This is a genomic window from Tistrella mobilis, from assembly GCF_041468085.1.
GTDB classification, from domain to species: Bacteria; Pseudomonadota; Alphaproteobacteria; order Tistrellales; family Tistrellaceae; genus Tistrella; species Tistrella mobilis_A.
The window spans coordinates 1639945-2101317 of record NZ_CP121017.1; the positions used below are offsets into that span (position 1 = coordinate 1639945).

390 protein-coding genes, 2 tRNA genes, 3 pseudogenes and 1 riboswitch (2 of these 396 cut by a window edge) are annotated in these 461373 nt (G+C 68.3%); of the genes and pseudogenes, 206 read left to right on the top strand and 189 right to left on the bottom strand.

What is annotated here, in order from left to right; translation table 11 throughout:
- Both P7L68_RS13295 and P7L68_RS13300 read right to left on the bottom strand, forming a co-directional pair.
- Positions 1 to 205: the 5' end (the start) of a radical SAM protein gene (locus P7L68_RS13295; RefSeq protein ID WP_372006119.1), read on the bottom strand. The gene continues 1853 nt to the left of window position 1, outside the view; only the first 205 of its 2058 coding nucleotides appear in the window; its start codon is at positions 203 to 205; its stop codon lies beyond the left edge, outside the window.
- A gap of 276 nt (positions 206 to 481) precedes the next feature.
- Positions 482 to 667, bottom strand: coding sequence for a TglA family RiPP precursor (locus P7L68_RS13300; protein WP_372006120.1), 186 nt, complete (start codon positions 665 to 667; stop codon positions 482 to 484).
- A gap of 307 nt (positions 668 to 974) precedes the next feature.
- Between P7L68_RS13300 and P7L68_RS13305 the strand changes: the two genes are divergently transcribed.
- From P7L68_RS13305 to P7L68_RS13330, 6 genes are all read left to right on the top strand, one after another.
- Positions 975 to 1256, top strand: a complete 282-nt coding sequence (locus tag P7L68_RS13305; protein WP_372006121.1) for a hypothetical protein — start codon at positions 975 to 977, stop codon at positions 1254 to 1256.
- Between the two features lie 209 nt (positions 1257 to 1465).
- Positions 1466 to 6190 carry a choice-of-anchor I family protein gene (locus P7L68_RS13310; RefSeq protein WP_372006122.1) on the top strand — a complete coding sequence of 1575 codons (4725 nt, stop codon included), beginning with the start codon at positions 1466 to 1468 and terminating at the stop codon, positions 6188 to 6190.
- A 14-nt stretch (positions 6191 to 6204) separates the two neighbouring features.
- Positions 6205 to 8226 (top strand): calcium-binding protein, encoded by a 2022-nt coding sequence (locus tag P7L68_RS13315; RefSeq protein ID WP_372006123.1) that lies wholly within the window; start codon positions 6205 to 6207, stop codon positions 8224 to 8226.
- Positions 8165 to 9787 carry a TolC family protein gene (locus P7L68_RS13320; RefSeq protein WP_372006124.1) on the top strand — a complete coding sequence of 541 codons (1623 nt, stop codon included), beginning with the start codon at positions 8165 to 8167 and terminating at the stop codon, positions 9785 to 9787. The genes P7L68_RS13315 and P7L68_RS13320 overlap by 62 nt, the downstream gene beginning before the upstream one ends.
- The gene (locus tag P7L68_RS13325; RefSeq protein WP_372006125.1) at positions 9784 to 11595 is read left to right on the top strand and encodes a type I secretion system permease/ATPase; all 1812 of its coding nucleotides are present in this window, start codon (positions 9784 to 9786) and stop codon (positions 11593 to 11595) included. The genes P7L68_RS13320 and P7L68_RS13325 overlap by 4 nt, the downstream gene beginning before the upstream one ends.
- Positions 11585 to 12886, top strand: coding sequence for an HlyD family type I secretion periplasmic adaptor subunit (locus tag P7L68_RS13330; RefSeq protein WP_372006841.1), 1302 nt, complete (start codon positions 11585 to 11587; stop codon positions 12884 to 12886). Before P7L68_RS13325 ends, P7L68_RS13330 begins: the two co-directional genes overlap by 11 nt.
- A 20-nt stretch (positions 12887 to 12906) precedes the next feature.
- Here P7L68_RS13330 and P7L68_RS13335 read toward each other — a convergent pair whose 3' ends face one another.
- Positions 12907 to 14058 (bottom strand): GGDEF domain-containing protein, encoded by a 1152-nt coding sequence (locus tag P7L68_RS13335; protein ID WP_372006126.1) that lies wholly within the window; start codon positions 14056 to 14058, stop codon positions 12907 to 12909.
- A 34-nt stretch (positions 14059 to 14092) separates the two neighbouring features.
- Entirely contained in the window at positions 14093 to 15238 is a 1146-nt protein-coding gene (locus P7L68_RS13340; RefSeq protein WP_372006127.1) for a hypothetical protein, read from the bottom strand.
- Positions 15239 to 15615: 377 nt separating this feature from the next.
- Between P7L68_RS13340 and P7L68_RS13345 the strand changes: the two genes are divergently transcribed.
- The 5 genes from P7L68_RS13345 to P7L68_RS13365 all read left to right on the top strand — a co-directional run bounded on the left by P7L68_RS13345 (position 15616) and on the right by P7L68_RS13365 (position 20807).
- Complete coding sequence (locus P7L68_RS13345; RefSeq protein WP_372006128.1) at positions 15616 to 16986, top strand: sensor histidine kinase; 1371 nt, start codon at positions 15616 to 15618, stop codon at positions 16984 to 16986.
- Positions 16987 to 17203: 217 nt separating this feature from the next.
- Positions 17204 to 18730, top strand: coding sequence for an aldehyde dehydrogenase family protein (locus P7L68_RS13350; RefSeq protein ID WP_372006129.1), 1527 nt, complete (start codon positions 17204 to 17206; stop codon positions 18728 to 18730).
- A gap of 36 nt (positions 18731 to 18766) precedes the next feature.
- Entirely contained in the window at positions 18767 to 19285 is a 519-nt protein-coding gene (locus P7L68_RS13355) for a hypothetical protein (RefSeq protein WP_372006130.1), read from the top strand.
- A 112-nt stretch (positions 19286 to 19397) separates the two neighbouring features.
- On the top strand, positions 19398 to 20255 hold the full coding sequence (locus P7L68_RS13360) for a hypothetical protein (protein ID WP_372006842.1): 858 nt from the start codon (positions 19398 to 19400) through the stop codon (positions 20253 to 20255).
- Between the two features lie 96 nt (positions 20256 to 20351).
- Positions 20352 to 20807 (top strand): pyridoxamine 5'-phosphate oxidase family protein, encoded by a 456-nt coding sequence (locus P7L68_RS13365; protein WP_372006131.1) that lies wholly within the window; start codon positions 20352 to 20354, stop codon positions 20805 to 20807.
- On the opposite strand, the gene P7L68_RS13370 is transcribed toward P7L68_RS13365, so the two are convergent.
- The 6 genes from P7L68_RS13370 to P7L68_RS13395 all read right to left on the bottom strand — a co-directional run bounded on the left by P7L68_RS13370 (position 20791) and on the right by P7L68_RS13395 (position 27546).
- A complete protein-coding gene (locus P7L68_RS13370) occupies positions 20791 to 21270 on the bottom strand; it encodes a carboxymuconolactone decarboxylase family protein (protein WP_372006132.1) in 480 nt (159 codons plus the stop codon). The two genes, P7L68_RS13365 and P7L68_RS13370, sit on opposite strands and share 17 nt — an antisense overlap.
- 176 nt (positions 21271 to 21446) lie before the next feature.
- Positions 21447 to 21926 carry a flagellar export chaperone FliS gene (fliS, locus tag P7L68_RS13375; RefSeq protein ID WP_372006133.1) on the bottom strand — a complete coding sequence of 160 codons (480 nt, stop codon included), beginning with the start codon at positions 21924 to 21926 and terminating at the stop codon, positions 21447 to 21449.
- A 31-nt stretch (positions 21927 to 21957) separates the two neighbouring features.
- Complete coding sequence (gene fliD / locus P7L68_RS13380; RefSeq protein ID WP_372006134.1) at positions 21958 to 24081, bottom strand: flagellar filament capping protein FliD; 2124 nt, start codon at positions 24079 to 24081, stop codon at positions 21958 to 21960.
- An 81-nt stretch (positions 24082 to 24162) separates the two neighbouring features.
- The gene (locus tag P7L68_RS13385; protein WP_372006135.1) at positions 24163 to 24585 is read right to left on the bottom strand and encodes a flagellar protein FlaG; all 423 of its coding nucleotides are present in this window, start codon (positions 24583 to 24585) and stop codon (positions 24163 to 24165) included.
- 238 nt (positions 24586 to 24823) lie between these two features.
- Positions 24824 to 25987 (bottom strand): flagellin, encoded by a 1164-nt coding sequence (locus P7L68_RS13390; protein ID WP_372006136.1) that lies wholly within the window; start codon positions 25985 to 25987, stop codon positions 24824 to 24826.
- Between the two features lie 395 nt (positions 25988 to 26382).
- Positions 26383 to 27546: a flagellin gene (locus P7L68_RS13395; RefSeq protein ID WP_372006137.1), complete on the bottom strand. Its 1164-nt coding sequence runs from the start codon at positions 27544 to 27546 to the stop codon at positions 26383 to 26385.
- A 326-nt stretch (positions 27547 to 27872) separates the two neighbouring features.
- On the opposite strand from P7L68_RS13395, the pseudogene P7L68_RS13400 reads away from it, so the two are divergent.
- Positions 27873 to 28253, top strand: a pseudogene (locus P7L68_RS13400) (carboxymuconolactone decarboxylase family protein); the annotation flags it as partial.
- 92 nt (positions 28254 to 28345) lie between these two features.
- Here the strand turns inward: P7L68_RS13400 and bcsN are convergent.
- The 12 genes from bcsN to P7L68_RS13460 form a co-directional block, all read right to left on the bottom strand.
- Positions 28346 to 29017: a cellulose biosynthesis protein BcsN gene (bcsN, locus tag P7L68_RS13405; protein WP_372006138.1), complete on the bottom strand. Its 672-nt coding sequence runs from the start codon at positions 29015 to 29017 to the stop codon at positions 28346 to 28348.
- 5 nt (positions 29018 to 29022) lie between these two features.
- Positions 29023 to 31464 carry a hypothetical protein gene (locus P7L68_RS13410; protein WP_372006139.1) on the bottom strand — a complete coding sequence of 814 codons (2442 nt, stop codon included), beginning with the start codon at positions 31462 to 31464 and terminating at the stop codon, positions 29023 to 29025.
- The gene (locus P7L68_RS13415; RefSeq protein WP_372006140.1) at positions 31455 to 32792 is read right to left on the bottom strand and encodes a glycosyl hydrolase family 8; all 1338 of its coding nucleotides are present in this window, start codon (positions 32790 to 32792) and stop codon (positions 31455 to 31457) included. The genes P7L68_RS13410 and P7L68_RS13415 overlap by 10 nt, the downstream gene beginning before the upstream one ends.
- Positions 32789 to 35569 (bottom strand): cellulose biosynthesis cyclic di-GMP-binding regulatory protein BcsB, encoded by a 2781-nt coding sequence (locus P7L68_RS13420; RefSeq protein WP_372006141.1) that lies wholly within the window; start codon positions 35567 to 35569, stop codon positions 32789 to 32791. The genes P7L68_RS13415 and P7L68_RS13420 overlap by 4 nt, the downstream gene beginning before the upstream one ends.
- A 17-nt stretch (positions 35570 to 35586) precedes the next feature.
- Entirely contained in the window at positions 35587 to 37920 is a 2334-nt protein-coding gene (gene bcsA / locus P7L68_RS13425) for a UDP-forming cellulose synthase catalytic subunit (protein WP_372006142.1), read from the bottom strand.
- 220 nt (positions 37921 to 38140) lie between these two features.
- Entirely contained in the window at positions 38141 to 39316 is a 1176-nt protein-coding gene (gene fliB, locus P7L68_RS13430; protein ID WP_372006143.1) for a flagellin lysine-N-methylase, read from the bottom strand.
- Between the two features lie 24 nt (positions 39317 to 39340).
- A complete protein-coding gene (gene fliW, locus P7L68_RS13435) occupies positions 39341 to 39814 on the bottom strand; it encodes a flagellar assembly protein FliW (RefSeq protein WP_372006144.1) in 474 nt (157 codons plus the stop codon).
- A 152-nt stretch (positions 39815 to 39966) separates the two neighbouring features.
- Entirely contained in the window at positions 39967 to 40869 is a 903-nt protein-coding gene (locus P7L68_RS13440) for a flagellin (RefSeq protein ID WP_372006145.1), read from the bottom strand.
- A gap of 78 nt (positions 40870 to 40947) precedes the next feature.
- On the bottom strand, positions 40948 to 42759 hold the full coding sequence (gene flgK / locus P7L68_RS13445; RefSeq protein WP_372006146.1) for a flagellar hook-associated protein FlgK: 1812 nt from the start codon (positions 42757 to 42759) through the stop codon (positions 40948 to 40950).
- Positions 42760 to 42790: 31 nt separating this feature from the next.
- The gene (locus tag P7L68_RS13450) at positions 42791 to 43312 is read right to left on the bottom strand and encodes a hypothetical protein (RefSeq protein WP_372006147.1); all 522 of its coding nucleotides are present in this window, start codon (positions 43310 to 43312) and stop codon (positions 42791 to 42793) included.
- A 76-nt stretch (positions 43313 to 43388) separates the two neighbouring features.
- Positions 43389 to 43772 (bottom strand): hypothetical protein, encoded by a 384-nt coding sequence (locus tag P7L68_RS13455; RefSeq protein ID WP_372006148.1) that lies wholly within the window; start codon positions 43770 to 43772, stop codon positions 43389 to 43391.
- Positions 43773 to 43783: 11 nt separating this feature from the next.
- A complete protein-coding gene (locus P7L68_RS13460; protein WP_372006149.1) occupies positions 43784 to 44947 on the bottom strand; it encodes a flagellar basal body P-ring protein FlgI in 1164 nt (387 codons plus the stop codon).
- Positions 44948 to 45286: 339 nt separating this feature from the next.
- On the opposite strand from P7L68_RS13460, the gene P7L68_RS13465 reads away from it, so the two are divergent.
- The 3 genes from P7L68_RS13465 to P7L68_RS13475 all read left to right on the top strand — a co-directional run bounded on the left by P7L68_RS13465 (position 45287) and on the right by P7L68_RS13475 (position 49235).
- Positions 45287 to 45715 (top strand): flagellar assembly protein FliX, encoded by a 429-nt coding sequence (locus tag P7L68_RS13465; protein WP_372006150.1) that lies wholly within the window; start codon positions 45287 to 45289, stop codon positions 45713 to 45715.
- Between the two features lie 121 nt (positions 45716 to 45836).
- Positions 45837 to 46253, top strand: coding sequence for an RNA polymerase-binding protein DksA (gene dksA, locus P7L68_RS13470; protein WP_372006151.1), 417 nt, complete (start codon positions 45837 to 45839; stop codon positions 46251 to 46253).
- Between the two features lie 303 nt (positions 46254 to 46556).
- Positions 46557 to 49235: a PAS domain-containing sensor histidine kinase gene (locus P7L68_RS13475; protein ID WP_372006152.1), complete on the top strand. Its 2679-nt coding sequence runs from the start codon at positions 46557 to 46559 to the stop codon at positions 49233 to 49235.
- A 15-nt stretch (positions 49236 to 49250) separates the two neighbouring features.
- On the opposite strand, the gene flgH is transcribed toward P7L68_RS13475, so the two are convergent.
- The 4 genes from flgH to flgF form a co-directional block, all read right to left on the bottom strand.
- A complete protein-coding gene (gene flgH, locus P7L68_RS13480; RefSeq protein WP_372006153.1) occupies positions 49251 to 50045 on the bottom strand; it encodes a flagellar basal body L-ring protein FlgH in 795 nt (264 codons plus the stop codon).
- A gap of 75 nt (positions 50046 to 50120) precedes the next feature.
- Positions 50121 to 51113, bottom strand: coding sequence for a flagellar basal body P-ring formation chaperone FlgA (flgA, locus tag P7L68_RS13485; protein ID WP_372006154.1), 993 nt, complete (start codon positions 51111 to 51113; stop codon positions 50121 to 50123).
- A gap of 54 nt (positions 51114 to 51167) precedes the next feature.
- The gene (flgG, locus tag P7L68_RS13490; RefSeq protein ID WP_372006155.1) at positions 51168 to 51953 is read right to left on the bottom strand and encodes a flagellar basal-body rod protein FlgG; all 786 of its coding nucleotides are present in this window, start codon (positions 51951 to 51953) and stop codon (positions 51168 to 51170) included.
- Positions 51954 to 52001: 48 nt separating this feature from the next.
- Positions 52002 to 52721: a flagellar basal-body rod protein FlgF gene (flgF, locus tag P7L68_RS13495; protein ID WP_372006156.1), complete on the bottom strand. Its 720-nt coding sequence runs from the start codon at positions 52719 to 52721 to the stop codon at positions 52002 to 52004.
- Positions 52722 to 53107: 386 nt separating this feature from the next.
- Between flgF and P7L68_RS13500 the strand changes: the two genes are divergently transcribed.
- The 14 genes from P7L68_RS13500 to P7L68_RS13565 all read left to right on the top strand — a co-directional run bounded on the left by P7L68_RS13500 (position 53108) and on the right by P7L68_RS13565 (position 65813).
- Positions 53108 to 53671, top strand: coding sequence for a flagellar basal body-associated FliL family protein (locus tag P7L68_RS13500; protein ID WP_372006157.1), 564 nt, complete (start codon positions 53108 to 53110; stop codon positions 53669 to 53671).
- A gap of 55 nt (positions 53672 to 53726) precedes the next feature.
- A complete protein-coding gene (fliM, locus tag P7L68_RS13505; protein ID WP_014744618.1) occupies positions 53727 to 54833 on the top strand; it encodes a flagellar motor switch protein FliM in 1107 nt (368 codons plus the stop codon).
- Positions 54830 to 55405 carry a DUF6468 domain-containing protein gene (locus P7L68_RS13510; protein WP_372006158.1) on the top strand — a complete coding sequence of 192 codons (576 nt, stop codon included), beginning with the start codon at positions 54830 to 54832 and terminating at the stop codon, positions 55403 to 55405. The genes fliM and P7L68_RS13510 overlap by 4 nt, the downstream gene beginning before the upstream one ends.
- Positions 55405 to 56316 (top strand): MotE family protein, encoded by a 912-nt coding sequence (locus P7L68_RS13515; protein WP_372006159.1) that lies wholly within the window; start codon positions 55405 to 55407, stop codon positions 56314 to 56316. Before P7L68_RS13510 ends, P7L68_RS13515 begins: the two co-directional genes overlap by 1 nt.
- Before the next feature lie 23 nt (positions 56317 to 56339).
- On the top strand, positions 56340 to 56726 hold the full coding sequence (locus tag P7L68_RS13520; protein ID WP_014744621.1) for a response regulator: 387 nt from the start codon (positions 56340 to 56342) through the stop codon (positions 56724 to 56726).
- 49 nt (positions 56727 to 56775) lie between these two features.
- On the top strand, positions 56776 to 57438 hold the full coding sequence (locus tag P7L68_RS13525) for a protein phosphatase CheZ (RefSeq protein ID WP_372006160.1): 663 nt from the start codon (positions 56776 to 56778) through the stop codon (positions 57436 to 57438).
- A 50-nt stretch (positions 57439 to 57488) separates the two neighbouring features.
- On the top strand, positions 57489 to 58151 hold the full coding sequence (locus tag P7L68_RS13530) for a flagellar motor protein MotB (RefSeq protein WP_372006161.1): 663 nt from the start codon (positions 57489 to 57491) through the stop codon (positions 58149 to 58151).
- Positions 58148 to 58903 carry a flagellar motor protein MotB gene (locus tag P7L68_RS13535; protein ID WP_372006162.1) on the top strand — a complete coding sequence of 252 codons (756 nt, stop codon included), beginning with the start codon at positions 58148 to 58150 and terminating at the stop codon, positions 58901 to 58903. Before P7L68_RS13530 ends, P7L68_RS13535 begins: the two co-directional genes overlap by 4 nt.
- The gene (locus P7L68_RS13540) at positions 58900 to 62061 is read left to right on the top strand and encodes a hypothetical protein (RefSeq protein ID WP_372006163.1); all 3162 of its coding nucleotides are present in this window, start codon (positions 58900 to 58902) and stop codon (positions 62059 to 62061) included. The genes P7L68_RS13535 and P7L68_RS13540 overlap by 4 nt, the downstream gene beginning before the upstream one ends.
- Positions 62062 to 62195: 134 nt before the next feature.
- Complete coding sequence (locus P7L68_RS13545; RefSeq protein ID WP_372006164.1) at positions 62196 to 63173, top strand: class I SAM-dependent methyltransferase; 978 nt, start codon at positions 62196 to 62198, stop codon at positions 63171 to 63173.
- A 3-nt stretch (positions 63174 to 63176) separates the two neighbouring features.
- Positions 63177 to 64004 carry a TrmH family RNA methyltransferase gene (locus P7L68_RS13550; protein WP_372006165.1) on the top strand — a complete coding sequence of 276 codons (828 nt, stop codon included), beginning with the start codon at positions 63177 to 63179 and terminating at the stop codon, positions 64002 to 64004.
- Between the two features lie 24 nt (positions 64005 to 64028).
- Positions 64029 to 64289, top strand: coding sequence for a hypothetical protein (locus P7L68_RS13555; protein ID WP_372006166.1), 261 nt, complete (start codon positions 64029 to 64031; stop codon positions 64287 to 64289).
- A 91-nt stretch (positions 64290 to 64380) separates the two neighbouring features.
- The gene (locus P7L68_RS13560; RefSeq protein WP_372006167.1) at positions 64381 to 65004 is read left to right on the top strand and encodes a TetR family transcriptional regulator C-terminal domain-containing protein; all 624 of its coding nucleotides are present in this window, start codon (positions 64381 to 64383) and stop codon (positions 65002 to 65004) included.
- A 44-nt stretch (positions 65005 to 65048) separates the two neighbouring features.
- On the top strand, positions 65049 to 65813 hold the full coding sequence (locus P7L68_RS13565; protein ID WP_372006168.1) for an SDR family oxidoreductase: 765 nt from the start codon (positions 65049 to 65051) through the stop codon (positions 65811 to 65813).
- A gap of 5 nt (positions 65814 to 65818) precedes the next feature.
- Here the strand turns inward: P7L68_RS13565 and P7L68_RS13570 are convergent, their stop codons facing one another.
- A complete protein-coding gene (locus tag P7L68_RS13570; RefSeq protein ID WP_372006169.1) occupies positions 65819 to 66715 on the bottom strand; it encodes a DMT family transporter in 897 nt (298 codons plus the stop codon).
- Positions 66716 to 66870: 155 nt separating this feature from the next.
- Between P7L68_RS13570 and P7L68_RS13575 the strand changes: the two genes are divergently transcribed.
- Positions 66871 to 67743, top strand: coding sequence for a LysR family transcriptional regulator (locus P7L68_RS13575; protein WP_372006170.1), 873 nt, complete (start codon positions 66871 to 66873; stop codon positions 67741 to 67743).
- A 14-nt stretch (positions 67744 to 67757) separates the two neighbouring features.
- Here P7L68_RS13575 and P7L68_RS13580 read toward each other — a convergent pair whose 3' ends face one another.
- From P7L68_RS13580 to csrA, 6 genes are all read right to left on the bottom strand, one after another.
- Complete coding sequence (locus tag P7L68_RS13580) at positions 67758 to 68384, bottom strand: hypothetical protein (protein WP_372006171.1); 627 nt, start codon at positions 68382 to 68384, stop codon at positions 67758 to 67760.
- Between the two features lie 95 nt (positions 68385 to 68479).
- A complete protein-coding gene (gene fliP / locus P7L68_RS13585) occupies positions 68480 to 69250 on the bottom strand; it encodes a flagellar type III secretion system pore protein FliP (RefSeq protein WP_372006172.1) in 771 nt (256 codons plus the stop codon).
- A complete protein-coding gene (locus P7L68_RS13590) occupies positions 69247 to 69705 on the bottom strand; it encodes a FliO/MopB family protein (protein WP_372006173.1) in 459 nt (152 codons plus the stop codon). Before P7L68_RS13590 ends, fliP begins: the two co-directional genes overlap by 4 nt.
- Before the next feature lie 89 nt (positions 69706 to 69794).
- Positions 69795 to 70154: a hypothetical protein gene (locus P7L68_RS13595; protein WP_372006174.1), complete on the bottom strand. Its 360-nt coding sequence runs from the start codon at positions 70152 to 70154 to the stop codon at positions 69795 to 69797.
- 32 nt (positions 70155 to 70186) lie between these two features.
- Entirely contained in the window at positions 70187 to 70471 is a 285-nt protein-coding gene (locus P7L68_RS13600) for an EscU/YscU/HrcU family type III secretion system export apparatus switch protein (protein WP_372006175.1), read from the bottom strand.
- A gap of 157 nt (positions 70472 to 70628) precedes the next feature.
- Positions 70629 to 70892 (bottom strand): carbon storage regulator CsrA, encoded by a 264-nt coding sequence (gene csrA, locus P7L68_RS13605; RefSeq protein WP_372006176.1) that lies wholly within the window; start codon positions 70890 to 70892, stop codon positions 70629 to 70631.
- Positions 70893 to 71221: 329 nt separating this feature from the next.
- On the opposite strand from csrA, the gene P7L68_RS13610 reads away from it, so the two are divergent.
- The 7 genes from P7L68_RS13610 (at position 71222) to P7L68_RS13640 (ending at position 76742) form a co-directional block, all read left to right on the top strand.
- A complete protein-coding gene (locus P7L68_RS13610) occupies positions 71222 to 71689 on the top strand; it encodes a flagellar basal body rod protein FlgB (RefSeq protein ID WP_372006177.1) in 468 nt (155 codons plus the stop codon).
- Positions 71690 to 71737: 48 nt separating this feature from the next.
- Entirely contained in the window at positions 71738 to 72145 is a 408-nt protein-coding gene (gene flgC, locus P7L68_RS13615; protein ID WP_372006178.1) for a flagellar basal body rod protein FlgC, read from the top strand.
- A gap of 59 nt (positions 72146 to 72204) precedes the next feature.
- A complete protein-coding gene (locus P7L68_RS13620) occupies positions 72205 to 72519 on the top strand; it encodes a flagellar hook-basal body complex protein FliE (protein WP_372006179.1) in 315 nt (104 codons plus the stop codon).
- Positions 72520 to 72589: 70 nt separating this feature from the next.
- A complete protein-coding gene (fliQ, locus tag P7L68_RS13625; protein ID WP_062766183.1) occupies positions 72590 to 72865 on the top strand; it encodes a flagellar biosynthesis protein FliQ in 276 nt (91 codons plus the stop codon).
- 36 nt (positions 72866 to 72901) lie between these two features.
- Positions 72902 to 73657: a flagellar biosynthetic protein FliR gene (gene fliR / locus P7L68_RS13630; protein WP_372006180.1), complete on the top strand. Its 756-nt coding sequence runs from the start codon at positions 72902 to 72904 to the stop codon at positions 73655 to 73657.
- A 17-nt stretch (positions 73658 to 73674) separates the two neighbouring features.
- Positions 73675 to 74754 (top strand): flagellar biosynthesis protein FlhB, encoded by a 1080-nt coding sequence (gene flhB, locus P7L68_RS13635; protein WP_372006181.1) that lies wholly within the window; start codon positions 73675 to 73677, stop codon positions 74752 to 74754.
- Positions 74755 to 74825: 71 nt separating this feature from the next.
- Positions 74826 to 76742: an ATP-binding protein gene (locus tag P7L68_RS13640; protein WP_372006182.1), complete on the top strand. Its 1917-nt coding sequence runs from the start codon at positions 74826 to 74828 to the stop codon at positions 76740 to 76742.
- A gap of 153 nt (positions 76743 to 76895) precedes the next feature.
- On the opposite strand, the gene P7L68_RS13645 is transcribed toward P7L68_RS13640, so the two are convergent.
- Complete coding sequence (locus P7L68_RS13645) at positions 76896 to 77381, bottom strand: hypothetical protein (protein WP_372006183.1); 486 nt, start codon at positions 77379 to 77381, stop codon at positions 76896 to 76898.
- 358 nt (positions 77382 to 77739) lie between these two features.
- Here P7L68_RS13645 and recA point away from each other — a divergent pair, with 358 nt between their 5' ends.
- Together recA and alaS are read left to right on the top strand one after the other, a co-directional pair.
- Positions 77740 to 78825, top strand: a complete 1086-nt coding sequence (gene recA, locus P7L68_RS13650) for a recombinase RecA (RefSeq protein ID WP_372006843.1) — start codon at positions 77740 to 77742, stop codon at positions 78823 to 78825.
- Positions 78826 to 79140: 315 nt separating this feature from the next.
- Positions 79141 to 81795 carry an alanine--tRNA ligase gene (gene alaS / locus P7L68_RS13655; protein ID WP_372006184.1) on the top strand — a complete coding sequence of 885 codons (2655 nt, stop codon included), beginning with the start codon at positions 79141 to 79143 and terminating at the stop codon, positions 81793 to 81795.
- A 69-nt stretch (positions 81796 to 81864) separates the two neighbouring features.
- On the opposite strand, the gene P7L68_RS13660 is transcribed toward alaS, so the two are convergent.
- The 4 genes from P7L68_RS13660 to P7L68_RS13675 form a co-directional block, all read right to left on the bottom strand.
- Positions 81865 to 83010 (bottom strand): hypothetical protein, encoded by a 1146-nt coding sequence (locus P7L68_RS13660; RefSeq protein ID WP_372006185.1) that lies wholly within the window; start codon positions 83008 to 83010, stop codon positions 81865 to 81867.
- Between the two features lie 48 nt (positions 83011 to 83058).
- Positions 83059 to 88059 (bottom strand): RHS repeat-associated core domain-containing protein, encoded by a 5001-nt coding sequence (locus tag P7L68_RS13665; protein WP_372006186.1) that lies wholly within the window; start codon positions 88057 to 88059, stop codon positions 83059 to 83061.
- Positions 88060 to 88255: 196 nt separating this feature from the next.
- Positions 88256 to 88780 (bottom strand): GNAT family N-acetyltransferase, encoded by a 525-nt coding sequence (locus P7L68_RS13670; protein ID WP_372006187.1) that lies wholly within the window; start codon positions 88778 to 88780, stop codon positions 88256 to 88258.
- Positions 88777 to 89937, bottom strand: a complete 1161-nt coding sequence (locus tag P7L68_RS13675; RefSeq protein ID WP_372006188.1) for a GTP-binding protein — start codon at positions 89935 to 89937, stop codon at positions 88777 to 88779. Before P7L68_RS13675 ends, P7L68_RS13670 begins: the two co-directional genes overlap by 4 nt.
- Before the next feature lie 140 nt (positions 89938 to 90077).
- On the opposite strand from P7L68_RS13675, the gene P7L68_RS13680 reads away from it, so the two are divergent.
- The gene (locus tag P7L68_RS13680; protein WP_372006189.1) at positions 90078 to 91016 is read left to right on the top strand and encodes a 3-hydroxyacyl-CoA dehydrogenase NAD-binding domain-containing protein; all 939 of its coding nucleotides are present in this window, start codon (positions 90078 to 90080) and stop codon (positions 91014 to 91016) included.
- Positions 91017 to 91100: 84 nt separating this feature from the next.
- Here P7L68_RS13680 and P7L68_RS13685 read toward each other — a convergent pair whose 3' ends face one another.
- Positions 91101 to 92318 (bottom strand): NADP-dependent isocitrate dehydrogenase, encoded by a 1218-nt coding sequence (locus P7L68_RS13685; protein ID WP_372006190.1) that lies wholly within the window; start codon positions 92316 to 92318, stop codon positions 91101 to 91103.
- 263 nt (positions 92319 to 92581) lie between these two features.
- Between P7L68_RS13685 and P7L68_RS13690 the strand changes: the two genes are divergently transcribed.
- Both P7L68_RS13690 and P7L68_RS13695 read left to right on the top strand, forming a co-directional pair.
- Positions 92582 to 93475, top strand: a complete 894-nt coding sequence (locus tag P7L68_RS13690) for a hypothetical protein (protein ID WP_372006191.1) — start codon at positions 92582 to 92584, stop codon at positions 93473 to 93475.
- 109 nt (positions 93476 to 93584) lie between these two features.
- Complete coding sequence (locus tag P7L68_RS13695; RefSeq protein WP_372006192.1) at positions 93585 to 94793, top strand: LysM peptidoglycan-binding domain-containing protein; 1209 nt, start codon at positions 93585 to 93587, stop codon at positions 94791 to 94793.
- Here P7L68_RS13695 and P7L68_RS13700 read toward each other — a convergent pair whose 3' ends face one another.
- The 3 genes from P7L68_RS13700 to P7L68_RS13710 all read right to left on the bottom strand — a co-directional run bounded on the left by P7L68_RS13700 (position 94794) and on the right by P7L68_RS13710 (position 98268).
- Complete coding sequence (locus P7L68_RS13700; RefSeq protein ID WP_372006193.1) at positions 94794 to 96035, bottom strand: MFS transporter; 1242 nt, start codon at positions 96033 to 96035, stop codon at positions 94794 to 94796.
- Between the two features lie 79 nt (positions 96036 to 96114).
- Positions 96115 to 97464, bottom strand: a complete 1350-nt coding sequence (locus P7L68_RS13705; protein ID WP_372006194.1) for a hypothetical protein — start codon at positions 97462 to 97464, stop codon at positions 96115 to 96117.
- 195 nt (positions 97465 to 97659) lie between these two features.
- Positions 97660 to 98268, bottom strand: coding sequence for a TetR/AcrR family transcriptional regulator (locus tag P7L68_RS13710; RefSeq protein ID WP_372006195.1), 609 nt, complete (start codon positions 98266 to 98268; stop codon positions 97660 to 97662).
- Between the two features lie 131 nt (positions 98269 to 98399).
- Between P7L68_RS13710 and P7L68_RS13715 the strand changes: the two genes are divergently transcribed.
- Genes P7L68_RS13715 through P7L68_RS13725 form a run of 3 tightly spaced genes read left to right on the top strand, consistent with a single transcriptional unit; the run spans position 98400 to position 100769 of the window.
- The gene (locus P7L68_RS13715) at positions 98400 to 99311 is read left to right on the top strand and encodes a DMT family transporter (RefSeq protein ID WP_372006196.1); all 912 of its coding nucleotides are present in this window, start codon (positions 98400 to 98402) and stop codon (positions 99309 to 99311) included.
- A gap of 34 nt (positions 99312 to 99345) precedes the next feature.
- Positions 99346 to 100050 carry a glutathione S-transferase family protein gene (locus P7L68_RS13720; RefSeq protein WP_372006197.1) on the top strand — a complete coding sequence of 235 codons (705 nt, stop codon included), beginning with the start codon at positions 99346 to 99348 and terminating at the stop codon, positions 100048 to 100050.
- 8 nt (positions 100051 to 100058) lie between these two features.
- Positions 100059 to 100769 (top strand): glutathione binding-like protein, encoded by a 711-nt coding sequence (locus tag P7L68_RS13725; protein ID WP_372006198.1) that lies wholly within the window; start codon positions 100059 to 100061, stop codon positions 100767 to 100769.
- A 21-nt stretch (positions 100770 to 100790) separates the two neighbouring features.
- On the opposite strand, the gene P7L68_RS13730 is transcribed toward P7L68_RS13725, so the two are convergent.
- From P7L68_RS13730 to P7L68_RS13765, 8 genes are all read right to left on the bottom strand, one after another.
- Entirely contained in the window at positions 100791 to 101798 is a 1008-nt protein-coding gene (locus P7L68_RS13730; RefSeq protein ID WP_372006844.1) for an ABC transporter permease, read from the bottom strand.
- 47 nt (positions 101799 to 101845) lie between these two features.
- The gene (locus P7L68_RS13735) at positions 101846 to 103390 is read right to left on the bottom strand and encodes a sugar ABC transporter ATP-binding protein (RefSeq protein ID WP_372006199.1); all 1545 of its coding nucleotides are present in this window, start codon (positions 103388 to 103390) and stop codon (positions 101846 to 101848) included.
- Positions 103391 to 103492: 102 nt separating this feature from the next.
- Entirely contained in the window at positions 103493 to 104554 is a 1062-nt protein-coding gene (gene torT / locus P7L68_RS13740; RefSeq protein ID WP_372006200.1) for a TMAO reductase system periplasmic protein TorT, read from the bottom strand.
- Positions 104555 to 104698: 144 nt separating this feature from the next.
- Entirely contained in the window at positions 104699 to 105670 is a 972-nt protein-coding gene (locus tag P7L68_RS13745; RefSeq protein WP_372006201.1) for a biotin-dependent carboxyltransferase family protein, read from the bottom strand.
- Complete coding sequence (locus tag P7L68_RS13750) at positions 105660 to 106535, bottom strand: allophanate hydrolase subunit 1 (protein ID WP_372006202.1); 876 nt, start codon at positions 106533 to 106535, stop codon at positions 105660 to 105662. Before P7L68_RS13750 ends, P7L68_RS13745 begins: the two co-directional genes overlap by 11 nt.
- Before the next feature lie 9 nt (positions 106536 to 106544).
- The gene (locus P7L68_RS13755) at positions 106545 to 107909 is read right to left on the bottom strand and encodes an acetyl-CoA carboxylase biotin carboxylase subunit (RefSeq protein ID WP_372006203.1); all 1365 of its coding nucleotides are present in this window, start codon (positions 107907 to 107909) and stop codon (positions 106545 to 106547) included.
- A gap of 7 nt (positions 107910 to 107916) precedes the next feature.
- The gene (locus P7L68_RS13760) at positions 107917 to 108153 is read right to left on the bottom strand and encodes an acetyl-CoA carboxylase (RefSeq protein WP_014744670.1); all 237 of its coding nucleotides are present in this window, start codon (positions 108151 to 108153) and stop codon (positions 107917 to 107919) included.
- Positions 108154 to 108272: 119 nt separating this feature from the next.
- Positions 108273 to 109055 (bottom strand): 5-oxoprolinase subunit PxpA, encoded by a 783-nt coding sequence (locus P7L68_RS13765; protein WP_372006204.1) that lies wholly within the window; start codon positions 109053 to 109055, stop codon positions 108273 to 108275.
- A 274-nt stretch (positions 109056 to 109329) separates the two neighbouring features.
- On the opposite strand from P7L68_RS13765, the gene P7L68_RS13770 reads away from it, so the two are divergent.
- Positions 109330 to 110244: a LysR family transcriptional regulator gene (locus P7L68_RS13770; protein WP_062766111.1), complete on the top strand. Its 915-nt coding sequence runs from the start codon at positions 109330 to 109332 to the stop codon at positions 110242 to 110244.
- Positions 110245 to 110507: 263 nt separating this feature from the next.
- Positions 110508 to 111674 carry a JmjC domain-containing protein gene (locus tag P7L68_RS13775; protein WP_372006205.1) on the top strand — a complete coding sequence of 389 codons (1167 nt, stop codon included), beginning with the start codon at positions 110508 to 110510 and terminating at the stop codon, positions 111672 to 111674.
- Positions 111675 to 111724: 50 nt separating this feature from the next.
- Here the strand turns inward: P7L68_RS13775 and P7L68_RS13780 are convergent, their stop codons facing one another.
- The gene (locus tag P7L68_RS13780) at positions 111725 to 112276 is read right to left on the bottom strand and encodes a type 1 glutamine amidotransferase domain-containing protein (protein ID WP_372006206.1); all 552 of its coding nucleotides are present in this window, start codon (positions 112274 to 112276) and stop codon (positions 111725 to 111727) included.
- Positions 112277 to 112355: 79 nt separating this feature from the next.
- Complete coding sequence (locus tag P7L68_RS13785; RefSeq protein ID WP_372006207.1) at positions 112356 to 112961, bottom strand: hypothetical protein; 606 nt, start codon at positions 112959 to 112961, stop codon at positions 112356 to 112358.
- Positions 112962 to 113136: 175 nt separating this feature from the next.
- Here P7L68_RS13785 and P7L68_RS13790 point away from each other — a divergent pair, with 175 nt between their 5' ends.
- Positions 113137 to 113745, top strand: coding sequence for a CDP-alcohol phosphatidyltransferase family protein (locus tag P7L68_RS13790; RefSeq protein ID WP_372006208.1), 609 nt, complete (start codon positions 113137 to 113139; stop codon positions 113743 to 113745).
- Between the two features lie 92 nt (positions 113746 to 113837).
- Here the strand turns inward: P7L68_RS13790 and P7L68_RS13795 are convergent, their stop codons facing one another.
- Complete coding sequence (locus P7L68_RS13795; RefSeq protein ID WP_372006209.1) at positions 113838 to 114716, bottom strand: NAD(P)H-binding protein; 879 nt, start codon at positions 114714 to 114716, stop codon at positions 113838 to 113840.
- A gap of 121 nt (positions 114717 to 114837) precedes the next feature.
- Between P7L68_RS13795 and P7L68_RS13800 the strand changes: the two genes are divergently transcribed.
- Positions 114838 to 115197, top strand: coding sequence for a winged helix-turn-helix transcriptional regulator (locus P7L68_RS13800; protein ID WP_372006210.1), 360 nt, complete (start codon positions 114838 to 114840; stop codon positions 115195 to 115197).
- Positions 115198 to 115252: 55 nt separating this feature from the next.
- Here the strand turns inward: P7L68_RS13800 and P7L68_RS13805 are convergent, their stop codons facing one another.
- Genes P7L68_RS13805 through P7L68_RS13815 form a run of 3 tightly spaced genes read right to left on the bottom strand, consistent with a single transcriptional unit; the run spans position 115253 to position 120173 of the window.
- Entirely contained in the window at positions 115253 to 118396 is a 3144-nt protein-coding gene (locus P7L68_RS13805; RefSeq protein ID WP_372006211.1) for an efflux RND transporter permease subunit, read from the bottom strand.
- The gene (locus tag P7L68_RS13810; RefSeq protein WP_372006212.1) at positions 118393 to 119619 is read right to left on the bottom strand and encodes an efflux RND transporter periplasmic adaptor subunit; all 1227 of its coding nucleotides are present in this window, start codon (positions 119617 to 119619) and stop codon (positions 118393 to 118395) included. The genes P7L68_RS13805 and P7L68_RS13810 overlap by 4 nt, the downstream gene beginning before the upstream one ends.
- Entirely contained in the window at positions 119616 to 120173 is a 558-nt protein-coding gene (locus P7L68_RS13815; protein ID WP_372006213.1) for a PadR family transcriptional regulator, read from the bottom strand. The genes P7L68_RS13810 and P7L68_RS13815 overlap by 4 nt, the downstream gene beginning before the upstream one ends.
- A 424-nt stretch (positions 120174 to 120597) precedes the next feature.
- On the opposite strand from P7L68_RS13815, the gene P7L68_RS13820 reads away from it, so the two are divergent.
- The gene (locus P7L68_RS13820) at positions 120598 to 121413 is read left to right on the top strand and encodes an acyltransferase family protein (protein WP_372006214.1); all 816 of its coding nucleotides are present in this window, start codon (positions 120598 to 120600) and stop codon (positions 121411 to 121413) included.
- Here P7L68_RS13820 and P7L68_RS13825 read toward each other — a convergent pair.
- The 12 genes from P7L68_RS13825 to P7L68_RS13880 all read right to left on the bottom strand — a co-directional run bounded on the left by P7L68_RS13825 (position 121373) and on the right by P7L68_RS13880 (position 134583).
- Positions 121373 to 122136, bottom strand: a protein-coding gene (locus tag P7L68_RS13825; protein ID WP_372006215.1) for an IS5 family transposase whose coding sequence is annotated in 2 segments (ribosomal slippage) — positions 121373 to 121821 and positions 121821 to 122136 — 765 coding nt in all. Because the reading frame shifts where the segments join, the coding sequence is not laid out codon by codon here. The genes P7L68_RS13820 and P7L68_RS13825 overlap by 41 nt on opposite strands.
- Positions 122137 to 122646: 510 nt before the next feature.
- Positions 122647 to 122826, bottom strand: a complete 180-nt coding sequence (locus P7L68_RS13830) for a hypothetical protein (RefSeq protein ID WP_372006216.1) — start codon at positions 122824 to 122826, stop codon at positions 122647 to 122649.
- Between the two features lie 375 nt (positions 122827 to 123201).
- Complete coding sequence (locus P7L68_RS13835) at positions 123202 to 124059, bottom strand: class I SAM-dependent methyltransferase (RefSeq protein WP_372006217.1); 858 nt, start codon at positions 124057 to 124059, stop codon at positions 123202 to 123204.
- An 87-nt stretch (positions 124060 to 124146) separates the two neighbouring features.
- A complete protein-coding gene (locus tag P7L68_RS13840) occupies positions 124147 to 125838 on the bottom strand; it encodes an NTP transferase domain-containing protein (protein WP_372006218.1) in 1692 nt (563 codons plus the stop codon).
- A gap of 52 nt (positions 125839 to 125890) precedes the next feature.
- Positions 125891 to 126622, bottom strand: coding sequence for an XdhC family protein (locus tag P7L68_RS13845; protein ID WP_372006219.1), 732 nt, complete (start codon positions 126620 to 126622; stop codon positions 125891 to 125893).
- Between the two features lie 16 nt (positions 126623 to 126638).
- Positions 126639 to 126977: an XdhC family protein gene (locus tag P7L68_RS13850; protein WP_372006220.1), complete on the bottom strand. Its 339-nt coding sequence runs from the start codon at positions 126975 to 126977 to the stop codon at positions 126639 to 126641.
- Between the two features lie 5 nt (positions 126978 to 126982).
- Positions 126983 to 128242, bottom strand: coding sequence for a VWA domain-containing protein (locus tag P7L68_RS13855; protein ID WP_372006221.1), 1260 nt, complete (start codon positions 128240 to 128242; stop codon positions 126983 to 126985).
- Complete coding sequence (locus P7L68_RS13860; protein ID WP_372006222.1) at positions 128239 to 129201, bottom strand: AAA family ATPase; 963 nt, start codon at positions 129199 to 129201, stop codon at positions 128239 to 128241. Before P7L68_RS13860 ends, P7L68_RS13855 begins: the two co-directional genes overlap by 4 nt.
- Positions 129202 to 129408: 207 nt before the next feature.
- Positions 129409 to 130209 (bottom strand): xanthine dehydrogenase family protein subunit M, encoded by an 801-nt coding sequence (locus P7L68_RS13865; protein ID WP_372006223.1) that lies wholly within the window; start codon positions 130207 to 130209, stop codon positions 129409 to 129411.
- A 61-nt stretch (positions 130210 to 130270) separates the two neighbouring features.
- Positions 130271 to 132658, bottom strand: a complete 2388-nt coding sequence (locus P7L68_RS13870; protein WP_372006224.1) for a xanthine dehydrogenase family protein molybdopterin-binding subunit — start codon at positions 132656 to 132658, stop codon at positions 130271 to 130273.
- 70 nt (positions 132659 to 132728) lie between these two features.
- Positions 132729 to 133199, bottom strand: a complete 471-nt coding sequence (locus P7L68_RS13875; RefSeq protein WP_014744694.1) for a (2Fe-2S)-binding protein — start codon at positions 133197 to 133199, stop codon at positions 132729 to 132731.
- Between the two features lie 433 nt (positions 133200 to 133632).
- Positions 133633 to 134583 (bottom strand): 2-hydroxyacid dehydrogenase, encoded by a 951-nt coding sequence (locus P7L68_RS13880; RefSeq protein ID WP_372006225.1) that lies wholly within the window; start codon positions 134581 to 134583, stop codon positions 133633 to 133635.
- 362 nt (positions 134584 to 134945) lie between these two features.
- Here P7L68_RS13880 and P7L68_RS13885 point away from each other — a divergent pair, with 362 nt between their 5' ends.
- From P7L68_RS13885 to P7L68_RS13895, 3 genes are all read left to right on the top strand, one after another.
- The gene (locus P7L68_RS13885) at positions 134946 to 135530 is read left to right on the top strand and encodes a hypothetical protein (protein ID WP_372006226.1); all 585 of its coding nucleotides are present in this window, start codon (positions 134946 to 134948) and stop codon (positions 135528 to 135530) included.
- Positions 135517 to 137172 (top strand): M10 family metallopeptidase C-terminal domain-containing protein, encoded by a 1656-nt coding sequence (locus P7L68_RS13890; protein ID WP_372006227.1) that lies wholly within the window; start codon positions 135517 to 135519, stop codon positions 137170 to 137172. The genes P7L68_RS13885 and P7L68_RS13890 overlap by 14 nt, the downstream gene beginning before the upstream one ends.
- 167 nt (positions 137173 to 137339) lie before the next feature.
- Positions 137340 to 138086 carry a response regulator gene (locus tag P7L68_RS13895; RefSeq protein ID WP_372006228.1) on the top strand — a complete coding sequence of 249 codons (747 nt, stop codon included), beginning with the start codon at positions 137340 to 137342 and terminating at the stop codon, positions 138084 to 138086.
- A gap of 3 nt (positions 138087 to 138089) precedes the next feature.
- Here the strand turns inward: P7L68_RS13895 and P7L68_RS13900 are convergent, their stop codons facing one another.
- The 6 genes from P7L68_RS13900 to P7L68_RS13925 form a co-directional block, all read right to left on the bottom strand.
- The gene (locus P7L68_RS13900) at positions 138090 to 138998 is read right to left on the bottom strand and encodes an ABC transporter permease (protein ID WP_082828481.1); all 909 of its coding nucleotides are present in this window, start codon (positions 138996 to 138998) and stop codon (positions 138090 to 138092) included.
- Positions 138995 to 139933 carry an ABC transporter permease gene (locus P7L68_RS13905; RefSeq protein ID WP_372006229.1) on the bottom strand — a complete coding sequence of 313 codons (939 nt, stop codon included), beginning with the start codon at positions 139931 to 139933 and terminating at the stop codon, positions 138995 to 138997. The genes P7L68_RS13900 and P7L68_RS13905 overlap by 4 nt, the downstream gene beginning before the upstream one ends.
- Before the next feature lie 6 nt (positions 139934 to 139939).
- Positions 139940 to 140926 carry an oligopeptide/dipeptide ABC transporter ATP-binding protein gene (locus P7L68_RS13910; RefSeq protein ID WP_372006230.1) on the bottom strand — a complete coding sequence of 329 codons (987 nt, stop codon included), beginning with the start codon at positions 140924 to 140926 and terminating at the stop codon, positions 139940 to 139942.
- Positions 140923 to 141897: an ABC transporter ATP-binding protein gene (locus tag P7L68_RS13915; RefSeq protein ID WP_372006231.1), complete on the bottom strand. Its 975-nt coding sequence runs from the start codon at positions 141895 to 141897 to the stop codon at positions 140923 to 140925. The genes P7L68_RS13910 and P7L68_RS13915 overlap by 4 nt, the downstream gene beginning before the upstream one ends.
- Positions 141894 to 143495, bottom strand: a complete 1602-nt coding sequence (locus tag P7L68_RS13920) for an ABC transporter substrate-binding protein (protein ID WP_372006232.1) — start codon at positions 143493 to 143495, stop codon at positions 141894 to 141896. Before P7L68_RS13920 ends, P7L68_RS13915 begins: the two co-directional genes overlap by 4 nt.
- A 73-nt stretch (positions 143496 to 143568) precedes the next feature.
- Positions 143569 to 144414, bottom strand: a complete 846-nt coding sequence (locus tag P7L68_RS13925) for a metallophosphoesterase (RefSeq protein ID WP_372006233.1) — start codon at positions 144412 to 144414, stop codon at positions 143569 to 143571.
- 189 nt (positions 144415 to 144603) lie between these two features.
- Between P7L68_RS13925 and P7L68_RS13930 the strand changes: the two genes are divergently transcribed.
- Both P7L68_RS13930 and P7L68_RS13935 read left to right on the top strand, forming a co-directional pair.
- Positions 144604 to 145263, top strand: a complete 660-nt coding sequence (locus P7L68_RS13930) for a TetR family transcriptional regulator (protein WP_372006234.1) — start codon at positions 144604 to 144606, stop codon at positions 145261 to 145263.
- A 100-nt stretch (positions 145264 to 145363) separates the two neighbouring features.
- Complete coding sequence (locus P7L68_RS13935) at positions 145364 to 146497, top strand: toll/interleukin-1 receptor domain-containing protein (protein WP_372006235.1); 1134 nt, start codon at positions 145364 to 145366, stop codon at positions 146495 to 146497.
- Positions 146498 to 146518: 21 nt separating this feature from the next.
- Here P7L68_RS13935 and P7L68_RS13940 read toward each other — a convergent pair whose 3' ends face one another.
- The 8 genes from P7L68_RS13940 to P7L68_RS13975 are packed head-to-tail and all read right to left on the bottom strand — an operon-like array spanning position 146519 to position 154188.
- Positions 146519 to 146893 carry a cupin domain-containing protein gene (locus tag P7L68_RS13940; protein WP_082828419.1) on the bottom strand — a complete coding sequence of 125 codons (375 nt, stop codon included), beginning with the start codon at positions 146891 to 146893 and terminating at the stop codon, positions 146519 to 146521.
- Positions 146890 to 147570 carry a cysteine hydrolase family protein gene (locus P7L68_RS13945; protein WP_372006236.1) on the bottom strand — a complete coding sequence of 227 codons (681 nt, stop codon included), beginning with the start codon at positions 147568 to 147570 and terminating at the stop codon, positions 146890 to 146892. The genes P7L68_RS13940 and P7L68_RS13945 overlap by 4 nt, the downstream gene beginning before the upstream one ends.
- Before the next feature lie 18 nt (positions 147571 to 147588).
- A complete protein-coding gene (locus tag P7L68_RS13950; RefSeq protein WP_372006237.1) occupies positions 147589 to 149166 on the bottom strand; it encodes an ABC transporter ATP-binding protein in 1578 nt (525 codons plus the stop codon).
- Positions 149163 to 149855 carry a cysteine hydrolase family protein gene (locus P7L68_RS13955; protein WP_372006238.1) on the bottom strand — a complete coding sequence of 231 codons (693 nt, stop codon included), beginning with the start codon at positions 149853 to 149855 and terminating at the stop codon, positions 149163 to 149165. Before P7L68_RS13955 ends, P7L68_RS13950 begins: the two co-directional genes overlap by 4 nt.
- Positions 149852 to 150904 (bottom strand): formamidase, encoded by a 1053-nt coding sequence (locus tag P7L68_RS13960; RefSeq protein WP_372006239.1) that lies wholly within the window; start codon positions 150902 to 150904, stop codon positions 149852 to 149854. The genes P7L68_RS13955 and P7L68_RS13960 overlap by 4 nt, the downstream gene beginning before the upstream one ends.
- 49 nt (positions 150905 to 150953) lie before the next feature.
- A complete protein-coding gene (locus P7L68_RS13965) occupies positions 150954 to 151880 on the bottom strand; it encodes an ABC transporter permease (protein ID WP_372006240.1) in 927 nt (308 codons plus the stop codon).
- Between the two features lie 4 nt (positions 151881 to 151884).
- Positions 151885 to 153003 carry an ABC transporter permease gene (locus tag P7L68_RS13970; RefSeq protein WP_372006241.1) on the bottom strand — a complete coding sequence of 373 codons (1119 nt, stop codon included), beginning with the start codon at positions 153001 to 153003 and terminating at the stop codon, positions 151885 to 151887.
- Positions 153004 to 153060: 57 nt separating this feature from the next.
- The gene (locus P7L68_RS13975) at positions 153061 to 154188 is read right to left on the bottom strand and encodes a BMP family ABC transporter substrate-binding protein (RefSeq protein WP_372006242.1); all 1128 of its coding nucleotides are present in this window, start codon (positions 154186 to 154188) and stop codon (positions 153061 to 153063) included.
- Positions 154189 to 154578: 390 nt separating this feature from the next.
- Here P7L68_RS13975 and P7L68_RS13980 point away from each other — a divergent pair, with 390 nt between their 5' ends.
- Positions 154579 to 155313, top strand: coding sequence for a GntR family transcriptional regulator (locus tag P7L68_RS13980; RefSeq protein WP_372006243.1), 735 nt, complete (start codon positions 154579 to 154581; stop codon positions 155311 to 155313).
- Complete coding sequence (gene atzF, locus P7L68_RS13985) at positions 155310 to 157133, top strand: allophanate hydrolase (protein WP_372006244.1); 1824 nt, start codon at positions 155310 to 155312, stop codon at positions 157131 to 157133. The genes P7L68_RS13980 and atzF overlap by 4 nt, the downstream gene beginning before the upstream one ends.
- A 30-nt stretch (positions 157134 to 157163) precedes the next feature.
- Here the strand turns inward: atzF and P7L68_RS13990 are convergent, their stop codons facing one another.
- Positions 157164 to 157502, bottom strand: coding sequence for an STAS domain-containing protein (locus P7L68_RS13990; protein ID WP_372006245.1), 339 nt, complete (start codon positions 157500 to 157502; stop codon positions 157164 to 157166).
- A gap of 98 nt (positions 157503 to 157600) precedes the next feature.
- Positions 157601 to 158326, bottom strand: a complete 726-nt coding sequence (locus tag P7L68_RS13995; protein WP_372006246.1) for an NTP transferase domain-containing protein — start codon at positions 158324 to 158326, stop codon at positions 157601 to 157603.
- Positions 158327 to 158517: 191 nt separating this feature from the next.
- Here P7L68_RS13995 and sugE point away from each other — a divergent pair, with 191 nt between their 5' ends.
- From sugE to pepN, 10 genes are all read left to right on the top strand, one after another.
- Positions 158518 to 158838 carry a quaternary ammonium compound efflux SMR transporter SugE gene (gene sugE, locus P7L68_RS14000; RefSeq protein ID WP_372006247.1) on the top strand — a complete coding sequence of 107 codons (321 nt, stop codon included), beginning with the start codon at positions 158518 to 158520 and terminating at the stop codon, positions 158836 to 158838.
- A gap of 166 nt (positions 158839 to 159004) precedes the next feature.
- Positions 159005 to 159358, top strand: coding sequence for an HPF/RaiA family ribosome-associated protein (locus P7L68_RS14005; RefSeq protein WP_372006248.1), 354 nt, complete (start codon positions 159005 to 159007; stop codon positions 159356 to 159358).
- 290 nt (positions 159359 to 159648) lie between these two features.
- Positions 159649 to 160710, top strand: a complete 1062-nt coding sequence (locus P7L68_RS14010; protein ID WP_372006249.1) for a TRAP transporter substrate-binding protein — start codon at positions 159649 to 159651, stop codon at positions 160708 to 160710.
- Between the two features lie 19 nt (positions 160711 to 160729).
- Positions 160730 to 161203: a TRAP transporter small permease gene (locus tag P7L68_RS14015; protein WP_372006845.1), complete on the top strand. Its 474-nt coding sequence runs from the start codon at positions 160730 to 160732 to the stop codon at positions 161201 to 161203.
- Positions 161200 to 162504: a TRAP transporter large permease gene (locus tag P7L68_RS14020; RefSeq protein WP_372006250.1), complete on the top strand. Its 1305-nt coding sequence runs from the start codon at positions 161200 to 161202 to the stop codon at positions 162502 to 162504. The genes P7L68_RS14015 and P7L68_RS14020 overlap by 4 nt, the downstream gene beginning before the upstream one ends.
- Before the next feature lie 4 nt (positions 162505 to 162508).
- The gene (locus P7L68_RS14025; protein ID WP_372006251.1) at positions 162509 to 164104 is read left to right on the top strand and encodes an AMP-binding protein; all 1596 of its coding nucleotides are present in this window, start codon (positions 162509 to 162511) and stop codon (positions 164102 to 164104) included.
- 126 nt (positions 164105 to 164230) lie between these two features.
- The gene (locus P7L68_RS14030; protein ID WP_372006252.1) at positions 164231 to 164521 is read left to right on the top strand and encodes a hypothetical protein; all 291 of its coding nucleotides are present in this window, start codon (positions 164231 to 164233) and stop codon (positions 164519 to 164521) included.
- Positions 164522 to 164560: 39 nt separating this feature from the next.
- Entirely contained in the window at positions 164561 to 165328 is a 768-nt protein-coding gene (locus tag P7L68_RS14035; RefSeq protein ID WP_372006253.1) for an AzlC family ABC transporter permease, read from the top strand.
- Complete coding sequence (locus P7L68_RS14040) at positions 165328 to 165648, top strand: AzlD domain-containing protein (RefSeq protein ID WP_372006254.1); 321 nt, start codon at positions 165328 to 165330, stop codon at positions 165646 to 165648. Before P7L68_RS14035 ends, P7L68_RS14040 begins: the two co-directional genes overlap by 1 nt.
- 97 nt (positions 165649 to 165745) lie before the next feature.
- Positions 165746 to 168409, top strand: coding sequence for an aminopeptidase N (gene pepN / locus P7L68_RS14045; protein ID WP_372006255.1), 2664 nt, complete (start codon positions 165746 to 165748; stop codon positions 168407 to 168409).
- 91 nt (positions 168410 to 168500) lie between these two features.
- Here the strand turns inward: pepN and P7L68_RS14050 are convergent, their stop codons facing one another.
- On the bottom strand, positions 168501 to 169679 hold the full coding sequence (locus P7L68_RS14050) for a serine hydrolase domain-containing protein (protein ID WP_372006256.1): 1179 nt from the start codon (positions 169677 to 169679) through the stop codon (positions 168501 to 168503).
- 263 nt (positions 169680 to 169942) lie between these two features.
- Here P7L68_RS14050 and P7L68_RS14055 point away from each other — a divergent pair, with 263 nt between their 5' ends.
- Positions 169943 to 170944, top strand: a complete 1002-nt coding sequence (locus tag P7L68_RS14055) for a helix-turn-helix transcriptional regulator (protein WP_372006257.1) — start codon at positions 169943 to 169945, stop codon at positions 170942 to 170944.
- A gap of 80 nt (positions 170945 to 171024) precedes the next feature.
- On the opposite strand, the gene P7L68_RS14060 is transcribed toward P7L68_RS14055, so the two are convergent.
- Positions 171025 to 172374 carry a protoglobin domain-containing protein gene (locus P7L68_RS14060; RefSeq protein ID WP_372006258.1) on the bottom strand — a complete coding sequence of 450 codons (1350 nt, stop codon included), beginning with the start codon at positions 172372 to 172374 and terminating at the stop codon, positions 171025 to 171027.
- A 197-nt stretch (positions 172375 to 172571) separates the two neighbouring features.
- Here P7L68_RS14060 and P7L68_RS14065 point away from each other — a divergent pair, with 197 nt between their 5' ends.
- Entirely contained in the window at positions 172572 to 173393 is an 822-nt protein-coding gene (locus P7L68_RS14065) for a YdcF family protein (protein WP_372006259.1), read from the top strand.
- 197 nt (positions 173394 to 173590) lie between these two features.
- The gene (locus P7L68_RS14070; protein ID WP_372006260.1) at positions 173591 to 175774 is read left to right on the top strand and encodes a diguanylate cyclase; all 2184 of its coding nucleotides are present in this window, start codon (positions 173591 to 173593) and stop codon (positions 175772 to 175774) included.
- A gap of 29 nt (positions 175775 to 175803) precedes the next feature.
- On the opposite strand, the gene P7L68_RS14075 is transcribed toward P7L68_RS14070, so the two are convergent.
- The 5 genes from P7L68_RS14075 to P7L68_RS14095 all read right to left on the bottom strand — a co-directional run bounded on the left by P7L68_RS14075 (position 175804) and on the right by P7L68_RS14095 (position 179695).
- Complete coding sequence (locus P7L68_RS14075) at positions 175804 to 176007, bottom strand: DUF1289 domain-containing protein (RefSeq protein ID WP_372006261.1); 204 nt, start codon at positions 176005 to 176007, stop codon at positions 175804 to 175806.
- A gap of 44 nt (positions 176008 to 176051) precedes the next feature.
- A complete protein-coding gene (locus tag P7L68_RS14080; RefSeq protein WP_372006262.1) occupies positions 176052 to 176897 on the bottom strand; it encodes an NAD kinase in 846 nt (281 codons plus the stop codon).
- Between the two features lie 7 nt (positions 176898 to 176904).
- A complete protein-coding gene (gene moaA, locus P7L68_RS14085) occupies positions 176905 to 177921 on the bottom strand; it encodes a GTP 3',8-cyclase MoaA (protein ID WP_372006263.1) in 1017 nt (338 codons plus the stop codon).
- A 164-nt stretch (positions 177922 to 178085) separates the two neighbouring features.
- Positions 178086 to 179195 (bottom strand): DUF2336 domain-containing protein, encoded by a 1110-nt coding sequence (locus tag P7L68_RS14090; RefSeq protein WP_372006264.1) that lies wholly within the window; start codon positions 179193 to 179195, stop codon positions 178086 to 178088.
- Positions 179196 to 179482: 287 nt separating this feature from the next.
- A complete protein-coding gene (locus P7L68_RS14095; RefSeq protein WP_014744739.1) occupies positions 179483 to 179695 on the bottom strand; it encodes a DUF3553 domain-containing protein in 213 nt (70 codons plus the stop codon).
- A 239-nt stretch (positions 179696 to 179934) separates the two neighbouring features.
- Between P7L68_RS14095 and P7L68_RS14100 the strand changes: the two genes are divergently transcribed.
- The 6 genes from P7L68_RS14100 (at position 179935) to P7L68_RS14125 (ending at position 186517) form a co-directional block, all read left to right on the top strand.
- Positions 179935 to 180639 (top strand): histidine phosphotransferase family protein, encoded by a 705-nt coding sequence (locus P7L68_RS14100; protein WP_372006265.1) that lies wholly within the window; start codon positions 179935 to 179937, stop codon positions 180637 to 180639.
- Positions 180640 to 180757: 118 nt separating this feature from the next.
- Positions 180758 to 183496, top strand: coding sequence for a chemotaxis protein CheW (locus P7L68_RS14105; protein ID WP_372006266.1), 2739 nt, complete (start codon positions 180758 to 180760; stop codon positions 183494 to 183496).
- Positions 183493 to 183990: a chemotaxis protein CheW gene (locus P7L68_RS14110; RefSeq protein ID WP_372006267.1), complete on the top strand. Its 498-nt coding sequence runs from the start codon at positions 183493 to 183495 to the stop codon at positions 183988 to 183990. Before P7L68_RS14105 ends, P7L68_RS14110 begins: the two co-directional genes overlap by 4 nt.
- A 96-nt stretch (positions 183991 to 184086) precedes the next feature.
- A complete protein-coding gene (locus tag P7L68_RS14115) occupies positions 184087 to 184452 on the top strand; it encodes a PleD family two-component system response regulator (RefSeq protein WP_372006268.1) in 366 nt (121 codons plus the stop codon).
- A 47-nt stretch (positions 184453 to 184499) separates the two neighbouring features.
- On the top strand, positions 184500 to 185708 hold the full coding sequence (locus P7L68_RS14120) for a chemotaxis response regulator protein-glutamate methylesterase (RefSeq protein WP_372006846.1): 1209 nt from the start codon (positions 184500 to 184502) through the stop codon (positions 185706 to 185708).
- Positions 185708 to 186517 carry a protein-glutamate O-methyltransferase CheR gene (locus P7L68_RS14125; RefSeq protein WP_372006269.1) on the top strand — a complete coding sequence of 270 codons (810 nt, stop codon included), beginning with the start codon at positions 185708 to 185710 and terminating at the stop codon, positions 186515 to 186517. Before P7L68_RS14120 ends, P7L68_RS14125 begins: the two co-directional genes overlap by 1 nt.
- A gap of 116 nt (positions 186518 to 186633) precedes the next feature.
- Here P7L68_RS14125 and ctrA read toward each other — a convergent pair whose 3' ends face one another.
- Positions 186634 to 187365 (bottom strand): response regulator transcription factor CtrA, encoded by a 732-nt coding sequence (ctrA, locus tag P7L68_RS14130; protein ID WP_372006270.1) that lies wholly within the window; start codon positions 187363 to 187365, stop codon positions 186634 to 186636.
- Positions 187366 to 187595: 230 nt separating this feature from the next.
- On the opposite strand from ctrA, the gene fliI reads away from it, so the two are divergent.
- The gene (gene fliI, locus P7L68_RS14135) at positions 187596 to 188933 is read left to right on the top strand and encodes a flagellar protein export ATPase FliI (protein WP_372006271.1); all 1338 of its coding nucleotides are present in this window, start codon (positions 187596 to 187598) and stop codon (positions 188931 to 188933) included.
- Positions 188934 to 188939: 6 nt separating this feature from the next.
- Complete coding sequence (locus tag P7L68_RS14140; RefSeq protein ID WP_372006272.1) at positions 188940 to 189380, top strand: flagellar FliJ family protein; 441 nt, start codon at positions 188940 to 188942, stop codon at positions 189378 to 189380.
- Positions 189381 to 189397: 17 nt separating this feature from the next.
- Here P7L68_RS14140 and P7L68_RS14145 read toward each other — a convergent pair.
- The 3 genes and pseudogenes from P7L68_RS14145 to P7L68_RS14155 all read right to left on the bottom strand — a co-directional run.
- A pseudogene (locus P7L68_RS14145) lies at positions 189398 to 189502 on the bottom strand (VapC toxin family PIN domain ribonuclease); the annotation flags it as partial.
- Positions 189498 to 189713, bottom strand: a complete 216-nt coding sequence (locus P7L68_RS14150) for a plasmid stabilization protein (RefSeq protein ID WP_372006273.1) — start codon at positions 189711 to 189713, stop codon at positions 189498 to 189500. The pseudogene P7L68_RS14145 and the gene P7L68_RS14150, both read right to left, overlap by 5 nt.
- A 7-nt stretch (positions 189714 to 189720) precedes the next feature.
- The gene (locus P7L68_RS14155) at positions 189721 to 189975 is read right to left on the bottom strand and encodes a hypothetical protein (RefSeq protein WP_372006274.1); all 255 of its coding nucleotides are present in this window, start codon (positions 189973 to 189975) and stop codon (positions 189721 to 189723) included.
- Between the two features lie 268 nt (positions 189976 to 190243).
- Here P7L68_RS14155 and P7L68_RS14160 point away from each other — a divergent pair, with 268 nt between their 5' ends.
- From P7L68_RS14160 to P7L68_RS14170, 3 genes are read left to right on the top strand one after another with little or no spacing between them, the layout of a single operon-like run.
- Entirely contained in the window at positions 190244 to 191422 is a 1179-nt protein-coding gene (locus P7L68_RS14160; protein ID WP_372006275.1) for an NEW3 domain-containing protein, read from the top strand.
- A 4-nt stretch (positions 191423 to 191426) separates the two neighbouring features.
- Positions 191427 to 192419: an ABC transporter ATP-binding protein gene (locus tag P7L68_RS14165; protein WP_372006276.1), complete on the top strand. Its 993-nt coding sequence runs from the start codon at positions 191427 to 191429 to the stop codon at positions 192417 to 192419.
- Positions 192412 to 193362, top strand: a complete 951-nt coding sequence (locus P7L68_RS14170) for an ABC transporter permease (RefSeq protein WP_372006277.1) — start codon at positions 192412 to 192414, stop codon at positions 193360 to 193362. The genes P7L68_RS14165 and P7L68_RS14170 overlap by 8 nt, the downstream gene beginning before the upstream one ends.
- 35 nt (positions 193363 to 193397) lie before the next feature.
- On the opposite strand, the gene P7L68_RS14175 is transcribed toward P7L68_RS14170, so the two are convergent.
- The 19 genes from P7L68_RS14175 to P7L68_RS14265 form a co-directional block, all read right to left on the bottom strand.
- On the bottom strand, positions 193398 to 194651 hold the full coding sequence (locus P7L68_RS14175) for an MFS transporter (protein WP_372006278.1): 1254 nt from the start codon (positions 194649 to 194651) through the stop codon (positions 193398 to 193400).
- Between the two features lie 62 nt (positions 194652 to 194713).
- Complete coding sequence (locus tag P7L68_RS14180) at positions 194714 to 195322, bottom strand: TetR/AcrR family transcriptional regulator (RefSeq protein WP_372006279.1); 609 nt, start codon at positions 195320 to 195322, stop codon at positions 194714 to 194716.
- Positions 195323 to 195374: 52 nt separating this feature from the next.
- Entirely contained in the window at positions 195375 to 195842 is a 468-nt protein-coding gene (locus P7L68_RS14185; RefSeq protein ID WP_372006280.1) for a hypothetical protein, read from the bottom strand.
- A 67-nt stretch (positions 195843 to 195909) separates the two neighbouring features.
- The gene (locus P7L68_RS14190; RefSeq protein WP_372006281.1) at positions 195910 to 199908 is read right to left on the bottom strand and encodes a hypothetical protein; all 3999 of its coding nucleotides are present in this window, start codon (positions 199906 to 199908) and stop codon (positions 195910 to 195912) included.
- 98 nt (positions 199909 to 200006) lie between these two features.
- On the bottom strand, positions 200007 to 200792 hold the full coding sequence (locus tag P7L68_RS14195) for a MinD/ParA family protein (protein ID WP_372006282.1): 786 nt from the start codon (positions 200790 to 200792) through the stop codon (positions 200007 to 200009).
- Positions 200789 to 202099 carry a hypothetical protein gene (locus P7L68_RS14200; RefSeq protein ID WP_372006283.1) on the bottom strand — a complete coding sequence of 437 codons (1311 nt, stop codon included), beginning with the start codon at positions 202097 to 202099 and terminating at the stop codon, positions 200789 to 200791. Before P7L68_RS14200 ends, P7L68_RS14195 begins: the two co-directional genes overlap by 4 nt.
- Positions 202100 to 202235: 136 nt before the next feature.
- The gene (gene flhA / locus P7L68_RS14205) at positions 202236 to 204389 is read right to left on the bottom strand and encodes a flagellar biosynthesis protein FlhA (RefSeq protein WP_372006284.1); all 2154 of its coding nucleotides are present in this window, start codon (positions 204387 to 204389) and stop codon (positions 202236 to 202238) included.
- A 54-nt stretch (positions 204390 to 204443) separates the two neighbouring features.
- Positions 204444 to 205955: a sigma-54-dependent transcriptional regulator gene (locus tag P7L68_RS14210; RefSeq protein WP_372006285.1), complete on the bottom strand. Its 1512-nt coding sequence runs from the start codon at positions 205953 to 205955 to the stop codon at positions 204444 to 204446.
- Positions 205956 to 206069: 114 nt separating this feature from the next.
- A complete protein-coding gene (locus P7L68_RS14215; RefSeq protein ID WP_296719358.1) occupies positions 206070 to 206837 on the bottom strand; it encodes a motility protein A in 768 nt (255 codons plus the stop codon).
- A gap of 100 nt (positions 206838 to 206937) precedes the next feature.
- Positions 206938 to 207291, bottom strand: a complete 354-nt coding sequence (gene fliN / locus P7L68_RS14220) for a flagellar motor switch protein FliN (RefSeq protein WP_296719361.1) — start codon at positions 207289 to 207291, stop codon at positions 206938 to 206940.
- 74 nt (positions 207292 to 207365) lie between these two features.
- The gene (locus P7L68_RS14225; protein ID WP_372006286.1) at positions 207366 to 208073 is read right to left on the bottom strand and encodes a hypothetical protein; all 708 of its coding nucleotides are present in this window, start codon (positions 208071 to 208073) and stop codon (positions 207366 to 207368) included.
- A gap of 44 nt (positions 208074 to 208117) precedes the next feature.
- Positions 208118 to 209140, bottom strand: a complete 1023-nt coding sequence (fliG, locus tag P7L68_RS14230; protein WP_014744763.1) for a flagellar motor switch protein FliG — start codon at positions 209138 to 209140, stop codon at positions 208118 to 208120.
- Positions 209141 to 209146: 6 nt separating this feature from the next.
- The gene (fliF, locus tag P7L68_RS14235; RefSeq protein ID WP_372006287.1) at positions 209147 to 210853 is read right to left on the bottom strand and encodes a flagellar basal-body MS-ring/collar protein FliF; all 1707 of its coding nucleotides are present in this window, start codon (positions 210851 to 210853) and stop codon (positions 209147 to 209149) included.
- A gap of 412 nt (positions 210854 to 211265) precedes the next feature.
- Positions 211266 to 211595 (bottom strand): DUF1153 domain-containing protein, encoded by a 330-nt coding sequence (locus tag P7L68_RS14240; RefSeq protein WP_372006288.1) that lies wholly within the window; start codon positions 211593 to 211595, stop codon positions 211266 to 211268.
- A gap of 191 nt (positions 211596 to 211786) precedes the next feature.
- Complete coding sequence (locus P7L68_RS14245; RefSeq protein ID WP_372006289.1) at positions 211787 to 213484, bottom strand: flagellar hook protein FlgE; 1698 nt, start codon at positions 213482 to 213484, stop codon at positions 211787 to 211789.
- A 168-nt stretch (positions 213485 to 213652) separates the two neighbouring features.
- Entirely contained in the window at positions 213653 to 214432 is a 780-nt protein-coding gene (locus tag P7L68_RS14250) for a flagellar hook assembly protein FlgD (RefSeq protein WP_372006290.1), read from the bottom strand.
- Between the two features lie 22 nt (positions 214433 to 214454).
- Positions 214455 to 217760 carry a flagellar hook-length control protein FliK gene (locus P7L68_RS14255; protein WP_372006291.1) on the bottom strand — a complete coding sequence of 1102 codons (3306 nt, stop codon included), beginning with the start codon at positions 217758 to 217760 and terminating at the stop codon, positions 214455 to 214457.
- A 132-nt stretch (positions 217761 to 217892) separates the two neighbouring features.
- Positions 217893 to 219170, bottom strand: a complete 1278-nt coding sequence (locus P7L68_RS14260) for a sensor histidine kinase (RefSeq protein WP_372006292.1) — start codon at positions 219168 to 219170, stop codon at positions 217893 to 217895.
- A 127-nt stretch (positions 219171 to 219297) separates the two neighbouring features.
- Entirely contained in the window at positions 219298 to 220119 is an 822-nt protein-coding gene (locus P7L68_RS14265) for a gamma-glutamylcyclotransferase (protein ID WP_372006293.1), read from the bottom strand.
- A 261-nt stretch (positions 220120 to 220380) separates the two neighbouring features.
- On the opposite strand from P7L68_RS14265, the gene P7L68_RS14270 reads away from it, so the two are divergent.
- From P7L68_RS14270 to P7L68_RS14285, 4 genes are all read left to right on the top strand, one after another.
- A complete protein-coding gene (locus P7L68_RS14270) occupies positions 220381 to 222408 on the top strand; it encodes an acetoacetate--CoA ligase (protein ID WP_372006294.1) in 2028 nt (675 codons plus the stop codon).
- A 123-nt stretch (positions 222409 to 222531) separates the two neighbouring features.
- Positions 222532 to 223455 (top strand): diguanylate cyclase, encoded by a 924-nt coding sequence (locus P7L68_RS14275; protein ID WP_372006295.1) that lies wholly within the window; start codon positions 222532 to 222534, stop codon positions 223453 to 223455.
- Between the two features lie 40 nt (positions 223456 to 223495).
- Complete coding sequence (locus P7L68_RS14280; protein ID WP_372006296.1) at positions 223496 to 224398, top strand: LysR family transcriptional regulator; 903 nt, start codon at positions 223496 to 223498, stop codon at positions 224396 to 224398.
- A gap of 132 nt (positions 224399 to 224530) precedes the next feature.
- Positions 224531 to 225565: a cytochrome-c peroxidase gene (locus P7L68_RS14285; protein ID WP_372006297.1), complete on the top strand. Its 1035-nt coding sequence runs from the start codon at positions 224531 to 224533 to the stop codon at positions 225563 to 225565.
- A gap of 32 nt (positions 225566 to 225597) precedes the next feature.
- Here the strand turns inward: P7L68_RS14285 and P7L68_RS14290 are convergent, their stop codons facing one another.
- Positions 225598 to 226674, bottom strand: a complete 1077-nt coding sequence (locus P7L68_RS14290) for a putative zinc-binding metallopeptidase (protein WP_372006298.1) — start codon at positions 226672 to 226674, stop codon at positions 225598 to 225600.
- 138 nt (positions 226675 to 226812) lie between these two features.
- Positions 226813 to 228975 carry an anthranilate synthase component I gene (locus tag P7L68_RS14295; RefSeq protein ID WP_372006299.1) on the bottom strand — a complete coding sequence of 721 codons (2163 nt, stop codon included), beginning with the start codon at positions 228973 to 228975 and terminating at the stop codon, positions 226813 to 226815.
- A gap of 376 nt (positions 228976 to 229351) precedes the next feature.
- Here P7L68_RS14295 and P7L68_RS14300 point away from each other — a divergent pair, with 376 nt between their 5' ends.
- The 7 genes from P7L68_RS14300 (at position 229352) to P7L68_RS14330 (ending at position 235410) form a co-directional block, all read left to right on the top strand.
- Entirely contained in the window at positions 229352 to 229678 is a 327-nt protein-coding gene (locus P7L68_RS14300; protein WP_372006300.1) for an ArsR/SmtB family transcription factor, read from the top strand.
- Positions 229675 to 230112: a YeeE/YedE family protein gene (locus P7L68_RS14305; protein ID WP_372006301.1), complete on the top strand. Its 438-nt coding sequence runs from the start codon at positions 229675 to 229677 to the stop codon at positions 230110 to 230112. Before P7L68_RS14300 ends, P7L68_RS14305 begins: the two co-directional genes overlap by 4 nt.
- Before the next feature lie 60 nt (positions 230113 to 230172).
- Positions 230173 to 230634, top strand: coding sequence for a DUF6691 family protein (locus P7L68_RS14310; protein WP_372006302.1), 462 nt, complete (start codon positions 230173 to 230175; stop codon positions 230632 to 230634).
- A gap of 4 nt (positions 230635 to 230638) precedes the next feature.
- A complete protein-coding gene (locus P7L68_RS14315; protein ID WP_372006303.1) occupies positions 230639 to 231547 on the top strand; it encodes an MBL fold metallo-hydrolase in 909 nt (302 codons plus the stop codon).
- Between the two features lie 48 nt (positions 231548 to 231595).
- Entirely contained in the window at positions 231596 to 231814 is a 219-nt protein-coding gene (locus P7L68_RS14320; RefSeq protein ID WP_372006304.1) for a DUF2892 domain-containing protein, read from the top strand.
- Positions 231815 to 231851: 37 nt separating this feature from the next.
- Complete coding sequence (locus tag P7L68_RS14325) at positions 231852 to 233606, top strand: SulP family inorganic anion transporter (RefSeq protein WP_372006305.1); 1755 nt, start codon at positions 231852 to 231854, stop codon at positions 233604 to 233606.
- Positions 233607 to 233763: 157 nt separating this feature from the next.
- Positions 233764 to 235410 (top strand): glycosyl hydrolase family 28-related protein, encoded by a 1647-nt coding sequence (locus P7L68_RS14330; protein WP_372006306.1) that lies wholly within the window; start codon positions 233764 to 233766, stop codon positions 235408 to 235410.
- Between the two features lie 41 nt (positions 235411 to 235451).
- On the opposite strand, the gene P7L68_RS14335 is transcribed toward P7L68_RS14330, so the two are convergent.
- Positions 235452 to 236936: a PAS domain S-box protein gene (locus P7L68_RS14335; RefSeq protein WP_372006307.1), complete on the bottom strand. Its 1485-nt coding sequence runs from the start codon at positions 236934 to 236936 to the stop codon at positions 235452 to 235454.
- A gap of 480 nt (positions 236937 to 237416) precedes the next feature.
- Between P7L68_RS14335 and P7L68_RS14340 the strand changes: the two genes are divergently transcribed.
- The 12 genes from P7L68_RS14340 to P7L68_RS14395 all read left to right on the top strand — a co-directional run bounded on the left by P7L68_RS14340 (position 237417) and on the right by P7L68_RS14395 (position 248640).
- Positions 237417 to 238244, top strand: a complete 828-nt coding sequence (locus tag P7L68_RS14340) for a putative hydro-lyase (protein WP_372006308.1) — start codon at positions 237417 to 237419, stop codon at positions 238242 to 238244.
- A 76-nt stretch (positions 238245 to 238320) separates the two neighbouring features.
- Positions 238321 to 239397 carry a TRAP transporter substrate-binding protein gene (locus tag P7L68_RS14345; RefSeq protein ID WP_372006309.1) on the top strand — a complete coding sequence of 359 codons (1077 nt, stop codon included), beginning with the start codon at positions 238321 to 238323 and terminating at the stop codon, positions 239395 to 239397.
- 63 nt (positions 239398 to 239460) lie between these two features.
- Positions 239461 to 240069: a TRAP transporter small permease subunit gene (locus P7L68_RS14350; RefSeq protein WP_372006310.1), complete on the top strand. Its 609-nt coding sequence runs from the start codon at positions 239461 to 239463 to the stop codon at positions 240067 to 240069.
- 73 nt (positions 240070 to 240142) lie between these two features.
- The gene (locus P7L68_RS14355; protein WP_372006311.1) at positions 240143 to 241429 is read left to right on the top strand and encodes a TRAP transporter large permease; all 1287 of its coding nucleotides are present in this window, start codon (positions 240143 to 240145) and stop codon (positions 241427 to 241429) included.
- Positions 241430 to 241527: 98 nt separating this feature from the next.
- On the top strand, positions 241528 to 242208 hold the full coding sequence (locus P7L68_RS14360) for a DUF2848 domain-containing protein (RefSeq protein ID WP_372006312.1): 681 nt from the start codon (positions 241528 to 241530) through the stop codon (positions 242206 to 242208).
- Positions 242209 to 242274: 66 nt separating this feature from the next.
- Positions 242275 to 243633, top strand: a complete 1359-nt coding sequence (locus P7L68_RS14365) for an amidase (protein ID WP_372006313.1) — start codon at positions 242275 to 242277, stop codon at positions 243631 to 243633.
- A gap of 23 nt (positions 243634 to 243656) precedes the next feature.
- On the top strand, positions 243657 to 244475 hold the full coding sequence (locus tag P7L68_RS14370) for a hypothetical protein (RefSeq protein ID WP_372006314.1): 819 nt from the start codon (positions 243657 to 243659) through the stop codon (positions 244473 to 244475).
- Between the two features lie 124 nt (positions 244476 to 244599).
- The gene (locus P7L68_RS14375; RefSeq protein WP_372006315.1) at positions 244600 to 245757 is read left to right on the top strand and encodes an NADH:flavin oxidoreductase/NADH oxidase; all 1158 of its coding nucleotides are present in this window, start codon (positions 244600 to 244602) and stop codon (positions 245755 to 245757) included.
- 129 nt (positions 245758 to 245886) lie between these two features.
- Positions 245887 to 246048: a hypothetical protein gene (locus tag P7L68_RS14380; RefSeq protein WP_372006316.1), complete on the top strand. Its 162-nt coding sequence runs from the start codon at positions 245887 to 245889 to the stop codon at positions 246046 to 246048.
- Complete coding sequence (locus P7L68_RS14385; RefSeq protein WP_372006317.1) at positions 246048 to 246791, top strand: metal ABC transporter ATP-binding protein; 744 nt, start codon at positions 246048 to 246050, stop codon at positions 246789 to 246791. The genes P7L68_RS14380 and P7L68_RS14385 overlap by 1 nt, the downstream gene beginning before the upstream one ends.
- 14 nt (positions 246792 to 246805) lie before the next feature.
- Positions 246806 to 247690, top strand: a complete 885-nt coding sequence (locus tag P7L68_RS14390) for a metal ABC transporter permease (RefSeq protein ID WP_372006318.1) — start codon at positions 246806 to 246808, stop codon at positions 247688 to 247690.
- Complete coding sequence (locus P7L68_RS14395) at positions 247687 to 248640, top strand: metal ABC transporter substrate-binding protein (RefSeq protein ID WP_372006319.1); 954 nt, start codon at positions 247687 to 247689, stop codon at positions 248638 to 248640. Before P7L68_RS14390 ends, P7L68_RS14395 begins: the two co-directional genes overlap by 4 nt.
- Here P7L68_RS14395 and P7L68_RS14400 read toward each other — a convergent pair.
- The 5 genes and pseudogenes from P7L68_RS14400 to P7L68_RS14420 all read right to left on the bottom strand — a co-directional run bounded on the left by P7L68_RS14400 (position 248609) and on the right by P7L68_RS14420 (position 252941).
- Complete coding sequence (locus tag P7L68_RS14400) at positions 248609 to 249301, bottom strand: helix-turn-helix transcriptional regulator (protein WP_372006320.1); 693 nt, start codon at positions 249299 to 249301, stop codon at positions 248609 to 248611. The two genes, P7L68_RS14395 and P7L68_RS14400, sit on opposite strands and share 32 nt — an antisense overlap.
- Before the next feature lie 5 nt (positions 249302 to 249306).
- The gene (locus P7L68_RS14405) at positions 249307 to 249624 is read right to left on the bottom strand and encodes a hypothetical protein (protein WP_372006321.1); all 318 of its coding nucleotides are present in this window, start codon (positions 249622 to 249624) and stop codon (positions 249307 to 249309) included.
- 95 nt (positions 249625 to 249719) lie between these two features.
- Positions 249720 to 250490: an enoyl-CoA hydratase gene (locus P7L68_RS14410; protein ID WP_372006847.1), complete on the bottom strand. Its 771-nt coding sequence runs from the start codon at positions 250488 to 250490 to the stop codon at positions 249720 to 249722.
- Between the two features lie 192 nt (positions 250491 to 250682).
- Positions 250683 to 251030, bottom strand: a pseudogene (locus P7L68_RS14415) (MarR family winged helix-turn-helix transcriptional regulator); the annotation flags it as partial.
- A gap of 15 nt (positions 251031 to 251045) precedes the next feature.
- On the bottom strand, positions 251046 to 252941 hold the full coding sequence (locus P7L68_RS14420; protein WP_372006848.1) for an acyl-CoA synthetase: 1896 nt from the start codon (positions 252939 to 252941) through the stop codon (positions 251046 to 251048).
- Between the two features lie 220 nt (positions 252942 to 253161).
- Here P7L68_RS14420 and P7L68_RS14425 point away from each other — a divergent pair, with 220 nt between their 5' ends.
- From P7L68_RS14425 to P7L68_RS14470, 10 genes are all read left to right on the top strand, one after another.
- Positions 253162 to 253920 carry an SDR family oxidoreductase gene (locus P7L68_RS14425; RefSeq protein ID WP_372006322.1) on the top strand — a complete coding sequence of 253 codons (759 nt, stop codon included), beginning with the start codon at positions 253162 to 253164 and terminating at the stop codon, positions 253918 to 253920.
- Between the two features lie 180 nt (positions 253921 to 254100).
- Entirely contained in the window at positions 254101 to 254397 is a 297-nt protein-coding gene (locus P7L68_RS14430) for a helix-turn-helix domain-containing protein (protein WP_372006323.1), read from the top strand.
- 116 nt (positions 254398 to 254513) lie between these two features.
- Positions 254514 to 255215: a TetR family transcriptional regulator gene (locus P7L68_RS14435; protein ID WP_372006324.1), complete on the top strand. Its 702-nt coding sequence runs from the start codon at positions 254514 to 254516 to the stop codon at positions 255213 to 255215.
- Between the two features lie 322 nt (positions 255216 to 255537).
- Positions 255538 to 256575: a substrate-binding domain-containing protein gene (locus P7L68_RS14440; RefSeq protein WP_372006325.1), complete on the top strand. Its 1038-nt coding sequence runs from the start codon at positions 255538 to 255540 to the stop codon at positions 256573 to 256575.
- Between the two features lie 104 nt (positions 256576 to 256679).
- Positions 256680 to 258245 carry a sugar ABC transporter ATP-binding protein gene (locus P7L68_RS14445; RefSeq protein WP_372006326.1) on the top strand — a complete coding sequence of 522 codons (1566 nt, stop codon included), beginning with the start codon at positions 256680 to 256682 and terminating at the stop codon, positions 258243 to 258245.
- 110 nt (positions 258246 to 258355) lie between these two features.
- A complete protein-coding gene (locus P7L68_RS14450; RefSeq protein WP_322111416.1) occupies positions 258356 to 259279 on the top strand; it encodes an ABC transporter permease in 924 nt (307 codons plus the stop codon).
- Positions 259280 to 259339: 60 nt separating this feature from the next.
- On the top strand, positions 259340 to 260347 hold the full coding sequence (locus P7L68_RS14455) for a sugar-binding transcriptional regulator (protein WP_062765492.1): 1008 nt from the start codon (positions 259340 to 259342) through the stop codon (positions 260345 to 260347).
- A 168-nt stretch (positions 260348 to 260515) separates the two neighbouring features.
- The gene (locus tag P7L68_RS14460; protein WP_372006327.1) at positions 260516 to 262318 is read left to right on the top strand and encodes an FAD-dependent oxidoreductase; all 1803 of its coding nucleotides are present in this window, start codon (positions 260516 to 260518) and stop codon (positions 262316 to 262318) included.
- 18 nt (positions 262319 to 262336) lie between these two features.
- On the top strand, positions 262337 to 263179 hold the full coding sequence (locus P7L68_RS14465; protein WP_296719522.1) for a class I fructose-bisphosphate aldolase: 843 nt from the start codon (positions 262337 to 262339) through the stop codon (positions 263177 to 263179).
- 64 nt (positions 263180 to 263243) lie between these two features.
- Positions 263244 to 264740 (top strand): FGGY-family carbohydrate kinase, encoded by a 1497-nt coding sequence (locus P7L68_RS14470; protein ID WP_372006328.1) that lies wholly within the window; start codon positions 263244 to 263246, stop codon positions 264738 to 264740.
- A 4-nt stretch (positions 264741 to 264744) separates the two neighbouring features.
- Here the strand turns inward: P7L68_RS14470 and P7L68_RS14475 are convergent, their stop codons facing one another.
- Positions 264745 to 265539 carry an SDR family oxidoreductase gene (locus P7L68_RS14475; RefSeq protein WP_372006329.1) on the bottom strand — a complete coding sequence of 265 codons (795 nt, stop codon included), beginning with the start codon at positions 265537 to 265539 and terminating at the stop codon, positions 264745 to 264747.
- A gap of 55 nt (positions 265540 to 265594) precedes the next feature.
- Positions 265595 to 266734, bottom strand: coding sequence for a DUF2855 family protein (locus P7L68_RS14480; protein WP_372006330.1), 1140 nt, complete (start codon positions 266732 to 266734; stop codon positions 265595 to 265597).
- Between the two features lie 66 nt (positions 266735 to 266800).
- Here P7L68_RS14480 and P7L68_RS14485 point away from each other — a divergent pair, with 66 nt between their 5' ends.
- Positions 266801 to 267430: a TetR/AcrR family transcriptional regulator gene (locus tag P7L68_RS14485; RefSeq protein WP_372006331.1), complete on the top strand. Its 630-nt coding sequence runs from the start codon at positions 266801 to 266803 to the stop codon at positions 267428 to 267430.
- Between the two features lie 11 nt (positions 267431 to 267441).
- Here the strand turns inward: P7L68_RS14485 and P7L68_RS14490 are convergent, their stop codons facing one another.
- Positions 267442 to 269265: a hypothetical protein gene (locus P7L68_RS14490; protein ID WP_372006332.1), complete on the bottom strand. Its 1824-nt coding sequence runs from the start codon at positions 269263 to 269265 to the stop codon at positions 267442 to 267444.
- A 181-nt stretch (positions 269266 to 269446) separates the two neighbouring features.
- Here P7L68_RS14490 and P7L68_RS14495 point away from each other — a divergent pair, with 181 nt between their 5' ends.
- The 6 genes from P7L68_RS14495 to P7L68_RS14520 all read left to right on the top strand — a co-directional run bounded on the left by P7L68_RS14495 (position 269447) and on the right by P7L68_RS14520 (position 275923).
- Complete coding sequence (locus P7L68_RS14495; protein WP_372006333.1) at positions 269447 to 270016, top strand: RNA polymerase sigma factor; 570 nt, start codon at positions 269447 to 269449, stop codon at positions 270014 to 270016.
- Position 270017: 1 nt separating this feature from the next.
- The gene (locus tag P7L68_RS14500; RefSeq protein ID WP_372006334.1) at positions 270018 to 271037 is read left to right on the top strand and encodes a FecR family protein; all 1020 of its coding nucleotides are present in this window, start codon (positions 270018 to 270020) and stop codon (positions 271035 to 271037) included.
- Positions 271038 to 271200: 163 nt separating this feature from the next.
- Positions 271201 to 273540, top strand: coding sequence for a TonB-dependent receptor domain-containing protein (locus tag P7L68_RS14505; protein ID WP_372006335.1), 2340 nt, complete (start codon positions 271201 to 271203; stop codon positions 273538 to 273540).
- Between the two features lie 192 nt (positions 273541 to 273732).
- Positions 273733 to 274029, top strand: a complete 297-nt coding sequence (locus P7L68_RS14510) for a hypothetical protein (RefSeq protein WP_372006336.1) — start codon at positions 273733 to 273735, stop codon at positions 274027 to 274029.
- A 20-nt stretch (positions 274030 to 274049) separates the two neighbouring features.
- Positions 274050 to 275582, top strand: coding sequence for a PepSY-associated TM helix domain-containing protein (locus tag P7L68_RS14515; RefSeq protein WP_372006337.1), 1533 nt, complete (start codon positions 274050 to 274052; stop codon positions 275580 to 275582).
- On the top strand, positions 275579 to 275923 hold the full coding sequence (locus P7L68_RS14520) for a DUF3325 domain-containing protein (RefSeq protein ID WP_372006338.1): 345 nt from the start codon (positions 275579 to 275581) through the stop codon (positions 275921 to 275923). The genes P7L68_RS14515 and P7L68_RS14520 overlap by 4 nt, the downstream gene beginning before the upstream one ends.
- On the opposite strand, the gene P7L68_RS14525 is transcribed toward P7L68_RS14520, so the two are convergent.
- Together P7L68_RS14525 and P7L68_RS14530 are read right to left on the bottom strand one after the other, a co-directional pair.
- Positions 275874 to 276842, bottom strand: a complete 969-nt coding sequence (locus tag P7L68_RS14525; RefSeq protein ID WP_372006849.1) for a DMT family transporter — start codon at positions 276840 to 276842, stop codon at positions 275874 to 275876. The genes P7L68_RS14520 and P7L68_RS14525 overlap by 50 nt on opposite strands.
- Before the next feature lie 5 nt (positions 276843 to 276847).
- Positions 276848 to 277501: a TetR/AcrR family transcriptional regulator gene (locus P7L68_RS14530; protein WP_372006339.1), complete on the bottom strand. Its 654-nt coding sequence runs from the start codon at positions 277499 to 277501 to the stop codon at positions 276848 to 276850.
- Positions 277502 to 277851: 350 nt separating this feature from the next.
- Here P7L68_RS14530 and P7L68_RS14535 point away from each other — a divergent pair, with 350 nt between their 5' ends.
- The 6 genes from P7L68_RS14535 (at position 277852) to P7L68_RS14560 (ending at position 282906) form a co-directional block, all read left to right on the top strand.
- A complete protein-coding gene (locus P7L68_RS14535; RefSeq protein WP_372006340.1) occupies positions 277852 to 278037 on the top strand; it encodes a DUF1843 domain-containing protein in 186 nt (61 codons plus the stop codon).
- Between the two features lie 48 nt (positions 278038 to 278085).
- Positions 278086 to 278301, top strand: a complete 216-nt coding sequence (locus P7L68_RS14540; protein WP_372006341.1) for a DUF1843 domain-containing protein — start codon at positions 278086 to 278088, stop codon at positions 278299 to 278301.
- Positions 278302 to 278324: 23 nt separating this feature from the next.
- Positions 278325 to 278528 (top strand): DUF1843 domain-containing protein, encoded by a 204-nt coding sequence (locus P7L68_RS14545; RefSeq protein ID WP_372006342.1) that lies wholly within the window; start codon positions 278325 to 278327, stop codon positions 278526 to 278528.
- 156 nt (positions 278529 to 278684) lie between these two features.
- Positions 278685 to 280190, top strand: coding sequence for a GDL motif peptide-associated radical SAM/SPASM maturase (locus tag P7L68_RS14550; protein ID WP_372006343.1), 1506 nt, complete (start codon positions 278685 to 278687; stop codon positions 280188 to 280190).
- Positions 280191 to 280331: 141 nt separating this feature from the next.
- Positions 280332 to 280514 (top strand): hypothetical protein, encoded by a 183-nt coding sequence (locus tag P7L68_RS14555; protein ID WP_372006344.1) that lies wholly within the window; start codon positions 280332 to 280334, stop codon positions 280512 to 280514.
- A gap of 184 nt (positions 280515 to 280698) precedes the next feature.
- Positions 280699 to 282906, top strand: a complete 2208-nt coding sequence (locus tag P7L68_RS14560) for a TonB-dependent receptor (RefSeq protein ID WP_372006345.1) — start codon at positions 280699 to 280701, stop codon at positions 282904 to 282906.
- Between the two features lie 82 nt (positions 282907 to 282988).
- On the opposite strand, the gene P7L68_RS14565 is transcribed toward P7L68_RS14560, so the two are convergent.
- The 7 genes from P7L68_RS14565 to P7L68_RS14595 form a co-directional block, all read right to left on the bottom strand.
- Positions 282989 to 292756: a M10 family metallopeptidase C-terminal domain-containing protein gene (locus tag P7L68_RS14565; protein ID WP_372006346.1), complete on the bottom strand. Its 9768-nt coding sequence runs from the start codon at positions 292754 to 292756 to the stop codon at positions 282989 to 282991.
- A gap of 291 nt (positions 292757 to 293047) precedes the next feature.
- Positions 293048 to 295984, bottom strand: a complete 2937-nt coding sequence (locus P7L68_RS14570) for a beta strand repeat-containing protein (protein ID WP_372006347.1) — start codon at positions 295982 to 295984, stop codon at positions 293048 to 293050.
- 216 nt (positions 295985 to 296200) lie between these two features.
- Positions 296201 to 296998 (bottom strand): carbohydrate ABC transporter permease, encoded by a 798-nt coding sequence (locus P7L68_RS14575; RefSeq protein ID WP_372006850.1) that lies wholly within the window; start codon positions 296996 to 296998, stop codon positions 296201 to 296203.
- 53 nt (positions 296999 to 297051) lie between these two features.
- Positions 297052 to 297930: a carbohydrate ABC transporter permease gene (locus P7L68_RS14580; protein ID WP_372006348.1), complete on the bottom strand. Its 879-nt coding sequence runs from the start codon at positions 297928 to 297930 to the stop codon at positions 297052 to 297054.
- An 88-nt stretch (positions 297931 to 298018) separates the two neighbouring features.
- The gene (locus tag P7L68_RS14585) at positions 298019 to 299311 is read right to left on the bottom strand and encodes an ABC transporter substrate-binding protein (RefSeq protein ID WP_372006349.1); all 1293 of its coding nucleotides are present in this window, start codon (positions 299309 to 299311) and stop codon (positions 298019 to 298021) included.
- Between the two features lie 29 nt (positions 299312 to 299340).
- Positions 299341 to 300438 (bottom strand): ABC transporter ATP-binding protein, encoded by a 1098-nt coding sequence (locus P7L68_RS14590; protein ID WP_372006350.1) that lies wholly within the window; start codon positions 300436 to 300438, stop codon positions 299341 to 299343.
- Positions 300435 to 301202 (bottom strand): DeoR/GlpR family DNA-binding transcription regulator, encoded by a 768-nt coding sequence (locus P7L68_RS14595; RefSeq protein WP_372006351.1) that lies wholly within the window; start codon positions 301200 to 301202, stop codon positions 300435 to 300437. Before P7L68_RS14595 ends, P7L68_RS14590 begins: the two co-directional genes overlap by 4 nt.
- 348 nt (positions 301203 to 301550) lie before the next feature.
- On the opposite strand from P7L68_RS14595, the gene P7L68_RS14600 reads away from it, so the two are divergent.
- Entirely contained in the window at positions 301551 to 302093 is a 543-nt protein-coding gene (locus tag P7L68_RS14600; RefSeq protein ID WP_372006352.1) for an N-acetyltransferase family protein, read from the top strand.
- Positions 302094 to 302284: 191 nt separating this feature from the next.
- A complete protein-coding gene (locus P7L68_RS14605) occupies positions 302285 to 304675 on the top strand; it encodes an autotransporter domain-containing protein (RefSeq protein ID WP_372006353.1) in 2391 nt (796 codons plus the stop codon).
- Positions 304676 to 304761: 86 nt separating this feature from the next.
- Here the strand turns inward: P7L68_RS14605 and P7L68_RS14610 are convergent, their stop codons facing one another.
- A complete protein-coding gene (locus P7L68_RS14610; RefSeq protein ID WP_372006354.1) occupies positions 304762 to 305832 on the bottom strand; it encodes a WD40 repeat domain-containing protein in 1071 nt (356 codons plus the stop codon).
- Positions 305816 to 306880, bottom strand: coding sequence for a GTP-binding protein (locus P7L68_RS14615; protein WP_372006355.1), 1065 nt, complete (start codon positions 306878 to 306880; stop codon positions 305816 to 305818). The genes P7L68_RS14610 and P7L68_RS14615 overlap by 17 nt, the downstream gene beginning before the upstream one ends.
- Before the next feature lie 256 nt (positions 306881 to 307136).
- Between P7L68_RS14615 and P7L68_RS14620 the strand changes: the two genes are divergently transcribed.
- Together P7L68_RS14620 and P7L68_RS14625 are read left to right on the top strand one after the other, a co-directional pair.
- Positions 307137 to 307898 (top strand): hypothetical protein, encoded by a 762-nt coding sequence (locus P7L68_RS14620; RefSeq protein WP_372006356.1) that lies wholly within the window; start codon positions 307137 to 307139, stop codon positions 307896 to 307898.
- 8 nt (positions 307899 to 307906) lie between these two features.
- On the top strand, positions 307907 to 308053 hold the full coding sequence (locus tag P7L68_RS14625) for a hypothetical protein (RefSeq protein WP_372006357.1): 147 nt from the start codon (positions 307907 to 307909) through the stop codon (positions 308051 to 308053).
- 4 nt (positions 308054 to 308057) lie between these two features.
- On the opposite strand, the gene P7L68_RS14630 is transcribed toward P7L68_RS14625, so the two are convergent.
- Both P7L68_RS14630 and P7L68_RS14635 read right to left on the bottom strand, forming a co-directional pair.
- Positions 308058 to 308699 (bottom strand): LysE family translocator, encoded by a 642-nt coding sequence (locus P7L68_RS14630; protein WP_372006358.1) that lies wholly within the window; start codon positions 308697 to 308699, stop codon positions 308058 to 308060.
- Entirely contained in the window at positions 308696 to 309196 is a 501-nt protein-coding gene (locus P7L68_RS14635) for an Lrp/AsnC family transcriptional regulator (protein WP_372006359.1), read from the bottom strand. The genes P7L68_RS14630 and P7L68_RS14635 overlap by 4 nt, the downstream gene beginning before the upstream one ends.
- A 386-nt stretch (positions 309197 to 309582) precedes the next feature.
- Between P7L68_RS14635 and P7L68_RS14640 the strand changes: the two genes are divergently transcribed.
- The 6 genes from P7L68_RS14640 to P7L68_RS14665 are packed head-to-tail and all read left to right on the top strand — an operon-like array spanning position 309583 to position 315847.
- Positions 309583 to 311655 (top strand): TonB-dependent hemoglobin/transferrin/lactoferrin family receptor, encoded by a 2073-nt coding sequence (locus P7L68_RS14640; protein WP_372006360.1) that lies wholly within the window; start codon positions 309583 to 309585, stop codon positions 311653 to 311655.
- Between the two features lie 47 nt (positions 311656 to 311702).
- The gene (hemP, locus tag P7L68_RS14645) at positions 311703 to 311900 is read left to right on the top strand and encodes a hemin uptake protein HemP (RefSeq protein WP_372006361.1); all 198 of its coding nucleotides are present in this window, start codon (positions 311703 to 311705) and stop codon (positions 311898 to 311900) included.
- Between the two features lie 10 nt (positions 311901 to 311910).
- Positions 311911 to 312972 carry a hemin-degrading factor gene (locus tag P7L68_RS14650; protein WP_372006362.1) on the top strand — a complete coding sequence of 354 codons (1062 nt, stop codon included), beginning with the start codon at positions 311911 to 311913 and terminating at the stop codon, positions 312970 to 312972.
- Positions 312972 to 313868 carry a hemin ABC transporter substrate-binding protein gene (locus P7L68_RS14655; protein ID WP_372006363.1) on the top strand — a complete coding sequence of 299 codons (897 nt, stop codon included), beginning with the start codon at positions 312972 to 312974 and terminating at the stop codon, positions 313866 to 313868. The genes P7L68_RS14650 and P7L68_RS14655 overlap by 1 nt, the downstream gene beginning before the upstream one ends.
- A 13-nt stretch (positions 313869 to 313881) precedes the next feature.
- Positions 313882 to 315021 (top strand): FecCD family ABC transporter permease, encoded by a 1140-nt coding sequence (locus tag P7L68_RS14660; protein WP_372006364.1) that lies wholly within the window; start codon positions 313882 to 313884, stop codon positions 315019 to 315021.
- A gap of 37 nt (positions 315022 to 315058) precedes the next feature.
- Positions 315059 to 315847 (top strand): ATP-binding cassette domain-containing protein, encoded by a 789-nt coding sequence (locus P7L68_RS14665; RefSeq protein WP_372006365.1) that lies wholly within the window; start codon positions 315059 to 315061, stop codon positions 315845 to 315847.
- 11 nt (positions 315848 to 315858) lie between these two features.
- Here the strand turns inward: P7L68_RS14665 and P7L68_RS14670 are convergent, their stop codons facing one another.
- Positions 315859 to 317115 (bottom strand): cytochrome P450, encoded by a 1257-nt coding sequence (locus P7L68_RS14670; RefSeq protein ID WP_372006366.1) that lies wholly within the window; start codon positions 317113 to 317115, stop codon positions 315859 to 315861.
- 322 nt (positions 317116 to 317437) lie between these two features.
- On the opposite strand from P7L68_RS14670, the gene mscL reads away from it, so the two are divergent.
- Complete coding sequence (gene mscL, locus P7L68_RS14675) at positions 317438 to 317878, top strand: large conductance mechanosensitive channel protein MscL (RefSeq protein ID WP_372006367.1); 441 nt, start codon at positions 317438 to 317440, stop codon at positions 317876 to 317878.
- An 18-nt stretch (positions 317879 to 317896) separates the two neighbouring features.
- Here the strand turns inward: mscL and P7L68_RS14680 are convergent, their stop codons facing one another.
- The gene (locus P7L68_RS14680) at positions 317897 to 319435 is read right to left on the bottom strand and encodes a hypothetical protein (RefSeq protein ID WP_372006368.1); all 1539 of its coding nucleotides are present in this window, start codon (positions 319433 to 319435) and stop codon (positions 317897 to 317899) included.
- Between the two features lie 521 nt (positions 319436 to 319956).
- On the opposite strand from P7L68_RS14680, the gene P7L68_RS14685 reads away from it, so the two are divergent.
- The 6 genes from P7L68_RS14685 to P7L68_RS14710 all read left to right on the top strand — a co-directional run bounded on the left by P7L68_RS14685 (position 319957) and on the right by P7L68_RS14710 (position 324845).
- Positions 319957 to 320667 carry an outer membrane protein gene (locus tag P7L68_RS14685; RefSeq protein WP_372006369.1) on the top strand — a complete coding sequence of 237 codons (711 nt, stop codon included), beginning with the start codon at positions 319957 to 319959 and terminating at the stop codon, positions 320665 to 320667.
- A 276-nt stretch (positions 320668 to 320943) separates the two neighbouring features.
- Positions 320944 to 321471, top strand: a complete 528-nt coding sequence (locus tag P7L68_RS14690; RefSeq protein ID WP_372006370.1) for a hypothetical protein — start codon at positions 320944 to 320946, stop codon at positions 321469 to 321471.
- A 120-nt stretch (positions 321472 to 321591) separates the two neighbouring features.
- Complete coding sequence (locus P7L68_RS14695) at positions 321592 to 322866, top strand: MotA/TolQ/ExbB proton channel family protein (RefSeq protein ID WP_372006371.1); 1275 nt, start codon at positions 321592 to 321594, stop codon at positions 322864 to 322866.
- Positions 322867 to 322891: 25 nt separating this feature from the next.
- On the top strand, positions 322892 to 323302 hold the full coding sequence (locus P7L68_RS14700) for an ExbD/TolR family protein (protein ID WP_372006372.1): 411 nt from the start codon (positions 322892 to 322894) through the stop codon (positions 323300 to 323302).
- Positions 323299 to 323727: an ExbD/TolR family protein gene (locus P7L68_RS14705; protein ID WP_372006373.1), complete on the top strand. Its 429-nt coding sequence runs from the start codon at positions 323299 to 323301 to the stop codon at positions 323725 to 323727. The genes P7L68_RS14700 and P7L68_RS14705 overlap by 4 nt, the downstream gene beginning before the upstream one ends.
- Positions 323724 to 324845 carry an energy transducer TonB gene (locus tag P7L68_RS14710; RefSeq protein ID WP_372006374.1) on the top strand — a complete coding sequence of 374 codons (1122 nt, stop codon included), beginning with the start codon at positions 323724 to 323726 and terminating at the stop codon, positions 324843 to 324845. Before P7L68_RS14705 ends, P7L68_RS14710 begins: the two co-directional genes overlap by 4 nt.
- Before the next feature lie 151 nt (positions 324846 to 324996).
- Here P7L68_RS14710 and P7L68_RS14715 read toward each other — a convergent pair whose 3' ends face one another.
- On the bottom strand, positions 324997 to 327663 hold the full coding sequence (locus tag P7L68_RS14715; RefSeq protein ID WP_372006375.1) for a glycosyltransferase: 2667 nt from the start codon (positions 327661 to 327663) through the stop codon (positions 324997 to 324999).
- Positions 327664 to 328000: 337 nt separating this feature from the next.
- Here P7L68_RS14715 and P7L68_RS14720 point away from each other — a divergent pair, with 337 nt between their 5' ends.
- Positions 328001 to 328375, top strand: a complete 375-nt coding sequence (locus P7L68_RS14720) for a hypothetical protein (RefSeq protein ID WP_372006376.1) — start codon at positions 328001 to 328003, stop codon at positions 328373 to 328375.
- Between the two features lie 3 nt (positions 328376 to 328378).
- Here the strand turns inward: P7L68_RS14720 and P7L68_RS14725 are convergent, their stop codons facing one another.
- Positions 328379 to 330184 (bottom strand): calcium-binding protein, encoded by a 1806-nt coding sequence (locus P7L68_RS14725; protein ID WP_372006377.1) that lies wholly within the window; start codon positions 330182 to 330184, stop codon positions 328379 to 328381.
- A gap of 198 nt (positions 330185 to 330382) precedes the next feature.
- Here P7L68_RS14725 and P7L68_RS14730 point away from each other — a divergent pair, with 198 nt between their 5' ends.
- Positions 330383 to 331477, top strand: a complete 1095-nt coding sequence (locus tag P7L68_RS14730) for a glucokinase (protein ID WP_372006378.1) — start codon at positions 330383 to 330385, stop codon at positions 331475 to 331477.
- Between the two features lie 31 nt (positions 331478 to 331508).
- Positions 331509 to 332648: an agmatine deiminase gene (aguA, locus tag P7L68_RS14735; RefSeq protein ID WP_372006379.1), complete on the top strand. Its 1140-nt coding sequence runs from the start codon at positions 331509 to 331511 to the stop codon at positions 332646 to 332648.
- 4 nt (positions 332649 to 332652) lie between these two features.
- On the opposite strand, the gene P7L68_RS14740 is transcribed toward aguA, so the two are convergent.
- The 3 genes from P7L68_RS14740 to P7L68_RS14750 all read right to left on the bottom strand — a co-directional run bounded on the left by P7L68_RS14740 (position 332653) and on the right by P7L68_RS14750 (position 336171).
- A complete protein-coding gene (locus P7L68_RS14740) occupies positions 332653 to 333549 on the bottom strand; it encodes a pirin family protein (RefSeq protein WP_372006380.1) in 897 nt (298 codons plus the stop codon).
- A 143-nt stretch (positions 333550 to 333692) separates the two neighbouring features.
- Positions 333693 to 334874, bottom strand: coding sequence for a M24 family metallopeptidase (locus P7L68_RS14745; RefSeq protein WP_372006381.1), 1182 nt, complete (start codon positions 334872 to 334874; stop codon positions 333693 to 333695).
- Between the two features lie 4 nt (positions 334875 to 334878).
- Entirely contained in the window at positions 334879 to 336171 is a 1293-nt protein-coding gene (locus P7L68_RS14750) for a spinster family MFS transporter (RefSeq protein ID WP_372006382.1), read from the bottom strand.
- A gap of 159 nt (positions 336172 to 336330) precedes the next feature.
- Here P7L68_RS14750 and P7L68_RS14755 point away from each other — a divergent pair, with 159 nt between their 5' ends.
- Positions 336331 to 337299 carry a helix-turn-helix domain-containing protein gene (locus P7L68_RS14755; protein ID WP_372006383.1) on the top strand — a complete coding sequence of 323 codons (969 nt, stop codon included), beginning with the start codon at positions 336331 to 336333 and terminating at the stop codon, positions 337297 to 337299.
- 7 nt (positions 337300 to 337306) lie between these two features.
- Here the strand turns inward: P7L68_RS14755 and P7L68_RS14760 are convergent, their stop codons facing one another.
- From P7L68_RS14760 to P7L68_RS14785, 6 genes are all read right to left on the bottom strand, one after another.
- The gene (locus tag P7L68_RS14760; protein ID WP_372006384.1) at positions 337307 to 338215 is read right to left on the bottom strand and encodes a cation diffusion facilitator family transporter; all 909 of its coding nucleotides are present in this window, start codon (positions 338213 to 338215) and stop codon (positions 337307 to 337309) included.
- A 200-nt stretch (positions 338216 to 338415) separates the two neighbouring features.
- The gene (locus P7L68_RS14765) at positions 338416 to 340092 is read right to left on the bottom strand and encodes a glycosyl hydrolase family 17 protein (protein WP_372006385.1); all 1677 of its coding nucleotides are present in this window, start codon (positions 340090 to 340092) and stop codon (positions 338416 to 338418) included.
- A gap of 91 nt (positions 340093 to 340183) precedes the next feature.
- A complete protein-coding gene (gene cobD, locus P7L68_RS14770) occupies positions 340184 to 341257 on the bottom strand; it encodes a threonine-phosphate decarboxylase CobD (RefSeq protein ID WP_372006386.1) in 1074 nt (357 codons plus the stop codon).
- A complete protein-coding gene (locus tag P7L68_RS14775; protein WP_372006387.1) occupies positions 341254 to 342726 on the bottom strand; it encodes a cobyric acid synthase in 1473 nt (490 codons plus the stop codon). The genes cobD and P7L68_RS14775 overlap by 4 nt, the downstream gene beginning before the upstream one ends.
- Before the next feature lie 18 nt (positions 342727 to 342744).
- On the bottom strand, positions 342745 to 344640 hold the full coding sequence (locus P7L68_RS14780; RefSeq protein ID WP_372006388.1) for a TonB-dependent receptor plug domain-containing protein: 1896 nt from the start codon (positions 344638 to 344640) through the stop codon (positions 342745 to 342747).
- A gap of 104 nt (positions 344641 to 344744) precedes the next feature.
- A riboswitch (cobalamin riboswitch) is annotated at positions 344745 to 344966 on the bottom strand.
- A 166-nt stretch (positions 344967 to 345132) separates the two neighbouring features.
- Positions 345133 to 345741, bottom strand: coding sequence for a PRC-barrel domain-containing protein (locus P7L68_RS14785; protein WP_372006389.1), 609 nt, complete (start codon positions 345739 to 345741; stop codon positions 345133 to 345135).
- A gap of 321 nt (positions 345742 to 346062) precedes the next feature.
- Here P7L68_RS14785 and P7L68_RS14790 point away from each other — a divergent pair, with 321 nt between their 5' ends.
- Together P7L68_RS14790 and hrpB are read left to right on the top strand one after the other, a co-directional pair.
- Positions 346063 to 346797: an SIMPL domain-containing protein gene (locus P7L68_RS14790; RefSeq protein WP_372006390.1), complete on the top strand. Its 735-nt coding sequence runs from the start codon at positions 346063 to 346065 to the stop codon at positions 346795 to 346797.
- A 7-nt stretch (positions 346798 to 346804) separates the two neighbouring features.
- Positions 346805 to 349399 carry an ATP-dependent helicase HrpB gene (gene hrpB, locus P7L68_RS14795; RefSeq protein ID WP_372006391.1) on the top strand — a complete coding sequence of 865 codons (2595 nt, stop codon included), beginning with the start codon at positions 346805 to 346807 and terminating at the stop codon, positions 349397 to 349399.
- Positions 349400 to 349424: 25 nt separating this feature from the next.
- On the opposite strand, the gene P7L68_RS14800 is transcribed toward hrpB, so the two are convergent.
- Positions 349425 to 349826 carry a rhodanese-like domain-containing protein gene (locus P7L68_RS14800; RefSeq protein ID WP_372006392.1) on the bottom strand — a complete coding sequence of 134 codons (402 nt, stop codon included), beginning with the start codon at positions 349824 to 349826 and terminating at the stop codon, positions 349425 to 349427.
- 115 nt (positions 349827 to 349941) lie between these two features.
- On the opposite strand from P7L68_RS14800, the gene P7L68_RS14805 reads away from it, so the two are divergent.
- The 6 genes from P7L68_RS14805 (at position 349942) to P7L68_RS14830 (ending at position 357620) form a co-directional block, all read left to right on the top strand.
- Entirely contained in the window at positions 349942 to 350811 is an 870-nt protein-coding gene (locus P7L68_RS14805) for a LysR substrate-binding domain-containing protein (protein WP_372006393.1), read from the top strand.
- Positions 350812 to 350925: 114 nt separating this feature from the next.
- Entirely contained in the window at positions 350926 to 352323 is a 1398-nt protein-coding gene (locus P7L68_RS14810; RefSeq protein WP_372006394.1) for an amidase, read from the top strand.
- 129 nt (positions 352324 to 352452) lie between these two features.
- The gene (locus tag P7L68_RS14815; RefSeq protein WP_372006395.1) at positions 352453 to 353730 is read left to right on the top strand and encodes an imelysin family protein; all 1278 of its coding nucleotides are present in this window, start codon (positions 352453 to 352455) and stop codon (positions 353728 to 353730) included.
- 184 nt (positions 353731 to 353914) lie between these two features.
- Positions 353915 to 355396, top strand: a complete 1482-nt coding sequence (locus P7L68_RS14820; protein WP_372006851.1) for a di-heme oxidoredictase family protein — start codon at positions 353915 to 353917, stop codon at positions 355394 to 355396.
- Entirely contained in the window at positions 355396 to 356472 is a 1077-nt protein-coding gene (locus P7L68_RS14825; protein WP_372006396.1) for an imelysin family protein, read from the top strand. Before P7L68_RS14820 ends, P7L68_RS14825 begins: the two co-directional genes overlap by 1 nt.
- 14 nt (positions 356473 to 356486) lie before the next feature.
- Complete coding sequence (locus tag P7L68_RS14830; RefSeq protein WP_372006397.1) at positions 356487 to 357620, top strand: DUF1513 domain-containing protein; 1134 nt, start codon at positions 356487 to 356489, stop codon at positions 357618 to 357620.
- Between the two features lie 79 nt (positions 357621 to 357699).
- Here P7L68_RS14830 and P7L68_RS14835 read toward each other — a convergent pair whose 3' ends face one another.
- The 6 genes from P7L68_RS14835 to P7L68_RS14860 all read right to left on the bottom strand — a co-directional run bounded on the left by P7L68_RS14835 (position 357700) and on the right by P7L68_RS14860 (position 364108).
- On the bottom strand, positions 357700 to 357990 hold the full coding sequence (locus tag P7L68_RS14835; RefSeq protein WP_372006398.1) for a putative quinol monooxygenase: 291 nt from the start codon (positions 357988 to 357990) through the stop codon (positions 357700 to 357702).
- Positions 357991 to 358114: 124 nt separating this feature from the next.
- Positions 358115 to 358789: an HAD family hydrolase gene (locus P7L68_RS14840; RefSeq protein ID WP_372006399.1), complete on the bottom strand. Its 675-nt coding sequence runs from the start codon at positions 358787 to 358789 to the stop codon at positions 358115 to 358117.
- A gap of 181 nt (positions 358790 to 358970) precedes the next feature.
- On the bottom strand, positions 358971 to 360152 hold the full coding sequence (locus tag P7L68_RS14845) for a type I restriction endonuclease (RefSeq protein WP_372006400.1): 1182 nt from the start codon (positions 360150 to 360152) through the stop codon (positions 358971 to 358973).
- 204 nt (positions 360153 to 360356) lie between these two features.
- A complete protein-coding gene (gene mmsB, locus P7L68_RS14850; protein ID WP_372006401.1) occupies positions 360357 to 361256 on the bottom strand; it encodes a 3-hydroxyisobutyrate dehydrogenase in 900 nt (299 codons plus the stop codon).
- Between the two features lie 107 nt (positions 361257 to 361363).
- Entirely contained in the window at positions 361364 to 362515 is a 1152-nt protein-coding gene (locus P7L68_RS14855) for an isobutyryl-CoA dehydrogenase (RefSeq protein WP_372006402.1), read from the bottom strand.
- Between the two features lie 96 nt (positions 362516 to 362611).
- Entirely contained in the window at positions 362612 to 364108 is a 1497-nt protein-coding gene (locus P7L68_RS14860) for a CoA-acylating methylmalonate-semialdehyde dehydrogenase (protein ID WP_372006403.1), read from the bottom strand.
- A gap of 227 nt (positions 364109 to 364335) precedes the next feature.
- On the opposite strand from P7L68_RS14860, the gene P7L68_RS14865 reads away from it, so the two are divergent.
- The 12 genes from P7L68_RS14865 (at position 364336) to P7L68_RS14920 (ending at position 379512) form a co-directional block, all read left to right on the top strand.
- The gene (locus P7L68_RS14865) at positions 364336 to 365247 is read left to right on the top strand and encodes a LysR family transcriptional regulator (protein WP_372006404.1); all 912 of its coding nucleotides are present in this window, start codon (positions 364336 to 364338) and stop codon (positions 365245 to 365247) included.
- Between the two features lie 134 nt (positions 365248 to 365381).
- On the top strand, positions 365382 to 366662 hold the full coding sequence (locus tag P7L68_RS14870; protein ID WP_372006405.1) for a NupC/NupG family nucleoside CNT transporter: 1281 nt from the start codon (positions 365382 to 365384) through the stop codon (positions 366660 to 366662).
- Positions 366663 to 366810: 148 nt separating this feature from the next.
- Positions 366811 to 366911: transfer RNA gene (locus P7L68_RS14875), tRNA-OTHER, on the top strand.
- A 93-nt stretch (positions 366912 to 367004) separates the two neighbouring features.
- Positions 367005 to 369032, top strand: coding sequence for a radical SAM protein (locus P7L68_RS14880; protein ID WP_372006406.1), 2028 nt, complete (start codon positions 367005 to 367007; stop codon positions 369030 to 369032).
- Between the two features lie 161 nt (positions 369033 to 369193).
- On the top strand, positions 369194 to 370234 hold the full coding sequence (locus P7L68_RS14885; protein WP_372006407.1) for a phosphotransferase family protein: 1041 nt from the start codon (positions 369194 to 369196) through the stop codon (positions 370232 to 370234).
- Positions 370235 to 370303: 69 nt separating this feature from the next.
- Positions 370304 to 371080: an SDR family NAD(P)-dependent oxidoreductase gene (locus P7L68_RS14890; RefSeq protein ID WP_372006408.1), complete on the top strand. Its 777-nt coding sequence runs from the start codon at positions 370304 to 370306 to the stop codon at positions 371078 to 371080.
- A gap of 10 nt (positions 371081 to 371090) precedes the next feature.
- A complete protein-coding gene (locus P7L68_RS14895; protein ID WP_372006409.1) occupies positions 371091 to 371567 on the top strand; it encodes an acyl-CoA thioesterase in 477 nt (158 codons plus the stop codon).
- Positions 371564 to 372568 carry a zinc-dependent alcohol dehydrogenase family protein gene (locus P7L68_RS14900; protein ID WP_372006410.1) on the top strand — a complete coding sequence of 335 codons (1005 nt, stop codon included), beginning with the start codon at positions 371564 to 371566 and terminating at the stop codon, positions 372566 to 372568. Before P7L68_RS14895 ends, P7L68_RS14900 begins: the two co-directional genes overlap by 4 nt.
- 43 nt (positions 372569 to 372611) lie before the next feature.
- Entirely contained in the window at positions 372612 to 374258 is a 1647-nt protein-coding gene (locus P7L68_RS14905) for a class I adenylate-forming enzyme family protein (RefSeq protein WP_372006411.1), read from the top strand.
- A 111-nt stretch (positions 374259 to 374369) separates the two neighbouring features.
- Positions 374370 to 374978, top strand: a complete 609-nt coding sequence (locus P7L68_RS14910) for a TetR/AcrR family transcriptional regulator (RefSeq protein WP_372006412.1) — start codon at positions 374370 to 374372, stop codon at positions 374976 to 374978.
- Positions 374979 to 375068: 90 nt separating this feature from the next.
- Positions 375069 to 376217, top strand: a complete 1149-nt coding sequence (locus tag P7L68_RS14915) for an efflux RND transporter periplasmic adaptor subunit (protein WP_372006413.1) — start codon at positions 375069 to 375071, stop codon at positions 376215 to 376217.
- Positions 376218 to 376272: 55 nt separating this feature from the next.
- Complete coding sequence (locus tag P7L68_RS14920; RefSeq protein WP_372006414.1) at positions 376273 to 379512, top strand: efflux RND transporter permease subunit; 3240 nt, start codon at positions 376273 to 376275, stop codon at positions 379510 to 379512.
- Between the two features lie 96 nt (positions 379513 to 379608).
- Here the strand turns inward: P7L68_RS14920 and P7L68_RS14925 are convergent, their stop codons facing one another.
- On the bottom strand, positions 379609 to 380694 hold the full coding sequence (locus P7L68_RS14925; protein WP_372006415.1) for a zinc ABC transporter substrate-binding protein: 1086 nt from the start codon (positions 380692 to 380694) through the stop codon (positions 379609 to 379611).
- Positions 380695 to 380793: 99 nt separating this feature from the next.
- On the opposite strand from P7L68_RS14925, the gene P7L68_RS14930 reads away from it, so the two are divergent.
- The 4 genes from P7L68_RS14930 to P7L68_RS14945 all read left to right on the top strand — a co-directional run bounded on the left by P7L68_RS14930 (position 380794) and on the right by P7L68_RS14945 (position 384182).
- Positions 380794 to 381351, top strand: coding sequence for a transcriptional repressor (locus tag P7L68_RS14930; RefSeq protein WP_372006416.1), 558 nt, complete (start codon positions 380794 to 380796; stop codon positions 381349 to 381351).
- A complete protein-coding gene (locus P7L68_RS14935; RefSeq protein WP_372006417.1) occupies positions 381348 to 382217 on the top strand; it encodes an ATP-binding cassette domain-containing protein in 870 nt (289 codons plus the stop codon). Before P7L68_RS14930 ends, P7L68_RS14935 begins: the two co-directional genes overlap by 4 nt.
- An 18-nt stretch (positions 382218 to 382235) precedes the next feature.
- A complete protein-coding gene (locus P7L68_RS14940; protein WP_372006418.1) occupies positions 382236 to 383036 on the top strand; it encodes an iron chelate uptake ABC transporter family permease subunit in 801 nt (266 codons plus the stop codon).
- Between the two features lie 120 nt (positions 383037 to 383156).
- Complete coding sequence (locus P7L68_RS14945; protein ID WP_372006419.1) at positions 383157 to 384182, top strand: alpha/beta hydrolase; 1026 nt, start codon at positions 383157 to 383159, stop codon at positions 384180 to 384182.
- 13 nt (positions 384183 to 384195) lie between these two features.
- Here P7L68_RS14945 and P7L68_RS14950 read toward each other — a convergent pair whose 3' ends face one another.
- The 4 genes from P7L68_RS14950 to P7L68_RS14965 form a co-directional block, all read right to left on the bottom strand.
- A complete protein-coding gene (locus P7L68_RS14950; protein ID WP_372006420.1) occupies positions 384196 to 385020 on the bottom strand; it encodes an ABC transporter permease in 825 nt (274 codons plus the stop codon).
- On the bottom strand, positions 385017 to 385901 hold the full coding sequence (locus P7L68_RS14955; RefSeq protein ID WP_372006421.1) for an ABC transporter permease: 885 nt from the start codon (positions 385899 to 385901) through the stop codon (positions 385017 to 385019). Before P7L68_RS14955 ends, P7L68_RS14950 begins: the two co-directional genes overlap by 4 nt.
- Positions 385894 to 386991, bottom strand: coding sequence for an ABC transporter ATP-binding protein (locus P7L68_RS14960; RefSeq protein WP_372006422.1), 1098 nt, complete (start codon positions 386989 to 386991; stop codon positions 385894 to 385896). The genes P7L68_RS14955 and P7L68_RS14960 overlap by 8 nt, the downstream gene beginning before the upstream one ends.
- Positions 386992 to 387075: 84 nt before the next feature.
- Complete coding sequence (locus P7L68_RS14965; protein WP_372006423.1) at positions 387076 to 388251, bottom strand: extracellular solute-binding protein; 1176 nt, start codon at positions 388249 to 388251, stop codon at positions 387076 to 387078.
- A 525-nt stretch (positions 388252 to 388776) separates the two neighbouring features.
- Between P7L68_RS14965 and P7L68_RS14970 the strand changes: the two genes are divergently transcribed.
- The gene (locus tag P7L68_RS14970) at positions 388777 to 389631 is read left to right on the top strand and encodes a universal stress protein (protein WP_372006424.1); all 855 of its coding nucleotides are present in this window, start codon (positions 388777 to 388779) and stop codon (positions 389629 to 389631) included.
- 20 nt (positions 389632 to 389651) lie between these two features.
- Here the strand turns inward: P7L68_RS14970 and P7L68_RS14975 are convergent, their stop codons facing one another.
- A complete protein-coding gene (locus P7L68_RS14975) occupies positions 389652 to 390929 on the bottom strand; it encodes an MFS transporter (protein ID WP_372006425.1) in 1278 nt (425 codons plus the stop codon).
- Between the two features lie 219 nt (positions 390930 to 391148).
- Between P7L68_RS14975 and P7L68_RS14980 the strand changes: the two genes are divergently transcribed.
- Positions 391149 to 391886, top strand: coding sequence for an HAD family hydrolase (locus P7L68_RS14980; RefSeq protein ID WP_372006426.1), 738 nt, complete (start codon positions 391149 to 391151; stop codon positions 391884 to 391886).
- Between the two features lie 9 nt (positions 391887 to 391895).
- On the opposite strand, the gene P7L68_RS14985 is transcribed toward P7L68_RS14980, so the two are convergent.
- From P7L68_RS14985 to P7L68_RS15020, 8 genes are all read right to left on the bottom strand, one after another.
- Positions 391896 to 392696 (bottom strand): prepilin peptidase, encoded by an 801-nt coding sequence (locus tag P7L68_RS14985; RefSeq protein WP_372006427.1) that lies wholly within the window; start codon positions 392694 to 392696, stop codon positions 391896 to 391898.
- A 38-nt stretch (positions 392697 to 392734) separates the two neighbouring features.
- Positions 392735 to 393406 (bottom strand): ABC-type transport auxiliary lipoprotein family protein, encoded by a 672-nt coding sequence (locus P7L68_RS14990; RefSeq protein WP_372006428.1) that lies wholly within the window; start codon positions 393404 to 393406, stop codon positions 392735 to 392737.
- Positions 393399 to 394397, bottom strand: coding sequence for an MlaD family protein (locus P7L68_RS14995; protein WP_372006429.1), 999 nt, complete (start codon positions 394395 to 394397; stop codon positions 393399 to 393401). The genes P7L68_RS14990 and P7L68_RS14995 overlap by 8 nt, the downstream gene beginning before the upstream one ends.
- 18 nt (positions 394398 to 394415) lie before the next feature.
- Positions 394416 to 395267, bottom strand: a complete 852-nt coding sequence (locus P7L68_RS15000) for an ABC transporter ATP-binding protein (protein ID WP_372006430.1) — start codon at positions 395265 to 395267, stop codon at positions 394416 to 394418.
- A gap of 4 nt (positions 395268 to 395271) precedes the next feature.
- Positions 395272 to 396450 (bottom strand): MlaE family ABC transporter permease, encoded by a 1179-nt coding sequence (locus P7L68_RS15005; RefSeq protein WP_372006431.1) that lies wholly within the window; start codon positions 396448 to 396450, stop codon positions 395272 to 395274.
- Between the two features lie 125 nt (positions 396451 to 396575).
- On the bottom strand, positions 396576 to 398111 hold the full coding sequence (locus tag P7L68_RS15010; RefSeq protein ID WP_372006432.1) for an AMP-binding protein: 1536 nt from the start codon (positions 398109 to 398111) through the stop codon (positions 396576 to 396578).
- Between the two features lie 43 nt (positions 398112 to 398154).
- Positions 398155 to 398970, bottom strand: a complete 816-nt coding sequence (locus P7L68_RS15015; RefSeq protein ID WP_372006433.1) for an enoyl-CoA hydratase — start codon at positions 398968 to 398970, stop codon at positions 398155 to 398157.
- Positions 398971 to 399025: 55 nt separating this feature from the next.
- Complete coding sequence (locus tag P7L68_RS15020; RefSeq protein WP_372006434.1) at positions 399026 to 399712, bottom strand: GntR family transcriptional regulator; 687 nt, start codon at positions 399710 to 399712, stop codon at positions 399026 to 399028.
- Between the two features lie 219 nt (positions 399713 to 399931).
- Between P7L68_RS15020 and P7L68_RS15025 the strand changes: the two genes are divergently transcribed.
- The 11 genes from P7L68_RS15025 (at position 399932) to P7L68_RS15075 (ending at position 410766) form a co-directional block, all read left to right on the top strand.
- The gene (locus P7L68_RS15025; protein ID WP_372006435.1) at positions 399932 to 400447 is read left to right on the top strand and encodes a TRAP transporter small permease subunit; all 516 of its coding nucleotides are present in this window, start codon (positions 399932 to 399934) and stop codon (positions 400445 to 400447) included.
- Positions 400444 to 401730 (top strand): TRAP transporter large permease, encoded by a 1287-nt coding sequence (locus tag P7L68_RS15030; RefSeq protein ID WP_372006436.1) that lies wholly within the window; start codon positions 400444 to 400446, stop codon positions 401728 to 401730. Before P7L68_RS15025 ends, P7L68_RS15030 begins: the two co-directional genes overlap by 4 nt.
- A gap of 83 nt (positions 401731 to 401813) precedes the next feature.
- On the top strand, positions 401814 to 402866 hold the full coding sequence (locus tag P7L68_RS15035) for a TRAP transporter substrate-binding protein (protein ID WP_372006437.1): 1053 nt from the start codon (positions 401814 to 401816) through the stop codon (positions 402864 to 402866).
- A complete protein-coding gene (locus P7L68_RS15040; protein ID WP_372006438.1) occupies positions 402850 to 404085 on the top strand; it encodes a CaiB/BaiF CoA transferase family protein in 1236 nt (411 codons plus the stop codon). The genes P7L68_RS15035 and P7L68_RS15040 overlap by 17 nt, the downstream gene beginning before the upstream one ends.
- 49 nt (positions 404086 to 404134) lie before the next feature.
- Positions 404135 to 404929 carry an enoyl-CoA hydratase gene (locus P7L68_RS15045; protein WP_372006439.1) on the top strand — a complete coding sequence of 265 codons (795 nt, stop codon included), beginning with the start codon at positions 404135 to 404137 and terminating at the stop codon, positions 404927 to 404929.
- A gap of 106 nt (positions 404930 to 405035) precedes the next feature.
- On the top strand, positions 405036 to 406010 hold the full coding sequence (locus P7L68_RS15050; RefSeq protein ID WP_372006440.1) for an alpha/beta hydrolase: 975 nt from the start codon (positions 405036 to 405038) through the stop codon (positions 406008 to 406010).
- A 7-nt stretch (positions 406011 to 406017) separates the two neighbouring features.
- A complete protein-coding gene (locus tag P7L68_RS15055) occupies positions 406018 to 406545 on the top strand; it encodes a hypothetical protein (RefSeq protein ID WP_372006441.1) in 528 nt (175 codons plus the stop codon).
- A 49-nt stretch (positions 406546 to 406594) separates the two neighbouring features.
- Entirely contained in the window at positions 406595 to 408007 is a 1413-nt protein-coding gene (locus P7L68_RS15060; protein WP_372006442.1) for an amidase, read from the top strand.
- Between the two features lie 157 nt (positions 408008 to 408164).
- Complete coding sequence (locus P7L68_RS15065; RefSeq protein WP_372006443.1) at positions 408165 to 409103, top strand: glutathione S-transferase family protein; 939 nt, start codon at positions 408165 to 408167, stop codon at positions 409101 to 409103.
- A 100-nt stretch (positions 409104 to 409203) separates the two neighbouring features.
- Positions 409204 to 409812: a 2-hydroxychromene-2-carboxylate isomerase gene (locus P7L68_RS15070; RefSeq protein WP_372006444.1), complete on the top strand. Its 609-nt coding sequence runs from the start codon at positions 409204 to 409206 to the stop codon at positions 409810 to 409812.
- A gap of 120 nt (positions 409813 to 409932) precedes the next feature.
- Positions 409933 to 410766, top strand: coding sequence for an aldo/keto reductase (locus tag P7L68_RS15075; protein ID WP_372006445.1), 834 nt, complete (start codon positions 409933 to 409935; stop codon positions 410764 to 410766).
- A gap of 60 nt (positions 410767 to 410826) precedes the next feature.
- Here the strand turns inward: P7L68_RS15075 and P7L68_RS15080 are convergent, their stop codons facing one another.
- Positions 410827 to 411486 carry a nitroreductase family protein gene (locus P7L68_RS15080; protein WP_372006853.1) on the bottom strand — a complete coding sequence of 220 codons (660 nt, stop codon included), beginning with the start codon at positions 411484 to 411486 and terminating at the stop codon, positions 410827 to 410829.
- Between the two features lie 226 nt (positions 411487 to 411712).
- Here P7L68_RS15080 and P7L68_RS15085 point away from each other — a divergent pair, with 226 nt between their 5' ends.
- The 6 genes from P7L68_RS15085 to P7L68_RS15110 all read left to right on the top strand — a co-directional run bounded on the left by P7L68_RS15085 (position 411713) and on the right by P7L68_RS15110 (position 419059).
- Positions 411713 to 413656 (top strand): MHYT domain-containing protein, encoded by a 1944-nt coding sequence (locus P7L68_RS15085; RefSeq protein WP_372006446.1) that lies wholly within the window; start codon positions 411713 to 411715, stop codon positions 413654 to 413656.
- Positions 413657 to 413760: 104 nt separating this feature from the next.
- Positions 413761 to 415419: an ABC transporter substrate-binding protein gene (locus tag P7L68_RS15090; RefSeq protein WP_372006447.1), complete on the top strand. Its 1659-nt coding sequence runs from the start codon at positions 413761 to 413763 to the stop codon at positions 415417 to 415419.
- Positions 415416 to 416462, top strand: coding sequence for an ABC transporter permease (locus P7L68_RS15095; RefSeq protein ID WP_372006448.1), 1047 nt, complete (start codon positions 415416 to 415418; stop codon positions 416460 to 416462). The genes P7L68_RS15090 and P7L68_RS15095 overlap by 4 nt, the downstream gene beginning before the upstream one ends.
- Positions 416459 to 417376 (top strand): ABC transporter permease, encoded by a 918-nt coding sequence (locus tag P7L68_RS15100; protein WP_372006449.1) that lies wholly within the window; start codon positions 416459 to 416461, stop codon positions 417374 to 417376. Before P7L68_RS15095 ends, P7L68_RS15100 begins: the two co-directional genes overlap by 4 nt.
- Positions 417373 to 418239: an ABC transporter ATP-binding protein gene (locus P7L68_RS15105; RefSeq protein ID WP_372006450.1), complete on the top strand. Its 867-nt coding sequence runs from the start codon at positions 417373 to 417375 to the stop codon at positions 418237 to 418239. The genes P7L68_RS15100 and P7L68_RS15105 overlap by 4 nt, the downstream gene beginning before the upstream one ends.
- Positions 418187 to 419059: an ABC transporter ATP-binding protein gene (locus tag P7L68_RS15110; RefSeq protein WP_372006451.1), complete on the top strand. Its 873-nt coding sequence runs from the start codon at positions 418187 to 418189 to the stop codon at positions 419057 to 419059. The genes P7L68_RS15105 and P7L68_RS15110 overlap by 53 nt, the downstream gene beginning before the upstream one ends.
- Here P7L68_RS15110 and P7L68_RS15115 read toward each other — a convergent pair.
- From P7L68_RS15115 to P7L68_RS15135, 5 genes are all read right to left on the bottom strand, one after another.
- Entirely contained in the window at positions 418993 to 421308 is a 2316-nt protein-coding gene (locus tag P7L68_RS15115; RefSeq protein WP_372006452.1) for a molybdopterin-dependent oxidoreductase, read from the bottom strand. The two genes, P7L68_RS15110 and P7L68_RS15115, sit on opposite strands and share 67 nt — an antisense overlap.
- A 63-nt stretch (positions 421309 to 421371) precedes the next feature.
- Positions 421372 to 422391: a M14 family metallopeptidase gene (locus P7L68_RS15120; protein ID WP_372006453.1), complete on the bottom strand. Its 1020-nt coding sequence runs from the start codon at positions 422389 to 422391 to the stop codon at positions 421372 to 421374.
- A complete protein-coding gene (locus P7L68_RS15125) occupies positions 422388 to 424361 on the bottom strand; it encodes a TRAP transporter permease (RefSeq protein WP_372006454.1) in 1974 nt (657 codons plus the stop codon). Before P7L68_RS15125 ends, P7L68_RS15120 begins: the two co-directional genes overlap by 4 nt.
- Before the next feature lie 82 nt (positions 424362 to 424443).
- Positions 424444 to 425412 (bottom strand): TAXI family TRAP transporter solute-binding subunit, encoded by a 969-nt coding sequence (locus P7L68_RS15130; protein WP_372006455.1) that lies wholly within the window; start codon positions 425410 to 425412, stop codon positions 424444 to 424446.
- A gap of 137 nt (positions 425413 to 425549) precedes the next feature.
- Positions 425550 to 426317: an IclR family transcriptional regulator gene (locus tag P7L68_RS15135; RefSeq protein ID WP_372006456.1), complete on the bottom strand. Its 768-nt coding sequence runs from the start codon at positions 426315 to 426317 to the stop codon at positions 425550 to 425552.
- Between the two features lie 196 nt (positions 426318 to 426513).
- Between P7L68_RS15135 and P7L68_RS15140 the strand changes: the two genes are divergently transcribed.
- Complete coding sequence (locus P7L68_RS15140; RefSeq protein ID WP_372006457.1) at positions 426514 to 427434, top strand: DMT family transporter; 921 nt, start codon at positions 426514 to 426516, stop codon at positions 427432 to 427434.
- Positions 427435 to 427455: 21 nt separating this feature from the next.
- Here the strand turns inward: P7L68_RS15140 and P7L68_RS15145 are convergent, their stop codons facing one another.
- The 3 genes from P7L68_RS15145 to P7L68_RS15155 all read right to left on the bottom strand — a co-directional run bounded on the left by P7L68_RS15145 (position 427456) and on the right by P7L68_RS15155 (position 432610).
- Positions 427456 to 427962: an acetone carboxylase subunit gamma gene (locus P7L68_RS15145; protein ID WP_372006458.1), complete on the bottom strand. Its 507-nt coding sequence runs from the start codon at positions 427960 to 427962 to the stop codon at positions 427456 to 427458.
- A gap of 100 nt (positions 427963 to 428062) precedes the next feature.
- Positions 428063 to 430381 (bottom strand): hydantoinase B/oxoprolinase family protein, encoded by a 2319-nt coding sequence (locus P7L68_RS15150; RefSeq protein ID WP_372006459.1) that lies wholly within the window; start codon positions 430379 to 430381, stop codon positions 428063 to 428065.
- A gap of 51 nt (positions 430382 to 430432) precedes the next feature.
- Positions 430433 to 432610, bottom strand: coding sequence for a hydantoinase/oxoprolinase family protein (locus P7L68_RS15155; protein WP_372006460.1), 2178 nt, complete (start codon positions 432608 to 432610; stop codon positions 430433 to 430435).
- A gap of 317 nt (positions 432611 to 432927) precedes the next feature.
- Between P7L68_RS15155 and P7L68_RS15160 the strand changes: the two genes are divergently transcribed.
- Positions 432928 to 434862 carry a sigma-54-dependent Fis family transcriptional regulator gene (locus P7L68_RS15160; protein ID WP_372006461.1) on the top strand — a complete coding sequence of 645 codons (1935 nt, stop codon included), beginning with the start codon at positions 432928 to 432930 and terminating at the stop codon, positions 434860 to 434862.
- A gap of 6 nt (positions 434863 to 434868) precedes the next feature.
- On the opposite strand, the gene P7L68_RS15165 is transcribed toward P7L68_RS15160, so the two are convergent.
- Positions 434869 to 435345, bottom strand: coding sequence for an isochorismatase family protein (locus P7L68_RS15165; RefSeq protein WP_372006462.1), 477 nt, complete (start codon positions 435343 to 435345; stop codon positions 434869 to 434871).
- A gap of 101 nt (positions 435346 to 435446) precedes the next feature.
- On the opposite strand from P7L68_RS15165, the gene P7L68_RS15170 reads away from it, so the two are divergent.
- The gene (locus P7L68_RS15170; RefSeq protein WP_372006463.1) at positions 435447 to 436400 is read left to right on the top strand and encodes a cation diffusion facilitator family transporter; all 954 of its coding nucleotides are present in this window, start codon (positions 435447 to 435449) and stop codon (positions 436398 to 436400) included.
- A 207-nt stretch (positions 436401 to 436607) separates the two neighbouring features.
- Positions 436608 to 438362, top strand: coding sequence for an AMP-binding protein (locus P7L68_RS15175; RefSeq protein ID WP_372006464.1), 1755 nt, complete (start codon positions 436608 to 436610; stop codon positions 438360 to 438362).
- Between the two features lie 32 nt (positions 438363 to 438394).
- Here the strand turns inward: P7L68_RS15175 and P7L68_RS15180 are convergent, their stop codons facing one another.
- Both P7L68_RS15180 and P7L68_RS15185 read right to left on the bottom strand, forming a co-directional pair.
- Positions 438395 to 439207: a thioesterase II family protein gene (locus P7L68_RS15180; RefSeq protein ID WP_372006465.1), complete on the bottom strand. Its 813-nt coding sequence runs from the start codon at positions 439205 to 439207 to the stop codon at positions 438395 to 438397.
- Between the two features lie 100 nt (positions 439208 to 439307).
- A tRNA-Gln gene (locus P7L68_RS15185) sits at positions 439308 to 439381 on the bottom strand.
- A gap of 662 nt (positions 439382 to 440043) precedes the next feature.
- Here P7L68_RS15185 and P7L68_RS15190 point away from each other — a divergent pair.
- The 11 genes from P7L68_RS15190 to P7L68_RS15240 all read left to right on the top strand — a co-directional run bounded on the left by P7L68_RS15190 (position 440044) and on the right by P7L68_RS15240 (position 453131).
- Positions 440044 to 441048, top strand: a complete 1005-nt coding sequence (locus P7L68_RS15190) for a Ppx/GppA phosphatase family protein (protein ID WP_372006466.1) — start codon at positions 440044 to 440046, stop codon at positions 441046 to 441048.
- Positions 441049 to 441096: 48 nt separating this feature from the next.
- Complete coding sequence (locus P7L68_RS15195) at positions 441097 to 441930, top strand: RlmE family RNA methyltransferase (protein ID WP_372006467.1); 834 nt, start codon at positions 441097 to 441099, stop codon at positions 441928 to 441930.
- A 249-nt stretch (positions 441931 to 442179) separates the two neighbouring features.
- Positions 442180 to 443637 carry an IMP dehydrogenase gene (guaB, locus tag P7L68_RS15200; RefSeq protein WP_372006468.1) on the top strand — a complete coding sequence of 486 codons (1458 nt, stop codon included), beginning with the start codon at positions 442180 to 442182 and terminating at the stop codon, positions 443635 to 443637.
- Between the two features lie 136 nt (positions 443638 to 443773).
- Positions 443774 to 445141: an RsmB/NOP family class I SAM-dependent RNA methyltransferase gene (locus tag P7L68_RS15205; RefSeq protein ID WP_372006469.1), complete on the top strand. Its 1368-nt coding sequence runs from the start codon at positions 443774 to 443776 to the stop codon at positions 445139 to 445141.
- 86 nt (positions 445142 to 445227) lie between these two features.
- The gene (locus P7L68_RS15210) at positions 445228 to 445677 is read left to right on the top strand and encodes an MgtC/SapB family protein (RefSeq protein WP_372006470.1); all 450 of its coding nucleotides are present in this window, start codon (positions 445228 to 445230) and stop codon (positions 445675 to 445677) included.
- Positions 445678 to 445864: 187 nt separating this feature from the next.
- Positions 445865 to 447556, top strand: a complete 1692-nt coding sequence (locus tag P7L68_RS15215) for a uracil-xanthine permease family protein (protein ID WP_372006471.1) — start codon at positions 445865 to 445867, stop codon at positions 447554 to 447556.
- Between the two features lie 82 nt (positions 447557 to 447638).
- A complete protein-coding gene (locus P7L68_RS15220) occupies positions 447639 to 448496 on the top strand; it encodes an alpha/beta fold hydrolase (protein WP_372006472.1) in 858 nt (285 codons plus the stop codon).
- 119 nt (positions 448497 to 448615) lie between these two features.
- Positions 448616 to 449674 carry a DMT family transporter gene (locus P7L68_RS15225; RefSeq protein WP_372006473.1) on the top strand — a complete coding sequence of 353 codons (1059 nt, stop codon included), beginning with the start codon at positions 448616 to 448618 and terminating at the stop codon, positions 449672 to 449674.
- Between the two features lie 124 nt (positions 449675 to 449798).
- Positions 449799 to 451346 (top strand): glutamine-hydrolyzing GMP synthase, encoded by a 1548-nt coding sequence (gene guaA, locus P7L68_RS15230; RefSeq protein WP_372006474.1) that lies wholly within the window; start codon positions 449799 to 449801, stop codon positions 451344 to 451346.
- A gap of 188 nt (positions 451347 to 451534) precedes the next feature.
- The gene (locus tag P7L68_RS15235; protein WP_372006475.1) at positions 451535 to 452110 is read left to right on the top strand and encodes a TetR/AcrR family transcriptional regulator; all 576 of its coding nucleotides are present in this window, start codon (positions 451535 to 451537) and stop codon (positions 452108 to 452110) included.
- 4 nt (positions 452111 to 452114) lie between these two features.
- Positions 452115 to 453131: an NAD-dependent epimerase/dehydratase family protein gene (locus tag P7L68_RS15240; RefSeq protein ID WP_372006476.1), complete on the top strand. Its 1017-nt coding sequence runs from the start codon at positions 452115 to 452117 to the stop codon at positions 453129 to 453131.
- Here P7L68_RS15240 and P7L68_RS15245 read toward each other — a convergent pair.
- The 5 genes from P7L68_RS15245 to P7L68_RS15265 form a co-directional block, all read right to left on the bottom strand.
- Entirely contained in the window at positions 453068 to 454258 is a 1191-nt protein-coding gene (locus tag P7L68_RS15245; protein WP_372006477.1) for a helix-turn-helix domain-containing protein, read from the bottom strand. The two genes, P7L68_RS15240 and P7L68_RS15245, sit on opposite strands and share 64 nt — an antisense overlap.
- A gap of 72 nt (positions 454259 to 454330) precedes the next feature.
- Entirely contained in the window at positions 454331 to 456127 is a 1797-nt protein-coding gene (locus P7L68_RS15250) for an autotransporter domain-containing protein (protein WP_372006478.1), read from the bottom strand.
- A gap of 128 nt (positions 456128 to 456255) precedes the next feature.
- Positions 456256 to 459105: an ATP-binding cassette domain-containing protein gene (locus P7L68_RS15255; protein ID WP_372006479.1), complete on the bottom strand. Its 2850-nt coding sequence runs from the start codon at positions 459103 to 459105 to the stop codon at positions 456256 to 456258.
- Positions 459106 to 459110: 5 nt separating this feature from the next.
- Positions 459111 to 461252: a cysteine peptidase family C39 domain-containing protein gene (locus tag P7L68_RS15260; RefSeq protein ID WP_372006480.1), complete on the bottom strand. Its 2142-nt coding sequence runs from the start codon at positions 461250 to 461252 to the stop codon at positions 459111 to 459113.
- Positions 461253 to 461373, bottom strand: partial view of an NHLP bacteriocin system secretion protein gene (locus P7L68_RS15265; RefSeq protein WP_372006481.1) — the final stretch only. The gene runs 1175 nt beyond the window's last position; 121 of the gene's 1296 nt are visible here — the last part of the coding sequence; its start codon lies beyond the right edge, outside the window; its stop codon occupies positions 461253 to 461255.

The following is a 461373-nucleotide window of genomic DNA, read 5'->3' on the forward strand; positions in this document are numbered from 1 at the left end:
ATTTGGGCGTCGCGGCACAATGTTCGACGAAGGTGACGCGTTCGGCGATCGCGGGTGTGCGCCTGGCATAGGTCACCAGGTTCCACAGCGCGAGCGAGGTGTCGGCTTCCCAGTTATAGGCGACGAGACCGACGCGGAGAGTCGGTTTCGCACCAAAGCCCGCCGAAGCCGCGGTGACGGTGCGGGCGATCATGGTATCGGGCATGTCCATCCCCTGATGATCCGGAGACAAAAGGTCCGGATCCTGGCTCATTCGGAAATGGCCGGTCATGCGACGGGGCGGCAGCGACGCGGGAATGTACACCGGGGGTCGCGGGGCGGCACCGGCCGGTCAGCGGACACAACGACAACGCCCCGTGCCTGCGCGTCTGGCGCAAAGGCACGGCCGGATCCTGTCGTCGTCATGTCGGAGCGGGCGGGGTCCGGCCGGGACGAATCGCGGAGCAGCGGGGGGCGGCGTCGCGCGCGCCGTGTCGGCCGGTCAGGCGAAAACCTTGCTTTCGATGATCTCGACGTCTTCGAGATCGAAATCTTCAAGGGAATCGGCACCGTCGGTGGCAGTGTCGGCTGCCGCGGTATCGGTTGCCGCCGTGGTGTCGGTGGTGGCTTCGGCCTCGGTGGCGGCAGGCTCCAGCTCGTCGGGGGCGGTGGCGTCCCTCTCGGTCATTTTCGTCTCCTCCTCATGTTCCGGTGAAACCTGTCGTCGCAGGCCGGCGGCCTCGTTGTTGCGGGCCGCTCTGTTCTGGAGTGCGTAATCTTTGAATTCTGGCGCCGAAGGCCCCGGGACGTCAACCTTTCTAACCATTGAACATCATGAAACTCCCCAAAAAGTAGAGTCATATGCGCGCATCCGGATGTGTGATCGGGGAAATATGTTCCAGATCGGATCCGTCATGAAACGGTTACCTGCGGCAGCTAGGGTGCCGGCCGTCCCGGGGGCGCCACCGCTCCCGACCCGTTTCAGGAGCAAACCCATGGTCGACCAGGAAATCTTCATCGACGGCTTCGGCACCATCCGTTTGGCCGGCGGTGTCGTGCGCATCGAACTTGCCCGCGCGGTGTTCGACGATGCCGATGCCGATGGCCGGCCGAAGCTGGCGCCCAAGGGCATGCTGATCATGCCGGTGGAGGCGTTCCTCCGGGCGGAACGCCAGTTCGCCGGTGTGGCCCAGCGCCTGGTGCAGGCCGGCATCGCCGCCGGCGATCGCAAACTGGCCGAGACGGCGGCCGCGGCTGCCGGCACTCCGCAGGGCTGAACCGGCTGCCCTGATGTTCGCCAGCGGGCACGGATTTAACGATCCTGTCCCGAAGCTGCAACGTTCCTTAGGCATCTTCCAGACCTGGACGTCGCGTATGGCTTCAGGCGAAGCCATACGCGACGTCGCACCCGTCCAGAATTTCCCGACAGAAACGGACCCGGTGACGGCGATCCCCCGCACCGGTCCGCAAGCCGGAGATACGGTTCATGCAGCTCCAGATCCTGCACGCCTCTGACCTTGAGGGTGGCGTCGATGCCATCGGTCGTGCCGCGAATTTTGCGGCGCTGGTCGATGCCTTCGAAGACGACTATGCCTATTCGATCACCCTGTCCGCCGGCGACAACTACCTGTCGGGCCCGTTCTTCAACGCGGCTGCCGACCCGTCCTTCGGCGAGAGCGGCGTGCTGGATCAGGTCTATAACGACCTCTACGACCTGGCGGATGGCGAGGGCTATGCCGGCCTCGGCGCCGGTGCCGGCCGGGTCGACATCTCGATCATGAACGTGATCGGCTTCGACGCCTCGGCGCTCGGCAATCACGAGTTTGACCTCGGCACCGGCACGGTCGGCGGGCTGCTGACCCCGAATTTCGGTGCGGCCGACGGCGTCGCCGATGACGGCTGGGTCGGTACCCAGTTCCCCTATCTCTCGGCCAATCTGGACTTCTCGGGCGATTCGAGCCTGCGCGGTCTTTACACCGACGAGATCCTGACCTCGGATGCCTTCGCGACCGGGCCCGAGCAGTCGGCGACCTCGACCACCGCGCCGAAGATTGCGCCGGCGACGCTGATCGAAGTCACCGATCCCGAGACCGGTACGGTCGAGACCGTCGGCGTGATCGGCGCCACCACGCCGGTCCTCGGCACCATCTCCTCGCCCGGCGGCGTCGAGATGATCGGCACCGATCAGAACGACATGGCGGCGCTGGCCGAGGTGCTGCAGCCGGTCATCGACGAGGTGATCGCCCAGGGCGTGAACAAGGTCGTCCTGGTCAGCCACCTGCAGCAGATCGCGCTGGAGCAGGAGCTGGTGAAGCTGCTGCACGGTGTCGACGTGGTCATCGCCGGCGGTTCCGACACCATCCTCGCCAATGGGGACGACGTGCTGAACCCGGGTGACGAGGCCGTCGCGGGCTACCCGATCGTCACGACCAATGCCGATGGCGACACCGCGGTCGTGGTGTCGACCGACGGCGAGTATTCCTATCTGGGCCGTCTGGTCGTCGAGTTCGACGACGAGGGCAAGGTCGTCGCCGAAAGCGTGACCAACCCGGATAACGGCCCGGTCGCGACCACCGAAGAGAATGTCGCCGCCGCCTGGGACGGTGATCTGGATGCCGCCTTCGCCGAAGGCACCAAGGGCGATCTGGTCGACGACCTGGTCGACGCGGTCGAGGCCGTGGTGGTCGAGAAGGACGGCAACATCTTCGGCCAGACCGATGTCTATCTCGACGGCGATCGCGCCGACGTCCGCACCCAGGAAACCAATCTGGGCAATCTCTCGGCCGACGCCAATCTGGCGGCGGCGCGTGAGGTGGACGAGACCGTGATGGTCTCGATCAAGAACGGCGGCGGCATCCGCGCCGGCATCGGCGAGGTCGTGGTCGACGATGCGACGGGCCAGGTCTCGGCCCTGCCGCCCCAGGCCAACCCGGTGGCCGGCAAGGAAGAGGGCGACGTCTCGCAGCTCGACATCGAGAATGCGCTGCGCTTCAACAACACCCTCTCGATGCAGACACTGACCGCTGCCCAGCTGAAGGCGGTGATGGAGCATGCGGTTGCCGCCAGCGGCAATGGTGCCACCCCGGGCCAGTTCGCCCAGGTCGGCGGCATGACCTTCGCCTACAACCCCGAGCGCGCCGCCGGTGACCGCATCGAGACGCTGCAGATCGTCAACGAGGCGGGTGAGGTGGTCGACACCATCGTCTCGGGCGGCGAGGTGCAGGGCGATGCCTCGCGGCCGATCCGCGTCGTGACCCTCGGCTTCATGCAGGAAGGCGGCGACGGCTATCCGTTCGCGGAGTTCGCAGAGGCGGATCCCGAGTTCGCCAATGTCGTGGCGCTGGATGAGAGCAATGTCGCGGCCGGCGATGCGAGCTTCGCCGCTCCGGGCAGTGAACAGGACGCGCTCGCGGAATACCTGCTCGACGAACACAATGTCGACAATGGCGGCACCGCCTTCGGCGAGGCCGAGACCCCGGCGTCGGAAGACGACCGCATCGTCGACCTCGCGGTGCAGACCGATGTGGAGAGCCGCCCGGTCGCGGCCGACCGCAGCATCACCGTCTCGGGCGACGATGTCGCCGAGGGTTCGGTGATCGCGCACAATGTCTGGACCACCAGCAGCGCCGACACCACGGCCGGCGCCTCGGAAATCGTCGCCTATGACAAGGCGACCAACCGCATCTTCGCGATCGGCCCGAACGGTGTGGATATCATCGACGCCGCGACCGGCACCGTGCTGGGTGGTGTGGATCTCTCCTCGCTGGGCGGCGCCAATTCCGTCTCGGTCAAGAACGGCCTGGTCGCGGTCGCGGTCGGCGCCGAAGACAAGACCCAGCCCGGCACCGTGGTGGTGATGGACACCGACGGCGCCGAAATCGGCCGCTACACGGTCGGTTCGCTGCCCGATATGGTGACCTTCACCCCCGATGGCACCAAGATCCTGGTCGCCAACGAGGGCGAGCCCGAGGACTACACGGTCGGTGATCCGGAAGGCTCGATCAGCGTGATCGATCTCGCCTCGGGCACCGTCCAGACCGCCGGCTTCACCCAGTTCAACGACCAGATCGACGCGCTGCGCGAGGCCGGTGTGCGGATCTTCGGCCCGGGCTCGACCGTTGCCCAGGATCTGGAGCCGGAATACATCGCGGTGGCGCCGGATGGCCAGACCGCCTATGTCACGCTGCAGGAAAACAACGCGATCGCGATCGTCGACCTGTCGGGTGACGCGCCGGTCGTGACCGAGATCGTGCCGCTCGGCTACAAGGACCATTCGCTGGCGGGCAACGAGATTGACGCCTCGGATCGCGACGACGGCATCAACATCGCCAACCACCCGGTCTTCGGCATGTACATGCCGGACGCGATCTCGTCCTACACCGGGACCGACGGCAGCACCTATCTGGTCATCGCCAACGAGGGTGATGCCCGTGAATGGGGCGACTATGCCGAGGAAGAGCGGGTCAAGGACCTGGATCTCGACCCGACCGCCTTCCCGAATGCCGACGAGCTGCAGGCCGACGGCGATATCGGCCGGCTGACGGTCACCAAGGAACTGGGCGACACCGATGGCGACGGCGACTACGACGCCCTCTACGCCTATGGTGCGCGGTCCTTCTCGATCCTGAACGACAAGGGCGAGATGGTCTTCGACAGCGGCGCCTCGATCGAGAAGATCATTGCCGCCCGCTACCCGGAACTCTGGGACGATGGCCGCTCGGACAACAAGGGCCCCGAGCCCGAGGGCGTCACCGTCGGCCGCTACGGCTCCAGCACGCTGGCCTTCATCGGTCTTGAGCGTTCCAGCGCCGTGATGGTCTTCGACATCACCGATCCCGAGAACGTCACCTTCCTCGACATGATCCGCAGCGAAGGCGATGTCAGCCCCGAAGGCGTGCTCTACATTGCGGCAGCCGACTCGGCCGACGGCGTCGCCAAGCTGATCGTCGCCAACGAGGTCAGCGGCACCACCACCCTTTATAACGTCACCGCGCCGCTGGCCGTCGACCTGAACGGTGACCTGCCGGTGTTCTCGGCCGGCGAAGGCCCCGAAAAGGGTACGGTGGAGATCGACGACAACGGCCGCTACACCTACCAGGCCGATGCGGCGGTGCTGGGCGCGCTCGATCCGGGTGAAGTCACCACCGACAGCTTCGAGATCGTGGCGACCGACGAGGCCGGCAACACCGACACCTCGACCGTCACCGTCGAAATCGTGGGCGCAGCCGAGGGCGGTGCCGGCGACGATCGCTTCCAGGCGGTCGAGGGCGGCGACGCCCATATGGCGGGTGCGGCCGGTGACGACATCATCGTCGGCGTCGGTGGCGACGACATGATCTCGACCGGGACCGGTGCCGACATCGCGATCGGCGGCGAAGGCCGCGACACCGTGATGCTCGACCTCGATCCGTCGGAGATCGAGATCACCACGATGAACGCCTTCGACATTTCGCTCTACAACCGCCTTCTGGCGGCGGGCGATGCCGCCTTCGACGCCGAGGCGCCCGCCTATGTGATCACCGATCTGGAGACCGGCGCGCAGACCCGGGTCCAGGCCGATGTCATCGCCTTCGGTGATCGTGCCTTTACGGTGGAAGACGGTGTGCTGACCCTCTCGGCCTCGGCCGACGAGATCGACTTCGGCAGCCGCGCCGACAAGGTCGCCGGCGGCGCCGGTGACGACGTGCTCGACGGCGGTGCCGGCGACGACGTGATCGCGGGCGGTGCCGGCCACGACACCCTGCTGGGTGGCGCGGGCGACGACCAGCTCTATGACGATGCCGGCGAGGACAACCTTGCGGGCGGTTCGGGCGACGACGTCATCGCCGCCGGCCATAGCGCCGGTGAGACGGTGGTGATGTTCGGCGGCTCGGGCGCCGACGTCTTCGGCTTCACCACGGGTGAGGACGAGGGCATCGATGTCGAGGGCATCATCGCCGACTTCTCCACCGCCGAGGGCGACATGATCGACCTCTCGGGTCTGCGCGGTGCCGATGGTGCCGTGCTGACGCTGGAGGATGTGGTCGGCATGGCCGAGACGGTCGACGGCAATGCGGTCATCGCACTCGACGGTCTCACCACCACCGGTGGCGAGGCGGTTGCGGGCTCTCTCACCCTGGCCGGCTTCGATGCGGCGGATCTCGACGCGGGCATGTTCGTCTTCTCGAACGGCGCCTTCGACGAGGATCTGGTCGCCGCGGCGGCGGCGTGAGCGGGGGGTACGAGATGACCTTCGCCACGATCCCGTCTCTTGCGGATCTGGGCCTGGACGACGGCACCGGGGAGCTTCGGCTCCCCGGTGCCGCACCCCTGTCCGGGGCCGGCTTCCTGACTGCAACCGCACCGACCGCCGATGCGGCGGCCCATGGTGCGCTGCGCCGCCAGCTGCGCCGGCGGCTGGTGCGCTTCATCGAAAACCGCGGCACGGGCCTGGGCGGTGTGGCACTCGCCGCCCTGGCGCTCGCCGCCTGCTCGTCCGACAATGACGGGCCGCTGCCTTCGGCCGGCGCCACCGAGGCCCGGCTGGTCAAGGACCAGATCGCCGGCGCCGAGGCTTTCCTCGATGCCGATGGTGATCGCATCCGCGACGAGGGTGAGAAAAGCGACGTCTCCGATGCCGATGGCCGGGTGAAGATCGAGGGCGAAGACGGCCAGATCGTCACCGAGGGCGGTATCGATACGACCACCGGTGCGGTGATGGGCCGGCTGATGGCACCGGAAGGTGCCGAGGTCGTGACCCCGCTGACCACGCTGCTGGTGGAGACCGGCGATGCGGCCGCGGTTCTGAAGGCGCTGGGCCTGCCCGAGGGCACCGACCTTGCGACCTTCGACCCGCTGGCGGCGCTGGGCGGGGCCGAAGATGCGCTTGCCCGCGACGTGCTCGCCCAGGGCCACATGGTCTATGCGACGCTCGCCGCCCTGCAGGCGATCCAGGACGGCGTCACCGACACGGCCGCTGCCGATCGGGCGCTCGACCTGCTGGGCGCCGAGATCGAGACCGGCGACCCGCTCGACCTGACCGATACCGCCCTGATCGGCGATCTGCTGGCCGGCGCTGCCGGGACGGATGCCGACACCGCCGATATCGCGCGCCTGGCCGATGCGCTGGCCTCGGTCAACGAGCGGCTGGCAAGCGAGATGGCGGCCGACCCGCTGTCGTCTACCGCGCGGGCGACGGCGCTGCTCGCAGAATACGTTCTGCCCGAGGAAATCGCGGCGCTGACCGGCGACACGGCGGACGCCTCGGCGCTCGACCGTCTGGCCGACCGTTACGGCGACGGGCTCGACGATCTGATCACCCGTCTTGCCGACGTGCTGCCGGATGTCGCCGATGCGGATGCGCAGCTGGTGGCCGGTGCCGATCTCTTCGTGGTTGCGCGCGGAGAAAGCCTGGTGGTCGAGGCCGGCGACGACGACCATCCGCTTGCCAACGACATCACGCTGGACGCCGATGGCGGCGCGCTCAGGCTCGTGTCGGTGGGCGTGCCCGAGAGCATGGCGGGTGAACTGGTCGTGACCCTCGACCCCGAGACCGGCGCGATCACCATCACGCCCGCGCTCGATTTCCACGGCACGGCCGCCTTCACCTATGTGGTGCAGGATGCCGCCGGCCATCAGGCGGAAGGCCTGGTGCTGGTCGACGTGCCGGCCTGGCGCGCGACTGATGGCGACGATCTGCTGCTGGGCACCGACGGGGCGGAGACCATCGACGGCGGTGCCGGCGGTGACCTGATCCTGCCCGGCGCCGGCGACGACACCGTCTTCGGCGGTGCGGGTGGCGACCTGATCGTGGGCGAGGCCGGTGCGGACCGGCTCTCGGGCGGCTCGGGTGCCGACCGGATCGTCGCCAGCCATCAGGCGGGCGAGGCGGTGGATCTGTTCGGCGGTTCGGATGCCGATCGTTTCATCATCGCGCCGCGTGAAGCGGAAACCGGTCTCGACCTGGATGTCACCATTGCCGACTTCTCGCGGATCGAGGGCGATCTGATCGACCTCGGCGATCTGCGCGGGGCCGATGGCGCGCTGCTCACCATCGAGGACGTGCTGGGGCGCACCCTGGCGGTGGACGGCAATGCGGTGATCGATCTCGACGGGTTGGTCGGGGCCGGCGGCGGTGCCGTCACCGGCCAGCTGACCCTGGCGGGCATCGATGCCGGTGAGCTGGGCGCGGGGGACTTCGCTTTCGATGCCGCCCCCGCCTGGCGCGACGACCTGGACGACGCCCTGGGCACGCCTGCTGCCGCCTGAGCCCCTGCCTGCCACCCGACCCACCTGTCACCGGAGTGCCCCGGCACTGTTTCCGTCCAACCCGAACCATCCCCGCCGTCGCAGCCCGGCCGGCGCCACCCCGAAACGGGTGATGCCGGCCGGCGCCGCGGCGGCGGCGTTCTTCATCCTCGGCGCCGTCATGGCCGCACCCGCCCTGGGGCAGGAGACGGCCTCCGCCCCGGAGACGGCGCCCGCCCTGGAAGCGGCCCTGCCTGGCATGCCCGTGCTGCCGCCGCTGCCGCTGCCCCGGTCCTTCCGCAGCGAACCGGTGCCGATTGCCCGCGCCCCCGAAGACTGGATGCGGTTTCGCGACCGGTTGCTGGCCGTTGCCGCCGACCATCCGCGCCGCGCGGTGGCGGATGCCCGGATCGAGGCCGCCCGCGGCCGGCTGGGCGAGACGCGCGCCGGCCAGTATCCCTCGGTCGATATCGGCCTCGACACCTCGCGCCGGCTGGCGGACAACGGCATCGACAGCCTCGACAGCCGGATCCGCGGCTCGGATGACCGCAGCGATGTGGTGCTGACCGCGCGCCAGCTGCTCTATGACGGCGGCGCCACCTTCGACCGGATCGACGGCGCCCGGGCCCGTCTCTCCGCGGCCCGCAACGAGGATGAGGACGAGGCGGCGCTGCTGATCCGCGATGCGGTGATCGCCCATCTGGATGTGCTGGAGGCCCGCACCCGGCTCGATCTCGCCCGCGCCGAGGCCGATGCCTATCGCGCGCTCGAAGCGCGGATCGCCGAGCGCCTGGATCTCGGCGGCGGCACCCGCGGCGACGGCCTGCGCATTGCCGCCCGATTGTCCGAGGCGCTTGCCACCGAGGCTGCCCAGAGCCGTGCGCTCGACACCGCGGCCGAAGCCTATCTGGAACTTTATGGCGAGGAGCCGCCGGCCGGGCTGATGCTCCCGCCCCGGCCCGAGGCGCCGCGCGAGGTGCAGGAGGCGATCGACCTCATCGATACCGCAAGCCCGGCGCTGGCTGCCCGGCGCGAGGCGGAACGTGCCGCACGTTTCGATGTCGACGCAGCCGATGCCGAGGACTGGCCTGAACTCAGCCTGCAATTGCAGGGCCGGCGCTATGACGTCTTCGACGACGGCCGCGAAAGCGATCTGGTCGGCCGGATCGTCGTCAGCCTGCCGCTCTATGACGGCGGCGCCCGCGACGGCCGGCAGGCGCAGGCCCGTGCCGCGATGCGCGCAGCCGAGGCCGACACCGCCCGCATCCGCCGGATGCTGGCCCGCGACGTCTCGGCCGCCGTGGCGGTCCGTGCCGCCCGCGATACGGAGCTGGGCGCGCTGCTGCGGGCGCTGGATGCCAATGAGCACGCCCGCGCGATCTTCCGCGACGAGTTCGAGGCGGGCATGCGCGACCTGCTCGACCTGATCGAGGTCGAGCGGGACTATCATCTTGCCGCCGCGCGCCTGGTTTCCGGGCGGATCGAGGCCGAACGCGCCCATTGGCGGCTGCTGGAGGCGAGTGGCGCGCTGGGTGAGGCCACGGGCCCGCTCAGCCTCGCCCGCCAGGGAGAAGACGAATGACCACAGGCATCAATGATGACGGGGCGGCCGGGACCGTCGCTCCGGGCCGGCAGCCCGGCCACTGGTTCTGGAGCGGGGTGCGCCGGGAATGGCGGGCCTTCGGCCAGATCGCGCTGGCGGCTGCGGTCATCAATCTGTTCGCTCTGGGCTCGTCGCTGTTCATCATGACGATCTATGACCGTGTCATCCCGAATGATGCGGTCGAATCGCTCGTGGCGCTGACGCTCGGCATGGTGCTTGTGCTGGTTTTCGACTTCCTGCTCAAGATGCTGCGCAGCCATGTGATCGACGTCGCCGGCCAGACCGCGGACGAGCGGATCGGCCGCCGGGTCTTCGGTCATGTGCTGCGCATTCCGCTGGAGCACCGCGCCGGATCCTCGGGCGCCTTTGCCGCCACGGTGCGCGAATTCGAATCGTTGCGCGATTTCCTGACCTCGGCCAGCCTTGCCGCTTTCGTCGACCTGCCCTTCGTCTTCCTGTTCCTGGGCGTGATCCTGATGATCGGCGGGCCGCTGGTCTGGGTGCCGGCGCTGGCGGTGCCGCTGGTGATCCTGGCCGGGCTGGCCGTCCAGCCGATGCTGGCCCGCGCCGCGCGCGAGGGGCACAAGGCCGCCCAGACCAAGCATGGCGTGCTCGTCGAAACGGTCGGATCGCTGGAAGGCGTCAAGGGAGCCCGGGCCGAGCGGATCATGGCCGGGCGCTGGCGTGACGCGGTGGAGCTGCAGGCGGCGATCCAGTCCAAGAGCCGGTTCTGGAGCCAGCTTGCGGTCAACCTGGCGAGTTTCGTGCAGCAGGGCGCCCAGGTCGCCATCGTCTTCGCCGGCGTGTTTCTGGTGCGTGAGGGCACGGTCAGCATCGGTGCGCTGATCGCGAGCGTGATCCTCTGCGGCCGGGCGCTGGCGCCGCTTGCCCAGATCGCGACCCTGCTCACCCGTCTCAACCATGTCGCCCAAAGCTACCGGGCGATCGACCGGCTGATGCGCCTGCCGGCGACGGTGGAGCCGGGCCGGCGCTATCTCACCCGCCAGACCGTCGAGGGGCGGGTCACCTTCCGCGGCGTCTCCTTCACCTATCCCCGTGGCCGGCAGCCGGCCTTGACCCGGGCCGGGTTCATCATCCAGCCGGGCGAGAAGGTGGCGGTGCTGGGACGGATCGGCTCGGGCAAGAGCACCATCGTCCGCCTGGCCTCCGGGCTCTATGCGCCGTCGGAAGGGACGGTTCTGCTGGATGATGTGGATCTGCGCCAGCTGCATCCGGACGAACTGCGCCGCCATGTCGCGGCGGTGCTGCAGGACACGCCGCTGTTCAGCGGATCGGTGCGCGACAACATCCTGATGGGGGCGGACGAACCCTCGGACGAGCGCATGCTGGCGGCCGCCGGTGTCGCCGGCGTGCACGACTTCATCGGCGGCATGACCGATGGTTACGACCTGATGCTGGGCGAGCGGGGCGAGGGGCTCTCGGGCGGTCAGCGCCAGGCGATCGCACTGGCCCGCGCCCTGGTCTCACCCGCGCGCGTGCTGGTGATGGACGAGCCGACCGCTGCCATGGATGTGCGCTCCGAGACGCTGTTCGTGAAACGGCTGAAACCGCATCTGGGCGACCGGACCCTGATCCTGGTGACCCATCGCATGTCGATGCTGGAGCTGGTCGACCGGGTGATCGTGCTCGACCAGGGCCGGGTGGTGGCCGACGGCCCCAAGGCCGAGGTGCTTGCTGCCCTTCAGGCACCGGCCGAGGGGGCAACACCCGCCAATCTTCGTGAAACCCCTACCGTCCGGCGAGGTCTCCGTGGCCATGCAGATTGATCCGGTCGCCGACCTGTTTCCCGGCGAGGCGCCGCCGCGCCGCTCGGCGGTGCCGGGCATCATCATCGTCACCGTCTGTCTGGCGGTTTTTGCCCTGATCACCTGGGCCGCGATCGCCGAACTCGACCAGATCACCCGCGGTGACGGCAAGGTCGTGCCGTCGAAGCGGGTGCAGGTGGCCCAGAACCTGGAGGGGGGCATCGTCTCCGAGATCGCGGTCGCAGCCGGCGACCGGGTGGAGCCGGGCGACCTGCTGATCCGGCTGGATTCCACCCAGTTCGGCGCCGATTACGAGCAGAGCCGTACCGACTTCCTGGCCGCACGCGCACGTCTTGCGCGGCTTGCCGCCGAGGCGCGGTTCGAAGCCCCGGCCTTCGCCGCCGATCTGCCGGCCGAAATGGTCGAGGTGGAGCGCAGCATCTATGCTGCGCGGGCGGCCGAACTGGCCGCAGGTCTCGCCATGGTCGATGCCCAGTCCCGCCAGCGCCAGGAAGCGCTGAACGAGGCGAAGGCCGCCCTGGATGCTGCCGAGCGACGCCGGGCGCTCGCTTCGGAAGAACTGGATGTTCTGGGTCCGCTGGTTGCTCGCGGTCTGGCGCCGAAGCTGGAGCGGATCCGCGCCGAACAGCGACTGGCCGAGGCCGAGGGCGCGATCGAGACCGGCCGTCTGGCCGTTGCCCGGGCCGGTGCCGCGATCGACGAGGTGGAGCAGCAGCGTCGGACCACCCGCGAGCGATTCCGGACCCGCGCGATCGAGGAACTGGCCACCGCCAAGCTGGAGCACGACCGGCTGGTCGAACAGCTGCCGGCCCTGGTCGACAAGGTTCGCCGCACCGAGGTGCGTTCGCCGGTGAAGGGGATCGTCAACCGCGTGCTGGTCACCACCGAGGGCGGGGTCGCCACCCCGGGCCAGCCGCTGGCCGAGATCGTGCCGGTCGAAGACACCCTACTGATCGATGCCGAGGTCAAGCCCGCCGACATCGCCTTTCTGCATCCCGGCCAGCCGGCACGGGTGAAGCTGACCGCCTATGACTATTCGGTCTATGGCATGCTGGACGCCGAGGTCGAGACGATCGGCGCCGATGCGGTGGTCAAGGAGGATGGTTCCAGCAGCTATCTGGTCAAGGTCCGCACCACCGGCGCGGCGCTGACCGCGCCCGACGGTGCCCCGCTTGAGATCATCCCGGGCATGGTTGCCCAGGTCGACATCCTGACCGGGCGGCGCACGGTGCTGGACTATCTGCTGAAGCCGGTGGTCAAGCTGCGCGAAATGGCGCTGACCGAGCGCTGAGGCGGAGCCGGAGCTGAATGTCAGGGGCGGGCGCGGACGATCCGGTTGCGGCCGGCCCGCTTGGCGTCGTAGAGGGCGCCGTCTGCGCGGGCGAGGGCGGCGGGCACGCTCTCGCCGGGGGCGAGATGGGCCAGACCGCCACTGATGGTAACGCGGACTTCGGCAGGCAGGCCCGGAATCGTGCGATGCGGCAGGGCCGTGCGCACGGCATCGGCGGATGCCGCGGCGGCTTCCGGCTCCAGACCGGTCAGCAGGGCGGCGAATTCTTCACCACCGATGCGGGCGATGATTGCGCCGGCGGGCAGCACGCTACCCAGCACATCGGCAGTCATCCGGATCACCCGGTCGCCTGCGGCATGGCCATAGCCGTCATTGATTCTTTTGAAATGATCGATATCGAAGACCAGCACCACCGGCGGGGGAAGTCCCGGCGGCATGGCCGCCAGCACCGCGGCGGTGCGCTGGTCGAAACCGCGCCGGTTTTTCAGCCCTGAGAGCGGATCGATGCTGGCATCCCGGCGCACCTGTTCCAGCATGTCGGTCATGACCACGATCAGAAGGGTCAGACCGGCCGCGACCAGCAGCAGACCGCTGACCGCCTGGGAGAAGAGGGCATAAGTGCTGCCCGCATAGTCCCGGGCGGTGGCGCCTGATCCCAGAATGACGGCCGCAAAGGCTTTGATGAGGAAGTGCGCGGCCAGGACGGCGAACATCGTCGCCAGGATCCGTTCCTGTATCCGCCGTCCGGTACCCGCCACCACGGCTGCACAAAACCCCATAATCAGGGCGAAGGGGGCCTGATAGATCAGTTCATAGGGCAGCGTGTCCCGCTCCCCGCCCCAGATCGCGGCCCTGACCACGAGCGAGGCGAGAAAGCTTGCCGGCAGCAGCCATCCGGGCAGGCGACGTCGGTAATAGACGGTCAACCCGTAAGCCATCAGGTGAAAAGCCCCGGAAAAGCTGGCAAAGCTGAGTGCCTGAAACAGCTGGGGCATGCCCGAGACGCGGACCATCAGTTCGGCGGCGGGGGTGAGTGCGCCGGTCAGATAGCTGAGGGCGAACCACCGGGCGCTGCGGAAAGGGGTATGGATCCGGGCGACGACCAGAAAGGTGACGGCAAACAGGCAGGCGATCAGGATGTTGACGGCGAGGGCGTACATCGCGCCGGTCATGCGATGTCTCCCGTTCCGGGCGGTGACGGCGGGATCATGGGTCGGGTGACATCGATGTGGTGGAGGTGGGAGGATGGCCGCTGCCGGCACCGCCGTTTCGCCGGCCACGGTTCAGCTGGCGGTCGAGGAACAGGGCTCCTTCTGCCCGGACCAGAGCGCTGCCGGCATCTTCGCCGTCTTGAAGCGTGATCCATCCTGCGGCCACAGGTCGGCCGTTACCAAGCAGGTTGTGGATGCGTTGCCGGAGGTCGGTGACGTCTGCATCGTCGGCGGGAACATCCGGCAGCAGGATTGCCACGCAAGATTCATCAGCATGCCCCAGTATTGCATCGCCGGGCATGATCATGCGCAGGTTCCGGATCACCTCATGCAGGCGGGCAGGGTCGGTGGCGACTGCAGGGAATTCGCAGATGCCCAGCATCACATCACCGGATCCGCTGCGCTCACCGGTCACCGCCGGTAGTCGCAGACAAAAGCCCCGGCGGGTGAGCAGTCCGGTCGCCGGGTTGATCTCTGCATCATATCGCATTCGCGCGCGGAAATCCCAGAGGACCACGGCCATCATCGCAATGCCGGTGGCGAGGGCGGCAAGGCCTGAAGCCGCCTGAGAATAGATCGAATATGCGCTGCCAGCATAGTCGCGTGCCGTGGCACCCGACCCGAGCAGGATGGCGGCGACCGGTTTGCTGGCGAAGGTCAGCGTCAACAGCCAGAGGCAGCCGGCCAGAACCCGATCCCAGGCGCTGCGGCGGCGGGCGGACCAGACGATGATGGCAGAGATGGTCAGCGCGATGACGAAAGGCAGCTGATAGAACAGCTCGTAGGGCATGGTGTTACGCTGCCCGCCCCAGATCGCCACCCGGATTGCCAGTGATGCGATGAAGCTTGCCGGCAGAAGCCGGCGGGGCAGAGGGCGGCGGTAGTAACGGGACAGCCCATGCGCCAGAAGATGGGCGCCGGCAGAGAAACAGGCATAGCCGGTGAACGATAATGCTGCGGTCCAGGGGGTGATCCGCAGCAGGAACTCCGCGGCCGGCGCACCGGCGCCCACCCCCCAGGCGGCACCGATCCAGCCCAGATGCCGAAAGGCCGGGTGCGAGCGGGCGGCCAGCAGGAAGACGGCGGCGAACAGCCCCGACACCACCACGTTGATCGCAAGGGCGAGCAGGCCGCCGGTCATACGATGCTCCGCATCCGGCAACGCGGTTGCACGATCTCGGCTGGCCGTGGCATCCGCATCTCATCCTCCCCTTCGCCCAGATCACCCGGCATGGCATCCGGGTGTATTTCGGAAATGATCGTTCTACCGAAACGAAGCCGTCGGATGGATGGCGTCCGCAGGTACCGGGGTCTTCATCACAAGTTTTCGCGTTCCGGCATCATCTTCCAAACGCTTTCTTCATGCTTAATGTCGTTTTCTATCCAGGATAACAAAAGGTTCCACCACTTGACGGCCCTGGAGGTTATATGGCGCGCGACGCAGCCGATCCGGCCGCATCCCGGGAGGGCAGGTCCGGGCGCGGGGCGCAGATCTGGATCGCCGGGATCGCCGGCTTGATGACGCTGATGCTGGCCCTGCAGATCTGGGCAGGCTTTGGCGTGATCTCGTCGACGCGGGCGGTCGCAGATGGTGATGCCCTGCTCCGCGAGACCGACAATCTTCTTCATCTCCTTCAGGAAGCCGAGATCGCCCAGGGGCGCTATCTGCGTCTGCGGAGTGCGACGGCTCTTGAGGATTATCGCCATGTCCGGGGCAGTGCGCCGGCCGCCTTCAGTCAGCTGGCACGTCTGGCGGAAGCAGAGCGGCCTGACGGCGGTGCCGGTTGCAGCGTCATGCTGGCGGTGCTCGACGAGGCGTTCCGAAGCATGGACCGGGTGATCGATGTCCGCCAGGCGGCGGCGGATGACGAGGTTCTGGCGGCGGCGGATATGCGCCAGGCGCAGGCGGTCGAGCTGGCGCGCCGGCAGATTGCCCTGGCCGATGTCCAGATCGGGCAGCGGATTTCCGCACGGCTTTCGGCCGCCGACGAGAATTTCACCATCGCCGCCGGCGCCTCGCTGCTGGGCTTCAGCTTCGCGATCCCGTCTGCAATCGCCATGTTTCGCCGCCTGCGCCGCAGCCGGGAGCAGGAACGCCATCTGCGCCTTCAGGTCGAGGCCGCCAATCTGCAGCTGGAAAGCCGGGTGGCGGTTCGTACTGCGGAACTTCTGCGTGCCAATCGCGCCCTGGCCGACGCCAATGCGGTCAAGGACCGCTTCCTGGCCAATATGAGCCACGAGTTGCGTACGCCGTTGAATGCGGTGATCGGCTTTTCCGACATGATTGCCACCGAGATGCTCGGCCCGATCGGCAACCCGCGCTACACCGGTTACGCACGCGACATCCTGGCCAGCGGCCGCCATCTGCTGGCCCTGATCGAGGATATTCTGGATCTGTCGCGCATTCAGGCCGGGCGGATCGACATTGACCCCGTCGACATTTCACCGCGCCAGATCGCCACAGAGGCGATTTCGATCGTCTCCACGATGGCCGCGGAGGATGGGGTGGAGATCGTGCTTGATGCAGATCAGGCCCCGGATCAGGCACGGCTGGATGCGCGGCGGGTGAAGCAGGTGCTGATCAACCTGCTGACCAATGCCATCCGCTATGGCAGTCAGGGGGGAGAAATCCGGATGACCATCGCACCTGCCGACACGGCACCCCATGTGGTGCGTTTCGTGGTCGAAGACGGCGGCGCGGGCATGACCGAGGCGGAACTCGCACGCGCGCTTCAGCCCTTTGAACAGGTCTCGGCCGACCGCCAGAGGCGGGCAGGCGGCACCGGGCTCGGCCTGCCGCTGACCCGCCTTCTGGTCCTGGCGCATCGCGGCCGGTTCGACATCACCAGCAGCCCCGGCGTCGGCACCCGCGTGGTGATCGAGATCTGATGCCTGTCGCAGACTGCGACAGGCCCTGCGTCGCCTGCGACAGGCCGGCCGTCGCAGTGCGCGACACCGTTCCGCGTGGTGCGCGATGATGTCGGATTGAAACTCCAGATATTCCGCGGTCTTATCCTGATCATTCCCGGGTGGCATGACGGTTGCGATGACCGGAACGACGGCGCGCGAGGGAACGCCGCGCCGAATGTTCCGGGAGGAAGACCTGATGGATACGATCCAGCCGAAGAAGATGGGGCTCGACGTCGACAACCCGTACAAGACGCAATACGAGAACTATATCGGCGGTCAGTGGGTGGCGCCGGTCGGCGGCGAATACTTCGACAACGTTTCGCCGATCACCGGCAAGCCCTTCTGCCGGGTGCCCCGTTCGGGCGCGGCCGACATCGAGAAGGCGCTGGATGCCGCCCATGCCGCCCGCAAGTCCTGGGCGCGGACCTCGACGACCGAGCGCGCCAACCTGCTCTGGCGCATGGCCGACCGGATGGAGCAGAACCTGCTGCTGCTGGCGGTGGCGGACTCGATCGACAACGGCAAGCCGGTGCGCGAGACCATGGCGGCCGACCTGCCGCTGGCCATCGACCATCTGCGCTATTTCGCCGGCTGCATCCGCGCCCAGGAGGGCGGGATCTCCGAGATCGACCACGACACCGTCGCCTATCATTTCCACGAGCCCATCGGCGTGGTCGGCCAGATCATCCCCTGGAACTTCCCGCTGCTGATGGCGGCCTGGAAGCTGGCCCCGGCGCTGGCAGCCGGCTGCTGCGTGGTGCTGAAGCCCGCCGAGCAGACCCCGGCTTCGATCCTGCTGCTGATGGAGCTGGTCGGCGACCTGTTCCCCGCCGGCGTGATCAACGTGGTCAACGGCTATGGCCGCGAGGCCGGCCACGCGCTGGCGACCAGCACCCGGATTTCCAAGCTCGCCTTCACCGGTTCCACCCCCACCGGCAAGCTGGTGCTGAAGGCGGCGGCCGACAATCTGATCCCGACCACGGTCGAGCTGGGCGGCAAGAGCCCGAACATCTTCTTCGCCGACGTCATGGACCGCGACGACGCCTTCTTCGACAAGGCGCTGGAAGGGCTCGCCATGTTCGCGCTGAACCAGGGCGAGGTCTGCACCTGCCCGTCGCGCGTGCTGATCCAGGAATCGATCTATGACCGCTTCATCGAACGCGCGATCAAGCGCGTCGAGGCGATCACCACCGGCAACCCGCTCGACCGTAACACCATGGTCGGTGCGCAGGTGTCGGAAGCGCAGATGGAGAAGATCCTCTCCTATATCGATATCGGCCGTCAGGAAGGCGCGCAGTGCCTGACCGGCGGTGAGCGCAGCCGCCTGTCGGAAGATCTGGCCAACGGCTTCTACGTCAAGCCGACCATGCTGCTCGGCAACAACAAGATGCGGATCTTCCAGGAAGAGATCTTCGGCCCCGTCGCCTCGGTCATGACCTTCAAGGACGAGGACGAGGCGCTGGAGATCGCCAACGACACCTTCTACGGCCTGGGCGCTGGCGTCTGGAGCCGCGACGGCACCCGCGCCTATCGCATGGGCCGCGAGATCGAGGCCGGCCGCGTCTGGACCAACTGCTACAACCTCTATCCCGCCCACGCCGCCTTCGGTGGTTACAAGCAGTCGGGTATCGGCCGCGAGAACCACAAGATGGCGCTGTCGCACTATCAGCAGACCAAGTGCCTGCTGGTCAGCTACAACCCGAACGCCCTCGGCTTCTTCTGATCCGGGCGTCTTTCTGATCGGGGGAGGACGAAGACGATGGCACGCCTGGTCTATCACGAGGGCGAGCGCGAAGCGCATCGCCGCTTCGGGGTCGAGGACGAGGCGGCGGAGATCTCGGACATGGTCACCGACCGGCTGAGCCTGGGGGTGCGCCGTTTCATCGAGGCCCGGTCCATCGTCTTCGTCACCACCGTCGACGGCACCGGCCGTCCGGCCACGGCCTTCAAGGCGCGACCGGACGACATGCCGGGGCAACCGCCGCTGATCCGCGCCGCCGATTCGAAACGCCTGATCATGGCCATACAACCATGGGATGATCTGGACGTTTTTTGTAACTGCCTGCAGGATGATATCGGCATCGGCCTGCTCTTCGTCGATTTCGACCGACGGGCGCGCTATCGCGTCAATGGCCGGTGCCGCGCCGTCGATCCGGCGGCGATCGAGGCGGAGATGGGAACGCTCTGGCCCGAGGCCCGCGCGCTGGTAGAGGTGACCGTCGACCAGGCCTATGCCAACTGCCCGGCGCGCATCGTGCGGCTGATCGCCGCCGACTGAACGCCGCCAGCCATACCCGCTGACACGGTCTCTCACGCTGACCCCATCGGTCTTCGTGACGACCTCGCATGCCTTGGAACACAACCTAAGATAAAAGAGGGAGGACGACATGGTGTCCCTGAAGTCAGCTGATCTGAATGCCCCCCGTCGCCAGGCGATCGACGCGATGAAGGCGAGCCTTTCGCCCGAGCAATGGGCGCGGAACGCAGCTTTCGTGGCCGAGCTGCGCCGCGAGATTTCTGCGCATCCGGTGTCGCGCCATCCGGCGATCGACATCTTGAACCGCGGCGTGCTCGATCACGACGCGATGCGCCTGATCCATCTGGAATACCGTCACGCCATCGTGCAGATCTTCACCGATGCGCTGCTCGCTGCCCAGATGCAGAGCCGCCAGCTGGAGCCGCGCCTCGCCCCCGCCTCGAAGATGGCCGGCCGCTTCCTGCTGACCCTGAACGTGCTCGACGAATTCGGCTTCCGCCCGGGCAAGGATGCCGAGGGCTATTACCGCGGCAACCCGGCCTGCGCCCATTACCCGCTGTTCGAGGCGGTGCTGGACGATTACGGCGTCAGCGCCGATGACCGGGCGTCGTTCAGGCCGACCGCGATCGCGACCGAGGTGCGGTCCTTCCTGGAGGACGCCTATGGCAGCTATGTCGATGTTTCGGCTCTGCTGGCGGTGGCCGAGGAAGAGGTGATCCTGTTCAGCCCGCCGCTGCGTCGCGCCACCGGTGCGCTGGGGATCGGTGTCGATGACGGCTACTACTACGTCCATGGTGTCAGCGATGACGATACCGCCGAGGCGGCCGATGACGATCACGAGGACGATCTCTGGTTCATCCTGACCCAGGCGATCACCGAGGATCAGTTCGATCATGTCCGCCGCATCAGCCTGGAGTATTGCGATCTCTGGGTGCGGTTCTGGGACGAGCAGCTGGCGCTCGCCGGCGCGGCCGAAACCTCGGCCGCCTGAGCCGGTGAAGCAGCCGGGCCTCCGCCACTTCGGGGTGATGGTGGCGGAGGCCCCTTTTTGATTCGAGACAGAGAGAATGCCAGGGAGGCCCATTGCATGGTGAGCATCCCGGCCGCCGAGGCGGCGGTGCTGGAGGCACTGCCCTTCTTCATGCTGGGAACCGTGGATGCGGCGGGTGCGGCAGACTGTTCCCATCGCGGCCGCATGACCCGGGGGGAGGGGGGGCATGACCCTCTGGTCAAGGTGACCGGCCCCCGGCGGCTGGTGTTCCCCGACTACAAGGGGAATGCCATGTTCAATTCGCTGGGCAATCTGATCCAGCGTCCGGCGGTCAGCCTGCTGTTCCTCGATTTTGCCCGCGGTCTCAGACTGAGGGTCGACGGCGATGCCGTGATCCACGACGACCCGACCCGCTGGCCCGATGCCTGGCATGGCTGGTGGCCCGCGGCCCTGCGCTGTATCGAGGTGGCGGTTACCGGCTACGATGCCGGCTCAGCCGGCACCGTGCCGCGGCTGCGGCTGGACGAGGCGGCGGTCACGCCGCTTCGGTGACATGCCAGGCGCCGCGGCCCAGCCGGTTCCAGGCGTTGATCAGGGCGATCTTCATCGTGATGGCGGCCTGTTCCTCGGGCGACCAGTGGCGGGCGAGTTCGGCGCGGGGGGCGTCGAGTTCCGCCTCGTCGCGGGGCAGGGTCAGTGCCTCGGCCCAGGCGAGGGCGGCGGCAAGGCGACGGTCGTCAAGGACGGCCACGGCGGCCGGATCGCCCATCTGTGCGATCAGGGCTTCGTCTACGCCGGTATCGCGAGCCTCAGCCAAGTGCAGCAGCTTGCAGTAGCTGCACCCGTTCAGCCGCGAGACATGCAGGTCGATCAGATGGCTGAGTGCGGCGGGCAGGGCCGGGCCGGCCAGCGCTTCGCTGGCGGCGATCAGCTTGCGCGAACTCGCGGCCGACGCCTTGGCGCCGTGGACATTGATCAGCGAATCAGCGGCGGGCAGGTTGGCAAGATTGGTCATGACAGGCGCTCCGTTTATCGTCAGGGGGGGCGATACCTGTCAGACGACGCACCGGGCCGTGTCGTGACATCGGGCGGCGGAAAAAGCCGACCCGGCAAAAAATACCCGGCAAAATCGACCCGGCGGCATGAAATGCCGGGTGGATCTGCCGGGATGGATTGTTCCCGAGAGGCGGATCAGGCGGTGGCGCTGATCCGCGAATAGGCGCCGCCGCCGGCGCTGGTCTGGCCATAGCCCTGCTGGCCCGAGGCGCGGCCGCTGGCACCGGCTTCGGCGACGATCTGGGCGTCCAGCGCGTGCCAGGCTTCCGACAGTGGGCGAAGCAGCCCGATGACGTCGTCGGCGGCCTTGGCGTCGTTGCGCAGATCGATCTGGATCATTCGGTTGAGCATGAACCGGTAGAGACGCGACAGATTGGCAGCGATTTCGCCACCCTTTTCCAGATCCAGCGTCGCCTGAAGGTGGACGATGATCTCGCCCGCATGATTGTTGGCGTCGTGGCGGGCCTTTACGTCACCGCGCTCGATGGCGGCCTTCGCTTCCTGCAGCCAGGTAATGGCACGGTCATAGAGCATCGCCACGCGCTGCGCGGCACTGGCCGTCATCACCGACTGGATGCGATAGGTCTGGGCGGAGGCGCCGTAGGGATTGCTCATCGGCCTATTCCTCGTGTGGCAGGGCCGCGGATCACTCGTCCGAACTTCCGTTCATGGCATTCACCTGGGCCTTGAGGCTTTCCAGGATGGAGTTCATCTGCGACAGCGATTCTTCCATCCGCAGAAACTTGGCCGTGATCCGGGTCTTGTACAGGTCGAGGCGGGTTTCCATCCGGGAGATCTGATCCTCCCAGGCGCTGGTCCGGGTCTCGAATGTATCGAGCTCTGCAGCAATCGTGCCAGTCTTTGACGTGAGCGCCTTGTCGGCCACGTCGTAAAGCTGCGAAGCCACACCCTGGGTGACGTTGAAATTGCTGGTGGTGGTGCCGTCCGCGCCGGGGCGGAAAAACAGCTTGAGCCCCTTGGCACTGCCTTCCGTTGCGGTCAGCGTGGTACCGCTGACTTGCATGTCGACGCCATCGAGCTTCGCCGAGGTGATCACCCCACCCGAGACGGTGACTTCGAGATTATAGCCGCCGCTCTTGTAGCCGGTGGTGGATGCAAAGCTCACCAGCGACAGGTCGGCATTGTCGGTGGTGAAGCGGAAGCTGAGCAGGTTGCGCACATCGTCGAAATTATTGAGCAGCGCCTCATTCAGCTTCGATTCATCGATCTGCAGCGTTTCCTTGTCGAGCGGATCGGTGAGCGTCGCCGTGGCGGTCAGCGTGATGCCGATCGCCGACAAGGCGGAGAAATCGATGCCCAACCCGTCGACATCGCCATTGATGGCATCGCGCAGCGACGAGTTCATGTCCTTGAGGGCGCTGTTGCCGAACAGCGGCCCCGCATCTTCGGCCTTGGTGCCGTCGGCTGCGGTCAGGTTCTGCTCGTTATAGAACCGGCGCATCTCGTTATAGGCGTCGACGAAGGCGTAAACCTGATCCTTCACGCCGTTCAGATCGCGTTCGACCTGAAGGTTGATCTTGGTACCTTCTTCGGCCTGATAAAGATTGATGGTCATGCCGGTGAAGAGGTCGGAGACCGTGTTGCTGCTCCGCTCCACCACCAGATCGTTGTCGACGCCGAGCGAGGCCATCAGGCCGTCGCTGTCGATGACGCTGAGCTGGCCGCCATTGGTGTCCTTCAGCACCAGTCGCGCACCGCCGCCATCATCCATGATCGAGGCCTCGACGCCGATCGCCGCTGCATTGGCGTTGATGGTGGCTGCCAGATCGGAGAGGCTGTCGGTGGTCGTGTCGAAATTGATGGCGACCGACCCCAGACCGGTCGACAGCGTGAAGCTGCCGGTCGAGGGCGCGGTCGATACCAGCGACTTGATCGAGGCCGAGTCGTTGGCGAAGCGATGGCTTTCGTAGCGGGACGGATCCTTAAGGCCGTCGACCGCCATGCGTGCGGTCTGCGCTTCCTGGAGCACATTCGAAAAGGTGGCGCCGCCATCGGCCGAGATCCCGAGCGACGACAGCACACCGCCGGTCTCGTTGCCGATCTGGATCGGCTCACCCGTCGCATCATTGGTCAGCACCAGATAATTCTGGGTGCCGCCGACCGAAATGATGCTGGCGGTTACGCCGGTCTTGGTGGTGCCGGTGTTGGCATTGTTGATCTTGTCGCGCAGCGATTGCAGCGAATCCGTGCCGGAGACATTGATCGTGGTCGCGACACCGTCGCCGTTGACGATATCGAAGCTGCCGGACAGGGAATTGGCCGCCCCGCCGAAGGCCGTGCCGAGATCTGCGGTTTGCGACGATGCCGCCCCGGTCGCGACCTTGGCCTGGGTCGCCACCCGCAGCACCTCGATCGAGCGCACGCCGACCTCGGCCTGATTGGTGGCCGAGATGCTGACCAGATTGGCAGCACTGGAGGCAGTGCCACCGTCGAGCCGCGAGGTCTGCAGGAAGATATTCTTGGTCTCGAAAGCGTTGCCGCTCTTGTCGTAGGTCACCTTGCCGCGCAGACCGTCAACCGCGGTGCGGAAGTTCTGCATCAGCGTCTGGTATTCCTTGAGCGCGGCGACCTGTTTGTCGACCGTCTCGACCTTGGTCTCCAGCCGGTCGATCGGCACGCGCTTGGCGGCAACGAGCGCCTCGACCGCCGCATCCGTGTCGATACCGCTGTTCGACAGGCCGGTCACGGTGAGGCGGCCGTTCGAATCCGTCGTCAGCTTGTAGCTGGAACTTACCGAACTGGTCGACATGGGCCTTGCCTCTTCGCAGGTCTGAGACGGGCAGCCGGCCTGAACCGGCGGCCGGGCGTCGGCGGAACCGACCGGGACAGTTTACAACGTCCGGTCGACGACGGCACCGACCATCTCACGCAACGCCGCGATCATACGCAGCGTCTTCTCGGGCGGCAGCTGTTCAACCACTTCACCCGTGTTCCGGTCGACGATGCGGCCGACCACGTCGCCGGTATTGGTATCGATATCGAGTGCCAGCTTGACCTGACTGGCCATACCACCCAGGTCGATGCCCTGTTCGCGCAGAGCTTTGGCGAGAGCCTCGGCCGCCTTGTTGCCACTGCTCTGATCGTCGGTCTGGGTAAGGTCGACCCGCCGGAACGGCTCTATTGTCGCGGCACGAGCATAACCCGCTGCTGCAGCCGCCTCGCCACCGCCACCGCCCCCGGACCGGGCATTGGCTGCCGGCCGGTCGGTCACGGTCTGAACGTAAGTGTTTCCGCGTACCGATGCGATGTCCATTGTCCCCTCCATGGCCGCCGCAGTCCCTTGCCCTGACGCGGCTGCTGAGGATGCCTTGACGGCTTGCTGTACATGTCGGGTCGAGGCGGACGGCACGGGATGGAGATTACGCAAAAGCGGACGGCAGCGCCGAACTGGCCCCGCCGCCCGTCAGGTGCGATCTCTCGGATCGTGCCACCGTAATGGAAAGGCGACGGAACCGCCGGGCCATCAGGCACCGGCGGTTCCGGAAGGGCCGTCAGGACAGCAGCTTGAGCAGGTTCTGAGGCATCTGGTTGGCCTGGGCGAGCATCGACACGCCGGCCTGCATCAGGATCTGCTTCGAGGTGAACGAGGTCATCTCGGACGCGATGTCGAGGTCGAGCAGCTCGGACCGTGCGGCCTCGCTGTTCTCAATGCTCGACGCCAGGTTGGCGGCGGCGAATTCCAGCCGGTTCTGGTTCGCACCGATACCGGCGCGACGCTCGTTGACCTCGTCGATGGCCGTCGCGATGTTGTCGATCGCCGTCTCGGCATTGGCGCGGGTGTCGAGCGTGTCGGCGGCAAGGCCGGCCGACAGGGCAGCGACTGCGGCGCTGTCGAGGGTGAAGGCCATGTCGTCTTCGGCCGCCGTCGTCCCCGTACCGATCTTGTAGGTAAAGGTGGTCGAGGCGTTGTTGGCGACGGTCGCGGCGAAGGTGTTGTTCGCCGTGATGTCGGTCGCCGGGTCGAAGTCGGAGGTCAGCGTCAGGGTCAGGCCGAATTCATCGAACCGGACATCCTGAGTCGAGCCGGCCGTCGGGGCCGCGGTCACCTGCTCCGAGGTCTGGGCAACACCGGTGGTGGTGTTGGTGACCGTGAAGCGGCTGGTGGTGCTGTCGAAGGCGATGCTGAACTGGTCGGCGTTCGACACGCCGGCCGCATTGTTGTCGAAGGTGATCGCGCCGAAACCGTCAGCCGATTCGATATCGGTGCCGATGGTGCCTGCGGTCACGGTCTGCGAACCGTTGATCAGCTTCTGGCCGTTGAACTCGGTATCACCGGCAATACGGTCGATTTCCGTCCGCAGCTGGGTGAATTCGTCGTTCAGGTAGACACGCTCGGCGTCGGAGACCTGATCCGAGGCCGCCTGGGTGGCCAGGGTCTTCATCCGGGTCAGAACGTCGCTGATGCTCGACAGCGCACCGTCGGCGATCTGGAGCATCGAGCCGGCCTGACCGGCGTTGACGCTGGCCTGACGCAGTGCCGCAGTCTCGGATTCGAGACGCTTGCCGATGGCGAGCGAGGCGGCGTCGTCACGGCCCGACAGCACGCGGGTACCGGCCGACAGCTTGGCGAGCGACCGGGTGGCGTCGCTGTCGCTGTCCTTCAGGTAACGGTACGCGACGTTGGCCGAATAGTTGGAGGCAATGGTCATAGCCATGGTACGGTCTCCTACTTGGAACCGATGGCGCGGGCATCCACCCGCTGATGCCGACATCCTGTCGGCAGCACGTCCTTCCTGGTCGTGCCTGTGGATGAGTATGCAATGGCGGTGCCAGAGACGCAAGCCCCTGAAATACCGTGAGGCAGCCTGTCGCAGGCAAAGAAAACCCGGCAAATTTTGCCGGGTTTTGGCGTCTCGGCCCGGCAAATTTTGCCGGATGACGACGCGAATGGGCCATTTTTGCCGGGCAGAACCGCCTGCCGGATCAAACGACTGCGGGGCGGCCCGACTCCCTTTGTGGCGCCCCAGAGGGGAAATGCCGCGGCGGGACGGGGCCGCCCCGGAGGACGGTCCTGGAGCGGAAGAGGGGGCCGCGATGGCGGCCGCCCTGATCAGCCCAGCAGCTTGAGCAGGTTCTGCGGCATCTGGTTGGCCTGGGCGAGCATGGACACGCCGGCCTGCTGCAGGATCTGCTTCGAGGTGAACGAGGTCATCTCGGACGCGATGTCGAGGTCGAGCAGTTCCGACCGGGCCGCTTCGCTGTTCTCGATGCTCGACGCCAGGTTCGCGGCGGCGAATTCCAGCCGGTTCTGATTGGCACCGATACCGGCGCGGCGCTCGTTGATCTCGTCGATCGCGTCGGCGACGTTGTCGATCGCGGTTTCGGCATTCGCCCGGGTGTCGAGCGTGTCGGCAGCCAGGCCGGCCGAGAGCGAGGCGACGGCGGCGCTTTCGATCGTGAACTCCAGATCGTCTTCGGTCGCGTTGGTGCCGGTGCCGATCTTGTAGCTGAAGGTCGCCGAGGCGGTGTTGGCGATCGTCACGTCGAAGGTGTTGTTCGCCGTGATGTCGGTCGCCGGGTCGAAGTCGGAGGTCAGCGTCAGGGTCAGGCCGAACTGGTCGAACCGGACATCCTGGGTCGTGCCGGCTGCGGGGGCCGCGGTCACCTGCTCCGAGGTCTGGGCAACACCGGTGGTGGTGTTGGTGACCGTGAAGCGGCTGGTGGTGCTGTCGAAGGCGATGGTGAACTGGTCGGCGTTCGACGTATTCGCGGCGTTGCTGTCGAAGGTGATCGCCGAGAAACCGTCGGCCGCCTCGATATCGGTGCCGATCGTGCCCGCGGTCACGGTCTGCGAGCCGTTGATCAGCTTCTGACCGTTGAAGTCGGTGTCGGCCGCGATCCGGTCGATTTCGGTGCGCAGCTGGCCGAATTCGTCGTTCAGATACACACGCTCGGCATCCGAGACCTGATCCGACGCCGCCTGGGTGGCAAGCGTCTTCATCCGGGTCAGGATGTCGCTGATGCTGGAGAGCGCACCGTCGGCGATCTGGAGCATCGAGCCGGCCTGACCGGCGTTGACGCTGGCCTGACGCAGGGCTGCGGTTTCGGCTTCCAGTCGCTTGCCGATGGCGAGCGAGGCGGCATCGTCACGGCCCGACAGCACGCGCGTGCCGGCCGAGAGCTTGGCGAGTGAACGGGTGGCGTCGCTGTCGCTCTCGCGCAAATGGCGGTGCGCGACGTTCGCGGCGTAGTTCGAATTGATCGTCAGCGCCATGACTTGGTCTCTCCGATACTTGCGCTTCCGGTGGCTTTGGAGCGTTCCATCGCGCCAACCCGAGCGGCCAATCCCTGGCCCGGCCCGCACGGCACGATCTGATCGGGGACGCTTATTGCACGGGGTGTGCCAAGTCCAAAAAAGAAATGAAAACAATAAGTTATATGGAATGACCTGCCGCATCTGCGGACCGTGCGGAGATTCCGACCCGGCAGTTTCCGCCAGGGCGGGCGGCAGAAACTGCCGATCGGCAGGCTCGCATCACCGGAAGGGCGGGGGTAATCTCGTCGCCGTCCCGACACTATCTGCCGATCCGGAGGAGCGCCATGGCCGGACCCGAAATGGTCGAATACGAGGATGCATCGCCCGAGGTGCGGGCGGTTTATGACGACATCATGCAGACCCGTCGCGTCGACCGGCTGAACAATTTCTGGAAGGTGATCGCGGTCCACCCGCCGACCCTGAAGCGGACCTGGGAGAGCCTGAAGGAGGTGATGGCGCCGGGGGCGCTGGATCCCATGGTCAAGGAGCTGATCTTCACCGCCGTCAGCGCCACCAATGGCTGCGCCTATTGTGTGACCAGCCATGGTGGAGCGGCGGCCAGGGCCGGCGCCAGTCCTGAGATGATTCGCGAAATGCTGGCCGTGGTCGGCATGGCCAACGAGACGAACCGCCTGGTCTTCGGCTATCAGGTGCCGATGGACGAGCCGCCGGCCATGGCCGCCGAAACGGATGCGGCCGACGCTGCGAAGCGCCGGCCGCGGTCAGCTCAGGTCAGGGCACGTCGGGCGGGCCGCGATCAGCGATAGCCGTAGCCGACCACACCGGTCTCGGGGCGGATCTGCAGGGTGTCGTAGCCGTCGAGCAGCGCCTCGGGGCCGAGAACCGGGTCGCAGGCCCGGAAGATGATGTCGAAGCCTTCGATATGGCGCGGCAGCATGCCGCGCTCATCCTGCAGCCGTTGCCAGGTGAGGACGCAGGTGACGCCCAGCGGCCGGCGCGCCACGGCGAAACCGTAGCGTCCATAGGCATTGCGGCGCGGTACGGCCGAGATCTGCGGCTCCAGCCCCGGGAATTCCTTCGCCAGCAACACCCTGAGCTTTTCCTGGGTGAACCGGTCGCGGGGCGCATTCACCGGCAGATCGGCGATCGACCACAGACTGTCGGTGCGCACCAGCCAGAGGTCGGCCTCCAGCCGGTTCTGTCCCGCTTCTACCGAGCGGTTGGGCAGGATCGACACCTGCTTCAGTTCGGCCCCGTTCTTCGATTTCGTCTGGGTGACGATCAGCGGATCAGGGGCTGCCGCCAGCCGGGCCAGCGCTTCCAGCGGGCCGAGGCGGGTTGAACCCGCCTCTTCCGCAAGCGCCGTCGGCTCGGGACCCGCACGTTCATAGGTGCAGCCGCCAAGGGCGAGGAGGCCGATGGCCGCGGCGACGAGGCCGGGGACGAGAGACCGGCGCATCCGGGTCATCTGGCTCACTCCGGATAGAAGGTGACGACGCGCAGGCCCTCGCGCGATTCGGGCGTGCTGAGTTCGGTGTCGAGCCGCTCGAACAGCCGGCGCGACTGGCTGAGTTTGCGGGTGTGATAGAGCGACCAGGCACGCATCAGGGCCAGATCCCGCCGTTCGGGGGCGATCTGACGGCGGGTGTCGAGCAGGCGCATGGCCAGGATATAGTCCTCGTCGTCATAGGCGGCCTGGGCGCGGGCGGCCAGCAGTTCCGCCTGCAGATCGGTGCGCCGTTCCGGGGTGATCGGCTGGGTTTCGATCATCCGCTGTGCTTCGCCGACCAGCCCCATCTGCATCAGGGTCAGGATTTCGCCATAGACCGCGTCCGCCCCCATCTCGCCTCCGGCGGCGCGGGCCTGGGCGAAGGCATACTGGGCCTCGGCCGGCCGGCCCAGGCCCAGCAGGCACCAGGCGCGCTGCATGGCGGTGCCGGGGGCTTCCACGGGCACCGGTGGCAGGGCAGCGGCACCCGAAAGGGTGGTGGCTGCCGGTGCTGCGACAGTGGCGGCGCGGGCCCCTGCGGTCAGACCCCCCGGGGCGACACCGGCGGCCGCGCTTCGCCCTGCGGTGGTCGAAACTCCCGCAGGTACGCCTGTCTGCTCGGTGTTGGCACCGCGGCTGGCCACCGCGTCGGGGGTATAGCCATAGGACCGGCCATAAACATCGCCGCCCGTATAGCCCGTGGTCGGTGCATATCCGGCCGCCGCCGGCAGGCCGGCCCGATAGACCGGTTCGCCCGCCGACCAGGTGATCCCGGTCTGGCCGGTACCATAGCCGGTATAGGCGGTGGGGACGGCTTCCGGCGGCAGCACCGGCGGCAGGCGCCCGGCCAGGGCGCGCGCGGCATCGGTCGGCATCTGGGCGGCATATCCCGCCGCCCCGCCGCGTGGATCCGGGGCGAGCCGGCCATCCAGTACCAGCAGGCAGCCGGCATTGTCGCCGCGGGCATAGGCCTCGGTGGCGGGGCCGCCGCCACCGCCGCCACTGCCGCGCAACTCGGTGAAGAACTTCGTCAACCGCGCCGAGCGGCCGGCATATTGCTGTTCCAGTGCCTGAAAGCGCGCAGTCTGGCCACTGCCCTGCAGGCCGAGCGCAAGGCCTTCGACCGCCTCGTCTCCGCCGCCCCACGCCAGTGCATTCTCGAACCAGAGGGCCGCCGTGGCGGCATCCTCGCGGCGGCTGTGCCACCAGCCGAGAGCCATGGCTGCGCGGGCGTCGCGCTTCTCTTCGGCCCAACTGGCGAAATCCACCACCATGGCACGCGGGGCGTTGGTCTGGCGGCCGAGCATGGCGCTCATGCTGTCGACATAGTCGCGGCCAAGCCCGGACGAACGTGCAAGGCGCGCTGCCTCTGCGGTCTTGCCCTGGCGGGTGAGCGCCTGGATGCGGCCGCGCAGCCCGCCCTCTTTGGCACCCCAGCCCTCGGCTTTGCGGAACCAGCCTTCGGCCTCGCCGGCCTGGCCCTGTTCCATCAGATACCAGGCGACCAGCATCGCGCCGTCGGCATCACGGCCCGCCTCCACATCGGCCTTCACCGCCTCAAGCGTTTCGGCGGTCACCTGAGGCCGGGTGCCGGATTTGCGCGCCTCGGGCGACATGGCGGCCGCCAGCTCGCCGCGGCGAAGACTACCCACCACCTGCTGCAGTGCCGGATCCGCGTCGCCACGGCTGCGTTCCATGGTCACCAGCTGTTCCACGCGGTCGGAGGGCAGGATGGTGGCGGCCTTCTGCAAGGTGGCACGCCGCTCCTGGGCATTGTCGCAGGTGGACACGATGGTCCGGTAGAGCCCGAACGCCGCATCCGGATCGCCGAGTTCGGCCCGTGCCTCGGCCAGACGCCACATGCTGTCGACGCTGGAACAGCTGATCAGCGCCGGATGGCGATCGGCGATGTCCACCACCGTCCGCCACTGCTTTGCGTCGCTGGCCGAGACCAGCCGGGTGCGGTCCTCGCCCATCGCCAGTGTGTCGAGCATGGCCTGCGACGGTGACCAGCCGGGATAACGGCCACGCAGTTCCGCCACCCGTGCCCGTGCCTCGGCAAAGCGGCCATCGCCGATCAGATCCCAGATCGGTCGTTCGTCCACCGGGCTGTCGGGCGTGCGGCTGAACAGATCGGTCGGTGTCTGCCAGTCGGGATGCAGTGCCTTCAGCCGGCGGATTTCGGCCTCCAGCTTCTCCATGTCGCGGATCCGGGCGTAGTAGCGCAGCGCCGTCTCGTCGACGGTGCCTGTGGCGGGCGTGCTCGGCTGTACCTCGACCCGAACGCCCGGTGCCAGGCTCTCCGCTCCCGATCGTGGAGGGGTGGTGCTTTGTGCGCCGGCCATGCCGGTGCCGGCGAGCAGGGCGATCACCGATACCATCGCCGGCGCCGAGGCGCGTAGAAACGGTCTCAGGGTCACAGGCATGCAGGCTTCCTCCCGGCGGCGGCGAGGCGGACCATCAGGGTCAGGCTGGCCGCGTAATACGAGGCGTCGTCGTCGACGGCGGTAACGTCGGCCGGCATCGGCCGGTCGTGGACGATACAGGCGACCAGACCCGCCACGGCGCGGAAGCCGGCGTCACTGCCGCGTTCCGTCACCCTTCCCTCGGGCAGGGCCACCACCTGCGGCCGATCGGCGGTGCGGGCGGCGCCAGACGGCCAGAGGCGGTCGAGGTCGACATAGATCGGCAAGCCCGGATCCAGCATGCCGGCCCAGGCCAGATAAAGCGGCACACGCACGGCGTTGTAGCCGAAGGCCGCGGGAAAATTCGGATCCTGCGGCAGGCTGAAGGCGCCGTCGGGTTCTGCCACCACCCATTCGGGCGGCAGGGCCGGGTTGCCGAAGCGCACCGCGGCCATCACCGCCGGGGTTTCGGCGGCAAGGCGATTCCAGACCGCAGCGCCCTCGGGATCGATCTCCGCCAGAACCGGGAAGGCCGGCAGCACCCAATAGGCCGGGTTCACAACCACCGCCGGGTCGCGGCGGAAGCCTTCCTGGCCGGGAAGGACCATCAGTCGCCCGGCATGTTCCACGATCACGGTGCGGCGGATGGCGGTGGCAAGTTCTGCCGCCGCCTCGCGATAGCGGTCGTCGCTCCAGCGCCGGCCCGCCTCGGCCAGTGCCCAGGCGGCCAGGATGTCGCCGTCGGACGCGCTGTTGCGATCGGTCACCGCCGGATCGGCCTTCGGGTCGTAGCGCCAGGCCATCATGCCGTCGTCGCGCACGAACAGCGTGGTGTAGGTCCACGACCAGATCCGGGCAAAACTTGCCCGATCGCCCATCAGCACCGACAGCAGCAGGCCGTAACCCTGGCCCTCGGAATGGCTGATGCCGCCATTGCCGGTATCGATCACCCGGCCTTCCGGGGTCAGGAAGCGCTGACGCCAGTCTTCCCACAGCGCCACGGTGCCGGCATCCAGCCCGGCCTGGCGATCGATTTCGGGTCGCACGGTTTCCGTACGGGCCGTCTGGGCATACGGGGCTGCCGACGGGGCCGGAGCGAAGGGCGCCGCCGGGGCAGGTGCCCGTGCCGCTACTGGTACCTGTGTCTGTGCCTGCATTTTTGCCGGTCCGGGGGCCTGCGCCACCGCCGGTGCGGGCGATCCTGCCGCCAGGGCGCGTGGTGCAGGCTGGATCGGCGCGGTCCCCGCCTCGGCCGTGCCGTCGGGCGTGCGGCTTTTGGTGGTCCCCCACACGGCAAAGGCGAGTGCAGCGATCACGGCCAGGCTGATCACGCGGGAACGGCTGCTCATACGGGTCTCCGGGGCGAATGGCGGACAAGGATATGGGTCGCGATGCCCAGCGTGCCGATCAGCAGGGCGATCACCGCCGTCCAGATCAGCACATTGCGCGAGAACCAGCTGGCCGTGATCGACAGCACGCCGAAGGGCCCGACGTCTCCGGTCAGAACGTGATAGGACGGGCCGCCATCGGCCGTCGCCACCGTACGTCCGTCGCTGGCCAGCGTGGCGACGCCGCCCTTGATTGCGCTCCAGGCCTCGTCGGTCGACAGCAGGCGCACACCCCCCAGCAGGCGCTGATCGTCGGCCGCCGTCACCAGGGTCCAGGTGGTGCCGACATCCTGGGGGGCCGCATACTGCATCATCGCCAGCAGCGGCCGGCTGTCGTCGGTGAACAGCGTCTCGGGGCTGCGGCGGTCGGGCAGGGTTTCGTCCAGGATCCAGTGGGTCTGGGTACGCAGCCAGCCCCAGCTGCGGCTGGCCCAGCCGATCATGCCGTCACTTCGTTCTTGAGCACCTTCCCCAAGCCGGCGCTCCCATTCCTCACGCAAGCCTTCGGACCATCGGCTGGTGGCGGCGGCTCTGGCTTCCAGCCGCCTGGGTGCCTGGGCCTGCAAGAGTTGAGGTCCGGCACGGGCATCGCTGCCGGCGGCGGGGGCGTCGCTCTCGGTGATCGTCTCGGGCAGGCGGCCGCGATTCAGATCGCCCAGCAGCTCGGGGCCTACCGGTGCGGCCGCCACCAGATCCAGGCCCAGCCGTGCGATCGGCGCCACGATCAGCGTGTCGCGGGCGCGCAACCGCGGCATCTGGTCGTAGAAATGGGGTTCCATCGGCACCCCTGCCGCCCGGGCCATGCGGGCGATGACGGTCACTGCCGCCGTCACTTCCCGCGGCCGGTCCAGCGGGGTCACCACGTCGAAGGCGTTGATGTCGTGACCGGGGCGGTTATAGGGGAAGCCGGTGCCGGCGGTCACCCGCAGATCCGGCAGGCTGGCCAGATGGGCAACCGGCGGCACTTCGATCGCCGTGCTGTCGAACAGTGTGAAGCGCGGTGTTCCGCCGCCGGCGCTACCGCCGCCTTCCGGACCGGCCAGTATGCCGTCCGGGCCGCAGAAGGCCGGCGTGCCGGGCAGGCGGGTTTCGAACGAGATCAGATTGCGGCCGGGCTGGAACATCGACAGCGGTGCCAACAGCTCGGCATTTTCGATCAGGGCGCCGCCGGGGGCATCCAGCTGCAGGGCGGTGGCAAAATTGCCGTTGATCAGCACCGCCACTTCAGCCCGCGGGCCGACATTCGCGCCATAGGCGGCATCCAGACGGATCCGGACCCGGGAATTGTCGCCCACATAGAGATCCATCGGCATGTCGACCGGCAGGTCAACGCGCTGGCGCAGGCCGTCGAACGGATCCGTGTGATAGCCGAGCTGGGCAAGGGTATAGCTTGCATCGCCGTCGATCTTGGGCGTGGGGCGGGCCGGCACCCGGGTCTCGATGTCATAGAGATCCGCCACCAGCCGATCGCTGCCGGGCAGGGGCCGCGTCTGATCGGCGAAGCGGCGGGCCGCCAGCTGGGCTTCGCGGGTATCGCGGCCGGTCAGGACCAGAATACTGCGGCCACCGGTGGTGCGAACCAGGCGCAGCACGCCGTCGCCGGCATCGCCCGGATCCTCGCCCACCAGGCCGGCGATTGCGGGTGCCGAACCGGCCACGATCACCCGTCGCGGGCCGTCGGCTGAATCGGGCGCCGAAAGCCGGCGGGCCAGCCCGCTATCCACGGTCGCATCGATCATCTCGAAGGGGGGCATCGACACCCCCGCGCGGATGGCCAGCGCCTGGGCCGCGATTGCGGCGGCAGTCATGCCGCCATCGGACCGGAATCCATCGGCAACCACGATGGCGATCGGCTCGTCTGCCAGGGCGGGGTCGGTGATCAGGCTGTCGAAATCGGCAAGACCGGGGCCGTCATCGGCGACGGCGAGCATCAGGCGTGATGCCTGATTGTCGAGCCGCGCCCAGAGTTCATAGGTGGACGGGATGTCGCAGAGCAGCCGGTGGCGCTGGCGGGCGATCACATCCACCCGGTTCTGGCCGACCGTCAGCATCTCGACCGGCAGTTCGATCCGCGCAGTCACCGGGCCGCGATGGGCATCGAGTGGCAGGCGGGCCACCGGCTGACCGTTGATCCACACATCCAGCGCCGAGGCATCGGGCGAAGTCTCGACGGAATTGCTGTAGACCAGCTTCAGAACGGCATGATCCACCGCCACCGCATCCGGCAGCAGGACCGTAAAGCGGCCGACTGCATATTCACCCGGCAGCAGCGTGCCGCGGCTGCCGGTGGGGTCGATTGGCACCAACGCATATCCAAGCATGTCTTCCGGCATGGCCGGCAGCGGTGCAGGCGCAGGCATAGCTACGGGCGCAGATGCGGCCGGCAGCGGTGTCGGCGGCACGGTCACGCGCGGCGGCTGCGGTTTGGGCGCCGCCGGTTCAGGTGTCGGGCGAGGTGCGGGCGCCGATGCGCGGCGCGGCTGTTCCGCCGGCCGCGGTGCCGGTGCAGGGGCGGGTTCCGCTGGGGCCGGAGCCGGTGCGATGACGCCGCGATAGGCACCGCCCGCATCGGCCGGCGTCTGTCCCCACAGCTTCAGATCCACCGGACCCTGTGCCTGGCTCCAGGCGGCCGGGGTGGCGGCGAGATGCAGCGCAAGCACACCCATGGCCAGGAAGCCTGTACGGCCGCGGCGGCTATGAGCTTTAAGCGATACGGAGGATGATGTGCGGATGGCCATCTGTCTCGTCCTCCGGCTCAACGCGTGCGCGGAGCGGTGGCGCTGCCGCTCCAGCCGGCCGGCGGCGTGAGGTTCCCGTCGGGCGGCACGCCGTCCTCGGCGGTGACCGGTTCCATCTGCACCCGTGGCGGCGTCGGTGCCGGGTTGGCACGGAAGCGCGATCCGCCCAGCACGAAGCCGAGTGACCGGAAGCCGTAGGCAGCGCTCAGGCGGATGAAATGGGCAACGCCGCGTACCACGCCTGGCCGCCTGTGACGGCGTGACAGCAGTTCGGCCCAAAGCGCGCTGGAGCCGTAGACCAGATCGACGATAGCCTCTTTGGCGGCCTCGGTTTCGGGCATGAAGCGCAGGCCGATCTGGATGTTGCCGGCATCGTCGGGCCGGCCATAGCGCATTTCGACCGGCACCGGGCGAGCCTCGCCGGTGGCGACATGGGCGGGCGCCGTCAACTCGTCGACCAGAAGCTCGGCAAAGCGCCCGGTCAGGCGGCCCCTGGGGGCCTGGCGGGCGGGTATGGCGAGCCGGGCGCCCCCTTGCGACAGATCCAGAAGGGCGCCTTCATAGAGCGTACCGTCGATCAGAATCCGCGCCGGGCGCTTCACCATGGCACGCGGGGCCGCCCGATGCTGGGCGTGCTCGCACACCACCCCCAAAGCCGCCGAGGCGAGCAGCAGGTTGAATGTGTTCCAGAAGGTCACCACCAGCAGCACGTCGCGTGTGGCCGGTTCCATCCACCAGCGCCAGAGCGCGGCGACCATTCCCAGAACCAGCAGGCCGACCATCACCACCAGCGGCTTGGCCAGCGGCGACACATGATCATGGGCCAGTGTCTCGCCCTTGGCGGTAACCTTGAAGGTTGGCTTGCGCGGATTGATCATCGTCTTGACGATCGCGACCGAGGTGTGCAGCGACTGGCTGAGTTCGTAGAGTTCCGAAATCAGCGGCCAGCGGAACCGGCCGTTGAGCGCGTTCTGGATCATCAGCGAGGCGACGAGATAGGTCAGCGTATAGCCGGCAAACTCCGCTGCCGTCGCCCGATAGATTTCCAGACCGAAGAACAGATAGAACAGCGGCGCAATCAGGAACATCAGCCGCGAGAACGGGAACAGCCAGAACATGCTGCTCGCCAGATAGCACAGCCGCTGGGGCAGCCGCAGGCCGCGCTTGATCAGCGGGTTCTTCATCATGAAGATCTGGGTCATGCCCTGGGCCCAGCGCGAGCGCTGACCGATGAAGGCGGCATAGCTTTCCGGCTGCAGGCCGGCGATCAGCGGCTTGCCGTAATAGACGCTGTTGTAGCCGCGGGCATGCAGGTCGAGCGCGGTTTCCGCATCCTCGGTGATCGACGAGCCGCTGAAACCGCCCACCTCTTCCAGGCAGGCACGGCGCAGAAGCGCGGCCGACCCGCAGAAGAAGGCCCCGTTCCAGCGATCCAGGCCACGCTGGATCATGCCGTAGAACATCTCGTTCTCGCTGGGCATCCGCTCGAACGTGTTGAGATTGCGCTCCAGCGGATCCGGGCTCAGGAAGAAATGCGGGGTCTGAACCAGGAACAGCTTCGGGTCCTTGCGAAAGAACCCGACCGTGGCGAGCAGGAAATCGCGGGTGGGGACATGGTCGGCATCGAACACCGCGATCAGGTCGCCATGGGTCTCGGGCAGGGCGGCGTTCAGATTGCCGGCCTTGGCATGGGCGTTGGTTTCCCGCGTCAGATAGTGCACGCCCAGCCGGGCGCACATCGCCTGCAGGCGCTCGTGCCGTTCGCGCGCCTTCAGTGCCTCCTGCGGGTCGGCCGACATCCGCTTCATATCGGTCGAACCGTCGTCCAGCAGATAGACCTTCAGCTTGTCGGCCGGATACCACATCCGCTTTGCGCCGATCAGCGTGGTCTCGATCAGCCCGTCATCCTCGTTGAAACTGGGAACGAAGACGTCGACCGTCGGCAGGTCCGCCGGGTCGTCGGGCAAGGGCGGGCTCATCCGGGTCACCGGGTCGATCACGACGAAATTGTTCACGTAGAACATTACGATCGCATAGACCTCGGCGGCATACAGCACCAGGCCGGGTACGAAGGCGAAGGGATCCTCCAGCGGCGGCAGGGTTGACAGCGTGCGCCAGCACAGATAGCGCGCCACGATGAACCCGCCGATCATCAGCAGCATCGTGCGTCGGATGCTTGCATCTTCGTGGGCGCGGGTACCCTTCAGCAGGGCCATGGCCGCCAGCAGCAGGATCATCAGGACGATCTGCGCCGGCAGGCTGACCGGTTGCGCCGCGGCCGCCAGCAGCGCGATCAGCGCCAGGATCCAGATCAGACCGAGCGCGAGGCGCCCGAAGCGTTGTGCGACCATCCTGCCAGTTCCATACCGGGTCCGGGGTGATGCCAGGGACACGGATCGTCATCGACGTTCCGCAGCGATGTCAGGGGGAGACCGGTGCGACGACCAGGGTATGGCCCGATATGACCCTCTGGAAACATAAAATACCAGTAAAATTTTCCGGAGAATCTATTAAATGCCAGGCTGCCCCCAGCCTCCTTGATGAATGATGCCGCATTGAGCGGCGGGCCCGTCAAGTCAACATTGTGTATGACAGCAGACCGTGGATGCGCCCTGCGCTGTTCCAGCCACACTCGGTGGCAAGCACATCGATGAGGGCCGGACGGCTCAGATGCTCGAACAGACGGGCGATCACGGCTGCATCGGCGGCAAATGCTGCGCGCGCCTCTTCGGCCTGGAGGGCGGCATCGGTGTCGAGATCCAGGGCCGCCGCCCGCGCGGCGAGCGCCGTTATGGCGAAGGTGACGGCCAGCCGGATGCCGGGCAGCGTTTCCGGCGTGGTCGTGGGCAGCGGGGCTGCCGCCGGCGCGTGGGGAGAGGCCAGGAGCTGATGGTCGATCCAGGCATCGAGCATGCGGGCGAGGCCTGAGGGGGCGGCCTGGCGCTGCCATGCTGCGTCACGCGCGGCCCTCAACGCATCGGGGTCGTCTGGCCCACGGATATCGAGCGCGAGTGTCGTTCGATCGAGCGTCATGCCCAGCGCCGCCTCCAGCCGTCCGGTCAGCCGTCCGAGCGCCGGCCGCCAGACGCCGCCCGTGGCATGTACCAGGGCACCCGCGGTCAGCAGCAGGCGAGGCTCGTCGAGCGGGTCTCTCACCGGCTGGGGCAGGCGGTCGAGGATCGATCGGGCAAGCGCCGCTGCCGCGGCGGGTTTTTCGGTCTCGGCAAACCGGGCCACCGAACCGGTGAGCGCGGTGAGGGCACGCATTCGCTGATCGGCCGGGGCATCTGTCGCCAGCCGGGCCATGACCGCCTTCAGTCCCTCGCCCGCAGGGGCGGGGGGGCCGATATTGTCGTCGGAGGTGGGGTCGAGCGCCAGCCGGGCGATTTCCGGGCAGGCGAGCTGGGCGATGCGCAGCCGGCTGCCATCGGCAAAACTCGCCACCCGCCGCGGAAACCCACCGCAGGCCTTGGAGAGCACGTCGTGGCCATGGGCTGCGTGCAGCCGACACCAGCCCTGGTCCAGCGCCACGCAGGCACCCTCGCGGCGGGCCATGCTGCGGCCGGCATCGGCGTCGGTGCTGGTGAGTGCCGCCAGCTCCGCCGCCGGGAACAGGCTCTGCCAGCGCGTCCATGTCTCGTCATCCACCTGCATCGACCAGCCGGCACAACAGGTGTCGCCGCAGGCGGGGCCGATACAGGTGAAGGCATCGAGGACGGGTTGATTGCGCGGGCTGTCCTGCTCCATGAGGTCCGGGCGGCAGGGTCGGGCTCAGCCCGCGATCAGCGGCTGGCGGATCGGGTACTTAGGGTTGTGCAGCACATGCTGCCAGCCCCGACGCGCATCCACATCCACCAGGATCGGGGCCCGGCGGTTGATGGTCAGCAGCACGCCGCCCTCTACCCGGTGGCTGGCGACCACCAGCAGCACGGCGGCGTTGGCGCGCGCGATGCCCAGATGGGCCAGCGCTTCGTCCAGATCCTCGGCATCGATGGCATCCGTCTTGACCGGCACCGGCAGCACCAGCATCGACACTTTCGGATTGTCGATCGAGACCAGGATCTTCAGGTGGTCGATGCGCTCGTCGGCGACATCGGCCAGCGCGAAGCGGCCGCGGCCGCCCAGGCCGACCAGACCACGGGGGATTTCAATGGCGCGATCGGGATCGATGGCGATCGGCCCGAAGCGGGTATCGAGCACCATCGGGGCATCGGGGATCATCGGGGCGTCGGTGGTTTCGGACATGTCGGGTGACATCCGGATAGCATGGGCGACAGCCGTCAGCATGACACGCTTTCCTTCGCTTGAGCAGTCCCCGTATGGGCCTTGCCGCTCTACGGGGGGGATCGGTGGAAAGAGGGGATGCCCTTCGGGGGCAGGTGATGTCCCGTGGGCGCTTACTTCAGATAATCGGCCAGCGACATCCGGTTGATCTGCGAGACCATCATGTAAGAGGCGTCCAGGATGGTCTGGTCGTTGGACATCCGGATGGTGGCCGAAGGGATATCGGTATTCTCGATCGCCGAGATGGCTTCTTCCTGCGTCACCTTCCGGTCCTCGTGGCCGGAGATGATGCTGTCGAGCCGGGCCTGGTTGGTGCCCACCTCGGCGCGATAATCGGCGAGCGTCGCGATCGCGTCATTGACCATGGTCAAGGCGGTCTCCGCCATCGCGGTCGAACCGATCTCTCCGGCCTCGATCGCCGCTTTCAGCGCGCCGATCAGCTGCTGAAAGCCCTCGCGATCGGCATTGACGCCGTAATCCATGGTGATCTGGTCGTCGAGCCGTGCGCTGAGCGCAACGTCGTCGCCGGCATAATAGCTGGCATCCGGGTCGCCCCAGACCGCCGGATCGGGAACCGGAACGGTCACCGGCTTGGTGTCGGTCCGCGAGCCGCCGAAGAGGTACCGGCCGTCTTCCGACACGTTCAGCGCGCCGGTCACCGTGTCGAGCAGACCCTGGGCCTCCTGCTGCAGCGGCACCGCGTCGGACAGTCCCGACGTCGTGGCCTGCATCAGCAGGGTGCGCAGGCTGCTTGCCGCATCGCCGATCGCCGAAAGGCTCTGATCGATCAGGGTCAACCGACGATCCACGTCCTTGGCATTCGACAGGTAGTTGTCGATCCGCGTCGCCTCGGAGCGCAGGTTCAGCGTCTTCTCCGAATCCCCCGCGATGCCGGCATAGTTCTGCGCGACCTTGCCGCTGGAGATCTGGGTGTTGGTGTCATAGGTCCGCGCCTGAACCTCCATCATATTGCTCAGGCTGCGGTTCATCTGGGCGTAGTTGGTGACGCGGATCATGATCGGAAACCTGCATCGAGAGGATCTGGCGGCGCCGGCGGGGGCCGGACGTCATGCTGAATGAAGTGGCCGGCCGGGTCAGTTGCCGACGATGTTGAGCAGTTCGTCGAACATCTGCTTCGCCGTGGTGAGCACGCGGGCCGATGCGGTGTAGGCGTTCTGGAACACGATCAGGTTGCTCATCTCCTCGTCGATATTCACTCCCGTCACCGAGGCGTCGCGATAAGAGAGATCTTCCTTGAGGATGCCTGAGTCGCTGGCGCGGGTAGAGGCTTCCGCCGCCACGCTCGCGATGTTGGAGATGATGCCCGAGGCATAGCCGGTCAGCGTGTAGTTGCCGCGGGCGAGCGAGCCCACCCCGGGCATCGCCTGGGCCGTGTTGACGCCCACCGCCAGCGCCTGAGCATTGCGGTTGTCGCCCGAGGTGATGGCGACGTCGCCGGCAAGAAGGGCGGTATCCTTCAGAAGCCCGGTCGCAACCCGTCCCGGATCGGCGACCACGGCCTTGGAGACTTCAATCGTCGAGGCATCGTCGCCGTCGAAAAGGTTGTTCAGCCCCAGATGATGCGAAAGGCCGCGCACCGTACCGTCGGTGTCGGTCACCTGGCTGGTGCTTTCGGACATCGCGATGCCCGCGGCGGTACCCGTGGCGGTGAGGGTGAACTTGCCGTCGACGATGGAAGCCGAAACATAGGGGCCGAGCGCGCTGGCATTGATGGTGTCGCGCAGGTCGCCGATGCTGGTGACGGTCGACAGATCGATGTCGAGCGGGGGAGCCACCAGCGTGCCGTCGGCTGCAACCGCGGCGATGCGGAACGTGCCGGTCGCCGAGAGCGGTGTGGTGGCCGTCACATCGGTCGAACCGGTGAGCGAGGCCGGGGCCGGCCAGCCGGTGCCCTGGTTGTGGATCGCGTTCATCCGCTCGATCAGGCTGTCGGCCAGGGTGTCGAGCTGACCGCTCAGCGCCGCCAGATCCTTGTCGCGCACCTGCAGCAGGCCGGCGAGATTGCCGCCCTTGATGGTGGAGGTGACCTGATCGCTGGTGCCGCCGGAGGCCAGCACATCGCCGTCGTTCAGCGCTTCCAGCGTGTCGGGATCGACTGCCACCGCCTTGATCGGGCTGTAGACCGCGTCGCTACCCGGCTCCATCACCGGGGTGTAGGTCAGCTGACGCAGGCTTTCGTCCAGCAGGGTCTGGCCGGCGCCGGTATAGATGGCGATCCGGCCATTGCTGCCGCTCACGATCTCGACGTCGATCTCGGCCGAGAGGTTCGCGATCGCGATATCGCGTTTGTCTTCAAGCTCCGAAGCCGATTCGCCCAGCGCATTGGCGCGCTGGATGCGGGCGTTCAGGTCATAGATCTGGCGGAGTGCGGCATTCGCGGCCTCGACCGAGTCGCCGATCTTGGCATCGGTATCGGCGCGGACCTGACCGACCTGGGCGGCGTTGGTGTTCAGCCGGTCGGTCAGCGCCTTGGCGGACGAGACCAGATTGTAGCGTTCGCTACCCGACTCGGTGGCATTGGCGACCGATTCGAGCTGGGTGAGGAAGGCATCCAGATCGGCCGAGATCGAGTTGCTGCCGCCGACCTTGCCGAACATGCTCTGCACCTGATCCAGGATAGAGGCGCGGGTGCTGTCGCGCGCCTCTTCGGCGGTGGCCCGGCGCAGTTCGGCACGCAGATAGTTGTCGACCTCGCGCTCGACGCCGGTCACCCGCACGCCCATGCCATAGCCGCCGATGGTGGCCGATTCCTGGACGACCGTCTTGCGGGTATAGCCGGGGGTGTTGGCGTTGGCGACGTTCTGCGACGTCACCGACAGCCCCGCCTGGGCCGCGTTCAGGCCGGTGGTCGCGTTGCGGAAGGCGGCGTCGAGGGAGAGCGACATGGGGAAGGGCTCCGGCGGTTCGGGGGCTTGATCAGATGCTGGTGTTCACGCTGATCGCACCCGCCCGGATGGTGCCGGCGCGGCCTGCGGTGCAGGCGCGGCCGTTGGCGCCGTAGACGGTGGCGGGGGCCTGCGCCCGGACGATGGCGCTGCGCACCGCGCCCAGAATCCGTTCGTTGAGCGACCGGGCAGCGCCGATGCGGCGGAGGTTTTCCTTCACCGCTTCGGCGAAGCGCGGGGCGGCCGCGCCCAGGCGCCCGAAATCCGGGGCCGCGCGCACGGCCGCCTGATCCTGCCGGCCGAGCAGGGCGTAGAGCTGTTCATAACCGCGACCAAGGCGCTGCTTGTCTGCCTGCAATGCGCGCATCCGGTCCATGTCCTTGACGGACAGCGCGGCGGTTTCCTCTTCCAGCACCCGGGTCAGTTCCTCGACCACATGGGCGAGATCGGCGACCAGGGTGGTGACCTCGGGATTCGGACGGCTGGCCGCGGCGCGAATGGCGGCAGCGAGGCCGTCCTGGCCGGCAGTGATGACGTCGGTGGGTGCGGGCATGACGAAGCTCCGGGCAAAGGGCAGGCGTTTCAGGACGGCAGAAGCAGGAGTGGTCCGGGGTCAGGGTGGCGACGGGTCAGGATTGGGCTTCCTGGATGCGGATCAACTGGTCGAGAACCTCGGCCGAGAGGCCGATGCCGCCGGCCTGGGCCATGGCCTGTCCGGTCTTCTCGGCCAGCATCGACTTCTGGAAGTCTTCCGCCGCCCGGGCGCCGGCGCCGTCCCCCATGCCGGGCATCAGATCGACGCCTTCCAGCATGGTCGACATCAGCCGCGACAGAAAAACCCCTTCCAGGGCTTCGGTCTTGTCGCGGGCCTTGTCGATGTCGATGCTGCGGCCGGTGGCCAGCTGGTTGAGCCGACCGGTCTCGACGCGGCCCTGAGCATCGCGGTTCTGGGCGCCCGAAAGGGCGGAGGGGATGAGCGGGGTGGCAAGGGTGCCGGAGCTGCTGATCGACATCTGACCGGTCCTCACATCACTTCGATTTCGGCCTGGAGGGCGCCTGCGGCCTTGATCGCCTGCAGGATCGAGATCATGTCGCGCGGGCTGATGCCGAGCATGTTCAGCCCGTCGACCAGTTCCTGAAGCGTGACCCCCTTGGGCAGTACCGCCAGCTTGCGATCCGCGCCCTGGTCGACCTCGATATTGGTGCGCGGTACCACTGCGGTCTGGCCCTGGGAGAAGGGGCCGGGCTGCGAGACCTGCGGGGTTTCGGTGATCCGGATGGTCAGGTTGCCCTGGGCGATGGCGACGGTGTCGATCCGGACGTTTTCGCCCATCACGATGATGCCGCTGTTCTCGTCGATCACCACCTTGGCGACCTGGTCGGGCTGCACGCGCAGCTGTTCGATCTGGGTCATCAGCCCGGAGACGTCGCCCTGCCACTGGGCCGGGACCTGGACCCGCACGCTGGCGGGATCGGTGGCCTTGGCGATGGCGCCGCCCATATAGGCGTTGACGGCTGAGGCGATGCGCTGGGCGGTGGTGAAATCGGGATTGCGGAGCGCGATCGTCACCTGGTCGAGCGAGTCGAAGGCAAAGGTCACCTCGCGCTCGACGATCGCACCGCTCGCGATCCGGCCCACGGTCGGCACGCCCTGGGTGATCGAGGCGCCCTGACCCTGGGCCGAAAAGCCGCCGACGGCGACCTGGCCCTGGGCGACGCTGTAGATCTCGCCATCGGCACCCAGCAGCGGGGTGACCAGAAGGGTGCCGCCCAGCAGCGATTCCGCATCGCCGATCGCCGACACGCGCACGTCCACCCGGCTGCCCTGGCGGGCAAAGGGGGGCAGGTTGGCGGTGACCATCACCGCCGCCACATTGTCGGTGCGCAGGCGCGAGCCGCGGCTGTTGACGCCCAGACGCTCCAGCATCGCCACCAGGCTCTGCTCGGTGAACGGGGCATTGTTCAGGCTGTCGCCCGTGCCGTTCAGGCCGACGACCAGGCCATAGCCGACCAGCAGGTTGTCGCGCACGCCTTCGATGTCGGCGATGTCCTTGATCCGGGACTGCGCCAGCGCGCCGGTGGGCAGGGCGATGGCCGCCACGGCGACCAGCGACGCCGCGAACACGGCGCGGATCGCGCGGAGGGCGCGGCGCGGACGGTCATGGGTCAGATGGCGGGACGCGGACATGGGCGGATCGGCTCCGGTTCGGGGGACTTCGCTTCGTCGTCACAGATGCGAGAACCGTGCCAGGGCAGAAGCTGTTGATCTGTGGCTGTTTTCAGCATGCGGGTTGCGGCCGCCGGGCAGAAGCGGCCGCAGGGGCCGCGGCAAGCGCTGCATGGTGCCCGGCAGAAACTGCCGGGTTCCCGCTGCAACAGCGGGGCGATGGATGGCGGCTTGCGGCCGGGGCTTGGCACCCGGCACATGCACGCCGATATACAGATGCGGGTGCCGGTTGTTATAAACGTCGTATGCAGCCCGCGGTCCCCGGTGGGATCGCTTCAGGCAGTGGAGGCTGACGAGGCAATGAAGGTCACAGGCGTCGGTACCGGCGCGCCCGCATCCAAGAGCCGTCGGACCCAGGGTCGCAGCGGCAGCTCCGACGATTTCGCGAGCCGCGTCGACGACGGAGGTGAGGCCCGCCAGACGGCTGCGCCCGCCAAGGCCGGGCCCCTGACCGCCATGGACGCCCTGCTGGCATTGCAGGGTGTGCCGGGCCGGGGCGAGGATGCCGACCGCGATGCCGCCGAGCGCGGCGGCCAGATGCTCGACCTGCTCGACGACATTCGCCTGGGCCTGCTGGACGGGCGCGTGCCGAAGGCGGCGCTCGGCCAGCTCCGCAGCCTGGTCGAGGCCGAGCGCGGCAAGGTCTCCGATCCCCGTCTGGCAGAGGTTCTGGCCGAGATCGACGTTCGTGCTGCCGTCGAGCTTGCGAAACTCGATCGTATCGGTTAACTACAGGCCCGACCGGACGGGCCGCCGTGTTCCCCCGCGGGCCGGCCGCCAACCGGAACGCGAGCGACCACCTGCCCGCGGCCGCATCGTGGGTGGATGGCCTCTCTGAGGGGAGACCAGGATGGCTGTCACGCTGCCGCCCGACTACTTGCCGTCCGAAGACGAGCCGTTCATGAATGACCGGCAGGTCGAGTTCTTCCGTCGTCGCCTTATGGCGTGGCGCGAGGAAATCCTCCGTGAATCTTCGGAAACGTTGCGCAACCTGCAGGAGGACAGCCTGCAGGAGCCGGACATCACCGACCGTGCCTCGGCAGAGGCCGATTGGTCGATCCATTTGCGCACACGCGACCGTCAGCGCAAGCTGATTTCCAAGATCGATGCTGCGCTGAAGCGCATCGAGGATGGTTCCTACGGCTATTGTGAGGAGACGAGCGAGCCGATCAGCCTGAAGCGGCTGATCGCCCGGCCGATCGCGACCCTCAGCATTGATGCCCAGGAACGCCACGAGCGCCGCGAGCGCAGCTATCGCGACGACTGACCGCGGGGCCACGCACCGGAAGCGGGGTGTGTCATGACCCCGCAACCTTGAAGACGTAAGGGGCGCACCGATGCCGGGAACATCGGTGCGCCCCTTATTCTTGATATGGGTGCCGACGAGCCCTGTCAGCTGAAGGGTGGTCCGGCGTCGGATGTGATGCCATAGTCGTGTAGCGGTTGCGTGCGGGGAGGGGGATGGCCCCGCGGGAGGCAGGTGCCGGGAACACGTGGGGGCGTGGCTGCCGATGGACGGTCGTGCATGGCCTTGAGCGGGCCGAGGGGTGAACGCGATCCGACGATATCGATGGAACAGCGGCGCCGGCGTGAGCGCCGTTGGCTGATCATCGTGGCGTCGCTGGGGATCGCCTTTTCGATCGTCGTCTGGTCGATTGCCCGACATGACCGGCTTCAGGACAGCCGTCATGCCTTTTCCGAGATCGCCACTGCCACGGCGGCCGCGATGGCGCTCGACATCGATCGCCATATCGGTGTCGCCGATGATCTCGCGGCCTTATTTGCATCGTCCGACGAAATCTCGGCCGACGAATTCGAACGCTATGTCGTTTCGGCCCGCCAGCGGGCGCCGGCGATCAGTGCTCTGGCCTGGTATCGCGGCCAGATCGTGTCGCCATTGCGGGACACGTTGCCGGTGCCGGGGGAGATGCTGCCCGATGAGGTGGATCTCGTCGCGGCGCGGCTGGAACGGCAGGTTCTGGTCCAGGCTGGAAACGCAATCCGGCCGGGCAGCGAAACCGCACAGCTCTCCACCGATCTCCTCGCCGACCCGTCGGCCATGACGCGTCTGGTGGAACGGGCCCTGTTCTCGGGTGCGACGGCGGTGGAACCGTTCGGTCATCCGGATGCCAGCGGCCCCGTCGCGGGGCTGCTCTTCGCCATTCCGGTCCGTACGGGTGGCCGGGTCGGCGGGCTCGACGTGGTGATCGGCCTGATCGACGCCATGCGGCTGGTCGATGATGTCGGCCGGCGAACCGACGACCTGACGCGTGCCGGCAAGCTCAGCCTTCGGCCGATCGAACGCGTGCCCTCGGCCGCCGCCGTGTCACCGAGAATTTATGACCGGATGCCGGAAGGGTCCGATCCCTCTGCCTGGGTCCGGGTCCGGGCGGTGGAGGTCGGCGACCGTCTGTTCCGGATCAAGATCGCGGCCGGCAGCGACATGCCCGGGCGCTGGACGATCGAAGTACCGGCGCTGGCCGTATTGCTGGCCGGATTTGCCGTGACCGGCATGGCCGCCGGGCTGCTGCGGCGCACCCAGAAGCGCGCGGCGATGCTGGAAGAAGCGCGGGCCGGCAATCTGGCCACCCTGCGCCAGCTGGAGGCCGAAATCATGGCCCATGACGACACCGAGCGGCGGCTGGTTGAGACCGTTGAACGCCTGGCGATCAGCGAGCGCCGCTTCCGCAGCACGTTCGACCACGCGGCCGTGGGCATTGCCCATCTGAGCCCGGCCGGAACGATCGAGCGCAGCAACAGCCGCTTCGCCACTATTTTCGGCCTGCCGACACAGACCCTGCGCGGGCGTCGGGTGGATGATTTCGTGCATCCCGACGACCGCCCGGACTGGATCGCCGGGGTGACCGCCCTGCTCGCGGGACAGACGGACGTGTTGTCAACCGATTGCCGGGTGATCCGCGCCGGCGAAGCCATCTGGCTGCGGGTGACGGCCAGCCTGGTGCGCGACACCCTGGCGGAGGGCGACGACCGGCTCAACCATGTCATCATCGTGGTCGACGACGTGACGGAGCAGACCGTGATGATGCGGCGGTTGAGCCTGAGCGAACGCAGCCTGGCATCGGCCCAGCGCGTGGCCGGCCTGGGCATCGTGGAATGGGATCCGGCGACCGGTACGGTCTGGTGGTCGGCCGAAACCTACCGGCTGTTCGACCGCCCGCCTGCGTCCGGCCCGCTGCCCTTCGAGCGGCTGGCGGATTATGTCGTCGCCGAAGACATGGCGCTGCTCGATCGCGCGCTCGCCCACACCGTGGAGACCGGGGCGCCGCTGCGCATGGATCTGCGCATCCGCCGCCCGGGGGAGGAGCCGCGCTGGCTCAGGGTCGAAGGCGCGATGGAGGTGGATGGCGGCAGGCGCGTGCTGCTGGCGGCGCTGCTGGATGCCACGGCCGATCGCGTGGCATCCCAGACATTGCGCAGGGCCAAGGAACAGGCCGAGGCGGCGAACGAGGCCAAATCGATCTTCCTGGCCAATATGAGCCATGAATTGCGCACGCCTCTGAATGCGATCATCGGCTTCACTGAAGCCATGCTCGGCGGGCTGGGTGGCACGCCTTCGGACCGTCATCGCGGCTATCTGACGGATGTCCTCTCCGCCGGCCGGCATCTGCTGGGCGTCATCGAGAGCATTCTCGACCTGTCGAAGATCGAGGCGGGCAAGGCCCGGCTGGATGAAAGCCATGCCGATCTGGGCGCCATAGGCCGCGAGGCGGTGCGCCTGGTCACGCCGCAGGCGGAGACGCGGGGCATAGAGGTGTCGATCGACCTGCCGGATCCGGCGCCGGTGGTGCTGGCCGACCGGCTGAAGCTTCGCCAGCTGATGCTGAACCTGCTGTCCAATGCGGTGAAATTCAGCGACGCCGGGGGCGCCGTCTCGCTCTCGGTGATGCGGCGCAAGGAAGGCGGCGTGATGCTGGAGGTCGTCGACGACGGCATCGGCATGGACCCCGAACAGATCGCGACCGCCCTGCAGCCCTTCGAGCAGCTGGCCGCCGGCCGCGGACGGGGCGGCGGCACGGGGCTCGGTCTGCCGCTTGCGCGCGCGATCGCCGAGCTGCATGGCGGCCGGCTGGAGATATTGAGCCGGCCGGGTCTCGGTACCAGGGTTCAGGTGACCCTGCCTGCGGAACGCACGCTCGGTCTCGACGGCATGCCCGAGCCGCCGGCCGTGGTCAGAAAGCCGGTCGGCCCCGGAGATCTTCCCCCGGGGCCGACCGGCCGTCTGCATTGATCGGCGCGCCCTGACTCAGAAGGGCAGCAGGATGTCCATGACCTGGGTGCCGTAGCGCGGCTGCTGCACGTCCGAGATCTGGCCGCGGCCGCCATAGGCGATGCGGGCCTCGGCGATCTTGTCGTGCGGGATGCTGTTGTCGCCGGCGATGTCTTCCGGCCGGACCACGCCCGCAACCAGGATCTCGCGGACCTCGTAATTCACCCGCATCTCCTGCCGGCCGTTGATGACCAGATTGCCGTTGGGCAGGATCTGGGTCACCACCGCCGCGATCGAGATCGCCACCGCCTCGGTCCGCTGCACGCCGCCCTGGCCGACATTGCTGGTCGACGAGCCGAGATCGACCAGGCTGCCCGGATCGATCGGCTCGGCCAGCACCTTGCCCAGCTGGTTTTCGACACCGAAGAAGCCGTCGAGGCCGATCTTTTCGCTGTTGGTGCGCGACCGGTTGGTGCGGTTGTTGATCTGGGCGCGATCATTGATCGTGACCTTCACGGTCAGGATGTCGCCGACCTGCTTGGCGCGCTGATCGTCGAAGAAGGCGCGGGCACCGGCCTTCCACAATGAGTTGGGCGCACGGGTATCGGCGCGCACCGGCGGCATCGGCATCGAGACCGGCTTGTAGCCTTCCGTCTGAGTGGGGTTGTCGATCGGCGACAGGTCGGGTGCCTTGCCGATATTCGACAGCCGCTCACCGGCATTGCAGGCGCCGAGGGCGAGGGCCAGGCCGAGGACGGCGACATGGGCGCCACCGAAGCGGCGGCCGGTCCGGGCAGGGGCAGAGGTGCGGGAGGTGCGGGCCGTCGTCATGATGCGGTCCTCGATCTCGGAAAGCCTGGATAAGTGAAAGCTCGGGCAGGGTCGAAACGCGGGCAGGGCGGCCGGTCAGTTGCGAGCAAGGCTGGGGCCGGCATCACCCACTTCCAGGGTGCCGTCGGGGGCGACCCGGCCGTAGACGGTGTTGCGGCTGCGCGGGTTCAGCACCCGGACGGTCTCACCTTCGCCGCCATCGTCCAGCGCCTGGCCCTGGGCGGTGAGCACCAGCCCGCCGCGGCGGAAGATCATGGTGACCATTTCGCCCTTGCGGATCAGCTGGGGGGTGCCGACGTCGCGGGCCATCAGCGGCCGGCCGGGATAGCCCGGGCGGCGCAGGGCCTGGCCGATCAGCTGGTTGGGGTCGGTCACCTGCTGGTTGGTCAGCCGGCGGCGCTCTACCTCGATCAGGTCGATATCGCCGGCACCGATGATGGCGCCCCGGGCCAGCCGCTCGCGCAGGACCGGCACCGAGACCACCGCGGTGGCGCGCCCCGCAGCCACAACCACCAGCGGCGCAAGGCCTTCGCCCTGATCGACCTCGATCCGGGCCGAGAAGCGCTCGCTGCGCGGGTCGTAGACGAAATCGGCCAGGCGCGGCATCACCTCCAGCCCTTCGGCCACGGTGATTTCGGGCGCGCGGCCGGTATAGTCCAGCCGGTATTCGTCGGCCATGCCGGCACCGGGTGCGCGGTCGAGCGCGTCGGTGATCAGCGCGTCGATCTGCTCACGCGGGATGCGCTGGCCCCGGCGGGTGATGGTCACTTCTTCCGTGCCGGTCGACGGCTGCCAGGCAATTTCTGCCCGGCGGGCCATGCCGTCCAGCTGGCGGGCGCTCACCGTCATGCTCTCGCCGGGGGCCGGAGCAGGGAAGGCGATCAGGCTGCCGGTGTCCGGCGTCAGGCCGTCAAACAGGTCAGACAGGCGGACCTGGGCGCCGCCGACATCCGATGCAGCACGCAGAACGACCCCGGCCATGGCCGGGACCACGGCAACGCCGGCAAGCAGCAGGCCAAGGCCGGCGGCGCGGAGATGACGGGTAAGGCGGGCGGTGGGGCGGGTCATGGCGGCCGGGCTCCGGTAACGGAAGAGGCGGAAGAGGAAGACGGAAGAGGGTGATCAGCGCAGCTTGGTGACGGTGGAGTACATCTCGTCCGAGGCGGTGATGACCTTCGAATTCATCTCGTAGGCACGCTGGGCGGTGATCAGATTGGTGATTTCCTTCACCGGATCGACGTTGGAGCGCTCGATATAGCCCTGCAGAAGCGTGCCGTAGCCGGCGGTCCCCGGCACGGCATTGGCGGGCTCACCCGAAGAGGGGGTCTGGGCGAAGAGGTTGTTGCCCAGCGCTTCCAGGCCGCCCTCGTTCGCGAAGATGGTCAGTTCCAGCTGGCCGACATTCTGCGGATCCACCTGGCCGGCCAGCTTCACCTGAACTTCGCCGGTCGGGTTGATCGAGATTTCGGTCGCCTCGGGCGGGATCACGATCTGCGGCTGAACGGTGAAGCCGTCGGCGGTGACGATCGCGCCCTGGGGCGACAGCTGGAAGGAACCGGCGCGGGTATAAGCGTCGTCGCCATTGGGCAGCGCCACCCGGAAATAGCCGTCACCCTGGATCGCGAGGTCGAGCGGGTTGTCGGTGACCTCCAGCGGGCCCTGAAGAGTGATGCGGTAGACCGAGGCCGTGCGCACGCCCAGGCCGATCTGCACGCCCGACGGCACGATCGTGCCCACATCCGACGAGGCCGAGCCGACGCGGCGCTGGTTCTGGTAGAGCAGATCCTGGAATTCCGGGCGCCGCACCTTGTAGCCGGCGGTGTTCATGTTGGCGATGTTGTTCGCGATCACGTCGACATTGGTCTGCTGGGCGACCATGCCGGTGGCTGCGATGCTGAGCGATCTCATCTGCCTGGCCTCTCTCTTCCGATCCTGTACGTCCTGGGGTCAGCCGGCTCAGGCCTGACGGAGAATGCGCTCGACGGCGCGACGCTGGTTGTCGTGTTCGGTGTCGATGACGTTCTGGGCGGCCTCGAAGGCGCGCAGCAGCGACATCATCCGGGTCATCTCCACCACCGGCTGGACGTTGGAACCTTCGATCATGCCCTGCACGATCTTGGGTTCTTCAACTTCCTGCGGTTCCGCATCGGTGGCATACAGACCGGACTGGGTCTTGCGCAGCAGATATTCACTCTCGAAATTCACCACCGCGATCTGCGCGACCGGGCCCGCATCGGTTGCCACCGTGCCGTCGGCGCCGACCCGGATCGGGCCGTCGTTCAGCGGCACGGTGATGGTGCCGCCGCCCGCCGCTGCGACCGGGTCGCCGGTCACGCTCACCAGCCGGCCGTCGACATCGGTCGAGAACTTGCCGTTGCGGGTGTAGCGGGGGCCGAAGGGGGTTTCGACCTGAAAATAGCCGTCGCCCTCGATCATCACGTCCAGCGGTGCGCCGGTCTCGATCGGCCGGCCCTGGGCCAGGTTCCGGACGACGGCGACGTCGCGGGCGAAATGGGTCTTGGGCGCGTCGGACGGATCATAGAGGAAGTCGGTGAACATCATCCGCTCGCCGCGATAGGCCGTGGTCTCCGCGTTGGCGATGTTGTTCGCCACCAGCTCCAGCTCGCGGGCCATCGTCATCTGACGCGACAGGGCGACATAACTGGTGTTTTGCATCGGATCGGCCTCGAAACGCTCTGCTGCCGGCATCCCGGCGGGTCGGCGAACCTATATGCAGACACCATGCCAACTCTATAAGTTGTTGTGAACAAAAGAAACGAGACGGCGCCGGCACTGCGCGGGGCGGGATCCGGACCTGCCGGGCGGCAGGATCTGCGGGGTGGCTTCACGGCGGTCAGGAAAAAATTGCCGGTCCGTGGTGCACTGCAAGAGCTTGTTAACCGTGTTCCGATTAGGGTACGGCTGAACGGTGGAGAGGACGGCCGCGCCTGCGGATCGGACTGCACCAGGGCTTGCAGCGCCGTCAGAGGCGGACGATCTGGTAAGTCAGAGGCATGTGCCCGGATCTCCGACGGGACGGACAGTAGCGGGAAGCTTGGACGATGGCAGACGAGGCAGTCGGTATGGACGGCGAGGGCGAGGGGAAGAAGAAGGGCGGCAAAAAGCTGATCCTCTTCATCCTGCTCCCTCTTCTGCTGATCGGCGGTGGCGGGGCTGCCGCCTTCCTGACCGGCATGATAGGTGGTGGCGGCGAGGACGCGGCGCATGCGGAAGGCGATGCGGGCGGCCACGGCGCCACCGCTGCCGCCGGCGGCGGCCATGGCGCGGCCCCGGCCGGCCAGCAGGCCCGCGATCCGTTGACCGCGGTGTACTACGATCTCCCCGAGATGCTGGTGAACCTGAATACCGGCGGCAAACGTGTGAGTTTCCTCAAGCTGAAGGTTTCCCTCGAACTCCAGAAGCAGGAAGATACGCCTCTGGTCGAGAAGGTGCTGCCGCGCATCGTCGACAGCTTCCAGGTCTATCTGCGCGAGATGCGTGTCGAGGATCTGAGCGGGTCCGCCGGCATCTACCGTCTCCGCGAGGAGCTGCTCGACCGGGTGAATGTGGCGGCCCGGCCCGTCGTGGTGAACGACGTGCTGTTCCGCGAGATGCTCGTCCAGTAGGCGAGGAGGGCCGCGGCCACGGCCGCACCGCCTCTGCCGGAAGGAGACCAGGTCCATGGCCGATCCCAACGACGAAGACGGCAGCCCCGACGAAGACGCCATCGCCGCCGAATGGGAAGCGATGATGGCGGCCGAGGGCTCCGGCGAGGGCGGCGGCGATCAGGGCGATGTCGATGCGCTCTTCGCCGAAGAGGGCACGCGCGCGCTCAGCCAGGACGAAATCGACAGCCTGCTGGGCTTCGACCAGGGCGATGAGGGGGATGAGGAACGTTCGGGTATCCGGGCGATCATCAACAGCTCTCTGGTCTCTTACGAACGTCTGCCGATGCTGGAAGTGGTGTTCGACCGCCTCCAGCGGCAGATGACGACGTCGATGCGTAACTTCACCTCGGACAATGTCGAAGTCTCTCTCGACAGCACCTCGTCGATCCGCTTCGGTGACTACCTGAACTCGATTCCGCTGCCCGCGATGATCGCGGTGTTCAAGGCAGAGGAATGGGACAATTACGGCCTGGTCACGGTCGACAGCTCGCTGATCTATTCGATCGTCGACGTGCTGCTGGGCGGTCGGCGTGGTACCACGATCATGCGCATCGAGGGCCGGCCCTATACGACCATCGAGCGCAACCTGGTCGAGCAGATGATCCGGGTGGTGCTGAACGACCTGTCCGCGGCCTTCGATCCGCTGAGCCCGGTGAACATGAAGTTCGAGCGGCTGGAGACCAACCCCCGCTTCGCGACCATCGCCCGTGGTGCCAATGCCGCGATCGTGGCGCGGTTCCGGGTGGATATGGAGGATCGCGGCGGCCGGCTTGAGATCCTGATACCCTATGCGACGCTGGAGCCGGTGCGCGAACTGCTGCTTCAGATGTTCATGGGCGAGAAGTTCGGCCGCGATACGATCTGGGAGACTCATCTCGCTCAGGAGCTGTGGTATACGAACGTGACCGTCGAGGCTCTGCTCGATGAACAGACCCTGACCCTGGGCGAGGTGATGAGGTTCAAGGTGGGCACCACCCTGAAGCTGAATGCGCGGCCGAATTCCGATGTGCTGGTGCGCTGCGGCAGTGTGCCGCTGGCGCGCGGCCGCCTGGGGCGGGTTATGGATAACATCGCGGTCCAGCTCAAGGACAGCGTGCGCAAGTCGAAGATGACACGATGAGCTTCAGCCTGGGCATGATTCTCGACGTGACGCTGGTGGTGCTGCTGGGCGCCACCATCGGCTATTGCGTCGCCCTGCACCGGCGCCTGGGGGAGCTGCGTGCCGCCCAGAGCGAACTGCCCAGACTGATTGACAATTTCATCGAAGCCACCCGCCGGGCGGAAGCCGGCATTGCCGGGCTGAAGGCGGCCAGCGCCGCCACCGCCGAGGAGATCGGACCCAAGCTGGGGGAAGCCCAGGTCCTGCGCGAGGATCTGGCTTTCATGATCGATCATGGCGGCAAGCTGGCCGACCGGCTGGAGGCTGCCGTCCAGGTGGCCCGGGTGGAGGCGCAGAACCGTGCCGCGGCTCCCATGGCGGCTGCCCGGCCCGATCCGGCAGTCCAGGGCGGATCGTCGCGACGCAATGGCGCCGCAGAACCCCGGGCCCACGACTTCGATGACGAGGACGACGACCGGCCGTTGCGCGCGGAGCGGCCGGCGGCGGCACCCGAGCCTGCACAGCCGCGCGCCCAGCGCAGCCGCGCCGAAACCACGGCGGCGATCCTGCGCATGCTGAAGGGGGGTGACTGATGGCCTTCCTGACCCGCAATGGCCGGGCGGTACCGCCCGCGCCACAGGCAACGGCAGCGCAGGCCGCGGCGGCGCCCGCCCGCAGCGTGGCCGCGGTGCAGCGCCGCTCGGGACCGCTTGGCCTGCGTCTGCTGCCGGCAACGATCTTCGTGGCGGCACTGATGCTGTCGGTGCGCGTGGTCGACATCTTCGACGGCCGGGATCCGGCGGTGGAGATCGGTGTCGGCGGCGCGCCTGCCGAGGCGCAGGCGGTGCCGCCCACCCCGCCCGACGGCAAGCCCGGAACCGAAGGCGGTGCTGCCCCGGCTGCGGCCGAGGCTGCACCATCTGCGCCTGCGGCGCCGGCACCGGCACCCGACCGGCCGATCGCGACCGACGCCTTCCGCACCCCTGAGGTGCCGTCGGGGAGCGAAGGGGCCGAGCCGATCGACGTCAGCAAGCTGACCCGCGGCGAGGTGGCCGTTCTGCAGCGCCTGTCCGAACGTCGCCGCGAGCTTGACGAGCGTCAGGCCCGGGTGGACGAGCGCGAGCGGCTGCTGGCGGCGATGGAGACCCGCATCGACGACAAGATCGCCCAGCTCCGTTCCATCCAGACCGAGATCGAGTCCCTGCTCGGCAAGGTCAGCGAGGCACAGGAGAGTGAGTATCAGCGCCTGGTCCGCATCTACGAGGCGATGGAGCCCGAAGATGCCGCCCGGATCTTCCAGGGCCTGGACCTGCCGGTGCTGATGCAGGTGATGGAACGTATGAAAGAGCGCCGCACCGCGCCGATCCTGGCCCAGATGGACCCGGTCCGCGCGCGTGAGGTGACGACGGAACTCGCCGAGCGGCGCAAGCTGCCGCCCGGTGCGGAAGGTGCAGTGGAGGGCGGGACGCTCGCAACCCCGGCTGCTCCCGGAAACGGCAACTGAAGAACGAACGGAGTTGGACCCTTATGAGTGTCGACCTCAACATGCCGATCCTGATCGTCGACGATTACAAGACGATGCTGCGGATCATCCGTAACCTGCTGAAGCAGCTCGACTTCGTGAACGTCGACGAGGCGACCGACGGCGGCATGGCCCTGCGCAAGCTGCGCGAGAAGAAGTATGGGCTGGTCATCTCCGACTGGAACATGGAGCCGATGACCGGTCTCCAGCTGCTCAAGGAAGTGCGCAAGGACGTGAAGCTGAAGGATACTCCCTTCATCATGATCACGGCTGAAAGCAAGACCGAGAACGTGCTGGCGGCGAAGGAAGCCGGCGTCAACAACTATATCGTGAAGCCGTTCAACGCCGAGACGCTCAAGTCGAAGCTTGTTGCGGTCCTCGGGCCGTTCTGATCTCAGGCGGGTTCCGGTCCTTTCGCAGGCTCATCGGGAGCACCGTGCTATGAACGTCAAAGGCAATCTGCGTGCCGACCTGCAGCAGCGTATCGATTCGCTGCGTGCCGAACGCGGCGAGAACGTGCAGCTCTCGGAAGTGACCGAAGTGGTCGAGGCGCTGCTCGGCACGATGGATGGCGACATCACCGCCCAGGAGCTGCAGCTCTATGGCGAGCTGAACGAACTCGCGACCTATATTCAGCGTGCCAAGCTTGAAATCGCCGAGCTGAGCCCGCATGAGATCCGGACCGATCACATCCCGTCGGCCACCGACGAACTGGATGCCATCGTTGGCGCGACCGAGGTTGCGACCAGCAATATTCTGGACGCGGTCGAGACGATCGAGAACGCGCTCGATGGCATGGAGGGCGAGGCGGCCGACCGGATGCGGGATCAGGTGACCCGTATCTACGAGGCCTGCAACTTCCAGGACGTGACCGGCCAGCGCATCGGCAAGGTCGTCAAGACGCTGAAGTATATCGAGATCAAGATCGACGCCATGATCTCGGTCTTCGGCGATATGGGCGAGGCGGAGAAGGCCCCGGCCGACCCGTCGCACAAGACCTGGAAGGACGTGGTCTCGCGCGTCGATGACGATCAGACCCTGGAAGGGCCGGCGTCGAACGACGATGCCATCCGCCAGGAAGACATCGACGCACTGTTCGATTGAGACCAGAGGCTCAGATGCTGCGATCGGCGGAAAGCTGAGGGAGACGGGGAATGGAGGATGAGGCGCCACGCCCTGAGCGGCGGCACGCCGACGGCAACGTTGCCCTGTATCTGGGGCTCTACCTCATTCTCCTGTCCTTCTTCATCATGCTGAACGTCATCTCCAAGGTCAGCGAGGAGAAGGTTCAGTCGACGGTCGACAGCCTGCAGTCGACTTTCGCCTCGTCGACCGCGACCGACGGTCGGCTCGACCGGATCGCGATCCTCTACGGACCCGGAAACATCTCGGAAGCTTTCCGCACCGCCCTGTTCGAACTCTTACAGGCGGCTATCCCGCGTGCCCGGGTGCAGGCCTTCGACAATGGAAACGTGCTGCAGGTGCGCGTGCCGATGGACGAGGTCTTCACCGAAGGCGAGCCCCGGGTCCGGCCGCGGGTTTCCGACCTGCTCAACCGGGTCAGCGACCTGTTGTCCACCCGCGGACCCGAAGTGCGCGAGGTGACCTTCGGCCTGCCCCGCGGCCCGGGCGGCGATGTCGACCGGCAATCCCTGCTCCGTGCCGGGGTGCTGGCCCGCACGGCCGTTGCCTTCGGCATGCCGGACCGCATCCTGGCGACCGGCGTCGGGGATCACAGCTCCCCTGACCTGGTGATCGAGTTCCGCGCCGGGTCACCGCCGCAGATCGACCCGCGGGGCGGGGGAGCGGCGCAATGACTGGATTCGACGACCGGGGCGGCCCGGGCGATGATGACGCCCCGGTCCGTGGCGAGCCGGCCAAATCGGACTGGATGTACACCTTTGCGGATCTGGTCTCGCTGCTGCTGACCTTTTTCGTGATGCTGTTCGCCATGTCCTCCCTTCAGGACGACCGTTTCCAGGAGATCGCAAGCTCGCTCGGCGCGCGGCTGAACCTGACCCAGGCGGTGCCGGCGCCCCGGCCCTCGGCCTCGGTCGACATGCCCAGCGTGCTGATCCCGCGTGCGGTTGATCTTGACTATCTGCGCCGGATCATGACGGCCAAACTGGCCCAGCTGCCGATGGCCGAACGGATCCCGGATCTGGAACTGCGGCGGGAGAACGGCCGGGTGGTGCTGTCCCTGCCGGCCGACAGCCTGTTCCCGCCGGGCAGCGCCGAGCTGGTGCCGGGCGCGCGACGGGTGTTGTTTCTGCTGGGCGAAAGCCTGTCGGTCTTCGCCAACCGGGTGAGTGTCGAGGGCCATACCGATCCGATCCAGATTCAGAGCGACCGCTATCCATCCAACTGGGAGCTGTCGATCGATCGTGCCGCATCGGTCGCACGGGCCTTGCGCCAGAGCGGGTACACGAAGACGATAGCGGTCTATGGTCACGGGTCGTCGCGGTTCGACGATGTCGACATCCGCCTGCCCAGGACCGAACGCTATGCAAAGAGCCGGCGGGTCGACGTGCTGATCGACGAACCGGAAGCGGAGGGCTTCGGATCGTGAGGGATCTGAAGGGAGGGTACGGGCCGGTAACGCGACTGGCGGTCGCGCTGGCGGTGGCGGCAGGGTTGTGCCTGCCGTCGATGCCACCCCGTGCCTTTGCCCAGCAGGTGCCGGCTGCCGCTGCACCCCCGTCGGGTGGCGCGGCTGCGCAGACGCTGCCCCTGATCCGTGTCCGCACAGGCCTGCACCCCAATTTCGGCCGCATCGTCTTCGACTGGACGGGCCGTGTGGGCTATGACGTGAAGGTGGAGGGCAACGCCCTCACCGTCGTCTTTCAGGAACCGGTGACCATCGATGTCACCGACGTGCCGGTGCGTCTTGGCCGCTATGTCGCCGCGGCGGCGGTGGAAACCGGCGATGGTCGCACCGCGGCCGGCTTTACCGTGAAGGCCGATGCCCGCATCCGCCATTTCTATGTCGGCAACCGCGTGGTGATCGATATCTACGAGCCCGCCGACGCCGCGGCACGTGCCGCCGGGCGGGAGCCCATCGCCGACATCGCCACCCTGGTCGGTCAGAACCCGGCCACGCCCGGGCCGGCCGCACCCGAAGGCCCGGTGCCGCCTGTCCAGATCCAGACCGCACCCGGTGCGACATCCGGCCCGGCTGCGCCGGGGACCGGCCAGCCTGCCGGCCCTGCCGCTCCCGGAGCCTTGCCGACGGATGCAGGCGACACCCCGGCTGCTGCGGGTGGGCTGCCAGGGGTGCTGCCCGGCTACCAGGCCGGCACCGGCAGCACCGAGGCGTCGGGTGTGGTCATCACCACCACGCCTGCCGATCGCGGCGTGATGATCGATTTCGACTGGGGCGGCAATGCCCCGGCCGCGGCGGTGTTCGCGGCCTATGACGCGGTCTGGATCGCCTTCGACCGTCCCGCCAATGTCGTCACCGAAAGCATGACCGGGCCCTCGGCGGGGCAGATCGAACGGGTGCTGGTGGTCGACAATCCCGACCGGGCGCTGGTGCTCCGGCTCGACACCCGGCCGGGGCTCAGGCCGCATGTCCGCCGCGATGAGGGGATCTGGCGGGTGCGGCTGCTGGAAGATGCCCCCTTGCCCGACCAGCCGCTGACGGTGGCCGGCGGCACGACCGGCGGGCTGGTTGTGGATGGCAGCGACGGTGCCGCGCCGCTCAACGTCACCGACCCCGTCTCGGGCATCCGCATGATTCTGGTGCCCATCCGTGCGTCCTCGCGCGGGGTGGTGCCGACGCGGCAATTCGTGCCGTTCGAACTGCTGGAGACCGCGCAGGGCGTCGCGATCCGGCCGCGCCCCGATGCCCTGCCGGTTGCCAGCCGCCGCGACGGCGTGGAGATCGGCGGCGGCGGCGGTCTGCCGATTTCGGCCGAGGCGCTGGCGCCCGCCGCCCTGCCGCCGGCGCCCGCCGCACCCGTGCAGGAAGACGATTCCGAGGCGGCCCGGCTGATGACCGAAATGGCGATCGGCGGGCGCGACCCGTTCGATTTCGCCCGCTGGGTGCGCACCCCCGATCTGATCACCGAAACCCGCCAGGCCCTGCAACAGGCCATCGTGTCGGTGGCGCCGCCGCTGCGCACGGGCCCGCGTCTGACGCTTGCCCGTTTTCTGCTGGCCAACGGTTTCGCGGCCGAGGCATCCGGGGTGATCGAAACCGCGATCGCACTGGAGCCGGGTGTTGCCGACCGGGTGGATGTGGTGGCGTTGAAGGGCGCTGCGGCCTATATGCAGGGGCATTACGACGAGGCCGAGACCGCCTTCAACGATCCGCGCTTCGACCAGGACCCCGGCTATGCGCTGTGGCGCGCGGCGGTGGCTGCCGGACGGGAACGCCATCAGCAGGTGGGCGAGTATGCCTCGGGCGGCGTGAAAGTGCCGGCCGATTTCCCGGAAGCGCTCAGGGTGCGGATGCTGGTCCAGATCGGCCAGTCTGCGCTGACCAGCGGCCGGCTGGAGATCGGCCGGGAGATCCTCGACAACCTGTCGTCGATGAACCTGTCGCCGTCAGACCGGGCGATGACCGATTATCTGTCGGGGCTGGCCGACAAGGCGGCCGGCAATCCCGAGGCGGCGATCGGCCGCTGGCGCGCCATCGCCGACCAGGGCATCGATCGCAGGGTTTCGGTTCTGGCCCGCCTGGCGCAGATCCAGACCGAGGTGGAGACCGGCGCGATCACCGCAGCCGACGGGGCGGCAGCGATCGATAAGCTGCGCTTTGACTGGCGCGGCGACGAGATCGAGCTGCAGATGCTTCAGCTTCTGGGCGAGATGCACGAGAAGGCCGGCAATTATCACGATGCGCTCGCCGCCTGGAAGGAGGCCGTGACCTACTATCCCGACGCCCAGCAATCGGCGACGCTGGCCAGGCGGATGAGCGACACTTTCTCGTGGCTGTTCGTCGATGGCGGCGCGTCGAAACTGGCACCGCTGGACGCGCTGGCGCTGTTCTACGATTATCGCGAGCTGACCCCGGTGGGAGAGCGCGGCGACGAGATGATCCGGATCATGGCCGACAAGCTGGCCGCGGTCGATCTGCTCGACGAGGCCTCGGAACTGCTCCGCCATCAGGTGGCCTTCCGGCTGAACGGCGCCGACAAGTCGCGGGTCGGCGCCCGGCTGGCGCTGATCCGTTTGCTCGACAACGACCCGGCCGGCGCGCGCCAGGCCCTGCAGGACAGCATCACCGCCGACATGACCCCGGCGCTGGTCGAACAGCGCCAGCGGCTGGAGGCACGCGCCCTTGCCGATCTGGGCGAATACCCGGGCGCCTTCGCGGCGATCCAGGGCGATGACGGTGCCGAAGCCCGCCGGCTCCGTGCCGAGTTCAACTGGGCTCAGGAGAAATGGGGCGATGCCGCAACCGCTTATCGCCGCGTCATCGAGCCGGTGATGAACCGCCCCGATGCGCGGGTGGATGACGTCACGGCGCGCGAGGCGTTGAAGGCGGCGGTTGCGGCCGTGCTGGCCGGCAATGATGAGTTGCGCCGCGAGCTGCGCCAGAAACTGGGCTCTCGCATGGCAGAGACCACCGTTGCCGGCGCCTTCCGCTTCGTGACCGATCCCATCGCGCGTGCCGAAAGTGCCGATTTCCGCGCGGCCCTCTCTCAGGTCGGCAGCTACGAAAGCTTCCTTGCCGCCTATCGCCAGCAGGTCGCGACCCAGCGCCTGAGCACGATCAACTGATCGGCAGCTGTGGCCGGGGCTGCCGCTTTGCGGTTCCGTCTGCTGCGGCGAGGCTTTAGGATGCGCGCCTCCCGTTCCGGCCCATCCGGGGCCGGGATCGCATTTCCTTTCCGTGCCGGAGCTTCGTCCGCATCTTGTCCGCGTCGTCTGATCTCTCCCGCAATCCTGCCTGGCCATCGCCCGAGCTGATGATCACCGAGGGCTGGGCCGATTATGCCCTGCTCGACAGCGGTTATGGCCGCAAGCTGGAGCGTGCCGGCCGGATGACCGTGATCCGGCCCGAGCCTCAGGCGATGTGGAGCCCGGCACTCGACGAGGCCGAATGGGACCGGGCGGATGCGATGTTCGATGCCGACCGGACCTCGGAAGACGAGGGCGGCCGCTGGCGCTTCGCCCGCGACGACATGCCCGAAACCTGGCCGATGAGCTTTGACGGCGTCGGCTTCCTCGGCCGCTTCACGCCCTTCCGGCATCTGGGCTTCTTTCCCGAACAGGCGACGCAATGGGCCTGGATGCTGCCACGCATCCGGGCGCGGGTCGCGGCCGGCGGCCCGCCGCCAAGGCTGCTCAACCTCTTCGGCTATACCGGTGTCGCGTCGCTGCTGGCGGCCGCAGCCGGAGCCGAGGTGGTGCATGTCGATGCCTCGAAGAAGGCGATCCATCAGGCGCGGGAAAACCAGGCCGCGGCCGGCCTGGACGACCTGCCGATCCGCTGGCTGGTCGAAGATGCCCGCCGCTTCCTGGCCCGCGAGGTCCGGCGCGGCAATACCTATGACGGCATCCTGCTCGACCCGCCCAAATACGGCCGTGGCCCCAAGGGCGAGGTCTGGAAGCTGTTCGACGACCTGCCGCCGATCCTGGCCGATGTCGCGGCGGTGACTGCGGCTGACGCCATGTTCGTGATCCTGACCGCCTATGCCACGCGCCTCACCTCGGCGGCGCTGGCCGGGCTGATGACCGAAACCATGGGCCGGTTGCAGGGGCGGGTCTTCTGCGGCGAGATCGCCACGGCCGAGCTGTCCGCCGGCCGGGTGCTGCCCACCGCTCTCTTTGCCCGCTGGATGTCCGATACGGCGCTGGCGGCCGAGCCCGCCGCCTTTCGCGGAGCCTGACACATGACCCTGGACATTGATGCGAAGCCGGTGAGCAGCCTGTCCAACCCGGCGGTGAAGCGTCTGGCCGGGCTTCACCTCAAGAAGAACCGCGAGGCCACGGGGCTGTTCCTGGTGGAGGGGCTGCGTGCGGTGATCGAAGGCGTGGAGCTGGGTTTCACGCTGGACGAGGTGGTGTTTGTCGAGCGGCTGCGCGACCTGCCGCCGGGGCGCAGGCTGGCGAAGCTGATTGCCGGCACCGGTGCCCGGGCGCTGGAGGTGACACCGGAGGTGCTGGTCAAGATCGCCCGGCGAGACAATCCGCAGACGGTGATCGGCGCCTTCCGCCGCCGGGAATTCAGCCTCGACGACGTCCGGCCGGAACCGGGCGCGCTTTGGGTGGTGCTGGAAGGGATCAAGGATCCCGGCAATCTGGGCACGGTGCTGCGCACGCTGGATGCGGTGAAGGGGGCGGGGGTCATCCTGGTCGGCGACACCTGCGACCCCTGGTCGGTGGAAGCGGTTCGTGCGACCATGGGCTCGCTGTTCGTCAACCGCATCGTGCGCGCCCCGATGGCGGCCTTCCTGGCCTGGCGCCGCGGCTGGACCGGCACGGTGGTCGGTACCGCCCTCACAGCCGCGGTGGATTACCGGCTGGTCGACTACCGGCCGCCGCTGCTGCTGATGATGGGCAATGAGCAATCCGGTCTGCCGCCGCAGATGGTGGCGGCCTGCGACCGGACGGTGAAGATTCCGATGCTGGGCCGGGCCGACAGCCTCAACCTCGCGGTATCCACCGGCATCATGCTTTACGAGGTCGTGCGCTGCCGCCAGCCGCTGGCGGAGAGCTGACCTGGCAAGCGGGAGGACCTGCCGATGACCGGGGCTGTCACCAGTCGGGCCTTTGCGGCCCTGGCCCTGCCCGGGGCGATCGACCTTCTGACGGCGGCGGCAGAAGGCCGGCCGCCGGGTCCCTCGGAGGTGCTGGATGCCCTGCTGGATGCCGGGCTTCTGATCGAGGCGGAGGACGGCGGCTTCAGGCCCGTGCGTGCGGCGTTGCTGGAACTCGCCGATCTGATCACCGCGCCGCTGACGGCCGGCCAGGATCCGGGTTTTGCCATTCCGCGAATGGGTTAGGGCCGGAATCCTCGTGGCGGCGGTGCTGCTTGACGATCTGAAATGACCGGTCATATTATTTTGCCATCCTTCCGCGCCCGGGGGCACCGCCATGCCGCGAACCAAGGACAGTACCGACATCCCCAACCGTCTGCTGAAGGCGGGGCGCGACCTGTTCTGGCGTGAGGGCTACAACGCCACCGGCATCCTTCAGATCACCGAAACCGCCGGTGTTCCCAAGGGTTCGTTCTACAATCACTTTCCCAGCAAGGAAGCGTTTGCCGTTGCGGTGATCGACCAGTATGGCGACCACCTGCAGCGGTCGTGGCATGCGATGGTCGCCGCCGCACCGCCGGGGGCGAAGGCCACCATCGCCCATGTCTTCAACGAGATGATCGCCTGGCATGAGCGCACGCCGGACCGGCCGGGCTGCCTGATGGGCAACCTGGCGGCAGAGATCACGCTGTCGAGCGACCTCTGCCGCGAGGCCCTGCAGGCGGCGCATCTGGCCTGGCGCGGCCGTCTGGCCGGGCTGATCCGTGAAGGACAGGCGGCCGGGGAGCTGCGCCGTGATCTGTCGGCCGGGCTTCTGTCCGGGCTGATCTGGGATGCCTGGGAAGGTGCGCTGCTGCGCATGAAGCTGGAGCGGTCGGCAGAGCCCGTGCGGCAGAGCATGACGCTGTTGCTGGAGCAACTGCTCTGGCCGCATCAGGCCACCCCCCATCAGGCCGCCTGAACCACGACGACGACCAACCATAACGATAAGACGGGAGGAACAGGATGACGCAGCGCCTGTCAGGGAAGGCCGCGCTGGTGACCGGCGGCGGCGCGGGGATCGGTCGTGCCACCGCACATGCTTTCGCCCGCGAAGGGGCGCGGGTCTGCGTGGCCGATATCGATGCCGCGGCCGCCGCGGCGACCGCTGAGGCGATCATTGCCGGTGGCGGGGAGGCCTTCGGGCTGGCGGCAGATGTCCGCCATGGCGATCAGGTCGCGGCCATGGTGGCGCAGGCCGTAGAGCGCTTCGGGCGGCTGGACATCGCCTTCAACAATGCCGGCATCGAGATCGAGACCGGCCCGCTGGTCCGCAGCGACGAGGAGACTTATCAGCGCCTGATGGATGTGAACGTCAAGGGCGTGTGGCTGTGCATGAAGCACGAGCTGGACCACATGCTGGGGCGCCCGGGCGGCGGGGCGATCATCAACACGGCTTCCGTCGCCGGGCTGATCGGTGCGCCGGGCCGCGCGCTCTACGCCGCCAGCAAGCATGCGGTCCTGGGCATGACCAAAAGCGCGGCGGTCGAGAACGGCCGCAAGGGCATCCGGATCAATGCCGTCTGCCCCGGCGTCATCCGCACCGACATGATGGCCCGTGCGGTGGACCGCCGGCCCGATCACGAGCCGCTGATGGCCGCCATGCACCCGATCGGCCGGGTGGGGGAGGCGGAGGAGATCGCCAATACGGTGGTCTTCCTCGCCTCGGACGACGCGGCCTTCGTGCTGGGCCACGCCCTGACGGTCGACGGCGGCATGACCGTCATCTGACCGGATCAGCTGCGACCGAGCCGCACCCCTGCCGCCGAGAGCGCGATGCCTGCCAGCATCAGGGGGGTGACCGGCTCGCCCAGCAGCAGCCAGGCCATGATCGCGGTGGCGGAGGGCACCAGGAAGAACAGCCCGGCTGCCCGGGCCGCAGCGCCGCGGCGCATCAGCACACCCAGGATCGCGATCGCCGCGATCGAATTCACCAGGGCCAGCCAGACGACCGCGCCGGTCACTTCTGCCGTCCAGACCATGTGGCCGGTTTCCAGCAGCAGGGCGGCCGGCACCAGGATCAGCCCGCCGGCCGCCGTCTGCACCATGCCGGCAAGCCGGAGGTCCAGCCCGGCGCAGAAGCGCTTCTGCCAGAGCGAGCCGAAGGAAAGGCCGGCGAGCCCGGCCGCCACCAGCAGATAGGCGTGGAGCGGTGCCTGGCCCGGATCACCCAGGCGCGGCCCCACGACCAGCCCGACACCGGCTACCCCGAGCGCCAGCCCCGCCAGATGCCGCCGCCCCGGCCATTCGCCCAGAAACGGCCCCGCGGCCACCGTCACCACCACCGGCATCAGCCCCATGATCAGCGCCGCCGTACCCGCCGGCACACCGGCGGCCATGCCGCCATAAAGCCCGCCGAACTGCAGGCCGTGCATCAGCAGGCCGGTGATGGCCGCATGGATCAGCAGCATCGGCCGCGCCGGCCGCCGGATGCGCAGGACGGCGACGATACCGGCCATCACCAGGGTGGCGAGGGCGAAGCGGATGACGCTCATGGTCAGCGGTTCCAGCCCGCCGAGTGCGATCGCCCCGCCGATATAGCCGGTGCTCCACAGCAGAACGAAGCCTGCCGGCATCATCCGGTCGGCCAGGGGGAGGATGGGGGACCGGGTATGCGATGCGGTGCGGATCATGGCGCAGCCTCGGAAGCGCGGGGCGGGCGCCTGTGCAGCGCTGCCCGATGGAGAACACGCGCAGTGTGGTTCCCAAGGTAAGCGCTTGTAAAATCGAATGGCGTGATCCACCTTATCACGCTCTGTTATAGGTTCTCTTCAGCACAGGCCGCCGGATGATCCGCCCCGATCTCGACATCACCCTGCTGCGCTGTTTTCTGACCGTGCTCGACGCCGGCGGTTTTGCCAGGGCCGCAAGCCTGCTTGGCCGGACCCAGCCGGCTGTCAGCCAGCAGATCCGTCGACTGGAAGATCTGCTGGGCCACCGGCTGATTCAGCGGGCCTCTCCCGGCCGAAGCCAGCCGCCGCAGCCGACGGCGGCCGGGGAACGGCTGGCCGAGCAGGCGCGGCGGCTGATTGCGCTGCATGACGGGCTGGTGGCGGACATGCTGGGGCTGGAAGACCTGCCGGCCACGCTGCGGCTGGGCATTCACCAGCATGCCAGCGACGAGATCCTGGGCCGACTGGTCGCCGAGGTGGCACGGCTGCGCCCGGGGACCGGTCTGGATCTGCGCATCACCCATAACGCTCAGCTGGCGGCAGAGATTGCTGCGGGCGAGCTTGATCTGGCGTTGCCGCTGGCCATCGTGACGGAGGGGCGCCCCGAGGTCGTGCAGGAGGGCGCCCTGCCGATCGCCATCGACTGGCGCGGGGAGGGGGGGAACCCGGCAGGCGGCGCTGCACTGCCGCTGATCGCCTTCCGTCCCCCCTGCATCTTCCGGCAGGCGGCGATCATGGCCCTTGGCCGGGCCGGGCGGCGCTGGCGGCTGGTGCATGAGGCAACCGACGCACGATCCCTGGCGGCGGCGCTGTCGGCCGGCCTTGGCATTGCCGCCGTGCCGGATATCGGCCGGTATGACGATATTCCGCGTGCCCCGGCAGGGCTTGGCCTGCCGCTCCTGCCGGGGGCGATGTTGCGCCCTCTTGCCGTGCCGGGACTTGGGGCTGATCTGGTTGCGGCCCTGGCAGGCCTGGCCGCCGGACGCTGACGCTCAGTCGGCCGTCAACGGAGTCGTATCCCTCGCCAGTCGCCCGCCGTGATCCGGTCGCCCGGTGCAACCGACCCCTCTCTCACAAGACCCGGAAGGGTCTGGGCTAAAAAGGTGGTGGTCTGTTCGACTGTGTCACCCTCGGTAACACATCCGGTAACTCTGATCGTTTTGCCGCCCGTCTGCCGCCAGACACAGAATGTGTTGAATATGAACAGATAGGTTGCCCGATTCAGGGCGTCGCGACTGACTGTATAGCGTTCCTGGCAGGTGTTGTTCTGTATTTTAGCCAGCGTCTGCACACGGCGACGGCAAGAGAAAGCAGCCTGCTGAATGACCGCACCATGATCGTCAGTCAACAGTGCAATAGAATTGGTTTGTGCATGATCACCCAGAAGACGCGGAGACGCCCAGGCTGTCATCTCCAGGGCGCCGCTGCCGTCGGAGATGGCCTGAAGGGACACTGTCAGCCCGCCATCAGCATCGCCGATGCGGGACACGGGCGCCGAAATTTCCATGCGTTCCGCGGCTGCTGGGCCCTGCAACATGAACATGACCAGGCAGATGCTGATCGCGTATCTGGCAAAACAGCTACGTTCCGGCGACGGAAACCTGTCGTGGCATTTGTTGTCTTTGTGCATACACCGAGCCTCTCGACGTGCATCGTCTGCAACGTATCAGGTCCCGATGCATATTGCATGGCGGATCGAAAGGTCGAGGCCCCGTCCAAGGGGGTTCAGCTTGCGAAACTACGCACCAGACTGCCGGCAATAAGTGACCAGCCGTCGATCAGCACGAAAAAGATCAGCTTGAACGGCAACGAGATCATCACCGGCGGCAGCATCATCATGCCCATGGACATCAGCAGCGATGCCACCAGCATGTCGATGATCAGGAAGGGCAGGAAGACCAGGAAGCCGATCTCGAAAGCGCGGCGAAGCTCGCTGACCATGAAGGCCGGCACCAGCACCTGAAGGGGGACATCTTCTACCGAGGCCGGTTCCGGATCGAGGGCAGCCATGTCCACGAAGGCCGTCAGCTCGCGCTCGCCGACATGGGCGGTCATGAAGTCGCGAAACGGTGCGGAGATCCGGTCGAAGGCTTCCTCTTCGGTGATGTCCTCGGCCACCAGAGGGGCGACGCCCTCGGTCCAGGCGCGCTCGAAAGTGGGGGTCATCACGAAACCGGTCAGGAACATGGCAAGACCGATCAGCACCGCATTGGGCGGTGTCTGCTGCACACCCAGCGCGCTGCGCAACAGCGACAGCACCACCACGATGCGGGTGAAGGAGGTAACGGCCACCAGCAGGCCCGGTGCCAGCGACAGCACCGTGACCAGGGTGACGAGCTGAACGATCCGGCCGGTAAAACCGCCCGGATCCTCGGCGCCCAGATCGACCGTCACCGATTGGGCAAGAGCCGTGTGGCTGAAGGCCAGCGCCATCAGCAGACCAGGAACGACGAGACCGGCCAGTCGTGCGGCCCGCTGCCGCACCCTCTGCTTCACCGGTCCAACTCCGGCGGGATCCGCCGCCCCGGCTGAGGCGGGAAGCCGCGCCGCCGCTCGGTGCCGCGGCGGTCCACGCGCAGCACCGGCTCATCGTCCTCGTCGTCGTCGGGGTAATCGCGGGCGGCGACAGGGGTGGCCGTGGGGCGGAAGGCGGGTTCGACGCCGCGCAAGGGGGCCGGTGCAGCGGCCATCTCCGGCACCTCGATCCCGCGCTCGATCACCAGATCGCCGTCGCCGCCGATCAGCAGCAGATGTTCCACATCATCGCGGCGGATCAGCACCAGGCGCCGCTTGGGATCGATCTGCCGGCTTTCGACCAGCGCAAGCCGGCGGCCGCGGGCGGGGGCACCCGCCCGGTCGCCCCAGCGGCGGATCGCCAGGGCGACAAGCCCGATCAGCCCGGCCACGAGCGCCAGCCCGGCGATCATCTGGAGAATGTCGTTAAACGTCATGCAAGCCGGTCCGGAAGTTCGGGGACGGGAAGGCGGGGGCTGAGCTGCCAGCCTGGTTCAGCGCCAGACTGGTCCAGCGCCGGGCTGGTTCAGCGATTGCCGGTGCGGCCATAGGCGGCCGTGGCGCGCTGGCGGGCAGAGAATCCGCCCATCTCGCGGGCGGTTTCATCGAAGACCTGACGCATCTCGCGCTCCAGAACGTTCAGCGCGTCGATCAGACCCAGCATGCGCGAGCGTATCGCCTGGCCGCTGCCGGGCGGCAGGCTCGCCAGATGCGCGCAGAACCGGGTGACCCGCACCTCCATGCTGTGCAGGTTCACGGCATCGCCGCGGGCCAGCATTTCGCGGGCGACAGAAATCTCGGCGGCGATGGCATCCAGCGCCGCCACCGGATTCTGGATGTCTCCAAGGCCGGTTTCGCGATCGTCGTCGCCCTGATCAGGCGTCATCACCCGTCGTCCTCCGTCGGTATACAGGTCGTTCAGCGGCCACCGCCGCCCAGGCTGCCGTTCAGGCGGTAGAGATGGGCCAGAATCTCCGCGACCGCCGCAAAGGCGGCCGGCGGGATCGGGCTTTCCGGCTCCAGTGCCTCAAGGATCGCTGCCAGATCGGCATCCCGCCGGACGGGGATCCCCGAAGCGAAGGCCATGGCGAGGATCTTTTCGGCAAGGGCGCCGTGACCGGCCGCCAGCACTTTGGGCACCTCGCCGCCGGTCGGATCGAAGCCAAGGGCCACCGCCACCTGGCGTGGCTGCTTCTCGGTCATCTCGGATCATCCCGTCAGGCTGACACAGCCCGTCGTCTGGCAGACAGGGGCCGTCGTCTGGCAACAGATTTCATGATGATCCCTTCCAGGCCCATAAGCAACTCAGAGAGCCGGTCAAAGAGCCGGGCCGGGCGCCGGGATCGCGACAGACCTTCGCTCAGCCGGCCTCGTCGGGCGCGGGGCCGCGGGTCACGAAGGCCGGCACGTCTTCCGGCGCGCCGGTCTGCCCGGCTATGTCCAGGCCCAGCGCCGCGCGGTTTTCGGCCTGGACCCGGTCATAGACCTCGCGTCTGAGTACGGTCGCGTCGGTGGGGAAGGTCAGGCCGAGCCGCACGGTCTTGCCGCGCACCTCGATGACCGTCACCTCTATCTCGTCGTTGATCACCACCGCTTCACCGACCTTGCGGGTCAGATAGAGCATGATCGCCCTTTCCATCTCCGGCGGACCGTCACCGGCGGAACGGCGCTCTCGGGGCGCTGCCGCCGGTTCCGGACCGTCGATTTCCGCGGCCCCGCCGCCTTCTGCAGCCGGCGCGCGCATCTGTCGCGCGCGTCCTTCTCTTGATCCGCGGGCCTCGCGGTTTTACGTTTCCTTAAGGCCGCCGGCATATCCTGTTGATCCTGCGGCAACCATCCTGCCACGATGCGGGATCGGCATCCGGAAACGGATCCGTCGGCGGATCCGGTTGCCGGCCCTGCCGGCCCGCCTTGCGCTCCTCCTGAAGATATCCGATCGGACCGGGCCAGACGATGGACATAACGCGCATACCGCTGTTCTCTTCCCTGAAGAAGCGGATGGGCTGGCTGACCGAACGTCAGGCGGTGCTGGCCCAGAACATAGCGAACGTGAACACGCCGGGCTATAAGGCGCGCGATCTGAAACCGGTCGATTTCGGCGCCATGGCCGAGCGGGCCTCGGGGCTTCGCATGACCGGCAGCACCACCAGCGGCGGCGCCGCCATGGGGTCGGCAGGCGAGTTGCAGATGGCGGCGACGAAAACCGGCCATATGGCGCCTGCCGTGGCCGAAGGTGGCTATCGCGCGACCGAGGACCGCAAGCCGCTGGAAGTCACGATCGACGAGAACAAGATCAATATCGAGGATCAGGCCGTGAAGCTGGCGGGCAATGCCAGTCAGTTCACGCTTGCATCGACCCTCTACAAGAAGCATATGGACATGATCCGCACCGCGCTGGGGCGCGGTGGCGGGGCAGGGTGAGGCCATGACGGGTCGTCACGCTGACATCGGCCAGGGGAGGCTTGCCTCATGGACCTGATGAAGATCACGCGGATCTCTGCGGCCGGCATGCAGGCGCAGTCGGAGCGCCTGCGAATCGTCGCGGAAAATCTCGCCAATGCCGACAGCACCGGAACCACGCCCGGCTCCGAGCCCTACCGGCGCCGGACGATCAGTTTCGCCGAGGGACTGAACAAGGAGCTGGGCCTGCCCACCGTCCGGGTATCGCGCTATGGGGTGGACCAGTCACCCTTCGATCGCGAATACGACCCCGGCCATCCGGCGGCGGATGAGAACGGCTATGTGCTCCGCCCCAACGTCAACCCTGTGGTCGAAATGGTCGACATGCGCGAGGCGCAGCGTGGCTACGAGGCCAATCTCAGCGTCATCGAGACCACCCGCACGATGGTGCAGCGCGCGCTCGACCTGCTGCGCTGACGCCTGACCTGACGCCGGCCCCGGCCGGTGCGCGCCCCGAACACGGACGGAACAGACCCATGGATGCCAAGTTCGCCTCAGCTGCCGCCGCCTACGCCAATGCCGCCCGCGGCATCAAGGCGCCTGGCACCGAGGGCGGCGACCGGACCGGCGCTTCCGGCGCCTTCGCCGACATGGTGAGCGACGTCATCGGCCAGAGCATGAAGGCCGGGCAGGCGTCGGAGCGGGCGGCGATGCAGGCGGTTTCGGGCACCGCCAGCCTTCAGGACGTGGTGACTTCGGTGGCCGCTGCCGAGACCTCGCTGCAGACCGTGGTGGCGATCCGCGACCGGGTGATCGGCGCCTATCAGGAAATCATGCGCATGCCGATCTGAGCGCGGCTTTGGTCTGCGTTCCGCTCGTCTGTCTTCCGCTTCTTTTTCCTCAGTTCCGGACCGGCCGGCCATGACGCCCAACGAGGCAATCGATATCGGGCGCGAGGCGCTGTGGACGATGCTCAAGCTGGGCGCGCCGGTGATGCTGGTCGCGCTCACCGTCGGACTTGCCATTTCGCTGGTCCAGGCGCTGACCCAGATTCAGGAAATGACCCTGTCCTTCGTGCCGAAGATCATCGCCATCGTCGTGGCACTGGTGATCTTCCTGCCCTTCATGTGGACGGGCATGTCCGACTACACCCGCCTGCTCTACGAGCGCATCCCCGCCATCGGCGCGGCGCCATGAGGCCGGGAACGCGCATATGACCGGGGGGCGGGGCGCATGACCGACCTGCTGGGTGTCGAGACCTTTTCGGTCATGCTGGTGTTCCTGCGGCTGGGCGCCGCCCTGATGCTGATGCCGGGCATCGGTGAGACCAATGTCTCGGCCCGTGCCCGCCTGATCCTGGCCCTGCTGCTGTCGGTCGCTCTTGCCCCCGTGATCGAGACGGAGCTGCCGGTCGTGCCCGACCAGCCGGCGGAGATTTTGCGGCTCGCCTTTCTTGAAGCCGCGGTCGGCATCCTCCTCGGCCTGATGCTGCGGCTTCTGGTTGCGGCGCTGCATACGGCGGGCGTGGTCATCTCGATGCAGAGTGGCCTCGCCACCGCCATGATGTACGACCCCACCCAGCAGGCCCAGGGTGCGCTGCCCGGCAATTTCCTGACCGCATTGTCGCTGGTGCTGATCTTCACCAGCGGCATGCATCTGATGATGCTGGGCGCCGTCGTCCACAGCTATCAGACCTTCCCGGTCGGCGAGCCGCTGCCCCTGGGCGATGCCGCTGAAATGATGGGGCGGCTGCTGGATGCGGCCTTCGTGCTCGCAACTCAGGTCGCCGCCCCCCTGCTGCTGGTCGGCACGCTGTTCCAGGTGGCGCTGGGCCTGCTTGCCCGGCTGATGCCCACCATCCAGGTGTTCTTCATCGCCATTCCGGTCCAGATGCTGATCGGGCTCTCGGTCATGGCGATCACGCTGTCTGCCGCGATGCTGGTCTGGCTCGATCGGGTCGGTCAGCGTCTCGACATGCTCCTGCCCTGAAGCCGGGAAACTGACGCATGAGCGAGCAGAGCGAAGACGACAGCCAGAAAACCGAAGACCCCACGCCAAAAAAGCTGGAAGAGGCACGCAAGAAAGGTCAGCTTCCGTCCAGCCAGGAAATCAATCACTGGCTCATGCTGGTTGCGGTCTCGATCGCGATCGTGGCGGTGCTGCCGGGCATGGTGCGGGATGTCGGCCTGGGGCTGCGCGGGCTGATCGCCAGCGCCGATACCTTTCTGATGGACCCGACGGCTGTCGGCTATCTGCTCAGGGCTCTGGCCGTCCAGATGCTGACCTGGCTGGCATTGCCGGTGCTGGTGTTCATCATCGCCGCGCTTGCGTCGGGCTTCGTGCAGCGCGGCGGTAATGTTTCGGCGGAATCGCTGAAGCCCAGTCTCGACAAGATCTCGCTGATCGGCGGCTTGAAACGCCAGTTCTCGGCCAAGGCGCTGGTCGAGTTCGTGAAGGGCGTGCTCAAGATCATCGTGGTCGCCGGCGTGTCGTGGCTGGTGGCCCGGCCACGGCTGGAGGACCTGGATCTGGTGCCGCGTGAAGCGCCGGTCGCCCTGATGGAGCGGCTGGCCGACGATGCCTTCGTGATCGTGCTGGCGGCGGCCTGTGTGATGACGGTGATCGCGGCCGCCGACTACGCCTTTCAGCGCTACACCTTCATGCAGCAGATGCGGATGTCGCAGCGCGAGGTGCGCGACGAGATGAAGCAGAGCGAAGGCGACCCGATCATCAAGGCGCGGCTGCGCCAGATCCGCATGGAACGCGCCCGCAAGCGCATGATGGCGGCGGTCCCCACCGCCGATGTCGTGGTCACCAACCCGACCCATTATGCCATCGCCCTGAAATACGATCCGCCCAAGATGCACGCGCCCATGGTGGTGGCGATGGGTGTGGATGCCGTCGCCTTCCGCATCCGCGATCTGGCGCTGCAGAACGATGTGGCGGTGGTGGAAAACCCGCCTCTTGCCCGCGCCTTGTGGGACACGGCCGAAATCGATCGCGAAATCCCGGTCGAGCATTATCAGGCCGTTGCCGAGGTGATCGGCTATGTCTTCCGGGCCAAAGGGCGGCGCGTGCGCGGATGACCCGTGCTGTGGCATGATGCCCGAACGGCATCCGGCCGAAGACCATGACGGGCGAGCAGGACGGTATGAGCATGGAAGCATTGAAGGGCGCGACCCAGGCAGTGATGCGTGATCTGGTGATCGGCATCACCGGCATCGCCCTTCTGGCGGGCAGTACCGGGATCGAGCTGGGCGGTATGCCGGAAAGCGGCATGACCACACTGGTCGATGTCGGCGGCCTGATCCTGATCATCTTTGCCGGGGCCGGGCTGGCCCGCTCGGCGATGCTGCAGGTGGCGGCCGTCGATGCGCGGCCGGAAAGCCCGACCATCCCGGATATCGTGCTCGAAGCCCTGCCCGAGGCGGCGGCATCATTGCAGCTGCCGCCTCCGCCGCCGCCCGAGGCCGGCCCCGCTCGCGGGCTCGATCTCGATATCGTGCCGATCGAGCCGGCCGAAGACCGCTTTCGGCGTCTGTTCGATCTGGCGCCGATCGGCATCGCCCTGGTCGACGACCGGGGGGGCGTGCTGGCGGCCAATGCCGCCCTGATCCGTCTGACCGGCGAGGATCGCCTGGAGGCGGGGCACAGCTTCATCGATCTGGTGGTCCATGACCGCCGCTTTGCGCTGTCCGATGCCTTTGATGCGATTTTCGGCGGGGCCGAGCGCATCACCGCACCGATCGAGGTCTCGTTCCGTCAGCGTCCTGATCGCGTGGCCGCCCTGATGCTGCGCCGTGCCGATGAAGACCATCTGGCCGCGGCCCTGATCCATATCATCGACGTCACCGAACGCAAGGAGCTGGAGGTCCAGTTCGCCCAATCGCAGAAGATGCAGGCCGTGGGCCAGTTGGCCGGTGGCGTCGCCCACGATTTCAACAACCTGCTGACGGCCATGATCGGCTTCTGCGACCTGTTGCTGATGCGCCATCCGCCGGGTGACGCGTCTTTTGCCGACGTCATGCAGATCAAGCAGAATGCCAATCGCGCGGCCAATCTGGTCCGCCAGCTGCTCGCCTTCTCGCGCCAGCAGACCCTGCAACCGCGGGTGCTGGACATCACCGACGTGCTGGCCGAACTCACCCATCTGCTCCGCCGGCTGCTGGGTGAGGCGATCATGCTCGACGTCCATCACGGTCGCGATCTGGCGCCCGTCCGGGTGGATCAGGGGCAGCTGGAACAGGTGATCATCAACCTGGCCGTCAATGCCCGCGACGCGATGCCGAGCGGCGGACAGCTGTCGGTCGCAACCCGCAATTTCGCGAGCGAGGATACGCTGGCGATGGATCGCGACTGGATGATGGCCGGCGGGCGCGAACGGGTGCCGACCGGCGATTATGTGATGGTCGAACTGCGCGATACCGGCTCGGGCATTCCGCGCGACATCCTGCCCAAGATCTTCGAGCCCTTCTTCACCACCAAGGCGGCCGGGCAGGGCACCGGGCTCGGCCTCGCCACCGCCTATGGCATCATCCGCCAGACCGGTGGCTTCCTGTTCGTGCGCAGCGAACCCGGTCGTGGCACCGCCTTCCGCATTCTGCTGCCCCGCCATACCGAGGTGGAGACTTCAGGGCTCGAAATCGACCTCGCCCCCGAAGTGGCACCGCCACGCAAATCCGAAATTGCCGGCTCCGGCGGCCGGGTGCTGTTCGTCGAGGACGAGGATCCGGTACGGGCCTTCGCTGCAAGGGCCTTGCGCCAGCGTGGCTTCACCGTCGAAGAGGCCGAAAGCGCCGATGTGGCGGCGGCCCGGCTCGATGAACTGGTCCAGGCCGGCATCGACGTGCTGGTCACCGACGTGGTCATGCCGGGTATGGATGGGCCGGCGCTGGCGGAGAAGGTGCGCGAGAAGGTGCCCGGCGTCTCGATCGTCTTCATCTCGGGCTATGCCGAAGACACCTTCCGCCGCCGGCTTGGCGACGACCCAAACGTCCGCTTCCTGCCCAAACCCTTCAATCTGAAGCAGCTGGTCCAGACGGTGCGTGACGCAATGGACGACGCCACCGGCTGACGGCGCCGAAAACGTCATCGCCCGCCCTGTCCGGGGGCGACAGGGCGGGCGATGCACCATGAATGCGACGCCGGGGCCTGGACGGGGCCGCGGGGAGGGGACGGGATGCGCGGCGCATCGGGCCCCGGCGCCTGCTGGCGGCAGGGGGCGACGTCACGTCGCGCGGGTACGCCGCCAGGTCTCTTCGAAGCCGTTCCAAGCCATCAGGAACTGTTCCTTCCGATCTTCGAACTGGCGGTCGGGCGCCGCCTGAAGCCTCTGATAGGTCTCTGTCACCTGCTGCCAGGATTTCGTCAGATCCGTCCGGGCACGGGTGGCACCATAATCGTCCTGAAGCTGAAGCTCGCGAACCCGCATCGCAACCTCGGCATCCCAGCGCTGGATCTCGGCGCTTACGGCCTGCTCGAAGCGGATGCGCTCCTGGGCATCGCTCGGCAGGTCGCGGCTGAGCGGCGCGGACTGGCCGGCAAGCGGATCGGTGTCGGGTGTCGCTTCCAGGGTCTGCGAATCGATCGGGTCCGGGCGGTCCATCAGTTCCTGACCGATGGCGGGTGTCATGGTCGCGACCGCGCCGGCGCAGGCGATCGCAAGCGCCATGGCGAGCAGGCTGTCCATCCGCTTGATGGTGCTGTCGGTCATTACACGACCCTCCGTGACGAGGTCCGGCCTCCCGGGTGAGAGGCACGCGGTAGCCAAACTGTTGTGTCGGGGCAGTTCGCGGTCCCTCGACCGGCACCGATCCTCTGCTGGCGCCACGGCGAACCACCCCTCGACCAGGATCATGCCTTCGGGGCGGGGCCGGCGGACACGGACAAAGCTGTGACAGAAGCGGGGCGGCGCTTGTCACGCCGTGACCCGGCGATTTTTCGCGGCCCTGGTCGTCCCGCCCGACAGGGGGCTTGCAAGCCGGAACAAAAAGAGTACATAGTGATTGCGGGCGGCGGTGCTTGCATCGGGTGACCGCCTGTGGAACAAGAGGGGCGTGGCCATGGTGCCCATGGTTCAAACCGAACTGCGCCTGACAGGCAAGGACGAGATGGACAAGCAGAAGGCACTCGAAGCCGCGCTCGGTCAGATCGAGCGCGCGTTCGGCAAGGGCTCGGTGATGAAGCTCGGCCAGCAGGAAAAGGTCGATGTGGATGTCGTGCCGACGGGCTCTCTCGCCCTTGACATCGCTCTCGGCGTCGGGGGTTTTCCCCGTGGCCGCGTGATCGAGATCTATGGCCCGGAAAGTTCGGGCAAGACCACGCTCGCGCTGCATGCGATCGCCGAGGCTCAGCGCGGCGGCGGCACCTGCGCCTTCGTCGATGCCGAGCACGCGCTGGATCCGTCCTATGCGCGTAAGCTGGGCGTGAACATCGACGAGCTGATCATCAGCCAGCCCGACACGGGTGAGCAGGCGCTCGAAATCGCCGACACACTGGTCCGCTCGGGCGCGATCGACGTTCTGGTGGTGGACAGTGTCGCGGCGCTGACGCCCAAGGCGGAGCTTGAAGGCGAGATGGGCGACAGCCATGTCGGCCTGCAGGCCCGGCTGATGAGCCAGGCGCTGCGCAAGCTGACCGGCTCTATCTCGCGCTCGCGCTGCGTGGTGATCTTCATCAACCAGATCCGGATGAAGATCGGCGTGATGTATGGCAGCCCCGAGACGACTGCGGGCGGCAATGCACTCAAATTCTACGCCTCGGTTCGCCTCGACATCCGCCGTATCGGCGCGGTGAAGGAGCGTGAAGAGGTCGTGGGCAGCCAGACCCGCGTCAAGGTGGTGAAGAACAAGGTCGCGCCGCCCTTCCGGCAGGTCGAGTTCGACATCATGTATGGCGAAGGCGTGTCGAAGACCGGCGAGCTGATCGACATGGGCGTCAAGCAGGGCATCGTCGAGAAGTCGGGCTCCTGGTACTCCTATGGTGACCAGCGCATCGGCCAAGGGCGCGAGAACGCCAAGACCTTCCTGCGCGACAATCCCGAGATTGCCCGCGAGGTCGAGAATCGGGTGCGCGAGGCTTATGGCCTTGGTGCCAACAAGACCCCGCTCGCCCTGGTTGCCGGCACCGCCTTCTCGGCATCCGACGACGAGGACTGAGCCCTTCCGGGGGCGGCGTGATCACCGAGGGTGGTCACGCCCTGAACGCTCGCGTGGACAATGGCGGGCGGCACGGGTAAAACGTCCGAACCCTGGGAGCGGCTGAACCTGAATGGCCGGGCCTCCGGGTGGGCCGGCGATGGGCGGGGATCGATACATCCCCGGACGTCGCCTGCACCGCCTGCGGGGCTCGTTGCCGTTGAGGCCACAGGGGCTGTTGAAGCCAGGGGCGCAGATGGCCGGAAACAATCCGGCCCGGCCCCCCGTTCCGTCGATCTTCACCTGCGTTTGCAACACGGGATGGCGTTTTACACCATGACCAGCGCGACCGAGATCCGCCGGACCTTCCTCGACTTCTTCGCGAAGAACGGCCACGAGGTGGTCGCGTCGAGCCCGCTGGTCCCGCAGAACGACCCGACCCTGCTGTTCACCAATGCTGGCATGGTCCAGTTCAAGAACGTGTTCACCGGCGCCGAGAAGCGGCCCTATGACCGGGCGGCGACCTCGCAGAAATGCGTGCGCGCGGGTGGCAAGCACAACGACCTGGACAATGTCGGCTACACCGCCCGGCACCATACTTTCTTCGAGATGCTGGGCAATTTCTCGTTCGGCGACTATTTCAAGGAACAGGCAATCGAGCTTGCCTGGAACCTGGTCACGCGCGAATTCGGCCTGCCCAAGGACCGACTGCTGGTCACCGTCTATCACACCGATGACGAGGCGGCGGGCTACTGGAAGAAGATCGCCGGTCTTTCCGACGACCGGATCATCCGCATCGCGACCAGCGACAATTTCTGGGCGATGGGCGATACCGGCCCCTGCGGTCCGTGCTCCGAAATCTTCTTCGATCATGGTGAAGGCATCTATGGCGGCCCTCCCGGCAGTGCGGACGAGGATGGCGACCGTTTCATCGAGATCTGGAACCTGGTGTTCATGCAGTACGAGCAGATCGCACCGGGCAACCGGCTCGACCTGCCCAAGCCGTCGATCGACACCGGCATGGGGCTGGAGCGGATCGCGGCCATCCTGCAGGGGCAGCACGACAATTACGACATCGACATCTTCCGCCGGCTGATTTCGGCCTCGGCCACCGCCAGCGGCACCGAGCCCGACGGGCCGTTCAGGATGTCGCATCGGGTGATCGCCGACCATCTGCGGTCGTCGGGCTTCCTGATCGCCGACGGCGTGCTGCCGTCGAACGAGGGCCGTGGCTATGTGCTGCGCCGGATCATGCGTCGCGCCATGCGCCATGCCCATAAGATGGGCGTGGCCGAGCCGCTGATGTACCGGCTGGTGCCCGCGCTGATCGAGACCATGGGCGACCATTACCACGAGCTGCGCCGCGCCCAGGCCCTGATCACCGAGACGCTGAAGCTGGAAGAGACCCGTTTCCGTCAGACCCTCGACCGCGGCATGCGTCTGCTGGAAGAAACCACCCAGACGCTCGGTGCCGACGAGAAGCTGCCGGGTGAGGTCGCCTTCCGTCTCTACGACACCTATGGCTTCCCGCTCGACCTGACCCAGGACGTGCTGCGTGCCGAGGGCCGTGGGGTCGATACCGCCGGCTTCGAGACCTCGCTGGCCGAGGCCCGCGCCAAGGCTCGTGCCTCGTGGTCCGGCTCGGGCGAGGCCGCGACGGACCGGGTCTGGTTCGAGGTCCGTGATGCCGTGGGAGCCACCGAGTTCCTGGGCTATGGTGCAACGGCCGCCGACGGTGTGGTCCAGGCGGTGCTGATCGACGGCGCGCCGGTCGATGCCGCAGACGCCGGTGCCCAGGTTGCGCTTGTGGTGAACCAGACCCCGTTCTATGGCGAGAGCGGCGGCCAGATGGGCGATACCGGCCGGATCACCGGCGAGGGCGGGCTTGAGATCGAGGTCACCGATACGGCCAAGAAGCTGGGCGATCTGATCATCCATATGGGCCGCGTGGTCGCGGGCCGGGTGGCGAAGGGTGCCGCGGTGCGGCTCACCGTCGATACCGCCCGGCGCGATGCGCTGCGCGCCCATCACTCGGCGACCCATCTGCTGCATGCGGCATTGCGTCGCCGGCTGGGCGATCACGTCACCCAGAAGGGCTCTCTGGTGGCCCCCGACCGGCTGCGCTTCGATTTCTCGCAGCCGACCCCGATCGCGCGTGAGGACCTCAAGGCGATCGAGGCCGACGTCAACCGGCTGATCCGCGCCAATGGCGAGGTCGGCACCCGGCTGATGACGCCTGACGAGGCGATCGCCCAGGGCGCCATGGCGCTGTTCGGCGAGAAGTACGGCGACGAGGTCCGGGTGGTCGACATGGGCAGCCTTCTTGGCGAAGACGGCCGGAGTTCGGCCTATTCGGTCGAGCTGTGCGGCGGCACCCATGTCACCCGCACCGGCGATATCGGCCTGTTCAAGATCGTCTCGGAAAGCGGCGTCGCCGCCGGCGTCCGCCGGATCGAGGCGGTGGCGGGCGATGCGGCGCTGGCCCATGTGGAGCTGCAGCAGGACCGTCTGGCCGAGGCCTCTGCGGTGCTGAAGGCCCCGGCGGCCGAGCTGGTCGACCGTATTCAGGGCCTGCTCGACGAGCGGAAGAAGCTGGAAGCAGAGGTGGCGAAGCTGCGTCGCGACATCGCGACCGGCGGCGCCGGCGGCGGTGAGCAGATCGAGCAGATCGGCGATGTCCGCTTCGCCGGCCGGGTGCTCGACGGTGTGCCGGCCAAGGAGCTGCGCGGCGTCGCCGATGCGCTGAAGAAGCAGGTCGGCTCGGGCGTGGTCGCCATCGTGGGCGTTCACGAGGGCAAGGCCGGCGTCGTGGTCGGCGTCACCGAAGACCTGACCGGCCGGTTCAGCGCGGTGGAGCTGGTTCGCGCCGCGGCCGAGGCCATGGGCGGCAAGGGCGGCGGCGGCCGCCCGGATCTTGCCCAGGCCGGCGGCCCCGAGGCCGACAAGGCGGCCGATGCGGTGAAGGCGGTGGCGACGGCACTGGCCGGCTGAGCGTCATTCGGTTCTATCATGCACCAGGGGGCGGCAGGTGATGACCTGCCGCCCCTTCTGCATCCGGCATCATCCCTTGCTGGTGTGATTGCCCTCGGCGACCCAGATGGTGTTGCCCCAGTCGCTTTCGTTGCGCACCGCGCTGAACAGGCCGTTATTGCCGTACTGGTCGTAGATCGTGAACCGGGTCTCGTAGTACCAGTTGTCGTAGCCCGAGTTATAGCTGCTGCTGTGCAGCCGGGTCAGACAAACGGCATTGCGGCGCTGATTGTAGCGGATGTTGATGCCGATCTGGGAAATATAGGCGGTGCTTTCCGGACCGAACTGCCAGATATAGTGCCAGTTCGGGTGTTTGTCCTTTGAGATGATTGACCAGTTCGACGGACCGCTCGGCGCACCGCTGATATCCGAACGGATGATATAGCAGCCCTGCTCGGTGATGGTGAAATAGTAGTTGTCCTGGTCCCAGTCCTTGCCGTTGGCCGTATCTTCACGGTCGAGCCTGGTGTTGCTCGAATTGTAGAAGATCGGCGTCAGGGCACGGAGGTAGACGCTGTTCTTGAAGTTGCCGGCCGGCGCATTGAAATGCTGGTCGGCATTCAGCGCATAACCGCCATCCGGCAGGGTGATCCGGCTGCCGATGGTGATTGCACGTGACCGGGCATCGGTCGCGCAGGTCACATAATAGGTCGTGACCTCCTGAACGAATTGGGCAAAGCGCGCCGCCGCGCTCTGGCCTTCGGGCAGGGTGTGGAACTGGTTGGCCGACGTCCCGTAACCCCAGCCGGACGGCAGGGACTGGGCGGTGGTGTAGTCGAGCAGCGTGATGCTGGTCCGGGCCAGTACGGCGGCACTCAGCGGCACCACGGTGCCGTTCACGTCGATCGGCGTGAAGTAGACCCGCACGCCGATCTGGTTCAGGCCGTTGCCGTAGATGGAACCAGAGGTGGCCCCGGTTTCGAACACGATGCGGAAATCGGACAGGCCGCTCCAGGCATGATGCCAGTCGGCGTTGTTCTCACCCCAGGCTGGATAGTAGCGGCCCTGGCTGCTGCCGTTGAACTGGGCGATCATGAAGTCGCCGGTGGTGTAGATGTTGTTGTTGTCGGCATCGGACTGGCGGACGATGAAGATATCACCCTGCTGGGCGTCATCACCCCAGACCTTTGGATTATCGTATGTACCGCTGGCGGCTTGTCTCTGCACGGCGTCCATCTGGCGGTCTCCCTTTGACATGCGGGTGGGTCGGCGGAGGAGAGGCGGTTACCTGTAGCCGGTATCTGGAACCCGGCGGCGGATGCTGCGCGGGCTGAGTGGCGGGTCGCCGGTGGGCGCACCGACGGTGAAGGTCAGCCGGTCGGCATTGGTCTCGGTCAGAGGCGTGCCACGGCTCGGGACCTCGACCCGTCCGCTCGGCGATGTTGCGGTCACGTTGTAGAGCCGCCCCTGGTTGTCGGCGGCGAAGAACCTGTCGTGAAGCGGTTGTGCGCCGATCTGATTGTCCTGCCGGAAGCGCTGCACGACGTCGAAGCGCTCGCGCATGCCCTGACTCGGGTTCCAGTCGCCGATGGTGGTGGTGACGTAGCGGGTGGATGTCACGTGATCGGCGGTGTCGATGCCGACGGCGGCACGGCCGACGTCGTTGGCGGCCGGGGACAGATGCGGATAGTTGCTGGCGCGGGCGGTTTCGCCCCGGCCAAGCTGAGCGGGGGCGCCGTTGTCGAACCGGCTGCGGGGGGCGACGACCCCGGATTCCGACGTCACCAGGCTTCGGCCTTCGCTGGCGGCTTCCCAGGGTCTGCGGGCCGCCGGGGCTTCTGCTGCCCAGGCGCGTGCCGCCCTGGGAGCGCCGCGGCCGCTCAACCCCTCGCGCTGGATGGTCGCGACGCGCTCCGACAGTTCCGACAGGCTGTTGCCGACACGGCGGCCGACGGTGCTGCCCAGTTTCGCCAGCCCCTCCATCGCCCCCGGGGCGCCGAGGCCCATCGACACCCAGCCCAGAATGGCGGAGGCCTGAGGCGCGGCCTCTTCCAGGGCGCCGCTGACGATGCCGGTGATGTCGGCGGCCAGGCCCAGCCCGCCGATCACGCCCACTGCCGAGGCACCGGCACTGATCCCGGCGATCACGCCCTCTGCCGCAATCACTGGTGCCGCCGCCATGCCGAAGGTGACGACCGTCGCGATGATGCCGAGGATGCCGAGGCCGATGCCGATCCAGGCACTCACGCTCAGATGCCCGGTCGGATCGGCCAGATTGATGGGGTCGCCGGCGCAATAGGCGTAGCGGTTGATGCCGCCCGGGCCGAAGGGGCTCCAGGAATCCGGGGTGGTGAAGCGCATCAGCACCGGGTCATAGGCCCGGTAGCCATTGCCCAGATGGATCATGCCCGTGGCCGGATCCTGCCGCTCGGCATCGAATCCATTGGGCACCGATTTTGAAACCGGTCTGAAGCCATAGGGCGTGTAAGCGAAGCTGCCGATACCGGCTGCAAGCAGCACGCTCCCCTTGCCGTCGGTGCCATAGAGCGCCGTGGCGGCTCCGGTCCCGTCGCGGCGCTGGCCGAGGGCAAGCCCCGCGAGGCTGGGGAAGCGCAGCGTGCTGCCGGTTTCGATCTGGTTTGCAAGCAGGCTGCCGCGGTAGTGGAGTTCGTCGTTGCCACCCCCGTTCAGGCCCTGAAGGATCAGCCGGTCGGTGGCATCATAGCCATAGCTTGCCGTCGTGCCGCCATCGACCGTGATCAGCCGGCCGAGCGGGTCGTAGCCCAGGCGCCGCCCCGCGCCGTCCAGGATCATCCGGCCGGCGCCGTCATAGGCGAGGTCGATGCGGGCGGGGTAGCCCGGATGGGTATGGGTCACCCGCACCAGCCGGCTCGGATCGGTCGTGTCATAGGTGAAGACGGCGGTGTCGGTGCCGTCGGTAAGCGTGGTGGTGCAGCCGACCACATTACCGAGCGCGTCATAGCTGAGAGCAAGGGCTGAAATCGCGCGCCCCGAGCCATCGACCGGCGGCTGGCTGCCGGCACAGCTGTAACTGGTCAGCCGGTTGCGGCTGTCGTAGCCGAAGTTCTCCTGCCTGAGGACGGTGCCACCCTCGCGGGTGGTCCGGTTCTGAATCTGGCCGTTCGGCCGCCAGCTCTGCGACATCGACAGGCTGGCCGCCCCCGATATCTCGCGGCTGATCTCCAGCCCGAAGGCGTCGTAGCCGAGCGTGGTGGTGAGGCTGCGGCCGGTGGTGGGGTCGGTGGCGGTCCAGCTCGACGGCCGTCCGAAGCCGTCGTAACTGATGCTGGCAGTCAGGCCGGGATCGGTAATGCCGGTGTTGCGGCCGATCCCGTCATAGGCGAAGCGCTGGGTGGTGCCGCCGATATCGGTCCAGTGCTGCAGCCGACCCTGAAGCGAATGCAGATAAGAGGTGCTGCGCGTGGGGGCGTCGGGCGCCGTCCGGGTGGTTTCGCTTTTGAGCAGGCCCGAGGGATAGTAGGCAATGTCGCGCACGGCTCCGCCGGTCTGGGTGGCATTGGTCAGCAGGATGCCAGCCGGTGCATAGACATAGCTCTGGACCATGCCGCCCGCACTGATCTGCGTACGGGAGAAGCCGAGCGCAGGTTCCCAGGTGAAGCTGGCGGTGACGCCGTCGGGGCGGTGCTCGCTTGCGGGAACCGGCCGGTTGCCTTCGTAGGTGAAGCTGGTGGTCTGGCCGCCGGTGGTCGTCTGTTGTTTGCGCCCGAGCCCGTCGAAGGTCTGCAGTCCGAGCGAGGTGCTGCCCACCCTGACCGCGGTGATCAGCGTGTCGTTGGAATCGGGCGCATAGTTTTTGGTGACCGCCGTTCCGTCGGGCAGAGTGGTGGCGATCACCCGGTCCCAGTCGTCATAGCTGTAGGCGGTGACCTGGCCGAGTTCGTCGGTGCGGCGGCGCAGCCGGCCGATGCCGTCATAGGCGCAGGTGATCGTGGCCAGGACCGTACCATCGGGCGCATGGCGCGTTGTCGTCGTCGGCAGACCCAGAAGATTGCAGGTGGTGACCTGCCACCCCTGGCCCGGGCCGATCAGGCCGGTCTGCGTCTGGAGGCTTACGGGATCATAGGCGCTGCGTTCCTGGTGACCGTCGGGCAGGGTGGTGACGTCGTTGCCACCCCAGTCGTCATAGGCGAAGCGGGTGGTGCCCGAGACGGTGGTCTGGCTGCCGCCGCCATCCGCTCGCAGCACGTCGAGATCGGTGGCCTCCGTCACCCGTCCCCAGGCGTCGTAGCTGCGCGAGGCAATGGTGATCCAGCCCTGGAGGGCGCCGTCGGCATCTGCCATCTCGCGCCGGACTTCGCGACCGAGTGCATCGGTCCAGTAGCGGGTGCGGACGCCGCGGGGGTCGGTGACGATGGTTGCCGAGGTCTTCTGGCTGCCGCTCTGCAGTTCGTAGGCATAGCTCTGTACGGTCTCGAAAGCCGTGCCGGCGCTGGTCGTGCTCGTCAGGATCCGACCGATCCCGTCATAGCTGTAGCGGGTCTCGATACCCCAGGGATCGGTTTCGGAGATCAGCCGCGCGCCATAAGTCGTCTGTACCCGACGGCGGGTGACCGTAAGGCCGTCATGCGTGGTGATGGTCGCCGTCTGAACCAGATCGCCGCCCTGGCGGGCGAAGGCGAAATCTGTCTGCCGGGTATAGGAGGCGGGGGTGCCGCCGGGAACGTGGATGGTCTCGGTCAGCCGCGACATCCGGCCGAATTCCGCGGACCGGGTATCGGTCACATAGGCGTAGGTGGCGCTGTGAAGCAGCCGTCCGTTGCGGGACAGGTCTTCGCCCGTCTTCATCACGGCGCTCGCGACCGGGCTTCCCGACACCACGCCCAGCGCATCATAGCTGTAGCTGGTGGTTTCGACGGGGGCATCGTAAGCCGTTGCGGGCGGCGTGACGGTGCAGGTCTTGGGAAAACGGACGAAACCGTTCGGATCCGGGGGGCATTTGCCCGCCTCGCCGCCGGCCGGGTAATAGATCCAGCTCGTGGTCGTGCCGTCGGGCGTCACCTGCAGGGTCATGTTCCCTGCGCTGTCGAATTCGGTCGTCGTGGTCTCGGTGCGTGACGACTGGCCGCCATTGCGGGCATAGGTCACGGTGCTGGATCGCGGCAGCTGGAATTGTGGCGGCTGATCCTTGAACTGGGTGCCGATGCGCGCGTAATAGACGGTCTCGGTGGTCCGGGCGGCGGTACCCTGGCTGACGACTTCCCTGGTCATCAGGTGGAAGTTGTTGTAGGTCCGCTCAATGGTCATGGTCCGGTCGCCACAGACCGATGTCTCGCGGGACCAGTAAGTATAGCTTGTCAGGACATCGTAGAGATAATCCGAGTCCGGGCTCCAGCGGCCGCCGCTGGCCGAGGCGCCCAGGTAATTATTTGAGGAATAAGTGTAGGTCCGGCTGATCGCCGGCTGATTGCCCTGCGGGTACTGCGTATAGCTGTCGACCCGCGGCAGGGCCGGCAGGCCGGCACCCGAGGGGAAGGCAGCGGTGCCCGCCAGATAGGTCACTCGTTCGATCAGTCCGGTGGGAGACTGGAGTTCGGTCAGCATCTGCCGGCCGCCGACCGGATTGTAGGTCAGGCCCCAGGCGAGGGCAGGGGTCTGGGAGGTATTCTCCACCCGGTTCAGAAAATTGCCCTGGAAGAAGAGGCGCAGCGTATAGCTGCCGGTCTGTCCCGGCCAGACGGTGAGCGTGCTGACCGAGGTGCCGTAGCTCGCCTGGAACAGGACCGTTGTCTCATCCCTCACTTCGGTGAGGCGGCGGGTGGTTCCCGACTGATCCCAGGTCAGATCGAGCCGCCGACCGGTCGGGCTGTAGATCCGGCTCGGCACCTTGATCGTGAAGGCATCGTTGCGGAGTAACTCAACCTCGCCTGATTTATGGGTGATCTTGTAGTATCCGGCATAAGAACCGGTGGTGAGCTTTTCGAAGCGCACCGTGTCGAGCCGGTTCTGCTGAAGAGACACGCCATTCGTCGTCTCGTTGACCTTGAACTGGTCACCGGTCGACAGGATCAGCAGGCGTTGTCCGCTGTCATAGCGCGAGAGGCCCAGCGAAAAACCCTGTCCGATCCCCGGCGCCACCGCCCCCAGCGGGTCGTAGCGCAGGGCGAGATCGAGCGACGGACCCAGATTGGCATTCCCGATCAGCCGGGCGATCGGCAGGCTTACGCTGTAAAGCCCCGTCCGCGGGTCGACGCCGCTCTGCAGCGCGCTCGGGAAGTTGAAGGCTTGTGAGTAGAAATCGGCCATGGGGCTCCTCCCGGGCCGACATGCAGCTGTCGGCCGCATTTTTCAGGCAAGTATGGGTAGATCGTCTATATGGTGTATTTATCAGAAATTTTATACTTATGGTAGAGGAATAATACCTTCAGAACATATTTTTGAAAAATAAGAAATCTAAAGTAGATAATCCGGATGTGACGACGGGATCCCGGAGCCGGCGGGATCAGTTCCAGTCGTCAGGCTCTGCCGTGGTGACCCTGAGCAGGCGAAGCCCGGCTTTCAGATAGGCCCCGAAGGCCCGCGGATGATCGGTGGTGTCGGTATGAAGCACCACCTGCCCGGCACCGGCATCGAAGGCAAGGCGGAGCACGTGGTCGAGCAGGAAACCGCCCCAGCCGCGGCCCTGAGCGGCGGGAGTAAGACCGAAATGCACGATCTCCGCCGCGGGGGACGCGGGCGTCCCGTGGGCGAGGTCCAGTTCCACGAATCCCAGAACCGTACCGGCGGCATCCCGCGCGATCAGCACCCGGCGGCCGGGACGATCCAGAATGGCTTGCAGCTGATCGCGCGTCAGTGTCAGGCGGCGGGACCAGCCATGGGGCCCGCCGACGGCGCGATAGGCGGCGAGATAGGTGTCGACGTCGCCATCGGCCCGGGCAAGATGCAGGTCGGCCGGCTGCGGGCGCGGCGGGTCCGCCGGCGCCTGATCTGTCCCGAACCAGCTGAAGATCACCCGCCCGGGGCTCATGCGGCCGCCTCGGTCGCCAGTCGCTCCAGCGCTGCGGCGGGATCGGCATCCAGGGTGATCGCGACCAGCGTCGGTTCGGCCGGCAGGTCGGCATCATGCCCCAGCGGCATGGTCGGGTAGAGCCGGTGCTGCACGCCGTGCAGGGCGGCACCCGGGCGGTCGCCTTCGGGCGGCAGCAGCCCCTTCAGCCGCAGCAGCGCCGGTCCCATATCGGCTGCCAGCCGCTCTGCGGCGCGGATCACCCGCGCCTGCGGCGTGCCGGCCGGCAGCCGCCGGGTGGCGGTGGCGATGCGGGCATCGGCGGTGTGGTGGTGGCCATGGTGATCATGCCCATGCTCATGCCCATGCCCATGCCCATGCCCATGCCCATGCTCATGCTCATGATCATGGTGGTCGTGATCATGATGGTGATGGGCATGCGGATGGTGCGCATGGCCCGGCACTGCACAGGCACCATCGGCACAGGCATGGCGATCGGCCGCCGCTTCGGCGGCAAGCCAGGCGCGGGCGCTGTCGCCCTGGGCCTCCGGCGCATAGGGCAGGGGGGCGATCAGCCGGTCGGGATCGGCCAGCGCTGCTTCCCGCGACAGAATCATGGCGCCCGGGTTGAGTGTCTGCAGCCGCATCTTGAGCGCCGCGGTGGCGGCCGTACCCGCGAGATCCGCCTTGGTGATCACGATCCGGTCGGCCAGAACCGCCTGACGCAGCGCCTCTTCATGCGTGTCGAGCTGGGCGTCGCCATGTTCGGCATCGATGCAGGCGATCACACCCGCCAGCGCGAACCGCGCTGCCGTCAGCGGATGGGCGGCCAGCGTGTGGATGATCGGGGCCGGGTCGGCCAGGCCGGTGGTCTCGACGATCACCCGGTCCAGCCGGTCGATCTGCCCGCGGGCATGATCCAGATGCAGCCGCATCAGCGTGTCGGTGAGATCGGATCTGAGGGTGCAGCAGATGCAGCCGGCATCGATCGCCACCTGGCGTTCACCGGCCATGCGCAGCAGTTCATGATCGATCCCGGTCTCGCCGTATTCGTTCACGATCAGCGCTGTCGTGGGCGCGATCTCCGGCCGGCGCCGGAAGATGTCGGCGATCAGGCTGGTCTTGCCGGCACCAAGGAAGCCGGTGATCACCAGCACGGGAATGCGGCGTTCGATCATGGCGCGCCTCATCTGGAAGGGGGCACCAGAATAGGCAGGCCGGCGGCGGCCGTCGAGAACAGCCGTGTTTGCAGATGGCCTGCACGGTCGTAGTCTGCATCGGCCTTTCAGGGCTGCGCAGGCTGTACGGGGTTGAGACGATGATGTTCGACAGGATAGCCGTCCTCGGGGCGGGAACGATCGGGATGAGCTGGGCGGCGCTGTTCGCCGCCAGCGGCCGCGAGGTGGTGATCTATGATCCGGCCCCGGATGTCGAGGCGCGCTGTCGCCGGCTGGTTGCGGCCAGTGCCGGGGCCCTCAAGGCGCTGGGTCAGCCCCATGCCGGCGACGACAGCCGGCTGCGCTTCACCGCCGACCCTGCGGACGCGGTCGACGGTGCGGACTTCGTGCAGGAAAGCGTGCCCGAGCGGGTCGAGGTCAAGCATGCGCTCTATGCCCGGATCGCGGAACGGCTGGCGCCGCAGGCAATCATCGGCAGTTCGACCTCGGGGCTTACCCTCGGCCAGCTTCAGGCCGGATGCGCTGCGCCCGGACGGCTGATCATCGCGCACCCCTTCAACCCGCCGCATCTGATCCCGCTGGTCGAGCTGATGGGCAACGGCCAGACCGAGGCGGGCGTGATCGACACCGCCGACGCCTTCTATACCGGCCTCGGCAAAATCTGCGTGCGGCTGCACAAGGAGGTGCCGGGCCATATCGCCAACCGCCTTCAGGCGGCGATCTGGCGCGAGGCCATCCATCTCGCGGCCGAGGGGGTTGCGAGCGTCGAGGATATCGACAAGGCGGTAGCCTATGGGCCGGGGCTGCGCTGGGCGGCGATGGGGCCGGTCAGCCTGTTCCATCTGGGGGGAGGCCCGGGCGGCATCCGCGCCTTCTGCGACCATCTGGGCGGCGCCTTCCAGAGCTGGTGGCAGGATCTGGGCACGCCGATGATGACGCCCGAGGTGGTCGACATGCTGGCCGAGGGCGTGGCGGCCGGCCGTGATGCCCGCCCGATCGAGGAACTGGCGGCCGAGCGCGACCGGCTGATCCTGGCCTATCTGCTGGCGCGGGGGAGCAGGACGACGCCCTCGTCCTGAACACTGGCGCTGAAAAGACGACGGGCGCGGCAGGAAACCCTGCCGCGCCCGCGATCGTCAGCCGTCTGCCTTAACGGCAGGTCCTCAGGAAGCCATGGCCTTCTTGAGGTTCTCGTCGATCTTGTCGAGGAAGGCGGTGGTGTTGAGCCACGCCTGATCCTTGCCGACCAGGATCGCCAGATCCTTGGTCATATAGCCGGCCTCGACGGTTTCGACGCAGACGCGCTCCAGGGTCTCGGCGAAGCCGATCAGGGCGTCGTTGCCGTCGAACTTGCCGCGATAGCCAAGACCGCGGGTCCAGGCGAAGATCGAGGCGATCGGGTTGGTCGAGGTCTCGCGGCCCTTCTGGTGCTCGCGGAAATGACGGGTGACGGTGCCATGGGCGGCCTCGGCCTCCACGGTCTTTCCGTCCGGCGTCATCAGCACCGAGGTCATCAGACCCAGCGAGCCGAAGCCCTGGGCGACGGTGTCGGACTGCACGTCGCCGTCATAGTTCTTGCAGGCCCAGACGAAACCGCCTTCCCACTTCAGGGCCGAGGCGACCATGTCGTCGATCAGGCGATGCTCGTAGACGATACCGGCGGCCTTGAACTGGTCGGCGAACTCGGCGTCGAAGACCTCCTGGAACAGATCCTTGAAGCGGCCGTCATAGGCCTTCAGGATCGTGTTCTTGGTCGACAGATAAACCGGATAGCCGCGCTGCAGGCCGTAATTCATGCAGGCGCGCGCGAAACCGCGGATCGACTCGTCCAGGTTGTACATCGCCATGGCGACGCCCGAACCGGGGAACTTGAAGACCTCGTACTCGATCGCCTCGCCGCCGTCTTCCGGCTGGAAGCGGACGGTCAGGGTGCCCTTGCCCGGCACCTTGAAGTCGGTCGCGCGATACTGGTCGCCGAAGGCATGACGGCCGATCACGATCGGCTGGGTCCAGCCCGGCACCAGGCGCGGCACGTTGCGGCAGATGATCGGCTCGCGGAAGACGGTGCCACCCAGGATGTTGCGGATGGTGCCGTTCGGCGACTTCCACATCTGCTTCAGCTTGAACTCCTCGACGCGGGCCTCGTCGGGGGTGATGGTCGCGCACTTCACGCCGACGCCATGCTTGGCGATCGCCTCTGCGGCCTCGACCGTCACCTTGTCGTTGGTCGCGTCGCGATGCTCGACGCCGAGATCGTAATAGAGAAGGTCGACGTCGAGATAGGGCAGGATCAGCTTGTCCTTGATGAACCGCCAGATGATGCGGGTCATCTCGTCACCGTCCAGTTCGACGACAGGATTGGCGACCTTGATCTTGGTCATGCGGACGATCTCCTCGGCGATGCGCGGCACCCCGGGGGCGCCGTTGCGACCGGGGCGGCTCCCGGGCCGGGACGGTCCGGGGCGGCAGACGCCGGTCGCGATCGGCGCGCAACATAGCATCGTGCGCGGCCGTTGCAAACCGGCCGCAAACAGCTTCCGCAGATACCGAAGATTGCGCGGGCGCCGCACCCGCTTGACCCGCGGCGCGGTTCGGACCACGGTCTTCGGCACAAGCCCGCTTCATCACCGGAAGGCCATCTCCTTTGAGTGACCTGTTCAGTCTTGTCGAGCATCCGCTGGCGGTGACCCTGATCTGGCCGTTCGTGCTGGGGCTGCTGCTGCCGCCGGCGCTGCGCTGGCTTGCGGGCAGTGCCGCCGGCTGGCGGATTGCGGTGGTCGCGGTGCCGCTGGGGCTGCTGGCCGGGCTGGTGCTGATGCTGGGCCGGCCGGCGCTGCCGCCCCCGTCCAGCACCCAGAAACTGCCTTATCTGCTGACGGCGGCTGCGGCCGCGGCCGCGATCCTGGGCCTGCTCAGCCCCAGAGCCGCACGGATCGCCGCCATCCCCGCCGGCCTGCTTGTGGTGGGTGGCGGCACGCTCTGGATGGCCGGCGCCCGGCTCGGCCGGTACGAGACCGTCGATCTCGTGCTGCTGCTGGGCGGGCTGGGCCTGGGCTTCGCAGCCCTGCTCGGCCGGTTGGGCCAGAGGGCCGAAACCGATGGGGCCGGCCGTCAGGTTCTGGTGATCCTGGCGGCGTTGGGCCTGGGCTTTGTCGCGATCAATGCCGGCAGTGCTTCGGTGGGGCAGGCAGGGTTCATGGCGGCGGCGGCGGGGGCAGGCTTCCTGCCCTGGCTGCTTCTGCCCGGGCGGGCCGATTTTGGTCTGGCCGGCGTGATCGCCGCCGGCGGCGCGCTGGCGCTGCTGGCGGCCCATCTGGTGCTGTCGCGGCCAAGCGGCCTGGTCGTGGCCTGCCTGGCCATCCTGCTGCTGGTGCCCTTCGCCGACGGGCCCGCAACCCGGCTGTCCAACCGCCTCGGCATCGGCCCGGGGCGGTTCGGCAAACTGGCCCGACTGGTGGTGCTGGCGCTGGTCGCCGCCGTGCCGATGGCGATTGCGGTGGCGATCGCCATCCTTGTCGGTGCCGGTCTGCCGTCCTGAGCGTCCAGGGCCTTGCCCGGCGTTGAAGCATTCCGGGATGACGTTTAATGTTCCTGCGGACGGGAATGCGTGACCACGCACGACGTGTGGTCCGCAAGGGGAGGCGCAGGTGACGTCACGGAATATCGCCATCATCGCGGCCGTGGCCGCGATCATCGCCGCCATCGCCGGATGGCTGATCTGGGGTGGGGACGCTGACGACAGGACAGCGGCCACCACACCGGTGCCGGCTGCCCCGGCTCCGGCCCCCGCGGCACCGGCGGTGACACCGGCTTCTCAGGCGCCGGCCCCTCAGGCATCGGCCCCCCAGCAGGCGCCGGCCGCCCAGGTGGCGGCGCCTGCTGCAGCCCCTGCTGCCCAGACCACCGGTCGCGACGTGCTGGTGAAGCCCGCTACGCCCGAACCCGCGGCACCGGCCACCCCCCCCGGGGCGGTGGCGGAACCGGCGGCGCCCAGCTTTGATATTGTTCGGGTCAGTCCGCGCGGCGACACCGTGGTTGCCGGCCGCGCCGAGCCCAATGCCGAGGTGGTGCTGCGCGACGGCGGCACCGAGATCGGCCGCGCCCGGGCCGATGAGCGGGGCGAATGGGTGATCCTGCCCGAAAAGCCGCTCAACCGCGGCAATCGCGAACTCGACCTGGAAGCGACGCTGCCCGGCGGCGCGAAGGTGAAATCGAAGGATGTCGTGGTGCTGGCCGTGCCCGACACGGCCCCCCAGGCCTCGGCGGCGGCGGGGGGGGATGCGAAGCCCGAGCCGGAGCAGCCGGTGGCCGAACAGCCGATGGCGGTGCTGATGCCGCGCGACGGCGACGGCACCGGCCGTCTGCTTCAGCGCAGCGACCCGACCGGCGTGTCGGAAGGCCCGCTCAGTCTGGAAGTGATCGATTACGACGATCAGGGCCGGGTCAGCCTGTCGGGGCGGGCCAGGGCCGGCAAGGAAGTGCGGATCTATCTCGACAACGACCTGATCGCCACCGCCCGGCCGGACCCGGATCGCGGCGGCATCTGGGTGGTGACGCCCGAAGGCCGGATCCCGGAAGGCAAGGCGACCCTGCGGGTGGACCTGGTCGACGAGGGCGGCAAGGTGCTGGCGCGGCTGGAAACCCCGTTCTCGCGGGCGGCCTCGCCGATGATGCTGCCGGAAGGCCAGACCTATGTCGTCATCCAGCCCGGCGACTATCTGTGGCGCATCGCCCGCGCCACCTATGGCCAAGGCATCCGCTACACCACCATCTTCGAAGCCAATCGCGACCAGATCCGCAATCCGGACCTGATCTATCCGGGCCAGGTCTTCGTCCTGCCCGGGCATGACGGTTGATCAGCCGCCGATCCGCCCCTGGCGTGCGGAGATCCGGGCGGCGGCCACGCCGGCCAGGCTGACGATCGCCGCCACCAGCCCGACGGCCGCAAAGCCATGGGCGGCCATCACCAGCCCCAGAACCGCGGTGCCGGTGCTGATGCCCAGATAGGTGACGGCGCTCATCAGCGCCATCACCAGCCCGCGGGCAGTGCCGGCACGTTCGGTGGCCAGCGTGTTGAGCGCGGTGACCACCGTGCCCTGGGCCAGGCCCCAGAGGATCAGCGTCGCCTCGAAGGCGACCGGGCGGCCCAGGCTCTGCGACATCGCGACCATGTCCACGGCCAGCACCGCCAGCGCCACGGTCAGGGCGCGATCCTTGCCGACACGGTCGACCAGCCGGGCGTTGAGCGTGGAACCCGCCAGGCCCACGCCATACCAGAGCACGATGGCGCCGGCCGCCGCGGCACCGCTGCCTTCCAGATTGCGCAGCGCCGTGCCGACATAGGCATAGATGCCGTAGAACGACACCATATTGGCGAGGTTGGTTGCGAGCAGCGCCGCCACCCCCGGCCGGGTGACTGCATGGCGCAGCCGGGCCAGGAACCCTGCGGCGTCGGGGCCGCTGCCGGTAGCGGGGCCGGCGGCGTCGCGCGCGGGCGGCTGCGGCAGGCGCAGCACGGCAACCGCCAGAACCAGGATGATCAGCGCGGCTGCGGTCAGCGTACCGCGCCAGCCCAGATATTCGGCGGCGATGCCGGCCAGGGGCACGCCGGTGACCATGGTGATCGCCCAGCCGAACATTACCCGGCCCATCACCCGGCCGCGGGCGGCGAAGGGGACCATATCGCCGACATAGGCATAGATGGTCGGCAGCACCGCGCCGCAGGCGAGGCCCGAGAGCATGCGCGCCGCCAGCAGCATGCCGAAGCTCTGCGCGGTTGCGGCGATGATGCCGGCGATGGTGGCGATGACCATGCCGGCCGCGATCAGCCGCCGCCGGGGCAGATGCCCTGCAAACAGGCCGAAGAGCGGCGCCGAGACCGCGACCGCCAGCCCATAGGCGCTGATCGCGAAGGCGGCATCGGTGGCGGCCATGTCGAAATCGCGGGCGATATCGATCAGCAGCGGCGCCACCGCAAAGGCCTCGGTGCCGATCCCGGCCACCGCCGCGATCAGCGCCGCCACCGCCCAACCGGGCAGGCCGGCCGGCACATCAGCCGCAAGGGTGGGGGAGGGCGATGGCGGGCAGGAACTGGACATCGGGGGCACCACGCATCCGGGGGGAGGGATCGCGGCGCAGAATAGCCGAACGCGCGTTCGGCGGAAGGGGGAAGCGTGTTCAGCCGGACGTGACGGTGCGGTCGAGCAGGGTGACGGTCAGCGTGTCCACACTGGCCGGGTTCAGGTTCAGCTGTGGTGCCGAGAAACGCTCCGCGAAGGCGAAGTTGTAGGCCTCGGAACACGGGTTAAGGGCGGCCGCCCACTGGTTCCAATGGTTGGTGATGCCGGTGGGCCACAGCGCTGCGAACAGCAGGCCCTGGCCGGGCAGGGTGGAGAACCAGTCGGAACTCGCCATGTCGCCGACGGCAACCGTGCCGCCCGAGCCCTGGACCGTGACCGCCGAGCCGATGGCACCGATGTTCAGCCCGGCGAAGAGATCGCCCAGCACCCAGCCCCAGACATCGTTGCCCGGGGTCTGAAGCGCGCCGCCATTCAGCGAAAAATCGGGCGTGGCGCCGTAGCTTGCCGCCGGGTTCAGCAGGTTCCAGCGGTCGATGGTGATGGTGACGTTGGAAAACTGGCCGGTGCTGCCCGACAGGGTGATGGTGCCGGCTGCATCGATCGACGCGGTCAGGTCGTAGGTCTGGGCCACATAGGTCGGGCCGGTTTCCTGGTCGTTGCCGGCGAAATTGCCTTTGATCAGCGCGATGGTGCCGCCGCCCAGGCTGGTGAAGCCCGGGACCGGCGCCGTCGTCTTCGGGCCGAAGGTTTCGATCAGCGCATCGTAATAGGACAGGAAGGTGTCATAGGGCGTGGCCGGCAGGCCGGGCAGGGCGTCGGTCGACGGGCTGCCGAAGGGCGGATAGCTGTTGGGGCCGATGATCCGGACGAAATTGCCCGAGCCGTCGGTGACCACACCCGAGGCGGGGTTGAGCAACTGCTGCGACACACCGGCGGGCAGGGTGTTGCCGTCCGCCGCGAAGGCCGCGATCACCGCTTTCGCGGCCGGGGTCGACTGGACGGGATCGCTGAGGGCTGCGAGCGCGGTGTACAGATCGGCGGCGGTGGTGCCACCGGTCAGCCCCGCCAGGCTGCCGATCGGATTCCCCTGGAACGAGGTCCCGAGGCTCATCGGGATGCTCCAGAAATCGATCGCGGTCAGGTCGGCACAGCCGGTTGGCGTGCCGTCGAAGGTCAGTTCGAACTTGTCGAAGATATTGTCATTGCCGGTCAGGATGGAGGCGTTCGGGTCGATGGTGCACGAGGTGGCACTGTAGGCCACATAGATCCGGCCGCTGGTGGTGTCTTCGATGGTGAAACTGTTGATTGAGGACAGCGCATACCAGGTCTGGGCGGTCATCGCGGCGCCGTTGATGGTCGCGCTCAGCGAACTGCCCCAGAAGCCCAGATAGACATCCGTGTCCGGCGTGCCCGAATTGTTGGTGACGGTGAGGGTGATGGACGCCATCCTGCCGATCCTTCTGTCAAATATGTTGCATTTTGCAATACATCTGGATGAGGCGGATGAGGCAGGCCGCCGACGAGGCGAGGATGGCCCAACGGACAGGTTTCCGATGTATCGAGCACTTTCATCTTATTCGCGGAACTTTGCCATAAACAAGAGAGATGTGGTCGACCGGCAATACAATCTCTGCGGGAGCGCTCAGCCGCCAGCGGGATCGGCGATCGCCGGATCGTCGAGCAGCGCCAGCGCCGTGTGAACCAGCGCGGTCAGCAGCGCCGGTTCGGGCCGCACGCGGGAGAGGGTGCGCAGCCCCATCAGCGTGCCGAGCAGATGGGCGGCCAGATCCTGCGGGGGCAGGCGCCGGGTCACGCTGCCATCGGCCTGGCCGGCGGTGATCCGGTCGAGAAAGAAAGCCTCGATCCGACGCAGCGCATCGGCCACCACCTCCCGGAAGCCGGCATCATGCGGGGCCACTTCCAGGGATGCGTTGATCAGCATGCAGCCCTTGTGATCGGGATCCGAAATCGACCGCTCCAGCGGTTCGTCGAAAAAGGCGGCAAGACCTGCCCGCGGCGCCATGACCGAACAGCGCCGTATCCGCTCGGCAATGCCGCATTCGATGTAATGATCGAGCACACGGCCATAGAGGGCGCGCTTGTCACCGAAGGCATTATACAGGCTGGCACTGGTGATCCCGGTATGCTGGACCAGATCCCTGACCGAGGTCAGTTCATAGCCCCGGGCCCAGAAACACCGGGTGGCCGCATCCAGAACCTGTTCTTCGTCGAATTCCCGCGGGCGCGCCATGGCGAACGTCCGTTCCTCGTTTCGATACATGCGATCGGCATCTTGCCAATCGTTTTCTAACGTGCATTATAAAACAAGCGTCATAAAACACAAGGCGGCGCGCCCCGGAACAGGACGGATGGGAACCGGCGATGGCCATGCAGAAGACGGTGCCGGCAGGGCGCGGGATGGAGGGCATCGCCTGGGCGGCGCTCGCGGTCTCGATCTTCTCGGGCTGGTTCGTGGTCACCCGCTTTGCCGTGGTGCGCAATCTGGAGGTCTGGGACATCACCGCGCTGCGTTTCGGCGTCGGTGCCGTGCTGCTGCTGCCGGCCTTGTTTCCGCGCGGCCGGCCGCTGCCCGGCTGGGCGTGGAAGGAGGGGCTGGTCTTCGCCATGCTCTGGGGTCTGCCCTTCGTGCTGCTTGTGGCGGCGGGGCTGCAGCTCACATCGGCCGCGCAGGCGGCCTCGATCGCGCCGACCGCCATGCCGCTGTTTGCAGGTGTGCTGGGTGCGATCTTCCTGGGGGAACGCCATGGCCGACGGCGCTGGGCGGGCTATGCCGCCATCGTTGCAGGCCAGGCGGCGCTGCTCCTGATCGGCACCGCCGTCCACGGCCTGCCGGATCCCGGCGGCATTCTGGCCCTGCTGGGCGCGGCAGCCCTTTGGGCGGTTTACACGCTGCGTTTCCGCGGCAGCCTGCTCACCCCCATTCAGTCGGCGGCGCTGATCTGTTTCTGGTCGGCGGTGCTGTTCCTGCCGGTCTATCTCGCGGCCGGCCTGTCCAACCTTGGTGCTGCCTCTGCGGGCGAACTCCTCGTGCAGGGCCTGTATCAGGGCGTGCTGATGAGCGCGGTGGCAGTGATCACCTTCAATCGTGCGGTCGGGCTGCTGGGGCCGGCGGCCGCGACCGGCATCATCGCCCTGGTGCCGGTGGCGGCGTCGTCCATCGCCATTCCGGTGCTGGGCGAACTGCCCGCGCCGGCCGAAGCCCTCGCCATCCTGGCGATCGTCGCCGGTGTTCTGCTGGTGGCCCGTCCGGTGCGGCGGCCGGCCGGATCCTGAATTTCTCCCCCCGAAAACAGAGAGGGTAGCCCTCGTGATCCGCTTCTACTATCACCCGACCCCGAACCCGGCAAAGGTGGCGCTGCTGCTGGAGGAAACCGGTCTGCCCTACGAGCTGGTGCCGGTCGATACCCGCAAGGGTGAGCAGCATGATCCGGCCTTCGTGGCGATCAATCCGAACGCCAAGGTGCCGGCGATCGTCGACCTCGACGGACCCGGTGGAAAATCGGCGCGCGTATTCGATTCGACTGCGATTCTGATTTATATAGCCGAAAAGGCTAATGCCTTTCTGGGCGCGCCCGAGGACCGGCCGGAACTGCTGTCCTGGCTGATGTTCATCGCCTCGGGGCTGGGGCCGTTCTCGGGCCAGGCGGTGCATTTCCAGCACGCCGCCCCCGAGGGGCTGGACTATGCCCGCAACCGCTACCGGCGCGAGGCCGAGCGGCATTACGAGGTGCTCGACCGTCATCTTGAGGGGCGCGACTGGATCGCGGGCGACAGCTATACCATCGCCGACATTTCGGCCTGGGGCTGGCTGGAGCGCGCGGAGCGGGTGCTGAAGGGCAAGACCGATCCGCTGGCCGACTATCCCAACCTGAAGCGGCTGTTCGAAACGGTCGATGCCCGACCGGCGGCACAGCGGGCGCGCAAGGTGGGGGGCGATCACGACTTCAAGACCGAGACCGACGAGCAGGCGCTGCGCGCACTCTTCCCGTCCAACTATCCCAAAGCCGGATGAGGCCTGCCATGATCGACCTTTATTACTGGCCGACCCCCAATGGCCACAAGATCACCATGTTCCTGGAAGAGGCCGGTCTGGACTATCGGATCCATCCGGTCGATATCAGCGCCGGCGATCAGTTCAAGCCGGACTTCCTGGCGATCTCGCCCAACAACCGCATGCCGGCGATCGTCGACCATGCGCCGGCCGATGGCGGCGCGCCGGTGAGCGTGTTCGAGTCCGGCGCGATCCTGCTCTATCTGGCCGAGAAGACCGGCCGGCTGCTGCCCACGGAACTGCGCGCCCGCAAGACCGTCAGCGAATGGCTGTTCTGGCAGGTGGGCGGGCTTGGCCCCATGGCCGGGCAGAACCATCATTTCGGGCTCTATGCGCCCGAGAAGCTGCCCTATGCCATCACCCGCTATGTGAACGAGACCAACCGGCTCTATGGCGTGCTCGACCGCCGGCTGAAGGGCCGGCGCTATATTGCGGGCGACGACTATTCCATCGCCGACCTTGCGAGCTATCCCTGGGTGGTGCCGTGGAAGCGCCAGCAGCAGAACCTGGATGATTTCCCCGATCTGCGCCGCTGGTTCGACGACATCCGCGCCCGGCCGGCGACGGTCCGCGCCTATGAAAAGGGTGAGCCTTACATGTCGCGGCCGACCGTGACCGAAGAGGGCAAGAAGCTGCTCTTCGGCCAGACGGCAAAATCGACCGGCGGCAGCGGCAGCTGATCCCGGCGACGGGGCGGGGCCTCAGCCCCGCCCCATCAGCATGCGGTAGCGGATCTGGTCGAAGACCACGGCCAGGATCAGCAGGGCGCCGAGCAGCACCATCTGCATGTAGGAACTGATCTGGGCCAGGTTCATGCCGTTCTGGACCAGAACGATGAAGAAGGCGCCGAGCACGACGTTTTCGACCCGGCCGATGCCGCCGCGCAGCGACACGCCGGCGATCACGCAGGCGGCGATGCTCTCCAGCGCAATGGTCCCGCCCAGATTGGCCTCGCCACTCTCGACACGGGCAGTGAGCAGAAGCCCGGTCAGCGAGGCGATCAGCGCGCAGATCACATAGGCGAAGACCAGCACCTTCTTCGTGTCGATCGCCGACAGATGCGCCGCCTTCATGTTGCCGCCGATGGCATAGACATGCATGCCGATGCGGGTGCGGCTCATCACCACCCACATCGCCAGCGCTGCGACCGCCGCGACCAGAACCGGCACCGGCACGCCGAACAGCCGGCCGAAGCCGAAGAGGTCGGCAAATTCGAAGGGCAGGCCCGAGACCGGCACGCCGCCGGTCAGGAACAGCGAGATGCCGGCCGCGACCGAACTGACACCCAGGGTCATGATGAAGGGCGAGACGCCGAAGGCGGCGACGCCGATGCCGTTGACCAGGCCGATCAGCATGGCGGCGCAGAAGCCGGCGGCGGCGCCGGCCAGGATAACCAGCCAGACGGCATCGGGGAAGATCTGGCCCAGCGCCGTCATCACCAGCGCCGAGACCACCGAGGTGACCGCGACCGCAGCACCCACCGACAGGTCGAAACCGCCGGTGATCAGCACCAGCATCTGACCCAGCGAGACCAGCATCAGATAGACCGACTGCCGGGCGACATTGACCAGATTGTCGACGGTGAGGAAGCGGTCGGAGAGCAGCGAGAACACGATCAGTGCGCCCGCCAGGAAGAAGGGCAGGACACCCAGACGGATGAAGAGGCGGCGCAACGGGTTCGCGGCCGGGCCCCGGGCGGTATCGGTCATGGAGGCGGATCCCTTGGTCATGCCGGTGGCGGGTGCGGGTGTATCGGTCATGCGACCTCTTCCTCTTCCGCAAAGAAATGCGCCAGGACGGCCGCTTCCGAGATGCCGCCGCGGCCGAGTTCGGCGGCGATGCGGCCGCGGGAGAACACCACCAGCCGATGGGCGAGGTTCATCGCCTCGGGCAGGTCGGACGAGATGACCACCACCGCCTTGCCGGCTTCGGCCAGATCCCGGATCAGCCGGTAGATCGCGGCGCGCGCCCCCATGTCGACGCCGACCGTCGGCTCGTCGAAGACATAGAGCGCGTAATCGCGGCCGAGCCCGCGGCCGAACAGGGTCTTCTGCTGGTTGCCGCCCGAGAGCTGGGCGGCGAGCCGGCTGCGATAGGCGGGCGGCAGTTCCACCCGCTCGGCCACCTGCTCGCAGGTTCTGCGGATGCGCGGCCAGGGCAGCAGGCCCCGGCCGGCGATGCCGGGCAGCACCCCCTGGGCCAGGTTGTCGCGAACGGTGAAGGCGAGTTGCAACCCTTCGGTCTTGCGGTCGGGCGGCAGGTAGTACGCGCCCGCGGCCATCATGGCGCGGGTCGTGTGTCCGGTGAGGTCGCGTTCAGCTCCCCCGCCATACCAGACCACCCGGCCGGCCTCGACCGGCAGCAGCCCCATCATGGCCCGGAAGGCGCGCGACTTGCCCGAACCCACCAGCCCCGCCACGCCCAGCACCTCGCCCGGGCGGATGTCGAGATCGATGCCGTTGACACCCCAGGCCTTCAGCCCGCGGATCGTGACCAGCGGCGCCCCGGGGGCATGGGCGATGGCGGGATAGATTTCGGTGATCGCGCGGCCGGCCATCAGCTCGACCAGTGTCGCCTCGTCGGTGCCCTGCATCGGATAGGTGCCGATCTTCGCGCCGTCGCGCAGCACGGTGATCCGGTCGGCGATGCGGGCGAATTCCTGGATGCGGTGCGAGATGTAGATGATGCCGACGCCCTGGGCCTTCATCGCCGCCACCACCTTGAACAGATGGTCGACCTCGCGATCGGTGAGAGAGGCGGTGGGCTCGTCGAGGATCAGCAGCGACACCTCGCCCTGCAGCGCCTTCGCGATCTCGACCATCTGCTGTTCGGCGCGGCTGAGATCCGAGACCCTGCGGCGCGGATCGATGCGGAAATCGAGCCGGGCGAACAGCGCATCGGCGGCCCGGCGCATGGCCGGCCGGTCGATGAAGGGCCCGGTCTTCAACTCGTTGCCGAGGAAGATGTTCTCGGCCACCGACAGGGTCGGAACCAGGGAGAATTCCTGAAAGACCGCCGAAATCCCGGCCATGCGGGCATCGGCGACCGAGTGGAAGGCGACCGGCCGGCCGTCGAGCCGGATCTCGCCCTCGCTCGGCGTCGAGGCGCCGGCGAGCATGGAGATGAGCGTGGACTTGCCGGCGCCGTTCTCGCCGAACAGCACATGGACCTCGCCGCGCCGGAGGTCGAAATCGACCGCGTTCAGCGCCGTGACGCCCGGATAGCGTTTGGTCAGCCCCCGGGTTTCGATCAGGGGCGGCGTGGTTGCGTCTGGCGTGGTTGCGTCTGGTATCTGGGCCATGGTCTCGGGCTGCCTGCTCGTTGACTGCGGGGGTGCGCAGACCGGCAGGGTGCGGACGGATCCGGCACCCCGCCGGTGGAGCGGTTCGGAATCGGCCCGGTATCAGTTCACCGAGAAGACCGGCGAGAAGTTCTCGGGCGGCAGGATGCTTTCGCGCGCCACCTTGCCGATGTTCTTCTGGTCGACCACGAAGATCTTCGGGCCGACATGCTTCACATACTCCTTGCCCTCCAGGATGCGCACCGCCTGATCGACGGCGATGCGGCCCTGAATGACCATGCTGTCGGCCGGTGCCGCTTCGATGAAGCCGCGCCTGATGCCCTGATAGACGCCGGGGGTCATGTAGAAGGCGAGAATGCCGACCTTGTCGGTGAGGCCGCGTTCCCGCAGCAGGCCCTGGGCGGCCTCGGCGGTCACCGCGGTGCCGGCGATATAGGCGACGTCGGGCGTGGCCTGGAGCACGTCTTCCACCAGCCGCAGCTGGGCTTCCTTGCCGGTATCGCCATAGCGCGGCTCCAGCACCTCGACCGCCGAGCCCTTGACCGCCTCCATGAAGCCCTTATGGGCGGCTTCCACCCAGCCGGCGCCCGCCGGCCCCGGGAACCAGCCGACCTTGACCGGGGCGGAGCCGGCCGGATGCTTGGCGGCCAGATACTTACCGGTCTCGCTGCCCATGGTGTAGAACGACACCAGCGACTTGGCGGCCAGTTCGGGCGAGGAGATGCCGTTGATCACGTCGATCACCGGGATCTTCTTCGCCGCCAGCTCCTTGACCAGATTGTTGAGCCCGTCATACGAGATTGCGCCGATCACCACCGCCTGCGCGCCCGAGGCGACGCAATCCTCGATCTGGCTGATCTGTTTGGGCAGTTCGGTATAGCCGCCGGCCTCGACCACATTCAGCTTCACCCCCAGGCGCTTCGCCTCTTCGGTGACGCCGTAATCGACGCCCAGCCAGTAGGCGTCCTTCATGTGCGGGAAGGAGACGCAGACGTTCCAGGGCTTGGACGCCTTGTCCAGCGGCACATAGTCGATGTCCTTCGACGTGCCGTCGGCCGAGAAGGCCGGGGTCACCTCGGCGGCGGGATAGGGAAACCAGTCTGCGGCCTGGGCAGCGCCTGTGAAGAGCGTGCCGGCCAGAAGAGCGATCGCGAGCTTTTTCATGACGTGAGCCTCTGATGTCGTCTTTGAACGTTCACGTTGTTTCGTGTTTGTTCTTGTTTTCGGCTGTCTTCTTCTTGCTCAGGCGGGTAGGCAGGTGGTCCGGTCCTCCGGGCGGTCTCCCCCGCCCGGAGAACGGGTCATGGGTCAGAGCAGGGCGTCGTGCAGGCGGGCGATCAGCGAGGCGCGATCCCGGCGGGCGGTGAGCGCGGTTGCCATGTCGACCTTCACGAAGCGGGTGGGGGTGTGCGGCTGCAGCTGGCCGATCAGATCCATATCGGCCGAGATCACCGCACCCAGGGTGAAATAGCCGCCGCCGGAGACGGCATCGCGATGCAGCACGATCGGCTCGGTGCCGCCCGGCACCTGGATCGAGCCGTATTGATAGCAGCCGTCGACGATGTTGGACGGGTCGGAGCCGGCCCCGAAGGGCTGCTCGCGCGGCTCGAAGCTGAACGGCCGGCCGCCGCGGAAGCGGTAGCCGATGCGGTCGGCCTCGGGGGCCACCTTCCAGTCATCCTCGAAGAAGTTGCGGCCGGCTGCTTCGGTGATCAGACGCCAGTAGAGGCCGGGCAGCACCCGGATTTCGGCCGGCGTGCCGGGCAGGCGGCGCAGGCTGGGGGCGACAGAACGGCCTTCCTCCGCACCCGGGCCTTCCCCGACCGGCAGAACGTCGCCCGCGGCGAGCGCCCGGCCGTGGAAGCCACCGAGGGCGCCAAGCGCATAGGTCGAACGGCTGCCCAGCACCTCGGGCACGTCGATGCCGCCCGAGACCGCGACATAGGCGCGGGCGCCGCTCTTCAGATAGTCGAAGCTCAGCACCTGGCCGGCCTTGACCCTGAAGGCGGTCCAGCCGGGGCGCGGCTCGCCGTCGAGCTTCGGCGGCAGATCGGCACCGGTGACGGCGACCGTGGCATCGCGCTGGAATTCGAGCTGCGGGCCCAGGAACACCGCCTCCAGCCCGGCCGCACCCGCCGGGTTGCCGACCAGCAGATTGGCGGCGGTGAGCGAGAGGGTGTCCATCGCGCCCGAGACGGGGATGCCCAGATGGAAATAGCCGGGCCGGCCCAGATCCTGGACGGTGGTGGCGAGGCCGGGGTTCAGAACCTTAATCGCCATCGAGGGCCTCCATCAGCCGGGCGTTGGTGCCGTCGATATCCGCCTTGAAGGCATCGAGATCGAAGGAGACCGGGCGGATGCGCGGGACATAGGTGTTCGCCGCGACCCGGGCCGTGATGGCGTCGTATTCGGCGCGGTCGATCGGCTTCCACTTCACGATGTCGCCCGGGCGGAAGAAGACCATGAAGTCCTGGAGATACGAGATCGACTGTTCGGGGTCGTAGATCGGCATGGGCGTGATGCCGAACATCTGATAGCCGCCGGCCCCCCGCACCGAATAGATGCACGAGAAGCAGCCGCCATAGCCGACCGTCAGCTTCGGGGTGTCGGTGCGCGGCCGCAGATATTTCGGCACCTGCAATTGCCGCTCGCGCTCTACCAGCTGGTAGAGGAAGGGCAGGCCGGCGACGAAGCCCACCATCGACACGAACCAGGGCGCGGAGTGATGGGCGCGGATGAAGCCCGCGGCGTCGTCGAAGCCGTTGATCCGGGCGGCATAGTCCAGATCGGTGCCGCTCGGGTCCTGGTGGCGCTCGCGGAAGCGCATCAGGGTCTCGTGGGTCCAGGGATCCTGGTAGAAGACCGGGATTTCGATGATCCGGGTGTCGAGGCGTTTCGGCCCCTCTTCCGCGGCGCTTTCCAGCGCCTTCAGCTTCGCCATCATCGCATCGGGTGCGATGACGTCGGGATCGAACCTGACCTGGAAGCTGGCATTGGCGGGGCAGACCTCGGTCACCCCTGGAATCGCGGCCGTCTTGACCGCGTTGCTCATGGTGAGCGCCTTGAAGAAGGCGTCGAGCGACATCTCTTCGTCCATTTCGACGAAGATGTGCTCGTCACCCCCGAAGGAATAGCGCGTCTTCATCCGGTCCTCCTATCGGGTGGCGAGGCCGCCTGCGGCCAGCCAGGCTTCGAGGAACTGGGTATGGGTGCGGCCCTCGCGCACCTCGGGCGATGCGGCGAGCGCCACATGCAGCGGGATGGTCGTCTTCAGACCGTCGATCCGGATCGTCTCCAGCGCCGCCGCCAGCGCATCGATCGCGGCCCCGCGGCTCTCGCCGGTCACGATCAGCTTGGCCAGCAGCGAGTCGTAGAAGGGCGGGATCTGATAGCCTTCATAGATCATGCCGTCGAAGCGGATATGCGGCGCTTCCGGCACCGACATCGCGCCCACCAGCCCGGGGAAGGGCATGAAGCCGTTGGCGGGATCCTCGGCATTGATCCTGACCTCGATCGCATGGCCGTGGAGGCGGACATCCTGTTGTGCGATCGAGAGCGGCTCACCGCCGGCGATGCGGATCATCCAGGCGACCAGGTCGATGCCGGTCACCATCTCGGTCACCGGATGCTCCACCTGGATGCGGGTGTTCATTTCGATGAAGTAGAAGCGGTTGGTCGCCTCGTCATAGAGATATTCGAGCGTGCCGGCGCCGCGATAGTCGACCGAACGGGCAAGTGCTACCGCCGAGGCGCAAAGCTCGGCGCGGGTGGTATCGTCCAGGCAGGCGGCGGGGGCCTCTTCCCAGACTTTCTGACGGCGGCGCTGCAAAGAGCATTCGCGTTCGAAACAGTGGATGGCGTGGCGGCCGTCGCCCAGGATCTGGACTTCGATATGCCGGGCATCGCGGATGACCCGCTCCAGATAGAGCCCGCCATCGCCGAAGGCCGCCTCGGCCTCGGATGCCGCCTGCGGCGCCAGCTTGCGGAGTTCCGCCTCGGTCTCTGCGATACGGATGCCGCGCCCGCCGCCGCCGGCGGTCGCCTTGATCATGACCGGATAACCGACCGCCCCGGCGGCGGCGACCGCGGCTTCGACATCGGCGAGCCGCCCCTCCGATCCGGGGACGACCGGCACGCCGGCGGCGATGGCGGCGGCGCGGGCGGCGGCCTTGTCGCCCATCACCCGGATGGTCGCGGCCGAGGGGCCGACGAAGATCAGCCCCGCCGCCTCGACGGCCTCGGCGAAGGCTGCGTTCTCGGCCAGGAAGCCGTAACCCGGGTGGATCGCGTCGGCACCGGCGGCCTTTGCGGCTTCGATGATCCGGGCGGCGTTCAGATAGGAGGCTTTCGCCGGGGCCGGGCCGATGCACACCGCCTGATCGGCCAGCCGCACCGCCAGCATGTCGGCATCGGCTTCGGAATGGCCCTGCACCGTGGCGATGCCGAGGGATTGTGCGGCGCGGACGATGCGCACCGCAATCTCCCCCCGATTGGCGATGAAGAGCTTGCGGATCGCCATCGCGCCCTCAGCCTTCAAGCTCGGCGAGCACCGCGCCGGCCATGACCGGGGTCTCGTTCTCGGCCAGGAAGCGGGTGATGGTGCCGGCGACCTCTGCCTTCACCTCGATGAACGACTTCATCACCTCGATCAGCCCGATCACCTCGCCCGGCGCGACCGTGTCGCCATCGGATTTGAAGGGCGGCTGGTCCGGGGCCGGGCGGCGATAGAAGGTACCGGGAAGCGGCGAGCGGATTTCGGCCATCGATGAGGGTCCTTCCGGCTGGCAGGAATGCGGGTGTGGTTCGGGGGCTTGAGACCGTGGAGATGCGGGGGAAGAGAAGGGCGGGGGAAGAGAAGGGCGGGCGGGGGCGTGCGTGGTCGTCAGGCCGCGGCGGCGACCTCTGCGGCATTGGCGATGCGGATGCCGGCATCGATCAGCCCGGCGCGGATGGCGGTGCCGATCTTGAGTGCGCCCGGCGTGTCGGAATGGAAGCAGATCGATTCGAACTCGATCTCGATATCGTCGCCCTCGACGGTGCGGACCTTGCCCTCAAGGCAGGCCCGGACGCATTTGCGGGCCACCTCCTCGGGGTCGAGCGCCCGCATCCGGCGGGCGAAGACGATCGAGCCGGAGTTGTCGTAATCGCGGTCGGCATAGAATTCGCGGATCACCGGCAGCCCCGCGGCGCGGGCGACCGTGCAGGTCACCGAAACATCCATGCAGTAGAGATAGGTTTCGGGGCTGGACTTCAGCAGCGCCTCGACCAGCAGCTGCGACAGGGTCTCGTCGCGGGCGACTTCCATATAGAGTGCGCCATGCGGCTTGACGTGCTGAAGGCGAACGCCGTGACGGCGGGCGAATTCGCGCAGCGCCCCCAGCTGATAGATGATGTCGTTCACCAGCTCTTCCGGCCGGGCCTGGATCACCCGCCGGCCGAAGCCCTGCAGGTCGCGAAAGCCCGGATGGGCCCCCAATGCCACACCACGTTCGGCCGCCAGCCGCACCACCCGGTCCATCAGGTTGGGGTCGCCGGCATGAAAACCGGTGGCGACATTGGCCGAGCTGATCAGGTCGAGCAGGACATCGTCCGGAGCTTCACTGATCGTCCAGTGGCCGAAGCTCTCACCGAGATCACAATTGAGATCGACCAGTCTTTTAGCCAAGCGTCTCTCTCCTGCTGCATGCGATCCGACGCGATGGCGTGATACCGGAACGCGCTTGTTCACGTCTTTATGACAATATGGTGATCCAGGATTTAACCCCTCGGCAATTTCTAAATTATGAGAATGCATTATCGAAAAAGGTGAACGCTTGAATCTTCAACGGCTCTTTCAAATCCTTCATTCTCATGCATATCATCGAGGGCGCTGACCCCCGTTCAGGCATCTGTTCCGAAAATGCGGTGAGGCATTATCTGAAAATCAGAAGGTGTCGCGGATGTCGCTCAACTTCCGCCACGTGAAGTACTTCGTGGCCACTGCCACGCTCGGGCAGGTGTCCCGGGCGGCCAAGGAATTGTCGATCTCGCAATCGGCGATCACCGCGGCGATCAAGGAGCTGGAGGCCGAGACCGGCAGCCGGCTGTTCGACCGCACCGCCCATGGCATGGAGCTGACCGATGCCGGCCGCCGTTTCCTGGCGGCCGGCTACAGGATCCTGGCCAGCATCGAGGAAGCGCTGCAGCCGGGCACCGCCGATGATGCCTTCTCGGGCACGCTGTCGGTGGCGGCGAGCTATACCGTGCTCGGCTATTTCCTGCCCCAGCATCTGGAGCGGCTGGAGCGGCGCTATCCCAATCTGCGCATCCAGCTTTATGAACTCAGCCGCGAGATGATCGAGGACGGGCTGGTCACCAACCGTTTCGACATGGCGGTGGTGCTGACCTCGAACGTCAACAATCCGGAACTGGTCACCGAAACCCTGATGTCGAGCCAGCGGCGGCTGTGGCTGCCGGCCGGACACCCGCTGCTGGGCCGCGACCGGGTGCGTTTCGGCGACATCGCGGATGAGCCCTATATCATGCTGACCGTCGACGAAGCGGCCCATTCGGCGCTGAAATACTGGAACCGCACCCAGCACCAGCCGAACATCCGCCTGCGCACCTCGTCGATCGAGGCGGTACGATCGATCGTGGCCAACGGCCAGGGGATCTCGATCCTGTCGGACATGGTCTACCGGCCCTGGTCGCTGGAAGGCAAACGCATCGAAACGGTGGTGATGGCCGAAGAGGTGCCGCCGATGAATGTCGGCCTGGCCTGGCGCCAGGGCGTTGATCTCAGCCCCGCGATGCGCCTGTTCCGTGGCTATTTTGCCGAGGTCTATCAGACACCGCAGAGCATGCTGCCCAGGTGAGCTCTCCGTCTGATGACAGGGCACTCAAGATCGGCTATCACCGGGCAGAGCAGGGTGGCAATGATGCCGTCCTGCGTTTTGGGGAACGGGGCATGAAGCGGAACGAGATCACGACTGAAAATGGGCAACAGGTTCAGGATCGCCCGCTCTGGCTGCGGCCGGCGCTTGAAGTCTGGGCATTGGCGCCGGCGACCCGGTTGATGGACGCCGTGACCCCCGACGGAGGTCCCACCTCGTCCTGACCGCGGGGCGTGAGCGCCTGCATGATCGCGACGCTGAGAGACCTTCTGCGGCAACGCCTGGACAGCCCTTTGTCTGCGGCCATGGAGGCAGGGCAGCGCCTGCATGTGAAGACCGGACAGGCAGCCGCCTGTGCCGGTCTTTTGCCATGGGCGGCCGTGAATGCCCGTCTGTCGGCGCAGGCGCTGGTCGAGGGCGAGGTTTCGGTGATGCGGGCGGGCCGCGAGGTGCCGCTGGAGATGCTGACCCGGCTTTCCCCCGACGGCCGGCGGGTGCTGCTGGATGCCCAGCTTCAGGCACTGTGTCAGGGCGGGGCCAGCCTAGTGCTGCTCGGCATGCATCGGCATGTTCAGGCGCTGGCGGCGCTGGCCGCCATGGTCGAACGTCATGTCGAGGCGCCGGTCACCATCAACGCCTATGCCAGCTTCACCCGGGATGGCGCCTTCCAGATCCATCGCGACGGCCATGACGTGCTGGTGGTGCAGATCACCGGCCGCAAGCGCTGGTTCTGTCACGGCCGACGCAGCGATCCGCCCTTCGGTGGCGACACGGTCGATCCCCGCCGCGATCCGGGCCCACCCGAGGTGGAGGTGGTGCTGGCGCCCGGGGATCTGCTGTTCCTGCCCAGGGGCGACTATCACCGTGCCGAGGTGGCCGAGGCGGGCGGGCAGTCGCTGCATCTGACGCTGGCGATCCAGCGGCCGGATGGGGCGGAGGTGCTGCGCTGGCGGCTGCGCGAGATGGCGGACCGGCTGGCGGCACCGGTGCCGGTGGATCCGTCCGCAAGGGGCGCGTATGAAGCGCAGCTGAAGGCGGTTCTGGCCGATCTGAGCGCCGGGTTGGATCTGGGCCGCTTCCAGGCGGCGCAGGCCGCGGGGCGCCCGCTGGCCGGGGCCATGGCCCTGGGGCTGGCCACCGGGGCCGGCGGACCGGAAGATGCGGTTCTGGTCCAGCCCGCCCTGCGCCGGCGCCCGGCATTGCCGGCGACGGGGCCGGCTGACATCAGGGCAGGTGACGTGACGATCCGCCTGAATGCGCCGGAATGCGCGATCCTGGCGCTGCTGCTGGACCGCGACATCGCGACGATGGGCGAGATCCTGGCCGGCCTGCCGTCGGAGGAGCCGGCGGCCTTGCGTGCCGCGGTGGCGGCACTCGGCCGCCGGGGGCTGATCTTTCTGACGGCCCCCTGACCCTTCCTCAGCCCGACCCTCGGCCCAACCCTAAGCCCCCATCTGGCCGCTCAACGGGCATGAGGGCCTTCCGCCACTTCCTCGACGATCTTGTCGACGAAGGCCGGCAGGTCGCCCGGATTGCGTGAGGTGATGATGCCCCGGTCGGTGACGACCTCCTCGTCGATCCAGGTGGCGCCGGCATTGCGGACGTCGGTCGCGATCGAGGGGTAGGAGGTGACGGTGCGGCCGCGCAGCGCATCGGCTTCGACCAGCATCCAGGGGCCGTGGCAGATCGCGGCGACCGGCTTGCCCGAGGCGACGAAATCCTTCACCACCTTCACGGCGTCCGGCACCTGGCGCAGCTTGTCGGGGTTGATCTGGCCACCGGGCAGGACCAGGGCGTCGAAATCCTCGATCCGCACATCGGCGACCTTCAGGTCGACATCGGCCCGGTCGCCCCAATCGGTTTCGTCCCAGCTGCGGATGCGGCCGGCTTCGGGGGCGGCGACCTGAACCTTTGCGCCACGGCGCAACAGTTCATCCCGCGGATAGACCAGCTCCGCGCGCTCATAGCCGTCGGTCGCCAGAATCAGGATGCGGGCGTTTTCGATCACGGGCATGGGGACGTCTCTCCTTCCGTGAGAGGGGGGGAGGGAGACCAACCCGTGTGGGCGATGCAGGTTCCGACCTGCCGGTCGATCAGACCGGGGCGTGGGCCCGGCGGTCGGCGGTGAAGGGCCGGCCAGAGCGCGGCCGCGCGCCCGTCTTGACGGCCACCTCTGGCGGCGGGGCCAGTTCGTCATGCAGCCAGCTGACCACCGGAGCGGCGGTCAGCGCCATGCGGGCGACCTGGCCGACGATGGCATTGGCGGAATAGGGCGGTTCCATCAGCTGTTCCTGATTGACCACCACGATATGCTGGCGCGGCGTCACCTCGACGCCGATGCCGGTGCGGCCCGACCAGGATTTCCGCCCGACCAGCGACAGGAAGCGCCGGCGCCGCTCCGGCGCCTCGGCCGAATAGGGCAGCACGCCCAGATCCGCGATCAGGCTGAGGAAGACACCTTCGGGCGCCGCACGCAGCGTGCCGGTATAGGCGATCTCGCGCCAGCGGAAGGTGAAGCGCAGCGGGTCGGTCGCGTCCTTGCGACGGATCTCGCCGTCCTCGTCGATCGACACGCTGAGCGGCATGATCGGCAGCGGCTGAGAGGAGATGAAGCGGATCAGGCGTTCGCGGCGCGCCGCAGCGCTTTCGGTCTGATGGCCGATATCCGCGATCGGATCGACGGCGTTGTTCTGGGTCATCGTCGGTCAGTTTCCCGCTGCGGTACCGGTCTCGGGGCTATGCCGGCCGGCGCCCTGCGCGGCCTGCACTGCCCGTTCAGAATATAGGGGGCTCTGCATGGAATTGTCAGGCATGTCATGATGCGGGGGGCGCATCTTTCGTCGCCGGTTCCGTTCCACGCGCATTCCAGGCCCCATGTTCGACATCCCCGTCCGCCGACGCCTCGATCCCGTTCTCGACCGCATCGGCCGCGGCCTTGCCGGCCGCGGCGTGCGGGCCGACAGCCTCACGCTTGCCGGCTTCGCGATCGGTCTCGCCGCCGTGCCGGCCCTTGCGTTCGGGGCATTCTGGACCGCGCTTGGTTGCATTCTGGTTAACCGGATCGCAGATGGTCTTGATGGCGCCGTGGCGCGGGCGGCGGGGCCGACTGATCGCGGCGGCTTTCTGGACATCGCCTGTGATTTTCTGTTCTACGCCGCCGTGCCCTTTGGCTTCGCCCTGGCCGATCCGGCGGCGAATGCCCTGCCGGCGGCCTTCCTGATCTTCGCCTTCGTGGGCACGGGATCGAGCTTCCTGGCCTTCGCCGCCATCGCGGCCAGACGCGGCGGCGTGCCGCCCTCGGGCCATCGCGGCAAGGCGATCCACTATCTGGGCGGGCTGACCGAGGGCACCGAAACCATCCTGGTCTTCGTGGCCATCTGCCTGTGGCCGGCAGCCTTTCCCTGGGCGGCCTGGATCTTCGGCGGGCTGTGCCTGATCACCACCGCAACCCGGATCGCCGAGGGCATGCGCGTGTTCAGATGACGACCGGCAGGTCACCGATGCCCGCGCCCGCGATCTGCCGGCGCTGGAGGCGCTGATCGATCTGATCGGCGAGGTGGTCATCGCCTGAGCCGTCATCCGCGGTTCCCGCCATAGCTGGCCCGCAGGAACTCGGTCGGTGTCGTCGGCTTGCGGCCGAGAAGTTTCTCCAGATCGTCGCTCTGGCCGTCCCACTCGCCGGCATTGACGCCCTGTACCCAGGCCAGCACGAAGCCGGCAGCCGGCTCGGGCAGCCCCGCTGCCATTAGTCGGGCGACGTAGTCCTGATCCGAGATGGCATGGAACGGCACCGGCCCGCCGCTGATCTCAGACAGAATCTGCGCAACATCCCTGAAGGACACGGGCGGACCGCCGTATAGCGCATAGGCCTTGTTCTCATGTCCAGCTTCGCTCAGCACAACGGCATGTGCTTCTGCCAGATCCTCGCGGCAGGCATAGGCCGCCTTGCCCGCCCCGGCGGGCGCGTGGACACCGGCGTTCAGGGGATTGCCACCGGCATAAGTTTCGATGTTCTCAAGAAATGGCGGATGCCGCACCAGCGTGCAGGTCAGACCGGAGACCTTCAGTCTTTCCTCGACGCGACGATCCTCTTCGGTCACCTGCGGAAGGACAAAGACGGAGCCGGTCTTCCGGATGATCGGCATATAGACGAGGTGCTTGACGCCGGCATGTCGTGCCGCATTGATGACGTTCTCGTGCTGGGTTTTCCGGTCTGTAAAAGCCGTGGCGGAAACGAGCATCACTTTCTCGATTCCATCGAAGGCGCGCAGAAGTCCGTCGTGGTCGAAATAGTCGCCTCGACGGATCTCGATCCCCTTCGAGGCAAGGCCTGACGCCCTGGCGGGATCGCGGGCGAGACCGACAAGATCGCCGGCAGGCCTGCGCTTCAAAAGATGTTCGAGGGTCATTCGGCCGATATTGCCGGTGGCGCCCGTCACAAGGATCCTGGTCATGATGTTCCCTTTATGCGCTGGTGCTCCTGCGCGTCGACATCGTCGTCCGATCCAGGTAAGACAGGGCAGACTCAGGATCCAGTACTGACCTTTTTGTAAGTGTCAGAAACAGGAGATCAGGATGACCAGGGCAAATTTTCAATGTGGCCTGGAAGCCGTGCTGGCCATTCTCGGCGGCAAGTGGAAACCACTGATCGTCTATCATCTGGCCAGCGGTGCCAGGCGCACCGGTCAGCTCCGCAGGCTCGTGACCGGCGTGAGCGAGAAAATGCTGATTCAGCACCTCAAGGAGCTGACGGAAGACGGCGTCGTTCGGCGCATCGATTTCCAGAAGGTGCCGCCGCATGTGGAGTACGAGCTGACCGAGTTTGGCCGAAGTCTGGCCCAGGTCCTTGCGCCGCTATGCGAATGGGGAACCATTCACAACGCCGAGGTCGCGATGATCGTGCGAAAGCGGGAACATGCCGCGAAGACGGCCTGACAGGCCGCACGGTTTCGGGATCCCTGTGGTGAGTGGTGGTCAGCGCTCACTGATATCAGGCGTCGGCCTTCCGCCGCGACAGGCGAACAGCCATCCGCCGCGCCCAGCGGCCGACCCGGTCACCCAGCACCAGCATCGCCGGGGTCAGGATCAGGGTCAGCAGGGTGGCGAAGCCCAGCCCGTAGACGATGGCCGTGGACAGCTGCGTCCACCACTGGGTGGAGGGGGCGCCGACCGCGATCACCCGGTTCGGGATGTCGACATTGATCGACAGCATCATGGGCACCAGGCCCAGCATGGTGGTGACCGTGGTCAGCATCACCGGCCGCAGGCGCTGTGCGCCGGTGCGGAGGGCGGCTTCCACGGCATCGGCACCCTTGGCACGGATCTCGTTATAGGTGTCGATCAGCACGATGTTGTTGTTGACCACGATGCCGGCCAGCGCGATCAGCCCGATACCGCCCATCACGATGCCGAAGGGCTGCGCGGTCGCCATCATGCCGATCAGCACGCCCAGCGACGAAAACACGATCGCCGAAAGGATCAGCGCCGTCTGATAGAAGCTGTTGAACTGGGTGACCAGGATGATGGCGATCAGGAACAGCGCGATGCCGAAGGCGCGGGTCAGGAATTCCTGGGCGTTGCGCTGCTCTTCGTCCTGGCCCTTGAACTTGACCTCCACCCTGGGATCGAGCGGGTTGGCCGCCAGCCAGGCGCGGATCTCGCGCACCTTGTTGTCGGCCAGCACGCCCTCGGGCACTTCGGCATCCACCGTCATCACCCGGCGGGCATCGGTGCGGTTGATGATGCCCTGGGTGGGGGCGGCGCGGCGCTCGACGAAATTGCTGATCGGCGTCTGCCCCATCGCGGTCTGGATGCGCAGCTGGTCCAGCCGGTCGCCGGTGCGGTCGATTTCGGGGAAGCGGACCCGGATCTCGACTTCGTCATCGGTGTCGTCCGGACGATAGGTGCCGACATTCACGCCCTGGGTTACGAAGCGCACGGCATTGCCCACCCCCAGCACATCGGCGCCGAAGCGGCTCGCCTGGGCGCGGTCGACGACCATTTCCCATTCGATGCCGGGCACCGGCCGGCTGTCGGCGATGTCGATCATGCCGCCGATCCTGTGCATGCCGGCCAGGATGTGGTCGACGGCACCGGGCAGGGTTTCGGGGAAGCGGCTGGCCAGCTCGATCTGGATCGCCTTGCCGACCGGGGGGCCGGCCTCTTCCTCGCGGGCCTCGATCACCAGACCCGGATGGTCTTTCAGGCGCTGACGGATGGTCTCAAGGATGTCGCTGGCATGCGGGCGGGTGCGCCAGTCGGCGAATTCCAGATTGATGATGCCGATCACGTCTTCGGGCAGATCCTCGCCGCGGATGGTGCCGGTGCGGGTGTAGACGGTCTTGAAGCCGTCGAGCTTCAGCACCTCGGCCTCGACCTCGCGGACCAGGGTCTCCTTTTCCGAGATCGACATGTTGCCGCGGGCGCGGACCTGGACCTGGGCGTTGTCGGGTTCGACCGAGGGGAAGAATTCGACGCCGCGGCCGAACACGCCATAGGCCTGCAGGGTGACCACCGCCGTGACCAGCGCGATCGCCACCACCACCCAGGGATAGCGGACGGCCTTGTCGAGGGTGCGGACGTAAAGCCCGGCGGGCCCGCCGACCGAGCGGATGTCGCCGTCTTCCGCCGCGCGCAGCATCTCCACCACCCGGCCGCTCGATTTCGCCGGCTTGCCGATGATGCTGCCCAGCACCGGCAGGAAGATCAGCGCCATGGCCAGAGAGGCGGTCAGTGTGACGATCAGGGTGATGGGCAGGAATTTCATGAACTCGCCGACGATGCCCGGCCAGAACAGCAGCGGCAGGAAGGCGGCGAGCGTGGTGGCGGTGGACGAGATGATCGGCCAGGCCATGCGGGTGGAGGCCTCGCGATAGGCCTGGATGCGGTGCACGCCCTCCAGCATGCGGCGGTCGGCATATTCGCTGACCACGATCGCGCCGTCGACCAGCATGCCCACCGCCAGGATCAGCGAGAACAGCACCACGATGTTGACCGTCAGCCCCATGGAATGCAGCACCAGGATGCCGGTCAGGAACGAGCCCGGGATGGCGATGCCGACCAGGATCGAGGAACGTATCCCCAGCGCCGCCAGCACCACGATCATCACCAGGATGATCGCGCTCGCCACATTGCTCGACAGGTCCGACAGCATCAGCTCGATCTGCTGCGACTTGTCCTGGCTGTAGGAGATCTTGACGCCTTCGGGGAAGAGGGCCGCCTCGGCATCGGCGACCGCGCGCACCTCGTTGATGGTGTCGATGATGTTGACGCCGATCCGCTTGGTCACCTCCAGCGCGATTGCCGGCTTGCCGTCGACGCGGGCGAGCGATTCCGGATCCTTGAAGCTGCGCTGGCCGACCGCGACGTCGCGGAAGGTGACGACCCGGCCGTCGATCGCCTTGATCGGCATGTCCAGGATGTCGTCGATCGACTGGATCAGCCCCGGCACCTTGACCGAGACCCGGCCCGCCTCGCTGTCGAGCGCGCCGGCCGGCACCAGCTGATTGTTGCGGCCGACCAGCTGGACCAGCTCGTCCTGCGAAATGCCATAGCTGTCGAGCGCGCGCGGGTCGACCACGATCTCGGCCAGATCCTCGCGGTCACCGGCAATGTCGACTTCGAGAACGCCGGAGAGCCCTTCGATCTTGTCCTGAAGATCGCGGGCGAGGCGGATCAGCAGACGCTGGTCGACATCGCCCGACAATGTGACCACCAGAATCGGGAACAGCGCGACGTTGACCTCGTGCAGCTCCGGTTCCTCGGTCTCGCCGGGCAGATCGGCCTTGGCGATGTCCATCTGCTCGCGGACGTCACGCTTGGCCTTCTCGATGTCGAAGCCGGCCTCGAATTCCAGCACCACCGTGGCATAGCCTTCCTCGGCGGTGGCGCGCATCTCCTTCAGCCCCTCGACGGAGCGCAGTTCCTGCTCCATCGGGCGGATCAGCAGCCGCTCGGCATCCTCGGGCGAGATGCCGTCGTGGCGCATGGTGATGTAGAGGATCGGGATCGCGACGTCGGGGTCGCTTTCCTTCGGAATGTCGTTATAGGCCACCGATCCGCTGATCAGCAGCAAAACCAGCAGGCTCAGAACCGTGCGGCTGCGCGCAAGGCAGGCATTGATCAGTGTCTTCACGAGCCGGCCCCTTCACGAGCCGCGGCCTTGCCGGCGCCGGTCGCCGACAGATCGAGCTGGTCGAGCATGCGCTCCACCTCGGGCGGCAGCGGCACCAGGCCGCGCAGCTCCTGCGGCTGCACCTCGACTGCAACGACCCTGTCGCCGGGGGCGACATAGCCCTGGCCGACCACGATCACCCGTGCCTGTTCGGCCAGGCCCGTGACCCAGACCCCGGCATCGCTGGCCGAGAGGATCGAGACCACGTCGAAGGCGACCCGGTCGTCGCCGTCGACCACCTTCACACCCACCCGGCCGCGCTCGTCGAGCGACAGAAGGGCCGGGGTGAGCAGCACCGCCGGATTGCGATCCAGCGGCACGGAGACTTCGGCCGTGACCCCGCCGGGAAGCAGGCCATCGGGATTGCCGACCTCGATTTCCACCCGGAAGGTGCGGGTCTGGGCATCGGCCTGACGGCTGATATAGGCCACCGTGCCGGTGACCAGCGCCCCGTCGGCCAGGCGGGCGCGGGCCTGCTGGCCGACCCGGATTGCGCCGATATCGCGTTCGGCGATGTCGGCCACGATCAGATAGGGTTCGGGCGCCAGCACCCGGGCCACCTGGGTGCCGGGCGAGACATAGTCGCCGATCTCGACATGGCGGCGGTCGACGATGCCGGCGAAGGGGGCGCGGACGACGGTGTCGTCGATCTGCTGCTCGATCTGGGCAAGCTCGGCGCGGGCGGCCTCGAACTCGGCCTTGGCCTCGGCCAGACGCAGCTCGGTCTGGAACCCCTTGGCGCTCAGCGACGAGGCGGCCTTCAGTTCCGCCCGGCGCTGTTCGATCAGGGCCTGGGCGCGGGCGCGGCGCGGCTCCAGATCGCGGGTATCGAGCTTCGCGATCTCGGCCCCGGCCTTGACCCGGCTGCCCTGGGACACGGGCAGTTCGATGACCCGACCGGCGCTTTCGGCGGCCACATCCACCACCCGGCGCATCTCGGTGCGGCCGCTGACCACCAGATCCCGGACCTGGGCGGTCAGCGTCAGCTCGGCCACCCTGACCGTGAACGGCTCCGCCGCCGCCGCGGGGGCGGCCTCCTCGGCGGCCGGCGCCGTCCCGGCCGCTGCATCCGCCGCCGGATCGGTGGCGGCATCGGCGTTGAAGCCGTATTCGATGCGGCCGGTATACATCCAGGCGCCGAGAGCGGCGGCCAGGATCAGGGCGAGCAGGATGGAGCGGTTCATGAAGGATCCCCGTCGTTGCGGGCGGCGGTTGCGGCAAGGGCCTCGACCAGGGCAGGACCCCGGCTTTCGACATGGGCGAGGGCCGCGCCATAGACGGCGCGCCCGAATTCAAGGGTAAAGCGCGGCCCGGGCGGGATCTCGCCCTCGGCCTCGGCCTCGCGCCGGTCCAGATCGGCCAGAATCTCGCGATATTCCCCGGCCTTGATCTTGAGCGCGTCCTCGATCCGGGCCGGCGGCAACAGGGCGGCGAAGAACATCTGCACCATGAATTCCGAGCGCACCCGCTCCCGCGGACGCGTGCGGCACAGCACCTCGGTGAAGCGGGTCAGGCCCTCGGGCGTGATCCTGTAGATCTTCTTGTCCGGCCGGCCTTCCTGCTCCACCTCGGTGACCGTCACCAGCCCCTCGGCGGCCAGATCGGCCAGAGCGGGATAGATCGAGCCGAAGCCCGCCGCGTGAAAATGCGCGAAGGCGCCCTCGAAGACCTGCTTGATCTCGTAACCCGTGGCTTCCCCAAGCGTCAGCACGCCGAGGCACAACGTCCGCACGTCCATGGCGTGGGCCCGTCCTGTCTCCCTGGTGGATCGTCCCGTGATATCGATCCGATATAACCCCGCCGCACTGTGCCACGACGGGCGGTGGTGCGCTATGTGAGATGTGTCACAGGTGAGGGGATTTCCGGGGCAGGAAGGTTGTATGCTCCGGACAGTGGTCGATGAGGCGCTGGCCGGCTTTTTGAGTGGGCCGTCGGTTTCGATTGTTTGTCGCGCGAGCGGCCGGACCGGCCACCTGTGCAACTCAGATTCCCGAGGGGGGGGTGCCAATGATAGGCATTTTTAATCAAAAGCAAGCATTCTATAAAACTGAAATATAGCAGGGGAGGCCATTACCTTTTGGTGGATGGCGCCGCGCAAATTTGTAGGATGCTCGCTGGGACATTCACCGGTCGGATACATGCGGCCTAAGTCTGGAGGAAACATGGGTCGTATCGCCGCATTCGAGGGGCTGCGGGGCATCATGGCCGGGTGGGTTATGCTGTTCCATATTGCAGCTTTTTCGGCAATGCCATTCGCTAATGCGATGCACTCCGGCGTTCCCGTCGACGTCTTCATTCTCATAAGCGGGTTCGTCATCACGCATCTCGTGAATTCCAGAAGTGAGGCATACGGTCAGTTCATTTTGCGGCGCTTTATGAGGCTCTACCCCATCTATCTCGTAGCGCTTCTTGTCGCGGTCGGCTTGACCGACGTCTACCGTTATCTGATCTTCGACAGCAGCCTTGCCCCGTTCATGGAAACTCAGCAAATTCGGCAAGAGGATGTTGACCGAAACTTTATTCTTCATATCCTTTTGCATCTCACAATGATGCACGGCGTTCTGCCGGATCAGGTTCTACCCGCATCGTCTCTTGCTCTTCTGAGCCCGGCGTGGAGCATCACGCTTGAGTGGCAGTTTTATCTCATCGCCCCGTTCCTGCTCGCCCGGATCAGAGGGCGACGCGCTTTTCTTGTGGCGTTCGCGCTCGCCTATCTGGGGTTCTGGATTGTAAGATTGTCGGGCCTTGATTTCGGGAAGCCGTCGTTCCTACTTCAGAGATTGCCACATTTTCTTGTTGGTATTGGGGCATATTTGTTCTATTTTAAGTTGCTTCAAGACGGGCGTGCCACGCGTCTTATGTGGCGACGCATGATTTTGTGGGGGAGCATTGCCGCTCTAGCTCTGGCATCGTTTGCTGTCGTTCTAGGGCGTAGACTCATAAGCTCAGGCACCAGATCCTCGCGGCCACGAGCTTGACGGCGGCGAGATAGTTCTCCGGTCGCTTGTCGTAGCGAGTGGCGATACCGCGGAACTGCTTGATCCGGTTGAAGAACCGTTCGACGAGGTTCCGCTGCCGATAGACCCAGCGGGAGAAAGTGAAGCTACCCTTGCGGTTGGTCTTCGGCGGAATGTTGGCCCAGGCCTTCCGCTCGGCAGCCTTGGCGCGAATGGCGTTGCTGTCGTAGCCCTTGTCGGCCAGCAGGATGTCGCCTTCGCGAAGGCTGTCGATCAGCACTTCGGCCTCGGTGCAGTCGGCCACCTGACCGGCGGTCAGGTGGAGGGTGACGGGACGGCCTTCGGCATCGACGAGCGCGTGGATCTTGCTGGTGAGCCCGCCACGGGAACGTCCCATGCCGCCATCGTCTCCATCCCCCTTTTTCCCGTGGCCGCGTGCTGGTGAACGCGAACACAGGTCGAGTCGATCATGACGATATCGCCGTCGTAAGCCTTGGAAACCGCTTCGAGAAGTCGATCCCAGACACCGGCCTTCCGCCAGCGGACGAAGCGATTGTAGCAGGTGGTCGATGGGCCATAGCGTTCTGGAACTTCCGCCCACGGGGAACCCGTTCTGAAGCGCCAGAGAATGCCGTTCAGAACGCGACGATCATCAACCCGAGGAACACCGCGCGGCTTGTTTGGCAGTAGCGGCGAGATGATCGACCATTCGTGGTCGGTGAGTTCATAGCGGCGGCGCGTCATTCAAAGCTCCCTCATTCGGAAGCCTTGAATCACAGCTGCCAAAAAACGCCAAGCGAATTTATGAGTTTACCGCCTAGGGATAATTTTCATGGCTATGGTGACCTGGCCCACCGGTATGCGGGGCGAACGTCTGGCTAAGCGGTTGACAGGCGTGCTCTCGACGAGGCCTTTCGTCGCTGTCGGATCTGCGTCTTATTCCCTCTATATTCTGCACGTCCCCGTGATATGGCTCGTTCTCTATTTTCTCTTGCCGCTCGTCGAGCCAAATCGTTACTATCTTTTCATGATCATGGTTGTGATCGTGCCAATAATCACGATAACACTGTCGCTTCAGACTTACCGATACATTGAACAACCCATGATGCGTTGGCGGTCGCAGCGAAAACATCGTGCCGCATAACTTGTAGGAATGTGGATCGACAACGGCTTATGGTACAGGGTTCCTCAAGATCTCCGGATTATAGAGGCACCCCATAAACAGCCAGCCGTCCCGTGCCGCTGCTTCCGACGTCACCCCTTGTGTCCAAGAAGGGCGATCCCCTTTTCGATTTCATGGAGCGTCACGACCGGCAGCCACAGCGCGCTCGCGCGGTCCATACGTTCCAGCCGTGCCGCAAACGCTCCGACCGATCCGATCGTCGCCGGCGACAGCATCGACACGGCGTTGGTATCGAGCAGAAACCCGCTCACAGATCCACATCTCGCGACGGGGCGGGATTGTGTTCCACCTCAAGACCCGGACAAGGTCTTGAGGTAGGATGCCAGACCGACGGGTGTGTGGGGCCATTGCCTTGCGGGCCAGCTCCGCGGCTTCCAGAGGCACGAGAGCCGCGAAAGGCTTGCCGTGACGGGTGATCGTGATGAGATCGCCCGTTCCGGCCTTGTCGCCCCGTTCCGGGAGGCCGGCTTCGGCATCCTTGAGATTGACGGTCGACATGGCGCCCCCGCAGCTGCCCCGCCCGGATCTTTCCTTGCGCCGGCATGACGATCCATGACGAACTTGGGCGCCGCGCGGGGGCGTCAACCCCCCGTGCGCCCGCAGGTGTCCTGTGCGCCCGCTGGTGTTCACCCCGGCGCCACCCCCGACACCACCCGCATCTCGGCCCGGAGCGGCACCCGGCCTTCGGCATCGGCGAGGGCGGCGAAGGCGGTGCGGATGCGGGTTTCGATGGCCGGACGGGCCTCGGGGCGGGCGTCCAGGCGGTGGCCCCAGCTCATGTCCAGCTGCGGGCGCCAGAAATCATCGGCAAGGCGCGGGCGCGGCGAGAAGACGTGGGTTTCGGCGGCAACCCCGGTCAGCCCGGCACGGGTCAGGGCATCGGGCAGGCGGGTGCAGGTGCCGAAACGGAAGGGCCCCAGCGCATCGGGATGGGCAGGCTCCACCCCAAGTTCGGCCTCGACCGCGCTGCCCAGCACTTCCAGCATGGTGCTGGCCTCACGCGTCGTCCAGATCATCAGCGCGGTGCGGCCGCCCGGGCGCAGCACCCGGCGGATGCCGTCGGCCACCGCCTGGGTATGGGGGGCGAACATCACGCCGAAGCGGCTGACCACGGCATCGAAGCTGGCCGGGGCGAAGGGCAGATGCTCCATATCGGCGGCCGCGACGGTCAATACCTGGCCCAGCCCGGCTTCCTCGCCGCGCGCGCGAATGGTGGGCAGCATGGCCGGTACCAGATCGGTCGAGACCACGAAGCCGTCCCCGCCCACCTTGCGAGCCAGCGTCATCGCCGGCTCGCCGGCGCCGCCCGCCAGATCCAGCACCCGCGCGCCGGGGGTGACGCCCGCCGCCTCGGTCAGGATCTCGTTGAAGCGGGTGGCCATCGCTTCAAGCGGCCGGGCCCAGCGGCTCCAGGTCCGTGCCTTCGACGACCAGAGATCGCTCTGCTCGCGGGTGCGTTCGGCATGGGGGGGAAGGGTGGTCACGGGGCGTGTTCCTCGGGAAACGGGACAGGTCTGTCGGGCCGGTTGGCCGGCCTCGCTATCAGGGATGCGGCGGGATTATACCAGAGATCACCCGCCCGCGGCGGGGAGGGGCGCACCGCTCGCCGGCGGCAGGCCCTGGGCGCGGGCGGCGGCTTCGGCGGCGGCCAGTGCCTCGGGCGTGTCGATATCGCCCAGGCAGGCGGCATCGGGCATCTCCACCTCGACCACCACGTCCTCGTGGGCGCGGATCACCTCTCGGGCGCCGCGGTCGCCGGTCTGGGCCATCATCTCGGCGAAGAAACGGCGGTCGAACAGCACCGGATTGCCGCGCCTGCCCTGCCAGGCCGGCACCACGATCAACCGGCCCTCGTCCGGGTCATAGGCATCGATCAGCATGTCGATATGGCGGGGCGTGATGCCGGGCATGTCGGCGAGCAGCACCAGCGCCGCCTCGGCCCCCTCGGGTATATCGGCAAGACCGATCGCGAGCGAGCGCGACATGCCGGCCTCGGGTTCTTCGTTCACCACCACCGGCACCGGCCGCCCGCCGATCGCAAGCCGCACCGAAGGATCGGTGTTGGTGACGACGGTGAGGGCTCTGAGCCGGCTTTCGAGCGCGGCATCGAGCACATGGCCGATCAGCGGCTTGCCCATGATCTCGCGCACCAGCTTGTTGACCGGCCCGCCCATGCGGGTGCCGCGGCCGGCGGCCAGCACCACGGACGCGACATTGCGCACCGATCTGGGGGCACCTCGACGTGGGCCGGGCGAGGCGGCGGCGCGCGGCAGCGGGCGTTCGCCCACTTCTTTCAGCAGGCCGCCGACGCCGAAATCGGCGATGTCCAGCGCCTCGATCGCCTCGCCCGCAGCCGCGCGCTGCAACACCCGATCGAAGCCGTTGATCTTCGGGCTGCGCGCACAGCCGGGCGCACCAATCACCGGCCGGCCGGCCAGCCGGCCCAGCATCAGCAGATTGCCGGGGTCGACCGGCATGCCCAGGCGCACGATGGTGCCGCCGATATCGGTCAGCGCCGCCGGGATCACATCGGCGCGGTCGACGATGGCCGAGGCGCCGGCCACCACGATCAGGTCCATCGGTTCCCGCGCGATATCGGCCAGCGCCCGGGCCAGCCGGGTGCGGTCGTGGGGCACGCGCTCGATCACCGGGGGGCGCGCACCCAGATGCATCAGCCGGCTGCCGATGGCACGGGCGGTCTCTTCATAGATCGACTGCTTCAGATGCGGCAGCTCGGTCAGGATCAGCGCGGCGTGGATCACCTGCCATGGCGCGATGCGGATCGCCGGCCGGCCGGCCTTGGCGATCATCGCCAGCACCCGGTCGAGCGCCGCCCTGGGGGCGGCGAAGGGGATGATCTTGATCGTCGCCAGCATCTCGCCGCTTTCACAGGCGGTATCGTCGGCGAGCGTCGCGATGGTGATGGCCTCATCGACCCGGTTGATCGCCCTGGCCAGGCTTTCATCGATCCGGCAAAGGCCGCGTGTCGCCGCATAGAGATTGACCCGGCCGGTGAAGGCGCGGGCGATGCGGACATTGGGCCCGGCGACCGCTTCGGCCACCAGCCGGGCCGCTTCGTCCTCGTGGACGTCATCCGGCCCGAGACGGGCGCCGAGCACGGATGTGCGGCCCTCTTTGCGGATCAGATCGATGGTCTCCGGATCCAGCCGGTGCCCCTTCTTCAGCACGCGGCCTTCGACCGCGATCGCGTGGGCCAGCAGAACGCCGTCTGCATCGTCGAGCGGATGTTCGGAGAAATCCATGGGGGCGATCGGTTCACATACTGGAGGTGGGCGGACAGGGTGAACGGGCGGCTCAGCCTTTCGGCGGCCGCTGCCTCAGCGCCCCGGCACTGCCGAGGCGGCGGACAGCGACCACTTCCGAGAGGATCGAGAGCGCGATTTCGGGCGCGGTGCGCGCGCCGATGGCGAGCCCGACCGGGGCGTGGATACGGGAAATGCGGCCGGCGTCGAAACCGGCCTCTTCCAGCCGGGCGACACGTTTGGCATGGGTGCGCGTGCTGCCCAGCGCTCCGATATAGAACAGCGGCGCATCCAGTGCCAGGGTCAGCGCCGGATCGTCGAGCTTCGGATCATGGGTCAGCGCCAGCAGGGCCGAGGCCGGATCGAGGCCGATCTCGGGCAGCGCGTCTTCGGGCCAGGCGATCCGGGCGGTGACGCCGGGGAAGCGGTCGGGCGTCAGGAAGGCGCCGCGCGGGTCGATCACCGCCATGTCGTAGCCGACCGCCGCCGCCATGGGGGCCAGCGCCTGGGCGATATGCACCGCGCCGATCACGATCAGCCGCGGGCGGGGCGCGAAGACGTTGATGAACCAGCGCCGGCCCTCGGCCTCGATATTGGTGGCCTGGTCCTGGCGGATCGCCGTGCATGCGGCATCGCGTACGGGGGCCGGCAGGGCGGCGCCCATATCGGCGCCGTCGGTGGCGACCAGGGCGGTGGTCGCAGCGTCGTCGAGGGCGGTGACCAGCGCCACGCCACGGCGTGCGGCCCGGTCTTGGGCGATGCGGCGGATCAGTGTCGCGTCCATCAGGCTGCCGCTCCCGTCAATCCAGGCGTTCGACCCAGACTTCCAGCCGGCCGCCGCAGGCGAGGCCGACCGCCCAGGCCTGATCGTCGCCGACCGAGAAATCCATCAGCTTCGGTGCCGCCCCGGCGATGCAGGCCTGCGCCGCCTCGATCACCGCACCTTCCACACAGCCGCCCGAGACCGAGCCGGCGAAACGGCCGTCGGCCGCCACGGCCATCTGCGATCCGGGCAGGCGCGGGGCGCTGCCCCAGGTGGAGACGACGGTGGCGAGCGCCACGCCCACGCCCTGGCCGCGCCAGTCCAGCGCAGCGCCCAGTACGTCGTCGCCCGTGGCTGTATGGGATCCGCCGGTCATCTGCGTCACCTCCTGATCGGGGCTGCGGGATCGTCGGCGCGCAGGCCGCGCCGCCAGGCCTCCAGCCGCGGGTCCGCCTCGGCCTTCGTCCGGGTGAGTGCGGCTGCGAGCGCTTCGAGCCCGGTCAGATTATGCACCGCCCGGAACTCGTGGACATGGGGCAAAATCGCGCGCACACCCCGGGCCGCCGGCTGAAAGCCGTCGAAGCGCAGCAGCGGGTTCAGCCAGATCAGCCGCGGGGTCAGATGCGCCAGCCGTTCCACTGCCCGGCTCAGGCTGTCGTCCTCGGCCCGGTCCAGCCCGTCGGTGACCAGCAGCACCACGGCATTGCGGGTCAGCACCCGGCGGGCGTAGCGGCGGTTGAAGGCGGCGAGCGCCGGCCCGATGCGGGTGCCGCCCGACCAGTCCTTCACCTTGCGGCCGATCGCCGTCAGCGCCTCGTCCGGGTCGCGACGGGCCAGTTCGCGGGTCACCTCGCTCAACCTTGTGCCGAACAGGAAGACGCTGACCCGCTGGCCGGCATCCTGCATCATCGCATGCAGCAGATGCAGCATCATCCGCGCATAGGCATCCATCGAGCCCGAGACGTCGACGATCGCGACCAGCGGCGGCCGGGCGCGGCGATGGCTGCGGCGGGCCAGCGCCACCGCCTCGCCGCCGGTGTGGATCTGGCCGCGCAGGCTGCGGCGCAGGTCGATGCGGGGGCCGCGCGGCGCCGCCTTCAGCCGCCGGACCGGCCGTTCGGGCAGGCGGGCGCGCAGCAGGCGGATCGCGCGGCGCGCCTCTGCCGCCTCGTCGGCACTCATCTGCTCGAAATCGCGGGTCTTCAGCCGCTCGGTCGCATCCCAGGTCAGGCTGGCATCGATCCGGGTCTCTTCGCGCAGCTTCTCTTCCGGCGGCGGCGGGGGCGGCGGGGCGTCGCCGGCAAAGGCGTCGGCCAGGCGGCGGGCCAGCTTGCGGCCGTCGGGGGTGCGCTCGCTTTCCACCTGCGGCAGCAGCAGCGACAGCAGGCGTTCGCGCAGCTGCGGGTCGCGCCAGAAGACGTCGAAGGCCTGTTCGAACAGCGGCAGATGCTCTCGCCGCTTGACCAGCGTCGCCTTGAGCGCCGCATGCACCTGGGTGCGCGAGGCCATGTCGACGGCGGCCACCGCCGCGGCCGCGACCAGCACGTCACCCGGGCCGATGGCGATGCCGGCCCGGCGCAGCAGCCGTGCGAAGCGGCCGATATTGGCCGGCAGGCGGCCGCTGGTGCCGTCCTGGATCAAGCCGGTCTCGTCTCATGGCTGCGCGCCGCCATTTCGGCGCGGGTCTCGGCCAGCAGCCGGGCGGTTTCGGCGCCGGTCATGCGGGCGATGTCGTCCTGATATTTCAGCAGCACGCCCATGCTGCCGTCGATCAGGCCGGGGTCGAGGTCGACCGCATCCAGCTGCACCAGGGCGTTGGCCCAGTCGAGGGTTTCGGCCACCCCCGGCGCCTTGAACAGATCCTGGGCGCGCAGCCGCTGGACGAAGCCGACGATCTGGGCGGCCATCGCCTCGGCGACCTCGGGCGTCTTGCGGCGGATGATCGCCACTTCCCGTGCGGCATCCGGATAGTCGATCCAGCGATAGAGGCAGCGGCGCTTCAGCGCATCATGGATCTCGCGGGTGCGGTTCGAGGTCACGATCACGATCGGCGGGGTTTCGGCACGAATGGTGCCGATCTCGGGGATGGTGACCTGGAAATCGGCCAGAAGTTCCAGCAGGAAGGCTTCGAAAGGCTCGTCGGCGCGGTCGATCTCGTCGATCAGCAGCACCGGCGCGCCGGCCGGATCGGGGCTGATCGCATCCAGCAGCGGCCGGCGGAGCAGGAAGCGTTCCGAGAACAGATCATCCGACAGGCGCTCGCGGGCACCGGCCTCGCCCGCCTCGCCCGAGGCTTCGGCGAGCCGGATCTCAAGCATCTGCCGGGCATAGTTCCAGTCGTAGAGCGCCTGTGCCTGATCCAGACCCTCATAGCATTGCAGACGAATCAACCGGCGGCCGAGGGTTCTGGCCAGTACCTTGGCGATCTCGGTCTTGCCGACACCGGCTTCGCCTTCGAGCAGCAGCGGCCGGCCGAGGCGCATGGCCAGGAACAGCACCGTCGCGAGCGCTTCGTCTGCCACATAGTCGCCCTGATCGAGCAGGGCCAGCGTATCGGCAACCGAAGCAGGCAGCGGGACGGGGGAGGGGAAGAGCGTCAAGACCGGCTCCTCAAGGGATGGGATGGATCGGCTGGCGCTGTCAGTCTGGCGCGCAGCCGTGCGCCCGGCAAGCGGGCACGGCAGGCAGAGATGGCGACACGCCAGAACAGCGACAGGCCAAAACAGCGACAGGCCAAAACAGCGACACGGGCACGGATGACGTACCCGTGTCGCATTCGTCATGGCGTTATCCCGTCGGCACCCGGCTCAGCCGAGGGCCGCCGCCACCGCGCGCTTCGCGATCACGCCGATCAGATGGGCGCGATATTCGGCGCCGGCATGCATGTCCGAATTCAGCCCGTCGGCCGGCACGGTGATGCCGTCCAGCGCCTCGGGCCGGAAATCGGCGGCAAGGGCGGCTTCCATCGCCTCCACCCGGAAGACCGAAGGGGCGGCGCCGGTGACCGCGACGCGGACCGAGCCGTCTTTGCCCCGGGCCACGAACACGCCGACCAGGGCGTAGCGCGAGGCCGGGTTCGGGAACTTCACATAGCCCGCCTTCTCGGGGATCGGGAAGCGGACTTCGCGGATGATCTCGGCCGGCTCCAGCGCGGTTTCGAACATGCCGACGAAATAGTCGTCCGCCGGGATGCTGCGCTGGTCGGTGACGATGTCGGCGCCGAGCGCCAGCGCCGCCGCCGGATAATCGGCCGCCGGGTCGTTATTGGCGAGCGAGCCGCCGATGGTGCCCCGATTGCGGACCTGGGCGTCGCCGATATGCGAGGCCAGATGCGCCAGCGCCGGGATCGCCGCCTTCACCTCGTCCGAGCGGCCGACGGCCGCGTGGCGGGTCATGGCGCCGATGACCAGCGTATCGCCGTCGCGGCTGATGCCGGCCAGTTCGGCGATGCCGTTCAGGTCGATGATGTCCGACGGTGCCGCCAGACGCTGTTTCATGGTCGGCAGCAGGGTCATGCCCCCCGCCACCAGTTTGGCGTCCTCGTTGGCACCCAGCGCCTGGGCGGCGTCGGCGACCGACGAGGGACGGTGATATTCGAATGCGTACATATCGGTGTCTTCCCCGATGACGTCCCGGTAACCCGGCGCCAGGCGCCGGGTCAGGAGGTGTTCACTCGGCAGCGGCGGGCATGCGCGCCGCCTGGATGGTCGACCACACCCGGTGCGGCGTCGCCGGCATGTCCATGTCGGTCACGCCCAGCGGCCGGAGCGCGTCGATCACGGCATTGATGATCGCGGGCGGAGAGCCGATGGCGCCGGCCTCGCCGCAACCCTTCACCCCCAGCGGGTTGGTGGTGCAGGGCACCTCGTTATGGGCGACGGTGAAGCTGGGCAGGTCGTCGGCGCGCGGCATGCAATAGTCCATGAACGAGCCCGACATCAGCTGGCCGCTGTCCTGGTCGTAGACTGCCGCTTCCAGCAGCGCCTGGCCGATGCCCTGGGCGATGCCGCCATGGACCTGGCCTTCGACGATCATCGGGTTCACCACCCGGCCGAAATCATCCACCGCCACGAAGCGCTTGATTTCGACAACGCCGGTGTCGGGGTCGACCTCCACTTCACAGAGATGGCAGCCATTGGGGTAGGTGAAGTTCACCGGGTCGTAATAGGCGCTTTCGTCCAGGCCCGGTTCCAGCTTGTCGTGCGGGTAGTTGTGCGGCACATAGGCCGCCAGCGCCACCTCGCCGATGCCCACGCCCTTGTCGGTGCCCTTGACCGAGAACCGGCCGTTCTGGAACTCGATATCGCCTTCGGCCGCCTCCAGCAGATGGGCGGCGATCTTGCGGCTCTTGTCGATCACCTTGTCGATGGCCTTGACCAGCGCCGAGCCGCCGACCGGCAGCGAACGCGAGCCATAGGTGCCCATGCCGAAGGGGATGCGGTCAGTATCGCCGTGGACGATCTCGACCTGCGAGAGCGGCACGCCCAGGCGATCGGCCACGACCTGCGCGAAAGTGGTTTCGTGGCCCTGGCCATGGCTGTGGGCGCCGGTGAACACGGTGACCGATCCGGTCGGGTGCAGCCGGACTTCCGCCGCTTCGTAGAGCCCGGCGCGGGCGCCGAGCTGGCCGGCCAGTGCCGAGGGTGCCAGGCCGCAGGCCTCGATATAGGTCGACACGCCGAGCCCCAGATACCTGCCGCGCGACCGTGCCTCGGCCTTGCGGGCATCGAGGCCGGCATAGTCGATCAGCCGCATGGCGTCGTCGAGGTTCTTGTGGAACTCGCCGCTGTCGTACTGCACTGCCACCGGGGTCTGATAGGGCATCATGTCGGCGGTGATGAAATTCTTCTTGCGCAGCTCGATCCGGTCGATGCCGCTTTCGGCCGCGGCCTTGTCGACCAGACGTTCCAGCAGATAGCAGGCCTCGGGCCGGCCGGCGCCGCGATAGGCGTCTACCGGCGTGGTATGGGTGAAGGCCGACTTCACCTCGCAATAGATCGCCGGCGTCTTGTAGAGCCCGGCGAGCAGCGTGCCGTAGAGATAGGTCGGGATCGAGGGCGCGAAGGTCGAAAGATAGGCGCCGAGATTGGCGACCGTTTCGACATGCAGGCCCAGGAAATTGCCGTCGGCATCCATCGCCAGCCGGGCGCGGCTCCAGTGATCCCGGCCATGGGCGTCGGTCATGAAGCTTTCGGTGCGCTCGGCCGTCCAGCGGACCGGGCGTTCCAGCTTCTTCGCCGCCCAGGTGACGATCGCCTCTTCGGCGTAATGGTAGATCTTGGAGCCGAAGCCGCCGCCGACATCCGGTGCCACCACGCGCAGCTTGTGCTCGGGGATCTGCAGCACATAGGCGCCCATCAGCAGGCGGATGACATGGGGGTTCTGGCTGGTGGTGTAGAGCGTGTACTGGCCGCTCGCCGGGTCATAATCGCCGATCGCCGCCCGCGGCTCCATGGCGTTGGGGATCAGGCGGTTGTTGATCAGCTCCAGCTCCACCACCCGGTGGGCATTGGCGAAGGCGGCTTCGGTCGCCGCCCGGTCGCCCAGCTCCCAGTCGTAGCAGAGATTGCCGGGGGCCTGATCGTCCCAGACCTGGGCGGCGCCTTCGGCCAGCGCCCGGCGGGCATCGGCGACCGCGGGCAGTTCCTCATAGTCGATGGCGACGTCTTCGGCCGCGTCCTTGGCCAGTTCCTTCGAGGTCGCGATCACCACGGCCACATTGTCGCCGACATGACGGACCCGGTCGGGGACCAGCGGCGCATGCGGCGGCTCTTTCATCGGCGAGCCGTCCTTGGAATGGACCAGCCAGCCGCAGGGCAGGCCGCCGATGCCGTCGGCCGCCATGTCCTTGCCGGTGAACACCGCCACCACGCCGGGCCGGGCGAGCGCGGCCGAGGGGTCGATGTTCAGGATCTTCGCATGGGCATGCGGGCTGCGGATGATATAGGCATAGGTCTGCCGCGCCAGCTGGATGTCGTCGGTATAACGGCCGCGGCCGGTCAGGAAGCGCCGGTCTTCGGTCCGCTTCACCGGCTTGCCGATCACCTGTTCGGTCATCTCGTCCTCACTCCTCCCGTCGCCCGGCAGGATCTTTGCCCGCCGGATCTGTCCTGGCGGATGGCGGTGGTCAGCCGCGCATCGTCTCTGCGGCGGACTGCACCGCCTTGACGATGTTGTGATAGCCGGTGCAGCGGCAGATATTGCCTTCCAGGTGCTTGCGGATCTCGGCTTCGGTCGGGTTGGGGTTGTTCTTCAGCAGGTCGACCGAACTCATCACCATGCCCGGGGTGCAGAAGCCGCACTGCAGCCCGTGTTCCTGGTGGAAGGCTTCCTGCACCGGGTGCAGCGTGCCGTTGGTGGCCAGGCCCTCGATGGTGGTGACCTCGGCGCCCTCGGCCTGGACGGCCAGCATGGTGCAGGACTTCACGGCATTGCCGTCGACATGGACGACACAGGCACCGCACTGGCTGGTATCGCAGCCGACATGGGTGCCGGTGAGGCCGAGATGGTCGCGGATGAATTGAACCAGCAGGGTCCGCGGCTCGACCGAGCGTTCGACACGCTCGCCGTTCACCGTCAGGCTGATCTGGACCGGCATGTATAACCTCCCCATCGGTCGGTAGACGGACAGCCGCACACGCAAGGCTGCCGCAGGTCACGCGGTGCCGGCACGGGCAGGCAGGCCCCAAGGCGGACGGGGAGAGGGGCGGCGACATTCCGGCGGCGAACGTGCGGGCGCGCGATCGACCACCGCGATGGCGGGAACGCGCAGGGGCACGGCTGGGGCCGCATGGGCGGCGGGACGACCGTCATCCCGCCGGGTGTTCCTGACTCAATCCTCCCCCGGTCCGGGGCCGGGGGTGTTCCCCCTTGTTCGCTCCGATCCGGCAGGAAGAGTGTGGCGCCGCCAAGGCCGGCCGGTCAAGGGTGATGGCGGGAGAAAAGCGCCGGAAAAACGGCGGATTTATGCCGCACTGCACCAATTCCGGCTGCGTTTGAGACCCGCTCGCAATGGATCAACTGAACGTCGGTCAGTATCCGCGGGTCCGCTCCACGGGGTCGAGCGGCGGCTGGCCGGCGGCATGGCGGCGCAGGCTCTCGGCCAGGATCGGCGCCATGGTCTCAGGGGTGCTTGCCGCGGCGACATGGGGGGTGAGCACGATCTTCGGATGCGACCAGAAGGGGTGTCCCTGGGGCAGGGGCTCCACCGCGGTGACGTCGAGCGTCGCCGAGGCCAGCCGGCCGTCGTCGAGTGCGGCGAGCAGATCGGCCTCGACCACATGGCCGCCGCGGGCGACGTTCACCAGATGCGCGCCCCGGGGCAGGCGGGCCAGCAGGGCGGCATCGATCAGCCCGCGGGTCTCGTCGGTCAGCGGCAGCAGGTTGACCAGGCAGTCGGTGCCGGCAATCAGCCGGTCGAGCCCGTCGGTGCCCGCCAGGCAGGTGACGCCCGCCACCTGCCTGGCGCTCCGCGACCAGCCGGTGACGGTGAAGCCGAGCGCCGCCAGCGCCTGCGCCGCCGCGGCCCCCAGCTCCCCCAACCCCAGCATGCCGACCCTGAGCGCGCCGCCCGGCACGCTCCGCTCTTCCCAGACACCGGCGGCCTGCTGGGCGCGATACCCGGCCGCATCGACCGAGACCGCGAGCACGGCATGGACGACGAAGCGCACCATTTCTCCGGTCATCGCCGGGTCGACCGCCCGGCCGAGGACGACGTGGTCGCCGATCGCCGGATCGTTCAGCAGATGCTCGACCCCGGCCCCCAGCGACTGGGCGAGGCCAAGCCGGTTCATGCCCGCAAGCACACCCGCCGGCTGCTTCCAGAGCAGCACCGCCTCGATCTCGGACACATCCCCCAGATCGGGCCAGAGCCTGACCTCCAGCCCCGGCGCCGCGGCCACGAGCGCCCGCTGCCAGCGCGGCTGATCCCAGCCGGGCGCGATGATGGCGGTGACGGGCAGGCGGGGGGTGGCGGCGGTCATGGCATGCAGGCTCCGGTATGGGGAGAGGCAGGACAGGGGATGGGCGCGCAGCATAGCGCGGCGCGCCCGGCTGCGTCATCCCTCCGGGGGCATTCGGCTCACCGGCGCGGGGCTCGCGGAGAGGCTGGACGGCCAGCTCAGGATCAGCGACCTTGCCGAGGCGGCGGCCGCCGCCCGCGGGACCATCTGCAACAATGTCGAGAGCATCGGGGATACGTCCGGAGTCAGGATCCGGGCCTGCGCAGGCTGATCGTGCCGGCGCGCGTGTTCGGCTGACGCGGATTATTGTGATTGATTATCATTCGCAGATTGAATAATCTCAGGTAGATCAGGTGCCGAAAAATGAAAGCAGAATTCCCCGGATGTTCCTCCTGAAGATGGCAAGGTGCCGCCGTCTGAACCGACCCGTTGCCGTGGCCGTGGTGATGTCATGTGCCACGGGATGTTTCGGACCGGACACGGCGCGGCAGGATCCGCGCCATGATGTCGTCGTTCCGCAGGTCATCGGGCACTGCGACGAGACATTCGTCGCGGACGCGATGGCAGCGTTGCGGCGGGTCGGCGTGGCCGCCTCCAGGGCCTCGATCGATGCGGAGATCGCAACTGCGCTCTCCGGCCTGTCATCAGCGCATCCCGATATCTATTCCAGGAATCGGGCATGCTTCTTTGACTTTATTGATCGTGGATCCGTAAACCCATATGGCGGCGACACGGTTTACTTCCCGAGATATTACGAGGTCTGGGTCGTGCCGGGGGATGAGGCAAAGCAGGCTCGTCTTTGTGCCGGAGCCAATCCGGACGGATGGGATGCGGGCAGCCTGATCGACACCGCTCATCCCCGGGCGGCCCTGGTGCCGGAAGGTTATCCGGACACGGGCCCGGCACGGAGGGAGCGTTTCCGTCCCGTCTGCCGGAGCGAAAAGGACCCCGATCTTGGCCACTTATGAAATCCGTGCCTTCGAGAAGGCTCTCCCCCCGGGCGGACTTGCCACCCACATGGTTCTCGGTTTCTTCGAGAACGGGCAGCTGGTCCATGAATATAACGGCCTGTCGACCCTTGGTGGCGTGCCTGTTCCGGTGGGATGGCCGTGGGAGACGGATGACAGCATCCGCGTTTACCGGTCGAACGGAACGTTCGTCGGTGGAAACGACATTATCAATAATATTCTGCTGTATTCATCCGAGGATCATTCCGGATGGGCGCGCAAGCTTGATGCTGCCGATCTGGCGAAGGATATGATCAATTCGAAAAACATGGCCTATCAGTTATTATCTCAGAACAGCAACAGTGCCTTCGAGACCCTGATCAGAAGCATGGATCTGACTCTCGACAACAGTTATTTATCGGGGAATCTGGTTCCGGGGCGTACAAATCTGCTTCTTGAGAGTGGCAGCATAAATATCATCAAGTCATTCTCCGCGGGCGGGGCCATATCGGGCGTTGCCCAAAGCGCCTTTCAGATCATGAATCAGATTGGATCGGAACTGTACACGATCGGGACCCACTATGGCGTCTATCTGTCGTTCGATGACATCATGAACATCAGAAGCCCCACGGATGCCAGGAACTTCTGGGGGCGCCTGCAGGATAAACTGCCTGATCCCGTCGCGCTCAGTGTCTTCGGCGGCGTCGAAGAGGCGCTTGGTGATCTGGCAGATCTGTACAGTCAGAATGCCGGCACGATGGAAGCGATCATTCCCGAGCTCGGGAACATTCTGACGAATGTCCAGAATGTGATCGCCGACATAGCAGGCGCGGCGGCATTTCTTTCTCCTCTGGTCATCGACCTTGATGGCGATGGTATCGAAACCATTGCAAGCCTCGTCAACGAGCGTCTCTTCGACTTCGCCGATGACGGTGTCGCGGTGACCGCCCATGGCTGGCTGAAGGGCGATGACGGTTTTCTGGTTCGGGACATCGACGGCAATGGCCTGATCGACTCGGGGCACGAGCTGTTCGGCAGCCGGTTTGTCGACGGCTTCACCGCGCTCGCCCGACATGATGACGACGGCAACGGCATCATCGATCAGAACGACGCCGTCTTCGCCTCTCTCGGGATCTGGCAGGATCGGAACGAAGACGGGGTGACCCAGGCCGGCGAGATGCAGACGCTCGCAGCCTTGGGCATCACCGCCATCAGCCTTGATGCGCAGATCCTGAACGGCCGCGATCAGGGCAACTGGATCGCGCTTGGCGGGGTGGCGCAAGGGGCGAACGGCAAGGTCGTCGATCTCGCAGATGTCTATTTCAAGATCATCGGGACGGAAACCTCTGCGCCTGTGATGGTCGACCACGATTCGCTCGTGGTGATGGGCGGGCAGGGAGAGGACATTCTTGTCGGTAACACGCGGGATCAGATTTTCCGCGGGGGCGCCTCCCGCGACGTCTTCGTCATGGGGGCGGAATCGGGACATGACGTCATCATCGATTTCAAGACCGGGGAAGACCGGATCGACATCAGCGGCTGGCAGGTGGCCAGCCTGTCGGCGATCGCCATCGAACAGTCCGCCGGCGACAGCCTGCTGTCCTTCGACGGGTCGATGATCCGGGTTCACGGGCGCGTGGTGGCCGACGATCTGATCTGGTGATGCGCGGCCATCGCGCGGGGGCATGGGGGAGAGGATCGTGGTGCTCCCCCAACCACATCCGCCCAGCCCCCCTCCGTCCAGCTCCCCTCCGTCCAACGCCATTCCCCCAACCCCCGCCCCGCGCTATCCTCGACACGACACCCAATCCCGAGGATGCCGCCCGACCCATGTCCGAGCCCGTCTCCGCCTATCGTGTGTTGATCGTCGACGACCATTCGGTGGTGCGGGCGGGGTTGCGGCATCTGCTGGCGGAGGTGTTCGATCCGGTCGAGATCGTGGAGGCGAACGGGCTGGCGGCGCTGGAGGCGCTGCTCGACGAGGGCATGCGCTTCAGCTTTGCGGTGGTCGATCTCTATCTGCCGGACTTTCTGGGCCAGGACCGGCTGGACCGGATCCGCCGACGGCTGGAGCCGGCGCCGGTGGTGGCCTTCACCATGTCGGAGAGCAAGTCCGATCTGCGGGCGGCGCTGGCGGCGGGCCTGCGCGGCTATATCCCGAAATCGACCCATGACGAGGTGATCATCGGCATCCTGCGGATGATCCAGGTCGGCGGCACCTATTTCCCCTATGAACTGCTGGCGCGTGATGCCGAGGCAGAACGCGGGTCGGCACCGGCCGTGGCGGCGCCGGTGGCTGGTGATGGCGGCCAGATCGGGACAGGCCAGATCGGGACAGGCCAGATCGGGACAGGACTGGCCGAGGCGGGGGAGGGCGAGAGCGGTGCCGCGCTGACCGAGCGGCAGATGGAGATCATGGACCTGCTGGCCCGCGGCCATTCCAATCAGCAGATCGGCGACCTGCTGGGGCTGAACCTCAACACCGTGAAGGGCCATCTGTCGCGAATCTTCCGCCAGCTGGGCGTGGAGAGCCGGACCCAGGCGATCCTGAAATATCAGCGCATGCGCGGCGGCTGAGCGTCAGCCGCCGGTCGTGGGATCCAGCCGGTCGCGGAGATGGTCGCCGATCAGGCAGACCGACATGGTGGTGGCCAGGATCAGCAGCCCGGGGATCACCGCGATCCACCAGGCATTGAGCAGCAGCCCGCGCCCGTCGCCGAGCATCTGGCCGAGCGAGGTGGCCGGCGGCTGGACGCCCAGACCCAGGAAGGAAAGCGCGGTCTCCAGCAGGATCGTGCCCGGGAAGTTGAGGGTCGCCTGCACCACCAGCGGACCTGCGACATTGGGCAGAACATGGCCCAGATACAGCCGCGGGCCGGTGATGCCGGTCATCCGCGCCGCCCGCACCCAGCCGGCCGAGCCGGTGGCCAGCACCAGATTGCGGGAAAGCCGGGCGTAACGCTCCCAGCCGTCGAGCCCGACCAGGATCACGAACAGCACCAGGTCGTTGCCGAGAAAGGCGATCACCGCCAGCGCCAGAATCAGCGAGGGCAGGGCCGCCTGCACATCGACCAGCATCATCAGCAGCTGGTCGGCCAGGCCGCGGAAACGGGCGGCGAGGAAGCCGGCGCAGGTGCCGAGCACCGCCCCGATCGCCGTGCCGGCGACGGCGATCAGGATCGAGACCCGGGCGCCATGGAGCACGCGCGAGAGCAGGTCGCGGCCGAGCGCATCGGTGCCGAGCGGATGGGCGAAGGTGCCGCCGAAACCCGGAGGCGGGCGCAGTCGCGCGCCCAGATCCATGGCGAGCGGATCGGTCGGCGCAACCCAGGGGGCGCAGATCGCGAGCAGGAGGAGCGCCGCCAGGAAGCCCAGAGCGCAGCGGATCGACCAGGGCAGGCCGCGACCGCGCGCCGGCCCCCCGGTCATGAGCGGCCGGAACAGCCGATGCAGCCGGCCGGCTGCGGGCAGGGCTGTGATCGGTCTCATCGGCGGACCTCTCCTTCAAGAGCGGCGCGAACCCGCGGGTCAAGCCGGGCATGAAGCAGGTCGGCGGCGAGATTGGCCAGGATCATGGCGAGCGCGATCATCAGGATGATGGTCTGCACCACCGCAAGGTCGCGGGCCGCCACCGACTGGACCAGCAGCCGGCCGACGCCGGGCCAGCCGAACACGCTTTCGACCACCACGCCACCGCCGACCAGCAGCCCGGCTTCGAACCCCAGGAAGGTGATCACCGGCACGGCGGCATTCGGGGCGAGATGGGCGGTGAACAGCTGCAAGCGGCCGAGGCGCTTGCCCCGCGCCACCCGTTGATGCAGCTGGCCCGCGACATCGAGCACGGCGCCGCGCACGAAGCGGGCGAGCTTGCCGGCCATGGCGGTGCCGAGGGTCAGGGCCGGCAGCACCAGATGCGCCGCGGTGCCGAAGCCCGATGACGGCAGAACCCTGAGCCAGAGCGCGAAGATCAGGATCAACACCAGCCCCAGGAAGAAGTTCGGCATGGCATAGCCGAAGACCGCCGCCCCCATCACGCCGCGATCGACCGGCGTGCCGCGCCGGAGCGCGGCGATGGTGCCGGCGGGGATGCCGATCAGCAGCGCCAGCGCGAAGGCGGTGCCGCCGAGCAGCAGGGTTGCCGGCAGCCGTTCGGCCACCACGCCCGCGGCACTGCGCCCGTCGAGCAGGGAGCGGCCGAAATCCCCCGTCGCGAGCCCGCCCAGATAGCCCAGATACTGGGCATGGAGCGGCTGGTCGAGGCCGAGACGGGCGGCATAGGCGTCGCGGATGCTTTGCGGCGCGTCCTCGGGCAGCAGCGCATCGAGCGGGTCGCCCGACAGCCGGAGCACCACGAAGGTCAGGGTGATGCAGATCAGCGCCGTGACCAGCGTGCGGGCCAGGCGGATCAGAAGGGCGCGGGACATCGCGGATCAGACCTCGGCCGGGATGGGGGCGTTGACGGACAGATGGCAGGCGACGAGATGGCCGGCGGCGGCCCCGGGCGCGAGGCCCGGTCGCGCCCGCCGGCAGATCTCTAGGGCCAGGGGACAGCGCGGATGAAAGGCGCAGCCGGCGGGCGGGTTCAGGATCGCCGGCGGCTCGCCTTGAAGGCGCCGCCGCGGCCGGCGCAGCCCCGGATGGGCGACCGGTACGGCATCGAGCAGGGCGCGGGTATAGGGATGGGCGGGGGCACCGAACACCGCGTCGACCGGCCCGGTTTCCACCACCCGGCCCAGATAGAGCACCGCCACCCGGTGGGCCAGATGGCCGACCACGCCCAGATCATGGCTGATGAACACCATGGCGAGGCCGCGATCCCGGGCCAGGGCGGCCAGATGATTGACCACCTGCGCCTGAACCGAGACGTCGAGTGCGGAGACCGGCTCGTCCAGCACCAGCACCGAGGGATCGAGGCTGAGCGCGCGGGCGAGCACCGCGCGCTGCCGCTGCCCGCCGGAAACCTGATGCGGCCAGCGGTCGAGCAGGGCGGGATCGAGCCCCATGGCGTCGAGCGCGGCCGAGATACGCCGGCGCCGGTCTGCGGGGGCGAGTCCCGCCACTGCCAGCGGCTCGTCCAGTTGCCGGCCAAGGGGCATGCGCGGGTCGAAGGCGCCGAGCGTGTCCTGAAACACCAGCTGCACGGCACGCCGCCGGGCCGACGGCAGGGGCAGGGTGAGGGCCGTGCCATCCAGCAGCACCCGGCCGGCATCGGGCGCGATTTCACCCGCAAGCATGCGGCCGATCGTGGTTTTGCCCGAGCCGCTTTCGCCCACCAGGCCCAGAATCTCGCCCGGCGCCACCTGAAGATCGATGTCGGACACGATCGCCACCCGGCGCGGCCGGGCGAAGAGGCCGGGATCGCGCAGCGCCACCGCGAGGCCCAGCCCTTCGGCCTTGAGGCGGGGATGGCCGGTCATGCCGGCACCCCGCAGGCGACCAGGCCGCCACCTGCAATTGGGCGCAATTCGGGTAGCATCATTCCACAGCTTTTGATTGCACGTCGGCAGCGCGGTGCGAAATCGCAGCCCGGGCCGCGACGGCCGGGCGGCGGCACCATCCCCGGAATGGCGGCAAGTTGACTGCCGCGCGCCCGGTGGCCGGATCGCCGGTCGCCGGACCCCTGGCGGCCGGACCCCTGGTGGCCGGGGCGGCAGGCCAGAAGTTCCGCGGTATAGGGGTGGGCCGGGGCGTCGAAGATCCGGCCGACCGGGCCCTGTTCGACGATCCGCCCGGCATACATCACCGCCATCTCGTCGGCGATTTCGGCAACCACGCCCAGGTCATGGGTGATGAAGATCAGCCCCATTCCGGTATCGGCGGCGAGCCCCGCCAGCAGGTCGAGGATCTGGGCCTGGACGGTGACGTCGAGCGCGGTGGTCGGCTCGTCGGCGATCAGCAGGGCGGGCCGGCAGGCAAGCGCCATGGCGATCGCAACCCGCTGATTCATCCCGCCGGAGAATTCATGCGGCCAGGCGCCCGCGCGTGCGGCCGCCCCGGCGATGCCGACCCGTTCCATCAGCCGCACCGCTTCCGCCATTGCCGCGCGGCGGCCGAGCCCCGCCCGGGCCACCAGCGGCTCGGCGATCTGCCGGCCGACCGTCATCAGCGGGTCGAGCGAGGCCATGGCATCCTGATGGATCATGGCGAGTCCGGCCGGGGTGGCGCCGCCCGGCCGGAACGGCCGGCCGTCGATGCTGGCGGTGCCGGATACCACCCGGGCGCCCGCCGGCAGCAGCCCCATCAGCGCCAGTGCCGTCAGGCTTTTGCCGCAGCCGCTTTCGCCGACCAGGCAGAACACCCGACCGCGGCCGATGGCGAGGTCGAGCCCCGCCACCGCCGGGCCGCCCGGCACATCGATCCTGAGGTTTTCGACGGTGAGTGCGGTCATGCGAAGGACAGGTTGTCGGGGCGGAGGTCGAGATAATAGAGCGGGTAATGGGTCCAGTTGACCGGCCGGCGCTTGCCGTAGACCTCGTTCACGCCATAGAGCACCACACCCGGCGCCTCTTCATCGAAGAGATCGAGCAGATACTGGAAGATCCGCCGGCGGTCGGCGGTTTCCTGCGCCGCCTGAAGTTCGGCGATCGCGGCGTTGAACCGGTCCGACGACCAGAAGCCGCGCTTCTGCACCGCCGAATCCGGCCCCCAGGCCGGCACCACGCCGCCGCCCAGCGGATCGGGAAAGCGGAAGGCGGCCGAGATCATCCGGACGTCGGCCCCGGGCTCCAGCGCCTGTTTCATGCTTTCGACGAATTCCAGCTCCAGCGGCACGCCGATCTGCGCCCACATCGCCTGGATGATCTGCCCGGCCGCTTCGGCGCCGACGTAATAGCCCGAGATCAGGCGCATGCGCACGGGCGTGCCGCCATATCCGGCCTCTGCCAGCAGCGCCCTGGCGCGGGCGGGATCGAAGGGGAAGTGCCGGCGGTCGGCATCATAGAGCGGGCCGAAGGCGGGGGTCTGCAGGCCGTTCGGCCGGTTGAACCGTGCGCCCCAGACCGCGCGGCCGAGTGCGTCATAGTCGATGGCGTGGTTCAGCGCCTGGCGGATCCGCGCATCGGCCACCGCCGGGCGGCGGGTATCGTAGAACAGCATATGGACCAGATCGAGCGGCACGGCCACCGCCTCGACATCGTCATAGCCGTCGAGCTGCGGCATCTGGTCGGGCAGAAGATTGGTGACGATGTCGTATTCGCCCGAGATGAGCCCGGCGATCCGGGTCGCGGCCTCGGGCACCACTTCAATCCGCACTTCGCGCGCCGCCGGCCGGCCCATCCAGTAGTCGTCGTGAGAGCTGAGCACCAGCCGGGTGTCGCGGACGAATTCGGAGAGTTTATAGGGGCCGGCACCGACCGGGGCGGTGCGCATGGTCTCAGCCCCGCCGGCCGCCATCGCCTTCGCCCCCACGATCCAGGCACCATAGGCGGCCAGGCGCTGGGGCATCACCGGGTCGGGGCTGCGGGTGACGAGATCGACGGTCAGCGCGTCCACCGTCCGGACCTCCGCCAGATGACCGAACAGGATCCGGCCCTCGGGCCAGGGCGTGTCGGGGCCGATCCGGGCCGGCGCGAAGGTCGCCGCCACATCGGCGGCCGAAAGGGTGGACCCGTCATGCAGCGTCACCCCGGGCCGCAGCGTCATCCGCCAGGTCAGGTCGTCGACGCGGGTGACGGCCGTGGCGAGCTGCGGGTCGATCTTCGCGGTGCCGGGCATTGCCGCCTCGGCCTTGAAATCGCGGCGGAGCGGGCTGTCGAACAGGCAGGTGGTCTGGCGCAGGCCGATATTGGAGATGGTCTCCAGCGGCTCCAGACTGGCCGGCAGGGCCTGCACGGCGATGCGCAGAACCGGGCGCGGGTCGCTGCCCGCCCGGATCCCCGTTGCCTGGCCCCCCGCCGCCTGGGCGACGGACGAGAAGGCGCCGGGCAGGGCGGCGGTGGCGGTGCCGGCGCCGATCAGGCGCAGCAGGTCGCGACGGGTGATGGTCATGGCGGGAAGGCCTCTCGTCGGGTGCAAATCGTGAAGCTGCGGCTCAGGGAGGCGCGGATCAGGGAGGCGCGGATCAGGGCCGGGCAGAGCGCCGCAGCGCCCGCACCGCCGGATAGGCGTCGTCATGGTCGAGCAGGTCGTTCTCGGGCAGAGCCACGGGATGGCGGAAATCCAGGCGATGGCGGCCGCCTTCCAGTGTCAGCATCGCCCAGCCGACCCGCTTCTCGCCGATCCGCTCCTGGATGTGATCGGGGATGATGAAGGCGGTGGACGGCATCCAGAGATGTTCGACATCGCCGATCATCAGCCGCCGGGCCTGATGGGCGTGGCCCGAAATCACGAAGCGCAGATCCACCCCGGCCAGCAGATCGATCAGCCGGGCGCGGGGGCCGGCCGGCACATAGCGGACATGGACCTCGTCGTCGCCGGGACGGTCGCGGAACAGCGGCTTGTGCAGGAACAGGCCCACCGGACCGCGGGCGGCGGCAAGCGTTGCCGCCAGCCAGTCGAACTGTGCCGCCTCGGCATCCAGCCCGGTGCCGAACAGCTGGGCGTTGAGCCCGATCAGCCGGAAGCCCGCCAGTTCGGTGACCCAGTGATCGGGGCCGAAAGCGGCTGCCCAGGCGGCCAGGCGGGCCGGGGTCACCGCGCTTGCGACATGGGCGCCCGGATGGGGCGGGTTGTCGCCCAGATCGTGATTGCCCGGCACGGCCAGGCGCGGGGCGGACAGCGCCTGCATCGCCTCCAGCGCCTGGCCGTGCTCGGCCGGATCGCCCGCACCGTCGACCGTGATGTCGCCCAGATGGATGATCAGATCCGGGCGTTCGGCCTCGATCAGCCGGGCGGCGATGTGCCAGTTGGCGGTGAAGGCCCGCGCACGGGCGGCGATATGGGTGTCGGAAACCAGGGCGATGCGCATGGGCGCGAACCTTTCGGCCGGTCAGATCCTTCCGGCCCCCGTCGCAGCCCGGTGTATGCGGCCGCAGCGAGGTGACGTGCCGACCATAAGCGGTCATGATGTCACCCTGGTGACCGGCTTCGAACGCCGCCCGAAAGCCGTCATCGAACCGTCGCGAAGCGCAGCCGGCCCCATGCCCATCGGAGCTGCATGTCCACCGAACTGACCACGGCCCGCATTCTGGAGGTCACCGAACGCCTGATGGCGACCACGGACGATCCCGACCGGATCACCGTGCGCCGGATCGCGGCCGCGGCCGGGGTGGCGGTGTCGGCGATCAACTATCATTTCGGATCGCGCGAGGCGCTGATGGTGGCGGCGATGGCGCGCTGCTACACCCGTTTCAATGCCGAACGCCTGAATCAGCTGACTGCGGCGGTGGATGCAGCCCGGCCGTCACCGCCGCCGCTGGACGCGGTGCTGACGGCATTGCTGGAGCCGTCGGTGCGCTGGCGCTACGATCCGGCCTCGGATTATCGTGTGTTCCTGAACTTCCGCGCGATCACGCGCCGCAGCGCCGACCCCAGGCTCGGTCGGGCGCTGGCCGAGGAGGTCGACCATCTGGGGCTGTTCCTGGACGTGCTGGCCCGCATTGCGCCGCATCTGAACCGGGCGGAACTCGGCTGGCGACTTCATGCCACCCTGGGGATCCGCGACAACGTATTGCGCAACCGCACCCGGCTGGTGGCCCTGGCCGGGACCGCCATCGACCCGGACGACCCGGCGCGGGTGCTGGCCGAACTGGTGGCAATGACCCGCTGCCTGTTTGTCGCACCGGCGGGTGGAACAGGCCGGACGATGCGTCGGTGAGCGGAGGCGGAGAGGTCGGGACGCGATGACGTTGTCATCCGACGGACCGTCCGATTGAATCGACGGGGCCATAAGCGCGTCGCCGTCGCCAGGAGGCCCCATGTCGAACGTCTTCATCTCGCATGCCTCAGAGGACAAGCCCTTCGTGCTGCGGCTGGCCGTGGGGCTGCTGGCGAAGGGTATTCCGGTCTGGCTCGACAGCTGGAGCATGACGCTCGGCGATTCTCTGCGCGACGCCATCTATGACGGTCTGGAGCGGAGCGGTTTTGTCGTGGTCGTGGTGTCCGACGCGGCCATCCGCTCCGGCTGGGTCAACAGGGAGCTGAATGCGGCGCTGGCGCGGGAAGAGCAGACCGGCCGCCGTTTCGTGATCCCCATCCGGATCGACGACACGAATATGCCGCTCAAGGTGGCGGACCGGCTTTATGCGAATTTCGCGACACGCGGCTTCTCGGAAGCCCTGGAGGATCTGGCCCGGGTGCTCGTCTCGAAAGGGGCGGCCGAGATGGCGGTCCCGCCGGAGCGGGAGGTGCTGCCGCTCCGTTTCGTCCGGCCGGTCGATCTGGACATGGCCGCACTGGAGGCAAGCTGGAAGCATATGCGCCGGCGTCATCCGGATCTGGTGCTGTCGCCCGAGCAGGTCGTCCTGGTGGAGGAGCCTGAATACGGGGCCTTGCGCCGGTCGCTGCATCACCGCATCGACGGGATTGCACAAGACCCGGATTACACGCCCGAAGTCGAAAGACATTTGAAGGACATGAATGACCTGGCGGCCCGGCTGGAGGTTGTGCTGCGCACCGGGGTCGCAGAGCTTCTGAACCGGGGCAAAGAGATCGACGCGGTGCTGTGGTTTGCGAAGATCATCCGGGCGCGCGCCCTCTACAGGCTGTGGACCACCAGGATGATTGCGGGCGGTCTGGGGCAGGGCTGGAGAATTGCAGCTCTGCATGACCGCAAGGATGCGTGCAGCTTTTTCGGAACGGACGATCTGGACCTCGTCGACCTGTGGCGGGACGGGCATCGCACCGGATATTTCATCCTCTGGCTGCCGCGCCGCGACGTCGCGGATCTGTACCGCCATGGTCGGCCGCAGCGCTATTATGACGGCCTCCCGATGATGATGTCGGAGCACATCTATGTGTACCCCCAGATGCTGGCGGAGCACCTCTGTTATCCGCTGAAGACCCGCGAGCCGGTCTGGGATCTCGCCGAGGCGATCATCGGCCTCCACTGACAGCGCCTGGCGCGCGGCGGGTCAGGTGCCTTCGTAAAGCCGCGGCGCGCGTTCCCAGATCAGCAGGGCGGTGCAGCCGGTGTCGCTGCGCACCTTGTGTTCCGTACCGGGGTCGTTGACCACCAGCGTGCCGGCCTCGTAGGTGCCGGCATCGTCGCTCTGGCGGCCGTCGAGAATCAGGATGGTTTCGCGGCCGGTATGGGCGTGGCGCGGCACGTCGGATCCGGGGGCGTAGCGCAGCAGCGCCGCCGCCGGGCCGCCATCGGGGCTGCGATGCAGCCAGTGGGCCTCGACCCCCGGGCGGAAGGGTTGCCAGTCCAGCGCCGCGCGGGCGGCAGGGTCGAGCAGGCCGGTGCGGAGCACGGCGGGAAGATCGGCGGCAGACGATCCGGTCATGTATCGGCCCTCAATGCGGTGAGCACGGCATCTACCGGTGCCACCCAGCCGACGATGCCGGCCTGGGCGGTGATCATGGCGATGGTCGCCGCCTTGAATTCGGGGAAATAGCTGTCGGTGGCATCGGTCGCGAGCAGGCAGTCGAAGCCGCGGTCATTGGCCTCGCGCATCGTGGTCTGCACGCAGACTTCGGTGGTGACGCCGGCGAAGACCAGATGGCTGATGCCGCGGCGGGCAAGCTCGTCGCCGAGCGGGGTGGCGTGAAAGGCGCCCTTGCCGGGCTTGTCGATCACCACTTCGCCCGGCAGCGGCGCGAGTTCGGGGATGATGTCCGCCCCGGGCTCGCCGCGGATCAGAATCCGGCCCATCGGCCCCGGATCACCGATGCGCAGCGGCCCCGGCCCACGGCCATGCTTGGCCGGCGGGCAGTCCGAGAGGTCGGGCAGATGGCATTCGCGGGTGTGGAAGACCGGCAGCCTCGCCGTACGGAAGCCCTCCAGCAGGCGCCGCGTCGGCGCGATCGACGGCCGCACCCGGGTGACGTCATTGCCGAGCGACGCCCCGAAACCGCCCGGCTCCAGGAAGTCGCGCTGCATGTCGATCACGATCAGCGCCAGCCGGTCGCGCGGTGCGGTGAAGGTGCAGGGGGCGGCATCGATGGTGATGGTGTCTGGCATGGGGGGACAGGGCTCCCGTCAGTGGCCGGCCATGTGGCGGCCGATCGCCACCCGGTCGGCGGTGGCGCCGGCGGTTTCGTGGACGATGCGGCCGTCGGAGATGACCAGGATCCGGTCGGCCAGTTCCAGCAACTCGTCCAGATCCTCGCTGACCAGCAGCACCGCGGCGCCGCGATTGCGGGCGCCCACGATCTGGGCGTGGATGTCGGCCACCGCCGAGAAGTCCAGCCCGAAGACAGGGTTGGCGGCGATCAGCACCTCGACCTCGCCGCCGATCTCCCGCGCCAGAACCGCGCGCTGGACATTGCCGCCCGAAAGTGCCGCGATCGGCGTGTCGGGGGATGGCGTGCGGACGTTATAGCGGCTGATCAGCTCGCGCGCGGCCGCCCGGATCCGGCCCCCGGACAGGAACCAGCCGCGGGCATAGGGCGGCTGATCGAAGCGGCGGAAGGCCATGTTCTCGGCGACACTCATCCGCCCGACGCAGGCATTCTTCAGCGGCTCTTCGGGCAGCAGGCAGACCTTGTGGCGCAGCATCTGCGCCCGTTTCGCGGCATAGGGGGCGCCGTCGACGGCCATGCTTCCCGCCTCGGCCCGGCGCTGGCCCGCCAGCACCTCGACCAGCTCGCTCTGGCCATTGCCCGAGACGCCGGCGATGCCGACGATCTCGCCGCGCCGGACCTTGAGAGAGACCCCCCGCAGCGCCGGCTCGCCGGTGTCGTCGAGCGCTTCCAGATCGCGGATGTCGAGCGCCACCTCGCCCGGCATGCCGGCAAGGCGGGCGGCAGGTGCCGCGGGTGTCGCCTCGCCGATCATCATCGCCGCCATCCGGTCGACATCCAGATCGGCAACCCGGCCGCCGCCGACCAGCCGGCCGCGGCGCAGCACCGAGACCTCGTCGGCGAAGGCCAGCACTTCGCGGAATTTGTGGGTGATGATCAGGATGGTCAGATCACCCGCCCGTGCCATGTCGGCGAGCAGGCCCAGAATGTCGTCGGCCTCGTCGGGGGTGAGAACCGATGTCGGCTCGTCCAGGATCAGGAAACGGACATCGAGCCAGATCTGTTTCAGGATCTCGACCTTCTGCTTCTCTCCTGCGGCCAGCGAGGCGACCGGTGCCTCCAGCGGCACCCGGAAGGGCATGCGGGCCATGAAGTCTTCCGCCCGCGCGCGCTCCGCCGCCCAGTCGATGATCGCAGGCGTGTCGGCCCGGGCCATCACCAGGTTTTCGAGCACGGTCATGCCCGGCACCAGGGTGAAGTGCTGATAGACCATGCCGATGCCCAGCGCATGGGCCTGGCGCGGGTTGGTGATCGGCGTCTCGCGGCGGCCCACGATCACCGCCCCCTCTTCGGGGCGGTAATAGCCCATGATGCATTTGACCAGCGTCGACTTGCCGGCGCCGTTCTCGCCCAGCAGCGCATGGACGCTGCCCGGGCGGACCCGCAGGTTCACGCCGTCGAGCGCCGTGAAGGTGCCGAAGCGCTTGGTCATCGCCACGGCTTCGATGCCGAGCGCCCGGATCTCCGGGCCGTCATCGGCCCCGATCGGTAGCGGGGCGTCCGGTACCGCCTCAATCCCGGCCGCGGTGCTCATGGCAGGGCCTCGATGAACGCGGCGGAATTCGAGACCGAGCCGAAGACGCCGCCCTGCATCTTGATCATCCGGATCGCATGGTCGTGATTGGCGCGGTCGGTGGCGCCGCAGCAGTCTTCCAGCAGCAGGCATTCGAATCCGCGGTCATTGGCCTCGCGCATCGTGGTGTGCACGCAGACATCGGTGGTGATGCCGGTGAGCACGATGTTGCGGATGCCGCGGGTGTGCAGGATCAGCTCAAGATCGGTGGCGCAGAACGAGCCCTTGCCCGGCTTGTCGATCACGGGTTCGCCCGGCAGCGGTGCCAGTTCGGGAATGATCTCCCAGCCGGGCTCTCCACGAACCAGGATCCGGCCGCAGGGGCCCGGATCGCCGATGCCGGCGCCGATGCGCTGCGACCGCCAGAGCTTGTTGGCCGGCAGGTCGGAAAGATCCGGGCGATGACCTTCGCGGGTGTGGATGATGTGATAGCCCCGGGCCCGCATCGCGGCCAGCACCGCCCCGATCGGCCCGATCGGAGCGCGGGTCAGCGACAGGTCATAGCCCATCTTGTCGACATAGCCGCCGACCCCGCAGAAATCGGTCTGCATGTCGATGATGATCAGCGCGGTGTTGGCGGGCAGAAGCCTGCCGTCGAACGGCCAGGGATAGGGGTCGCCGGGGATGGTTCTGAGATCGGTCGCGGTCATTCGGCGGCATCCTTGCGGGCGGTGGAGGCGGGGTTGGCCGGCAGTGCGGGGGCCGGGCGCGGGGTATAGCTGCGCGCGGGGGCGGGGAAGCCGAAGGCGGTGCCGTCCACCGTCTTCACCTCCGCCTCCCAGGGCAGGCGGTAGCGGCCGGCGGCCAGATCGGTCATGAAGGTGTAGGGGCAGTCGCCGGCCCCGCCCTTGACCGCGACATAGCCGCGATGGCCCAGCTGGTAGATGTTGTTCTCCACCCCCCAATGGAGCCGGGCTTCGCGGATCAGGTCGGGGCGCAGTTCGGCGGCGACGATTTCGTCGGGAATACCGCCGCCGCGGGCGATCACGGTGCCGTCGGCATCGCAGATCATCGCCTCGCCCATGGAATTGAAGGTGCCGTCGCTTCCCGAAAGGCAGACCGAGGCGGTGGCCATCAGATTGCAGAAGGCATTGGCCTGGTTGGTGATGTCCCAGGCGTGACGGATCGGCGCGGTATAGCCGGCGGTGCGGATCATGATTTCCGCCCCCTTATAGGCGCATTCCCGGGCCATCTCCGGGAACATGCCGTCGTGGCAGATGATCAGCGCCAGCTTTGCGCCCTTCGGCCCCTCGATCACCGGAATACCCAGATCACCCGGCTCCCAGGGCTCGACCGGCACCCAGGGATGCATCTTGCGGTAGTAAAGGCGGATGCTGCCAGTGTCGTCGATGATGATGCCGGTGTTGTAGGGCATGGACCCCGGGTTGCGCTCCATGATCGAGAAGCAGCCCCAGATGGTGTGGGTCCGGCAGGCTTCGGCAAAAGCCGCCACTTCCGGGCCATCCAGATCGCAGAGGATCTCGTCGCGGATGTCCATCGACAGGCCGTGGAGCGCATATTCGGGGAAAACCACCAGATCCATGCCCGGCATCGAGCGGCGGGCCTTGGCGACCAGCTCCACGATCCGCCCGGTCTGGCGGGCGATATCGGCCGCGTTCGCGATCCGGGGCAGCTGCAGCTGAACCAGGCCGATCACCACGCCGGCAGGCGATTTGTTGAGACCTCCGAGGCCGTTCATGGGGACAGGCTCCTTTTGAAGGGGGGCGGCGGGTGGCGACCGGCCGGGGTCAGCGGGTGACCGACAGCTCGCCCGGCGCGCCCGCCAGCCGGCGGCGCGACGAGGAGGCGAGAACCATGATCACCAGGGTCAGCAGATAGGGCGCGGCATTGAACAGGTAGTAGCCCTGGGTGACGCCCACCGCCTGCAGCGCCGGGCCAAGCGCGCTGGCGCCGCCGAAGAGCAGTGCGGCATAGAAGCACCACATCGGGTTCCAGCGGGCGAAGATGACCAGCGCCACCGCGGTGATGCCCTGGCCGCTCGACAGGCCTTCATTCCAGCTGCCGGGGTAGTAGAGCGACAGAAAGGCACCGCCGACGCCGGCCAGGAAGCCGCCGGTCATGGTCGCCCACATCCGCACCCGGTCGGGGTCGTAGCCCATGGCGCGGGCGGCATCGGCGCTGTCGCCGGCCATGCGGATGATCAGCCCCCAGCGGGTGGCGCGGAAGGCCCAGAGCATCGCGACCGCCAGCAGGGCGCCGATCACGAACAGCACGTTCACCTCCAGCGCCGCGCGGATCTGCGGCACCTCGCTCCAGAAGCCCAGGCTGATCGCAGGCAGATGCGGGGCGGTGGGCTGGATGAAGGGCTTGCCCAGGAAGAAGGCGAGGCCGGTGCCGAGCAGCATCAGCGCAATGCCGACCGCGATGTCGTTGACCCGCGGCAGGGCGCAGATCAGCGCGTGCAGCAGGCCGAAGACCATGCCGGCAAGCCCCGCGACCAGCACGCCCGCCCAGGGCGACCCGGTCGCCCAGGCGGTGCCGTAGCCGCTCATCGCCCCCATCACCAGCGTGCCTTCCAGGCCGAGATTGATCCGGCCGCTCTTCTCGGTCAGGCATTCGCCCAGGCTGACGAAGAGGAAGGGGGTGGAGATGCGGATCGCGCCTGCGATCACCGCCAGAGGTACGCCCCACCAGCCGAGAGCCGCGTCTTCCATGGGATCAGGCCTTTCCGGTGCCGGCCGGCGCCGCGGGGGCGGCAGTGCGGCGCAAGGGGAGAGAGGGCAGGCGCAGCCGGCCATAGAGGGTTTCGCTGGCCAGCAGCACCACGAACAGGATGCCCTGCAGCACCAGAACCGTGGCGTCGGGCAGGTCCAGCCGGCGCTGGAGCAGGCCGCCGCTGGCGCCGATCCCGCCCATCAGGATCGCGACCGGGATGATGGCGAGCGGGTTCTGGCGGGCGAGGAAGGCGACCAGAATGCCGGTGAAGCCATAACCGGCCGCCAGGGTGGCATTGGCCCGGCCGTGGACGGCTGCGACCTCCACCATGCCGGCGAGCCCGGCGGCGGCCCCGCCGATCATGGTGACGGCGACGATCAGCCCGCCCACCGGCAGACCGGCGGCCCGGCCGGCGCGGACATTGCCGCCGACCATGCGCGCCGCGAAGCCGAAGGTGGTCTTGAACATCAGCACCCAGGCGGCCAGGCAGAAGACGACGCCGATCACGAAGCCCCAATGCACATCCATGCCCGGCATGTCGCCGATCATAAAGCCGTCGCCGATCGCGGGGGTGGAGGGCTTGTTCAGGCTGGCCGGATCGCGCATCGGGCCTTCGACCATGTGGTTCAGCACCGCGATCGCGATGTAGACCATCAGCAGGCTGGAAATCGTCTCGCTGACGCCGCGGGCATGGCGCAGCCCGCCGGCGATGCCGATCCAGGCCGCACCGGCCGCCATGCCGGCCGCCGCCATGGCCAGCTGCACCACCAGCACCGGCGCGCCGGCATCGGCCAGCGGCAGGCCTGCGGCCATGGCCGCAAGCCCGCCCAGCACCAGGGCCCCCTCGGCCCCGATCACCACCAGCCCCATCTGGGCGGGCAGGGCGGTGCACAGCGCCACCAGCAGCAGCGGCGCGGCACGCTGAAGCGTGTTCTGCCACGAGAACCATGTGCCGAAGGCACCGCGATACATCAGCTGGTACAGCTCGATCGGATCCACCCCCACCGCCGCCACGAAGGCGCCGAACAGCACCATGCTGACGGCCACCGCCAGCATGGGGATGGCGACGGCTTCGGCCGCCTGCCGGAGTTTCGGGTCCGAAATGGTCCGGGCCTGGGACATGGTGCTGCGGATCTTCCTGACGGCGACGGGAACGGGGAGGGAAGGGGCGGAAGCCGGTCAGGCGGTGGCGCCGATCACGCCTTCGACCAGATAATCCATCTTCTCAAGCTCGATATCCGTCTGGCCGCGGGTGGTGCCTTCCGCGATCACCGTGCCACCCTTGTTGTCCTTGACCGGCCCCTTGAAGATCGCGAAATCCCCGGCCATGAACCGTGCCTTGACCGCATCGGCCGCGGCGCGCCCCGCCTCGGGCGCCGCCGCGCCATAGGCCGAGGTCTTGACGATGCCTTCCTTCAGCCCGCCGCGGACCAGAGAGGGGATGTCGGTGCCGGCCAGCGCGTCCTTCACGAAGCGGGGATAAAGGCTCTCCCAGTTCCACTCGGCGCCGGTCAGATAGCCCTTGGGCGCCAGCGGCGCCTGGCTGGCGTGATAGCCGCAGGTGAACATGCCCCGACGTTCGGCGGTCTCCACCACCACCTTGGGGCTGTCGACATGGCAGGTCACGGCGTCGGCGCCCTGATCGGCCAGGCTGTTGGTGGCCTCGGCTTCCTTCACCGGCATCGACCAGTCGCCGGTGAAGATCACCTGGGTGGTGATGGTGGGGTCGACCGACCGGGCGCCCAGCGTGAAGGCATTGATGTTGCGCAGCACCTGCGGGATCGGCTTGGCGGCGACAAAGCCCAGCTTCTTCGTCTTCGAGGCATGGCCGGCCACGACGCCCGACAGATATTGCGCCTCGTCGATATAACCGAAATAGCTGTGGGCGTTCTTCGGGTGCCCCTCGGCCCAGAGACCGCCGCAATGCAGGAAGGTCACGTCGGGATACTTCTCCGCCATCTTCATCACATGCGGATCGTAATAGCCGAAGGAGGTGGGGAAGATCAGTTCGGCGCCGTCGAGATTGATCATGCTCTCGATGGTCTTCTGGACCTCGATCGTCTCGGGCACGTTTTCTTCTTCCAGCACCGTGACGTTCGGGAAGGCCGCCTTCACCGCCGCGGCGCCCTGGGCATGGGCCTGGTTGTAGCCGAAATCGTCGCGCGGCCCGACATAGATGAAGCCGACCGTCAGCTTGCCGGCCGCCAGCGCCCGCCGGAAGGGCAGGCCGGACACAGCGCCGAGCAGACCGAGCGCACCTGCGCCCTTGAGCAGCGTGCGACGGTTGAGGGAGAGATCATGGGCCATGACGTAAGCATCCTCCTCGGGACGGACGGGCTGTGGTGCCTGATCGGCGGCGCCTGACGACGAAAGGGTCTGCCTGGCCGTCCGCAAGCCGCGTGCCAAGCGGTTTGATCCGTCACAAAAACTTGATTCAAAAGGATAAAGCCTGCCGAAGCGCCAGGACGGGCGAGGCTGTCGGCATGTGGATGATCATTTTTTATGCGTTGATTGCATGCAATGATTATTATTTAGGCATAAATGGCAATGATCCCCGGATATCCCTGGAAGACCTTCGGAACAGGACGATCTAATAATTTGTTTTAAATGAGAAAAATAAGGAATTTGCCCAATTGGCATCTTGCATGCAAACTCGCATGCAGCCCCTGGCCCCCTATCCGCAGCCGAAGGCCCCCGATGACCGATCAGACCCGACCCGCCACCGACGGCCCGCCGGGCGGGCTGCGCCGCAGCCTGGCCGACACCCTTGCCCGTGCGATTGCCGACGACATCATCGAAGGCCGGCTGCTGCCGGGCATGCGGCTGGACGAGCATGAACTTGCCGCCCGATTCGATGTCTCACGCACGCCGGTGCGTGAAGCCCTGGGCCAGGTCTGCGCCATGGGCCTGGCCGAACGCCGGCCCAATCGCGGCGTGCTGGTGATGGTGATGTCCGAGGCCCGGCTTGAAGAGATGTTCGTGGCCATGGCCGAGCTTGAGGCCGCCGCGGCGCGGCTGGCCGCCCTGCACATGACCGGGGCCGAACGCCGCGGGCTGGAAGCGCTGCATCTGGAAAGCGCCGCCGCGGTGCGTGCCGGCGCGACCGACGACTATGCCGCCTTCAACACCCGCTTCCACCAGGCGATCTATGCCGGCGCCCATAACTCCTATCTGGAGGAGCTGGTCGGGCTGACCCGCAAGCGCCTGGCGCCCTTCCGCCGCGCCCAGTTCAATGTTCTGGGCCGGCTTGCCTCGTCCTGCGAGGAACATGACCGGATGGTGCAGGCGATCCTGCGCGGTGATGCCGAGGCCGCCGCCGCCGAAACCCGCGCCCATGTGCTGACGGTCAGTGCCGCTTCCGTCGCCTATGTCGGCACCCGCGCCCGCAGCACCGCCAGACCCGACCAGCCCGTTGAGGACCCCGCCCGATGACCCAGACCCTGCCAGCCGCTTTCGACATCGCCCGGCTCTCTGCCGCCTATGCCGCCGGCGAGACCGACCCCGTGATGGTGGTGCGGCTCGCCTTCGAGCGGATCCGCGCCTGGCCCGACCCTGCGGTCTGGATACTGCTCCGCGACGAGGCGGATCTGCTGGCAGAGGCCCGGGCACTGATGGCGCGGGGGCCCGCGGGGTTGCCGCTCTGGGGCATCCCGTTTGCGGTGAAGGACAATATCGACGTGGCGGGGCTGCCGACCACGGCGGCCTGTCCGGAATTCACCTACACGCCTGACCGCTCGGCGACGGTGGTGGCGCGGCTGGTGGCGGCGGGCGCGCTGCTGATCGGCAAGACCAATCTCGACCAGTTCGCCACCGGCCTGGTCGGCGTGCGCTCCCCCTGGGGCGCACCGCGCAGCGCCTTCGATGCCGCCTATGTGTCCGGCGGGTCGAGTTCCGGATCGGGTGTCGCCGCCGCGGCCGGGCTGGTCTCGTTCTCGCTCGGCACCGACACGGCCGGTTCGGGCCGCGTGCCGGCCGCTTTCGGCAATATGGTGGGGCTGAAGCCCAGCCGCGGGCTGATCAGCGCCGCCGGTGTGGTGCCCGCCTGCCGCTCGCTCGACTGCGTCACCGTCTTTGCCCAGACCGCCGATGACGCCGCGGCCGTGCTGGATGTGGCGGCCGGCAGCGATCCCGCCGATCCCTATTCGCGCCCGGTGCCCTGGCCCAGGGGCAAGCCTCTGCCGGCGGTTCCGGCCGCCTTCCGCTTCGGCGTGCCCAGGGCGGCGTCGCTGGAATTTTTCGGCGACAGGCTCAACCCGCCACTCTTCGCCGCCGCCGTGGCGCGGCTTGAAAGCCTGGGCGGCGAGGCGGTCGAGATCGACCTGGACCCCTTCCTTGAGGTCGCCCGCCTGCTCTATCAAGGCCCCTGGGTGGCGGAGCGCACGGCTGCGGTGGGGGATTTCCTGGCGGCCAACCCCGAGGCCGGCCATCCCGTGGTGCGCGGGATCATCGAGGGCGGCCACGGCGTTACCGCGGTGGAGGCCTTCCGCGCCATGTACCGGCTGGAAGAGCTGCGCCGGATCTGTGATGCCGTGTGGGAGGCGGTCGACATGGTGATCACCCCCACGGCCGGCACGACCTATACCGTCGCGGCGCTGGAGGCGGACCCGGTGCGGCTGAACAGCACTCTCGGCTATTACACCAACTTCATGAATCTGCTGGATTATGCCGCGGTGGCGGTGCCGGCCGGCTTTCGCAACGACGGGCTGCCCTTCGGCGTGACCCTGTTCGCGCCCGCCTTTGCCGACCGCCGGCTGCTGGCGCTGGGGGACCGGCTGCACCGGGCGGCGGGGCTGACCGCGGGTGCGACGGGGTTGCCGCTCGGACCTGCGGGCCCGCGCGGACCGGTCGAGGCCGGGCGGATGGTCGATATCGCGGTGGTCGGCGCCCATATGGCGGGACTGCCGCTGAACGGCGAACTGGTGGCGGCCGGCGCGCAGTTCGTGCGCGCGGCAACCACCGCGCCGGTCTACCGGCTTTATGCGCTGGATCAGCTGTCACCGGCCCGGCCGGGGCTGGTGCGGGTGGCCGAGGGGGGCGCCGGGATCGCGATCGAGATCTGGCGGATGCCGGTGGCGGCCCTCGGCCGTTTCGTGACCGGCATTTCCGCGCCGCTCGGCCTCGGCACGCTGACGCTGGACGACGGCAGCCCGGTTGCGGGCTTCATCTGCGAGGCCGCGGCGACATCAGGGGCCCGCGACATCACCGGCCATGGCGGCTGGCGCGCCTGGATGGCAAGCCAGGCCGCGGCCTGAAGTCTGGGATCGGGAGGGGAGGGGGCGGCGTCAGCCGGCGATCAGCCGGCGCGCCGCGTCTTCGTCTTCCACCATCGGCAGCAGGTCGGCCAGGCCCGACATCGTGATGGTCTGGCCCACCTGATCCTGCACGCCGACCAGAACCATCCGGCCGCCGCGGCGGGTGACCGTCTTGGCATTGGCGAGCAGCAGGCGGATGCCGATCGAGGCCAGGAAGGCCACGCCGGTCATGTCGACGATCACGTTCGTGGCGGCACCGCAGGCGGTGGAGACGGGCAGTTCGGCAGTGGCGCTGCCGGCGACGTCGAGACGGCCCTCAAGCACGATCCGGGTGACGGCATCGTCGGACTTCTGGACGGAGATCTGCATCTGGGCGTGCTCCTGGTCGGAAAGGTCCGGCGGATCATGCCCCGGAATCATGACAGTTTCATGTCGGTATTATGTGATGTCGATGTGGGGGGGAGGGCTCAGCCGCGCCGCGCCGCGGCATCGGCGACCGCCAGGGCCGTGGGCGTGTTGATGTTGAGGAACGGATCGCCGCCATCCCGCCGGGCAGGAAAATCGGCCGCAACCGCCCCCAGTGCCGCCAGCGCCCCGCCGAGCGATGCCGCCCTGCCGCCGCCCGAGGCGCAGGCCCGGGCGGTATCGGCCAGTGCCGAGACCCTGGGCGCCAGCGCCAGCGGCCAGAGCGAGACCACCGGATGGATGCGGCCAAAACTTGCGGCCACCGCCGGGCGCGGCGGGCCGCCCGCGGGCAGGGCGGCGAGCAGGCCGCGCACGAGACCCTCGGGCAGCAGCGGCGCGTCGTTGGGCACCACCAGCAGGGCGCGGGGGCAGGGGGTGAGCGTGGCGGCCCAGGCAAGACCGGCCTCGATGCCGGCGATCGGCCCGATCGGCGGCCCCGGCTGATCGATCAGCGCACGGAGCGCGCCCGAGGCGCAGCCGGGCGGCGTGTCGCCGGCGATGCGGGGAAGCGTGCGGCCGGCACGGATACTGATCGCCAGATGGCCGACCTGGGGGCGGATGCGGTCGATGACGTGGATCAGCATCGGCCGGCCGGCCAGTTCCAGGGCGCCCTTGTCGACGCCCCCCATGCGCATGGCCTGGCCGCCGTTCAGGATCAGTCCCGCGATCTCCGTCCGTGCCGTCATCGCCTGTTCCTTCTGCGGTGTGCGGAGCGCTGCCTTCGACATCTTGGCATTCCCCGGCCGCGGGGGCCAGCCATGCGCGCACTGGACGCATGCCCCGCCGGCGGCTATATAGCGGCAGATCGTGACGCGCCGCGGAGGGACGACCTTCCGCCCGGATCCGGCCTCCTTCCGGATCCCGGTTCCGGCGCCTCTGCGGGGACGACCCTGCGCTTCATTGCGGGAGGTCTCCGCACATGTCCTGGATCATCCTCGTCATTGCCGGCCTGTTCGAAATCGGCTGGGCCGTCGGGCTCAAATACACCCATGGCTTCACCCGGCTCTGGCCGTCGGTGCTGACCGCCGGTGCGATGGCCGCATCCGTGGTGCTGCTGGGCGTGGCTTTGCGCAGCCTGCCGCTGGGCACCGCCTATGCGGTCTGGACCGGCATCGGCACCGTCGGCACGGTGCTGTTCGGCATCTTCGTGCTGGGCGAACCGGCGACCGCGGCGCGTCTGGGCTGCATCCTGCTGATCGTCTCCGGCATCGTGGGCCTGAAGATTCTGGCATCTCATTGACATTAAATTACGTTTTCGGGCTGCGGCGGCAGGTCGCAGCCCGGATTTGCCCTGGAACATGGAAGAAGTTTTTGTCAAGCCGTGAACTGCACGCGAAAGGCGCCCAAGTGGATCAATAGAGGCTGCGGCGCCTCGGCTGCAGCCCTGATCCAGATGGAGACCGATCATGACCAAAGGTTCGCCGACCATCACTTTCCGCAACCTCGACCGTTCCCCGGCGATCGAGACGGCGATACACGATCGGGCTGAGCTTCTCTACCGCATGGGCGGACGTATCGAGCAGCTCCAGATCGTGATCGAGGCAGCGAACCGCACTCCCGACGATCGCGTGCAGGGCCTGACCGTGCGGGTGGAAATGGCGGTGCCCGGGCCGGACATCGTGGTGACCCGCATCCGCCCGCGTGTCTCCGGCCCCGATGACGTGGTGCAGGTCGTCCGCGATGCGATGGACACCGCCCGCCGGCAGCTGGCGACCCGGCTGTCGCAGCGCCGCGCCGGCCGTGAGCGCCGTATCGCCTGATCCCTGCCCGGGACGGGAAGAGAACACCCCAGATCTCCAACCGGCCCGCCGGCCTCCGGCGGGCCTTTTCGTTGCCGGCGCGGGGCTGATGTACTGCCGGCGCATGCACGTGTCCCGCGATGATCAAAGCTCTTGAAAAACCATACGTGCTGATATAACCCTCAGAGAAGAGATGTGCCGGTCCATTCAACCATAAGACTGCATGAGAGCAGCGGACGGGTACCGGGCAGCGCATCATCGGACAGCGCATCATCGGGCGGGCACGTCAGACAGGGCGAGGGGACGGTCAGATGACGGAGACGGCAACGGGCATCCGCCGCAGGCGGATGCGGCGGGTGATGGCGTGTGGCCTGGCGGCGGCATCGATGCTGCTGGGGCTGGGCGGCAGGGCCGATGCGGCGGGGCAGGCGGTGCGCTTCGCTCATTGGGTGCCCACCACCCATGCCTTGCATCAGGGGGTGGACGGCTGGGCCAGGGCGGTGACCGCCGATTCGAAAGGCACGCTCGACGTTCAGGTCTTCCCGGCCGAACAGCTGGGCAAAGCGCGCGACCATTACGACATGGTCGCCAACGGCATCGCCGATCTGGCGCTGGTGGTGCCAGGCTACACCCCCGGTCGCTTCCCCGTCGTCTCGGTGCTGGAACTGCCCTTCCTGGTGCCGTCAGCCGCGCAGGCCGCGGCTCCCTTCGATCGATGGTACCGGCCACTCGCACCCCGCGAGATGCCCGAGGTGACCTACTGCCTGGGTATCGTCCAGGAACCCGGCATCCTTCACAGCCGCAAGCCGGTGACGGTGCCGCAGGATGTGGAGGGCATGAAGCTGCGCCCGGGCTCGGCCCTGGTCGGCCGGCTCTTCGCCTCGATGGGGGCCTCCGCCGTGTCGATCAGCGCGCCCGAAGCGCGCGAGGCGGCGGCACGCGGCGTGATCGATGCGGCGACGCTCGCCTACGGCACCCTGGTCTCCTTCGGGCTCGACAAGGTGCTGAACAACCATATGGATCTGCCACTCTACAGCGTGCCGGTGCTTTATCTCGCCAATACCCGCTGGTATCAGGGGTTGAGCGGCGATGCCCGGGCAGCCATCGACGCCCATTGCTCGACCGATCAGGCCGTGCGGCAATCGAATGCCTGGGGTGACTGGGAACGCGCCGGCCGCGGCGCCTTGGCCGCGCTGCCGAACCAGACCTTCACCAATCCGGATGCCGCGCAGCGCGCGCTCTGGGCCGAGACCGGCAAGCCCTTCCGGGCGCAGTGGATTGCCGACGCCACCGCCCGGGGCCTGGACGGCGCCGCTGCGCTGGCCGAGCTGGAGGCCGCGATCGCGGCTGCGGCACCGCCCGTCCCGCGCTGATCCTGTGCAGGTGGTGTTGATGCGGGTGGTGGCGGTCGCCGGGCGCTTTGCCGGTGCGGCGGCGGCGGCCGCGCTCGGCCTGGCGGTGGCGGCCGGCGGGGTGACCGCGCTTGCCCGCTATCTCTTCGGCTATGCCGTGCCCGACGGTTTCGATCTTGTCCGGCTGACCGGCGGCATCGCCGCCTGCTGGGGGATCGCCGCGGCCATCGCTGCCGACGAGCTGATCCGGATCGATGTCGCCCGCGCCCTGCCGCGGCCGTTGGCGGCGGCGGTGGCGGTTCTGGGCGGCGTGGGGGCGCTTGCCGGTGCCGTGCTGCTGGCCCGGTCCGGCGTGCTCGGCACCGGCCTGCTGCTGGCCTCGGGCGAGACCACGGCCGATCTGCAGCTGCCGCTCTGGCCCGCCCATCTGGTGATGGCGGCGGGGCTGGTCGTGGCGGCGCTGCTGGCCCTGCTGCGGCTGCTGGCGCCGGCAAGCGGGGAGACTGGCGGATGATCGATGGCGGAATCGCGGCGCTCGGCGGCTTCGGCGGCCTGTTCCTGCTCGCCCTTCTGCGCGTGCCGGTGGGCTTCGCCATGCTCATTGCCGGGCTGGGCGGCATTGCGGCGCTGATCGGGGTCAACCCGGCTGCGGCGGTGGCGGTGCAGTCGCCGCTGCGCACGCTGACCGGCTATGACATGCTGCTGATCCCGATGTTCATCGCCATGAGCGCGCTTGCCAATCACACCGGGCTGGGGCGCGAGCTGTACACCGCCGGCCATGCCTGGGCGGGCCGGGCGCGGGGCGGGCTCGGCCTCGCCACCATTCTGGCCAGCGCCGGTTTCGCCGGGATCTGCGGCTCTTCCGTCGCCTCTACCGCCGCCATGGCGCGGGTGGCCCTGCCGGAGATGCGGGCGCGCGGCTATGCGCCCGGCTTCGCCGCCGGCACCGTGGCGGCCGGGGGGACGTTGGGCATCCTGATTCCGCCCTCGCTGGTGCTGGCGCTGTACGGGCTGCTGACCGAACAGGATATCGGCCGGCTGTTCGTCGCGGGGCTGCTGCCGGGTGTGCTGGCGGTGGCGCTTTATGCGCTGACGGTGATTCTGATCGCCCGGCGCCGGCCTGAGGCGGCCCCTCGCGGTGCTGCCGCAAGCTGGTCGGAGCGGCTGGCCAGCCTGGGTGGGCTTTGGGCGGTGGCGGCGATCTTTCTCGGCATCATCGGCGGCCTGTATCTGGGCGTTTTCGCGCCTGGCGAAGCCGGTGCCATGGGCGCGCTGGCGGTGGCGGCGGTGGGGCTGATCCGCGGCCGGTTGACGCCGGCGGCCGTAAGCGGTGCCCTGACCGAGGCGGCCCGCAGCGCCGCCTCGGTGATGGTGGTGCTGATCGGGGCCCTGGTCTTCGGCTATTTCCTGGCGCTGACCCGGGCGCCCCAGCTGCTGGTTCAGGCCCTGACCGAAACCGGCCTGTCGCCCTGGGGGGTAATGGCGGCCATGCTGGCCGGCTATTTCCTGCTCGGCTGCGTGCTCGACACGCTGGCGATGATCGTGCTGACCGTGCCGATCACCTATCCGGTGGCGGTGGCGCTGGGCTTCGATCCGATCTGGTTCGGCGTGGTGGTGACCATGACGGTGGAGATCGGGCTGATCACCCCGCCTTACGGATTGAACGTGCTGGTGCTGAATACCATCGCCCGCGATGTCGGGCTTGCCACCATCTATCGCGGCGTTGCCCCCTTCGTCGCCGCCGATCTGGTGCGTGTGTTCCTGATCTGCCTGGCGCCCGGCATCGTGCTGTGGCTGCCATCGACCATGGGGTGAAGCGATGCGTCCGATCGACCCGTTCCTGCGCGGCCTGCAGCTGGCCCCCGACGCGGCTGCGGCGATAGAGGTCGGAAGCGATGATCCGCCGGTCGACTATCGTGGCCTGAATGCGCGGGTCGAAGCGCTGGCGGGCTGGCTGGCCGGGCTTCCGGACGAGGGGGCGGGGCAGTTGCGGGTGGCCGTCTATTCCCCCAACGCCGTCATGGGTTTTGCCGCCGTGCTGGCCTGCATGCGGGCCGGCGTGGTGTGGGTTCCGATCAACGCCCGCAATGCGCTGTCTGAAAACCTGTTCATCATGAAACAGGCGCGGGTGGCCGTGCTGGCGATCGCCGATGCCTTCCTGCCCGATCTGCCGCAGATCCTGGACGCAGTGCCGGGGATCGGGGCGGTGCTGCTGCTTGAGGCCGGCGTTCTGCCGGAACCGCCCGCGCGGCCGTTGCATCTGGTGCGGGCGGCGGAGCTGATCGCGGCCCCGCCGCCGCCGGCGCCCGACCCGGTGCATGATCCGGACCGGGTGTCGGCGATCCTGTCGACCGGCGGCACCACCGGCCGGCCCAAGGGCGTGGTCTGGACCGACCGGATGTGGGAGGCGCTGACCCTGTCGATCTGGGCCCATATGCCGATGCCGGCCGGCGAACGGCCGGTGCATCTGGTGGCAGCCCCCATGACCCATGCCGCCGGCGTGATCGCGCTGCCGCTGATGGCCGGCGGGGCCACCACCGTGATCCTGCCCAAGGCAGACCCGGCGGTGATCATGGATGCGATCGAACGCCATCGCGTGACACACCTCTTTCTGCCGCCGACGGTCATCTACATGATCCTGGCCGACCGGTCGACCCATGGCCATGATCTCTCGTCGCTGCGCTACCTGATCTATTCCGCCGCCCCCATGGCCCCCGACAAGCTGGCCGAGGCGATGGCCCTGTTCGGCCCGGTTCTGGTTCAGGGCTATGGCCAGGCGGAAATCCCGCTGATGGGCACGTTCATGAGCGCGGCCGAACATGTCGCGGCGCTTGTCGCCGGGGATCACGGGCGCATGGTCTCGGCCGGCCGGCCGGGGATCGCGTCTCAGGTCTCGATCCGCGATCCCGAGGGCCGGGAGCTGCCGCGTGGCGAGACCGGCGAGATCTGTTTCCGCGGCAGCCTTGTCACCCCCGGCTATGACGGCCGGCCGGAGCTGACGGCCGAACACCGCTTCGGCGACTGGCACCGCACCGGCGATCTGGGGTTCATGGACCAGGCCGGCTATGTGTCGATCGTCGATCGGGCCCGGGACATGATCATCACCGGCGGCTTCAACGTCTATTCGGCGGAGGTGGAGCGCGCCATCCTGGCCGACCCTGCGGTGCGCGACTGTGCGGTGATCGGCATACCGCACCCGGTCTGGGGGGAGGCGGTGACCGCGATCATAGAGCCGGCCGCGCCGGGTGTGCTGGATGCCGACGCCCTGGCGATGCGCCTGCGCGCGGAACTGGGTGGCGTGAAGGCGCCGAAGACCGTGGAGATCTGGCCGGAACTGCCGCGCAGCCCGGTCGGCAAGGTGCTGAAGCGCGAGATCCGCGACCGCTATTGGCAAGGACGCGAACGACAGATCTAGATGATAAATTCATGATTGTGTACGACATGCCTTGACGCCGGCCCCGGCCTGGGGAACGGTGGGCGCCATCTGTTGCCGGATCCTGGTCCGGCGCATCCGGTCTCTCTTTGATCGAGGTTGCGACCCATGTTCGCCTCGCCCTCTCCCGCGTCGGACACAGATGCCGGGTCGGTGCCCCAGGTGCTGGCCCTGGCGGAGGCCGATCCGCGCCGCCCCGCCCTGGAGGCCATGCTCATGCGCATGGCGCTCGACGATCTGGCGGATCTGCACGATCGCACCCGCAGCGCCGCGCGTGCGGCCCGTGCCGCCGCCGACATGCCGCGCCTGTTCGATCTGGTCCGCGGCATGAAGACCCTTCAGCGGATCGCCGGTGCGCGCGGACGTTTGCTCATGGCCCCGCCCCTGCGACAGCGCTGATCCGCCTCCCGTTCCCGACCGATCAGGACTCCCCCGCCGATGTCGGATGTCAATCGACCGGACGACGTGTCGTCGCCGGTGATCGCCGGGCTGAAACTGGCCCTGCCGATCATGGCCGCCTATTTTTCCGTGGCCTTCTCTTTCGGCCTGCTTGCGACCGAATCCGGGCTGCCGGCCTGGGCGGCGGTGGCCATGTCGGTGCTGGTCTATGCCGGCGCCTCGCAGTTCATGGCCGTGGCGCTGATCGCCGCCGGCACCGCCATGCCGGCGATCGTGCTGGCGGTGGGCGTGCTGAACCTGCGCCATATGGTGATGACCCTGGCGCTGCCCGGCATCCGCCCGGCGGTCGGCCTGCTGAAGCGCCCCTGGCGGATGGCGCTCTATGCCGGCATCACCGACGAGGCTTTCGCGGCCGCGAGTTTCGCCCGCGATCCGGCCGCGGCCCGGCCGGCCGCTCTGGGGACGCTGGTGCTTGCCATTTATCTGTCGTGGATCGCCGGCACGCTGGGCGGCATCGCGGCCGGTGCGCTGGTGCCGGCGGATCTGCGCGCCGCCATGGCTGCGGGGCTCTACGCGCTGTTCGTGGCCCTGCTGGTGCCGGGGCTGAAGGCGCGGCCGGCGATGGTGCTGGTGGTGAGCGCCGCCGCGATCCTGAATGCCGCCCTGAGCGCCGTTCTGCCGGCCGGCATCGCGCTGCTGGTCGCCATTCTGTGCGTGGCCGGCGGTCATGCCTTCATCTCGGGCGGCGGGTCGGCGCCCGAACCCGCCACCGATGCGACCGGGCGTCGGCTGGGGAGGGGCGGGTGATGATGTCGGACACCCTGCTGCTGGTTACCATTCTGGGCATGGCGGCAGCCACCGCCGTGCCGCGGGTGCTGCCGGCCCTGCTGCCCGCGGGCTGGCGGCCCGGCCGCCGGCTTCAGGCCTTTCTGGATGCCGTGCCCTTTGCCGCGCTGGGGGCGCTGATCGTGCCCGGTGTGTTCCAGATCGAGGGTGGCGCAACCGCCGGCCTGGCCGTTGCCGCCGCCGCGGCGGCTGCCGCCTTCGCCCGGGCGCCGCTTGCCATCACCGTCGTGATCGGCATTGCCGTCGCCTGGGCCATGGCCGGGGGAATTGGCGGCAGCTGATGCCGATGCGTTCTTGCCCCCGGCGGCACGGGGGTGCAGGATCGAAGGATGAGGCCGGCCCGGTGGCCGGCATCGCTTCGCTTCTACCGGGACGCGCATGAAGACCGATACGCCGAAGACCATCCTGCTCTCCGAGTACACCCCGCCGGCCTATCTGGTGCCGTCGATCGATCTGGAATTCCGGCTCGATCCGCATGCCACCCGGGTGACCGCCGTCTCGCGGATGGAGCGAACCGCCGGCACGCCGGCCGATGCACCGCTGGTGCTGAACGGTGCCGGGCTGAAGCTGGTTTCGGTGGCGATCGACGGTGCGCCCGTCGGCCCCGACCGCTGGCTGCAGGAAGAGGAACGCCTGGTGATCCGCAAGGTCCCGGCCGTCTTCGAGCTGACGGTGGTGACCGAGATCGACCCGGCGGGCAATACCGCGCTGGAGGGGCTCTACCTCTCCAACGGCATCTTCTGCACCCAGTGCGAGGCGGAAGGCTTCCGCAAGATCACCTATTTCCCCGACCGGCCCGATGTGATGGCGCGCTACCGCACCACCATCATCGGCGATCCGGCGGTGCTGCCGGTGATGCTGTCCAACGGCAATCCGGTGGCCGACGAGATCGGCGAGGACGGGCTCCGGCACATCACCTGGGAAGACCCGTTCCCGAAGCCCAGCTATCTCTTCGCTCTGGTCGCGGGCGATCTGGCGCTCTGCGAAAGCCCGTTCACCACCATGAACGGCCGCGAGGTCTCGCTCCGGCTCTATGTCGAGCCGCGCAACGCCGACAAGTGCGAGCACGCCATGGCCTCGCTGAAGAAGGCGATGATCTGGGACGAGCGCGCCTATGGCCGGGAATACGATCTCGACATCTACATGATCGTCGCGGTCGACGACTTCAATATGGGGGCGATGGAGAACAAGGGTCTTAACGTCTTCAATTCGAAGTACATTCTGGCCCGCCCCGACACCGCGACCGATTCCGATTACGGCGGGATCGAGGCGGTGGTCGCGCATGAATACTTCCACAACTGGACCGGCAACCGCATCACCTGCCGCGACTGGTTCCAGCTCAGCCTGAAGGAAGGGCTGACCGTCTTCCGCGAGCAGCAGTTCGTGGCCGACCACCAGTCGGCGGCCGTATCGCGCATCCACGATGTCCGGGTGCTGCGCGCCGCCCAGTTTCCCGAGGATGCGGGGCCGACCGCCCATCCCGTCCGGCCCGACAGCTATATCGAAATCAGCAACTTCTACACCTCGACCGTCTACAACAAGGGCGCCGAGGTGATCCGCATGCTCCACACCCTGATCGGGCCCGAGGCCTTCGCCCGGGGCATGGATCTCTATTTCGAGCGTCATGACGGCCAGGCGGTGACCTGCGAGGATTTCGTCCGCGCCCATGCCGATGCCAACGAGCTGGATCTGACCGATTTCTTCCGCTGGTACGTCCAGGCGGGCACGCCCGAGGTTTCGGTCGAAACCCGCCATGATCCCGAAAGCCGCAGCTTCGAGCTGACCTTTACCCAGACCCTGAAGCCGACCCCCGGCCAGCCGGTGAAGAAGCCGATGGTGATCCCCGTGCGCACCGCGCTGATCGGGGCCGATGGTGCCCCCCTGCCGCTGCGCCTGGCCAACGAGGCGGCCGATGCGCCCGAAGCCGGCGTGACCGAGCGGGTGCTGGTGCTGGAGGATCGCGTCACCCGCTTCACCTTCGCCGATGTGGCCGAGCGACCGGTGCCCTCGCTGCTCCGCGGCTTCTCGGCGCCGGTCAAGCTGGAGACGCGTGCGGAAGACGCCGATCTGGCCTTCCTGATGGGCCATGACGACGATGCCTTCAACCGCTGGGAAGCGGCGCAGACCTATGCGATCCGGGTGATCCACCGCCTGATCGCCGATGTCGGCGCCGGCCGTCCGCTTGTGCTGCCCGACGATTTCCGCGACGCCTTCGCCCGCACGATCGGCGATGACAGCCTGGATCCGGCGCTGATCGCCGAAGCGCTGACCCTGCCGGGGGAGAGCTATCTGGCCGAGACCATGACCCGGATCGATGTCGAGGGCATCACCGCCGCCCGGCAGTTCGTCCGGCGCGAGATCGGCCGCAGCCTGGAAGGGCTGCTGCTGGAGGTCTTCGACCGGCTGGCGGCCGAGGATGCGGGCAAGCCCTACAGCTTCGATCCGGCCTCGGTGGGCCGGCGGTCGCTGGCCAATCTGTGCCTGGCCTATCTGGGCGCCCCGGGCGGCGCGGCCGGGCTGGAGCGCGCCCGCCGGCGCTTCGAGACCGCCGACAATATGACAGACGCGCTGGGCGGCCTGCTGGTGCTGGCCGATCAGGAAGACGAGCTGTCGCAGCCGGCCTTCGACGCCTTCTACGCCCGCTGGAAGGATGAGCCGCTGGTGGTCGACAAGTGGTTCATGGTTCAGGCGACGGCCTCGCGCGCCAATGCGCTCGACCATGTGCTGAAGCTGATGGAGCATCCGGCCTTTTCGATGCGCAACCCCAACCGGGTGCGCTCGCTGATCGGCGCCTTCGCCGCCAGCAATCCGCGCGGCTTCCACGAGGCATCGGGCCGCGGCTACGATTTTCTGGCCGATCAGATCATCACGCTGGATGCCAGCAACCCGCAGATCGCCGCCCGGCTGGTGGGGCCGTTCAAGCGCTGGCGGCGCTATGACGACCAGCGTCAGGCCCTGATGCGCCAGGCGCTGGAGCGCATCGCCGCCCGCCAGGGCCTGTCGCGCGATGTGTACGAGATGGTCAGCAAGTCGCTGGCCTGAGGTTACGCGACCGAGGCTGCGCGACCGAGGCTGTGCGACTGACCGGGAAGGGGCGGCGCCGTCAGGGTGCCGCCCCCTGTTTTTGTCCCCGTCATCTGTGCCGATAGACCGCTGTCTCGAAGGCGAGATAGCCGCCGACCGAGGCGGCATCGGCGAAGGGCAGGATCTGGGTGGCCCAGAATCCGCCGAGCCCGGTCTCCGGGTCGATCCAGTAGAAAAGATTGGCGAGCCCCGCCCAGGCGAGGGCACCCGCCGGGCGGCCGGTGGGGGCCGGCTCGTCATTGATCATGAAGGTCAACCCCCAGGATTTGGGCATGCCGGGGAAGAATTCGGCATCGTTCGACAGCGTGGGGATCACGCCGGGCAGCATCTTGATCTTCATCTCGCCCAGCCCGTTCTGCGCCGCCATCCGCACGGTTTCGGGCCGCAGCACCGGCCCGTCGGGGCCCATGCCGTCATTCAGCCACATGCGGATGAATTTCGTGTAGTCGGTGGCGGTCGATTGCAGGCCATGGCCGCCCATATGGATCTCGGGATCCTGGGGCAGCATGAAGTCGGGCAGGGGCGTCAGGCTGCCATCCGCCCCGCGCTGATGCATCACCGCCAGACGCGCCCGCATGTCGGCGGTCATGGTGAAGGCGGTGTCGGTCATGCCCAGCGGATCCAGGATCCGGCTCTGCATCACCTCGCCCAGGCGGCGGCCGGTGATCGCCTCCACCACCCGGCCGGCCTGATCGATATTGCTGCCGTATTCCCAGGCCTCGCCCGGATCGAACAGCAGCGGCGTGTCGAGCGCGGCCCCGGTGGCGGTGATCACGCTCGGCTGGCCGCGCGTGCTGGCCAGGCGCTCATAGACCGGGTTGAAGAAGTCGTAGCCGAAGCCTGCGGTGTGCAGCAGCAGCATGCGGGTGGTGATCTCGCGCCGGGGCGCCCGCAGCCGCGGGCTGCCATCGGCCTCGAAGCCTTCGATCACCTGCACCCGGCCCAGCGCCGGCAGATAGTCGCGCGCCGGGGCGTCGAGGTCGAGCAGGCCGTCTTCCACCAGCTGCAACACGGCGGTGCCGGTCAGCGCCTTGGTGGTGGAGAAGATCGCGAAGACGGTATCCTCCGTCATCGGCATATCCCCGCCGGCGGCGCGCAGGCCTGCGGCACCACGATAAATGTCGCCCTTGCGATCGGTCGCCACGGCAACCACGCCCGGCAGACCGGGGCCCTCGGTCACGGCCCGGTTCAGCACTGCATCGGCGGCGGCTTTCAGTGTCTCGGTCATTGCCATCCTCCCTGGACGGAGCCCCCGGACTCTCCGCTCTCGATCCGGGCGGGGTTCGACCTTGGGGCCCATGGCGAGCAAGGGTAGCGGGCAGGGGTGGTCCGTCTCTATCCGGCATCGGCAGGATCTGTCGGATATCGGCAGTTTCTGCATCGCCGCCCCGCCGGCATCTCGCCAGCCACCGGGGCCGGGCGCTATCGTGATCACAACGAACCACCCGCAAAGGGAAGACGTCTGCGTGCTTCGACAGGGGAGGCGGGCACATGCTGAAAGATGCGCTGATCTATGACGCCCGGGGCAACCCGATCCGCCAGCATCACAAGGTTAATTCCCGCGACTGGGACGAGATCCGCGACTGGTCGAACCGGGTCTATATGCCCTATCTGGTGACGCCCACGGGCAGGGCCGCGACGCCGGCCTCGACCATGCATTCGGCGCGGGTGGGGCGGATCATCGTCACCCGCTTCGCCTACGGCATTCCGGTCCGCGTGCAGGACTGGTCCGAGGATGCCGGCAATGCGGTGGTGCTGACCACCATCGCCGGCAATGCCCGCCACGCCGCGACGGCGCGGCAGTTCGAGGATACCGGCGTCGGCGAAAGCTTCGTGGCCGATTGCAGCCGGATCGACCACCTGATCGATTTCGATCCCGACCATCTGCAGCTGAACCTGACCATCCCGCATGCGGTGCTGGAACAGACCTGTCGCGACTGGCTGGGCTTCGTGCCGGGCGATGCGCTCTGGCAGCACAAATGCCGGATCGGCGGGCGGGGCTCGGCCTGGCTCGCGCTGATGGAGTATCTGGTCCGGGCGATCGCGGAAGCCCCGGATCGGCTGGCCGCGGACCGGGTGGGCCGGCATCTGGAGCAGACCGTCTGCATCCATCTGCTGAACGAGTGGGCGGCACAGGCCGGGCTCGACCTGGATGAGCCCAGGCGCGGCGTGGCGCCGCGCCATGTCCGCATCGCCGAGCACTACATGGCGGAGCATGCGGCCAGCCTGCCATCGATGACCGAGGTCGCCCGGGTGGCGGGCGTCAGCCTGCGCAGCCTGACCGAGGCCTTCAGGCGTTTCCGCGGCTACACCCCCAGCGCCTTCCTGCGCGAACGCCGCCTGCAGGAGGTGCGCCGCCTGCTGCAGGCGGGCGGGTCGGACATGACCGTGTCGCGCGCCGCCTATGCGCTGGGCTATGTCAATCTGGGGGAATTCGCCCGCAGCTATCGCGCGCGCTTCGGCGAGCGTCCGTCGGAGACGCTGCGGCCCTGAAACGACGAACGCCCGCAGGCCCTCTCGGGTCCTGCGGGCGTTCCTCAACCGGACGCGGGTGCGCATTGTCCGGTCAATGCTCAGTCGCGACTGGCGCGCAGCCGGTTCATGAAGCCGGTCATTTCGGTCGACAGATGGTTGGCGCGGGCCTCCAGCGCCCGGGCGGTTTCGGCCACTTCATCGGCGGCGGTCTTGGTGTCGGCGTTCACCCGCTCGATGCCCGAAACACCGCGGGTCACCTCGCGGGTGCCGGATGAGACCTGCTGGATGTTGAGCGCGATGTCGCGGGTGGCGGCGCTCTGTTCCTCCACCGCGGCGGCGACACCCGTCGCGATTTCGTTCATCCGGCGGATGGTCTCGGCGATCTTTTCGATCGCCTGGGCGGTGGCCGAGGCGACGTTGCGCATGTCGCCGACCTGGGCGCTGATATCCTCGGTCGCACGCGCCGTCTGGGCGGCGAGGTTCTTCACCTCGCCCGCCACCACGGCGAAACCCTTGCCGGCCGCGCCGGCGCGCGCCGCCTCGATGGTGGCGTTGAGCGCCAGAAGATTGGTCTGCTCGGCGATGTCGTTGATCAGCTGGACGATCTCGCCCACCTTGCCGGCGGCACCCAGCATGCCCGAGACGGTGGTCGTGGTCTGGCGTGCATCCTCCACCGCCTGCCGGGCGATTTCCGACGACTGCGACACCTGACCGGCGATCTCGCTGATCGACCGCGACAGTTCCTCGGACGCGGCAGCCACCGCATCGACATTGGCGGCCGCCTGCTCCGCGGCGCCGGCCACGCTGCTCGCCTCGCTGCGGGCCATGTCGGCGGCACTGGTCAGCCCGTTCGAGGCCCCGCCCAGCCGCCCGACCGTCCGGGTCAGATCCTCGACCACACCGCGGATCGAGGCGTCGAGCTCACTTGCCGCTTCCAGGCGAGCCGCGCGGACCTGGGCCATGATACCGGTGATGTACTGTTCCATCGCCAGATCCATGTCCAGGAACACGACACGGCTGACCGCCGCCATGGCGCGTTCCCGCTTGTCGTGCGACCAGCGATAGGTCCGCGAGATGGCGGCGAGCAGGCGCTGCAGCACCATCTGATAGCCGCCCATATACCAGCGCGGTTCCAGGCCGATGCGGACATGGGCATTGCCGATCCGGGTGGCGCGCGCGACATAGTCGGCATCGAACCGCCCCGACATCAGCGCCATCCAATGTGCTTTCTGCGACGTCTTCAGATGGTTAACCATCCCCGGTTTCGCGATCAGGGCCTGCATCGGCGGGTAGGTCGAAAGCGTGCGGTAGAAGACCTCCAGCAGATCCTCGATCTCGGCTTCGACCACCGGCCGGACCAGGGCGAGGTCGGCGATGGTGGCGGCATCGATGCCGAGAAAGCGCAGACGATCGGCGTCGAGCGCCGATGCGGTGACGGGCGAAGCCATGATGTTCGGGACCAACCTGTTGCTGCGTGACGCTTTTCTGGGGTGCGCGCACGGCCTCTTGCAGGGCACGACGCGGACCAATTCCAAATTTTAAGGGTAAGAGAGTTGATAAATCATTACGGAATGCGTATCCGGCCTGGGCAGTCGCCGGCTCCGCCGGTGTCGACGTCCGGCCATCCTCAACGGGATCTCCGCCCATGTTCTTTTCGCTGTCCAAGCTGGTCGGGCATCTGATCCTGCCAGTCACCCTCGTACTGATCATGCTGTCGGCGGCACCCCTGATCCGTTGGCTGGGACTGCGCCGGCTGGCACGGTTTCTCGGCACCGTCGGCGGCCTGGCACTGCTCGTGATGCTGTTCACGCCGCTGGATGACTGGCTGCTCTCCCCCCTGGAGGGCCGGTTCCCGCAGATGGAGCGGCAGGCGGTCATTGACGGCGATTTCGCCGGCATCATCGTGCTCGGCGGCGCCGAAGACGGGCGATTGACCCGCGCCCATGGCCAGCCGGCGATCGGATTGGGGGGCGAGCGTTTCACCGAGGCTGCGATTCTGTCCCGGCTGCGCCCCGATCTGCCGGTGGTCTTCACCGGCGGCAGCGGTTTTTACAGCGATCCCGAGGCGAGCGGCGGCCCGGTGGCCGAGGCCCTGCTGCTGGATCTGGGCGTACCGGCGGATCGCCTGCTTATCGAAAGCCGCAGTCGGGATACCTGGGAGAATGCCACCTTTACCCGCGCGCTCGTCGGGGATGTGGTCAGCCGTCCCTGGATTCTGATCACGAGCGCCTATCACATGCCGCGGTCCTATGGTGTGTTCACCACCGATGGCTGGAATATCCGGGCGTACCCGGTCGATTACAATGCGCTCGGGCCGATCTGGGGATGGAATGACTACCGCTTCGTTGATCGTCTGTGGCAGATCCATATGGCAACGCGTGAATGGTTGGGCCTGCTCGCCTACAGGCTGAGCGGGCGCCTGGAGCATATCTTTCCCGCTCCGGTGGATCGCCGCTCATCTGAATGAATGGGTGATTTTGATTTAACAACGATGCTGTTGTGCTGGCCGCTGCACCTCATTATACCTGTTTCCTAGGGGAATTCTTGCTGAAGGAATGCATGTTGCAATTTGCATGACTTCGGATTCTTTGGGTAAAGACGGCGACCCGAAGTGAGGCTATGCGGAACATTGGTATCAGACAGCTGGCACTGGCACTGACGGTCATGACCGTCCTGCCCCTGATGGCGGTTCTGGGCTGGTCGGTGATTACCACCGGGCGGCTGGATCAGCAGCGCGTCGGCCAGCAGTTTTCAGTGACCACGCATACCGCCGCTCAGGAACTGCGCCAACGGATCGATGCCGCGCGGCAGCTGATCGCCGCGATGGCCGCTGGTGGCGTGCCGGGCATGAACGATTCGGATTGTGATGCGCGGTTTGCCCAGCTCGTGCATCTGCGGCCGATTTACAACAACATGTTCGTCACCGACATGTCCGGGCGGATCATCTGCACGGCCCGGCCTCTGCCGGCGGTGGACGGCCAGCCGGCCAGTCTTGGTGCACGGCCTTATTTTGCGGCGGCGCTGACGGCCACGGAGCCGCTGGTCGCCGGATGGTTGCCGGGCATGGCCAATGGCCGCCCGATCCTGCCCGTGGTGATGCCGGTCCGCGACCCGCAGGGCCGGCCGGTTGCCGTCGTCGGGGCCTCGATCGACCTGCTCGCCTTTGTGCAGGGGATCCGGGCGGAGTTGCCGGCGGATAGCGCGGTGACGCTCTGGTCGTCAGAGGGTGCGCTGGTCGTCCATGCGGGCCCGGTTCCGCCGCCCGAGCCGGCGGGGGTGGCCAGTGCCCTGCGGATGGGGAGGAACGGCGGGACCGCCATGGCTGCGGATGTCGGGTCTGTGACGCCCGTGTTCAGCCTTCCGGCGGCGCAGGACCTTCCGGAACGAGTGATGATGCTGGAGGCGGTCTCCTTCGGCACCGAGTCCCTGACCCTTGGCATCTCGATGGATGAGGCGCGCCTGTTCGGCCCGGTTCGTGCGCTGATGTCGAGCAACTTCGTGCTGGCGCTCTGGCTTTCGGCCGGTCTCGTCATTCTGTCGATGGCGGTCATGCGCATGGTGCTGGTGCGTCCGCTCGGCCGCCTGTCGCATTATGCCAAGGCCATGGCCCGGGGCGAGGCGCCACGCCATATCCCCGATGTCTCGAAAGTGCGCGAGATCAGCGATCTCGCCTCGACCCTGGATGCGCTCTTCGCGGATCTGGCGGAGCGCGAAGTCCAGCGCAACCGTGCGGAAGACGCCCTGCAGCGGGCCCTGGCGGGGATGGAGCGCACGGTGGCGGCCCGGACGGCGGAACTTGCCGATGCGCATGAGGCGGCACGCCTCAGGGCGCGCGATCTGGAACGCGGACGCAACCGCGAACGGATTGCGGGCCGCATGACCGATCTGATTCAGTCCTGCGCCTCGGTCGACGAGGCGATGGATGTATTGGCGCGGATGATGCCGTCGCTGTCGAACGGCGATCGCGGGCGGGCCTTCCTGCACCGGCCGGGACAGGCTGCGCTGGAACCCGCGGCAGTCTGGGGGGCGCCGCTGCTGCCCGGGCACGGCATCACCGAGGATGATTGCTGGTCGCTGCGCCTGGGGCATGCTCATGTCAGCCGGGCCGACGGGACGATGCCGATCTGCCGGCATCTGGAGGCTGTGCCTGGCCGGCACCTCTGTGTGCCCCTCATCGCCCATGGCGAGATTCTGGGGATGGTTACCCTGGAGCGCGACGATACGGACGATCGCACCGACTGGGCCGAAGGCGAGATTGCGGCGCTGGACCGTGTGGCCCTGTCGATCGCCAACGTCAAACTGCGGGAGACGCTGCGGGGCATGACCATCCGCGACCCGCTGACCGGCCTGTATAACCGCCGTTTCGCCGATGAAACCCTGGCACGCGAGGTGGCCGTGGCACGCCGCGACGGGCGGCCGCTGGCGGCGATCATGGCCGATATCGACCATTTCAAGCGTTTCAACGATGCCCATGGCCATGAGGCGGGCGACCGCGTGCTGCGGATGACTGCCCGGGTCATGGCCGATCATTTCCGGCAGAGCGATGTGGTCTGCCGCTATGGCGGCGAGGAATTCCTGATCCTGATGCCGGGCGCCACCGCCGCTGATGCCGTTGCCCGCGCTGACGCCTTCCGCCGTGCCCTGGCCGGGACGGTGGAAGAAAGCGACGACGCGGCATTGGGGCCGGTTACCATCTCACTCGGCGTCGCGGTTTTCCCTGAGACTGTGGACGACGATGCCCGCCTGATCGCGGCTGCCGATGCAGCCCTTTATGCCGCCAAGCATGCCGGGCGCGATCGTGTGATGCTGGACGGTCAGGTTCAGACGGCCGGAATACTGACGGGCTGAGCCGTCAGCCGGCCTTCGTGCATCTGCCGTCAGTTGCCGGCGCCGGCCGGCGTTACCCGCCCGGCGCGGATGTCGCGGCGACGATCCTCGACATGCTCCAGGATCGTCTGCTTGCCGTCGTCATCCAGCCGGCGCCAGGCGCGGATCTCGTCGATGGTGCGATAGCAGCCTTCGCACCAGCCGGTAACGGTGCTGATGCGGCAGACATTGACGCAGGGCGAGGCGACGGTCATCGGTCAGCGGGGCTCCGGCTCTGTGGGTCAGGGACTCTGTGGGATCAGGGTTCGAACTGTTCGCGCAGGATGCGCTCTTCCAGGCTGTGGCCGCGGTCGAACAGCAGGGTAAGCTCGCGCGCCGGATCGCGGGCGACATCCACCCGACGCACGTCGCGGACCTCGGTATAATCGGCAACCGCGCTCACCGGCCGTTTCATCGGCTCCAGGATCTCAAAAGTGATGGTCGCGGTATCGGCCAGAAGGGCACCGCGCCAGCGCCGCGGCCGGAAGGCGCTGATCGGGGTCAGCGCCAGCACGCCTGCGCGCAGCGGCAGGATGGGGCCGTGTGCCGACAGGTTATAGGCGGTGCTGCCGGCGGGCGTGGAGACCAGCGCCCCGTCGGCGATCAGCATGGGTTGGCGTTCGATCCCGTCGACCAGGATGCGCAGCTTGGCGGTCTGGCGGGTTTCGCGCAGCAGCGACACCTCGTTGATCGCCAGCGCCCTGTGTTCGGTGCCGTCGACGGTAAAGGCCCGCATCAGCAGCGGATAGATCGTGGCCGGCACGGCCTCGGCCAGCCGCTGGTCCAGCCCTTCCACCCGGAACTCGTTCATCAGAAAGCCGACCGTTCCGCAATTCATGCCATAGATCGGCACATCGCGGTCCATGAAGCGGTGCAGGGTTTCCAGCATCAGCCCGTCGCCGCCCAGGGCCACGATCACCTCCGCCGTTTCGGGCGGGACCGTGGCATAGGCGGCTTCGATCGCCGCCTGACCGGCGCGCGCTTCTTCCGTGTCACCTGCAACCACTGCGAAGGTGGGGATCCGGATGGCGGCGGCCGTCACCGGCGGGCTGCCAACCATCGTGGCGCCTGCCGTTGCAGCACCGTGGCTCGGGATCTGGGTCATCTGCCGGTCAGCCGCCCGTCATGCTCATATGCCGGGTGAGGGCAGGGGCGGCGCCCCGGCGCTCGATCACAAAGTCATGGCCCTTGGGCTTGGCGTCGATGCCGCGGCGGATGGCCGCGATCAGGGGCGCGTCGTCGCCCGGGCTGGCGCGGAGCGGCTCGCGCAGGTCGACCTGATCATCCTGGCCCAGGCACATGTACAACCGACCCGTGCAGGTCACCCTGACCCGGTTGCAGCTTTCGCAGAAATTGTGGCTGAGCGGGGTGATGAATCCCAGCCGGCCGCCGGTTTCGGCGATCCGCACATAGCGGGCCGGGCCGCCCGTGCGGTCGGGCAGGTCGGTCAGGGTGAAGCGGGCCTCCAGCCTGCGGCGAACCTCGGCCAGAGAGAGATACTGGTCGACCCGGTCCTCGTCGATCTCGCCGAGCGGCATGGTCTCGATCAGGGTGAGGTCGAACCGGTTCTCGCCGCACCAGCGGACCATGTCCTCAATCTCGTCTTCGTTCTCGCCCCGCAGCGCCACCATGTTGATCTTGACTGCCAGCCCCGCCGCCTTGGCGGCGGCGATGCCGTTCATCACCCGGTCGAGCGTACCCCAGCGGGTGATGCGCTGGAAGCGCACCGGGTCGCGGCTGTCGATCGACACGTTGATCCGCCGCACGCCGGCCCGGTAGAGCCCTTCGGCATGCCGATCGAGCTGGGTGGCGTTGGTGGTGAGCGTGAGTTCCTCAAGCCGGCCGGCGGCGACATCCCGGCCCAGCTCGCCGATCAGATCCATGATCCCGCGGCGGACCAGCGGCTCGCCACCGGTGAGGCGCAGCTTGCGCACGCCAAGAACCATGAAGGCCCGCGACAGCCGGGCCAGTTCCTCCAGCGTCAGCAGATCGGCCTTGGGCAGGAAGGTCATGCTTTCGGCCATGCAGTACACGCAGCGCAGATCGCAGCGATCCGTCACCGACAGGCGCATGTAGTGCACATGCCGCCCGAAAGGATCGACCAGAGGCGGGCGATCGTTCAGAGACATGGGGTGGGCGTTGCGGGTCTGGCTCACTGCGGCGGCTCGCTCGTCCGGAGGCCCATCATCGGGGGCGTGTCCCGTTCACCGGGCTGTCTTGGGACAACATTGTGGCGGCGCAGAGGTTGCCGCGCAAGGGCCGCAGCGCAACCGGGCAGCGCCAGCCCCGGCGATCAGATCGCGTCGCCATCCCAGAGCGCCAGGATGGCGAGCCCCCGTCGGCGGTCGACCATGTCGAAAAACGCCACCGCTTCAAGCAGATCCTTGGGATCCGACACCCTGGTGCCGCGGCTCATCTTGCGGGTCAGCATGAACAGCGTAGAGAAGCCCTGGCGGGTGACGTCGGCGGCCTTGCAGGCGATGGCCAGTGCCTGGCCGGTGGTCTCGAAGGCGATCCGGCGGGCGGTGACCGGTCGGATGTCGGTCATATGGGCAAGTGCCGCTTCGAACAGCGCGATCTCGCCCTGGCGATAGCTTTGCAACAGGAAGGTCTCGGTGACGCCGCCGCCGCGTGCCAGCATGGCGACCCGCTGGCGTGCCCGGCCCTGATCCTCGGCCAGGCGGCCGGTCTCGGTCACCCTGCGGTCGACGACGCGGGCAACGGCCCGTTCGATCATCTCGGGCGAGACGTCGAAGCGCTGGACGATATGGCGGCGCAGCGACGCCCCCACCCACCAGAACATCCGGTAGGCAAGCCCCGCGGGCAGTTCCTGGCGTTGCAGCAGCGGCGGCTGGATCACCTCCATCCGCTGCGACAGCATCACGATACGTTCAAGAAGCTTCGGCGACAGCGGTGCGGCGCGGTTTGCCAGCCGTGCCGTCACCACCTCGGCCTCTGCGGCGTCCAGCAGGGCACCGGTGACGGCGTCGCTCAGATCAGGGCGCTGGGCGATGGCGGTGCGATGGGCAGAAGAGCGTTCCCGCGCGATGGCGATCAGATCGGGGTCGGTCAGAATAGGCGACCGCGACAGCAGAGGATGGGCGACCTCGATCTGGTCGTTCGCCAGCATCACGAACAGATTGGGCGGCAGCTCACCCGCCTCGGGCATCGCCGCCAGTTCTTCTGCGAGTTCACGCCGCAGCGTATGTTCGATATCGGCGACCAGTGGCTGGATCAGATGGGCGACGACGCCGCGTACCCGTTCAGTCAGTTTGCGCTCGCGGTCGATCAGCATCGTTGCGATGGTGCCGGCAATCGCCTGCCGCTGCGATGGCGGCTTCTGGAGAGCTGCCCGCGCGAGTGCTTCGACCTCGCGTTCGATCACGATCCCCCCGCTGACCACCAGCAGCTTCCCCGATATGGCCCGGCTTCCCTTGCCACGACAACGGGATCCACGATGCGGATCATCGAAGTGTCCCGGGACGGGTATGGTGATGCGGGGGCAGGTATCATCACGTTCCGTGGCAGAGCGGCCGAAGGCCGGTCCATAGCAGAGTGACCGCAGGCCGTGGCCCTTGGCGGAGACAGGTCTCGCTGGACGATGTGCCCGGCGCATCCTGTATTTACGAAGCCCGGATGACGGCTGCAACCGCAAAAGCGGTACCGTGGCTTTCCGGCGCCATTGGTCGCTCAATCGTCATCATCTGGCGGGTTCGGTCCGCGGACCAGTTCCAGATCTACGACGTCTGCATGCACGGTGCGCTTTCCGCCATGTTCGAAATTGACGGTGACGCGATGGGCGGCCACGCTCTGGACCTGACCCAGCCCCCAATCGGGTTGGCCGGGCAGGCGGACGAGGCTTCCCGGCGGGTACAGCATGCCGTAAGGTGCCGGCGTGGTCATCTGACGATCCTTCCAGACGGTGTCCGATCCCCGAGCAGATGGGGTTGCGGCATCGCCTGCACCAGGGGGGGGGATCGGGGGCTGGAGACGGTTCACGGGCGGATCTGCGGGGGGGCGTGCATATGGTTACGGCAATCGCGCCACGCCTAAGGGAAATTTAACGCTTGCCGCCGTAAAAGAAGATGGCGAGCCCCGGTAGGCTCACCGGAGATGCGATCGGTTTCAGGGAGTGACGCGACGTGGGCGAGGGAGATTGGGTACGACTCTCCGGGCTGGTATGTGCCAGGCTCTGTCACGACCTGGTCGGCCCCATCGGTGGTGTCGTGAACGGCGTGGAGTTCCTGGCCGAAGACGGCATGGGGGATGACGCCCTGCAGCTGCTGGCCGACAGTGCCGCCCGCGCCGCCCGCCGGTTGAGCTTCTATCGCCTGGCCCTCGGCGCCGGCGGTAACCCCGACGAGCGGGTCGCGGCCGGTGATCTCTCGGCCGCACTCGCCGGCTATTTTACCGACGAGCGTGCCGGTCTGGACGTCATCGCCTGGCCGAGCGACGGCAATGTGCTGAGGGCCCATGGCGGCATCGTGCTGTGCCTGGCGGCGATCTCGGCGCAGGCGCTGCTCCGCGGTGGCACCGTTGCCATCGCCTGGCGGACCACGGCCGAGGGCGGCAGTGTGAACATGGTGGCCGAAGGCGGTGCCATGCGCCTGCCCGAGACGCTGGTGCCGTCGATCGAAGGTCGGATCGATCCGGCCGCGCTCGATGCCCGCACCGTGCTGCCCTTCATGGTTTCCGAAATGGCGGGTGCGGTCGGTGGCCGGCTGGCGGTTGCGACCGACTGGTCGGGCGCCGATCTGCGCCGGCTGACCATCACCGCCGATCTGCCGGCCTTCACGATCCGGACCAGCGGTGCCAGTCTTGAACGGACCGGGGAGACCGGACCGTAACCCCTCTCTTGACCGCAGGCGGGCCCGCCCGCTGCGGGTCCGTCTGCGGACACTCCGACGACTTCACACTCAGGGCGCCACGGCGCCAGCCATTCACGGCAGCAGGGATGAGAACGCCATGGACGAGCTGCTGAGCGAGTTCCTCACCGAAACGACGGAGAGCCTGTCCACGCTCGACGTCGAGCTGGTGCGCCTGGAGCGCAATCCAGACAATCCGGAACTGCTGCAGAACATCTTCCGCCTTGTACACACCATCAAGGGGACCTGCGGGTTCCTGGGCCTGCCCCGGCTTGAGAAGGTGGCGCATGCGGCTGAGAACGTGCTGGGCAAGGTGCGTGACCGCGAGCTGACGGTCACCCCCTATATCGTGACGCTGATCCTTGAGAGCCTGGACCGGATCAAGGAGATCCTGGCCGAGCTTGAGCGGACCCAGGCCGAGCCCGCCGGTAATGATGCCGATCTGATCGGCCGCCTGGATGCCGCGGCCGAAGGCGTTGAAGCTCCGGCCAAGGTTGCGGCGCCGACCGGTGCCGACGGTGCCCCCGATTTCGAGGCGGTGCGCCGGATGATGGCGGCCGAGATGTCGGGCGACGCCCTGCCGGAGGATGAGGACGAGGGCGACGCCGAGGCCCCCGCCGGCCTGCCGGTGGGCACCGCCCAGCCGCAGGCGCTGGTGGCGGCCGGTGTGGGGGCCGTTGCGACCCAGCAGCCGCCGGCGGCAGAGGCAGCACCGCGGGCCGATGCCGGCGATCATCACGACGCCGGCGGCAACGGGGCCCCGCGCGAGAGCCACATTGCCGGCCAGACCATCCGCGTCAATGTCGACCTGCTCGAACATCTGATGACCATGGTCAGCGAGCTGGTCCTGACCCGCAACCAGCTGCTCCAGATGGTGCGCGGCCGCAGCGACAGCGAGTTCACGGTGCCGCTGCAGCGGCTGTCCCATGTGACGTCGGAGCTGCAGGAAGGGGTCATGAAGACCCGCATGCAGCCGATCGGCAATGCCTGGGCCAAGCTGCCGCGCATCGTCCGGGACCTGGGTCAGGAACTGAACAAGAAGCTCGACCTGAAGATGTACGGCTCGGAAACCGAGCTGGACCGGCAGGTTCTGGAGCTGATCAAGGATCCGCTGACCCATATGGTCCGCAATTCGGCCGATCACGGCCTGGAGCGGCCCGAAGACCGGCGTGCGGCAGGCAAGCCCGAGACCGGTACCATCACCCTCAACGCCTATCACGAAGGCGGCCACATCATCATCGAGATCGCGGATGACGGCCGCGGTATCGATCTTGCCAAGGTGCGCCAGAAGATCGTGAAGGTCGGCCTTGCCACCGAGAACGAACTCGACGGCATGACCGACACCCAGATCGCTCAGTTCATCTTCCGGCCGGGCTTCTCCACCGCCGAGAAGGTGACCAGCGTGTCGGGCCGCGGCGTCGGCATGGACGTGGTGCGGACCAATATCGAGAAGATCGGCGGCACGATCGAGCTGCGCACCGTCAGCGGCAAGGGATCGACCTTCGTCATCAAGATCCCGCTGACGCTGGCGATCGTGGCGGCGCTGATCGTGGAAGCCGCCGGCGATCGTTTCGCCCTGCCGCAGATCAGCGTGGTCGAGCTGGTGCGTGCCTCCAACACGTCCGAGCATCGTATCGAGCGGATCAACAGCCGGCCGGTTCTGCGCCTGCGCGACCATCTGCTGCCGCTGGTGAGCCTGGGCCATGCCCTGGCCCTGGTCGACGAGCACGACCCGCAGGTCGAGATCGACGACGATGGCCTGTTCGTCATCGTCTGCAAGGTGGGTACCTTCTCGTTCGGCATCATCGTCGACCAGGTGTTCGACACCGAGGAAATCGTGGTCAAGCCGGTGGCGCCGATCCTGCGCGACATCACCATGTTCTCGGGCAACACCATCCTGGGTGACGGCAGCGTGGTCATGATCCTGGATCCGAACGGCCTGGCGACCTCGGTGGGCGAGATCCAGACCGCCAGCGACCGCCGCGCCGAGGCGGCAGCGGCCGAGGCCGCCGCCAATGCCGACGACAAGCTGTCCCTGCTGGTCTTCCGCGCCGGCGGCGAGGATCCGAAGGCGGTGCCGCTGTCGCTGGTGGCGCGTCTGGAAGAGATCGACCTCGCCACGGTGGAACGCTCCGACGGCCGGCCCGTGGTCCAGTACCGCGGCCAGATCATGCCGCTGGTCATGGTCAACGAGAGCCAGGAACTGGCGCGCGAGGGCCGGCAGCCGGTGGTGGTCTTCACCGAGCGGAACCGCACCATGGGTCTGGTGGTCGACGAGATCGTCGACATCGTGGAAGACAGCTTCAATGTCGAGCTGCGCAGCCGCCGCGACGGCCTGATCGGCACGGCGGTGATCGCGGGGCGCACCACCGACATCGTCGATGTCGGCTACTACCTCCTCCGCGCCACCGGCGACTGGTACGAGGCAGAGCCGCGCCGGATCGGGGCCGCGCGTGCCCGGCGGGTGCTGCTGGTCGATGACAGCGCCTTCTTCCGCAGCCTGATCGCGCCCGTGCTGCGTGTGTCCGGCTACGAGGTCTCCGGTGTGGAAAGTGCCGAGGCGGCGCTGAAACTGCGCGACCAGGGCGCCGAGTTCGATATCATCGTCAGCGACATCGAGATGCCGGGCATGGACGGCTTCGCCTTCGCCCGTACCATCCGCGAAGAGGGCGCCTGGTCGCAGGTCCCGATGATTGCGCTGTCGTCCCACACCGCGCCCGAGGATTTCGATCGCGGCCGCGACAGCGGGTATGACGACTATGTGGCGAAGTTCGACCGTGAGGGCCTGATCGCGGCAATCGGTCAGGTGATGAACATGGCGAAGGGGAGCGTGGCATGAGTGCGGATATCGTCCGCTACGCCGGCGGCGGCAACGCCCTGGCCCGCACCGGTGACGGCGAGGTCGTCGGCGCCCAGCGGCAGTTCGTGACGGTGGTGATCGAGCGGCAGACTTTCGGCATCCCGGTTCTGGTGGTTCAGGACATCCTGGGCCCCCAGAAGATCACCCGGGTGCCGCTGGCCCCGGCCGAGGTTGCCGGCGCGCTGAACCTCCGCGGCCGCATCGTCACCGCGATCAATGTCCGTCGGCGCCTGGGGCTGCCGCCCCGGCCGGCGGAGATGAAGGGCATGAACGTTGTCGTTGAACACGATGGCGAACTCTATAGCCTGATGGTCGATGGGGTGGGCGAGGTGCTTTCGCTCGACGACGCCCGGTTCGAACGCAACCCGGCCAATCTCGCGCAGCATTGGCGAGACGTGTCTCTCGGGGTATACCGACTGAACGACAAGCTGCTGCTGGTGCTTGATGTCGAGCGTCTGTTCGAATTCGGCTGATGCCGCCCCTCGCGCCGGCCCGGCCTGTCCGACCGTAGCCTTTCCTCCCCACAAGTGCCCGGGCGTCGGGCGGCGCGTTCGAGGATTCGATCTGAAATGAAGACCTGCCTGATCGTTGACGACTCCAAGGTCATCCGCATGGTCGCGCGGCGCATCCTTGAGGGTCTCTCCTTCGCCACCAGGGAAGCCGCGGATGGTCAGGAGGCAGTGGATCGCTGCCGTGAGGCCATGCCCGATGCGGTGCTGCTGGACTGGAACATGCCGGTGATGAACGGGCTGGAGTTCCTGAAGGCGCTGCGCCAGATGCCGGGCGGCGATGTGCCCATCGTCGTCTTCTGCACCACCGAGAATGATCTCTCCCATATTCAGGAGGCGATCATGGCCGGTGCGAATGAATACATCATGAAGCCGTTCGACAGCGAGATCATCGAAACCAAATTCACGCAGGTGGGCCTCATCTAGTGAGCTCTTACACAGCAGGGGGCGGAGGCGTCGAACCCTATCGCGTGATGGTGGTCGACGACAGCGCGGTCATTCGCGGCCTGTTCATCCGTGTCCTAGAAGCCGATCCCGAGATCCGTGTCGTCGCCTCTGCCGCGAATGGCCGGATCGCGCTCAACCAGCTGAAGCGCCAGCCGGTGGAAGTGGTCGTGCTCGACATCGAGATGCCGGAGATGGACGGTCTGACCGCCCTGCCGGAACTGGTGCGGGCGCAACCCGGGCTCAAGGTCATCATGGCATCCACGCTGACCCGCAAGAATGCGGCGGTCAGCATGGAGGCCCTGGCCAAGGGCGCGGTGGACTACATCCCCAAGCCCAGCGCTACCAGCGAGGTCTACTCGAACGAGGGCTTCTCGCGCGAGTTGCTGGCCAAGGTGAAGGCCCATGCCGATCGCGGCCGCCGCGACGGTACGGCGCCTGATCTTGGCAGCGGGGGCACCGCCACTGCTGCACCTGCTGCGGCACCTGCCGCACCTGCGGCTGGCGGCAGCCCGACCACGGCCTGGCGTCCGCGCACCGAACCGGCGGCACCTGCCGCACGTCCGGCCGGGGCGCCGGCCACTGCGGCGGATCTGCCGCAGCGGCTGGGCCTGCAGCGCAAGCCCGTGGTGCTGCGTCCGTTTCCGCCGGCCTTCAGGGCTAAGGCGCTGGCGGTCGGCAGTTCCACCGGCGGCCCGCAGGCACTGTTCACCCTGTTCGGGGCGCTGGGCCCTGCTCTGCAGCGGATCCCGGTGTTCATCACCCAGCACATGCCCGCCACCTTCACCACCATCCTGGCCGAGCATCTGGCCCGCGCAAGCGGCCTGCCCTGTGTCGAGGCCGAGGACGGCATGCCGGTGAAGGCCGGTCGCATCCACGTCGCCCGCGGTGACTGGCACATGGTGCCGACCGAAGCGGCCGGCGGGGCGGTGATCCGGATCAACCAGGACGCGCCGGAGAATTTCTGCCGGCCGGCGGTGGATCCGATGCTGCGGGGGCTGGCAAAGATCTATGGTCGCAACCTGCTGACCGTCATCCTGACCGGTATGGGGTCGGACGGGCAGCGTGGCGGCGAACATGTCGTACAGGCGGGCGGCGTGGTCATGGCCCAGGACGAGGCGTCGAGCGTCGTCTGGGGTATGCCGGGTGCGGCTGCCCAGGCCGGGCTGTGCAGCGCCGTGCTGCCGCTGGATCGTATGGCCGGCGAGGTCCGCCGGCTGGTCGACGGAGGACCGTGATGGCGCCGGAGGATTTCGCCTTCATCAGCGGCATGCTGAAGCAGCGGTCCGGGCTGGTGATCGGCCCCGACAAGCTGTACCTGCTTGAAAGCAGACTGTCGCCGCTTGCACGGCGCCGGGGGCTGCCGGGACTGCCTGAGCTGATCGCCGAGCTGCGCAAGCCGTCGGCGGAAGAACTCCGGCGCGACGTCACGGATGCGATGACGACGAACGAGACGTCGTTCTTCCGCGACATCAAGCCTTTCGACGAGCTGCGCAATTTCGTGCTGCCCGAGCTTCTGGCCCGGCGGCAGGATCGCCGCCAGCTCAGGATCTGGTCGGCCGCCGCGTCGACCGGGCAGGAAGCCTATACCATCGCCATGCTGTTCAAGGAGATGGGTGCGAAGCTCGACGGCTGGCGGCTGGAGATCATCGGCACCGACCTTGCCAACGAGGTGCTGGACAAGGCCAGGGCTGCGACCTATTCGCAGTTCGAGGTGCAGCGCGGCCTGCCCATCACCATGCTGGTGAAGTATTTCCAGCAGGATGGCGAGCAGTGGCGCCTGAACCAGACCATCCGGTCGATGGTGCAGTTCCGCCAGCACAACCTGCTGAACGGGGCGTCGAGCTTCGGCACCTTCGACGTGATCTTCTGCCGCAACGTGCTGATCTACTTTGATCAGGACACCAAGCGGAAGGTGCTGGAGGATCTGCGCAAGGCGATCGCGCCCGACGGATTCCTGTTCCTGGGCGGGGCGGAAACCGTGCTCGGCATCACCGACCGCTTCCGGCCGCTGCCGGATCACCGGGGCGTTTACGTGCCGGCCTGATCCGGCGCCCCCCGGGCGGTGGATACGACACAGGCAAAACCGCCGGCGGAAGACGTTCCGCCGGCGGTTTTTTTTGGAGATGGCGCCGGCGCAGCGTCCGGACGGCTGGTGGCCCCTCAGGCGGCGTCGGTGCGCCGACGGCCCGATCCGTCGTCACCGCTGCGGCTGCCCAGTTCCGGATCCTTCAGCACATAGCCGCGGCCCCAGACGGTATGGATGTAGTTGTCGCCATGGGTGGCGCCGGTCAGCTTCTTGCGCAGCTTGCAGACGAAGACGTCGATGATCTTCAGCTCCGGCTCGTCGATGCCGCCATAGAGATGGTTCAGGAACATCTCTTTCGTCAGCGTCGTGCCCTTGCGCAGCGACAGCAGTTCCAGGATGGCATATTCCTTGGCGGTGAGGTGGACGGGCCGATCGTCGACTGTCACCGACTGCTTGTCCAGATCGACCGTCAGCCGGCCGGTACGGATCACCGACTGGGCATGGCCGCGCGACCGGCGCACCACCGCCTGGATGCGGGCGACCAGCTCTGCCATGTCGAAGGGCTTGGTGACATAGTCGTCGGCGCCGACGCCCAGGCCCTTGATCTTCTTGTCGGTGTCGGTCAGCCCCGACAGGATCAGCACCGGCGTCTGGACCCGTGCCGCGCGAAGCCGGCGAACCACCTCGTAGCCGTCCATATCGGGCAGCATGAGGTCCAGGATCATGAGATCGTAGTCATACAGCCTGCCGATCTCCAGGCCCTCTTCGCCGAGATCGGTGGTGTCGCAGACGAACCCTTCCTTCTTCAGGGCGAGTTCGATCGAGCGCGCAGTCGACGGATCGTCTTCGACGAGCAGAATACGCATGGACCAGCAACCTCATCCGATCGGCGGCAACCCCTCCCGCGCCGGGCCCTGTGACCATGGCGCGTTGGAACGACCCTTTTTATGTCGTCCAACGGTATCACGTCGGGATTGTGATGAAAATCCGACAGACGGCTTTGCGAGCACTTCTCAAGGTGTAGGATCACCTGATCGGATAGCGTCCGCGCCCCGCGCCGGGCGCGGGGCGACGGCAGACGGAAGGACCATGGCCGATGCAGGATCTGATCCGCTCTCTGGCGGGCACGATCGACGCGCTGGACAGCTATGTCGTGCGCGGCCGCATCGTCGCGGTGCGCGGCCTGATGGCCGAGGCGAGCGGCGTTGCGGCCCGCACGGCCCTTGGCGACCATGTCCGGATCCGGCTGCGTGACGGCGGGCGGCTGGCGGCGGAAGTGGTGGGATTCCGCGATGGCCGGGCCCTGCTGATGCCCTTCGGCCCGCTCGACGGCGTGGCGCTGGGGGCCGAGGTGGAGGCAAGCGGCGGCGAGGCCACCATCCGCCCGTCCCAAGGCTGGCTCGGCCGGGTGATCGACGGCTTCGGCCGGCCGATCGACGGCAAGGGGCCGCTGGTGCCCGGGCCGCGCCCCAGGCCGATGCGGGCGCCGCCGCCACCTGCCCATGCCCGCACCCGGGTCGGTGCCAAGATCGATCTGGGCGTACGGGTGCTGAACACCTTCGTCACCTGCTGCCGCGGTCAGCGCCTGGGCATTTTCGCAGCTTCGGGCGTCGGCAAATCGGTGCTGATGGGCATGATCGCCCGCTATACCGCGGCGGATGTTTCGGTGGTGGGGCTGATCGGCGAGCGCGGCCGCGAGGTGCAGGAATTCATCGAGGGCGCGCTGGGCCCCGAGGGCCTGGCACGCAGCGTGGTGGTGGTTGCAACCTCCGACGAGCCGGCGCTGATGCGCCGCCAGGCGGCCTATACCACACTGGCCGTTGCCGAGCATTTCCGCGACCAGGGGGCCGATGTGCTGTGCATGATCGACAGCATCACCCGCTTTGCCCAGGCCCAGCGCGAAATCGGCCTGGCGGCGGGGGAGCCGCCGGCAAGCAAGGGGTTCACCCCCTCGGTCTTCGCCGAGCTGCCGCGCCTGCTGGAGCGGGCGGGGCCCGGTACCGGCCAGGGCTCGATCACCGGCCTGTTCACGGTGCTGGTCGAAGGCGACAACCATGACGAGCCGGTGGCCGACGCCACCCGCGGCATCCTCGACGGCCATATCGTACTCGAACGCTCGATCGGCGAGCGTGGCCGTTATCCGGCGGTGAATGTGCTCCGCAGCGTGTCGCGGACCATGCCCGACTGCAACACGCCCGAGCAGAACGCCGTCGTCATCCGCGCCCGCCGCCTGCTGTCGACCTATGAGGACATGGCCGAGATGATCCGCCTTGGCGCCTATCGCGCCGGTTCAGACCCTGCGGTCGACGAGGCGATCCGCTATCACGACGGGTTGGAGCGCTTTCTGTCGCAGGGCAAGGCCGAGCGTGCGAGCCTTGCCGAAGGCTATGACCAGCTGGCCCAGCTGCTCGGCATGCCCAGGCCCGGAGGCTGATCCAGGATGGCGAACCCGGTCAAGGCGCTCGACGGGCTGATCCGCCTGGCGCGCAACGGCGTCGATGCCGCCCGGCGCAACGTCACCGCGGTCGAAGACCAGATCACCGCGATCGAGGCCGACGACGCCCGGCTGGTCGCCGAGGTCGCGGCCGAAAAGGCGGCGGCAGGCAACGACCCGGCGATGATTGCCGGCTGGGTCGCCTATGCCGGCCGGGTCGACCGCCGGCGGGCGGAGATCGCGCAGCATCTGACCATCCTGCGCAAGGCCCGCGAACGCGCGCTTGAAGACCTGGCCGAGGCCTTCCGCACCGTGAAGCGCTATGAAATCGCCCGCGACAACCGCCTGGCCCGCGCCGCCCACGAGGCCGATCTGCGCGAAACCGACCGCATGGACGAAATCGGCATGGCCGGTTTCCGGCGCAAGGCGGCGGAGGAGGGGGAGTAAATCGCGGCCCGGCCGTCTCAGGCTTGCCAGGGATCTGTGACGGGCACACCGCCGGCAGCCGTATCGCGCGTGGCCACCCTAAGCCCGTGCGTGGCGGCAATGGCGGCGATGAAGCCGTCAGGGACGGATGGTTCCGATATCCTGATCACTCAGGCCGATCTCCCGCCCGAGCGCCGCAAGAGCGTCTCCCATACGCAGTGGCGGTGTGTGCTTGACGGCCCTGGCCAGAATGTCACGAGCTTCGGCCTCCGCTGTGCGGCCATGTCTGGACGCCTGGGCCTGCAAAGCACTGTGCACCTCGTCGGGCAGATCATTGACGGTCAGGGTTGCCATCGCGGGGTCATCGCATCTCGTTGTGGCCGAAGAGAAAGATGGCCCCGCTGCGATCCGCCTGCAAGTCCTGCCACTTTCCACCCGGAAACACTTGAACCCCACCCCGCATCTGCCTACGCTTGCCGGCGCGATGGATGGCACATCCGTCGCATACGACATTGTCGTCCAGCGTAAGGAAGATGGGCATGAAAATCCGTCTCTCGAACGACTGCGTCGTCAGCCGCATCGCGTCCGGCACGGCCACGCCCGGCGGCACCATCATTCACAGCACAGCCTGACCATCATCCTGCGGGATCGGGTCTTGTACGGCCTGATTTTGTCAGGACCGGCACCTGTTGCCGCCGGGTCTGCACCGGCCGGGCCACGGTGTCGGCAGGGGCCGGGGGTCCGGTCTGCCTGATCCATGCGGGGGTGCGCCCCGTTCAGGCTGCCTGATCGTCGGCAGATAGAGAGAGACCGGCATATCCGCACGGAGGGAGGCGGGCATGCCCGGGGCGGCGCCTTGCGCCCCCGTTCCGGCGAAGAGAATGATGAAGACGATGCTCCTTCGCGCCGCGATGATCGCGGCGCTGCTGATGCCCGCCGCCATCGCACCCATGGCGGCCTCGGCCGAGACCAGCTCAGGGCCCGACGGGTTCTGGATGACCACCCCCTATCCCGATCTGGCGGTGAAGCCGGGCGAGACCGCCTCGATCCCGCTGACCCTGCGCAATCAGGGCCTGCCGCCGCAACGCGCGACCCTCGACGTCTCGGGCCTGCCCGAGGGCTGGACCTCCACCCTGAAAGGTGGCGGCCGCGAGATCGGCGCGGTGATGGTCGGCCCCGACGACCGCGAGCGGATCACGCTGGAGGTGACCCCGCCCAGGACCGGCGCCAGGGCACCGGTGCCGCTTGCGGTCAATGCCCGCCATGACGGCGAGACCACCAGCCTGCCGCTGACCATCCGGCTGTCGGATGCGGCGGATGGCGGGCTGAAGCTCGCCCCCGAACTGCCGGCGCTGCGCGGCACCGCGCGCACCACCTTCAGCTTCCGGATCAAGGTGACCAATCAGAGCGGCGAGGGGGGCCTGTTCAACCTGTCGGCCCAGGCGCCCGACGGCTTCCAGACCCGGTTCAAGCGCGGCTACGGCTCGGAAGAGATCACCGGCCTGCCGATCGAACCCGGCGCGTCCGAAACCCTGACGCTGGAGGTGGTGCCGCTGCGGACCGCACCGGCCGGCCGCTACCCGGTCAAGGTGGCGGTGACCGGCGGCGAGGTCAGCGCCACCACCGATCTCGGTATCGAGATCACCGGCCAGCCCGACCTCGCCATTTCGGGCCCGCAGGAACGGCTGTCGGGCGATGTGGTCGCGGGCGAGCAGACGGAGTTCCCCTTCACCGTCACCAATACCGGCTCGGCCCCGGCCGAGGGGCTGGAGATGTCGGCGACCCCGCCCTCGGGCTGGAAAGTCGAATTCGCGCCGCAGCAGATCCCGAGCCTTGCCCCCGGCGCCGACGCCCAGGTGGCGGTCAGGATCACCCCGTCGGAAAAGGCGGTGGCCGGCGACTATGTGGTCGGCCTGCGCGTGGGTGGCGGCAATCTTTCGCAGTCGGTGCAGTTCCGCACCACCGTCACCACCTCGACCATGTGGGGGTTGATCGGCCTGGGCGTGATCGCCGTGGCGGTGCTGGTGCTGGCCGGGGCGGTGCTGCGCTATGGGCGGAGGTGAGGCCATGACGCCCGAACTTTCATCCCTGCCCGAGTGGAGTGCGATCGCGGCCACCCCGGCCGGGCCGCCGGTGATCGAGGCGCGCGGCCTGGTCAAACGCTATGGCGCGGCGGTTGCGGTCGCCGGCATCGACCTGAAGGTCGGTGCCGGCGAGGTGGTCGGCCTGCTCGGCCCCAACGGCGCCGGCAAGACCACCACCATCCTGATGCTGCTGGGGCTGACCGAGGCCAGTGCCGGCGAGGTCCGCATCCTGGGGCACGACCCGCTGCGCGAGCCGCTGGCGGTGAAACGGCGGGTCGGCTATCTGCCCGACCAGGTCGGCTTCTACGAGGCGATGACCGCGCGCGAGAACCTGGCCTATACCGCCCGTCTTGCCGGAATCGACGGGGCGGATGCCGCCCGTCGGATCCTGGCGGCGCTGGAACGGGTGCGGCTGGCGGAGGTCGCCGGGCGCCGGGTTTCCACCTTCTCGCGCGGCATGCGCCAGCGCCTCGGCATCGCCGAACTGCTGATGCGCGACTGCCGGGTGGCGATTCTGGACGAGCCGACTTCGGGGCTCGACCCGCAATCGACCCGCGAGCTGCTGGAGCTGATCCGCAGTCTTGCCGCCGACGGCATGACCGTGCTGCTCTCATCCCACATGCTGGATGTGGTCGAGACGGTGTGCACGCGCGTGGCCCTGTTCAACCGTGGCCGGATCGGCTTCATCGGCACGGTGGAGGCGCTGGCCGGGCGGATCGGTGGCGGGGTCTATGTGATCGAGGTGGAGGCCGATGCCGGCGACCTGCCGACCCTGCTGTCGGGGCTCGACGGCATCGAAGCCGTGGTCCCCACCGCCCATGGCGGCTGGCAGATCGAGGCCCGGGCGGATCTGCGGGCGGCGATCGCCCGGCGGCTGGTCGAGGCCGGCATCGCGCTCCGCACGCTCGATCTGAGGCGCGTGCGGCTGGACGAGGCCTATGGCCGGTTCTTCGAGGAGGCAGACCGCCATGCGTGAGGGCTCTCCCTTCACCGGCGTCGGCACCATCGCGTTCAAGGAAGCGGCCGACCATATGACCGGGGCACGGCTGCATCTGATCATGCTGCTGGTGCTGCTCACCGCCGCCGGCGCGCTTTACGGCGCGATCGGCACCATCCGGGCCGGAGCCACCGACGACACGTTTCTGTTCCTGAAACTCTTCACCACCGCCCGTCAGCCGGTGCCGTCCTTTGCCGGGCTGCTCGGCTTCCTGCTGCCGCTGGTGGCGATCGCCCTCGGCTTCGATGCGATCAATGCCGAACATGGCCGGCGGACGATGAGCCGCCTGCTTGCCCAGCCGATTTATCGCGATGCGATCCTGTTCGGCAAATTCCTGGGCGGGCTGCTGGTGATCGCGGTGGCGATGGTGACGCTCTGGCTCGGCACCACGGGGCTCGGCATCCTGTTCCTGGGGCTGCCGCCCACGGGGGCGGAGGTGTTGCGCGGCCTGGCCTATCTGGTGGCGACCATCGCCTATGCCGGGGTCTGGCTGGCGCTGGCGATGACATTGTCGACGGTGATCCGCTCCACCGCCACCTCGGCGCTGGCGGCCCTTTCCGTCTGGCTGGTGCTGTCGGTGTTCTGGGGGATGATCGCGCCGGTGGTGGCCTCGGCGATCTCGCCGGTCGATCCGCTGAACCCGATATCGCTGATCGATGCGTTCCAGACCCAGCAGGCGGTGGCGCGGCTCTCGCCCCAGACGTTGTATGGCGAGATCACCGCCATCCTGCTCGACCCGGCGGCCCGGTCGGTGGGGCCGCTGTTCATCGACCAGCTGCAGGGGGCGCTGCTCGGCGCCCCGCTGCCGACGATCGCAAGCCTGGCCATCATCTGGCCCCAGATGTCGGGGCTGATCGCGGCGATGATCCTGCTGTTCACCGCCGCCTATGTGCTGTTCCAGCGTCAGGAGATCCGGGCTTAGGCATCACCGCCCAGGACGATCACGAGGCCGCGGGATCAGGAAGCCGCGGGCGCCCGGCCGGCCGTCGTGCCGGCCGGGCCGTCCCGGTCGGCCTCGTCGCCCGCGGTCATCTGGAGCACGGCCGCGATGGTGCCGACCGCGATCAGGCTGACCCAGCCGGTGGAATAGCTGCCGCTCCATTCATAGCTGAGCCCGCCCAGCCAGGCGCCCAGGAAGGCGCCGACCTGGTGGCTCAGGAACATCACCCCGAACAGGGCGCCGAAATTGGCCGGGCCGAACAGGCCGTTGATCAGCCCGCTGACCGGCGGTACCACGCTCAGCCACAGAAGCCCCATGGCCGCTGCAAAGATCAGCGTGGTCTCGACGCTCACCGGCACCACGAAGAAGACGGCGATGGCGGCGGTGCGCAGCAGATAGATCAGCGCCAGCACGTTGCGGTTGCCCCAGCGCTGGCAGAGATAGCCGGCGCCCAGCGTGCCGAAGGCGTTGCAGATGCCGATCAGCGCGATCGCCTGTGCGCCGACGATCGGCGGCAGGCCGCAGATGCCGATGAAATTCGGCAGATGGGTGGCGATGAAGATCAGCTGGAAGCCGCAGGCGAAGAAGGCGACGGTGGTGATGATGAAGCTGCGGTTGCCGAGCGCGCCGCCGATCGCCGCGCGGGCATTGACCGGCTGCGCGCTGCCGGCCGCCACCGGAGCGGGGGAGGGACCCTGCCGGAACAGCAGCGTCGCCACCGCCATCAGCGCCGCGAGCAGGGCGAGGCCGATCATGGCGTCCTGCCAGGTCCAGAGATCGATCATGCCCTGGGCGGCCGGTGCAATCATGAAGGTGCCGAGCGATCCGGTGGCGGCCAGGATCGACACCGCCGTTGCCCGCACCGCCGGGCTGGCCAGGCGCGAGACGATGCCGACCAGCACGCCATGCGAGGTGCCGGCGACCGCAAGCCCGATCAGCAGCCCACCACCCAGATAGAGCCCGACATGGCTGCCGCCGGCCGCCAGATAGAGGCCGAGACCATAGAGCGCCGCGGCGATCAGCACCACCAGCCGGCCGCCGAAGCGGTCGCAGAGCGCGCCCATGAAGGGCTGGCCGATGCCCCAGGCCAGGTTCTGCACCGCCATGGCGAAACCGAAGGTGGCGACCGTGATGCCGGTGCCGCGCACCATCGGCTCGACGAACAGGCCGAGGCTCTGCCTCAACCCCATGGAAAGCGACAGGATGATACCGGCGGCGACCAGCGACAGGATCAGCGCCGGGGTCCAGGATCGTGCAGCGGCGTGTGGCACGGGGGCGTCCTCCTCGTAAGACATCCCCCCACGATAGAGCCGCGCCCGGCCCTGGAAACTCACTAGTCGGTATACATCAGCTCCCGCGCGGCGGCCGGCGCCATTGCCGGGATGCCGCAGGCGACCAGAACCGCCGCCGCCCGGCCGCCCGCCAGGGCATAGGCGACGTCGCGATGGATCAGCGTGTGCACGATGGCGCCTTCCAGCAGGATCATGACCTGCCGGCCGACCAGGTCGGGATCCGCAACGCCGCCCGCCGTCAGCTCCTCCACCAGCCAGGCCTCGAACCGCTTCTTGTGATCGGCGGCCATCACCACGGCAGGATGGCCGGGCTGGCCGGCCATCTCCAGCGCCGCCCGGGTAAAGCCGCAGCCCCGCCATCCGGGCCGCTTCGCAGAATTGGCCAGAGCCGTGAACATCGCCAGGATCCGATCCGGCAAGGGCCGGTCGTCGGGCCCCAGCCAGCTGCGGTACCGCTCCACCGTCGGCGCATCGCGCGCGGCCAGATAGGCGGCGATCAGCGCATCCTTGCTGTCGAAATGATAGTACAGCGTCCGCTTGGTGACCCCGGCCCGCGCGGCGATCGCATCCACGCTGACACTGCGCAGACCCTGTTCATAAAACAGGGCTTCGGCGGCTTCGATGATGGTGGTGCGGGTGGCGTTTTCCAACGTTTCGAAAGCCTTCCGTTGATGGGCGCGACATGGGGTATCCGCCAGGCTGCTAAAGCAACGCCAACCGCGCCATCAGGGCGGGGTTGGACCAGTTCGGGCGGCGTTCCTCGAAGGTGACGCGCAGGCCGCCCGAGGTGGCGTCGAGCAGCAGGACCAGCTGGAGGAAGCGGGGCATGACCTCGCTGCCGAGATCGGCGACGACGGCGGCGGCGGCCGCTTCGGGGAGCGGCCAGGGGGTGGCGGCGAGGTGGGTCATATAGGTGTCGAGCGCGTGGCGCGGCAGGACCAGGCGGTCGGGCACGTAGCGCAGGCGCCACAGCACCTCGGCGGGGGGGCCGTCTTCCGAGAAGCGCAGCTTCAGCCGGCCGCGATGTTCGACCAGATAGTCATGGGCGATCGCGGGGTTGTCGGCGGTGACGAGATGCGCGCGCCGTTCCCCCACCGCCTGCCAACGGCGGTCGAGCGGGCTGATCGGGTGCTCCGGGTCACTGCCCGGCGGGGTGTCGTCGGCGGACATTGCGGCGGATCTCGTCAAGGCCGGCCGCGGATGGGCCGGGTTCGTGATCATAGCGTGATCGGGCGGGTCATGCGACCACGCCGCTGCCATCCGGGCGCGGCGCCGGGCGTGCATGGGCCGGCAGACGCATCGGCGGTTCGGTCCGGACAGTGAGACCGCCTTGCAGCCCCGACACCGCGAGCACATCACCCATCACCTGCGCCAGTGCCGCGGCGGTGCCGGACGGCAGGGGGCGGGCGGTGCGCATCACCATGTCCACCCGGCCGGGGGCCGCCAGGCCGTCGAGCTGGATGTCACCCAACCGGCTGAGCCTGGTTTCGACCACGAAACGGCAGATGCCGTCCCCGCGCCCGCCACCTTCTGCCGCGCCGTCGTCGTCGCGGCGGGGCTGATGGATGTGGATCTGCACCGGGATGACCGTTGCATTGGCCCAGCTCGGGATCTGGACGCTGCGCCATTCGCCGCCGGCCGTCTGGCCGGCGGAGGTCTGCGCGCTGCGGCCGGCGCCGTCGAAATCCGACAGCACGGCGCGGGCGGTGTCGGCTGCGTCCAGCTGGTCCAGTTCCTCGGCCAGCTTGTCAGCGGCCGCAGGCCGGCTGCCCGAAAGCACCTGTTTCAGCAGCACCATCAGATTGGCGGCGAAATCGCGGCCGGGGGTGGGCAGCACCGGCGCGAGCAGGCGTTCGGCCGCGGCCGGATGCAGGGTGGCGATCAGCCGTGCGGCATCGGCCAGCGACTGCCAGTCGCCAGGCGCGGACATTCCGGGACGCGGTATTGCAGGCATCATGCCGGGGGCGGCGCCGCTGCGGCCGGCGGGCGGGGTTTCGGGGGCCACCACCACCGCCAGCCGCGTGCCCGGCGGCGGCAGCGGCCCGGGCCGATCGATCGACAACAGGCCAAGGGCGGTGGAGACCAGCATCCGGCCATTGCCGTCCCGCCCCAGAACCACGCCGGTCACGCGGCTCGCCTCGGGGCCGTGTTCCGGGGCGGGGCGGACGGGTGGGGCGTCGTCGGCAGGGGAACGGGCGCTGCGGCCCGCTTCGGCCAGGATCAGCGCGCGGGTGCGCTGTGCCAGATCGCGGGCGCCGGCCAGATCCTCGCCGGCCGCTACCGGGTCGGGGGCCTCCGTCGATGTCGGGTCCGCCGGCATCGGAGATGTGGGGGCTGCTTGCGCGGTTGTGCCCTCGGCGGATGTAACCGGGAAGATCGTGGCCTGAGAGGGCGGTGCCGGGGCGGTGGGAGATGCGGGCGCCGCTGTTGCAAGGCCGGCCGGTGCCGGCCCCCAAAGCGGCCGTGCCACCGGTGCGGCCCCATCCTCCGCCGGCCCGGCGCCCAGCTGGATGTTGAGCGGCTGGAAGGCCGATGTCTGCGGCGGGGCCGGGCGCGGCGCGGCTGAATCGGGCAGGCGGGGCTGCGGTGCCGGCCCCTGCGCTGCCGTCTGGTATGCCGCCGGTTCTGCGAGCGGCGTGGCGGCACCGGCCGTCGGCGCCGCTGCCGGCCAGGCCGGTGCTACCGAGGCTGGCGTCGGGCGGGCCGGATTGCGACCGGAGATTGCGACCTCGGGCGGTCGCGGGGTGGACAGAATGGCAGGGTCGGTCGCACCGGGCCGGGGTGTATCGGCCGATGCGCCTGTGGGCATGCCTGCGGGCAGAGGCCGTTGATCGGGCAGGGGCCGGGCGGGCGTGTCGGCCGGCGTCGCGGCAACAGGCCGCGGTTCTGGGACGGCAGGGCGCAGGGCGGCATCGACGGGGGGCGGTGTGGCAGCCGCGGCGGCGGTCGTTCCGCCAGCGACCATTCCGGTGGCCGCCCCTCCGGTGGTCGCCCCTCCGACGGTCGGCGTTGCGATGGTCGGCGCTGCGGTGCCCGGCGTTCCGGCGGCGGGGACTCCCGGGGCGGAGGCCGCAACCGTCGGGCCCTGCACGGCGGGCGATGTCCGGCCGGTGGAGGGTGGGGCCGCGCCCTCTGCGGCCTCTGGTGCGGGCGGTACGGGCGGTGCCGGGGCGCCCGCAGCCGTGCCGGTCGACGGCTGTGATGCGGCGGGTGCCGGGCGCGGGGGGGCCTCGGCCGCTGCCACGGCCGGCCGGCCGGATGCCCGCGGCTGCGGGTCCGGCGCGGCCTCGGTTGGCCATGCGGTGGTCGGGGGTGCGGAGGTGGCGGGAGAGGGCGTTCCGGCGGTGCGGAATGCCGCATCCGGTACCTCATCGGCCGCTGCCGCTACGGGTGTGCCCCGGGTCGGAGAGGCCGGTGACGGAAAGGTTGGGGTGCCGCCGCGGGGACCCTCCGGCTCCGGCGCCAGCCCTGCGGTGGAGCTTCCGGCGGACGCCGGAGCAGGGGGCGATGCCGGGGGCGGTGACGGTGCCCATGACGGCGTCGCGGGGGGCGCCGACGCCCAGGGATGCGGGCCGGCGGCCGGCGTCGGCGGCCGGCCATCGGACGGAACCGGGGCCGGGCTGTAGGGTGGGGCCGTGTCCGGTATCGGATTGGCCTGCCGTCCCGCAGTCGGTGCGGCGGCGCTCTGTTGTGGGACGGCCTGCTGTGGGATGGGCGGCTGTGGTGGGACGGGCGGCTGCCAGGCGCCGGCCTGCGCCGGGCCGGCGGGCAGGCCGGGTGTCACCGTGCCGGTTGCCGCTGTCCGGGGGGATGGCGTGGCGGGCGACGGAGCAGCCGCGTCGGGGAAGGCCTGCGGTATCCAGGGCGTAGCGGCGGGGGCCGATGCCCCGGCCGGGGCCGGCATCACCGTCGGAGCGCCGGTTCCGACCTGGGGCCAGGCTGCGGGCGGTGGCGTGCCGCCGGCGGCAATGGAGGCCATGCGGTCCGGCATGACAGGGGCCGTTGTTGGTGCGGCGCCGGTCGAAGACGGCTCGGCCAAAGCCCGCCAGGGCGTTGCCGGCTGGTTCGATGGCCCCGGGGCCGGAGTTCCCCGGGGGGATGTCGTATCCTGAGCGGGGGGAAGAGTGGCCCCCCGGTCGGCCGGCGCGGGTGCGGCTGCAGGCAGTTCCACCGAAAGCAGGGTCAGCCCGGTGCCGGCCGGCGCACGGGCGGCCCATTCCACCAGCCGCGCGACCGGGTCAACGCCGGTCGGCTGTGGCCGGAGCGTCCCGCCGGCGGTGCCGGCTGGGTCGGTTGCGGCCGGGCCGGGCAGTGGTGGCGACAGGCGGAGTGCCAGCAGGGCGCGGTCGCCCCGGGGAGCCGTGGATATGTCGGCCGCCTCCGGATCGGGGGCCGGCAGGCCCATCGTCTCGACGATTGTGCGGCCTGCGGCATCAAGCAGGGTGACCGGCACCCGGCCGCGATGATCGGGCAGACGGCCGACCGAGGCATGATCCACCCGCGCCAGAAGCCCGTCATCGGCAAGCAGGCCGGCGGCGAAAGAAGGGAGGGAGGCGGCCGGCGGCGCGGCCCGTCCGGAGGCCGGGGCGGTGGACGAGGGCGGTGGCGGCGCGCCCGCGTTTGCGGTGCCTTCGCGCGGTGCCGGGGTCAGGGCCAGCTGGCCGAGCGGGGTACGGACCAGCGGCCGGCCCGATTCGTCGCGGCCGCGCAGCACCACCGGCAGGGCGATCCGGCCGGCAGTGTCTTCGGGCGGGGTCGGCTGACGGGCCTCGGAACCGGTGGCCGTGGCTGCGCTGCGGGCGGTGCCGTCCGGGCCGGCGAGACGGGCATCCCCGGCCCGGCCGCTCTCGGCCCCCTGGGGCGCGCTGCCCTGTGTTCCGGTGGTGCCCGGCTGGCGGATGGTCCGGCCATCGCTGGTGGTCGTGGTGCGGCCGTTCTGGCTGCGGGGGTCGGGCAACGGTGCTTCCCCGGGGCGGCGGGGAAGCTGGCCGGGCTGCTGATCGCCGGCGGCCGGGTTGCGGCCGCCGCTTGCATCGCTCTGCACGGCGCCATCCTGCCGGCCACCCGGCCGGCCCGCGACGCCTGCCGTGTTGGCGGGCGGCTGGCCCTGATCCGCTGCACGCCGCTGGCCTGCGCCGTCTCGTCCTCCCGCGCCCTCTCGTCCGCCGGCCGGGCGGCCGTCGACGGAGGTGCGGATCAGGGCGGCAGGGATGGCAGGCGGGATGATCTCGACCATGGCGTCCCGGGCAGATGCGAGGATGACCCGGCAGATTTTGCCGGGTCAGGGCAGATCTTGCCGGGTGCCACGCAAGTTTCGTGCAGGAAACGCCCCCGTCAGATGGCGAGATCGCCGGCGATCTTGTCGACGTCCATCGCCGCCGGGGCGTTGGGGTGGCGGATGGTCAGCGGCGTCTGGCGGCGGATGGCCTCGCGCACCAGCTTGTCCCGCCGCACGATGCCGGCCAGTTTGGGCGCAACGCCCAGGAAGTTCTGGGCGGCGTTGCGCAACGTCTCGTAGGTGCGGAAGCCGCCGGCCTGGCTGTCGGCCATGTTGACCACGATCCGCTGATCGGCTTCGGGATTGTCGCGCAGCATCGCCTTCACGAAGGCATAGGCATCGGTGATCGAGGTCGGCTCGTCGGTGGTGACAACCAGCGCGGTGCCGGCGGTGGCGGCCAGCGCACGCACGGACTGGTCGAGCCCGGCGGCAAGATCGATCAGTACGGTATCATACTGGCGTGCGGCCTGCACGATGCCGAGGCGCAGCATGGCCACCCGTTCCGCCGGCAGCCGGCCGAGAGAGCCGGAGCCGGATCGGCCGGGCAGGATGTCGAAGCCGCCGGCCTCGTAGCTGCTGATCGCCTCGGCGAAGCCGATCCGGCCGGTGACGACACCCGCCAGATCCGAGGGCGGCGTCAGCCCCAGCTGGACGTCGACATTGGCAAGGCCCAGATCGCCGTCGAACAGCAGCACCCGCCGCCCGCGGCGGGCAAGCGCGCCGGCGAGCGTGATCGAAAACCACGTCTTGCCGACGCCCCCCTTGCCGGAGGCGATGGCGACGACGTTGCGGGCGCGCAGCTTCGCGGCGGGATGTATGTGAACCGAACGGTCGACGTTCATGGGCGGATCTCGGCGTCTCGGTCGAGCTTGGCGGGGCGGAGGTTCAGCGGATCTCTAAGCAAGAGTTGCGCCAACCCGGTCGCGCTCAACGGGTTCAGTCCTTCGGAAACATGAGCGGTCACGCTGGCCTCCGACAGCCGGACGCGTGCCGCGGCGGCGGCGCAGATCACTGCGCCCAACCGCCGGGCACCGTCGAGCCGGGTGCAGATCGCCCGTCTGGGATGCAGCACCGAGAAGGCCGCCCCCTGGTCTGCTGCCTCGAACGGGTCGATCCCGGCCGGCAGCACCAGCACGGGTTCCAGTTCGGCCGCATCGATCAGGGTGGCGAGTTCCTCGGTTTCTTCGGTAAAGAAAGGATTCACACCGGCGGTATCGACCAGCAGGGTCATCGGCTCGCCCGCCGCCTCGGCCCGGGCACGGGCGGCGACGCGGGCCAGTTCCCGCGACGAACCGGCGACCAGCAGGTCGATGCCGAGCAGGCCGGTATAGGCCGCCAGCTGTTCCACCCCGCCGGCCCGGATGGTGTCGGCCGTCACCACCGTCAGCCGCCGGCCTTGCGTCAGGGCGCGGGCGGCGAGCTTGGCGACGGTCACGGTCTTGCCGGCGCCGGCAAGACCGATCAGCGCCAGCGCCTGCGGCCGGCCGGCCGTACGGCCCAGCGGGTCGAAGCCCACAACCCGGTCCAGCGCCTGGGCCAGCGCCCGGTCCGGGGCTTCCCCCGCCCGCAGCCGTTCGCGGACCATGGCCAGCAGCCGCCGGCCGGTCTGGCCGCCGATGCCATGGAAGGCCAGTGCCCGTTCGATCTGGGCGAGTTCGGGCGAGACCGCCTTTGCCGCCGCCTCAGGATCCTCTTCGGCCGCTGCCGCTTCCCGCCGGGCGGTGGCGGCGGCGGCCGGCGTGATCGAGGCGGTTTCCTCACGCTCGAATTCCAGCTCGATCTCGTCGTCCACATCGTCGCGGGGCGTGCGAAGCTGCGGCCGCGCCGGTGCCGTAACGGGCGGGAGAGCGGGGGCGGGCACCACGGGCGGAACGGGTCTGGGCCCGCTGCGCAGCGGCATTTCGGCGGCGCCCGGGCGACGGCGGCCCGCGGCGGCGCGGCGTTCGGCCAGCACCGCTTCTGCGGCCGGCACCGCTGCCGGGGCGGCAACCGATGTCCGCGCGGCGCCGTCCACGGCGGCGGTGACCACGACGCCGCGACCGTCTTCGGCGGGCACGCTGGCAACGATGATCGCATCCTCGCCCAGAACCTTGCGGACCTCGGCGAGCGCCTGCGCCATGTTGCGGGCCTGGAAGGTCTTCAGCCGCATGGCCACACCTCCCGGCGCCGGTCAACTTCCGCCCCGCGCCCACCAGCCCGGTCACCGGCCGGGGCACCGGCCCGGGTGATCCCTGCGGTGATCGCTGCCCGAAGGCGTCGGGGCTGAGGCGTCGACAGCAAACTCATCAGATCTGGGCCACCGTTCGGATGCGGGCGCGGGAGTCGATTTCGTTCTGGGACATGACCACGGTCATCGGCCGGAAGCGCTCGATGATTGAACGGACATAGGGTCTGATCATAGGGCTGGTCAACAGCACCGGTGTCTCACCCAGCATGGCCTGGCGCTCGAAGCTCTGGCGGACCCGCGAAATGAACTCCTGAAGCTTCGTCGGCGCCATGGCCAGCTGTTTCTCGTCGCCCTGGCCGACCAGGCTTTCGGCGAAGGCGTGCTCCCAGTCGGGCGAGAGCGTCACGATCGGCACATAGCCCTGTTCCGAGATGACCGACGCGCAGATCTGGCGGGCCAGGCGGGCGCGGACATGTTCCGTGATCAGCATGGCCGACTGGGTATAGCTGCAGGCTTCCGACACGCCTTCCAGAATGGTCGGCAGGTCGCGGATCGAGATGCGTTCGCGCAGCAGGTTCTGCAGCACCCGTTGCAGCCCGCCCACCGTGATCTGGCTGGGCACGATTTCGGCCACCGTCTTCTGGTGATCGGGGCCCAGATCGTCGAGCAGCTTCTGGGTCTCCAGGCGCGACAGCAGTTCGGGCATGTACTCTTTCACCATCTCGGTCAGATGGGTGGTGAGCACGGTTGCCGGATCGACCACGGTCAGGCCGCGGAAATGCGCCTCCTCGCGCCGGGTCTCGTCGACCCATTTCGCGGGCAGGCCGAAAGTGGGCTCGGTGGTCTCTTCGCCGGGCAGCGAGATCGGCTCGCCGCGCGGATCCATCACCAGAAGCATGGCGGGCCGCAGCTCGCCGCGCCCGGCCTCGATCTCCTTCACCCGAAGGACATAGGTGTTGGCAGGCAGCTGCATGTTGTCCTGGATGCGCACCGCCGGCATCACGAAGCCCAGATCACCGGCGATCTGGCGGCGCAGCGCCTTGATCTGTTCGGTCAGCCGGTGCCCGCGCTCTTCCGAGATCAGCGGCAGCAGGCCATAGCCCAGCTCGATGCGCACCAGGTCGATGTGCAGCGCCGAGGAAATCGGCTCGTCCATCGGCACCGCCGGCGGCGGCAGTTCTGCCTCGGCGGCTTCAACCGCCAGGCGCTGGCCGCGCTTCATCAGCCGCCAGGTCATGAAACCCAGCACGATCGCGAAGCCCCAGAAGGGCACGGTCGGGATGCCGGGCAGCAGCCCCATGAACAGCAGCAGGCCGGCGGCGACGCCCAGCGCCTTGGGATAGCGGCCCAGCTGGCCGATGATCGCCTGGTCGGCGGTGCCGATGACGCCGGATTTGGTGACCAGCAGGCCGGCGCCGGTGGAAATCAGCAGGGCCGGGATCTGCGAAACCAGACCGTCGCCGACGGTCAGCAGGGTGTAGCTGCGCAGCGCTTCGTCGAAGCTGATGCCCTGCTGCACCGTGCCGATGATGATGCCGCCGACCACGTTGATCACGGTGATCAGCAGGCCGGCGATGGCGTCACCGCGCACGAACTTCGCGGCACCGTCCATGGCACCGAAGAAGGTGCTTTCGTCTTCCAGTTCCTTGCGCCGGGTGCGGGCGGTCGCCTCGTCGATCAGCCCGGCGGAGAGGTCGGCGTCGATGGCCATCTGCTTGCCGGGCATGGCGTCCAGGCTGAAGCGGGCCGACACTTCGGCGATGCGGCCCGAGCCCTTGGTGATGACCACGAAATTGATCAGCACCAGGATGATGAAGACCACCACGCCGATCAGGAAGTTGCCGCCCATCACGAACTGGCCGAAGGCCTCGATCACCTGGCCGGCCGCCGCCGTGCCTTCATGGCCATGGCTCAGGATCAGGCGGGTCGAGGCGATGTTCAACGCCAGGCGGAACATCGTCGAGACCAGAAGGATTGTCGGGAACGAACTGAAATCCAGGGGTTTCTGGATGAACAGCGTGATCAGCAGGATCACCACCGACAGGCTGATCGACATCGACAGCAGCAGGTCGAGCGTCCAGGTCGGCACCGGAAAGATCATGACGATCAGGATGCCGAGCATGCCCAGCGCGACGACCAGATCGGCGCTGCCGAGCATGGCGCCCAGCCGGCCGAGCAGACCGCCGCCACCGCCGCCCGGGCCGCCGCCCTGCGGCATGCCGCCGGGGCCGCGTCCGGTTACGGGTGTCGGAAGACCGCCTCGTTCAGCCATCGGTAGCAGTCCTGGTCATGCGTCCATCCCCCGCCACGGTGTGATCGGCCTTGATCAGCGATCATAGGCGCCGGAGCGTTCGAAGTCGCCGCCTGCCGGCGGCGGCACCGCCACGCCTTCCTCGGCATAGAGCTTCAGCTTGTTGCGCAGCGTACGGATCGAGATGCCGAGGATCGTGGCGGCATGGGTGCGGTTGCCCAGGCAGTGCTGGATGGTGTTGATGATCAGGTCGCGTTCCACCTCGGCCACGGTCCGGCCGACCAGGGCACGGGTGGCGTCCTCGTCGTCGGCGGTGACCGGTGCGGCCGGGGCCGCCGGGGCGAAGCCCGCCGGCTGGCCATAGGCCACCGGCGGCACGCCATAGGGATTGGCATAGGGGTTGTGCGAGGGCACGCTCGCCTGCGGCATGGCAGGGACGCGCTGGGGCTGGAATTCCTGACGACGGGCGGCTGCCGTCGCCAGGTTGGTGCCGTCGGCCAGCATGATCGCCTCGGCCCCGATCTCGGTGCCGCGCGCCAGCAGCACCGCCCGGTGCATGGTGTTTTCAAGCTCGCGGACATTGCCCGGCCAGTCATAGGTCAGCAGCAGGCTGCGCGCATCGGGCGACAGCGGCCGGTCGGGCAGGGCGTTGGCGGCCGCATAGCGCTGCACGAAATGATCGGCCAGCGCCGCCACATCCGAGGGCCGCTCGCGCAGTGACGGCAGGCGCAGATTGACCACGTTCAGGCGGAAATAGAGGTCTTCGCGGAAATTGCCGCGGCGGACCTCGTCTTCCAGATTGCGGTTGGAGGTGGCGATCAGGCGGATGTCGACCTTGACCGGCCGGGTGCCACCCACCCGGTCGACCTCGCGCTCCTGGATCACACGCAGCAGCTTGGCCTGCAGGCGCGGGTCCATCTCGCTGATCTCGTCCAGCAGCAGCGTGCCGCCATCGGCCTCTTCGAACTTGCCGACCCGGCGGGCCACGGCGCCGGTAAAGGCGCCCTTCTCGTGGCCGAACAGCTCGCTTTCCAGCAGGTTTTCGGGAATCGCGGCGCAGTTGACCGACACGAAGCGCTGATCGGCACGGCGGCTCTTGCGGTGCAGGAAGCGGGCCATGACCTCCTTACCCGTGCCGCTTTCACCGGTGATCAGCACGGTTGCATCGGCGGGGGCGATCTGTTCGGCCAGCGACACCACCCGTTCCATGGCCGGGTCGCGGAAGATCAGCGCATGATCTTCGGATGCCACCGCCTCCAGCACCGCCGCGATCAGCTCCGGATCCGGCGGCAGCGGGATATATTCGCGGGCCCCCGCCTTGATGGCGCGCACTGCCGCCTGGGCATCCGCCCCCACCCCGCAGGCGACGACCGAGACATGAATGCGTTCCTGTTCAAGGCTGCGGACCAGGCGACCGATGTCGAGACCGACATCGACCATCACCAGCTCTGCCCCATGGCCGGCGCGCAGATGGTCCAATGCCGCTTCCACGTCGGGAACCTGCGACACCTTGGCGCCGCGCGACACGGCAATGCGCGTCGCCGCGCCGATCTGGCCGCCCAGGGAACCGATGATCAGAAGTCGCATCTCGGGGTTACTCCTGCCGCCGTTACGCCCCGGGGGGCATCACCGGCATTCTTGAACCGGAACTCGTCGTCTTGGGGGGCCGTCCCGCATGGGCGGCGGCCCCTGGCGTCTTGGTCAGTCGTAGAACTGGATCCGCTTTGCCGGGGGCAGCATCGCGTTCAAGGTCAGCTCCAGCCGGCGGGGGTTTTCCTGCCGGCCGATCGAGGTCGCCCCCGCCAGAAAGATCTGCTTGAACATCTGCTCCTCCATGGAGTTGCGTTCCAGCTTGCCCGCCAGCGGGTTGAATACCATGTTCGCCAGCACCGCGCCGTAGAAGGTGGTGAGCAGCGCCACCGCCATTGCCGGGCCGATGGTGCTGGGATCTTCCAGATTGCCCAGCATCTGCACCAGACCCACCAGCGTGCCGATCAGCCCCATCGCCGGGGCCACCTCGGCCGACCGCTTCAGGATCTGTGCCGACTGCATATGACGGTAGGCCATCTGCGAGATGTCGCGCTTCAGGATCCGCTCCACGTCCTCCACCGGGATGCCGTCCACCACCATGCTCAACGCCCTGTGCAGGAAGGGTTCGCCTTCCAGCTGGTTCAGTGTCTGCTGCAGGCCCAGCACGCCCTTGCGCCGGGCCTGATCCGCCAGTTCCACCACCTGCATCGCTGCCTTCGACGGATCGACCGGCTTCGACACCATGGTCTTCACCAGCAGCTTCTGGGCCCGGATCACCTCGGCCAGAGAGAAGTTGACCATGGTGATGAAGAAGGTGCCGCCGATGACGATCAGGATCGACGGAACGTCGATGAAGGCGCCGACCGAGCCGCCGAGGATGATGGCCGCCGCCACCAGAAGGAAGCCGACGATAAGGCCGATGACGGTTGCGAGATCCATGAGGTCCTGGGTTCCGGTCCGGTCCGACGTGGAAGGCGGTGGGGGCGAGGGCAGGCGCTGGAGGTTGACGTCAGAAAAGAACGGTGTGCGGACCGGAAGGTCAGCCGCGGTCGGTCTTGATGATTTCGGTCATGGTCACGCCCAGCCGGTCTTCCACGACGACCACCTCGCCGCGGGCCACCAGCCGGTCGTTCACGTAGATGTCCACCGCCTCGCCGACCTTGCGGTCCAGCTCCACCACCGCGCCGCGGCCCAGCTTCAGCAGCTGGTTCACCTGCATGGTGGCCTTGCCCAGCACCGCCGAAACCTGCACCGGCACCTGATAGACGGCTTCGAGGTCGGCGGCACTGCGCGGCACGTCGGGGACCTGCTGGTCCATTTCGTCGCGCGAGCTGTCCCGGCGGCGTTCGCCGTCGAATTCTTCGAGGCTCAGATTGTCCTTGTCGTCGGCCATCGATGATCTCCGCGCCGCGGCGCCGGTTGAGGGGGAAAGAGGGACGGGGTGGGTGAAAGGAGAAGGTCAGGTGATCATTCGGACGGAGCATGCCCCGGCGTCAAGTGCTGCATGCCGGAACCGTGCCCTGGCGCCGTTGCCTCCGCCAGGGCTTCGTCGATCCTCTGCAGAATGTCCTCACGCGAGAGCACGGCCATGCCGCCCGGCCAGACCAGCCGGGCGTCGCCCGGCGCGATGCCCGGATCCGCGATCACCCGACACTGGCCCAGAACGCCTTCCTCGGCCAGCACCGGCGCCACGCGCGCACTCATCACCGCCTCGGCGGCAGGGTGGACATGCAGCACCGCCTCGCCGGTTTCGGCAATGCCGGCAATGCAATCACGCAACATGGTCTCGATCCGGTCCAGACGCTGTTCCTCGGTGCAGCCCAGCTTGACCGCGATCATGCGGGCCAGCCGGACCAGATCGGCGGTGGTCGCATCCAGCCGGTCGTGCCAGCCATGGATCGCCTCGGCCGACTGGCGTTCCAGCCGCTGGATGGCCTGCAGGGTCTGCTGTTCGATCGCAGCCATCGCCTGGGCGGCACCTGCCCGCCGGCCTTCCTCGAAGGCGGCGGCCTGTGCCGCGGCGAGCTGGGCTTCCGAGAAGGTCGGCGGCGGCGGCGGCGGCGGGGGCACGGGCGCGGCTTCGACCACCGGCTCGGGCTTCTTCTTGCGCGGCCGCCCGAAATCGATGTCGTCGTCGAAGCTGACGTCGAAGGTGAACTTCTTGTAGCCCGCCATGTCTCTGCCGTTCCTCCAGGGCCGGATGCCGTGACTGCGGATTCTCAGTAGACCAGGACGTCGTCGCCCTTGCCGTCGGCAATGACGATTTCGCCCTTGTCGGCCAGGTCCTTGGCGACCATCACCATATAGGCCTGTGCCTCGTCGACGTCGCGGAGCCTGACCGGGCCCATCGCGGCCATGTCTTCGCGCAGCATCTTGCCGGCACGTTCCGACATGTTCTGGACGAACAGCTCGCGGATCTTTTCCGAGGCGCCCTTCAGCGCCAGCGCCAGCTTGTCCTTGTCGACGACGCGCAGCACCGTCTGCACGCCGGTGGGGGCCAGATTGCCCAGATCCTCAAACGTGAACATGAGCGAGCGGATCTTCTCGGCCGAATCCTTGTTGCGACCTTCCAGCGCATCCAGGAAGCGGGACTCGGCCTGACGGTCGAGATTGTTGAAGATCTCGGCCATCATCTCGTGGGCGTCGCGGCGGCTGGTCCGGGCCAGGTTGCTCATGAACTCGGCCCTGAGCGTGCGCTCGACGCCGTCGAGCACCTCTTTCTGAACCGGCTCCATGCGCAGCATGCGCATCACCACTTCCATGGCGAAATCATCGGGCAGGGCGGCCAGGATCCGGGCGCTGTGTTCGGGCCGGACCTTGGAGAGCACCACCGCCACGGTCTGCGGATATTCGTTCTTCAGGTAATTGGCCAGGATCTGCTCGTTCACATTGCCGAGCTTGTCCCACATGGTGCGACCCGCGGGACCGCGGATCTCTTCCATGATCGCCTCGATCCGCTCCTTCTCAAGCCCTGAGGCCAGAAGCAGGCGCTCGGTGGTCTCGAACGTGCCGACCAGGGTGGAGGTGGACGAGATCTGCTCGGCGAAATCGACCAGCAGCCCCTCGACCATCTCGGACGAGACCTTGCCGAGCGAGGCCATCACCTGCGAGATCTCGCGGATCTCGTCGTCCTCCATCATGCGGAAGAGCTTGGCGGCATATTCATCGCCCAGCGCCAGCAGCAGGATGGCGGCTTTTTCGGGGCCGCCCAGCCCCCGGAGTTCACTCTTGCCACGTGCCATGGAGGCTCAATCCTCTTCCCGGATCCACGAGCGGATCACGGCCAGTGCTTCTTCGGGATGGCGGTCGACGATTTCGGCGATCTTGCGGATCGAGGACTGCCGCACCCGGCCCTCGACCTGGCTGATGTCGATCATCGCCTCGCTGCTTTCGATCGCGGCGGCCAGCGCCCGTTCGGCGGTGGGGCCGGCCAGAGCCGGAACCGGGCTGCCGTCGGGGCCGGGCAGGGCGGCCATGGGCGTGCCGTCGGGGCCGGTGATCATGGTCACGCCGCCCACGCCCGCCATGCCGCCGGCACCGGCGCCCGCACCGGCGGGCTGCGGGCCCAGCCGGCCGACCAGCGGCCGCAGCACCAGCAGGATGACCAGCAGCGCCACGATCGCCAGCACCACCATTTCGGCGATGCGCATATAGTCGCTGGTCCCAAGGCCCAGCAGCCCCGTATCGGTCACGGCTTCCTGGCTGCGGGCAAAGGGCAGGTTCACCACCTCGATCCGGTCGCCGCGCTCGTCGTCGGCACCGACGGCCGAGCGCACCAGCTGGGTCAGGCGTTCCATCTCGTCGGCGGCGCGGGGCTGATAGGTCTGGGTGCCGTCGTCGGCAGTCACATAGGTACCGTCCACCAGCACCGCGACCGACAGGCGCTTGATCGCCCCGCCCTCGCGGATCTCGTTGCGCACGGTGCGCGAGATCTCGTAATTGACCGTCTGGCCGTCGCGGTTGGACTGCGTGCGGTTGCCGCCGGCTCCCTGGCCCTGCTGGGCGTCGGGGATGTTGTTGGCGGCAGTGACCGCGTCGTCGCCGGCTTCGGTCGACAGTTCGTTTTCGCGATTCACCTGGCGCGAGCGGATGACCTGGCCGTCGGGGTCGAAGGTCTCCTGCGAGATGGTGACCCGGTTGTGGTCGATTTCGGCATGGACTTCGACCTGCACCCGGCCGGGGCCGACCGATTCCTCGATCAGACGGGTGACCTGGGCACGCAGCTGGCTTTCGACGTTCTGGCGGGTCTCTTCGGCGGCGGTGAGGGCAGCGCCCGGCGCGCCTTCGGTGCCGCCGTCGCCGCGGGCGAGCAGGGTGCCGCGATCATCCGCGATCGCCACCCGTTCCGGCCGCAGCCCCGGCACCGCGGCCGCGACCAGCTGCTGGATGGCCCGCACCTGGCCCTGGGTCAGGCTGCGGCCACCCTTGGGGCTGACCACGATCGAGGCGGTGGGTTCGGCCTGATTGCGGGAGAACAGCTCCCGCCGCGGCAGCACGATGTGGACCCGTGCGGCCGACACCGCATCGATGGTCATGATCGTGCGCTGCAGTTCGCCTTCCAGCGCGCGGACCAGGTTGACGTTCTGGGCAAAATCGGTGGTGCCGAGGCCTTCGGAGCGGTCGAAGATTTCGTAGCCGATCGACCCGCCCTTGGGCAGGCCACCTTCGGCCAGGGTGAGGCGCAGACGGGGAATCTGGTCCTGCGGCACCATGATCCGGCGGCCGTCGGGGCTGAGCGTATAGGGCACGCCCGCCTGTTCCAGCTCGGCCACGACCGAGGCCGCATCTGCGGTGTCGAGGTCGCCATAGAGCAGGCCCATGGTCGGGCTGCCCAGCCGGGTGGCCAGGAAGACCGCGAAGATCAGCAGACCGCCCGCCACGGCACCCAGTGCCGCAAGCCGTGCCGGCCCCAATCCTTTCAGTGCCTGCATCCAGGCCTTCAGCGTATCCGCCATGAGACCCGTTCCACTCCGTCTCGCAATGCCCCGACCGGGGCGCCCGACGATTCTTCCGGCCCGACGATCCGTCTTCGCCCGACACCTCTCTTCGCACGACGCCCGATCCCCGTCCAGGGATCGGCACGCACGAAAAAGCCGGGCGATGCATGGCACCGCCCACCCCTGTTTACGCGATCTTTGGTGAACAGAAGGTTAACGCCCGGCAGATTTTGCCGGGTGGGCGGCAAAAATTTCCGCCCGGATCATACTGTGGTTCAACGCATTGGCAATGTCTTGTTTTTGGAAAAAATGCAAGGAATGCGCCGATAATCTGTACCGGAGCGGCGCTCTCTCCCGACGGTGTCGTGGGGCTCGCCGGGGATCAATATCTTAACGAAAGGTAAGCAGTCGCCGCGGCGGCCGGGGCGGATCAACCCTTGCGTCCGCGACGGGAACGGCTGGCGATCAGCCGGCTGGCATCGGCACCATGGGCCTGGCGCCAGCTTTCGAACTCTTCGAGGCTGAGGGCATAGCGGCGGCAGACATCGTCGAGGGCCGCGGCACCGGCCATGACCGCCGCCACGACCTCGATCTTCCGTCGGGCGACCCACCGCACCCCGTTGCCGGGCGGCAGATCGAAGCGCAGCGCTGCCGATCGCTTCGGCCGGGTCGGCTTCTCCGGCAGGGCAACGACGTTACCGTCGGCGGTGTCGGGAATATCGGGCGCTGGCGATACCAGCTTCAGCCTGGGCGTGGTCATCGGAAGGACGGTCTCGCAACGGTTGCGGGGCAAGGGGCGACGTCGCCCGAACGCCCGACACGGATCCGATGCTAGTCCGATGTGTTTAACAAAATCTGAAGGCCGCGGAACAACGCCGGGCACCGCCTCCCGTCCCCCTTGCGGGGTGAGGACGGCGGTGCCCGGTACCGAGAGCGTCTGCGTCCGCGGGATCAGCGCTTGGTGTTGATGATTTCCTGCAGCATTTCGTCGGCCGTGGTGATGATCTTCGAACTGGCCGAGTAGGCGCGCTGGGTGATGATCATGTCGGTGAATTCCGACGCCAGGTCGACGTTCGATGCTTCAAGCGACGACGGCGAGATCAGCCCGGCACCGCTCTGCCCCGATTCTCGCAGGTTGAAATTGCCCGATTTGTCGGTCTGGGCAAAGACATTGCCGGTGCGCTCCTGCAGGTTCTGCGGGCTGGCAAAGGTCGCGATCGGCAGTTTGTAGAGCTGCTTCTGTTCGCCATTGCTGAACGAGGCGACCACGAAGCCGTCGGCATCGATCTTAACCTCGGTCAACTCGCCCGAAGAGGCGCCGTTCTGGCTGAGATCACGGACCTCGTAGTCACCGGCATACTGGCGCAGGCCATCTGCCTGGCCGGTGCCAAGCGGGCCGGCGGTGCCCCAGTCGGGGGTGATATCCGACGAGCCTGCGCCGGCCGCCCAGTCGATATGCAGTGCATTGGTCAGCGAGGGCGAGACCGTGTTCAGTGTGCCGTCGGAATTGAAGGTGACGACACCGGCGGCGATCTGACCCGCGGGCGTCGGCGCGGTGGTGATGATGTCGTTCTTGTCGACGGCGTTGATTTCCACCGCCCACTCGTTGTTGCCGACCTTCAGGAAGTTGACCATCAGATCATGGCCGCGCCCCTGTCCGTCATAGACGCGCACAGAGCGGCTGAAATCCGAAGCAACGGCGCCGGAGCTCATGTTGAGCGCGCTGTTGGCGGCATCATAGGTCGCCGGAGAGGCAGTCACGTCGAGGCTGAGGGCGCCGGTCGCCGCCGCGCCCGAAACCGTCAGCGGACGGCGCGGATCATAGGCCGAGATCGAGATCGTGCCGGCAGTGGCGGTGCCGCCCAGCTCGGCGACGAAATTGCCGGTACCTTCCACCAGATCGGCCAGCTCGGCCAGGGTGGAGAACTGGCCCGCACCCGTGCCGGCCGTGAAGGTGACCGTGTTCACCCCGTCCGACAGGGTGATCGTATCGCCGGCGGTGACGACACCGGCGGCGATCAGATCGTCGGAGGTGGAAACGCCCGAGGTCGGGGCGCTGGTCGAGGTGGCACCGGTATAGGTGGTCTCGTTGGTGTTGAGGTTCACCGCGACGGTCATCTCGGTGGTCGCGACAGCCGTGCCGCTGATCTGCCCGACATTCACCGTCTCCAGGCTTGAAATATCGGCCGAGGAGGTGGTGTTGGTCACGTTGCCCGCTTCGCCCGGCAGGCGACCGGCCGAATCGAGCGGCCAGCCCTGCAGGTAGAAGCCGGCGGCATTGCGCAGATAGCCCTGCTCGTCGGGCACGAAAGATCCGGCGCGGGTATAGAGCACCTCGTTGGTGCCCGTGGCCTTGCCTTCGACGACAAAGAAGCCGTCACCGGAAATCGCCACGTCCAGGCCGGAGGTCGTTCCCTGAACCAGACCCTGCTGGTCGATCAGCTGCTGGACACTGGCGCGGACACCACCCGGCGCGTAAAACGACTTCGAGCCACTATCGGTCACGAGCGTCTGGAAATTGGTGTTCTTCGCCTTGTAGCCGACGGTGTTGACGTTGGCGATGTTGTCCGAGATGACGCCCATCGCCGTGCTCTGGGCACCCAGGCCCGAGACACCGGAATAGAGCGAGCCGTAGAGACCGAAGCTCATCAGGGGCACTCCTCAATCATGGGGGCGGGGCACGTCCGCCCGCCTGATTCTGACTTTCAGGCCGGGACCTCTGGTCCGCCGGCCGATGGTTCTGGCAGATTGCCGTCCTGGCCATCCGCCCAAGCTCTGAAGATCGGCGCGGGGTGGCGCCGCCTCTTCCCGGGATCTTTAAGCCGCGGCCGCTTCCTGAGCCGCGAGAAGTGTCGACTGGTCGATGAGACCGGAATTGTAGAGCTGCTGGAGGGTCTTCAGCGTGGCCTCGGTCTCGCTGGTCGCGGTCGAGGCGTCGCGAATGCCGGTCACCTCCGAAAGCGGGATCTCGACCCCGTTCACGTCCAGAACGATCTTGCCGTCGGTGATGCCCACGCCCTGCACGGTGCCGGTGATGGAGGTCGTGACCGCGATCGTCTTGCCGGTGGAGTCGAGCGCGGTGACGCTCATCCGGTACTGGCCGTCTTCCAGCAGGTTGCCCTCGCTGTCCTTGCCGTCCCATTCGTAGTTGTGCACGCCTGCCGTGGTCTCGCCCGATTCGGACCGGACCACCTTGCCGCTTTCGTCGATGATGTTGACCGTCACCTTCTCGGCGTTCTGGGGCAGGCGGTAATGGTAACTGGCGCTGCCGTCGGTCATCTGGATCGTGTCGCCATTGGCGTCGACGACCTTGCCGATATACGAGGCGGCGTTCGCCACCTGCTGGCCTTCCGACAGCGAGATCAGGCTCTCCAGATTGCTGTTCGACTGGACGAGCTGCTCGGTCTGCGTGAACAGAACCAGCTGGTTGGTGAATTCATTGGTGTCGAGCGGGTTGGTCGGATCCTGGTTCTTGAGCTGCGTGGTGAGCAGCGTCAGGAACTGATCGAAATCGTCGGCGAGTTTGTTGCCGGCGAGGGTCGACTTCGCCGTCGTTGCGGTGGTTGTTGCCGTATTCGTGACGGAGCTGGTCGCCATGATGTCCTCTGCTCCCCTCGCCTCAGATCCGCATGTCGACGCGGCGGCCGTCGATCATGGCCACCTGGTCCGCCGCCAGGCCGTTCAGACTTCCGATCCCGGCCAGCGGGTCGCGATCGGTATTCGTGTCGCGGTCGCGGCGCGGGGCCCCGTTGCCGCGGCGGTCGCCGTCACCGGCCATTCCACCGGACCCCTGGCCTGCAAAGCCCTGGCCGCCAAAGCCCTGGCCCTGCTGTCCCTGCTGCCCCGCCATCTGCTGCCCCCCCGCCTGGCCGGCCAGGGAACGATCGACGTCGTAGCGCAGCGAACCCGGCTCGATACGGAACCCGGCCTGGGTAAGGCTGCGTTCCAGATCGCGTGCGTCGGCGGCGAGGGCATCGACGGCTTCCGGCTTTTCGGCCGAGAAACGGGCACTGATCCGGCCCTGGGCGTCGATCTTCATTTCGACCCGGACCCGGCCGAGATCGGCCGGCATCAGGGTCATCACGAAGTGGCTCTCACCACCTGTCAGAGGGGTGCCGCTCGTCAGAGCCGTATGCATGTGTTGTGCCACCTGCATCGCCGGCTTGCCCGGCAGGGCATCCTGCATCGGCAGTGACGGGGCCGATGCGGACGCAGCCGTCGCCTGGGGCGACCAGCCGCTACGGGTGGTGCCGGTTTCGGACAGCCCCATCACAGCGGCAGGGTCGCCGCCGGTCACTGCGGTCTGGCCGGCCTCGTCGAACCAGGTCATCGCCGAAATGGCGGCGGCTCCGGCCGGAAGGGCCTGAATCTGCGCCTGCGCCCGGGACGTCGTGGCCTCGCGGGCAGGTTCTGCGGCGGCGGCGCGCGGTGCAGATGCCATGTCCGCCGCCGTCTGCCGGGCGCCGGCCTCGCCTGTCTGGCGGATGTTTGACGGCTGGACGGCGTCATCCGTCAGGGGCGCTGCATCGGGGGAACCGACTGCCGCCACCGCCGGCATGTCCGTGCGCGCGGCGGACAAATCCTGCCGGGGCGGAAGGTTCTGTCCCTCTGTGCGGGCATTTCCTGCCGGGGCGGCAGTTTCTGCCGCCGGGCCGGTTGCCGTGGCGGCAGCCATTGCCGTCTGCCGGACAGGAGCTGCCGGGGCATCGGTGCCGGACCGTCCTTCGGCCGCCTGTCCCGCCGTTCCGGCGGTGGGGGCAGCCTGAACGGTGTCGGCGCCCATGATCGCCCTTTCGGGCGCAGGGCCTGCAGGCGCGACCTGTCCGGCCGGGCCGGCTTCCGCCGCAGAAGCCGCCTGCGGGGCCGGGGCTGTCTGCGGTGCGGGGGTCGCTTCTGCTGCCGCTCCGGTGCGGCCGGCAGGGAAAACCTCGGTCGTGGCAGGTGTGGCGGCAGAAGGTCGGGCATCGCTCGTCTTCACCGTCTGCACGACCGCAGCCGGCTGAGCCGGCATGTCGACCTGAGGCCGTGCGCCCGGGCGTGCATCTGCAAGACCGCGCTGTTCAAAGGCCGCCCCGCCGCGGGGCGAAGCGCCGTCGGCCACCGGGGCGTCCTTTGTCGATGCAGCCGTCTTCGGCGCCCCCGTCATCGGGACATCGGCCGCGGGTGCATCGACCGTCGGCGCATCGACCATCGACCGACCGGTGGTCGGGCGGTCGACGGCCGGACGATCGGCCACCGGCGTCGCATCGGCACCAATCACGGGGGGGCTGGCGGTGGACGCCGTCGGCCGGAGGTTCCCGGTGTCGCGGGTTATCTCCACCTGGCGTGTGCCATCGGCTGCCGTGGTCGTCACCATAGCCGCTTCGGTCACCGCCGCCGTGGCCGGCCGGCGGGGGGCGCCGGTCTCTCCGGTATCAGCTGCTCGGGCGGGCGTGGCCGGCGCCGCTTCGATTGCGCCGTTGTGGCCTGCCGGCACTGCGGCCGTGTCGGTGTAGCCGGTGAAGGCTACGGTGCGGCCGGCAGGGCGCGCCAGCCCGACAGGCAGGTCCATCCGCCCCGTCGGGTCGCCGCCCGCAGTCTCCACCGCCCGGCCAGAGGTGGCGTGCTGCCGGGTGCGGGTGTTGGCCACGCCCTCACGGCCGGCCGGCATGGTGACCGCCAGAACGGTGTCGTCGCCCACAGGGGGATTGTCGAGTGCGGCCGAAACCGCCTCTTCGAAACTGATCGCTCCCGGCACCGTGACGGTGACGGTCTGGTCCGCCCCCGGAATGTCGGGCATCGCAGGCGCCGCCGTGGAGGGCTGTGCCACACCTGCAACCACGACCTCATCGGGTGTCAGCGTCATGGGGGCGGCTGCCGTGGCTGGCGCCGTCACCGGGCCGGAGGGAGGGGTAAACGCACCCGCCAGGGTGGTGGTCGGCTGAGAGCCGGCAAAGAGGGCTGCCGTCGTCGCCTCGGCATCGCCATCGGTCGCCGTGTCGCGCGGCGCCGGCGCGGTATCCACCCGTGCCGACCCGCCGGCTGCGTGAGGCACCGCCGGCGCGCTGTCCATACGAATGCGGGCGGTATCGATCACCGCTGCGGCCGCGGTGACGGCGCGGGCGGCAAGATCCCGGCCAAGGATCGGGGGCGCCGCCTCGGGGGCGGTATCGGCCGTTATACCCGTCGCCGTCTCTCCGCCGGCCTCCGTCTCTTCAGCCGTTTCGGCATTTACGGCCGTGCCCGTGTCCGTCACGGCGTCGGTCTCGGCAACGGCCCTCGTCTTCGCAGTCGTTTCCGTTTCAGCAGCCGTCTCTGTCCAGGCGCCGGCACCGATTGCCGACAGCTTCCCTGCCACGGCAGCAATTGCCGGCATCGGCAAATCCTGCCGGGGGGAAACTGCCGGATTGGTGCTGTGACGCGGGGGCTCTGTCGTGGTCCCGGCACTCTCGGGCGCCTGCGGCGCGGTGCGGGTCCGCTCGGCTGCCGTGTCCTGCGCGAGCGGTGCCTGGCTTGCGGCCGGCTGACGGCTGGCGACGGTTCGGTCGGCCGCAAGAAGGCTGGCCGGCGCCTCGGTCGCAGCCGGGGCTGCGGGGACCGGGACGGCCTGCGCCGCTCCGGCGGAAGGGCGTGTATCGGGGGCGTCGTCGATCGCCACGCCGGCTGTGCGGCCGGCCGGGGCGGGAATGGCTGTTGCCGAAGTGGTCGTCGCGGTGCTGCCGCCGGCCGGCCGGTCCGTGGATCCGGGCTGGCCCGGCTCTCGCATGCCTGCCGCCGCCTCGGGGGTACCGGCAACACGTGCGGCCAGCAGGGCCTGGAAGACGGCGGCACTGTCGTCCGACAGCTGCGCGGTCGCAGATGCCGCCGTCCCGCCGGCGGATCCGGTGGAACGGCCGATCAGGCCCGACAGAAGTTCAGTCAGCGATGCGGGGGCAACAGCGGACATCGGCAACGGCTTTCGACCGGGGGCCGCACCCCGACGGTCGGGGATGCGTGCGCCCCCGGGATCAGCAAGTACCGTGCCAGTCCCGGGTTGACTATCGGGTCCCGGGTTGACTATGTCGATGTGCGGGAGATGTCAGTCCGCCCGTCGGGCGTCGGGTGTGGCCAGCGGCAGGTCGAAGCACGAGGTGGTGCCCCGGCCCTCGGTGCTTTCAAGCGTCAGCGTGCCGCCCTGCAGTTCCACCAGCATGCGGCTGATCGTCAGGCCGAGCCCGGTGCCCTTGACCTGGGTTTCGGCGCCGCCATTGCGGGCCTGTTCATAGGGACGCATCAGCCGGGCCAGATCATCCGGGGCGATGCCGGGGCCTTCATCGGCGACGGCGACGATGAACCGGCCATTTTCCGTCCGGTTGTGGACCGTAATCGCGCCGCCGGGTGGGCTGTATTTGATGGCGTTGGACAACAGGTTGAGCATCACCTGCTTCAGCGCCCGATCATCGGCGACGATCTCCGGCGAAGGGCGCAGCGGTATCCAGATGATCCGCACCCGCTTTTCGATCGCAAGCCCGCCGACCACGCGGATGGTCTGCGACAGCACCGGATTGGCGGCCATGGCGGTGGGCGTGACGTCGTATTTGCCGGCCTCGATCTTGGCCATGTCGAGCAGATCGTTGATGATCGACAGCAGATGCCGGCCGCTGCCGTGGATCGAGTTCAGATAGCCCAGATAGGTCTCGTTGCCCACCGGCCCCAGAACCTGCTGTTCCATCAGCTCGGCAAAGCCGATGATCGCGGTCAACGGCGTGCGCAGCTCGTGGGTGAGCGTGGCCAGAAACAACGATTTCTGCTGGAAGGCGCCTTCGGCCGAGAGCCGCTGGGCGTAGTTTTCCTCGGCCAGCCGGACCAGCTCTTCCGCCTGCTGCTCCAGAAGGCTGCTCTGATGGGTCAGTTCGGCCTCGTGTGCGGCCAGACGGTCGGCCTGATCGAGGGCGGTCGCCACGGTCACGCCCAGATCCATCACCGCGCGCAAGGCTTCGGTCTGCCGTTGCAGGATGGTGGTCGCCCGGGCATCCAGCGGCGGGCAGCCCTCCAGCGCCAGAACGGCAATCGGGGTGCCATCCGTGGCCCGGACCTCCGCCAGATGCAGATCCGTATCGCCGTCGCTGCTCAGGTGCCGCCTGACCCGCTCGAAGAGATCTTGAGAGCCGGGGATGCTGCGCCCGTCGGCCAGAGTGCCCGCCAGGACACGGAAGCCGCGGTCGTCCAGGCCCACCAACATGCCGGCGGTCGCATCCAGTGCCGAGACCGTCGCTGTCACGAGCTGGCCCAGCGCCGGTGCAGACTCCGATCCGAGAACCCGATAGCGGCGCTGCGTCTCGATTTTCCGCCGGTCGGTGGTCAGGTCGAGCGTCATCTCTCCTGCGCGGCCCGATGGCCGCTCGCGGTGGCGCGCCCGTTCCACAGTGCAGGGCGCATGATGTGTCCTGGTTAACCCGTGGTGACGGTCCTGTCCACAGCATTCCGCGTGACGAATATGGGACTCAGCGACCACTGATGTCTTGGGGCATATCCGTGTACGCCTGCTGGTGGTATTCCACCCGTGATAGCAGGGCTGTCATGCGCCGGTCATGAATGCCGGCGGCGTCGAGCGCCCCCACACAGGCCCGCAGATAGTCCGCCGATGAACCGAGTTCGCCGGTGGCACGGGCGATGATCCGGGCGGTCTGGTCTTCCGTCAGCCGGCCGGCATAGCGCTCATGAGTGGGGTTGATCACGAAAGTGAGGGCCGGCACGGGGCCATCGGGCGTCTGTGCCGACACCCAGCGCGGCAGGTAAGAGGCGGTCAGCATCTCGCGCCGCCAGATGAGGGCGAGTTCGGCGCGCCAGTCGGCCGGATCCGGCATCAGCGTCATGGCGGTGCACGACCCGCCGCGATCCAGGGCCAGCATAAGCCCGGGCCGGTCGGGCGTGCCGCGGCCAAAGGGCATCCACAGGCAGAAGCTGCGGTGGAGGCCGACCACCCGCGCATGTCGCCGTTCGGTGATCGCCACGCAGGGATTCCACATCAGTGATCCGTAGCCGAACAGCCGTGGCGCGCCGCCGTCGAAGGCGCCGGGCGGGGCGGTGTCGAGCATCTCTTCCAGCGACCGGGCCAGCTCGGCATCGTCCAGGATATGGATGTGCGGATAAAGCCGGGCGAAGCGGCGGCGGATCTCGTCTGCCTGCAGCATTTCGCGGGTGACGCCGTGCGGCCCGCCGCCGGCGAGCGGCCCGTCCGCCGTCCCGGAGGCGGTGGTGGCTTCTGAAGCCGCGGCGGTGGTGTCGGAAAGGGCGGCCGCACGCCCGTTGTCGGGTGAGGTCATGCCGTGGCGTCACCGATGATGGCCGGCAGCCTGCGGAAGTGTGGCGCAGGCCCCGTGGAGAATGACAGTATAGCGACGCAGCGACCTTTTGTCTCGGCGCGGCGCAGCGACGAGCGCAATTGATCGGCATGCGAAATAATACAACAGTCTTGCGTATCTTGCCTCTCAGAGGCTAACACTTGGACGACACGAACGGCCCCGGGCAGGGAAACGGCCGGTAAAGACCGGCACAGCCGAGGGCCGCGCCCCAGGAGGAAGCACATGCCCATGCGTATCGAAGAGGGCGCCGAACTCTGGCGCCCCTCGGCCGAGACCGTCGAGGCCGCGCGCATCACTGATTTCATGCGCTGGCTTGCGGCCGAGCGCGGTGTCGAGACCGGCGATTACGAGGCGCTGCGCCGCTGGTCGGTCACCGAACCCGCTGCCTTCTGGCAGGCGCTGATCGACCGCTTCGGCATCCGCTTTTCCAGCCCGGCTGAAACCCCGATCGCCTCGGAAGCGATGCCGGGGGCGGTGTGGTTTCCGGGGGCGACGATCAATTATGCGCGGGTCGCCTTCGATCAGGCCCGGCCGGGCGAGGTCGCGATCTTCCACCAGTCCGAGATCCGACCGCTCAGCGCGCTGACCTGGGACGAGTTCGAGGTGAAGGTCCGGGCGCTGATGGGCCGGCTGCGCGCCATGGGCGTGAAGCCCGGCGACCGGGTCGCGGCCTATCTGCCCAACACGCCCGAAGCCGCCATCGCCTGCCTGGCGGCGACCGGTGTGGGGGCCATCTGGTCCAGCTGCTCGCCCGATTTCGGCACCCGATCGGTGCTCGACCGTTTCGGTCAGATCCGGCCGAAGGTGGTGTTCGCGGTCGACGGCTATGCCTATGGCGGCCGGCAGTTCGACCGCCGCGGAGTGGCGAAGCAGATCTTCGAACATCTGCCCGATGCCGAGCATCTGGTCTTCCTGCCCTATCTGAACCCGGCCGATCGCAGCCTGCCGGTCGAGAGCGCCATCCTCTGGGACGATCTGGTCGAGGGGCCCGAGGCGATGGCGCTGGCCGCGACCCAGGAATTCGAGGAAGTGCCCTTTGAGCACCCGCTCTGGATCCAGTATTCCAGCGGCACCACCGGTCTGCCCAAGGGCATCGTCCACAGCCATGGCGGCATCGTGCTGGAGCATGTGAAGAGCCACGGCCTTGCGGGTGATCTGAAGCCCGGCGACCGCTTCATGTGGTTCACCACCACCGGCTGGACGATGTGGAACAGCCAGCTGTCGGGGCTGCTGGTCGGCGCGACGCTGGTGATCTATGACGGCAACCCGGCCTGGCCCGACCCTTATCCGCTCTGGCGGCTGATCGAGAAGACGAAGCTCAACGTCTTCGGCACCTCGGCCGCCTGGCTGACCGCCCAGGCCGCCGCCGGTACCGAGCCCGGCGCCATGTTCGACCTGTCGGCCCTGCGCTCGATCGGCTCCACCGGCTCGCCGCTGCCGCCCGAGGGCTATGCCTTCGTCTACGAGAAGGTGAAGCGGGATCTGTGGCTGAATGCGATCAGCGGCGGCACCGATACCTGTGCCGCCTTCGTCGGCGGATCGGTTATCCTGCCGGTCAATGCCGGCGAGATGCAGGCCCGTGCGCTGGGCGTCGATGTCGCGGCGCTGGACGACGAGGGCCGGGAGCTGATCGGCGAAGTGGGTGAACTGGTGATCCGCCGGCCGATGCCCTCCATGCCGGTCATGTTCTGGAACGACGAGGACGGCAGCCGCTACCGCGAAAGCTATTTCGAGATGTATCCGGGCTGGTGGCGCCATGGCGACTTCCTGAAGATCACCGAACGCGGTACGGCGGTGATCTACGGCCGGTCGGACAGCACGCTAAACCGTCACGGCATCCGCATCGGCACGGCGGAGGTCTATCGCGTGGTCGACAATCTGCCCGGTGTGCGCGACAGCCTGATCGTGAATCTGGACCTGCCCCATGGCCGGTTCTTCATGCCGCTCTTCGTGTCACTGGAAGAGGGTGCCAGCCTGGATGCAGCCCTGCAGGACCGGATCCGGCGCGAGATCCGCGAGGCCTGCTCTCCCCGCCATGTGCCCGACGTGATCGTCGAGATCCCGGACGTGCCCTATACGCTGACGGGCAAGAAAATCGAGGTGCCGGTCCGCCGCATCCTGATGGGCGCGGCGATCGAGAAGGCGGCAAATCCGGGCGCGATGCGCAACCCGGAAAGCCTCGACGTCTTCGTCGCCTATGCCGACGAGGTCCGCCGCCGCATCCGCGAGGCGGAAGAGACTGCGGCCTGAGCCGGGCTTTGCCCCGCCGCCCGCGCGGCGGGGCGTTTCCTCTGAACTCTTCATGGTTTGTTATCTGAGACGGTCCATATTCTAACCTCATGACGGCCGGACGAACTGGCTGCGGAGGGGGGGATGGCCAATATCCTGACCGGTGAGACCGCGATCTCGCTGCCGGCGCTGTTCGCAGCGCTGCCGGTCGCGGTGGTGCTGATCGGTCGCGACGGCCGCATTCTCGCCGCCAATCCCGCGACCGCGGTTCTGGAGAAGGGCCCGCCCGAGGCGATGCTGGGCCAGCAGGTCGCGCTTATCCATCCCGACGCGACGCGCAGTATGGCCCGTGACCTCTGGTTGGCTGAAGCAGGTCTGGAGGTTCCGGATCATGAGGTGACATTCGGCGACCGGCAGTATCAGGTCTCGGTCCGTGCCGTCCGCAACGACACGGGCGAGGTGGCGGCCTTCGTGGTCGCCTTCACCGATATCAGCCGGTTGAAGCGGGTTGAGCGGCGCCTGTCTGAAACCAACCGCCGTCTGAAGGCACGGGTCTGGGAAGATCACCTGACCGGCATTCCGTCCCGCCGCTATCTGGATGCCGCCCTGGCGCGCGAGGTGCGCCGTGCCCGACGTGGCGGGCAGGCGCTGTCGATCGTGATGGCCGATATCGACCGGTTCAAATTCTATAACGACCGCTACGGCCACCTGGCCGGCGACGACTGTCTGCGCATGGTGGCGCGGGCCGCGACGAGTGCGCTGGGGCGGGGCGGGGACGAGCTGTGCCGCTATGGCGGCGAAGAATTCATCGCCATCCTGCCCGGAACCGGTGCCGACGGTGCCGTGATGGTGGCGGAACGGATGCGTCAGGCCGTGGCCGATCAGGCCGCCCCGCATGACGGTGTTCCCTGGGGCCATGTGACCATCAGCCTGGGGGTCGCCAGCCTGCCGCCCGCCGATCACGGCAGCCATCGCGACCGCGACACGCTGATCGCGGCGGCAGATGCCGCCCTCTACGCCGCCAAGGCGGCCGGCCGCGACCGGGTGGCGCGGGCGAGGGACGGCTGAAGCCGCTTGCGCGCCGGCAAGAGCGGCCTAGACTGCCGCCATGGTCGATTTCCGCAGCCTGGAGAGCTTCGTCTGGATCGCCCGCCTCGGCAGTTTCCGGGCGGCGGCGGACAAGCTGAATGCCGCACAACCCTCGGTTTCGGCACGTATCGCCAAGCTGGAGCAGGAGCTGGGCGTCCAGCTTTTCGATCGCAGCGCCCGCAATGTGACGCTGACCTCTAAGGGGCGGGTGCTGCTGGATTATGCCGAACGGCTGCTGGGGCTCAGGGCCTCGATGCTGTCGGCGGTGGCCGATATCTCGGGACTGGGCGGTACGATCCGCATGGGGGCGGCCGAGACCATCGTCCACACCTGGCTGCCGCGGCTGATCGAGCGGATCCACAAGCATTACCCGGGCGTGACGCTGGAGCTGGAGGTCGATACCTCGCTCAACCTGCGTGACGGGCTGGTCAATCGGGGGCTGGACATCGCCTTCCTGCTGGGTCCGGTCAGCCAGCCGACGGTGCAGAACCGGCCGCTCTGCCACTATCCCCTGGCCTGGGTGGCGAGCCCCCGGCTGGGGCTGCCGCGCGACGGCGCGGTCACGCTCGACACCCTCGCCAACTGGCCGATCATCACCTATCCGCGGCTCAGCCGGCCCTATATCGCCATTCAGGACATGATGCACGGCCTGCCCGGGCGCCGGCCGCGGATCTATGGGTCCAGCTCGCTCGCCACCATCGTGCGGATGACCCTGGACGGGATCGGGATCAGCGCCATCCCGCCCCGGATCGTGCGCGAGGAACTGGCCTCGGGCGCCCTGCATCTGGTGGAAACCGATGCCGTGGCCATGCTGCCGGGGCTGGACTTCACCGTCTCCTGGCAGGCCCAGGCCGACACGCCGCTGGCCCGCGCCATTGCCGAAGCCGCGATCGAGACGGCGGCAGGCGATACCGAGGCGTGACATCCGGCCCCGACGGCCAGGATGCCGCAGGCAGGGTTTGATCCAGATCAAAGTCGGCGGCAGCCGGCTGTCGTTTCCTTCCTTGTAACGGTTCCAAAGAAGCCGGTTCCGGAAGCAAGTGAGGAGAGGACGATGCGTCGGTTGATATCGGCCGCCGTGATGGCGGCGCTCGCCCTGCCGGCGGTGCCGGCCATGGCGGATGAATTGCGGGACACGGCCCTGGGGCTGTTCGGAACGGTGCCTGCCCGGGTGGAGCAGGTGCGCGGTGCCCCCGTCACCGCTGAACGGGTGGAACTGGGGCGGAAGCTCTTTTTCGAACCCCGGCTGTCGCGCAGCCATGTGATCAGTTGCAACACCTGCCACAATCTCGGCACCGGCGGGGCGGATAATGTGCCGACCTCGATCGGCCATGGCTGGCAGAAGGGGCCGCGCAACTCGCCCACCGTGTACAACGCCGTGTTCAATATCGCCCAGTTCTGGGATGGGCGTGCCGCGGATCTTCGCGAGCAGGCCAAGGGCCCGGTTCAGGCGGGCGTGGAGATGAACAGCACCCCTGAGCGGGTGGTGGCCACCCTGAAAAGCATCCCAGACTATGTCGCAGAATTTGCCGGTGCCTTTCCGGGGGTGGCCGATCCGGTGACGTTCGACAACATGGCACTCGCGATCGAGGCCTTCGAGACCACGCTGATCACCCCGGATGCCCGCTTCGACCGCTTCCTGGCCGGTGATGACGCCGCCTTGAACCCCACCGAACGCCGCGGCCTGCAGGTGTTCATCGATGCGGGCTGTGCCGCCTGTCATAACGGCCCCAATATCGGCGGCCAGGACTATTTCCCGTTCGGCGTGGTGGAGCGGCCGGGTGCCGAGGTGCTGCCCCAGGGCGACAAGGGCCGGTTCGCGGTCACCAACACCGCCGACGACGAATACGTCTTCCGGGCGGCGCCGCTGCGCAACGTCGCGCTGACCGCGCCCTATTTCCACAGCGGCCAGGCCTGGGAGCTGGAGCAGGCCGTGGCGATCATGAGCACCGCCCAGCTCGGCACCGAAATGACGGAAGACGACATCCGCGCCGTCACCGCCTTCCTGCACACCCTGACCGGAACACCGCCGGTGGTGGCCTATCCGATCCTGCCGGCCAGCACCGCATCGACACCGCGGCCGGAATAGGGCGGCCCCCGGGTCGACAGGGCCCCTGCCGGTCAGCCGGCTTCGCGGATCAGGTCGTGAACGAAGCGCAGCTTGTCGATCACGGCGGGGGCCAGCACGAAGGGATAGAGATCCTGCTGGCCCATGCTGCGGTTCAGGCTGTTCACGGCATAGGTCAGCGGCAGCCAGGCGTCGATCAGCGCGGTGAAATCGCGCTGGCGATAGGCGTCGAAATCATAGGCGACATCGTTGGGCGCCGCCGGGTCCAGGATGTTCTGCGGCTTCAGCCGCACCCCGAAGGCATGGGCCGTTTCCAGCGTGTCGACGATGTGCAGGTAGTGCGCCCAGGTCTCGGCGAAATCTTCCCAGGGGTGCGATGCGGCATAGGTCGACACGAAACGTTCCTGCCAGTCGGCGGGCGGGCCTTCGGCGTAATTGCGGGCCAGGGCCTCGGCATAGTCATGGCTCTCGTCGCCGAACATCGCCCGGAAGCGGTTCAGGCGGTCGAAAGACGGGTCGGCATCGCGGATCAGCCGGTTCCAGTAGTAGTGGCCGATCTCGTGCCGGAAATGGCCGAGCAGGGTACGATAGGGTTCGCCCATGTCGCGGCGAAGACGCTCGCGCTCGGCATCGTCGGCCTCGGCCACATTGATGGTGATCAGGCCCTCGGCATGGCCGGTCATGATCCGCGGCGCCTCGGGGTCGATATCGGCCAGGAAGTTGAAGGCGAGCCCGCCGGCCGGATCCTCCCATTTGGCGGCCACCGGCAGGCCCAGGCGCAGCAGGGCGTAGATCAGCCGGTGCTTGGCGACCTCAAGCCTCTGCCAGGCCGCAAGATTGGCCGGCACGGTCAGGTCCGGCACGGTGCGGTTCAGCCGGCAGGCCTTGCACCAGGCATGCGGGCTGCTGGTCGGGATCAGCCAGTTGCAGGCATCGTGCGTGGCGTTGGCGCAGAAGCGGAACATCTGATCGGGCATCGCCAGCGGCCGCCAGCGCCCGCCGGTTTCCGGCTCCAGCGCGCTCAACGTCGTGGCATCCGGCAGATAGCCCAGCCGGTGCCCGCAGCGCAGGCAGGTTGTGTTCTCGAAGAACAGGGTCTGGCTGCAATTCTGGCAGGAAAAAAGCTTCATCCGGTCGGGGCATCCGATCTTGTCTCGTGGCCGGCGGGGGGCTCGGCGATTGCCTGCACCCCACCGGCCTTTCCGAACGATATGAGAGATGCGCGAAGTGTGTCCAAGTCTTTATCTGGTCAGAAGGGCTGCAAGGCCTCATCCCAGCCCGCGGCAGAGATTGGCGATCATGCGCGGACCCGCCTCGTCCTGAAGGCTGAGCAGGCTTTCGGGGTGGAACTGCACGGCGCGGATCGGCTGCTCGCGGTGGCGCAGCGCCATCACGATGCCGGCCTCGTCGACGGCGGTCGCCTCCAGGCAGTCGGGCAGTTCGGCGGCGAACAGGGAATGGTAGCGGCCGATGGTGATCTGCTCGGGCAGGCCCTCGAACAGCAGATCGGGGACGAGGATGCGGATGCGCGACGGTTTGCCGTGCATCGGCACCGGCAGACGGCCCAACCGGCCGCCGAAATATTCCACGATCCCCTGCAGGCCCAGGCAGACGCCGAAGACCGGGATGCCGGCCCCGGTCAGCAGGTCGAGCGTGGCGTTCATGCCGAAATCCGCAGGCGATCGCGGCCCGGGGGAGAGCACGGCCAGATCGGGGGTAAGACGGCCAGGCAGGTCGGCTGCCAGCGGCGCGCGCCAGGTGACGGTTTCCGCCCCCGTCGCCTTCAGATAGGCCGAGAGCGTGTGGACGAAACTGTCCTCGTGGTCGACCAGCAGGATCCGGCGGCCCTTGCCGGGACGGGGCGGTACGGCCTCGCGGCGCTCCTGATCCGGGCGCTCCAGCACGTCGATCATCGCCGAGGCCTTGAGCACGGTTTCCGCCTCTTCGGCGGCGGGTTCGCTGTCGAAGAGCAGGGTGGCGCCGGCACGGACCTCGGCCACGCCCGCCTTCACCCGGATGGTGCGGAGGGTGAGCCCGGTGTTCATGTCGCCATCGAAGCCGATCCGGCCGATCGCGCCGCCATACCAGGCGCGCGGGCTCTTCTCCATCTGCTCGATCCAGCTCATCGCCGCCCGCTTGGGGGCACCGGTCACCGTCACCGCCCAGCAATGGCTGAGGAAGGCGTCGAGCGCGTCATAGCCGTCGGCCAGCATGCCCTCGACATGGTCGACCGTGTGGATCAGGCGGGAATACATTTCGATCTGCCGCCGGCCGACGATGCGCACGCTGCCCGGCACCGAGACCCGCGACTTGTCGTTGCGGTCGACATCGGTGCACATGGTCAGCTCGGCCTCTTCCTTGGCCGAGGCGAGCAGGGTGCGGATGCGCTCGGCATCCTCGATCGCATCGCGCCCGCGGGCGATCGTGCCTGAAATCGGGCAGGTCTCGATCCGCCGCCCGGTGACCCGGACATACATTTCGGGGCTGGCGCCGATCAGATGTTCCGATCGGCCGAGATTGATCAGAAAGCCATAGGGGGCGGGGTTGCGGCGGCAGAGGCGCCGGAACAGCTCCGACGGCGGTGTGGTGGCCGGGCGGCGGAAGACGCGGCCGGGCACCACTTCGAACAGATTGCCGGCGGCGAATTCGGGCAGGGCCGCCTCGACCACCGCCGCATATTCGCCCGGGCCCATGTCGTCTGCGGCCGCATTCGCCGCCGGGGGCGCCGTAACCTCCATCTCCAGCGCGCGCGGCAGATCGTCGGTGGAGACGCCGTCGACGGTGAAGTCGTAAGCGATGGACCAGGCCCGTCGGGCGGCATGATCGACCGAGATCACCCGGTCGGGCAGGTAGAGCACGATGTCGCGGTGATCCGACATCCGCTTACGCATCAGGGGGATGCGCTCGAATGCCAGCGCGATGTCATAGCCGAAGGCGCCGTAGAGGCCCAGATGCGGGTCCTCGGGGCTTGCGAACAGATCGATGATCGCCCGGATCGCCGAGAAGGCCGAGGGCTGGCGGCTGCGCTCCTCTTCCGGGAAGTCGGCCGGCCCGTCGAGGATGCGGGCGGTGATCTGGTTCTCGTCGACCATCAGCCCGGTGACATGGGGGTGATCGCCGAGCGCCCGGGTGATCGCCGGCAGCAGCACCCGACCACGGGCATTCAGCGCCCGGATCTCGACCTCGGCGCCGGCGAGCCCGGTCATGCGGGCGGTGAAGACCAGCGGCGGGTCGGTGAAGCCCAGATCGAAGCGGACATAACGCCCCGGATAATCATAGGACGAGGCAAGCAGCACGCCGGGCCGGCTGTCGAGCGCATCGATCAGCGGCAGGGTGGCGCCGTCATGGGGCAGGGCCTCGACATGGCGGCGCACGATCACGCCGCCGGCGGTGCGCCAGCTGGACGGGGCGGGGATGGTTTCGGCGGTCATGCGACATGCTCTCCTTTGCCGTGGAACCGGGGTCAGATGGCCGGATGGGCGGGAGAGCGGGCAGGGGATGCCGCAGGCCCGGTCGCGGGCATGGGCGGCAGTCGCACGGCCGGACCCCCGTCTTCCGGGGCGGCCGTGCGGTCTGTCAGACGCGCGTGATCGGCGACCCCGGTCGAACGGGGCCCCGCCACTGGCGGCCATGGATGGCCGGATATGCGCGCATCGTGATCATGACCTGAAGCATTGCCGCAATCGGGGCGCGCCGTCAACGCCCGGCATGCGGCAACCCGTCGCGGGCAGGGACGGGGGATCTTTCCGATTCGGGCTTGTGGAATCTGCGTACCTTCATATATTCGAAGGTATGAAGATCAAAGCCATGACAGAGACCGCCGAGCGGGTCGCCGAGTTGATGAAGACGCTGTCGCATCCGAAGCGTCTGCTGATCCTGTGCAACCTGGTCGAGGGTGAACGGTCGGTGGGGGACCTCGCCCGGCTGACCGATATGCGCGAGACCGCGGTGTCGCAGCAGCTGGCTCTGTTGCGCAAGGACGGGATCGTCGCTCCCCGGCGGGAAGCCCAGAGCATTCTCTACCGGCTGGCCCGGCCGGATGTCGCGAAACTGCTTGGCTTCCTCTATGCAACCTATTGCGCTCCTTCGGAAACTGCCGAAAGCGTGGCGCCGATCACGGAGACCGTGGCATGACGGCCGAGATGATCCAGAGCTGGAGCATTGCCCTGGTCGGCGGCGTGCTGATCGGGGCTGCCGCGGTCTGGCTGATGGCAGCCCAGGGGCGGATCATGGGGGTGAGCGGCATCCTGGCCGGGCTGCTGCCGCCGAAACCTGCCGGTGGCGGCGATCGCGGCTGGCGAATCGCATTCGCGCTGGGGCTGATCGGCGGACCGCTGATCGTCCAGGCGGTGACCGGTGCATCTGCGATCGGCGCTCCGGTGGTGTCGCTGCCGCTGCTGGTGGTGGCGGGGCTGCTGGTCGGCTTCGGCACGGTGATCGGCTCGGGCTGCACCAGTGGTCACGGCGTCTGCGGCCTGTCGCGGCTGTCGCCCCGATCACTGGTCGCGACCGCGACCTTCATGGTCACCGGCGCGCTGACCGTTCTGGTCGTGCGCCACCTGATCTGACCAGATCAAGCATCTGATACGACTGATCTTCCGCATTCTTTGCGGACCAGGGAGACGCCTATGCTCAAGCTCGCCTCAGGGTTGATAACCGGTCTGGTCTTCGGTGCCGGTCTGGCGCTTGCCGGGATGACCGATCCGGCGGTGGTGCTGGGCTTCCTGGATGTGGCCGGTGCCTGGAACCCGGCGCTTGCCTTCGTAATGGGCGGCGCGGTGATCGTGACCTTCATCGGCTTCCGCGTCCTGCGCGGCCGCCGCCACCCGCTGCTCGGCACCGGTTTTTCCTGGCCGACCGCAAGCGCGATCGACCTGCGCCTGGTCGGCGGTGCCGCGATCTTCGGTATCGGCTGGGGGCTTGCCGGCTATTGCCCGGGCCCGGCGATCGCCTCCCTCGCCGGCGGTCGGATCGAGGTGGCGATCTTCGTGGCGGCCATGGTCGCCGGCATGATTGCCGCCCGCTTCATCTCCGCCGCGCCGGCTTCGGCGTCTCCGACCTCCGCTTCCCCCGCTGCCCTGAAGAGGTGATCCGATGTCCGCGACCGCGTTCCAGCCCGATTTCGCCGTGCCTGCCGCCGTGGCGCCCGAGGTCGAGAGCTTTTTCGACCCCGCGACCTTCACGGTCACCCATGTGGTCGCCGATCCGGCGACGAAGCGGGCGGCGATCGTCGATCCGGTGCTCGACTACGACCCGGCCTCGGGCCGGACCTCGACGCAGTCGGCGGATGCGGTGATCGCGCATGTCCGCGCCCGGGGTCTGACCGTCGAGTGGATCCTTGAGACGCATGTCCATGCCGACCACCTCTCGTCAGCGCCGCATATCCGCGCGGCGCTGGGCGGCCGGGTCGGGATCGGCGCCAATATCCGCACCGTGCAGAAGACCTTCGGCGACGCCTTCAACGCCGAACCCGGCTTTGCCCGCGACGGCAGCCAGTTCGACCATCTGTTCGCGGATGGGGAGCGCTTCGCCATCGGCTCGATCGATGCGGTGGCCCTGCACACGCCTGGCCATACGCCGGCCTGCATGACCTATGTCATCGGCGATGCGGGCTTCGTGGGCGACACGCTGTTCATGCCCGATTACGGCACCGCACGCTGCGACTTCCCCGGCGGCGATGCCCGGGTGCTCTACCGCTCGATCCGGCGCCTGTTCGCGCTACCGGACGAAACCCGGCTGTTCATGTGCCACGACTATCTGCCCGAGGGCCGCAGCGATTATCGCTGGGTCACGACCGTGGCCGAAGAGCGGGCGCGCAACATCCATGTCCACGAGGGTATCTCGGAAGACGACTTCGTGGCCATGCGCCAGGGGCGTGACGCGACCCTCTCCATGCCCCGGCTGATCCTGCCATCGGTGCAGGTGAACATGCGGGCCGGCGAGATGCCGCCCGCCGAGGCGAATGGCGTCGCCTATCTCAAGATCCCGGTGAACCTCTTCTGAGGATGCAGGACCTCACCGGAAACCAAGGGGTTCGGACCGGCCCCGCAGATGACGGAAGATGAAGACATGATGGCGAATGTCGGCGGTCTCGACCGCGTGCTGCGCATCGTCGTGGGCCTGGCCCTGCTGTCGATGCTGCTCTGGGGCGACGAGGGCTGGAAGTGGTACGGGCTGATCGGCCTGCTGCCGCTCGCTACCGGCCTGCTGCGCTGGTGCCCGGCCTATACCCTGTTCGGCATCCGCACCTGCCCGCTGGCGCGTCGGTGACCGCGACAGCTGCCCCCGCTTGAAGGTCGACCCCGCCATGGCCCGTTTTCGTCCGGCCGCGCTCGACTGGCTTCGGCGCTATGACGGCCGGACGGCCGGCGCCGATGGCCTCGCCGCGGTCATCGTGACCATCATGCTGGTACCGCAGAGCCTGGCCTATGCCATGCTCGCGGGCCTGCCGCCGGCCGCCGGGCTCTATGCCTCGATCCTGCCGCTGATCGCCTATGCCGCTTTCGGCAGCAGCCGGACGCTGGCGGTGGGGCCGGTTGCGGTCATCTCGCTGATGACCGCTGCCGCCACCGCCGAAGCGGCGGCGGCGACGGGCATCGATCCTGCGGCCGCTGCCCTGCTGCTCGCCGGGCTTTCGGGCGTGATGCTGCTGGCCATGGCGGCACTGCGCCTGGGCTTCGTCGCCAATTTCCTCAGCCACCCGGTCGTCGGCGGCTTCATCACCGCATCGGGCCTGCTGATCGCGCTGGGCCAGGCCGGGCATCTGCTGGGTGTCTCTGCCCGCGGCGACACGCTGCCGGCCATTCTGACAGCGCTTTACGAGGGGCTGTTCACCCGCGGCATCAATCTGCCGACCCTGGTGGTGGGCGGGCTGTCGCTCATCTTCCTGTTCTGGTGCCGCAAGCGCCTGAAGCCGCTGCTGGTCAAGTGCGGGTTCGGGCCGCGCGCGGCCGATGCCGTCGCCAAGGCGGCGCCGGCCGTGGCGGTGCTGGCCTCGATTCTGGCGGTGGGGCAGCTGGATCTTGCCGCCGCCGGCGTGAAGGTGGTGGGTGCGCTGCCCTCGGGTCTGCCGCCGTTGACCCTGCCGCCGCTTGAAGCCGATGCCGTGCTGGCCCTGCTTGGCCCCGCGGCGCTGATCTCGCTGATCGGCTTTGTCGAAAGCATCTCCGTTGCCCAGACCCTGGCAGCCAAGCGCCGGCAGCGGATTTCGGCCGATGCCGAACTGGTCGGTCTGGGGGCGGCCAATATTGCCGCTGCGGTCACCGGTGGCTACCCGGTCACCGGCGGTTTCGCGCGTTCGGTGGTGAATTTCGATGCCGGTGCGGAAACCCCGATGGCCGGTGTGTTCACCGCGCTGGGCATCGCGCTTGCCGCCCTGGTCCTGACCCCGGCCTTCCGCGACCTGCCGCAGGCGGTCCTGGCCGCCACCATCATCGTCGCGGTGCTGTCGCTGGTCGACCTCAGGGCGCCGCTCAGGGCCTGGGCCTATTCCAGGGCCGACGGCATCGCCATGGCGGTGACCATTCTGGGCGTGCTTGTGGCGGGGGTGGAGGTCGGCATCCTGGCGGGTGTGGTCGCCTCGCTCGCCCTGTTCCTGCGCCACAGCGCCCGGCCGCATATGGCGGTGGTGGGACAGGTGCCGGGCAGCGAACATTTTCGCAATGTCGACCGCCATCGCGTCGCCGTCTCCGACACCGTGCTGACGGTGCGGATCGACGAAAGCCTCTATTTCGCCAATGCCCGGGCGCTTGAAGACCGCATCTCGTCGCTGGTCGCCTGCCGGCCGGCGCTCCGCCATGTGGTCCTTATGTGTCCGGCGGTGAATCTCATCGATCTTTCCGCGCTGGAAAGCCTGGAAGCGATCAACCGCCGTCTCGCCGAGGCGGGCATCAGCTTCCATCTGTCGGAAGTGAAGGGCCCGGTGATGGACCGGCTGGCACGCAGCCACTTCCTGGACGAGCTGACCGGCCGTGTCTTCCTCAGCCAGCATGCGGCGATGCAGGCGCTGGATCCGGACCTGACCCGGGCGGCCGACGGCACCGTGCAGGCCGCCGCCTCCTGATTTTGCTGCCGCAAATTGCAGCATATCACGTGTCGAGGGGGTTTTTGGAAAAGAATAATCTCGCCCTTGTGGCAGTGATCATACTGCCCGGGGCGGGGCGCCGGTGATCGAGTATAGGGCCTCGTCTTTTTATCTTCAGATGATGAGGAGCTCGATCGTGGCGAATACCATTTCAGACCTCAAGGCCCTGGCCGTCACGTCTTCCGGCATGGAAGTCGAGGTGCTGGGCTATCATGCCGTTGCCGATGGCGGCGGCGGCCTGTTTGCCTGGCGTGCGGGTGCCACCGCCACCGATGACGGTGGGCTGTGGATCGAAAGCACGGTGGCGACCGGCGGCCTCTGGCAGCGGATCGTGGACAGCGCTGCCCCGGTCAGCGTGCGCTGGTGGGGTGCCCGCGGCGACGGCAGCACCGACGACACTGCCGCCATCCAGGCGGCGCTGGATGCGGGCTTCTCCGCCGTGCATCTGCCGACCGGCACCTATCCCGTGTCTGCGACCCTGACCGTGCCCGCCGGCACGATCGTGACCGGTGACGGTTCGGGCGCCTTCCGTCCGGCCAATGCCCGCACCACCATCGTCAAGACCAATGGCGACACCGCCGGCGACGCGGTGATGGAGACCGGGCAGTCCTGCACGATCCGTGACCTGAAGCTGCAGCCGCATAACGAAGCGGCGGTGACTTACGAGCGCGCGGTCTATCCCACCGGCACGGGCAACACCTCGATCGGTCTGCGGACCGGCTCGGCCAACACGGTCGAGGACGTGGTCTCCCAGGGGTTCGCCGATTCGGCGCTGGTTCTGGGCACCACGACCAAGGTGATGCGCTGCCACATTTTCCGCTCGCGCCGGGGCATCACCACCAGCGGCTCGGACGGCATGATCACCAACAGCGTGACCATGTTCTGCCACGAGGCGGGCATCCTGCTGACGACCAATTACTGGATCGTCACCGGCTGCCGCATCGAATGGAATGCCACCTACGGCATCCAGTCGAACAGCGGCGAGCACACTTTCACCGCCAACCTGTTCGACCGCAACGGCTGGGCCGGCCTGTACCTGAACGGCGGCTGGGGCAATGTGGTCAGCGGCAACTACTTCTCGCGCAACGGTGCCGGCGGCGACGGCAGCATGGGGCGCTGGAACTGGGCGGTGCCGGGCCACAACGCCTATCTGGCACCGCCGACCGTCGCCGACAGCTGCCACATCAAGATCTACTATCAGCGCGACTGCACCATCATCGGCAACCGCTATCGCGCCGGCGTCGATGACGGCGGCAGCGGGGCGATGGCACCGGCCTATGTCTACAACATGGACGGTACCGCGGGTGTCACCTCGAACATCACCATCTTCGCCAATGCTGGCGAAGCCGGCTCGGGCAGTGGCTTCGGCGGTTATGCCGCCAGCTATCCGGGCGGGTCGGGCGTGTTCGGGGGCACCGACACCTCGGCGCAGCAGCTGGTCTATGGCCGGCCGGTGCGTCTGGGCTCGGTGACCATCCCCGGCATGTCGACGCCGCGTCAGCCCTATGGCCTGCCGCAGGCGGCCTCGGTCGACGTGCCGATCGGCGGTGCGATCGGCGGACGGATCAAGGTCTGGACCAATTCCTGGAACAGCACCCCGTCCTATGCGGAAGTCACCTTCGCCCGCGCTTCGGGCAGCGCCACCACGGCCACGGTGGCGATCGACAACGTCATCGGCACCAATGTCAGCACCGCGGCCATTTCGACCGATCCGGCGGTCATGACGGTGACCTTCCCCGGCACCCGCTTCTACAACGTCTCCTACGACCTGCACACGATGTGAGGTCAGACCCGCCGGCCCGGTGCCGGCGGGTTTTTTTCGGCTTACCGCGCCAGCACCGTCGCGGCCTGTTTGGTGGTCTGAACCGCGCCGGCGACGCGGCCGACCGCGTCCGAGATGCCGTCCAGGCTGCGGGTGACGGTGTCGACCGCAGCGGCGGTGGTGTGCATATTGGCCGAAAGATCGCGGGTGACGACGCTCTGTTCCTCCACCGCGGCGGCCGTGGTGGTGACATGGTCGCGGACGGTGAGGATCGAGCCGCGGATGGTGCGCAGCGCTTCCGCCACCTCGCCCGACAGCCCCTGCATGCCCTCGATTTCGGCCGAGATGCGGGTGGTGGCGTCGGCCGACTGGTTGGCGAGGGTCTTCACCTCGGTCGCGACCACCGCGAAGCCGCGGCCGGCCTCGCCCGCGCGTGCCGCTTCGATCGTGGCGTTGAGCGCGAGCAGGTTGATCTGGCCGGCAATGCCGCGGATCACCTCGACCACGCCTTCCATGGAGCGGGCGACGCCGTCCAGCCGCTGGGCGGCCTCGTCGGCGCGCGTGGCCCGGTCGACCGCGCCATCGGTCGCTTCCCGCGACTTCACCATGCTCTGCGAAATCTCGGCGATCGAGGCCGCCAGTTCCTCGGTGCCGGCGACCATCATCTGAACCGCGGCGCTGGTCTGGCCGGCGGCGGTGGCTGCGGCACCCGCTTCGCTGGTGGAGCGCGCGACCGCCCGGTCGATTTCGGCGAAATTCCGGTCGATCAGGGTTTTGAGATCGGCCAGCATGTCGATCTGCCGGGTGATGTCGGTGGCATATTTCACCACCTTCACCGGCCGGCCCTCGGCATCCAGGATCGGGTTGTACGAGGCCTCGATCCAGACCGTGCGGCCGCCCTTGGCGATGCGCTTGAACTGCCGGGCCTGATACTCGCCGCGCCGCAAAGCGGTCCAGAATGCCCTGTAGTCGGCCGACTCGCGCTCGGCCGGCTCCACGAACATGGAATGCTGGCGGCCCTGAATCTCGTCCAGGCGATAGCCGATCACGTTCAGGAAATTGTCGTTCGCCCACAAGACCTTGCCGTCCAGATCGAACTCGATCACGGCCAGCGCCTTGCGGATTGCCCGCATCTGCCCGTCGAGGTCGGCGGCGGCGGCCTTTTCGGCGGTGATGTCGGTGGCGTATTTGACCACTTTCACCGGTCGGCCCGCGCCATCGAGCACCGGGTTGTACGAGGCCTCGATCCAGACGACTTTCCCGCCCTTGCCGATGCGCCGGAACTGCCGGGCCTGATACTCGCCGCGGCGCAACGCATCCCAGAAGGCGGTATAGGCCGGGGTCTCTCGCTCCGCTGCGTCGACCAGCATGCGGTGGTTCTGGCCCTTGATCTCGTCGAGTGAATAACCGACGAGGGCCAGAAAATTGGCATTGGCATCGAGTATCCGGCCATCCATGTCAAACGTGATGATGGCCTGGGAGCGGTTGATGGCGGCAATCACTGCCTCGGCATCGGTCCGTCGACGCGGCGACAGGAAGTCGAACATGTATCGTCCCTCATGATCTGATCTGTTCTGGCCAGAACGACATCGATGACGAGCCTTGCCTCTCAGGTAGAAAGGCTGCAGAGCGGCATGATCTTAGCGGCGCACCCAAAATCAGGTGTGTATGCGGCGTGCAGGCATATTGATGTTCGGTGCCTTAAATTTTCATTAGCGGACACAAGTAAATTCTCTGGTCTGTAGAACCAGATGCAGAAGGCATTATCTTATCAACCCTATGGAAATGAATCTGGCGACTTCATGCACGACATTCAGGGGGGCGCTCGCAGACCCAGCGTCGACATCCCGAAAACGGCGGTTTGCCCAGCCGGCATGCAACCAACATGACTGATCGAAAATTCCGATCAGTCACCATCCAAACGAATCATTGGACCCGCTCAGTCAGGACGGCGTAGCCTCAGTGACACGGAGATGCCATGGGAGGGTATCTCCGGCCCCCAATGACGACAGGACGGACGGGACGAGATGGCGGCAGGCATCAGGCATGCGGCGACGGGAGAGCTGTGTTCGGATCGGGCCGACCCGGCGATGTGCCGGGCAGAGATCCGCAGTGGCGCCTTCACCGGGCAGACCGCAGGGCTCGCCCCCGGCTTCGTGCAGGGCAATGTGATCATCCTGCCCGCATCCCATGCCGCGGATTTCCTGCGTTTCGCCCAGGCCAACCCCAAGCCCTGCCCGCTGCTGGCGGTGGGCGAGCCGGGCGATCCGATGCTGCCCGGGCTTGGCGCCGATATCGACATCCGCAGCGACGTGCCGCGCTATCGCGTGTTTCGCGATGGCGTCGCCGCGGCGGAGGAACCCACCGATATCGGCGATCTCTGGCAGGATGATTTCGTCACCTTCGTGATCGGCTGCTCCTTCTCGTTCGAAGAGGCGCTGATCCAGGACGGGCTGGAGGTGCGCCATGTCGCCCTCGGCCGCAATGTGCCGATGTATCGCAGCTCCATTCCGCTCAACCCCGCCGGCCGTTTCGGCGGCGGCATGGTGGTGTCGATGCGGCCGTTCCGGGCGGCGGATGCCATCCGGGCGATCCAGGTCACCAGCCGCTTTCCGGCGGTGCACGGCGCGCCGGTGCATCTGGGTGATCCGGCGGAGATCGGTATCGCCAACCCGGCCCGCGCCGATTTCGGCGACGATCCGGTGATGGAAGAGGGGGAGATTCCGGTCTTCTGGGCCTGCGGCGTCACGCCCCAGGTGGCGGTGGAAGCGGCGAAGCCGCCGATCGCCATTGCCCATGCCCCCGGACATATGCTGATCACCGATCTGCGCAATGCGCGGCTGGCGGTGATCTGACGAGCCGACAGGACCAATCGACGGGATCGGGCGGCAACGCAACCGCCCGACGACTGACACAGGAGTTCAGGATCAGATGACCAGCATCAGCAAGGCCCTTCTCGCCGGCGTGGCACTTCCGGCGGCAACCCTCGCCCTTCTGGCGGTGCCGGCGTCGGCTGCCGACATCCCGCCCGCCAAGCTCAGCTTCGTTGGCAGCTGGAGCGGGCTCAGCCTGCACAAGAATTTCGAGAAGCCGTTCTGGTCCGAGACCCTGCCTGCCGACAGCAAGGGCGCCGTCGAGGTTCAGGTCACCACCTTCGACCAGATGGGCCTGGCGGGGGCCGAGGTCTACCGCCTGCTGTCGCGCGGCGTGTTCACCATCGGTGCCACCGTCGCCGACTACTCGATCGAGGATGCGCCCGAGATCGAAGGCCTGGACATGCCGATGATCGCGCCGGGTGTCGCCGATGCGAAGAAGGTGGTGGAGGCCTATCGCCCGACCCTGAACGAGGCCTTCGGCAAGCGCTTCAACGCCGAAATCCTGGCGGTCGTGCCCTATCCCAGCCAGATCGTGTTCTGCAACGCGCCGATCGCAAGCCTGGCCGATCTGAAGGGCAAGAAGGTCCGCGCCAGCGGCCGCACCACCGCCGAATTCCTGAACGCCGTCGGTGCCGAGGGCATCACGCTCGCCTTCTCGGAAGTGCCGGCCGCCCTTCAGCGCAAGGTGGTCGACTGCGCCGTCACCGGCTCGCTGTCGGGCTACAGCTCGGGCTGGCACGAGGTCTCGACCCATCTTCTGCCCATGCCGCTCGGCGGCTGGGACTATGTCGTGACCGCGGTCAACAAGGACAAATGGGCCGAGGTCGACCCGGCGACGCAGAAGTTCATCCAGCACGAGATCGCGACCAAGTTCGAGACCCCGGTCTGGAACGCCGCCGTGGGCGAGACCGTCGAAGGCATCGCCTGCCTCACCGGCAAGGGCAACTGCACCCGCGGCGCAACCGGCAAGATGACCCTGGTTCAGGTGACCGACGGCGACCGCGATCTGGCCCGCAAGGTGCTGACCGAGACCATCCTGCCCGGCTGGGCCGGCCGCGTCGATCCGGCGGTGGTCACGGCCTGGAACGGCAGCGTGGGGGCGGTCACCGGCCTGACGGCGGCGAAGAAGTGATCGCAGCCTTCACGTAAGATCAGTCTCCGTCTCCAGCCACCAGCCGCCGCAGGAACCGACCCCATGACCAGAACCGCCCCTACCGGTCCGCTCGTCCGAACCCTCGATTGCCTTCTGGGCATATCGACCAGGATCAGCCGGGCAGGGGTCTGGGCCTGCGGCGCGCTGCTGTTTGCCGCCGTGGCGATGATCGTGATCGAGATCGTGCTCCGGGCCTTCGGCTCGTCGCTGCACGGCGCACATGAACTCTCGGGCTATGTGCTGGCCATCGTCACCTCCTGGGGGCTGGCCTGGGCGCTGATTGAAAAGGCGCATATCCGGATCGATGTGATTTACATGCGGGTCGGGCCACGGCTGCGGACCGTGCTCGACCTGATCGCGATCCTGATGATGGCGCTGTTCGTGGTGGTGCTGCTCTCCCAGGTCTGGGAACTGGTCGCCGGCACGCTGAAGCGCGGTTCCACCGCCAACACGCCGCTGCAGACCCCGCTCTGGATCCCGCAGATGCTGTGGATGGCGGGCCTGGTCTGGTTCGCCTTCACGGTCTTCGTGCTGGCCGCCCGCACCGTGCTCGGCGCATTGACCGGCGACCGCGATGCCGTGGCCCGCGTCTGGGGCAATCGCAGCATCGAGGAAGAGATCGCGGAGAACGACCACTCGACGCGCGGCTGACCTGCCGCCGCCAGCATCTCCGTATCCCTCCGCCTCGCTCCGCCCGTCAGCCTCCTCAGGGGAATCTCGTCCCGTGCTCGGCATCGCCCTTGTCGTCCTGCTCGTCCTGCTTCTGCTCAGCGTGCCCATCGCGGCCACACTGGTCGGCCTCGGCCTGTTTCTCGACCAGACCTTCTCGTTCTTCCCGCTCTACAAGGCGATGGGCGAGGTGTTCTGGAGCGCGAGCAACAGCTTCCTGCTGATCGCGGTGCCGCTTTTCGTGCTGCTGGGAGAGATCCTGGTCCGGGCCGGCATCGCCGGGCGCACCTATGCGGCGCTCGACAAATGGCTGTCCTGGATGCCGGGGGGGCTGCTCCACGCCAATATCGGCACGGCGACGCTGTTCTCGGCCACGTCGGGCTCGTCGGTCGCCACCGCGGCGACCGTGGGTTCGGTCGCCATGCCGCAGGCCAGGGCGCTCGGCTATGACGACCGGCTGTTCGCAGGCTCGATCGCGGCCGGCGGCACGCTCGGCATCATGATCCCGCCCTCGATCAACCTGATCGTCTACGGCTTCCTGACCGAGACCTCCATCCCGCGCCTGTTCCTGGCCGGCCTCGTCCCCGGCCTGCTGCTCGCTGCCCTGTTCATGGCGACTGCTGCCATCACCTGCACGCTCCGCCCCGAGCTTGGCGGCCCCCGCCGGCCGGCGCGCTGGTCGGAACGGCTCCGGGCGCTGCCCGACCTGCTGCCCGTGCTGGGCCTGTTCGCGGTGATCGTGGGCTCGATCTATGCCGGCTGGGCGACGCCGACCGAGGCGGCGGCGCTGGGTGTGGTTGCGGCACTTGCGCTCTCGATCGCCAACCGCACCTTCAATCTGCGCATGCTGAAAGAGGCGGTTGAAAGCGCGGTCAAGACCACCGCGATGATCATGCTGATCATCATATCGGCCTATTTCCTCAACTTCGTGCTGGCCGGCGCCGGCGTCACCCGCCAGCTGGCCGCCCTGATCGACGGGCTGGGCTTCGGCGCCTATGGCATGCTCGCCTGCATCATCCTGCTCTACATCATCCTCGGCTTCTTCATCGAGACCCTGTCGCTGATGGTGATCACCATCCCGATCGTCGCCCCGGTGGTGATCGCCCTCGGCTTCGACCCGATCTGGTTCGGCGTGCTGCTGATTCTGATGATCGAAATGGCGCTGATCACGCCGCCGGTCGGGCTCAACCTCTATGTCGTCCAGGGTGTGGGCGGGGGAATCTCGCTCAACCGGGTGATGACCGGCGCCTTGCCCTTCGTCGCCGCCATGCTGGTGATGGCGTTGCTGCTGGTGCTCTTCCCCGACATCGCCCTCTATCTGCCGGGGGCCATGGCGGGCTGATCCCGCCGCCCCCCGCGCCAGTCCGCTTCCGCAGTCCAGATCGCAGATCACTGCCAACCTCCGGGCCCGACCGCCCGTTCAGAGGAGACGCCCCCCTCATGTCCGTCATCAGCCTCGACACCACCGAAGGCACCCGCCGGATCGACGTTACCGAGCTGGTCATCGCCGGCTGGGCCGGCCGCGACCGCCATCATGTGGAAGAACATATCCGCGAGCTGGAGGCGATCGGCGTGCCGCGCCCGTCCAGGGTGCCGCTGTTCTACCGGCTCTCGGCCCAGATGCTGACCCAGGACGAGACCATCGAGGTTCTGGGCCCCGACAGCTCGGGCGAGGCCGAGGCGGTGCTGGTCGGCGATGCCGACGGCACGATCTGGGTGACGGTCGGCTCCGATCATACCGACCGGCGGGTGGAGGCCTATTCGGTCGCCGTGTCCAAGCAGATGTGCCCCAAGCCGGTCGCCCGCGACGCCTGGCGCTTTGACGAGGTCGCCCCGCATTGGGACCGGCTGATCCTGCGCTCCCGCGCTGTCTTCGGCACCGAGGCGGTGCTTTATCAGGAAGGTCCGGTGAACGGATTGCTTGACCCGCGGGAGCTGGTTCGGGACTACAATGCCGGCCGGGAGGGTCTGGCCCCCGGCCAGGCGATGCTCTGCGGCACGCTCGCGGTCATCGGCGGCATCCGCCCGGCCGACGCTTTCGAGGTCCAGTTGGAGGACCCCGTGCTTGGCCGGCGGATCACGCACCGCTATACCCCGAAGATCCTGCCCGTGGTCGCCTGATCCCGCGGCGCCGGGGCTTCGTAACAGGCTTCGCCTTCATAACAGTCCGACGAGGAAGCGCGCGAGATGACCTATCCGACCCCTCTCTCCCGGATCGCGGCCGGGTTCAACGACGGCAGCGTCTCGGCCCTGAAGCTGGCCGAGACCGCGCTCGCCCGCATTCATGACGAGGGGTTCGCGCCGGGCGCGCAGATCTTCACCCGCGTCTATGATGCGGGGGCGCGCGCCGAGGCGATGGCCGCCGACCGCCGTCGTGCGGCCGGGCTGGCCCAGGGGCCGCTGGCCGGCCTGCCGATCTCGATCAAGGATCTGTTCGACGTGGCGGGCGAGACCACCATGGCGGGCTCGGTGGTGATGAAGGATGCCGCCCCGGCCATGGCCGATGCCCCGATCGTGGCCCGGCTGCGCGCGGCCGGCGCGGTGATCACCGGCAAGACCAACATGACCGAATTCGCCTTCTCGGGCGTGGGGCTCAACCCGCATTACGGCACGCCCGGCAATGTCTTCGATCCCGAACGCATCCCCGGCGGTTCGTCGGCGGGTGCCGGCATTTCGGTGGTGAAGGGCATGGCGGCGGCGGCCATCGGCACCGACACCGGCGGCTCGATCCGCATCCCGGCCAATTTCGCCGGCATCGTCGGCTTCAAGCCCTCGCAGGCGCGGGTGCCGCTGGAAGGCGCGCTGCCGCTGTCGTCCACCCAGGATTCGATCGGCCCGCTGGCCCCCACCGTCGCCTGCTGCGCGCTGGTCGATGCCGTGCTGGCGGGCGAGGCGCCGCGCATCCTGCGGCCCCGTGCGCCCGAAACGCTCACCTTCGCCGTGGCCCGTGGCCTGCCGATGGAGGGTGTCGACGAGCAGGTCGCCAATGCCTATGACGCGGCCTTGAAGCGGCTGCGCGATGCCGGCGTCCGGCTGATCGAGCTGGAACTGCCCGAGATCGCCGAGGTGCCGCAGCTGAACGCGGCCGGCGGTTTCTCGGCAGCCGAAAGCTGGGCCTGGCACCGCGCGATCATCCAGACCGGCGCCGGGCGCTATGATCCGCGGGTGCTGTCGCGCATCCGCCGGGGCGAGGCGATGGGGGCGGCCGATTACATCGACCTGATCAAGCGCCGCCGCCGGATGGTCGCCGCCGCCGATCTGGCGCTCCGCCCCTTCGACGCGCTGCTGATGCCGACCGTGCCGATCGTGCCGCCGCGGATTGCGGATCTGGCCGATGATGCCGATTACACCCGGCTGAACCTGCTGGTGCTGCGCAACCCGACCTTCGGCAATGTGCTCGACCTCTGCGGCGTCACCCTGCCGATCGCAGAGCCGGGCGCGCTGCCGGCCGGGCTGATGCTGCTGGGCCGCAACGGCGCCGATCACGACCTGCTCGACGTGGCGGCCGGTGTGGAGGCGCTGGTCGTCCGCACCCGCGCCGCCTGAGCGCCCCTGGCTCCCCCCGCGCCATGGAAACGCTGCTCGCCGACTTGTCCGTCCAGCTGTTGCCGATCGCGGCCCGCGTGGTTGCGACCGCGATCGTCGTCATGGGTGTCTCTCTGCTGGTCCAGCATGCGGGCCCGGCGCTCGGCGGCATCGCCGCCGGGCTGCCCATCGTCATGGGGCCCGGCTTCTTCTTCCTGATCGGCCACCACCCGCCGGATTTCCTGCACGATGCGGCGGTGGCGACCCTGATGGCGCTGGTGGCGACCCTGATCTTCGTCGCCTGCTTCATCGTGGTCGCGAAACGGGCGGGGCCTTTCGCCTCGGTCGGCGCCGCCATCCTTGCCTGGTGCGTGGTGGCCGCGGTGACCGCGGCCCTGCCGGTGGAACTGGTGGTGGCGCTGCCGCTCTATGTCGTGGTCGCCATTCTGGCGCTGCGCTTCTGCCGCCACGCGGCCGGTGACGGCCCGGCCCCGCGCGGGGCGCGGCGCATCGCCGACCTCATCCTGCGCGGCATCCTGGCCGGCACGCTGGTCGCCAGCGTCTCGGTGGTGGCGGCCCTGGCGGGGCCGGTCTGGGCCGGGCTGCTGATGGGCTTCCCGATCGGCATGATCACCATCTCGCTGACCGTCCACCAGCGCTATGGCGGCGAAACCGCCCGCCAGACCATGCTCGCGGCGCTGGGCGGCATGAGCAGCCTTGCCGTCTTCACCACCGTCATGGCCCTTGCCGTCACCTCCACCCCGCCGATGACCGCCTGGGTGCTGTCGCTGGCGGCCTCGCTGCTGCCGCCGATGGGCCTGGCGGCCCGGCAGATCCGACGGGGCCGGTCGAGCGGGGTTTGAAGTCGAACGGGGTTTGAAGTCGAACGGGGTTTGAATACGTCGTGATGTGGACACCGGGCTTGGCACCACCGCCCGGTCGTTCCATCCTCTCCGCGATCCCGTTCGATGCCTCGCGGAGAGACCGATGTCCGACAAGCCTGCCGCCGCCACCCCCGCTTCTGCGCCTGCATCCACGCCTGTGCCGAGTGCCATTCCGGCGCCCGGGCGGGATCCGCAGCTGTTCAAGCCGATCAGCTTCCGCAGCGTCACCGCGCGCAACCGGATCATGATTGCGCCGATGTGCCAGTACAGCGTGCCGGACGGGCTGGTGGGGGACTGGCATCTGGCGCATCTGGGCGGCTTCGCCAAGGGCGGGGCCGGGATCGTCTTTGCCGAGGCGACCGGTGTGCTGCCCGAGGGGCGGATCACGCCCTGGTGCCCGGGGCTGTGGTCGGATGCGCAGGAAGCGGCCTTCGCCCGCGTGGTCGATTTCGTGGCCGGGCAGGGCGCGGTGCCGGCGATCCAGCTGGCCCATGCCGGCCGCAAGGCGTCAACCGATGCGCCCTGGCGGGGCGGCGGGCTGCTCGGCCCCGATCAGGGCGGCTGGCAGCCGGTGGGGCCGACCGATGCCACCTTCTCGCCCGCCCATGCGGTGCCCGCGGCGTTGACCGAAGACGGCATCCGCCGCATCGCCGATGCCTTCGCGGCTTCCACCGCGCGGGCCCGCCGGGCCGGATTCCGGATCATCGAGGTCCATGGCGCCCATGGCTATCTGCTGCATTCCTTCCTGAGCCCCTTGTCCAACACCCGCGACGATGCCTTCGGGGGTGATGCCGACCGGCGGATGGCGGCGCTGATGCTGGTGCTGGATGCCGTGCGGTCCGAATGGCCGGCGGAGCTGCCGCTGTTCCTGCGGCTCTCCTGTTCCGACTGGGTCGAGGGCGGGCTCGATATCGCGGCTTCGGTCGAGATCGCGAAGCGGGTCAAGGCGCGCGGCGACGTCGATCTTATCGATTGTTCCTCGGGGGGCGGCGATCCGCGCCAGAAGCTGCGCGCCTATCCCGGCTATCAGGTGCCCTTCGCCGAGGCGATCCGGCGCGAGGCGGGCATCGCCACCGCTGCCGTCGGGCTGATCACCCAGCCCGAACATGCCGAGGAGATCATCGCCAATGGCCGTGCCGATCTGGTCGCGCTGGCCCGCGTGACCCTGGGCGACCCGCATTGGCCGCTCCGCGCCGCCAAGGCGCTGGGGGCGGAGCTGCCCTGGCCCGACCAGTACGCCCGCGGCATCCTTCAGCTCTGACCCGGGCTTGCGACCCGACCGCCCCGGCGGTCGGGGATCGGGCTTGGTAAGAGTTATGTTATACTATTGCATTAATGCGGCGGCGGGCGTAAGCAGGAAGGGTTCCGTCTCCTTCCGGACCTTGAGGCCATGGACATGCATCGCCCCGTCGCCACGCCGCCTCTTCCCCATCCGCCGCCGGGGGAGGCGCTGACGCGAAGCGCGTTGGGCGTCGGCGTGCTGCGCCGGCTGCTGGTGGCGGCAGTGCCGGTCGCCCTGCTGTGGCTGGCGGTGATGGGGGCGATCCGGTGATGATGTCGCCTGCCGCCGCCGGGCGGCTCTCTCCCATATCTGTGCCGGGGCCGCAGGTCGTGTGCACCGGGCTGACCCTCGGCTACGGAACCGGCCGGCCGGCCGTGGAGGGGCTGAGCCTGACGCTCGCCCCCGGCAGCCTGACCGCCATCGCGGGGCCGAACGGGGCCGGCAAATCCACCCTGCTCAAGGCCCTGACCGGGCAGCTTTCCCCGCAGGCGGGGCGCATCGACCTCGGCGGGGTCGGCCGGCGCGCCCTCGGCTACCTGCCCCAGCAGACCGAGATCGACCGCAGCTTTCCGATCCGTGTGGCCGAGATGGCGGCGATGGGGCTCTGGCAGCGGCTGGGACCATTCCGGGCGATCGGCCGGCGGCAGGGGGCGGCGGTGCTGCAGGCGCTTGAGACCGTGGGCATCGCCGATCTGGCGGGCCGGCCGATCGCCGCACTGTCGGGCGGGCAGATGCAGCGCCTGCTCTTCGCCCGGCTGCTGCTTCAGGACGCCCGGCTGATCCTGCTCGACGAGCCCTTTGCCGCGATCGACGAGGCGACGGCGGCCGAGCTGATCCAGGTGATCCGCGGCTGGCATGAAGAGGGCCGCACCGTGCTGGCGGTGCTCCACGATCTGGATGTGATCCGCGCGCATTTCCCCGACTGCCTGCTGATCGCAGGACGGATCATCGCCGCCGGCCCCACCCATCGCGTGCTGACGGCCGGGAATCTCTCCCGGGCGCGGCAGAGCTGAACGACGGGGTCCGGATGATCCACGACCTGCTGATCGGCCCCTTTGCCGACTATGCCTTCATGCGCCGTGCGCTGGCCGGCTGTCTGGCGCTGGCCTTCGGGGCGACGCCGATCGGCGTGTTCCTGACCCAGCGGCGGATGAGCCTGACCGGCGACGCCATGTCCCATGCCATCCTGCCCGGGGCGGCGATCGGCTATCTGGCCGCCGGGCTGTCGCTCGCCTGGATGACCCTGGGCGGTCTGATCGCCGGGCTGGTGGTGGCGGTGCTGTCGGGGCTGGTCGCCCGCCGCACCGGCGGGCGCGAGGATGAAAGCCTGGCCGCCTTCTACCTGCTGTCGCTGGCGGTGGGCGTGCTGATCGTGTCGCTGCGCGGCAGCAATGTCGATCTGCTGCATGTGCTGTTCGGATCGGTGCTGGCGCTGGACGATGCGGCGCTGTACCTGCTCTCAGGGATCGCCTCGGTGTCGATGCTGACCCTGGCGGTGATCTGGCGGCCGCTGGTGCTGGAATGCGTCGACCCCGGTTTCCTGCGCGCGGTGGGCCGCTCCAGCCCCATGGCCCATTACGGGCTGCTGGTGCTGTCGGTGCTGAATCTGGTGGGCGGCTTCCATGCCCTGGGGACGCTGATGTCGGTGGGGATCATGATCCTGCCGGCTGCCGCGGCACGCTTCCTGGCCCCCCATGGCCTGCTGCCCCGGATCCTGGTCGCGGTGGCGATCGCCTTCCTCTCTGGGGTGGTCGGGCTGCTGCTCTCCTATCATCTGGGCCTGCCTTCCGGCCCTGCGATCATTCTGGCGGCCGGCGTCTGCTATCTGGCGGCGCTGCTGGCCGCCCCTGCCGGCGCGCGCCGCCGGCTCTTCCCGGACCCTTCCCCCCGGACAGAAAGGACCGTCTCATGATCAACCGCCGCCATCTGCTGGCCGCGGGCGCGCTGGTTGCGCTTGCCCTCCGGCTGCCGGTTCCCGCCCTTGCGGCGGACGAGCCGATCAGGGTCGTCGCCAGCTTCAGCATTCTGGGCGACATGGTGCAGCAGGTGGGCGGCGACCGGGTGCGCGTCACCACCCTGGTCGGCCCCGATGGCGATGCCCATGTCTGGCAGCCGGCACCCGCCGATGCCCGCACCGTCGCCGATGCCGATCTGGTGGTGATGAACGGTCTGGGCTTCGAGGGCTGGATGGACCGTCTGGTCCAGGCGTCGGGCTATGACGGCCCGGTCGCGGTCGCGACCACCGGCATCGTGCCCCGCCAGATGGCCGAGGCGGAGGAGGGCGAGGAGGATCATGATCACGCCGGCGGTGAAGGCCATGACCACCATCATGGCGGCACCGATCCCCATGCCTGGCAGAGCCTGAGCAATGCCCGGATCTATGTCCACAATGTGCTGGAGGCGCTGGTTGCGGCCGACAGCGACGACAGGCCGGTCTTCGAGGCCAATGCGGCCGCCTATCTGAAGAAGATCGATGCGCTCGACGCCCGGATCCGAGCTGAGATCGCGAGCGTGCCGGCCGAGCGGCGCAAGGTCGTGACCTCCCATGATGCCTTCGGCTATTTCGAGGCCGCCTATGGCGTCGAATTCCTGGCACCGGTGGGGGTGAGCACCGAGGCAGAGGCCTTGGCGGGCGATGTCGCGAAGCTGATCGATCAGATCCGGGCGGAGAAGATCCCGGCGGTGTTCATGGAGAACATCTCCGATCCGCGGCTGCTGGAGCGGATCGCGTCCGAAACCGATGCCAGGATCGGCGGCACGCTCTATTCCGACGCACTCTCGCCCGTGGGCGGGCCGGCTGCGAGTTATCTGGAGATGATGGACTACAATGTCAGGACGCTGGTGGCTGCGCTTCGCACCTGACCAGCGCCATGTAATCTTCGATCCGCTTGCCGGGCTCGGGGCGGAAATGTGCGCCGGTGCGAGTGAGCTGGCGGATCCGGTCGATGCGGAAGGCCCGGAAATCGCCGCGCAGCTCGCACCAGCCGGTCAGCGTCCAGACCGCGCCCCAATGCTGCAATTCCAGCGGCCGGACCACCCGTTCGGATGTGGCGCCGGCCGCATCGGCATAATCGAGCATCAGCTTCTCGCGGGTTGCAATCGCCTCGCGCGCGGCCTTCAGCCGCTGGCGGTCGGCGGCGGTCAGGCGGAAGCCATAGGCGGCGGCCGTGGTGGGGATGGTCATGCCGCGGGTGGGGGTGGCTGCGCGGAGCTTGATCTCCAGCTCTTCCGCCGCCCGGGCCAGGCTTTCATCGGCATGGGCGCGGACCATGGCGACACCCCAGGTCAGGGCTTCAAGCTCTATGGCCGACAATGCCAGCGGCGGCAGGAAGAAACCGTCGCGGAGCAGATAGCCCATGCCGCGCTCGCCATCCACCGGCACGCCCTGGGCCTGAAGATCGGCCAGATCGCGATAGACCGTGCGGACCGAGACTTCCAGCTCGTCGGCCAGCTGCTGTGCCGTGCGCAGCCGACCGCCCCGAAGCGACTGAAGAATGGCGAAGAGGCGGTCGGCGCGGCGCATCGGCGTCAGCTCGCATGGGCGATGTCGAGATGGGTCATCACCACGCTACCCCCGTCGATCGCGGCAAGAAAGGGGCGGGCCGTGGGTTCCCGCATCAGCGCATCGGCCGCGGCGCGGGCTGTCGCCAGATCCTGCCATTCGATGCAGTCGATCCAGACCCCCATATCGGCGAGGCCCAGGCGCCGGCGCACGAAGCCGGGGCGGGTGGCCAGCCAGCCGTCCATGCGGGCGGCATCGGCGGTGAAGGCCTGCGGGTCGATGCCGGGCCTGAGGCGGAAGCGGACGATTTCGAGAACCGGGGAAGGCTGACTGATCTGGTCCATGGGGCTGAGGCCTTGTCTGGGTTGTCCCATCTGCGCCCCATCCATAGCGCACGTCTCCTGACAGCATCTTGTCAGGAGACGTGAACGCATCGTGATCAGCCGGGTTTGGTGAAGTCGGGCTTCCGCCGCTCGGCAAAGGCGGTGAAGGCCTCGCGGGCCTCGGGGCTTTGCAGACGCTCGAAGAACAGCCGGCTTTCCGTGTCCATCACCGTGGCGATGGCGGCCGCGTCGCGCATCAGCCCCTTGGTCGCCTTAAGCGCGCCGATCGGCTGCAGCGCAAGCCGGCCGGCGGCGGTGCGTGCGGCGCCGAGCACATCGTCGGCGGGCAGGGCCGCATTGACCAGGCCGATCTCGGCCGCGTCGAAACCGCTCAGCACCTCGCCCAGGGCAAACATCGCGAAGGCGCGGCGATGGCCGATCGCGGCCGGCAGCAGCAGGCTGGATGCCGCTTCCGGCACCAGGGCCAGGCCGACGAAGGGGGTGGAGAGTTTGGCATCCCGGGCGACATAGACCAGGTCGCAATGCAGCAGCATGGTGGTGCCGATGCCGACCGCCTGGCCCAGCACGGCCGCCACCACCGGCTTCTGCATCCGGGCAAGCTGTTTCAGCACCCGCTGGACATGGCGCACCGCCGGGCCCTGGCCGGCGGCGATCTTCGCGAAATCGCTGAGGTCGTTGCCGGCGGTGAAATCGCCGCCCTCGCCGCGGATCAGCACCACGCGGATCGCATCATCGGCCTCGGCCGCTTCCAGCGCGTCGGCGACGGCGCCGTACATCTCGTTGGTGATCGCGTTCTTCTTGGCCGGGCGGGCGAAGACGATCTCCATGATCCCGTCGGCGGTGGTCGTGCGGATATCGTCGGTCACGATCGGTGACGTCATGATGGGGGTGCTTTCCTGATCCTCGGGCGGAAGATCGGCATCGCGGTTCGTGCCGACCGTCTTCAGCCAATGCGCGATCACCGCGCGCTCCTCAGGCGACAGCCCGTGGGCCATGCGGCGGGTGAGGTCGTTGGCGCGGCGCGCGGCGATCCGGCGGATCGCCTCGCCACGCTCGGTGAGCCGGAGAGTGACCGCCCGCCGGTCGGCCGGATCATCGGTGCGGGCGACGAGCCCGGCCGCTTCCAGCTTATGGACGAGGGTCGAAGTGGCGGACTGGCCAAGATCCAGCGCCGCCCCCAGCGCCGTCACCGACGACGGCCCGCGCTCCCCCAGCACGAACAGCGCCGCCGATTGCGAGGTGGTGATGCCCAGATCCTCGATCCCCGCCTCGGCGATCGCCATCACCCGCCGGTTGGCGGCGGCCAGAAGGTGGATCAGGCGGGGTGGTTTCGACATGCGCTCCCGTCTCCGAACTGCATCGACGTCGAAGTATATGCATCGACGTCGATGCATTTCAATATCCATCGACGTCGATGTATCTCAGCCGAAGACGACCCGATGCGGCACCGGGAAACGCCCCAGGATCTGCTCCACTCGATCGACCAGCGCCGGCCGCTCCTCCTCGGGCAAGGGGGTGCCGTCGGCAGCGGTCAGCGTAACCACCGCGCAGGTGCCGAGCCGATCGTCGGGACCGGTCGCAACAGTGGCGGCCACACCATCCAGCGCGGCCAGTTCGGCCGCATAGACCCGGTCGGTGGCGATCTGGCGCAGCGTCGGCTTGAAGATCTTGCCGATCGCGGTCACCGGCATCTCGGCCAGGATGATCACCTCATGCGGGGCGGCCGGCCGCTCGGGCACCCGCTCGCGCGCCCAGGCGACCAGCTCGTCGGAGGTGGCGGTGGTGCCGGGCTTCAGCGTGACGAAGGCGACCGGGATCTCGCCCGCATAGGCATCGGGGCGGCCGACGGCGCCCGCCAGCGCCACGGCGGGGTGGGCGTGCAGCACCTCTTCGATCGATTGCGGGTCGATGTTGTGGCCGCCGCGGATGATCAGATCCTTGGCGCGGCCGACCAGGAAGATCCGGCCCCGGGCATCGATACGGGCCAGATCGCCGGTCGAAATCCAGCCGTCGCCGACGAACAGCCCGGCATCGAACCGGCTCTGTTTGTAGCCCGAGATGGCATTGGGGCCCTTGAGGCACAGCACGCCGATTTCGTCGATGGCGGCATCACGCGCCACCTTGCCGTCGGCATCCAGGATCACGGTCTTCATCGGCTGGTACGGAAAGCGGATGCCGACCGAACCCGCCAGCGCCTCGCCATAGGGCGGGTTCACGGCCGAGGCGCAGGTGCCCTCGGTCAGGCCGTAGCCTTCCAGCAGCTTGATGCCGGTCAGCTCCTCGAAGCCGCGGATCACCTCCAGCGGCAGGGGGGCGGCACCGACCACGGCGAAACGCAGGCTGGAAAGATCGGCGCCGGCCACCGGCACCTGCATCAACGCGGTCAACACCGTCGGGACCGAGGAGAAGGTCGTGACCCGATAGCGCTCGACGATCTTCCAGAAATTGCGGATCAGATCGGGGTTGCGATAGCCGGCCGGGGTGGCGAGCAGCACCCGGGCACCGGCCATGAACGGTGCCAGGCCGGTGACATGGACGGCATTGACATGGAACAGCGGCAGGCCCGACAGCGTGCAATCGGCCGGCGACATGTCGATCACCCGCGACAGGATCCAGCCCATATAAAGCTCGTTGCGGTGCAGATGGCGGGCGAGTTTGGGCGTGCCGGTGGTGCCGCCGGTGTGGAAATAGGCGCAGACGTCGTCCGGGCCGGGTTCCGACCAGCCGACCGGCCGGTCGGCGGGGGCGGCGGTGAGCAGGGCCCCCCAGTCCTTCACCTTCGGATGCGCCGCCATGTCCACCGGCCCGCCGCCGACCTTGATGATCGCGGTGATGCCCGGCAGGTGCTCGGCCGCGGCCAGCGCCTTCTCCCAGAGGTCGAGCCCGGGGATGGGGCCGGGGGCCAGGATCAGCTTCGCATCCGCCGCCTCGGCGATTTCGACGATCTGGTCGATGCCGAGCAGCGGGTTGATCGGCGCCGCGATGCCGGCCGCCTCTGCCCCCCAGAGCGCGATATGGGTTTCGGGCAGGTTGGGCATCAGCATGGCGACGGCATCGCTGCGCCCGAGACCGAGAGCCGCGAAAGCGTTGGCGGCCCGGGTCACCATCTCGAAGAAGACGGTGTAGCCAAGCTCGCGCGGGGTCTCGTCGGCGGTGCCGGCCGACAGATGGGTGATCGCAGGGGCATCGCCATAGGCCATCGCCGACCAGCGCAGCGCGTCATAGGTGCTGGTGAAGGCCAGACGCTGATCCAGCGGCATCTCGGTCTCGACCCGCTCGACATCGGCGATCGAGGCGATGCGGAACCGGGGCCCCATCGGGTGACGGGTGGCGGCGGGACTGGTCGTCATGGGCATGCGGGGCGGTCTCCCTTGGTTCTGTTTTTTCAGGCCTGGTGTTGCCGGATGATGCCCGTTCCGGGGCGCCCGGTCGAGACGCGAGAGCGGTATGTCCCGACCTGTGACCGGTGTCGCAGAATAAATGACCAATGGTCATTTATTGTCTCTCACGGTTCACGACATTCAGGGGGATCCGTCGATGTCCACACCCGTCTCCAGCAGCCGGCTCTTTGCGGGCCGCACCGTTCTCGTCACCGGCGCCAGCAGCGGTATCGGCGCCGCCATCGGCCGCCGCCTTGCCGCCGACGGCGCTGCCGTGATGCTCGCCGCCCGCCGCACCGACCGCCTTGAGGCGCTTGCCGCCCAGATCAGCGCCGCCGGCGGCACGGCCGCCATCGCCACCGTCGATATCGCCGACCGGGCGGCGGTCCAGCGTCTGGCCGACGAGACCGAAGCCCGTTTCGGCGCGATCGACGTGCTGGTCAACAATGCCGGCCTCATGCCGCTTTCACCGCTTGCCGCCGGCAAGGTCGAGGAGTGGGAACGGATGGTCGACGTCAACCTGAAGGGCGTGCTCTACGGCATCGCCGCCGTGCTGCCGAAGATGCAGGCCCAGGGTCGCGGCCATGTGATCAATGTGGCCTCGGTGGCCGCCCACAAGGTCTTCCCGGGCGCCGCGGTCTATTGCGCCACCAAATTTGCGGTCCGGGCCCTGTCGGAAGGGCTGCGGATGGAGGCGGGGCCGAAGATCCGCACCACGGTGATCTCGCCCGGCACGGTGGCGACCGAGCTTGCCGACACGATCACCGTGCCCGAGGTGGCGGAAATGGTCCGCCGCTTCCAGGAAATCGCCATCGGCCCCGAGGCGATCGCCGATGCCGTGGCCTATGCCATGGCCCAGCCGGCAACGGTCGACGTGAACGAAATCGTCATCCGCCCGACGGCGCAGGACCTCTGAGCTTCGTGACAGCCGGAGGGGCGCCGCGGCGGCGCCCCTCCGCTTTGCGTGTGCGCGCAGGCCGACATGCCGATCTGTGCATTTTGTTGATCCAACATGAAAATGGAGCAACTGAAGCGCTATTCTCTTTTGGGCAGAAAATGGCGGTAAGCTGGTGAACAGCCGGACGCGGAGAGCGCAATGAGCACTATGGCAGACAGCATCCGGCGTGGTCTGGAGCAGGCGGTGGCCTATGCGGACGGTATGGCGGACAAGCAGTTTTATCGCGTGCATGTGCCGCCGAAAATCGACGTCAAGGCCATTCGGACGGGCCTGGGGTTGACGCAGGAAGAGTTTGCCGGCCGGTTCGGCTTCAGCGTCAACACTCTGCGCCATTGGGAGCAGGGGATTCGCCAGCCCGAAGGGCCCACGCGCGCCTATCTTCTTGTGATCGAGCGGGCGCCCGACGCGGTGATCAAGGCTCTCCGCGCCGTCTGATTTCGGGATGCCGGCCCCTGTCCCGGCCTTGCCCCGCTGCGACTTCCCGGCCATTCTGGCACCCAGATGGGACGATCCGTGCGGACGTCCCGCCCACCGGCCAGGATGGAGCCCCCTTGACCATTGCCCCCGGACGGCGCGCACGCAGTACCGAAGCCAAGGCGGCCCGGCGCGAGGCGATCCTCGATGCCGCCCGGCGGCTTTACGAGGCGGCGCCGACGATCGAGGCGGTGGGCATCGAAGAGGTCGCGCGCGCGGCCGGTGTGGCCAAGGGCACGGTCTATCTTTATGCGCCATCCAAGGAAGCGCTGTTCCTGGCGCTTTATGAGCGCACCACCCTGGCCTGGCTCGACCGGCTGGAGGCGCGGCTTGCCGCCAAACCGGCGGCCGATCCGGCGCGGGCGGGCTATGCCGCCGATGCGGCCCGGGCTGCGGCGGCCGCCGTGGTGGGGGCCTGTATGGACGTGCCGCTGATGGCCCGGCTGAATGCCGCGCTGCATGGCTCGCTGGAACCGCGGCTGGATCCGGACGCGCTTTATGCGGTGAAGATCGGCATGATCGAGCGGTTGAACGACATTGCCCGCGATCTCGGCCGGGTGCTCGGCCTGTCGCTGCGGGACGCGGTCGACATCATGCCGGGCCTGTTCGTGTGCCTGATCGGTTGCCATCACGTCACGATGCCGCCGCCCAATCTGGCCGGGCTGTACGAGCGGCCCGAGATGGCGCCCTATCGGATTGATTTCAGCCGGTTGATGGGAAATTCCCTGCGGGACATGTTCCTGGGGCGGCTGGCCGCCCGTCCGGAAGAACCCGCCTGACATAAATCCGAATCATCCCTCTTTTATTCCCTGATCCGACCGGTCGTGATGGCCGGTGCCTGCGCGCGAGAGGCGAGCGGCACCGGCTTTTTTGCGTGTTCCGGTCCCCTTGACTCGGCCCGTCACGTCACCGTAACGTCGGAGCGTGAAAGAAATTCTGATATATGAAAAAACTTTCACAACCACCATCGGGCCGCGGGATGCGGCCGCAGTGAAGCACCGACGCAGGCCGGGAGGGCCGGGCGGAGGGTATGGGCCAGAACGGGCGCCGAGGGATCCGAAGCCAAGCGATCCCGGTCCGAGACGTTGGGGAAACGCCGAGATGAAGACTTTCACCGCCGCCCTGCTCGCGGGGGCGATCGCCGTGGCCGGGATGGGCATGACCACCGCCGCGGCCAAGGCCGAAGAGACGTCTCCCTTCCGCTGCAAGGAAGGCGAGACCTATGCCATGAACGTCATGGTGTCGGGCGTCGAGTACTGGTTCCCGGTCTATGAGATGTTCAAGCAGGCCGCCCATCAGATGGGCTGCAAGACCGTCTATACCGGCACGCCGGATTATGACGTCACCAAGCAGCTGGCGACCTTCGAACAGGTGCTGGCCAAGCAGCCGGCGGGCGTGCTGCTGCACCCGATGAACCCCGATCCGTTCATCGAGCCGATCGATCGCGCCGCAGAGATGGGCATCCCGGTCGTGACCTTCGCGGCCGATTCGCCCAACAGCAAGCGCGTCGCCTATGTCACCTCGGACAATTTCCGCGAGGGTGCCACCGCGGCCGACACGCTCGCCAGGGCCATGGGCGGCAAGGGCGCCTATGCCGTCCTTGAGAATCCGGGCCAGGACAATCACGACCGCCGGGTGTCGTCGTTCATCAGGCAGATGGAGGAAAAGTATCCGGAGATGAAGCTGGTGGCGCGCACCGCCACCAATCAGGACCCGACCCGCGCCTATAACGCGGTGCTGACCATGGCCCAGGCCCATCCCGGGCTCGGCGCCGTGTTCATGCCCGAGGCCAGCTCCGCACTGGGTGCCGCTCAGGCAGCCAACGAACTTGGCGGCAAGATCAAGGTCATGAGCGTCGATGTGAACGCCAAGGTGCTCGACATGATCAAGGCCGGCCAGATGTTCGGCGCGATCAATCCGAACCAGGGCGTGCAGGGCTATATGGGCTTCATGATGCTGTTCCTGGCCGCCCATCCCGACCTGATCGACCCGATGAACGATTACAAGCGCAGCGGCTTCAACCCGTTCACCCTGCCGGTGATCGACAACGGCTTCTCGGTCGTGACCCCTGAGAATGCCCAGGACTTCTATTGGGACGCTTACCTGAAGCGCCGCGGCACCAAGGGGATCGACGAGTGAGGTGAGGGGGCGTCTGCCCCTGCGGCCGGGCGGGGCGCCCGCCCGGCATGCGCCTGCCTTCTCTTCCTTGCCTCAGCACCACCCGAGAACGGTCCGGCTGATCCATGACCCATCCTGAACCGGTGGCCGGCGCGCAGGGCGAAACTGTCCTGAAGCTGAGCGGTATCACCAAATCCTTCGGCCCGGTCAGGGTGCTGACCGGGGTGGATTTCGACCTGAAGGCGGGCGAGGTCCATGCGCTTGCCGGCGAGAACGGTGCCGGCAAGTCGACGCTGATGAACATCATCGACGGCATCCACCGCCCCGATGGCGGCCGGGTGGAGCTGTTCGGCGAAGCGGTGCATCTGTCGGGGCCGGCCGAGGCCCAGGCGCGGGGCATCGGCTTCGTGCATCAGGAAATCGCCCTCTGCCCCGATATCTCGATCGCCGAGAACATCTTCATGGCGGCACCCCATGCCCGCGGCCGCTGGTTCCTGAACCGGCGAGAGCTGCGGCGCAAGGCCGCGGCGGTGCTGGGGCTGCTGCATCCGATGCCGGTGGATACGCTGGTCGGCCAGATCGGCATTTCGGCCCAGCAGCTGGTCGAGATCGCCAAGGCGCTGACGCTCGACTGCCGGATCCTGATCCTGGACGAGCCGACGGCCGCCCTGACCGAGGCCGAAACCCGGCGGCTGTTCGACGTGATCCGCACGCTGAAGGCGCGGGGGATCGCGATCATCTATATCAGCCACCGCATGGCCGAGATCTTCGAGATCTGCGACCGGATCACGGTGCTGCGCGACGGCCGCAAGGTGGTGACGAAGGCGATCGCCGACACGACGCCCGAAGAGGTGGCCGAACGCATGGTCGGCCGCGAGCTGGGCGACCTCTACCCGGAAAAGCCGGGCGTGCCCGCAGGCGCGCCGGTGCTGCTGCAGGTGGAGGGGCTGGCCGATGCCGACGACCACATCGCCGATATCGCCTTCGACCTGAAGGCCGGTGAGATCCTGGGTCTGGCCGGGCTGATGGGTGCCGGGCGAAGCGAGATCGCCCAGACCGTCTGCGGGCTGCGCCACCGCGCGGCCGGGCGGGTGGTGGTCGAGGGGCACGAGGCGCGGATCCCCGACTATCGCGGCGCCACGAAACAGGGCCTCGCCTATCTTTCCGAAGACCGCAAGGGGGCGGGCGTATTCCTCGACATGTCGATCGCGGCCAATGTCTCGGCCCAGGATCCGGGCCGGGTGGCCGGCCGGCTGGGCATGATCGACGGCCGTGCCGAGGCGGCCCAGGCGGCCGAATTCGGCCGGCGGATGTCGCTGCGCATGGCGGGCCCCGGCCAGAAGGTGTCGGAGCTGTCGGGCGGCAATCAGCAGAAGGTGGCGATCGCCAAGCTGCTGCTGACCGGCCCGCGCATCGTCTTCCTGGACGAGCCGACCCGCGGCGTCGATGTCGGCGCCAAATCCGAGATCTATCAGATCCTCCGCGGCCTGGCGGCCGAGGGCAGGGGGGTCGTGGTCATCTCGTCGGAACTGCCCGAGCTGATCGGCCTGGCCGATCGCATCCTGGTGATCCGCGAAGGCCGGATCGCCGGTGAGGTGGCGGGGCCTGGGATGACCGAGGAACACATCATCCGACTTGCATCCGGCGTGGGCGCCCCCGGCGCCGCCGGCGAAGGGAGCCTGCGGCCATGAGCACGGCAGAAACCAACCGCGCAGAGACTGACGGGCGGGAGACCGGAGACATCAGGGCCGGGGCGCAGCCGGCCGAACCGCGGCTGTCCCTGCTTGCCCGGTTCAACAAGATGCGCGAGGCCGGGCTGATCGTGATCATCGCGGCGCTGTTCGTGATCATGAGCTTCGCCTCGCCCTATTTCCTGACCGTCGCCAACATGAAGGCGCTGATGCTCTCGTTCTCGATCGAGGGCATCGTGGTGGTCGGCATGACCATCCTGCTGATCGTGGGCGGCATCGACCTGTCGGTGGGGGCGGTGGTCTGTTTCGCCATGGTGGTGGCGGGCAAGCTGTTCCTGCTGGGCGTCGACCCCTGGACGGCATCGCTGGGCGGCATCGCCGCGGCGGCGATGTGCGGCGTGATCATGGGCGCCTGTGTCACGCGGATCGGTCTCAACCATTTCATCGCCTCGCTCGCGATGATGGTGATCGTCCGCGGCGCCTGCCTGGTGATCACCGAGGGCACGCCGCTGTCGCTGTTCTCGCTGCCGAAAGAGTTCAAATTCGTCGGCCAGGGCTCGCTCGGTCAGGTGCCGGTGGTGATCCTGATCTTCCTGGCGATCGTGGTGGTCTTCGACCTGCTGATGCGCCGGGCCGTGGCCTTCCGCCGGGTGTTCTATACCGGCAGCAATCCCAAGGCGGCCGACTATTCCGGCATCCGCACCTCGCGCGTCATCTTCTGGGTGACGGTGCTGAGTTCGGCCCTGGCCGGGCTTGCCGGGGTGATCTTCATGGCCCGCTTCGGCGCCGCCACCCCCACCTTCGGCGTCGGCATGGAGCTGAACGTGATCGCGGCCGCGGTCATCGGCGGCGCCAGCCTGAAGGGCGGGTCCGGTTCGGTGCTGGGCGCGGTGCTGGGGGTCGCCCTGCTGTCGCTGGTGACCAATTCGCTCATCCTGCTCGACGTCTCGGTCTACTGGCAGGATATGGTGAAAGGTCTGATCCTGCTTGTCGCGGTCTCGGTCGACCATATGCTGAACCGCAGACGCGCCTGACCTGCCACCCGACCCATGACCGAACCGCTCAAACGTCGGGTGCCCATGCGGAGAGTGACCATGCGGCATGACGACCGGACGCCCACCGGGGATGTCAGACAATACGACCTGACCCGTCGGATCTACCGGGCGCTGGTGATGCATTATGTCGAGGGCCTGAAACAGGCCGAGATCGCCCGTCTGACCGGCCAGTCGATCGCGACGGTCAGCCGGCTGATCAAGCAGGGCCATGATCTGGGCATGGTGGAGATCACCGTCCGTGCGCCCTTCCAGCCCTCGCTGGAGCTGGAGCGGCGGCTGGCCCGCGCGGCCGGGCTGATGGAGGCGCTGGTGGTGCCCAACCTGTCGGCCAATGACGAGGTGGCGCTGGCGAGCGTGGGCGAGGCGGCGGCCGGGCTGCTGCTCTCGCGCCTCAAGGATGGCGACACGATCTGCATTTCGGGCGGCAAGGGCGTCAGCGCCCTGGTCGCCGGGCTGAACCCGGCCAGGCGCTACGACGTGTCGGTGGTGCCCGCAACCGGCCTGGTCGAAGGGCCGCTTTATACCGACGTCAACTATGTGGCGGCGCAGATGGCCGAGAAGCTGGGCGGGCGCGCCCATCGCATCCATGCGCCGATGTTCGCCGACACGGTGGACCAGCGCGAGATGCTGATCGATATGCGCTCCACCCGCGACATCCTGGACCGGGCGCGCCATGCCGATATCGCGGTGGTGGGTGTGGGCTCGGTCACGCCGGCCGGCAGCTCATACTACGACCTCCATCCGGAACTCGCCGACGACCGGACGGAGATCGAGCGCTCGGGCGCCGAGGCCGAACTGCTCGCCCATCTTCTGGATGGGGCCGGGCGGGTCTGCCGCTATCAGATGAACGACCGGCTGGTGGCGGTCACCCCGGAGGAACTCTCTCGCGTGCCGTTCTCGATGGGCGTCGCGGTCGGGCCGGCCAAGATCGGCCCGATCCGCGCCGTACTGCGCGGCCGGCATCTGAAGGGGCTGGTGACCGACGAGACCACGGCCGATGCCGTGCTGCCCGGCCTTGAGGCGGAGGCACCTGCCGCCCGGAGCTGAGCCCGACCCCCCACCCCCCGCCCTCAGGATCTTTCCGCCGACGACGCCCGCCGCATCGCAGCCTTGCGATGCGCGAGGGGAGGCTTTGTCTCCGCGCCGCCGGCCCACCCCCCTCGCTTTCCCGTCCCTTGTTTCGCGTCACCGCAGTTTTCCGGAGGCCTGCCCGTCATGACCACCCGCACACGCGGATACCGGCTGGATGTTCTGGCCAAGGCGCCCGATCCTGACGTCGTCGTGATCGGCGGCGGCATCAACGGGATCAGCGTCTATCGTGAACTGGCCCTGCAGGGGCTGCGGGTGGTGCTGGCAGAGGCGCAGGATTACTGCGCCGGTGCCAGCGGTGCCCTGTCGCGCATGATCCATGGCGGCCTGCGCTACATGGAGAACGGCGAGTTCGATCTGGTGCGCGAGGCATTGCGCGAGCGGGACCTCCTGCTGCGCAACGCGCCGCATTTCGTGGCGCCGCTCGCCACCACCGTGCCAGTCTTCGAATATCTCTCAGGCATCGGCAATGCGCCGCTGCGGTTCCTGGGGCTGAGCCGCAAACCTGGCCGGCGCGGGGCTGCGGTGCTGAAGCTGGGGCTCACCTTCTACGACATCTTCACCCGCAAGAGCCGGATGGTGCCGACCCATCGCTTCGCCGGCAAGGCCCGGACCGCGCGGGACTGGCCCGACCTCAATCCGAAGGTCAAGTGCAGCGCAACCTATTACGATGCCTGGATCACCCATCCCGAACGGCTGGGGCTGGAGATGATCCGCGATCTGGAAGCGACCTGCCCCGATGCGGTGGCGGTGAACTATCTGGCCGCCGAGGGCACCGACGGCGATGCCCTGCTGCTGCGCGACCGCATCGGCGGCCGGGAATTCCGCCTGCGGCCGAAGCTGGTGGTGAACGCCACCGGCGCCTGGATCGACCTGACCAACCGGCGGGTGGCCAACCTGGTGGATGCCCCCGGTGCCGGTGCGCTGCCGCGGATGATCGGCGGCACCAAGGGCTCGCATCTGATCGTGCGCAACCCGCGGCTGCTGAAGGCGCTGGGCGACCAGATGATCTATTACGAGAACCAGGAAGGCCGGGTCTGCATCCTGTTCCCCTATTTCGGCAATGTCCTGATCGGGTCCACCGACATCAAGGTCGACACGCCGGAGGGTGTGCATTGCGAGACCGACGAGCGGGCCTACATGCTGCAATCGCTGCGCTTCGTCTTCCCGGATATCGAGATCACGCCCGACCAGATCCTCTATACCTTCTCGGGCGTGCGGCCGCTGACCAATGCCGCGGCGGCGACCACCGGGCAGATCCCGCGCGATCACCATTGCCGCTTCGTGCCTGAAGAAGCGGGGCTGCCTTTCCCGGTGATGTGCATGATCGGCGGCAAATGGACCACCTTCCGCGGCTTCGGCGAGATCGCCGCCGATCAGGCGCTGGGCCGGCTGGGCGGGCGACGGCGGGTGTCGACCGACACGCTCGCGATCGGCGGCGGCCGCGATTTCCCGCCGGCCGGGCCGGCGCGGGAGCGCTGGATCGCCGATCTGGCGGCCGCGACGGGGATCGGTGCCCACCGGGCACGGGCGCTGGCCGAACGTTACGGCTCTGCCGCGCGCCGGCTGGCGGATGATTTCGTGGCCGCGGGCGACCGGCCGCTGGCAACCCATCCGGGCTATGGCACCGCCGAGATCCGCCATCTGATCCGGGGCGAGCATGTCGAGGCGCTGGAAGACCTGATCTGCCGTCGCACCTCGCTCGCCATCTCGGGCGAGCTGTCGGCCGATCTGCTGGATGAACTGCTGGCGCTGCTGGCCGGGGAGCGCGGCTGGACGGCGGACCGGGCCGCCGATGAACGCGCCCGGACGCTGGACCGGCTGGCCGCGCTGCACGACGTGACCGAAGACATGCTCCGCGCGCGCAACGACACAACCCGGGCCGCAAGCCGGGCCCGGACCGAACCTGCCTCTGAACACCTGGCTTGAAGAAAGGGCCCATCGTCGATGTCCGACAAATTCCGCCTCAACCGCCTGTTCCGCAATGGCCGCTGCCTCGACGTCGCGATCGACCACGGCATCTTCAACGAGCCGACCATGCTGTCGGGGCTGGAGGATGCGAAGGCCGTGTTCGATAAGCTGATCGCGGCCGCACCCGATGCGATCCAGACCAATTTCGGCCAGGCCGACCTGCTGCAATCGGTGCCGACCCCGGTGAAGCCGGCCCTGGTGATGCGGGTCGATGCGGCGAATGTCTACAACCGCCACAAGCACACTCATATGTGGTCGACCCTGCAGCAGGCCGATGATCCGGTGCTGCCGGCGGTGCAGCTGGATGCGGCCTGCGTGGTGATCAACCTGCTGATGCTGCCGGGCGAACACGACCTGTTCCGCCAGTGCGTGGAGAACATCGCGAAGGTCCGTGCCGCCTGCGATCGCTATCGCATGCCGCTGATGATCGAGCCGCTGGTGATGGCGCCCCATTCCGAGGCCGGCGGCTATATGGTGGACGGCGATGCCGAAAAGATCGTCGCCCTGGTCCGCTTCGCCCGAGAGCTGGGCGCCGATGTGATCAAGGCCGACCCGACCACCAATCCCGAAGACTTCCATCGCGTGGTCGAAACCGCCCGGTGCCCGGTGCTGGTCCGCGGCGGCGGCAAGGAGGATCTGCTGACGGTGCTGAAGAAGTCGGAAGCGCTGCTGAAGCAGGGGGCGAAGGGGCTGGTTTATGGCCGCAACGTCTATCAGCACGACAACCCGACGGGCGTGACCCGGGCGCTGATGACGCTGATCCATGATGACGCCACCGCGGAAGAGGCCTTCGCGGCGTATAAGGCCGTTGCCGCCTGAAGGCAGGGGTGACCGCCGCCCGAGGGCGGCGCGACCCGCAAGAAGACGTCAGGGAGGAAAAGACATGGCCTATCTTCTGGGCCTCGATGCCGGAAACACCATGGTGAAGGCGGTGCTGTTCTCGATCGACGGCGTCGAGCTTGCCGTCGCCGAGAAGGGCGGGTCGACCCGTCATCCGCGGCCGGGCCATGTCGAACGCGACCTGGACGAACTCTGGGCCTGTGCAGCCGCGGCGATCCGCGGCTGCATCGCCCGGGCCGGCATCGACCCGGCCGAGATTGCGGCGATCGGCTGCGCCGGTCATGGCAACGGGCTCTATGCGCTGGACCACGACCGGCAGCCGCTGATGGGTATCCAGTCGATCGATGTCCGCGCGGGCGGGCTGGTGGAGCGCTGGAACCGCGACGGCACCACCGACCGGATCTGCCGCCTGGCCCTGCAACGGCCCTGGGCCGCGCAGCTGCCGACCCTGCTGTCGCATATCCGCGAAACCGACCCCGAAACCTTCGCCCGCATCGGCACGGCCTTCACCTGCAAGGATTACATCGCCTTCCGGCTGACGGGCGAGGTTGCGAGCGACGAGACCGATATGAGCGGCGCCGCCTGCCTGAAACTGCCCGAAGGCCGCTATGACGACGAGCTGCTGGCCGCCTATGGGCTGGAGGGCTGCGGCGGCATCCTGCCGCCGGTGCACCGGTCGAGCGCGGTGACCGGCCGGGTGACGGCGCGGGCGGCGGCCGATGCCGGGCTTGCCGCCGGCACGCCCGTGGTCGGCGGGCTGTTCGACGTGATCGCAAGCGCGCTGGGCTCAGGCGTCGTCCGCACCGGTGCGGCCTCTCTGGTCGCCGGCACCTGGAGCATCAATCAGGTGATCGTGGACGAACCGATCCGCGACAACCCGCCCTTCATCACCTCGGTCTATGAAGGCACCCGCTTCATGGAGGTCGAGGCCTCGGCGACCTCTGCCGCCAATCTGGAATGGTTCATGCGCGAATGGGTGGCGCCCGAGGCCGATGCGGCGGAGCGGCCCTATGACATGGTCAACCGTCTGGCCGGCACGGTCAGGCCCTCGGCCGATCTGCCGATCTTCCACCCCTTCCTGTTCGGTGCCGGCGACGATGCCGCGGCGCGGGCGGGATTCTTCGGTCTGGCCGGCTGGCACCAGCGCGCGCATCTGATGTTCGCCCTGTTCGAAGGTGTCGCCTTCGGTCATCGCGCCCATGTCGACAATCTGCGCCATCGCGGCATCACGGTTGCGGATGCCGTGCTCTCGGGCGGCGGCGCGCGCAGCCGGGTGTGGTCGCAGATCTTCGCCGATGTGCTGAACCTGCCGGTCACCGTCACCCGTTGCCAGGAAACCGGCGCGCTGGGCGCGGCCATGGTGGCCGGTGTCGGTGCCGGCATCTTCCCGGATTTTGCCGCCGCAGCGGCACGCATGGTGGTGGTGGACCGCGCCCATGAACCGGATGCGGCGGCCGCAGAGATCCACGACCGCCGCTATGGCGTCTATACCACCCTGGTCGAGGCGCTGCGCCCCCACTGGAAGCGGTGGGGGAGCTGACGGCTTACGCCGGGCGCGCGTCCTTGATCCGGCGGCGCAGCTTGACCATGCCGCCGATCCAGCGGTCGTAGTCGTTGGTTTTGTTGCGCATGTAGGTGAGCACCACCTCGTGCGGCAGGATCAGGAAGCGCTCGTCGTCGAGCGCCTTGACCACGATGCCGGCCACGTCTTCCGGCGTCAGCACCCCGTCGAGCGAGGCGGGGTTGCCGTCCATGGAGCGCAGCATGGCGGTATCCACGCCCTGCGGGCAGAGCACCGACACCCTGATGCCGTCATCCTTGTGGGCGATGGCGAGGGATTCGGCGAAGCCGATTGCGGCATGTTTGGTGGTGGAATAGGTGGTGCTGCCGATCTGCGACAACAGCCCGGCGGCCGAGACGGTGTTCAGGAAATAGCCGGCGCCGCGCGCCTTCATCCGCGGCAGCAGCGCCTTGGCCGCATGAATATGGGCCATGACGTTCACGCCCCAGCTGCGCTGCCAGTCGGCTTCGGTGGCGGAGGCGACGTCGTCGAAATCCGGATCGCCGATCGCGATGCCGGCATTGGAGCAGAAGAGGTCGATCGGGCCGAATTTCGCTTCGACATCGTCGACCACCGCCAGGATGTCGTCGAATTTCGAGACATCGGCCCTGTAAGACGCAGTGGCGGCGCCCTGAGCGACGGTCTCGTCCGCGCCGGCCTCGTTCAGGTCGACGGCGATCACCGCCTTGGCGCCCTCGTCGGTGAAGCGGCGGCAAAGCGCGCGGCCGATGCCCGCGCCGCCACCGGTGACGACGACGACCTTGTCCTTCAGCTGCATGGGGGGAGTTCCTCCGGCTTTTCTGGTTCTTGGTTCGTGAGACGTTGCGGGACGACTATACGGTTTCCGGCCCGGCCGCTGGAAGCACCACATAGCCCGCCCGGGGATCCGCGGTGCCGGCATGGAGCGCGCGGATGATCGATGCCGCCGCATCCAGCACGCGGCCTTCCTCGATCCGGATCCAGGGATCGGTGCCGGTGGTGGCGGCGGTCATGAACCGGGTCTGATCCAGGTTGAAGCGGCGGGTGAATTCGGCCCCGCCCCAGTCGGCATTGCGTTTGCGGATCTGCACCGGCGCGAAGAACATCACCGGCGCCGGCCCGGGGAGGGCGGCCGCGGCTGCGAGCGTCCGGTCCAGAGGTGCGGTGTTGGCGGCCGAGCCGACCAGACAGTCATGGATCAGGCCCGGGCCGAAATGGCCATGGATGCGCGCACGTAGCCCGTCCTCGCCTGAGAAATCGACATAGGTGGTCGGGCGGTCGGCGGCGATGCCATCCAGCTCGTCATAGGTCACCACCCGGTCGTAGAGGCCGAGCGCTTCGGTGAAACCGCGATTGGCCCGGCTGGTCAGGCCGATCAGCTCGGGGCGATCGGCCAGGCCCGCCAGGCAGAAGGCCGCGCCATAGGCGGTCTTGGCCGAGGCAGACGAGATCACCAGCCGCGCCGCGCCGAACCAGCCATTGTCGGCCAGATAATCGGCCAGCACGAACGAGGTGATGAACAGCGGCCGGATCAGCATCTGGGCGTTTTCCATTGCCGGCGACCAGACCGGATCGGCCGTGCAGCGGGTGTACTGGTTGTAGGCAGAGACCAGGGGCAGGCGATGCTCCGCCTGATCATAGAAGCCGCGCTCCGTCACCCGGCCGGGCTGCATGGTGATGCGGGTCGCGATCGGGAAATAGCCGTAGAAGCGCTCGCCGGGCGCGATGCCGTCGACCTCCGACGCCTCGACCTCGGCAAAGCCCCAGACGGGCATATGGCCGTGGTCGGGTCGGCCGGTCGGGAAGAAATCCCAATAGCGCATCGCCTCGCCGAAGGCGGCATAGGTGATGTTGTTGGTGGTCAGCGCGAAGCGGTCGAGCCGGAGCCGGATGCTGCCCGGCGCGGCGGCCGGGGCGGGTATGGTCTCGATCAGGGCCGCACCGAGATCGGCCTTCGGTGTCAGCAGGCGGGTGATGGCAGGGGTATCGGTCATCGGTGTATCCTTCCGTATCTGCCATCAGCCTAGCCCTTCGCCGGGCTTTGGGGGTTCGGATTTGCCATGCCTGCCACGCCGCTGACACCACCGGTCGCAAGGCCGCTGAAACGGCCGGTTCAGGCCCGCGCGCGCTTCACCGTTCAGGCGATCTATGACGGCCTGGTTCGGATCTGGCTGCGCGACGGGCCGGGTGCGGTGACCATGAAGGCGGTGGCGGCCGAAACCGGTTTTGCGGTCGGCACGCTTTACGACTATTTCCCCAATCGGGCGGCGCTGCTTTCAGGCTATGTCCGCCACTGCATCGACGATCTGATCCGGCGGCTGGAGGCCGATGCCGCGGCGGAACCCGATCTTCCCTGGGATCTGCGGATTGCGCGCCTGGTGCGGATGACCTGCGGCCTGGACGGCGCTGCCCCCTGTTTCGACCACGACATGCTGATGGTCGAACATGCGATCGCCGAAGAGAAACACCACCGCCGCGCCTATGAGGAACTGTCCGCCGCCTGGGTGCGGATCCTGGAGGCGACGCCCGGCCGGCCGGCCGGCATTGATGCCGCGGCAATCCGCGCCGCCTTCCTCATCGTGCTCGGCACCCGCCGCTATGTGCTGCTGGTGGAGCCGACGGCGGCCGAGGTGGGCGACTGGGCGGGGCGGCTGGAGAGGATGTGCCTGGGGGCGCTGGTGCATGGCTGACCCGGGCATCGTCATCCCGGGATGGCGAGCGTCCGCCCTTCCGCCGCGATTCGCCAGCTTGCCACATCGCCCAGCATGATGTCCGCAGCCCGCCGCGCCCGTTCCTGTGCGGCGGCTAGGTCGCCGGCACTGGCCGCATCGTCGGCCTCCATGGCAGCGATCAGGGCGGTGATTTCGGCGGCCATGCGCTTCGAGCGGCGGGCGCTGCCTTCGAAATCACCGATGACCCGGATGCCATAGGCCGCCGTGGCGAGCACCGGCAGGCCGGCAGTCAGTGCAGTGACCAGGAATTGCCAAGACTCGCGGATCGGCCCGCAGGACAGTTCGACCGCCATATAGATCACCGCCGCGATCAGCGTCAGAACGAACAGCATTTCGCCGAAGGCCTCAAGGCGATGCTCCAGCTTGTGCAGGCGTGCATGCGTGGAGTTGTGATAGCTGCGCTGGCCGTCGAGCATCCGGAGCAGGGCGGTTCTTGCCGTGATGCCGCGATCATCGGTGCCCCGCAGCGCCGTCAGGCCGGCAGCCCGCAACAGGGCGCGTTCATACCAGGCGGTCCAGATTCCGATCGGGCCCTGCTGGATGACGGGACGGGCTGCCAGACCATGCATCGGCAGCGCCACCCGCAGCCGCTCCGCGACCTCGCGGGCTTCAAGCCAGCGGCGATGCCAGGCCCGGCGTCGGCCCTGGATGGTGTTCAACATCACCCAGAGCAGCAGCAGGATTTCGGCGCCGACGAAGACCGGCTTGCCGATCGCCTTGATCCCGAAGCTCTTGGACACCAGGATCGACAGGGCGACGGCGAACACCGCCAGGGCGGCGCAGAGGAAGTTCACCACGAAGGCGCTGCGGAAAACCTGGGCGTAATAATTGGCGAGCGCATCGGCCCAGCCATAGGCAGCGGTCAGTTCGGGCGGCGCGCCGGCATGGGCCGCCGCTTCGTCCTCCGCTGCCGCTTCGGGGCTGGTGGCGCGGAAATCCCGCCATCGCGGCCGGCGTATGAAGGCCACGGCCTGGAGCCACAGCCAGGCCTGGCGAAACTGGACACGCCGCCGGCGCTCCCTCAGATAGGCCGCCAGATGGGCGGCCTCGTCACCGTTCACGGGGGGAGCGATCAGCCGTCCGACCATCTCGTCCAGCCGCTGGGCCGGCTGCGCCGGCAGATCGTAGAACGACAGATCCGGGCGCGGATGCTGATCCATGTCGCGCCAGCGGATCGTCGGCGGGGCGGCTGCGTCGGCGGCGGAAATCACCACCACCGGTATGCCGCGACGGGCGGCGGCTTCCAGCATGTCGGGGGTGCCGCCGCGACCGGCGGCGGGGCCGCCATCCCAAACGGCGATCAGCAGGGCCACATGGTCCAGCATGACCAGCCCGGCCCGTTCATAGGCCTGTTCTGCCGCGGTCCGCTGCCCGGGCAGTTCCACGACACGGGCGGCACGGGCGAGCAGGGACCCGAATTCCTCGCGCGAAGCCGCGTCGGCGAAATCCTCCTCGTAGATCTCTTTCGGGAAGGGCAGGGGGGCCTCCAGCTCGAAACCGGCCGCCAGCCCGGCCTCGGCCACGATGCGATCGGCACCTTCAGCCAGACTGGAGACGACCGACAGCCGCGGCGCATCCGCGCTCCAGACGCCGCCATCCCGTGCATGCATACGGGTGATCGTCGCCTGTATCTGGCGGAGCACATCTGCGACCTCGGCGGCGATCCGGGGGATGGCGGATGCAGGCAGCCGGTTCAGCCTGTGGCCGGTGATCCCGATGGACAGGGCAAGGCGCGGTTTCGGCGGGTGGATCAGCCGGGCCGGATGGGCGGGCAGGGCATCGGGCTTGGTCATCCACCGGTTGTCCTTCTGCTGGTGCCGGTCGCGTATGCAGGATAGGGGTGATGGTGTGCAACCACAAGGTTGCGGGTCAAGCTGATCTGTCTGTCGGCTCAGGGCTTAAGTGATATTGATAATTAATCGCAAAATCGTTAGCCTGCCCTCCCTTTCGCTTTTCCGCAGATGGCTGCCGGCCATGGCCCCGACGAAATCCGCAGACCTGCCCGGGCTGGTCGAAAGCTTCCAGATCCATTACGCCGATCTGCTGCGCTTCCTGCAAAGGCGCTGCGGCGACCCCGAACGTGCGGCCGATCTGATCCAGGACCTGTATTTCCGCGTCCGCGCCGCTGAAGACGAGGGCCGGGTGGTGGAAGATCCGCCGGCCTGGATGCGCCGGATCGCCATCAACCTGGCGATCGACGGTCAGCGGCGCGACCTGCGGCTGCGGCGCGAACAGGGCGACGAGATCGAGGGCATGGCGGTCGCCTGCGAACGGCCCCTGCCGGACCGTGCGGTTGCCGCGCGTGAACGGCTGCGGGTGCTTGACGCAGCCCTTCAGGCGCTGCCTGATAAGCCGCGCCGGGCGCTGCTGCTGCATCGCGTCGACGGATTGACCCAGGCCGAGATTGCGCGGCGGCTGGGGGTGTCGGAAAGCATGGTGATCAAATACGTGGCCCAGGCCCTGAAACACTGCCGCGACTGGCAGCGCCGGATCGACGATGGCGCCGTGCCGCTGATCGACGGCGGTCGGCAGGGCGGCGGCTGAGATGGTCGCACCCCCGGCTTCATCCTCGTCTTCCCCCTCGTCCTCATCACCGTCGGCCGAGACGGGCGACCTGTCGGACATCGCCATCGACTGGCTGGTCCGCGTGCGCCTGGGTGCGGCCGACCCGGCCGATTTCGCCCGCTGGCGGGCCGCCGCGCCCCTGCACGAGGCGGCGGCGGCAGAGGCCGAAAGCCTGTTCGACGACATCGGCCGGACCGCGACCGCTCAGGCTTTCGGGGCGGAGCGGGTTATGCCCCTGCGCGCCTCGCCCCGGTCGGTGTCGCGGCGCCGGCTGTTGACCGGCGCCGCGGCGGCCGGCGTGGTGGCGGCGATCGGCGCGGGCACCCTGGTGGCGGCGGGACCCGGCGTCGGCGGACGCCTGATCGCCGGGCTCGACGGTGGCGAGACCACGTCGCGGGGAGAACGGCGGGCGATCACGCTTGCCGATGGCAGCCGCGTGACGCTCGCCGGCCGCTCGGCGATCCGGATCGAGGTCTCCGCCGTCGGGCGCCATGTCGAGCTGCTGGCCGGTGAGGCCCTGTTCCAGGTGGCCGCCGGGGCCACCCGGCCCTTCATCGTGACCGCCGGCACCGGCCGGGCACAGGCCGTGGCCACGCTGTTCTCGGTTGCCCGCGCGGGCGAGGCGGCCCGGGTGGTGGTGGTCGACGGCCGGGTCGAGGCCGGCCCCGCCGGCGGCCCCGCACCGCTCGTTCTCACCGCCGGCCAGGCCGCGACCACCGGCCCGGCCATGACCGCAGAGCCGGTCGATGCCGCAAGCCTCACCGCCTGGGCCCGCGGCCGGTTGATCGTCACCGGTCAACCCCTGTCCGACGTCGCCGCCCGCCTGGACCGCGACTGCGCGCTGCGCCTGCTGGTCCTGGGCGACACCGCCCGCAACCTGCCCGTCACCGGCGTCTTCGACCTGGACGATCCGGAAGGAACGCTGCGGGCGATCGCAACCGTCCTGCCCGTGCGCGTGCGGCGGCTGGGGGGTGTGGCGGTGGTGACGGCGACCGCCTGAACGGCGCCGGCCCCGTCCGGAAATGTCGCCCCGAAAAAAATGACGGTCCCCACTGTCGGTTCTCCTCCGTCCCGTCGTCCTGGTCAATGAAGCTGCGAATGATCCGCAATCGCTTGATGGATCGGCAGCGGCCAACAAGACGGCATGTGCACGGAGTATCGGTATGACGGAATGGGGTGTGGCCGAACGGGGTATGGCGGGGCAGGGTGCCCGGCCCGGCGGGCGCAAGGCGGGGATCGGGCTGGCGGCGGCCGGTGCGATGGTGATCGCGCTGGCGCCGGCAGGGCTGGTGATGCCGGCCAGGGCGCAGGCGGCGGCAACCGCAGAGGCCGGGCTGGTCACCTTCGACATTCCGCCGCAGATGCTGGATGGCGCGCTGACCGCACTCGCCGATCAGGCCGGGCTGGTGCTGCTGTTCTCGGCGCCCGAGGCGGCGAGCATTCCGTCGGACGGGCTTCGCGGGCCGCATCAGGTGGACGAGGCGCTGCGCCGGCTGCTGGCGGGCACGGGCTACGGCCATCGTTTCGTCGACGGGCGCACCGTCACCATCGATCCGGTGCGCACACAGGCGGGGTCCGTCGTGCTGCCCGACATGCTGGTGACCACAACGGCAGCCGGCTATGAACAGAAGCTGGTCGATGCGCCGGCGAGCGTTACCGTGATCCCGCGGGAGGAGCTGGAAAAGAAGCCGTTCCGCTCTCTGGCCGATGCCGTGCGCCATGTCGAAGGCGTGAATGTCGTGGGCGGCGACAAGGGCTCGATCTCGATCCGCGGCATGGAGGCGGGGCATGTGCTGATCCTGGTCGACGGCAAGCGCCAGGAGACCAGCGCCGCCAACCCCAAGGGCGCCAATGCCGAAGGTCTGGCGCAGAACTGGATTCCGCCGCTGGAAGCGATCGAGCGCATCGAGGTGGTGCGCGGGCCGATGTCGACGCTCTACGGCTCGGAAGCGATGGGCGGCGTGATCAACGTCATCACCCGCAAGGTCGGCCGCGACTGGTCGGGGGCGGTGGGGGCCGACTATACCGCCCAGGGCCATGGCAGATATGGCGATGAATGGCAGGGCGATGTCTATCTGGCGGGCCCGGTGGTTCAGGACCGGCTGGGATTGCAGGTCTGGGGGTATGAGAAGCGGCGGGACGAGGACGATATCGCCAGCGGCCATGGCCGTTCGCTGCGCCGCAACGGCACGGCCCGGCTGACCCTGACCCCCGACGAGGTGCACGAAATCCAGCTGGAGGGCGGCCGCACCATCCAGGAGTTCCGCAACCGCCTGGACAAAAGCGGCCAGGATCGCGAGACCGAATACACCCGCGACCACATGTCGATTTCTCATGGCGGCAACTGGTCCATCGGCCGCAGCGATGTGGCGATCTACCGCGAGGTCGCCCGCCGCGACGGCCCGACCGAGACCTGGAAGCCCGAGGCCACCAACATCGTGGCCGATGCGAAGCTGGTGGTGACGGAATTCGAGGACCATGTGCCGACCATCGGCCTGCAATGGAAGGAGTCCGAACTTTCCTCCGGCGGCTATCGCGGACGCACCGATGGTGACCGCACCACCACCTCCGTCTGGGAGCGTTCGGCCTTCGTCGAGAATGAGTGGCGGGTGACCGACAGCCTGAGCCTGACCGGCGGCCTTCGTGTCGACGACAACGAGTATTTCGGCGACCACTGGACGCCGCGGGCCTATGCGGTGTGGCGGATGGCGCCCGACTGGACGCTGAAGGGCGGTATCGCCAAGGGCTTCAAGTCGCCCGCCCTGGTGCAGATCAACCCGGATATCGGCAACCCCCAGCGCGGCGGTGCCGTCACCTGGGGCAATCCCGATCTTCAGCCCGAAGAGAGCGTGAATACCGAAATCGGTGTCTATTACGAAGGGGCCGGCTTCTCTGTCAATGCGACGCTGTTCAACACGGACTACAAGAATAAAATCGCCAATACCGGCTCGGCCATTCTGCGCGACGAGAATGGCGACATCATCTACAGCCCCGATGGCTCGGGTACGCCCTATAGCGGCTATTTCAACATCGGCGAGGCAACCATGCGCGGCCTGGAACTGGCCGGCCGCTGGCAGATCACCGAGGCGCTGGGCCTGCGCGGCAATTACACCTTCATCGATTCCGAGATGAACACCAAAGGTGCCACCTTTTACAACTACAGCCTGGAAAGCCTGGACGGTGAAAAACTGGTCGGCGTACCCGACCACACGCTCAGCCTGACGCTCGACTGGCTGGTGACCGAGGACATTTCGACCTTCGTGACCGGGTCCTATCGCAGCCGCGAGAGCCGGATCGCTTTCGGCCAGGGCAACACCGCCAGCGACGGCCTCGGATCGACCACCACCTTCGATCTGGGGGGCACCTGGAAGATCCACCCCAATCTGTCGATGAACGCCGCGGTCTACAACGTCACCGACCAGGTGCATGAGCCCGAGGAGGGCAAGTACTGGTATGTCGAGGACGGCCGCCGCTTCTGGCTGGGTCTGCGGGCAAGCTTCTGAGCCCGAAAAAATACCCTCGCCGGTGTCGGGTTTTCCGGCACGCCGCGTTCAAGCCCTGCCGGCTCTGCGTCTGCGACGCAATCGCGGATGGGCATCCGTCGCCGGCGGGGCAAAACACAGACGAATGGAGAGGGGCATGACGGATCGGCACGGGCGGCGGGGCGGCTGCCGCCGGGGTGGGGAGGTGATCTGGTGACGGCGCAGGTCGAGGCACGGGCAGGGGAACGCCTGCCCCATGCACTGGGGGTGATTTTGCGGGTGCTGGCTGCCGTGCCGGCGGGCTATGCGCTGGGGGCGATGACGGCGCTGGTCGCGGCGCGCTATCTGCCGGTTCCCGCACGCGACGCTGCCCAGGCGGGCATGATGCTGGGCTTTCTGGTCCATGGCGGCGTGGTGCTCTGGGCCTTCGCGGCGGCGAGTGCGGCCCGGGCCTGGGCCTGGCTCTGCCCGTTTGCCGTGGCGCTGATCCTGGCCTGGAGGCTGCCATGAGGGCCGGGTTCCGACAGTCGATGGCGTGGCTGCATGAATGGGCCGGGCTGCTGACGGGCTGGCTGCTCTTCGCCATCTTCTTGACCGGCACGATCGCCTTCTTCCGCGACGAGGTCACCCATTGGATGCAGCCCGAGCTGCACGGGCTGCGGGCCGGGGCCGGGGCGGCCGATCGCGGGCTCGACTGGCTGCGCAGCAATGCCCCGGGGGCGGAGATGTGGACGCTGACCCTGCCGGACGAACGCTCGCCGGTGCTGGGTGTGGCCTGGCGGCCCGCGGGGGCGCCGGAGGGCCGGGCCGGATTCCGCCGTGCCGAGCTGGACCCCGCGACCGGCACGGAGCTGCATCCGCGTGAGACGGCGGGGGGTAATTTCCTCTACCGCTTCCATTTCGAACTCTACGGCATGCCGCGGGAGACGGCACGGTGGATCGTGGGCATCGCCACCATGTTCATGTTCGTGGCGATTTTGAGCGGCATCATCACCCATCGCCGGATCTTCAAGGACATCTTCACCTTCCGCCCCGACAAGGCCGGGCAGCGGTCGTGGCTGGACGCCCATAACGCGACCGCGGTTCTGGCGCTGCCCTTCCATGTGATGATCACCTATAGCGGCCTGGTGCTGCTGGCCGGCACGCTGATGCCCTTCCTGTTCGACGGGCCGCGCGGCGGTGGCGAGCGGGGCGGGGAGCGGCCGCAGGCGCGGGCCGCGGCAGCGGCGTCGCCCGCCCTGCCGGTGGTGCCCCTGGCGCCGTTGATCGCGGCCGCCGAGGCGCGCTGGGGCGGGCCGGTCGGCAGTGTGACCGTCACCCGGCCCGGCCGGCCGGGGGCGGAGATCGAGCTGCGGCCCCTGCACGCAACCAGCCTGCCCACGGCAGGCCGCACCGGTGACCGGCTGATTCTGGATGCCGCCGACGGCCGGCAGATCCGGGCGGTGGATGGTTCGGCCGGAATGAGCACGGTGACCGAGATCAACACTGTGATCAACGTGCTGCACCGCGCCCGCTTTGCCGAGCCCTGGCTGCGCTGGCTGTTCTTCGTGGCGGGGGTCGCCGGCACGATCATGGTTGCGTCGGGGCTGGTGCTCTGGGTGGTGAAGCGCGCGGCGCAGCATGCCCGCAATGGCGGGCCGTCGATCGGCTTCCGGATCGTCGAGCGGTTGAACGTGGCCGGTATCGCCGGGCTCTGCCTGGCCACCGCCGGCTATTTCTGGGCCAACCGGCTGTTGCCGGCAGGTCTGGCCGGTCGTGCCGACTGGGAAATCCGGATCTTCTTCCTGGTCTGGGCGGCAACCGCGCTGCATGCCGTGGTGCGCCCCGTCCGCCGCGGCTGGGTGGAACAGCTGGGCGTGGCGGCCCTGCTGCTGGCGGTTCTGCCGCTGACCGGGCTTTCGGGGCTTCTGGACGGCGACACGCGGGTGATCGGCTTCGCGCTGGTGACGCTCGCGACCGCGGCGGGGCTTGCCCATGCCGCGCGGCGGCTGTCGCGGCCGGCACCCGCCGGCAAACCCGCGGCGCGCCGCCGGGCGGCCCTGGCGACGGGAGAGCGGGCATGACGACGGCCGCCATGTTCACCTGGCCGGCCTGCGTCCTGGCCTGGGCGGGGTTCCTGGGGCTGGCGCTCGCCATGGACCGCCATCATGATCAGGTTCTGGGCGGCAGGCCGTCGGTGCTGCGCCGGCGGCTGGCGATGCTCACCGGCTGGGCATTGCTGGGCCTTGCAACCGCGGCGGCGGTGGCCGGCTGGGGCTGGTCGATCGGGCTTGCCGCGCTGTGGGGCGTGCTCGGCCTGGCCGGCGGCGGGCTGGTGCTGGGGCTGGCCTATGCACCGCGCCGGCTGCCGGCGCTTACGGCCGTTCTGGCCCTGACGATGTGGCTGCCGGCCGTGCTGTTCTGAGCGGCTGCCCCTGCCGCCGCCGGGCGGGCAGGGTGACGATGGCGAGGCAGGCGATCACCAGCCCCACACCCGCCCAGCCCGCCGGCGGCAGCCTTTCGCCCACCACCAGGATCGCCAGAATGGCGGCGACCACCGGTTCGATCAGCGAAATGGTGGTCGCCATGCTGGCGGGGATGCGGGCCAGGCCCAGGCCGAAGCAGATATAGCCCAGGAACATCGGCACCAGTGCCATATAGATCCCGACTGCGGCATTGCCCCAGGAGGCGAGGAAGGGCGCGCCGGTCATCGCCAGCACCGGCATCAGCAGCAGCCCGCCGATGCCGAAGGTGGCGCCCATGGCGACCGAAGAGCGCAGGCCGCGCAGCATCAGCCCGCGGGCGGTCCAGGAATAGAGCGCATAGGTGAAACCGCCGATCAGGCCGAGGCCGATGCCGGCGATCACGGCATCGCCCGTGTCCGAGGCCCCGCGCCCGGCGCCTCCTTCCGCCAGGCAGAGCAGCAGGATGCCGGCCACACCGGTGAGCGCACCTGCCAGCCAGCGCGCGGAGAGGCGCGTGCCGTCGAAGATCCGTTCGATCAGCGCCGACAGCAGCGGGGCAGAGCCGATCGTGACCACCGTGCCGATGGTGACGCCGGCAAGCCGCATCGAGCCGTAGAAGGCGAGCGGATAGACCGCAACCGCCACCCCGCCCAGGATCAGCAGCCGACGGTTGCGGGCCAGATCGGGCAGGGCGCGCAATATGCCGCGCCCGGCACGCAGGGCCTGAAGCAGCCCCCCCAGCCCCATCGCCGCCGCCCCGATCGCGGCGGCGCCGACCTCGGGTGCGAAGGTTGCAGCCGTGCCGGTGGTGCCCCAGACCAGGGCGGCAAACAAGACCGCAAGGATGCCCAACCCCTGGTCGCGTGATGTGTCGTTCACCTTGTTCACGCCCCGCACCCTGCTCCGGCCCCTGCGTCGGCCATCATGTTTTTCACCATCTCTTCCGCCATGGCCCGTGCGTCGAGCATCAGCCTGCTCTCGCCCTCCAGCCCGGCGCGGGCCATGGCCCCTTCCAGCAGAAAGGCCAGCTGCTTCGCCAGCCGCGCCGCCCGTGCGGCATCGCCGCCGGCCAGCCCGACCAGCGGAGCGGCCAGCAGGGCCTCGACCTCTTCCTTGTGCCGCCGCACCGCCTGCCGGCCGATATCGCCGGCGGCAAGCTCGGCTGCGGCATTCAGCAGGCCGCAGCCGCGGAAGCCGTGCTCATAGGCGAATTCGGCGTGGTCGCGATAGGCATCGAAGACCGCAAGCACCTGATCCAGCGGCGCCTCCGCTGCCCGGGCGCGCCGGGTGTAGAGCCCCAGCCATTCGGCATGGCGCGCCTCCAGATACTGGTTCACCAGATCGGCCTTTGAGGCGAAGTTGTTGTAGAGGCTCTTCTTCGCCACCCCGGCCCGGGCCACGATGGCATCGATGCCGGTGCCGGCGATTCCATGGTCATAGAACAGCGCCGCCGCCGCCTGAAGCAGGCGGTCGCGCGCGGTCGCGGGGCGATCGGTCTCGTCATCCATGGCGGCAGGGGGCACGGGCAGGGGCCTCATGAAGTAGGTAGACCGATCTACCTACTTTCCGTCGTGCCCGTCAAGCGCCGACAGTGTCCGATCGCGACCGAAGATAATGCCACCCGCCTTTCCGGCAGAGTGATCCCGCAGGCCCTTGTGCGACCCGCTGGGCACAGGCAAAAAACCCCGCAAGGTTCGCGGGGCTCAACCCGCGCGTTTTGCGTCGGAATCGACTCGCTTTAAGCGCGTTTCTGTGCGTACATATTTATACGCATGGTGGCAGAGGCGTGATCCGCGGCGCCGCCAGGGGGCGGGAAACCCCCGACGCGGGACCGGCAGAAACCCTGGACGCCCCGGCCCGACCTGCGTTAACCGGCAGGGAGGTTACAGTGTATCATCCACCCATTACGCCTTACGGCGCCGCCATCAGGACGGCGATTTCCAGCGGCAATGTCGATGCGCTGAAGGTGGCGCTGTCGCTTGCGCAGGAACTGTATGCCCGGGACGGGGATGTCCGCTCGGCGGTTTCGGCCGCCCGCGCCCATCTGGCGACCGCCCGCAAGCCCAAGAAATGATGTTGCCGCGCGATCCCCGGATCGCAGACCCAGTCGAGGAGACCGGAGATGAGTGATTCCGTCATCCGCCCGCTTTATGCCGCGCCGCCGCAGGGGCACATGATCCCGCTTTATGCCGCCACCCTGCATGCCGCTGTGGCGCGTAACGATATGGACGAGCTGGATGGCCTGATCTGTCAGGCAGAGGCTTATCTGGAGACCTATGGCGACCTGCCGTCGCTGATCGAACAGCTGAAGACCGAGATCGCGAAGCTGGAACGCTGAGCATCGCGGCCGGGAGAGACGCCATGGTCGAGAAGACATCTGAGGGCGCTGCCGCGATGGTGAGTGCGCTCTATGGCCCCAGTGTGCGTGCTGCGATCGTCAGCAACGATCTGGAGGTGCTGAACGCAACGCTGGCGGCGGCCGAGGCGCAGAATCGCCAGCAGGGCGATATCCGTGCCGCGCTCGCGATGGCCCGCGCCGCCCTTGCCGGGCTGAAGCGGGGCTGAGGCCCCGGATCGGCCCGGCCGTTCCCCGGCCGGCGCGCGCCCCGTCGGCCGGCCGGGGAGCCCATTCGCTCCTTCGCCCCTTCGCGCCCTTCATGATCTTCCGCCCCTTCGTGATCAGAGGTGCCAGCCATGCCGGACGGCCCGATCCCCGCGGAGATGCCGCGCCCCGACGCGCGCCCGGTTCCGCGTGCCCGCAGCCTTGACGACATCGTCGATCTGGTTCCCGTCCATGTGGTCTGGGAGATCACGCTGGCCTGCAATCTGAAGTGCCAGCATTGCGGGTCGCGCGCCGGCCATGTCCGCAGCCGCGAGCTTTCCACCGCCGAGTGCCTGGATCTTGTCGACCAGATGGCCCGGCTGGGCACGCGCGAGGTGACGCTGATCGGCGGCGAGGCCTATCTGCGCCGCGACTGGCTGGAGATCCTGGCCCGCGTGCGCGCCCATGGCATGCTGTGCCTGATTCAGACCGGCGGCCGCAACCTGACCGACAGGCGGCTGGAGGCGGCGATCGCCGCCGGTATCAACGGCATCGGCGTGTCGATCGACGGGCTGGCGCTGCTGCACGACCGGCTGCGCGGCGTGCCGGGATCCTTCGATCAGGCGATGTCGGCGCTGACCCGTGCGAAGGCGGCCGGGCTCAGCATTTCGGTCAACACCCAGATCGGCGCCGAGACCATGGCCGATCTGCCCGAGCTGATGGACCGGATCATCGCGGCCGGCGCCACCCATTGGCAGATCCAGATGACCGTCGCCATGGGCAATGCGGTCGACAACCCCGAGATATTGCTGCAGCCCTATCGGCTGATCGAGCTGATGCCGCTTCTGGCCCGGCTGTATCGCGAGGGGGCGCGGCGCGGGCTGACCATGGTGGTCGGCAACAATATCGGCTATTTCGGCCCCTATGAATCGCTCTGGCGCGGTTTCGGCAACGAAGCAGTGCACTGGACGGGCTGTGCGGCCGGCCAGAACGTGATCGGCATCGAGGCCGATGGCACCATCAAGGGCTGCCCGTCGCTGGCGACGACGGGCTATGCCGCCGGCAATATCCGCGATCTCACGCTCGACGACATCTGGCGCAATCAGGAGGCCATGGCCTTCGGCCGCACGCGATCGGTGGAAAAGGATCTCTGGGGCTATTGCCGCAGCTGCTATTACGCCGATGTCTGCCGCGCCGGCTGCACCTGGACCTCGGATTCGCTGCTGGGCCGGCGGGGCAATAACCCCTATTGCCATTACCGGGTGCGCGATCTGGCGAAGAAGGGCCGCCGCGAACGGGTGGTGAAGATCCGCGAGGCGGGGCCCGAAAGCTTCGCGGTCGGCGAATTCGCGCTGATCGAAGAGGCGATCCCGCCCGAGGAGCTGGCGGCCCTGCCGCAGGATCACCTGCCGGCCTTCTCTGCCACCGATGGCCGGCCGGTGCATATTGCCCCCGATGACGTCGGCGATGTCGGCCAGGGGACCCGCGGCCATGGCCGCGTTCCGCCGCATCTGGATCTCTGCCGATCCTGCCACGAATATGTCTGGCCGCACGAGACCGACTGCCCGCATTGCGGCGCCGACATTGCCGCCGCGGCCCGCGACTATGCTACCCGTCTGGCCGGGGTGCAGGCCCTGGCGGCCCGGATCCGCGCCCGGCTGGACGAGGCGGCGCAAGGGGTGTGAAGGCCCCGGCCGCCCTGACCATCAGCGTGGTGCGAGCCCCTGAGACCCGGACGGTCCCCCACCCGGCTGCTGCCGGTTCTGGTCCCGGCACGGCCCCTGGCGGCAATTCTGCTCCTGGTGTGGAGGCTGGCCGGGACCGTCATGGCCGTGATGATGCGGCGCACAGGCGGCGAGGCCGAGCAGAGCCAGCATGAGCAGGGCCAGTGCCAGAATGGGCAGGGTGGGAAGGGTGAGGCGTGCGATCCTGGCCATGGCTTGTCATCGGCTGTCATTGGAGAGAATGACAAAGTATCGGCAGAAGATGTGCCGGATGAAGTTAAATGACCGTAAAATGAAAAATGCCTGATTCACGCCGGGCGGGCGGCGGCTCCGTTGCGCCGGCCCGGCCATCCTGCCGCCGGAGGCGGAGCAGGGTATGGGGCGGGACAGATCGGGCTTGCATTCAGGGACGCGTCTTCGTAGAAAAAGATACGTTATAACATTCTAATAAACGTCAAACGGGGTTGTCATGATCGAAACCGCGCGCCGGACGGTGCTGCTCTGCACCACCGCCCTGGGGTCGCTCTTCGGTGCGGTCACCGCAGCCGGGGCCGAAGAGGCCACGGTGCTGCCGAACCTGGTGGTGGGGGCAGCCAGCCCCATTTCCCGCGAGGGCACACCCGATGACGGCCTGCCGGGGCTGTCGCCGGTGACCACCGGCGGCTTCATCGCCACCACCATCGTCGATCGCGACCAGCTGGACCTGTCCCGCGGCCAGACGCTGGGCGATGTGCTGGACGGCGAGCCGGGCCTTACCACCAGCGGCTTCGCCCCCGGTGCCAGCCGGCCGGTGATCCGCGGCCTGGACAACGAGCGGGTGCGGATCCAGGAAAACGGCATCGGCGCCCATGACGTCTCTGCCCTGGGTGAAGACCACGGCGTGCCGATCGATCCGATGTCGGCCGAACGGGTGGAGGTGATCCGCGGGCCCGGCACGCTGCGCTGGGGCTCGACCGCCATCGGCGGTGTCGTCGACGTGTCGAACGACCGCATCCCGGTCGACATCGCCCCCGGCATCACCCGCGGCCGCATCCAGGCCGGCGCCGGATCGATCGGCGGCGGGGTCGATGGCGGGGCATCGGTGACCACCCGCAGCGGATCGGTGGCGCTGCATGCCGATGCCTTCGCACGCAAATCCAACGATTACGACACCCCCGACGGCGCCCAGCCCAATAGCGGAGTGGAAGCCGATGGCCAGTCGATCGGGGCCACGGTGTTTTTCGAGCAGGGCCATATCGGCACCTCGCTGACCCGCTATGGCAGCGTCTACGAAATTCCGGGCGGCGAGGAGGCCGAGCTTCAGACCCGGATCGACATGGAGCAGATCAAGTGGCGGGCGCTGGGCGAATACCGGCCCGCAACCGGCTTTCTGAAGGCGGTGCGCGGCCAGGTTGGCCTGTCGCGCTATGATCATGACGAGATCGCCCTGCCGCATGAGCACGAGCATGACGATGATCATGACCATGACCATGACGACGATCACGACCATGATCACGATCACGATCACGACCATGAGGAGGCCGAGGGCCTGGGCGTCCATGGCAGCTATGCCAGCCGCGACCAGGAAGCGCGGATCGAGGCCGAGCATGTGCAGATCGATACCGGCCTCGGCGCCTTGAACGGTGCTTTCGGCCTGCAGCTCAACCATCAGAAGCTCTCCACCACCGGCGAGGCGGGGGAGCTGCTGCTGCCGGCCGAGACCACGGCGGTGGCGGGCTTCGTGTTCGAAGAACTGCAGCTGGATGGCGGGCTGAGGCTTCAGGCCGCCGGCCGCCTGGAACAGGTGCGGGTCAAGGGCACCGGCGCCGATTTCCCGGCCGATCTGCTGCCCGGCGCCGACGAGCCGGCCCTGCGCGATCATGATCTCGACTTCCTGGCCGGCAGTGCCAGCCTGGGCGCGTTGCAGGAGCTGGGCGGCGGCATCGTCGCGCGGGCGACGGCGCAATATGTCGAACGGGCACCGACGGCGACCGAGCTGTTCTCCAAGGGCTCGCATCATGCCTCGGGCACCTTCGAGATCGGCGACCCCAATCTCGACAAGGAGCGGGCGACCACCTTCGAGATCGGCATCGGCCGGGCGACCGGCGGGGCCCGCTTCGATGCCTCGGCCTTCTATACCCGCTTCGACGGCTTCATCTACAAGCGGTTGACGGGGGTGACCTGCGACGAGGATTTCGCCTCCTGCGGGGGCAGCGATGGCGAATTCGACCAGGTGGCCTATGACCAGCGCGACGCCGTGTTCTATGGCGCCGAGCTGAAGGGGCAGCTGGACGTGGCGCCGCTGGCCGGCGGCATGCTGGGCCTGGACGGTCGTTTCGACAGTGTGCGCGCCGAATTCAGCGGCGGCGACAACGTGCCGCGCCTGCCGCCCGAGCGCCTGGGTGCCGGCATCTGGTGGGCCGATGATGCCTGGTGGGCGCGGGTGGGCGTGCTGCACGCCTTCGATCAGACCCGCACCGGGCTCAACGAGACCGAAACCGACGGCTATGACCTGGTCGATGCCGAGATCACCTGGACCACCGCCTTCACCAGCGGCGGCGTGCCGACCTTCGTCACCTTCGGGGTGAAGGGCACCAACCTGCTGGACGAGGACATCCGCAACGCGGTGTCGTTCAAGAAGGACGAGGTCCTGGCCCCGGGCCGCGCCGTGCGGGCCTTTGCGACGCTGCGCTTCTGAACCCGGCTCGACATCCGGACGACAAGACAAAAGCGGCGGAGGGTAACCTCCGCCGCCATTGTCTTGTGAGGCTGTCTGATGGTCAGAGCAGGAAGGCGTCGGCGGTGAAATCGGCCACGGGCAGGGCGACTTCGATGATGAAGTTGCTGACACCGTCGCCGTCGCTGTCGATTGCGACCGCGGTGTAACCGGCATTGGCCGAGGCCGCGATGCGCACCTCGCCGGCCGTCCCGCTATAGGCGGCGGTGCCGATATAGGTCAGCCCTTCGCGCACCGTGGTCGACGGATCGATATCGAGGGTGGAGAGATCGATCCGGTCGCCGGCCGCGATATCGAGATCCATGATCCGATCACGAGTGGTGGTGCCGATGCTGCTGTCCGACAGCGCCTGGAACACGAACCGGTCGGCACCATCGCCGCCGGTCATGATGTCGCGGCCGGTATTGCCGATCAGCACGTCGTCACCGGCGCCGCCCAGCAGGGTATCGTTGCCGCTGCCACCGTCGATCACGTCATCGCCGTCCCGCCCTTCGATCTGATTGGCGGCGGTGCTGCCGGTGAGGGCGTCGCCGGCACTGCCGCCGATCAGATTTTCGATCGAAATCAGCGTGTCGCCATCGGAGTTATAGCCACCGATGGTGATGGTGAGGGCGGTGGTGAAGTCGTCATAGCTGGCGGTGTCGATGCCAGCGCCGCCGTCGAGGGTGTCGGCGCCGCCGCGGCCGTTGAGGAGGTCGTTGCCGTCGTGACCGAGGAGAATATTAGTTTCAGCATCGCCGAGTAGCGTGTCAGCTACACGAGAGCCCTGGAGATTTTCAATCGAGATCAATGTGTCGCCATCACCTGTGGTGCTGGCGGCGAGATCAGCTATAAGGGCCAAGAACGAATCTCCAGACCACAGGGTGTCATTTCCATCGCCACCATCGACGATGTCAATGCCTAGATGGCCGCTAACCGCGTCATCACCATCGCCAGCCTTAATGATGTCATTGCCCTCCCAGCCATTAAGAACATCGTTGCCGCTGCTTCCCTTCAGATGATCGCTCGCCTGGCTTCCGACGACAGTATCGACATCAAAATATCGATCACCCTCAGCGTAGCCACCGGACCCTGTTCCGGCGTCGAGATCAATATAAATCCCGATACTGGTATGATTATACCCGACCACATCCCGATCTGCGCCACCATAGAAGATGTCGATGCCGGAGCCAGCGGCCAAGCGGTCAATGCCAGCGCCACCGTAAAAGATTATGCCTTGATCCGAGGCGTTTACCTGATCGGCAAAATTGCCGCCAATGTACTGTTCTATGCCGGAGACCCGATCGATATCGACACTTGTGTATTCGCCGGTCCATCCGGTGCCGTAACCCACGGTTCCGTTCACCATGTCGAACCAGGTATTGGTCACCGCATCGGCATAATTCAGCGTATCAAACCCATCCCCACCATCAATGATATCAGCACCATCACTCCGGAAGATGACGTCGTCCCCAGCCCCACCGTCGATGACATTCGCCCCATCGTCACCGGTCAGGCTGTCGTCAAACGCCGACCCGACGACATTCTCCACCGACACCAGCGTGTCCGCCCCTTCACCGGTGGCGGTGCCTGCCCCCAGATCCACGGTGACGCCCGCCGCCGCGGCGGCATAGCTGACGGTGTCGGTGCCGTCGCCGCCGTCGAGGTCGTCGTCGCCCAGCCCGCCCTGCAACTCGTCATCCCCGGCGCCGCCGGTGATGTCGTCGCCGCCGGCGCCGCCGATCAGCAGGTTGTTTCCGGCATCGCCGATGATCGTGTCGTTGCCGCTGCCGCCGATGACGCCTTCGATCGAGATCAGCACGTCGCTGCCGCTGCTGGTGCCTTGGGCGAGATCGAAGGTGGCGTTGGTGGTGGTGATGCTCCAGTCGCCGATGTCGAAGCCGTCGCCGCCATCCATGTGGTCGGCGCCGGCCCCGCCGGCCAGAACGTCGTCGCCCGCGCCGCCGCTGAGCGTGTCGGCGCCGTCGCCACCTTCCAGGCGGTTGTTCTGGTCGTCGCCGGTGAGGGTGTCGTCGCCCTGGCCGCCGATGAGATTTTCGATGCCGCTCAACACGTCGTTCTGACTGTTCTCACCGGTGGCGAGATTGGCGGTGATGTCGCTGCCCCAGGTGCCGGCATAGCTGGCGGTGTCGATCCCGGCGCCGCCGGTCAGGATGTCGGCGCCGTTGCCGCCGCGGAGCAGGTCGTCGCCGTCACCGCCGATCAGCGTGTCGTTGCCGTCGCCGCCGGCCAGCACGTCGTCGCCGGCGCCGCCGTCGAGCGTGTTGGTGAACTGGTCGCCGCTCAAGGTGTCGTCGAAGGCGGAGCCGGTGAGGTTCTCGATCGAGATCAGCGTGTCGCCCTCGGAATTCTCCCCGCCGATATCGATGGTGACGCCGATCGCGCTGTCGGCATAGCTGGCGGTATCACTGCCGGCCCCGCCATCCAGCGTGTCGGCGCCGCCGCGGCCGTTGAGGAGGTCGTTGCCGGCGTTACCGGTGAGGATGTTGACCCCGGCGTCTCCGAGGAGCGTATCTGCGTGGCCTGAGCCACGGAGATTCTCGATCGAGATCAATGTGTCGCCTTCATTTGTAGTACCGGCTGTGAGGTCCGCAATCACGGCGACAGGCGTATCTCCAAACCAGACGCTATCATTGCCGATGCCACCATCGATGATATCGATGCCCAGATAGCCGTTCACCAAATCGTCGCCATCTCCGGCCTCGATGACGTCATCACCCTCCCATCCGTTGAGGACATCGTTACCGCCACTGCCCTTCAGATGATCGCCCGCCTGGCTTCCGATGGCGGTATCAACGTCAAAGTACCGGTCGCCCTCCGCATAGCCGCCGGAGCCAGTCCCGGCGCCGAGGTCAATATAAATTCCAATACTACTGTGATCATATCGGACGACATCCCGGTCGGCGCCACCATAGAAAATGTCAATACCGGAACCACCAACCAAATAGTCAACGCCGGAGCCGCCATAGAATATAATGCCTTGATCCGAGGCGTTAACCTGATCGGCAAAATTGCCGCCAATGTACTGTTCTATGCCGGAGACCTGATCGATATCGACACTTGTGTATTCGCCGGTCCATCCGGTGCCGTAACCCACGGTTCCGTTCACCATGTCGAACCAGGTATAGGTCGCCGCATCTGCATAGTTCAGCGTGTCGAACCCATCCCCACCATCAATGACGTCGGCACCATCGCTGCGGAAGATGGTGTCGTCACCCGCACCGCCGTCGAGGATATTAACGCCATCGCTGCCGGCGAGCGTGTCGTTGAAGGCCGAGCCGGTGACGTCCTCGATCGAGATCAGCGTATCGATGCCCTCACCGGAGGCTTCACCCTCCTGCAGGTTCACGGTCACGGCGGCGGCGGCGGCGGCATAGCTGACGGTGTCGGTGCCGTCGCCGCCGTCGAGGATATCGTCGCCCGCGCCGCCCGCAAGCACGTCATTGCCGGCCCCGCCGGTCAGACTGTTTGCCTGGGCATCGCCGGCCAGCGTGTCGTCGAAATCGGTGCCGATCAGGTTTTCGATCGAGGTCAGCGTATCCTGTTCGGTGTCGATGGTTGCGGTGCCGGTGGTGAGGTCGGCGACCACGGCGGCTGCGGCGCCGGCATAGCTGGCGGTGTCGATGCCGTCGCCGCCGTCGAGCGCGTCGTTGCCGGTGCCGCCGGCCAGGCTGTCGTCGCCCAGGCCGCCAGCGAGGCTGTTGTCGCCGGCATCGCCGGTCAGGATGTCGTTGCCGCTGCCGCCGATCAGGTTCTCGATCGAGGTCAGGGTATCGCCGACGCTGTTGGTGCCGCCCAGCGTGACGGTAAGGTCGGTGGTGAAGGCCTGGTAGCTGACGGTGTCGGTGCCGGTGTGGCCGTCGATGAGACTGCCGCCGGCGCCGCTGACGATGATGTCGTCACCCTGGCCGCCGATCGCGTTCTCGATATCGATCAGCTGGTCGCCCTCGCTGCTGCTGCCCGCGGCCAGGTCGATGGTGAGACCGGTGGTCTGTTCGATATAGCTGGCGGTGTCGCTGCCGGCGCCGCCTTCCAGGCGGTCGGCGCCGTTGCCGCCGCGCAGCAGGTCGTCTCCGGCGCCGCCGCGCAGGATGTCGTCACCATCGGCGCCGGCCAGACGGTCGTCGCCGTCGCCGCCCTCGAAGATGTTGGCGATGCTGGTGCCGTTCAGCACGTCGTCGCCACTGCCGCCGATCAGACCTTCGATCGAGGAGAAGCGGTCTTCATTGCCTTCCGTGGCACCGAGATTGACCGTGATTCCTGCGGTGCGATCCTCGTAGCTCGCATAATCGAAGCCGTCACCGCCGATCAGAACATCTTCCCCCAGACCGCCGATCAACCGGTCGTCGCCGCTGCTGCCGCTCAGGCGGTTCTCGCCGTCGGTGCCGATGATCACGTCGTCGAAGGCCGTGCCGGTGGCGTTCTCGATCGAGATCAGCTGGTCCTGATCCGAGGTGGTGCCGCCGGCCAGGTTGATGGTCATGAAGCTCTGTGCATCGGTCGCCATGAAGGTGTCGATGCCGTCGCCACCGTCGATCCGGTCGGCGCCCGCGCCGCCATAGAGGGTGTCGTCGCCGAGCCCGCCCCGAAGATCGTCCTCGCCGTCGTAGCCGGCCAGAAGGTTGGCCGCGTCATCACCGATGATGACGTCGTCGAAGCTGCTGCCGTAGACGTTCTCGATCGAGCTGTAGCTGTCGCCGGTCGCCGTGCCGGCGGTGCCGCTGCCCGTGGCCAGATCGACCGCGATGCCGGTGGCGGTGTCGCGGTAATAGACCCCGTCGATGCCCGCGCCGCCGATGAAGGTCTCGCTGCCGGCGGCATCGATCAGCAGGTCGTCACCATCGCCGCCGTCGAGCCGGGCGCCGTCGATGGCCAGGATGACGTCGTTCTGCGCGCTGCCGATCACCGCCTCGACATTGGAGAGCTGATCAATCGGCGCGCCGGCGGTGAAGCCGGCGAAATTGCCGGCACCGGCCTGGCCGGTGGTGAGGTCGATGCGCATATCGGCCGAGGCGGCGGCATAGCTGACCGTGTCGAAGCCTGCACCGCCGTCGATGACATTGACGCCGGCCGTGCCGCTGAGCGTGTCGTCGAAGGCCGAGCCGGTGACGTTTTCGATCGAGATCAGCGTGTCGGCGCCGTCGCCGGAGGCTTCGCCCGCCTCCAGATCCACGGTCACGACGCCCGCGGCATCGGCATAGCTGACGGTGTCGGTGCCGGCGCCGCCGTCGAGGATGTTGTCGCCGGCGGTGCCGCCGAGCGTGTCGTCGAAGGCCGAGCCGGTGGCGTTTTCGATGGCGATCAGCGTGTCGGTGCCGTCGCCGGTTGCCGTGCCCGCGGCCAGGCTGACCGAGACAGCCGCGGCAGCGGCTGCATAGCTGACGGTGTCGCTGCCGTCGCCGCCATCCAGGGTGTTGGCGCCCGCGTCGCCGGCAAGCGTATCGTCGAAGGCGGAACCGATGAGGTTCTCGATCCCGGTCAGGCTGTCGGTGCCGTCGGCACCGGTGACGCTCCCCGTGCCGAGATCCGCCATGACGGCGCCGGTCGCGCCAGCGTAGCTGACGGTGTCGCTGCCGTCGCCGCCGTCGAGCACGTTGTTCCCGGCATCGCCGCTGAGCATGTCGTCGAAGGCCGAGCCGATGACGTTTTCGATCGCGATCAGCGTATCGGTGCCGTCGCCGGTTGCCGTCCCCGCGGCCAGATCGACCGTCACCGCAGCGGCCGCGGCGGCATAGCTGACCGTGTCGAGGCCCTGGCCGCCGTCGAGGATGTTGTCGCCGGCCGTCCCGCCGAGCGTGTCGTCGAAGGCGGAGCCGGTGACGTTTTCGATCGAGGTCAGCATGTCGGCGCCGTCGCCGGTTGCGGTCCCGGCGGCCAGATCGACCGTCACCGCGGTGGCGGCTGCGGCGTAGCTGACGGTGTCAGTGCCGTCGCCGCCGTCGAGCCGGTTCGCACCGCCATCGCCGGCCAGAAGGTCGTCGAAATCGGAGCCGATGACGTTTTCGATCGCGGTCAGGCTGTCGGTTCCGCCGCTGCCGTCACCCGCACTGCCGGCGGCGAGGTCGACGGCGACCGCCGCGGTGGCGGTGGCATAGCTGACGGTGTCGGTGCCGTCGCCGCCATCGATGCTGTCATTGCCCAGGCCGCCGGTGAAGCCGTTATCGCCGGCATCGCCGGTCAGGCTGTCGTCGAAATCGGAGCCGACGAGGTTTTCGATCGCGATCAGCGTGTCCTGGTCGGTGCCGCTGGTGGCGGTGCCGGTTGAGAGGTTCGCGGTCACCGCAGCCGCCGCAGCGGCATAGCTGGCGGTATCGATGCCGTCGCCGCCGTCGAGGGTGTCGTCGCCCGCGCCGCCGGCCAGCAGATCGTTGCCGCCCAGACCGCGGATGACATTGGCCCCGGCCGAGCCGGTGAGGATGTCGTCATAGGCGGTGCCGGTCAGATTCTCGATCGAGATCAGCGTGTCGCCATCGGAATTGGCGCCGGTTCCGAGATCGACCTCGACGCCGCTGTCGTGGCCGTCATAGCTGACCGTGTCGAGCCCATCGCCACCATCGAGGGTATCGGCGCCTGCACCGCCGTTCAGCGTGTCGTTGCCGGCGCCGCCGGCCAGGCTGTTGTCCCGGTCATCGCCGGTCAGGCTGTCATTGCCGCTGCCGGCGATGACGGCCTCGATGTCGATCAGCGTATCGCCATCCGGCCCGGTGCCATCGGCGAGATCGATGGTGAGATTGTTGGTCTCGCCGCTGTAATCGGCCGTATCGATGCCCGCGCCGCCGTCGAGGGTGTCGGCGCCGGCGCCGCCCGCCAGGATGTCGTCGCCATCGCCGCCTTCAAGCCGGTTGTCCCCGGCATCGCCGGTGAGGGTGTCGTTGCCGCTGCCGCCGCGCACGCCTTCGATCGAGATGAATGTGTCGCTGTCCGGATTGGCTCCGGTGGCAAGGTTCACAACGACCGGGCCGGTGCGATCGGCATAGTCGGCCAGGTCGATACCGTCGCCGCCATCCAGGGTGTCGCGGCCGAGCCCGCCCTGAAGCAGGTCGTCGCCGGCACCGCCGGTCAGGCGGTTGTTGCCGGTATTGCCGATCAGCAGATCGTCATGGGCGCTGCCGGTGAGGTTTTCGATGCCGACAAGCACGTCGCCGACCGCTTCGTCATCGGCGGCCGTGCCGATACCACCCGACACCAGGCTGACGGAAATGCCCGCGGCCGCATCGGCATAGCTGGCGGTGTCGGATCCGGAGCCTCCTTCCAGCCGGTCGGCGCCGCGGCCGCCCATGAGGGTATCGGAGCCGTCGCCGCCCTTCAGGATATCGTCGCCATCGCGGCCGATCAGGGTATCGCGACCCAACCCGCCCTCGAGTGTGTCGGCCTGATCGCTTCCGGCAATCGTGTCGTCGAAATCCGAACCGATGACCCGTTCAATTGCCGCGTACTGGTCGCCGGCCGCTTCGCCGGCAGTGCCGCCGGCCATGAGGTCGACGGCGACGGCTTCATCGGCGGTCTCGTAGAAGACGGTGTCGATACCATCGCCACCATTCAGCACGTCCGCGCCGGTGCCGCCGGTCAGTTCGTCGTCACCGGCGCCACCATTGAGCAGATCAGCGCCCGTACCTCCCCTGATCGTGTCGTTACCCTCGCCACCGTCGAGCAGGTCGTCGCCGTCATCTCCGCGGAGAATGTCGTCGCCGCTGCCGCCCACCAGCGTGTCGTTGCCGAGGCCGCCATGCAGGCCGTCGTCGCCGTCACCGCCTTCGAGCCCGTTGTCGCCCGTATCGCCGATGAGCGTATCGGCCCCCGACCCGCCGATGACGCCCTCGATCCCGGTCAGCAGATCGCCATCCGGGTTCTCCCCATCCAGTTCGACGGTCAGATCATCGCTGCGGTCGGCATAGCTGACCATGTCGAAACCGTCGCCGCCCGCCAGCTCGTCCGCGCCAAAGCCGCCGTCGAGAATGTCGTCGCCGGCGCCGCCGATCAGGATGTCGTCAGTGTCGCTGCCGGTCAGGCGGTCATTGCCCGCGCCGCCTTCCAGGCCTTCGATCGAGATCAGGGTGTCGCCGTCGGGAACGGTGCCGCCGAGCGTGGCTTCGATCCCCTCGCTGCGGTCGGCATAGCTGGCGATGTCGAGACCCGCCCCGCCATCGAGCGTGTCGGCACCGAGGCCGCCGCGGAGCAGGTCGTTGCCGTCGCCGCCCGCAAGCGTGTTGACGCCGTCATCGCCGATCAGGATGTCGGCGCCGCTGCCGCCGGTGAGGTTCTCGATACCGGTCAGGCTGTCGCCACCCGTGGCGGTGCCCTGGGTGAGGTCGGCGGTGATGTTGGTGGTGCTGTCGGCATAGCTGGCGGTGTCGGTGCCGTCCCCGCCGATGAGGGTATCGGCGCCCAGGCCGCCGCGCAGAAGGTCGTCGCCCGCGCCGCCCGTGAGGACGTTGTCGCCGTCATCGCCGCCGAGCTGGTCGTTGCCGCTGCCGCCGGTCAGGTTTTCGATGCTGCTGAAGCTGTCGCCGTCGGGGGCCGTGCCGGTCGCGAGATCTGCAATGACGGTGGTGGTGCGGTCGCCATAATCGGCGGTGTCGGTGCCGGCGCCACCCGCAAGCGCATCGGCACCCAGGCCGCCGCGCAGCACGTCGTCGCCGTCGCCGCCTGAGAGCGTGTTGGCGCCGTCATCGCCGGTCAGGCTGTCGTCGCCGCTGCCGCCGGTCAGGTTTTCGATGCTGCTGAAGCTGTCGCCGTCGGGGGCCGTACCGGTCGCGAGGTTGGCGACAACTGTGGTGGTGCGCTCGCCGTAATCGGCGGTATCGGTACCGTCGCCGCCTTCGAACGTATCGGCACCCAGGCCACCGCGCAGCACGTCGTTGCCGTCGCCGCCCGCAAGCGTGTTGACGCCGTCATCGCCGGTCAGGACATCGTTGCCGCCGCCACCGGTCAGGTTTTCGATGCCGATGAACACATCGTCATCGGTGTTGAGACCGGTCGCGAGATCCGCCGTGACCGAGGTGGTGCGACCGGCATAGCTGGCGGTATCGATACCGTCGCCGCCGTCGAGCGTATCGGCGCCGAGGCCGCCGCGCAGCAGGTCGTCGCCGGCGCCGCCCGAGAGCGTGTTGACGCCGTCAGCGCCACCGAGCACGTCGTCATGGGCGGAGCCTTCCAGGTTTTCGATACCGACCAGCACGTCACCTTCGGCATCGCCCCCCGCACCGATGACGGCATCGGCGACGGTGACCGTCGCGCCGCCGGCAAAGCCGGCCCAGCTGCCCTCGATCGCCTGGCGGTTGGCCAGATCGACCGTCACCCCCGCTGCCGAGCCGGCGTAAGAGGCCGTGTCGGCATCCTCGGCAGGGTCGTAGAGATCGGTGGTGTCGGCGGGCAGGGCCAGCTCGCCGCCGGCAATCAGATCCGCACCGGCGCCGCCGGTGAGGGTATCGTTGCCCAGGCCGCCTTCAAGGAAATCTGCACCCGCGCCGGCATCGATGATGTCGTCGCCTTCGCCGCCGAGGATGCTGTCGTCACCCTGGTCGCCGTAGACGGTGTCGTTGCCGTCTCCGGCGCTGATGGCATCGGCGCCGTCGCCGCCGTAAATCGTATCGTTCCCGGCTTCCCCATCGATCTCGTCGTCCCCGTCGCCGCCGTAAATCGTATCATCCCCGGCTTCCCCGAGGAGGCGATCATCGCCCGCACCACCATCGATGATGTCGTTACCCGCACGGCCCCTGAGCGTGTCGTCGCCACCCAGGCCCAGAAGGGTGTCGTCGCCGGACGTGCCGTTGATGATGTTGTTCGCATCGGTGCCGGTGTAGGTCGCCATGCCGCGGTTCCCTCGCCTGGGGGGTCACATGATGCGGGTATGTTGATATGTGCCTGGATAGTTAGTCAACCACAAGGAAAGCAGGCAATTTTAAATTAATATCAAAGGTACTCAAAATGCCCTGACACATCAAACAGGTGACCATGTCATGGTTAACGATGACTTAATGAACTTTTTGCGCGGGATAAGATGCGACAGCTCGCATGCACGGCTCTGATCGTGCGCAGACAGGAAAACGGCCCGCGGCTTATGACAACCGCGGGCCGCCGGGTCTGCGCTGCCTGCCGAAGGTCAGAGCAGGAAGGCGTCGGCCGAGAAGTCCGCCACGGGGAGGGCGACCTCGAAGAGGAAGTTGCTCGTTCCGTCGCCGTCGGTATCAATGCCGACGCTGGTATAGCCGGCATTGGCAGATGCGGCGATACGCACCTCGCCGGCCGTGCCGGTATAGGCGCCGCTGCCGATATAGGTCATGGTCTCGTGAGTGCTGGTCGACGGATCGATATCGAAGGTGGAGAGGTCGATCCGGTCGCCGGCGGCGATATCGAGATCCATGATCCGGTCACGCGAACTGGTGCCGGCGCCGCTGTCGGTGAGTGACTGGAACACGAAGCGGTCGGCACCGTTGCCGCCGGTCATGATGTCCCGGCCTGAACCGCCGATCAGGACGTCATCGCCGTCGCCGCCCGACAGCGTGTCATTGCCCGAATGACCATCGATCCGATTGTTACCTGCATCGCCGGTGATGGTGTCGCCGGCGGTGCCACCGATTACGCCTTCGATCGAGATCAGCGTGTCGCCATGGGTGTTGTCGCCGGTCGCAAGATCAATGGTCTGGCCGGTCCACTGGTTCAGATAGCTGGCGGTGTCGAAACCGTCGCCACCGTTGATGATATCGATCCCGTTGCCGCCGCGCAGCAGATCGTCGCCCGTACCGCCGATCAGTGCATCATCGCCATTGCCACCGGCGAGAACATCGTTGCCGGCTCCACCATCGAGTGTATTGGCGAATTCGCCGCCACTCAAAGTGTCGTTGCCGCTGCCACCAATCAGGTTCTCAATCGAGATCAGTGTGTCCCCGTCCGAGTTGACGCCATCGATATCGATGGTGAGATTGGTGGTGAATACCTCGTAGCTGACGGTATCACTGCCATAGTGGCCATCGATGACGTTGGCGCCGACTGCACTGATGATCAGGTCCCCCGACTGACCACCAATGACATTTTCGATGTCGATCAGCTGATCGCCTTCACTGCTTGTGCCAGCCACAAGATCGATCGTCCGTCCGACAACCTGTTCGACATAGCTCGCGGTATCGATGCCGGCCCCGCCTTCCAGACGATCGGCGCCGCTGCCACCGCGCAGCAGATCGTCGCCATTGCCCCCGATGAGAACGTCGTCGCCATTGCCGCCGGCCAGACGATCATTGCCGTCACCGCCCAAGAAGATGTTGTCGATGCTGGTGCCGTTGAGTACATCATCGCCGCTGCCACCGATCAAACCTTCGATCGACGAAAAGCGGTCTTCATTGCCCTCCGCGGTACCGAGATTGACAGTGATCCCCGTGGTACGATCCTCGTAGCTCGCATAGTCGAAGCCGTCACCGCCAAAGAGGGCATCTTCACCCAGACCACCGATCAGGATGTCGTCGCCGCTGCTGCCGCTCAGGCGATTGTCGCCGGCATCGCCGATGATGGTGTCGTTGAAGGTGGTGCCGGTGATGTTCTCGATCGAGGTCAGGGCGTCCTGGTCCGAGGTGGTGCCGCTGGCAAGGTCGATGGTCATGCCGGCTGTGGAATCGGTTGCCACGAAGGTATCGGTGCCGTCGCCGCCGTCAATCTGATCGATGCCTGCGCCGCCATAGATGATGTCGTCGCCAAGCCCGCCGCTGATCGCATCGTCACCGGCATAACCGACCAGCGTGTTCGCGCCGTCGTCGCCCATGATCACGTCGTCGAACTGGCTGCCGTAGAGGTTTTCGATGCCGGTATAGATGTCGCCATTCGCCTCACCGGCCGTGCCCATGCCCGTGGCAAGATTGGCCGTCACGCCACTTGCAGCCTCGAGGTAGGCGACCCCGTCTAGGCCCTCATTGCCGATGAGCGTGTCGCTGCCGGCTGAACTGATCAGGATGTCGTTGCCGCGGCCACCGTCGATCCTGGCACCGTCGATCGAGAAGATGACGTCATTATGGTCGCTGCCGAGGATGGCTTCGACATTCTGAAGCTGATCGATCGGCGTGCCGGTGGAGAACCCCGCATAATTCCCTTCACCCGCCTGCCCGCTGGTGAGGTCGATGCGCATGCCGGCGCCGGCGCCAACGTAGCTCACCGTGTCGAAGCCGTCGCCGCCGTCGATGGTGTCGGCGCCGTCACCACCGTCCAGGGTGTCGTCGCCCAGACCACCGAGAAGCGTGTCGTTACCCCCGCCGCCCTGGAGGATGTTGGCGCCGGCATCACCGGTCAGCGTGTCATTACCCCAGCCGCCGATCAGGTTCTCGATCGAGGTGAAGCTGTCACCATCGGTATTGGCGCCGGTCGCAAGATTGGCAGTGACTGAGGTGAGGCGGTAGGCATAGCTCACATAGTCGTTGCCGTCGCCACCGTCGAGGGTATCGGCGCCCAGGCCGCCATCCAGGACATTGTTCCAGATGTCGCCGGTGAGGCTGTCATCGGCCTCACCGCCGGTCGCCGCTTCGATCGAGGTCAGCGTGTCACCGTCACTGGTCGTGCCGGTGGCAAGGTTCACAGTGACCGAGGTGGTCCGCCCCGTGAAAGTGATGGTGTCGAAGCTGAGACCGCCATCGATCGCGTCGGCACCAAGCCCGCCATCGATGATGTTGGCGCCGGCATCACCGGTGATGGTGTCGTCGCCGCTGCCGCCGATGGCACCTTCGATATTGGTGAACTGGTCGCCGTCGGAGGCTGTGCCGGCGGCGAGATCGATGGTCAGGTCGGTCGTATAATCGGCATAGCTGACCCGGTCGTAGCCGGCGCCGCCGTCGATCACATCGGCGCCGGCGCCGCCCATGAGGAGGTCGTCGCCGTCGCCGCCATCGAGGATGTCGGTGCCGCTGCCGGCGGTAATCGTGTCATTGCCGGCGCCGCCGTCGAAGGTGTCGTTGCCGCCACCGCCGGTGATCACGTCTTCGCCGTCGAGGCCATAGAAGGCTTCGTTCGCGGGGGTGCCGGTCAGCGTGTCATTGCCAGCCGTGCCGATGATATCGGTCAAGGTCGATCTCCCATCACATCTTCGAAGGGCGGCGCCAGGGTTCGGCCGCCGCCCTTCCTCGTGCAGTCAGTGTGCAGATGTTGGTATGTGATCGGGGTGTCGGTCAATCATGCGATGATCACGATCGAATGATGTGATCGTATGTTATGAAATTCTGACGGAGTATCAGCCGGATGCGGTTTTATCGTGAAGATATGATGAATGCCCGCAGCCGGTTTACTTGATCCCCGCCCGCATGAACGACTGCACGAAGGCCCGCTGGAAGATCAGGAAGGCGATCAGCAGGGGGGCGGCCGACAGCAGGGTGGCGGCGGTGATGATCGACCAGTCGATGCCCTGATCGGTGGAGGCGAAAACGGCGAGCCCCACGGTCAGCGGCCGGGTTTCGACCGAACGCGCCACGACCAGCGGCCAGAGGAAATTGTTCCAGTGGTGGCTGATCGAGACCAGGCCATAGGCGACATAGACCGGCTTCGCCAGCGGAATGTAGACCCGGCGGAGCAGGCCTGAAAGGCTGCAGCCTTCAAGCCGTGCGGCGTCGTCCAGCTCCTTCGGAATGGTCATGAAGGTCTGGCGGAGCAGAAAGATGCCGAAGGCCGAGGCGACATAGGGAATGGCGATGCCGGTGATGGTGTCGACCAGACCCAGCCTGTCGAGGGTGGCGTAGTTCTGCACGATCAGCACGTCGGGCATGATGGTCAGCTGGACGAGCACGCCGACGAACAGCAGGTTCCGCCCGGGAAATTCCAGCCGCGCAAAGGCGAAGGCGGCCAGCGTGCCGATCACCAGCTGGCAGGCCAGGATGCCGGTGACCAGCATCATGGTATTCAGCATGTAGCGCGGGAAGGGGGCCGCGTCCCAGGCTGCGCGGAAATTGTCGAGCGTGAGCGGCGCCGTCAGGTCGAAGCGGGTGGCATAGGCGCCGGGATGGAAGGCGGTCCAGATCGCATAGAGCAGGGGTGCTGCCCAGATGACGGCGAGCAGCCAGGCGCCCAGATCCACCAGCCGGGGCAGGCGGGCGACAAGCCCGGCCGGGACGCGGGGCGAGAGCGGGGGCGTGGTCGCGGTCATCGATAATGCACCTTCCGGTCGAGCAGCACGAACTGGCCGATCCCCACCAGCGCCAGGATGATCAGCAGCACCACCGAGATCGCGGCGGCATAGCCCGTATCCCAGAAGCGGAAGCCGGTTTCGTAGACATAGAGCAGCAGCAGCATGGTGGCGTTGTCGGGGCCGCCGCGGGTCATGATCATTACATGGTCGACCATGCGGCAGGCATTGATGATGGCGTTGACCAGCACGAACAGCGTGGTGGGGGCCACCAGCGGCCAGATCACCCGCCGGAACCGCGACCAGGGGCCGGCGCCTTCCAGCGTCGCCGCCTCGATCAGCTGGGGCGGAATCTGGGTGAGGGCGGCCAGATAGAAGATCATGAAGAAGCCGGCCTCCTTCCAGATCGCGACCACGATCACGGCGCCGAGCGCCGTTTCCTGCTGGCCCAGCCAGTTGGTGGCGCCGAAGCCCGCAAGCCCGGCCAACTGATCGAGCAGACCGTAGGAGGGGGTGTAGAAGAACAGCCAGATATTCGCGACCGCGATCATCGGCAGCACGGTGGGGGTGAAGAAAGCCAGCCGGGCGAGGCCGCGGCCGCGGATCTTCGACGAGACCAGCATCGCCATGCCGAGTGAAATCAGGATGGTGGCGGGCACGGTCGCCAGCGCGAAGATCAGATTGTTCCAGGCCGCCTTGACGAAGGCCGGGTCGTCGAGCAGCCAGAGATAGTGGTCGAGGCCGATGAATTTCGACGGCCGCGCACCTTTGGGCGTGGAGTAGAGCGCCGTGACGAAGGTCTGCACCGCCGGCACATGGGTGAAGGTGGCAAGCAGGACGACCGCCGGCAGCAGCATCAGGCTGGCAGGCAGAAGATGGGTGCGGCGGAAGGTCATCGGCGGCGAATCCGGTGGCAGTCGAAAACGGGCGCCGACCCGGTCCCTGCGAAGATCGACGCAGGGACCGGGTCGGCGGAGCGGCACCTCAGCGATAGGGGCGCAGGATGCGGGTGGCTTCGGCCTGGGCCGCCTCCAGCGCCGGCTTCGGCTCTGCGGCACCGGTCAGAACCGCCTGAAGTGCGTTATTGAGGGCGGTGGTCACCCGCTGGTTTTCATGCGTCGACAGCTCGGCGACCGCATAGTCCAGCTGGTCGCGGGCAACCGCGGCGGCCGGGAAGCCCTTCACATAATCCTGCATCGCCGGGGTCTGCCAGGCATCGGGGCGCACGGCGACATAGCCCGTGTCGATGCCCCACTGGGCGGCGCGCTCGGGCGTGCTCATCCAGGTGACGAAGGTCGCGGCGGCCGCCTTCTGGGCGTCTGTGGCGCTGGAGAAGACGTAGAAATTGCCGCCGCCGGTGGGCGAGCCGCGGCGTGCCTTGGCCGGCAGCATGCCGACACCGAAGTCGAAGGGCGCGTTCTTGCGGATATTGGTCAGGTTGCCGGTGGTGGTCCAGATCATCGCCGCCTTGCCTTCGAAGAAGTCGCGCGGCGTGGTGCCCCATTCCACGATGCCGGGGGCGTGGATCTTCTCCCTGGCGGAGAGGTCGCGCCAGAAGGTCAGCGCTTCGACCACCTTCGGGTCGTCGTAATGGGTGACGGTGCCGTCATTGCTGGCCAGCTCGACGTCGTTCTGGGTGGTCAGTGCCTGGAACAGCCAGTAGGGGAAGCCCGAGGACGGAATCTGCACGCCCCAGCGGGTGACATTGCCCGAGGCATCGCTGCGGGTCAGCTTGTGGCCCATGGCCACGAACTCGTCCCAGCTGTCGGGGCCCTTTTCGGGATCGAGGCCGGCCTCGCGGAAGGCCTCCTTGTTCCAGAAGGCGACGATGGTGGAGCGCTGGAAGGGGATGCCCCAGGTCTTGCCGCCGGCCTGGCTGTTGGCCATGAAGGCCGGATAGAACTTCGACGGCAGGGCCTTCTGGTCAGCGGTGGTGGCGATGTCGTCGAAGGAGACGATCGCGCCTTCGTCGATCAGCGTGTACATGTCGGTCGACAGCATCACCGCGACTTCGGGCGCATCGCCGCCCTTGAAGGCGGTCAGCGCCTTGGTGACGGTGTCCTGATAACTGCCCGAATAGATCGGGTTGACGTCGATCTCGGGATGCTCGGCCTCGAAGGCCGCGACATAGCCGTCGATGATCTTGGTGATCGGTCCGCCGACGGCGACCGGGTAGTAGAAGTCGAGCGAGGTCTTGTCTGCGGCAAAGGCGGTGCCGGCGACCATGGTCGAGGCCAGCAGGGCGGCAGCCAGCGTGCCGGTGACGGTGCGGAACATGGGTGCGGTTCTCCGGTGAGCAGGCAGGATCAGGGTCTGAGCAGCCCGGCCGCGGTGCCGGCCGGCGGGTCGACGCGCCGACCGGTCGCACTGTCGAAGACATGCAGCCGGCCGGGGGCGATGGTGAGCGCCACGGCGGTGCCGGGCGCGATGGCGTGATGGCCCGGAACCCGGGCGGTAAGACGGCCGGCGCCCGGGGCATAGCCGTCGAGATCGATACCCAGGATGGCGTCGGCCCCCAGATATTCGCGCTCAACCAGAACGCCTTTGAGGGCGCCGGTAGCGTCGGGAGTGAGAAGCGGATCGCCGAGCGGGGTGGGGCGGATGTCTTCCGCCCGGGCGCCGGCCAGCAGGCCGGGGGCCCGGGCAGGCGCGATCAGCCCGATCGGCGGCTGGCCGATGAAGCGGGCGGCGAAGACGGTCTCGGGGTGGTCGTAGAGCCGGTCGGGGCGGGCGGCCTGCTCGATGCGGCCGCCATTCATCAGCACCACCTGATCGGCCATGCTCATGGCTTCGGCCTGATCATGGGTGACATAGACCATGGTCAGCCCCAGGCGCTGCTGCAGGGCGCGGATTTCGCGCCGCATTTCCGCCCTGAGCCGGGCATCGAGATTGGAGAGCGGTTCGTCCATCAGGCAGAGCGGCGCCCGGGCGACCAGGGCGCGGGCCAGCGCCACGCGCTGCTGCTGCCCGCCCGACAACTGCGAGGGCCGGCGGTCGAGCAGCTGGCCGAGGCCCAGAAGATCGGCGGCTTCCGCCAGGCGCTCGCGGCGTTCGGCGGCGGGGACGCCGCGAACCTCCAGCCCGAACAGGATGTTGCGCGCGACGTCCAGATGTGGGAACAGGGCGTAGGACTGAAAGACCATGGCCAGGCCACGCGCCGCCGGCCCGTCGCGGGTGACGTCCCGCCCGCCGATCAGAACCCGGCCCTCATCGGGCTGGTCCAGGCCGGCAATGATCCGCAGCGTGGTGGACTTGCCGCAGCCCGAGGGGCCCAGCAGCACCAGCATCTCGCCCGGCTCCGCCCGGACGGACACGCCGTCGAGCGCGGTCACCCCGGCCCAGCGGCGGGTGATGCCGTCGAGATCAAGGCCGATACCGGTGGTGGAGGGCTGAGGCGCTGTCATGCGGCGGTCTCCGCGGCGGTGACGATCACGCGGGTGCCGGCAGTGTCGAGCAGCCGGGCGAGCGCCGGCGGCAGGGCCGCATCGGTGACCATAAGATGGGCATCTTCGATCCGCCCGCCGCTGGCACTGGCGGGGCGGCCGAATTTGGTGGCATCTGCAACCAACACCCGCTGACGGCAATGGGCCATGATCGCCTGACGCGCGATCACCTCGTCAGGGGTGAAGTCGAGCAGGGTGCCGTCGGGGTCGATGCCACCCGCGCCGGCAATGCCGAAATCGACCCGGTAGGCGGCGAAGACCCGCGCGGCCGCCTCTCCGGTGACGCCGCGATCGCTGAGCCGGCCACCGGCGATGGTCACGTCGATCCGGGGCGTTTCCGAGAGCAGGGCGGCAATGGCGACATTGTTGGTGACGACGGTGAAGGCGGCCTCCCGCTCTGCCAGGGCGCGGGCGACCTGTTCGGGCGTGGTGCCGATGCCGAGCGAGACCGAGGCGCCGTCGGGGATGAGTGCCGCCACGGCGCGCCCGATCCGGCGCTTGGCCTCCAGGTTCAGAACCTGACGGGTGCCATAGGCGATGTTGCGGTCGGGCCAGGCCGCCCCGCCATGCATGCGCTTCAGCCGGCCGTCATCGGACAGCGCGTTGACATCGCGGCGGATGGTCTGGGGCGTGACCCGGAAACGGGCAGCCAGCGCGTCGATACCGGCATAACCGGTCTCGCGGACGAGCGACAGGATTTCGGAGCGGCGGCGGGTCGTGTTCATGGCCCCGATCCTGTCCGCGCGGCGTCACCGGTTCAAAGGAAGGTTCGGTTTTCGTTTGATGACGGTTCGGCGACATGAAACCGTTCGTTCGCGCGAAGGGTGCTTTTCGTATGAACGGTCGTTGTCCCGAGCAAATGGACACTGGCCGTCGAGCGGGGTTGGGGATAGAAGCTTCATTTGATCCAGGGGCACGCAATCTGCGAGACTGAGGCTGCCGGCTTCCCCGCATGCCGCGTGCCCGACGGCCCGGGCTGCCCGACAGAATGACGGGTCAGGCCCGGTTCGACACGGGTCAGGCCCGATTGGACACGGGTCAGGAACGAGACAGGGACGAAGGCGATCTTATCCATGGACAGACGAGCCGGTTCATCCGACACGAGCGGGGCGACGCGTCCGCCCCAGCGCGAGCTGCCGGTGGCCATCCGCGAAGGCCGGCCGGCCGATGCTGCCGCGGCCACCCGTGTAGGGGTGGCTGCCTGGGAAAAGGGGCCCGGCAGCGTGCTGCCATCCTCGGCGCGGGCCCCCATGGCCGACGGCAAGATGTTCGACCTGCTGCTTCGCCAGGCGCCGGAACGGATTCTGGTCGCTGATGTCGGTGGCCACGTGCTGGGCCTGGCGGTGGGGGATGCCGAAGGTGAGCAGCTGACCGATCTCTGGGTCGATCCGCGCGCCTGGGGGCGGGGGTTGGGCAGCCGTCTGCTGTCGGCCTTCGAACAGGCTGCCGGGGAGCGCGGACGCAAGCGGATCGTGATCGATGTTCTGGAAGGCGATGAGCGGGGGCTGGGCTTCTGCCGCCGCCGCGGCTATCAGGCGGTTGGCCGGTCGACCGTCCGCGACCGGGATCTTCATATGATGATCGGCAAGATCCGTCTGGAGAAGCGCCTGGGTTGAGCCGGCGCCCCCGCCGACTGTGGCGGGAATGTGCCACCCGGGACTGCGCGTGTATCGGGTAAACCACGGTTTATCGCCGTTTACACGCCGTTTACATTGATCGGCTATGACAAGAGCGTGACACCCCCCGAAATGCGGGGGCCGGGCGGCAGCGTTGCCCGTCCCCCCGCGAGTGTGAGTACGCTCTGACCATGATCACTGTCGGATCGATCCGCGGCCGCCGGAGCCGCCGCCCTGCTTCCCGTCTGACCGCGGCCCTGGTGGCCGGCACCGCCCTGGCCGGCGGGCTGGCCGCCCTGGTGCCCGCCGGGCCCGCCCGCGCCGACCAGCCGGGCGGCATCATGAATTCGGTGGACATGATCGGTGCCCGCGCGCTCTGGGAGCGCGGCATCACCGGTCAGGGCACGGTGGTTGTGGTGATCGACAGCGGCGTCGAGACCAGCCATCCCTTCCTTGAAGGCAAGGTGATCGACGAGGCCTGCGTGGGCCTCTCAGGCAATGGCCGGACCGGGAATTGCGGCGACGGCGCGGATTTTGCTACTGGCGCAGGCGCGGCCGCTCCTGACTATACCGACGAAGACGCAAATCACGGCACTCATGTCGCCGGCACCATCGCCGGCAACAACGGCGAGGCCTATGGTGTGGCGCCGGATGCGAAGATTGCCGCGATCCTGATCAAGGCGCCCAACGGTGTGGGGGAGGATGAAGGCTGCGGCGAGGCCGATCCGGATTGCGCGGCGGCTCTGAATAGCGGACTGACCCGTGCCTATTCCCATATCATGGAGCTTGCGCAACAGCACCGCATCGTCGCGGTAAACATGAGCCTAGGTGCGGACGAATATTCCGGCATCTGCGACGATCAGACCCCGGGCGGGGGGGCTCTCTCAGCAGCCTTCCAGGCGGCCCATGCCTCGGGCATCGCCAATGTCGTCGCTTCGGGCAACGAATATCATACCACCACTGTCTCGACGCCTGCCTGCCTGACCGGCGCTATTCCGGTCGGCGCCGTGGACAATGACGAGATCATCGCCGCCTTCTCCAATCAGTCCGAACTGGTCGAACTGATGGGTCCAGGCGTTGATGTCGTCTCGTCGGTTTTTAATGGTGAATATGACAAGCTGTCCGGAACGTCGATGGCGACACCGCATGTTGCGGGCGCGATCGCACTGCTTGCCTCGGCCTCGCCTGGCGCTTCGGTTGACGAGATCTATCAGTCGCTGGTTCTGACCGGCAAAGAAGTCACCTATGACGAGGCGACCCTGATCGAACGGGTGGACGAGCAGGGCCAGCCTCTGCCCGAGAAGCTGGTCTTCCGCCTGATCCAGGTCGACAAGGCCGCCTTCCTGCTGATCGCGAGCCGGGCCGACGCCATGACGCTGGCGGCGACCACCGACCGCGGCCGGGCGATGGGCACTGCCTTCCGGAATCTGGTGGGCGAGGATTTCGCCACCGATCCGCTGACGGTCTATCGCGCGCTGGACGTGGTCGGCCGCTCGGGCATGGACGGCGCGCTGTCGCAGCTTGGCCCCGACCGCAACACGGCCACCGCCGAGGCCACGCTGGCCCTGCTGGGCGAGATCGGCCGGACGGTGTCGGCACGCCTGGGCGGCGTGCGTCAGGACGGGTCGGGCGTCACCGCCGCCATGGATGCCCCGCGTCAGTTCGCGGCCGCCGCCACCGTGATGGCCGATGTCACCTCGGGCAGCTCCAGCCTGGCCTCGCTCGCCCGCCTGCCGGGCATGGAGGGTGGCGAGACCGGGGGCTGGGTGCGCGGTTTCGGCCAGTGGCTGGATCGGGACGCGACGGCAGAGCGCTATGGCTATCGGGCGAGCGGCGGCGGCGTGATCGCCGGCATCGACACCATCGTCGGCGAGGGCTGGCGGGTCGGCGGCTTCACCGCCTATGGCCGCAGCAGCACGAAGACCGATGGCGGCCTGGGCGAGGGCACGGCGGATCTGGCCACCCTCGGCGTCTATGGCGGCTATACCAAGGACCGCTACCACCTGGATGGCTCGTTCTCCGTCGGTTATGGCTGGAGCGAGACCGATCGCGTGATCGCCCTGCCGGGCCTGCTGCGCACCGCGAAGGGTGAAACCGAGGGCTTGACCGTGCAGAGCCGGATCGCGCTGGGGGCCACCTATGACGTCTCCGGCTGGTCGGTCGGCCCCGAGGCCTGGGTCGGCTATACCGGCCTGCAGCAGAAGGGCTATACCGAAACCGGTGCCGGCAGCCTGAATGCGCGGGTCGACGAGCTGTGGCTGGGCGAGGTCGGCACCGGCCTCGGCGTCACGGTCGGCCGCGGCTTCGACCTGGGCGGCCCGGTGCTGATGCCGGCGGTGACGCTGGGCATGGGCTATCGCAGCCCCACCGGCGACGACAGCATGACCGGCGTGCTGGGCGGCACGGCGGCGGGTGCCTATGCGCTGGATCTGGCGCGCGAGAACGAGCTGACCTTCGACCCCGTCGTCGAGGCGGTGCTGGCGGTCGACGGCTCGACCAGCGCCTATGCCTCGTGGCGTGGCCGCTTCGGCGACGGCGTCGCCGACCAGGCCGGTACGGTGGGGCTGCGCATCACCTGGTGATCGCGGTCTTCCACGACGACGACAAAATGAAGGGCCGGACGAGCGATCGTCCGGCCCTTGTGTCTGATCGGTCCTGCGGTCGTCTGTCAGGCGGTCTGGCGGGCGCGCATGTCGAGCACGGTCAGCCGGCCGTTTTCGGTGACCGCGGCCAGCCAGTCGCCATCATCGCTGATCGCGATGTCGACCACCGGGCTGCCCGAGGGCTCGGTGATCGGCGCGCCGGTGCCGGCCCCCGGCACCGCCACCACCAGCCCGTGATCATAGCCGATCATCAGGGTGGGCGATTTCGGATGCCAGAGCACTGCCGTCACCCCCGTACCGTAGGGCTGGGGGATTTCGGTCGGGGCCTTACCTTCGGGGCCGGTGCGGCCGGCAAAGGACCAGACGATCACGTTCGACGAGCCGCTGGTCGCCAGCATCCGGCCATTGGGCGTGAAGGCCAGGCTCCGCACCTTGGTGTCGTAGCCGGCCATGCGCAGCTTGTGGCCATCGGCCAGCCGCCAGGCATTCAGGGTGGAATCGCCGGTGGCCGCGACCAGCCAGTCGCCATCGGGCGAGATCCGCCCGCCGAGAAGCTGGCCCTCGGCCGGCAGCCGTTTGGGCGACTTGCCGAACGAGGCCGTCCACCACAGCGTCACCCCGTCGCCATGGACCACGGCCAGCCGCTTGCCCTTGGGGTGGAAGTCGAGCCCGGTGACGGTGCGTGGATGATCGTCGCCATCGCCGGTGATCCGGCCCTGGCGATCGATCAGCACCACCCGCTTGCCGGCCGCCGCGGCCCTGAGGCCGCCCTGCGGCGACGTCGCCACCGCCTCTACCCAGCGCCGGCCCAGTTCGGCCAGCACGGTGACGGTGCCCTCGGCCGAGACCGAGACGACCTTGCCGTCGTCGCCGCCGGTCAGGAAGGCGCCGGCGCCGATGTCGCGGGCAAAGGAGAGCACCTGGCCCTTATGGGCCTGAACGGCCGAGCCCAGGGTGAAGCCGTCATTGCGCCGGAAGATCCGCACACTGCCATCACCCAGCGCCACCGCCAGGGCCTCGCCCTTGCGATCGAAGGCGAGGCCGACGGCCGGCGCGTCAAGCTCTTCGCTGCGCCGGCGCGAGGCCAGGCGGCTGAAATAGCTGTCGGGTGCGGGGGTCTCAAGCAACGTTGCCATCGAACCCCCGCTTCAGCTCGGCGGCATCGAGGTCACGGCCGATCACCACCAGGCGGCTGCGCCGGGTCTCTCCCTCGGCCCAGGGGCGGTCGAGCGTGCCTTCCGAGATCATGTGCACGCCCTGCAGGACGAAGCGCCGGTTCTGGCCGGCGAAGTTCAGGATGCCCTTGAAGCGCAGGATGTCCTGGCCCTTGGTCATCAGCAGCATGCTGAGCCAGCTTTCGAACAGGGTCTTGTCCAGCGGCTGATCGGTGGTCAGCGACAGGCTGGAGATCGACAGATCGTGGTCGTGGGCCAGCACGCCCGGGGTGGCCGGGGCGTGATCATGGTCGTGGTCATGATCATGATCATGATGGTCATGGCCGTGATCATGATCGTGGTGGTGATGATGGTGGTGGTCGTCGCCTCCGCTCAGGAACTCCGGCTCCAGCGCCAGCGCCCGCTTCAGATCGAAGGCACCACGGCCGAGAATCGCCTCCAGCGCCACATTGCTGCGCTCGGTGCGGTGGATCTGTGCCAGCGGATTCAGCCGGCGGATGGTGGCTTCCACCCGCGCCAGCGTGTCGGCATCGACCAGATCGGTCTTGTTGAGCACGATGATATCGGCGAAGGCCACCTGTTGGGCGGCTTCCGGCGCATCGACCAGGCGCTTTTCAAGGTTCAGCGCGTCGACCACCGTCACCACGCCGTCCAGCTGGGTGCGGCTGGCGATGTCGCGGTCCAGGAAGAAGGTCTGGGCGACCGGTGCGGGTTCGGCAAGGCCGGTGGTCTCGATCAGGATGCCGTCGAGATTGCCCGAGCGCTTGAGCAGGGCACCGACGATCCGGATCAGATCGCCACGCACCGTGCAGCACAGGCAGCCATTGTTCATGGTGAAGACTTCCTCGTCCGCGTCCACGACGAGGTCGCCGTCGATGCCGATCTCGCCGAACTCGTTGACGATGACGGCATATTTGCGGCCATGCTGTTCGGTCAGGATACGGTTGAGCAGCGTGGTCTTGCCGGCCCCCAGATAACCGGTGAGCACGGTGACGGGAATCTTTTCCATGAGGTCCTCGGACGGGAGGGAGTGGTTCAGGCGTCGGATATGGCAGGTCCGGAGCGTCGCGCCAAGGCCGGGCTGTCCGCAAGGGCAAAGAGCATAGCACCCGTGCGGCCACGGTATCACCCGCCTTGTGCTCCGGACAGGTCGTCAGGCGGCGATGAAAGCCGAGATCGACGAAGCCCGGCCATGCGGCGTATGTTTCCCCAGAGCCCGCCACCGTCAGGCGGCGGGCAGGGACCGCCATTTCGGGAGCATCAGGATGACCGACACCCGCAGCACGCTCAGGATCGCCCTCGGCGCCGTCCTGATCCTTGGTGCCACGCTGTCCGGTGCGCCGACCTCCGCCACGGCGGCAACCACGGTGGCCTCGCCGGCGGCAGCGGTGCTCCAGACGCCCGATTTCGTGGCGCAGCTGGGCTATGTGGAGGGACATCTGCGGGTTGGCGGCGCGCTTTATGCCGATGGTCGGCGGGAGGAGGCGCTGGTCCATTTCCGCCACCCGGCCGGGCATATCTATCCGCTCATCGCGCCTTCGATCGCGGCGCGCGGCATCGCCGGGTTCGAGGCCGAGCTGGATGGCGTGCGCCGCGCGGCCGAAGCCGGCAAGCCTGCGGCCGAGGTCTCGGCGGCGATCGATGCCGTGATGGCGAAGCTGAAAGCGGCGGCGAGTTCGGTGCCGGTTGAAGAGCGCCGCGACATCCATACAGGCCTCAAGGTCGCGAGCCTGATGCTTGATACCGTCGCTGCCGAATACCGCCGGGCGATCACCGGCGGCCGGATCACCGGTGCCGTCGGCTATCAGGACAGTCTGGGCTTCATGCAGGTGGTGATCGGCATCCTGCGCCAGGCCCAGCCGCGGTTTCAGGAGGCGGATCCCGATCGCTGGAAGGCGGTGGCCGGCGATCTGCGCCAGCTGGCCCGGGCCTGGCCGTCGCTGGTGCCGCCGGCGGAGCCGGTGCTGTCGGCCGACGAGGTCGGCGCGTTGACCTCGCGCCTGCGCCTGGCACTCGACGGGTTCTGAGGGCCCGGATGAAGACCGCCCCTCGCGACGACAGCCGGCCCAGGGCCCGGCGACGCCCGAAACGCCGGCCCTGGCTCGCCTCGGCGGCCGTGCTGGTGCCTCTGGCTGCTGCGGGTGTACTGGCATTGATCCGCGGGCTCGACGGCCTGCACTGACCGATCAGCCGGCGGCTTCGGCCGCCAGCCAGATGGCACCGGCCATGAGCGCCAGGCCCGCCCCGATATCGATGCGGGCGAGGCTGCGGGCCCCGAGTCTGCGGCCGAAGCGGCTGCCGGCCGCAGAGAGCATCACCCACCAGCCGAGCGACCCCAGGAAGACACCGACGGCCAGTGCCGCCGGCACCAGCGGAGCTGCCCCCGCGGGCGTGGCGCCGAGACCGAGCCCGGCGAAGAGGCCCGCGAAGCTCGCGATGGTCATGGGGTTGGAAAGGGTGAGCAGAAAGGCGCCGAGCACGTCGCGCCCGGCCCGGCCAGGATTGGCCGGCGGCCCCGCATCGCCGCTGGCAAGCACGGCCCGGCCGCGGCGCACCGCCCCCAGGCCGATCCACAGGATCAGGGCTGCCCCGGCGAGCTGCGGCCAGAGCGGGTCGATGGCGGCGATGCCGAGCGCGGCGCCGAGGCCGAAGGCTGCGATCACCGCATAGACGAAATCCGCCGCCGCCACCCCGAAGCCCGAGGCGAGCCCGGCCGTGAAGCCGCCGGTCACGGCGCGCCTGAGGCAGAGCAGGCCGACCGGCCCGACGGGGGCTGCGACCGCAAGGCCGAGGGCCATGCCGCGGAGGAGGGCATCGAGCGGCGTCATGACATCACCTCGGCCGGCGGCAGGCCGGGAAGGAGGCCGGGGGCATCCGGGAAGGGCGAGGGGACGCCGTCATCCTTGGGGGAGGAGAGGGCGATCATGCTGTGGCTGCGGATCAGCGCCCCGGTCGCCTTCAGCCGGCCGAGCAGGGCTTCGAGCCCCGCGATATCCGCCACCCGCACCTTGAGCAGATAGGACCAGTCGCCGGTGACGTGATGGCATTCAAGCACCGCCGGATCGGACCGCAGTGTCTCGACGAATGCGGCTTCGACCGCAGGGCCGCCCAGCGCCACGAAGACGAAACCCAGCACGCCCCGGCCGATGGCCTCGGGCGCGACGCGTACGGTCATGCCCCGGATCACCCCGCGTTCGGTCAGCCGGCGCACGCGGTCGTGCGCGGCCGAGGTGGAAAGCCCTGCGGCCTGCCCCAGCTCGGCCATCGGCGTGCGGGCATCGGCCTGAAGCCGGGCGATGATTTTCCGGTCGGCGTCGTCTATCATCGGATGTTATCCTGCATTATCCCATATATGCGGGATACTATACGATGAACTTTCAAAATCAAACAGAACATCCGGCTCATGCGCCACCAGGCCGGATGAAATCCGGTGTCCTGCCGCCGGCCTTCATAAATGAGAATGAGTTGCAATTGCGCGAAACTCCGTTTAGGTTTCGGCGTGTGAGGCGGTTGCGACATGACGTCGCGATCGCTCCCCTAGAGCCAGCCACCCAGCATGGGGGCCGTTCCGCCGTTTGGTCGCGCTGCGGCCGGGGCGGCCCCCGTGCCAGGCAGCCAGTGCCCGCTCCCGGGCGTGGCGCCGCGCCCCGCCCGGGAGCGGCACTGCGCCCGTCCGGTCTTAAAAGAACCGCCGTGAGAAGGCTTGGCCCCGTGTCGTTCTGCTTCGCACCCGACCAGCGCATTGATCGCCGACGGTTGTCGGCGCTTGCCCTGATGCTCGCCGCCGGTACAGCGCTTGCCGCCGGTACCGTGCCCCATCAAGCCGCTGCCGCCGATGCCGCCGGCCCGGCGCAGGAGGTGCAGCTTGCCGCCGGCCGCGCCCCGATCGAACTCGATCCGGTGACCGTGCTCGGCACCCGGACCGAGAAGGCGGCAAGCGAGGTTCCGGCCTCGATCGGTGTCGTCGGCCAGGAAGAGATCAAGATCCGCCAGGCCGATGATCTGGGCGATCTGGTCGACGATATGCCCGGCGTCGAGATGTCGGGCGGCCCGCGCCGCACCGCCATGCAGCCTGTGATCCGCGGCCTGACCGGAGAGCGGGTGGTGCTGCGGGTCGATGGTGCGCGCCAGAATTTCGAAAGCGGCCATCGCGGCCGGATCTTCATCGATCCCTCGCTGCTGGAGCGGGTGGAGGTGCGGCGCGGCCCTGCTTCCTCGCTCTATGGCAGCGGCGCCATCGGCGGCGTGATGGAGGTCGACACCCTCAGCCCCGGACGGTTCCTGGAAGAGGGTGAGCCCTGGGGCGGCGAGGTCGGTGTCAGCTGGGAAAGCAATGGCGACGGCTTCGGCGCCCATGCGATCGGCGCGACCCGGCTTGGCGCCAATGCAGAAGCCCTGGTCGGCATCACCGGCTTCGATGCCGACGATCTTGAGAACGGCTCGGGCGAGACCATCCCCTATACCGCCGACGATGTCCGCAGCGGCCTGGCCAAGCTGGTCTTCCGGCCGGCCGAGGGCCATGAGCTGACGGCGTCTTACCTGCAGTTCCGCGACGACCACATCATCCCGTCGGCGGCCAATACCAACACCAACAGCATCATCGTCGACCGCAAGACCGACCAGAAGACCATGACGCTCGGCTGGCGCTTCGACGGCAACGGCAACCCCTGGTTCGATCTGGACGCGAAGGTCTACCGCACCGAGACCGCGCTGGAAGAGCGCCGGACCGATACCGGCCGCTTCGACGAGACCGATCTTGCGACCACCGGCATCGACATCGCCAACACCAGCCGCTTCCAGCCAGGCGGTTTCGGCAGCCATGCGGTGACCTATGGTGTCGAGGCCTATCGCGATGATCAGGACGGCAAGCGTGACGGCGGCGCCCGGCCGCAATATCCGGATGCGCAGCAGGACATTTTCGGCCTGTTCATCCAGGACGAGATCGTGTTCTTCGAACGCCTGACCTTCACGCCGGGCGTGCGCTACGACCGCTTCGACCGCGAGGCGGATGGCCTGGACAGCAAGTCCGACGATGCCGTCAGCCCGTCGATCTCGGTCGCCTATGCGGTGACGCCCTGGCTGAAGGCCTATGCCAGCTATGCCGAAGCTTTCCGCGCGCCCTCGCTGACCGAGCTTTATGCCACGGGTCAGCACTTCCCCGGCAATAACTTTGAAGCCAACCCCGATCTGCGGCCGGAGACGGCAAAGAACAAGGAAATCGGCCTCACCCTGTCGGAGGATGGCATCCTGGTTCAGGGCGACCGCCTCACCGGGCGGGTTGCGATCTTCCGCAATGACGTCGAAGATTTCATCGAGCAGATCGTCGACTTCCGGGGCGGCAGGACAACGCGTGACAACGTCCAGGATGCCAGGCTGGAAGGCGTGGAGGTTGAACTCGCCTATGACGCGCCGCTGTGGTTCGCGACCTTCGGGGCCGCGCGCATCCGTGGCGACGACCGGACCGAGGGTGATCCGCTGGGCGGCCTGCCGGGCGACAAGGTGTCGCTGGGCGGCGGCCTGAAGTTCATGGGCGGCGATGTGGTGACCGGCTGGCGCCTGGTCGCTCACGACAAACAGGACCGGATCGCCAATGGCGAGACGGTGACCCCGGGCTATGCCGTCCATGACGCCTGGATCAGCTTTCAGCCGTCGGATGGCGGCCTGCGCGGGGCGCGCTTCGACCTGGCCGTCGACAATGTCTTCGACAAGACTTATCGCCAGGCGCTGTCGGAACTGGACGATCCGGGACGGACCGTCAAGCTGACCGCTGCCTATCGCTTCTGATCCGACCCGCCGTTCTTAGCGGAACGACCCGACAAGGACCGCCGATCATGCACACCGAACCCGCGGACGTCCGTATCGAGGCCGAGACCGGCCACCGCTCACCATCGCGCACCGGCCCGGGCGGGCCGGCCAGCCTTGACAGCCATGCGCTGCTCGGCACCGCGGGTGAGGTGCTGATCGCGCATTGCGGCGAGACCTACCGTCTGCGCCGCACAAGACAGAACAAGCTGATTTTGACCAAGTGAGGCGAATGAGATGACCATGCCCTCCATCGATCAGAGCGCCGATCTTGCCGCCCGCCGGGCGGCCCTTGCCGCGTCAGAGCCGGGGCTGCGTGTCCGGGACCAGGCCGCCCGTCTGGGCGTGTCGGAAGGTGAACTCGTGGCATCCGGCATCGGCAGCAACGTCATTCTTCTGGATGCCGAGCCGGGTGATCTGATCCGGGCCGTCGAGAGCCTGGGTCCGGTGATGGCGCTGACCCGCAACGAGCATGCGGTGCACGAGATCGTCGGCACTTACGGCAATGTGTCGCTCGGCGCCCATGCCGGTCTGGTCATCAACAAGCCGATCGACCTGCGCCTGTTTCTGAACCGTTGGTTCGCGAGCCTGGTGGTCGAGGAGGCCCGCGGCGACACGACGCTGTCGAGCCTGCAGTTCTTCGATCGCCATGGCGTCGCCATGCACAAGATCTATCTGCGCCCCGAAAGCGACCGTGCCGCCTGGGCAGCGCTGATCGAGGCGAAGCGTGCCGCGGTGCAGGTGCCGCCGGCCTTCGAGACGGCGCCCGAGGCCGAGGAGATCCCGGCCGATGCGCCGGCCGGTTTCGATGCCGGTTCCTTCCTGTCGGATTGGGAGCATCTGGCCGATACGCACGATTTCCTGCCGATGCTGAAGCGCCATGGCGTCTCTCGCCCGGCGGCGCTGAAGCTGGCCGAGGGCCGCTTTGCCCGCAGGCTTTCGCAGGGGGCGTTCCGTGCGGCGCTGGAGGCTGCGGCGCGCGACCAGGTGAAGATCATGATCTTCGTGCCCAATCCGGGCTGCATCCAGATCTCGGGCGGGACCATCCATCGCGTGGAACCGCGCGGGCCCTGGATCAACATCCTGGACCCGGGCTTCAACCTGCATGTCCGCGAAGACCATATCGCCGCCGCCTGGCAGGTCGACAAGCCGACCGTCGACGGCACGGTCACGGCGGTCGAGCTTTATGACGAGGCGGGTGAGCTGTTCCTGATCATGGTCGGCGTGCGCGAAACCGGCGTACCCGAGCTGCCCGAATGGCGTGCCCTGGTCCATGCCCTGCCGGGGGTGGCCGGCTGATGCGCCCGGCCGACCTGAACCGGCGGCGGTTCCTGGCAGGCACCGCTGCGCTGGGGCTTGGTGGCGCCGTCGCCGGCCTGGTCGGCCGCGCCGCCTTCGCAGCCGGTCCTGCGGCATCGGACAGGCTGGTGACCATCGGGGCCGCCGTCACCGAAACCGTCTGGGCGCTGGGGGCGGGGGATCGCATCGTTGCGGTCGACACCACCAGCCAGAGCCCGGCCGAGGTCATGAAACTGCCCAAGGTCGGCTATATGCGCACGCTGGCCGCCGAAGGGCTGATCGCAACCGGCGCCACCCGGGTGATCGCGGATGACGGGGCGGGCCCGGCTTCGACACTCGATCAGGTGCGCGCGGCAGGCATCGACGTGCGGATGATCCATTCCGCGACCCGGATCGACGAGGTCGAGGCGGCGATCATGGCCGTGGGCCGGGCCGTCGGGCTGGAAGGCCCGGCCGGAGAGCTTGGCCGGACGGTCGCCGCCGATCTCGCCGGTCTGGCGGCGATGGCGCAGACCCGCGGGCATCACCCGTCGGTGATGTGCGTGATCGGCATCGGTAATTCCGGGCTGATGGCTGCCGGGCGCGATACCGCGGCCGCTGCCGTGATCCGGCTGGCCGGTGGCCGCAATGCCTTCGACGAGGTGGCCGACTACGCCCCGGTTTCGGCCGAGGCGGCTGCCGCCTCGGCACCCGAGGTTCTGGTCATGCCCGAACATGCCATCACCCGCATGGGCGGCCGCGATGCCATCCTGAACCTGCCGCAGCTCAGGCTGACGCCGGCGGCGCAGGCCGGCCGGCTGCTGGCGATCGACGGCCGGGCGCTTGCCGGTCTCGGCCCTTCCACCGCCCGCATCGCCGCCGGCTTCGCCGCCGAGCTCGACCGGGCCGGGGTCTGAGACCGTGGCGGTGGTGACCGAGACTGCGGCGGATACGCCCGGTTTTGCCGGCATCGTCGATGCCCGCGCCCGTGCGCGGCGGCGGATGGGCGCGGCGCTGGTGATCGCCCTTCTGGCAGTGGCGGTTGCAGCGCTTGCGACCGGGCCGCTCGCCATTTCGCCATCCGATTATCCGGCGGTCGCCCAGGCATTGATGGTCCGCTTCGGCTGGATCGACCCCGCAGCGGTGGAGATCGCGCGGGCAGATCAGGTCAAGGCGGCGGTGCTGATGGACATCCGCCTGCCGCGGCTGATCCTGGGGCTGATGGTGGGGGGTGTGCTGGGCCTGTCGGGTGCCGTGCTCCAGGGGCTGTTCCGCAACCCGCTGGCCGATCCGGGGCTGATCGGCGTGTCGTCGGGGGCCGCGCTTTTCGCCGTCGCGGCGATCGTGCTCGGCCATGCGCTGGTGCCGGCGCTGCCCGATTGGGCGGCTGCCGCGATCGTGCCGGTGGCTGCCTTCTGCGGCGCCATCGCCGCCACCATGCTGGTCTGGCGGCTGGCGGGCGGGGCTGCGGTGGATGGGGCAGCGGCGGGACAGGACATGTCGCTGCTGCTGCTGGCCGGTGTGGCGATCAGTGCGATCGCGGCGGCCGGTGTCGGCCTGTTTTCGTATATCGGCGACGACCAGCAGTTGCGGGAACTCACCTTCTGGGCCATGGGCGGCCTGGGCGGGGCGCGCTGGGGGCTGATCTGGGCGCCGGCCATCGCCATCGCCATTGCGGCCTGGCTGCTGCTGCCGCTGGCCCGGGCGCTGGACGCCCATGCGTTGGGCGATCAGGATGCCTATCATCTGGGCGTCGACGGCACAAGGCTGCGGCGCCGGGCGGTGATCGGGGCCGCGCTGGGTGTCGGGGCCGCCGTCGCGGTGTCGGGAACCATCAGCTTTGTGGGCCTGGTGGTGCCCCATCTGGTGCGGCTTGTGGTGGGCCCCGCCCATCGCGGCGTGCTGCCACTGTCGGTGCTGGCGGGGGCGGTGCTGCTGGTGGGGGCAGACCTGCCGGCACGGCTGGTGGCGGCCCCGGCGGAACTGCCGATCGGCATCGTCACCGCCCTGATCGGCGGCCCGTACTTCATTCATCTGCTGCGCGCCCGCATCCGCGGCGGCGGCATCTGATCCGCAGCCGCGGATCCCGGACCACCGGAGGGCCCCGATGCTGAGCCTCACCCGTGCCACCTGCCGCCGCGGCGGCCGGACCCTGGTCGACGAAGCCGATCTCGACATTCAGCCGGGGCGTCTGGTGGCGATCCTGGGCTGCAACGGCGCGGGTAAATCGACCCTGCTCGGCCTTGCCACCGGTGCGATCCGCCCCGATGGCGGCCGAGTGGCGCTGGACGGAGTGTCGCTGGAGCGGATTCCGGCAGAAAGGCTCGCCCGCCGGCGGGCCGTGATGGGGCAGGCCGACATGCTGGGCTTCGCCTTCACCGCGGCCGAGGTGGTGGCGCTGGGCCGCGCGCCCTTCCGCGGCGTGGCGACGCCGGACGAGGATGCGGTGGCGATCCGCCAGGCGATGCTGGATACCGGCATCGGGCCGCTGGCCGACCGCATCGTCACCCGGCTGTCCGGCGGCGAGCGACGCCGTGTGCAGCTGGCCCGGACCCTCGCCCAGGCGGCGGGGTGCCGGGCCGAGCCCGGCACCCGGGCGCTGTTGCTCGACGAACCCAATGCCGCACTCGACATCGCCCGCCAGCGCGATCTGGCGCGGGTGATGCGTCAGGCTGCAGATGGCGGGCTGGCGGTGGCGGCCGTGCTTCACGACCCGGATCTGGCGGCGGCAGTTGCCGACGAGGTGGTGTTGATGCGGGCCGGGCGGATCCTGGACCGGGGCACGCCCGCACAGGTGCTGACGGCGGCGGCGCTGGATGCCGTCTATGACGTCACCGCCCATGTCGTGCTGGACGGCACCACCGGCCGGCCGCGGATCGGCTTCAGCTGGCTTTGAGCCGGCCCCCTTCAGGCGACGGCCGCACCCGGCAGGCTGGCGGTGGCCGGGCGCCGGCGCGGATCCAGCACCAGGGTCAGGCGCCGCGGCCGGCGGAAGCCCTCTCCGGTGATGGTGGGGTCGCAGTCCTCGGCGGGGCGGATGTCCTGAAAGCCGCTGGCCAGGCGGCGCAGGGCTTCGGCGATGATGGCCGAGGCAAGCGGCCGGCCCGGGCAGGCATGGCGTCCGGCCCCGAAGGACAGCACCGGCACCGGCGGCCGTCCGGGCAGGAAGCGCTCGGGATCGAAACGATCGGCCGCGTGGAAGACGCTCTCGTCGCGATTGGCACTGGCCAGGAAGACCCGGACCGAAGTGCCGCGGCGAACCTCGATGCCGCCCAGCATGGTGTGGCCGCGCACGAAACGGGTGGTGTCGTGCTGGGGGGGCTGGAAGCGCATCACCTCCAGCGCGAAACTGTCGGCAAGGCTGGGTTCCACCGCCAGACGATCGATCAGATGGCGGTGATCCAGCAGCATGGCCAGTGCATTGGCGATGGCCGAAAGCGGGGTTTCGACGCCGGCCGCCATCATCAGCAGCATCAGCCGCATCAGCTGGGTGCGCTCCAGCTCCGACGCCATGCGCTGAACCCTGAGGGCCAGCGCCGCCGGGCGCGGCGACAGGCCGTCGTCGATCAGCCGGCCGATCTCGGCTTCCAGCGCGCGGCGATCCTCGACCACATCGCCCAGATCGACATCGGCGGTTTCGATATAGCGGCTGACCCGCGACAGATGCCGGGCCAGACGGTCGCCGGTTTCAGCATCGATGCCGAACAGGCCGCGGATGACGCCCTGCGCGATCGGCTCGGCCAGGGCCGCAACCGCATCGACCGGGCGGCCGGCAGGCAGGCCCGAGATCGTGGTACCGATGATGCCGGGGGCGAGCCCCGCCACGGCCGCGGCCACGCCCTCGAAGCCCAGCAGATGCTGGGCGGCCCGTCGCTGGGCCAGATGGCGGGCGCCATCGATATCGAGCAGGGTTTCGCCGAAAGCCTGGCGGGTGCGCTTGAACGGATATTCGACGGTGAAGACCGGATCGGTCAGCACCCGCATCACATCGGCATGCCGCACGACGCAGATCTGGCCCAGGCGCTGTGACCACCACACGGGGTGGTCGCGCCGGGCGGCAGCGTAAGCCGGCCAGGGATCGGTGCGAAAGCCGGCACTGCCGAAATCGATCGACTCCGCCCTGCCGCCGTTCAGGGCGGCCTCGCCACGTCCGATCACTGTCATCGGTGTCCCCGCACGGATCCTTCATCCCCCGTCATGAATCAAGGTTAACATGAACTGCCACATCGCAACACGGCCACATCGAAACACGGCCGCATCGCAACACGAGAGGGGGCCATGCCCCATCACATGGGGCGGTTGACATGATATGGGGTGGCCGGGCCGTCGCGCCAGTGGACGTGACGTCGCGGGAGGGGGGCGCCTTACGCGGCAATCGGCCTCCGGGGCTTGCCGTTGCGGCGCGGCCACTGCCTAATCAGGGCAACCGTGCCGCAGCAGCCCGTTCCCTCCCGCCTGCGGCCACAGAAAGAAAGGGGTCCTGTCTATGAAACTGATCGACGAATTCCGCGTCTTCGCGGTCAAGGGCAATGCCTTCGATCTGGCGGTGGGCGTCATCATCGGTGCCGCCTTTGGCGCGATCGTGACATCGCTGGTCAACGACGTGATTATGCCGCCGATCGGATACATCACCGGCGGTATCGACTTCACCGACATTTTCATCAACCTGTCCGGCGGCGATTATCCGAGCCTTGCGGCGGCCAAGGAGGCCGGTGCCGCCACCATCAATGTCGGCGTCTTCCTGAACCGGGTGATCAGTTTCCTGATCGTGGCCTGGGTACTGTTCCTTCTGGTCCGCCAGATGAACCGCCTGAAGCGCAAGGAGGAAGCCGCCCCCACGGCCCCGGCCGCACCGCCGCCGGAACTGCTGGTGCTGCAGGAGATCCGCGACCTGCTGGCGACGGAGCGGAACCAGCCGAAATCCTGAGCAGGCGACGCACGCCGGTCAGCCCGGCGTGCGCGTCACCCCGATCACCGGCGGTATGGCGGTGACGGCGCCGATCGCCTCTCCGGCGACCAGATCGGCGCCGGCCGCCGCGGCCATGTCCAGCCGGTCGTCGTCATCGATGCCGAGTGTGTGCAGGCGCATGCCGGCGCGACGAACCGCCATGCCGAGCGCGGTAAGGGCCGCGGGCGAGACATGGGCTTCGGGCGTGAGCGCCCCGGTGACCAGGCTGCTCGCCTGCCGCGCGGCGCCATCTGCATGGCGGCCAAGATGGATGCCGATCCGCCGGATCCCCGCCGCCGACGCGGCATCGAAGCGGCGCTGATCGACCTTGACCCGCATCAGCACCATGCGGCAATGCGGCCGGATCGGCGCGATCATCGCCTCAAGAAGCGCGGGAGTCACATCGGGCGGGCAGCCCACGATTTCGGGCGCCATCCGCGCGCTGGTCTGGTCGGCGACGGCGGCCAGCCGGCCAGCATAGATCATCCGTCGGCCGGTGGGTGCCAGGGTTTCGAAATGCACCGCCAGCGTCACGAAGACGGGCCGGCCCCGGTTGCGGGCCTCTGCGATGTCGGTGATTGCCCGGTGCAGGCAGTAGAGGTCCAGCTGGCCGATATCGACCGCGTCTGCATGCGGCCCCAATACGGCATAGCCGCGCACCATTGCATCGCCCCGCATCAGGCGTGGGCGGAGCAGTCCCGCCGCCACCTTGCCATGCACCAGCGAGACCACCGGCCGGTAGTCGCAGTCCAGCTGCGACGGCCTGTCGTCGCCGGCGGGCTGGGAGACATCCTCGCTGGCGGCCTGAGGCGGATGATCGACGGCCGGGCGCCAGAGTGGCCCGAGCACCGCCCGGGCGCCGTTCTCCCCCAGGCTGTCCAGATCCGGGATGTTCACGGGCGCCGGGATCGCCACCGGCGCGACGGCGGGGGGAGGGGGCGGCGCCGGGGCCGGGGCCGATGCGACAGCCGGTGCCGTGGCCGGTGCCGCAGGTCGGGAGAGTTCGGCGATCAGCCGCTTGAGCGCGATATGGGTGAAGCGCGGTTCCTCGCCTGCCAGACCATCGGCAACCGAGACCGCGGGCCAGGGCCCGGCGTCGTCGCCGCCGAAGGCGAAGCGGGTGATTTCGGCCGCGGCACCGGCGGTGGCGGAAAGCGCCGATGCCGGCGTGCGATCGGGGGCGATCGCGATGAGCTCCAGCGGGCCGTGGGGCAGGATGACGGCGCTGTCGCCCAGCCGGCGGCCCAGAATGGCGCTGGCGGCCGTTCGCACCCGTCCGGCCGATTGCGGCCATTTATCGCCCAGCCGGTCGGCAATCGGCTCCAGGGACAGGCGCACCACCCGTCCGGCCATGGCCGCCGGCCGAGCCCTGAGCAGGCGGCCGACCTCCACATCCACCCGATGTCGCACCTCTTCCAGCCGCCGGAGGTCATCGGCGGACGGTTCTGCCGGGCCCGACTCCGCCTGCTGTGGCGACGGGGTCGTCGCCACATCGTCATGGGTCAACAGATCGCGAACCCAGTGCAGCAGATCCATGGCACCTCGCAGCGGGCGGCAGGGTCCGGTGGCAAGGTCGTGGTCCGACCGTGGGCCGGCGAAAACATGTTACGCCTTTTCGGCATACGATAGACATGGTTGCTGAGGGATGCGCTGGAAAGTGGTGAAGTTTCCCTAAAATGTTACAACATGGTCTGTTGCTGTAAGCGCACGACTGTGGCAGTTCTGTCCAGGACAGGGGCGGCTTATGATGACAAGCGCCCCGTCAACCCCCATAGTAAAGGGGACGGAAGATGCATGTCCGGTATCTGTCCCGACGGCAGAGCCCGGCTGAATCAACTGCGCGGACGCGGACTGATCCATACGGTGGACACTTGCCGTATGACGTTTCGGCCGCTATGACGGTTGCAGGCCCCCCTGAACCGGTGGTGCCGCTCCTGCGGGAGATACGGAGACCGACGGTTCAGATGCGGGTTGTGGCCGACAGCGGTGAGAGGCCGGAAACCGGACTGCATCGGTTCCACCAAGACGAAGATCCGTCTACAGGAGATCGACGAGCGATGACCCGCAAGCTGACGGTGGCCGCGATGGCCGTCGCATTCTGCGCCCTCCCTGCCTTCGCATATGCGCAGGATGTCGCCAGTGAGATCGCGCTCCGGCGCGGTGGGGAGCCGGGTTGGTACGGCTCGCTGCTCGGCGGCGCCAATATGGAAACCGACACGAGCTTCACCTCGGGCCTTGCCGGCGGCAAGATCGAGCAGGAGTTCAAGACCGGCTTCGGCGTGCTCGGTGCGGTCGGTTATGATTTCGGTCGCGTCGCCCAGTGGGGCGGCTTCCGCACCGAACTCGAAATCGGCTATCGCCAGAACAATATCGACAGCCACAGTGTCGGCGGTGTTGACCAGCCGGACAGCAACGGCAAGTCCAAGGTCTGGTCGGGCATGCTGAACGTCTATCATGACTTCTACCTGCCGGCCTCGCGCCTGACCCCGTATCTGGGCCTGGGCGTCGGTGGTGCCTTTGTCGAGGCCGACGGCTATTCGGCCGATGGGTCGCCGACCCTGCTGGACGACGACGACACCGTGCTCGCCTATCAGGCGATGCTGGGCGCGTCTTACGCCCTCAGCCCCTCGATGTCGCTGATCGGCGAATATCGCTATTTCGGCACCGAGGGCGTGGAACTGACCACGACCGCAGCCGACGGCGCGCGCAGCAGCAGCGACAGCTACGGCTCGCACAATGTGATGGTCGGTCTGCGCGTCAACTTCTGATCAGCGACCGCGCCGGCTCCGGCCGGCAGATCCGCTTCGAAACCGCCCGTGTCTCTGGCACGGGCGGTTTCGTCGTATCCGGGACCCGGGATCCGGGGCCGGAACTGCGGCAGCATGACATATCTCTGCCACTGGTGAGCCGGGCGGGCGGGTGCCATATATGCAGGGATGGCGGAGGAGATGCGGCCGCAGGCGCGGCCCGCATCCCGCGCGACCCCGCCCGGTCCGGCCCCGGCCCGTCATGCCGGGGCGACAGGTACAGCGGATGACCATTCCATGATGCCGCAGACCCGCCGCCGGCGCCTTGCCCGGCCGCTTATCGTGATCGCCGGACTGGCCGCACTGCTGGCCGCCTGTGCCGGGCCTACCCCCTATCAGCCGCTGCTCCATGGCCAGGGCTACGCCAATCAGCGGCTGGAAGCGAACCGCTTCCGGGTCAGCTTTGCCGGCAATTCGGCGACCCCGCGTTCGGTGGTTGAGGACTATCTGCTCTATCGTGCCGCCGAGATCACCACCACCACCGGCAACGACTATTTCCTGGTCGTGAGCCGCGATGTGGAACCGCGCAACCGCTATACCTATGACGCGCCCCCGGTCTGGGGATATGGCTATGGCTGGGGCGGCCGTGGCGGCGGCTATGGTGTGGGCCTTTCGACCGGCACCGCGGAGCCCGACACCCGTTACACGGCCTGGCTGGAGATCCTGGTGTTCTCAGGGCAGAAGCCGGATGATCCGAACGCCTATGATGCGCGCGAGGTGATGGGCGCCATCGGCCCTGAACTCAGACGGCCGGCCCGGAGCTGAGGCGGGCAGGGCGGGGGGATTGTGCGGCGCGGCAGGATCGTTCCGCGAATGATTTGCAATCGCTTAAGTCTCGGTGTAGCGTCGCACGCGATGTCCTGACGACCGGAGGATCTCCGTGCGATGACCGGCGAACCCATCACCCCCGAGACCGCTGCACCCGGTGACGCGGCGGCGGCCGTGCCCGTCACGCCCGCAACAGCTGTCGGATCCGATCCCGGAAGCAGTGCACCGGTGGCGATGCAGGCCGCTGACCCTGTACCGACGACGATCACCGCCGTGCCCGCTTCGGTGCCGGCGGTGGCGTCCGCATCGGCCGTGGATGGCGGTGCTCCGGCGGCAGCGGCCCCGGTCGTTCCGGTTCAGGCTGGTCCGACGGAGGTGACCCAGGCTCCGGCTGCACCGGCCGTGGCCAATCCGGCCCCGGTTGTCCCGGCTCCGATCGCCCCGACGTCGACCAACCCGATTTCGGCCGGCCAGACGTCCGCCGCTCCGACACCCGCCACTCCGACCTCAGCCGCCCCTGCGGCAGAGGCTGCGCCTGCCGCCACCGCGGTCCCGGGCGCGGATGCCACCGCGACCGGAGCCGGACCCGCTCCGGCCAGCGAGGCGGTGACGGCATTGCCCGGCATGACCCAGCCGGGGGATACCGTCGCCACGACCGAAGCGGATGGCGGAACGGGTTCGTCCACGCTTGACCTGTTGATTGCCGGCGGCCCGATCGTGGGTGTGCTGGGTGTGCTGTCGGTGATTGCGACCGCGATCATCCTGCTCAAGATCTGGCATTTCCTCAGCGCCGGTCTGGGCAATGGCCGCAAGCTGGCCCGCGCGGTGGATCGCGCCGTGCGCGAAGGGCCCGAAGCCGGTCGGGCGGCGCTGGACGGTGTGAACCATCCCGGCACCGACGTGATCCGCACCGTGCTCGACGGCCGCCTGCACGGCGTGCCGGAACCTGCCCTGCGCGAAGAGGCAGAACGCATCGGCCTGGAGCGGGTGGAAAGCCTGCGCAGCCATCTGCGGGCGCTGGAGCTGATGGGCGGCATCGCGCCGCTGCTGGGCCTGCTGGGCACCGTACTCGGCATGATCACCGTGTTCCAGACGCTGGAGACCGCCGGCTCGGCGGTGGACCCCTCGCAGCTGTCGGGCGGCATCTGGGAGGCGCTGCTGACCACCGCGGTCGGCCTGATCGTCGCCATCCCCTGTGTCGTCGCCCATGCCTGGCTGGACCGGCGGGTGGAACGTGCGGCCCATGTGATCGAGGATTCCGCCACGCGGCTGTTCGTGTCGCGCGACATGGTCCGCCATGCGGGCGAGGCGCGGCGGCCTGCGGCCATCCATGGCGGCGCCATGACCCCCGATCTTCGGACGACCGCCCGCGCGGCCGGCCCTTCCGCCTGATCGGCCGGCACGGGAAGCAGATCTGATGCGCCTGACCCGCAGCCGCCGCCGTCATGGCCTGGCCATCGGCCTGACACCGCTGATCGACGTGGTCTTCATCCTGTTGCTGTTCTTCATGCTGGCCTCGTCGCTGGCCGACTGGCGCGTGCTTGAGGTGGTGATGCCCGAGGCCCGGCCGCAGGCAACCCCGCCGTCATCGGCCACGGCCCGCAATCTGGTGGTGGTTGCCGTGGCCGCTGATGGCGCGCTGTCGATCGACGACGAGGCAGTGACGCCCGAAAGCCTTGCCCAGCGCCTGACCGCCCGTGCGACGGCCGACCCGACGCTGCGCGTGCATGTGCGGCCGGTGGAGGCCGCGCCGATGCAGGCGGTGGTCTCGGCGCTGGAGGCAGCCGGGCAGGCCGGGGCGGCATCGGTGGAGGTGCGGCCAAGATGAGACTGCGCCGGCAACGTGCCCCCTATAACAGCGATGACGCGCTGATTCCGCTGATCAACGTGGTGTTTCTGCTGTTGGTTTTCTTCATGGTCGCCGGCACGATCACCGCCGGAGACGCCTTCCGGATAGAGCCGGCGCGGATTGCAGCCGAGGCGCGCAAGGAAGCGGCCGAAGGGCGGCGCGTGTTGCTGGTCGGCGCCGATGGCCGTTATGCCCTGGATGGCGAGACCTTCAACCGCGAGGATCTGGCCGGGCAGCTGGGCCGGGTGGTTCAGGCAGCGGCCGATCGCGGCCAGCCCTTGCAGCCGCTGGCGGTGAAAACCGATGCCGCCGCGCCGGCGGGGGCGGCGATCGCCGCAACCGAAGCCGCCCGGCTGGCGGGCTTCCCCGGGGTGGTGCTACTGGTGCAGCGGGTGCCGAAATGAAGGAGCGGAGGCGGCGTTCGGCGGAGGCGCCCGGCGGACGGGCGGCCACCGCCGCGGTGATGGCAGCGCTTGCCCTGCACGGCGCCGGTGCGATCTGGCTGCTGAACCAGCCGGTGGAGCCGGCCGGCATTCCCGGCGAGGTCGCGATCGTGATCGGCTTCGGCGGCGCGGGTGGCGATGGCGGCCAGGGCGGAGAGGGCGGCGGCGTGGCGATGCCCGATGCCCCGGATGCCGCCCCCATGGAAGAGCCGGCCGCAGCAGCTGCCCCGGAAGCGGTGGCCGAAGAGCCGCCGCTTGAAGAGGTGGAGCCCGAACCCGAGCCTGAACCCCAGCCGGTGCAGCTGCCGGAGCCTGAACCGGAGCCGGAGACGCCGCCCGCGGAAGAACCGCCGGTCACGCCACCGCCGGAGCCTGAGCCCATTCCCGAGCCCGAACCTGAGCCGGAACCGGAGCCTGAGCCCGAACCGGAGCCTGAGCCCGAACCGGAGCCGGAACCCGAACCGGAGCCGGAACCAGAGCCGGAGCCAGAGCCCGAACCCGAGCCGAAGCCCACTCCTCAGGAGGTACGGCAGATGGCGGCGGTGATGCCGCGGGCCAAGCCGACGCCCCCGCCGGCACCCGCGCGGCCGGCGCCGCGGCCGGCGCCCCAGCGGACCGAGGCACCGAAACCGGCAGCCGGTGCAGAAGCGGATGCGCCCGAGACCGGGCCGGCAGGCATGCAGGCCGCAGGCATACCTGGGCGGCTGGCCGGTGCGGCCGGTGTTGCCGGGGCAGCGGGCCTGCCCGGTGGCGGCCAGGGCGGATCCAATGGCGTGGCCGACCCCAAAGAGGTCGATCTCTACAACGCCCGGATCATGGCCTGGCTGGAGCGGCACCGGCGCTATCCGCGCTCTGCCCAGCTCCGCAACCAGCAGGGGACGGTGCAGCTGGAATTCACCATCGATGGCGCCGGACAGGTGGTGTCGTGGCGGATCCTGCAACCCTCGGGCATCTCGTCGCTGGATCGCGAGACCGAGCGGATGATCGAGGCGGCCTCACCGGTCCCGGCGCCACCGCCGGAACTGCTCAGCGGCGGCACCAGAACTTTTGTGATCCCCATCGTCTTCCGGCTGCGCTGACCGGTCGTAGCGTTCGCTGGCGCATGATCATCCGACCAGACAAGCGAAACCCCCGGCAGCACGGGCTCTGCCGGGGGTTTCCTGCCTCCGGCCCCGGCCGCCGGGGAGAGCCGGCGACGGCGGGGACGGGATCCGGGATGGTGGTCAGATGTCAGGCATGCTGGCCGGTCTTCGCTGCCAGGAGCTGCGCCTTGGCCGCCTTGCGGGCCGCGCGGGTCTTGCGGGCCGGCAGGGCGGCAACCAGCGCCATCACCAGGCTGGAGCCGTAATTGGCGGCCTGCAGAAGCATCAGCGCCACCCAGAACCGGCTCTCGACGAAAGGCGCATAGACGATCGAGATGCCGATGGCGACGCCCACCAGGGCCACCGCCAGAAGGGTTTCGGCGCGGGCCATCTGGAAGGCCTGCATGACGGCCGGCTGGTTCTCCGCCTTGGGCGTGCGGAAGAAGGGCAGGTGCCGGGTGATCAGGCCGTAGAGCACAGCCGTGCCGATGGTGAAGCTGAGGCTGAGACCGGCAAGGCAGGCGCCCAGCCGCTGGCCGACGGTGCAGTTCACGCGGCCCTGATAGAGGCCGATGATGTGAATGGTGCGGATCGCGAAGCCGGCCAGGGCCGGCACGACGAACAGCGAGGAGGGCAGTTCCACGATCGCCGGGAAGGCGATGGCCAGCGCACCCCACAGAACCGACATCACGGCGATGATCAGGCCCAGCGCATCCGCCGCCCAGCCGGCCCAGCCGGCCAGGAAGTGATACTTCTGCATCGGCTTCAGCGCCGAGGGCTTGCGGCCCAGGATATAGCCCAGATGACCGCGCATGATCTGCATGCCGCCATAGGCCCAGCGGAAGCGCTGCTTCTTATAGGCCATGAAGCTGTCGGGAGTGACACCCCAGCCGAAGCGGTGGTTCGAATAGACCGAACTCCAGCCGTTCTCCATCAGGCGCAGGCCAAGCTCGGTGTCTTCGCAGATGCACCACTCCGACCAGCCGCCGACACTCTCCAGCGCCTTGCGGCGGATCATGGTCATGGTGCCGTGCTGGACGATCGCATCGTGATCGTTGCGCTGAACCATGCCGATGTCGAAGAAGCCGGCATATTCCCAGTTGGTCGCGGTCTTGAAAGGATGCTCCTGCCAGTCGCGATGATCCTGCGGCGACTGGACGAAGCCCACCTTCTCGTCTGCGAAATGCGGGGTCATCTTCCGCAGCCAGTCCGGCGAGACCACGTAGTCCGCGTCGATGACCGCGATCACCTCGGAATCCTCGGCCGTGTGGCGCAGCGCATAGTTCAGCGCGCCGGCCTTGAAGCCTTCGAGCGGGGCGACGTGGAAGAAGCGGAAGCGGGGGCCGAGTTCGGCACAGATCCGCTCCAGCGGCCGCCACACGGCCTCGTCCTTGGTGTTGTTGTCGATGACCAGGACCTCGAAGTCCGGATAGTCGAGCCGCGAGAGCGCGACCAGGGTCTCGCGCATCATCTCGGGCGGCTCGTTATAGGCCGGCACGTGGATCGAGACCTTGGGCAGGCGATAGCCTTCGGGAGCGGCTTCCACCGGCTCGCTCGGCCGGCGACGGCCGCGGGCGAACAGAACCTCGACGAATTCCAGCGTCTGGGAGAGCAGCAGGATGACCAGCATGCCCATCAGCACCGCGAGCACGCCGCCCGCGACCGCACCCGAGACGTCCATGTACTGGACGGCGAAGCGATAGCCCACCCAGGCCACAAGGCCCGCCGCGGCCTGGACCAGCACCACGAAGGAAAGCCGGCCGATCCACGACATGTCACGACGACGCGCCAGGAAGGTGAGGTTCAGCGGCAGGGCGATCAGGGCCGCGGCCAGCGCGATCGCAGGCCAGGCCGGCAGCGGATCGACCGGGCCGGTCAGGTCGAATTTCGGCTGGCGGTCGGCATTCCAGTAGCCCCAATAGGCACCCACGCCGCCTTCGTCATACCGCTTCCACGGCTGGTCGAAGGCTTCCATCAGGTAGAAGTTGATGCCTTCCTTCTTGGCGCGTGCGACCAGCTGGCGGATGAACTTGGCTTCTTCCGCGATCGAGGGCACGGCCTTGTTGAAGGCGCGGCCATCCGACGGCCAGCCGGCCTCGGCAACCAGAATCGGCTTGCCCGGATACATCCGCTTCAGGCGGTTGTACATCGCAACCGTGTGGTCGATCGACTGTTCGACGGTCAGGCCTTCCCAGTAGGGCAGGATGTGGACCGCGAGGAAGTCGGCGGCACGGCCGATTTCGGGATGCTCAAGCCAGACATGCCAGGGCTCCGCGGTCGACACCGGCTGGCGGACCTGGCTTTTCACCTGGCGGATGCGGGCGATGATCTGTTCGGGCGTCTGGTCGGCACGCAGGATCGACTCGTTGCCCACCAGCACGCGGATGACGTTGGGGTTCCGGCGGGCGCCCTGGACCAGGGCCTCGATCTCGCGATCGTTCTTGGCCTCGTCCTTGTCCAGCCACGAACCCATGGTGACTTTCAGGCCGCGCTCGCGCGCAAGGGCCGGTACGGCTCCCTGGATGCCGAGGGCCGAATAAGTCCGGATCTCGCGGAACCGGGTGGCGACCAGCGCCAGATCTTCCCGGACCTGATCGACCGTCGGCTCTTCGCCGGCCTTCGGATCATTCTCCGGGCGAAAGGGTGAATAGGCGGCGCCGAGCAGGGGCTCGGTCACTGCGGGCAATTCCCGCTCGTGCTGATTGGGGAGGGCCCAGAAGGCCACGTTGCCAAGCGCGATGACGGCCGTGACGGCAATGGCGCCGATCCAGCCGCGCGTCTTGCCGCGCGTCTTCTTGGTCGGTTCAGCAGGCATGTCGTTCGGCACGATCCAGCGTCCCAAGTGATGCCACGGAAAAACGGCGCGCCCCGGAATGGAGTGCGCCACGAGCCAACCATTTGTCTTTTGAGTGCACTTGAAGGCTGCGCCCGCTGATCTCTTCGATCATCGGACGGAACGACAGGCGTCTTTTTAAGACGGCTCTTGCCGTTCCTTCCACTTCCAGCTTTACCTCAAAGGAAACCGGGCTTCGCCACGCCCGACCTGTCCTCGTTTCTTTTTAGTTCCGACGCAGCCCCGCGTCGGTTACGAGTTATATATGCTCCGCCCCGGGCCACACAACAGCGGAACGTGCATAGCCATGTGTCAAGATATGTCCCGCGAACATCCCTCCGCCCTGTTTCTGCCCCTCGCTGGTCTCGGTATCGCCGCAGCCATCCTTCTGGCCCTCTGGTTGAGGGTGGAAGTGGTCCAGCCGGAGGCATTGACATGGGCATGCGCCGCCGAAGGCCGCCCGCTCTGGTGCGGCCCGCGGCAGCTGCTGCTTGAAGCCTTCAACATGGGCGTGATCGGCGGCGCCGCCCTGGTGGTCTCGATCTCAGCCCTGATCATCGCCCATCCGCTGGGGCAGAAACTGGCGCTGGCGGGGCTGGTGCTCTCGATCTTCGCCTTCGCGCTCTACAATGCCGGCGCGGCCGCCCCGGCGGCGGTCTTCGCCATGCTGCGGCTGTTCAGGACCCGCGGGTGATCGTCAGACCAGCAGGAAGTCCCCGGCGGTCAACCCGCCGGGCTGCACCCCCTCAAGGACGATGCTGCCCGTCGCGGTGATCAGGACGGCATCGCCGCCGATGTCGACCAGGCCTGCGCAGGCGGCCTCTGCCGAGGCGAAGAGATCGGCGTCGAGCACGATCAGGTCGTGACCGCCGGCATCGGCGTTGAAATCGGCGATCCGGTTGACCCCCGAGATGCCGGCCGAGAAGTCGAAGCGGTCATGCCCCGTGCCACCCGACAGCCGGTCATTGCCGCTGAACGCCACCAGCACGTCGTCGCCTGCGGCACCGAAGAGGGCGTCGTCGCCCGCACCTCCGTCGATCCGGTCGCCGCCGGCCCCGCCATGGAGGAGGTCGCGGCCGCCGAGCCCGACGAGGATGTCGTCACCGTCACGCCCGAAAATGCGATCGGTACCGGACGTGCCGGCCAGGGTCTCGGCCGCACCGCTGCCTTCGGTATGACTGGCCCAGGCGATATCCGCCCCGAACCACGACCGGTTGTCGAGCCCGCCTGCGCCTATGTCGAACGACTGGAACCAGCCGTCGAAATCCACCCGTTCGACCGAGCGCAGCTCTTTGAGCCCCAGCGTGCCGGTTTCGTCATACAGAAAGACGGTGCCGTCGCCGAGACGCAGAGCGGTGACGCCGGAGGCATCGCCGGCAATCTCCACCCGGTCGGTCCCGGCGCCGGCCGCGACCGTGTCGTTGCCGGTGGACAGCGCCACCAGATCATCGCCGCCGAAGCCGTCGAGGAAGTCGCCGCCCCGGCCGTCCCGCAGGCGATCGGCCTGATCGGTGCCCAGGATGAAGGCCGGCGCGCCATGGTGATCCGAGGTGGCGCGCGGCGCATCCTCCACCCAGACGGTGCCGCGCAGCAGGTCGCTCAGCTGCGAGATCACGACCACGCTGTCGGTGGTGATCTGGTCGTAGAAGCTCGACCGGCCGATCACGCTCACCGCCGGTTCCGACAGGATGCCGGTGATATGGGCGTTCCAGCCGCCGGCGATGTTCAGGATGCCGAAGGGGCCGTAGGGCGACAGCGGATTGGCATAGAAATCGTTGAACAGCACGATGTTGTCGGCGGAACTTGCGAAGCTCTGATCCTCGTTGATGAGGGCTTCGAGCAGGCCTTCGCCGACCGAGCCGTCGGAGGTGCCGATGATGCGGTAGACCACGTCGTTCTCGGCCCCGAAATTGAGCACCACATCCGGGTCGTCATGGATCGTCGGCGAGGAGAAGCCGAAATAGTCGGCATCGGCATAGAAGCCGTCGGCCAGCTCGCCCCGGCGTTCGGCCAGATTGTTCACGGCCGCGCCACCCAGGCTGTAGCCGGTGACCAGGACGTCGGCGCCGGTCAGGCCGATATCGCGTGCGAAATCTGCCGTCGCCTCCAGCAGATCGGCGAATTCATCGACATAGGCGGCATCGACCAGGTCCAGATAGTCGACCACATCCCCCGCATCGCTGGTGCCGGCGAAGGCGACCGCCAGCCGGGTGATCGCGCCGTCCGCCGCGGTCTCGGCCAGGATGCGGGCCTGGGGGCTGGCGGATGTCTGGCCGATGAAATTGCCGTAAGCATCGACCCGGTCGGCGGAAAGTCCGAGTTCGGCCGCGGTGACGGCGCGCCAGCCGGCGGGCAGGTCGGGATCACTGCCGCCCGCTTCGGCCACCACGCCGATGACGCCGGCGAGGGCATTGAAGGCGGCGAACTGAGCGTTGCGGGCAAGACCGAAGGCGGTCTCGACATCGGCGCGGGCGTCCTCGCCCTTATAGGTGAAGATCGGCATTTCCCCTCCTCAGCCGTGACCAGGGGGTCCGGCGTCTTTTTATCAACCAAAGGTTATGTTAGAGGCGGAGTGTCGGCGCGGTCAATGACGTTTACGTAAACGTCAATTGCCCGATCCACGGCCTTCCGGGCTAGGCAGTGCCGGGGCGGCAGGGTATGAAGGGCCGGGTGGTGGCGCTTTCAAGAAGGATCTGACGCGATGCGCTTTCCTGACGGCAGCCCCTCGCAGCCGGGGCGCCCGCAGCGGGGCGGTTCGAAGACGGAGCGGCCTGCCGCACCACGGCCGCTGCCCGATCTTCTGATTGCGGATCTGGGCGGGACCAATCTGCGCATTGCCCGGCGCGACGGCCGCGGCCGGACGGTGGTGCTCGGCCGTTTCGCCAGCCACGAAATCGAGGATCTGCCCGGCCTGCTGCGCGGTTTGTGGCTGAAGGCGGCGGGCCGGGTGCCGGCGGCGCTGGCCATCGCCGTGGCCGGGCCGATCGATCATGGCGCGGGGCGGGCGCGGCTGACCAATCATCCCGCGCTGGAGATCGATGCCGCCGCGATCGCGCGGGCGCTTGGCCTGCGCGGCATTTCGATGGTGAACGATCTGGCGGCCCAGGCGATGGGGCTGGCGCTGGGGGCGGGCGGCGCGCGCGAGATGGTGGCACCGGGCACGCCCGACGACGAGGCGCCGCGGCTGCTGATCGGTCTCGGCACCGGCTTCGGCACCGCGCTGATCCTGCCCGGACGTGGCGGCCTGCCGAAGGTGGTGCCGGCCGAAGGCGGCCATGTGACGCTGGCGGCAGAGACTGCGGCCGAATGGGCGGTGATCGAGGCGGCGCGGCCGCTGCCGGGCACGGCCGGGGTGAATGATCACGTCTCGGCCGAGGATCTCGTTTCCGGCCACGGTCTGCCGCGCCTGGCGGCGGCGGTGGCCGCGGTGCGCGGCCTGGCCCCTGTCCACGGTGAAGCCGAGGCGGTAACAGAGGCGGCACTTGCCGGCGATGCCGCCGCCCGCGAGGCCTTCGACCTGTTCTCGGGCTGGGCGGGGGCGGTGGCGGGTGATCTGGCGATCGCCACAGGCGCGCGTGGCGGCGTGGTGCTGTCGGGCGATCTGCTGCATCGCCTGGGCGGTCTGTTCGACCGCCGCCGTGCCGCAGCACGGTTCAGGGCCAAGGGCAGGTTTTCGGCCTATCTTGCGCATGTGCCGCTGGAACTGGCCCCTGCGGGGGACGATCTGGCCTTTGCGGGCCTGACCGGCATCGCCGATGCCGCGGCTGCGCGTGATGTCGGCCCGGTCTTCGACTGACGGGCACCTTGACCGACCAGGGGACGATCCGATGACCGGTGATCAGATGATTGCGACGCCTGCGGCCCGCGGCTTCCGCATGCCCGGCGAATTCGCGCCGCAGGATGGCTGCTGGATGATCTGGCCGGAGCGGCCCGACAACTGGCGCCTGGGCGCCAAACCCGCCCAGGCGGCCTTTGCCGCCGTGGCAGTGGCGATCGCCGGGGCGGTGCCGGTGACGGTCGCGGTGTCGGCGCGGCAGTGGTCGAATGCCCGGGCCCGGCTGCCGCGCCATATCCGGCTGGTGGAGATGAGCACCAACGACGCCTGGATGCGCGATGTCGGCCCCAGTTTCGTGGTCGATGGTGCCGGCGGGCGGCTTGGCATCGACTGGCGGTTCAACGCCTGGGGCGGCTTTCATGACGGGCTGTACTTCCCCTGGGACCAGGACGATCTGGTGGCGGCCAAGGTGTCGGAGATCGATGGCGATGGCAGCTGGCGGGCACCGGTGGTGCTGGAAGGCGGCGCCATCCACACCGATGGCGAGGGCACCGTCTTCACCACCGCCGAATGCCTGCTCTCCCCCGGCCGCAACGGGGCGGACGGACAGGCGGCGGTGGAGGCGGCACTCGGGCAGGCCCTGGGCGCCGAACGGGTGATCTGGCTGCCGCGCGGCGTGTTCCTGGACGAGACCACCGGCCATGTCGACAATCTGATCCATGTGGTGGCGCCGGGCGTCGTGTGCCTCACCTGGACCGATGACCGGGGCGACCTGCAATGGGAACGCTCGGCCGAGGCCGAGGCCCTGCTTGCCGAGGCGCGCGATGCCAGGGGCCGGCGTCTGACCGTGCACCGGGTGCACCAGCCCGGCCCGCTGACCATAACCGCAGAGGAAGCGGCAGGCGTGGATGTGGTGGATGGCAGCCAGCCGCGGCGGGGCGGCGACCGTATGGCCGGATCTTATGTGAATTTCCTGATGGCCCATGGCAGGGCCTCGGGCCGGCGGCGGATCGTGATGCCGTTGCTCGATCCCGCACGCGATCAGGCGGCGGCCGATGCAATCGCCGCCGCCTGTCCGGGCTGGGAGATCCTGGGCGTGCCCGGGCGCGAGATCCTGCTGGGCGGCGGCAACATCCATTGCATCACCCAGCAGGTTCCGGCGCGCGTCGGGAGAGGGCCGGACCGGCCCTGACCGGTCAGAAGCGGCCCCGGCGGTAGTCTTCGATCGCCTGGATGATTTCGGCCTCGGTGTTCATCACGAAGGGGCCGTAGCGGGCAACCGGCTCGCCGATCGGGCGGCCGGCAACCAGGATCGCCCGGGCGGGCTGGTCCGAGGCGTTGCCGAGGCTGAGCGCGCCATCCCCGCCCAGTACCGCCAGGCGCGCGGTGCCGAGCGGCCGGGCCGTCTCGCCGGTGCCGGCGATCAGCGCGCCGTCATAGACATAGAGGAAGGCGCTGTGGCCGGCAGGCACCGGCAGTTCGACCTCGCCGCCCGGAACCAGTTCGATATCCAGATAGAGCGGATCGCTTGCGACGCCGGCCACGGGGCCGATGGTGCCGAAAACCTCGCCCGCGATCACCTTCACCGTACCTGCGCCGCCGGGCAGGGTGGCGGCGGGGATGCTCTCGGGCCCGAATTCGCGATAGGCGGGGCGCGCCATCTTTTCGGCGGCGGGCAGGTTCACCCACAGCTGAAAGCCGCGCATCAGCCCTTCGGTCTGCTCGGGCATCTCTTCATGGATGATGCCGCGGCCGGCGGACATCCACTGCACACCGCCCGGGACCAGCACGCCCTTGTGCCCGGCATTGTCGGCATGGCGCATGCGGCCGGCGAGCATATAGGTCACGGTCTCAAAGCCGCGATGCGGATGGGCGGGAAAGCCGCCGATATAGGCGCCCGGATCGTCGGAGCCGAACTCGTCGAGCATCAGGAACGGGTCGAGCATGTCGAGCGACGGCTGGCCGATCACCCGTTTGAGCTTCACCCCGTCACCATCGGAGACGGCGCGGCCGACCACCACCTGCGTGACGTGGCGGCCGGTCGTTGCATCCGCGGGCCGGGGCGTGGAGGTGAGGGTGGTGGTGGCGGTCATCGGGCACACCTCGTCAATGAGTGCGGGCGGCGCACCGGCGCCGCCCTGTCTTCCCGATCCAAGATAGGGTGTCGGGGACTGTTTCCGAAGACCGCAGAATTGCAACGCTCCGTCGCGCAGATGGAAACGATGCGACGGGCGGCTTACACCGAAACCACCAGATCTTCCAACCGGTCGGGGGCGCTGGTCAGCGACAGACAGCCCGTCTCCGTCACCAATACGGTGTCTGAATGGCGGAAGCCGCCCAGCCCCTCGATATAGAGGCCGGGCTCGATGCTGAACACCTGGCCGGCCTCGACGATCCGTTCGTATCCCTCGGCCAGAAAGGGCGCCTCGTGGCCGGTGACGCCGAAGGCATGGCCGGTGCGGTGAAGCAGATGGTCGCCATGGCCGGCGCGGATCAGCGACGCATTGACCGCGACATCGATCGCAGCCATCGATGCGCCGGGTTTCAGCAGGTCGAAGGCCAGGGCCCGGGCCTCGGCCATCGCGCCGAAGGCCGGCCTTGCGGCCTCCGGCACCTCGCCCAGGAAAAACGTTCGCTCCAGCTCGGCGGCATAACCGTCGGCGCGGCAGGCGATGACGCTGACATGCGGCCCGCCCCGGCCCAGGGCCATGAACAGGTCGGTGAAATTGTGCGGGTCGTGCGAGACCTCGGGCGGCTGGGCCACCGCGGCGAAATTGCAGGCAAGCAGATTCAGATGCGGATTGGCGGCAAGGGCGGCGCCGGTCATCCGGCGGGACAGTACGCCATGGATTTCGATCGCCGCCAGTCCGGGCCGGGCCATGGCGAGCAGGGCGGCATGGGCATCCGACACCAGATCTGCGGCATGGCGCAGCCGGCCGATCTCCCAGGCCGATTTCACCATCCGCAGATCCTCGACCAGAGCGGACGGCGCCGGATCGTGGCCGGCGGCCGCAAGGCGCGCGGCGACGAACAGCGGACAGTCCGGTTCGACCGCAACCTTCAGGCCGGGCGTGAGCAGCCCGGCCAGGCGATCATCCCAACCCTGGCCGGCAGGGGCGGGGAATTCGCGATAGGCGATGCAGTCGATCGCGCCCAGGCCGCGGATGCGGACATGGGGAATTTCAAGCGCGGGGACCACGAAGCGCAACGGACCATGGCCCGTAACCAAAAGGATGAAAGGGCGTTCGTGCACGAAGTTCGCAAAATGGGTGAGGTAGTAGACGCTGTCGGGGTTGGTGAGGATCAGGGCGTCGATGCCGGCCAGATCCATGGCGGCACGCAGACGATCGACGCGGTCGGTGATTTCGCTGAGCGGCGGGGCGCCGGTGATCGCGGCGGGAAGGAGTTCGGTGGTCATCGGCTCAAAGCTCCGGATCGATGCGACGGCGGCGGTGGAGGGCGGCCTGGAAGAACAGGCCGCTGACCAGTGGCGGCAGCAGGGTGACGATCAGCGCAAGGCGCAGCGACGCGCCGCCATCGGTGGCGAGCCCGTGGGCCAGCGCCAGATCGCTGATCAGCCCCACCAGGGCGGGCGCGCCGCCATAGCTGATGATCGAGGTGGCAAAGACCATGAAGGCGATGGCGGTGGCCCGGACATGGGGGCCGGCGACGACCTGCATGCACGACATCGACGGCCCCATGCCGAGCCCCGACACCAGAAACGCCAGGAACAGCAGGCCATAGGCAAGGCGGGTATCGGCCACCAGGAAGGTGGCGGCGAAGAGCGGCGCGCAGACGAGGCCGGCCAGTGCCGGCAGGCGGAATTCCCACGACCGCGCCCGGCGGATCAGCCGGTTGGCGAGCCAGCCGCCGGCGAAGGTGCCGATCAGCACGCCGAGCCCGAGGGCAAGGCCGCCGCTGCGGCCGAATTCGGCGACACCGACGCCGTGGACGCGCTGGAAGAAGGCCGGGATCCAGGTGGCGAGGCCGACGGTGACGTAGAAGAAGGGAATCGCGATCAGCAGATGGACCACGGCCGCCGAGCCGAGCAGTTCGGCGAGCGCGGGTTTGAGCGCCGGCGGCTGCCCGGCGGCGCCCGTGCGATCGAAGCGCCCGCGCGGCGGTTCGCGCAGGACCAGGGGGACGATCAGGGCGAGGACCAGACCCGGCAGGCCAAAATAGAGGAAGACCATCCGCCAGCCATGCTCTGCGACCAGGGCGCCCGCCACCACCAGGCCGATCATGCTGCCGAGCGAGCCGATGCCGGTGAAGACCGAGACGGCCCAGGCGCGCCGTTCGGGCGGGAACAGGTCGCCGATCAGCGAATGGGCCGAAGGCACGCAGCCGGCCTCTCCCACGCCGACCGTCATCCGGGCGGCGAACAGGCCGAGGAAGCTGCGGGCGAGGCCGCAGGCCGCCGTGGCGAGGCTCCACAGCGCCAGAGACACCGCGATCACCCGCACCCGGTTGGTCCGGTCGGCGAGCCGGCCCATGGCCAGGCCGAACACGGCATAGAACAGCGCGAAGGCAAAACCGCCGAGCAGGCCCATCCGGGCATCGCTGAAGCCCATCTCGACCTTGATCGGTTCCAGCAGAACCGAGAACAGAACCCGGTCCATGTAGTTGAAAAGATTGATCAGGCCGAGCAGCGCAAGTGCGAGCCCGGCCCCCTGCGCAATCGGTGGCCGGGTTGCAATCCCGTCTGATGCCGTCATTGTCGTCGTGCTCCCTGTCTGCCGCCTTGATGGCGGGTTGACGGGAGTGTGGCGCGGCGGCGCGGGCAGCGTCTTTCCAGGCGTGCACGGAAATTTTGCATTTCGTCCCTCGGCATGCGCTGATGCGAGACCGGATGCAAAACTCATCGGGAGAGGGGGATGACGGCAGGCATCGGCACGCCCTGGACGACCCAGCGCGCGGTGGTGGCAGCGCTGGAAGCCGGCGTGCCGCTGATGGAGGCGGCCCCCTTCACAGGGCGGAGCCGGTTCGAGATCATGGAGGGCGGCATCGTCGGCTGGTGGCTGGACGGCCGGTTGACCGCCGATCTGATCCTGCGCCATGTGATGGACGATACCGTCAGCATCCAGTTCGTCCAGAGCGGCGGCGGCCGGCGGCGGATCACCGCCCATGGCAGCGAGCGCCATGGCGGCGGAACGCTCTATATCGGGCTGTTTCCGGCCGGCAGCCGTCAGGTCCGACGCTGGCGGGCGGGACGGCCGATCCGCTATGCCGCCTTCTGGATCCCGCCCACCCATGCGGCGGTGGCGCTGTTTCCCCACCGGGCGGACCGGCTGCCGGCCTTCACCGATCTGCTGGACGGGCGGCTGGCGGCACCTTTCGGGCTGTCGGTGACGATGACCCCGGCCATGCATGCGGTGATGGATGCGCTGATCGACGGTCCGCCCCGGCCGACGGTGCTGGCCCGGGCCTATGAGACCCTGAAGCTGCGGGAACTGATGATCGAGGCTGCGGGTGTGATGGCGGCCGCGGCAGCCCCGCGCCGGGCAGCCGACGGCGTGCCGGCGCAGACCCGCCACGAGATGCAGATCGAACGGGCGGCGGAGATTCTGCGCCGGGAACTGGCCGACCCGCCGGGTTTCCGCGAACTGGCGCGGCGGGTGGGCATCAGCCACAACCGGCTGGCGGCGGGCTTCGTGGCCCGTTTCGGCTGCACGCCCCACGAGTATGGCAAGCGCCAGCGCATGCAGGCCGCCCGGCGGCTGATCCGGGAGGGCCGCCACGGTCTGATCGACGTGGCGGCCCTGGTCGGCTTTTCCGGCCAGGCGGCATTCGGCCGGGCCTATGCCGCCTTCTTCGGCCATCCGCCCGGGGCGGACAGGCGATGATGCAGGATCAGGCCATGACGTGATGCTTCGCCGCCTGGGGCACCAGAACGATCTGGGCACCGGGCAGGGCCTGGGTGAGGGCGGCGCGCATCCGGTCCAGGATATCGGCGATCTGCGAGAAGGGGCGGTCGCCTTCGAAGGTCAGCGTGATCTCGACCTCGGCACCATTGCCGAGCCGGCGGCTGCGGACCCGGATGATGTCATCATATTCGTCGAAGAACTGCGCCAGGACCTTGTTGATCTCCATCTGCATCGGCTCTGCGAGCGAGCGATCGAGCAGGTCGGGCATGGCTTCCTTGAGCATGCCATAGGTGGTGGTGAGCATGATGACGGCAACGACCGTCGAGCCGACGATATCGGCCCAGTAGGAAAGCATCATGTCGCCGGCCAGCTGGTCCAGCGCCACACAGCCCACCACCACCACCGACCCGATGGTCTTGGCGATGCGGGCGCGGTATTGCGAAACCACGATGATCGAGGCGCCGTCGCGGGCCGCGCGGCGCAGCGACAGCATCTGGGCGGTGTTCAGAAACAGGTTGAAGGTCACGAAGAAGGTGGCGAGATAGGCGGCGCTGCCGGTTTCCGAAGGCGCCGGCACCTTGGTTGCGATCTTGTAGATGATGAAGCAGGCTGCCACCACCAGCATCATCGCGATCAGGATGGAGACCGCCTGTTCCAGCTTGGCGGTGCCGTATTCGAAATTGCCGGTGCGGCGGCGGTTGATGTTGCGCAGCGTGGCATAGGACACCAGCCCCACGCAGATCAGCAGCGTGCCGCGCACGCCGTCGGCGATCATGGTCAGCGAGCCCGACCAGATGGCGACGGTCACGAACGGTCCGCAAAGGGCGAGGTCGGCCAGAACCGCAATCGCGACGGCGCGCTCGCGCGCCCGCTCGGCTGGCGACAGGTTGGACATGCTTCAGTCTCCCGATGAACGGGTCGTGGTTTGCCGCCGCCGGCCGCGCCGGCCCCCACCGGCACATCCCCGCGGTGCCGGCGGGCCGGCATCGGCGGGTGGCTCCCCCGCCACCCGGACCGATGATGCGTCAGAAGGCCGGGTGACCGGAAGCGGGAAGTGCGACCGATCAATGACCGTTGGCCGCGAAAGGGCCGGGATCAGACCCCCTCGGTCTGGCTGCGCCGCGGCGCCACGGCCACCGCGGCCGCGAAGATCAGGCCGATCACCGCCCAGAGATGGGCTTCCCCGTTCTCAGGCCCTTCGCCGATGGCCACGGCGAGTGCGCCACCGCCGATCATCAGCGCCAGCAATGCCTCTTCGATCTTCAGCCGCAGCCGCGGCGTGCGCGCCCGGCCGGCCACCGGCATCAGCGCATCCACCGCCCAGCCGATCGCCGGGATCAGGAAGGTGACGATCGGGAAATCGCGATAGCGCGGGTCAAGGGCGAGGCCGACCATGGCGATCGCCACGGCCACCGCGGCCAGCCCCTTGAGCAGACCGAGGCGAAGGGCGCGGGCAGCATCGCCGGTTCCCAGCCAGTCGACGGTGAGCGGCTGGCGCAGGGCCTGCAGCACGTCGGCCACCGGCACCGGCTGGATGCGCGCCTCGGGCGGGCCTGCCCAGCGACGGGCGAGCACCACTGCGGTCACGCCCGAGACCAGCCACAGGCCGATGCCCACGGTCCATTCCACCGGTCCGCGGTTGACCAGCGACAGATGATCGATCGAGAGCAGCAGCGTTGCGCCGGCGAGCTGGGCGCCGGCGACGGCAGATACCCAGCCTGCGATCTCGCGCCCCAGATGCTCGTCGATTTCGTGATCGGGGATGCGCCGTCCGGCGGCGATCATCAGCAGGGCGGCGACAAGGATGCCGCCGGCCGCCAGCCAGTGCCAGTGCGGCATCTCCACCACCGGCCCGGTGAGCGGGAATTTCTGCTCGCGATATTCGTCGACAAGCCCCCAATGGCCGCCGACGGTCCCTTCCTGCACCCGCTTCCAGGGCTGGTCGAAGGCCTCGATCAGGTTGTAGTCGACGCCCAGATTGCGGGCGAGGGGGATGAAGTCGCGGATGAAGCTGGCCTGGTTGACCAGGCTCGGCACGGCGGGGCCGCGGGTGCGGCCCTCGCTCGGCCAGCCGGTCTCGCCGATCATGATCGGCTTGTTCGGGAAGGCCGCCTTGACCTCGTCGATGATCCGGCGCAGATGCGCCATGGCCTCGTCGATCGAGACGGGTTCGTCCTCCCAATAGGGCAGGATGTGGACGGTGACGAAATCGACCTCGTCCGCGAGGTCGCGGTTCTTCATCCAGAATTCCCAGACATCGGCATAGGTCACCGGCTTGTCGGTCCGCGCTTTCACCTCGCGGATCAGCTTACGCAGGTTCTCGGGCGACTGTTCACGCCGCAGCAGAACCTCGTTACCGACGATGACGGCCTTGATCGCCTGCGGATTGCGCGCGACCACATCCAGCGCCGCATCGATCTCCATCTGGTTGTTCTGGGGGTTGGCGCCGATCCAGATGCCCTGAAGCACGCTCATGCCCAGCTGTGCGGCCTGCACCGACACCTCTTCCAGGCCCTGACGGGCGGAATAGAGCCGCACGCAGTCGGTGACCGATTTCAGGATCGCCATATCCTCGGCGATCTGCTCGGGCGGGGCGATGAAGCTTTCGTTATGCGGCGTCTGGCGGCCGCGGAACGGGGCATAAGAAGTGCAGGCGACGTGGGCGTTGGGAACGTCCGGCAGCTCCACGGGCGCATTGGCCCATGACCAGAAGCCCCAGGCGATCGCGGCGGTGACGACAAAGGCGACCAATCCGATCAGGCGCGACGACATCGCTCGGCAATTCTCCCCACAGGCAGGCCTTGGGGCGTTCGACCGACCACATGCCCCGACCGAACATCGTTAGCCGAAACCGGCCGGCTTGTCAGCCTTCCGTGTGTGACGCAGCATCGGCGAGTGCGGCTTCAAGCCGGCCCCATTCGCCGGGGCGGCCCCGGGCATCGTCTTCGGCCGGGATGCCGAAACGCAGCCAGCCGGCCTGGGCGGGGATGGTCACGGCCCCCGGCCAGTCGCGGATCAGGATGCCGTGACGGGCTGCAAGCCGGTCCAGGATGGCTGCGGCGCGGCTGCGGCTGCCGGCATCGACGGTGACGAAGAGGTCGGTGCGGCCGACGGGATCGAGTGCCGCCCGCCCAAGCAGGCGGGAGAGCCGCCCGGCCCCGGCGGCGAGCCGTGCCCGGGTCTGCGCGATCCAGGCCGTGTCGTCATAGGCACGGGCGGCAACCGCAAGTGCGGGGCCCGAGACCGCCCAGGGGCCCAGATGGTCGGTGATGCGCCCGGCGGTCACCGGATCCGCGATCGCAACACCCAGCCGCAAGCCCGCAAGACCAAAGAATTTTCCGAAGGACCGCAGCACCACCAGCCCCGGGCCCGCCAGGTCGGCCACCGATGCATCGGGTGTGATCTCGGCAAAAGCCTCGTCGACCACCAGCCGGCCGTCACGATCGGCCATCAGCCGCGCCAGCCGGCGCAGCTCGTCGCGGCCGGTCACCCGGCCGTCGGGATTGTTGGGGTTGACGATCAGCACGGTGTCGATACCGGGCGCCGCCAGCCGGTCGGGATCGGTTTCGACCGTCACGTCGTGGCCGGCCCGGACCCAGGCGGGCCCGTGTTCGTTATAGGTGGGGCCGAGCACGGCGACCCGGCCGCGGGGCACGGCGAAGGGCAGTGCCTGGATCAGCGCCTGCGATCCGGGGCCGGCACAGAGATGATCGGGGCCGGGGGCCCGGTAGAAGCGGGCGGCGGCCTCAAGACAGGGCTGGATCAGGTCGCCATCGGGCAGGCGTGTCCAGGCATCGGCCGGAATGTCTCTGGGATCAAAGGGGTAGGGATCGCGATTGATCCCGGTGCTGAGATCGATCCAGGGGGTGGGGGCCTGGGGGTGGGCGGCGGCCATGGCCGCGAGCCGGCCGCCATGATCACGAAACGCGGCGGTCATGGCAGCACCGGTTCCGCCGCAGCCGCGAACAGGGCGTCGATATCGAGCGCCGCCTCCAGATGGTCGGCCAGGGCATCCAGGGCCGCTTCGACCGAGGCTTCGTAATCCACCGGCACCGGCCGCCGGCCGGTCAGTGCCTCGATCAGGGCGGCGCGATAGCCGTCGGCGCCGAACAGGCCGTGGAGATAGCAGCCCGCCACCCGGCCGTCATGGCCGGTGGCGCCATCCGCCCGGCCGTCGGCCAGATGCAGCATCGGCCGCGCCGTGCCCGGGCCGGCGGTGACGCCGACATGCATTTCATACCCGCGGACGGGTGCGCCGGTGGTGATTTCGGTGCCCGCGGTCTCGATCAGGGCCTTGTCGCCGCCAAGCCGGGTTTCGACGTCGAGCAGGCCGAGGCCGGGCACCGCCCCGGCCGGTCCCTCGATGCCGTCCGGATCCTCGATCACCCGGCCGAGCATCTGATAGCCGCCGCAGATGCCGATCACCCGACCGCCGCGGCGGACATGGGCGGCAAGATCGACATCCCAACCCTGGGCACGGAAGAAGGCGAGATCGGCGATGGTCGCCTTGCTGCCGGGCAGCACGACCAGATCGGCCACCGGCAGGGGTTGGCCGGGCGGTACCATGGTCAGCGCCACCTGCGGTTCCAGCTTCAGCGGGTCCAGATCGTCGAAATTGGCGATGCGGGCGAACATCGGCACGGCGATCTTCAGGCCCCCGGGCCCCGGATCGCGCGGCGTGTCCAGCGCCACCGCATCTTCGGCCGGCAGCCGCGCGGCGGCGGGCAGCCAGGGCACCACCCCGAAACTCTTCCAGCCGGTGCGGGTCTCGATTTCAGTCAGGCCGCCGTCGAACAGGCGGACATCGCCTCGAAACCGGTTGATGATGAACCCCTTGATCAGCGACAGCTCATCTTCCGGCAGAAGTGCATGGCTGCCGACCATCTGCGCGATCACCCCGCCGCGGTCGATGTCGCCCACCAGAACCACCGGCGCCCGGACCCGGGTCGCGAAGCCCATATTGGCGATGTCGCCGGCGCGCAGATTGACCTCCGACACCGAGCCCGCCCCTTCGATCAGCACCAGATCGGATCGGGCGGCGAGGCGAGCGAAGCTTTCCAGCACTTTCGGCATCAGCCGGTCGCGCCAGCCGCGATATTCGGCGGCGCGTGCCGTGCCGGCCATCCGGCCCTGCACCACCACCTGGGCGCCGATATCCGTCTGCGGTTTCAGCAGCACCGGGTTCATGTCGACCGAAAGCGGCACCCCGGCGGCGCGGGCCTGCAGGGCCTGGGCACGGCCGATCTCGCCGCCATCGGCGGTGACGGCGGCATTGTTCGACATGTTCTGGGGCTTGAAGGGCAGGACCTTGAGGCCGCGGCGCACGGCAATGCGGGCCAGCCCCGCCACCAGCAGCGATTTGCCGACATCGGATCCGGTGCCCATCACCATCAGACAGCGTGCCATCAGCGGCGTCTCCCAGTGTCAGAAGGCGACCCGGAGGCCGACATAAAGGCTTCGACCAGGGGTGGCGTAGCCGTCCACTTCCTGATAGTCGACGTCGAAGACGTTGTCGAGCCGGGCATAGGCGGTGACCGTATCGGTCAGGCGCTGGTCGCCGTTGATCCCCATGATGGTATAGCGGCGGATCTTGGTCGGCCGGCTGGCGGAGTTGATCTGCGCGCCGACATGGGACGCCTCGATGCCGATCCGGGTACCGTCGAGCGGATAGACATCGGCGGCCGCGAACAGGGTGTGGCGCGGACGGCGTGGCAGGGCCGTGCCGGTTTCGAGATCGGTGGTCTCCAGATAGGTATAGGCCGCCTGAAGCGTGAGCCAGTCGGCCGGCGCCGCCTTTGCCGTCGCTTCCAGCCCCTCGGTGCGGGCGCGGGCGGTGTTGCGATAGCGGCTGGCGGCGGAATCGAAGCTCAGCATGTTGCGGATGTCGTTGCGGAACCAGGTGAGCCCCAGGGTCAGAGCATCGTCGATCAGGCGCTGTTCGATACCCACGTCCCAGCCGCGGCTCTTCTCCACCTCCAGATCCGCATCGCCATAGGTCGGGTGATAGAGCTGGTAGAGCGACGGTGCCTTGGAGCCGGTGCCCCAGCTGCCACGCAGCGTGGTGCCGGTGCCGGGCACGATCCAGGCGCCGGTGAAGCGCCAGGTGGTATCGGCGCCGAAGGCCGAATGGTCGTCACGGCGCAGGCCGGCGGTCAGATAGAGCTGGTCCCACAGCCCGGCGCGGTACTGGCCGAAGATCGCGGTGGTGTCGGCATCGGCCGAAAGCGTGTTGACCACCGGATCGCCGGCCGCCTTCGCATCACCGATCGAGGCGGCCTCGTGCTCCCGCGAGAGGCCGATGGTGGCCACGTCGTCATGGCCGTCGACGGTGATGTCGGTCTGGTTTTCGATGCCCGTGCGCCGCCCGTCGAAATCGGTGCGGACCGAAAAACGCGAGGTCGGATCCTTGGAGCTGCGGTCGAGCCGCGAGCCCGAGAGGGTGGTGCGGTTCTCGACCCGGCCGTCGAACAGGGTGGCGATGGCGGCAACCCGGCCGCTCAGGCTGTCGGCCTCGTTCTCGCCCGGTGCCTCGGGCTTGCGTGCGGGGTCGAAATCGGCCGAGGTGCGGGCGGCCGTGCCGGTGGCCTCGATCGCGATCTGATCGCTCAGGGCCAGCCCGCCGCTGAGGCCGATCTGGGTACCGGTGAAACCGTCATCCTCCCGCCCGCCTTCCAGGCGTGAGAACCCCTCGGTGCGGAAGTCGACGATCGAGACGGCGCCGTCCCAACGCGCGCCGGCACCGCGCAGCGCCGCCGAATGCCGCCGGCTGCGATAGGCGCCGTATTCCGCCGAGGCGTCGCCCTCGACGCCGGTGCCGCCATTGCGCAGGCCGCGGCGGGTGACGATGTTGACCACGCCACCCATTGCATCGGCGCCGTAGAGCGCGCTTTGCGGGCCGCGCAGCACCTCGATCCGGTCGACGTCATCGGCCAGCAGCCGGCCGAGGTCGAAGGCGCCGCTGGCGCTGGCCGGGTCGTTCACCTCCACGCCGTCGATCAGGATCTTGGTCTGGCTGTCATCGGTGCCGCGCAGGCGCAGATTGGTGGCGGCCCCCGGGCCGCCGGTGCGGCTGAACGACACGCCGGGCGCCCGGCGGAGCGCATCGACCACGAAGACGGTACCGGCGCGGCGCAGTTCGTCGCCGTCGATCACCGTTACCGAGCTGCCAAGGGTAGCGGGGTCGACCGCCGTGCGGGTGGCCGTCACGACCAGAGGCGTCAGGCTCTGACGGTCTTCCTCGTCTGCGGCGAAGGCAGGTACGGCATTGGCGGCGGCGGCAAGGGCGGTGCCGAGCAGAAGCAGGCGGACGGCGTCGGTCATGGGTCTGGCGTTGTCCCGCGATGGCTGGCGCACCGACGCGAACGGGATGGCCGGATCCTGCCCGGATGTCCCTGCCGCCGGTCATGCCCGCCCGACGACCGCGCGATACGCGGGGTGGCGACGGCAGGTCTCCTGGCTTGCGGGTCCAGGCCCGTACCCCCGGCCTTCCCGGCGGAATACCGCCAGTGGCTGAAATGGGAGCGGGCTCACCGCCTACAGTTGCGGGTACAGCTGCGGCCTGGGCGCCCGGGCGCCGCACCGCATTCCCTCTTCGCCGGCGTCCTTTCAGGGAAAGGCCGCCCGGCACCGTCGCCCGGCACCATAGAGATCGGGGCACGGCCGGGCAAGCGGCACGAAAAAAGGGCGCCATCCCCGCGGGGGGAGGATGGCGCCCGAAGTGATCAGGCAGGGAGACGTTCGGGAGGAAACGTCGATGGTCCAGGGGAAGACCGTCGTCAGTCAGTCATGGTCGTTGGTCATGTCCGGCCTGGATCAGCCGCCCGAGGGGGCGGTGGTCGGCGCCGGGGTGGTGCTCATCGGCTGGGCGCCGGTGGCCGCGTCGGCGTCGCTCTTGACGGCCTCCTGCGATTTGAAGGCGGGCATCTGCTCCAGCTGCTCGGGCGTCACCGAGGCGATCAGGGCCTGCTCGGCCGGCTCGGCCTTCAACTGATCCCAGGGCACCATGACTTCCTTGGCGCCGAAGCCCAGCACGCCGCCATAGGCGAGCACCGCATGGGTGATCTGGCCGTCGGTGCCGAAGATCACGCCCTGAAGTTCGGCCACTTCATCACCATCCGGGGTCCGTACGACGGTGTCGTTCGACAGCAGGGTATCCGCCGGCTGCGGATCCTCGGCCTCGGCGCTGTCGCCACCGCCGGCCGGCGGGGTCGCAGGCATGGCGCCCGACGGGGCTGCGGCGCCGCTGCCCGAACCCATACTGCCGCCCGAGCCCATACCGCTGCCGGCAGGGGCCTGCTGTTCCGCAGGGGCCGCGCCCGGCGAGGTGGCCTGTGCCAGTGCGCTGCCGGCCGCGAGGGGGACGGCACCCAGACCGATGAGGATCGCAAGAGCCGAGGTCGTGCCGCGCATGGACTTGAACATGGTCAATTACTCCTGTGTTCGGCGATCCGGCAAGTTCTCTTGCCTTCCTCAATGATCTGGGAACTTGGGCGAAAATTGTTAGGTGCTGCGCTGTGGCATAATAATGTGAGGTTTGGTCTTCGAATACTGGTAGATGATGATGAAGCCGGGCCGGGCTGTGAGCGGGTGATGTCAGGCCGGCCGGATGGGGCCACCCCGTGTCGGTATGGTGTCGCTGCCGCGCTTGACGCCGGCCGCGCCGCGTCGCAGGCTCCGGCGCAGGAGGGACGACGGCTGTCCGCAACACCCGCGGGGCCGAATTTCTGCGCAGGAGATCTGCCGATGCGTATGGACGTTCTGGGACTGGCCGGTGCCGCGGTGATCGCGGTGGGCATCGCCGCAGGCGGCTGGCTGGTCGGCCAGGGTGTGGTCGAGGCGCGGCTCGGCAACCGCACCGTCCAGGTGAAAGGCCTGGCCGAGCGCGAGGTGAAGGCCGATCTGGCGGTCTGGTCGCTGCGCTATGTCGCCTCGGGCAACGATCTGAACGAGGTGCTGGGCCAGCTGAAGCGCGATACCGAGACGGTGAAGCGCTTCTTCACCGATGCCGGCCTGCCGGCCGATACGATCGAGATGCTGAGCCTGGAGGTGACCGACCAGAACGCGCAGCTCTATCGCTCGGGCCCGGTCGAGGTGCGCTATATCGTGGCGCAGACGGTGTCGGTGCGGACCACCGATGTCGACAAGGTGGAGGCGGCCTCGCAGAAGGTGGGCGATCTGGTCGAGGCCGGTGTGGTGCTGTCCAACGAGATGGGCGCCTGGGGCAGCGGCCCGTCCTATATCTTCACCAGGCTCAACGACCTGAAGCCCGGGATGATCGCCGAGGCGACCGCCAATGCCCGCGACGGTGCGGCGCAGTTCGCGACCGACAGCGGCAGCCATGTGGGCGCAATCCGCAACGCCTCTCAGGGCCTGTTCCAGATCCTGCCCGCCACCGACATCCCGAACATGCCCGAGAACCGGCAGGTGACCAAAACCGTGCGGGTGGTGACCACCATCGACTTCTTCCTGGAAGACTGAAGCTGTCTTGACGCCGGACGCGCCCCTGCCTGATCTCTCACTGCCCGACCGGATCGCCCGCGCGATCCGGTCCCTGCCCGTGGCGGAGCTTGCCCGCCCGATCCGCGAGGCCCTCCACTGCGGCCGCGATCTGGTGATCGAGGCGCCGCCCGGCGCCGGCAAGACCACCGCGGTGCCGCTGATGCTGCTGGACGCGCCCTGGGCCGCGGAGGGGCGTATCCTGATGCTGGAGCCGCGCCGGCTGGCGGCCCGCGCCTCGGCGGCGCGCATGGCCGCGATGCTGGGCGAGGCGGTGGGAGAGACGGTGGGCTACCGGGTCCGGCTGGACCAGAAGGTCGGGCCCCGGACCCGGATCGAGGTGGTGACCGAGGGCATCTTCACCCGCCGCATCCAGGGCGATCCCGAGCTTCAGGGTGTGGCCGCGGTGATCTTCGATGAAATCCACGAGCGCAGCCTGGACGGCGATCTGGGCCTGGCGCTGGCGCTGGAAGCGAAACAGGCGCTGCGCCCGGATCTCCGCCTCATCGCCATGTCGGCGACCCTGGATGCCGAACGGGTGGCGGCGCTGATCGGCGGGGCGGAGCGGCTGCGGGCCGAGGGCCGGATGTTCCCTGTGACGGTGATCCATGACGACCGCCGGCCGGAGCTGCGCGACCTGGCCCCTGCGATGGCGGGCGCGGTGCGACGGATGCTGTCGGCGGAGCCGGGCGACATCCTGGCCTTCCTGCCGGGCGCCGGAGAAATTGCGCGCACGGCCGAACTGCTGGCCGGCGCCGGCGGCCCTGCGGTCGACATCCTGCCGCTGGCGGGCGAGTTGACCGCCGAGGCGCAGGACCGGGCGATCCGGCCGTCGCTGCCCGGGCGCCGCAAGGTGGTGCTGGCGACCGCGATCGCCGAGACCAGCCTGACGATCGAGGGCGTGCGGGTGGTCATCGATGGCGGCTTCGCCCGGAGGCCGCGTTTCGACCCCTCGACCGGCATGAGCCGGCTGGAGACGATGCGGGTGTCGCGCGCCGAGGCCGAGCAGCGCCGCGGCCGCGCCGGCCGTGTCGCCGAGGGCATCTGTCTCCGGCTCTGGCCCGAGGCGGAGACCCGGGCGCTGGCAGGGTTCGCAGCCCCGCAGATCACCGTCGACGACCCGGCGCCGCTGGCGCTGGAACTTGCGGTGTGGGGCGTGGACGACACGCGGGTGCTGGCCTTCGCCGATCATCCGCCGACGGCGGCCTGGAGCCAGGCACGGGAGCTGCTGCGCCGGCTGGGCGCCCTGGACGAGGCCGGCCGGGTGACGGGTCACGGCCGGGCCATGGCCGAACTCGGCCTTCATCCGCGGCTGGCCCATCTTGCGATCGAGGGTGCGCGGCGGGGGGCCGGGCGCGAGGCCGCGCGTCTGGCGCAGATCCTGGCCGAACGCGATCCGTTCAAACGCGCCCGCGCCGATGCCGATCTTGCCCGGCGCATGATCCTGGTGGCGGAAGGCCGCGACCCGCTGGGCGGTGCCGACGGGGCGGTGATCGACCGCGGCACGCTGGCCCGGCTGCGCGACGGCGCCCGGGCGCTGGAGCGGCGGCTGCCGAAGCCGCAGGTGCCGGAGGGGGCGGAGCCGCCCTCGCTCGGCCAGCTGGTGGCGCTGGCCTATCCCGAACGGCTGGCGCAGGCGCGCGGGCGCGATGCGGTCTTCCGGCTGATGGGCGGCGGCGGTGTCGCGCTCGACCCGCTCGACCCGCTGGCGGCGGAGGACTGGCTTGCGGTCGCCGCGACCGGCGGTGGCACCCAGGGGGGCGGCGGCACGCAGGGCGGGGGCGATGTCCGCGCCTTCCTCGCCGCCCGGATCGCCCCGGCGGAGATCGTGGAGAGCTTCGCCGACGAGATCCGCACGGTTGACCGGGTGGAATTCGATCCGCGATCCGGCGGCCTGGTGGCGGTGCGCGAACGGCGGCTGGGGCAGCTGGTCATCGATGCAAAGCCGCTGGCGAAGCTGGCGCCCGAGCATCACGCCGCGGCAGTGGCCGAAGGGGTGCGGGGGCTGGGCCTCGACCGGCTGGACTGGAGCGAGGCGGCGAAGACGCTCAGGGCCCGCATCGCCTTCCTGGCGCGGATCGACGGGCCCGGGGCCGGCTGGCCGGATGTCTCGGATGACGGCCTGCTGGCGGCGCTCGACGACTGGCTGGGGCCGGATCTGGGGCGGGTGCGGCGGCTGGACGATCTTGCCCGGATCGATGTCAAGGGCGCGCTGCTCCGGCTGCTGGACTGGCGCCAGCGCAGCCGGCTGGACCAGGCGGCGCCGGAGCGGGTGAGCGTGCCCTCGGGCCGCAGCCATGCCGTGGACTATGGCAGCGATCCACCGGTTCTGGCGGTGAAGCTCCAGGAGATGTTCGGGGCCGCCGAAGGCCCGCGGATCGCCGATGGCCGGGTGGCCCTGCTGGTTCACCTGCTGTCGCCGGCGGGCCGGCCGGTTCAGGTGACGGCCGATCTGGCGGGCTTCTGGACCGGCAGCTATGCCCAGGTCCGCTCCGAACTGCGCGGGCGCTATCCCAAGCATCCCTGGCCCGAGGATCCGACCGGCGCGGTCGCGACCCACCGGGCCAAGCCCCGGGGCAGTTGAGCCAGCGGGCGGACGTGGTCCAGGGTCAGCCTTTGGCTGGCCGCGGCACCACCGGTGCGCCTGCGGCCTTCCAGCCGCCGAAGCCGCCTTCCAGATGGGCGACGGGTTCAAGCCCCATCTGCTGGAGCGTGTCCGCCGCCAGTGCCGAACGCCAGGCGCCGCCGCAATAGAGCACGAAGCTCTTGCCCGAAGCGAAGACCGGCTTGTGATAGGGGCTCTCGGGGTCGACCCAGAATTCCAGCATGCCGCGCGGGGCGTGGAAGGCGCCGGGGATCATGCCCTCGCGCTCCAGCTCGCGGACATCGCGGATGTCGACGAACAGCGTGTCCGGGTCGTCGAGCAGGGTCTTCGCTTCGTCGATCGGGATGGTGCGGATGCGGGCGGTCGCCTCTGCCACCATCTGCTTCACGGTTTTCTTCAGCGCCATCGGGGGTCTCCCTGGTGTTTCCGTGCCCGGCAGCATACCCCGTCCATGTCCGGCCGGCCTTCGATAAACCGACGGGCGGTGCTAAGGTCCCTGGATCTGCATCCGGATGCCGCCGATGAAACCCCTGCCACCCTTCCGATCGATCGAGGCCTTCGCCGCCGCCGCACAGCTGCGGAGCCTGACCGCGGCCGCCGATGCGCTGGGGCTGTCGTTGCCGGCGCTCAGCCGGCGGATCCGGATCCTGGAAGAGCATCTGGGCGGCCCGCTGCTGGAGCGGCTGCCGCGCGGCGTGGTGCCGACCGCCCGGGGTGCCGCCTATGCCGCCGAGCTGTTGCCGGCGCTCGATGCCCTGCGCCAGGCGACCGGGCGGGCGCGTCAGGCCGATTGCCGGGCGGTCAGGATCAGCCTGATCCCGACGCTTGCGATGACCTGGCTGCTGCCGCGGCTGCCGGCCTTCCAGGCGGCCCATCCGGGCATCCGGCTTGATCTGCACGGCTCGGCCGACTGCGTCGAGCCTGGCACCGGCACCGCCGATCTGGCGCTTCGCCTGGGGGAGGGTGGCTGGCCGGGGGTGATGCGGGTCGCGTCGATGCCGCTGCATGTGGTGGTGGTGGCCAGCCCGGCGCTGCGCCTGGATCGGCCGCAGGATCTGGTGCACCTGCCGCTGCTCGGCCCCGCCCACCGGCCGGAATTCTGGCCCGAATGGGCGCGGGCGGTGGGCCTCGACCCCGCCGTGCTGCCGCCGGTGCGGGGTTTCGACAGTCTGCAGATGCTGTACGAAGCCGCCGCCCAGGGGCTGGGTGTGGCCATCGCTCTGGATCACCTGGTACGGCCCTGGATCGAGAGCGGGCGGCTGGTGGCGCCGCTCGATTGCGGCGTGCCGAGTTCGCGCGGCATCCATCTGCTGACCGGCCCTCGGCCGGCGCCGCCGGTGCGGGTGGTGCGCGACTGGCTGCGGGCGGAAATGACGCGCAGCGCCGACTGAGCGGCGATGGCGCCTTCAGCTTTCCGGAAGGCTGACGGCCGCAAAGCGAATTGTGGCGATGCATGACGGGGCCCAGGATCGGCAGGCCGTGACCAACTGCCGGGAGCCCCCGCCATGGACGCCACTGATCTTTGTTTTCTGGACGCGACCGCGCTGGCCGCGATGATCCATGCCCGGGAGGTCTCTCCGGTCGAGGTGGTCGCAGCCCATCTGGAGCGGATCACGCGGCTGGATCCGCTGCTGGGGGCCGCCGTGGAGGTGATGGCCGAGGCCGCCGGCGCCGCCGCCCGCGCGGCCGAGGCGGCGGTCATGGCGGGAGAGGCGGCAGGGCCGCTCCACGGCGTGCCGTTCTCGGTCAAGGATTGTATCGACACCGCGGGTGTGCCGACCCGGCGCGGCTCCAGGCTGTTCGCCGACCGGGTGCCCGGGCGCGATGCGACCGTGGTGGCGCGGCTGAAGGCCGCGGGCGCCATTCCGCTGATCAAGACCAATCTGCCCGAATTCTCGTACTGGACCGAGACCGACAACCGGCTGTCAGGGCCGACCCGCAACCCCTGGGACAGAAGCCGCACCCCCGGCGGATCGAGCGGCGGCGAGGCGGCGGCGATCGCGGCCGGGCTGTCGCCTCTGGGGCTGGGCAGCGATGTGGCGATCTCGGTGCGCGGACCCGCGGCGATGACCGGAATCCTGGCGCTGAAGGCGACTCATGGCCGGATCCCGACCACCGGCCATTGGCCGGGGCTCCGGCGCTGGTGGCATGTCGGGCCGATGGCGCGCAGTGTCCGCGACCTTGCGCTGGCGCTCGATCTGCTGGCGGGGCCGGATGGTGCGGATGGCTATGCGGTGCAGACGGCGCCGCTGATGCGCGGCGATGCCCGCAGCCTGCGGATCGGCTGGATGGCGGCAGAGGGGTTCGGCCCGGTGGATCCCGAGATCGCAGCCACGGTCGGCGGGGCCGCCGACGCCCTGGCGGCGGCCGGGCATCGGGTGGCGCCGTCCTGTATTCCGGCGCTGGCGGATCACGACTGGACAGAGGTGAGTGCGGTGCTGCACGCGCCCGAGATCGGCCCGCTCTTCCGGGCGGTGGTCGGTGGGCGGGTGGACGAGGTGCATCCGGTGATCCGTCATGTCATCACCCGGCCCGAGCCGTCGCTGGCGGAGTACGTCGCCGCGGAACAGGCGGTGCAGGGACTGCGGGACGCATTTGCCGGCTGGTTCGGGGCCCATGACCTGTTGCTGTGTCCGGTGCTGCCGGTTGCGGCCCCCCATCCGGGGCAGGCCGGGTATGCGGTTGCGGGGGCAAAGATCCCGGCCCGTCATGTGATGCGGGCGACGGTGCCCTTCAATCTGACCGGCCTGCCAGCCTTGTCGCTGCCGTTCGGGTTGACCGCCGAAGGCTTGCCGATCGGCGTGCAACTGGTGGCACCCTGGTGGCGGGAAGACCGGTTGCTTGCTGCGGGCCGGCAACTGGAAGCCCAAAGCCCCATGCGCAACTGTCGGCCGCCGCTCTGACGGCACCGAAATCCGCGGCCGGCCGTCACCGCTCTGGACGTCACCCCCACCTCGGGTGTAGGAATGCAAGTCATTCGCACTTGCGGGATAGCAGGCGCGGGACGGCACCATGGACCGAGGGAGCGACAGATGGTGGGCAAGACGGGCAGGCTGGGCGGCATGTTGCTGGGGGGCGTTCTGCTCGCCTCCGGTTCGGCGCTGGCGGCGACGGGCGGTGACGCCCGGGCGGTGGTGACCAATTACGCGAACATCGCCGAGGCGGCCTATGGCGACAGCCTGACGGCGGCGAAGACGCTGCAGACGGCCGTGAAGGCCTTCATCGCCAAGCCCGGCCCCGAGACGCTGGCGGCGGCGAAAGCCGCCTGGATCGCGGCCAACGTGCCCTACAAGCAGACCGAAGCCTATCGCTTCGGCAACGCCATCGTTGACGAGTGGGAGGGCAAGGTGAATGCCTGGCCGCTCGACGAGGGCCTGATCGACTATGTCGACAGCTCGTATATGGGGGCCGAGGGCAATGCGGCGGCGGCGCTGAACGTGATCGCCAACAAGAGCTTCACGCTGTCCGGCAAGACGGTCGACGCCTCGAAGATCACCCCCGACCTGCTGCGCTCGCTGCACGAGGCGGAAGGCGAGGAGGCGAACGTCGCCACCGGCTATCACGCCATCGAATTCCTGCTCTGGGGCCAGGACCTGAACGGCACCGAAGCCGGCGCCGGCAACCGCCCCTGGACCGACTACGACACCGCCAACTGCACCGGCGGCAATTGCGACCGCCGCGCCGCCTATCTTCAGGCGGCGACCGACCTGCTGGTCGAGGATCTGTCGTGGATGGCTGCCCAGTGGGGCAAGGATGGCGAGGCACGCAAGGCGCTGGCCGATGCGAGCCCCGAAGCCGGCCTCAGCACCATGTTCACCGGCCTCGGCAGCCTGTCCTATGGCGAACTGGCGGGCGAGCGCATGAAGCTCGGCCTGCTGCTCAACGACCCGGAAGAGGAGCATGACTGCTTCTCGGACAACACCCACAACTCCCACTATTACGACGCGGTGGGCATGTGGAATGTCTATAGCGGCCATTATGTCCGCATCGACGGCTCGGTGGTCCAGGGCCCGTCGCTGTCGTCGCTGGTGGCCGCAGCAGATCAGAAGGTCGATGCCGATGTCCGCGCCCATATGGCTGCCACGCTTGCGGCGCTGGGCTCGGTGAAGGCGACGGCCGAGGCCGGCACCCATTACGACCAGCTGCTCGCCCCCGGCAATGATGCCGGCGCGGCGCTGCTGAACACCGCCATCGACGCTCTGGTCCAGCAGACCCGCTCGATCGAGCGCGCGGTGACGGCGCTGAAGCTGGAGCCGGTGGCGATCGAAGGCTCCGACAGCCTGGACGACCCCTCGGCCGTCTTCAAGTGAGCCGCTGAACCACGGGCAAGAGGCCGGCGGCGCTTTGCGTCGCCGGCCCTCGGCGTTCAGGGGAGCAGGCAGGGCAAGGGAGCAGGCAGGGGTGGTGAGGACCGGACTGGTCGCTCTGGCGGTGCTGGCCGGTGTGGCGGCACCGGGTGGCGCATCGGCGACGGGGACCGCCGCGGCGACGGGCGTGCCTGCCGATGTGCTGGAACAGCCTGACCCGCATCTGAACCAGGTGCCACGAACGCCGGCGGAGCGTGACCGCATCCGCAAGGTCGTCGAGCCGACCCGCGATTTCAGCCGGCCGGAAGACTACGAACTGCGCATGGGCGGAGCGGCCACCACCATGGCTGCGGCCAATCGCGACGTGTTCTCGCAGTTTTCGGCCAATATGCCCTTCGCTCATGAGATGGATTTCAAGCTCGGCAACGGGCTGTTCCGCAAATTCTGGGTGTCGTCCCCATCCTCGACCAAGGCATCGGACGGGCTGGGGCCGCTGTTCAACGCGCGGTCCTGCCAGAGCTGCCATGTCAAGGATGGCCGCGGTCACCCGCCGGCAGGGCCCGACGACGATCGCATCTCGATGTTCCTGCGGCTGTCGATCCCGGCCGATACGGACGAGCTGAAGGCCGCCATCGCCAGCCACCGGCTGATGGTGGTGCCCGAGCCGGTCTACGGCACCCAGCTTCAGGACATGTCGATCCAGGGCATTCCGGCCGAGGGCCGGATGGAGATCGCCTACGAAGAGATCCCGGTCGAACTTGCCGGTGGCGAGGTGGTGCATCTGCGCCGGCCGCGCTATGGCATCGCCGACCCGGCCTATGGCCCGCTGCATCCCGAGGTGATGCTGTCGCCCCGGGTGGCGCCGCCGATGATCGGGCTGGGGCTGCTGGAGGCGATCCCGGCCGAAGACATCCTGGCGCTCGCCGATCCAGAGGACGCCGATGGCGACGGCATTTCCGGGCGACCGAATTTCGCCTGGAGCCCGGAATACGGCCGGGTGATGCTGGGCCGCTTCGGCTGGAAGGCCGGTACGCCCACCGTCCATCAGCAATCGGCCGATGCCTTCGCCGGTGACATGGGCATTTCCAACCCGCTGCATCCGGCCGGCTACGGCGACTGCACACCCGCCCAGACCGATTGCCGTGCGGCCCCGGATGGTGGCGACGCCCCCGGGACCGAGGGGCTGGAGATCGATGCCGCAGCGATGGATCTGGTCAGCTTCTATGCCCGCAATCTGGCAGTGCCGGCGCGGCGTGATCTCGACGATCCGGTCGTGCTGCGCGGCAAGCAGCTGTTCGCCGAGGCGAATTGCATCGCCTGCCATCGGCCGAAATTCGTCACCGCACGGCTGAAAGACCGCCCGGAACAGAGCTTCCAGCTGATCTGGCCCTATAGCGACCTGCTGCTCCACGACATGGGGCCGGGCCTGGCCGACGACCGGCCCGAGGGCATGGCCGACGGCCGCGAATGGCGCACCGCGCCACTCTGGGGTATAGGTCTGACGGCAAGCGTTGCCGAACCGGCCAGTTATCTTCACGACGGCCGGGCGCGCAGCCTGCTGGAGGCCGTGCTCTGGCATGGCGGCGAGGCGGAGGCCGCGAAACAGGCGGTCGCAGCCATGCCGAAACCCGATCGTGATGCCCTGATCCGCTTCCTGGAGTCGCTCTGATGCGCCGCCCGATTCTGCTCGCCACGCTGGCCGCCGTGCTTGCCGCCACTCCGATACTGTCTGTTGCCATGGCGGCAGACACACCGGCCGCGGCAACCGCCGAGGCGGCCGGCCCGGACCATGCGGCGCTGACCGCACGCGCGCTCGACGGCTATATCCGCCCCGAATTCGACCGCTTCGTCGCCGCCACCCGCACGCTGGCCGACAAGGCCGAGACCGACCAGAGCCCACAGGCCTTGTTGCCGCTCTACGACGCCGCCTATGACGCCTGGATGCGGATCTGGTTCTTCCGCTTCGGCCCGCTGGAGGAAGAGGGGCGGCGCTTCCGGCTGGAGTTCTGGCCCGAGCGCAGCGGCATCGCCTATCGGGCCATCGGTGCCCTGGTCAAGGCGAAGAACCCGATCGTCGACGACCCGGAGGCCTTTGCCGGTGCCTCGGCCGGCGCGCAGAACCTGGTGTCGATGGAACGGCTGCTGCGCCCGCGCGAGGCGGTGCCGGCTGCCGGTACGCCCGGGGCCGACTATCGCAACCGGCTGATCCGGGCGGTGGCCCGCAATCTGGCCCGGGTGGCGGTCTCGGCCCGCGAGGGCTGGGATGGCCCGGAAGGGGCGGCACAGGTGCTGACCACGGCCGGCGCGGACGAGAACGAGATCTATCTCTCGGCCGACGAGACCACCTTCGCCTTTTTCAACGCCTTTCACGGCGCCTTGCAGGAGCTGGAGGAGCTGCGGCTGGCCGCCATCACCACCGATCAGGCCGGCGGCAGTCCGCGGGCCGCGCATGAGCGGGCAGGGGCGTCGCTGGAGAACATCCGCGCCGGCATCGGCGGGCTGATCGATTTCGAGCGCGTGGTCTTTGCCCCGGCCGCCAGCGACCAGGTGGCGCAGGTGGATATGGCCGCGGCGCTGGAGAAGGCGGCCGCCGCTGCCGATGCGGCTCTGGCCCGCGGCCCGGGCGATGCCGAGGCGATGACGGCGCTGAAGACCGCGCTTGCCGGCGCCCGCCGGCTGGCGGTGGCCGAACTCGCCCCGGCGCTGGGCGTGCGGGTCGGCTTCAATTCCTTCGACGGCGATTGAGGGGGGCGGGCATCATGACCGGCAGCATCACCCGCCGTACCGTGCTGCGCGGCCTTGGGATGGCGGCGGGTGCCGCCGCCGTGCTCAGGCCCGATCACGCGCTCTGGGCGGCGCCCGGCGCCCCTGACTTCCTGGCGGCGGCGAAACAGGCCGACGGATCCTATGCCTTGCACGGGCTGATGCGGAGCGGCGACATCCGCTTCACCATCCCCTTGGGCCAGCGCGGCCATGGCGGCGTCGTGCATCCTGCCCGGCCCGAGGCGGTGGCGGTGGCCCGCCGTCCGGGGCGTGAAGCCGTGGTGGTGGACTGTGCCGCAGGGCGGGAGCGGCTGCGCTTCACCCCGCCCGAGGGCCGGGTGTTCTATGGCCATGGCGCCTTCTCGGCCGACGGCCGGACCTTTTTCACGCCCGAGAATGACTACGAGGGCGCGCGCGGCCGGGTCGGCATCTGGGATGTCGATGCCGGCTATAAGCGGCTGGGAGAGGTGTCGTCGGGCGGTGTCGGCCCGCACGAAATCCGGCTCGAAGCCGGCGGTGCCACGTTGCTGGTCGCCAATGGCGGCAATGCCACCCATCCCGATCTGGGCCGCGAGGTGTTGAACCCCGGCACCATGCAGCCGAACCTGACCCGGATTCGGGTTGCCGACGGGGCCGTGGTCGATGCGGTGGAGAACGAGGCCGCGCTGCGCATGAACAGCATCCGCCATCTTGCCACCCGCGCCGACGGGCTGGGGGCGGCGGTGATGCAGTGGCAGGGCGACGGCCATGAACGCCCGCCGCTGATGATGCTGCATCGGATGGGCGAGGCGGTGCGCCTGATCGCAGCCCCGGAACCCGCCCATGCGGCGATGCGCAATTACGCGGGCTCGGTTGCCTTCAACCGCCGCGGCGATCTGGTGGCGATGACCTCACCGGTCGGCGGGCGGCTGCAGGTGTTCGAAACCGATACCGGCCGCTTCCGCGCGGCGCTGGTGGCCGCCGATGTCTGCGGCCTGGCCCCCGATCCGGACGGCGAGGGCTTCATCGCCACCGACGGCCGCGGCCGGGTGCTGGCGGTGGTGACCGATCCGTCGGCGGACAGCGGCTTCCGGCTGAAGCTCAGGGCGACGCATCCGGTCGCCTGGGACAATCACGTGGTGGTGCTCTAGACGCCGGGGCATGTGGCGGTGCGCCGAGGGCACACGGCCCGGCCGTCGGGGAGGCGGGCCGGGCCGGCAGGGGCGGCCGTCAGGCGATCTGCTGCAGGCGGATCACCTCGAATTTCGCGATCCCCTTCAGCGCACGGCCGAGGGCGCGGAAATGGTCGGACTTGCCATGGGCGACGGTGGCCGCCTCGTCGGTCCATTCTTCGAGCATCACGAAGCGATGATCGTTGGTGACGTCGACATGCAGGTCATAGCGATGGCAGCCATCTTCGGCGCGGCTCGGGCCGGTGCATTCGGCAAGAGCGGCGCGCACGGCTTCGGCATGGCCCGGCTCGGCGGTGATGATCGCGGTGATGACCAGATTGGGGGTCATGGGAGCGTTTCCTCCGGTGTGTTCTGGTTGGCGGCCCAGACTACAGCAATCCGCAACTTGACGCGACGGATTGCTGTTCTTTGCGATATTTCACCGTTTTGATCGACGTTTGAATGGCGACTTGTCAGAGTCGGCGTGCCATCGCGTCGATCGCCTGGGGCAGATCGCCGGGTTCGTCGATCAGACCATCGGCACCGGCGCTCTCCAGCTCCTCGCGCCCGCCATAGCCCCAGAGCACGCCCAGCGCCCGCACCTTGTTGGCATGGGCGCCCGAGATGTCGTAGCGCCGGTCGCCGACCATGATCGCGCGGGCGGGATCGATGCCTTCACCTGCGATCGCGCGGGCGATCACCTCGGGCTTCTCGCCGCCGGTGTCGTCGGCATTGGCGCCATAGGTGCCGGAGAACAGCCCCATCAGCCCATGGCGTTCCAGGATCATCCGCGCGGCGGGCAGGGCCTTGGAGGTGGTCAGAACCAGCCGCCGGCCGTCGGCGCCGAAGCGGTCCAGCACCTCGCGGATGCCGGGGAAGAGCGGGCTTTCCTTCAGCACCAGCTCGTCATGATGGCGCTGGAACACGGCAACGCCTTCTGCCACCCGGTCGTCGCCATGCCGGCCCAGCAGCAGCGCCATGGTGTCGGTCAGCGGCGGCCCGATCGTCCAGCCCAGATCCTCGGTCCGATCCGCCGGATGGCCCATTTCCTCCATGGTCATGTGGATGCAGCGGACCACGGCGTCGTGGGAATCGATCAGCGTGCCGTCCATGTCGAGCAGGACGGTGATATCGGCAGGTACAGCCAAGGCGGATACTCCGGACATTTGCGAACCCGGGCGGTTCTGGTTCTGGAGCGGCGATCCTGCAGCGCAACATCACCGCACCCATTGAGTTCTACGCCCCGCGCGCCGGAGGGACACGTGAAAAAAATGCGGCCCTCCCGTTCGGGGAGGGCCTGAACATGAGCGCATGATGTTGGCTGGCCGGCTATCGCTGGGCCTTCAGGGTTTCGACGCGGTGCGTGAAGATCGCCAGCAGCGGCGCATCGATATCGTTGATGTCGTCGGTGGCGATGTCGATGTCCGGCCCATCGGGTGTGCAGACCTTGAAGCGCAGGCGTTGGGTCTTTACCGAGGCCGGCGCCTCCCGGAATTCGAACAGACGCCCGGCTCGTTCCCGTTTGTAATAAACGACGAATTTGACCTGGAAATCCCGATACTGGACGTTTGATATCTCTTCAAAGGCCGCTTCATCCTGAACCAGGAAGGACAGGCGCCTGATGATCCAGTTGTAGACGCGCAGCTCCGTCTCGGTGGTAACGATACGCTCTGCCTCGTCGCTCTCGCCGTCGACCAGAGCAGTATCGGCGGTCGCCTGGGGGGCAGGTGCCGGTGCTGCCACCTGTTGTGAGGTTGGGGCAGCCTGTTCCGCCAGCCGGTGAACGTCTACTCCCGAAATATCGAGGCGTTTCAGGATCAGACGGTTCACGTAGTCCGAGATGCCCTGCCGGACCATGCCCTGATAGTCGGCCATCATGGTCGAGCCGATATGTGTGATGCCGCAATTGCGCATCAGCATGCGGGTGAATTCTGCGGGCGGCTCGTCGAACCACTCCTGGAGGACCCGGGCCATGGATCTGAAGATGTGCCGACGCCGGGCCTCCGCCCCGATCTCCTCCGGCCGGAACTGGCTCTTGCGCAGGGGGAGCAGCCCGTTGACGGTCGTGTCGTCGACGGCCCCCTTGGCGACATCTTTCAGGTCAAGCGTGAAGAACGGCTTGTCGTCGAGGATATTGGGGCTGTCGCTGTCGGCGTAGAACTCCCAGATCAGGCCGTTCGTCAGGACCCCCATCTTCACCGTGGGGGCCGCGTTGAAATAGGCCTTCAGCTGTCCGCGGTGATCGATCAGATCTGATGTCGCGCATTTGCATTCGATGGCGATGATCGGCTGGCCGTCCTGGAGAACGGCGAAGTCGACCTTGTGTTTGTACTTGTCGCTGAAATCCGCGTGGTGCTCTGGAACCACTTCTCGGGGATCGTTGCGGTCGTAGCCCAGAATATCGATGAAGGGGAGAATAAGGAACATCTTGGTCGCTTCCTCGCTGACACAGCTGGACGCGAGGCTGTCGACACGTCGGGCGTGGTCGATCAGGCGCTGTTTGAACTCCATCGGGGCGACCTTCGGCAAAGAGATTGCAAGCCCGGACCGGAACGGGCATCTCCGATCATGCCGAAGAGTAATATACTCGTAAAGGATGAGTCATGATGTTGACTCATATTGTCCTGATGGCCTCATGGGCAGGCCGCTCGAACGAAAAGGCGCCGGCCACCTTGCGGGGGCCGGCGCCTCGGGTCGTTCGATGAAACAGTCGGATCAGGCCTTGCCGGCCATCTCGCGCAGCATGCGCACGATGCCCGAGAAGTCGGCGCCGCCCTGGCCGGCGTCGGAGTACTGCTGGTAGAGGGCCGCGGCAGCGGCACCGAGCGGGGTGGCGGCGCCCGAGGAGCCGGCGGCGTCCTGGGCGAGCTTCAGGTCCTTGAGCATCATGTCGACCGCAAAGCCCGGCTTGTAGTCGTTGTTGGCCGGCGAGGTCGGCACCGGGCCGGGAACCGGGCAATAGGTGGTGAGCGACCAGCACTGGCCCGAGGCGGTCGACGAGATGTCGAACAGGGTCTGGTGCTCGACGCCCAGCTTTTCGGCCAGCGCGAAGGCCTCGCAGACACCGATCATCGAAATGCCGAGCAGCATGTTGTTGCAGATCTTGGCCGCCTGACCGTTGCCGGCGCCGCCGGCATGGACGATCTTCTTGCCCATCTTCTGCAGATAGGGCTCGGCCGCCGCGAAGGCGGCTTCGGTGCCGCCGACCATGAAGGTCAGCGTGCCGGCCGCCGCACCGCCGACGCCGCCCGAGACCGGGGCGTCGACCATCGGCCGGCCGGCGGCTTCGGCGGCCGCGATCACCTCGCGCGCGCTGTCGACGTCGATGGTCGAGCAGTCGATGAAGAGGGTGCCGGGGCGCGAGGCGGCGATGATGCCGGCATCGCCCAGATACACGCCCTTCACATGGCGCCCGGCGGGCAGCATCGAGACCACGACGTCGACATCCGTCGCGGCGGCGACGGCGCTGTCCGCCTTGCTGCCGCCGGCATCGACGATGCGCTGCACCGCCTCGTCCGAGAGGTCGAAGCCCTTCACCGCATGGCCGGCCTTGAGCAGGTTGAGCGCCATGGGGCCGCCCATATTGCCGAGGCCGATGAAACCGATGGTCGCCATCTTCGGAACGTCTCCCTGAAATCGTCGGTCTTGTGCGACAGGGTCGATCCTGTCTGATCTTTAAGGTCGTGCAGCGTGTCGTGGCGCCTGTCCGGTGCGGGCCAGGCTCAATCGATCGCCATGCCCTGAAGCAGGCGGCGAGCGATGATCACACGCATGATCTCGTTGGTGCCTTCCAGGATCTGGTGGACCCGGGCGTCGCGCAGATAGCGCTCGATCGGATAGTCCATCAGATAGCCATAGCCGCCATGCAGCTGCAGCGCCTCGTTGCAGATCCGGAAGCCGGCATCGGTGGCGAAACGCTTGGCGGATGCGCAGATCGCGGTCTTTTCGGGGTGCTGGCTGTCGAGCGACCATGCCGCCCTGCGGATCATCAGCCGGGCCGCTTCAAGCTCCGTCATCATGTCGGCCAGGCGGAACTGGGTGGCCTGGAAGTCGGCCAGCGCCTTGCCGAACTGCTGGCGGCCCTGAACATAGTCCCGCGCGGCGTCCAGCGAGGCGCGCGCGGCACCGATCGAACAGGCGCCGATATTGATGCGGCCGCCATCCAGCCCCATCATCGCGATCTTGAAGCCGTCGCCCTCTTCGCCGAGGCGATTTTCCACCGGCACGCGGCAGTCTTCGAAGATCACCGCCGCCGTCGGCTGGCTGTTCCAGCCCAGCTTGCGCTCATTGGCGCCGAAGGACAGGCCGGGCGTATCCTTCTCGACCACGATGGTCGAAATGCCCTTCGGGCCGTCACCGCCGGTGCGGACCATCACGACATAGATGTCGGAGCGGCCGCCGCCCGAGATGAAGGCCTTGGAGCCGTTGAGGACGTAGTGATCGCCGTCGCGCACCGCCCGGGTGCGGAGCGAGGCCGCATCGGAGCCGGCGCCGGGTTCCGTCAGGCAGTAGCTGGCGAAATGCTCCATGGAGCACAGCTTCGGCAGGAAGCGGTTGCGCTGCTCGTCATTGCCGAAACGGTCGATCATCCACGCGGCCATGTTGTGGATGGAGATATAGGCCGCGGTCGAGGTGCAGCCGGCGGCCAGTTCCTCGAAGATGATCGCGGCGTCGAGACGGGTGAGGCCCGAGCCGCCGACATCGTCGCGGACATAGATGCCGCCGAAACCGAGAGCGGCCGCCTCGCGCAGCTCCGCCTCGGGAAAGATCTTCTTGGCGTCCCACTCCGCGGCCCCGGGGGCCAGCCGGTCGGTCGCGAAACCGCGGGCCATCTCCTGGAAGGCGCGCTGGTCTTCGGTCAGGGAGAAATCCACGGATGTCACCTCCACGATCTTATTGCGCCCCACCGCCCCGCGCGCCGGAAAACCGGTGCGCGGGGCGGTGCGACGAAAGCCGGACGCGACGGGCGATCAGCCCATGGTCGGGATGTGGAAATCCGCACCCGAGCGGATGCCGGTCGGCCAGCGGCTGGTCATGGTCTTGATCTTGGTGAAGAACCGCACGCCCTCGGGGCCGTGCTGGTTGGTGTCACCGAAGGCCGAGTTCTTCCAGCCGCCGAAGGTGTGGAAGGCCACCGGCACCGGGATCGGCACGTTCACGCCGACCATGCCGACCTGGACGTTGCGGGCAAACTCGCGGGCGGTGTCGCCGTCGCGGGTGAAGATCGACACGCCGTTGCCGAACTCGTGCTCGGTGGGCAGGGCCGCCGCCTCGTCGAACGACTTCGCACGCACGATGCTGAGCACCGGGCCGAAGATCTCTTCCTTGTAGATGCGCATGTCGGGGGTCACGCGGTCGAACAGGCAACCACCCATGTAGAAGCCGTTCTCGTAGCCCTGGATGTTGACCTCGCGGCCGTCCACGACCAGCTCGGCGCCTTCCTGCACGCCCAGATCCACATAGCCGCGGACCTTGCGCAGATGGTCGCCCGAGACCAGCGGGCCGAAATCGCCATCGGCCATCGAGGGACCGAACTTCAGGTTCTGGACCCGCGGAACCAGACGCTCGCGGAGCGCTTCCGCGGTTGCCTCACCCACCGGCACCGCCACCGAGATCGCCATGCAGCGCTCGCCGGCAGAGCCGAAACCGGCACCGATCAGCGCATCGGCCGCCTGGTCGAGGTCGGCGTCGGGCATGATGATCATGTGGTTCTTGGCGCCGCCCATGGCCTGGACGCGCTTGCCGTGCGCGGCACCGGTCGCATAGACGTACTTGGCGATCGGGGTCGAGCCCACGAAGCTGATCGCCGGCACGCGCGGATCGGTCAGGATGGTGTCGACCGCTTCCTTGCCGCCGTTGACGACGTTCAGCACGCCGGCCGGCGCACCCGCTTCCAGCATCAGCTCGGCCAGGCGCATCGGGACCGAGGGGTCCTTCTCGGACGGCTTCAGCACGAAGGTGTTGCCGCAGGCGATCGCCACCGCGAACATCCACATCGGCACCATGGCCGGGAAGTTGAAGGGCGTGATGCCGGCGCAGACGCCCAGCGCCTGACGCATCGAATAGACGTCGATGCCGCGGGCGACGTTCTCGGAATACTCGCCCTTCAGCAGATGCGGGATGCCGCAGGCGAAATCGACCACGTCGAGACCGCGGGTGATGTCGCCCTTCGCATCGGTGAAGGTCTTGCCATGCTCGCTGGACAGCAGCTCGGCGAGGCTGTCCATTTCGCCTTCGACCAGCTGCTTGAACTTGAACATCACCTTGGCACGGGCCATGGGCGAGGTGTTCGACCAGATCGGGAAGGCTGCCGCCGCATTGGCGATGCCGGCCTCGACCTCGGCCTTGGTCGCCAGAGCGACCTTCGCCGACAGCTCACCGGTCGACGGGTTGAACACGTCGCCGAAATTGCCGCTGGTGCCCTCGACGATCTTGCCGCCGATAAAGTGATGGATCTGCTTGACCATCCCGCGTTTCCCCAACGTTGCGAGGGTGTAGGACCGAGCCCGTTCCCCGGCTTGAACGGGGGGTGAGGCCAAGGGGCCTGCACCGCCCTGATTGTGACGCCGCCGGTAACCCGGACGATCTCTGTCCGGACGGCTTGGTGACGCTACGATAACGATGTAAAACTGCACGGCCAGCCCAAAACGCGCAGAGGCCGTCTGCGCGGATGCACACCTGACACGAGGCCCGGATGTTCGACTGGAACGACCTCCGCTTCTTCCTGGAAGTCAGCCGCCGCGGCCGTCTGGTGACCGCCGCGCGTCATCTGGCGGTCGATCATACCACCGTCAGTCGGCGCATCCAGGCCCTGGAAGAGCGGATGAACACCAAGCTGTTCGACCGTACCCCCGCAGGCTACAGCCTGACGCCGGCGGGCGCGCAGCTGGTGGAATATGCCGAGGCGATGGAAACCACCGCCTTCGCCATCCAGGAGAGCATCGCCGGCCAGGATCTGCATCTGTCGGGCACCGTGCGGGTCGGGGCGCCGGAAGGTTTCGCCACCGCCTTCCTGGGCGCCCGGTTGCAACCCTTCTTTGCAGCCCATCCCGGTATCCAGATCGATCTGGTCGCGGCGCCGCGCTATCTGAGCCTGTCGAAGCGCGAGGCGGATCTGGCCATCGGCCTCGCCCGGCCGACTTCGGGCCGGCTGGTCGCGCGCAAGCTGACCGATTACCGCCTCTGTCTTTACGCGACCCCCGCCTATCTGGAGCGGGCCGGCACGCCGCGCACGCTGAAGGAGCTGGAGGGGCACGACTTCATCGGCTATGTCGACGACCTGATCTTTGCGCCGGAACTGCGCTATCTGGACAAGCTGGTCCGGGCACCGCAGGTGGTGATGCGATCGACCAGCCTGGTCGTACAGCGCGATGCGACGCTGGCCGGGCTCGGTCTTTGCATCCTGCCCTGTTTCGTTGCGGCGACCGTGCCCGGGCTGGTACCGGTGATGCCGCGCGAAACCAGCATCCAGCGCAGCTTCTGGCTGGTGACCCATGCCGATCTGCGCGACATCGTGCGGGTGCGCACGGTCGCCGAATACATCCGCGATCTGGTCCGGCGTGAACAGGATCTGCTGGTCGGCCGCGGGCTGGATGATGCCGACTGACCGGCGGCGCGCGGTTCTGGACCATCGGGCGGCTTTGCGCCTAGAGTCGGTGCCATGACGGGGTGTCTCGCGTTTCGGTTGGGGGCCGGGCGCAGAGCTGGCACAAGACGCGACGGCAGTGGGGGCAGGGGCATATGGACGGAGTGACCGGGGCGTCGTTCGGCGGCGTCGCGCAGAGTGCGTTCGGCGTGCTGGCGCTGGTGGCGGTGGCCTGGATGATCGGGCGGGCGCCCAAGGGGGTGCCCTGGCGGGCGGTGGGCATCGGCATCGTGATCCAGGTGGTGATCGCGCTGATCCTTCTGAAACTGCCACCGGTCCAGGCGGTGTTCGTCTGGATCAACCAGGCGGTCTCGGCGCTGGTGGCCGCCACGAAAGCCGGCACTTCGGTGGTCTTCGGCTATCTGGGCGGCGGCGCGGCCCCGTTCGAGGCGAGCAATCCGGCCAATTCCTTCGTGCTCGCCTTCCAGGGCCTGCCGCTGATCCTGGTGGTGGGCGCCATCGCCGGGCTGCTCTATCACTGGGGCGTGATCCCGTTCTTCGTGCGCGCCTTCTCGCGGCTGCTGCGCCGGACCATGGGCATCGGCGGCGCGGTCGGGGTGTCGACGGCGGCCAATGTCTTCGTTGGCATGGTCGAGGCACCGCTGTTCGTGCGGCCCTATCTGGCCCGGCTGTCGAACCCGGAACTCTTCATGGTGATGACGGCGGGCCTCGCGACGCTGGCCGGCAATATGATGGTGCTCTATGCCGCCTTCCTGACCGGCACGGTCGACGACCCGATCGGCCAGCTGCTGACCGCCTCGCTGATCTCGGCGCCGGCGGCGCTGGTGGTGGCGATGGTGATGATGCCGCCGGCACCGGCGGCCAGGGCGGTGGATGACGACGCGACCGCCCCGCCGTCGGAGGCCGCGACCAGCCTGGAAGCGGCGGTGATGGGGGTGATCAATGGCGTCAACCTGCTGATCAGCGTGGTGGCCATGCTGATCGCCGGCATTGCACTCGCAGCCCTCGCCAACATGATCCTGGGTCTTGTCGGGGATGTCTGGGGCGCGCCGCTGACGCTGGAGCGGATGCTGGGCTGGATCATGGCCCCGGTCGCCTGGGCGATGGGGATGAGCTGGCCGGAAGCCGTGGCCGCGGGCCCGCTGCTCGGCACCAAAGTGGTGGTCAACGAACTGGTGGCCTATCTGCAGTTCACCGCCGACCCGTCCGCCTTCAGCCCGCGGGCGCGGGTGATCCTGACCTATGCGCTGGGCAGCTTCGCCAATATCGGCAGCCTTGGCATCATGATCGGCGGCATGGTGGCGATGGTGCCCGAACGCCGCACCGACATCGTGCGCCTTGCGCCGCTGTCGCTGGTGTCGGGGACGATTGCGACCTGTATGACCGGTGCGGTGGCCGGTCTGGTTGTGTGGTAATCTTGATCTGTGAAATTCCTGAAAAGATTCTGCAATTTTTGGTTGATGGTGATTGGTGATTCAAAATATCATCATTCCAAGACGATGGCCCGTCGCATCTAAGACGACAACGGTCAGCTGCTGACCATCATGCGCCATCTGACATGATGCCGGAGTGGTGAAACTGGCAGACACCGGAAGTTCGGCCCTGGTCGTCCTTCCGCCGGGGCCTTCGTGTCCTTGCAGGTTCAAGTCCTGCCTCCGGCACCACCTTCCTCTTCCGCTCAAGTGCTGCCCTGAGACGATGCTGTCCTGCTGACGGCCGTTCGGGCACCCCTGCGTCGATTTCGAGGAATGTGCCCGATGACCGATGCCGTGCTGGTCTTTCCGCCCTCCTATTACCCGTGGTTCGTGGCGCCCGGCCTGTCGCACCTCACCGCCTGGTTGCGGTCGCGCGGCTGGCAGGTGGTGCAGCGCGATGCCAATATTCCTGCGATCGAACATGTGCTGCGCCCCCAGGCGCTGGCCGCAGCGGGTGCGCCGCCGGAGATGATCTCCGGGATCGGCGAGGCGCTCGCCACCATGCGCGACTGGCAGGCGCATCATGCGCTGGCACCCTATCTGGCTGCCAAGCAGCTGATCGAGCAGGCATCGCTGGTGATCGATGCCGCCGTGCCCGACACATTCCGGATCTTCCGCAACACGCTGCAATACATTTCGGCCCATGATGCCCGCAGGCGTGCAGGGGTGATGGCGGCGGTGCGCGGCCGCGAAACCCATCTCTTCCACGACTATTACCGCGACATCGAAGTGCCGGCGATCAGGGCGCTGCAACCGCGACTGGTCGGGCTGTCGGTCAACGACCACCACCAGCTGATCCCGTCGATGGTGCTGGCCTCGATGCTGCGCGAGGCACTGCCCGACACCCACATCACCATCGGCGGCAACCTGATCGCGCGGCTGAAGACCACGCTGGAAGCCGACGAGCCCGAGACCGCGGATCTCTATTCGGTGGTCGACAGTTTCATCCATCACGAGGGCGAACAGCCGCTGGACCAGCTGCTTCAGGAACTGGTCCATGGCCGGGTGGCAAACCGGCCGGTGCCGCAGGTCATCCGCTTCGACGGCACAAGGCCGGTATCCGGCCCGCCCTCGGTGCCGATCGCGCTCGACCGTCTGCCGCGGCCGGATCCCGAGGCCTATGCGCCCTGGACGCCCGAGCCGGTCACCGCGCTCAACATCTATCGCGGCTGCTATTACTCGGGCATCTGCAGCTTCTGCGACATTAACGAGGGCTATGACAGCGTCACCCACGAAACCCAGCCCGACGGGGCGGTGAAGGTGAAGTTCCGCAAGCGCCTGCGACCCATGGAGATGGTTGCCGAGGATCTGGCGGTCTGGCATGGCAAAACCGGCCGTACCCGGTTCAGCTTCACCGATGAATGGTTCCGGGTCTCGGAAATGCTGGAACTGGGAGAGCATCTGGCGCGGCGCGGTCTCTCGGATATCCATTGGGAAGCCTATGCCCGGTTCGAGCGCGCCTATCTGGAGCCCGATACCTGCGTGCAGATCCGCGAGGCCGGCGGCCGCTTCCTGCAATTCGGGCTGGAGAGCATCGCGCCCGCCACGCTGAAGGCGATGAAGAAGGGCAATACGCCGGATGAATATGCCCGCAGCCTGGCCAACACCACCGCGGCGGGCATCTGGAACCATGTCTTCTTCATCGTCGGCTATCCGGGCGAGCCCATCCACCATGTGCTCCCGCTGTTCCGCTTCCTGACCGAGAAGGGGCGGGACGTGCTGACGGTGAAGCCGACCCGTTTCCAGCTGGCCCGGCGCGCGCCGCTGATCCATACCCCGCCCGAGGGCATCGAGGTCGCGCCCGAGGCGGCCTGGGACTTCTTCATCAACATTCCGTTCCAGTACACCCAGAGCTGGTGGTGCAGGCGCTGCCGCAACGAACTTGCCGAGGATGCCATGGTGATGAAGCAGGGCCGGCCGAAATGCGCCGCCTGCAACAGCTGGGCCGAACGCTGGGCCCCCCTCAGCCGCAAGGCGGTGGACGGGATCTACACCCTGTCGGAAGTGCTGTGCGAACGGCACTGGTCGCACCCCGCCACCAGCCTGTTCCCCTATGTGGCCCGGCTGTTCCTGTCGGAGGCCCAGATGACCGACTTCGCCGCCCGCCTGCCCCGGCTGTCGACGGTGGATGCCGACGCGATCGACCAGGCGCTGATCAAGGTTCGCGGGGCGCTTGCCCGCGAAGCCGAGATGATCGACGGCATCGGCCGGGTCTATGCCGGAAGCGGCTTGAAACTGCCGAAAAAATTCGAGGGCTATGACGACTTCCTGGACCATTGCATGGCCTGGACGGAGGCGGCGGCCGCCTGACCCTGCGCTTGATCAGTCGACGCAGGCTCAGCTGTCGGGCAATATGCGCGGACAGGCGTTTCGAACGAACGTCTGAATGACAGAGCCGCCGCGCATCTTCCGGCAGGGCATCCGCCCGCCGGGCGGGCCGAGGCGGCCGCCCAGCGGAGGAATGCCCGTCGATGACCGCCGATCCCTTCGACCTGGCCCGGCCAGAGGTGCAGGACCGTCTGACCGCCTGTCTGGAACAGGCGGTGCCCGGCTTTCGCGGCCCCGTGCGCCTGCATCGCTTCACCAACGGCCAGTCGAACCCGACCTTCCGGCTGGATACCGATGGCGGGTCCTATGTGCTGCGCAAGCAGCCGGCCGGCAAGCTGCTGCCCAAGGCCCATCAGATCGACCGCGAATACCGGGTGCTGTCGGCGCTGGGGCCCACGCCTGTGCCGGTGCCGGCGGCGCTGCATTACTGCACGGATACCGAGATCCTGGGCACGCCTTTCTATCTCATGGGGCATGTGGCGGGGGCCACCTTCGGCGATATGCGCCTGCCGGAGCTGACGCCCGACCAGCGCCGCACGGTGTGCTTCCGGCTGATCGAGACGCTCGCCGCCCTGCACGAGGTGGATGTGGCGGCGGTGGGGCTGGGCGATTACGGCCGGCCGGGCGGGTTCTACGAACGGCAGATCGCGGTCTGGACCCGCAATTACCGCGCGGCCGAGACCGACCGGATCGAGGGCATGGAAGCCCTGATCGACTGGCTGCCGGCGAACATGCCCCGGGACCCTGAGCGCACCACCCTGGTCCATGGCGATTTCCGGCTGGAGAACTGCATCGCGGCCGAAGACGGCTCAGAGATCCGCGCCGTGCTCGACTGGGAGCTGTCGACGCTGGGCGAGCCTCTGGCTGATCTGGGCTACCATCTGATGCATCACTACATGCCGGCGGACGACTTCGGCGGCTATGTCGGCATCGACATCGCAGCGCTCGGCCTGCCGGGCGAGGCGGAGCTGCTGGACCATTACGCCCGGCTGACCGGCCGGCCGGCGATCAACGACTGGACCTTCCACGTCGCCTTCGCGCTGTTCCGTTCGGTCGGCATCCTGCAGGGCGTCTATGCCCGTGCCCTGCAGGGCAATGCCTCGTCCCCCTACGCACTGGAACGCGGCCGCAAGGCCCGGCTGGTCGCCGATGTCGGCCGCCGGCTGATCGAGGCGCGCGGCTGAGTACCGCGCGCGCCCTTCGTTCTCCAGAATGACTTCGCTTTCCAAAACGACCAGACCCGGGAACCGATAATGACCACGTCCACCCGCAACACCTTCGACGTCGCCGGTCGCGGCATCCTGATCACCGGCGCCAGCCAGGGGCTGGGGGCGAATTTTGCCCGCACGCTGGCAGCCCATGGCGCGAAGCTGGTGCTTGCCGCCCGCCAGGTGGCCAAACTCGAAGCGCTTCAGGCCGAGATCGAGGCGGCCGGCGGCAGCGCCGCGACCGTGGCCATGGACGTGACCTCGGGCGCCGCCGCCATCGATGCCGCGATCGCCGAGACCGCGGAGAAGCTGGGCGGGCGGATCGACGTGCTGATCAACAATGCCGGTATCGCCGTCTCTAAGCCTTTCCTGAAGCTGACCGAAGAGGATTGGGATGCAACCGTCGACACCAATCTGAAGGGCGCCTTTCTGGTCGCCCAGGCGGTGGCGAAGCGGATGGTCGAGACCGGCGGCGGCAGCATCGTGAACATCGCCTCGGTCCTGGGATCAGAGGTGATGGGCAATCTGGTGCCCTATTGCGCATCGAAGGCCGGCGTCAACCACATGACCCGTGCCATGGCGCTGGAGCTGGCCCGCTACAACATCCGGGTCAATGCGATCGCCCCCGGCTATATCGAAACCGACATCAACGCCTCGTTCTTCGAAACCGAAGGCGGCCAGAAGCTGCTGCGCAAGGTGGCGCAGCGCAAGCTGGGCGCGGCGGTGGATCTTGACGGCGCGCTGCTGCTGCTGTCGTCCGATGCCTCGGCCTTCATGACCGGGTCCGTCGTCACCGTCGACGGCGGCTTCGGTCTGGCGTAATCTCTGGCCCATGTCACGGGCCGATTACACATATTTCCACCCCTTCGAGGTGCGCTTCTCCGAGGTTGACATGCATGGGCATGTCTTCAACGGCCGCTATCTGGATTTCTTCGACACCGCCGTCACCGGTTTCCTGATGGCGCGCGGCTGCGACGAGATCCTGGCGGCGACGGGCGCCGAAGGCGGGGAAGGGGATGCGGGGGCTGCCGATCCGGCAGCCCCGGTCTATTTCGTGCGCCGGGCGGCGGTGGATTTCCTCGCCCCCGTGCGCTTCCGCCACAGGATCGAGGTGGGGGTGGGAATGGCGAAGCTCGGCCGGTCCTCGCTCGCCTTCGCGCTGGAGGTCTTTGGCGTGGGCGAGGATGCACCGCGTGCCCGGGGCGAACTGGTCTGGGTGGCGGTGGACCGCACCACCGGCCGCAGCGCCGAGCTTCCGGCCAGCCTGCGCGCGAAGCTTGAGCCAACGCTTCTGCCGGGCGGCGCATGACCGGCCGGACCGGACGGGCCCTGATCTTCCGGCGTTTCGGCGACCCGGCCGAGGTGCTGGCGCTGGAGGCACAGCCTGCCCCTGCACCGGCCGCCGGGGACGCGGTGGTGGTCATGACCCATCGTTCGATCAACCCGTCGGACCTGATCCCGATCACCGGCGCCTATGCCCATCGGGTGGCCCCGCCGCGCATTGCGGGATATGAGGGCGTGGGCATCGTTGAGCAGGCACCGGACGGATCGGGCCTGACCCCCGGCGATCGGGTTCTGGCGCTGCGCGGCAGCGGCACCTGGGCCAGCCGGGTGACGGCGCCGGCGCGGTTCTGCGTAGCCGTGCCGGCCGGCATCCCCGACGCGGTTGCGGCCCAGGCCTATATCAACCCGTTGACCGCCTGGGCGCTGCTGGTCCACGACCTGGCCCTGCCGGCCGGTGCGGTGATCGCGATGGATGCTGCCGGATCGGCCTTCGGGGCCTGCGTGCTGGCCTTCGCCCGTCGTCATGGCTGGCAGGTGGTGGCGGTGACCACGGCGGCGGCACGTGTGACGGCTTTGCAGGCGGCAGGTGCCGCGGCCGTGGTGGTGACGGAAGCCGGGGAGCCCGCAGCGGATCTGGCCGTGCGGCTGCGCCGGGCTGCCGGCGGGTGGATCGATGCCGGGCTGGATGCCGTGGGCGGCGAGACCGGCACGGCGGTGGCGCTTGCCGTGTCGCCGGGTGGAGCGTTTCGCTTCTATGGCCTGCTTTCCGGCCGCAGCCTTGGGGCCGGCCTTGCCGGGGAGGTCGCATCCGGTGTAACGGTAAGACCGTTCTGGTTGCGGCATTGGCAGGATCAGGCAGGTGCCGTTGCCTGGCGGGATGGCTTCGCGGAGATTTTCGACGCCATCCGGTCGGGTGATCTGCGCCTGCCGGCCGAGGCGGCCTTCGCGCTCGACGACTGGCGGGCGGCGCTGGCCACGGCTCTGCGCCGCGACCGTCGGGGCAAGATCCTGCTGACGGGCGGTTGATTCCGCCTGCGCGCGACTGGCCCCTCCGCAGGGGAGATGCGCAATGCGGGCCAGCGGCAGCACCCGGCACGACACCATGTTTCAGGCCTTCGTGGAGCGCGCCCGGGCCCGCCCCGCCGATGAAGCCCTGGTGCTGGGCCATGTCCGGCTGGATTACGGCCGGCTGCTGACCCGTGGCCTGGCGGTGGCCGGCGCCATTGCCGGGCTGCCCGGGCCGGCACCGTCGGCCATGGCGCGCCGGCCGCGGGCTTTGCGCAGATTGCGGCTGGTGGCCCTGGTGGCCGGCAACCGGATCGAGTTCGTCGAAGCCTTTCTCGGCACCGTCATGGCCGGTGCTGTGGTGCTGGTCGTCGACCCCAAGCTGACCGCCGCGCAGGGGATGAAACTGTTCGAGCGGCTGGCGCCGGATCTGGTGATCCACGACCCGGCCGTGGCCGGCTGGGTGTCGAGCCCCGAGGCCGGGCTGCTGGCGGGCGGATTCCTGGCCCTGACCGGCGGTATGGGTTGCCCCTACCGGCTGTGGCGTGACCGCGCGATGGGGGAACCCGCGGCCATGCAGCTGCCGGCCGCCGTGGCGCCCGATCAGCCCTTCCTGATCGCCACCACATCGGGCACCTCGTCCGAGCCCAAGGCTTTCATCCGTGATCATCAAAGCTGGGCCGAAAGCTTCCGGAACAGCATTGCCGAATTCGCCGTGGCACCGGGCGAGACGGTTCTGGCGATGGGGCCGCTGGTCCATGGCCTGTCGCTCTATGCGACCATGGAGGCGCTGGCCGCGGGGGCAACCGCGGTGCTGCTGGACCGGTTCGACGCGACCCGCGCCGCCGCGGTGGCCGCGGCCGAACGCGCCGATCTGCTGGTGGGGGTGCCGACGATGTTCGAGGCGCTGGCCCGAGGTCTGGACCAGGCGCGCGCCCGGCTGCCGGGCGTGCGTGCCGTGGTCTCGGCCGGCGCAAAACTGCCTCCGGCCCTGGCCCAGAGCCTTGGCGCGACATTGCCGCGCGCCGAAATCCACGAATATTACGGCGCGTCGGAGCTGAGTTTCGTGACCCTTGCCCGCAGCGGCCGGGGCGATCCGGCGGAATCGGTCGGCCGTGCCTTCCGGGGCGTGGAACTGCGCATCACCGGCCCCGCAGGCGAGGCGTTGCCCGCGGGCGAGGTGGGGCGGATCGACATCCGCAGCCGCATGGTTTCGGCCGGTTACGTGATGGGCGGTGAGGACGGCAGCGGTTTCGTGGCGCTTGACGACGGCTGGTCCACGGTCGGCGATCTGGGCCGGATGGACGCAGACGGACATCTGTACATTCTGGGCCGGGCCGGCGGCATGATCATCACCGGCGGGCTGAATGTCTATCCGGGCGAGGTGGAGGCGGCGATCGCGGCCCTGCCGGGGATGGGAGAGGCGCTGGTCTTCGGCGTGCCCGATCCCTATTGGGGCGAGGCGGTGGCCGCCGTGCTCAGATCCGGCCCGGGGGAGCCGCCGGTCGACCTGATCGATCTGCGCAGCCGGCTGGCCGGCCGGCTGGCGCGCCACAAGCTGCCGCGGATGCTGTGGTGCGTGGAAGACTGGCCGCTGGGGACCTCGGGCAAGATCGCTCGCGGTCGCGTTCGCGCCGCGATCGCGGCGGGTGAGGCGGGGCCGCCGCAAAGGCTGGACGAGGGCGTCGCCGGGACCCTGCCAACCCGGTGATCACACATCGAGATTCCGGATGCGGGTCCATTGACGCCTGAAGACTGACGAATTATCTCTTTCGTCAGGAATCAGTCGTCAGACCTGGAGAACGAGGCTCGCCCGCACGCCATGGCCCCCCGCACCGACCACGACGAAACCCGCGCCCGCATTGCCGACGTCGCCGAGGACCTGTTCCGGCGGCTTGGCTATGCCAAGACCACCGTTGCCGACATCGCGGCCGAACTCGGCATGTCGCCGGCCAATGTCTATCGCTTCTTCCCGTCGAAGGGCGCGATCGTCGAGAGCATCTGCAGCCGCTATCTGGAAGAGGTGGTGGCGCTGTGTGATCGCATCGCCGACCGGCCGGAGCCGGCGGCGGCCCGGATCGAGGCGCTGGTGCTGGGGGTGCTGGACTATCACCGGCGGATCGTTCTGCGCGAACAGCGCATCCATGATGTGGTGGTGATCGCGATCCGCGAGAACTGGCAGGCGATCCTGGCCCACAAGGAGCAGATCCGCGCCGTGATGGGCCGGATCCTGGCCGACGGGGTCAGCCGCGGGGAGTTTCCCGGTCTTGATGCCCAGGATGCGGCCTCTGCCCTGCTGAGCGCCGGCACCCGCTTCTGCCACCCGATGATGATCGCCGACCATCTGGACGACGACCTGGATGCCGAAGCGCGCCAGATGCTGCGCTATCTGCTGGCGGGGTTCGCAACCGCCGGACGCCCCGCCGTTTGACCGCCCGCCATCACCCCACGGCCGCCCCCGCCGGCCGTGGCCGACAATGCCTGACCGTCGCAGACTTTTGGCCGAGGAGCCGGACGACCCATGAACCGCACCGAAACCGGGCATACACGCCCCGACCTTGCCCGCTCTGCACGGCGCCCGGCCGTCGTGTTTCGCAGCGTGTCCGCCGCGGCGGTGATCATGGCGGCGGTGGGGCTTGCCGGCTGTAAGGAGCAGACCCGGGCAGATGCTCCGCCGCCGGAACGGCCGGTGAAGGTGGCGACGGTCGCCTATGCGTCCACGGCCGAGACCCGCGATTTCGTGGGCGTGATTCGGGCGCGCACCGAAAGCGCGCTGGGCTTCCGGGTGGCGGGCAAGCTGGTCGAGCGGCCGGTGGATGTGGGCGACCGGGTGACGGCGGGGCAGGTGGTCGCCAGGCTGGATCGCACCGATCTGGCATTGCAGGTGCGCAGCGCCGAGGCAGAGCTGGATGCGGCCAGGTCGAGCTATGCCCAGGCGAAATCCGACGAGGCTCGCTATGCCAGCCTGCGGTCGCGCGGCTTTGCGCCGGTTGCCGAATACGAGCGCAAAAAGACGGCGCTGGATGCCGCTGCCAGCCGGGTTGAACAGGCTCGCCAGTCCCTGGATCTGGCGCGCAACCAGCTGGCCTATGGCGATCTGGTCGCCGATGCCGATGGCGTGGTGGTTTCGGTGGGGGCCGAGCCGGGGCAGGTGGTGGCCACCGGCCAGACCGTGGTGACGGTGGCCCGCGACGGCCCGCGCGAGGCCGAGGTGGCGCTGCCCGAAAGCTGGCTGGCCGAGGCGCGGCGCGCCAATGCCGCCGTCCGGCTGTGGGCCGACCGGGGCGATGCCTGGCCGGCCACCCTGCGCGAACTGGCCCCGCAGGCCGATCCGGTGACCCGCACCTATGCCGCCCGCTTCACCATCGAAGCCTCGGGTGCGGATCTGCCGACGCTGGGCATGACGGCGACCGTGACGCTGGCCCTGCCCGGCACGGGCGACGTGGCACGCCTGCCGCTGGCCGCGGTGATGAATGACGGCTCCGGCCCGTCGGTTTTCGTGGTGGACCCCGAAACCTCGACCCTGCATCGCCGCAAGGTCGAGCTGCGCAGTTTCACGGAAGAAGTGGCGCTGGTCGAAGGCGGGCTGAAGCCCGGCGAACAGGTGGTGACGCTGGGCGTTCACCAGCTGCGCGACGGCGTCGCCGTCCGGACCCTGAAGGACGGGTGAGCCTCCGCTCCGTCGCCGTCACCCGCTGCTGAAGGCCCGCCGTCGAGAGGCCCCGATGTCCGAAGAGACGCCGCACCGCAACCCCGGTGCCGACGCCCCCGCCGCCCATGACGCCCCGTCCACCCATGACGCCCCGTCCACCCATGATCAGGATCAGGGCGCAGCCCGGGATCAGGGGCCGGTCCGCTTCAACCTGTCCGCCTGGGCGATCAGCCACCGGTCGCTGGTGCTGTTCATGATCCTGATCCTGGGGATCGGCGGGCTGTGGTCCTATATCCAGCTCGGCCGGGCCGAGGATCCGTCCTTCACCATCAAGACCATGGTCGTCTCTGCCCGCTGGCCGGGGGCGACCACGCTGGAGATGCAATCCCAGGTCGCCGACGAGATCGAGAAGAAGCTCCAGGAGCTGCCTCATCTTGAGCGGCTGGACACCTATTCCCAGCCCGGCGCCACCTTCGTGCAGGTGACGCTGTCGGACTCGACCCCGCCGCGGGATGTCGCGGGGCTGTGGTATCAGGTGCGCAAGAAAGTGGGCGACATCCGCAACCGCCTGCCATCGGGCGTGCAGGGGCCGTTCTTCAACGACGAATACGGCGACGTCTATTCGGCACTCTATATGATCACCGCCGACGGGCTGGACCCGGCTGCGCTTGAAAAAGTGGCCGAGGGCATGCGCAGCCGGCTGCTGAAGGTGCCCGACGTCACCAAGGTCGACGTGATCGGCAACCAGGATCAGCGGGTCTGGGTGGAATTCAGCCACACCCGGATCGCGACTCTGGGCATCACCCCGCAGGCGATCTTCGACAGCGTCGCCCGGCAGAATGCGGTGGCACCGGCCGGTTCCGTCGACACCACGGCCGACCGCGTCTATCTGCGCGTCACCGGCGCCTTCGATGCGGTGGAGCGGATCGCCGCGACGCCGATCCAGGCGGGCGGCCGCGTCTTCCGGCTGGGCGATGTGGCCGATGTCCGCCGCGGCTACGAGGATCCGGCCGACTATCTGGTCCGCCAGGGCGGCAAGACCGCGGTGGGGGTTGGCGTCGCCATGGAAGACGGCGCCAACATCCTGACCCTCGGCGAGAATCTGACCGCGGCGATGGCCGATATCCAGGCCGGGCTGCCGGTCGGCATCGATGTGGTCCAGATCGCCGATCAGCCGCATGTGGTGGATGAATCGGTTGCCGAATTCGTGAAGGTGTTCATCGAGGCGCTGGTGATCGTGCTGGCGGTGAGCTTCCTGTCGCTGGGGCTGCGCACCGGCATCGTCGTCGCCTTCTCGGTGCCGCTGGTGCTCGCGATCGTCTTCCTGGTGATGTACGCGATCGGCATGGACCTGCATCGCATCTCTCTCGGCGCGCTGATCATCGCCCTCGGCCTGCTGGTCGACGATGCGATCATCGCGATCGAAATGATGGTGGTGAAGATGGAGCAGGGCTGGAGCCGGGCACGTGCCGCCACCTTTGCCTGGACCTCCACCGCCTTCCCGATGCTGACCGGCACGCTGGTGACCGCAGCGGGCTTCCTGCCCGTGGGTTTTGCCAAATCCAGTTCCGGTGAATATGCCGGTGCGATCTTCTGGGTGGTCGGCATCGCGCTGATCGCGTCGTGGTTCGTGGCAGTGATCTTCACGCCCTATCTGGGCTATAAGCTGCTGCCTGATTTCTCGAAGAAAAAGGGTGCCCATCACGACCCGGATGCGGTCTACGACACCCGGATCTATCGGATGCTCCGGCGGATGATCGGCTGGTGCGTCGGCCACCGGATTCTCGTGATCCTGATGACGGTCGGCATGTTCGCGGCCTCGATCGTCGGCACCGGCATGGTTCAGCAGCAGTTCTTCCCCACCTCCACCCGGCCGGAACTGTTCTTCGAACTGCGCATGCCCGAGGGGACGGCGATCGGGGTGACGGATGCGGCCGCGCGCACGGCGGAGCGGCTGCTGGCGGGCGACGACGACATTCTGTCCTACACCACCTATGTCGGCCAGGGCTCGCCGCGCTTCTGGCTGGGTCTGAACCCGGTGCTGCCCAACACCGCCTTCGCCCAGATCGTGATCCTGACCCGCGATACCGAGGCGCGCGAGCGGGTGAAGGCCCGGCTCGACAAGGCGATCGAAGACGGTGCCGTCACCCAGGCGCGCGCCCGTGTCGACCGCTTCGTGTTCGGCCCGCCGGTGGGCTTCCCGGTCCAGTTCCGGGTGGTCGGCGACGACCCGCTCAAGGTGCGCGAGATCGCCTATCGGGTCCGCGATGTGATGCTGCAGAACGCCAAGGTCGTCGATCCGCATCTGAACTGGAACGAGCAGCAGAAGAGCCTGCGCCTGGTGGTCGATCAGGACCGCGCCCGGGCGCTTGGCATGACGCCGGCCGACATTTCGGAATCGCTGCGCACCCTGCTCGACGGCTACACCATCACCCAGTACCGCGAAGGCAATGACCTGATCGACGTGGTCGCCCGGGCCGTGCCCGAGGAACGGCTCGATCTGGACCATCTGGCGGGGCTGACCATCGCCACCCGCGACGGTGTGCCGGTGCCGCTCGATCAGGTGGTGCGGATCGATTACGTCTTCGAGGAGCCGATCGTCTGGCGGCGCAATCGCGAGATCGTGCTGACGGTGCGCGGCGACGTGATCGACGGCGTCCAGCCACCCGATGTCACCACTGAACTGCTGCCGGCCCTGGCCGCGCTGAAGGCGGAGCTGCCGCCCGGCTATCGGATCGATACCGGCGGATCGATCGAAGAGAGCGCCAAGGCCAATAAGGCGATCGCCGCGGTGATGCCGGTGATGCTGATCGTGATGCTCACCATTCTGATGGTGCAGCTTCAGTCGTTCTCGCGGCTCATCCTGGTGATCCTGACCGCGCCGCTGGGGCTGATCGGCGCGGTGGGGGCGCTGCTTGCGACCAACCAGCCCTTCGGCTTCGTCGCCCTGCTGGGGCTGATCGCGCTCGCCGGCATGATCATGCGCAACACCGTGATCCTGATCGACCAGATCGAGGCCGATGTCCGCGCCGGCCACAGCCGCGCCCAGGCCATCGTCGATGCCACCGTCCGGCGCTCGCGGCCGGTGGTGCTGACGGCGCTTGCCGCCATCCTCGGCATGATCCCGTTGTCGCACAGCGTGTTCTGGGGGCCGCTGGCGCTGACCATCATGGGCGGTCTGATGGGGGCGACCGTGCTGACCCTGCTGGCCCTGCCGGCGATTTACGCCCTGTGGTTCCGGGTGCCGCGCGTCGAGGTGAAGGCAACCGTGCAGGCCGAGAACCAGGCAGCACGGGATCACGGCCGCGGCTGAAGAAAGAAGCCCCGCCGTCCGGAAGGACGGCGGGGCCAGTCGCTGCTCAGGCGGAGCAGAAGCGGAAGTGTCAGGAACCGACTGTCTCGTCCGGCATCAGGTGCCGGGGGCAAGGCAGTCGGTCATGGAACGCGCAAGAGCGGCCATAAGTTCCGGATAGGCATCGGGTCCCGGGGTCAGATCCGCGCCGACCGGGTCGAGCACCGCGCTCTTTGCCGGCGTGCCCTCGGTGAGGGTCTTCACCAGCCGCGGATCGAACTGTGGCTCGGCAAAGACGCAGGCGACCCCGCCTTCCGTGATCCGCTGGCGCAGCTCCGAGATCCGGCGGGCACCAGGCGGCTGTTCGGGATTGAGGGTCACGGAGCCGACGCCGGCCAGACCATAGGCGGTCTCGAAATACTGATAGGCGTCGTGGAAGACGATGAAGGGCCGTGTCTTCACCGGTGCCAGCCCGGCCGCAAGCGTCCGGTCCAGCTCGGCGAGGCGTGTATCATAGGCGGCGGCGTTCTCGCGATAGCGGGCGGCATGCTCCGGGTCGGCTTCGGCCAGCACATGGGCGATTTCAGCCACCATCGCGCGCGCATTGGCTGGCGACAGCCAGACATGGCCGTCCATGGCGCCGTGATCGTGATCCTCGTGCCCATGCCCCTCATGGTCATGCCCGTCATGGTCATGCTCGTCATGGGCGTGCTCGTCATGAGCATGGTCCTCATGCCCGTGCCCGCCGTCGTCCCCGTGCCCGTCATGCCCGTGCCCGTCATGCCCTTCGTCCTCATGGGCATGCTCATGCGGTTCCCAGACCCCGCCTTCGCGGATCGGCAGGGTCTTCACCCCCGGTGCCTCGACCATCGCCAGCGTGCGGGCCTTGCCGGCGAGGCCGTCGATGATCCGCGGCATGAAGCTTTCCACGCCGGGGCCGGCCCAGATCACCAGGCCGGCCTTGTCGAGCAGGCGGGCGTCGGAGGGTTTCAGGGCATAGTCGTGCGGGCTGGCAGCCCCCTGGACCAGAAGCTCGGGTGCGCCCACGCCGGCCATCACGCCGGCTGCCAGCGCATGCAGCGGCTTGATCGTTGCGACCACCACCGGAACTTCGGCTTGCGCCGACGACACACCGGCAAGGGCGGTTCCGGCCAGCAGCAGGGCTGCCACCGCGGTTCCCTGCACACCCGTCATGCCTTGCATATGCCCTCCACGGTCTGCCCGGGCTGGCAATGATCCGGGCATCGATATAACATAACTCACTGAACCCGCAGAGTACGGAATGTTATAGCGTAGCGCAAGATGGCCGATCACGCTCACGACCACGCCCATGCCAGCCCTCGTCCCGCACCCGCAGAGGGCGTGCCGGAGGCGTTTCCGCAGGGCGACCATGATCATCATGCCTGTGTCGCCACCGCGCTGGATGCGGCGGAGCGGATCTGTGCGGCCAATGGTGCGCGGCTGACCGATCTGCGTCGCCGGGTACTGGAACTGGTGCTGGAAGGGCACGAGCCGGTGCGTGCCTACGACGTGCTCGACCGGCTGAAGGACGAACGCAGCGGTGCCGCGCCGCCGACGGTTTATCGGGCGCTGGATTTCCTGCTGGAGCAGGGGCTGGTGCACCGGATCGAGTCGATGAATGCCTTCGTCGGCTGCGGCCTGGCCGGGCGCAGCCATGCCGGCCAGTTCCTGATCTGCGATGCCTGCGGCCGGGTGGCGGAAGTGACCGATGCCGGCACCGCCGAACGTCTGGCTGAACTGGCGAAGGCGGCCGGCTTCACGCTGAAGCGCCAGATGGTGGAGCTGCATGGGGTCTGTCCGGCCTGCACCGCCGCGGCACGAGACGGGGATGCCGCATGACGGCGCTGCTGCAGGTCCGTGAAGGCCGTGCGGGCGGCCCTGCCGTCGCCCCCGCGGCTCCACCGCTGGTCGAGATCCGCAATCTGCTGGTTGAGCGCGACGGCCGACGGCTGCTGGACGGCATCGACCTGACCATTGCCCCCGGGCGGATCGTCACCCTGATCGGCCCCAACGGGGCCGGCAAGTCGACGCTGGTCAAGGTGGCGCTTGGCCTGATTGCGCCCTCGGCCGGTACGGTTGTGCGGCGGCCGGGGCTTCGGATCGGCTATGTGCCGCAGGCCCTGGCGGTGGATCGCACCCTGCCGCTGACGGCGCGCCGCTTCATGACGCTTGCCGATGTTCATGGCCGCCGGCCCCGGGCGGCCGAGATCGCCGAGGCCCTGGCCGAAGCCGGCGCGGAGGGGCTGGAGGACCGGTCCTTTCACAAACTGTCGGGGGGAGAGGCCAAGCGGGTGATGCTGGCCCGCGCCCTGCTGCAGCAGCCCGATCTGCTGGTGCTGGACGAGGCCGCGGCCCATCTGGACATGCCCGGCCAGATTGCCTTCTACCGCACGCTGCGGGCGATCCGCGACCGGCGCGGCTGCGGCATTCTGATGGTCAGCCACGACCTGCATCTGGTGATGTCGGCAACCGATCACGTGCTGTGCCTGAACGGCCATGTCTGCTGTTCGGGCCACCCCGACGATGTCAGCCGCGACCCGGCCTTCCTTGCCCTGTTCGGGCCGCTGGGCGCGGATGCGCTGGCCCCCTATCACCACGCCCATGATCATGTGCATGATCACATCCATGGGCCGGGGGGCTGCACCGCGGGCTGCGGGCCGGATGACGCGCATCATGCCGATACCGGCCACCATCATCACCACTGACCGGACCTTGTCCTCCAGATGATCTTCGATGCATTCCTGCTCCGGGCGCTTGCCGGCGGCATCGGTCTCGCCCTGGTGATGGGGCCGCTCGGCTGTTTCGTGGTCTGGCGGCGCATGGCCTATTTCGGCGACACCCTGGCCCATTCGGCGCTGCTCGGCATCACGCTCGGCACCGTCACCGGGCTCGGCTTCGGGCCGGGCATCGTGATCGCCTGCCTGTCGGTCGCGGTGCTGCTGGTGATGATGAAGCGCCGCCAGCCGCTGGCCGAAGATACGCTGCTCGGCATTCTGGCCCATTCCGCCCTGTCGCTGGGCCTTGTTGCCATGGCATTGGCGGGCAATCCGCGGGTCGACCTGATGGCCTATCTGTTCGGCGACATCCTGGCGATCCATGGCGGCGATCTCTGGTCGATCTGGGTCGGCGGGGCCGCCGTGCTGGCGGTGCTGGCGCTGCTCTGGCGCCGGCTGCTGACCATCACCGTCGACGAGGATCTGGCCCGGGTGGAAGGCGTGCCGGTGCTGGGCGTGCAGCTGGCCTTCATGGCGCTGATCGCGCTGGTGATCGCGCTCGCCATGAAGATCGTGGGTGTGCTGCTGGTGACGTCGCTGCTGGTCATCCCGGCAGCCGCGGCGCGGCGGCTGGCACCCACGCCCGAGGCGATGGCGGTGATCGCGGCCCTGACCGGCGCCGTGGCGGTGACGCTGGGGCTTGGCGCCTCGCTGCTCTGGGATCTGCCGTCCGGGCCTGCGGTGGTGGTGACGGCGGCGATGATCTTCGGCCTGATCACCCTGCTGCCGCAGCGCCTGGTGGCGCGCTGACCGGAGGCGCGATCTCCGCCCCTGCGTTCCGGGTGCGGCAACATCACGCGTCTTGATTTAAAGGTGCGCAGATCCGAACCTCTCTGCCGTCGGGCAATGACGGGTAGGGGGAGACGGCCCATGGCGACCTTGATCCATTTCGCGACCAACCGCAAACCGGCACCGAAGACGGTGTTCTCGGAAGGCTTCAACGACGACCCGGACGAGCTGCGCTTCGGCACCGCAAGCTTCGAAGGATCCGCGCTCTATCGCGCGCCGCTGGACGCGGTCGCCGCCAGTGCCGAGGTGACGATCCGGCCCGAAAATCTGGCCCGCAATCACCTGGGCAGCACCGATGCCTTCGCCGCCATCCGCCAGGCCGTGGCCGGCCATCGGGATGTGCTTCTGTTTGTGCATGGCTACAATCACAGCTTCCGGGAATCACTCGGCCGCGCCGTCCAGATCCAGCAATGGCTGGCCGATGGCGGGCGGGACGTGGTGATGGTCCTGTTCGCCTGGCCGTCGCTCGGCCGCGGCGTGAACGGCCGCACCTATCGCGACGAGCGCAGCCGGGCGCAGATGTCGGGTCCGGCGCTCGGCCGGTTGCTGCTCAAGGCCACCGATTTCCTGCGCACGGGCCCGTCCCAGGGCGTGTGCACTGCGCGGATCCATCTTCTGGCCCACAGCATGGGCAACTGGGTGCTGCGCGGGGGCATCTGCCATATGCGCACCTTCGTCGGCGACAACATCCCGCCGCTGTTCGACGAGGTGATCCTGACGGCTGGGGATGAGGATGACGACACCCTGTCCAACCCCAAAAAGCTGGCCCCGCTTCTGCGCGGATGCCGGCGGGTGACGGTCTATTACAATCAGCAGGATCTGGCGCTGAAGGCGAGCGATGTGGCGATGGGCAATCCCGACCGGCTGGGGCTGTCGGGGCCCCTCCGGCCCGACGCCCTGCCGGCCAAAATTGCGGCCATCAACGTCTCGCCGGTGATCCTGCGCAACCTGACCGGCGATCGCGCCTGGGAGGATGATCCGACCGGCCACCAGTATTTCCGCAACAATGCGGTGGTGCGCGCCGACATGCTGCATGTTCTGACCGGCGCGCTGGACGAGGACATCCCGAACCGCAGCCGCCGCGCGGGATGGTGGCGGCTGGGTTGAGGGTGGGCAACGGTCAGCCGGCGGGGGCGATACGCTTCGCGGCCCGCCGGCGGTTCAGTTCCCAGATCACCGCCCCCAGGATGGTCAGCGCGATCAGGATCAGCCCCAGCGCGTTCACCGCGGGGGTGACACCGGTGCGCACCTTGCTTGCGATATAGACGGTGAGCGGGGTATCGAAACCGCGCACGAACAGGGTGGTGTTGTAGTTCTCGAAGCTCTGCAGGAAGGCGATGAAGGCGGCGGCCAGCATGGTCGGTGCCAGGAAGGGCAGGGTGATGCGGCGGAACGAGGTCCAGGGGCTGGCGCCCAGATCGCGTGCCGCTTCCTCCAGCCCGCGGTCGAAACGCTGCAACCGTGCCTGGACCATCAGCATCACATAGGCCGCGATATAGGTGGACTGGGCGATGATGATCAGGAACAACCCGCCGCCGACCTCGACCTGGCGCCAGAAGACCAGGGTCGAGATGCCGATGATCACGCCCGGCGTCAGCAGGGGGGAGACCATCAGCGCGAAGCCGAAGCTGCGCGCCCGGCCGCGCAGGCCGTCGAGCAGCAGGGCCGCAGCGGTGCCGACCGGCACCGTGACCGCAACCACGCCGGCCGCGGCCAGCAGGCTGGTGGTCAGCCCTTCCCACATCTGGCCGTCGGACCAGAGCGCGTCGAACCATTTGAGCGTGGTGCCCGCCCAGGGGCTGATGGTGGGCAGCCGGCTGTCGTTGAAGGTGGCCGCCCCCATCACGATCAGCGGCAGGAACAGATAGAACAGGAACAGGCCCAGATAGAGCCGCATCATCATGCGGCCCAGGCGGTCCTCACCGGTGGTGGTCTGCGTGCTCATCGTGCGATGTCTCCCACGCCGACCTTGAACACCCGCATCATGATCATGATGAAGCCCATGCAGATCAGCAGCAGCACGAAGGCATAGGCCGCACCCATGTGCCAGTTGCCGCCCTCGAAGAACCAGTCGTAGATGATCTGGGTGAACCAGCGGCTGCCGGGCGAGCCGAGCAGGGCCGGCACCGCATAGGAACCGGCGGCGAGCATGAAGGTCATGATGCAGCCGGTGGCGATGCCGGGCTTGGCATGGGGGATGACCACCCGGCGGTGGATGCGCAGCTGGCCGGCCCCCAGATCGCGCGCGGCCTCGATCTGCGCCCGGTCCAGACTCTCGATCGCGTTGTAGATCGGGAAGACCATGAACAGCACATAGGCATAGACCATGCCGACCAGCACCGCGCCGTTGCCGTCGATCCAGCGCACCGGCTGATCGATGACGCCGAGCCCGAGCAGCAGCCCGTTCAGGGGCCCGTTCAGCGCCAGGATGATGTACCAGGCAAAGGTGCGCAGCACTTCGTTGATCCAGAACGGAATGATCAGGATCAGCATCACGGTCGCCGCCCGCCTGCGGGTGGCGACCTGGGCCAGGTAATAGGCGATGGGGTAGCAGGCGACCAGGGTCAGCAGGGTGACCAGCGCGCTTGCCCAGATCGTTTTGACGAAGATGCCGAAATGGATCTGGTTCGAGAACAGCGCCGCGTAATTGGCGAAGCTGCGGATGTCTTCCGGCCCGCCGACCTTCGAGGGCGGCAGGTTGGGGCGCAGCGAATAGTCCAGCATCCAGAGCTGCGGCAGCACCACCAGAATCAGCACCCAGACCGCACTGATCCCCAGAATGGCGAAGGCGAGAGCCGGGCCGCGCCGGCGGATCATGTCACCCATCGGCCAGCACCACCGCATCCTGCGGGCCGAAGGCGAGGCCGATCCGCACACCCGGCGCCAGCGGCGGCAGATTGCCGTCATTGACCAGCTGGGCGAGAAGTTCGGCCGGCAGGCCCGGACCGTTGCCCTCGGGCCGGGCGACCAGATGAAGGAAGGCACCTTCGAAGCGCTGATCGGTCACCACCGCCGGCAGGGCGCCGATGGCGGAAAGCCCCTCGGCGGCGGTCAGGCGCATGCGCTCGGGGCGCACGAACAGGGCGGCCGGCTGGCCGGCCTTGAGCGGCGCGGGCGCGATGCCGGCCATCGGGCCGAAGGCGGTGTCGACCACCGCCTCGTTGCCGTCCAGGCCCGCAACCCGGCCGGCGATGCGGTTGGCCTCGCCCACGAAGCCTGCGACGAAGGCGGTGCGGGGCCGGTCGTAGAGTTCGGCCGGCGCTGCGACCTGCTGGACGCGGCCGGCGCTCATCACCGCCACCTCGTCCGACATGGCGAGCGCCTCGCCCTGGTCGTGGGTGATGTAGATGAAGGTGACGCCGGTGCGCTGCTGCAGGGCACGAAGTTCCGCCCGCATATGCTGGCGCAGCTTCAGATCGAGCGCCGAGAGCGGCTCGTCGAGCAGCAGCACCTGCGGCTCCACCGCCAGCGCACGGGCAATGGCGACCCGCTGACGCTGGCCGCCCGAGAGGTCGGTGACCTTCTTGTCGGCAATGCCGGGCAGGGCGATGACGTCGAGCAGTTTCTCGACCCGCTTGCGGCGCTCAGCCGGGGCGATGCCGCGCACTTCCAGCCCGAAGCCGATATTCTCGGCCACCGTCATCAGCGGAAACAGCGCCAGATTCTGGAAGATCATGGCGGTTGGCCGCTGTTCGGGCCGCTGGCCGGCCATGTCGCGGCCGCCGATCAGCACCCGGCCGGAGGTCGGCTCCAGGAACCCGCCGATCATGCGCAGCAGCGTGGTCTTGCCACAGCCCGAAGGGCCCAGGATCGAGAAGAAATGGCCGGGGGCAATGGTCAGGTCGACATCATCGACGGCGGCGGGGCCGGCGCCGAAGCGCATGGTGACATGTTCGAGGGTGACGCCGTGGCTCATGGGATGCCGTTTCGTCTCCGGTGGGCAGGTTGGAATCCGAAAGCGGCGCCCCGGTCAGGGGGCGCCGCTTCAGGCCGTTCCGGCTCAGGCGGACAGGAACTGGTCCTGATAGCCGTTGCGCTTGGCGACGAACCAGCTTTCCTGCACCGGCCACCACCACAGCTTGTCCAGCGCGTCGCCCGGATAGGCGGCGGCGAAGAAGGCCTTGTTCTCGGGCGTCAGCAGCGCGTCGGCGCCCTTGACGGTGGAGTTGTAGCCCATGTGATTGGCCAGCATCGCGCCCGCTTCCGGGGTCAGCAGCCAGTTGATGAAGGCATAGGCGTTGTCGAGATTCGGCGCCTTGGAGGTGAGGCACACGCCTTCCATCCAGGCCAGCGCGCCTTCCTTGGGCGCGATGTAACCGAAGGGCAGGCCTTCCTTCGACAGGGCCAGCGACGACGAATCCCAGGTCTGGCCGATCACGCAGCCATTGGCACGGAAAGCGCCCTGGGCCTCGTTTTCGTTGCTCCAGAACTGGCCGACATTCTTCTTGTGCTTGATGGCTTCGGCGATGATGACGTCGTAGTTCTTCGTCATCGTGGCCTCGTCCTTGAAGCTGTCGCGATAGGGCGCGGGCAGCTTGCCTTCGGCTTCGAGCCAGAGACCCAGGCCGGCCAGGGCCGAATGGGCGCGGACGGTGACCTTGCCGGCAAAGCCCGGCTTCCACAGATCGCCGAAGCTGGCCTTGCCGTATTCCAGCGGCGCCTGCTGCTTGTGGAAGGTCAGTGCCTCGGTGCCCCAGTCGATCGGCACGATATAGCGCTTGCCGCCGATCACGCCGCCCATGCCGGCCGAGCCGGAGACGGTGGCGGGCAGCAGGCGGTCGAAGGCGACCTTGCCCTCGTCGATCGGCTGCACCAGCTCGAACTCGACATAATTCGGCACGCGGTCGACCGTCGGCCAGATGATGTCGAAACCGCCGCCCTGGCTGGCGCGGAGCTGGTTCAGCAGCTCGTCATTGGTGCCGTATTCGGTGCGCACCGGGGTGATGCCGGTGGCCGACTTGAAGGCAGCCAGCATTTCGTCGGTGACATAGCCGGCCCAGGCGAAGATCCGGACCTCGCCGCCCGCCGCGCGGGCCGGGTTCAGGATCGCCGGACCCGTGAGGGCGAGGGCGGCGCCGCCGAGGGCCGAAGCCTTGAGCAGGCCGCGGCGGGTGAAGGCACGGGCCGCGGCGGCGGTCCCGGCCGCAACGGAATTGGCATCGACCTTGTCGGTCATCGTCGGCTCCTCTCGAACGCAGTCTGGATCCGGTGCCGGTTCGTCTGTCCCGGCCCGAAGGGCTGTCTTGGGCAGGGGCTGCGGAGGGTGACTTCAGCGGCCGGCGAAAATCTCCCGTCGACGGATTGCCGGTGCACGTCGGCTCTCCCGCTCCCCGAAACGCCGTACGCTGCGTCGGATAGCATCGCACGTCACCGATCATTCGCAAAGACGGGACCGCACCACCTGCGGTGGCGACCGATCCCGGTTGCGACGGAGGCCCGTCCCGCTCCCTGATCCGGCGCACCATAGTCCGATTGCGTGTCGATTTTTTGACGAGCCGGTATCGATCCGTGACACCGCCGCAAATTTCGGCGTCGACCGTGGCGCAGGGCCGGCCCGGGCGCTAAACTTCGGCTCCGGAGCCTGCCCGGCCCGCGCGCCCCTGCGGGATCTTCGTCTGCGGTGCCGGGGGCTCCGGCGCGCGACACCGGATGCCCCGGGGTCCCGGAGCGTCTGACACCTTGGAACGAGGGAAGCCGGCTGATGAAGACGATACTGGTCCCCATGCATGGCGACGATGGCGACGCCGTGGCGCTTGAGACCGCCCATTCCGTCGCGCAGCATTTCAAGAGCCACATCGAAGCCCTGCTGATCCGCCACGACCCGCAGATCCTGGCCGGTGACGGCCTGGTCATCCCGTCTGACTATCTGGTCGAGATGGGCAATCGCTGGCAGAACATGGCCGAGCGGGTGCGCAAGGTCTATGAGGAGACGGTCGCCCGGCTCGGCATCCAGAAGGCCGAGATCGATGCGGGCGGCGCGTCCCTGGGCTGTCCGACCGCGTCGTGGCGCGAACTCTCGGGCCAGGAAGCCGAGGTGGTCGGCCATCAGTCGCGGGTCTTCGACCTGACCATCGTGGCGCGCCCCGACGATCCGGCGCGCGATCTCTGGCGGGTGACCGCAGAGGCGGTGCTGTTCGACGGCGGCAGGCCGGTTCTGGTCACCCCGCAGGCCCCGCGCACCGAGCTTGGCCGCAAGGTTCTGGTCGCCTGGAACGGCAGCACCGAGACGGCGCAATGCGTGGCGATGGCGATGCCCTGGCTCACCACCGCCGACGAAGTGCTGGTGCTGGCGGTGAAGGGGGGCATGGTGCCGGGACCATCGGCGGAAGAACTGGCGCGGCATCTGGCCCGCAACGGCGTGGCCGCCGGCGCACGCACCCTCGACGAGGGCGACCGCAGCGTCGCCGAGGTGATCATCGCCGAGGCCCATGCCATGGGTGCCGATCTGATCGTGAAGGGCGCCTATACCCAGAGCCGCTTCCGGCAGATGATCTTCGGCGGCGTCACCAACGACCTGCTGCACCGCTCGCCGCTGCCCGTGCTCTTTGCGCACTGAGACCCGGGCCGGAGCGAGGCTCAGCTCTCGCTCCGGCCCGAGGCGGCACTTCCTGCAAGGCCGGCCTCGATTCGCGGCAGGCGGGTCCAGGCACGTGCCGCCCCCGCCGCCGCGATCAGGGCGGCGGCAAGCAGGGGCAGGGTGATCCCGACCAGATCGGCGGCGCTGCCGATGACGAGCGCACCCAGCGCCGGCACCCCGCGCATCACCACCAGATAGAGCCCGATCACCCGCCCCCTGCGGTCCGGCGGCGCATGCAGTTGCAGCAGGGTCTGAATCGAGATGCCGTTGGAGGTGATGGCAAAGCCGACCAGGGTCAGCAGGGCGATTGCGACCGGCTCTGTCGGGGCCAGGGCCGAAAGCGCGGTGCCGGCGGCGCCGAGGGCGGTCGCCACCACCGCCACCTGCACCAGGCGCCGCTCTCCGGCGCCGATCGCCATCCACAGCCCTGCCGCCAGCGCCCCGATGCCGATGGCCGCGGTGAAGGCGGCATAGCCGCCGGCGCCGGCACCGAAATGGCCATCGGCCAGGGCCGGCAGGATCTCGGGCAAAGCGCGGGCGCCGAGGCTCGCGAAACAGAGCAGGGCGAGCAGCGGGCCGATGCCGGCATGGCGCACGGCGAAGGCCAGGCCGTCGCGGAAATCGGCGATCAGGCCGGGGCGGGTGGCGGTGCGCGCGCGGCCGGTACCGGCATTTTCCGCGGCGGGTACGCGCAGGCGGATCAGCTGCACCAGGAACAGGATCAGCGTCAGCGGATAGGCGGCAAAAGCGGCCGTGCCGTCCTCCAGCGCCAGAAGCGGGGCGGCGATCGCCGGGCCCAGAAAGCGTGCCAGATTGAACAGGCTGGCATTCAGCGCCACGGCGGCCGGCAGGTCGTCGCGCGGCACCAGTTCGGGCACCAGCGCCAGCCGTGCCGGTTGGCCGAAGGCGGTGACCACGCCCAACACCAGCCCCAGCGCCACCAGCCAGCCGATGGTGATCAGCCCGGTCGCGACCAGGGTGAAGGCGGTGAGCGACTGGATCAGCATCAGGCTTTGGGTTGCGATGATCAGCCGGCGGCGGTCCAGCCGGTCGGCCAGCGCGCCGACCGCGGGGCTCAGGATGACGGTCGGCAGCAATTCGCACATGGCGAGCACCCCCAGCCAGGCGCCGGAGCCGGTCAGCTTCCAGGCCATCCAGCCGATGGCGAGGCGTTGTACCCACATGCCGATCAGCGAGGTGGCATTGCCGATCGTATACTGGCGATAGGCGGGTGCGGCGAGCGCACGCGCGAGCGGCTTCAGCCGGTTGCGGGCCATGGGGGGCTTGGGTCCGGGAGCGATTGGTGCCGGGCGATCACGCCGGGGCAGGTATGCCCCCGGATTGTGGGCCGTCTGCCGCCGGTATCGCAAGCCTGGTGATGAGTGGTCCCCGCAGCCATGCGCGGGACGCAGGCTTGATCCCGTGGCCCGCCTCGGGCATGGTCCGGCGACAAGACCAGGACCGGGATGGGAACCAAGGGGGAGGGGGCACCTGCCATGACCATCGGGGCGGAACGGCCCAGGATCGAAGCGATCCTGTTCGACAAGGACGGCACGCTGGTCGATTTCGATGCCAGCTGGGGCCCTGTCAATCGCCGGGTCGCCGAACGTCTGGCCCGAGGCGATCTCCGTCTGGCCCATCGCCTGCTGGAAGCGGCGGGGCATGATCCCGAAACCGACCGGGTGCTGCCCGGCTCGCTGTTTGCCATGGGCGACAGCATCAGCCTGGCGCGCGCCTGGGCCGCCTTCCTGCCCGGGCAGCCCGATGTGCTGCGGCTGTCGCGAGAGATCGACCGCATGTTCGTGAGCTTCGGCGCCGGCGCAGCCCGGCCGGTCTGCGACCTGCCGGTGCTGTTCGGCGAATTGCGCGCGGCCGGCATCCGGCTCGGCATCGCCACCAATGACAGCGCCGCGGGCGCCGAGGCGCTGGTCGACCAGTGCGGCTTGCACGGCTATCTGGATTTCGTTGCCGGCTATGACAGCGGCCATGGGGCCAAGCCGGGGCCTGGCATGCTGACCGCCTTCTCCGCCGTGATCGGCCGCCCGGCATCGGCCGTGGCGGTGGTGGGCGACAGCCTGCACGACGTGGCGCTGGCGCGTTCGGGCGGGGCCGGACTTGCCGTGGTGGTAAAGGGTGGGGCGCGCATCGACCCCACGGTTGCCGCGGCCGCCGATCTGGTGCTGGAGCGGCTGGAGGATGTGACCGGGCTGGTCGCCAGACACGCCGCCGGCTGATCTGCGGCATCAGCCGAGGGCGGGCGCCGCCAGGAACAGGATGACCATGCCGGCGGCAAGTCCTGGCCCGAAAGGCAGGCGGCGGTCGGCCGAAACCTTGACCGCAAGCAGCCCCGCCAGGGCGACGGTGAGTGCGGCGCCCAGCGCCAGCCCCCAGGGCAGGGCCGCCCCCAGCCAGGCACCGCCGGCGGCCGCCAGTTTCACATCGCCCATGCCGATGCCGTCGCGCCTGCGCCCCAGCCGGTAGGCGATGGCCACCAGCCACATGCCGCCGAAGCCTGCGGCCGCGGCGAGTGCGCGCTCGCCAAGGGCGGCATCGTCGGGAGAGGCGAGCAGGCCCATGGTCAGCAGGCCCCAGGTCAGCGGGTCGGGCAGGCGACCCTGCAGCAGGTCGGCGGCGCCGAGGGCGGCACAGCCGGCGGCAAGGATCGCGACCTGTGCGGGGGGCGCGGGAGAGCCGATCAACAGGCCGACCAGAACGGCGAGAGCGGCCAGCAGCCCGGCCATGATCGCGGCGCGGCCGGGGGAGGCGGGCGGCGTCCAGCCGAAGCCGTCCGGGTCGGGTGCGATCATGCCCGCATCCGCATCCCGCTGGTCCCGATGATGCTGCCAGGCCTCGGCATCCTCTTCGGCCGTGGCCGCCCGGCGGCCGCGGATGATCAGGCGGCGGAGGTGATCGATCCGGGTCCTGACCGGCCCCGTGCGACCTTCATTGCGGGCAGTGGCGGCGGCGATTGCATAGCGGGCAAGGCCCCAGCCGCCGGCGGCAGCGGCGAGCGTCGGAACCAGGCCCTGGATCATGCCGCTCATCGCCACCTCCTGCATGGGTTTTACATCATCGGCATCGTTCAGCGTGGCGGCAGGGCCGCCGTGCCGGCATCGATCGCCCAGATCACCAGCTCCTGCAGGAACTGGTCGGTTGCGGCGTCGAAGGCATTGATCACCGGCTGGACGCCGTCGGTCACCGCCGGCTGGCGGATCTCGAACCGTTTCTGGGCCACGATCCGCCGGTCGGGCATGGTCACCAGCCGGGTGTTGACCTCCAGCCGGATCACCGGCGCCCCGGTCCCGTCGGCCGGATACTGGGCCTGATAGTTCAGCAGTTCCGACTGCAGGGTGAAATCGGGCCGGAGCCCGACCGAGGCCGGTGCCACCGAGACATGCGAGCGGGCATTCAGGAAGGCATCGACCATCAGCGATTGCATCATGCCGGTGGTGCGATCCGTCCAGTTGGCCCTGGCGAAATAGCCGATTTCCGACCGCCCGCGTTGCAACACCACCCGCGAGGTGTCGAGGGCAGCCGAGGATGTGGGCCGTTCGACCGAAAGCTGCCAGTCCGGGCCGCCGGTCGCCACGCCCGGGATCTGTTCCGGCGCGGTCAGACGATAGAGCTGCGGCGGATCGCCGAGCAGCAGCGAGCCCGGCGAGCAGGCGGAGAGGGCAAGTGCCGCGGCTGCGGCGAGCATGCCGGTCCGCAACACGGCGCGACGGTTGATCTGGGGTGCGGTCGCGTCAGTCACCGGGGGTATATCCCTGTTGCTGGCCGCCGAGCAGGAAGCGCTGCGGGTCGCGCTCGATCTGCACGGCGAGGCTGTTCAAGGTGGTGACGAGGCTGCGGGCCTCTGCCAGCAGCGCCGTCAGTTCATAGAGGCCGTTGGACGTAAAGTCGTTGATCGGCGTGCGGTTCTCGTCGATCAGACTGTTGAGGTTGCGGTTGGTGCCGCGCAGCTCGGTGAGCAGGGCCGTGGCCCCCTGGTCGACATTGCCGACGGTGGTCCGCAGCTCGGTAAGCGTCCGGCTCAGCTGGCTGTCGAGATTACCGGCCGTGCCTTCAAGCTTCGTCATCATGCCGTCGAAGCGCTCGGCGGCCGCCCGGGCGGCGGCGACCGTCGCCTCGGCATCGGCCATCACCTTGTCGAGCCGCTCGGGGTTCTGCGCGATCGCCCCGCTCACCGTCTTCAGATCCGACAGCGTGGCGGTGATCATGGCCCGGTTTTCCGGTCCGAAGACCTCGTTCGCCTGGTCGAGCAGGGTGATGGCGCGCGAGATCAGATCGGGGGCGCCGGCGATGATCTGGTCGATTCGCGAGGCCTTGGACGGGATCACCCGGTGGCCGCTGGGGCTTTCGGCGCGCACCCCCATGGTTGCGAGCGCACCGGAATCATCGGTGTCGAGCAGGATATAGGCGCCGCCGGTGATGCCCTGCAGGGCGAGCGTCGCCACGGTATTGGGGCCGATCGGCGTGTTTTCGGCAATGTCGGCCGTGACCAGGATGTAATCCGGGTTCTGGGGCGCGATGCGGATCGACGAGATCTGCCCCACCGGAATGCCGCGATAGCTGACCGGATCACCGGTCCTGAGGCCGGTGATCGCCTGGGCAAAGAAGATGTCGTATTGGGTGTAGGACTGGTCGGTGCGGCTGCCCGCCACCCAGAGCACGAAGCCCACGAGCCCGATGAGCAGGACCAGCACGAAGCTGCCGACGATCAGATGATTGGCACGGGTTTCCATCGGTTTCGTCCCCGGTGTTCAACGGGCCGGCGGCGCATCGGGCCGCGCCTGGGGGGCGGGAGTGCCGGCCGAAGCCCGCGGCATCTCCGTTGCCCTGAGCGCGGCGCGGCCGCGCGGCCCGCCGAAATAGGATTGCAGCCATGGATGCGGATCGCGGGCAAGCTCGGCGATCGGCGCGATGCGGATCTGCTTGTCCACCAGTGCCGCGACCCGGTCGCAGATGGCATGCAGGGTGTCGAGATCGTGGGTGACCAGCATGACCGTCACCCCCAGCGCGTGATTGAGATCCAGGATCAGCTGGTCGAAGCCCTCGGCCGAAATCGGATCGAGGCCGGCCGTGGGCTCGTCGAGCAGCAGAAGCTCGGGATCCAGCGCCAGCGCGCGGGCGAGGCCGGCACGCTTACGCATGCCACCCGACAGCTCCGACGGCAGCTTGCCGCCATCGCCGGGTTTGAGCCCCACCAGCACCAGCTTTTCGATGGCAAGCCGGTGCGCGGTTTCGGCCCGGATCCTGGCATGCTCGATCAGCGGCATGGCGACGTTTTCAGCGATGGTCAGCTGGCTGAACAGCGCGCCGTCCTGGAACAGCATGCCCATGCGCCGCTGGCGGCGGCTGCGGGCGGCATCGTCCGATCCGGTGATCTCTTCACCCAGCAGGCGGATGCGGCCCTCGGCCGGATGGATCAGGCCCAGGATGGTGCGCAGCATCACCGATTTACCGGAGCCCGAGCCGCCGACCACGCCCATGATCTCGCCGCGATCGACGGTGAAGCTCAGATGGTCGTGGATGACGGTGCTGCCGAAGCGGGTCACCAGACCCTCGACCTCGACGATCGGTTCCCCGGATGGTTTGCGTGTGCGGTCGGTCATGTCCTCACACCCCCAGGATCGAGAACAGGACCGAGAACAGCGCGTCGAGCAGGATCACCACGAACACGCCTTCGACCACAGAGGTGGTGGTCGCCCGGCCGACGGCCGCGGCCGAGCGGCCGACCCGCAGGCCCTGGAAGCAGCCGATGACCGCGATCATGGCCGCGAAGATCGGCGCCTTGACCATGCCGACCATGAAGGTGGTCAGCGTGACCGCCGTGCCGAGCTGGCGGAAATACTGCGAAAACGAGATGTCGAGGGCGAGCAGCGCCATCACCGCGCCGCCGAAAATGCCCATCATGTCGGCGAAGAAGGTCAGCAGCGGCAGGGTGATGATCAGCGCCAGCATGCGCGGCATCACCAGGATATCGACCGGGTCGAGACCGAGCGTGCGGATCGCATCGACCTCTTCATTCAGGGTCATCGAGCCGATCTCGGCCGTGAAGGCACTGCCCGAACGGCCGGCGACGATGATTGCGGTCAACAGGATGCCCATCTCGCGCAGCACGCCGACACCGACCAGATTGACGGTGAAGATCTCGGCGCCGAACTGGCGGAGCTGGTCCGCCCCCTGATAGGCCAGCACCACGCCGATCAGGAAGCCCAGCAGCCCCACGATCGGCATGGCGTCCAGGCCGGTGCGCTCGATATGGCTGATCAGCGCCGTCCAGCGCATGCGGCGGGGTTGAAAGACGGTGCGCATCAGCGCGATGGTCACGAGGCCGATGAAGGCGATCAGGTCGCGCGCTTCCTTGAGCGCACCGATCGTGGCGCGACCCAGTGTCTCGACCATGCCGAGGAAGCCGCCGGCGCGGCGGCGGGTGCCGCAATCCACCGTGGCCGCCGGCATCAAGGTCTTCAGCAGGTCGCGATGGCGATCATGGCCACCGGCGACCGCCAGCCTGCCATTGCCCTGTTCAGGGGCCTCAGACACGCCGGCGAGCGTCAGCAGCATCAGCCCGCCATTGGCATCCATGGCGGTGACGTCACCGATATCGATCTCGCCGGCAGGGGGCTCCTTGCCTCGCCGGATCCGCTCGATCCGGTCGAGCCGCGTGGTCGTCCAGTTGCCCCGGGCCACGAGCCTGCGCCCGTTGGGGCCGTCGGTCCAGCTGGCCTCCGGCCAATCGGTCTCTGGGATGTCGGAAGCGTCGGATCGACGCGGTCCGGCGCCTGTCGGCATGCACCTCTCCCGGCTGACTGCCTCATCTCCGCGCCAACTTAGTCGGTTTCCGACGGGAAGGCCAAGCCGGCACGAGGTGACTCAATCATGTTACACGGGATCGATCCATCCGGATGCGGCGCACGTCACTTTTTTTGCACCGCGACATAGAGATCGGCATGCTCGCTGCGCAGCCGCGCTTTTTCGATCTTGCCCATGGTGTTGCGGGGCAGCCGGTCCACCACCAGCACCCGCTTCGGGCATTTATAGGCGGCGAGGCCGGCACGCAGGGCCCGCAGGATCCGGGCTTCCTCGGGCCGGGTCGCCCCTTGCGCCGGTTCGATCACGGCGGTCACCGCTTCGCCGAAATCGGCATGGGGCAGGCCGATCACCGCGCTTTCCCCCACACCCTCCATGTCGTCGAGCAGGATTTCGACCTCGCGCGGATAGACGTTGTAGCCTCCGGTGATGATCAGGTCCTTGGACCGCCCCACGATCGACAGCCGCCCGTCGGGCTCGGCCCGGGCGAGATCGCCGGTCCGGAAGAAGCCGTCGGCGGTGAAGGCCTCGGCTGTCGCCTCGGGGCGGCGCCAGTAGCCGCGGAACACCGCCGGTCCGCGGATCTGCAGCTCGCCGGTCTCGCCCGCCGGCAGAGGCGTGTCTCCGGTGCCTGCCACCCGTGCCTCGATGCCGGGCAGGGGATAGCCGATGCTGCCCGGGCGGCGCTCGCCGTCGAGCGGGTTCGAGACCACGATGCTCATCTCGGTCGCGCCATAGCGCTCAAGTATGGCGTGGCCTGTGGCGGCCTGGAAGCGGCGGAACAGATCGGGGCCGAGCGGGGCCGAGCCGGCGGTTGCAAGCCGGAGCATCGGGCAGTCGGCGGCGCCGAAGCCGGGCAGGTCGAGCAGGCGGGCATAGAAGGTCGGCACGCCCATGAACACCGTCGCCTCGGCCAGATGGGCGCGGACGGCCTCGGCCTCGAAGCGGGGCAGCAGGATCATCCGGCCGCCGGCGGCGAGAATGGTGCCGGCGGCGACGAACAGGCCATGGGCATGGAAGAGCGGCAGGGCATGCAGCAGCACGTCGGACGATGTCATGCCCCAGGCGGTGCACAGCGTCTCGACATTGCTGCGCAGGTTCTCGTGGCTGAGCAGCGCGCCCTTGGGCCGGCCGGTGGTGCCGGAGGTGTAGAGCATGGCCGCCGGATCGTCGGGCCCGAGATCGGGCGCCGGTGCCGTCACGCCGCCTGCGATGGCGGCCTCGGCCGCCGCGGCGAGGTCACCCTCGCCGCGGGTGCCCAGGGTGCGCAGCGTGGTCGTTTCGGGCATTGCCGGGCGGCACTGATCCACCGCGGCCGGGTCGGTGACGAAGATCCGGGGGGCGGCGTCCGCCAGCAGGGGCCCAAGCTCGGCGGGGGTGTAGGCGGTGTTGAGCGGCAGGAACACCGCACCCGCCCGGAGCGTGCCGAGGAAGAGGGCGATGGCGTCAACGCTCTTCTCCACCCGCACCGCCACCCGGTCGCCCGGCCGGACACCCGCCGCCGCCAGCGCTGCGGCGAAACCTGAGGCCCGTACCCCAAGCGCCCGCGCGGTCACCGGGTCGCCATCGCCGCTCCGGATGGCGACCGCGTCGGGGTTGCGGGCAAGTCCCGCGTCGAGGAGGGCATGCAGGGTACGGGTCATCGGCTGAGGGCTTCCGGTGGTGATGCGGGCGATGTCTGGGGCGTCAGTTGCCGGTGAAGGCCGGTGCGCGGCGTTCCGAGAGCGCGGTCAGGCCCTCGGCATAGTCGGCGCTGGCATTGCAGGCGGCGATCGCGGTGCGGGCGGCGGTGACGGCCGCGGCGTCCTCGGGGCGCGTGGCGGCCCGCACGGAGCATTTCGAGGCGCGGATCGAGAGCGGCGCATTCTCGCGCAGCGTATCGAGGATCGCCTCCACATGGCCGTCGAGTGCCTCGACGGGCAGCACGGCATTGATCAGCCCCAGCGCCTTCGCCTCGACGGCGTCATAGCGCTTTGCGGTCATCAGCAATTCGCGGGCGGGGGCGGCGCCGATCGCATCGACCAGCCGCCGGACGCCGGTTTCGTGATAGCCGATGCCGAGCCGCGCGGCCGGAATGCCGAAGGTCGCGCGCTCGTCGGCATAGCGCAGATCGCAGGCCAGCGCCACACCCATGCCGGCACCGATGCAGGCGCCGTGAATCAGCGCGATGGTCGGCACCGGCATCGCCTCCAGTGCGGCCGATGCGGCTTCGACCGCCGTATCGTAGCGCTTCGGTCCCTCGGTGCCCGACCGGGCCTCGTTGAATTCGCTGAGATCCGCGCCCGAGACGAAGGCGCGCTCGCCATGGCCGCGGACGACCACGGCGTGCAGCTCGCCGGGCTTCATGTCGCGGAGCCCGGCCAGATGCCCGGCCATCGCCACCCACATGCCGTAGCTGACGGCGTTGCGCTTGGCCGGGTTGCGGATCTCCAGCACCGCGACGCCGCGGTCGAGGGAGAGCGTGACCGCCGGGGTATCGGCGGCCGGGGTCTGGTCGGTCATCTGTCTGCCTTCCGGGAGGGGATCTGTGGGGAGGACGTCCGGTTGAACGGAAAACTCAGCCGGTCTCGGCAAGGCCGGGCGGCGGGCGAAGGATGAAGTCGCGGAGCACGTCGCCCTGAATGACGACATGGGCGCGCATCAGATCGGCGGCGCGGTCGGCCTCGCCCGCCAGGATTGCGGCCATTACCTCGGCATGTTCGCCGTCGGACCGGCCGAGCCGGCCGGGGCTGCGGCCCTGATGCAGGCGATAAGGGCGCAGCCGGTCGCGCAGGCGGCGGGTTTCCTGCTCCAGATAGCGGTTGTGAGCCGCTTCGTAGATCAGTTCGTGGAAGCGCTCGTTGATCTCGTAATAGGCGTTCACATCACCCTGCACCGCCTCGGTATGGGCCTCGGCGCAGGCCTGCTGCAGGGCGGCACGGCCGCGTTCCGTGATCCGGCGGGCAGCGAGGCGGGCGCAGAGCCCTTCCAGCTCTGCCATCACCTCGAACATCTCCAGCACCGAAGACATGGTCAGCCGTGCGACCACGGCGCGCTGCCGGGGCCGGGTTTCGATCAGACCGCTTTCCGCCAGCCGCCGCACGGCTTCGCGTACCGGCGTGCGAGACACGCCATAGCGTTCCGCAAGATGAGTCTCCTCGATTACGGAGCCGGGCGGCAGCTCGCCCGACAGGATGTCGTCGGCCAGGCGTTTCTGAACGCTCTCCGCAATCGTCGGTCGGCGTGGGCGGGTCTGCTCGGTCATCGGGCCTCGGATCCGGTTCGCGGGTGCATGCCTCTGCACATCCAAAACTGTTGTCGCCCAAAGTGTCGCGGCTTCGGGTGCGGCGCAACAGTATTCCTTTTGCGCTGCAATGCATCCCGTATTCAGAAAAGTATATACACTTTGATCGGTGCCGCCTACACTGATGTTCATCACGAAGCCGGCCGGGGAAACCGGCGGCGATCCTCGGGGAGGACCTTCATGAAAGTGATCCTGGCCGGCGCCGACCGCCTGGCCCGTGCCGCCTTTGCACTCTCGGCCGTGCTGGTGATGTGCCTGGCGGTGTTCGTGTTCTACGAGGTGGTCGCCCGCTATGTCGTCGGCCGGCCGACGATCTGGGTGAACGAGGTCAGCGGCTACCTGCTGGTCGCAACCACCTTCCTTGCCGGCGGCTGGGTTCTGCGCCAGGGCGGCCATGTCCGCATGGAGATGCTGGAAGAGATGACCGGGCCGCGGGGCCGGGCGGCGCTGGCGCTGTTCGGCAACCTGATCGCCGGTGCCGTGGGTGCCGCCATGACCTGGACCGGTGCCTGGATGGCCTATGACAGCTGGGATTTCGGCTGGGAAAGCCCGACCATGCTCGCAACCCCGCTCTGGCTGCCGCAGGCGGCGATCCCGGTCGGGGCGGCGGTGCTGACGCTGTCGGCCCTGGCCGGGGCACTTGATGCGGCCGGCCGCCTGACCGGCGGCGCTGCGGCGCGCGAGGTGCGGTCATGACCGGTGGCGTCGTCGCGCTCGTCCTGCTGCTGGGCTTCGTCTTCTTCGCGGTACCGATCGGCTTCGCGCTCTCGGGCGCGACGCTGGCCGGGCTGCTCGCCTTCGGCGATGCGGGGGCGCTGACCGCGCTCTCCAACATCAGCTGGGGGGCGACCTCGGAATTCGTGCTGACCGCGGTGCCGCTCTTCATCCTGATGAGCGAGATCATCAGCTTCACCGGCATCGGCCGCGACCTGTTCCTTGCGATCGAGCGCTGGCTCGGCCGGCTGCCCGGCGGCCTTGCCATGACCGGCGTGGTCGCCTGTGCCGCCTTCGGCGCCGTCGCCGGCACCGGTGTCGGTGTTGCGGCGGTGATCGGCGGCGTGGCGATCCCCGAAATGGTCCGCCGCGGCTATACGCGTGAGATGTCGACCGGCACGGTCGCCGCCTCCAGCGCGCTGGGCATGATCATCCCGCCCAGCCTGCCGCTGATCCTCTACGGCGTGGTGACCGAAACCCCGATCGCCGATCTGTTCCTGGCCGGCCTGGTGCCGGGTGCGCTGATCATCGCGGCTTTCTGCCTCTATATCACGGTGGCCGTCTCGCTCGGCCACGGCATCGAGCCCGATGCGCCGCGGCCGCGCTTCACCTGGGCGGAACGCCTGGCCTCCATCCGTCTTGCCGGCCCGACGATCGTACTGATCGTGGCCGTCATCGGCAGCATCTATGCCGGTATCGCCACGCCGACCGAGGCGGCGGCGGTGGGCGTGATCGGTGCGCTTCTGCTGGCGGCCGTTTCGGGCAAGCTCAGCTGGCCGGCCTTCCGCACCGCGCTGGTCAATGCCACCCGCACCTCGTGCATGGTGATGTTCGTGCTGATCGGCGCCATGCTGTTCGGCTATCTGCTGGGCCTGCTGCGCGTGCCCCAGGGGCTCAGCGACTGGGTGCTGCATATGGGCCTGTCACGCTGGGCCGTCTTCGCCCTGCTGATGGTTGCCTATTTCGTGCTCGGCATGTTCCTGGAGGTCACCTCGATCATCCTGATCACCATGCCGATCGTGTATCCGACCATCATCAAGCTGGGCTTCGACCCGGTCTGGTTCGCGATGGTGCTGATCGTGAACATGTCTTTCGCGGTGATCACGCCCCCGGTCGGGCTCTGCCTCTATGTCGCCAAATCCTGCCTGCCCGGCACCAGCATCGCCCAGGTGGTGCGCGGCACGCTGCCCTTCATGGGGCTGCTGGCGGCGGTGATCGTGGTGCTCTGCCTTTTCCCCGAACTCGTCACCGGTTTCATCCGCTGACGCCTTCCGGCCGGCAGCCGTCCGATCCGGCGGCCGGCCCAAGATCCAACGACATCCGAATCCGTCCCAAGGGAGGACACGCCATGCCCCTGTTCCGGACCAATGCGCGTCGCCCGCGTCGCCCGCGGCTGCGCGCCCGGCTCGCCGCCGGTGTCGCCGCCGCGACCCTCGCCCTGATGTCTGCCGGTGCGGCCGGTGCCGCCGAGGTGACGCTCCGCTTCGGCCATTACTTCGCAACCGAAGATTTCCGCGGGCGGACCGCCCAGTATCTGGCCGACCGGGTCCAGGCCCTGTCGAAGACGATCAAGGTCGAGGTCTTCCCGGCCGAGAGCCTGGTCAAGGGGCGCGAAGGGCTGCAGGCGACGGCTCAGGGCACCGTCGACATGTATTCGATCTATGCGGGCTATATCACCGGCCAGGCCAAGCTGCTCAACATCTTCACCCTGCCATTCCCGCCCAAGAGCTATGACGATGCCGCCCAGGCGAAGTTCGCGGCCGATCCGGAGGTCCGCGAGGTCATCGACCGTTCGCTCGGCCGGTTCGGCGTGCGCATGCTGGGCGTGATCAACAGCTCGGGCGATGTCGGCATGTTCATGCGCGACCCGATCGAGAGCGTCGCCGACATGAACGGCCGCAAGATCCGCGGCGCCGGCGGCCTGTCCGACGAGGCGCTGCGCGCCATGGGTGCCTCGATCGTGTTCATGAGTGCCGCCGAGCAGTTCCTGGCGCTTCAGACCGGCACGGTCGACGGCATCGCCACCACCTGGTCGTCCTATGTGAATAACAATCTGGCATCCGTTGCACCGGTGCATGTCGATGCCAATCTGGTGCGCTCGCCCTATCTGCTGATCATGAACGGCCGCAAATGGCAGGCTCTGGATGCCGAACAGCAGAAGGCGGTGGAGCAGGCCGTGGCCGAGACCATCACCTGGTCGACCGAGAACTTCAAGGCCGAGCAGGACAAGCTCTATGCCGAGATCAAGAAGCAGGCCAAGGTGAGCCAGGATCTCACGGCCGAAGATCGCGCCCGCATCGACGAGTTGATGAAGCCGATCTATCAGGGCTATGTCGATGCCCATGGCGAGGACGGTGCCAAGCTGATGGAGCTGTGGAAGCGCTATGCCGGAGTTTCCTGATCAGGATCCGACGGCACGGGCAGCAGGCGAGGGGGCTCCGCGCGGCCCCCTCGCCGGGCTGACCGTGCTCGATCTGTCGCGGGTGCGTTCGGGCCCGGCGGCGACGCGCCTGCTCGCCGACTGGGGGGCCCGGGTGATCCGCATAGAGCCGCCCGAAACCGCGTCGGGCGGCGACGGCATGATGGGGCGCGAGGGCAGCGATTTCGCCAACCTGAACCGCGGCAAGGCCAGCATGACGCTGGATCTGAAGGCGCCGGAGGGGCGGGACCTGTTCCGCTGCATGGTCGCGCGTGCCGATGTGGTGATCGAGAATTTCCGCCCCGATGTGAAGCAGCGCCTGGGCATTGCCTGGGAGGATCTGAAGCCGATCAACCCGGCCCTGGTGATGGCCTCGATCTCGGGCTTCGGCCAGGACGGGCCCTATGCCGGACGGCCCGGCTTCGACCAGATCGCCCAGGGCATGGGCGGGCTGATGTCGGTGACCGGATTGCCGGGGCAGGGGCCCGTGCGGGCAGGCATCCCGGTGGCCGATCTCACGGCGGGGATGTTCTGTGCGCTGGGCATCCTGGCGGCCCTGCTGCATGCGCGGGCGACCGGCGAGGGCCAGTGGCTGCACACGTCGCTGCTGGAAGCCCAGGTCTTCATGATGGATTTCCAGGCGGCCCGTACCCTGGTCGAGGGTGAGGTACCGGCCCAGGCCGGCAACAACCACCCGACCTCGATCCCGACCGGCGTGTTCCCGACCGCCGACCGGCCGATCAATCTGGCGGTGGCGGGCGAGGTGATCTGGCAGCGCTTCTGCAGGGTTGCGGCGCTGGACCATCTGGTGGCCGACCCCGATTTCGCCGATCGCGACGCGCGGCTGGCCAATCGCGACCGGTTGAACGCGCTCATTGCCGAACGGCTGACGTCCCGGACCGCGGAAGACTGGACGCGGATGTTCAACGAGGCCGGCGTGCCGGCCGGGCCGATCAACGACATGGCCCAGGTCTTCGCCGACGAACAGGTCCGCCATCTGAAACTTGCCGCACCCGTCGACCTTCCGGGCCATGCGGCGGGCACGACCGCACTGCTGCGCCTGCCGGTCACGCTGACCGCCACGCCGGGGGGCATTGCCGGGCCGCCGCCGGCACTCGGGGCCGATACCGGGCGGGTGCTGGCCGATCTGGGTCTGACGGCGGATGCGATCGACGGCTTGCGGGACCGGGGCGTCATCTGATCTGATCTGATCGGTCCGTCACTGTCCTCGATCGAGGGGAAACACGCATATGTCCATGCCCGAAGCCGGGCGCATCCGCGTCGACACCCAGGGCGCGGTCGCCACCCTGGTCATCGACAATCCCGACCGGCGCAACGCCATCGGCCTGCATATGTGGCATGCCATGGCGCAGGCGCTGGATGAGCTTTCGGCCGATGGCGGTATCCGCGCCCTGGTGATCCGGGGCGAGGGCAGCCGCGCCTTTGCCTCCGGCGCCGATATTTCGCGCTTCGACCAGGAACGGTCCGACCCGGCGGGCGTTCAGGCCTATGCCGATGCCACCCGGTCGGTGCTGCACCGCATCGCCCGCAGCCGGCTGCCGGTGATCGCGATGATCCACGGCGCCTGCGTCGGCGGCGGGCTCAACCTTGCGCTCGCCTGCGACATCCGGATCTGTGACGACCACGCGGTGTTTGCGATTCCGGCGGCGAAGCTGGGTGTCGGTTATGGCCGCGAGGCGCTCGCCCGGCTTGCGGCCGCGGTCGGTCCGGCCCGGGCCCGCGAGATGGTGGTCTCGGCCCGCCGGCTGGATGCAGGCCAGGCGCTGGCCTGGGGGCTGGTGTCGGATGTCGTGCCGCATGTCGCGCTGGCCGATGTCGTCACCGAGCGGGCCCAGATGCTGGCCGGGCTGGCGCCGCTGACGATCATGGCGGCGAAGCTGTCGGTCGAACATGTGCTGCTGGGCGATCCGGCCATGGCCGAGGCGGCCGATCTGGCGGTCGATGCCTGTTTCGCCAGCGGCGATTATGTCGAGGGAAGACGGGCGTTCGGAGAGAAGCGGGCGCCGGTTTTCGACGGCCGTTGAGCGGCGGCCGTTCTCCGGTGCGGCGAGGTCGTGGACTGCCGGCTTGACGCCGGAGGCGACCTCGCCGGATCATCGGCAGGTCATGAGACCAGCCAGGGGAGCGCCGGTGTTCACTTTCGATGGTCTGCATCCGCAGGCACAGCTGTTCATCGACATGCTGCGCGCAAGCCCGCCACCTCCCTATGACCAGATGGCGCTGGGGGAGGCGCGCGCGCTGTTCCGCGACACCATGCTCCGCTTCCGCGGCCCCGCGCAGGGTGGTGTGACGGTGAATGCGATGGTGCTGAAAGGGGCGGATGGCGACCGGCCGGCGCGAATCTATCGACCGGATGGCTGCGACGGAAGCCCGGCGCCGGCCCTGCTGTTCCTTCACGGCGGCGGCTGGGTGCTGGGCGATCTGGATACTCATGACGACATCTGCCGCAGGCTGGCGATCGGATCGGCTGCCGTGGTCATCTCGCTGGACTACCGTCTGGCGCCCGAACATCCGTTTCCGGCCGGGTTCGAGGATGCGGTCGCGGCCTTCCGCGATCTGGCCGAACGCGCGCCCGAACTCGGGCTCGACCCGGCCCGGCTCGCGATCGGTGGCGACAGTGCCGGCGGCAATCTGGCCGCGGCGGCCGCGATCGCCCTCCGCGATGCCGGCGATGTGGTGCAGCCGGTGTTCCAGCTGCTGATCTATCCCGCAACCGATCTCGGAACGGGGGAGACGCGGGAGAAGAAGCCGGGCGAGGGGCTGTTCCTGACCGAGCGGCTGCTGCGCTGGTTCCGCGCCTGCTACATTCCCGACCATGCGGTGTCGCTGGAAGACCCGCGGCTGTCCCCGATCCATGCGCCGCACCTGGCGGGCCTGCCGCCCGCCCATGTCCTGACCGCGCGTTTCGACCCGCTCCAGAGCGAGGGAGAGGCCTATGCCGCCGCGCTGAGGGCGGCCGGTGTCGCCGCCGATCATCACTGCGCCGAAGGCATGTTCCACGGCTTTCTGCACATGACGGCCTGGTTTGCCGATGCCCGCAGCGCCATCGACGGTCTGGCCCGGCGGCTGGCGCAGGGGCTGGCCGCTGCGGAGCCCGGGAGATGAGACGGTGATGCCTGGCCTGCCGCAGGTTCTGCTGGTCAGACCCGAGGGTGATGCGCTGGCCGCCGCCGCATGGCGCACGGGCCTTTCCTCCGTGACCACCTCCCCGCCGATCGAAGTGACGGCCTCGGATCTGCCGGTGCAGCTGGCCGACCACCCCGACAGGCTGATCGTGATGCCGCTGCGTCGTCCGCTGACGGCGGCGGAAGACGAGATCCGCGCCCTGCTCAAGCGGCTGCCGGCACGCCGGCTGCTGGTGGTGGCGGCCGAAGGCGACCGGCCGCCGGCGGTGCTGGCCGCGGGCCTGCTGGCGGCGGGGGCTGCCGGCGTGCTGGATGACCCGGGCACGCCCGAGGCCCTGTTCGCTGCGGTCGCCCGCAGCCTGTTGCGGATCGCCGATGGCGGCCGGGTGCTGCCCGATCAGCCCGATGCCCAGGGGCCCGGTGCCGAGCTTGCCGGCCGGATCGCGGCCGAGATTGCGGCCATCGGCTGGCGTCGCCCGCCACTCGACGAGGACGACCCCGAACCGGGTTCCTGAGTGCCTTTTCAGTGAGTACCTCCTCTCCCCCCTCGAAAGGCCGACGATCATGAGCCTGCCCGACGATCTCTGCTTCGCCGACGCATCATCGCTCGTCGAGGCCTATGCCGCCCGCCGGGTTTCGCCGGTGGAGGTGGCCGAGGCCTGTCTTGCCCGCATCGCCGAGGTTCAGCCGCAGCTGAATCCCTGCGCCTTCATCGATCCCGAGACCACCCGTGCCCAGGCGCGGGCATCGGAACTGCGCTGGATCGCGGGCGAGCCGGCCGGCCCGCTCGACGGGGTGCCGGCGACCATCAAGGATCTGCTGCTCTCGGCCGGCTGGCCGACGCTGCGCGGCAGCCGTGCGGTCGATCCGGGGCAGGACTGGGATGAAGACTCGCCCGCCGTGGCCCGTCTGCGCGAGAGCGGGGCGGTGTTCACCGCCAAGACCACCACCCCCGAATTCGGCCATAAGGGCGTGACCGACAGCCCGCTGGCCGGCATCACCCGCAACCCCTGGGACAGCGACCGCACCCCCGGCGGTTCGTCTGGCGGGGCGGCGGTGGCGGCGGCAACCGGGCTCGGCGTGCTCAATATCGGCACCGACGGCGGCGGGTCGATCCGGATTCCGGCAAGCTTCACCGGTATCTTCGGCCTGAAGCCCAGCTTCGGCCGGGTGCCTGCCTGGCCGGCCAGCCCCCTGTCCAGCGTTTCCCATGTCGGGCCGATGACCCGTACGGTCCGCGACGCGGCACTGATGCTGGCAGTGCTGGCCCGGCCCGACGCGCGCGACTGGTATGCGAAGCCCTTTCCTGTCGAGGACTTCACCGCCGGGCTTGAGGAGGGCGTAAGCGGGCTCCGCATCGGCTATGCCGCGACGATCAACGACGAGCCGGTGGATGACGACGTGGCTGCGGCGGTCGATGCGGCGGTCGACGTGTTCCGTGCCGAAGGCGCGGTGATCGAGCCGGTGACCGTCGATCTGCCCGAAACCCGGCGTATCTTCCAGATCATCTGGACGACCGGTGCGGCGGTGATGGCGTCGGGCATGAGCGATGATCAGCGCCGCCGGCTGGACCAGACCCTGGTGGCGGCGGCGGCCATCGGCCAGGGATTCGATGCCGTGACACTTGCCCAGGCCCAGTTCCGCCGGGCGGGGCTGGCCCAGCACATGGCCGGGCTGCATCGCCGCTTCGACGTGATCCTGACGCCGACCCTGCCCGATACCGCCTTCAAAGCCGGGCGGAACCATCCGGGCGACCCGGCGGCGACCACCTGGAACGACTGGACGCCCTTTACCTATCCGTTCAACCTGACCGGTCAGCCGGCGGCCTCCATCCCCTGCGGTTTCGATCGCGATGGCCTGCCCGTCGGTCTGCAGATCGTGGGGCCCGTGGGCGCGGACGCGCTGGTTCTGCGGGTGGCGCGGGCCTTCGAGCGGGTGCGGCCCATCCCGTTGCCGCCGCGCATCGCCGAAGACTGAGCCGCGCCGTCACTGGCGAGAAAATAAACCATGGGTATAATGACCGACGGATAGAATTCTCAGAACGAGAAAGTCGCCAGATCAGACTGGTCCGGATGCTCAGACCTGCGGCGGCCCGCCCCCGGTGGCCGGGATGTCGCGCAGACAGGAGAGGACGATGACGGAGATCATCCTCCATCACTACGACTCGTCGCCTTTTGCCGAGAAGGCCCGGCTGATGCTGGGCTTCAAGGGACTGACCTGGAATTCGGTGGTGCAGCCGATCTGGGCGCCGAAACCGAAGCTGACCCCGCTGACCGGCGGCTATCGCCGCACGCCGGTGATGCAGATCGGGGCCGATGTCTATGTCGACACCAACCTGATCGCCGAGGAGCTGGAACGCCGCCACCCGCAGCCGACCCTGTTCCCTGAGAACGGCACCGCCGCCGGCGGCTGGGGTGGCCTGGTCGCCTTCTCGCTCTGGGCCGAGCGCATGCTGTTCTGGCCGGCCGTCCGTTATGCGATGGCGTTCAATGCCGACAAGCTGCCGCCGGAACTGCTGGATGACCGCGCCCGGATGAACGGCGCGCCGCGGGCCGATGTGGAGCGGATGAAGGCCGCGGCGCCGATGTTCAAGGAACAGCTGCACAACGCGCTTGCCGTGCTCGACGATGCGCTGGGGCAGGGGACGCTCTACCTGTTCGGCGACGAGCCGAGTCTGGCGGATTTCGCCGCCTATCACCCGATCTGGTTCCTTGAGAACAACGGCCGCAAGGTCGGCGGCGTGATGGCGGAATACCTCAACGCCCAGGCCTGGAACGGCCGGGTGCGCGAGTTCCGCCACGGCACCCGTATCGAGATGGAGCCGGATGCCGCACTCGCCGTCGCCCGCGAGGCGACCCCGCTGCCGCCCGAGACGGTGGGCGAGGCCGACGACAACGCCCCCCAGCCGGGCACGCATGTGACCGTCACGCCCGAGGATTTCGGCAAGGACCCGGTGGCGGGCGAAGTGACTGCGGTCAGCCGGCGGCGGATCAGCATCCGGCGGGAGGATCCCGAGCTGGGAGAGATCGCCGTGCACTTCCCCCGCATCGGCTACGTTGTCCGACCCGCCTGAACGGTATACCGTAAGCGCCGCCTGCCGGATGCCGCCCGCGAGCCCGCTCGCGGGCGGCATCGTCGCGACGGCCACCCCCATCCCTTGCCGGAGCCGGTTCATGACACGGATCGTCGACTGCTACCTGCCGCTGATGTCGCCCTGGGCCTATCTGGGCCATGACCGCTTCGTGGCCATCGCCGATCGTGGCCGCGCCGTCATTCGCTGGCACCCGGTGGATTTTGCGAAGATCTTCGCCGCATCGGGCGGCGTGCCGGTGAAACAGCGCCCGGTTCAGCGCCAGACCTATCGCATGTACGAGCTGAAGCGCTGGCGCGACCGGCTGGGCGTGCCGCTGGAGCTGGAGCCGCGCTTCTTCCCCGTCGACGATACCCGGGCGGCGCATCTGGTGCTGCAGGCCATGGCCGAGGGCGCCGATCCCGCCGGGCTGATCGGCGGCGTGCTCGGCGCGGTCTGGGCCGAGGGGCGGGACATCACGGATACCGAAACGCTGGCCGACCTGCTCCGGCGTGAGGGGCTGGATGCGGGTCTGCTCGACCGCGCCGACGCCGCGACCGCGGAACTGGCGCGGAGGCGCGCGGCCCTGACCGAGAACGCGATTGAAGCCGGCGTCTTCGGGGCGCCCACCTACATCTTCGACGGCGAGCCCTTCTGGGGCCAGGATCGTCTCGATTTCCTGGCCGAGCGACTGGGCGTCACGCTGGATTGACGGCGGCCGCCGCCGGACCATCTCTCCCCCCGCATCGGGGGCAATCAGAACAAAAGCCCTATCCCTGTGCCGTCCGCGCGCCGACGCGGCGGACCATCCTTCCGCTTCCGGAGATGAGCCATGCCTGACCAGACCATCATCGACGTCAAGGGTGCCCGGGTTCCGGCCCTGGGCTTCGGCACCTGGCAGATCACCGGCCGGGCCTGCGTGCGTGCCGTGCGCACCGCGCTCGACCTTGGCTACCGGCATATCGATACCGCCCAGATCTACGACAACGAGGCCGAAGTCGGCGAGGCGATCGCCGAGTCGGCGATCGACCGCTCGGAAGTCTTCCTGACCACCAAGGTCTGGTATGAGCGTCTGGCGGCCGGCACGCTTGAAGCGTCGGTGGAGGAGTCGCTCAAGAAGCTTCAGGTCGATCAGGTCGACCTTCTGCTGATCCACTGGCCGAACCCGAAGATCGATCTGGCCGAGACCATGCGCGCGCTGGAAGGCGTGAAGGCGGCCGGCCGGGCTAAGCTGATCGGCCTCAGCAACTTCCCGGTTGCGCTGATGACGCGCGTGGTTGAAGAGCTGGGCGTGGACGTCGCCGCAGATCAGGTGGAATACCACCCCTATCTGAACCAGGACCCGGTGCTGGCCTATGCCCGCGCCCATGGCATGATGGTCACCGCCTACAGCCCGCTGGCCCGCGGCAAGGTCGCCGACGACCCGGTGATCCGCGAGATCGCCGAGGCGCACAACGCCTCGCCGGCGCAGGTGGTGCTGCGCTGGCTGATCGACCAGCCCATGGTCAGCGCCATCCCCAAGGCCGGCAGCGAAGCCCATATCCGCGCCAATCTGGCCGCACTCGACATCCGGTTGAGCGATGCCGACCGGGCGAAGATCGATGCGCTGCGCGGCAATGGCCGGATGATCAATCCGTCCTTCGCACCCGAATGGGACGCCGCCTGATCAGGCACGGCTCCGGCGCGGAAGGCGGCGACCCCGCCCCCGTGCCGGTGCCGCCTCGTTTCATTCGCCAAAACCCTGGAAGGTGGCGAAGCCCTCCACCGGTTCACGTGGGGTTTCGAGCCGGGCGGTCACGTCGTCGGGGTCGCCATGGCCGATGGCGATGCCGCAGACCACCTGTTCGGTTTCAGGATAGCCGATTTCTTCGCGCAGGATGCCGTCATACATGGCGAAGGCCGCCTGCGGGCAGGTCTGAAGGCCCATGGCCTCGGCCGCGAGCAGCACCTGGCCCACGAAAATTCCGACATCGACCCAGGATCCCTGTTCCATGTCACGGTCGATGGTGATGATCAGCCCGACCGGGGCATCGAAGAAGGCGAAGTTGCGCCTTTCCTGCGCCTGCATGCGTTCCTGATCGCCCTTGCCGATGCCGAGCAGGCCGTAGAGCGACCAGCCCAGCGCCCGCCGGCGATCCTGATAAGGCGCCCGCCACTTCACCGGATAGTATGTATAGCCCCAGGCCGCGCGGGGGGCTCCCGCGGCGTGGTCTGCGGTCAGCGCAGTCACCACCCGCTCGCGGGCGGCCCCCGCCAGAACGTGGACCTTCCAGGGCTGGATGTTCGACCCGCTGGGCGCGCGGGCGGCCAGGGCCAGGATCCGTTCCACCGTTTCCCGCGGGACCGGATCGGGCCGGAAGGCGCGGGTGCTGCGCCGGCCGGCCATGGTTTCCCCCACGCGCCGCGATGCAGCCGCCACGGCTGCGGCAATCCGGGCCGGATCTTCTGAATTCGTCATGGGCTCCGTCCATGTTTCCTTTACTCTCCTCCGGCAGAATGCCATGAAAAATAGTCCGTCGCGCCCTGCCCATCGCGCTTCGGAACCACACGCGGCGCAATGGCGACGTCTGCGCCGGGTTTCCGGTGACGGCCTTCGGAAGGACGGCTGACCTATGTTTCTGGAGTTCGTCCACGGCGCTGGCGGGCATTATGCGGAAAGCGGCTACCATACCCGGCTTGTCGTTCTCTCGGTCGTGGTCGCCCTGTTTGCGTCCTACGCGGCGCTGCAGACGGCCGGCCGGATCCCGGGGGCGACCCCGGCCATGCGGGCAGCATGGATCACGGCGGGGTCGATCGTGCTGGGGGGCGGCATATGGTCGATGCATTTCATCGGCATGCTTGCCCATGAACTGCCCTTTCCGGTCGATTACGACCTGAACCTGACCGTCGGCTCCCTGATCGTCGCCATCGTGATGACATGGGTGGGGCTTGCCTGGGTTGCGCAGGCCGGAGAGAGCCGGGCAGCGCTGATCGGCGCAGGGATCGCCACCGGTGCCGGCGTCGTCGGCATGCACTACATGGGCATGGAAGCCATGCGCATGCCCGCCCGCCTGCTTTACGAGCCCTGGACCTTTGTCCTCAGCGTGGTCATCGCCCTGGTCGCGGCGACCGCTGCGCTCGCCGTCGCGCGCCGGGATGTTTCGATTCCGGCGAAGATCGGGGCGTCGGCGATCATGGCCGTGGCGATTGCCGGCATGCACTATACCGGCATGGCGGCGGCCCGTTTCGAGCCCGGCCAGACCATCGCGCTCGGCCGGCTGCTCTGGCTCGAAGCCTCCGCCTATGCCGTGCATCCCCAGGTGATCGCGGTGCTGGTCGCGGTGGGGGCGGCTCTGGTGGTGACCATCATCATCGCCTCTGCGACCGTCGACAAAAGATTTGCCCTGCTGGCTGAACGGGAGGCGGAAGCCCTGCGCCTCAGCAGCCGGCGGATGTCGGCCCTGCTGGCAACGGCATCGGATCTGATCGTGATTTCCGATGTCGATGGCATCGTCCAGGACGTGGTGGGGCCTGCCGATCTGGTCGCCGTTGCCCGCAGCCGGCCTCTGGCCCAGGTCATCATCCCCGATGATCGTCCGCGCTTCCGCGCCTTGTTCGAGCGTGTGGTGACGGGGGGCGAGCGATCGGCGATCGACGAGCTGCGCATGGACATGGGCGCACAAGGGGTGCGTGCCTGTGACGTGCAGATCCGTGACCTGCGCGGAGAGCCTGCCGTGTCGGCCCTGGTCATCACCTTCCATGACGTCGAGGAACGCGCTGCGGTGCAGGCGGCCCTTGCCGAGGCACGCGATCTGGCCGATGCCGCCAGCCGGGCGAAATCCCGCTTCATCTCGATGATGAGCCACGAGTTGCGCACGCCGCTGGCGGCCGTGCTGGGGTATGCCGATCTGATGACCGCCCGGCTGCACGGTCCGCTCGGCTCCGATGTCTATGACGGCTATGTCGACGAAATTTCCAGGGCCGGCCGGCGGCTGATCTCGGTGGTGGATGCGATCATCGGGCTCGGCCGGATCGATGGCGGCGAAGAGCGTTGCGAGCTTCAGAATTTTGATACGCAATCCGCGATCCGGTCGGTGATGCGCAATGCCGCCGATCGGGCGCGCCGTGGCGGGGTCCGGCTCGACCATGTCGACGACGGGGCGGTGGCGATGCTGGGCGATCCCCGGCTGGTCGTCCGGACCCTCGACTATCTGATCGACAATGCCATCAAGTTCACCGAGGCAGAGGGCGAGGTGGTGCTGCTGGTGGAGCGGCGCGATGACGGCACCGGCGCCATCACCATCACCGACAGCGGCCCCGGCATTCCGGCCGACAGCCTGCACCGGGTGACGGAGGCCTTTTTTCAGGCCGATGACGGCCTGTCCCGACGGTTCGAAGGCGCCGGCCTGGGCCTGACCGTCGCCAAGGCGCTGGCGGAACTGCAGGGGGGACGCATCGAGATCGAGAGCACCTATGGCTTCGGCACGGTCGCCCGGCTGGTTCTGCCGCTTGCCGCCGGAAGCAGGCAGGGGCCGCCGGCAGGGCCGGACGCCGAAGTGGAGGATGCCCTCGGTTGATCATCCTGGCGGGCGGGCTTGGCGAGGGTGGCCCTGTTGCTCCATGATGCGTGACAGATGCGGCCGGCTTGGGCCGCAGCCCCTTCACGCCGGGAGTGACGATCGTGATCCATTCTGAGACGGCGCGACTGACGACGGCCGGAAGCCTTCGGCACCGGCTGCGCCATGGCCTGGTGCGGGCCGGCGCGACCCTTGCCATCGGGCTTGCCCTGGCCTTGGGGTTGCCGGGCGCGCAGGTGCAGGCGGCAACGCCGCCAGACACATTGGTGATGGCTCATTATATTGATGACGTAACAAGTTTCGACCCGGCCGAGAGCTTCGAACTGGCGACCGGCGAGATCCTGAACAACGTCTATCTGCGCCTCACCGTGCCCGACCCGGACGATTTCACGAAGATCCTGGGCGGGGCGGCCGAAAGCTGGACGATCTCAGAGGACGGGCTCACCTACACCTTCACCATGCGGCCGGGCGTGAAATTTCATACCGGCCGGCCGCTGACCGCCCATGACGCGGCGTTTTCGCTTCAGCGGGTGGTGAAGCTGGCCAAATCGCCGGTCTTCATCCTGAATGCCCTGGGCTGGACGCCCGAGAATGTCGACCGGATGGTGGTGGCGAAAGACGATGCCACCCTGGTGCTGACGATGTCGGAACCCTTCGCACCCAGCTATGTGCTGAACAGCCTGTCGTCGAGTGTGGGTGCCGTGGTCGACCGCACCGAGGCGATGGCGCATGAGACGGATGGCGATTTCGGCAATGGCTGGCTGAAGACCAACACCGCCGGCAGCGGCGCCTACCGTCTGGTGACCTGGCGGCCGAAAGAGGCGGTGGTGCTGGAGGCAAACCCGGATTTCTACATGGGTGCGCCGAAGATGAAGCGGGTGATCATCCGCCATGTACCCGAGCCGACCGCTCAGCGGCTGCTGCTGGAGAAGGGCGATGTGGACATCGCCCGCCGGCTGGGCACGGAACAGCTGAAGGGCATCGCCGGCAATCCCGATCTCAAGGTCGAGACCGAGCCCAAGGCGACGATCTATTACCTGGCGATGAACCAGAAGGTGCCGGCGCTGACCGAGCCCAAAGTGCGCGAGGCGATCCGCCGGGCGATCGACTATCAGGGCATTGCCACCAATCTGCTGGAGGGGCTCTACCGGCCGCATCAGTCGATCCTGGGCGCCGGTAGCTTCGCGGCGCTCGACGATCTGCCCTATGTTCGCGATGTGGAGAAGGCGAAGGCGCTGATGGTCGAAGCCGGCCATCCCGACGGGCTGGACCTGACCATCGACGTCTCGGGCACGGCCCCTTATCGGGACATCGCCCAGGCCTTGCAGGCAAATCTGGCCGATATCGGCATCCGGCTGAAGATCGTGACTGCCGATACCCGACAGGTGCTGACCAAGTACCGGGCACGCGGCCACGAGCTGTTGCTGATGTACTGGTCGCCCGACTATGGCGATCCCAATTCGACGGTCGATTATTTCGCCCGCAACCCCGACAATTCCGATGCCGGCACCGCCAAGACCATCGCCTGGCGCAATGCCTGGAAGAATGACGCGCTGGGTGAGATGGCCCGCGCGGCGGTGCTGGAGCGTGACGATGCAAAGCGCGTCGGGATCTATCACGACATCCAGCGCCGGCTGCGCGAAGAGGGACCGGTGGCGGTGATGTTCCAGCAGACCGAGCCGACGGCGATGCGCAAGCCGGTCGAGGGCTGGATCTCGGGCCCGGCCTTCGACACCTATATCTACTGGCGGATCACGAAGTGAGGGCAGCGCCTGCGGGACTGCGCATGGTGCGGGTGACGGCGGGTTTCGTAGCCGGCCTTGCCGTCACCCTGCTGGGCCTGATTGTGGTCACCTTCCTGATCGGCCGGGTGGTGCCGATCGATCCGGCGCTGGTCGTCGCCGGCGATCGGGCGAGCCCGGAAGCCTATGCTGCCGCGCGCACGGCGCTGGGGCTGGATCTGCCACTGCATGAACAGCTGGCGGTCTATGTCTGGAACGTGCTGAACGGCGATCTCGGCCGCTCGACCATGACCGGGCTGACGGTGGCCGAAGATGTGGCGCGGGTCTTTCCCGCGACCATCGAACTTGCCGTGGCCGGCACCCTGATCGGGGTGGGGCTGGGGGTGCCGCTGGGCGTGCTGGCGGCGGCGCGGGCCGGCCGGCTGGCCGATCATGTCGTGCGGGCGGTGGCGCTGGTCGGCTATTCGGTGCCGGTGTTCTGGCTGGGGCTGGTGGGGCTGCTGGTCTTCTACGCCCGGCTCGGTTGGGTGGCCGGGCCCGGGCGGCTGGATGTCGCCTGGGCCTATACCATTCCCGAGGTGACCGGCTTCGTGCTGATCGACACGGTGCTGGCGGGGGAGCCGGAGGCGATGGTGGACGCCCTGCGCCACCTGATCCTGCCGGCCTCGATTCTGGGTTATTTCTCGATGGCTTATGTGGCGCGGATGACCCGGTCGCTCATGATCGGGGAACTGTCGCAGGACTATGTCGTCGCCGCCCGGGCCAAGGGCGTGCCCGAGGCGCGGATCCTGTGGCGCCATGCCTTCCGCAATATCTCGGTGCCGCTGGTGACGGTGATCGCGTTGACCTTCGCCCATCTGCTGGAGGGCGCGGTCCTGACCGAAACCGTCTTCGCCTGGCCCGGCATCGGGCTTTACATCACGCAGGCGCTGTTCGCGGCCGACATGAATGCGGTGCTGGGCGGCACGCTTGCCGTCGGGCTCGGCTTCGTGCTGATCAATCGCGCGGCCGACCTGATCCACCGCCGGCTGGATGCGCGGATGCGGCAGGAGGTACGGGCATGATCGGGGTCGCAGCCCTTGCCCGCATCGCCGCCCGCACGCCCCGCAGCCGGGCCGAGGCGCGGCGTTATGCGCTGGCCGGCTTCCTTGCCCGCGCGCTGGCCAATCCGGCAACGGTGATCGGCACCCTGATCGTGCTGGCCCTGATCCTGGCGGCCGCCCTGGCACCGGTGCTGGCACCCTATGACCCGATCGATCAGGTGCTGAACGATCGGTTGCAACCCCCTGGTGCGGAACATTTTCTGGGCACCGACCATCTGGGCCGGGACATCCTCTCGCGCATTCTGTACGGGGCGCGGATCACGCTGGCCGTGGTGCTGTCGGTGGCGGTGATCGTGGGGCCGGTCGGGCTGGCGATCGGCATTGCGGCGGGGTATTTCGGCGGCCGCGTCGATGCGGTGCTGATGGGGCTGACCGACATCGTCATGGCCTTTCCGCGGCTGGTGCTGGCGCTGGCGCTGGCGGCGGTGCTGGGCCCGGGCATCGGCAATGCGGTGGTGGCGATCGCCGTCACCGGCTGGCCGGCCTATGCCCGCCTGGCGCGTGCCGAGGCGAAGCTGGTGCGCGAGCGGGAATTCGTTCAGGCCGCCCGGCTGGCCGGGGCCTCGGATCTCAGGATCCTGGTGCTGCATGTGGCACCGCTCTGCCTGTCCTCGGTGATCGTGCGCCTGACCCTCGACATGGCCGGCGTGATCCTGATCTTCGCCGGGCTGGGCTTCCTGGGCCTGGGCGCCCAGGCACCGGCGCCGGAATGGGGGGCGATGGTGGCCACCGGCCGCGACTACATCATCGACCAATGGTGGGTGGCGACCCTGCCGGGCGCTGCGATCTTCGTGGTCAGCATGGGTTTCAACCTGCTGGGCGACGGGCTGCGCGACGTGCTGGACCCGCGCGCCCAGACCGGGAGGGCGGCATGACGAAGGGCAGGGGCATGACGGAGGGACGGCCCCTGCTGGAGATCCGCAACCTGGCCGTGTCGTTCCCGGGGCCGGACGGGCCGGTCCGGGCGGTGCGCGAGGTCTCGCTGTCGCTGGCCCGCGGGGAACGGCTGGCGATCGTGGGGGAAAGCGGTTCCGGCAAATCGATCTCGATGCGGGCGGTGATGGGGCTGCTGCCGCGTCAGGCGCGGATGACCGCCGACCGGCTGGCCTTCGACGATGTCGACCTGATGGAAGGAGGAGAGCGGGCGATCCGGCGCCTGCGCGGACGGCGTGTCGCGATGGTGATGCAGGACCCGAAAGCCGCACTCGATCCGGTGATGACCGCGGGCGCGCAGATCGCCGAGGGGCTGCGGCTGCATCGCGGCCTTGGTCGCCGCGCGGCCCGGGCTGCGGCGCTGGACCTGCTGGCCGCCGTGCGCATCGACCGGCCGGAGCGGGTGCTGGAGCTGCATCCGCACCAGATGTCCGGCGGCATGGCCCAGCGGGTGATGATCGCCATGATGCTGGCGGGCGAGCCCGATCTGCTGATTGCCGACGAGCCGACCTCGGCGCTCGACGTCTCGGTGCGGGGCGAGATCCTGGAACTGATCGACGGATTGGTCACCGAGCGGGGGATGGGGCTGGTGCTGATTTCCCATGATCTGGATCTGGTGGCGGCCTTTGCCGACCGGGTGGCGGTGATGTATGCCGGCCGGGTGATGGAGACGCTGGCCGCCGGCGCGCTCGATCATGCCAGCCATCCCTATACCCGCGGGCTGATCGGCTGCCGGCCGCGGCTGGATGCCCATGTGGCGCCGCTGCCGGTGCTGGTTCGTGATCCGGCCTGGAAGGAGGGCTGACGTGATCGAGGTCGAAGGGCTGACCGTGCGCTTCCAGGGCCTGGCCGCGGTCGACGGCGTATCGCTGAGCGTTGCCCGGGGCGAGGCGGTGGGTGTGGTCGGCGAAAGCGGCTCGGGCAAGTCGACCCTGCTGCGCGCCATCGCGGGGCTGCTGGCGCCGGATGACGGCCGGGTGATCTTCGACGGCCGGCCGGTGGTCACGGCCGGGCGGCAGAGCCTGAGCGACCGGCGGGCACGGGCCCGGCTGATGCAGATGGTGTTTCAGGATCCGTCGACGGCGCTGCATCCCCGACACACGGTCGACCGGATCCTGGCCGAACCGCTGGTGATCCATGGGGAGGCCGATGCCGAGCGACGGATCGCTGCGGCGATGGCGGCGGTGGGGCTGGATGCCTCGCTGCGCTTTCGCTTTCCACACCAGCTGTCAGGCGGCCAGCGCCAGCGCGTGGCGATCGCCCGCGCGCTGATCCTGGAGCCGAAAGTGCTGCTGCTCGACGAGCCGACCTCGGCGCTGGACGTGTCGGTCCAGGCCGAGGTTCTGAACCTGCTCGACCGGTTGCGCGCCGATCATGGCCTGACCCTGCTGATGGTCGGCCATGATCTGGCGGTCGTCGCCCATCTCTGCACCCGGGCGCTGGTGATGCATCGTGGCCGGGCGGTGGAGGAACTCACCCGGGCGGATATTCATGGTGCAAACGCGCGGGATTCCTATACGAAGGCACTGCTGGCGGCGGCCAGGGATCCGCGTGCCGCTCATTCTGCGGCGATGTCGGCCACCGGCGGATCGAAGGCGGTCACCTCGGGCAGCGCCCCGCGATAGGGTTCGACATCGACCAGCGTGGAATGGGCGGTGGGGGCCTGGGACACCGCTGAAGTCGGGCGGTCTGCGGTCAGCACGTTCGGGTTGCCGTGCTTGTCCAGGCTGCCCGGGGTCGCCGGGTCCGCCGGATCGTACCAGGCGCCGGTGGCAAGGCGGATCACCCCCGGCATGACGTCGGCGGTGACGACCGCACCGGCGAGCGTGGCGCCGCGATCGTTGAACACCCGCACCACCATGCCGTCGGCGATGCCACGCCGGGCGGCGTCGTCCGGGTGGATATGGACCGGCTCGCGGCCGCTGATCTTGGCGCTGCGGCTGAGTTCGGCCGAATCGAGCTGGCCGTGCAGCCGGGTTTTGGGCTGATGGCTCAACATATGCAGCGGGTAGCGGGCGGCGAGCGGTGCGCCCAGCCATTCATCGGGCTCGATCCAGACCGGATGCCCCGGGCAGTGCGGATCGCCGAACGAGGCGACCCGGGCCGAGAACAGCTCGATCAGGCCCGAGGGCGTGTTGAGCGGATGGGCGGCCGGGTCCCGACGCAGATCGCCGAACAGGGTGAAGGGCTCGTCGAGCGGCGGCACCTCGACATGGCCGGCGGCCCAGAAGCTGTCGAAATCGGGGAAGGGCATGCCGCGGGCGGTATTGGCGTCGGCGGCTTCGGCATAGATCCGGCGCAGCCAGCCCATCTCGTCGAGCCCTTCGGTGAAGGCCTCTTCCAGGCCCAGGCGGCGGGCGAGTGCGGTGAAGATGGCGAAATCGTCGCGGGCCTCGCCCACCGGCTCGATCGCCTTGTGCATGGCCAGGATGAAGCGGTCGCGACCGCTGGCGCCGATGTCGTTGCGTTCCAGCGTCGTGGTGGCCGGCAGCACGATATCGGCATGGCGGGCGGTCGCCGTCCAGTACTGTTCGTGGACGACCACCGTCTCGGGCCGTCGGAAGGCCTGGACCAGACGGTTCAGATCCTGGTGATGGTGGAAGGGGTTACCGCCACACCAGTAGACCAGGCGGATGTCGGGATAGGTGAGGTCTTCGCCGTCATAGCGATAGCGGCCGCCGGGGGTGAGCATCATGTCGGAGATGCGTGCCACGGGGATGAAGCTGCCGGTCGGGTTCATGCCCATCGGCAGGCGCGGCGAGGCCATGCTCCGCCGCGGCACGCCCATATTGCCGAGCGAGGCGAGGCCGAGCGCGAAACCGCCGCCGGGCAGGCCGACATGGCCGGCCATGCAGGCAAGTGCGATCGCCGCCCAATAGGCCTGCTCGCCGCGATCGGCACGCTGCAGGGACCACGAGGCATTGATGAACGAGCGTTCGCGGCTGAGCCCGCGGGCCAGTGCCCGGATGGTTTCGGCGTCGAGGCCGGTGATGGCCGCCGCCCAGTCCGGGGTCTTCGGCACCCCATCGGTGCGGCCTTCGACATAGGCGATCACCCGGTCGGCACCGACGGTGCAGCGGGCCAGGAAATCATGGTCGACCGTCCCGTCGCCGAGCAGGACATGGATCATGGCCAGCATGGCGGCAGTGTCGGTATTGGGGCGGATGGTCAGCCATTCCGCACCATCCGGCACGTCTTCCTTAGATGGCGTGATGCAGACCACGCGGATGCCGGCATCCAGGATCTTCTGCAGCCAGTCGCGCCCTTCATGGGCGCCCATGCCGCCAGCCTCGATCTGCATGTTGATCCGCGGCAGGCCGCCGAAACAGACCATCAGCCGACAGTTCCGGAGGATCCCGTCCCAGGACGAGACGGGCCCCTGCACCGCGTCGATCGACCCCAGGATATGGGGAAGGATCGTGATCGCAGCGGCATAGCTGTAATTCTGCACCTGGGTGGTGAAGCCACCGCCGACATTCAGGAAGCGGTGCAGCTGAGACTTCGCATGATGGAAGCGTCCGGCCGAGGACCAGCCATAGGATCCGCCGAAGATCGACTCATGGCCGTGTTCCCGCCGCACCCGGGCAACCTCTGCCGCGACCATGTCGAGCGCTTCGTCCCAGGGAACGGCGACGAAATCCTCGGCGCCCCGGCGCTCGCGCCCGCGATCGGGCGCATTGCCGAGCCAGCTGCGGCGCACCGAGGGGCGGGCCACCCGCGCCCGGTTGTGAACCGCATCCGGCATGGTCCGGACCATGTCCGAGGGGTAGAGATCACCCTCACGCGGGATGGCCTCGACCAGGCGGCCGTCGCGGACGACGGCGGTGAAGGCACCCCAATGGGAAGCATTCGGAACACGGCGTATATCGGACATGGCGGACAGGGTTCTCGGTTCTGATGGCCCGGACGCGGGGGCAGGAGGAGGTGGGCGGAGTGGTCAGGCGCTCTGGAGGGTCCGGGACTCCCAGGCGGTGGCGACGAAGCCGATGCGGTCGCCGGTCGCCACGACGGGATCGCGGCGGGCGGCGATGACCAGGACCGGCTCGGCGAAGGTCACGCGGTCGACGATATCTCCGAAAATGTCGGTGATCACGCCCAATGGCGATCCGGGCTGAAGAATGTCACCGGGCGTGCAGGCGGCCCGGAACAGACCGCCGGTATCGGCCGTGACGTGGCGACGCTTCAGAACCTTGCGCAGCGTGCCGCCGGGGGCCGGGCGATCCTCGAACATGCCGATCTCGGCGGCGGTCCGGCGCAGGCCGGCGGCGCCCTGTTCGACATAGGGCCATTCGATCCGGCTGCCGGCGCCGAGTTCCACCATGAAGGCGGGCTTGCCGAGCACCTGGAACTGATAGTCGATGGCGCCCGAGATGTTGCCCGGCAGCTCGCCCGCGGCCTTCACCGTGGGCATCAGGCAGGCGACGCTGGGGTCGTAGAAGGAGAGGTGGCGCAGCAGCACGTCCTCGGCCACCGGGCCGTCGGGATGCAGCTTGTAGACCCCATAGGGTTTCGCCTCGAAATGGGCGGTGAGCGTGTGCAGGCTGACCAGGCAGTCGCCGGCGCGCTCGATCTCGCGCCAGAGCCGGTCGGCGACCCGCTGGGTGGTGAGGCCGCCGGCGGCGCCGGGGAATTGCTGGTCGATGTCGAGCCCGTCCTGCGGTGCCGTCTTGGTGCGGGCATCGAAGGCGAGCGGGTTGGCGGCCGGGATCACCACACAGGCGCCGCGCATGGCGGCGAGGTCGAGATTGCGGACGAAATCGAGCGCCGCCAGCGTGCCGTTGACCTCGTCGCCATGGACGGTGGCGGTGACCCAGAGGGTCGGGCCGTCGGCTGCACCACGGGCGGCGATATAGGGGATGGAAATCTCGGCGCCGGTTGCCGTGGAACCGGCGACCAGGCGGCCCTGGCCGCGGCTCGCGGGGGAGAGCCGGGCGAGATGATCGGTGATGATTGTCACGAGGCGGGGTCTCTTCCTTGGGGGGAGGCGGAGCCGGCCGTGGCGGCACCGGCCTTGCGGCGAAGGTCCAGGGTGAAGCACAGCCAGAAGAGGGCGAGGCTGCCGGCCAGAATGGCGATCTGGTAGAGCAGGCCGACATGTTCCGAGGGCAGCAGAAGCAGGGCGAAGAGCAGGGCCGCCGCACGGGTCGCGCCCGACAGCGGCACCTTCAGCCAGCCGATCGAGGCGACGGAGATGGCCAGGATCGCGATTGCCATCAGCACGCAGACATAGGCGATCTCGCCGATCGTGCCCTGGGCCAGGAATTCGGGGTGATAGATGAAGACATAGGGAATGGCGAAGACCGGCAGGCCCAGGCGCACGGCATGCAGGCTGGTCCGCCAGGGATCGGCATTGCCCACCGCAGCCGCGGCAAAGGAGGCGACGGCCAGGGGCGGTGTGATGTTCGAGATCACGGCATAGTAGAAGATGAACATATGCACCGCGATCGGCACCACGCCGAAATCGACGAAGGCCGGGGCGAGGATCACGGCCAGCACCACATAGACCGCACTGGTCGGCATGCCCATGCCCATGATCACCGCGACCACCATGGTGAGCGCGAGCGCCAGCGGCAGAATGCCGTGCGAGGTTTCGATGATGATCGTCGCCATGCGATAGCCGAGGCCGGTCATCGACACCACGCCGACGATGATGCCGCCGACCGCGCAGGCGGCGGTAATGGGCGCGATCAGCTTGGGCGCGTTGATCAGCGCCTCGGCGAAGATCCGGGCGAGGCCGCGCACACCCTTGCGACGATCGAAGATCACGATCATCGCCGCCAGCATGCCGATGGCCCAGACACCGGCCCGCGCCGGGGTGTAGCCGGAAACCAGCGCCCAGACCATGAAGATCACCGGAACCAGCAGATAGCCGCGCGACCGCAGCACCGGCCAGACCTTGGGCATTTCCTCGTCCTGCGCCGGACGCAGGTTCAGCCGCCGGGCTTCCAGATCGACCATCACGAAGACGGTGGCGAAATAGAAGATCGCCGGCAGGATCGCCGCGATCATGATGTCGCCATAGGGGACGCCCAGCGTCTCCATCATGATGAAGGCGGCAGCCCCCATGATCGGCGGCATGATCTGCCCGCCCGTGGACGCCACCGCTTCGACGCCGCCCGCGAACGAGCCCGAGAAGCCGCCGCGTTTCATGGCCGGGATGGTGAAGCTGCCCGTGGTCACCACATTGGCGGTGGAACTGCCCGAAAGCATGGAGAAGAAGGCGGAGGAGACGACGGCGGTCTTGGCCGGCCCGCCGACGATCCGGCCGGTGAGGGCGCGGGCCAGATCGGTGAAGAACTCGCCGGCGCCCGAGGCGACCAGCAGCGAGCCGAACAGCACGAACAGGAAGATGTAGCTGGCGGTCACCGCCAGAGGCACCGTCCAGATGCCGTCGACCGTGAGGTACATCTGCTCGATGACCCGGTCGATGGAATAGCCCCGATGCCAGAACGGATAGGGCAGGCTGTCGCCGATCTGGGTGTAGACCAGGAAAACGAGGGTGATCACGACCATCGGCCAGCCGATGCTGCGCCGGACGACGTCCAGCACCACCAGCAGCAGCAGGGCGCCCAGCACGCGCTCGGCCGTCAGCAGCCGGGTCATGTATTCCATGCGCTCGGAAATGCGGGTCTGGTCGAAGACCAGGAACAGGGTCGAGACCAGCACCACGACCAGCATCGCCGTGTCCCAGGCAAGACCGACCCAGCGCTTCGCGCCGGTCTCGGGCGCGCGCATCGAGGCTGCGGTGAGCAGCAGCACCGCAAAGGCGAGTGCCAGATGAATGGGACGGTAGGACAGCGCCGGCGCTTCGCCGAAGATGCCGGCGTGGATGTGGAAGAGCGACATGCCGATCGCGACCGCGTGGGCGGCATGGCGCAGCACGGTGCGAAGGCCTGAGCCCTCGCCCGTGTCGGAGACGGTTGTCATCCTGGATCTTCTTCCGGACGAGGATGCATCGGGACGGGCGCGGGCAGGGCGGGGACCACCGGCCCTGCCTGCGCCCTGCGCCTTACTTCGCGAGGACGCCGGCTTCCTGATAGGCGCGCAGCGCACCCGGATGGATGGTGATGCCGGGCATGGCGGCCATGTCGGCCGGCTCCAGCCGGGCCAGGGCGGCATGGGCGCCCTGGAGACGCTTGAACTTCCCGATCAGCGTCTTGGTCAGCCAGTAGGCTTCGTCTTCGGGCATCTCGTCCGAGGCGATCATCATCATCGAGGTGCCGACCGTCGGGATGGCGGCATCCTGGCCCGGATAGGTGCCGGCCGGGATCTCGGCGCGGGCATAGCCGGGGTTCAGCTCCTGGAGCTTCGCCGCCAGCGCGTCATCGATGGTCAGGAAACGGATGTCGGAAGTGCTGGCAAGCTCGGTGAAGAAGCTCGCCGGATAGTTGGCGACCGAGACCATGCCCACCGAATGATTGTCCTTGATCTGGTCGGTCTGGAAGCTGAGGCCGCCGCGGACGATGTCGATCTTCGACGCATCGGTGCCGGTTGCGGCAAGCAGGTCGTCGAAGATCAGCGCGGTGGCCTGGCCCACTGGCTGCGAGGCGAAGCGCTTGCCGGCAAGGTCGCCGATCGACTGGACGCCCGAATCACCCGCGACCGCGATATGGGCCAGCATCGAGGTGAACGAGGCGATGCCGCGGACATTGGTGATCGGCTCCTGGAAGGGCGGCTTGCCGGCGGCGGCAACGCTGGGCACGATGCTCATGGTCAGGCCCAGCTCCCCCGTGCCGCGCGACACGCCGACGACGTTGGAGGTGCCGCCACCCATTTCGGCATTGGCGCGCACGCCCTCGTCACCCAGGATGGCGGCGACGCCGGCGGCGGTGGCGTAGAACGAACTGCCGGTCGGGCCGGCGAGGATGGTCAGCGATTTCGGCTTGCCCTCGTCGGCGGCGAAGCCGGGGGCTGCGTGCAGCATCAGGGCCGCGACGGCGGCGGCGCCGAGCATGCGGCGATCGATGGTCCGGAACATGTAGCCTCACGTGTTTCTTGATGGGCTGCGTCTTGCGCGGTGGCAGTGCCCGCGGGGGCGTGGCACCGGCTTTGCGCGGCGGGTCTTCACCCGGTGGCGGATCTCTGGCGGATCCGTCCAGCCGGGATGTGTCGGTCTCAGGCGGTGCCGAAGGGATAGGTCTCGGCACCCAGGCGGAAGGACAGGCTGCGTGCGGCAGCATGCAGATCCGCCACATGGGCGTCGGCCGCGTCGGGCTCGTAGCCCTGAAGCGGCATGATGAAGCTGAGGGCGGCACGGATGTGTTCGTGCTCGCCGAAGACCGGAACCGCGATCGCGACCAGGCCGGGCGCGCTCTCGCCCGCGGTGACGGCGGCGCCGGCGGCGCGAACCTCGGCCAGATGGTCGGCAAGGCCGGCCGGATCGGTGATGGTCTTGGGCGTGATCTGGGGCAGGCCATGGGCCGCGATCAGCCGGTCGAGCACCTCGGGCGCATCGAAGGCGGTCAGGATCTTGCCGGCCGCGGTGGCGTGGAACGGCACCGACATGCCCACGCGCCAGCGGCTGTCGACGAAGAACGGCCCTTCCACCGCCAGCAGATGGAAGACGGTATCGCCCTCGCGCACGCTCAACACCGCGGAATGGCCGCAGCGATCGACCAGCTCCCGCATGATCGGCAGCGCCTGACGGGTGAGGACGTGCGTATGGGCATAGGCGACGCCGACCAGAAAGCTCATCGGTCCGACCCGGTATTTGCGGGTGACCGGATCCTGATCCAGGAAACCCTGCTCGCGGAAGGTGGCGAGCACCTTCGAGACCTGGCTTTTGGCAAGCCCGGTGCGCTCGCAGATGTCGGTGATACCGAGCGGCTGACGTGTGGTGGAGAAGGCGCCGTAGATGGCGAGGGCCGAGGTCAAAGACTTCATCAAGAAGTTTCCTATTGGGAAACCATGTTTCCAAATAAGCTTAAGCCCCTCATTTCCCGCCCGTCAATCATGTTCTGCATGCATGGGTCTGCCGGGTTGCCCCTGGGTGGAATTCCGCGTATGACCAGAAGACACAATGGTTTACCGGCCATGCACCGGGAGCCGCGAGGAACCGCCCGAGGAGACCCCCGTACCGATGGCGAGCGTGAGCGAGGCCGGCTGCCGGCCGGTGCAGCCCAACCGGCTGGATGCCGGTGCGGCGCTGATGATGGTCGTGCTGTGTGCCTGTTGGGGCCTGCAGCAGGTGGCCGTGAAGATGGCGGTCGCCGATGGGGCCGCCCCCATGGCCCAGGCGGCGCTGCGATCGATCGGCGCCACGGCCATCGTCGGCGCGGTGGTGCTGGCGCTGGGGCGTCGCCGGGGCGTGATTCCGGCGGGCACGCTCTGGCCGGGAATCGGGGCCGGGCTGCTCTTCGCGCTGGAATTCGCGCTGCTCTATACCGGGCTGTCGTTGACCACGGCATCGCGGGCGGTGGTGTTTCTGTACACCGCCCCCTTCGTCGTCGCGATCGGCGGCCATCTGCTGATCCCGGGCGAGCGGCTGGGCCGCTGGCAGGTGATGGGGCTGCTGGCAGCCTTCGGCGGCATCGTCGCGGCCTTCGCCGACGGGCTGGTCGAAGGCGGCGGATCGATCGCGGGCGACCTGCTGATGGTTGCGGCGGCGGTCGCCTGGGGGCTCACCACCCTGCTGATCAAGGGCAGCGTGCTGTCGCGCACGGCGCCGCTGGTGACGCTGCTCTATCAGCTGGGCGTCTCGGCGGTGGCGCTGGTCGTGCTGGCGCTGGTCATGGGCGCCGATCTCGCCATTCCGCTGACCGATACGGTGGTCGGCGCGATGGCCTTCCAGATCGTCGGGGTGGCGAGCCTGTCCTATCTGGGCTGGTTCGTGCTGATCTCGCGCTATCCGGCTTCCCGGCTTTCGGCCTTCAGCTTCCTGACCCCGCTCTTCGGTGTGGGGGCCGCGGCGGCCGTGCTGGGCGACGCGCTGACGCCCGCCTTCGCGATCGCACTGGTGCTGGTCGCGGGCGGGATCTGGATGGTGAACCGGCCGTCCTGAGCGGACGGCCGGCGATCGATGTCAGGCGCCGGCCCGTTCGGGGACGGCAAGCCCCAGCCAGTCGCGGTAGAAGGTCGGGATGTCCGGCTCGAAATCATGCAGCACCGGGTACCAGGGCGTCGGTGCCTCGACGTCGAGCAGAACGCCGCACTCCGGGCAGCAGTATTCGCGATAGATCTGCCAGGCCGGATCGGGGGCCATCAGTTTCGGGTAGACCTCGTTCAGCGCCTCTTCGGTGTCGCGGACGCAGACCAGCGCCTCCAGCTTCCAGTTCCGGTCATGGTCGCAGAAGACATGGCCGCAGCTGCACTTGATCTTCCAGTGCTTCGCCGCATCCTGAACGATGAAGAGATGCGGCCCCAGCGGCAGCAGGATCCGATCCGGCCAGGCGGCGCGCGACTGCAGCACCTCGATATATTTCACGAACCGGTCGGCATCCTTGGGCATGGAGAGCATGCGATGGACGACATCGGGGTCCAGGCGGCCGTCGACCAGATCGGCGACCTGTTTCGGGGTATAGCTCGACATCTGCGGACTTCCTTACAAGAGATTGTGATTTCGGGAAAATGAGGGGGCATCGCCGGGGCGGGCGCCGGGGGAGGAAGACCGGCCCGGCGATGCCCGCGCCTCACTCCTCCACCAGACGGATCGTGGTCACGTCGGGCAGGGCCGAGAGGTCCATGCGGTGCTTCGAACCGAAGGAGGGGATGCCGAGCTCGCTCTCCTCGATCGTCCAGTCCGCGGGCAGATCCCAGAAGCTGCGGAACTGGTCGAGGAACTTGCCCGAAAGTCCGAAGCTGGTGGCATACATGTGCCGGACCGGCAGCGACGCCTCCTTGGCCAGGATCCGCTCCCGCTCCTCCGCCATCCACGCGCGGGTCGGGCGGCTGCGGGCGATCCGCTCGCGGCGGATCTCGGCGCGGCGCCGGGCGGTCGCCTCGCGGTCGACCTGCCAGCGGCCGCCGGCGACCTTCGTCGCCACGGCGCCATGGACCGAGGCGGCATAGCGCGGCAGCAGGGCGCGTTCGTTCAGATCCTGCTCGATCGCCGCCGGGTCGCGGTCCAGCGGGTCGCCGAAGCCCGGCCCGCCGCGGATGTAGTTGAGGTACAGGTCGTGGTTCTCGAACACCGCTTCGGTGGTCATCGCCTGATGGTCGCGCTTGACCCGGGCGGTACGGTCGATACGGGTTTCGTATTCGGGGTGGTCGGGATCGAGATCGGCACCGAAGGGCAGGGGTTCGCCCGCGGCGATCCGCCGGGCGATGCCGGTGTCATGGGCCTCGAAACGATAGCCGGTGGCAGAGGGATAGCCGCCCATCAGCCCCCAGTCGCTGACCATATAGCCATTGCCCATGAAGTACATGGTCCAGTCTTCGGCCTTCCAGACCATACGCAGGGTCTCGAAGCCGCAGCCGCCGCGATACTTGCCGTAGCCGCCCGAATTGGCCTTCACATTGCGGCCCAGATAGATCAAGGGCTCGGCCAGCTCCCAGATCTCCATGTCGCCCATATCGCCTTCGGGGTTCCAGATCGCGGCGGCGTGGTTCAGCCCGTCGCGGATCGCCGAGGCGCCGGTGCCGGTGGCCGCGGTTTCGAAGCTGTTGACCGCATGCACCTCGCCGTCCTGATTGATGCCGCCGCCCTGCAGCCAGTTCGAGGTGTTGCCGTTGCCGGCATTGACCTCTTCCAGATAGCCGCGGCCGTAATAGGCGGTCGACACGCCGCGCCAGAGGGCGCTCCAGCTCGACACCAGGAAATGCCAGGCATAGGCATGGCCGGTGCGCCGGTCGTCGGGATTCATCCAGGTGCCCTTGGGCAGCCGGAACTTCGTGCCGTAATAGGCGCCGTCGTTGATCCGCTCGGTCGGCACCAGGGTCTGGGTCATCATCACCCAGATGCCGCTGGTGAAGGCGACCTGGTTGGCGTTGTAGGTGTGCCAGCCCCAGCGGCTTGCGCCCTCGAAATCGAGCCGCCACGAGGCATCGGCATTGATCGTCATCTCGACCGGCGCATGCATGATGCTGTCGATCTTGGCGAAGGCCGAGGGGCAGCCGATGTCCTCATGCGCATAGGGCACGTCGACGAAAGCGACCTTGCGATAGGTGCCGGGGATGGTCATCGCCTTCACCCGGCTTTGCAGGCCGCGGCGGCCTTCTTCGATCACTTCGTAGGCGAAGCTCTCCCAATGGTCGACGCCGTGCTCTTCCAGCACCTCTTCCACCAGATCGCGGATCATGTGGCAGCCGGCGATGCGGGTGCGCTCGTCCAGGATCCAGTATTTGGTGGTGCGCACCGAGCGCTGGCTTTCATGCAGCCAGTCGCGCAGCGGCACGTCGTTGATGCCGGTCTTACGGCAGGTGATCTGATAGCCGTCGCCGAAGCGCTGGATCTGGCCGGTGGACATGGAGCCGGGGCCGACGGAACCCGTATCGATCACATGGGTGACGCCACCCACCCAGCCGACCAGCTTGTCCTGCCAGAAGATCGGCACGATCGTCGCGATGTCGCAGGGATGGACATTGCCGATCGAACAGTCGTTGTTGGTGAACATGTCACCGGGGGAGATGCCGGGATTGGTCTCCCAGCCGTTCTCGATCATGTATTTGATCGCAGCGCCCATGGTGCCGACATGGATGATGATGCCGGTGGAGGTGAGCACGCAGTCGCCGGCGGCGTTGTAGAGGGTGAAGCACAGCTCGCCCTCCTGCTCGACGATCGGCGAGGCCGCGATCTTCTTGGCGGTCTCACGCGCATGGACGAGGCCGCCGCGCAGTTTCGAGAACATCTTCTCGTAGCCGATCGGATCGGACTGTTTGAGCGCCAGGGTCTCAAGCCCGGCGTAGTAGCCGGTCTTCGCGGTGAGATCGAGCACCCGGGCCCGGTTCTCCTTCAGGGTCAGGCCGCCGCGGACCAGGCCCTCGCGTCGTTCGGACGACATCACGTTCATCTGATGCAGGTCCTTCGTATCATGAGTTTTTTTTAAGGAAACGGGCGGCGGTCAGTCGCGGCCGGTCTCGATCAGATGGAACAGCCGGTGGCCGTCGAGCCGGGTGGCGAAGCCGCGGGGCAGCACGAAGGTCGTGGCCGGGCTTTCGATGATGGCGGGCCCCTCGATCCGGTTGCCGGCCTTCAGGTCTTCCATCCGCCAGATGGTCGCGTCTTCCCAGCGGCCGCTGCGGTAGAAGCGGCGGGTGCCGAGGCGTGCGCTCTCGGGCGGCACGGGCCCGGCCTCGGGCTCTTCCGGCAGGACCGGCTTGGTGGTGGTGACCACGCCGCGCATGATCGCACCGGTCACGCTGAAGCCGAGTTCGGGCGAGCGGGCGGCATCGGCATAGACCCGGGCATAGGTCTCGTCGAAGGCGTCGACCAGCGCATCCCAATCGGCGGGGGTGGCGGCGCTGGTGATCGGCGAGATGATCTCCAGATCGTTGAGCTGCCCCAGATACTGCATGCGATAGCCCGGCCGGAGCATGACGTCCTCGGGCTTGAAGCCATTGATCGCGAATTCCTCGATCACCCGATCGGCCAGCTCTGCCCAGGCCTGCTGAAGCGTGGCACAGGCGCGGGTCTTGGCCTCGTCGTCGGCAACCGCCGGGATCGCGACGTCGACACTCTTGTCGTAACGGTATTCGAAATCGGCTGTGGCACAGCCGAAGGCCGAGAAGCCGGCCGCCCAGGCCGGGACGACCACGTCGCGGAAACCCAGCCCTTCGGTATAGCCATAGGTGTGCACCGGGCCGGCGCCGCCATAGGAGAAGCAGACGAAATCGCCGGGGCTGTAGCCCTTGGCGCTGATCGTCGCCCGGAGATAGTCGCGGAGCGAGAGATCGAGCAGTTCGATCACCCCGGCGGCCGCGGCTTCGACCGTCAGCCCCAGCGGTTCGGCAAGCTGGCGGCGGATCGCCTCATGCGCACGGGCGACATCGAGCTTGACCGCCCCGCCCAGGAAGTTGTCGGGGTTGAGATAGCCCAGCACCACATGGCAGTCCGAGACGGTGACCGTGTCGATGCCGCTTTCCGCCCAGCACACGCCGACCCGGTAGCCGGCACTGTCGGGGCCGAGTTTGATGGCACCGGTATGGGGGTCGAGACGCACGAAACTGCCGGCACCAGCCCCCACCGAATCCATCGCCACCAGCGGCAGCGACAGCACCAGCCGGGCCATATCGGGATCCGAGGCGATGGCGAAATTGCCCTTGGTGATCAGGGCCATGTCGAAGCTGGTGCCACCGATATCTGAGCAGGCGATGTTGTCATAGCCCAGCATCTGGCCCAGAAAACGCGACCCGATCACCCCGCCGATGGGGCCCGAGACCAGCGTCCGGGCCAGTTCCTTGGCCTTCCAGCTGATCGTGCCGCCATGGCTGGCCATGACCCGCAGGTCGAAGCGGCCGCCGACCTCGCGCATGCGGTCGCTGATCTTCGTCAGCGTGCGGCGCGAGGGCTCGGCCGCATAGGCTTCCAGAATGGTGGTGTTGGTGCGGTGGCTTTCCTTGCGCACCGGGTAATAGTCGACCGAGGCGAAGACCGGCACATCCGCACCCAGCTCGCGGGTGACCTCGATCGCGATGTCGCGGACACGCCGCTCGTGAGTGCCGTTCTTGTAGGAATGCAGCAGGCTGATCACCAGCGCCTTCGCCCCCGCCGAGACCAGCTCGCGGACGGCGGTGCGGACCTCGTCTTCCCGCAGCGGGATGACGACCTGGCCCTGGCTGTCGATCCGCTCGGTCACGCCGCGGGTCCGCTCCGGCGGCACCAGGGGCTTGTCGTAGCGATGGGTGTTCAGGTGGATGCGATCCTCGAAACCATAGCCCAGATAGCTCTGGATCGCGCGACCCATGCGGTGGTGGTCTTCAAGCCCGCGATTGACGATCAGCCCGACATCCAGCCCCTTGCGCTGGACCACGCGGTTCAGCATCGCGGTGCCGGAATAGACGCAGGTGACGAGTTCGTCATAGACCTCTTCCACCCCGCGCGACCATTGCTCCAGCGCATCGGCGGAGCTTTCCATCACCGCGCGGGCCTCGTCGTCGGGGTTGCTCTGCGCCTTGCCGACCACGAAATGGCCGTCGGCGCGCACGAAGAAGGTGTCGGTCATCGTGCCGCCGGCATCGATGCCCATCACCTGCACCGGAACCGCGGTTCGGGTGTCCTCCGTCGTCTGTGCGCGTGTCATGTGTCCTCCCAGGATCTCTCGTTGGCGGGGGCGATCGCTGCCGCCCTCGGGTCGACATGAATGGCAAGCCGCGTGCCAGATTGATGAAATCTTCGAAAAGTATTGTGGCGTCTGGCTTTGCAGGACCTGCTGCGCCGCCGTTTCGCAGACGCACCGGTCGCCTGCCGCCGTCCGGATGTCGGTCGGGCGTCCGGAAACCGGACGCCTCTCGCGCGGTCGGCACCGGCGACCGGCGCCGAGGCGGGTGGACAGGCTGCGGCAAACTGGTGCAAGCTGCTGTCCCAACGATAAAAATCCGTGTTGGGGAGGACGCCGTCATGCAAGGGGAAACCCAACCGCCGGGCGATCCGCCGTCCGTGCCGTCGGTTTTCGATGCCTGGGAAACGCTGGTGACCGGCGATGCCCGCGCCGTCGCCGGGGTGCGGGATCTGGTCGAAAACAGCTGGCGCCGCTGTCTGAAAACCGGCGTCGACCCGGCCGGGCGCGAGGCGCCGCTGGTCTGTTCGGAAGATCGGCTGGGCCTGCGCCGGGAACGCGCCGAGGATCTGCGCGGGGCCGCCGCCCCGGTGATGGGCGATGCCCGGGCCTTCCTGGCCGAGACCGGCACCATGATGGTGCTGGCCGACCCTGACGGGGTGGTGCTGGATGTCGAAGGCGACGGCCGGACCCGCGACCGGGGCGAGATCATCCGGCTGATGCCCGGCGCCGACTGGACCGAGACCGCGAGCGGCACCAATGCGATCGGCACGGCGCTGGCACTGGGTGCGCCGGTTCAGATCCACGCCGTGGAGCATTTCTGCGCCGGCATCAAGCAATGGACCTGTTCGGCGGCAGTGATCCGCGATCCGGTGGACCGAACCGCACTTGGCGTGCTGGATATCTCAGGGCTGTCGGGCGCCCATAACGCCCATTGCCTGGCGCTGGCGGTGACGGCGGCCGGGCGGATCGAGGGGCGGATCGCCAAGCGCGATCTGAACCTGCGCGCCCGGTTGATCGAGGCGGTGCTGGGCGAGGAGCGCTGGCCGATGGAGCGGCTGGTGGTCTTCGATCATCGCGGGCGGCCCGTCCGCATCGGTGATCGGGCCCGGCGGCTGCTGAAGGAGATGGCGCTTGATCCCACACGGGCGGCCGGCAGCGGGCCGGATCTGCCCGACTGGCTGAAGATCGAAACGGCCGAGCCGGTTTTCGATGCCGCGCGGCGGATCGGTGCGGTCTGTGTCGTGCCGCAGAGCCGGCCGCATCTGCCCGGGGGCGCGCGGATGCGCGATCTGGCCCCGTCCAGGGACGGCGATCGGCCGGCCGACCCCTTCGACGAGGTGATCGGCGAAAGCCCGCCGATGATCAAGGCCAAGGCCACCGCCCGGCGCCTGGCGGGCGTGGAGGTGCCGGTTCTGCTGACCGGCCCGACGGGCACCGGCAAGGAGGTCTTTGCCCGGGCGATCCATCGGGCGAGTGCGGTGGGGCAGGGCGCGTTCGTGGCTGTGAATTGCGGCGCGCTGGCCCGCGACCTGCTGGCGACGGAGCTGTTCGGCTATGCCGAGGGCGCGTTCACCGGGGCGCGCAAGGGTGGCATGGCCGGCAAGTTCGAAGCCGCCCATGACGGCACGCTGTTCCTGGACGAGATCGGCGAGATGCCGGCCGAGCTCCAGGCCCATCTGCTGCGCGTGCTGGAGCAGGGGGCGGTGGTCCGGGTGGGGGAGGCGCATGAGCGGCCGGTCCGCGTGCGGCTGATCGCCGCCACCCATCGTGACCTGCCGGCCGAGGTCGCGGCCGGGCGGTTCCGGGCCGATCTCTATTTCCGGATCGCGGTCACCGCCATCACCCTGCCGCCACTGGCCGACCGCGGCCCGGATATCGGCCGGCTGGCCTGCCACTTCGCCGCCGCCGCCGCCCGGCGCCACGGGCTGGTCCGCCACCCGCCTTCGGACGAGGCGCTGGCAAGGCTTGCCGCCCATGACTGGCCCGGCAATGTCCGCGAGCTGCGCAATGTGATCGAACAGGCGACCATCCTGACGCTTGCCGACCGGATCGAGGCCGCGGACCTGCCGGCCGCGATCGGTTCCGGCCATGTCTTCCGGCCGCGACCGGCCGAAGCGGCGGTCAGCCTGGGCGAGGCCGAGACTCAGGCGATCCTGACCGCTGCGGCCGAGACCGGCTGGAACCTCGCGGCGACCGCCCGCAGGCTCGGCATCGCCAAGAGCACGCTTTACGAGAAGCTGCGCCGCCACGGCATCCGACGGCCGGGCAGTTGACGAGGCTCAGGGCAGATCCGCCGGATCGTCGATGACCCTGCGGAAATGATGCACCCAGAGCTTGCGGGCGATGGCCGCATCGGGGTCGGCCGAGGAGCCGCGGACCGCAAAGCTGAGCAGGGTGGGGTGCAGCCCGGCATCGAACAGGCGGAAGCCCGCGGCCATCACGCAGGTGTCGGCCTGGATGCCGGCCACCAGCACCTGTGCGGGCTTCAGCGCCTTCAGGTACGCGATGGCTGTATCGGGCGGCAGATAGCCGTGCTTCACGAACACCCGGTCGACCGGCACCAGGCATTGGTCGGTGGTTCGCGGCGTCCAGCCGATCTGCGCGGCAAACGGCACCTGCGTCTCGTCGTGGAGTTCGATGGTAGCAACCGACGGGTAGCGGCGGGCAAGGGCGGCGATCCGGTCGACCAGCGCGGCCGAGGGTGCGAAGGTTTCCTGGACGTCGACGACGAGCAGGGCGGCGGACGGGTTGGACATGTTGACGGCCGTTGATCTTTCTGCACTCTGGGCGGGTGTTCGACCGTGCGATGATCGGCTAATGAGCGCGGATCTGTAAACCCGGGGGACGTGCCATTTCCGTGACGACGACATCATCGGCCGATCAGGCCCCGGACGTCCCCCCGGCATCCGCCAACCCCGTGACGATCGATCGCCTGGCGCTGCGGGAGCGGATGGCGCGGGCCGCTATCATCTCGGCCCTGCCGATGCTGGTGCTGACCGCGGTGGCGGCCTTCGGGTCGTCTTCAGTGGCGCTTCTGGCCGATTTCCTGCTGTCGATGCTCGATACCGCCTCGCTGGCGGTGGCCTGGGGCGTGGCCCGGCTCGCCCGGCAGGGCCGGCCGGTCCGGCTGGAACACGGGCTGGAGCGTCTTGAAAGCCTGGCGGCCGCCGGGACCGGCATCTTCCTGGTGCTGTCGATGATGCTGGTGATCACGCTTGCGGTGATCGACCTGGTGGAAGGGGCATCGGCGCCCACCGGCCCGGCGGTGGCGCTGGGTCTTGCGGTCAACGGCGTCTATCTGGTGGTCAACGCGACCATCCTGACCCGCCTGCGCCGCGCGGTGGCATCCGATCCTTCCCCCTTGCTGAAGGCGCAGGCGCGGCTGTTCGTCGACAAGGTGACATCCAACCTGCTGATGGTGGCGGCGCTGGGCCTTGGCTGGGCGATGGCCGGCCATCCGGCCGGGGGCTGGATCGATCCGATCGCCAGCCTGCTGATCGTGGCCTCCATGGCCTGGTGGGGCTTCCAGATCATGCGCAACGCCCTGGGCGAGCTGATCGATGCCGCCTGCGGCGAAGAGGTCCACATGCCGGTGGTGACGGTGCTGGCCCGGCATTTCGACCTGTATGACGATCTGGGCCGCATCCGGACCCGGCGGGCCGGCGGTCAGGCGGTGGTAGAGATCGAGCTTGGGTTCGCCGCGGATCTCCCGATCGGTGAGATCGCCGCCCGCAGCCGCCGGATCGGCACAGAGATCGAGGCGATGGTTCCGGCAAGCCGGGTGACCATTCATCCCTTTGCCGTCGACTGATCGACGTCTGTTGCATTTTGACGCGGTGCGGAAATCTTTTTCGCATTTGCGGTAGATATGCCCTCGCATATTCCGCGGAAAATCACCGGCATAAAAGATCATTGCGCGTGCCCGGGGCGGCGGTAACACTGTTCTCAGAAGAACGAGGTGACGGCCAAGAGGAATGCCGTCCCCGCCCGCGAGGAAACCCCAGCCGAAGAGGGCCGCATGACGCAGTCGTCCCGTCATCCCCAGACCACCGGCGCCAATGTCCCGGTCACCGACGAGCCTCTGCCCTATTGGGCGTCGAGCTATCCGCCGGGCATCGACTGGCGGCTGCCCTGGCAGCCGCGGGCGGTGACGACGGTTCTGGCCTCGGCCGTGGCCGAATTCGGCCCGAAGCCGATGGTATCCTTCGGCGAGACCAGCTTCACCTATGCCGAGATCGACCGGCTGTCGGACCGTGCGGCTGCGGGGCTTGCGCGGCTGGGGGTGGGGCCGGGGCGGCAGCTGGGGCTTTATCTGCCCAACACGCCGGTCTATCCGATCATGTTCTTTGCCGCGATGAAGCTGGGCGCGATCGTGGTGAATATGAGCCCGCTCGACGCGCTGCGCGAACTGCGCCACAAGGTGGAAGACGGCGAGGTTGCGGTGCTGGTGACCCTGGCCCTGCCGCCCTTCGCCGAAACCGCACTGAAACTGGCCGACGAGACCGGGCTTGCCACCGTGGTGATGGCCCGGCGGCCCGACGGCCTTGCGGGTGACGGGCCGGTGCCGCTGCCGGATGATCAGCGGGTGCACGACTATCAGGATATCATCGCCTGCGCCGACCCGGTGACGCCGGCGGTGGTTGCCGATCCCGCCGAAGAGGTGGCGGTGCTGCAGTATACCGGCGGCACCACCGGTGTGCCCAAGGCTGCGATGCTGACCCATGCCAATCTGATGGTGGCGACGGAGATGCAGCATGCCTGGACGATGACCGGAGAGGATGCGCTGCTGAAGCGCGGCGAGGAGACCATGCTGCTGGTCCTGCCGCTGTTCCACATCTACGCGCTTTCCCCCTGCTTCCTGCGCGCGGTCGATGCCGGCTGGCATGTCATTCTGCATCCGCGTTTCGACGCGGCGGCAGTGCTGCGCGATCTGGCTGCCCGCAAGGTGACCATCTTCCCCGGCGTGCCCACCATGTATACCGCCATGCTGGCACTGCCCGACTTCCGCCAGACCGATCTGTCCGCGCTGAAGACCTGTGCGTCGGGCGGAGCGCCGCTGCCGGTGGAGGTGCGCGATGCTTTCGAGCGGGCGACCGGCATTCCCGTACTGGAGGGCTGGGGCATGACCGAGACCTCGCCCGCCGGGACTGCCAGCCAGGCGCGGGACGGTTATCGCACGCCGCGCGGCTCGTGCGGGCTGCCGCTGCCCGGCCTGATCCTGGAGATCGTGGACCTGAACGATCCGGACAGGCTGCTGCCGCCCGGCCAGACCGGCGAGCTGTGCATCCGCGGCCCCAATGTGATGAAGGGGTATTGGAAGCGCCCGGACGCCACGGCGGAAGCCTTCGCCGGCGGCCGCTTCCACACCGGCGATGTCGGCTATATGGACGAGAAGGGCTATCTGTATCTGGTGGATCGCAAGAAGGACATGATCCTCTCCGGTGGCTTCAACGTTTATCCGCGGGTGATCGAAGAGGCGATCTACGAGCATCCTTCGGTGTCGGAGGTGATCGTGATCGGCGTGCCCGATGCCTATCGCGGCCAGTCGGCCAAGGCCTTCGTGAAGCTGAAGCCCGGGGCGGAGGAGATGGATATCGAGGGCTGGCGCAGCTATCTGGCCGACAAGCTGGGCCGGCACGAGATGCCGGCGGCGGTGGAATACCGCGAGGAACTGCCGAAGACGCCCGTGGGCAAGCTGTCGAAGAAAGAACTGGTCGCCGAAGAGAAGGCGAAATGGGACGCGGCCGGAGGGGAGACGCGGGCCCGGGCCTGACGCTGCCGCCCGTTTTCAGCGCCCGCCTGTCTTTACTGCCTGCCTGCTTTCAGGCCCCCGGCCGCGGCCAGGATTCGCGTCACGGTCGGGCGCGGCCGCTCAATCGCGAAGAAATGGCCGCCGGGCAGGGTGACGGCGCTGAAACCGCCGGACGTAAACGCCGCCCAGCCGGCCATGGCCGCCGCCGGAGCGGCGCGGTCCCCGGCGCCCGACAGGGCCAGGATCGGGCAGGGCAGGGGCGGGCGATCCGCCGACACCGCCCCTCCGCTGCCGATCGCGAAATCGGCGCGCATAAGCCGCAGGTAATGCGCCCTGAGCGACGGGTCGTTGCGTACCGCCACCGGCGTGCCGCCATAGAGCCGGTCGAGCGCATCGAAGAAGCGGTCGTCGTCGAGGCCGGACAGAGCCGTGGCACGGCTCGGCTGATCGGGCGGGATCCGTGCGCCCACCGCCAGCAGCCGCGGCGTGCGGCCGGCATCATGCAGGCGGTGCGCCACTTCCAGCGCGATCAGCGTGCCCATGCTGTGCCCGTAGAGCACCAGCGGCAGATCGTCGTCATGGACGAGCAGCGCCGCCGCTACCGCATCGGCCGCGGTGGCGATCGATCCGATCGGCGCTTCGGCCGCCCGCTGTTCGCGGCCCGGCAGCTGGACCGCCATGATGGCGGCATCCTGACGCACCACCAGGGCCCATGGCTTGAAGGCTGCGGGGCCGCCCCCGGCATGTGGACAGCAGATCAGGCGGATGCCGGGCGGGGTGTCACCGTCGGTTGCAAGTGGCCGGACCAGCCAGCCGGCGGGATCGACACGGGCCCAGCGGGCCGGCGGCGGACGCAGAGAAATCACGGCGGCATCCTTCCTTCGACAAGAAGATGCCGATCATCATGCCGCAGTCATGCCGGGAAACGCAAAAGGCCCGGTTCCGAAGAACCGGGCCTTTCAGTGCTGGCTGGGGGACTAGGATTCGAACCTAGGCTGACGGAGTCAGAGTCCGTAGTCCTACCGCTAGACGATCCCCCATCAGGATTGCGGTGTCGCTTTCGCGCCCGCCGGGCAGTGTTTGGTGCCGCCCTCGTCGTGTTGGGGAACCTAATAAGACGGCTTCGCGATGTCAAGCGGGGTTCGTGCATTTTTTGTCGACGCCCGAAACCGCATCGCGGCCGGTGTCGGCCCCATGGCGGCGCTTTCAAAGCGGATGGAAAGGCGGTAGAACGGCAGAGACGGCCGATTCATGACGGATCGGCGAGATATTTCTTTCAAGTCAACGACGCGGTGCCGGTCGCCGGTTTCCGCGGACGGGAAGAGCAGTGACCGAGATACCTGACGACCGTGCCGCGCGACAGTCGCGGCGGCGGAGGCGGGCGCGTCGCGGCCGGCGGAAGGCCGCAGCAGCCGGCACCCCGGCGACCGTGCCTGTGCCTCCCGCCGCGCCGTCTCCTGCCGCGCCGCCGCCCGACGTGCCCCTGCCGCCTGTCGTGCCCCTGCCGCCTGTCGCCCCGGCGGTGCCGCCGGTCGCACGGACGCGCCCGAAACCCGCCACGCCATCGCCGCAAAAGGCGGCACGTGGCGATGACGGCCGGGGGGGCGCCGCTGCGCCCGTGCAGCCGTCCGCGGGTGAGAACGGGACCGCCCGTGCAGGGGACGCCCGGCATGATCGCGGACATCCCGCGGTCCGGCCATCGGTGCCGCCCTTCGCGGCCCTGGACCTTGGCACCAACAACTGCCGCCTGCTGATCGCGCGGCCGTCCGGCGAGGATTTCGTCGTGCTGGACAGCTTTTCGCGCATCACCCGGCTGGGCGAGGGGGTGGAGGCGAGCGGGGTTCTGCTGGAGGCGGCGATGGACCGCACGCTGCGCGCGCTGAAGGTCTGCGCGGCCAAGCTGCGCCGCTGGCCGCTGGCCGGCGTGCGGCTGGTGGCCACCGAAGCCTGCCGCCGGGCGGGCAATGCCGGTGACTTCCGGGCGCGGGTGCGCGATGAAGCCGGGCTCGACCTTGAGATCATTCCGGCCGATGAGGAAGCGCGGCTGGCGGTGATCGGCTGCGCGCCGCTGATCGATCGCAGCGCCCGGCGGGTGATCGTGGTCGATATCGGCGGCGGCTCCACCGAGCTGACGGTGATCGCGCCCGACCCCGAGGCGCCGGGCGGCCTGCGCCGGGTGGACTGGGTGTCGCTGGCGCTGGGCGTGGTGACCATGGCCGACCGTTTCGGCGGCGGCGATGTGCCGCCCGACACCTATCGGGCGATGCGCGCCGAGGTCTCGGGCCGGCTGGCCGAACTGGTGGCCCGGGTAGAGCTGGCCGATCATATCGCCGACGGCGCCGTGCAACTGGTGGGCACCAGTGGCACGCTGACCACACTGGCCGGCGTGCATTTCGACCTGGCGAGCTATGACCGCGATCAGGTCGACGGCCGCGAGGTGGCGGTGGCGGCGATGCGCGAAACGGCGGAGCGGCTGAGGGCCATGGACCTGGGCGATCGCGGCCGGCATCCTTGCGTCGGGCGCTCGCGCGCCGATCTGGTTGTGCCGGGGGCGGCGATCCTGGAGGGCGTCTGCGATGCCTTTCCGGTGGCCTCGCTGACCGTCGCCGATCGGGGGCTGCGCGAAGGCATGCTCTACGAGATGATCGCGGCCCACCGGGCCAGCCGCCGCCGGCCGGGCCGGCGTGGCGGGCGGCACGGCCGCTGACCGGATACTGGCTGCCCCCTGACAAGGCATAACGGGAGATCCATCCCCATGACGACGGGCAATGGCGGCCGTGGCGGCCGTAACGGATCGGGACGCGGCGGAGCCGGCCGGTCCGGGCGCAGCGGCGGCGGCAGCGGCGATCCGATCGCCGGCCAGCGCATGGTCAAGCAGCGGGTCCGCACGGCGGGCCGGCGGTCGGCCTCGTCTACCCGCTGGCTGGAGCGGCAGCTGAACGACCCCTATGTGGTGGCGGCAAAGCGCGAGGGCTATCGCTCGCGCGCGGCCTTCAAGATCCTGCAGCTGGACGAGAAATACGGGCTGCTGAAGCCCGGGCAGCGGGTCGTGGATCTGGGCGCCGCCCCCGGCGGCTGGACCCAGATCGCCGTCGATCGCACGAAGGCCGGCCGCGCCGGCGGTGGCCGGGTGGTGGGCATCGACCTGCTGCCTGTGGAGCCGATCGAGCACGCAACCCTCATCCAGCTGGATTTCCTGGATGATGCCGCCCCCGATCTGCTGAAGCAGGCGCTGGGCGGCCCGGCCGATCTGGTGCTGTCGGATATGGCGCCCCAGACCAGCGGCCACCCGCAGGTCGATCATCTGCGGATCATGCATCTGCTGGAAATCGCGCTTGATTTCGCAGCCGAAGTGCTGGCGGAAGATGGCGCTTTCGTCGCCAAGGTCTTCCGTGGCGGGGCCGAGGGTGATCTGGTGAAGCGTATGCAACGGCTGTTCCGCACGGTGAAGCACATGAAGCCGGCGGCGAGCCGGCCGGAAAGTTCCGAGATGTATGTGATCGCCCAGGGTTTCCGGCCCGAGGTCGCCGCGGCCGAGCGGGCGCGCGAGGGCCGTGAAGCGGACGGTCGGGGAGAAGCCGAGGGCTGAAACCATCGTTCCGGGTGCATGCGCCGCACGAAGGGCGGCCCTGCGTCCGGCGGAACAGAAACCGGCTTCAAGCGCGGCCGCATCGGTGTATATTGCGCGCCCATACACGGTACGCGCTGTTCACCCCGCCACACTCGGCCCGATCACGGTCTGCCCGGCCTGATCGATCCGGGTTTTCCGCGTACCCGCCGGGCCGGCGCGCGTATGCCGGCCGGGCGCCCACGGCCGAGAACGCGAGGCTGGAAACCGATGACCATTCGTGAAGCCCTCACCTTTGACGACGTCCTGCTCGTTCCCGGCGAATCGGACGTGCTGCCCGCTCAGGTGCAGACGGCGACCCGCCTGACCCGCAACATCGAACTGGGCATCCCGCTGGTCTCGGCGGCCATGGACACCGTCACCGAAAGCGGCCTTGCGATCGCCATGGCGCAGCTGGGCGGCCTGGGGGTGATCCACAAAAATCTCGACGTCGACGCCCAGGCGGGCGAGGTGGCCAAGGTCAAGAAGTTCGAGGCCGGCATCGTCGTCAACCCGGTGACCATTCGCCCGGATGCGCGCCTGGCCGATGCCCACGAGCTGATGACCCGCCACAAGATCAGCGGCATTCCGGTCACCGAGGCTTCCGGCAAGCTGGTCGGCATCCTGACCAACCGCGATGTGCGTTTCGCAACCGATCCGCGTCAGCCGATCCACGAGCTGATGACCCGCGAGAACCTGGTCACGGTCACCGAGAATGTGACCCGCGACGAGGCCAAGCGCCTGCTGCACCGCTACCGGATCGAGAAGCTGATCGTCGTCGACGACCAGTATCGCTGCGTCGGCCTGATGACGGTGAAAGACATCGAGAAGGCCCAGGCTTTCCCGAATGCCTGCAAGGATGATCAGGGCCGGCTGCGCGTCGGTGCCGCGGTGGGTGTGGGTCCCGACGGCGTCGGCCGGGCCGAGGCTCTGATCGCCGCCGGCGTCGATCTGCTGGTGGTCGACACCGCCCATGGCCATAGCCGCGGTGTGGTCGATGCGGTGAAGCGCATCCGCCAGATGAAGGGTGATTTCGACGTCGTCGCCGGCAATATCGCGACCGCCGCCGCCGCCGAGGCGCTGATCGCGGCCGGTGCCGATGCGGTGAAGGTCGGCATCGGCCCGGGCTCCATCTGCACCACCCGCGTGGTGGCGGGCGTGGGCGTGCCGCAGCTGACCGCGATCATGGACTGCGCCGAGGTGGCGAAGAAGCGCGACGTGCCGGTGATCGCCGATGGCGGCATCAAGTTCTCGGGCGATCTTGCCAAGGCGCTCGCCGCCGGCGCCAATGCGGCCATGATGGGCTCGCTGCTTGCCGGCACCGACGAGGCGCCGGGCGAGGTGGTGCTCTATCAGGGCCGGTCTTACAAATCCTATCGCGGCATGGGCTCGGTGGGGGCCATGGCCCGCGGTTCGGCGGACCGCTATTTCCAGCAGGAAATCAAGGACACGCTGAAGCTGGTGCCGGAAGGCGTGGAAGGCATGGTTCCCTATAAGGGGCCGGTCGCCGGGGTCGTTCATCAGCTGGTCGGCGGCCTGCGCGCCGCGCTGGGCTATACCGGCAGCCGCACCATCCCCGATCTGCAGGAGCGGGCGAATTTCGTGCGGATCAGCGGTGCGGGCCTGCGCGAAAGCCATGTCCACGACGTGACCGTCACCCGCGAGGCGCCGAACTACCGCCAGGGCTGACGGTTCCATCGCCTCACTGACGACCTTTCCGATCGGGGCGGACGGCCGATGGCCGCCCGCCCCGATCGGTCGTCAGCCCCACCCGTCATCATTCCCCAGACCATCCCGCCGTCATCCGTTCAGGAGCCAGAGCCCCATGACCCCCGCCGCCCGTGTCGATGCCGCGATCGAGCTTCTGGACACCGTCCTGCGCGAAACCCGCCCCGCCGATCAGGTCATCGCCCACTGGCTGCGCGGCCGGCGCTATGTCGGCTCCAAGGATCGCGGCTGGATCGTCGAGGCGGTCTATGCCTCGCTGCGCGAAAAGCAGCGGCTGGAATGGTGGGCGTCGCGTGTCGGCCTGCCGGCACGGGCGCGCAGCCTGGTGATCGTGGCGCTGATGCTGATCGACCATCGTACCGGCAACGAGATGCCGACCCTGTTCGACGGCTCCACCCACGGCCCGTCGAAGCTGTCGGACATTGAGCAGATGGCCGTGCAGATGCTCCATGGCCAGGATCTGGCGGTGGAAGGCCAGCCCCGTGCGGTGCGCCTGAACCTGCCGGGCATCGCCGCCGACCGGCTGATGGCCCGGTTCGGCGACCGGCTGGAAGCGCTGGGCGAGGCGATGAACGCGCCCGCACCGGTCGATCTGCGCGCCAACGGCATCAAGGCCGATCGTGACGAGGTGGCGAAGCAGCTGGCGCGCGAGGGTGTGGAGTCCGAGCCGACCCCGTTCTCGCCCATGGGCCTCCGGCTTGCCCGGCGCATGCCGATCTTCCACACCCGCGCCTTCAGCAACGGCCTGGCCGAAGTGCAGGACGAAGGCTCGCAGCTGGTCGCCCTGCTGGTCGATGCGAAGCCCGGTGATCAGGTCGCCGATTTCTGCGCCGGCGCCGGCGGCAAGACGCTGGCCATGGCCGCCACCATGGCCAATAAGGGCCGGATCATGGCACTCGACATCTCGGAAGCGCGGCTGGAGCGGATGTCCGAGCGCATGCGCCGTGCCGGCGTGCACAATATCGAGCGCCGCGCCCTGAAGCACGAGCGCGACCCGTGGGTCCGCCGCCACAAGCTGAAGTTCGATCGGGTGCTGGTCGATGCCCCCTGCACCGGCTCGGGCACCTGGCGCCGCGCGCCCGATGCCAAGTGGAAGCTGACCGAGGAAACCATCGCCGAGCTGACCGAGCTGCAGGGCCGCATCCTCGAAAGCGCCGCCCGGCTGGTGAAGACCGGCGGGCGGATCGTCTATGCCACCTGCTCGCTGCTGCCCGAAGAGAACGAGGCGCGTGCCGAGGCCTTCCTCGCCACCCATGGCAGCGAATTCCGCCGGCTCGACGCCCGCGAGATCCTGCCCGGCGATCTGGCCGCCGCGCTGAAGCTCGATGGCCCCGACCTTGCGCTCGACCCCGCCACCCACGGCACCGACGGCTTCTACGCCGTCGCCTTCGAGCGCATCGCCGACCCCGCGCCGACCGAGGTGGTGCAGGCGGAGGAGAACCAGGCGGAGATGGCGGGCGACTGACGCCTGCCCGCGGCGCCTCATCCGGAACCGATCCTCTTCTGTCGTCGTTGCTCTTGCAGGCCGTCATCAGCCCGGAGAACGACGACATGGAGACGAGCGAGATCATTCTTCGCCTCGGCATCGCCACCGCCGCCGGGCTGCTGCTGGGGCTCGACCGCGAATTGCGCGGGATTTCGGCCGGCATCCGCACCCATGCGCTGGTGGCGATGAGTTCGGCGCTGATCACGGTGTCGGCGCTGATCCTTTACGACGATCTGCGCGCCTCGGGCCAGCCCGACCTCGATCCGCTGCGCGTGGTCCAGGGCCTGGCGCAGGCGATCGGTTTCGTGGCCGCCGGGGCGATCTTCGTCTCGAAATCCGCCGTCCACAATCTGACCTCGGCCGCCAATATCTGGCTCGCCGCCGCCATCGGCATCGCCTCTGGCGCGGGGCAGATGCGGCTGGTCGCCGTCGGCGTGGGGCTGGGGGTGGTGATCGTCACCCTGGTCCGGATTCTGTCGAAATTCATTCCGGGCAGCGACAAGGAAGAACAATAGGGCAGCGGCCCCTGTCGACAGCCATTGTCAGGGCGTGTGGCCAGCCTTGCCAACCATCCCGTCTCCCGATCTGCTGTTCTGAAATGATCAGGGGGGCAGATGGTCCGGATCCGACAAGACGGCCCGGCTTGCCGATGGCGGGCGGCTCGAACCATGGGGCGGGCAGAAGCCGGGGAGGGCCGGTCCGATGGTCTATGACCGGCTCGCAAAACCGCCCTTGCCCGTGGTCCTGGCTGCCGCGGCCCAGCATATGGTGCTGATGGCCGTTACGCTGGTCTTTCCGCTTCTGGTCGCGCAGGCGGCAGGGGCCGATGCCTCGATGCAGGGCCATTACATGCAGCTCTGCATGCTGGCCATGGGGGTGGCGACCCTGATTCAGGCCTGGGGTGGGCGGCTGTTCGGGCGGACCGACATGGGCAGCGGCTTCCTGCTGCCGGCGGTATTCGCCGCGGCCTATCTGCCCCCGGCACTTCAGGCGGCGCGCCTGGGCGGGCTTGAGGCCGTGGCCGGCCTCACCATTGCCGCGGGCCTCTCCCAGATCGTCCTCAGTCGCCTGATCGGCCGTTTGCGGCCCTATCTCTCGATCGAGATCGTGGGCCTGGTCGTGTTCATGATCGGCATCATCCTGGGCATCGTGGCCTTCAAGCTGATGACCGGCATCGGCCAGCCGCAGCCGCTGGAGGCGCGGGGCACGGGCACGGCGGTTCTGGGTCTGGCGGTGATGGTGGGGCTGTCGGTCTGGGGCGGCGCGCGCATCCGCAACCTTGCCGTGTTGATCGGGCTTGTCGTTGGAACCATGGCCTATTTCGGCACCAGCCGGGTCATGGGGCTGCCCCTGGTCGACGCGACGGCGCCGTTCGAAGTCATTCGCTGGCCGCTGGTGGTGCCGGATTTTGAGGCCACCGCCCTGCCGGGCTTTCTGGTCGGTGCGCTTGCCTGCACCCTCAGGGCCTTCGGCGACGTCGTTGCCAGCCAGAAGGCCGGGGATCGCGATTGGAAGCGGCCGGACTATCCGAACATTGAAGCCGGTGTCCTCGCCGACGGCGTCGGCAGCGTGCTGGCCGGGCTGATCGGGGTCATGGGAACCAACACCTATTCCGCCAGCGTCGGCCTTTCGGTCGTCACCGGCATCCGGGCGCGCAGGGTTGCCATGGTGGCGGGCGCGGGCTGGGTGCTGCTCGCCTTCCTGCCCGGCTCCGCCGCCTTCGTGCTGGCCATTCCGCCGGGCGTGCTGGGGGCGGCCCTTCTCTTTGCCTCCTGCTTCGTGGTGCTGGCGGGGATCTCCATCCTGGGCCAGCGCATGCTGGATGCCCGCCGGACCCTGGTTATCGGTATCGGGCTGCTGCTCTGGGTCTCGTTCGATCAGATGCCCGGTTTCTATACCGAAAATCTGCCCGAGATTTTGCAGCCGGTGGTGACCTCGTCGCTGGTGCTCGGCCTGCTGACCGCGCTGGTGCTGAATGCGGCCCTGCGGATCGGCAGCCGGACGACCCGGCAATTCGCCTGGAAGCCGGCCGACGGCTTCTTGCTGCTGCGTGACTTTCTGCGCGAGAGCGGCGAGGCCGGCGGCGCGCGCGCCGATGCAATGCTGCGGCTGGTTCAGCTGGCCGACGAATTCAGCCATGCGGCGCCGGCCCTTGCCGGGAACAGCCCGATTTCGGTAACGGCGCGCGTGGATGAATACCGGCTGGAACTATCGTTGATCTGGCTCGGGGATCCCCTTGAGCCCGGGCCGCAGCCCAGTCTCGACGATCATGTCGACGAGGACAGGGTGATGAAGGGCGTCGTGCTGGCGCTGATGACGCGCCTCGCCGACCGCCTGATCTGCCGGCACCTGCCTGACGGCCGGCATGAAATCCTGTGCATCGTGGAACAGTGAGGGTCGCGCTCGTACAATCGGACATGCCCTGATGACAACCAGGCCCACTCAACGGGCCGCAGGGAGGCGGGAGGGAACGTCCATGCACAAATCCATGCGCACTTCGGATGGCGCCACCATCCGCTATGTCGACGAAGGGGCCGGCGAGGTGCTGGTCCTGCTGCATGGCTGGGCGCAGTCGGCAGCGATGTTCCGGCATCAGATCGCGGAATTCGCCGGCACCCGGCGGGTGATTGCGCCGGATTTCCGCGGGCACGGGGCTTCCCCCGACTGCGCGCATGGCCACCGCATCTACCGCTTCGCGGCCGATCTGGCCGAGTTGATGGCGCATGAGGGCATCGGGCGGGCGACGATCCTGGGCTGGTCGATGGGGGCATCGGTGCTCTGGGCCTATGTCGATCTCTACGGCACCGCGCGGATCGACCGCTGCATTTTCGTCGACGAGCCGGCCTCGGTGATGCGTCAGGCCGGCATGACCGACGACGAGGCGGCCGATGCCGGCGCGCTTTTCGATGCCGCGACCATGATCGGCATCGCCGCCCAGCTGGCCGGGCCCGACAGTGCGGCGGCGCGTGAGGCCTTTCTCGACGGCATGATCACGCCGGGCATCCCGTCGGAGCTGAGGCGCTTCCTGCTGGACGAGAATCTCCGGCCCGTGGCGCGCACGATCGCCGCGCTCTTCGCCGATCACTGCTCGATCGACTGGCGCGACGTGTTCGCGCGGTTCGACGTGCCGGTGCTCGTGATCGGTGGCCGGGTCAGCCATGTCGACATCCGCTCGCAGATCTGGATCCGCGACCGCTTGCCCGAGGCAGAACTGGTGATCCTGGACGAGGCGGATGGCGGGGCGCATTTCCCCTTCATCGAGGCGCCGGAGGTCTTCAACGCCGTGCTCACGCGCTTCCTCGGCGCCCCTGCCGCCGCGGCCGGAGCCGCCTGAACCGGCACAGCCCCGGTCGTCCGGCCCCGGTCGGCCGGCCCTTGGGGGAACACCCCGGTTCCCCGGCCCGTTGCTCCCGACCCGATACCACTCCCGGTATCGGCGATCGAGGAGGTGTCATGACGGACGGAACCGGCCGGGCAGCGGCGACGCGCGCCGCTGATCCCGCTCCGCGGAGGGCGGCGGCATCGGGTAGCACGCACCGTGCCCTGATGGAACTTGCCCTTGCCATGGTCCTGTTCGGCTCGGCGACGCCGGTCGCCCGGATCGTGACCGCGGCGATGCCGGTCTTCGTGGCCGGCAGCCTGCGGGCGGTAATCGGCTCCCTGCTGCTGCTGCCGGTGATCCTCCGGCGGCGCAGGGCGCTGGCCGCGATCGACCGGCGGAGCTGGGGGCTGATCGCGCTCATTTCCGCCGTCGGCATGGTCGGCTTCACCGTCTTCATGCTTTACGGCATGCAGATGGTCTCGGGCATCGAAGGCTCTGTGGTGATGAGCGCCACGCCCGCGGTAACGGCGCTCGCCTCGGTTCTGGTGCTGAAGGATCGGGTGAGCTGGCGGACGGTCGCCGCGGTGGGGCTTGCCGTTGCGGGCGTGCTGGTGCTGCAGCTGGGTGCCGGCGGCGTTGCGGGCGAGGGGGCCGCGGGCGGGGAACAGGGCGGCGGCCCAAGCTGGACCGGCATGCTGCTGGTTTTCGCGGCGGTGTGCTGTCAGGTCGCCTATACCCTGCTCGGCAAGCTGGTGGCGCAGCGGGTGGATCCGGTGCTCGTCGCGGCCCTGTCGGCCTGGATGTCGCTGATCGTCTTCCTGCCGCTGGCGCTCTGGCAGTTGCCCGATTTCGCCCCCCATAAGGTCGGCGGCGAAGCCTGGGCGGCGGCCCTCTGGTACGGTGCCGGCACGCTCGCCATGGGCAACTGGCTCTGGTATGCGGGGCTTGCCCGCGTGCAGGGTGCGGTGGCGGCGGGCTTCATGGCGCTGATGCCGGTCTCGGCGCTGGTGCTGTCCTACATCCTGCTGGGGGAGCCGTTCCGCATGGTGCATCTGGCCGGCTTCGTCGTGGTGCTCGCCAGCGTGCTGATGATCTCGTGGGAGCATGCGCGCATGGCCCGCCGGGCGGTGGCCCGGGCCGCGTGCGCAGATCGTGCCGGCGATGAGGAGAGCGAGGTGGTCCGCGGCTGAGCGCATGGGCCGCCCACGCCGTCTGCGCCCTTGCCAAACCGGCCCGGTCGTGGTTCTCTCCGCTCCACCGGGCGGTGGCCGGCGCGATGGTCCGGCGGCACCGCCCCGACCCTCAGGAGGCGCGATGACCGACCGCATCCTGATCCTCGACTTCGGCAGCCAGGTGACGCAGCTGATCGCGCGCCGTGTGCGCGAGGCGGGGGTCTATTCCGAAATCAAACCGTTCAGCGTCGATTCCGCGTGGATCGAGGCTTTTGCACCCGCGGGCGTGATCCTGTCGGGCGGCCCCGCATCGGTGACCGAGGCGGCGACGCCGCGGGCGCCGGAGGTGGTCTTCCGCCTGGGCGTGCCGGTGCTCGGCATCTGCTATGGTCAGCAGACCATGGTCGATCAGCTGGGCGGCCGGGTGGAGGCCGATGATCACCGCGAATTCGGCCGCGCCTATGTGGATGTCCGCGATGCCTGCCCGCTGTTCGACGGCGTCTGGGCGCCGGGCGAACGCCATCAGGTGTGGATGAGCCATGGCGACCGGGTGACCGCGCTGCCCGAGGGCTTCCGCGTGGTCGGCACCTCGGACGGTGCGCCCTTCGCCGCCATTGCCGACGATGCCCGCCGCTTCTTCGGCGTGCAGTTCCACCCCGAGGTGGTGCACACCCCGGACGGGGCGAAGCTGATCGGTCATTTCGTCCGCGACATCTGCGGCTGCCCCGGCGACTGGACCATGGCCGCCTTCCGCGAGAGCGCGATCGCGCGCATCCGCGAGCAGGTGGGCCGCGAGCGGGTGATCTGCGGCCTCTCGGGCGGCGTCGACAGCGCGGTTGCGGCCAAGCTGATCCACGAGGCGATCGGCGATCAGCTGACCTGCGTCTTCGTCGATACCGGCCTGCTGCGTTCGGGCGAGGCCGAACAGGTGGTCGACCTGTTCCGCGGCGCCTTCAACATCCCCCTGGTGCATGTGGATGCCGGCGCGCTCTTCCTTGAGAAGCTGGCGGGCGTGGACGATCCGGAGCGCAAGCGCAAGATCATCGGCGCGACCTTCATCGACGTGTTCGAGGCGGAAGCGAAGAAGATCGGCGGCGCCTCTTTCCTGGCCCAGGGTACGCTCTACCCCGACGTGATCGAATCGGTCTCGTTCACCGGCGGCCCGAGCGTGACCATCAAATCGCATCACAATGTCGGCGGCCTGCCCGAGCGCATGAACATGAAGCTCGTCGAGCCGCTGCGCGAACTGTTCAAGGACGAGGTCCGCGACCTCGGCCGCGAACTGGGCCTGCCCGACGGCTTCGTCGGCCGCCATCCCTTCCCGGGACCGGGCCTCGCCATCCGCGTGCTGGGCGCCGTGGCCGAAGACCGCCTCGCCATCCTGCGCAAGGCCGACCGGATCTATCTTGAAGAGATCCGCAATGCCGGCCTTTACGACGCGATCTGGCAGGCCTTCGCGGTGCTGCTGCCGGTCCGCTCGGTGGGCGTGATGGGCGACGGCCGCACCTACGACAATGTCTGCGCGCTGCGCGCCGTCACCTCCACCGACGGCATGACCGCCGACAGCTACCCCTTCGACCACGCCTTCCTGAGCCATGTGGCGCACAGGATCATCAACGAGGTCAAGGGCATCAACCGGGTGACCTATGACGTGACGTCCAAGCCGCCTGGAACGATCGAGTGGGAGTGAGGGGCCGCGGCCTCTGACAGATCGCTGGACTGAGGGAAACCGCCGGGGCGAAAGCTTTGGCGGTTTTCGTCTGCCAGGACTCACAACCCTCCAGAACAACCTGCTCCCAAGGCTGATATAGCACTGCTATAGACTCGATCCTATAGCGGTGCTATATTCCGGAAACGGTCAGGAGGGCGGCACCCGATATGGATACGAAGACGGCACTGGTGGCGGCGGCCCTGACGCTGATCGAGAAGGAGGGCGCGGCGGCTTTCTCGACGCGGGCGGTCTGCGACATCGCGAAGGTGACGGCGCCCACCCTTTATCATCATTTCCGGAGCGCCGACGGTCTGTTGAGCGCGGCGATCGCCGAAGCGTTCGAACAGTTCCTGTCATCGAAGAGGGCAGCCATCCGGTCGACGGATCCGGTCGCGGCGCTGATCGAAGGCTGGGACAACTATGTGGGATTTGCCGCGGCGCGCCCGCGCCTTTACGCGGCGATGATGGCGCGGTTCCTCTCGGGCGCCGATCTGCCGGCGGCGCGGGAGGGGCAGGCCATGCTGCGCCAGCGCATCGCGCAGATCGAGGCTGCCGGCCGGCTGGCGATCGCGCCCGAGGCGGCCGTTCAGGTCATCTGGGCCTCGGCGAATTCCGCCGCGCTGCTGTTCCTCGGCACCACGCTTCAGCCCGGCGTCGATATGGGCACACCCGATCCCGCCACCATCGCCCGGCTGCGCGATGGCGCCGTGCAGGCGATCTGCACCCCGGCTCTCCCGGAGTAGACGCATGAAAATCTTTGTGACCGGCGGGTCCGGCTTTCTCGGCGCCCGCCTTATTCCAAGGCTGATGGCGGAAGGCCATGAGGTGCTGGCCATGGCCCGCTCGCCATCGGCCGATGGCAAGCTGCGGGCGCTCGGAGCGGTGCCGGTTCGCGGCGACATGAACAATCCCGACGACATGGAGATGCCGCCGGTCGACGCGGTCATTCATCTGGCGGCTCACTTCCGCTTTGCCGGTCCGCGCGCGCCATATCTCCGCGTCAATGTGGACGGCACGAAAGCGCTGTTGAAGGCCGCACGGGCAGCGGGCGCGTCATCCTTCATCTATCTGACGGCCGCTGCCGTCATCATGGACGATCGCGGCTCGCCGATCCGCAATGCCGACGAGCGGGCGCCGACTTTCCCAGACAGTTTCTCACCCTACATCGCCAGCAAGGCGACCAGCGAAGCCGGCGTTCTTGCCGCCAGCGGCTCTGGTCTCCGCACCATCGCCATTCGCCCGCCGGGCATCTGGGGGCCGGGCGACGCCTTCAGCCGAAACATCCCGCACGCGATCAGGTCGGGCCGTTTCGCATTCATCGCGCGCGGCGACTATCCGTATTCCACCTGCCATGTCGACAATGTCGTCGAAGCGCTGATCTGCGCGCTCGACCGGGGCGAAGGCGGCCGGGCCTATTTCGTCCGCGATCCCGACAACACGACTTTCCGCGCCTTCATCGACGGGTTGGCGAAGCTGCAGGGGCTGTCGATCGACACGCTTCGTTCGGTTCCCTATGGGACGGCCTTCTTCATGGGGCGCATGATGGAACTCGGCGCCCGCATCAGGCGCGCGGATCAGGATCCCCCGCTGAGCCGAACGATGGTGCGCCTGATCGGCCGCCCGTTCACGATCGACGACAGCGCCGCGCGGCGGGATCTGGGCTATGTTGGCCGGGTTTCGCGTCTGGAGGGGCTGGCCTCTTATGGCGTGGGGCAGCCACCCGGTGGCGGCGCGTCCGACGGCTGCCTGACGGATGCGCGATAGGCCGACGGGGTCATCCCGGTTTCACGCTTGAAGGCGGCATTGAACACGGATTTGGAATTGAAGCCGGCGTCGAGAAGCACGTCCATCAGGCTGTCCTGCCGCGCCGGGTCGCGCAGGATTTCCTGGGCCGCGGCCACGCGCAGGCGCGCGATGTAGTCGTGATAGCCGATGCCGAAGGCGGTGTTCAGGGTCTGGCTGACGTCGTTCGGGCTGGCGCCCACCGCTTCGGCCAGCCGCGAAAGGTTGAGCAGAGGGTCGCGATAGAGCCGGTCCTGCTCCATCACCCGGGTGATGGCGGCGGCGAGTTCCGACCGGTCGGCCTCGGGCAGGGCGGCGCGGCCGTATTTGGGGCGGGTGGGGGCCAGGATCGCCGCCAGCATCTCGCCCGGCGGCGGCAGCATGCGGTCGGGTTGTGCGAGGCCGAGCAGGCCGAGGGCGTAGAGAGCCGCAACCTGCACCACCCCGGCCAGGGCCTCGAAGGGGGCGGTGTCGATGCCCGGCATCAGCCCCGCGACCAGGCTGCAGAGATAGGCGAGCCAGGACACACCGATCAGGACCAGCAGGCCGCGCAACCAGACGAGCCGGCCGGCGAGCGGATCGCCCGGGCGGAGATCCCGGCCGCGGGACCTGACCTCGCGCAGGCTGAGGACCAGGGCGGCCGCGATCAGCATCGCCGACAGAAGATGCACCGTCACAAGCGACAGCGCGGCCGTGACGATCCCGGGATCCGACGCCCCGGCGCGGTCGCTCAGAACGGCGAGCCGGGTGGGGGCGGGCTGGATCAGGAACAGGAGGGCGGCAAGGCCGGCCGTGACGGTGGCTGCGATCCAGGGCCAGTCCCGCCGCTGCAGCCGCCAGGCAGGGTTGAAGATCGCCGCCACATGGCCCCGCAGACAGGGGCCGATGAGCGGAATGAGCAGCAGGCCGGCCCCGGCCAGGACCGGCGCCCGATCCAGCCAGCCGAACCGCAGGGCGGCATCCTCCAGCCCCGACAGGGTGACGGCGCCGATCAGCGTGGCCAGAAACAGGGTCGATGCGCGGCGCAGATCACGCCGCACCACCAGCAGCCCGGCCAGGAGCAACCCCTGGCCGAGCCCGATCAGAAGAAGAGCGGCAACGAGATCCAACCAGCGCCTCGACCTCAGGAGAGAGAGGCGGAGCGTTCCAGAAATCCGCCGATGCCGCAAGAGACCACCTCTTCAGAAGCGCCAGGCGACCCGCGCATGGGCGCTCCGGTCCCGGTCGGTGGTCGCACCCGCCGCGAGACGCAGTGTTGCGTTCGGGCCGAGCCCGATATCGACGCCCGCGCGAAGCTCTCCCGTCCCCTCGGGGCGGGCGAGCGGTCTGGTGATGTCTTTGGCAGAATTGTCGACCAGCCGGCCCCGGATATCCCCGTCGAAGCCGGAGAGCCTGTCTTCCCAGGCGAGGCTCGCCCAGGGGGTAAGCCAGCCGGTGGCGACATAGCGCAGGTGGAGCCCGGCGCCGCCGAGGAGGCCCGAGGTCGAGACCTCGTCGAAGGCCATTTCAAGCCCTGTGCGGCCGTGTTCGGTGAAGGCGCCGATGCGGCTGTCGGACCAGCGCAGCCAGACTGCCGGCTGAAGGGTGAGCGCACCTGCGGTGACGACATAGCCGGCCGAGATTTCGGCGAAGCGGCTGTCGATGTCGGTCTTGTGATCGGCCCGCATCAGCGCCACCGGCATGGTGCGGAACCCCTCCGCCCGCGCGGTCAGCGTGCCGAGGCTTGCGCCCAGGCGAAACCGCCCGAGACGGCGCTCGCCGGAGGCGACCACCGACCAGCCGCCGACATCCGTGGATCCGGGGCTGTCGGCAAGCTTGCCGTCATGGCGGGCGACATCAAGGCGCACGGTCCAGCCAAGACCGTCGGACCAGCCGAGGCCGAGCGCCGCAAGGCCGGCATCGTCCCGGCCCGCACCGCCATCGGCCGAAACGCTGAAGCCCGGGGCGGGGGCTGCGTCGGCCCAGGCGGCAAAGCGCTCGTCACGGGCCCGTGCTGCGATCTGGTCACCGGTGGTGCGGGCAAAGCGCGTCATCGACTGGGGAAGGGCATGGGCCGTACCGGCCAGCTGGCTCAGAAGTGCCCGATAATAGTTGGCCTGCAGGCGCTGTCCCGCCTCGGTCAGATGCAGGCCGTCGAAGAACAGATAGGTGTTCTGAACCGCGCGATCGGTCGAACAGAGGCTGCCCGATGCCTCATCGTAACAAGCCTCGGTGACGTTGGTGAAGCCGAGGGCGGCCGCGTGGGCCAGCACATGGTCGAACAGGCGGCTGACCCTGACCATGACGATGTCGGGCGCCCCCGGCCGGGCGCTCTGGTCGCGAAGGGCGGCCAGCTGATCGGCGCGGTGGCGGTCCAGCACGCCGTGCATGATCAGGTTGAACCGCTCCCGATCCTCGGGCGGGACCAGCCCGGCGAAGGCCGGGGCCAGATAAAAATCGGGCACGTCCTCGACCAGGATGCGGCGGGCTCCCAGATCGGCGAGCCGGTCGAGACCTGCCCCGATATTGCCGGTCACTTCGGCCGAGGTCTCCGTGAGGTCGCGGTTGCCCAGATCGCGGATGAAATCATTGGTGCCGATGGCGACCACGAACAGATCGCCGGGCCGGCCCCGCAGGCCGCGCCCGGCAAAGGCATCGATCTGGGCGCCAAAGCCGGTGCCGGTGACCGGACCTGCAATGTTGTCATCGCCCGAGGTGGCACCTGAAAAGGCGAAGTTCACCTCTCGCGACCCGGCCGCCGCACCGGCCGAGGGCGCGATCCCCGGCACAAGATGCTCGATCCAGACCGGGCCGTTCGATTCGCGGCTGAAGCCGTCGGGGGCGTAATAGGGCGCGCCGGTGCGGTCGAAGCCCGGCAACACATAGAGATTGCCCTGTTCGACCGAGCTGTCGCCGAAGACGAAGCTGCCGGCCAGGGCGGGCCCGGCCAGAAACAGGGACAGAAGGCCGGCTGCGGCCGGCAGGGATGAGGCAGGCATGGCAGGTTCCCGAGTGGTGCCACCCGATGCGGTGGCTGCCCCTCTTCCTGCCCGAACCGCCTGCAAACCGTCGTCCGGGCGGGCAGAACCGGACGTCCTGTCTGTCAGACCAGACGTCGCACGCGGCCTCAGCCGCCCATCAGCGCCGCAAACCGACCCTTGCGCTTCACCAGCTCGTCATGCGTGCCGGCCTCGACGATCCGTCCGCCCTCCAGCACCAGGATCAGCCCGGCCTGGCGGATGGTCGACAGGCGATGGGCGATGACGATGCGGGTGGCGGGCAGGGCCTGGATGGTCTGCATCACCCGTGCCTGAGTGGGGCCGTCGAGGGCGCTGGTGGGTTCGTCCAGCACCAGCACCGGCGGCCGCTGGACCAGGGCGCGGGCCAGGGCCAGGCGCTGGAGCTGCCCGCCCGAGAGCATGCGGGTCGCATCGGGCAGCATGGTGTGCAGCCCCATCGGCATGGTGGCGACATCCTGGTCCAGGGCGGCGGCGGCCAGGGCGGCCCGGACCTGGTGGGGGCTGGCATCGCTGATGCCGCGGACGATGTCGAGGATCGATCCCGGAGGCAGGGCCTCGTCCTGAAGTACGGTGCCGATCTGGCGGCGGACGGCGGTGGGGTGCAGGGTGCGGAGGTCGTGGCCATCGATATAGACGGCCCCGGTTCCGGGCGCCTCCAGGCCCAGCAGCAGGCGCAGCAGGGTGGATTTGCCGCTGCCCGAAGGGCCGACGATCGCGACCATCTGCCCCGGCGCCACCCGGAACGAGATGTCGGAGAGCACCGGCGGGCCGCTTTCATAAGCAAAGCCGACGGCGGCAAAGCTGATCTCGCCCGAAAGCGGGCCCGGATCGGTGAGGCCGGTGGTCGCCGGCGGTGCCCGCTCCAGCAGCGGTCGGGCGAACGCCCAGCCGGGCAGCATCATCCAGGCGCCGAGCAGCGCCCGCAGGAATTGCGACAGCCCGGCCGTCATCAGGCCGAAAGCGGTGGCGATGGCGGCGATGGCGGCGATGGACAGGGCCGGCGCGCCCTCGGCCGTGTCCGCCAGCCCCTGCATCACCGCGAACAGTGCGGCGGTCGCCAGAATCGGGAAGGCCGCCTGCCAGCTTTCGAACAGATTGCCGATGCGTCGGGCCTTGACCGAGCGGTGACGCATGGCGGCGAAACGGTCGGCCCAGCGCAGCACGGCGCGGTCTTCCGCCGCAGCCGTGCGCAGCTTGACCATGGCATTGATCATCTGCAGCAGCTGGGCATCCGCAGTGCCCATCAGCTCTTCGCCGTTGCGATAGGCGCGGGCCTGGGCATGGCCGGTGGCGACGCCGATCAGGAGATGCAGCCCCGCCAGCCCGGCGGCGAGCCCGGCCAGAAGCGGGCTGTGCCAGGCGATGACGGCCAGCGACGAGACCACCATGCCGAGCGTGCCGCCGCTCAGATACAGCATCTGCCGGAAGCCCGAGATGCTGCCGAGCCCGGCGCCCAGCTGGGCCGAGAGGAAGGCGGCCGGGCGCGATCTCAGAAAGGGCAGGGGCAGGGCGATGATCCGTGCCCAGGCGCGATCGAACAGCCCGGCATCGCCGCGCATGGCGACCCGTTCCCGCGCCGTCTCTGCGGCAAGCTGGGCGAGGTAGCCGGCGCCTGCGACCAGCAGCACCAGCAGCCCGATCTGAACCAGGGCCCCGCGCAGGGCCGCCGGCACCAGCAGGCCGAAGACCAGCCCGGTGACGATGGGCAGGATCTGGCCGATCAGGCTGCCGATCAGGGTTGCGGCCAGGAAGACCAGACTGTCGGGCCCCGCCCCGGCCAGGCCGGCGGTCATCATCCCGGCGAGCCCGGCCTTGCGGGCCAGGGGCAGGAAGATCTGGCGGGCGGTGGGCGCGATCCCGGCGGCCTCTGCGGCCGTCACCCTCCGGCGGGCGCCGTGGCGATCGATCATGTCGTAATGCCCGCCCCGCCAGATCAGCCCGACCGGGCGGTCCTGATGACGGGCGAGCAGCAGGCCGGATTCCTGCCGCCACCAGCCGTCGGGCAGGTCCACCTGGCGGAGCAGCAGGCCCGAGGCGCGGGCGATCTCGTCCAGTTGCGGCAGCCGGTCCATCTGCGCGCGGCGGGCCGCGGCCGGGCGGTGGATCGGCACGCCCAGCTCACGTCCCAGCAGGCGCAGCACGTCGAGCAGGCCGTCGCCGCCATCGGCTTCGGCAAGCAGCGGCACCCGGTTGCCGAGCAGGCCTGCAAACCGTGCCAGGGTCTGGCGGTGATCCTGGGCTGTGGCATGATCGCGGGCGCGGATCCGGTTCAGTTCGTCGGCTTCGGCCAGCCCGCGCAGGATCGGCAGCACTTCCGTCGCCGCGGCCCCCCAGGCGGCCAGCGCCTCCGGCCAGTCGGGCCGGGCCAGTCCTTCGGCGAAAGGCAGCAGGTCGATCTGCGCGGCATCGTCCAGCGTCAGCCAGCTGCCCTCGGGCAGCGGCACAAGCCCCGAGACCGGCTCCATGCCGCAGAACCGGGCGCCGGCCCCCACCGGCAGCTGCACCCAGGTGATCCCGACGGTGGCGCCGATCACCGATCCGGCGCCGAGCCGGATGGCGGCGGCCCGCTGGCCGTGGGCTGCCAGATCCGGCTGGGGCCTGGGGTCGATCAGCCGTCCCAATCCGCCGCCGATGGTGCCCAGCCAGCCGGCGATGCCGGCGGCGATCTCGGGCAGGCCGGCGCTGTTGCGCCAGAGCACATCCGGGAGCTGCCAGATCAGGGTAACCGCATCACCGGCCGCGATCAGATGCTCGGTGCCGAGCAGCGCCGGCGCGGCGCCGAACAGAAGGCCGCCGTTCTCGATCCGGCCGATGGCCATGCGGGCGGTGGGCCGTTCCGCGGAGATGGCGAAGAGATCGACCGGCCCGCCCGTCACCAGATAGCAGCTGCCTGGCTGATCCAGCGCCAGGGGGCGTTCGGTCATCAGGCGCGGCTGCGGCGTGGCGGGCTGATCCATCGGGCTCACCCTTCGCGCATCAGCTGCACGAAGGGGCCCGGGCGGGAGAGCAGGGCCTCGGGCGAGCCCTCCTGCACGATGCTGCCCTTGTCCATCACGATCACGCGGTCGCAATCACGAACGGCGCTGAAGCGGTGGGCGACGATGATCATGGTGGCACCCAGCCGGCGCAGCCCCGCATGCAACCCGGCCTCGGTTTCGGTGTCGAGGAAGGCGGTCGCTTCGTCGAGGATCAGGATGCGTGGCTCGCGGACCAGGGCGCGGGCGATTTCGAGCCGGGCGCGCTGACCGCCGGAGAGATTGGTGCCGCCCTCGGTCACATGGCCGCCATAGCCGCCGGGGCGGCGGAGGATGACATCGTGGATCAGCGCCATGCGGGCGGCTTCGACGATCCGTTCATCGGGCAGGGATGGATCCCAGAGGGCGATATTGTCGCGGATGCTGCCTTCAAGGATCACGGCGCGCTGATCGACATAGGCCAGCGACTGGCGCAGCCGTGCCCGCGGGATCGCGGTCATCGGCGTGCCGTCGATCAGGATGTCGCCTGCAGCCGGCGGGTGGATGCCGGCGATCAGCGCCGCAAGGGTCGACTTGCCGGATCCGGAGGCGCCGACGATGCCCAGACGCTCGCCCGGGCTGAGCGAGAGGTTCAGATCCCGGATCAGCGGCACTGCGGCCGGGCCGTAGCCGGCGCTCACCCCCCGAAGGTCGATGGCGCCGATCAGGCGGCCGGGCGCCGGATCGGCGGTCCCGGTGAATTCGGCCGCCGTCGGATGGCGGAGCGTGTCGTCCAGCACCTGGATACAGGCCTGACCGTCCTGGATCCTGGCGCCGAGCTGGACCAGCTGTGCCATCGGTGCCAGGAAGCCCGCCATCAGCGCCTGAAAGGCGATCAGCATGCCCAGGGTCAGCTCGCCACGGATGACCATATCGGCCCCGATCACCAGCACCAGCCCGCCCAGGGCGAGGCCGGTGAGGCCGGGCAGGGCGGTCAGCCGCATGCGTCGGCGGGCCAGCCCCTGGCGGAGGTTCAGCACCCGCGCATACATGGCCGACAGCCGTTCTCGGAACAGATCTTCCAGCCCCGCCGCCTTGTAGGCTTCGATCATGCCCAGCCCCTGTTTCGCGAAACCGGCCTGCATGGTGGTGGCGATCACCATCCGCCGGTTGTCGTCGGCAAGCGCCCGCGAGGATCGGGTGAGCAAAGCGAGATTGACGGCCGCCCCGGCCGCGACCAGCAGGCCGAGCCAGGGGGCGTAGAACATCATGGCGGCCAGATAGGCGGTCGCCGTCAGCAGGTTCAGAAGCACCGCACCGACATCGCCGGCGATCAGCTGCGCCAGGCGGTCGTTGAGCATCACCCGGCTGGCCACCTCGCCCGGATGGCGCTGCGCGAAATAGAGCAGCGGCAGGCGCACGACATGGCCGACGAAACCGGCGGCGCCACGGAGTGCCAGCCGGGTTTCGAGGCGGAGCAGCGCCTCGCGCTGCAGGAAAGTGAGGGCGGCCGTCAGCACCGCCGCCAGCCCCATGCCCAGAATCAGCGGCCAGAGCCAGGTTGCGAACCGGTTGACCAGGATCTGGTCGATGAAGATCTGGGCGAAGACCGGCACCAGCAGCCCCGGCACGACCAGGGCAAACGAGATCATCAGGATGAAGCCGAAGGCATCACCGGCCCCGCGCAGTCGCCGGGTGAGGCCGCGGGCGAGCGACGGGCGGCTGCCGCGGCGCTGGAAGCCGGAACCCGGCCGCATGAACAGCACGATGCCCGTGAACATGCGATCGAATTCGGCGGCGCTCACCTCCCGCGGGCCGGTCGCGGGATCGTTCAGCCGGACCCGGTCACCGCGAAAACCTTCAACCACCAGGAAATGGTTCATGCCCCAATGGATGATGGCTGGCAGATCCCGGCCGCGGAGGTCTGCCGGCTCCAGCCGTTCGGCCTGCGCTTCCAGCCCCATCGCGCGGGCGGCGCGCAGGATCGCGAGGGCGGAACTGCCGTCGCGGGAGACGTTGCAGGCCTGGCGCAGCTCTTCCAGCGTTGCCCAGCAGCCGTGATATCCCAGAATGATGCCGAGCGCCGCCGCCCCGCATTCGGCGGCTTCCATCTGCAACAGGGTGGGGGTGCGCTGACGCCGGCCGGGCATTCAGCGGCCACCGGTCTCGCGCGGCGCGTCCGGGCCGGCATATTGCAGGGCGGGGATGGCGAGGGCGAGCAGGGGGCCGGAGCGGATGGTGAAACGCAGCTCCGCCAGCGTGCCGGGCTCG

Coding starts and splice junctions, on each gene's coding strand:
- P7L68_RS13795 (WP_372006209.1), bottom strand. CDS start 114,716: ATGACCAGGATCCTTGTGACGGGCGCCACCGGCAATATCGGCCGAATG.
- P7L68_RS14060 (WP_372006258.1), bottom strand. CDS start 172,374: ATGGCTTCGCCCGTCACCGCATCGGCGCTCGACGCCGATCGTCTGCGC.
- P7L68_RS14155 (WP_372006274.1), bottom strand. CDS start 189,975: ATGATGGTGCCGCCGGGCGTGGCCGTGCCGGACGCGATGCGGCTGACG.
- P7L68_RS14390 (WP_372006318.1), top strand. CDS start 246,806: ATGATCCACGACCTGCTGATCGGCCCCTTTGCCGACTATGCCTTCATG.
- P7L68_RS13350 (WP_372006129.1), top strand. CDS start 17,204: ATGGATACGATCCAGCCGAAGAAGATGGGGCTCGACGTCGACAACCCG.
- fliM (WP_014744618.1), top strand. CDS start 53,727: ATGGCCGATCCCAACGACGAAGACGGCAGCCCCGACGAAGACGCCATC.
- P7L68_RS14210 (WP_372006285.1), bottom strand. CDS start 205,955: ATGCGACTTCTGATCATCGGTTCCCTGGGCGGCCAGATCGGCGCGGCG.
- P7L68_RS13465 (WP_372006150.1), top strand. CDS start 45,287: ATGAAGGTCACAGGCGTCGGTACCGGCGCGCCCGCATCCAAGAGCCGT.
- P7L68_RS15260 (WP_372006480.1), bottom strand. CDS start 461,252: ATGCCCGGCCGGCGTCAGCGCACCCCCACCCTGTTGCAGATGGAAGCC.
- P7L68_RS14185 (WP_372006280.1), bottom strand. CDS start 195,842: ATGTCCGCCGACGACACCCCGCCGGGCAGTGACCCGGAGCACCCGATC.
- P7L68_RS14445 (WP_372006326.1), top strand. CDS start 256,680: ATGACCCATCCTGAACCGGTGGCCGGCGCGCAGGGCGAAACTGTCCTG.
- atzF (WP_372006244.1), top strand. CDS start 155,310: ATGACCCAGACCCTGCCAGCCGCTTTCGACATCGCCCGGCTCTCTGCC.
- P7L68_RS15125 (WP_372006454.1), bottom strand. CDS start 424,361: ATGACAACCGTCTCCGACACGGGCGAGGGCTCAGGCCTTCGCACCGTG.
- P7L68_RS14120 (WP_372006846.1), top strand. CDS start 184,500: ATGGTGGTCGACGACAGCGCGGTCATTCGCGGCCTGTTCATCCGTGTC.
- P7L68_RS14995 (WP_372006429.1), bottom strand. CDS start 394,397: ATGGAAACCCGTGCCAATCATCTGATCGTCGGCAGCTTCGTGCTGGTC.
- P7L68_RS13945 (WP_372006236.1), bottom strand. CDS start 147,570: ATGCCAGACACCATCACCATCGATGCCGCCCCCTGCACCTTCACCGCA.
- P7L68_RS14425 (WP_372006322.1), top strand. CDS start 253,162: ATGTCCACACCCGTCTCCAGCAGCCGGCTCTTTGCGGGCCGCACCGTT.
- P7L68_RS15165 (WP_372006462.1), bottom strand. CDS start 435,345: ATGTCCAACCCGTCCGCCGCCCTGCTCGTCGTCGACGTCCAGGAAACC.
- P7L68_RS14300 (WP_372006300.1), top strand. CDS start 229,352: ATGACAGAGACCGCCGAGCGGGTCGCCGAGTTGATGAAGACGCTGTCG.
- P7L68_RS14255 (WP_372006291.1), bottom strand. CDS start 217,760: ATGTCCGCTGTTGCCCCCGCATCGCTGACTGAACTTCTGTCGGGCCTG.
- P7L68_RS14405 (WP_372006321.1), bottom strand. CDS start 249,624: ATGGACCAGATCAGTCAGCCTTCCCCGGTTCTCGAAATCGTCCGCTTC.
- mmsB (WP_372006401.1), bottom strand. CDS start 361,256: ATGGCGACCATCGGTTTCATCGGCCTCGGCAATATGGGCGGCCCCATG.
- P7L68_RS14520 (WP_372006338.1), top strand. CDS start 275,579: ATGACGACGGCCGCCATGTTCACCTGGCCGGCCTGCGTCCTGGCCTGG.
- P7L68_RS13475 (WP_372006152.1), top strand. CDS start 46,557: ATGGAACAGCGGCGCCGGCGTGAGCGCCGTTGGCTGATCATCGTGGCG.
- P7L68_RS14835 (WP_372006398.1), bottom strand. CDS start 357,990: ATGACCCCCAATCTGGTCATCACCGCGATCATCACCGCCGAGCCGGGC.
- guaB (WP_372006468.1), top strand. CDS start 442,180: ATGACCATTCGTGAAGCCCTCACCTTTGACGACGTCCTGCTCGTTCCC.
- P7L68_RS14825 (WP_372006396.1), top strand. CDS start 355,396: ATGCGCCGCCCGATTCTGCTCGCCACGCTGGCCGCCGTGCTTGCCGCC.
- P7L68_RS15005 (WP_372006431.1), bottom strand. CDS start 396,450: ATGCCGACAGGCGCCGGACCGCGTCGATCCGACGCTTCCGACATCCCA.
- P7L68_RS13960 (WP_372006239.1), bottom strand. CDS start 150,904: ATGAACGGCCTCGGAGGTCTCAACAAATCGCCTGCCGGCGTGGTGATC.
- alaS (WP_372006184.1), top strand. CDS start 79,141: ATGACCAGCGCGACCGAGATCCGCCGGACCTTCCTCGACTTCTTCGCG.
- P7L68_RS14585 (WP_372006349.1), bottom strand. CDS start 299,311: ATGTTCCGCACCGTCACCGGCACGCTGGCTGCCGCCCTGCTGGCCTCG.
- P7L68_RS14480 (WP_372006330.1), bottom strand. CDS start 266,734: ATGACCGATACCCCTGCCATCACCCGCCTGCTGACACCGAAGGCCGAT.
- P7L68_RS13915 (WP_372006231.1), bottom strand. CDS start 141,897: ATGACCGCACTCACCGTCGAAAACCTCAGGATCGATGTGCCGGGCGGC.
- P7L68_RS14490 (WP_372006332.1), bottom strand. CDS start 269,265: ATGACCAAGCCCGATGCCCTGCCCGCCCATCCGGCCCGGCTGATCCAC.
- dksA (WP_372006151.1), top strand. CDS start 45,837: ATGGCTGTCACGCTGCCGCCCGACTACTTGCCGTCCGAAGACGAGCCG.
- guaA (WP_372006474.1), top strand. CDS start 449,799: ATGACCGACCGCATCCTGATCCTCGACTTCGGCAGCCAGGTGACGCAG.
- P7L68_RS15055 (WP_372006441.1), top strand. CDS start 406,018: ATGCCTGGCCTGCCGCAGGTTCTGCTGGTCAGACCCGAGGGTGATGCG.
- P7L68_RS15145 (WP_372006458.1), bottom strand. CDS start 427,962: ATGTCGAGCTATACCCCGAAACAGGTCGCCGATCTGGTCGACGGCCGC.
- P7L68_RS14270 (WP_372006294.1), top strand. CDS start 220,381: ATGCCCATGCGTATCGAAGAGGGCGCCGAACTCTGGCGCCCCTCGGCC.
- P7L68_RS13735 (WP_372006199.1), bottom strand. CDS start 103,390: ATGGCCCAGATACCAGACGCAACCACGCCAGACGCAACCACGCCGCCC.
- P7L68_RS13500 (WP_372006157.1), top strand. CDS start 53,108: ATGGCAGACGAGGCAGTCGGTATGGACGGCGAGGGCGAGGGGAAGAAG.
- P7L68_RS14600 (WP_372006352.1), top strand. CDS start 301,551: ATGGACAGACGAGCCGGTTCATCCGACACGAGCGGGGCGACGCGTCCG.
- P7L68_RS13590 (WP_372006173.1), bottom strand. CDS start 69,705: ATGACGTTTAACGACATTCTCCAGATGATCGCCGGGCTGGCGCTCGTG.
- P7L68_RS14555 (WP_372006344.1), top strand. CDS start 280,332: ATGGCCGTGATGATGCGGCGCACAGGCGGCGAGGCCGAGCAGAGCCAG.
- P7L68_RS14740 (WP_372006380.1), bottom strand. CDS start 333,549: ATGACCGCCACCACCACCCTCACCTCCACGCCCCGGCCCGCGGATGCA.
- P7L68_RS13305 (WP_372006121.1), top strand. CDS start 975: ATGGTCGACCAGGAAATCTTCATCGACGGCTTCGGCACCATCCGTTTG.
- P7L68_RS14925 (WP_372006415.1), bottom strand. CDS start 380,694: ATGCAAGGCATGACGGGTGTGCAGGGAACCGCGGTGGCAGCCCTGCTG.
- P7L68_RS14695 (WP_372006371.1), top strand. CDS start 321,592: ATGACCGGCGAACCCATCACCCCCGAGACCGCTGCACCCGGTGACGCG.
- P7L68_RS14860 (WP_372006403.1), bottom strand. CDS start 364,108: ATGGTCAAGCAGATCCATCACTTTATCGGCGGCAAGATCGTCGAGGGC.
- P7L68_RS14960 (WP_372006422.1), bottom strand. CDS start 386,991: ATGAGCCACGGCGTCACCCTCGAACATGTCACCATGCGCTTCGGCGCC.
- P7L68_RS14730 (WP_372006378.1), top strand. CDS start 330,383: ATGCGCTTTCCTGACGGCAGCCCCTCGCAGCCGGGGCGCCCGCAGCGG.
- P7L68_RS14715 (WP_372006375.1), bottom strand. CDS start 327,663: ATGCCTGCTGAACCGACCAAGAAGACGCGCGGCAAGACGCGCGGCTGG.
- fliN (WP_296719361.1), bottom strand. CDS start 207,291: ATGGCCGACGACAAGGACAATCTGAGCCTCGAAGAATTCGACGGCGAA.
- P7L68_RS13935 (WP_372006235.1), top strand. CDS start 145,364: ATGTCGAACGTCTTCATCTCGCATGCCTCAGAGGACAAGCCCTTCGTG.
- P7L68_RS15225 (WP_372006473.1), top strand. CDS start 448,616: ATGACGGACGGAACCGGCCGGGCAGCGGCGACGCGCGCCGCTGATCCC.
- P7L68_RS13750 (WP_372006202.1), bottom strand. CDS start 106,535: ATGAAGACGCGCTATTCCTTCGGGGGTGACGAGCACATCTTCGTCGAA.
- P7L68_RS13955 (WP_372006238.1), bottom strand. CDS start 149,855: ATGACCGCGACCGATCTCAGAACCATCCCCGGCGACCCCTATCCCTGG.
- flgG (WP_372006155.1), bottom strand. CDS start 51,953: ATGAGATCGCTCAGCATCGCAGCCACCGGCATGGTCGCCCAGCAGACC.
- P7L68_RS14240 (WP_372006288.1), bottom strand. CDS start 211,595: ATGACCACGCCCAGGCTGAAGCTGGTATCGCCAGCGCCCGATATTCCC.
- P7L68_RS13595 (WP_372006174.1), bottom strand. CDS start 70,154: ATGACGCCTGATCAGGGCGACGACGATCGCGAAACCGGCCTTGGAGAC.
- P7L68_RS13525 (WP_372006160.1), top strand. CDS start 56,776: ATGAACGTCAAAGGCAATCTGCGTGCCGACCTGCAGCAGCGTATCGAT.
- P7L68_RS14475 (WP_372006329.1), bottom strand. CDS start 265,539: ATGCAGCTGAAGGACAAGGTCGTCGTCGTCACCGGTGGCGGCGCGGGC.
- P7L68_RS13555 (WP_372006166.1), top strand. CDS start 64,029: ATGACCGGGGCTGTCACCAGTCGGGCCTTTGCGGCCCTGGCCCTGCCC.
- P7L68_RS13925 (WP_372006233.1), bottom strand. CDS start 144,414: ATGCGCATCGCCCTGGTTTCCGACACCCATATCGCCGCCCGTGCGCGG.
- P7L68_RS13620 (WP_372006179.1), top strand. CDS start 72,205: ATGGATGCCAAGTTCGCCTCAGCTGCCGCCGCCTACGCCAATGCCGCC.
- P7L68_RS15100 (WP_372006449.1), top strand. CDS start 416,459: ATGATCGGGGTCGCAGCCCTTGCCCGCATCGCCGCCCGCACGCCCCGC.
- P7L68_RS13560 (WP_372006167.1), top strand. CDS start 64,381: ATGCCGCGAACCAAGGACAGTACCGACATCCCCAACCGTCTGCTGAAG.
- P7L68_RS14110 (WP_372006267.1), top strand. CDS start 183,493: ATGAGTGCGGATATCGTCCGCTACGCCGGCGGCGGCAACGCCCTGGCC.
- P7L68_RS13820 (WP_372006214.1), top strand. CDS start 120,598: ATGGGTCGTATCGCCGCATTCGAGGGGCTGCGGGGCATCATGGCCGGG.
- P7L68_RS15015 (WP_372006433.1), bottom strand. CDS start 398,970: ATGACCGACCAGACCCCGGCCGCCGATACCCCGGCGGTCACGCTCTCC.
- P7L68_RS14260 (WP_372006292.1), bottom strand. CDS start 219,170: ATGACGCTCGACCTGACCACCGACCGGCGGAAAATCGAGACGCAGCGC.
- P7L68_RS14140 (WP_372006272.1), top strand. CDS start 188,940: ATGGCGAACCCGGTCAAGGCGCTCGACGGGCTGATCCGCCTGGCGCGC.
- P7L68_RS14215 (WP_296719358.1), bottom strand. CDS start 206,837: ATGGATCTCGCAACCGTCATCGGCCTTATCGTCGGCTTCCTTCTGGTG.
- P7L68_RS13610 (WP_372006177.1), top strand. CDS start 71,222: ATGGACATAACGCGCATACCGCTGTTCTCTTCCCTGAAGAAGCGGATG.
- P7L68_RS14910 (WP_372006412.1), top strand. CDS start 374,370: ATGGCCCCCCGCACCGACCACGACGAAACCCGCGCCCGCATTGCCGAC.
- fliD (WP_372006134.1), bottom strand. CDS start 24,081: ATGTCGACCAGTTCGGTAAGTTCCAGCTACAAGCTGACGACGGATTCG.
- P7L68_RS13685 (WP_372006190.1), bottom strand. CDS start 92,318: ATGACCAAGATCAAGGTCGCCAATCCTGTCGTCGAACTGGACGGTGAC.
- P7L68_RS15010 (WP_372006432.1), bottom strand. CDS start 398,111: ATGACCCGTACCCTGCATGCCCTCCTCGACGCGGGACTTGCCCGCAAC.
- P7L68_RS14685 (WP_372006369.1), top strand. CDS start 319,957: ATGACCCGCAAGCTGACGGTGGCCGCGATGGCCGTCGCATTCTGCGCC.
- P7L68_RS15215 (WP_372006471.1), top strand. CDS start 445,865: ATGGTCTATGACCGGCTCGCAAAACCGCCCTTGCCCGTGGTCCTGGCT.
- P7L68_RS14955 (WP_372006421.1), bottom strand. CDS start 385,901: ATGGGTGACATGATCCGCCGGCGCGGCCCGGCTCTCGCCTTCGCCATT.
- P7L68_RS13315 (WP_372006123.1), top strand. CDS start 6,205: ATGACCTTCGCCACGATCCCGTCTCTTGCGGATCTGGGCCTGGACGAC.
- P7L68_RS14985 (WP_372006427.1), bottom strand. CDS start 392,696: ATGAGCGGCATGATCCAGGGCCTGGTTCCGACGCTCGCCGCTGCCGCC.
- fliS (WP_372006133.1), bottom strand. CDS start 21,926: ATGAGCAATCCCTACGGCGCCTCCGCCCAGACCTATCGCATCCAGTCG.
- hemP (WP_372006361.1), top strand. CDS start 311,703: ATGCACACCGAACCCGCGGACGTCCGTATCGAGGCCGAGACCGGCCAC.
- P7L68_RS15155 (WP_372006460.1), bottom strand. CDS start 432,610: ATGACACGCGCACAGACGACGGAGGACACCCGAACCGCGGTTCCGGTG.
- P7L68_RS14590 (WP_372006350.1), bottom strand. CDS start 300,438: ATGACAGCGCCTCAGCCCTCCACCACCGGTATCGGCCTTGATCTCGAC.
- ctrA (WP_372006270.1), bottom strand. CDS start 187,365: ATGCGTATTCTGCTCGTCGAAGACGATCCGTCGACTGCGCGCTCGATC.
- P7L68_RS14580 (WP_372006348.1), bottom strand. CDS start 297,930: ATGACCTTCCGCCGCACCCATCTTCTGCCTGCCAGCCTGATGCTGCTG.
- P7L68_RS14720 (WP_372006376.1), top strand. CDS start 328,001: ATGTCCCGCGAACATCCCTCCGCCCTGTTTCTGCCCCTCGCTGGTCTC.
- P7L68_RS14805 (WP_372006393.1), top strand. CDS start 349,942: ATGAAACCCCTGCCACCCTTCCGATCGATCGAGGCCTTCGCCGCCGCC.
- P7L68_RS14595 (WP_372006351.1), bottom strand. CDS start 301,202: ATGAACACGACCCGCCGCCGCTCCGAAATCCTGTCGCTCGTCCGCGAG.
- P7L68_RS14305 (WP_372006301.1), top strand. CDS start 229,675: ATGACGGCCGAGATGATCCAGAGCTGGAGCATTGCCCTGGTCGGCGGC.
- P7L68_RS13330 (WP_372006841.1), top strand. CDS start 11,585: ATGCAGATTGATCCGGTCGCCGACCTGTTTCCCGGCGAGGCGCCGCCG.
- P7L68_RS15075 (WP_372006445.1), top strand. CDS start 409,933: ATGCCTGACCAGACCATCATCGACGTCAAGGGTGCCCGGGTTCCGGCC.
- P7L68_RS14865 (WP_372006404.1), top strand. CDS start 364,336: ATGTTCGACTGGAACGACCTCCGCTTCTTCCTGGAAGTCAGCCGCCGC.
- fliF (WP_372006287.1), bottom strand. CDS start 210,853: ATGGCGGATACGCTGAAGGCCTGGATGCAGGCACTGAAAGGATTGGGG.
- P7L68_RS14625 (WP_372006357.1), top strand. CDS start 307,907: ATGAAGACCGCCCCTCGCGACGACAGCCGGCCCAGGGCCCGGCGACGC.
- P7L68_RS13815 (WP_372006213.1), bottom strand. CDS start 120,173: ATGGACGTGCGGACGTTGTGCCTCGGCGTGCTGACGCTTGGGGAAGCC.
- P7L68_RS14225 (WP_372006286.1), bottom strand. CDS start 208,073: ATGGCGGGCTACAAGAAGTTCACCTTCGACGTCAGCTTCGACGACGAC.
- fliQ (WP_062766183.1), top strand. CDS start 72,590: ATGACGCCCAACGAGGCAATCGATATCGGGCGCGAGGCGCTGTGGACG.
- P7L68_RS15070 (WP_372006444.1), top strand. CDS start 409,204: ATGACACGGATCGTCGACTGCTACCTGCCGCTGATGTCGCCCTGGGCC.
- P7L68_RS13310 (WP_372006122.1), top strand. CDS start 1,466: ATGCAGCTCCAGATCCTGCACGCCTCTGACCTTGAGGGTGGCGTCGAT.
- P7L68_RS13700 (WP_372006193.1), bottom strand. CDS start 96,035: ATGTCCAGTTCCTGCCCGCCATCGCCCTCCCCCACCCTTGCGGCTGAT.
- P7L68_RS14030 (WP_372006252.1), top strand. CDS start 164,231: ATGTTCGCCTCGCCCTCTCCCGCGTCGGACACAGATGCCGGGTCGGTG.
- P7L68_RS13670 (WP_372006187.1), bottom strand. CDS start 88,780: ATGAGCCCCGGGCGGGTGATCTTCAGCTGGTTCGGGACAGATCAGGCG.
- P7L68_RS14785 (WP_372006389.1), bottom strand. CDS start 345,741: ATGTTCAAGTCCATGCGCGGCACGACCTCGGCTCTTGCGATCCTCATC.
- P7L68_RS13850 (WP_372006220.1), bottom strand. CDS start 126,977: ATGACCGGCGGATCCCATACAGCCACGGGCGACGACGTACTGGGCGCT.
- P7L68_RS14620 (WP_372006356.1), top strand. CDS start 307,137: ATGACCGACACCCGCAGCACGCTCAGGATCGCCCTCGGCGCCGTCCTG.
- P7L68_RS14335 (WP_372006307.1), bottom strand. CDS start 236,936: ATGTTCGACTTCCTGTCGCCGCGTCGACGGACCGATGCCGAGGCAGTG.
- P7L68_RS14670 (WP_372006366.1), bottom strand. CDS start 317,115: ATGACAGTGATCGGACGTGGCGAGGCCGCCCTGAACGGCGGCAGGGCG.
- P7L68_RS14470 (WP_372006328.1), top strand. CDS start 263,244: ATGGCCTATCTTCTGGGCCTCGATGCCGGAAACACCATGGTGAAGGCG.
- P7L68_RS15025 (WP_372006435.1), top strand. CDS start 399,932: ATGAAAGTGATCCTGGCCGGCGCCGACCGCCTGGCCCGTGCCGCCTTT.
- P7L68_RS15000 (WP_372006430.1), bottom strand. CDS start 395,267: ATGACCGACCGCACACGCAAACCATCCGGGGAACCGATCGTCGAGGTC.
- P7L68_RS13420 (WP_372006141.1), bottom strand. CDS start 35,569: ATGGCCATCCGCACATCATCCTCCGTATCGCTTAAAGCTCATAGCCGC.
- P7L68_RS14965 (WP_372006423.1), bottom strand. CDS start 388,251: ATGACCGACAAGGTCGATGCCAATTCCGTTGCGGCCGGGACCGCCGCC.
- P7L68_RS13905 (WP_372006229.1), bottom strand. CDS start 139,933: ATGTCCCGCGCCCTTCTGATCCGCCTGGCCCGCACGCTGGTCACGGCG.
- P7L68_RS14450 (WP_322111416.1), top strand. CDS start 258,356: ATGCGCGAGGCCGGGCTGATCGTGATCATCGCGGCGCTGTTCGTGATC.
- P7L68_RS13995 (WP_372006246.1), bottom strand. CDS start 158,326: ATGTCGAAGGCAGCGCTCCGCACACCGCAGAAGGAACAGGCGATGACG.
- recA (WP_372006843.1), top strand. CDS start 77,740: ATGGTTCAAACCGAACTGCGCCTGACAGGCAAGGACGAGATGGACAAG.
- P7L68_RS15040 (WP_372006438.1), top strand. CDS start 402,850: ATGCCGGAGTTTCCTGATCAGGATCCGACGGCACGGGCAGCAGGCGAG.
- P7L68_RS14310 (WP_372006302.1), top strand. CDS start 230,173: ATGCTCAAGCTCGCCTCAGGGTTGATAACCGGTCTGGTCTTCGGTGCC.
- moaA (WP_372006263.1), bottom strand. CDS start 177,921: ATGTCTCTGAACGATCGCCCGCCTCTGGTCGATCCTTTCGGGCGGCAT.
- P7L68_RS14485 (WP_372006331.1), top strand. CDS start 266,801: ATGCCTGCCACGCCGCTGACACCACCGGTCGCAAGGCCGCTGAAACGG.
- fliW (WP_372006144.1), bottom strand. CDS start 39,814: ATGTCCGAAACCACCGACGCCCCGATGATCCCCGATGCCCCGATGGTG.
- P7L68_RS15160 (WP_372006461.1), top strand. CDS start 432,928: ATGCAAGGGGAAACCCAACCGCCGGGCGATCCGCCGTCCGTGCCGTCG.
- P7L68_RS14340 (WP_372006308.1), top strand. CDS start 237,417: ATGGCGGCAGGCATCAGGCATGCGGCGACGGGAGAGCTGTGTTCGGAT.
- P7L68_RS14315 (WP_372006303.1), top strand. CDS start 230,639: ATGTCCGCGACCGCGTTCCAGCCCGATTTCGCCGTGCCTGCCGCCGTG.
- P7L68_RS14550 (WP_372006343.1), top strand. CDS start 278,685: ATGCCGCGCCCCGACGCGCGCCCGGTTCCGCGTGCCCGCAGCCTTGAC.
- P7L68_RS15205 (WP_372006469.1), top strand. CDS start 443,774: ATGACCCCCGCCGCCCGTGTCGATGCCGCGATCGAGCTTCTGGACACC.
- P7L68_RS13665 (WP_372006186.1), bottom strand. CDS start 88,059: ATGGCCGATTTCTACTCACAAGCCTTCAACTTCCCGAGCGCGCTGCAG.
- P7L68_RS13300 (WP_372006120.1), bottom strand. CDS start 667: ATGACCGAGAGGGACGCCACCGCCCCCGACGAGCTGGAGCCTGCCGCC.
- P7L68_RS14200 (WP_372006283.1), bottom strand. CDS start 202,099: ATGCGGCTGAAGACCTTCCAGGCCCGCAACATGGCGCAGGCGCTCGCC.
- P7L68_RS13600 (WP_372006175.1), bottom strand. CDS start 70,471: ATGACCGAGAAGCAGCCACGCCAGGTGGCGGTGGCCCTTGGCTTCGAT.
- P7L68_RS13370 (WP_372006132.1), bottom strand. CDS start 21,270: ATGACCAATCTTGCCAACCTGCCCGCCGCTGATTCGCTGATCAATGTC.
- P7L68_RS13920 (WP_372006232.1), bottom strand. CDS start 143,495: ATGACCATCACCCGTCGCGACCTGCTGCGCCTGATCGGCGCCGGCACC.
- P7L68_RS14190 (WP_372006281.1), bottom strand. CDS start 199,908: ATGGTCGAGATCATCCCGCCTGCCATCCCTGCCGCCCTGATCCGCACC.
- P7L68_RS14890 (WP_372006408.1), top strand. CDS start 370,304: ATGACCACGTCCACCCGCAACACCTTCGACGTCGCCGGTCGCGGCATC.
- P7L68_RS14430 (WP_372006323.1), top strand. CDS start 254,101: ATGAGCACTATGGCAGACAGCATCCGGCGTGGTCTGGAGCAGGCGGTG.
- P7L68_RS13530 (WP_372006161.1), top strand. CDS start 57,489: ATGGAGGATGAGGCGCCACGCCCTGAGCGGCGGCACGCCGACGGCAAC.
- P7L68_RS13705 (WP_372006194.1), bottom strand. CDS start 97,464: ATGGCGTCCATCACCCTCACCGTCACCAACAATTCGGGCACGCCGGAC.
- P7L68_RS14930 (WP_372006416.1), top strand. CDS start 380,794: ATGGCCGATCACGCTCACGACCACGCCCATGCCAGCCCTCGTCCCGCA.
- P7L68_RS14350 (WP_372006310.1), top strand. CDS start 239,461: ATGACCAGAACCGCCCCTACCGGTCCGCTCGTCCGAACCCTCGATTGC.
- P7L68_RS14750 (WP_372006382.1), bottom strand. CDS start 336,171: ATGACGGCATCAGACGGGATTGCAACCCGGCCACCGATTGCGCAGGGG.
- P7L68_RS14040 (WP_372006254.1), top strand. CDS start 165,328: ATGATGTCGGACACCCTGCTGCTGGTTACCATTCTGGGCATGGCGGCA.
- P7L68_RS14150 (WP_372006273.1), bottom strand. CDS start 189,713: ATGGCAACCCTGACCGTCAATGATCTGCCCGACGAGGTGCACAGTGCT.
- P7L68_RS15210 (WP_372006470.1), top strand. CDS start 445,228: ATGGAGACGAGCGAGATCATTCTTCGCCTCGGCATCGCCACCGCCGCC.
- P7L68_RS13875 (WP_014744694.1), bottom strand. CDS start 133,199: ATGCCGGTCCAGATCAGCCTGACGGTGAACGGCGAGCGTGTCGAACGC.
- P7L68_RS14160 (WP_372006275.1), top strand. CDS start 190,244: ATGAAGACGATGCTCCTTCGCGCCGCGATGATCGCGGCGCTGCTGATG.
- P7L68_RS13950 (WP_372006237.1), bottom strand. CDS start 149,166: ATGAGCACCGCGGCCGGGATTGAGGCGGTACCGGACGCCCCGCTACCG.
- P7L68_RS14745 (WP_372006381.1), bottom strand. CDS start 334,874: ATGACCACCGAACTCCTTCCCGCCGCGATCACCGGCGCCCCGCCGCTC.
- sugE (WP_372006247.1), top strand. CDS start 158,518: ATGTCCTGGATCATCCTCGTCATTGCCGGCCTGTTCGAAATCGGCTGG.
- P7L68_RS15115 (WP_372006452.1), bottom strand. CDS start 421,308: ATGTCCGATATACGCCGTGTTCCGAATGCTTCCCATTGGGGTGCCTTC.
- P7L68_RS13515 (WP_372006159.1), top strand. CDS start 55,405: ATGGCCTTCCTGACCCGCAATGGCCGGGCGGTACCGCCCGCGCCACAG.
- P7L68_RS14700 (WP_372006372.1), top strand. CDS start 322,892: ATGCGCCTGACCCGCAGCCGCCGCCGTCATGGCCTGGCCATCGGCCTG.
- P7L68_RS14065 (WP_372006259.1), top strand. CDS start 172,572: ATGTTCTTTTCGCTGTCCAAGCTGGTCGGGCATCTGATCCTGCCAGTC.
- P7L68_RS14280 (WP_372006296.1), top strand. CDS start 223,496: ATGGTCGATTTCCGCAGCCTGGAGAGCTTCGTCTGGATCGCCCGCCTC.
- P7L68_RS15140 (WP_372006457.1), top strand. CDS start 426,514: ATGGCGAGCGTGAGCGAGGCCGGCTGCCGGCCGGTGCAGCCCAACCGG.
- P7L68_RS15105 (WP_372006450.1), top strand. CDS start 417,373: ATGACGAAGGGCAGGGGCATGACGGAGGGACGGCCCCTGCTGGAGATC.
- P7L68_RS14790 (WP_372006390.1), top strand. CDS start 346,063: ATGCGTATGGACGTTCTGGGACTGGCCGGTGCCGCGGTGATCGCGGTG.
- P7L68_RS14380 (WP_372006316.1), top strand. CDS start 245,887: ATGGACATGCATCGCCCCGTCGCCACGCCGCCTCTTCCCCATCCGCCG.
- P7L68_RS14420 (WP_372006848.1), bottom strand. CDS start 252,941: ATGGGGCCCCGGTTCCGCATCGCCTCGATCGCCGATGTCGAGCGGGTC.
- P7L68_RS13645 (WP_372006183.1), bottom strand. CDS start 77,381: ATGACCGACAGCACCATCAAGCGGATGGACAGCCTGCTCGCCATGGCG.
- P7L68_RS13550 (WP_372006165.1), top strand. CDS start 63,177: ATGACCCTGGACATTGATGCGAAGCCGGTGAGCAGCCTGTCCAACCCG.
- P7L68_RS14365 (WP_372006313.1), top strand. CDS start 242,275: ATGACCTATCCGACCCCTCTCTCCCGGATCGCGGCCGGGTTCAACGAC.
- P7L68_RS13930 (WP_372006234.1), top strand. CDS start 144,604: ATGTCCACCGAACTGACCACGGCCCGCATTCTGGAGGTCACCGAACGC.
- P7L68_RS14830 (WP_372006397.1), top strand. CDS start 356,487: ATGACCGGCAGCATCACCCGCCGTACCGTGCTGCGCGGCCTTGGGATG.
- torT (WP_372006200.1), bottom strand. CDS start 104,554: ATGAAAAAGCTCGCGATCGCTCTTCTGGCCGGCACGCTCTTCACAGGC.
- P7L68_RS13845 (WP_372006219.1), bottom strand. CDS start 126,622: ATGGACGCGACACTGATCCGCCGCATCGCCCAAGACCGGGCCGCACGC.
- P7L68_RS13355 (WP_372006130.1), top strand. CDS start 18,767: ATGGCACGCCTGGTCTATCACGAGGGCGAGCGCGAAGCGCATCGCCGC.
- P7L68_RS14320 (WP_372006304.1), top strand. CDS start 231,596: ATGACGGAAGATGAAGACATGATGGCGAATGTCGGCGGTCTCGACCGC.
- P7L68_RS14515 (WP_372006337.1), top strand. CDS start 274,050: ATGGCGTGGCTGCATGAATGGGCCGGGCTGCTGACGGGCTGGCTGCTC.
- P7L68_RS14610 (WP_372006354.1), bottom strand. CDS start 305,832: ATGGCAACGTTGCTTGAGACCCCCGCACCCGACAGCTATTTCAGCCGC.
- P7L68_RS14775 (WP_372006387.1), bottom strand. CDS start 342,726: ATGGCACGCTGTCTGATGGTGATGGGCACCGGATCCGATGTCGGCAAA.
- P7L68_RS14455 (WP_062765492.1), top strand. CDS start 259,340: ATGCGGCATGACGACCGGACGCCCACCGGGGATGTCAGACAATACGAC.
- P7L68_RS13760 (WP_014744670.1), bottom strand. CDS start 108,153: ATGGCCGAAATCCGCTCGCCGCTTCCCGGTACCTTCTATCGCCGCCCG.
- P7L68_RS14615 (WP_372006355.1), bottom strand. CDS start 306,880: ATGGAAAAGATTCCCGTCACCGTGCTCACCGGTTATCTGGGGGCCGGC.
- P7L68_RS15020 (WP_372006434.1), bottom strand. CDS start 399,712: ATGACCGAGCAGACCCGCCCACGCCGACCGACGATTGCGGAGAGCGTT.
- P7L68_RS13660 (WP_372006185.1), bottom strand. CDS start 83,010: ATGGACGCCGTGCAGAGACAAGCCGCCAGCGGTACATACGATAATCCA.
- P7L68_RS14105 (WP_372006266.1), top strand. CDS start 180,758: ATGGACGAGCTGCTGAGCGAGTTCCTCACCGAAACGACGGAGAGCCTG.
- P7L68_RS13325 (WP_372006125.1), top strand. CDS start 9,784: ATGACCACAGGCATCAATGATGACGGGGCGGCCGGGACCGTCGCTCCG.
- flhA (WP_372006284.1), bottom strand. CDS start 204,389: ATGGCTGAACGAGGCGGTCTTCCGACACCCGTAACCGGACGCGGCCCC.
- P7L68_RS13990 (WP_372006245.1), bottom strand. CDS start 157,502: ATGCAGATCTCCGTCCAGAAGTCCGACGATGCCGTCACCCGGATCGTG.
- P7L68_RS14530 (WP_372006339.1), bottom strand. CDS start 277,501: ATGAGGCCCCTGCCCGTGCCCCCTGCCGCCATGGATGACGAGACCGAT.
- P7L68_RS14460 (WP_372006327.1), top strand. CDS start 260,516: ATGACCACCCGCACACGCGGATACCGGCTGGATGTTCTGGCCAAGGCG.
- P7L68_RS14505 (WP_372006335.1), top strand. CDS start 271,201: ATGACGGAATGGGGTGTGGCCGAACGGGGTATGGCGGGGCAGGGTGCC.
- P7L68_RS13870 (WP_372006224.1), bottom strand. CDS start 132,658: ATGACCGAACAGGTGATCGGCAAGCCGGTGAAGCGGACCGAAGACCGG.
- P7L68_RS14035 (WP_372006253.1), top strand. CDS start 164,561: ATGTCGGATGTCAATCGACCGGACGACGTGTCGTCGCCGGTGATCGCC.
- P7L68_RS13940 (WP_082828419.1), bottom strand. CDS start 146,893: ATGACCGGATCGTCTGCCGCCGATCTTCCCGCCGTGCTCCGCACCGGC.
- P7L68_RS14495 (WP_372006333.1), top strand. CDS start 269,447: ATGGCCCCGACGAAATCCGCAGACCTGCCCGGGCTGGTCGAAAGCTTC.
- P7L68_RS13965 (WP_372006240.1), bottom strand. CDS start 151,880: ATGGAAGACGCGGCTCTCGGCTGGTGGGGCGTACCTCTGGCGGTGATC.
- P7L68_RS15085 (WP_372006446.1), top strand. CDS start 411,713: ATGTTTCTGGAGTTCGTCCACGGCGCTGGCGGGCATTATGCGGAAAGC.
- P7L68_RS13970 (WP_372006241.1), bottom strand. CDS start 153,003: ATGTCCCAGGCCCGGACCATTTCGGACCCGAAACTCCGGCAGGCGGCC.
- fliG (WP_014744763.1), bottom strand. CDS start 209,140: ATGGCACGTGGCAAGAGTGAACTCCGGGGGCTGGGCGGCCCCGAAAAA.
- P7L68_RS14020 (WP_372006250.1), top strand. CDS start 161,200: ATGATCGATGGCGGAATCGCGGCGCTCGGCGGCTTCGGCGGCCTGTTC.
- P7L68_RS14945 (WP_372006419.1), top strand. CDS start 383,157: ATGGCGACCTTGATCCATTTCGCGACCAACCGCAAACCGGCACCGAAG.
- P7L68_RS13335 (WP_372006126.1), bottom strand. CDS start 14,058: ATGACCGGCGCGATGTACGCCCTCGCCGTCAACATCCTGATCGCCTGC.
- P7L68_RS13770 (WP_062766111.1), top strand. CDS start 109,330: ATGTCGCTCAACTTCCGCCACGTGAAGTACTTCGTGGCCACTGCCACG.
- P7L68_RS14195 (WP_372006282.1), bottom strand. CDS start 200,792: ATGAACGTCGACCGTTCGGTTCACATACATCCCGCCGCGAAGCTGCGC.
- P7L68_RS14080 (WP_372006262.1), bottom strand. CDS start 176,897: ATGACCCAGATCCCGAGCCACGGTGCTGCAACGGCAGGCGCCACGATG.
- P7L68_RS14050 (WP_372006256.1), bottom strand. CDS start 169,679: ATGACCGAGACACTGAAAGCCGCCGCCGATGCAGTGCTGAACCGGGCC.
- csrA (WP_372006176.1), bottom strand. CDS start 70,892: ATGCTCTATCTGACCCGCAAGGTCGGTGAAGCGGTGGTGATCAACGAC.
- fliR (WP_372006180.1), top strand. CDS start 72,902: ATGACCGACCTGCTGGGTGTCGAGACCTTTTCGGTCATGCTGGTGTTC.
- P7L68_RS13345 (WP_372006128.1), top strand. CDS start 15,616: ATGACGCTGATGCTGGCCCTGCAGATCTGGGCAGGCTTTGGCGTGATC.
- P7L68_RS14760 (WP_372006384.1), bottom strand. CDS start 338,215: ATGTCCAACCTGTCGCCAGCCGAGCGGGCGCGCGAGCGCGCCGTCGCG.
- fliI (WP_372006271.1), top strand. CDS start 187,596: ATGCAGGATCTGATCCGCTCTCTGGCGGGCACGATCGACGCGCTGGAC.
- P7L68_RS15240 (WP_372006476.1), top strand. CDS start 452,115: ATGAAAATCTTTGTGACCGGCGGGTCCGGCTTTCTCGGCGCCCGCCTT.
- P7L68_RS13565 (WP_372006168.1), top strand. CDS start 65,049: ATGACGCAGCGCCTGTCAGGGAAGGCCGCGCTGGTGACCGGCGGCGGC.
- cobD (WP_372006386.1), bottom strand. CDS start 341,257: ATGACCGCCGCGTTTCGTGATCATGGCGGCCGGCTCGCGGCCATGGCC.
- P7L68_RS14800 (WP_372006392.1), bottom strand. CDS start 349,826: ATGGCGCTGAAGAAAACCGTGAAGCAGATGGTGGCAGAGGCGACCGCC.
- P7L68_RS14560 (WP_372006345.1), top strand. CDS start 280,699: ATGATCGAAACCGCGCGCCGGACGGTGCTGCTCTGCACCACCGCCCTG.
- bcsA (WP_372006142.1), bottom strand. CDS start 37,920: ATGGTCGCACAACGCTTCGGGCGCCTCGCGCTCGGTCTGATCTGGATC.
- P7L68_RS14075 (WP_372006261.1), bottom strand. CDS start 176,007: ATGACCGTCGCCTCGCCCTGCGTCAATGTCTGCCGCATCAGCACCGTT.
- P7L68_RS15250 (WP_372006478.1), bottom strand. CDS start 456,127: ATGCCTGCCTCATCCCTGCCGGCCGCAGCCGGCCTTCTGTCCCTGTTT.
- P7L68_RS14940 (WP_372006418.1), top strand. CDS start 382,236: ATGATCTTCGATGCATTCCTGCTCCGGGCGCTTGCCGGCGGCATCGGT.
- P7L68_RS14440 (WP_372006325.1), top strand. CDS start 255,538: ATGAAGACTTTCACCGCCGCCCTGCTCGCGGGGGCGATCGCCGTGGCC.
- P7L68_RS13520 (WP_014744621.1), top strand. CDS start 56,340: ATGAGTGTCGACCTCAACATGCCGATCCTGATCGTCGACGATTACAAG.
- P7L68_RS15030 (WP_372006436.1), top strand. CDS start 400,444: ATGACCGGTGGCGTCGTCGCGCTCGTCCTGCTGCTGGGCTTCGTCTTC.
- P7L68_RS13840 (WP_372006218.1), bottom strand. CDS start 125,838: ATGGATTTCTCCGAACATCCGCTCGACGATGCAGACGGCGTTCTGCTG.
- P7L68_RS13385 (WP_372006135.1), bottom strand. CDS start 24,585: ATGGACATCGCATCGGTACGCGGAAACACTTACGTTCAGACCGTGACC.
- P7L68_RS13785 (WP_372006207.1), bottom strand. CDS start 112,961: ATGACCCAGAACAACGCCGTCGATCCGATCGCGGATATCGGCCATCAG.
- P7L68_RS14070 (WP_372006260.1), top strand. CDS start 173,591: ATGACCGTCCTGCCCCTGATGGCGGTTCTGGGCTGGTCGGTGATTACC.
- P7L68_RS13395 (WP_372006137.1), bottom strand. CDS start 27,546: ATGGCGCTGACGATCAATTCGAACTACGCCGCGAACGTCGCGCACCGC.
- P7L68_RS13755 (WP_372006203.1), bottom strand. CDS start 107,909: ATGGCGATCCGCAAGCTCTTCATCGCCAATCGGGGGGAGATTGCGGTG.
- P7L68_RS15195 (WP_372006467.1), top strand. CDS start 441,097: ATGACGACGGGCAATGGCGGCCGTGGCGGCCGTAACGGATCGGGACGC.
- P7L68_RS15110 (WP_372006451.1), top strand. CDS start 418,187: ATGTGGCGCCGCTGCCGGTGCTGGTTCGTGATCCGGCCTGGAAGGAGG.
- P7L68_RS14780 (WP_372006388.1), bottom strand. CDS start 344,640: ATGACCGACGCCGTCCGCCTGCTTCTGCTCGGCACCGCCCTTGCCGCC.
- P7L68_RS14905 (WP_372006411.1), top strand. CDS start 372,612: ATGCGGGCCAGCGGCAGCACCCGGCACGACACCATGTTTCAGGCCTTC.
- P7L68_RS14970 (WP_372006424.1), top strand. CDS start 388,777: ATGAAGACGATACTGGTCCCCATGCATGGCGACGATGGCGACGCCGTG.
- P7L68_RS14755 (WP_372006383.1), top strand. CDS start 336,331: ATGACGGCAGGCATCGGCACGCCCTGGACGACCCAGCGCGCGGTGGTG.
- P7L68_RS14275 (WP_372006295.1), top strand. CDS start 222,532: ATGGCCAATATCCTGACCGGTGAGACCGCGATCTCGCTGCCGGCGCTG.
- aguA (WP_372006379.1), top strand. CDS start 331,509: ATGACCGGTGATCAGATGATTGCGACGCCTGCGGCCCGCGGCTTCCGC.
- P7L68_RS14540 (WP_372006341.1), top strand. CDS start 278,086: ATGAGTGATTCCGTCATCCGCCCGCTTTATGCCGCGCCGCCGCAGGGG.
- P7L68_RS14465 (WP_296719522.1), top strand. CDS start 262,337: ATGTCCGACAAATTCCGCCTCAACCGCCTGTTCCGCAATGGCCGCTGC.
- P7L68_RS14725 (WP_372006377.1), bottom strand. CDS start 330,184: ATGCCGATCTTCACCTATAAGGGCGAGGACGCCCGCGCCGATGTCGAG.
- P7L68_RS14055 (WP_372006257.1), top strand. CDS start 169,943: ATGCTGAAAGATGCGCTGATCTATGACGCCCGGGGCAACCCGATCCGC.
- P7L68_RS13340 (WP_372006127.1), bottom strand. CDS start 15,238: ATGACCGGCGGCCTGCTCGCCCTTGCGATCAACGTGGTGGTGTCGGGG.
- P7L68_RS15150 (WP_372006459.1), bottom strand. CDS start 430,381: ATGAACGTGATGTCGTCCGAACGACGCGAGGGCCTGGTCCGCGGCGGC.
- P7L68_RS14690 (WP_372006370.1), top strand. CDS start 320,944: ATGATGCCGCAGACCCGCCGCCGGCGCCTTGCCCGGCCGCTTATCGTG.
- flgA (WP_372006154.1), bottom strand. CDS start 51,113: ATGACCCGCCCCACCGCCCGCCTTACCCGTCATCTCCGCGCCGCCGGC.
- P7L68_RS14920 (WP_372006414.1), top strand. CDS start 376,273: ATGTCCGAAGAGACGCCGCACCGCAACCCCGGTGCCGACGCCCCCGCC.
- P7L68_RS13885 (WP_372006226.1), top strand. CDS start 134,946: ATGTTCCTCCTGAAGATGGCAAGGTGCCGCCGTCTGAACCGACCCGTT.
- P7L68_RS13390 (WP_372006136.1), bottom strand. CDS start 25,987: ATGGCTATGACCATTGCCTCCAACTATTCGGCCAACGTCGCGTACCGT.
- P7L68_RS15080 (WP_372006853.1), bottom strand. CDS start 411,486: ATGGCCGGCCGGCGCAGCACCCGCGCCTTCCGGCCCGATCCGGTCCCG.
- P7L68_RS14250 (WP_372006290.1), bottom strand. CDS start 214,432: ATGGCGACCAGCTCCGTCACGAATACGGCAACAACCACCGCAACGACG.
- P7L68_RS14765 (WP_372006385.1), bottom strand. CDS start 340,092: ATGTCGTCGCGCCTGATCGGATTGGTCGCCTTTGTCGTCACCGCCGCG.
- P7L68_RS15130 (WP_372006455.1), bottom strand. CDS start 425,412: ATGTTCCGGACCATCGATCGCCGCATGCTCGGCGCCGCCGCCGTCGCG.
- P7L68_RS15235 (WP_372006475.1), top strand. CDS start 451,535: ATGGATACGAAGACGGCACTGGTGGCGGCGGCCCTGACGCTGATCGAG.
- fliB (WP_372006143.1), bottom strand. CDS start 39,316: ATGGAGCAGGACAGCCCGCGCAATCAACCCGTCCTCGATGCCTTCACC.
- P7L68_RS15135 (WP_372006456.1), bottom strand. CDS start 426,317: ATGAAGTCTTTGACCTCGGCCCTCGCCATCTACGGCGCCTTCTCCACC.
- P7L68_RS13900 (WP_082828481.1), bottom strand. CDS start 138,998: ATGAGACCGATCACAGCCCTGCCCGCAGCCGGCCGGCTGCATCGGCTG.
- mscL (WP_372006367.1), top strand. CDS start 317,438: ATGAAACTGATCGACGAATTCCGCGTCTTCGCGGTCAAGGGCAATGCC.
- P7L68_RS13580 (WP_372006171.1), bottom strand. CDS start 68,384: ATGCACAAAGACAACAAATGCCACGACAGGTTTCCGTCGCCGGAACGT.
- P7L68_RS15175 (WP_372006464.1), top strand. CDS start 436,608: ATGACGCAGTCGTCCCGTCATCCCCAGACCACCGGCGCCAATGTCCCG.
- P7L68_RS14010 (WP_372006249.1), top strand. CDS start 159,649: ATGACGGAGACGGCAACGGGCATCCGCCGCAGGCGGATGCGGCGGGTG.
- P7L68_RS14015 (WP_372006845.1), top strand. CDS start 160,730: ATGCGGGTGGTGGCGGTCGCCGGGCGCTTTGCCGGTGCGGCGGCGGCG.
- P7L68_RS13570 (WP_372006169.1), bottom strand. CDS start 66,715: ATGATCCGCACCGCATCGCATACCCGGTCCCCCATCCTCCCCCTGGCC.
- P7L68_RS13775 (WP_372006205.1), top strand. CDS start 110,508: ATGATCGCGACGCTGAGAGACCTTCTGCGGCAACGCCTGGACAGCCCT.
- flgH (WP_372006153.1), bottom strand. CDS start 50,045: ATGACGACGGCCCGCACCTCCCGCACCTCTGCCCCTGCCCGGACCGGC.
- P7L68_RS14095 (WP_014744739.1), bottom strand. CDS start 179,695: ATGACCACGCCGGCACCTTACGGCATGCTGTACCCGCCGGGAAGCCTC.
- P7L68_RS13880 (WP_372006225.1), bottom strand. CDS start 134,583: ATGACCGCCGCCACCCCCCGCCTGCCCGTCACCGCCATCATCGCGCCC.
- P7L68_RS13510 (WP_372006158.1), top strand. CDS start 54,830: ATGAGCTTCAGCCTGGGCATGATTCTCGACGTGACGCTGGTGGTGCTG.
- P7L68_RS14885 (WP_372006407.1), top strand. CDS start 369,194: ATGACCGCCGATCCCTTCGACCTGGCCCGGCCAGAGGTGCAGGACCGT.
- pepN (WP_372006255.1), top strand. CDS start 165,746: ATGAAGACCGATACGCCGAAGACCATCCTGCTCTCCGAGTACACCCCG.
- P7L68_RS14810 (WP_372006394.1), top strand. CDS start 350,926: ATGGACGCCACTGATCTTTGTTTTCTGGACGCGACCGCGCTGGCCGCG.
- P7L68_RS14265 (WP_372006293.1), bottom strand. CDS start 220,119: ATGACCTCACCCGACAACGGGCGTGCGGCCGCCCTTTCCGACACCACC.
- P7L68_RS13535 (WP_372006162.1), top strand. CDS start 58,148: ATGACTGGATTCGACGACCGGGGCGGCCCGGGCGATGATGACGCCCCG.
- P7L68_RS13725 (WP_372006198.1), top strand. CDS start 100,059: ATGATCGACCTTTATTACTGGCCGACCCCCAATGGCCACAAGATCACC.
- P7L68_RS13365 (WP_372006131.1), top strand. CDS start 20,352: ATGGTGAGCATCCCGGCCGCCGAGGCGGCGGTGCTGGAGGCACTGCCC.
- P7L68_RS13780 (WP_372006206.1), bottom strand. CDS start 112,276: ATGCCCGTGATCGAAAACGCCCGCATCCTGATTCTGGCGACCGACGGC.
- P7L68_RS14870 (WP_372006405.1), top strand. CDS start 365,382: ATGGACGGAGTGACCGGGGCGTCGTTCGGCGGCGTCGCGCAGAGTGCG.
- flgK (WP_372006146.1), bottom strand. CDS start 42,759: ATGTCGCTCTCCCTCGACGCCGCCTTCCGCAACGCGACCACCGGCCTG.
- P7L68_RS14815 (WP_372006395.1), top strand. CDS start 352,453: ATGGTGGGCAAGACGGGCAGGCTGGGCGGCATGTTGCTGGGGGGCGTT.
- P7L68_RS14290 (WP_372006298.1), bottom strand. CDS start 226,674: ATGAAGCTTTTTTCCTGCCAGAATTGCAGCCAGACCCTGTTCTTCGAG.
- P7L68_RS15065 (WP_372006443.1), top strand. CDS start 408,165: ATGACGGAGATCATCCTCCATCACTACGACTCGTCGCCTTTTGCCGAG.
- P7L68_RS15035 (WP_372006437.1), top strand. CDS start 401,814: ATGCCCCTGTTCCGGACCAATGCGCGTCGCCCGCGTCGCCCGCGGCTG.
- P7L68_RS14710 (WP_372006374.1), top strand. CDS start 323,724: ATGAAGGAGCGGAGGCGGCGTTCGGCGGAGGCGCCCGGCGGACGGGCG.
- P7L68_RS14915 (WP_372006413.1), top strand. CDS start 375,069: ATGAACCGCACCGAAACCGGGCATACACGCCCCGACCTTGCCCGCTCT.
- P7L68_RS14325 (WP_372006305.1), top strand. CDS start 231,852: ATGGCCCGTTTTCGTCCGGCCGCGCTCGACTGGCTTCGGCGCTATGAC.
- P7L68_RS13800 (WP_372006210.1), top strand. CDS start 114,838: ATGACCAGGGCAAATTTTCAATGTGGCCTGGAAGCCGTGCTGGCCATT.
- P7L68_RS14385 (WP_372006317.1), top strand. CDS start 246,048: ATGATGTCGCCTGCCGCCGCCGGGCGGCTCTCTCCCATATCTGTGCCG.
- P7L68_RS13790 (WP_372006208.1), top strand. CDS start 113,137: ATGTTCGACATCCCCGTCCGCCGACGCCTCGATCCCGTTCTCGACCGC.
- P7L68_RS14705 (WP_372006373.1), top strand. CDS start 323,299: ATGAGACTGCGCCGGCAACGTGCCCCCTATAACAGCGATGACGCGCTG.
- P7L68_RS14845 (WP_372006400.1), bottom strand. CDS start 360,152: ATGGAGTTCAAACAGCGCCTGATCGACCACGCCCGACGTGTCGACAGC.
- P7L68_RS13910 (WP_372006230.1), bottom strand. CDS start 140,926: ATGACCGGCCATCCCCGCCTCAAGGCCGAAGGGCTGGGCCTCGCGGTG.
- P7L68_RS13895 (WP_372006228.1), top strand. CDS start 137,340: ATGTCCGAGCCCGTCTCCGCCTATCGTGTGTTGATCGTCGACGACCAT.
- P7L68_RS15255 (WP_372006479.1), bottom strand. CDS start 459,105: ATGGATCAGCCCGCCACGCCGCAGCCGCGCCTGATGACCGAACGCCCC.
- P7L68_RS14375 (WP_372006315.1), top strand. CDS start 244,600: ATGTCCGACAAGCCTGCCGCCGCCACCCCCGCTTCTGCGCCTGCATCC.
- flgF (WP_372006156.1), bottom strand. CDS start 52,721: ATGCAAAACACCAGTTATGTCGCCCTGTCGCGTCAGATGACGATGGCC.
- P7L68_RS14895 (WP_372006409.1), top strand. CDS start 371,091: ATGTCACGGGCCGATTACACATATTTCCACCCCTTCGAGGTGCGCTTC.
- P7L68_RS14630 (WP_372006358.1), bottom strand. CDS start 308,699: ATGACGCCGCTCGATGCCCTCCTCCGCGGCATGGCCCTCGGCCTTGCG.
- P7L68_RS13865 (WP_372006223.1), bottom strand. CDS start 130,209: ATGTACGCATTCGAATATCACCGTCCCTCGTCGGTCGCCGACGCCGCC.
- P7L68_RS14980 (WP_372006426.1), top strand. CDS start 391,149: ATGACCATCGGGGCGGAACGGCCCAGGATCGAAGCGATCCTGTTCGAC.
- P7L68_RS13715 (WP_372006196.1), top strand. CDS start 98,400: ATGGCCATGCAGAAGACGGTGCCGGCAGGGCGCGGGATGGAGGGCATC.
- P7L68_RS15060 (WP_372006442.1), top strand. CDS start 406,595: ATGAGCCTGCCCGACGATCTCTGCTTCGCCGACGCATCATCGCTCGTC.
- P7L68_RS14605 (WP_372006353.1), top strand. CDS start 302,285: ATGATCACTGTCGGATCGATCCGCGGCCGCCGGAGCCGCCGCCCTGCT.
- P7L68_RS14635 (WP_372006359.1), bottom strand. CDS start 309,196: ATGATAGACGACGCCGACCGGAAAATCATCGCCCGGCTTCAGGCCGAT.
- P7L68_RS14285 (WP_372006297.1), top strand. CDS start 224,531: ATGCGTCGGTTGATATCGGCCGCCGTGATGGCGGCGCTCGCCCTGCCG.
- P7L68_RS14545 (WP_372006342.1), top strand. CDS start 278,325: ATGGTCGAGAAGACATCTGAGGGCGCTGCCGCGATGGTGAGTGCGCTC.
- P7L68_RS14165 (WP_372006276.1), top strand. CDS start 191,427: ATGACGCCCGAACTTTCATCCCTGCCCGAGTGGAGTGCGATCGCGGCC.
- P7L68_RS13710 (WP_372006195.1), bottom strand. CDS start 98,268: ATGGCGCGCCCGCGGGAATTCGACGAAGAACAGGTTCTGGATGCGGCC.
- P7L68_RS15220 (WP_372006472.1), top strand. CDS start 447,639: ATGCACAAATCCATGCGCACTTCGGATGGCGCCACCATCCGCTATGTC.
- P7L68_RS14125 (WP_372006269.1), top strand. CDS start 185,708: ATGGCGCCGGAGGATTTCGCCTTCATCAGCGGCATGCTGAAGCAGCGG.
- P7L68_RS13675 (WP_372006188.1), bottom strand. CDS start 89,937: ATGATCGAACGCCGCATTCCCGTGCTGGTGATCACCGGCTTCCTTGGT.
- P7L68_RS14880 (WP_372006406.1), top strand. CDS start 367,005: ATGACCGATGCCGTGCTGGTCTTTCCGCCCTCCTATTACCCGTGGTTC.
- P7L68_RS13320 (WP_372006124.1), top strand. CDS start 8,165: ATGCCGCCCCCGCCTGGCGCGACGACCTGGACGACGCCCTGGGCACGC.
- P7L68_RS13810 (WP_372006212.1), bottom strand. CDS start 119,619: ATGAACCGCTCCATCCTGCTCGCCCTGATCCTGGCCGCCGCTCTCGGC.
- P7L68_RS13980 (WP_372006243.1), top strand. CDS start 154,579: ATGACCGATCAGACCCGACCCGCCACCGACGGCCCGCCGGGCGGGCTG.
- P7L68_RS13450 (WP_372006147.1), bottom strand. CDS start 43,312: ATGCCCGCACCCACCGACGTCATCACTGCCGGCCAGGACGGCCTCGCT.
- P7L68_RS14400 (WP_372006320.1), bottom strand. CDS start 249,301: ATGCGCCGCGCCGACCGCCTCTTCGCCATTCTTCAGTCGCTTCGGGGC.
- P7L68_RS13440 (WP_372006145.1), bottom strand. CDS start 40,869: ATGATCCGCGTCACCAACTACGCCCAGATGAACCGCAGCCTGAGCAAT.
- P7L68_RS13460 (WP_372006149.1), bottom strand. CDS start 44,947: ATGTCCGCGTCCCGCCATCTGACCCATGACCGTCCGCGCCGCGCCCTC.
- P7L68_RS13730 (WP_372006844.1), bottom strand. CDS start 101,798: ATGACCGATACCGCCCGGGGCCCGGCCGCGAACCCGTTGCGCCGCCTC.
- P7L68_RS14900 (WP_372006410.1), top strand. CDS start 371,564: ATGACCGGCCGGACCGGACGGGCCCTGATCTTCCGGCGTTTCGGCGAC.
- P7L68_RS14680 (WP_372006368.1), bottom strand. CDS start 319,435: ATGGATCTGCTGCACTGGGTTCGCGATCTGTTGACCCATGACGATGTG.
- P7L68_RS14025 (WP_372006251.1), top strand. CDS start 162,509: ATGCGTCCGATCGACCCGTTCCTGCGCGGCCTGCAGCTGGCCCCCGAC.
- P7L68_RS13410 (WP_372006139.1), bottom strand. CDS start 31,464: ATGCCTGTGACCCTGAGACCGTTTCTACGCGCCTCGGCGCCGGCGATG.
- P7L68_RS14655 (WP_372006363.1), top strand. CDS start 312,972: ATGCGCCCGGCCGACCTGAACCGGCGGCGGTTCCTGGCAGGCACCGCT.
- P7L68_RS14295 (WP_372006299.1), bottom strand. CDS start 228,975: ATGACCGCCGAAACCATCCCCGCCCCGTCCAGCTGGCGCACCGCCGGC.
- P7L68_RS14370 (WP_372006314.1), top strand. CDS start 243,657: ATGGAAACGCTGCTCGCCGACTTGTCCGTCCAGCTGTTGCCGATCGCG.
- P7L68_RS14360 (WP_372006312.1), top strand. CDS start 241,528: ATGTCCGTCATCAGCCTCGACACCACCGAAGGCACCCGCCGGATCGAC.
- flhB (WP_372006181.1), top strand. CDS start 73,675: ATGAGCGAGCAGAGCGAAGACGACAGCCAGAAAACCGAAGACCCCACG.
- flgC (WP_372006178.1), top strand. CDS start 71,738: ATGGACCTGATGAAGATCACGCGGATCTCTGCGGCCGGCATGCAGGCG.
- P7L68_RS14950 (WP_372006420.1), bottom strand. CDS start 385,020: ATGAGCACGCAGACCACCACCGGTGAGGACCGCCTGGGCCGCATGATG.
- P7L68_RS13680 (WP_372006189.1), top strand. CDS start 90,078: ATGATGTTCGACAGGATAGCCGTCCTCGGGGCGGGAACGATCGGGATG.
- P7L68_RS13415 (WP_372006140.1), bottom strand. CDS start 32,792: ATGAGCAGCCGTTCCCGCGTGATCAGCCTGGCCGTGATCGCTGCACTC.
- P7L68_RS14665 (WP_372006365.1), top strand. CDS start 315,059: ATGCTGAGCCTCACCCGTGCCACCTGCCGCCGCGGCGGCCGGACCCTG.
- P7L68_RS14115 (WP_372006268.1), top strand. CDS start 184,087: ATGAAGACCTGCCTGATCGTTGACGACTCCAAGGTCATCCGCATGGTC.
- P7L68_RS14650 (WP_372006362.1), top strand. CDS start 311,911: ATGACCATGCCCTCCATCGATCAGAGCGCCGATCTTGCCGCCCGCCGG.
- P7L68_RS13975 (WP_372006242.1), bottom strand. CDS start 154,188: ATGGCCCATGATCTCTCCCTCAACCGTCGCACGCTGCTCAAGGGCGCA.
- P7L68_RS13640 (WP_372006182.1), top strand. CDS start 74,826: ATGGAAGCATTGAAGGGCGCGACCCAGGCAGTGATGCGTGATCTGGTG.
- P7L68_RS14935 (WP_372006417.1), top strand. CDS start 381,348: ATGACGGCGCTGCTGCAGGTCCGTGAAGGCCGTGCGGGCGGCCCTGCC.
- P7L68_RS14565 (WP_372006346.1), bottom strand. CDS start 292,756: ATGGCGACCTACACCGGCACCGATGCGAACAACATCATCAACGGCACG.
- P7L68_RS14500 (WP_372006334.1), top strand. CDS start 270,018: ATGGTCGCACCCCCGGCTTCATCCTCGTCTTCCCCCTCGTCCTCATCA.
- P7L68_RS13575 (WP_372006170.1), top strand. CDS start 66,871: ATGATCCGCCCCGATCTCGACATCACCCTGCTGCGCTGTTTTCTGACC.
- P7L68_RS14395 (WP_372006319.1), top strand. CDS start 247,687: ATGATCAACCGCCGCCATCTGCTGGCCGCGGGCGCGCTGGTTGCGCTT.
- P7L68_RS14005 (WP_372006248.1), top strand. CDS start 159,005: ATGACCAAAGGTTCGCCGACCATCACTTTCCGCAACCTCGACCGTTCC.
- bcsN (WP_372006138.1), bottom strand. CDS start 29,017: ATGACCCGGATGCGCCGGTCTCTCGTCCCCGGCCTCGTCGCCGCGGCC.
- P7L68_RS14170 (WP_372006277.1), top strand. CDS start 192,412: ATGCGTGAGGGCTCTCCCTTCACCGGCGTCGGCACCATCGCGTTCAAG.
- P7L68_RS13455 (WP_372006148.1), bottom strand. CDS start 43,772: ATGTCGATCAGCAGCTCCGGCACCCTTGCCACCCCGCTCATCCCCTCC.
- P7L68_RS15045 (WP_372006439.1), top strand. CDS start 404,135: ATGTCCATGCCCGAAGCCGGGCGCATCCGCGTCGACACCCAGGGCGCG.
- P7L68_RS14345 (WP_372006309.1), top strand. CDS start 238,321: ATGACCAGCATCAGCAAGGCCCTTCTCGCCGGCGTGGCACTTCCGGCG.
- P7L68_RS13745 (WP_372006201.1), bottom strand. CDS start 105,670: ATGGCGATTAAGGTTCTGAACCCCGGCCTCGCCACCACCGTCCAGGAT.
- P7L68_RS14975 (WP_372006425.1), bottom strand. CDS start 390,929: ATGGCCCGCAACCGGCTGAAGCCGCTCGCGCGTGCGCTCGCCGCACCC.
- P7L68_RS14245 (WP_372006289.1), bottom strand. CDS start 213,484: ATGAGCTTCGGTCTCTACGGCTCGCTCTATTCCGGTGTCTCGGGCCTG.